Annotated in this window: 424 protein-coding genes, 5 tRNA genes, 1 other RNA gene, 8 pseudogenes and 1 riboswitch (1 of these 439 cut by a window edge); of the genes and pseudogenes, 223 read left to right on the top strand and 215 right to left on the bottom strand. The window is 69.1% G+C overall.

Features of this window, described 5'->3' with window-relative positions:
• Window positions 1-358 precede the first annotated feature (358 nt).
• A complete protein-coding gene (locus ACQY4O_RS12655) occupies window positions 359-619 on the top strand; it encodes a hypothetical protein (RefSeq protein ID WP_428376720.1) in 261 nt (86 codons plus the stop codon).
• Between the two features lie 12 nt (window positions 620-631).
• On the opposite strand, the gene ACQY4O_RS12650 is transcribed toward ACQY4O_RS12655, so the two are convergent.
• Window positions 632-1093 (bottom strand): YraN family protein, encoded by a 462-nt coding sequence (locus tag ACQY4O_RS12650; RefSeq protein WP_428376719.1) that lies wholly within the window; start codon window positions 1091-1093, stop codon window positions 632-634.
• A gap of 109 nt (window positions 1094-1202) precedes the next feature.
• Between ACQY4O_RS12650 and ACQY4O_RS12645 the strand changes: the two genes are divergently transcribed.
• On the top strand, window positions 1203-2618 hold the full coding sequence (locus ACQY4O_RS12645; RefSeq protein WP_428376718.1) for a phospholipase D-like domain-containing protein: 1416 nt from the start codon (window positions 1203-1205) through the stop codon (window positions 2616-2618).
• 104 nt (window positions 2619-2722) lie between these two features.
• Here ACQY4O_RS12645 and ACQY4O_RS12640 read toward each other — a convergent pair whose 3' ends face one another.
• Entirely contained in the window at window positions 2723-3313 is a 591-nt protein-coding gene (locus ACQY4O_RS12640) for an endonuclease/exonuclease/phosphatase family protein (protein ID WP_428376717.1), read from the bottom strand.
• Window positions 3310-4449 (bottom strand): AI-2E family transporter, encoded by a 1140-nt coding sequence (locus ACQY4O_RS12635; protein WP_428376716.1) that lies wholly within the window; start codon window positions 4447-4449, stop codon window positions 3310-3312. Before ACQY4O_RS12635 ends, ACQY4O_RS12640 begins: the two co-directional genes overlap by 4 nt.
• Window positions 4450-4697: 248 nt before the next feature.
• On the opposite strand from ACQY4O_RS12635, the gene ACQY4O_RS12630 reads away from it, so the two are divergent.
• The 4 genes from ACQY4O_RS12630 (at window position 4698) to ACQY4O_RS12615 (ending at window position 9740) form a co-directional block, all read left to right on the top strand.
• On the top strand, window positions 4698-5582 hold the full coding sequence (locus ACQY4O_RS12630; RefSeq protein WP_428376715.1) for a helix-turn-helix domain-containing protein: 885 nt from the start codon (window positions 4698-4700) through the stop codon (window positions 5580-5582).
• A 57-nt stretch (window positions 5583-5639) separates the two neighbouring features.
• The gene (locus ACQY4O_RS12625; RefSeq protein WP_428376714.1) at window positions 5640-6575 is read left to right on the top strand and encodes a sulfurtransferase; all 936 of its coding nucleotides are present in this window, start codon (window positions 5640-5642) and stop codon (window positions 6573-6575) included.
• 47 nt (window positions 6576-6622) lie between these two features.
• A complete protein-coding gene (metC, locus tag ACQY4O_RS12620; RefSeq protein ID WP_428376713.1) occupies window positions 6623-7867 on the top strand; it encodes a cystathionine beta-lyase in 1245 nt (414 codons plus the stop codon).
• A gap of 253 nt (window positions 7868-8120) precedes the next feature.
• On the top strand, window positions 8121-9740 hold the full coding sequence (locus ACQY4O_RS12615) for an L-lactate permease (protein WP_428376712.1): 1620 nt from the start codon (window positions 8121-8123) through the stop codon (window positions 9738-9740).
• Window positions 9741-9758: 18 nt separating this feature from the next.
• On the opposite strand, the gene ACQY4O_RS12610 is transcribed toward ACQY4O_RS12615, so the two are convergent.
• From ACQY4O_RS12610 to ACQY4O_RS12580, 7 genes are all read right to left on the bottom strand, one after another.
• Window positions 9759-10919, bottom strand: coding sequence for an iron-containing alcohol dehydrogenase (locus tag ACQY4O_RS12610; protein WP_428376711.1), 1161 nt, complete (start codon window positions 10917-10919; stop codon window positions 9759-9761).
• Window positions 10920-10977: 58 nt separating this feature from the next.
• Window positions 10978-12780, bottom strand: coding sequence for a DUF6600 domain-containing protein (locus tag ACQY4O_RS12605; RefSeq protein WP_428376710.1), 1803 nt, complete (start codon window positions 12778-12780; stop codon window positions 10978-10980).
• A gap of 119 nt (window positions 12781-12899) precedes the next feature.
• Window positions 12900-13130 carry a DUF3072 domain-containing protein gene (locus tag ACQY4O_RS12600; protein ID WP_428376709.1) on the bottom strand — a complete coding sequence of 77 codons (231 nt, stop codon included), beginning with the start codon at window positions 13128-13130 and terminating at the stop codon, window positions 12900-12902.
• 134 nt (window positions 13131-13264) lie between these two features.
• The gene (locus tag ACQY4O_RS12595; RefSeq protein WP_428376708.1) at window positions 13265-14758 is read right to left on the bottom strand and encodes a YifB family Mg chelatase-like AAA ATPase; all 1494 of its coding nucleotides are present in this window, start codon (window positions 14756-14758) and stop codon (window positions 13265-13267) included.
• Window positions 14759-14846: 88 nt separating this feature from the next.
• Window positions 14847-16094 carry a phosphoglycerate dehydrogenase gene (gene serA / locus ACQY4O_RS12590; RefSeq protein ID WP_428376707.1) on the bottom strand — a complete coding sequence of 416 codons (1248 nt, stop codon included), beginning with the start codon at window positions 16092-16094 and terminating at the stop codon, window positions 14847-14849.
• A gap of 55 nt (window positions 16095-16149) precedes the next feature.
• Window positions 16150-16959, bottom strand: a complete 810-nt coding sequence (locus ACQY4O_RS12585; RefSeq protein ID WP_428376706.1) for an inositol monophosphatase family protein — start codon at window positions 16957-16959, stop codon at window positions 16150-16152.
• Window positions 16960-16963: 4 nt separating this feature from the next.
• A complete protein-coding gene (locus ACQY4O_RS12580) occupies window positions 16964-17989 on the bottom strand; it encodes a c-type cytochrome (RefSeq protein WP_428376705.1) in 1026 nt (341 codons plus the stop codon).
• Window positions 17990-18165: 176 nt separating this feature from the next.
• On the opposite strand from ACQY4O_RS12580, the gene ACQY4O_RS12575 reads away from it, so the two are divergent.
• Both ACQY4O_RS12575 and ACQY4O_RS12570 read left to right on the top strand, forming a co-directional pair.
• Window positions 18166-18924: a 3-deoxy-manno-octulosonate cytidylyltransferase gene (locus ACQY4O_RS12575; protein ID WP_428376704.1), complete on the top strand. Its 759-nt coding sequence runs from the start codon at window positions 18166-18168 to the stop codon at window positions 18922-18924.
• On the top strand, window positions 18921-19772 hold the full coding sequence (locus ACQY4O_RS12570; RefSeq protein ID WP_428376703.1) for a prephenate dehydratase: 852 nt from the start codon (window positions 18921-18923) through the stop codon (window positions 19770-19772). The genes ACQY4O_RS12575 and ACQY4O_RS12570 overlap by 4 nt, the downstream gene beginning before the upstream one ends.
• A 67-nt stretch (window positions 19773-19839) precedes the next feature.
• Here ACQY4O_RS12570 and ACQY4O_RS12565 read toward each other — a convergent pair whose 3' ends face one another.
• Both ACQY4O_RS12565 and nudC read right to left on the bottom strand, forming a co-directional pair.
• Window positions 19840-22308 carry a TIM-barrel domain-containing protein gene (locus ACQY4O_RS12565; RefSeq protein ID WP_428376702.1) on the bottom strand — a complete coding sequence of 823 codons (2469 nt, stop codon included), beginning with the start codon at window positions 22306-22308 and terminating at the stop codon, window positions 19840-19842.
• Window positions 22296-23207: an NAD(+) diphosphatase gene (nudC, locus tag ACQY4O_RS12560; RefSeq protein ID WP_428376701.1), complete on the bottom strand. Its 912-nt coding sequence runs from the start codon at window positions 23205-23207 to the stop codon at window positions 22296-22298. The genes ACQY4O_RS12565 and nudC overlap by 13 nt, the downstream gene beginning before the upstream one ends.
• An 84-nt stretch (window positions 23208-23291) precedes the next feature.
• On the opposite strand from nudC, the gene ffs reads away from it, so the two are divergent.
• From ffs to ACQY4O_RS12515, 9 genes are all read left to right on the top strand, one after another.
• Window positions 23292-23390, top strand: an RNA gene (gene ffs, locus ACQY4O_RS12555) — signal recognition particle sRNA small type.
• A gap of 37 nt (window positions 23391-23427) precedes the next feature.
• The gene (locus ACQY4O_RS12550) at window positions 23428-25401 is read left to right on the top strand and encodes a DNA polymerase III subunit gamma/tau (RefSeq protein ID WP_428376700.1); all 1974 of its coding nucleotides are present in this window, start codon (window positions 23428-23430) and stop codon (window positions 25399-25401) included.
• A complete protein-coding gene (locus ACQY4O_RS12545; protein WP_428376699.1) occupies window positions 25398-25721 on the top strand; it encodes a YbaB/EbfC family nucleoid-associated protein in 324 nt (107 codons plus the stop codon). The genes ACQY4O_RS12550 and ACQY4O_RS12545 overlap by 4 nt, the downstream gene beginning before the upstream one ends.
• Window positions 25722-25753: 32 nt before the next feature.
• Complete coding sequence (gene recR / locus ACQY4O_RS12540) at window positions 25754-26347, top strand: recombination mediator RecR (RefSeq protein ID WP_428376698.1); 594 nt, start codon at window positions 25754-25756, stop codon at window positions 26345-26347.
• Between the two features lie 16 nt (window positions 26348-26363).
• The gene (locus tag ACQY4O_RS12535) at window positions 26364-27149 is read left to right on the top strand and encodes an SDR family oxidoreductase (protein WP_428376697.1); all 786 of its coding nucleotides are present in this window, start codon (window positions 26364-26366) and stop codon (window positions 27147-27149) included.
• The gene (gene folB, locus ACQY4O_RS12530; RefSeq protein WP_428376696.1) at window positions 27107-27544 is read left to right on the top strand and encodes a dihydroneopterin aldolase; all 438 of its coding nucleotides are present in this window, start codon (window positions 27107-27109) and stop codon (window positions 27542-27544) included. Before ACQY4O_RS12535 ends, folB begins: the two co-directional genes overlap by 43 nt.
• Window positions 27545-27613: 69 nt before the next feature.
• Window positions 27614-29233 carry a response regulator gene (locus ACQY4O_RS12525; protein ID WP_428376695.1) on the top strand — a complete coding sequence of 540 codons (1620 nt, stop codon included), beginning with the start codon at window positions 27614-27616 and terminating at the stop codon, window positions 29231-29233.
• Between the two features lie 301 nt (window positions 29234-29534).
• Entirely contained in the window at window positions 29535-30503 is a 969-nt protein-coding gene (locus tag ACQY4O_RS12520) for an EamA family transporter (protein WP_428376694.1), read from the top strand.
• Between the two features lie 65 nt (window positions 30504-30568).
• A complete protein-coding gene (locus ACQY4O_RS12515; protein WP_428376693.1) occupies window positions 30569-31498 on the top strand; it encodes a cation diffusion facilitator family transporter in 930 nt (309 codons plus the stop codon).
• A gap of 125 nt (window positions 31499-31623) precedes the next feature.
• Here the strand turns inward: ACQY4O_RS12515 and cysN are convergent, their stop codons facing one another.
• The 3 genes from cysN to ACQY4O_RS12500 all read right to left on the bottom strand — a co-directional run bounded on the left by cysN (window position 31624) and on the right by ACQY4O_RS12500 (window position 36311).
• Window positions 31624-33537 (bottom strand): sulfate adenylyltransferase subunit CysN, encoded by a 1914-nt coding sequence (cysN, locus tag ACQY4O_RS12510; RefSeq protein WP_428376692.1) that lies wholly within the window; start codon window positions 33535-33537, stop codon window positions 31624-31626.
• The gene (gene cysD, locus ACQY4O_RS12505) at window positions 33537-34433 is read right to left on the bottom strand and encodes a sulfate adenylyltransferase subunit CysD (RefSeq protein WP_428376691.1); all 897 of its coding nucleotides are present in this window, start codon (window positions 34431-34433) and stop codon (window positions 33537-33539) included. The genes cysN and cysD overlap by 1 nt, the downstream gene beginning before the upstream one ends.
• A 207-nt stretch (window positions 34434-34640) precedes the next feature.
• Window positions 34641-36311, bottom strand: coding sequence for an ArnT family glycosyltransferase (locus ACQY4O_RS12500; protein WP_428376690.1), 1671 nt, complete (start codon window positions 36309-36311; stop codon window positions 34641-34643).
• A gap of 403 nt (window positions 36312-36714) precedes the next feature.
• Between ACQY4O_RS12500 and ACQY4O_RS12495 the strand changes: the two genes are divergently transcribed.
• From ACQY4O_RS12495 to ACQY4O_RS12475, 5 genes are all read left to right on the top strand, one after another.
• Window positions 36715-37662, top strand: a complete 948-nt coding sequence (locus ACQY4O_RS12495) for a glycosyltransferase family 2 protein (RefSeq protein ID WP_428378187.1) — start codon at window positions 36715-36717, stop codon at window positions 37660-37662.
• Window positions 37663-37888: 226 nt separating this feature from the next.
• Entirely contained in the window at window positions 37889-41242 is a 3354-nt protein-coding gene (locus tag ACQY4O_RS12490) for a S41 family peptidase (RefSeq protein ID WP_428376689.1), read from the top strand.
• 294 nt (window positions 41243-41536) lie between these two features.
• Complete coding sequence (locus tag ACQY4O_RS12485; RefSeq protein WP_428376688.1) at window positions 41537-42025, top strand: hypothetical protein; 489 nt, start codon at window positions 41537-41539, stop codon at window positions 42023-42025.
• On the top strand, window positions 42025-42645 hold the full coding sequence (locus ACQY4O_RS12480) for a hypothetical protein (protein WP_428376687.1): 621 nt from the start codon (window positions 42025-42027) through the stop codon (window positions 42643-42645). Before ACQY4O_RS12485 ends, ACQY4O_RS12480 begins: the two co-directional genes overlap by 1 nt.
• A 26-nt stretch (window positions 42646-42671) precedes the next feature.
• On the top strand, window positions 42672-43025 hold the full coding sequence (locus ACQY4O_RS12475; protein ID WP_428376686.1) for a cupin domain-containing protein: 354 nt from the start codon (window positions 42672-42674) through the stop codon (window positions 43023-43025).
• Here ACQY4O_RS12475 and ACQY4O_RS12470 read toward each other — a convergent pair.
• From ACQY4O_RS12470 to ACQY4O_RS12415, 12 genes are all read right to left on the bottom strand, one after another.
• Window positions 43022-43699, bottom strand: coding sequence for a TenA family protein (locus ACQY4O_RS12470; RefSeq protein WP_428376685.1), 678 nt, complete (start codon window positions 43697-43699; stop codon window positions 43022-43024). The two genes, ACQY4O_RS12475 and ACQY4O_RS12470, sit on opposite strands and share 4 nt — an antisense overlap.
• Window position 43700: 1 nt before the next feature.
• On the bottom strand, window positions 43701-44123 hold the full coding sequence (locus ACQY4O_RS12465) for a Rap1a/Tai family immunity protein (RefSeq protein WP_428376684.1): 423 nt from the start codon (window positions 44121-44123) through the stop codon (window positions 43701-43703).
• Between the two features lie 60 nt (window positions 44124-44183).
• Entirely contained in the window at window positions 44184-45329 is a 1146-nt protein-coding gene (locus ACQY4O_RS12460; protein WP_428376683.1) for an anhydro-N-acetylmuramic acid kinase, read from the bottom strand.
• On the bottom strand, window positions 45326-45814 hold the full coding sequence (locus tag ACQY4O_RS12455; RefSeq protein ID WP_428376682.1) for a DUF3455 domain-containing protein: 489 nt from the start codon (window positions 45812-45814) through the stop codon (window positions 45326-45328). Before ACQY4O_RS12455 ends, ACQY4O_RS12460 begins: the two co-directional genes overlap by 4 nt.
• A 41-nt stretch (window positions 45815-45855) precedes the next feature.
• Complete coding sequence (locus tag ACQY4O_RS12450; protein ID WP_428376681.1) at window positions 45856-46866, bottom strand: carbohydrate kinase family protein; 1011 nt, start codon at window positions 46864-46866, stop codon at window positions 45856-45858.
• Between the two features lie 156 nt (window positions 46867-47022).
• Entirely contained in the window at window positions 47023-47826 is an 804-nt protein-coding gene (locus ACQY4O_RS12445; protein ID WP_428376680.1) for an ATP-binding cassette domain-containing protein, read from the bottom strand.
• A gap of 10 nt (window positions 47827-47836) precedes the next feature.
• Window positions 47837-48850, bottom strand: a complete 1014-nt coding sequence (locus ACQY4O_RS12440; RefSeq protein ID WP_428376679.1) for an ABC transporter permease — start codon at window positions 48848-48850, stop codon at window positions 47837-47839.
• Window positions 48838-49851, bottom strand: coding sequence for a substrate-binding domain-containing protein (locus ACQY4O_RS12435; protein ID WP_428376678.1), 1014 nt, complete (start codon window positions 49849-49851; stop codon window positions 48838-48840). The genes ACQY4O_RS12440 and ACQY4O_RS12435 overlap by 13 nt, the downstream gene beginning before the upstream one ends.
• Window positions 49852-49922: 71 nt before the next feature.
• Window positions 49923-51377, bottom strand: coding sequence for a hypothetical protein (locus ACQY4O_RS12430; RefSeq protein WP_428376677.1), 1455 nt, complete (start codon window positions 51375-51377; stop codon window positions 49923-49925).
• Window positions 51378-51545: 168 nt separating this feature from the next.
• Window positions 51546-52292, bottom strand: coding sequence for an SDR family oxidoreductase (locus ACQY4O_RS12425; protein ID WP_428376676.1), 747 nt, complete (start codon window positions 52290-52292; stop codon window positions 51546-51548).
• Window positions 52289-53377 carry a zinc-binding dehydrogenase gene (locus ACQY4O_RS12420; protein WP_428376675.1) on the bottom strand — a complete coding sequence of 363 codons (1089 nt, stop codon included), beginning with the start codon at window positions 53375-53377 and terminating at the stop codon, window positions 52289-52291. Before ACQY4O_RS12420 ends, ACQY4O_RS12425 begins: the two co-directional genes overlap by 4 nt.
• Before the next feature lie 236 nt (window positions 53378-53613).
• The gene (locus tag ACQY4O_RS12415; RefSeq protein ID WP_428376674.1) at window positions 53614-54486 is read right to left on the bottom strand and encodes an AraC family transcriptional regulator; all 873 of its coding nucleotides are present in this window, start codon (window positions 54484-54486) and stop codon (window positions 53614-53616) included.
• Between the two features lie 292 nt (window positions 54487-54778).
• On the opposite strand from ACQY4O_RS12415, the gene rpsD reads away from it, so the two are divergent.
• Complete coding sequence (gene rpsD, locus ACQY4O_RS12410) at window positions 54779-55396, top strand: 30S ribosomal protein S4 (RefSeq protein WP_428376673.1); 618 nt, start codon at window positions 54779-54781, stop codon at window positions 55394-55396.
• Window positions 55397-55700: 304 nt separating this feature from the next.
• The gene (locus ACQY4O_RS12405; protein WP_428376672.1) at window positions 55701-57245 is read left to right on the top strand and encodes a peptide chain release factor 3; all 1545 of its coding nucleotides are present in this window, start codon (window positions 55701-55703) and stop codon (window positions 57243-57245) included.
• Between the two features lie 47 nt (window positions 57246-57292).
• On the opposite strand, the gene ACQY4O_RS12400 is transcribed toward ACQY4O_RS12405, so the two are convergent.
• The 3 genes from ACQY4O_RS12400 to aspS all read right to left on the bottom strand — a co-directional run bounded on the left by ACQY4O_RS12400 (window position 57293) and on the right by aspS (window position 61080).
• On the bottom strand, window positions 57293-58309 hold the full coding sequence (locus ACQY4O_RS12400) for a glycosyltransferase family 2 protein (RefSeq protein ID WP_428376671.1): 1017 nt from the start codon (window positions 58307-58309) through the stop codon (window positions 57293-57295).
• A gap of 78 nt (window positions 58310-58387) precedes the next feature.
• Entirely contained in the window at window positions 58388-59182 is a 795-nt protein-coding gene (locus ACQY4O_RS12395; RefSeq protein ID WP_428376670.1) for a cell envelope integrity EipB family protein, read from the bottom strand.
• Window positions 59179-61080 carry an aspartate--tRNA ligase gene (gene aspS / locus ACQY4O_RS12390; RefSeq protein ID WP_428376669.1) on the bottom strand — a complete coding sequence of 634 codons (1902 nt, stop codon included), beginning with the start codon at window positions 61078-61080 and terminating at the stop codon, window positions 59179-59181. Before aspS ends, ACQY4O_RS12395 begins: the two co-directional genes overlap by 4 nt.
• 300 nt (window positions 61081-61380) lie before the next feature.
• On the opposite strand from aspS, the gene rnd reads away from it, so the two are divergent.
• A complete protein-coding gene (gene rnd, locus ACQY4O_RS12385) occupies window positions 61381-62565 on the top strand; it encodes a ribonuclease D (RefSeq protein ID WP_428376668.1) in 1185 nt (394 codons plus the stop codon).
• A 224-nt stretch (window positions 62566-62789) separates the two neighbouring features.
• Window positions 62790-63449 (top strand): GcrA family cell cycle regulator, encoded by a 660-nt coding sequence (locus tag ACQY4O_RS12380; RefSeq protein WP_428376667.1) that lies wholly within the window; start codon window positions 62790-62792, stop codon window positions 63447-63449.
• Between the two features lie 4 nt (window positions 63450-63453).
• On the opposite strand, the gene ACQY4O_RS12375 is transcribed toward ACQY4O_RS12380, so the two are convergent.
• On the bottom strand, window positions 63454-64044 hold the full coding sequence (locus ACQY4O_RS12375; protein ID WP_428376666.1) for a bactofilin family protein: 591 nt from the start codon (window positions 64042-64044) through the stop codon (window positions 63454-63456).
• Between the two features lie 417 nt (window positions 64045-64461).
• On the opposite strand from ACQY4O_RS12375, the gene ACQY4O_RS12370 reads away from it, so the two are divergent.
• From ACQY4O_RS12370 to ACQY4O_RS12330, 9 genes and pseudogenes are all read left to right on the top strand, one after another.
• Window positions 64462-65460, top strand: a complete 999-nt coding sequence (locus ACQY4O_RS12370) for an adenosine kinase (protein ID WP_428376665.1) — start codon at window positions 64462-64464, stop codon at window positions 65458-65460.
• Between the two features lie 263 nt (window positions 65461-65723).
• Entirely contained in the window at window positions 65724-67553 is a 1830-nt protein-coding gene (typA, locus tag ACQY4O_RS12365) for a translational GTPase TypA (protein WP_428376664.1), read from the top strand.
• Between the two features lie 218 nt (window positions 67554-67771).
• A complete protein-coding gene (locus tag ACQY4O_RS12360; protein ID WP_428376663.1) occupies window positions 67772-68206 on the top strand; it encodes a hypothetical protein in 435 nt (144 codons plus the stop codon).
• Window positions 68207-68289: 83 nt separating this feature from the next.
• On the top strand, window positions 68290-69582 hold the full coding sequence (locus ACQY4O_RS12355; protein WP_428376662.1) for an AmpG family muropeptide MFS transporter: 1293 nt from the start codon (window positions 68290-68292) through the stop codon (window positions 69580-69582).
• 56 nt (window positions 69583-69638) lie between these two features.
• Window positions 69639-70250: an HPF/RaiA family ribosome-associated protein gene (locus tag ACQY4O_RS12350; protein WP_428376661.1), complete on the top strand. Its 612-nt coding sequence runs from the start codon at window positions 69639-69641 to the stop codon at window positions 70248-70250.
• 709 nt (window positions 70251-70959) lie between these two features.
• A complete protein-coding gene (locus ACQY4O_RS12345; protein WP_428376660.1) occupies window positions 70960-72033 on the top strand; it encodes an OmpA family protein in 1074 nt (357 codons plus the stop codon).
• 157 nt (window positions 72034-72190) lie between these two features.
• Window positions 72191-73139 (top strand): IS630 family transposase gene (locus ACQY4O_RS12340; RefSeq protein WP_428376659.1). Its coding sequence is split into 2 segments (ribosomal slippage): window positions 72191-72534 and window positions 72533-73139, totalling 951 coding nucleotides; the frame shifts between segments, so codons are not numbered across the junction.
• A 110-nt stretch (window positions 73140-73249) separates the two neighbouring features.
• Window positions 73250-73666 (top strand): transposase, encoded by a 417-nt coding sequence (locus ACQY4O_RS12335; RefSeq protein WP_428375103.1) that lies wholly within the window; start codon window positions 73250-73252, stop codon window positions 73664-73666.
• Window positions 73600-74019, top strand: a pseudogene (locus ACQY4O_RS12330) (transposase); the annotation flags it as partial. The gene ACQY4O_RS12335 and the pseudogene ACQY4O_RS12330, both read left to right, overlap by 67 nt.
• A gap of 172 nt (window positions 74020-74191) precedes the next feature.
• Here ACQY4O_RS12330 and ACQY4O_RS12325 read toward each other — a convergent pair.
• The 3 genes and pseudogenes from ACQY4O_RS12325 to ACQY4O_RS12315 all read right to left on the bottom strand — a co-directional run.
• Window positions 74192-75460 (bottom strand): annotated as a pseudogene (locus ACQY4O_RS12325) (D-amino acid dehydrogenase); the annotation flags it as partial.
• Entirely contained in the window at window positions 75442-76617 is a 1176-nt protein-coding gene (gene alr / locus ACQY4O_RS12320) for an alanine racemase (RefSeq protein ID WP_428376658.1), read from the bottom strand. The gene alr and the pseudogene ACQY4O_RS12325, both read right to left, overlap by 19 nt.
• On the bottom strand, window positions 76614-77705 hold the full coding sequence (locus ACQY4O_RS12315; protein WP_428376657.1) for an NAD(P)/FAD-dependent oxidoreductase: 1092 nt from the start codon (window positions 77703-77705) through the stop codon (window positions 76614-76616). Before ACQY4O_RS12315 ends, alr begins: the two co-directional genes overlap by 4 nt.
• Before the next feature lie 101 nt (window positions 77706-77806).
• On the opposite strand from ACQY4O_RS12315, the gene tsaE reads away from it, so the two are divergent.
• The 6 genes from tsaE (at window position 77807) to ACQY4O_RS12285 (ending at window position 86770) form a co-directional block, all read left to right on the top strand.
• Window positions 77807-78280 (top strand): tRNA (adenosine(37)-N6)-threonylcarbamoyltransferase complex ATPase subunit type 1 TsaE, encoded by a 474-nt coding sequence (gene tsaE / locus ACQY4O_RS12310; RefSeq protein WP_428376656.1) that lies wholly within the window; start codon window positions 77807-77809, stop codon window positions 78278-78280.
• Window positions 78277-79059: a nucleotidyltransferase family protein gene (locus tag ACQY4O_RS12305; protein WP_428376655.1), complete on the top strand. Its 783-nt coding sequence runs from the start codon at window positions 78277-78279 to the stop codon at window positions 79057-79059. Before tsaE ends, ACQY4O_RS12305 begins: the two co-directional genes overlap by 4 nt.
• Before the next feature lie 26 nt (window positions 79060-79085).
• Window positions 79086-82079: a double-strand break repair protein AddB gene (addB, locus tag ACQY4O_RS12300; RefSeq protein WP_428376654.1), complete on the top strand. Its 2994-nt coding sequence runs from the start codon at window positions 79086-79088 to the stop codon at window positions 82077-82079.
• The gene (addA, locus tag ACQY4O_RS12295; RefSeq protein ID WP_428376653.1) at window positions 82076-85729 is read left to right on the top strand and encodes a double-strand break repair helicase AddA; all 3654 of its coding nucleotides are present in this window, start codon (window positions 82076-82078) and stop codon (window positions 85727-85729) included. Before addB ends, addA begins: the two co-directional genes overlap by 4 nt.
• 72 nt (window positions 85730-85801) lie before the next feature.
• A complete protein-coding gene (gene trxA, locus ACQY4O_RS12290) occupies window positions 85802-86128 on the top strand; it encodes a thioredoxin TrxA (RefSeq protein WP_428376652.1) in 327 nt (108 codons plus the stop codon).
• 219 nt (window positions 86129-86347) lie between these two features.
• On the top strand, window positions 86348-86770 hold the full coding sequence (locus ACQY4O_RS12285) for a cation:proton antiporter (protein WP_428376651.1): 423 nt from the start codon (window positions 86348-86350) through the stop codon (window positions 86768-86770).
• A gap of 12 nt (window positions 86771-86782) precedes the next feature.
• Here the strand turns inward: ACQY4O_RS12285 and ACQY4O_RS12280 are convergent, their stop codons facing one another.
• The 5 genes from ACQY4O_RS12280 to ACQY4O_RS12260 form a co-directional block, all read right to left on the bottom strand.
• Window positions 86783-87193 carry an ExbD/TolR family protein gene (locus ACQY4O_RS12280; protein WP_428376650.1) on the bottom strand — a complete coding sequence of 137 codons (411 nt, stop codon included), beginning with the start codon at window positions 87191-87193 and terminating at the stop codon, window positions 86783-86785.
• 1 nt (window position 87194) lies between these two features.
• The gene (locus ACQY4O_RS12275) at window positions 87195-87851 is read right to left on the bottom strand and encodes a MotA/TolQ/ExbB proton channel family protein (protein WP_428376649.1); all 657 of its coding nucleotides are present in this window, start codon (window positions 87849-87851) and stop codon (window positions 87195-87197) included.
• Window positions 87852-87880: 29 nt separating this feature from the next.
• The gene (locus ACQY4O_RS12270; protein WP_428376648.1) at window positions 87881-88654 is read right to left on the bottom strand and encodes a TonB family protein; all 774 of its coding nucleotides are present in this window, start codon (window positions 88652-88654) and stop codon (window positions 87881-87883) included.
• A 13-nt stretch (window positions 88655-88667) separates the two neighbouring features.
• Window positions 88668-90923, bottom strand: coding sequence for a TonB-dependent receptor (locus ACQY4O_RS12265; RefSeq protein WP_428376647.1), 2256 nt, complete (start codon window positions 90921-90923; stop codon window positions 88668-88670).
• Window positions 90924-91076: 153 nt separating this feature from the next.
• Window positions 91077-92030, bottom strand: coding sequence for a purple acid phosphatase family protein (locus ACQY4O_RS12260; protein WP_428376646.1), 954 nt, complete (start codon window positions 92028-92030; stop codon window positions 91077-91079).
• Between the two features lie 195 nt (window positions 92031-92225).
• Between ACQY4O_RS12260 and ACQY4O_RS12255 the strand changes: the two genes are divergently transcribed.
• Window positions 92226-93110, top strand: a complete 885-nt coding sequence (locus tag ACQY4O_RS12255; protein WP_428376645.1) for an aldo/keto reductase — start codon at window positions 92226-92228, stop codon at window positions 93108-93110.
• Between the two features lie 103 nt (window positions 93111-93213).
• Here ACQY4O_RS12255 and hpnK read toward each other — a convergent pair whose 3' ends face one another.
• The 5 genes from hpnK to dxs form a co-directional block, all read right to left on the bottom strand.
• The gene (hpnK, locus tag ACQY4O_RS12250; RefSeq protein ID WP_428378186.1) at window positions 93214-94062 is read right to left on the bottom strand and encodes a hopanoid biosynthesis-associated protein HpnK; all 849 of its coding nucleotides are present in this window, start codon (window positions 94060-94062) and stop codon (window positions 93214-93216) included.
• 34 nt (window positions 94063-94096) lie between these two features.
• Complete coding sequence (gene hpnJ / locus ACQY4O_RS12245) at window positions 94097-95521, bottom strand: hopanoid biosynthesis associated radical SAM protein HpnJ (RefSeq protein ID WP_428376644.1); 1425 nt, start codon at window positions 95519-95521, stop codon at window positions 94097-94099.
• A 6-nt stretch (window positions 95522-95527) separates the two neighbouring features.
• Window positions 95528-96868, bottom strand: a complete 1341-nt coding sequence (gene hpnI / locus ACQY4O_RS12240; protein ID WP_428376643.1) for a bacteriohopanetetrol glucosamine biosynthesis glycosyltransferase HpnI — start codon at window positions 96866-96868, stop codon at window positions 95528-95530.
• Window positions 96869-96933: 65 nt separating this feature from the next.
• Window positions 96934-97566, bottom strand: a complete 633-nt coding sequence (locus ACQY4O_RS12235; protein WP_428376642.1) for an ABC transporter substrate-binding protein — start codon at window positions 97564-97566, stop codon at window positions 96934-96936.
• 5 nt (window positions 97567-97571) lie between these two features.
• Window positions 97572-99533 (bottom strand): 1-deoxy-D-xylulose-5-phosphate synthase, encoded by a 1962-nt coding sequence (gene dxs / locus ACQY4O_RS12230; RefSeq protein ID WP_428378185.1) that lies wholly within the window; start codon window positions 99531-99533, stop codon window positions 97572-97574.
• 500 nt (window positions 99534-100033) lie between these two features.
• Between dxs and hpnH the strand changes: the two genes are divergently transcribed.
• From hpnH to ACQY4O_RS12215, 3 genes are all read left to right on the top strand, one after another.
• A complete protein-coding gene (gene hpnH / locus ACQY4O_RS12225) occupies window positions 100034-101206 on the top strand; it encodes an adenosyl-hopene transferase HpnH (RefSeq protein ID WP_428376641.1) in 1173 nt (390 codons plus the stop codon).
• 59 nt (window positions 101207-101265) lie between these two features.
• Window positions 101266-102555: a hemolysin family protein gene (locus ACQY4O_RS12220; protein ID WP_428376640.1), complete on the top strand. Its 1290-nt coding sequence runs from the start codon at window positions 101266-101268 to the stop codon at window positions 102553-102555.
• 136 nt (window positions 102556-102691) lie between these two features.
• Window positions 102692-103084, top strand: coding sequence for a GNAT family N-acetyltransferase (locus ACQY4O_RS12215; protein WP_428376639.1), 393 nt, complete (start codon window positions 102692-102694; stop codon window positions 103082-103084).
• A 4-nt stretch (window positions 103085-103088) separates the two neighbouring features.
• Here the strand turns inward: ACQY4O_RS12215 and ACQY4O_RS12210 are convergent, their stop codons facing one another.
• Complete coding sequence (locus tag ACQY4O_RS12210; protein WP_428376638.1) at window positions 103089-104279, bottom strand: phytanoyl-CoA dioxygenase family protein; 1191 nt, start codon at window positions 104277-104279, stop codon at window positions 103089-103091.
• A 164-nt stretch (window positions 104280-104443) separates the two neighbouring features.
• On the opposite strand from ACQY4O_RS12210, the gene ACQY4O_RS12205 reads away from it, so the two are divergent.
• Both ACQY4O_RS12205 and ACQY4O_RS12200 read left to right on the top strand, forming a co-directional pair.
• On the top strand, window positions 104444-106147 hold the full coding sequence (locus tag ACQY4O_RS12205) for a methyl-accepting chemotaxis protein (protein WP_428376637.1): 1704 nt from the start codon (window positions 104444-104446) through the stop codon (window positions 106145-106147).
• A 217-nt stretch (window positions 106148-106364) separates the two neighbouring features.
• Window positions 106365-107396: a substrate-binding domain-containing protein gene (locus ACQY4O_RS12200; protein WP_428376636.1), complete on the top strand. Its 1032-nt coding sequence runs from the start codon at window positions 106365-106367 to the stop codon at window positions 107394-107396.
• Window positions 107397-107575: 179 nt separating this feature from the next.
• On the opposite strand, the gene ACQY4O_RS12195 is transcribed toward ACQY4O_RS12200, so the two are convergent.
• Window positions 107576-107773: a hypothetical protein gene (locus ACQY4O_RS12195; protein ID WP_428376635.1), complete on the bottom strand. Its 198-nt coding sequence runs from the start codon at window positions 107771-107773 to the stop codon at window positions 107576-107578.
• Window positions 107774-107793: 20 nt separating this feature from the next.
• Here ACQY4O_RS12195 and ACQY4O_RS12190 point away from each other — a divergent pair, with 20 nt between their 5' ends.
• Entirely contained in the window at window positions 107794-107925 is a 132-nt protein-coding gene (locus ACQY4O_RS12190) for a hypothetical protein (protein WP_428376634.1), read from the top strand.
• Between the two features lie 47 nt (window positions 107926-107972).
• Here the strand turns inward: ACQY4O_RS12190 and ACQY4O_RS12185 are convergent, their stop codons facing one another.
• Window positions 107973-108515, bottom strand: coding sequence for a cupin domain-containing protein (locus ACQY4O_RS12185; RefSeq protein ID WP_428376633.1), 543 nt, complete (start codon window positions 108513-108515; stop codon window positions 107973-107975).
• A 122-nt stretch (window positions 108516-108637) separates the two neighbouring features.
• Here ACQY4O_RS12185 and ACQY4O_RS12180 point away from each other — a divergent pair.
• Window positions 108638-108746: pseudogene (locus ACQY4O_RS12180) on the top strand (transposase); the annotation flags it as partial.
• Between the two features lie 149 nt (window positions 108747-108895).
• Here the strand turns inward: ACQY4O_RS12180 and tnpA are convergent.
• The 3 genes from tnpA to ACQY4O_RS12165 all read right to left on the bottom strand — a co-directional run bounded on the left by tnpA (window position 108896) and on the right by ACQY4O_RS12165 (window position 109873).
• Window positions 108896-109372, bottom strand: coding sequence for an IS66 family insertion sequence element accessory protein TnpA (gene tnpA, locus ACQY4O_RS12175; RefSeq protein ID WP_428376632.1), 477 nt, complete (start codon window positions 109370-109372; stop codon window positions 108896-108898).
• Window positions 109373-109448: 76 nt separating this feature from the next.
• On the bottom strand, window positions 109449-109643 hold the full coding sequence (locus ACQY4O_RS12170) for a hypothetical protein (RefSeq protein WP_428376631.1): 195 nt from the start codon (window positions 109641-109643) through the stop codon (window positions 109449-109451).
• Window positions 109640-109873, bottom strand: coding sequence for a hypothetical protein (locus ACQY4O_RS12165; RefSeq protein WP_428376630.1), 234 nt, complete (start codon window positions 109871-109873; stop codon window positions 109640-109642). Before ACQY4O_RS12165 ends, ACQY4O_RS12170 begins: the two co-directional genes overlap by 4 nt.
• Before the next feature lie 143 nt (window positions 109874-110016).
• Here ACQY4O_RS12165 and ACQY4O_RS12160 point away from each other — a divergent pair, with 143 nt between their 5' ends.
• Together ACQY4O_RS12160 and ACQY4O_RS12155 are read left to right on the top strand one after the other, a co-directional pair.
• Window positions 110017-111402 carry a DUF2142 domain-containing protein gene (locus tag ACQY4O_RS12160; protein ID WP_428376629.1) on the top strand — a complete coding sequence of 462 codons (1386 nt, stop codon included), beginning with the start codon at window positions 110017-110019 and terminating at the stop codon, window positions 111400-111402.
• The gene (locus ACQY4O_RS12155) at window positions 111374-112249 is read left to right on the top strand and encodes an FkbM family methyltransferase (RefSeq protein ID WP_428376628.1); all 876 of its coding nucleotides are present in this window, start codon (window positions 111374-111376) and stop codon (window positions 112247-112249) included. Before ACQY4O_RS12160 ends, ACQY4O_RS12155 begins: the two co-directional genes overlap by 29 nt.
• Here ACQY4O_RS12155 and ACQY4O_RS12150 read toward each other — a convergent pair.
• From ACQY4O_RS12150 to ACQY4O_RS12110, 9 genes are all read right to left on the bottom strand, one after another.
• The gene (locus ACQY4O_RS12150; protein ID WP_428376627.1) at window positions 112242-113168 is read right to left on the bottom strand and encodes a methyltransferase domain-containing protein; all 927 of its coding nucleotides are present in this window, start codon (window positions 113166-113168) and stop codon (window positions 112242-112244) included. The two genes, ACQY4O_RS12155 and ACQY4O_RS12150, sit on opposite strands and share 8 nt — an antisense overlap.
• A gap of 208 nt (window positions 113169-113376) precedes the next feature.
• Window positions 113377-114075 carry a hypothetical protein gene (locus tag ACQY4O_RS12145; RefSeq protein ID WP_428376626.1) on the bottom strand — a complete coding sequence of 233 codons (699 nt, stop codon included), beginning with the start codon at window positions 114073-114075 and terminating at the stop codon, window positions 113377-113379.
• Window positions 114072-114500, bottom strand: a complete 429-nt coding sequence (locus ACQY4O_RS12140; RefSeq protein WP_428376625.1) for a DUF4864 domain-containing protein — start codon at window positions 114498-114500, stop codon at window positions 114072-114074. Before ACQY4O_RS12140 ends, ACQY4O_RS12145 begins: the two co-directional genes overlap by 4 nt.
• Window positions 114501-114680: 180 nt before the next feature.
• Entirely contained in the window at window positions 114681-115691 is a 1011-nt protein-coding gene (locus ACQY4O_RS12135) for an ABC transporter permease (protein WP_428376624.1), read from the bottom strand.
• Window positions 115688-116671 carry an ABC transporter permease gene (locus ACQY4O_RS12130; RefSeq protein WP_428376623.1) on the bottom strand — a complete coding sequence of 328 codons (984 nt, stop codon included), beginning with the start codon at window positions 116669-116671 and terminating at the stop codon, window positions 115688-115690. Before ACQY4O_RS12130 ends, ACQY4O_RS12135 begins: the two co-directional genes overlap by 4 nt.
• A 12-nt stretch (window positions 116672-116683) precedes the next feature.
• Complete coding sequence (locus tag ACQY4O_RS12125; protein ID WP_428376622.1) at window positions 116684-118213, bottom strand: sugar ABC transporter ATP-binding protein; 1530 nt, start codon at window positions 118211-118213, stop codon at window positions 116684-116686.
• On the bottom strand, window positions 118210-119187 hold the full coding sequence (locus ACQY4O_RS12120) for a substrate-binding domain-containing protein (RefSeq protein ID WP_428376621.1): 978 nt from the start codon (window positions 119185-119187) through the stop codon (window positions 118210-118212). The genes ACQY4O_RS12125 and ACQY4O_RS12120 overlap by 4 nt, the downstream gene beginning before the upstream one ends.
• A 243-nt stretch (window positions 119188-119430) precedes the next feature.
• The gene (locus ACQY4O_RS12115) at window positions 119431-121371 is read right to left on the bottom strand and encodes a transglycosylase SLT domain-containing protein (protein WP_428376620.1); all 1941 of its coding nucleotides are present in this window, start codon (window positions 121369-121371) and stop codon (window positions 119431-119433) included.
• Between the two features lie 159 nt (window positions 121372-121530).
• Window positions 121531-122346 (bottom strand): uracil-DNA glycosylase, encoded by an 816-nt coding sequence (locus ACQY4O_RS12110; protein ID WP_428376619.1) that lies wholly within the window; start codon window positions 122344-122346, stop codon window positions 121531-121533.
• A 78-nt stretch (window positions 122347-122424) separates the two neighbouring features.
• On the opposite strand from ACQY4O_RS12110, the gene ACQY4O_RS12105 reads away from it, so the two are divergent.
• On the top strand, window positions 122425-124209 hold the full coding sequence (locus ACQY4O_RS12105; protein WP_428376618.1) for a tetratricopeptide repeat protein: 1785 nt from the start codon (window positions 122425-122427) through the stop codon (window positions 124207-124209).
• 13 nt (window positions 124210-124222) lie between these two features.
• Window positions 124223-125113: a 4-(cytidine 5'-diphospho)-2-C-methyl-D-erythritol kinase gene (locus ACQY4O_RS12100; protein WP_428376617.1), complete on the top strand. Its 891-nt coding sequence runs from the start codon at window positions 124223-124225 to the stop codon at window positions 125111-125113.
• A gap of 7 nt (window positions 125114-125120) precedes the next feature.
• Here the strand turns inward: ACQY4O_RS12100 and ACQY4O_RS12095 are convergent, their stop codons facing one another.
• The 5 genes from ACQY4O_RS12095 to ACQY4O_RS12075 all read right to left on the bottom strand — a co-directional run bounded on the left by ACQY4O_RS12095 (window position 125121) and on the right by ACQY4O_RS12075 (window position 130054).
• Window positions 125121-126170, bottom strand: a complete 1050-nt coding sequence (locus ACQY4O_RS12095) for an SDR family oxidoreductase (RefSeq protein WP_428376616.1) — start codon at window positions 126168-126170, stop codon at window positions 125121-125123.
• Between the two features lie 149 nt (window positions 126171-126319).
• Entirely contained in the window at window positions 126320-126901 is a 582-nt protein-coding gene (locus tag ACQY4O_RS12090) for a DedA family protein (RefSeq protein ID WP_428376615.1), read from the bottom strand.
• Between the two features lie 137 nt (window positions 126902-127038).
• A complete protein-coding gene (locus ACQY4O_RS12085) occupies window positions 127039-128487 on the bottom strand; it encodes an ATP-binding protein (RefSeq protein ID WP_428376614.1) in 1449 nt (482 codons plus the stop codon).
• Window positions 128471-129190, bottom strand: a complete 720-nt coding sequence (locus tag ACQY4O_RS12080; protein ID WP_428376613.1) for a response regulator — start codon at window positions 129188-129190, stop codon at window positions 128471-128473. The genes ACQY4O_RS12085 and ACQY4O_RS12080 overlap by 17 nt, the downstream gene beginning before the upstream one ends.
• 120 nt (window positions 129191-129310) lie before the next feature.
• On the bottom strand, window positions 129311-130054 hold the full coding sequence (locus tag ACQY4O_RS12075; protein WP_428376612.1) for an SDR family oxidoreductase: 744 nt from the start codon (window positions 130052-130054) through the stop codon (window positions 129311-129313).
• 115 nt (window positions 130055-130169) lie between these two features.
• Here ACQY4O_RS12075 and ACQY4O_RS12070 point away from each other — a divergent pair, with 115 nt between their 5' ends.
• Together ACQY4O_RS12070 and ACQY4O_RS12065 are read left to right on the top strand one after the other, a co-directional pair.
• Window positions 130170-131366 (top strand): PRC-barrel domain-containing protein, encoded by a 1197-nt coding sequence (locus ACQY4O_RS12070; protein WP_428376611.1) that lies wholly within the window; start codon window positions 130170-130172, stop codon window positions 131364-131366.
• A 29-nt stretch (window positions 131367-131395) separates the two neighbouring features.
• Complete coding sequence (locus ACQY4O_RS12065; protein WP_428376610.1) at window positions 131396-132655, top strand: MFS transporter; 1260 nt, start codon at window positions 131396-131398, stop codon at window positions 132653-132655.
• Between the two features lie 164 nt (window positions 132656-132819).
• Here ACQY4O_RS12065 and ACQY4O_RS12060 read toward each other — a convergent pair whose 3' ends face one another.
• Window positions 132820-133902, bottom strand: a complete 1083-nt coding sequence (locus tag ACQY4O_RS12060) for a cysteine synthase A (RefSeq protein ID WP_428376609.1) — start codon at window positions 133900-133902, stop codon at window positions 132820-132822.
• A gap of 80 nt (window positions 133903-133982) precedes the next feature.
• On the opposite strand from ACQY4O_RS12060, the gene ACQY4O_RS12055 reads away from it, so the two are divergent.
• On the top strand, window positions 133983-134393 hold the full coding sequence (locus ACQY4O_RS12055) for a rhodanese-like domain-containing protein (RefSeq protein ID WP_428376608.1): 411 nt from the start codon (window positions 133983-133985) through the stop codon (window positions 134391-134393).
• An 18-nt stretch (window positions 134394-134411) separates the two neighbouring features.
• Here ACQY4O_RS12055 and ACQY4O_RS12050 read toward each other — a convergent pair whose 3' ends face one another.
• From ACQY4O_RS12050 to ACQY4O_RS12040, 3 genes are all read right to left on the bottom strand, one after another.
• Window positions 134412-135314 (bottom strand): DUF2272 domain-containing protein, encoded by a 903-nt coding sequence (locus tag ACQY4O_RS12050; RefSeq protein ID WP_428376607.1) that lies wholly within the window; start codon window positions 135312-135314, stop codon window positions 134412-134414.
• Complete coding sequence (gene mtnA, locus ACQY4O_RS12045) at window positions 135311-136474, bottom strand: S-methyl-5-thioribose-1-phosphate isomerase (RefSeq protein WP_428376606.1); 1164 nt, start codon at window positions 136472-136474, stop codon at window positions 135311-135313. The genes ACQY4O_RS12050 and mtnA overlap by 4 nt, the downstream gene beginning before the upstream one ends.
• 87 nt (window positions 136475-136561) lie before the next feature.
• The gene (locus ACQY4O_RS12040; protein ID WP_428378184.1) at window positions 136562-136909 is read right to left on the bottom strand and encodes a DUF983 domain-containing protein; all 348 of its coding nucleotides are present in this window, start codon (window positions 136907-136909) and stop codon (window positions 136562-136564) included.
• Here ACQY4O_RS12040 and ACQY4O_RS12035 point away from each other — a divergent pair.
• Window positions 136859-137296: a hypothetical protein gene (locus ACQY4O_RS12035; RefSeq protein WP_428378254.1), complete on the top strand. Its 438-nt coding sequence runs from the start codon at window positions 136859-136861 to the stop codon at window positions 137294-137296. The two genes, ACQY4O_RS12040 and ACQY4O_RS12035, sit on opposite strands and share 51 nt — an antisense overlap.
• A gap of 22 nt (window positions 137297-137318) precedes the next feature.
• Window positions 137319-138155, top strand: coding sequence for a pantoate--beta-alanine ligase (gene panC, locus ACQY4O_RS12030; protein ID WP_428376605.1), 837 nt, complete (start codon window positions 137319-137321; stop codon window positions 138153-138155).
• 290 nt (window positions 138156-138445) lie between these two features.
• Here the strand turns inward: panC and ACQY4O_RS12025 are convergent, their stop codons facing one another.
• The 4 genes from ACQY4O_RS12025 to ACQY4O_RS12010 form a co-directional block, all read right to left on the bottom strand.
• Complete coding sequence (locus ACQY4O_RS12025; RefSeq protein WP_428376604.1) at window positions 138446-139078, bottom strand: hypothetical protein; 633 nt, start codon at window positions 139076-139078, stop codon at window positions 138446-138448.
• A 488-nt stretch (window positions 139079-139566) separates the two neighbouring features.
• On the bottom strand, window positions 139567-139950 hold the full coding sequence (locus ACQY4O_RS12020) for a hypothetical protein (RefSeq protein ID WP_428376603.1): 384 nt from the start codon (window positions 139948-139950) through the stop codon (window positions 139567-139569).
• A complete protein-coding gene (locus tag ACQY4O_RS12015; protein WP_428376602.1) occupies window positions 139947-140255 on the bottom strand; it encodes a rod-binding protein in 309 nt (102 codons plus the stop codon). The genes ACQY4O_RS12020 and ACQY4O_RS12015 overlap by 4 nt, the downstream gene beginning before the upstream one ends.
• Window positions 140252-141355: a flagellar basal body P-ring protein FlgI gene (locus tag ACQY4O_RS12010; RefSeq protein WP_428376601.1), complete on the bottom strand. Its 1104-nt coding sequence runs from the start codon at window positions 141353-141355 to the stop codon at window positions 140252-140254. The genes ACQY4O_RS12015 and ACQY4O_RS12010 overlap by 4 nt, the downstream gene beginning before the upstream one ends.
• A 139-nt stretch (window positions 141356-141494) precedes the next feature.
• Between ACQY4O_RS12010 and ACQY4O_RS12005 the strand changes: the two genes are divergently transcribed.
• On the top strand, window positions 141495-141956 hold the full coding sequence (locus ACQY4O_RS12005; RefSeq protein ID WP_428376600.1) for a flagellar assembly protein FliX: 462 nt from the start codon (window positions 141495-141497) through the stop codon (window positions 141954-141956).
• 22 nt (window positions 141957-141978) lie between these two features.
• Here the strand turns inward: ACQY4O_RS12005 and ACQY4O_RS12000 are convergent, their stop codons facing one another.
• Window positions 141979-142128, bottom strand: a complete 150-nt coding sequence (locus ACQY4O_RS12000) for a hypothetical protein (RefSeq protein ID WP_428376599.1) — start codon at window positions 142126-142128, stop codon at window positions 141979-141981.
• Here ACQY4O_RS12000 and dksA point away from each other — a divergent pair.
• A complete protein-coding gene (gene dksA / locus ACQY4O_RS11995) occupies window positions 142121-142534 on the top strand; it encodes an RNA polymerase-binding protein DksA (RefSeq protein ID WP_428378183.1) in 414 nt (137 codons plus the stop codon). The two genes, ACQY4O_RS12000 and dksA, sit on opposite strands and share 8 nt — an antisense overlap.
• A gap of 26 nt (window positions 142535-142560) precedes the next feature.
• Here dksA and flgH read toward each other — a convergent pair whose 3' ends face one another.
• Genes flgH through flgF form a run of 4 tightly spaced genes read right to left on the bottom strand, consistent with a single transcriptional unit; the run spans window position 142561 to window position 145909 of the window.
• Window positions 142561-143295: a flagellar basal body L-ring protein FlgH gene (gene flgH / locus ACQY4O_RS11990; RefSeq protein WP_428376598.1), complete on the bottom strand. Its 735-nt coding sequence runs from the start codon at window positions 143293-143295 to the stop codon at window positions 142561-142563.
• Window positions 143292-144308: a flagellar basal body P-ring formation chaperone FlgA gene (flgA, locus tag ACQY4O_RS11985; RefSeq protein ID WP_428376597.1), complete on the bottom strand. Its 1017-nt coding sequence runs from the start codon at window positions 144306-144308 to the stop codon at window positions 143292-143294. The genes flgH and flgA overlap by 4 nt, the downstream gene beginning before the upstream one ends.
• Before the next feature lie 35 nt (window positions 144309-144343).
• The gene (gene flgG, locus ACQY4O_RS11980) at window positions 144344-145129 is read right to left on the bottom strand and encodes a flagellar basal-body rod protein FlgG (RefSeq protein WP_428376596.1); all 786 of its coding nucleotides are present in this window, start codon (window positions 145127-145129) and stop codon (window positions 144344-144346) included.
• 39 nt (window positions 145130-145168) lie between these two features.
• Window positions 145169-145909 (bottom strand): flagellar basal-body rod protein FlgF, encoded by a 741-nt coding sequence (flgF, locus tag ACQY4O_RS11975; RefSeq protein WP_428376595.1) that lies wholly within the window; start codon window positions 145907-145909, stop codon window positions 145169-145171.
• A 174-nt stretch (window positions 145910-146083) separates the two neighbouring features.
• On the opposite strand from flgF, the gene ACQY4O_RS11970 reads away from it, so the two are divergent.
• The 9 genes from ACQY4O_RS11970 to speE all read left to right on the top strand — a co-directional run bounded on the left by ACQY4O_RS11970 (window position 146084) and on the right by speE (window position 154402).
• On the top strand, window positions 146084-146587 hold the full coding sequence (locus ACQY4O_RS11970) for a flagellar basal body-associated FliL family protein (RefSeq protein WP_428376594.1): 504 nt from the start codon (window positions 146084-146086) through the stop codon (window positions 146585-146587).
• Window positions 146584-147684, top strand: a complete 1101-nt coding sequence (gene fliM / locus ACQY4O_RS11965; protein WP_428376593.1) for a flagellar motor switch protein FliM — start codon at window positions 146584-146586, stop codon at window positions 147682-147684. The genes ACQY4O_RS11970 and fliM overlap by 4 nt, the downstream gene beginning before the upstream one ends.
• A 13-nt stretch (window positions 147685-147697) precedes the next feature.
• Window positions 147698-148177 (top strand): DUF6468 domain-containing protein, encoded by a 480-nt coding sequence (locus ACQY4O_RS11960; protein ID WP_428376592.1) that lies wholly within the window; start codon window positions 147698-147700, stop codon window positions 148175-148177.
• Window positions 148174-148872 carry a MotE family protein gene (locus tag ACQY4O_RS11955; protein WP_428376591.1) on the top strand — a complete coding sequence of 233 codons (699 nt, stop codon included), beginning with the start codon at window positions 148174-148176 and terminating at the stop codon, window positions 148870-148872. Before ACQY4O_RS11960 ends, ACQY4O_RS11955 begins: the two co-directional genes overlap by 4 nt.
• Before the next feature lie 23 nt (window positions 148873-148895).
• A complete protein-coding gene (locus ACQY4O_RS11950; RefSeq protein WP_321984393.1) occupies window positions 148896-149282 on the top strand; it encodes a chemotaxis response regulator CheY in 387 nt (128 codons plus the stop codon).
• Window positions 149275-149898: a protein phosphatase CheZ gene (locus ACQY4O_RS11945; protein WP_428376590.1), complete on the top strand. Its 624-nt coding sequence runs from the start codon at window positions 149275-149277 to the stop codon at window positions 149896-149898. Before ACQY4O_RS11950 ends, ACQY4O_RS11945 begins: the two co-directional genes overlap by 8 nt.
• A 10-nt stretch (window positions 149899-149908) precedes the next feature.
• A complete protein-coding gene (locus ACQY4O_RS11940; protein WP_428376589.1) occupies window positions 149909-152791 on the top strand; it encodes a hypothetical protein in 2883 nt (960 codons plus the stop codon).
• 135 nt (window positions 152792-152926) lie between these two features.
• Entirely contained in the window at window positions 152927-153388 is a 462-nt protein-coding gene (gene speD, locus ACQY4O_RS11935; protein ID WP_428376588.1) for an adenosylmethionine decarboxylase, read from the top strand.
• A 150-nt stretch (window positions 153389-153538) separates the two neighbouring features.
• Window positions 153539-154402, top strand: coding sequence for a polyamine aminopropyltransferase (gene speE, locus ACQY4O_RS11930; RefSeq protein ID WP_428378182.1), 864 nt, complete (start codon window positions 153539-153541; stop codon window positions 154400-154402).
• Window positions 154403-154523: 121 nt separating this feature from the next.
• Here the strand turns inward: speE and fliP are convergent, their stop codons facing one another.
• The 3 genes from fliP to ACQY4O_RS11915 form a co-directional block, all read right to left on the bottom strand.
• Window positions 154524-155258 carry a flagellar type III secretion system pore protein FliP gene (gene fliP / locus ACQY4O_RS11925; RefSeq protein ID WP_428378181.1) on the bottom strand — a complete coding sequence of 245 codons (735 nt, stop codon included), beginning with the start codon at window positions 155256-155258 and terminating at the stop codon, window positions 154524-154526.
• A gap of 62 nt (window positions 155259-155320) precedes the next feature.
• Window positions 155321-155605 carry a flagellar biosynthetic protein FliO gene (locus ACQY4O_RS11920; RefSeq protein ID WP_428376587.1) on the bottom strand — a complete coding sequence of 95 codons (285 nt, stop codon included), beginning with the start codon at window positions 155603-155605 and terminating at the stop codon, window positions 155321-155323.
• Complete coding sequence (locus ACQY4O_RS11915) at window positions 155584-155898, bottom strand: hypothetical protein (RefSeq protein WP_428376586.1); 315 nt, start codon at window positions 155896-155898, stop codon at window positions 155584-155586. Before ACQY4O_RS11915 ends, ACQY4O_RS11920 begins: the two co-directional genes overlap by 22 nt.
• 124 nt (window positions 155899-156022) lie before the next feature.
• Between ACQY4O_RS11915 and ACQY4O_RS11910 the strand changes: the two genes are divergently transcribed.
• The 8 genes from ACQY4O_RS11910 (at window position 156023) to ACQY4O_RS11875 (ending at window position 162218) form a co-directional block, all read left to right on the top strand.
• Window positions 156023-156403 (top strand): flagellar basal body rod protein FlgB, encoded by a 381-nt coding sequence (locus tag ACQY4O_RS11910; protein ID WP_428376585.1) that lies wholly within the window; start codon window positions 156023-156025, stop codon window positions 156401-156403.
• An 8-nt stretch (window positions 156404-156411) separates the two neighbouring features.
• On the top strand, window positions 156412-156819 hold the full coding sequence (flgC, locus tag ACQY4O_RS11905) for a flagellar basal body rod protein FlgC (RefSeq protein WP_428376584.1): 408 nt from the start codon (window positions 156412-156414) through the stop codon (window positions 156817-156819).
• Entirely contained in the window at window positions 156816-157154 is a 339-nt protein-coding gene (fliE, locus tag ACQY4O_RS11900) for a flagellar hook-basal body complex protein FliE (RefSeq protein WP_428376583.1), read from the top strand. The genes flgC and fliE overlap by 4 nt, the downstream gene beginning before the upstream one ends.
• A 120-nt stretch (window positions 157155-157274) precedes the next feature.
• Window positions 157275-157547: a flagellar biosynthetic protein FliQ gene (locus ACQY4O_RS11895; protein WP_428376582.1), complete on the top strand. Its 273-nt coding sequence runs from the start codon at window positions 157275-157277 to the stop codon at window positions 157545-157547.
• Entirely contained in the window at window positions 157534-158352 is an 819-nt protein-coding gene (locus ACQY4O_RS11890; protein WP_428376581.1) for a flagellar biosynthetic protein FliR, read from the top strand. Before ACQY4O_RS11895 ends, ACQY4O_RS11890 begins: the two co-directional genes overlap by 14 nt.
• Window positions 158353-158400: 48 nt before the next feature.
• On the top strand, window positions 158401-159477 hold the full coding sequence (locus ACQY4O_RS11885) for an EscU/YscU/HrcU family type III secretion system export apparatus switch protein (RefSeq protein ID WP_428376580.1): 1077 nt from the start codon (window positions 158401-158403) through the stop codon (window positions 159475-159477).
• A gap of 320 nt (window positions 159478-159797) precedes the next feature.
• Window positions 159798-160835, top strand: coding sequence for a recombinase RecA (gene recA / locus ACQY4O_RS11880; protein ID WP_428376579.1), 1038 nt, complete (start codon window positions 159798-159800; stop codon window positions 160833-160835).
• Window positions 160836-161000: 165 nt separating this feature from the next.
• Entirely contained in the window at window positions 161001-162218 is a 1218-nt protein-coding gene (locus ACQY4O_RS11875; RefSeq protein WP_428376578.1) for an NADP-dependent isocitrate dehydrogenase, read from the top strand.
• Between the two features lie 23 nt (window positions 162219-162241).
• Here the strand turns inward: ACQY4O_RS11875 and ACQY4O_RS11870 are convergent, their stop codons facing one another.
• The 4 genes from ACQY4O_RS11870 to ACQY4O_RS11855 form a co-directional block, all read right to left on the bottom strand.
• Window positions 162242-162433, bottom strand: coding sequence for a DUF2934 domain-containing protein (locus ACQY4O_RS11870; protein WP_428376577.1), 192 nt, complete (start codon window positions 162431-162433; stop codon window positions 162242-162244).
• Window positions 162434-162496: 63 nt separating this feature from the next.
• Entirely contained in the window at window positions 162497-163678 is a 1182-nt protein-coding gene (locus tag ACQY4O_RS11865; RefSeq protein WP_428376576.1) for a GNAT family N-acetyltransferase, read from the bottom strand.
• A gap of 56 nt (window positions 163679-163734) precedes the next feature.
• Window positions 163735-164202: a RidA family protein gene (locus ACQY4O_RS11860; protein WP_428376575.1), complete on the bottom strand. Its 468-nt coding sequence runs from the start codon at window positions 164200-164202 to the stop codon at window positions 163735-163737.
• 19 nt (window positions 164203-164221) lie between these two features.
• Window positions 164222-165739 carry a vitamin B12-dependent ribonucleotide reductase gene (locus ACQY4O_RS11855; RefSeq protein ID WP_428376574.1) on the bottom strand — a complete coding sequence of 506 codons (1518 nt, stop codon included), beginning with the start codon at window positions 165737-165739 and terminating at the stop codon, window positions 164222-164224.
• Between the two features lie 261 nt (window positions 165740-166000).
• Here ACQY4O_RS11855 and ACQY4O_RS11850 point away from each other — a divergent pair, with 261 nt between their 5' ends.
• From ACQY4O_RS11850 to ACQY4O_RS11815, 8 genes are read left to right on the top strand one after another with little or no spacing between them, the layout of a single operon-like run.
• Window positions 166001-166360 (top strand): NADH-ubiquinone oxidoreductase subunit NDUFA12 family protein, encoded by a 360-nt coding sequence (locus ACQY4O_RS11850; RefSeq protein ID WP_428376573.1) that lies wholly within the window; start codon window positions 166001-166003, stop codon window positions 166358-166360.
• Window positions 166361-166363: 3 nt separating this feature from the next.
• Window positions 166364-166930, top strand: coding sequence for an outer membrane lipid asymmetry maintenance protein MlaD (gene mlaD, locus ACQY4O_RS11845; RefSeq protein WP_428376572.1), 567 nt, complete (start codon window positions 166364-166366; stop codon window positions 166928-166930).
• 24 nt (window positions 166931-166954) lie between these two features.
• Window positions 166955-167161 (top strand): hypothetical protein, encoded by a 207-nt coding sequence (locus ACQY4O_RS11840; protein ID WP_428376571.1) that lies wholly within the window; start codon window positions 166955-166957, stop codon window positions 167159-167161.
• 1 nt (window position 167162) lies between these two features.
• Window positions 167163-167843: a DUF2155 domain-containing protein gene (locus tag ACQY4O_RS11835; RefSeq protein ID WP_428376570.1), complete on the top strand. Its 681-nt coding sequence runs from the start codon at window positions 167163-167165 to the stop codon at window positions 167841-167843.
• 40 nt (window positions 167844-167883) lie between these two features.
• Window positions 167884-168636, top strand: a complete 753-nt coding sequence (gene otsB, locus ACQY4O_RS11830; protein ID WP_428376569.1) for a trehalose-phosphatase — start codon at window positions 167884-167886, stop codon at window positions 168634-168636.
• Complete coding sequence (locus ACQY4O_RS11825) at window positions 168624-169988, top strand: alpha,alpha-trehalose-phosphate synthase (UDP-forming) (RefSeq protein WP_428376568.1); 1365 nt, start codon at window positions 168624-168626, stop codon at window positions 169986-169988. The genes otsB and ACQY4O_RS11825 overlap by 13 nt, the downstream gene beginning before the upstream one ends.
• Window positions 169978-170490: a disulfide bond formation protein B gene (locus ACQY4O_RS11820; RefSeq protein WP_428376567.1), complete on the top strand. Its 513-nt coding sequence runs from the start codon at window positions 169978-169980 to the stop codon at window positions 170488-170490. The genes ACQY4O_RS11825 and ACQY4O_RS11820 overlap by 11 nt, the downstream gene beginning before the upstream one ends.
• Entirely contained in the window at window positions 170487-171035 is a 549-nt protein-coding gene (locus ACQY4O_RS11815) for a demethoxyubiquinone hydroxylase family protein (protein ID WP_428376566.1), read from the top strand. The genes ACQY4O_RS11820 and ACQY4O_RS11815 overlap by 4 nt, the downstream gene beginning before the upstream one ends.
• A 128-nt stretch (window positions 171036-171163) precedes the next feature.
• Here ACQY4O_RS11815 and ACQY4O_RS11810 read toward each other — a convergent pair whose 3' ends face one another.
• From ACQY4O_RS11810 to ACQY4O_RS11800, 3 genes are read right to left on the bottom strand one after another with little or no spacing between them, the layout of a single operon-like run.
• Entirely contained in the window at window positions 171164-172672 is a 1509-nt protein-coding gene (locus ACQY4O_RS11810; RefSeq protein ID WP_428376565.1) for an efflux transporter outer membrane subunit, read from the bottom strand.
• Window positions 172672-174255, bottom strand: a complete 1584-nt coding sequence (locus tag ACQY4O_RS11805) for a DHA2 family efflux MFS transporter permease subunit (protein WP_428376564.1) — start codon at window positions 174253-174255, stop codon at window positions 172672-172674. Before ACQY4O_RS11805 ends, ACQY4O_RS11810 begins: the two co-directional genes overlap by 1 nt.
• Window positions 174252-175367 carry an HlyD family secretion protein gene (locus ACQY4O_RS11800; RefSeq protein WP_428376563.1) on the bottom strand — a complete coding sequence of 372 codons (1116 nt, stop codon included), beginning with the start codon at window positions 175365-175367 and terminating at the stop codon, window positions 174252-174254. The genes ACQY4O_RS11805 and ACQY4O_RS11800 overlap by 4 nt, the downstream gene beginning before the upstream one ends.
• 97 nt (window positions 175368-175464) lie before the next feature.
• Between ACQY4O_RS11800 and ACQY4O_RS11795 the strand changes: the two genes are divergently transcribed.
• Together ACQY4O_RS11795 and ACQY4O_RS11790 are read left to right on the top strand one after the other, a co-directional pair.
• Window positions 175465-176175, top strand: coding sequence for a CerR family C-terminal domain-containing protein (locus tag ACQY4O_RS11795; protein WP_428376562.1), 711 nt, complete (start codon window positions 175465-175467; stop codon window positions 176173-176175).
• Window positions 176176-176294: 119 nt separating this feature from the next.
• Window positions 176295-177791 carry an FAD-dependent oxidoreductase gene (locus ACQY4O_RS11790; protein ID WP_428376561.1) on the top strand — a complete coding sequence of 499 codons (1497 nt, stop codon included), beginning with the start codon at window positions 176295-176297 and terminating at the stop codon, window positions 177789-177791.
• Window positions 177792-177870: 79 nt separating this feature from the next.
• Here ACQY4O_RS11790 and ACQY4O_RS11785 read toward each other — a convergent pair whose 3' ends face one another.
• The 7 genes from ACQY4O_RS11785 to crtI all read right to left on the bottom strand — a co-directional run bounded on the left by ACQY4O_RS11785 (window position 177871) and on the right by crtI (window position 183831).
• Entirely contained in the window at window positions 177871-178047 is a 177-nt protein-coding gene (locus ACQY4O_RS11785) for a DUF1328 domain-containing protein (RefSeq protein ID WP_428376560.1), read from the bottom strand.
• Between the two features lie 65 nt (window positions 178048-178112).
• The gene (locus tag ACQY4O_RS11780; protein ID WP_428376559.1) at window positions 178113-178292 is read right to left on the bottom strand and encodes a hypothetical protein; all 180 of its coding nucleotides are present in this window, start codon (window positions 178290-178292) and stop codon (window positions 178113-178115) included.
• Between the two features lie 20 nt (window positions 178293-178312).
• On the bottom strand, window positions 178313-178738 hold the full coding sequence (locus ACQY4O_RS11775; protein WP_428376558.1) for a DUF2141 domain-containing protein: 426 nt from the start codon (window positions 178736-178738) through the stop codon (window positions 178313-178315).
• Window positions 178739-178746: 8 nt separating this feature from the next.
• Complete coding sequence (locus ACQY4O_RS11770; protein WP_428376557.1) at window positions 178747-179862, bottom strand: glycosyltransferase; 1116 nt, start codon at window positions 179860-179862, stop codon at window positions 178747-178749.
• Window positions 179859-180656, bottom strand: coding sequence for a lysophospholipid acyltransferase family protein (locus tag ACQY4O_RS11765; RefSeq protein WP_428376556.1), 798 nt, complete (start codon window positions 180654-180656; stop codon window positions 179859-179861). Before ACQY4O_RS11765 ends, ACQY4O_RS11770 begins: the two co-directional genes overlap by 4 nt.
• Entirely contained in the window at window positions 180656-182257 is a 1602-nt protein-coding gene (locus tag ACQY4O_RS11760; protein ID WP_428378180.1) for a phytoene desaturase family protein, read from the bottom strand. The genes ACQY4O_RS11765 and ACQY4O_RS11760 overlap by 1 nt, the downstream gene beginning before the upstream one ends.
• 2 nt (window positions 182258-182259) lie before the next feature.
• A complete protein-coding gene (gene crtI / locus ACQY4O_RS11755) occupies window positions 182260-183831 on the bottom strand; it encodes a phytoene desaturase family protein (protein WP_428376555.1) in 1572 nt (523 codons plus the stop codon).
• Window positions 183832-184016: 185 nt separating this feature from the next.
• Here crtI and ACQY4O_RS11750 point away from each other — a divergent pair, with 185 nt between their 5' ends.
• Window positions 184017-186080, top strand: a complete 2064-nt coding sequence (locus ACQY4O_RS11750; RefSeq protein ID WP_428376554.1) for an NAD(+) synthase — start codon at window positions 184017-184019, stop codon at window positions 186078-186080.
• Between the two features lie 16 nt (window positions 186081-186096).
• Here the strand turns inward: ACQY4O_RS11750 and ACQY4O_RS11745 are convergent, their stop codons facing one another.
• The 8 genes from ACQY4O_RS11745 to ACQY4O_RS11710 form a co-directional block, all read right to left on the bottom strand.
• Window positions 186097-186489, bottom strand: coding sequence for a type II toxin-antitoxin system VapC family toxin (locus ACQY4O_RS11745; protein ID WP_428376553.1), 393 nt, complete (start codon window positions 186487-186489; stop codon window positions 186097-186099).
• A 15-nt stretch (window positions 186490-186504) separates the two neighbouring features.
• Window positions 186505-186747, bottom strand: a complete 243-nt coding sequence (locus tag ACQY4O_RS11740) for a type II toxin-antitoxin system Phd/YefM family antitoxin (RefSeq protein ID WP_428376552.1) — start codon at window positions 186745-186747, stop codon at window positions 186505-186507.
• A 155-nt stretch (window positions 186748-186902) separates the two neighbouring features.
• The gene (locus tag ACQY4O_RS11735; RefSeq protein WP_428376551.1) at window positions 186903-187631 is read right to left on the bottom strand and encodes a hypothetical protein; all 729 of its coding nucleotides are present in this window, start codon (window positions 187629-187631) and stop codon (window positions 186903-186905) included.
• A 157-nt stretch (window positions 187632-187788) separates the two neighbouring features.
• The gene (locus ACQY4O_RS11730; RefSeq protein ID WP_428376550.1) at window positions 187789-189114 is read right to left on the bottom strand and encodes a sigma-54-dependent transcriptional regulator; all 1326 of its coding nucleotides are present in this window, start codon (window positions 189112-189114) and stop codon (window positions 187789-187791) included.
• Window positions 189111-190607, bottom strand: a complete 1497-nt coding sequence (locus ACQY4O_RS11725) for a sensor histidine kinase (RefSeq protein ID WP_428376549.1) — start codon at window positions 190605-190607, stop codon at window positions 189111-189113. Before ACQY4O_RS11725 ends, ACQY4O_RS11730 begins: the two co-directional genes overlap by 4 nt.
• A 66-nt stretch (window positions 190608-190673) precedes the next feature.
• Window positions 190674-191321, bottom strand: a complete 648-nt coding sequence (locus ACQY4O_RS11720) for a 2OG-Fe(II) oxygenase (RefSeq protein WP_428376548.1) — start codon at window positions 191319-191321, stop codon at window positions 190674-190676.
• 109 nt (window positions 191322-191430) lie between these two features.
• On the bottom strand, window positions 191431-191808 hold the full coding sequence (locus tag ACQY4O_RS11715) for a hypothetical protein (RefSeq protein ID WP_428376547.1): 378 nt from the start codon (window positions 191806-191808) through the stop codon (window positions 191431-191433).
• Window positions 191809-191962: 154 nt separating this feature from the next.
• On the bottom strand, window positions 191963-192199 hold the full coding sequence (locus ACQY4O_RS11710; RefSeq protein WP_428376546.1) for a hypothetical protein: 237 nt from the start codon (window positions 192197-192199) through the stop codon (window positions 191963-191965).
• A 226-nt stretch (window positions 192200-192425) separates the two neighbouring features.
• Between ACQY4O_RS11710 and zapE the strand changes: the two genes are divergently transcribed.
• From zapE to ACQY4O_RS11670, 8 genes are all read left to right on the top strand, one after another.
• Window positions 192426-193589: a cell division protein ZapE gene (gene zapE, locus ACQY4O_RS11705; RefSeq protein WP_428376545.1), complete on the top strand. Its 1164-nt coding sequence runs from the start codon at window positions 192426-192428 to the stop codon at window positions 193587-193589.
• 127 nt (window positions 193590-193716) lie between these two features.
• Window positions 193717-194670 (top strand): malate dehydrogenase, encoded by a 954-nt coding sequence (mdh, locus tag ACQY4O_RS11700; protein WP_428376544.1) that lies wholly within the window; start codon window positions 193717-193719, stop codon window positions 194668-194670.
• Window positions 194671-194910: 240 nt separating this feature from the next.
• Window positions 194911-197835: a 2-oxoglutarate dehydrogenase E1 component gene (locus ACQY4O_RS11695; protein WP_428376543.1), complete on the top strand. Its 2925-nt coding sequence runs from the start codon at window positions 194911-194913 to the stop codon at window positions 197833-197835.
• 122 nt (window positions 197836-197957) lie between these two features.
• Window positions 197958-199229, top strand: coding sequence for a 2-oxoglutarate dehydrogenase complex dihydrolipoyllysine-residue succinyltransferase (gene odhB / locus ACQY4O_RS11690; protein WP_428376542.1), 1272 nt, complete (start codon window positions 197958-197960; stop codon window positions 199227-199229).
• Window positions 199230-199496: 267 nt separating this feature from the next.
• The gene (lpdA, locus tag ACQY4O_RS11685) at window positions 199497-201254 is read left to right on the top strand and encodes a dihydrolipoyl dehydrogenase (RefSeq protein ID WP_428376541.1); all 1758 of its coding nucleotides are present in this window, start codon (window positions 199497-199499) and stop codon (window positions 201252-201254) included.
• 205 nt (window positions 201255-201459) lie between these two features.
• Entirely contained in the window at window positions 201460-202446 is a 987-nt protein-coding gene (gene pdxA, locus ACQY4O_RS11680) for a 4-hydroxythreonine-4-phosphate dehydrogenase PdxA (RefSeq protein ID WP_428376540.1), read from the top strand.
• A complete protein-coding gene (locus ACQY4O_RS11675) occupies window positions 202443-203156 on the top strand; it encodes a pyridoxine 5'-phosphate synthase (RefSeq protein WP_428376539.1) in 714 nt (237 codons plus the stop codon). Before pdxA ends, ACQY4O_RS11675 begins: the two co-directional genes overlap by 4 nt.
• A 13-nt stretch (window positions 203157-203169) precedes the next feature.
• Complete coding sequence (locus ACQY4O_RS11670; protein ID WP_428376538.1) at window positions 203170-204153, top strand: aldo/keto reductase; 984 nt, start codon at window positions 203170-203172, stop codon at window positions 204151-204153.
• 22 nt (window positions 204154-204175) lie between these two features.
• Here ACQY4O_RS11670 and ACQY4O_RS11665 read toward each other — a convergent pair whose 3' ends face one another.
• The 3 genes from ACQY4O_RS11665 to ACQY4O_RS11655 all read right to left on the bottom strand — a co-directional run bounded on the left by ACQY4O_RS11665 (window position 204176) and on the right by ACQY4O_RS11655 (window position 205274).
• Complete coding sequence (locus ACQY4O_RS11665) at window positions 204176-204517, bottom strand: type II toxin-antitoxin system HicB family antitoxin (protein WP_428376537.1); 342 nt, start codon at window positions 204515-204517, stop codon at window positions 204176-204178.
• Window positions 204514-204768 (bottom strand): type II toxin-antitoxin system HicA family toxin, encoded by a 255-nt coding sequence (locus ACQY4O_RS11660; RefSeq protein ID WP_428376536.1) that lies wholly within the window; start codon window positions 204766-204768, stop codon window positions 204514-204516. The genes ACQY4O_RS11665 and ACQY4O_RS11660 overlap by 4 nt, the downstream gene beginning before the upstream one ends.
• Window positions 204769-204848: 80 nt before the next feature.
• A complete protein-coding gene (locus ACQY4O_RS11655; protein ID WP_428376535.1) occupies window positions 204849-205274 on the bottom strand; it encodes a hypothetical protein in 426 nt (141 codons plus the stop codon).
• Between the two features lie 291 nt (window positions 205275-205565).
• On the opposite strand from ACQY4O_RS11655, the gene ACQY4O_RS11650 reads away from it, so the two are divergent.
• Window positions 205566-207881, top strand: coding sequence for a transketolase (locus ACQY4O_RS11650; RefSeq protein ID WP_428376534.1), 2316 nt, complete (start codon window positions 205566-205568; stop codon window positions 207879-207881).
• Window positions 207882-207894: 13 nt separating this feature from the next.
• Here the strand turns inward: ACQY4O_RS11650 and ACQY4O_RS11645 are convergent, their stop codons facing one another.
• Both ACQY4O_RS11645 and ACQY4O_RS11640 read right to left on the bottom strand, forming a co-directional pair.
• Window positions 207895-209934 (bottom strand): prolyl oligopeptidase family serine peptidase, encoded by a 2040-nt coding sequence (locus tag ACQY4O_RS11645; RefSeq protein ID WP_428376533.1) that lies wholly within the window; start codon window positions 209932-209934, stop codon window positions 207895-207897.
• 77 nt (window positions 209935-210011) lie between these two features.
• Window positions 210012-211034: a sugar-binding transcriptional regulator gene (locus tag ACQY4O_RS11640; RefSeq protein WP_428376532.1), complete on the bottom strand. Its 1023-nt coding sequence runs from the start codon at window positions 211032-211034 to the stop codon at window positions 210012-210014.
• A 279-nt stretch (window positions 211035-211313) separates the two neighbouring features.
• Here ACQY4O_RS11640 and ACQY4O_RS11635 point away from each other — a divergent pair, with 279 nt between their 5' ends.
• Genes ACQY4O_RS11635 through ACQY4O_RS11605 form a run of 7 tightly spaced genes read left to right on the top strand, consistent with a single transcriptional unit; the run spans window position 211314 to window position 218419 of the window.
• Window positions 211314-212312: a dihydroxyacetone kinase subunit DhaK gene (locus tag ACQY4O_RS11635; RefSeq protein WP_428376531.1), complete on the top strand. Its 999-nt coding sequence runs from the start codon at window positions 211314-211316 to the stop codon at window positions 212310-212312.
• Between the two features lie 11 nt (window positions 212313-212323).
• Window positions 212324-212974: a dihydroxyacetone kinase subunit DhaL gene (dhaL, locus tag ACQY4O_RS11630; protein ID WP_428376530.1), complete on the top strand. Its 651-nt coding sequence runs from the start codon at window positions 212324-212326 to the stop codon at window positions 212972-212974.
• Window positions 212975-213005: 31 nt separating this feature from the next.
• On the top strand, window positions 213006-214127 hold the full coding sequence (locus ACQY4O_RS11625; protein ID WP_428376529.1) for an alcohol dehydrogenase catalytic domain-containing protein: 1122 nt from the start codon (window positions 213006-213008) through the stop codon (window positions 214125-214127).
• Window positions 214127-214759 carry a DUF2291 family protein gene (locus tag ACQY4O_RS11620; protein WP_428376528.1) on the top strand — a complete coding sequence of 211 codons (633 nt, stop codon included), beginning with the start codon at window positions 214127-214129 and terminating at the stop codon, window positions 214757-214759. Before ACQY4O_RS11625 ends, ACQY4O_RS11620 begins: the two co-directional genes overlap by 1 nt.
• Window positions 214760-214761: 2 nt before the next feature.
• Window positions 214762-216297: a sugar ABC transporter ATP-binding protein gene (locus tag ACQY4O_RS11615; protein WP_428376527.1), complete on the top strand. Its 1536-nt coding sequence runs from the start codon at window positions 214762-214764 to the stop codon at window positions 216295-216297.
• A 26-nt stretch (window positions 216298-216323) separates the two neighbouring features.
• Window positions 216324-217415, top strand: a complete 1092-nt coding sequence (locus ACQY4O_RS11610) for an ABC transporter permease (RefSeq protein ID WP_428376526.1) — start codon at window positions 216324-216326, stop codon at window positions 217413-217415.
• A gap of 41 nt (window positions 217416-217456) precedes the next feature.
• On the top strand, window positions 217457-218419 hold the full coding sequence (locus tag ACQY4O_RS11605; protein ID WP_428376525.1) for a D-ribose ABC transporter substrate-binding protein: 963 nt from the start codon (window positions 217457-217459) through the stop codon (window positions 218417-218419).
• 44 nt (window positions 218420-218463) lie between these two features.
• Here the strand turns inward: ACQY4O_RS11605 and ACQY4O_RS11600 are convergent, their stop codons facing one another.
• From ACQY4O_RS11600 to ACQY4O_RS11585, 4 genes are all read right to left on the bottom strand, one after another.
• Window positions 218464-220581, bottom strand: a complete 2118-nt coding sequence (locus ACQY4O_RS11600) for a VWA domain-containing protein (RefSeq protein ID WP_428378179.1) — start codon at window positions 220579-220581, stop codon at window positions 218464-218466.
• 104 nt (window positions 220582-220685) lie between these two features.
• Entirely contained in the window at window positions 220686-223454 is a 2769-nt protein-coding gene (locus tag ACQY4O_RS11595; protein ID WP_428376524.1) for a DUF4159 domain-containing protein, read from the bottom strand.
• Entirely contained in the window at window positions 223451-224425 is a 975-nt protein-coding gene (locus ACQY4O_RS11590) for a DUF58 domain-containing protein (RefSeq protein WP_428376523.1), read from the bottom strand. The genes ACQY4O_RS11595 and ACQY4O_RS11590 overlap by 4 nt, the downstream gene beginning before the upstream one ends.
• A gap of 62 nt (window positions 224426-224487) precedes the next feature.
• The gene (locus ACQY4O_RS11585) at window positions 224488-225534 is read right to left on the bottom strand and encodes an AAA family ATPase (RefSeq protein WP_428376522.1); all 1047 of its coding nucleotides are present in this window, start codon (window positions 225532-225534) and stop codon (window positions 224488-224490) included.
• Between the two features lie 372 nt (window positions 225535-225906).
• On the opposite strand from ACQY4O_RS11585, the gene ACQY4O_RS11580 reads away from it, so the two are divergent.
• From ACQY4O_RS11580 to ACQY4O_RS11555, 6 genes are all read left to right on the top strand, one after another.
• Entirely contained in the window at window positions 225907-226428 is a 522-nt protein-coding gene (locus ACQY4O_RS11580; protein ID WP_428378178.1) for a DUF1285 domain-containing protein, read from the top strand.
• A gap of 13 nt (window positions 226429-226441) precedes the next feature.
• Window positions 226442-227722 carry a CCA tRNA nucleotidyltransferase gene (locus ACQY4O_RS11575; protein ID WP_428376521.1) on the top strand — a complete coding sequence of 427 codons (1281 nt, stop codon included), beginning with the start codon at window positions 226442-226444 and terminating at the stop codon, window positions 227720-227722.
• Window positions 227723-227796: 74 nt separating this feature from the next.
• The gene (locus ACQY4O_RS11570; protein ID WP_428376520.1) at window positions 227797-229596 is read left to right on the top strand and encodes an ABC transporter ATP-binding protein; all 1800 of its coding nucleotides are present in this window, start codon (window positions 227797-227799) and stop codon (window positions 229594-229596) included.
• Between the two features lie 271 nt (window positions 229597-229867).
• Complete coding sequence (vapB, locus tag ACQY4O_RS11565) at window positions 229868-230092, top strand: type II toxin-antitoxin system VapB family antitoxin (RefSeq protein WP_428376519.1); 225 nt, start codon at window positions 229868-229870, stop codon at window positions 230090-230092.
• Window positions 230089-230502 carry a type II toxin-antitoxin system tRNA(fMet)-specific endonuclease VapC gene (vapC, locus tag ACQY4O_RS11560; RefSeq protein WP_428376518.1) on the top strand — a complete coding sequence of 138 codons (414 nt, stop codon included), beginning with the start codon at window positions 230089-230091 and terminating at the stop codon, window positions 230500-230502. Before vapB ends, vapC begins: the two co-directional genes overlap by 4 nt.
• Before the next feature lie 20 nt (window positions 230503-230522).
• Window positions 230523-231134: an SOUL family heme-binding protein gene (locus ACQY4O_RS11555; RefSeq protein WP_428376517.1), complete on the top strand. Its 612-nt coding sequence runs from the start codon at window positions 230523-230525 to the stop codon at window positions 231132-231134.
• 25 nt (window positions 231135-231159) lie between these two features.
• On the opposite strand, the gene ACQY4O_RS11550 is transcribed toward ACQY4O_RS11555, so the two are convergent.
• A complete protein-coding gene (locus tag ACQY4O_RS11550) occupies window positions 231160-231933 on the bottom strand; it encodes an SDR family NAD(P)-dependent oxidoreductase (RefSeq protein ID WP_428376516.1) in 774 nt (257 codons plus the stop codon).
• 141 nt (window positions 231934-232074) lie between these two features.
• Between ACQY4O_RS11550 and ACQY4O_RS11545 the strand changes: the two genes are divergently transcribed.
• The 5 genes from ACQY4O_RS11545 to ACQY4O_RS11525 all read left to right on the top strand — a co-directional run bounded on the left by ACQY4O_RS11545 (window position 232075) and on the right by ACQY4O_RS11525 (window position 238864).
• Entirely contained in the window at window positions 232075-233712 is a 1638-nt protein-coding gene (locus tag ACQY4O_RS11545; RefSeq protein ID WP_428376515.1) for an FGGY-family carbohydrate kinase, read from the top strand.
• Window positions 233713-233984: 272 nt separating this feature from the next.
• A complete protein-coding gene (locus ACQY4O_RS11540; RefSeq protein ID WP_428376514.1) occupies window positions 233985-235163 on the top strand; it encodes an HlyD family secretion protein in 1179 nt (392 codons plus the stop codon).
• Window positions 235164-235212: 49 nt separating this feature from the next.
• Window positions 235213-236778 carry a DHA2 family efflux MFS transporter permease subunit gene (locus tag ACQY4O_RS11535; protein ID WP_428376513.1) on the top strand — a complete coding sequence of 522 codons (1566 nt, stop codon included), beginning with the start codon at window positions 235213-235215 and terminating at the stop codon, window positions 236776-236778.
• A gap of 23 nt (window positions 236779-236801) precedes the next feature.
• A complete protein-coding gene (gene surE, locus ACQY4O_RS11530; RefSeq protein WP_428376512.1) occupies window positions 236802-237590 on the top strand; it encodes a 5'/3'-nucleotidase SurE in 789 nt (262 codons plus the stop codon).
• Between the two features lie 17 nt (window positions 237591-237607).
• Window positions 237608-238864, top strand: a complete 1257-nt coding sequence (locus ACQY4O_RS11525) for an Hsp70 family protein (protein ID WP_428376511.1) — start codon at window positions 237608-237610, stop codon at window positions 238862-238864.
• A gap of 57 nt (window positions 238865-238921) precedes the next feature.
• Here ACQY4O_RS11525 and ACQY4O_RS11520 read toward each other — a convergent pair whose 3' ends face one another.
• The 7 genes and pseudogenes from ACQY4O_RS11520 to hisB all read right to left on the bottom strand — a co-directional run bounded on the left by ACQY4O_RS11520 (window position 238922) and on the right by hisB (window position 243786).
• Complete coding sequence (locus tag ACQY4O_RS11520) at window positions 238922-239302, bottom strand: HIT domain-containing protein (RefSeq protein WP_428376510.1); 381 nt, start codon at window positions 239300-239302, stop codon at window positions 238922-238924.
• Window positions 239303-239306: 4 nt separating this feature from the next.
• Window positions 239307-239696: a phosphoribosyl-ATP diphosphatase gene (locus tag ACQY4O_RS11515; RefSeq protein WP_428378177.1), complete on the bottom strand. Its 390-nt coding sequence runs from the start codon at window positions 239694-239696 to the stop codon at window positions 239307-239309.
• A gap of 217 nt (window positions 239697-239913) precedes the next feature.
• Window positions 239914-240696 carry an imidazole glycerol phosphate synthase subunit HisF gene (hisF, locus tag ACQY4O_RS11510; protein ID WP_428376509.1) on the bottom strand — a complete coding sequence of 261 codons (783 nt, stop codon included), beginning with the start codon at window positions 240694-240696 and terminating at the stop codon, window positions 239914-239916.
• Between the two features lie 7 nt (window positions 240697-240703).
• Window positions 240704-242054: pseudogene (gene hisA, locus ACQY4O_RS11505) on the bottom strand (1-(5-phosphoribosyl)-5-[(5-phosphoribosylamino)methylideneamino]imidazole-4-carboxamide isomerase).
• Window positions 242054-242707 carry an imidazole glycerol phosphate synthase subunit HisH gene (gene hisH, locus ACQY4O_RS11500; protein WP_428378176.1) on the bottom strand — a complete coding sequence of 218 codons (654 nt, stop codon included), beginning with the start codon at window positions 242705-242707 and terminating at the stop codon, window positions 242054-242056. The pseudogene hisA and the gene hisH overlap by 1 nt, the downstream one beginning before the upstream one ends.
• A gap of 28 nt (window positions 242708-242735) precedes the next feature.
• Window positions 242736-243128, bottom strand: coding sequence for a DUF2628 domain-containing protein (locus tag ACQY4O_RS11495; RefSeq protein WP_428376508.1), 393 nt, complete (start codon window positions 243126-243128; stop codon window positions 242736-242738).
• A gap of 25 nt (window positions 243129-243153) precedes the next feature.
• Window positions 243154-243786, bottom strand: a complete 633-nt coding sequence (gene hisB / locus ACQY4O_RS11490) for an imidazoleglycerol-phosphate dehydratase HisB (RefSeq protein ID WP_428376507.1) — start codon at window positions 243784-243786, stop codon at window positions 243154-243156.
• Between the two features lie 114 nt (window positions 243787-243900).
• Here hisB and ACQY4O_RS11485 point away from each other — a divergent pair, with 114 nt between their 5' ends.
• Genes ACQY4O_RS11485 through ACQY4O_RS11475 form a run of 3 tightly spaced genes read left to right on the top strand, consistent with a single transcriptional unit; the run spans window position 243901 to window position 246209 of the window.
• Window positions 243901-244446, top strand: coding sequence for a glutathione peroxidase (locus ACQY4O_RS11485; RefSeq protein WP_428376506.1), 546 nt, complete (start codon window positions 243901-243903; stop codon window positions 244444-244446).
• A gap of 5 nt (window positions 244447-244451) precedes the next feature.
• The gene (locus ACQY4O_RS11480; RefSeq protein ID WP_428376505.1) at window positions 244452-245027 is read left to right on the top strand and encodes a nitroreductase family protein; all 576 of its coding nucleotides are present in this window, start codon (window positions 244452-244454) and stop codon (window positions 245025-245027) included.
• A 15-nt stretch (window positions 245028-245042) separates the two neighbouring features.
• Window positions 245043-246209 carry a glycerate kinase gene (locus ACQY4O_RS11475; protein ID WP_428376504.1) on the top strand — a complete coding sequence of 389 codons (1167 nt, stop codon included), beginning with the start codon at window positions 245043-245045 and terminating at the stop codon, window positions 246207-246209.
• A gap of 130 nt (window positions 246210-246339) precedes the next feature.
• Here ACQY4O_RS11475 and ACQY4O_RS11470 read toward each other — a convergent pair whose 3' ends face one another.
• The 3 genes from ACQY4O_RS11470 to ACQY4O_RS11460 are packed head-to-tail and all read right to left on the bottom strand — an operon-like array spanning window position 246340 to window position 249000.
• Window positions 246340-246768 carry an RbsD/FucU family protein gene (locus tag ACQY4O_RS11470; RefSeq protein WP_428376503.1) on the bottom strand — a complete coding sequence of 143 codons (429 nt, stop codon included), beginning with the start codon at window positions 246766-246768 and terminating at the stop codon, window positions 246340-246342.
• Window positions 246769-246811: 43 nt separating this feature from the next.
• Window positions 246812-248089 carry an L-fuconate dehydratase gene (locus tag ACQY4O_RS11465; protein ID WP_428376502.1) on the bottom strand — a complete coding sequence of 426 codons (1278 nt, stop codon included), beginning with the start codon at window positions 248087-248089 and terminating at the stop codon, window positions 246812-246814.
• Window positions 248086-249000: a GntR family transcriptional regulator gene (locus tag ACQY4O_RS11460; RefSeq protein WP_428376501.1), complete on the bottom strand. Its 915-nt coding sequence runs from the start codon at window positions 248998-249000 to the stop codon at window positions 248086-248088. The genes ACQY4O_RS11465 and ACQY4O_RS11460 overlap by 4 nt, the downstream gene beginning before the upstream one ends.
• A 164-nt stretch (window positions 249001-249164) precedes the next feature.
• On the opposite strand from ACQY4O_RS11460, the gene ACQY4O_RS11455 reads away from it, so the two are divergent.
• The 11 genes from ACQY4O_RS11455 (at window position 249165) to ACQY4O_RS11405 (ending at window position 262065) form a co-directional block, all read left to right on the top strand.
• A complete protein-coding gene (locus ACQY4O_RS11455; protein ID WP_428376500.1) occupies window positions 249165-250169 on the top strand; it encodes an ABC transporter substrate-binding protein in 1005 nt (334 codons plus the stop codon).
• A 10-nt stretch (window positions 250170-250179) separates the two neighbouring features.
• Entirely contained in the window at window positions 250180-251658 is a 1479-nt protein-coding gene (locus ACQY4O_RS11450) for a sugar ABC transporter ATP-binding protein (protein ID WP_428376499.1), read from the top strand.
• Window positions 251651-252637: an ABC transporter permease gene (locus ACQY4O_RS11445; RefSeq protein ID WP_428376498.1), complete on the top strand. Its 987-nt coding sequence runs from the start codon at window positions 251651-251653 to the stop codon at window positions 252635-252637. The genes ACQY4O_RS11450 and ACQY4O_RS11445 overlap by 8 nt, the downstream gene beginning before the upstream one ends.
• Window positions 252634-253644 (top strand): zinc-binding alcohol dehydrogenase family protein, encoded by a 1011-nt coding sequence (locus ACQY4O_RS11440; protein ID WP_428376497.1) that lies wholly within the window; start codon window positions 252634-252636, stop codon window positions 253642-253644. Before ACQY4O_RS11445 ends, ACQY4O_RS11440 begins: the two co-directional genes overlap by 4 nt.
• A gap of 1 nt (window position 253645) precedes the next feature.
• The gene (locus ACQY4O_RS11435) at window positions 253646-254752 is read left to right on the top strand and encodes a mannitol dehydrogenase family protein (RefSeq protein ID WP_428376496.1); all 1107 of its coding nucleotides are present in this window, start codon (window positions 253646-253648) and stop codon (window positions 254750-254752) included.
• An 84-nt stretch (window positions 254753-254836) separates the two neighbouring features.
• Window positions 254837-255814 carry an ABC transporter substrate-binding protein gene (locus ACQY4O_RS11430; RefSeq protein ID WP_428376495.1) on the top strand — a complete coding sequence of 326 codons (978 nt, stop codon included), beginning with the start codon at window positions 254837-254839 and terminating at the stop codon, window positions 255812-255814.
• On the top strand, window positions 255798-257234 hold the full coding sequence (locus ACQY4O_RS11425) for a sugar ABC transporter ATP-binding protein (RefSeq protein ID WP_428376494.1): 1437 nt from the start codon (window positions 255798-255800) through the stop codon (window positions 257232-257234). The genes ACQY4O_RS11430 and ACQY4O_RS11425 overlap by 17 nt, the downstream gene beginning before the upstream one ends.
• Window positions 257234-258178 carry an ABC transporter permease gene (locus ACQY4O_RS11420; RefSeq protein WP_428376493.1) on the top strand — a complete coding sequence of 315 codons (945 nt, stop codon included), beginning with the start codon at window positions 257234-257236 and terminating at the stop codon, window positions 258176-258178. The genes ACQY4O_RS11425 and ACQY4O_RS11420 overlap by 1 nt, the downstream gene beginning before the upstream one ends.
• Complete coding sequence (locus ACQY4O_RS11415) at window positions 258175-259134, top strand: ABC transporter permease (protein WP_428376492.1); 960 nt, start codon at window positions 258175-258177, stop codon at window positions 259132-259134. The genes ACQY4O_RS11420 and ACQY4O_RS11415 overlap by 4 nt, the downstream gene beginning before the upstream one ends.
• A gap of 46 nt (window positions 259135-259180) precedes the next feature.
• The gene (locus ACQY4O_RS11410) at window positions 259181-260113 is read left to right on the top strand and encodes a nucleoside hydrolase (RefSeq protein ID WP_428376491.1); all 933 of its coding nucleotides are present in this window, start codon (window positions 259181-259183) and stop codon (window positions 260111-260113) included.
• A 131-nt stretch (window positions 260114-260244) separates the two neighbouring features.
• Window positions 260245-262065, top strand: coding sequence for an NAD(P)/FAD-dependent oxidoreductase (locus ACQY4O_RS11405; RefSeq protein WP_428376490.1), 1821 nt, complete (start codon window positions 260245-260247; stop codon window positions 262063-262065).
• A gap of 190 nt (window positions 262066-262255) precedes the next feature.
• Here the strand turns inward: ACQY4O_RS11405 and ACQY4O_RS11400 are convergent, their stop codons facing one another.
• Window positions 262256-262999: an SDR family NAD(P)-dependent oxidoreductase gene (locus ACQY4O_RS11400; RefSeq protein WP_428376489.1), complete on the bottom strand. Its 744-nt coding sequence runs from the start codon at window positions 262997-262999 to the stop codon at window positions 262256-262258.
• A gap of 151 nt (window positions 263000-263150) precedes the next feature.
• On the opposite strand from ACQY4O_RS11400, the gene ACQY4O_RS11395 reads away from it, so the two are divergent.
• Genes ACQY4O_RS11395 through ACQY4O_RS11385 form a run of 3 tightly spaced genes read left to right on the top strand, consistent with a single transcriptional unit; the run spans window position 263151 to window position 266797 of the window.
• Window positions 263151-264725, top strand: a complete 1575-nt coding sequence (locus ACQY4O_RS11395) for a sugar ABC transporter ATP-binding protein (protein WP_428376488.1) — start codon at window positions 263151-263153, stop codon at window positions 264723-264725.
• A 10-nt stretch (window positions 264726-264735) separates the two neighbouring features.
• A complete protein-coding gene (locus ACQY4O_RS11390; RefSeq protein WP_428376487.1) occupies window positions 264736-265806 on the top strand; it encodes an ABC transporter permease subunit in 1071 nt (356 codons plus the stop codon).
• A gap of 58 nt (window positions 265807-265864) precedes the next feature.
• The gene (locus ACQY4O_RS11385) at window positions 265865-266797 is read left to right on the top strand and encodes an ABC transporter substrate-binding protein (protein WP_428376486.1); all 933 of its coding nucleotides are present in this window, start codon (window positions 265865-265867) and stop codon (window positions 266795-266797) included.
• 275 nt (window positions 266798-267072) lie between these two features.
• Here the strand turns inward: ACQY4O_RS11385 and ACQY4O_RS11380 are convergent, their stop codons facing one another.
• The gene (locus tag ACQY4O_RS11380) at window positions 267073-267771 is read right to left on the bottom strand and encodes a pirin family protein (RefSeq protein ID WP_428376485.1); all 699 of its coding nucleotides are present in this window, start codon (window positions 267769-267771) and stop codon (window positions 267073-267075) included.
• 180 nt (window positions 267772-267951) lie between these two features.
• Between ACQY4O_RS11380 and ACQY4O_RS11375 the strand changes: the two genes are divergently transcribed.
• Entirely contained in the window at window positions 267952-268950 is a 999-nt protein-coding gene (locus tag ACQY4O_RS11375; RefSeq protein ID WP_428376484.1) for a zinc-dependent alcohol dehydrogenase family protein, read from the top strand.
• A 21-nt stretch (window positions 268951-268971) separates the two neighbouring features.
• Here ACQY4O_RS11375 and ACQY4O_RS11370 read toward each other — a convergent pair whose 3' ends face one another.
• From ACQY4O_RS11370 to ACQY4O_RS11350, 5 genes are read right to left on the bottom strand one after another with little or no spacing between them, the layout of a single operon-like run.
• Window positions 268972-269718 (bottom strand): ABC transporter permease, encoded by a 747-nt coding sequence (locus tag ACQY4O_RS11370; protein ID WP_428376483.1) that lies wholly within the window; start codon window positions 269716-269718, stop codon window positions 268972-268974.
• Window positions 269718-270443 (bottom strand): ABC transporter ATP-binding protein, encoded by a 726-nt coding sequence (locus tag ACQY4O_RS11365; protein WP_428376482.1) that lies wholly within the window; start codon window positions 270441-270443, stop codon window positions 269718-269720. The genes ACQY4O_RS11370 and ACQY4O_RS11365 overlap by 1 nt, the downstream gene beginning before the upstream one ends.
• The gene (locus ACQY4O_RS11360; protein ID WP_428376481.1) at window positions 270440-270946 is read right to left on the bottom strand and encodes a hypothetical protein; all 507 of its coding nucleotides are present in this window, start codon (window positions 270944-270946) and stop codon (window positions 270440-270442) included. Before ACQY4O_RS11360 ends, ACQY4O_RS11365 begins: the two co-directional genes overlap by 4 nt.
• 22 nt (window positions 270947-270968) lie before the next feature.
• Window positions 270969-271664 carry an RES family NAD+ phosphorylase gene (locus ACQY4O_RS11355; RefSeq protein WP_428376480.1) on the bottom strand — a complete coding sequence of 232 codons (696 nt, stop codon included), beginning with the start codon at window positions 271662-271664 and terminating at the stop codon, window positions 270969-270971.
• A 25-nt stretch (window positions 271665-271689) separates the two neighbouring features.
• A complete protein-coding gene (locus ACQY4O_RS11350) occupies window positions 271690-272115 on the bottom strand; it encodes an MbcA/ParS/Xre antitoxin family protein (protein ID WP_428376479.1) in 426 nt (141 codons plus the stop codon).
• A gap of 142 nt (window positions 272116-272257) precedes the next feature.
• On the opposite strand from ACQY4O_RS11350, the gene ACQY4O_RS11345 reads away from it, so the two are divergent.
• Window positions 272258-273565 carry a DNA recombination protein RmuC gene (locus ACQY4O_RS11345; RefSeq protein ID WP_428376478.1) on the top strand — a complete coding sequence of 436 codons (1308 nt, stop codon included), beginning with the start codon at window positions 272258-272260 and terminating at the stop codon, window positions 273563-273565.
• A gap of 56 nt (window positions 273566-273621) precedes the next feature.
• On the opposite strand, the gene ACQY4O_RS11340 is transcribed toward ACQY4O_RS11345, so the two are convergent.
• The 6 genes from ACQY4O_RS11340 to cbiB all read right to left on the bottom strand — a co-directional run bounded on the left by ACQY4O_RS11340 (window position 273622) and on the right by cbiB (window position 278761).
• Window positions 273622-274107 carry a phosphate-starvation-inducible PsiE family protein gene (locus ACQY4O_RS11340; protein WP_428376477.1) on the bottom strand — a complete coding sequence of 162 codons (486 nt, stop codon included), beginning with the start codon at window positions 274105-274107 and terminating at the stop codon, window positions 273622-273624.
• A 128-nt stretch (window positions 274108-274235) separates the two neighbouring features.
• Window positions 274236-274982, bottom strand: a complete 747-nt coding sequence (locus tag ACQY4O_RS11335) for an ATP-binding cassette domain-containing protein (protein ID WP_428376476.1) — start codon at window positions 274980-274982, stop codon at window positions 274236-274238.
• Window positions 274983-274987: 5 nt separating this feature from the next.
• The gene (locus tag ACQY4O_RS11330) at window positions 274988-276010 is read right to left on the bottom strand and encodes an ABC transporter permease subunit (protein WP_428376475.1); all 1023 of its coding nucleotides are present in this window, start codon (window positions 276008-276010) and stop codon (window positions 274988-274990) included.
• 13 nt (window positions 276011-276023) lie between these two features.
• Window positions 276024-277007 (bottom strand): ABC transporter substrate-binding protein, encoded by a 984-nt coding sequence (locus ACQY4O_RS11325; protein ID WP_428376474.1) that lies wholly within the window; start codon window positions 277005-277007, stop codon window positions 276024-276026.
• Between the two features lie 78 nt (window positions 277008-277085).
• Window positions 277086-277733 (bottom strand): 5,6-dimethylbenzimidazole synthase, encoded by a 648-nt coding sequence (gene bluB / locus ACQY4O_RS11320; RefSeq protein WP_428376473.1) that lies wholly within the window; start codon window positions 277731-277733, stop codon window positions 277086-277088.
• A gap of 32 nt (window positions 277734-277765) precedes the next feature.
• Complete coding sequence (cbiB, locus tag ACQY4O_RS11315; RefSeq protein ID WP_428376472.1) at window positions 277766-278761, bottom strand: adenosylcobinamide-phosphate synthase CbiB; 996 nt, start codon at window positions 278759-278761, stop codon at window positions 277766-277768.
• On the opposite strand from cbiB, the gene cobD reads away from it, so the two are divergent.
• Both cobD and ACQY4O_RS11305 read left to right on the top strand, forming a co-directional pair.
• Window positions 278748-279770: a threonine-phosphate decarboxylase CobD gene (gene cobD / locus ACQY4O_RS11310; RefSeq protein ID WP_428376471.1), complete on the top strand. Its 1023-nt coding sequence runs from the start codon at window positions 278748-278750 to the stop codon at window positions 279768-279770. The genes cbiB and cobD overlap by 14 nt on opposite strands.
• An 87-nt stretch (window positions 279771-279857) precedes the next feature.
• Window positions 279858-280043 (top strand): hypothetical protein, encoded by a 186-nt coding sequence (locus tag ACQY4O_RS11305; RefSeq protein ID WP_428376470.1) that lies wholly within the window; start codon window positions 279858-279860, stop codon window positions 280041-280043.
• 23 nt (window positions 280044-280066) lie between these two features.
• Here ACQY4O_RS11305 and ACQY4O_RS11300 read toward each other — a convergent pair whose 3' ends face one another.
• From ACQY4O_RS11300 to miaA, 5 genes are all read right to left on the bottom strand, one after another.
• A complete protein-coding gene (locus tag ACQY4O_RS11300) occupies window positions 280067-280495 on the bottom strand; it encodes a VOC family protein (RefSeq protein ID WP_428376469.1) in 429 nt (142 codons plus the stop codon).
• Between the two features lie 93 nt (window positions 280496-280588).
• A complete protein-coding gene (ilvC, locus tag ACQY4O_RS11295; protein ID WP_428376468.1) occupies window positions 280589-281608 on the bottom strand; it encodes a ketol-acid reductoisomerase in 1020 nt (339 codons plus the stop codon).
• Between the two features lie 26 nt (window positions 281609-281634).
• Complete coding sequence (gene ilvN, locus ACQY4O_RS11290) at window positions 281635-282150, bottom strand: acetolactate synthase small subunit (RefSeq protein WP_428376467.1); 516 nt, start codon at window positions 282148-282150, stop codon at window positions 281635-281637.
• A gap of 26 nt (window positions 282151-282176) precedes the next feature.
• Window positions 282177-284015, bottom strand: coding sequence for an acetolactate synthase 3 large subunit (locus ACQY4O_RS11285; RefSeq protein WP_428376466.1), 1839 nt, complete (start codon window positions 284013-284015; stop codon window positions 282177-282179).
• 56 nt (window positions 284016-284071) lie between these two features.
• Complete coding sequence (gene miaA / locus ACQY4O_RS11280) at window positions 284072-285073, bottom strand: tRNA (adenosine(37)-N6)-dimethylallyltransferase MiaA (protein WP_428378175.1); 1002 nt, start codon at window positions 285071-285073, stop codon at window positions 284072-284074.
• A gap of 51 nt (window positions 285074-285124) precedes the next feature.
• Between miaA and serB the strand changes: the two genes are divergently transcribed.
• Together serB and ACQY4O_RS11270 are read left to right on the top strand one after the other, a co-directional pair.
• Window positions 285125-286018 carry a phosphoserine phosphatase SerB gene (serB, locus tag ACQY4O_RS11275; protein ID WP_428376465.1) on the top strand — a complete coding sequence of 298 codons (894 nt, stop codon included), beginning with the start codon at window positions 285125-285127 and terminating at the stop codon, window positions 286016-286018.
• Window positions 286019-286195: 177 nt separating this feature from the next.
• Window positions 286196-286663 carry a hypothetical protein gene (locus ACQY4O_RS11270; protein WP_428376464.1) on the top strand — a complete coding sequence of 156 codons (468 nt, stop codon included), beginning with the start codon at window positions 286196-286198 and terminating at the stop codon, window positions 286661-286663.
• Here ACQY4O_RS11270 and ACQY4O_RS11265 read toward each other — a convergent pair.
• The 3 genes from ACQY4O_RS11265 to cobU form a co-directional block, all read right to left on the bottom strand.
• Window positions 286648-288108 (bottom strand): cobyric acid synthase, encoded by a 1461-nt coding sequence (locus ACQY4O_RS11265; protein WP_428376463.1) that lies wholly within the window; start codon window positions 288106-288108, stop codon window positions 286648-286650. The genes ACQY4O_RS11270 and ACQY4O_RS11265 overlap by 16 nt on opposite strands.
• 184 nt (window positions 288109-288292) lie before the next feature.
• Complete coding sequence (gene cobO, locus ACQY4O_RS11260) at window positions 288293-288898, bottom strand: cob(I)yrinic acid a,c-diamide adenosyltransferase (RefSeq protein ID WP_428376462.1); 606 nt, start codon at window positions 288896-288898, stop codon at window positions 288293-288295.
• 2 nt (window positions 288899-288900) lie between these two features.
• Window positions 288901-289416, bottom strand: a complete 516-nt coding sequence (gene cobU / locus ACQY4O_RS11255; protein WP_428376461.1) for a bifunctional adenosylcobinamide kinase/adenosylcobinamide-phosphate guanylyltransferase — start codon at window positions 289414-289416, stop codon at window positions 288901-288903.
• A 125-nt stretch (window positions 289417-289541) separates the two neighbouring features.
• Here cobU and ACQY4O_RS11250 point away from each other — a divergent pair, with 125 nt between their 5' ends.
• From ACQY4O_RS11250 to ACQY4O_RS11210, 9 genes are all read left to right on the top strand, one after another.
• Window positions 289542-289925: a DUF1636 family protein gene (locus ACQY4O_RS11250; RefSeq protein ID WP_428376460.1), complete on the top strand. Its 384-nt coding sequence runs from the start codon at window positions 289542-289544 to the stop codon at window positions 289923-289925.
• On the top strand, window positions 289926-290969 hold the full coding sequence (cobW, locus tag ACQY4O_RS11245) for a cobalamin biosynthesis protein CobW (protein WP_428376459.1): 1044 nt from the start codon (window positions 289926-289928) through the stop codon (window positions 290967-290969).
• 10 nt (window positions 290970-290979) lie between these two features.
• Window positions 290980-294390 (top strand): cobaltochelatase subunit CobN, encoded by a 3411-nt coding sequence (cobN, locus tag ACQY4O_RS11240; RefSeq protein ID WP_428376458.1) that lies wholly within the window; start codon window positions 290980-290982, stop codon window positions 294388-294390.
• A 65-nt stretch (window positions 294391-294455) separates the two neighbouring features.
• Window positions 294456-295271 carry a DUF2189 domain-containing protein gene (locus ACQY4O_RS11235; protein WP_428376457.1) on the top strand — a complete coding sequence of 272 codons (816 nt, stop codon included), beginning with the start codon at window positions 294456-294458 and terminating at the stop codon, window positions 295269-295271.
• Window positions 295272-295453: 182 nt separating this feature from the next.
• Entirely contained in the window at window positions 295454-296218 is a 765-nt protein-coding gene (locus ACQY4O_RS11230) for a hypothetical protein (RefSeq protein ID WP_428376456.1), read from the top strand.
• Window positions 296219-296396: 178 nt separating this feature from the next.
• Window positions 296397-296546: a hypothetical protein gene (locus ACQY4O_RS11225; protein WP_428376455.1), complete on the top strand. Its 150-nt coding sequence runs from the start codon at window positions 296397-296399 to the stop codon at window positions 296544-296546.
• Between the two features lie 17 nt (window positions 296547-296563).
• A complete protein-coding gene (locus ACQY4O_RS11220) occupies window positions 296564-298624 on the top strand; it encodes an ATP-binding protein (protein WP_428376454.1) in 2061 nt (686 codons plus the stop codon).
• Window positions 298625-298628: 4 nt separating this feature from the next.
• Entirely contained in the window at window positions 298629-300092 is a 1464-nt protein-coding gene (locus ACQY4O_RS11215) for a homospermidine synthase (protein ID WP_428376453.1), read from the top strand.
• Between the two features lie 4 nt (window positions 300093-300096).
• A complete protein-coding gene (locus ACQY4O_RS11210; RefSeq protein WP_428376452.1) occupies window positions 300097-301212 on the top strand; it encodes a hypothetical protein in 1116 nt (371 codons plus the stop codon).
• Here the strand turns inward: ACQY4O_RS11210 and ACQY4O_RS11205 are convergent.
• Together ACQY4O_RS11205 and ACQY4O_RS11200 are read right to left on the bottom strand one after the other, a co-directional pair.
• Window positions 301172-302902 carry a CHAD domain-containing protein gene (locus ACQY4O_RS11205; protein ID WP_428376451.1) on the bottom strand — a complete coding sequence of 577 codons (1731 nt, stop codon included), beginning with the start codon at window positions 302900-302902 and terminating at the stop codon, window positions 301172-301174. The two genes, ACQY4O_RS11210 and ACQY4O_RS11205, sit on opposite strands and share 41 nt — an antisense overlap.
• Before the next feature lie 100 nt (window positions 302903-303002).
• Window positions 303003-303077, bottom strand: a tRNA-Thr gene (locus ACQY4O_RS11200).
• A gap of 182 nt (window positions 303078-303259) precedes the next feature.
• On the opposite strand from ACQY4O_RS11200, the gene ACQY4O_RS11195 reads away from it, so the two are divergent.
• The 3 genes from ACQY4O_RS11195 (at window position 303260) to ACQY4O_RS11185 (ending at window position 307106) form a co-directional block, all read left to right on the top strand.
• The gene (locus tag ACQY4O_RS11195) at window positions 303260-304666 is read left to right on the top strand and encodes a paraquat-inducible protein A (protein WP_428376450.1); all 1407 of its coding nucleotides are present in this window, start codon (window positions 303260-303262) and stop codon (window positions 304664-304666) included.
• Window positions 304667-304770: 104 nt separating this feature from the next.
• Window positions 304771-306426 carry an intermembrane transport protein PqiB gene (locus tag ACQY4O_RS11190; RefSeq protein WP_428378174.1) on the top strand — a complete coding sequence of 552 codons (1656 nt, stop codon included), beginning with the start codon at window positions 304771-304773 and terminating at the stop codon, window positions 306424-306426.
• Entirely contained in the window at window positions 306423-307106 is a 684-nt protein-coding gene (locus ACQY4O_RS11185) for a PqiC family protein (protein WP_428376449.1), read from the top strand. The genes ACQY4O_RS11190 and ACQY4O_RS11185 overlap by 4 nt, the downstream gene beginning before the upstream one ends.
• 27 nt (window positions 307107-307133) lie before the next feature.
• Here the strand turns inward: ACQY4O_RS11185 and nusG are convergent, their stop codons facing one another.
• The 3 genes from nusG to ACQY4O_RS11170 all read right to left on the bottom strand — a co-directional run bounded on the left by nusG (window position 307134) and on the right by ACQY4O_RS11170 (window position 308036).
• Window positions 307134-307664 carry a transcription termination/antitermination protein NusG gene (nusG, locus tag ACQY4O_RS11180; protein WP_428376448.1) on the bottom strand — a complete coding sequence of 177 codons (531 nt, stop codon included), beginning with the start codon at window positions 307662-307664 and terminating at the stop codon, window positions 307134-307136.
• A 10-nt stretch (window positions 307665-307674) separates the two neighbouring features.
• Window positions 307675-307869, bottom strand: coding sequence for a preprotein translocase subunit SecE (secE, locus tag ACQY4O_RS11175; RefSeq protein ID WP_428376447.1), 195 nt, complete (start codon window positions 307867-307869; stop codon window positions 307675-307677).
• A gap of 90 nt (window positions 307870-307959) precedes the next feature.
• Window positions 307960-308036, bottom strand: a tRNA-Trp gene (locus ACQY4O_RS11170).
• Window positions 308037-308265: 229 nt separating this feature from the next.
• On the opposite strand from ACQY4O_RS11170, the gene ACQY4O_RS11165 reads away from it, so the two are divergent.
• Window positions 308266-308339: transfer RNA gene (locus ACQY4O_RS11165), tRNA-Gly, on the top strand.
• A 23-nt stretch (window positions 308340-308362) separates the two neighbouring features.
• On the top strand, window positions 308363-308554 hold the full coding sequence (locus ACQY4O_RS11160; RefSeq protein ID WP_428376446.1) for a hypothetical protein: 192 nt from the start codon (window positions 308363-308365) through the stop codon (window positions 308552-308554).
• Window positions 308555-308566: 12 nt separating this feature from the next.
• Here ACQY4O_RS11160 and ACQY4O_RS11155 read toward each other — a convergent pair whose 3' ends face one another.
• The 3 genes from ACQY4O_RS11155 to ACQY4O_RS11145 form a co-directional block, all read right to left on the bottom strand.
• Window positions 308567-309178, bottom strand: a complete 612-nt coding sequence (locus tag ACQY4O_RS11155) for a DUF2459 domain-containing protein (protein WP_428376445.1) — start codon at window positions 309176-309178, stop codon at window positions 308567-308569.
• 53 nt (window positions 309179-309231) lie between these two features.
• Window positions 309232-309612, bottom strand: a complete 381-nt coding sequence (locus ACQY4O_RS11150; RefSeq protein ID WP_428378173.1) for a response regulator — start codon at window positions 309610-309612, stop codon at window positions 309232-309234.
• Window positions 309613-309677: 65 nt separating this feature from the next.
• The gene (locus tag ACQY4O_RS11145) at window positions 309678-309917 is read right to left on the bottom strand and encodes a hypothetical protein (protein WP_428376444.1); all 240 of its coding nucleotides are present in this window, start codon (window positions 309915-309917) and stop codon (window positions 309678-309680) included.
• A gap of 312 nt (window positions 309918-310229) precedes the next feature.
• Here ACQY4O_RS11145 and ACQY4O_RS11140 point away from each other — a divergent pair, with 312 nt between their 5' ends.
• Window positions 310230-310421: a hypothetical protein gene (locus ACQY4O_RS11140; RefSeq protein WP_428376443.1), complete on the top strand. Its 192-nt coding sequence runs from the start codon at window positions 310230-310232 to the stop codon at window positions 310419-310421.
• Window positions 310422-310476: 55 nt separating this feature from the next.
• On the opposite strand, the gene ACQY4O_RS11135 is transcribed toward ACQY4O_RS11140, so the two are convergent.
• Entirely contained in the window at window positions 310477-313323 is a 2847-nt protein-coding gene (locus tag ACQY4O_RS11135) for a response regulator (RefSeq protein WP_428376442.1), read from the bottom strand.
• Window positions 313324-313588: 265 nt separating this feature from the next.
• Here ACQY4O_RS11135 and ACQY4O_RS11130 point away from each other — a divergent pair, with 265 nt between their 5' ends.
• Entirely contained in the window at window positions 313589-315175 is a 1587-nt protein-coding gene (locus tag ACQY4O_RS11130; RefSeq protein WP_428376441.1) for a protein adenylyltransferase SelO, read from the top strand.
• Window positions 315176-315178: 3 nt separating this feature from the next.
• On the opposite strand, the gene ACQY4O_RS11125 is transcribed toward ACQY4O_RS11130, so the two are convergent.
• Window positions 315179-315622, bottom strand: coding sequence for a hypothetical protein (locus ACQY4O_RS11125; RefSeq protein WP_428376440.1), 444 nt, complete (start codon window positions 315620-315622; stop codon window positions 315179-315181).
• Window positions 315623-315777: 155 nt separating this feature from the next.
• Window positions 315778-315948 (bottom strand): hypothetical protein, encoded by a 171-nt coding sequence (locus tag ACQY4O_RS11120; RefSeq protein WP_428376439.1) that lies wholly within the window; start codon window positions 315946-315948, stop codon window positions 315778-315780.
• Window positions 315949-316198: 250 nt separating this feature from the next.
• Here ACQY4O_RS11120 and ACQY4O_RS11115 point away from each other — a divergent pair, with 250 nt between their 5' ends.
• Window positions 316199-317560: a hypothetical protein gene (locus tag ACQY4O_RS11115; RefSeq protein WP_428376438.1), complete on the top strand. Its 1362-nt coding sequence runs from the start codon at window positions 316199-316201 to the stop codon at window positions 317558-317560.
• 60 nt (window positions 317561-317620) lie between these two features.
• Here the strand turns inward: ACQY4O_RS11115 and ACQY4O_RS11110 are convergent.
• Window positions 317621-317706, bottom strand: a tRNA-Tyr gene (locus ACQY4O_RS11110).
• Window positions 317707-317811: 105 nt separating this feature from the next.
• Between ACQY4O_RS11110 and ACQY4O_RS11105 the strand changes: the two genes are divergently transcribed.
• Window positions 317812-318639 carry a TrmH family RNA methyltransferase gene (locus ACQY4O_RS11105; RefSeq protein WP_428376437.1) on the top strand — a complete coding sequence of 276 codons (828 nt, stop codon included), beginning with the start codon at window positions 317812-317814 and terminating at the stop codon, window positions 318637-318639.
• Window positions 318640-318928: 289 nt separating this feature from the next.
• Here the strand turns inward: ACQY4O_RS11105 and ACQY4O_RS11100 are convergent, their stop codons facing one another.
• From ACQY4O_RS11100 to ACQY4O_RS11090, 3 genes are all read right to left on the bottom strand, one after another.
• Window positions 318929-319984 (bottom strand): IS110 family transposase, encoded by a 1056-nt coding sequence (locus tag ACQY4O_RS11100; RefSeq protein ID WP_428374762.1) that lies wholly within the window; start codon window positions 319982-319984, stop codon window positions 318929-318931.
• Between the two features lie 238 nt (window positions 319985-320222).
• Entirely contained in the window at window positions 320223-321056 is an 834-nt protein-coding gene (gene cysE / locus ACQY4O_RS11095; RefSeq protein WP_428376436.1) for a serine O-acetyltransferase, read from the bottom strand.
• Between the two features lie 86 nt (window positions 321057-321142).
• The gene (locus tag ACQY4O_RS11090; protein WP_428376435.1) at window positions 321143-322435 is read right to left on the bottom strand and encodes a UbiH/UbiF/VisC/COQ6 family ubiquinone biosynthesis hydroxylase; all 1293 of its coding nucleotides are present in this window, start codon (window positions 322433-322435) and stop codon (window positions 321143-321145) included.
• Between the two features lie 258 nt (window positions 322436-322693).
• Between ACQY4O_RS11090 and ACQY4O_RS11085 the strand changes: the two genes are divergently transcribed.
• Entirely contained in the window at window positions 322694-323032 is a 339-nt protein-coding gene (locus ACQY4O_RS11085; RefSeq protein WP_138325363.1) for a P-II family nitrogen regulator, read from the top strand.
• 110 nt (window positions 323033-323142) lie between these two features.
• Window positions 323143-324468, top strand: a complete 1326-nt coding sequence (locus tag ACQY4O_RS11080; RefSeq protein WP_428378172.1) for an ammonium transporter — start codon at window positions 323143-323145, stop codon at window positions 324466-324468.
• Window positions 324469-324662: 194 nt separating this feature from the next.
• On the opposite strand, the gene ACQY4O_RS11075 is transcribed toward ACQY4O_RS11080, so the two are convergent.
• The 4 genes from ACQY4O_RS11075 to ACQY4O_RS11060 all read right to left on the bottom strand — a co-directional run bounded on the left by ACQY4O_RS11075 (window position 324663) and on the right by ACQY4O_RS11060 (window position 328189).
• On the bottom strand, window positions 324663-325481 hold the full coding sequence (locus ACQY4O_RS11075; protein ID WP_428376434.1) for a retroviral-like aspartic protease family protein: 819 nt from the start codon (window positions 325479-325481) through the stop codon (window positions 324663-324665).
• A gap of 77 nt (window positions 325482-325558) precedes the next feature.
• On the bottom strand, window positions 325559-326524 hold the full coding sequence (gene pip / locus ACQY4O_RS11070; RefSeq protein WP_428376433.1) for a prolyl aminopeptidase: 966 nt from the start codon (window positions 326522-326524) through the stop codon (window positions 325559-325561).
• A complete protein-coding gene (locus tag ACQY4O_RS11065; RefSeq protein ID WP_428376432.1) occupies window positions 326514-327503 on the bottom strand; it encodes a tyrosine-type recombinase/integrase in 990 nt (329 codons plus the stop codon). Before ACQY4O_RS11065 ends, pip begins: the two co-directional genes overlap by 11 nt.
• The gene (locus tag ACQY4O_RS11060; protein WP_428376431.1) at window positions 327500-328189 is read right to left on the bottom strand and encodes a hypothetical protein; all 690 of its coding nucleotides are present in this window, start codon (window positions 328187-328189) and stop codon (window positions 327500-327502) included. The genes ACQY4O_RS11065 and ACQY4O_RS11060 overlap by 4 nt, the downstream gene beginning before the upstream one ends.
• 39 nt (window positions 328190-328228) lie before the next feature.
• On the opposite strand from ACQY4O_RS11060, the gene ACQY4O_RS11055 reads away from it, so the two are divergent.
• From ACQY4O_RS11055 to ACQY4O_RS11040, 4 genes are all read left to right on the top strand, one after another.
• Entirely contained in the window at window positions 328229-330589 is a 2361-nt protein-coding gene (locus ACQY4O_RS11055; RefSeq protein WP_428376430.1) for a primosomal protein N', read from the top strand.
• 143 nt (window positions 330590-330732) lie between these two features.
• Window positions 330733-333081, top strand: a complete 2349-nt coding sequence (locus ACQY4O_RS11050; RefSeq protein ID WP_428376429.1) for a glycosyltransferase — start codon at window positions 330733-330735, stop codon at window positions 333079-333081.
• On the top strand, window positions 333081-334220 hold the full coding sequence (locus ACQY4O_RS11045) for a glycosyltransferase (protein WP_428376428.1): 1140 nt from the start codon (window positions 333081-333083) through the stop codon (window positions 334218-334220). Before ACQY4O_RS11050 ends, ACQY4O_RS11045 begins: the two co-directional genes overlap by 1 nt.
• 29 nt (window positions 334221-334249) lie before the next feature.
• The gene (locus ACQY4O_RS11040; protein ID WP_428376427.1) at window positions 334250-335110 is read left to right on the top strand and encodes a class I SAM-dependent methyltransferase; all 861 of its coding nucleotides are present in this window, start codon (window positions 334250-334252) and stop codon (window positions 335108-335110) included.
• Window positions 335111-335429: 319 nt separating this feature from the next.
• On the opposite strand, the gene ACQY4O_RS11035 is transcribed toward ACQY4O_RS11040, so the two are convergent.
• The 6 genes from ACQY4O_RS11035 to ACQY4O_RS11010 form a co-directional block, all read right to left on the bottom strand.
• On the bottom strand, window positions 335430-336173 hold the full coding sequence (locus ACQY4O_RS11035; RefSeq protein ID WP_428376426.1) for a hypothetical protein: 744 nt from the start codon (window positions 336171-336173) through the stop codon (window positions 335430-335432).
• A 286-nt stretch (window positions 336174-336459) separates the two neighbouring features.
• Window positions 336460-337677 (bottom strand): FkbM family methyltransferase, encoded by a 1218-nt coding sequence (locus tag ACQY4O_RS11030; protein WP_428376425.1) that lies wholly within the window; start codon window positions 337675-337677, stop codon window positions 336460-336462.
• 313 nt (window positions 337678-337990) lie between these two features.
• Complete coding sequence (locus ACQY4O_RS11025) at window positions 337991-340405, bottom strand: FkbM family methyltransferase (protein WP_428376424.1); 2415 nt, start codon at window positions 340403-340405, stop codon at window positions 337991-337993.
• Window positions 340406-340450: 45 nt separating this feature from the next.
• Window positions 340451-341695: a methyltransferase domain-containing protein gene (locus tag ACQY4O_RS11020; RefSeq protein WP_428376423.1), complete on the bottom strand. Its 1245-nt coding sequence runs from the start codon at window positions 341693-341695 to the stop codon at window positions 340451-340453.
• Between the two features lie 141 nt (window positions 341696-341836).
• Complete coding sequence (locus ACQY4O_RS11015; RefSeq protein WP_428376422.1) at window positions 341837-342490, bottom strand: YceI family protein; 654 nt, start codon at window positions 342488-342490, stop codon at window positions 341837-341839.
• Between the two features lie 52 nt (window positions 342491-342542).
• The gene (locus tag ACQY4O_RS11010) at window positions 342543-343274 is read right to left on the bottom strand and encodes a 2'-5' RNA ligase family protein (protein ID WP_428376421.1); all 732 of its coding nucleotides are present in this window, start codon (window positions 343272-343274) and stop codon (window positions 342543-342545) included.
• Between the two features lie 153 nt (window positions 343275-343427).
• On the opposite strand from ACQY4O_RS11010, the gene atpH reads away from it, so the two are divergent.
• From atpH to atpC, 5 genes are all read left to right on the top strand, one after another.
• Window positions 343428-343958 (top strand): ATP synthase F1 subunit delta, encoded by a 531-nt coding sequence (gene atpH / locus ACQY4O_RS11005; protein WP_428378171.1) that lies wholly within the window; start codon window positions 343428-343430, stop codon window positions 343956-343958.
• Complete coding sequence (atpA, locus tag ACQY4O_RS11000) at window positions 343958-345499, top strand: F0F1 ATP synthase subunit alpha (protein ID WP_428376420.1); 1542 nt, start codon at window positions 343958-343960, stop codon at window positions 345497-345499. Before atpH ends, atpA begins: the two co-directional genes overlap by 1 nt.
• A 3-nt stretch (window positions 345500-345502) precedes the next feature.
• Window positions 345503-346402 carry a F0F1 ATP synthase subunit gamma gene (locus tag ACQY4O_RS10995; RefSeq protein ID WP_428376419.1) on the top strand — a complete coding sequence of 300 codons (900 nt, stop codon included), beginning with the start codon at window positions 345503-345505 and terminating at the stop codon, window positions 346400-346402.
• Between the two features lie 121 nt (window positions 346403-346523).
• Window positions 346524-347999 carry a F0F1 ATP synthase subunit beta gene (gene atpD, locus ACQY4O_RS10990; RefSeq protein WP_428376418.1) on the top strand — a complete coding sequence of 492 codons (1476 nt, stop codon included), beginning with the start codon at window positions 346524-346526 and terminating at the stop codon, window positions 347997-347999.
• Between the two features lie 4 nt (window positions 348000-348003).
• The gene (atpC, locus tag ACQY4O_RS10985) at window positions 348004-348417 is read left to right on the top strand and encodes an ATP synthase F1 subunit epsilon (protein WP_428376417.1); all 414 of its coding nucleotides are present in this window, start codon (window positions 348004-348006) and stop codon (window positions 348415-348417) included.
• Between the two features lie 13 nt (window positions 348418-348430).
• On the opposite strand, the gene ACQY4O_RS10980 is transcribed toward atpC, so the two are convergent.
• A complete protein-coding gene (locus tag ACQY4O_RS10980; protein WP_428376416.1) occupies window positions 348431-348703 on the bottom strand; it encodes a hypothetical protein in 273 nt (90 codons plus the stop codon).
• 84 nt (window positions 348704-348787) lie between these two features.
• On the opposite strand from ACQY4O_RS10980, the gene ACQY4O_RS10975 reads away from it, so the two are divergent.
• Entirely contained in the window at window positions 348788-349027 is a 240-nt protein-coding gene (locus tag ACQY4O_RS10975) for a DUF3297 family protein (protein ID WP_428376415.1), read from the top strand.
• Here the strand turns inward: ACQY4O_RS10975 and ACQY4O_RS10970 are convergent.
• The 3 genes from ACQY4O_RS10970 to ACQY4O_RS10960 are packed head-to-tail and all read right to left on the bottom strand — an operon-like array spanning window position 349012 to window position 352225.
• Window positions 349012-350052, bottom strand: coding sequence for an aldo/keto reductase (locus tag ACQY4O_RS10970; protein ID WP_428376414.1), 1041 nt, complete (start codon window positions 350050-350052; stop codon window positions 349012-349014). The genes ACQY4O_RS10975 and ACQY4O_RS10970 overlap by 16 nt on opposite strands.
• Window positions 350049-351530 carry a mannitol dehydrogenase family protein gene (locus ACQY4O_RS10965; RefSeq protein WP_428376413.1) on the bottom strand — a complete coding sequence of 494 codons (1482 nt, stop codon included), beginning with the start codon at window positions 351528-351530 and terminating at the stop codon, window positions 350049-350051. Before ACQY4O_RS10965 ends, ACQY4O_RS10970 begins: the two co-directional genes overlap by 4 nt.
• Complete coding sequence (locus tag ACQY4O_RS10960) at window positions 351527-352225, bottom strand: transaldolase family protein (RefSeq protein WP_428376412.1); 699 nt, start codon at window positions 352223-352225, stop codon at window positions 351527-351529. The genes ACQY4O_RS10965 and ACQY4O_RS10960 overlap by 4 nt, the downstream gene beginning before the upstream one ends.
• A 131-nt stretch (window positions 352226-352356) precedes the next feature.
• On the opposite strand from ACQY4O_RS10960, the gene ACQY4O_RS10955 reads away from it, so the two are divergent.
• Both ACQY4O_RS10955 and mazF read left to right on the top strand, forming a co-directional pair.
• The gene (locus ACQY4O_RS10955; protein ID WP_428376411.1) at window positions 352357-352599 is read left to right on the top strand and encodes an AbrB/MazE/SpoVT family DNA-binding domain-containing protein; all 243 of its coding nucleotides are present in this window, start codon (window positions 352357-352359) and stop codon (window positions 352597-352599) included.
• Entirely contained in the window at window positions 352599-352931 is a 333-nt protein-coding gene (gene mazF / locus ACQY4O_RS10950) for an endoribonuclease MazF (RefSeq protein ID WP_428376410.1), read from the top strand. Before ACQY4O_RS10955 ends, mazF begins: the two co-directional genes overlap by 1 nt.
• Here the strand turns inward: mazF and ACQY4O_RS10945 are convergent.
• The 6 genes from ACQY4O_RS10945 to bioB all read right to left on the bottom strand — a co-directional run bounded on the left by ACQY4O_RS10945 (window position 352876) and on the right by bioB (window position 356938).
• Window positions 352876-353463 (bottom strand): GNAT family N-acetyltransferase, encoded by a 588-nt coding sequence (locus ACQY4O_RS10945; protein ID WP_428376409.1) that lies wholly within the window; start codon window positions 353461-353463, stop codon window positions 352876-352878. The two genes, mazF and ACQY4O_RS10945, sit on opposite strands and share 56 nt — an antisense overlap.
• A 90-nt stretch (window positions 353464-353553) precedes the next feature.
• Entirely contained in the window at window positions 353554-354018 is a 465-nt protein-coding gene (queF, locus tag ACQY4O_RS10940) for a preQ(1) synthase (RefSeq protein ID WP_428376408.1), read from the bottom strand.
• Entirely contained in the window at window positions 354015-354578 is a 564-nt protein-coding gene (locus ACQY4O_RS10935; protein ID WP_428376407.1) for a 6-pyruvoyl trahydropterin synthase family protein, read from the bottom strand. The genes queF and ACQY4O_RS10935 overlap by 4 nt, the downstream gene beginning before the upstream one ends.
• Complete coding sequence (queC, locus tag ACQY4O_RS10930; protein ID WP_428376406.1) at window positions 354575-355294, bottom strand: 7-cyano-7-deazaguanine synthase QueC; 720 nt, start codon at window positions 355292-355294, stop codon at window positions 354575-354577. The genes ACQY4O_RS10935 and queC overlap by 4 nt, the downstream gene beginning before the upstream one ends.
• Window position 355295: 1 nt before the next feature.
• Window positions 355296-355928 carry a 7-carboxy-7-deazaguanine synthase gene (gene queE, locus ACQY4O_RS10925; protein ID WP_428376405.1) on the bottom strand — a complete coding sequence of 211 codons (633 nt, stop codon included), beginning with the start codon at window positions 355926-355928 and terminating at the stop codon, window positions 355296-355298.
• A complete protein-coding gene (gene bioB / locus ACQY4O_RS10920; protein WP_428376404.1) occupies window positions 355925-356938 on the bottom strand; it encodes a biotin synthase BioB in 1014 nt (337 codons plus the stop codon). The genes queE and bioB overlap by 4 nt, the downstream gene beginning before the upstream one ends.
• Window positions 356939-357097: 159 nt before the next feature.
• On the opposite strand from bioB, the gene ACQY4O_RS10915 reads away from it, so the two are divergent.
• Together ACQY4O_RS10915 and ACQY4O_RS10910 are read left to right on the top strand one after the other, a co-directional pair.
• The gene (locus ACQY4O_RS10915) at window positions 357098-357379 is read left to right on the top strand and encodes a type II toxin-antitoxin system RelE/ParE family toxin (protein WP_428376403.1); all 282 of its coding nucleotides are present in this window, start codon (window positions 357098-357100) and stop codon (window positions 357377-357379) included.
• A gap of 256 nt (window positions 357380-357635) precedes the next feature.
• Complete coding sequence (locus ACQY4O_RS10910) at window positions 357636-357944, top strand: HigA family addiction module antitoxin (protein ID WP_428376402.1); 309 nt, start codon at window positions 357636-357638, stop codon at window positions 357942-357944.
• Window positions 357945-358000: 56 nt separating this feature from the next.
• Here the strand turns inward: ACQY4O_RS10910 and sucD are convergent, their stop codons facing one another.
• Window positions 358001-358876: a succinate--CoA ligase subunit alpha gene (gene sucD, locus ACQY4O_RS10905; RefSeq protein WP_428376401.1), complete on the bottom strand. Its 876-nt coding sequence runs from the start codon at window positions 358874-358876 to the stop codon at window positions 358001-358003.
• Complete coding sequence (gene sucC, locus ACQY4O_RS10900) at window positions 358876-360108, bottom strand: ADP-forming succinate--CoA ligase subunit beta (RefSeq protein ID WP_428376400.1); 1233 nt, start codon at window positions 360106-360108, stop codon at window positions 358876-358878. Before sucC ends, sucD begins: the two co-directional genes overlap by 1 nt.
• Window positions 360109-360445: 337 nt before the next feature.
• On the opposite strand from sucC, the gene ACQY4O_RS10895 reads away from it, so the two are divergent.
• Window positions 360446-361327, top strand: a complete 882-nt coding sequence (locus tag ACQY4O_RS10895) for an acyl-ACP desaturase (RefSeq protein WP_428376399.1) — start codon at window positions 360446-360448, stop codon at window positions 361325-361327.
• Between the two features lie 7 nt (window positions 361328-361334).
• Here the strand turns inward: ACQY4O_RS10895 and ACQY4O_RS10890 are convergent, their stop codons facing one another.
• Complete coding sequence (locus tag ACQY4O_RS10890; protein WP_428376398.1) at window positions 361335-361742, bottom strand: hypothetical protein; 408 nt, start codon at window positions 361740-361742, stop codon at window positions 361335-361337.
• Between the two features lie 69 nt (window positions 361743-361811).
• Here ACQY4O_RS10890 and ACQY4O_RS10885 point away from each other — a divergent pair, with 69 nt between their 5' ends.
• The 8 genes from ACQY4O_RS10885 (at window position 361812) to gcvP (ending at window position 373976) form a co-directional block, all read left to right on the top strand.
• Window positions 361812-362360 carry a TetR family transcriptional regulator gene (locus ACQY4O_RS10885; protein ID WP_428376397.1) on the top strand — a complete coding sequence of 183 codons (549 nt, stop codon included), beginning with the start codon at window positions 361812-361814 and terminating at the stop codon, window positions 362358-362360.
• Between the two features lie 149 nt (window positions 362361-362509).
• Window positions 362510-363253: a glycine betaine ABC transporter substrate-binding protein gene (locus ACQY4O_RS10880; RefSeq protein WP_428376396.1), complete on the top strand. Its 744-nt coding sequence runs from the start codon at window positions 362510-362512 to the stop codon at window positions 363251-363253.
• Between the two features lie 7 nt (window positions 363254-363260).
• A complete protein-coding gene (locus ACQY4O_RS10875) occupies window positions 363261-364523 on the top strand; it encodes a class I SAM-dependent methyltransferase (protein ID WP_428376395.1) in 1263 nt (420 codons plus the stop codon).
• Window position 364524: 1 nt separating this feature from the next.
• Window positions 364525-365148 carry a YdcF family protein gene (locus ACQY4O_RS10870; protein WP_428376394.1) on the top strand — a complete coding sequence of 208 codons (624 nt, stop codon included), beginning with the start codon at window positions 364525-364527 and terminating at the stop codon, window positions 365146-365148.
• A gap of 606 nt (window positions 365149-365754) precedes the next feature.
• Window positions 365755-368511, top strand: coding sequence for a hypothetical protein (locus tag ACQY4O_RS10865; protein ID WP_428376393.1), 2757 nt, complete (start codon window positions 365755-365757; stop codon window positions 368509-368511).
• A gap of 215 nt (window positions 368512-368726) precedes the next feature.
• Window positions 368727-369611, top strand: a complete 885-nt coding sequence (locus ACQY4O_RS10860) for a class I SAM-dependent methyltransferase (RefSeq protein ID WP_428376392.1) — start codon at window positions 368727-368729, stop codon at window positions 369609-369611.
• 65 nt (window positions 369612-369676) lie between these two features.
• A riboswitch (glycine riboswitch) is annotated at window positions 369677-369764 on the top strand.
• A 112-nt stretch (window positions 369765-369876) separates the two neighbouring features.
• Window positions 369877-371043 carry a glycine cleavage system aminomethyltransferase GcvT gene (gene gcvT, locus ACQY4O_RS10855; protein WP_428376391.1) on the top strand — a complete coding sequence of 389 codons (1167 nt, stop codon included), beginning with the start codon at window positions 369877-369879 and terminating at the stop codon, window positions 371041-371043.
• Window positions 371040-373976 carry an aminomethyl-transferring glycine dehydrogenase gene (gene gcvP / locus ACQY4O_RS10850; protein WP_428376390.1) on the top strand — a complete coding sequence of 979 codons (2937 nt, stop codon included), beginning with the start codon at window positions 371040-371042 and terminating at the stop codon, window positions 373974-373976. Before gcvT ends, gcvP begins: the two co-directional genes overlap by 4 nt.
• Window positions 373977-373993: 17 nt before the next feature.
• Here gcvP and ACQY4O_RS10845 read toward each other — a convergent pair whose 3' ends face one another.
• Window positions 373994-374563, bottom strand: coding sequence for a biliverdin-producing heme oxygenase (locus ACQY4O_RS10845; protein ID WP_428376389.1), 570 nt, complete (start codon window positions 374561-374563; stop codon window positions 373994-373996).
• A 197-nt stretch (window positions 374564-374760) separates the two neighbouring features.
• Here ACQY4O_RS10845 and fabD point away from each other — a divergent pair, with 197 nt between their 5' ends.
• The 6 genes and pseudogenes from fabD to ACQY4O_RS10815 all read left to right on the top strand — a co-directional run.
• Window positions 374761-375732, top strand: coding sequence for an ACP S-malonyltransferase (gene fabD / locus ACQY4O_RS10840; RefSeq protein WP_428376388.1), 972 nt, complete (start codon window positions 374761-374763; stop codon window positions 375730-375732).
• 45 nt (window positions 375733-375777) lie between these two features.
• On the top strand, window positions 375778-376533 hold the full coding sequence (fabG, locus tag ACQY4O_RS10835; RefSeq protein ID WP_428376387.1) for a 3-oxoacyl-[acyl-carrier-protein] reductase: 756 nt from the start codon (window positions 375778-375780) through the stop codon (window positions 376531-376533).
• A 273-nt stretch (window positions 376534-376806) separates the two neighbouring features.
• Window positions 376807-377046 (top strand): acyl carrier protein, encoded by a 240-nt coding sequence (locus ACQY4O_RS10830; RefSeq protein ID WP_138325421.1) that lies wholly within the window; start codon window positions 376807-376809, stop codon window positions 377044-377046.
• Between the two features lie 37 nt (window positions 377047-377083).
• Window positions 377084-378367 carry a beta-ketoacyl-ACP synthase II gene (fabF, locus tag ACQY4O_RS10825; RefSeq protein ID WP_428376386.1) on the top strand — a complete coding sequence of 428 codons (1284 nt, stop codon included), beginning with the start codon at window positions 377084-377086 and terminating at the stop codon, window positions 378365-378367.
• 192 nt (window positions 378368-378559) lie between these two features.
• Window positions 378560-379603, top strand: coding sequence for an endolytic transglycosylase MltG (mltG, locus tag ACQY4O_RS10820; RefSeq protein ID WP_428376385.1), 1044 nt, complete (start codon window positions 378560-378562; stop codon window positions 379601-379603).
• Window positions 379600-380199, top strand: a pseudogene (locus ACQY4O_RS10815) (SDR family NAD(P)-dependent oxidoreductase); the annotation flags it as partial. The gene mltG and the pseudogene ACQY4O_RS10815, both read left to right, overlap by 4 nt.
• Window positions 380200-380323: 124 nt before the next feature.
• On the opposite strand, the gene ACQY4O_RS10810 reads toward ACQY4O_RS10815, so the two are convergent.
• The gene (locus tag ACQY4O_RS10810; RefSeq protein WP_428376384.1) at window positions 380324-381517 is read right to left on the bottom strand and encodes an SDR family oxidoreductase; all 1194 of its coding nucleotides are present in this window, start codon (window positions 381515-381517) and stop codon (window positions 380324-380326) included.
• A 105-nt stretch (window positions 381518-381622) separates the two neighbouring features.
• Between ACQY4O_RS10810 and ACQY4O_RS10805 the strand changes: the two genes are divergently transcribed.
• Together ACQY4O_RS10805 and ACQY4O_RS10800 are read left to right on the top strand one after the other, a co-directional pair.
• Window positions 381623-382384 (top strand): Gfo/Idh/MocA family protein, encoded by a 762-nt coding sequence (locus tag ACQY4O_RS10805; protein ID WP_428376383.1) that lies wholly within the window; start codon window positions 381623-381625, stop codon window positions 382382-382384.
• A 45-nt stretch (window positions 382385-382429) separates the two neighbouring features.
• Window positions 382430-383017: pseudogene (locus ACQY4O_RS10800) on the top strand (Gfo/Idh/MocA family protein); the annotation flags it as partial.
• On the opposite strand, the gene ACQY4O_RS10795 reads toward ACQY4O_RS10800, so the two are convergent.
• Entirely contained in the window at window positions 383010-383270 is a 261-nt protein-coding gene (locus tag ACQY4O_RS10795) for a hypothetical protein (RefSeq protein ID WP_428376382.1), read from the bottom strand. The pseudogene ACQY4O_RS10800 and the gene ACQY4O_RS10795 overlap by 8 nt on opposite strands.
• Before the next feature lie 67 nt (window positions 383271-383337).
• Here ACQY4O_RS10795 and ACQY4O_RS10790 point away from each other — a divergent pair, with 67 nt between their 5' ends.
• Together ACQY4O_RS10790 and ACQY4O_RS10785 are read left to right on the top strand one after the other, a co-directional pair.
• Window positions 383338-383562 carry an antitoxin MazE family protein gene (locus ACQY4O_RS10790; protein ID WP_428376381.1) on the top strand — a complete coding sequence of 75 codons (225 nt, stop codon included), beginning with the start codon at window positions 383338-383340 and terminating at the stop codon, window positions 383560-383562.
• Window positions 383559-383912: a type II toxin-antitoxin system PemK/MazF family toxin gene (locus tag ACQY4O_RS10785; protein ID WP_428376380.1), complete on the top strand. Its 354-nt coding sequence runs from the start codon at window positions 383559-383561 to the stop codon at window positions 383910-383912. Before ACQY4O_RS10790 ends, ACQY4O_RS10785 begins: the two co-directional genes overlap by 4 nt.
• 202 nt (window positions 383913-384114) lie before the next feature.
• Here the strand turns inward: ACQY4O_RS10785 and ACQY4O_RS10780 are convergent, their stop codons facing one another.
• From ACQY4O_RS10780 to ACQY4O_RS10770, 3 genes are all read right to left on the bottom strand, one after another.
• A complete protein-coding gene (locus ACQY4O_RS10780; RefSeq protein ID WP_428376379.1) occupies window positions 384115-385068 on the bottom strand; it encodes a lipid-binding SYLF domain-containing protein in 954 nt (317 codons plus the stop codon).
• 93 nt (window positions 385069-385161) lie between these two features.
• Window positions 385162-385962 (bottom strand): inositol monophosphatase family protein, encoded by an 801-nt coding sequence (locus ACQY4O_RS10775; protein ID WP_428376378.1) that lies wholly within the window; start codon window positions 385960-385962, stop codon window positions 385162-385164.
• Window positions 385963-386024: 62 nt separating this feature from the next.
• The gene (locus tag ACQY4O_RS10770) at window positions 386025-386543 is read right to left on the bottom strand and encodes an MmcB family DNA repair protein (RefSeq protein WP_428376377.1); all 519 of its coding nucleotides are present in this window, start codon (window positions 386541-386543) and stop codon (window positions 386025-386027) included.
• 108 nt (window positions 386544-386651) lie between these two features.
• Between ACQY4O_RS10770 and ACQY4O_RS10765 the strand changes: the two genes are divergently transcribed.
• Window positions 386652-387086: an Rrf2 family transcriptional regulator gene (locus ACQY4O_RS10765; protein ID WP_428376376.1), complete on the top strand. Its 435-nt coding sequence runs from the start codon at window positions 386652-386654 to the stop codon at window positions 387084-387086.
• A gap of 14 nt (window positions 387087-387100) precedes the next feature.
• Here ACQY4O_RS10765 and tyrS read toward each other — a convergent pair whose 3' ends face one another.
• Window positions 387101-388402, bottom strand: coding sequence for a tyrosine--tRNA ligase (gene tyrS / locus ACQY4O_RS10760; RefSeq protein ID WP_428376375.1), 1302 nt, complete (start codon window positions 388400-388402; stop codon window positions 387101-387103).
• Between the two features lie 229 nt (window positions 388403-388631).
• The gene (locus ACQY4O_RS10755) at window positions 388632-389297 is read right to left on the bottom strand and encodes an alpha/beta hydrolase (protein ID WP_428376374.1); all 666 of its coding nucleotides are present in this window, start codon (window positions 389295-389297) and stop codon (window positions 388632-388634) included.
• 528 nt (window positions 389298-389825) lie between these two features.
• On the opposite strand from ACQY4O_RS10755, the gene ACQY4O_RS10750 reads away from it, so the two are divergent.
• The 9 genes and pseudogenes from ACQY4O_RS10750 to ACQY4O_RS10710 all read left to right on the top strand — a co-directional run bounded on the left by ACQY4O_RS10750 (window position 389826) and on the right by ACQY4O_RS10710 (window position 398837).
• Window positions 389826-390989, top strand: coding sequence for a cysteine desulfurase family protein (locus ACQY4O_RS10750; protein ID WP_428376373.1), 1164 nt, complete (start codon window positions 389826-389828; stop codon window positions 390987-390989).
• A pseudogene (locus ACQY4O_RS10745) lies at window positions 390986-392249 on the top strand (cysteine desulfurase family protein). Before ACQY4O_RS10750 ends, ACQY4O_RS10745 begins: the two are co-directional and overlap by 4 nt.
• Window positions 392237-392551 (top strand): ferredoxin family 2Fe-2S iron-sulfur cluster binding protein, encoded by a 315-nt coding sequence (locus tag ACQY4O_RS10740; RefSeq protein ID WP_428376372.1) that lies wholly within the window; start codon window positions 392237-392239, stop codon window positions 392549-392551. The pseudogene ACQY4O_RS10745 and the gene ACQY4O_RS10740 overlap by 13 nt, the downstream one beginning before the upstream one ends.
• Before the next feature lie 9 nt (window positions 392552-392560).
• A complete protein-coding gene (gene mnmA, locus ACQY4O_RS10735) occupies window positions 392561-393640 on the top strand; it encodes a tRNA 2-thiouridine(34) synthase MnmA (protein ID WP_428376371.1) in 1080 nt (359 codons plus the stop codon).
• A gap of 19 nt (window positions 393641-393659) precedes the next feature.
• Window positions 393660-394304, top strand: coding sequence for a glutathione S-transferase (locus ACQY4O_RS10730; protein ID WP_428376370.1), 645 nt, complete (start codon window positions 393660-393662; stop codon window positions 394302-394304).
• Entirely contained in the window at window positions 394271-395404 is a 1134-nt protein-coding gene (locus tag ACQY4O_RS10725) for a glycosyltransferase family 4 protein (protein WP_428376369.1), read from the top strand. The genes ACQY4O_RS10730 and ACQY4O_RS10725 overlap by 34 nt, the downstream gene beginning before the upstream one ends.
• Entirely contained in the window at window positions 395401-396714 is a 1314-nt protein-coding gene (locus tag ACQY4O_RS10720) for an O-antigen ligase family protein (RefSeq protein ID WP_428376368.1), read from the top strand. The genes ACQY4O_RS10725 and ACQY4O_RS10720 overlap by 4 nt, the downstream gene beginning before the upstream one ends.
• Before the next feature lie 4 nt (window positions 396715-396718).
• Window positions 396719-397738 carry a CobW family GTP-binding protein gene (locus tag ACQY4O_RS10715; RefSeq protein ID WP_428376367.1) on the top strand — a complete coding sequence of 340 codons (1020 nt, stop codon included), beginning with the start codon at window positions 396719-396721 and terminating at the stop codon, window positions 397736-397738.
• A 22-nt stretch (window positions 397739-397760) separates the two neighbouring features.
• Window positions 397761-398837, top strand: coding sequence for a WD40 repeat domain-containing protein (locus ACQY4O_RS10710; protein WP_428378170.1), 1077 nt, complete (start codon window positions 397761-397763; stop codon window positions 398835-398837).
• A 1-nt stretch (window position 398838) separates the two neighbouring features.
• Here the strand turns inward: ACQY4O_RS10710 and ACQY4O_RS10705 are convergent, their stop codons facing one another.
• The 3 genes and pseudogenes from ACQY4O_RS10705 to ACQY4O_RS10695 form a co-directional block, all read right to left on the bottom strand.
• Window positions 398839-400188 carry a putative bifunctional diguanylate cyclase/phosphodiesterase gene (locus tag ACQY4O_RS10705; RefSeq protein ID WP_428378169.1) on the bottom strand — a complete coding sequence of 450 codons (1350 nt, stop codon included), beginning with the start codon at window positions 400186-400188 and terminating at the stop codon, window positions 398839-398841.
• 18 nt (window positions 400189-400206) lie between these two features.
• Window positions 400207-400683: pseudogene (locus tag ACQY4O_RS10700) on the bottom strand (PAS domain-containing protein); the annotation flags it as partial.
• A 463-nt stretch (window positions 400684-401146) separates the two neighbouring features.
• Entirely contained in the window at window positions 401147-402460 is a 1314-nt protein-coding gene (locus tag ACQY4O_RS10695; RefSeq protein ID WP_428376366.1) for a chloride channel protein, read from the bottom strand.
• A 215-nt stretch (window positions 402461-402675) separates the two neighbouring features.
• Here ACQY4O_RS10695 and ACQY4O_RS10690 point away from each other — a divergent pair, with 215 nt between their 5' ends.
• Both ACQY4O_RS10690 and ACQY4O_RS10685 read left to right on the top strand, forming a co-directional pair.
• Window positions 402676-403836: a PA0069 family radical SAM protein gene (locus ACQY4O_RS10690; protein ID WP_428376365.1), complete on the top strand. Its 1161-nt coding sequence runs from the start codon at window positions 402676-402678 to the stop codon at window positions 403834-403836.
• Window positions 403837-404060: 224 nt separating this feature from the next.
• Complete coding sequence (locus tag ACQY4O_RS10685; protein WP_428376364.1) at window positions 404061-405020, top strand: 1-phosphofructokinase family hexose kinase; 960 nt, start codon at window positions 404061-404063, stop codon at window positions 405018-405020.
• 11 nt (window positions 405021-405031) lie between these two features.
• On the opposite strand, the gene ACQY4O_RS10680 is transcribed toward ACQY4O_RS10685, so the two are convergent.
• Complete coding sequence (locus tag ACQY4O_RS10680; protein WP_428376363.1) at window positions 405032-405403, bottom strand: hypothetical protein; 372 nt, start codon at window positions 405401-405403, stop codon at window positions 405032-405034.
• Window positions 405404-405639: 236 nt separating this feature from the next.
• A complete protein-coding gene (locus ACQY4O_RS10675) occupies window positions 405640-406626 on the bottom strand; it encodes a cation diffusion facilitator family transporter (RefSeq protein WP_428376362.1) in 987 nt (328 codons plus the stop codon).
• 107 nt (window positions 406627-406733) lie between these two features.
• Between ACQY4O_RS10675 and ACQY4O_RS10670 the strand changes: the two genes are divergently transcribed.
• From ACQY4O_RS10670 to ACQY4O_RS10635, 8 genes are all read left to right on the top strand, one after another.
• Window positions 406734-408404, top strand: a complete 1671-nt coding sequence (locus ACQY4O_RS10670) for an NAD(P)/FAD-dependent oxidoreductase (RefSeq protein ID WP_428376361.1) — start codon at window positions 406734-406736, stop codon at window positions 408402-408404.
• Between the two features lie 259 nt (window positions 408405-408663).
• Window positions 408664-409215, top strand: coding sequence for a PAS domain-containing protein (locus tag ACQY4O_RS10665; RefSeq protein ID WP_428376360.1), 552 nt, complete (start codon window positions 408664-408666; stop codon window positions 409213-409215).
• A 149-nt stretch (window positions 409216-409364) separates the two neighbouring features.
• Window positions 409365-410474 carry a hypothetical protein gene (locus ACQY4O_RS10660; RefSeq protein ID WP_428376359.1) on the top strand — a complete coding sequence of 370 codons (1110 nt, stop codon included), beginning with the start codon at window positions 409365-409367 and terminating at the stop codon, window positions 410472-410474.
• Between the two features lie 19 nt (window positions 410475-410493).
• Window positions 410494-411912, top strand: a complete 1419-nt coding sequence (locus ACQY4O_RS10655) for a Dyp-type peroxidase (RefSeq protein WP_428376358.1) — start codon at window positions 410494-410496, stop codon at window positions 411910-411912.
• A 35-nt stretch (window positions 411913-411947) separates the two neighbouring features.
• A complete protein-coding gene (locus ACQY4O_RS10650; RefSeq protein WP_428376357.1) occupies window positions 411948-412994 on the top strand; it encodes an iron ABC transporter substrate-binding protein in 1047 nt (348 codons plus the stop codon).
• A gap of 23 nt (window positions 412995-413017) precedes the next feature.
• Window positions 413018-414562 carry an ABC transporter permease gene (locus tag ACQY4O_RS10645; protein WP_428376356.1) on the top strand — a complete coding sequence of 515 codons (1545 nt, stop codon included), beginning with the start codon at window positions 413018-413020 and terminating at the stop codon, window positions 414560-414562.
• A 2-nt stretch (window positions 414563-414564) separates the two neighbouring features.
• Window positions 414565-415653 carry an ABC transporter ATP-binding protein gene (locus tag ACQY4O_RS10640; protein ID WP_428378168.1) on the top strand — a complete coding sequence of 363 codons (1089 nt, stop codon included), beginning with the start codon at window positions 414565-414567 and terminating at the stop codon, window positions 415651-415653.
• A 23-nt stretch (window positions 415654-415676) separates the two neighbouring features.
• Entirely contained in the window at window positions 415677-415898 is a 222-nt protein-coding gene (locus tag ACQY4O_RS10635) for a hypothetical protein (protein ID WP_428376355.1), read from the top strand.
• Between the two features lie 19 nt (window positions 415899-415917).
• Here the strand turns inward: ACQY4O_RS10635 and ACQY4O_RS10630 are convergent, their stop codons facing one another.
• The 9 genes from ACQY4O_RS10630 to metH form a co-directional block, all read right to left on the bottom strand.
• The gene (locus ACQY4O_RS10630) at window positions 415918-417213 is read right to left on the bottom strand and encodes an SGNH/GDSL hydrolase family protein (protein ID WP_428376354.1); all 1296 of its coding nucleotides are present in this window, start codon (window positions 417211-417213) and stop codon (window positions 415918-415920) included.
• 85 nt (window positions 417214-417298) lie between these two features.
• On the bottom strand, window positions 417299-417565 hold the full coding sequence (locus ACQY4O_RS10625; RefSeq protein ID WP_428376353.1) for an amidase family protein: 267 nt from the start codon (window positions 417563-417565) through the stop codon (window positions 417299-417301).
• Between the two features lie 62 nt (window positions 417566-417627).
• Complete coding sequence (locus tag ACQY4O_RS10620) at window positions 417628-417954, bottom strand: type II toxin-antitoxin system PemK/MazF family toxin (protein ID WP_428376352.1); 327 nt, start codon at window positions 417952-417954, stop codon at window positions 417628-417630.
• On the bottom strand, window positions 417941-418156 hold the full coding sequence (locus tag ACQY4O_RS10615) for an antitoxin MazE family protein (protein WP_428376351.1): 216 nt from the start codon (window positions 418154-418156) through the stop codon (window positions 417941-417943). Before ACQY4O_RS10615 ends, ACQY4O_RS10620 begins: the two co-directional genes overlap by 14 nt.
• Window positions 418157-418214: 58 nt before the next feature.
• The gene (locus tag ACQY4O_RS10610; protein WP_428376350.1) at window positions 418215-418928 is read right to left on the bottom strand and encodes an SDR family NAD(P)-dependent oxidoreductase; all 714 of its coding nucleotides are present in this window, start codon (window positions 418926-418928) and stop codon (window positions 418215-418217) included.
• A gap of 2 nt (window positions 418929-418930) precedes the next feature.
• Entirely contained in the window at window positions 418931-420451 is a 1521-nt protein-coding gene (purF, locus tag ACQY4O_RS10605) for an amidophosphoribosyltransferase (protein WP_428376349.1), read from the bottom strand.
• A 1-nt stretch (window position 420452) separates the two neighbouring features.
• The gene (locus ACQY4O_RS10600; RefSeq protein WP_428376348.1) at window positions 420453-421004 is read right to left on the bottom strand and encodes a CvpA family protein; all 552 of its coding nucleotides are present in this window, start codon (window positions 421002-421004) and stop codon (window positions 420453-420455) included.
• Window positions 421005-421135: 131 nt separating this feature from the next.
• Window positions 421136-421546: a hypothetical protein gene (locus tag ACQY4O_RS10595; protein WP_428376347.1), complete on the bottom strand. Its 411-nt coding sequence runs from the start codon at window positions 421544-421546 to the stop codon at window positions 421136-421138.
• Window positions 421543-425046 carry a methionine synthase gene (gene metH / locus ACQY4O_RS10590; RefSeq protein ID WP_428376346.1) on the bottom strand — a complete coding sequence of 1168 codons (3504 nt, stop codon included), beginning with the start codon at window positions 425044-425046 and terminating at the stop codon, window positions 421543-421545. Before metH ends, ACQY4O_RS10595 begins: the two co-directional genes overlap by 4 nt.
• 94 nt (window positions 425047-425140) lie before the next feature.
• On the opposite strand from metH, the gene ACQY4O_RS10585 reads away from it, so the two are divergent.
• From ACQY4O_RS10585 to ACQY4O_RS10555, 7 genes are all read left to right on the top strand, one after another.
• A complete protein-coding gene (locus ACQY4O_RS10585) occupies window positions 425141-425548 on the top strand; it encodes a hypothetical protein (RefSeq protein ID WP_428376345.1) in 408 nt (135 codons plus the stop codon).
• Between the two features lie 304 nt (window positions 425549-425852).
• Window positions 425853-428009, top strand: a complete 2157-nt coding sequence (locus tag ACQY4O_RS10580; protein WP_428378167.1) for a peptidase domain-containing ABC transporter — start codon at window positions 425853-425855, stop codon at window positions 428007-428009.
• A gap of 3 nt (window positions 428010-428012) precedes the next feature.
• The gene (locus ACQY4O_RS10575; protein WP_428376344.1) at window positions 428013-429455 is read left to right on the top strand and encodes an HlyD family type I secretion periplasmic adaptor subunit; all 1443 of its coding nucleotides are present in this window, start codon (window positions 428013-428015) and stop codon (window positions 429453-429455) included.
• A gap of 44 nt (window positions 429456-429499) precedes the next feature.
• Window positions 429500-431371 carry a tetratricopeptide repeat protein gene (locus ACQY4O_RS10570; RefSeq protein WP_428376343.1) on the top strand — a complete coding sequence of 624 codons (1872 nt, stop codon included), beginning with the start codon at window positions 429500-429502 and terminating at the stop codon, window positions 431369-431371.
• 55 nt (window positions 431372-431426) lie between these two features.
• On the top strand, window positions 431427-434474 hold the full coding sequence (locus tag ACQY4O_RS10565) for a glycosyltransferase (protein ID WP_428376342.1): 3048 nt from the start codon (window positions 431427-431429) through the stop codon (window positions 434472-434474).
• Complete coding sequence (locus ACQY4O_RS10560) at window positions 434474-435574, top strand: hypothetical protein (protein WP_428376341.1); 1101 nt, start codon at window positions 434474-434476, stop codon at window positions 435572-435574. The genes ACQY4O_RS10565 and ACQY4O_RS10560 overlap by 1 nt, the downstream gene beginning before the upstream one ends.
• Window positions 435575-435596: 22 nt before the next feature.
• Window positions 435597-436892: a glycosyltransferase family 4 protein gene (locus ACQY4O_RS10555; RefSeq protein WP_428376340.1), complete on the top strand. Its 1296-nt coding sequence runs from the start codon at window positions 435597-435599 to the stop codon at window positions 436890-436892.
• 26 nt (window positions 436893-436918) lie between these two features.
• On the opposite strand, the gene ppa is transcribed toward ACQY4O_RS10555, so the two are convergent.
• Complete coding sequence (ppa, locus tag ACQY4O_RS10550) at window positions 436919-437443, bottom strand: inorganic diphosphatase (RefSeq protein WP_428376339.1); 525 nt, start codon at window positions 437441-437443, stop codon at window positions 436919-436921.
• A gap of 161 nt (window positions 437444-437604) precedes the next feature.
• Window positions 437605-438525: a LysR family transcriptional regulator gene (locus ACQY4O_RS10545; RefSeq protein ID WP_428376338.1), complete on the bottom strand. Its 921-nt coding sequence runs from the start codon at window positions 438523-438525 to the stop codon at window positions 437605-437607.
• Between the two features lie 102 nt (window positions 438526-438627).
• Here ACQY4O_RS10545 and ACQY4O_RS10540 point away from each other — a divergent pair, with 102 nt between their 5' ends.
• Window positions 438628-439353 carry an SDR family oxidoreductase gene (locus ACQY4O_RS10540; RefSeq protein ID WP_428376337.1) on the top strand — a complete coding sequence of 242 codons (726 nt, stop codon included), beginning with the start codon at window positions 438628-438630 and terminating at the stop codon, window positions 439351-439353.
• Window positions 439354-439594: 241 nt separating this feature from the next.
• On the opposite strand, the gene ACQY4O_RS10535 is transcribed toward ACQY4O_RS10540, so the two are convergent.
• Window positions 439595-439945: a hypothetical protein gene (locus ACQY4O_RS10535; protein ID WP_428378253.1), complete on the bottom strand. Its 351-nt coding sequence runs from the start codon at window positions 439943-439945 to the stop codon at window positions 439595-439597.
• A gap of 136 nt (window positions 439946-440081) precedes the next feature.
• Between ACQY4O_RS10535 and ACQY4O_RS10530 the strand changes: the two genes are divergently transcribed.
• From ACQY4O_RS10530 to ACQY4O_RS10520, 3 genes are all read left to right on the top strand, one after another.
• Window positions 440082-440154, top strand: a tRNA-Ile gene (locus tag ACQY4O_RS10530).
• Window positions 440155-440209: 55 nt separating this feature from the next.
• On the top strand, window positions 440210-441889 hold the full coding sequence (gene ettA / locus ACQY4O_RS10525; RefSeq protein ID WP_428376336.1) for an energy-dependent translational throttle protein EttA: 1680 nt from the start codon (window positions 440210-440212) through the stop codon (window positions 441887-441889).
• Window positions 441890-442077: 188 nt separating this feature from the next.
• On the top strand, window positions 442078-442599 hold the full coding sequence (locus tag ACQY4O_RS10520) for a GNAT family N-acetyltransferase (protein WP_428376335.1): 522 nt from the start codon (window positions 442078-442080) through the stop codon (window positions 442597-442599).
• Between the two features lie 63 nt (window positions 442600-442662).
• On the opposite strand, the gene ACQY4O_RS10515 is transcribed toward ACQY4O_RS10520, so the two are convergent.
• Window positions 442663-443316 carry an MlaC/ttg2D family ABC transporter substrate-binding protein gene (locus ACQY4O_RS10515; RefSeq protein WP_428376334.1) on the bottom strand — a complete coding sequence of 218 codons (654 nt, stop codon included), beginning with the start codon at window positions 443314-443316 and terminating at the stop codon, window positions 442663-442665.
• A 14-nt stretch (window positions 443317-443330) separates the two neighbouring features.
• Window positions 443331-444101, bottom strand: a complete 771-nt coding sequence (locus ACQY4O_RS10510; protein WP_428376333.1) for an MlaA family lipoprotein — start codon at window positions 444099-444101, stop codon at window positions 443331-443333.
• A gap of 266 nt (window positions 444102-444367) precedes the next feature.
• Between ACQY4O_RS10510 and metF the strand changes: the two genes are divergently transcribed.
• Complete coding sequence (metF, locus tag ACQY4O_RS10505; RefSeq protein WP_428376332.1) at window positions 444368-445354, top strand: methylenetetrahydrofolate reductase [NAD(P)H]; 987 nt, start codon at window positions 444368-444370, stop codon at window positions 445352-445354.
• A 3-nt stretch (window positions 445355-445357) separates the two neighbouring features.
• Here metF and ACQY4O_RS10500 read toward each other — a convergent pair whose 3' ends face one another.
• From ACQY4O_RS10500 to tgt, 7 genes are all read right to left on the bottom strand, one after another.
• Entirely contained in the window at window positions 445358-445783 is a 426-nt protein-coding gene (locus tag ACQY4O_RS10500) for an organic hydroperoxide resistance protein (protein ID WP_428376331.1), read from the bottom strand.
• A 333-nt stretch (window positions 445784-446116) separates the two neighbouring features.
• Window positions 446117-448774 (bottom strand): MGH1-like glycoside hydrolase domain-containing protein, encoded by a 2658-nt coding sequence (locus ACQY4O_RS10495; protein WP_428376330.1) that lies wholly within the window; start codon window positions 448772-448774, stop codon window positions 446117-446119.
• 60 nt (window positions 448775-448834) lie between these two features.
• Window positions 448835-449665 carry a TerB family tellurite resistance protein gene (locus tag ACQY4O_RS10490; protein WP_428376329.1) on the bottom strand — a complete coding sequence of 277 codons (831 nt, stop codon included), beginning with the start codon at window positions 449663-449665 and terminating at the stop codon, window positions 448835-448837.
• 146 nt (window positions 449666-449811) lie between these two features.
• A complete protein-coding gene (locus ACQY4O_RS10485; RefSeq protein WP_428376328.1) occupies window positions 449812-449997 on the bottom strand; it encodes a hypothetical protein in 186 nt (61 codons plus the stop codon).
• Window positions 449998-450115: 118 nt separating this feature from the next.
• A complete protein-coding gene (locus ACQY4O_RS10480) occupies window positions 450116-450364 on the bottom strand; it encodes a ribbon-helix-helix domain-containing protein (RefSeq protein WP_428376327.1) in 249 nt (82 codons plus the stop codon).
• Window positions 450361-451407: a tRNA epoxyqueuosine(34) reductase QueG gene (queG, locus tag ACQY4O_RS10475; protein WP_428376326.1), complete on the bottom strand. Its 1047-nt coding sequence runs from the start codon at window positions 451405-451407 to the stop codon at window positions 450361-450363. Before queG ends, ACQY4O_RS10480 begins: the two co-directional genes overlap by 4 nt.
• Window positions 451404-452488, bottom strand: the 3' portion of a protein-coding gene (gene tgt, locus ACQY4O_RS10470; protein ID WP_428376325.1) for a tRNA guanosine(34) transglycosylase Tgt. 37 nt of this gene lie beyond the right edge of the window; only the last 1085 of its 1122 coding nucleotides appear in the window; its start codon lies beyond the right edge, outside the window; the stop codon is at window positions 451404-451406. The genes queG and tgt overlap by 4 nt, the downstream gene beginning before the upstream one ends.

Here is a 452488-nt window from a genome sequence, read left to right as displayed (position 1 = left end):
AGCCCGCTTGCAAACGCCTTCTGCTGGCGATCCCCCTGCTTTCAAGGGTGGGCGCCTTTCCTCAGCGCCGCTGCTCACGGCCAGCAGGCCGCTCCGCTGCGGTGTTCGAAAAGACACGCCGGCTGCGGCCCTCCGGACCGCTCTCATCCAGCATAGGCGTTCCCAGAGGGCTCTTAGAGCAAGGCCGGCGCTGACAGAGCCGATTAACTTGCTCTGGCAGGCGCTCCCGATCCGGGTTCGGGCCAAGGTGATGCTTTACCTGGGCCTCCGGTCTGTCGTAGTCGTCGGCAGGCAACAAGATGGTCCGGGGGGACGCGGGATGTCGTTACGTTCGATTGCGGTATGCGCTGTCCTCGGCATGGCCATCCTGTCCGGTCCCGGAGAGCGTCCGGCCGCCGCCCAGCACGTCGTCACCGACAGCGAGGCCAGCAAGCTGACGCTGGATGCGCTCACCGCGGCGCCACGCCCGGTCTATCGTTCGATCTACCGGCCGATATACCGGCAGGCGATGGCGATGCGCCGCCTCCGCTATGCGGGCGGCATCAGCCGGGCGATCCATGCGACGGCGTATCGCCATCATGCGGGCATCCATACCGGCTTCAGACGCCACCGTCGCTGACTTCGCGCCCGGTCAGGCGTCGCCGATCCTGAACGCGTCCACGAGGCGCCGCATCCGGCCGTCGGCGTCCACCGCGATCAGATCGAACCGCAGCGTTCTGCCGCTCCATTCCGGATGCAGGCCCTGCAGGATCCCGGCGGCGCCGATCAGGCGCCGGCGCTGGCGCGGCGACAGCGCGCCGGCCGCGTCGGACAGCGCCGGCCGCGATTTCACCTCGATGAAGGCCACCGTGTCTTCGGCCGACTGCAAGGCGACGATATCGATCTCGCCGCAGGCGGTGCGCGCGCGCCGCAGCAGGATCGTCCAGCCGCGCGCCTGCAGCGCCTGGCACACCCGGTTCTCGACCGCGGCACCGCGCAGCTGCGACGCCTCGCCCTGCGTCCGCCGCGCCACAGTGCGGCGAGGTACGGCGTGCCGGTCGAGCAGCATCCTGGCCGGATCGCCGGGCAGCAGGCATCGTTGCGACGATGACAATGATCCTGCTCCCGCCCATGTCCTGCGCCACCATGGCAGGAAGTCGTTTCCGGACGGTTGACGGCCGCGATCCGGCCGCATCGGATCGGCGCTGAACGGCCACCTCGACGTGCAGGCGCTGGCGGCGCTGTTCGATGACCTGCTCTGGCCGCTGCGTATCGTGGTGCCGCTCTGCGTCACCCTGCATGCGCTGCGCACCAAGCGGGAGATCGGGGCCGCGATCGGCTGGATCGGCCTTTCCTGGCTGGCGCCGATCATCGGCGGCCTGCTCTACCTGACCTTCGGGATCAACCGGGTGCGCCGGCTCGCGCAACGCCTGAGCAACACGCGTCCCTGGTCGAGCCGACGCGGCGCGGGCATCGGCACGCCGGACATCGAAGGCAGCCTGGCGCCGCTGGTCGAGGCGGTCGGCCGGCTCACCGGCCGCCCGCTGCTGCCCGGCAATGCCGTGCGCTGCTTCCACGATGGCGACGATGCCTATCCGATCATGCTGGAGGCGATCGAACAGGCGCAGCAGAGCCTACTGCTCTGTTCGTACATCTTCCGCGACGATGCGGTGGGCACGCGCTTCATCGAGGCGGTGGCGGCGGCCCAGAAGCGTGGCGTTGCGGTGCGCGTGCTGGTCGACGGCATCGGCAGCGGCTACTTCGCCTGCGGGGTGGCAAGGGCGCTGCACCGCCGGGGCGTGCCGGTCGCGCGCTTCATGCATTCGACGCTGCCCTGGCGCATGCCGTTCATCAACCTGCGCACCCACAAGAAGATCCTCGTGCTCGACGGCTGCATCGGCTTCACCGGCGGCATGAACATCGCCGCCGAGAACGTGCTGCGCATCCGTCCGCGCCACCCGGTCTCCGATACGCATTTCCAGATCGAGGGGCCGGTGGTGCATCAGCTCACCGAGGCGTTCGCCAAGGACTGGGCGTTCACGACCGGCGAGGATCTCGACGAGGCGGTGTTCTATGCCGATCCGCCGTTGCGCGGCGACGCGTTGTGCCGCGTCGTCACCTCGGGCCCCGACTCGGACCTCGAGAAGATCGAGTTCGCGATCATGCAGGGGGTCGCGCTGGCACGCGCCTCGATCAGGATCATGACGCCGTACTTCCTGCCGGACGAGCGCCTGCTGACGGTGCTGGCGATGTCCGCGATGCGCGGGGTGGGCATCGACCTGGTGCTGCCGAAGCAGAGCAACCACCGCGCGATCGACTGGGCACGCACGCCGAACAACATCCCGCTGCTCGACGCCGGGGTGCGGATCTGGCTGGCGGCGGCGCCCTTCAACCACTCCAAGCTCATGGTGGTGGACGAGAAATGGTCCTTCATCGGCAGTGCCAACCAGGATGTCCGCAGCCTGCGGCTGAATTTCGAGCTCAATGTCGAGGTGCACGACGCGGCGCTGGCGCACGAGCTGGATGGCTTCATCTGCAGCCACCGCAATGAGCGCTATGATCCGGAATGGACGCAGCGGCGTTCGTTCCCGGTACGCATACGCGATTCCGCGGCTCGGCTGATGCTGCCCTATCTATGAGCCGGACGGCCGCTCAATCCAACGACAAGCGGAGCATGATCGGATCAGGCTCTAGATCAATCTGGGAGAGCAAGTTTACCGGCTCAACTTGAGCCGGTCTTGCTCTAGATGCTCAGGACGACCTTGATCGGGTGATGATCCGACGGCCGGTGCGGCAGGATCTCGGCCGCGAGGCATTCGAGTCCGCGGACCAGGCAGCGGTCGAGCCTGATCGGCACCATGTCGGCCATGCGGTGGGTCGGGCCGCGTGGTCCCACGTCGTAAAAGCCCGGCAGCAGGGCGGGTCCCACCAGGTTGTAGTCGCCGAGCACGGCGGCGCGGAACGGCAGGCGCTCGGCGATCAGCCGCAACTGCCGGCGGTTCAGCACCTGCCCGTGCGAGAGGTGGACGTTGGCGACCGCAAAGTCGCCGCAGGTGATGACCTGGCAGACCCGGCGTATCAGGGTGCCGGGCTGCAGCGGCCAGATCACCGGCGGCTCGAGGAAGCGCGTCGGGCTCCAGCACGCGACGCCATGGATGCGCCCGGGCAGCGGCGAGCGCGCGTAGTAGCCGCCGATGCGCTCGGGCAGACGGTCGATCTCGCTGGTTGCCTCCTGCATCAGCATCAGGTCGGGCCGCTGCTCGGCGATCAGCGCGGTGACGTCGTCGATCGAGGCGCCGACGCGGCGCAGCAGGTTCCAGCTTACGATCTTCATGCCTCGGATTTCACGCCCGGCTGCGCGGCCCGCTGCAGCGGCGCCGCATCCTGGGCAAGCGCCATTGGTTCGCCGATGAGCGGCCGGTCGTTTTCACGCTCCGCGAGTGGGGCGTCACGCCCGTTCGCCGCGAACTCGATTACCAGCGTGTAGCCCACGCCGAGCAGCACCGGCCCGAGGAAGATGCCGAGGCCGCCGAAGGCGAGCACGCCGCCGAGGACGCCGAGCACTGTCAGCAGGTAGGGTAGCTGCGCGCCGCGGGCGATGAAGACCGGGCGGATGATGTGGTCGGCGCCGGAGATCGCCACCACGCCGTAGGCGGCCAGGAAGATGCCCCAGCCGAGATGGTGCTCCAGGCCGAGCCAGACCGCGGCCGGCACCCAGACCAGCGGGGCGCCGATCGGCAGCACGGCGACGAAGGCGGCGATGCCGCCGAACAGCACCGGGTTCGGCACGCCGGCGATGTAGAAGCCGATGCCGGTGAGGATGCCCTGCACGATCGCGGTGCCCAGGATGCCGTACACGGTGCCGCGCACCGTGCTGCCGGTGACGCCGAGCAGCCGGTCGGCATAGGAGCCGGCGATGCGCCGGATGATGGCGGTGAGGTGCGCGCCCAGCCGGTCGCCGCCGACCCAGAAGAAGAAGGCGATGAACAGGGCAAGCACCAGCTGCAGCAGGCCGCTGGCGATCTGCACCAGGAGGCCGAGGGCGCGCGAGGCGATGGTGCCGAGATAGGGCTGCACGAAGGCGCCCGCGGCCGAGAGGTCGGCCGACCACTTGGCCCAGGTGATGGCGACCTGGCGCCCGACCAGCGGGGTGGTCGCCACCCAGCGCGGCGGTTCCGGCAGGTGCAGCGCCACCAGCCCCTCGACCGCACGCACGATGCCCGGCGCATCGGCGACGCCCTCGGAGGTGACCAGCGCCAGCGGCAGCACGACCAGCAGGGCGGTCACCAGCATCATCAGCGCCGCCGCGGTGTAGGGACCGGAGCGCTGGGCCAGATGCTTATAGACCGGCCAGGTGGTGAAGGTCAGTATTGCCGCCCAGAGGATGGCGGAAAAGAACGGGTACAGAACGATTACGCAGCCGGCGGCGATGCCGGTGATCAGCAGACCCATCATGATTCGCTCGGCCATGCACACCTTTCGCCCGGGCTTTTCCGTCGGCTGCGACCTTCCCATTTAACGCACGCGGGGGCGAGAGGCGGCGGGAACCGCGCCACGCGAAAAACCGCCAATGTTTTGAGAAGAAAACTATTACGTGATGCAATGAGGCGAAACACGTGCTTTAACGTGTTATTGATGGATTCGGTGCTCCACATTCGCGGGACCAGCTTTTTTGGGATACGGGCGCGCGGCGGCACCCGGACGGGTCAGGGACAGAGATGATGCGACTGAACGAGATCGGCCAGCAGTTGAGAGCCTACCGCCTGGAATCCGGCATGCGTGCCGAGGAGATCGCAGCCAGGCTCGGCGTGTCACGCGCGGCCCTCTACCGCTACGAGAAGGGCGAGGTGATCAAGCTCGACACGGTCCAGCGTCTGGCCGAGCTGCTCAAGATCTCGCCGCTCTCGCTGCTCGGCATCGGCGTCGAGTACTACAGCCGCACGATCGGCTTCTTCGAACGCATGCGCCAGCTCGAGGAGACCGCCGACCAGGTCCTGCAGGTCGGCGAGCCGCTGGCCTACCTGGTCACCTCGGACGACTATGACGCGCTGCTGGCGCAGGTCTTCGCGGAGACCGCCGAGCAGTCCGGCGCCGACGCGCCGACGACGCGGGCGCTGTCCGAGCAGGTGCTCGGCATCATGGCGGCCCGCAAGCGCGCCTACCAGCTACGCCGCCCCAACCTCATCACCATGATCGCCGAGCCGGTGCTGCAGCGCTTCCTCGAGCAGGGGGTCGCCGAAAGCATGCGAGTGAGCCCGACGCTGCGCGCCCATTGTCGTCGGGTCGCCAGCGCCGAGGTGCAGAACATCGCCGCCATGCTCGAGACCGAGCCGATGGGGCTGCAGTTCAGCCTGATCCCCGGCGCCGAGCCGACCACCACCTGCACCCTGCTGCGGCAGCGCGACCGGGCGGCGCTCGCGATCAACCCGTTCCGCAGCGATGCGAGCTGCGTCAATGCCAACGGCGTGGCCCTGGTCACCAGCGCGCCGGAGGCGGTCAGCTCGCACCAGCGGGTGGCGGAGGCGATGTGGCGCGACAGCCTGAAGGGCGCCGCCGCGGCGCGCCGGGTCCGGGAGTTGCTTGCGGCACACGCCGTGCAGTGATCTGCTGAGACCGCACGACTCGCACTCCCGCGAGGGCGCCTCACGGGACCCGTCCGCATGACACCGCTGATCACTCCGCACGATCTGCGCGCCCTGCTCGGAGCCCCCGACCCCCTGCTTTCCCAGGGTCCCACGCTTTCCCAGGATCTCGTGCTGCTCGACGCGACCGTCCTGCTGCCGGGTGAGCGCTACGATCCGCAGGAACGGTTCCTGGCGGCGCATCTGCCGGGCGCGCGCCGCTTCGACATCGACGCCTTCTCCGACCCGGAGGGCGCCTTGCCGCACATGGTGCCGAGCCAGGGCCGGTTCGCGCGCCTGGCCGCGGCGCTGGGCGTGGGCGGTGCCAGCCGGGTGGTGCTGTACGACCAGGCCGGCCTCGTCGGTGCGGCACGTGGCTGGTGGCTGTTCGGCCTGTTCGGCCACGACACCGTGCAGGTACTCGATGGCGGCCTGCAGGGCTGGCGCGGGCTGGACTACCCGATCGAGACGGGGCCGATCAAGACGGGGCCGATCGAGACGGGGCCGATCGAGACCGGTGAGCCGTCGCCCGCGGCGGACGCCCGCTTCACGCCGAGGCTGCGCAGCGAGCGCCTCGTCGGCCTCGGCGACATGATCCGGATCGCCGCCGGCGAACGGGCCGCGCTGGTCGTCGACGCGCGCAGCCGCGGCCGCTGGGCGGGCACAGCGCCCGAGCCGCGTGCCGGCCTGCCCGGTGGCCATATCCCCGGCAGCGCCAGCCTGCCCTTTACCGCCTTGCTCACCGACGACCGGCGCATGCTGCCGCCGGCGGCCCTGCGCGACCTGTTCGCGGCCGCCGGCATCGGGCCCCAGAGCAGCGTGGTCACCACCTGCGGCTCCGGCCTGACCGCCTCGGTGCTGTCGCTCGGCCTGAGTGTCGCGGGCTATCCGCCCGGCGCGCTGTTCGACGGCTCCTGGACCGAATGGGCCAGCCATCCGGAGTTGCCGCGCGGCACGGCCGGAGACCAGTCATGACGGGAGACTGGGCATGACGGGAGACTGGGCATGACGGGAGACTGGGCATGACGGGACCTGAGCGCGTCTCGGCCGGCTGGCGTACGCTGTCGACCCGCCTGGTACGCGCCGGGCGCAGCGATCCCGAAATCGGCCGCGGCGACGCCGATGCGGCGGCCGAGGCGCACGGCTTCGTCAATCCGCCGGTGTCGCGCGGTTCGACGGTGCTGTTCCCGACCCTGCGGGCGCTGCGCCAGAACGGCGCGCGCCGCTATGCGCACGAGCTGACCTACGGCGCCTGCGGGACGCCGACACAGTTCCACCTGGAAGCCGCGATCGCGGAGATCGAGGGCGGCACCCACAGCCAGATCGTCTCGTCCGGCTCGGCCGCCTGCACCACGCCGTTGCTCGCTTTCCTCGGCGCCGGGGGGCACTGCCTGATGCCGGACTGCGTCTATGGTCCGACGCGACGGTTCTGCGACACCATGCTGCAGCGCATGGGCATCGAGACCACCTACTACGAGCCGATGCTGCCGCAAGCGGCGCTGCACGCGCTGATGCGTCCGAACACCCAGGTGGTGCTGGCCGAGAGCCCGGGCAGCCATACCTTCGAGGTGCAGGACGTGCCGATGCTGGCCCGCGTCGCGCACGAGCATGGCGCCAAGCTGATCCTGGACAATACCTGGGGCCTGCACGTGTTCCAGCCGTTCGAGCACGGCGTCGATGTGTCGATCCAGGCCCTCACCAAGTATGCCGGCGGCCATGCCGACCTGATCCTCGGCGCGATCACGGTGGCCGACGACAACGACTGGCAGGTGCTACGCGACGGGGCATTGCAACTCGGCCAGTACGCGAGCCCGGACGATTGCTGGCTCGCCTTGCGCGGCCTGCGCACGCTCGGCGTCCGGCTGGAAAGGCAGGCCGCATCGGCACTGGAGGTGGCGCTCTGGCTCGAGGCGCGTCCCGAGGTCCTGCAGGTGCTGCACCCGGCGCTGCCGGGCTCGCCCGGGCACGAGTACTGGGCGCGCGACTTCACCGGCGCCAGCAGCCTGTTCGGCGTGGTGTTCCGGCCGGGCTTCAGCCAGGCGGCGGTGGATGCGATGGTGGATGCGCTCGGCCTGTTCGCGATCGGCGAATCCTGGGGCGGCTATGAGAGCCTGGCGCTGCCGAGCAACCCGACCATCACCCGCACCCTGGAGAGCAGCCGGTTCGCCGGTCCCGCCTGCCGGCTGCATGTCGGGCTGGAGGATCCGGACGAGCTGATCGCCGATCTCGAAGGCGGCCTGGCGGTACTCCGGGCCGCCTCCGAGTAGAGAGGCTGCTTGCAAACACCTGCTGCTGGCGATCCGACGCGGCTTTTCTCCGCTCCGGCGCTCGGAAAGCCACGCCGGGCGCGGCCCAGGAAGGGCCGCTCTCATCCAGCATCAGGCGTTTGCAAGCAGCCTCTTGGGTCAAGCCACCTAGGCTCGCTGCGACGATGGTTCCCCCGGCGGCGGCCTATCATTTCGACGAAGCGGCTGCTTAAGTGCTCGATAACAAGAACGAAGATGCTCCCGGGGGGAAAGCTTGTTCCATCAGGACCTGACGCCAATCGGGGGCAGCCTGTTGCTGTCCTTCATCGTGGCCGCGTTGCCGATCGCGACCGTTCTCGTCATGCTCGGCATCCTGCGTCGCCCGGCCTGGCAGGCCTCTGTCGGCGGCCTCGTCGTCGGCCTCGTGACGGCGATCCTGTTCTGGCGCATGCCGGTGTTCCTCGCGGTCGACAGCACGCTCAATGGCATGGTGTTCGCGCTCTGGCCGGTCATGTGGATCGCGGTCAATGCGCTACTGCTCTACAATATCGCGGTCGAGAGCGGACGCTTCGACGCGTTCCGCCAGTGGATCCTCGACAACCTGCCGCCCGATCGCCGCATCGTCCTGATCGTCGTCGGATTCTGTTTTGGCGCCCTGCTCGAGGGCATCGCCGGCTTCGGCTCGACGATTGCGATCTCGTCCTCGCTCCTGATCCTGGTCGGCTGGGAACCGCTCGAGGCGGTAACCTACTCGCTGATCTTCGACACCGCGCCGGTCGCCTACGGGGCACTCGGCATCCCGGTGACGGTGCTCGGCGCGATCACCCATCTGCCAGCCGCACAGCTCGGCGCGATGATCGGACGGCAGCTTCCGTTCCTCGCCTTCCTGCTGCCCTTCTACGTCATGGGCGTCTTTGGCGGCCGCCGTTCGATCGCGGCACTCTGGCCTCTGCTGTTGATCGCCGGCGGCTCGTTCGCGCTCATCCAGTTCGGGGTATCCAACTACTTCGACTACCGTCTGACGGACGTCTTCGCATCCCTCGGCTCGCTCATCATCACCGTGCTTTTCCTGCGCGTCTGGCGCCCGAAGCCGGATCCGATGTTTGCCGCCAAGACCGACCTGCATCCGTCAGCGGTTTCGATGAGCGCCGCGGCGGCACCGCGCCTCTCGCCGTGGCAGGGCTGGATCCCCTGGATCGTCGTCAGCGTCGTCGTGATCGCCTGGACGCAGCTCGGCCTGTCCGCGATCGGCCGGCGGACGATCAGCTGGCCCGGTCTCGACAAGGCCGTCTATATCACGCTGTATCACAAGTCCTATGCGGCGGTCTGGAGCTTCGAGCCGCTCTCGACCGGCACCGCGATCCTGTTCGCCGCCGTGCTCACGGCGCTGCTGTTCCGGGTATCCCCGAGGCGCTTCGTCGCCTGCGCCGTCACCACGTGGCGGCAGGTCCGCATCGCGGTGATGACCGTCTCCGTCATCATGGGCCTCGCCTTCCTGATGAACTTCTCCGGGATGACCTACACGCTCGGTGACGGAGCCGCGCATCTCGGCCTGTTCTTCGCGTTCGTTTCGGCCTTTCTCGGCTGGGTCGCGGTGGCCCTCTCGGGCAGCGACACGTCCGGCAACGCCCTGTTCGGCAATCTCCAGGTCGTGGCCGCGCACCAGCTCGGGCTCGACCCGCTGCTGTTCGCCGCAACCGGCTCGTCGGGCGGCGTGCTCGGCAAGATGATCTCGCCGCAGAACATCTCGACCGGCGTTTCGGTCACCCCGCTCAAGGGCCAGGAAGGCCTCGTCTTCTCGAAGACCTTCAAGCATTCCATCATCCTGACGACCCTGCTCGGCCTGATCGCCGTGCTGCAGCAGTTCGTCTTCCACTGGATGGTGCCGCACTGAGACCCTTCCGCGGATGGGTCAGCCGCGATCCCAGATTTCGCGATAGAGCGCGATGATCGAGACGGCATCCGGAACCAGCGGGTTGTTGCCGGGCGACCCGGAGGCGATCGCCTGCTCGGCCATCAGCGGCAGCAGCGCGGTCCAGCGTTCGGCATCGATGCCATAACCGCGCGGGGTCGGCACTTCGAGTCTGCGGTTCATCGCATCGAGGGCCGCGACCAGCGCGAGTGCCGCGTCCCGGTCGGCGCCGGCCGCCGCCACACCCATCGCACGGGCGCAGTCGGCGTAGCGCGCCTCGGCCGCCGCGATCGACCAGGCGGTGACGGCCGGCAGCAGCATGGCGTTCGACAGCCCGTGCGCGACATGGAAGTGCGCGCCGATCGGACGGCTCATGCCGTGCACGAGCGCCACCGACGCGTTCGAGAACGCCATGCCGGCCTGCAGGGCGCCCAGCATCATCGCCTCCCGTGCCGGGCGATCGGCGGGCGTGGTGCAGGCGGTGACGATGTTCGGCCAGATGCCGCGCATGGCGGCCAAGGCCAGCGCGTCGGCGAACGGGTTGTGCTGCCGCGAGACGTAGGCCTCGATGGCGTGGGTGAGGGCGTCCAGCCCGGTATCGGCGGTCAGGCGCCAAGGCTTGCTCAGCGTCAGCTCGAAATCGACGATCGCGAGGCGCGGCAGGTAGGCGAGCCCGACGCAGAGCATCTTCTCCTGTGTCGCCTCGTCGGTGATGATGGTCATGCGCGTGGCTTCCGAGCCGGTCCCGGCCGTGGTCGGGATCGCGACCACCGGCAGCCCGGGCACGTCCTGGACATGCGGGAAGCGCAGGGCACGCGGCGAGGTGTCGTGCCGCGCCAGCACCGAGACCATCTTGGCGGTGTCGATCGGACTGCCGCCGCCGAGCCCGATCACGCAGTCATGCGCGCCGCCGCGCAGCACCGCCATGGCGGCGCCGACCGAGGCCACCGTCGGGTCCGGCACCACATCGGCGAAGCTGCGTGGTTCGATGCCGGCGGCGCCGAGGAGCGAACGCACGCGATCGAGCACGCCGCTCTTGGCCATGAACGGATCGGTGACGATCAGCGGCGCGCGCAGGCCGATCTGCCGGAGGGCATCCGGCAGGCTGTCAATCGAGCCGCCGCCGACCCTGAGCGACCCGGGCAGGTAGAGCGCCTTCATCAGCGAGCCTCCAGTTTCGCGCGAGGGTAGCCCGGCATCACGCCAGCGGCGAGGACCCTCAGTGCGGGGGTGGCTCGCCGCGGCCGCCACGCGGCGGAGGTGCGGCGTGCGGCGAGGCAGGTGCCGCAGGCCGCATCATCGGAGCCATCCGCGGCGCCGGCATGCCGGGGCGTGGCCCGAAGGGTGCTGCCGCACGCGGTGTCTGCACGCGCGGCATTGCCGGCCGCGCGGGACGCTGGATGGTAGGGGATGCCGGCCGGTGCGGCGGCGGCGCCAAGGCTGGCCCCTGCGTTGTGGTGCGCGGCGTCTGGATATGCGGGAGCGGCGGCCGGGGCGCACCCGCTGCCGGTGCCGGCGGCCCATGGCCCGGTATCGGGCCGGGCGCGGCCGTGCGCGCTGCGATACCGCCGGGCGCATGCTGTGCCGCACCGAAACGCGGCCCCGGAGCGCCGATCGTGGGACCCGGACCCGCTGGATGACTGGGACCGGACGCCAGGCCGATCCGCCGGGCGGCGGGTACCGACAGGCCGCGCGTCTGTGCGACCGGCTGCAACGGCAGGCCGCCTTGCAGCGGCTGCACGGCACCGGCCGCCGGGCCACGTCCGGAGCGGGAGAGGCGTGTCGAATGCAACAGGGCGGCGGCCGGGGCGACGGACATGGCGCCACGGTTCATGAAGCCTTGTCCTGCACCCCCGCCTGGGTTCCATGCGGGCTGGTGCCAGCCGCCGCCGCGATCGAGGCGGCCCAGATAGGCGGCGCTGGCACGGTAGCCCGGACGGAAGGCTTCATGCGGGCCGAGCGGCACCCAGCCGACATCGCCGCGGCCGGAGCGAAGCGAGGCGGCCAGCACGCCGGCGGCAATGCCGGCGACGGCACCGACCGCGACGAAATCCACCAGGGCCGGGGCGTAGGTGGGCCCGTATCCGGGCGCTCGATCGGCGCCGGGCGTCCAGCCCCAGCGCCCGTCGGACTGGAACCAGCGGCCATAATGGAACGGTGCGAAGCCCCAGGGCTCGGCATCCACCCAGGTCCAGCCCCAGGGCTCCACGTACGACCAGCTGCCGTCGCTGTACGGCGCCCAGCCCGGATCGACCTGCGGATACCAGGTCTCGCCATATTGCGGGTTCTGCTGCCAGCTTCCGTACGCCCCGAGCTGGTCCGCGCCGCTCATGCCGAGTGCCGCCTGCGGTACCGGCGGAGCGGTCGTGTTGTCGCGCGCGAGCATGCTGGCGAGGAAGGCATCCGGCGCCGGCTGCGCCTCGACGTCGCCCTGCAGGCTGTCGGTGCCGCTCGCCACCAGCATCTGCCGGGCGCCGCCACGCAGCACCAGGCTGCCGCTGGTGAACTGCGCCGCCCCTTGCGCGATCACCACGCGGGTCGGGGTGTTGGCATCGCCGGCCAGGATCTCATACTGCCCGGCCGCTGCGATCTGCACGGCACCGCGCGGAGTGTCGAGCGTCCAGGTCTCCCCTGGCCCGATATCGCGCAGATCCAGGAACACGGCGCCTTGCGGTGCGGAGCCGGTAAACGTGCGATCGTCGAGTGTCGCGAGGTCGAACTCGGTGCTCGCCGCGAGCGTCATCGCGCTGCTGTCGATCTCGATCTCCGCCTGTGCCTGTGGCTCGGTCCAGAGCGAGTCGCCGGACGTGAAGGGGAAGTTCAGCACGGCCGGGGTCCATTGCGTGGCATCCGGCCCGTGCGTGCTGACCGTGCCGTCGAGCCGCGCCAGCCTGCCGACGCGGCCGGGCGGATCACCCGCCGCTTGCGCACGCGCGGGTGCGGCCAAGCCCAGCGGCGAGGCGAGCAGACTGGCCGCGGCCAGCATCGCCACCAGACGAAACTCAAGCCTGTGCGTTCGCATCGTATCGACCCCTGATCCGATCCCGGTCACGTGAGAGCGACCACCGGGGCCGGGTTAGGCGGGCATTGCGGTCAATTGGTGGCGGAACCCGGCCGAATTCGCCCGGGACACATTACCGATCAGTGCGACTTGCCGCGCCCGGTCGCCGCCTGCAACGCGTCGATGCGCTTGGAGGCTTCGCCCTTGGTCAGCGTCGGGTCGAACGCCTCGTCTGCCTCGGTGCAGAGGGTCTTGAGGTAGGAGGCCTGGGCCCCGGTCATGGTCTCCGCACCGGTTGCCCAGTCGTCCGGATCCTTTTCGGTGTTCGACGGCAGCGCCTGCTCGTTCACCGTGTTCTTGTTCGTGGTCATGCGTCCGGAACGCCCGTGTTCCTGTTTAGTTCCAGGCGCCGGCGATCAATTGCGGGTGACCCTCCCAAGGCTCCCCACCTCCCCGAAGGCCTCACGCGTCCTGAAGGCCCCGCGCCCCCTGAAGACCCGCGCGGTCAGCCGCGTCCCGGGAAGCGGTGCCGGTAGCCGAGGGCTTCGGCCACGTGGGTGCGGTTGACCAGGGCGCAACCGACCAGGTCCGCGATGGTGCGTGACACCCGGAGCAGGCGGGTGAAGCCGCGCGCCGAGAGGTGCAGCCGTTCCGCGGCCTGCTCCGCCAGGGTGCGGGCATCGGGCGATATTGCGAGCGCCTCGAGGCTGGCCTCGGCGTTCGACAGCGGGCCCTGCCTGGCATGCTGCCGCTCGCGGCTTGCCTCCACCCGCGCGGCGACAACCTGGGTGGTCTCGCCGGTACCCGCGCGGGCGATCTCCGCGATCGGCACCGGCTGCACCTGCACGCAGAGATCGATCCGGTCGAGCATCGGGCCGCTGATCTTGCTCAGATATTCCTCGCCGCAGCGCGGCGCGCGGCCGCATTCGCGGCTGGCGTCGCCGAGATAGCCGCACCGGCATGGGTTCATCGCCGCCACCAGCTGGAAGCGCGCAGGATAGGTGACGTGCGCCGCGGCGCGCGAGATCGTGGTGCGCCCGGTCTCCATCGGTGCCCGCAGCGCCTCCATCGACTGCCTCGGCAGCTCGGGCATCTCGTCGAGGAACAGGACGCCGCGATGCGCCAGGCTGACCTCGCCCGGCTTGGCGCGGGGTCCGCCGCCGATGATCGCGGCCTGGCTCGCGGAATGATGCGGCTCCCGGAATGGTGGCCGCTTGATCAGCTTGCCGTCGGTGAGCTGCCCGGCCACGCTGTGGATGGCGCTCACCTCGAGCGCCTCCGCCGAGGTCAGGTTCGGCAGCAATCCGGCCAGCCGCTCGGCGAGCATCGACTTGCCGGCGCCGGGCGGCCCGATCATGATCAGGCTGTGCGCCCCGGCGGCGCAGATCTCCAGGGCGCGCTTGGCGGTCTGCATGCCCTTCACCTCGCTCAGGTCGGCCGCGTGCGGGGACGACGCGCTGCCCGGCAGCACCGGCGGGCTCAGCACCTGGGTGCCCCGGAAATGGTTCATCAGCGACAACAGGTCGGGCGTCGCCAGCACCTCGATCTCGCCGCCCCAGGCCGCCTCGCCGCCCTGCTGCTGCGGGCAGATCAGCCCCAGGGCGAGGGCACTGGCGCCGAGGGCTGCCGGCAGCACGCCGGTGACCGGATTGACGCGTCCGTCCAGCGAAAGCTCGCCGATGGCGGCGTAGCCCGCGATCTCGTCGCGCGGCAACACCTCCATTGCCGCCAGCACGCCGAGCGCGATGGCAAGGTCGAAATGGCTGCCCTCCTTCTGCAGGTCGGCCGGCGCCAGGTTGATCAGGATGCGCTTGGGCGGCAGCGACAGGCCCATGGCGGTCAGTGCCGCACGCACGCGCTCCCGGGCCTCGGCCACCGCCTTGTCGGGCAGCCCCACGATCAGGAAGGCTGGCAGCCCGCTCGAAATCTGCACCTCGACGTCCACCGGCACCGCATCGATGCCGGAAAAGGCGAAGCTGCGTATGCGGGCAATCGACATCGGGGACAACCTTGCAGCTTGCAGCCGCGGGAACGGCGCCAGCGCAGTGTGCTCCCGCGAGCTTAAGGAGCGGTTGACGCCGCGCTCGTCACCGCCGCTGATACAGCAGCCGCGCCCGCACGGTGCCGTCCAGCGCCCGCAACCGGTCGAGCAGCTGCACCGCATCGGCGCGATCGGTGTCGGCTTCCACCACCACGTAGCCGATCTCGGCATCGGTCTCGAGATACTGGGCGGCGATGTTCACGCCCGCGCGCGAAAAGATGTCGTTGATCTTGCCGAGGATGCCAGGAACGTTGCGATGCACGTGCATGAACCGGGTACCGCGCGGCCGCGACGGCAGCTGCACCTCGGGAAAATTCACCGCCCCCAGCGTGGCACCCACATCGCTGTAGCCGATCAGCTTGCGCGCCACCTCGACGCCGATGCGGTCCTGCGCCTCCGCCGTCGAGCCACCGATATGCGGCGTCAGGATGACGTTGTCCGCACCCTGCAGCGGCGTCTCGAAGCGCTCGTTGTTGCTCCGCGGCTCGCTCGGAAACACGTCGATGGCAGCACCCAGCAGATGCCGGTCGTGCAGCGCCGATGCCAGCGCCTCGAGATCGACCACATGGCCGCGCGCGTTGTTGAGCAGGAAGCTGCCCGGCTTCATGCGCCGGATTTCACGCTCGCCGAACAGGCCGCGCGTTTCCGGCGTCTCCGGGGTATGGATGCTGACTACGTCGCTCCCTGAAAGCAGCGCGTCCAGCGTCGGGCTGGCGCTGGCATTGCCGTGGCCGAGCTTGTCGATCACGTCGAAATAGATCACCCGCATGCCGAAGGCTTCCGCCAGCACCGAGAGCTGGCTGCCGATGCTGCCGTAGCCCACGATGCCCAGCACCTTGCCGCGCACCTCCCAGCTGTCGGCGGCGGACTTGTCCCAGCTGCCGGCATGCGCCGCGACCGATTTCGGGAAGATGCGGCGCATCAGCATGACGATCTCGCCCATCACCAGCTCGGCGACCGAGCGCGTGTTGCTGAACGGCGCGTTGAACACCGGAATGCCGCGGGCGCGCGCGGCACTCAGTGCCACCTGGTTGGTGCCGATGCAGAAGCATCCCACAGCGATCAGCTTCTCGGCCTGCGCGAACACCGCCTCGGTGAGCTGGGTGCGGCTGCGTATGCCGATCACGTGGGCGCCCTCGACCGCGTCGAGCAGCGCCTGGCCTTCGAGTGCCGTGGGCAGCGCGGTGATCGCGCTGTAGCCGCTGGCCCGCAGCAGATCGATGGCACTCTCGTGTACGCCCTCGAGCAGCAGGATCTTGATCCGGTCCTTGGAGAGCGAGAGCTGGCTGGTCATGATCGGTCCTGCGCTGGTGGCGGCCGCTGACGGGCCGCGCCGTCACTTAAAGCGATCAGGGCCGCGCGGCGAGTGCATCCACTGCAGGGCCGAGCAGCGCCGGGTCGCCGACCGCGAGCACGCTGCCATCGCCGTCCGGCCGCAGCGCGTTGCCCTGCCAGTCGGTGATGCGGCCGCCGGCGCCTTCGACGACCGGCACCAGCGCCGCCCAGTCCCAGGGCTGCATCGTGCATTCGGCGATGATGTCGATCTGGCCCAGCGCCAGCAGGCCGTAGGCATAGCAGTCGCCGCCCCAGCTGGCCCGCTTCACCCGGGCCCGCAGCGCCGTCCAGCGCGCGAGGTCGGTGCCCTGCAGCATCTCCGGCGAGGTGCAGGACAACTCCGCCGCGTCCAGGCAGGGGCAGGCGCGGCCGCCGACGCTTCCCGCGCCGACAAGGCCGGGCACGAACCGGGTCGGCTGCCCACGGGCGCCGATCCAGCGCTCGCCGGTCACCGGCTGGTCGAGCACGCCGAGCACCGGCACGCCGTCCTCCAGCAGGGCGACCAGGATGCCGAAGCTGGGTCGTCCGGTGATGAAGGCGCGGGTGCCGTCGATCGGGTCGAGCACCCAGCGATGCCGCGCCGCCGGCCGGTCGAGGCCGAACTCCTCGCCCCCGAACTCCTCGCCCAAAATGCCGTGATCGGGCAGCCGCTCGGACAGCACGGCACGCATCGCCTGCTCGGCATTGCGATCAGCCACGGTGACCGGGCTGGCATCGGCCTTGTCGAAGGCCGCGAGCGACGCCCGGAAGAACGGCCGGATGACGGAACCGGCAAGGTCGGCCGCCGCCTCGGCCGCCTGCAGCCAGCGATCCGTGTCGGTCACGACCCTACTTCGGAGGCGTGCCGCCGGGCGACTGCCTGGCAGCACCCTGGCCCGGCTTGTCGGCACCACCGGCGCCGCTGCCGGGGATCGGATGCGGGTTCGGCGACAGGCTGCGGAGGTAGGCGACCACGGTGGCGCGCTGCTTCTCGCTCGGGATGCCGGCAAAGCCCATCTTGGTGCCGGGCGCGAAGCCGCGCGGGTCGGTCAGCCAGGCATCGAGGTTCTCGTAGGTCCAGGCCGCGTGCTTGGCAGTCAGCGCCGCCGAGAAGCTGTAGCCGGGCTGCACCGCGATCGCCTTGTCCACGACATTGTACAGGTTCGGCCCGACCATGCTGGCACCGCCCTGGTCGAAGCTGTGGCAGGCCCCGCAATAGCGTTGCGCGGCCGCCTCGCCGAGCTTGGCATCGGAATGGCCGACCGCCTCGGCGAATGACGGACCGGCGGGGGCGGCCGGTGCCCCTGCTGCGGCCGGAGCGCTGGCGCCAGGCGCCTCCTTGGGCACCGGCGGCAGCGGCTGCGGGCTGTCGGACAGGGTGCGCAGGTAGTCGATCACGTCGGCGCGCTGGCGGTCGTTGTTGATGCCGGCGAAGGCCATTTTCGTGCCCGGCGCGTAGCCTTTCGGGTCGCGGAGCCAGGCGCTCATGTCGTCGAAGCTCCACTTGCCGTGCTTCGCCTTCAGCCCGGACGAGAAATCGTAGCCCGCGCCCTCGGCCACGGGCGCCATCACCACGTTGTACAGGTTCGGGCCGACCAGGGCGGCGCCGCCCTTGTTGAAGCTGTGGCAGGCGCCGCACAGCTTGGCCGCGTCCGACTGGCCGCGTGCGGGATCGGCATGCGCCAGCAGGGCGGCGATCGGCACCTCGCGCGGTCCGGCGGACACGCCTTCGGGCAGTGCGCTGAGGATGGCGAAGGCGGGATGCTCGGGACGTTCCGAATGGATCAGCTTGCCACCCAGCACGCCGCCCAGCCCGAAGACGATCCCCGCGGTGAGGAAGGCCGCCATGATCTTGTTGAGCTCGGTGCTGTCCATGCCGCGCGTTCGGTCCCCTGCCGCTCGCCCCAGCCGCCCGGCATTGCCCAGCGCTTCGCATTGCGCTGTGTCCGGGTCGTTCCTAAGGTGACGTGAACCCTATGTGAAGCCTCGGGGGGCGGCAACCAGCGCCAGGGGCTCCTCCGCCTGCCCGATCCGGACTGCCAGATCACCCGATGAACCCTCTCGTCCTCATTCCGGCGCGCATGGCCTCCACCCGCCTGCCGGGCAAGCCGCTTGCCCTGATCGGTGGCCGGCCGATGATCCTGCATGTGCTGGAGCGCGCGGTTCGCGCCGGCATCGGCCCGGTCGCGGTCGCAGTCTGCGACGACGATGTCGCCGCCGTGGTGCGCGGCGCGGGAGGCACCGCGGTGATGACCGACCCCGCATTGCCCTCCGGCTCGGACCGGGTGCATGCAGCGGCCGAAGCGCTCGACCCGGAGGGCCTGCACGATGTCGTGGTCAACCTGCAGGGCGACCTGCCCGGCCTGCCGCCAGGCGATCTCGGTGCGGTGCTGGATCCGCTGCGGGCCGAGCTGGAAGCCGGCGCTGCCTATGACATCGCCACCCTGGTGACGCCGATCACCGGCGATGCGGAGGCGCGGGCGAGTTCCGTGGTCAAGGCGGCGTGCGCGTTCGCCCACGGCGCGACGCATGCCCGGGCCCTGTATTTCTCACGCGTCGCGATCCCGTGGGGCGACGGGCCGCTCTGGCACCATGTCGGGGTATATGCCTATCGCCGCGAGGCGCTGCAGCGCTTCGTGTCGCTGCCCGAAAGCCCGCTGGAACGGCGCGAGTCGCTGGAGCAGCTGCGTGCCCTCGAAGCCGGAATGCGGATCGGCTGCGCGCAGGTCGCCGCACCGCCGTTCGGGGTCGATACGCCGGGCGATCTCGCCCGCGCCCGGCGCGTGCTTGGCGCACAAGACGCATCATGAGCACGCCGCAACGGATCGCGTTCCAGGGCGAGCGCGGCGCCTATTCCGACCTCGCCTGCCGCAACGCCTATCCCGGCTGGGAGACGGTCGCTTGCGCGTCCTTCGCAGCTGCCATCGAGATCGTGCATGATGGCGGCGCCGAACTTGCCATGCTGGCCTGCGAGAACAGCCTCGCCGGACGCGTGCCGGACATCCACACCCTGCTGCCCGAGGCCGGCCTGCACATCGTCGGCGAGCAGTTCCAGCGCGTCGAGCACTGCCTGATCGGGGTGCCGGGTGCGACCATCGGCGATGTCAGGCGGCTGCACACGCATCCGGTCGCCATGGGCCAGGTGCGCGGGCTGATACGCGACCTCGGCGCTACCCCGGTGATCGAGACCGACACCGCCGGCTCGGTGGCGCTGATCGCGCAGTGGGGCCGCAGGGAGGATGCCGCGATCGCGTCCTCGCTCGCCGCCGAACTGCACGGCATGACGATCCTGCGACGCAATGTCGAGGACGCCGCGCACAACACCACGCGGTTCTACATTGCCGCCCGCGAGGCGCGCCCGATGCAGCCCGACGTTCCCGGCACGATGACGACCATCCTCTTTCGGGTCCGCAACGTGCCGGCGGCGCTCTACAAGGCGATGGGCGGGTTCGCCACCAACGGCGTCAACATGACCCGGCTGGAGAGCTACATGCTCGACGGCAGCTTTACCGCGACCCAGTTCCTGGCCGACGTGGACGGGCATCCCGACGAGACCGGGCTGCGCCACGCGCTCGACGAGCTCGCGTTCTTTTCCGACGAGCTGCGCATCCTCGGCACCTATCCGCGCTCGCCGTTCCGCGACTCCGCCGGTGCCTGATGCATGCAGCTCAAGGGTTCTGACCGACCGTGTGCGGCGGTTGAACCTGCCGCTCGGGTAGTGAGCGTCAGGATCGGACCACCAGCCGGCCGCCGGACGGCTGATCGGGAATCCCGAGCCGCAGCACCCGCGCCTGGGCGTCGTAGCGCATATCGGTCACCACGGCGCCATCGAGCCTGACCGGCCCGGTGGGTGCAGCGGCATCGTGTATCGCGAGCTCGAGACGAGTCCACCATGGCCCGAACGTGCCTTCATGCCGCCCGAGGCTCACGATCGTGGCTCCATCCGGCTCCCGGTGGCAGCGATGGTGGACGCGCAGATACGCGCCGTCGCGGAACGCGAAGCTCAGTCCGTCATCGAGGTAGATCGAGCCGTGGCAGTCCGGGCCTGGATAGATCAGCAGTTCCAGCGGCCCCTGCGGCGTCTCGGACGTGCTCTGCACGAGCGGCTGGCGCGCGATGATGTGGCCGGCGCGCACGAACACCGGCAACCGGTCGAGTTGCGGCACCCGATCCACGCGGTGCGGCATCTGCTCCGGATCGTCTCCGGCCTGCGCCGTGGTGCCGCTGCCGCCGGTCAGCGTAGCCAGGGCCGGATCGATGATCCGCGCGCCGGTCCAGTAGTCGTACCAGCCGCCTGGCGGCAGGATCACCTGGTAGCGGTCGACCTCCTCAGGAAAAGGCGCCGGCGCCACCAGCAGGGCGCTGCCCCACATGAACTGGTTGCCGCCTTCGAGGTCGAGCGCGTAGCCGCCGGCGGCGTCGGGGAACTCCATGAACAGCGGGCGCATCATCGGCAATCCGGTGCGCGAGGCCTCCTCGGCAAGCGTGTAGATGTACGGCAGCAGCCGGTAGCGTTCCTCGATGGCCGCGCGGCGGATGCTGCTGTGCGGCTCGCCATCGACATACGGCTCGCGATGCCGGCTGCCCTTGTCCGCGTGGCCGCGCGCGATCGGGTTGAACATGCCGAGCTGGAACCAGCGCGTCAGCAGCTCGGGCGGCGCCGAGCCCGCGAAGCCGCCGAGATCGCAGCCCGCGAAGGCGAACCCGCCAAGGCCGAGCCCGAGCAGCATCGGCGTGCTCATGCGCAGATGGTTCCAGGTGCCGGAATTGTCGCCGGTCCACACCACGCTGGTGCGCTGGCCGCCGGCATAGGTGGCACGCGACATCACGTACGGGCGGCGGTCCGGCCGCAACGCCAGCATCCCGTCATACGTCGCGCGTGCGTTCTGCATGCCGAACACGTTGTGGATCTCGCGATGGCTCGCCGTGCGTGTCGCGAAGCCCGGCTCCTCGATGCGGTGCACCGCATCGAGCGGCATGGTGCGCGTCGGCGTGCCGAAGACCGACGGCTCGTTCATGTCGTTCCAGATGCCGGCGACATGATCGACGAGCACTTCGCGGCCCAGCAGCGTGCCCCACCACTCGCGCGTCGCCTTGCGGGTGAAATCGGGAAAGGCGCAGTCGCCGGGCCAGACCTTGCCGATATAGACGCGGCCGTTCGCGTCGTGCACGAAGTGGTTGTGGGCCGCGCCGGTCTCCCAGGGCGCGTAGCCCACACCCTCAAGCCGGGGGATGTGCAGGTCGGTGATGATGATGGCGCGGTAGCCGAGCTGGCCGAGTTCCTCGACCATGCCGGGAAAGTCCGGATAGGCCTGCTTGTTGATGACGAACGGGCGGTGGCCTTCCAGCACGTCGATATCGAACCAGATCACGTCGCAGGGCATCCGCGCGGCCCGCAGCCGGTGCGCCACCAGCAGCGCTTCTGGCTGCGACATGTAGCTGAAGCGGCATTGCTGATAGCCGAACGACCACAGCGGCGGCAGCGGCGGCGGCCCGGTCAGCCAGGCATAGGCGCGCTGCACGTCCGCGGGCGTGGGGCCTGCCATGATGTAGTAGTCGATCGCGCCGCCGTCGGCCCCGAACGAGAGCTGGCCCGGGTGCCGCACGCCGAACTCGAAGCGGCTGCGGAAGGTGTTGTCGAGGAACAGCCCGTAGGCGCGACCCCGTCTGGAGGCATTGGGCTCGAAGCCGATGAAGAACGGGATGTCCTTGTAGAGCGGCTCGCTGCTCTCCTGGTAGCGGTAGGCGTCGGTGTTCCACATCACGAAGCTGCGGCCACGCCGGTCGAGCCCTCCCGCCTTCTCGCCGAGCCCGAAGATGGAGGTCTCCGCCGGCAACGTCTTGGTCAGGGTGAAGGCATGGCCGTTCTCGGAGAACGGCGCGTCGGCGGCGTCTTCGAGGATGACGCGGCCGGCCGCGTCGGCGACCGCGAGGGTCCCGGTATAGGCGTCGATCCGCACCCGCACCGCTTCGGTGGCAAAGCCGCCGGGCTCGTGCTGCACGTCGACATGCTGCCGGCGCGCTTCCGGCAGCACCGCCCAGGACGCATCCTCCGGCAGCGCCCGGCTGCGTCCGATCCGCACCCGCAGCACGTCGTCGCGGAGCGCCACCACGCGCATGACGAACCGGCCGCGCCGCCACTCCGCGCCGCCCGCGATCGGGGCCACCACCGGGCCGGGGTCTAGCCCAGCCACGCGGAAATCAGGCTGTGGGCGATGGCGGTGGCGCCTGGCAGTTCGATATCGAGCCGTTCGGGATGTCGCACCTCGTCGGGTGTCAGCCAGTGCGCCTCGACGATCTCGTTGTCGTCCAGGGTGAGCGCGCGGCCCTCGGCTTCAGCCAGGAAGCCGAGCATCAGCGAGTTCGGATAGGGCCAGGGCTGGCTCGAATGATACGCGATCCGCCGCAGCCGTATGCCGGTTTCCTCGAACACCTCGCGCGCCACCGCCTCCTCGGCGCTCTCGCCGGGCTCGATGAAGCCGGCCAGCGCCGAGAACAGCCGCCGTCCCGGAAACCGTGTACCCCGGGCGAGCAGGGCGCGGCCTTCGTGGTGCACCAGCATGATCACCACCGGATCGGTGCGCGGGAAATGCTGCAGCCCGCACTCCGGGCAGCCGAGGCGGGTGCCGCCCTGCTGCGGCACGGTCGCCTGGCCGCAATGGCCGCAGAACAGGTGGTTGCGGCGCCAGTGCAGCAGGCCACGGGCCTGCGCCAGGATGGCCGCCTCGTCTGCGGGGAGGGACGGCGCCAGCGGGCGCAGCGGTTCGAAGCGCCCGAATTCCGGCGGCACCAGCGCAGCCGGCTCCTCCAGGGCGCCCAGATCGACGGCGAACACCGCGCGGTCGCCCGCCTGCAGGCCGAGCAGCACCCAGGGCAGAGCGGCCAGCGCCTCGACCGGATGGCCGAGCGCCTGGCGTGTCGGCATGCCGACACGCAACTCCTGCGTCTCGCCTTGCGCGATCAGGTGCCGGTCGCGCCAGACCGGCAGGAACCGGCTGGCCGGATCGTGCAGCAGTTCCAGCATAAAGGCCTCGTCGTCGCGTCGCAGCGCGAGCCGGTCCAGCGGGTTGCCGGTGTAGAAGTTGGCGTGCATCGCGGCCCTCGCTCATCCAGTCGGGGGTATATCAAGTCGGGGCCCTCTTGTGACCGAACCCCCTTCCGATGTTAAGGTGATTACGGGAGGTCGGCGGCGGACGGGCGCCTTGCCAACCCGGTCAGGTCCGGAAGGAAGCAGCCGCAGCGAGTATCCGTTCGGGTCGTTGTTCGGCCTCCCACCTTTCTGACAGACGCACAGGATCCGGATCAGGTCGCTCGTGATATCAGATCCCGACCTGAGCAATCCCGATAGCCTGCCTGATCCCGATCCGTCCGGCGGCGGCCTGTTCGGCGACGCCGCTCCCTCCGCAGCCCCCGCTCCGTACCGGGTGCTTGCGCGCGCCTACCGGCCGGTGCGCTTCGGCGAACTGATCGGCCAGGATGCGATGGTACGAATCCTGCGCCGGGCGTTCGAACTCAACCGGGTCGCGCATGGCTTCATGCTGACCGGCGTGCGCGGCACCGGCAAGACCACCACCGCGCGCATCATCGCTCGCGCCTTGAACTGCATCGGGCCGGACGGGCGCGGCGGACCCACCGCCGACCCGTGCGGCGTGTGCGCCAACTGCGTCGCCATCCTCGCCGACCGGCATCCGGACGTGCTGGAGATGGACGCCGCCTCGCATACCGGCGTCGACGACATACGCGAGATCATCGAGGTCACCCGCTACCGCCCGATCCAGGCGCGGATGAAGGTGTTCATCATCGACGAGGTCCACATGCTCTCGCGCAACGCGTTCAACGCGCTGCTCAAGACGCTCGAGGAACCGCCGGCGCAGGTGACCTTCATCTTCGCCACTACCGAACTGCGGAAGGTGCCGGTGACGGTGCTGTCGCGCTGCCAGCGGTTCGACCTGCGGCGGGTGTCGCAGAGGGAACTAGCGGCGCATTTCGCCGCCATCGCCGCGCGCGAGCGGGCTCGCCTCAGCGCTGACGCGCTCGCGATCATCGCGCGCGCCGCCGACGGTTCGGTGCGCGACGGGCTCTCGCTGCTCGACCAGGCGATCTCCCTAAGCGGAGCAGCACCCTCCGGCCCGGGGGGCGAAACAGCCGCCGAGATCGACGCCGCCATGGTCGCCGACATGCTCGGACTGGCGGATCGCGGCCTGGTCTTCGACCTGTTCGAGGCGGTGATGCGGGGTCGCGCCGACCTGGCACTCGCCTTGAGCGAGACCGCGCACCAGCGCGGCGCCGATCCCGGGCTGGTGCTGTCCGACCTGCTGGAGCTGCTGCATACGGTGTCGCGGCTGAAGGCGGTGCCGGCGTTGCGCGAGGGAAGCGAGCTGCCGGAAGCCGAACGCGTGCGATGCGGCGCGCTGGCCGAGCGGCTCGGCATGGCGGTGCTCGGCCGCGCCTGGCAGATGCTGCTCAAGGGCATCGCCGAGATCGAGCAGGCGCCGAACCGCCAGGACGCGGCGGACATGATCCTGATCCGGCTGTGTCATGTGCACGACCTGCCGACGCCGGGCGAGCTGGTGCGTCGGCTGACCCAGGCGGGGAGTGCTGCACCATCGGCGGCCGCCGCCCCCGATCCCGGGCGCTCGGCCCCCGATCCTGAGAGCGCGGCGTTCCCGGCCGAGCCGGCCGAAGGCGTTCGGCGCCTGTCCGGCGGCCCGGGTGCGCCGTCCGCCCAGGCAGCGCTCCAGACGGCGCTCCAGGTGGCGCAGGCGGCGTCCTTCGATCCGGCGCCGTCGCTGCGGAGCTGGCGCGAGGTGGTGGCCCATGTCGCGAGCCGCCGCGAGCCGACCCTGCACGGGCATCTGCGGCATTGCGTGCATCCGGTGCGGTTCGCCCCGCCGGTGATCGAGCTGCGCTGCGAGCCGGAAGCGCCGCGCGACCTGACGCAGCGCCTGGGCGCGATCCTGCTCGAGGCCACCGGCACCCGCTGGACGATCGCGATCTCCCGGCAGCCGGGCGAGCCGACCCTCGCCGAGCAGTCCGGCGAGGTCGAGGCGAAGAGCCGCACCGCCGCCGAGGCGCATCCGCTGGTGCAGGCGATCCTGCTGGCCTTCCCGGGTGCCCGCATCGGCGCCTTGCGCGATACCCGGCTGGACGAGTACGGCCTGCTCCCCGAGACGGTCGCCGACGAGCGCCAGGCCGTGCAGGGCGATTTCACCCCGCTCGGCGCGGAACCTCCGGGACCAGGCGAGTTCACCTTCGAGCCAGACGACTTACCGGAGAACGACCGATGAAGAACCTTGCCGGGCTGATGAAGCAGGCGTCCCAGATGCAGGCCAAGATGGAGGAGATGCAGGGCAAGCTGGAGACGCTCGAGGTCGAGGGCAGCGCCGGTGCCGGGCTGGTCACCGTCACCCTGTCCGGGAAGGGCGACCTGCGCCGCATTGCGCTGGATCCGAAGCTCGCCGACCCCGCCGAGATGGAGATGCTGCAGGATCTGATCGTGGCGGCGCACGCCGAGGCGAAGCGCCATCTCGAGGAGCGCACCGCCGACGAGATGTCGAAGGTCACCGGCGGCCTGAACCTGCCGCCCGGCATGAAGCTGCCGTTCTGAGGCGGCCGGAAGCCGGCTGACGCGAGCGGCGCATGGGCGGCCCGGAGATCGAACGCCTGATCGAGCTGCTCGGCAAGCTGCCCGGCCTGGGCCCGCGCTCGGCGCGTCGGGCGGCCTTGGGGTTGCTGCGCCAGCCGCAGGCGCGCCTGCTGCCGCTGGCCAGTGCGATGCAGCAGGCGGCGCGTACGGTGCGGACCTGCGCCCTGTGCGGCAACCTCGACAGTCGCGATCCGTGCACGATCTGCAGCGATCCGGGCCGCGACCAGGGTCTGGTCTGCGTGGTCGAAGGCGTCGGCGACCTCTGGGCGCTGGAGCGCGCCGGGGTGCATCGCGGGCTGTACCACGTGCTCGGGGGCACCCTGTCACCGCTCGGCGGCGTCGGCCCGGAGGACCTCAACCTGGCGCCGTTGCTGTCCCGCCTTGCCGGCGGCGACGTGCGCGAGGTCATCCTGGCCCTCGGCGCCACCGTCGAGGGCGCCACCACCCAGCACTGGCTCAGCGAACGCCTGGCGGCATCCGGCGCCACCATCAGCCGGGTCGGGCAGGGGGTGCCGATGGGCGGCGCGCTCGATGTGCTGGATGACGGCACCCTGGCGGCCGCCCTGATGGCGCGCCGCGCCTCATGACGATGCAGAGCCTCGAATGATGCGGATCCCGGACGCCATCCCGCATGCCGCTCTGGTCACCGGGGGCGGGGCGCGGCTCGGGCGTGCGATCGCGCTGGCGCTCGCGGAGGCCGGGGTGTCGGTGGCGCTGCATTGCCGATCGGGGCGGCACGCCGCCGAACGGACCGCCGCCGAAATCCGCGGCTTCGGGGTGGCGGCCTGCGTGCTGGTCGCCGATCTCGCGCGCGAGGACGAGGTGGCCGCGCTCTGCCCGGCGGCGGCGGCGGCACTCGGGCCGCTCGGCATCCTGGTCAACAACGCCAGCACCTTCGAGCGCGACGAATGGCATGACGCGACGCGCGCGAGCTGGGATGCCCATCTCGGCCCCAACCTGCGGGCGCCGTTCCGCCTGATGCAGGACTTCGCCCGCGCCCTCCCGGAGGGAAGCGAGGGCATGGTGCTCAACATGCTGGACGAGCGCGTCTGGTCGCTGACCCCGCATTTCGTCTCCTACACCGCGTCGAAGGCGGCGCTGTGGGCGCTGACCCGTTCGATGGCGCTGGCCCTGGCGCCGCAGCGGATCCGGGTGAACGGCATCGGGCCCGGTCCGGCGCTGCCCAGCCCCCGCCAGAGCGAGGCGCAGTTCCGGGCGCAGTGCGCCAGCGTGCCGCTCGGGCGCGGCACCGATCCGGACGAGGTCGCGCGCGCGGCCCTTGCCTTGCTCTGCCTGCCGTCGGTCACCGGCCAGATGCTGGCGCTCGATGGCGGCCAGCATCTGCAATGGCACGCCGCACCCGCCGGCCAAGACGGCCCGAGCGAATAGAGGTGTCGCTGCTGCCGCCCTGGCCGGACCACCCGCCGCTGCGCCACGTCTTCCTGCGCGACATGCTGGTCGACGCCGCGATCGGCGTGCACCCGCACGAGCACGGCGTGACCCAGCGCGTCCGCCTCAATGTCGATTTCGGCGTCGAGGACGGGCCTGGCCTCGCGGTCGGCCGCGACGACCTGTCGCGCACCGTCTCCTACGAGCGCGTGGTGACGCTGGTGCGGCGGATCGTCGCCGATGGCCATGTGCGCCTGGTCGAGACCCTGGCGGAGCGCATCGCCGCCGGCGTGCTGGCCGATCCACGCATCCGGGTGGTGCGGGTCAGGGTGGAGAAGCTCGACGTCTTCGCGGAGATCGCCGCCGTCGGCGTGGAGATCGAGCGCCGGTCCTGATCCGGGACGAATTCGTCATCCTGGATGATTATGATAACAATTTTGTGATCCAAGGTTCTATAACAGGGCATGGTGCAGGCGCTGGCGGGGTGGCTGTTCGACCCGGCGGGGCTGACCCCGCATGGCTTCTGCCTGCTCTGGCAGCCGGGGTTGATCTGGACCACCGCGCTTGCGGATTGCGGCATCGGCGTCGCCTACTTCACCATCCCGCTGGCGCTGCTGATGTTCGTGCGACGCCGGCATGATCTGGTGTTCCGGCCGCTGTTCGGCCTGTTCGCGGCCTTCATCCTGCTCTGCGGCACGTCGCATTTTCTCGATGTGCTGACCTTGTGGATCCCCGCCTACGGCATCGAGGCCCTGGTCAAGGTGACGACGGCGCTGGTGTCCCTGCTCACCGCGCTGGTGCTCTGGCGGTTGCTGCCGCAGGCGCTGGCACTGCCGTCGCCGGCCCAGATGCGGGCCGCAAGTGCCGCCCTGCGCGAGAACGAGGAGCGGCTGCACCAGGCGCAGAAGATGGAGGCGGTCGGGCAGCTCACCGGCGGCATCGCGCACGACTTCAACAACATGCTGCAGACCATGTCCGGCGGCCTGGACCTGATGGAGCTGCGCACGTCGCAGGGGCGGCTGGAAGAGGCGCGGCTCTATGCCGTCACCACCCGGCGTGCGCTCGAGCGCGCGGCGTCGCTGACGCACCGGCTGCTGGCGTTCTCCCGCCGGCAGGCGCTCAACGCGCGCGAGATCAAGCCGGACACGCTGGTGCATGGCATGGCCGAGCTGATCCGGCGCACGGTCGGTCCGGCGATCGACGTGCGGCTCCGCCTGAGCGGCAGCGCCTGGCACACGCTCACGGACTCCAACCAGCTCGAAAGCGCGCTGCTGAACCTCGCGATCAACGCGCGCGACGCGATGCCGGATGGCGGCACGCTGGAGCTCGCCACCGCGGATGCGCATCTGGACCAGGACGACCTGTTCGAGAATGACGAGGCCGCCCCCGGCGACTTCGTCGAGATCAGCGTCACCGACAACGGGGCCGGCATGACGCCTGCGGTCATGGCGCGCGCCTTCGAGCCGTTCTTCACCACCAAGCCGATCGGCCAGGGCACCGGCCTGGGCCTGTCGCAGCTGTACGGCTTCGTACGGCAGTCAGGCGGCGTGGTGCGGCTGCACAGTGCGCCGGGCGCGGGCGCCTGCTTTAGGCTCTACCTGCCGCGTCATGCCGGTCCGGCGGTCGAGGCCGCGGTTGCGGTCTGGTCGCCGGACGATCCGCGCAATGCCGAGCGCGCCGCGACGCTGGCCGGCGCCGTCATCCTGCTGGTCGAGGACGAGACCGACATACGGGCACACATCTCCGACAGCCTGCAGAACCTGGGCTGCATCGTGCTCGAAGCGGCCGACGGGTCGGACGCGCTGCGCCTGCTGCAGTCGCACACGCGGCTCGACCTGCTGCTCACCGATGTCGGCCTGCCGGGCGTGGATGGGCAGCAACTGGCAGAGGTGGCCCGGGCCACCCGGCCCAACCTGCCGGTGCTGCTGATCACCGGCTATGCCGGGCGCGCCCTCGACACGCAGCGGCTGGCGGCCGGGGTGGAGGCGATCTCGAAACCGTTCGCCCTCGAGGTCATGACCGCGCGGATCGCCACCATGCTGGCCGAGCACCGTGCGGACAGCAGCCTCCGGGCCGAGCGCTGACACTGGCTCGCAGGGTGCTGGAAAACTCGGAAACGAGTCATGCTTAGCGCAACGAGTGAAGGCCAAGGGCTTTGCCCCTGGACCCCATCAAAGGCAAGCCTTTGAAATCCTTTTTTTTAATAGAGCGGGTCTGGGGCCCCACCGCTTCAAGACGGGGCCCCAGCGGGTCAAGCGCGGAGCCCTTGCGCTTGGTTTTTCCGCAGCCTGCAGGGGCCGCGATAGCAACAGGTCAGGGTTGAAGTCGCATTCGCGCAACAGCTTTGTGTTGCATTAGCGCCGACGCATAGGCACCTGCCTGGCTATGGATCCAGCAACCGAATTCGGCCTGCTCACGGCCCTCCTGTATGGCGTCAGCGACTTCGTGGCGAAGTTCTCGAGCCGCGCCGTCGGCGTCTGGCGCACCCTGTTCTGGGGCGAGCTCTGCTCGGCTTCGCTGCTGACCCTGTGGATCGCGCTCGACGCATCCGGCAACGGCGCCGCGCGCGCCGCTTTTGCGCAGCCGTGGCCGGTATGGGCAGTGGCGATCGCCTCGAACATGACGATCCTGGCGGCGACCGCGGTGTTCTACCGTGCGCTCACCATCGGCCGGTTCTCCGTGGTGATGCCGATCGTGGCGACCTACGGCGCCATCACCGCGCTGCTGTCGATGCTGCTCGGCGAGCCGTTGGGCCTGGTGGCCGTCGGCGGGATTGCGATCGCGGTCCTGGGGGCGGCGTTCGCATCGGTGCCGGCGCCCGCTTCGGTATCGGGGCCGGCCTCGTCGCCTCCCGGACCGGTGGCCGCCGGCCGTGGCGTCGGGCTCGCGAGCCTGGCCGCCCTGCTGTACGGCATCGGCTTCTGCGTGCAGGCGCGCTATGCCGTGCCGCGGCTCGGCCACCTGATCCCGGTCTGGCTCTACTACGTGCTCGGCTGCGCGCTGCTCGGCAGCGTGGGCCGGATCATGCGCCGCGACCTGTCGCCGCCGCGCCTGGCCCAGCTTCCCGTGGTGCTCGGCACCGGCCTCGCCGCCTCCGGCGCCTTCGTCGCCCTCACCCTGGCGGTGACCGGCGGCGACGTGGCGGTGCCGACCGTGCTGGCCTCGCTTGCCAGCGTGGTGACCGTGCTGCTGGCCCGGCTGCTGATCAAGGAGCAGGTCGCGCCGCACCAGTGGGCGGGGATCGCGGCCGTGGTGTTCGGCCTGCTGATGCTGCATGCGAGCCCGCTGCATGCTCCGGCGGCCGGCATCGCCGCCGCGGGCTCTGCGCAAACCACTGGGCACACGGCCGGATGAGCCGTCAAGATTGACCGCGCGGGCTTGGCCGCTGATCGTGCGTGCCAGCAGATCAGCATCGGGTCATGTCCAGGCAAGTTCGTAGCGGCGCAGCACTGAGGAAGTTCGCGAGCCAGGCCAGCCTGGTCGTCGCGGTGATCCTGGTGGTGGTCAAGCTGCTGGCGTGGCTGGCCACCGGATCGGTGTCGCTGCTGACCTCGGCGGTGGACGCGCTGGTCGATACCAGCGCCAGCCTGGTGACGTTCTTCGGCGTGCGCTACGCCGAGCGGCCGCCGGACCGCGACCATCGCTTCGGCCACGGCAAGGGTGAGGCGGTGGCCGGCTTCACCCAGGCGACGTTCCTGGGCGGCGCCGCGCTGGTGCTGGCGATCCAGTCGCTGCAGCGTCTGGTGTTCCCCGAACGCCTGCACGACGTCGGCATCGGCCTGTGGGTGATCGCCGTCAGCCTGCTGGCCGCCACCGGCCTGGTGGCGATGCAGAGCTGGGTGGTGCGGCGCACCGGCTCGACCGCGATTGCCGCCGATCGCGCGCACTACCTGACCGATGTCGCGGTGAACGCGGCCGTGCTGGTGGCCCTCGGCGTCACCTGGCTGACCGGCTGGTCGCGCGCCGACCCCGCCTTCGCGCTGGTGATCTCGGCGGCGATGCTGTGGAGCGCGCGCAACATCGCCAACGAGGCGCTGCTGCAACTGCTCGACCGCGAACTGCCGAGCCAGGACCGGCAGCGCATCCGCCAGGCGGTGCTGGCCTGCAAGGGGGCGCGCAGCCTGCACGACCTGCGCACGCGCTTCGCCGGCGACCGCACCTTCGTCGAGTATCATCTGGAGGTGGACGGCGACCTCAGCGTCGAGCGCGGCCACGAGATCGGCGACATCACCGAGGCGGCGGTCAGCGCGATCCTGTCCGGCACGGTCGAGGTCACCGCGCATCTCGAGCCGCTCGGCATCGACGACGAGCGGCTGGATACGCGGGTGAGCGCGCCGCCGGCCGTTTAGGCTCAAGGCCAGGGGCGTTGCCCCTGGACCCCAGCAAAAGCTAGCCTTTGCAATCCTTTAACTCAAGAATGGGGGTTTGGGGCCTCAGGCCCCAGCGGGTCAAGGGCAGAGCCCTTGCCTTGGCTTTACGCGGGGCCAATGATCCCGCGCACGCGCAGCAGGTCGAGCACGCGCTCGGCCAGCGAGCTTGCTGCGACCGCGCCGCCTTCGAGCAACAGTTCGGGCTGCTCAGGAGCCTCGTACGGGCTGTCGACGCCGGTGAAGTTGGTGATCTCGCCGGCCATCGCCTTGCGATACAGGCCCTTCGGATCGCGCGCCTTGCAGACCTCGAGCGGCGTGTCGACGAACACCTCGATGAACTCGCCGGGTTCGAGCATGTCGCGTACCATGCGGCGCTCGGCGCGGAACGGCGAGATGAACGAGGCCAGCACGATCAGGCCGGCATCGACGAACAGCTTGGTCACCTCGCCGACCCGGCGGATGTTCTCGACCCGGCTGGGCTGGCTGAAGCCGAGATCGCGGCTCAGGCCGTGCCGGATGTTGTCGCCGTCGAGCAGGTAGGTGCGGTGGCCCTGGGCATGCAAGGCGCGCTCGACCAGGTCGGAGATGCTCGACTTGCCGGAGCCGGACAGGCCGGTGAACCACAGCACGCACGGCTTCTGGCGGTTCTGCGCCGCCCGCGCCTGCTTGGTCACCGAGGTCGCCTGCCGATGGATGTTGGTCGCCCGGCGCAACCCGAACTCGATCATGCCCGCGCCGGCGGTGCGGTTGCTCAGCCGGTCGATCAGGATGAACGCGCCCATCGCGCGGCTCTGCGCGTACGGGTCGAAGGCCAGCGGCGCCCCCAGCGACAGGTTGCAGGTGCCGATCTCGTTGAGCCGCAACTCGGTGGCCGCCAGCCGCTCGTAGGTGTTGATGTCGACCTTGTGCTTGAGCGTGCTCACCGAGGCGGTGACCGTGCGGGAGCCGAGCTTGAGCAGATAGGAGCGGCCGGGCAGCAGCGGGGCCTCGTCCATCCAGACGATGCGGGCCGCGAACTGGTCGGATACCTCTGGCCGGGCATCCGGCTGCGCGAACACGTCGCCGCGCGAGACGTCGAGTTCGTCCGCGAGCGTCAGCGTCACCGCGTCGCCCGCGCCGGCACGCTCGCGGTCGCCGTCCATGGTGACGATCCGGGCAACCCGGCTCTCGCGCCCGGACCCGGCGACGACGACCGCATCGCCCGGCCGGATGCTGCCGCTCGCCACCGTTCCGGAATAACCGCGGAAATCGAGGTCCGGCCGATTGACCCATTGCACGGGCATCCGGAACGGCTGTCTGTCCCCCGGCTCGGCGCGTACCGGGCCGATCTCGACCTGCTCGAGATGCTCGAGCAGGGTGGGACCTTCGAACCAGCCGAGCTGCTCGCTGCGGGTGGTGACGTTGTCGCCGTAGCGCGCCGAGATCGGGATCGCCCGCACGCTGGCAAAGCCGAAGCCACCCGCCATCTCCTCGAACGACGCCGCCACCTCAGCGAAGCGGGCCTGGTCGTAGCCGACGAGGTCGATCTTGTTGACCGCCAGCACCAGGTGGCGCACGCCGAGCAGGTTGGCGATGAAGGCATGCCGGCGGGTCTGCGTCATGATGCCGTGCCGCGCATCCACCAGCAGGATGGCGAGGTCGGCGGTCGAGGCGCCGGTCGCCATGTTGCGCGTGTACTGCTCGTGGCCCGGCGTGTCGGCGACGATGAAGGAGCGCCGGTCGGTGGCGAAATAGCGGTATGCGACGTCGATGGTGATGCCCTGCTCGCGCTCGGCTTCGAGGCCGTCCACCAGCAGGGCGAGATCGAGGTCTGCTCCGGTCGTGCCGAAGCGGCGGCTGTCCTTTTCCAGCGCCACCATCTGGTCCTGCAGGATGCGCTTGGTGTCGTACAGCAGCCGGCCGATCAGGGTGGACTTGCCGTCATCGACGCTGCCGCAGGTCAGGAACCGCAGCAGAGAGCTGTTGCCGGGAGCCGGCCTGGAGCCCGCCTCCGCAGCAGACTGGGGTACCGCGTCCATCAGAAATAGCCCTCGCGCTTCTTCTTCTCCATGGAGCCGGCCTCGTCATGGTCGATGGCCCGGCCCTCGCGCTCGGAGGTGCGCGACACCGCCATCTCCTGGACGACCTGCTCCAGCGTGGTGGCCTCGGAATCGACCGCGCCGGTCAGCGGATAGCAGCCGAGCGTGCGGAACCGGATCATGCGCGTCTCGGGGGTTTCGCCCGGACGCAGGCGCATGCGCTCGTCATCGACCATGATCAGCATGTTGTCGCGCTTCACCACCGGCCGCGGGGCGGCAAGGTAGAGCGGCACGATCGGGATGCCCTCGGCCTGGATGTACTGCCAGACATCGAGCTCGGTCCAGTTCGATAGCGGGAACGCCCGGATCGACTCTCCAGCCGCGATGCGGGTGTTGTACAGGTTCCACAGTTCCGGCCGCTGGTCCTTCGGGTCCCAGCCATGCGCCGCCGTCCGGAAGCTCAGAATGCGCTCCTTGGCGCGGCTCTTCTCCTCGTCGCGGCGCGCGCCGCCGAACGCCGCGTCGAAGCCGTGCCGGCTCAGCGCCTGCTTCAGCGCCTCGGTCTTCATGATGTGGGTGTAGTACGAGGAGCCATGGTCGAACGGGTTGATGCCCTGCGCCCGGCCCTCCTCGTTGGTGTGGGTGATCAGCGTCAGGCCAAGCCGCGCCGCGGTCTCGTTGCGGAAGGCGATCATCTCCCGGAACTTCCAGGTGGTATCGACATGCAGCAGGGGGAATGGCGGCTTGCCGGGATAGAACGCCTTCATCGCCAGGTGCAGCATCACCGCGCTGTCCTTGCCGATCGAATACAGCATCACCGGCGCGCGGAACTCGGCCGCCACCTCCCGCAGGATGAGGATGCTTTCGTTCTCCAGGCGCCTGAGATGCGATGTCATGCGGTGCAAGTGGCCCAAGGCGCCGCCGGAGGCAAGCGGATGGTGGCGCTCTTGCGATGGCGAGCGGGGTTCAGTCGCAGGGCTGGTCCGACGCGGCCGCTAGAGCAGCATCCGATCAATTGGAATCGCTTCGCGATGCCAAGTGTCGGATAAAGCTGCTCTTTCAGACGACAAGCGGAGCATGATCGATCGGATCATGCTCTAGGCTCAACAGTTGCGCCGGACCAGGGTCAGTCGATCCTTCTCGCGTTCGAGCGGGTGCGCCAGGCCGGGTGGGACGTGACGGGAGAGCCCGGCCGCTTGCAGCAGCCTCCAATAGATGCTCGGCCGCGACGCGGTGTCGACCGGCTGCCATTGCAACCGCTGCCCGGTGCATTGTTGCGCCAGATCGGTCCCGCCCCAGCCATAGGGGTCGACCACGGCAAGGTCGCCGACCGGGATCTGGTCGGGGGCGGAGAAACGTTCGGCCTGCCGCGCCAGGCCGGGATGGTCGGCGAACAGGATGGTGGCCGCGTCCATCACCTCCTGGCTGACATGGACCGGCGCGGCGTGGACCGGCCGGCCGGAGGTCAGGAAACGCTCCAGCCCCGGCATCAGGTGCGCGGGCGTCGGTTCCAGGGAGATCACGAGCAGGCAGGGTGCCACCAGCAGCAAGACGGCCGCGGCGATCAGACGCAAGCCGGGCAGGGCCGCGAGCAGCAATCCGGCCAGCGGTGTCGCCAGCGCGATGCCGACACTGAAGTAGCGGGTGTCCGGCGCGATCACGAGGACGAAGGTATTGAGCACGTACTGCGCCAGGAAGCCCACGGCCGCGAAGATCGCGTAGGTCCGGGCAAAGCCGCGCAGGCGGATCGCCAGCACGCCGCCGGCGACGCATAGCCAGGGGGTCAGCAACAGGCCGGGTGATGTGAACACGCGCAGCAGCGGGTTGATCGTCCAGTGCACCCTGATCAGCGAAGGCACGTCCCATCGCGCCGCCAGCGTCCAGTTGAACAGGGGCGAGCCGCTGGTGAAGGTGCCCCCCCGCATGTGTGAACTCGGGATCAGTACGTGGCGGCTGTCGATGACCAGCCGCTCCAGGGGATGGCCGGTCATCACCAGGTAGAACAGGCATTCGAGCGCCACCGGGATCGCGTAGCCTACTGCCAGCAGCAGCACGCCGGCGCCGGAGCGCTGCCAACTGACCCGGCCGGCAGCGGCACGATCGGTGAGCAGGATCAGCACGCTCAGCGCGATCGGCACCGACAAGGCGGTCTGCCGCACCAAGATGCCGACCCCGCCGCACAGCCCGGCCGCGAGCAAGCGGATGGCGCGGCTGCTGCCCGGCGGCCGCGTGGCGGCGGCGGCCATGACCGGCCCTGGACGTTCCCGGCCTGCCGCGAGCGCCGACAGGGTCAGGACGGTGGCGCCGGCGGCGAACACGATCTCCATGACCTCCGGGTAGTAGTTGGTCGGCATCCGGAAGAAGAGCGGCGTGGCGGCGGCGACCAGGCTGGTGCAGAAAGCGGTCCGCGCTCCCGACAGGCTCGCGCCGATGCGCCAGAGCAGCAGCAGCATGATGCCGAACAGGATCGTGTTGGGGACTGTCAGCGCCAGGTCGGACAGCCCGAAGACTCGCAGGCTGGCGGCCAGGGTCACGACGTAGGGCAGCCGGGTACCCCAGTGGTTGGCGGGGACGTTGACGCCTTCGGTCAGCCATCGCTGCGCCGCCTGGACGTAATGCAGGTCGTCCCACCCGGCGAAGCCGGCCGGCATCGCGAGACTCGCCGAGACCGCCGCGATGCAGAGTATTATTGCCCCGGCGGAGAAGGCACGACCGGTTCCGGCTCGCACGTAAGCCTGACTGTCGATGGAACGCAGCTGTGCCGAGGAACGCATGACTTCATCCGAACGATGGAAAGCTTGTTAGTGATTCGCAACTATTCGGACACGGGGACCCGTGTCCGCGCAGGACGCGACCCTAATACACGACAGCGGCATCCGACCAAATGGATTGCGTCTCGCGATGCCCCAGGACGGTCGGAAGCCGGTGGCGGCGGACGCGTGCCTTGCCGCTCGCCTGTGCGGAACGCGGCCACCATCCATGCCTCACCTTTGCAGGAGAAAATCACACACCAGGCCTGGTCGGCAATCTTGCCAAGCGAGCCAGCGCGCAAATCGAATTCTGATAAACTTTTCATGGATACGCCATCCCGAGTACAATATATATATAGGCGGCGGTCATGGTCTCCAGCTCCGTACGCCTCGGTTATGGCAGGATCACCCTAATGGATTGGACGACATGATTCGGGTCGCGGTTCTGATCCCTTGTTACAACGAAGAGGTAACGATCTCGAAGGTGGTCAGGGATTTCCGGGCCAGTCTGCCCGAGGCGACGATCTACGTGTACGACAACAACTCGAGCGATGGCACCCAAGCTGCGGCCCGTGTGGCGGGCGCCGTAGTGCGGCGAGAGATGATGCAAGGCAAAGGCAATGTCGTGCGCCGGATGTTCGCCGACATCGACGCGGATGCCTATGTGCTGGTCGATGGCGACGACACATACGACTCCGCCGATGCGGTCCGCATGCTGCACATGCTGGCCGACGACCAGCTCGACATGGTTACCGGCGCCCGCGTGACCGACATCAAGGCCGCCTACCGGCCCGGTCATCGGCTGGGCAATGTCATCCTCACCGGCATGGTGCGGCAGATTTTCGGCAACAGGGTCAGCGATATGCTGTCGGGTTACCGGGTGTTCTCGCGACGTTTCGTGAAGACCTTCCCGGCGCTTGCCTCCGGCTTCGAGACCGAGACCGAGTTCACCGTCCACGCGCTCGAACTCGGGATGCCGGTGGACGAGCTGAGCACCGCCTATCGCGATCGCCCGGCCGGTTCCGCGTCGAAGCTGCGCACCTATACCGACGGCATCCGCATCCTGCACACGATCGTCACCCTGGTGAAGGAGGAGCGGCCGCTGCAGTTCTTCTCGATCATCGGCGCCATCATGCTGATCCTCGGCCTGCTGCTGGGGACGTCGGTCATCCTCCAGTTCCTGCAGACCGGGCTGGTCCCGCGCCTGCCGACTGCGGTGCTGGCGAGCGCCCTGGTAATGCTGTCCTTCCTCAGCCTGGTGTGCGGGCTGATCCTGGATTCCACCGCGCGCGGCCGCAAGGAGTTCAAGCGGCTGGCTTATCTCGCCGTGCCGGCGATCAGCGCGGGTGTCACGCAGATGCGCAGGGTGAGCTAGGGGCCTCGGTCCGTTGATCGACCCCTGTTGCGGAGACCCGACGATCTTGTGAAGGCGGATACGACGCCGAAACGGCCTTCGATCCGTCCTCCGACATCTGTCCGGGTCGCTTCATAAAATGCGGCGTGCCGAGGCTGGCGCACGGCTGCCCTGGGCGGCTCAGGTCTAAGCTGCTATGTCGGTTTCGCATGCTGGGTCGCATGGGGCACCCGCAAGGAGTGACTGGATGCGACAAACGACCGGACTGGCGCTTTCCCTGGCTGCCCTTTTGGCGCCGGCGTTGGCAACGTGCGCCCAGGCCCAGGCCCAGGCCCAGGCCGAGCCGGCTCCGGTGCTGAAGCGGTTCGCCAACCTGCACGGCAACTCGGTCGTGTTCGTCGCCTACGGCAATCTCTGGGTGGTGGATCGCACCGGCGGCGTCGCCCGCCGGCTCACCGCCGATCCGGGCCAGGACCTCTCGCCGCACTACTCCCCCGACGGAAGATGGATCGCCTTCACCGCCAGCTACCAGGGCAACCAGGACGTCTATGTCATCCCGGCCGGCGGAGGCACCGCGCGCCGGCTGACCTACCATTCCGACATCGTCCCGCATGCGCCGACGCGCTGGGGGCCCGACAACCTGGTCGTCGCCTGGACCCCGGACTCCAAGAGCATCGTGTTCCTGTCGCGCCGGATGGCCTGGCACAACTGGTTCCCGCGCGCCTTCACGGTGCCGGTCGCGGGCGGCCTCGCGACCCCGATGCCGCTCGATCGGGCCGGCTATATGAGCTTCGGCCCCGACGGGCACAGCATCGCCTACACCCGCATCTTCCGCGATTTCCGCACCTGGAAGCGTTATGACGGCGGCCTCGCGCAGCAGGTCTATACCTACGACTTCGACAGCCGGGTGCTGACCCCGATCACTGACTGGCACGGCACCAACACCTCGCCGATGTGGTTCGGGCGCCGGATCTATTTCCTGTCGGATCGCGACAGCCATCGCCGGGCCAACATCTGGCGCTACGACCTGGACAGTCACCAGACCACGCAGGTCACGCACTTCACCGACTACGACATCGACAGCCCGACGCTGGGCGACGCCAATACATCCACCGGCGGCATCAGCTTCCAGCAGGGCGGCCGCCTGTATGTGATCGACCTGCCGTCCGAGACCCTCCACGAGGTGGCCGTGAGTGTACCGGACGACGGCACCCGCACCGGACCGCGGTGGGTGCATGCGGCGGATGCGATCCGCGACATCGATACCGCGCAGCAGGTCGACTACGCGCTGTCGCCGAACGGCAAGCGCGCGCTGTTCTCCGCACGCGGCGACCTGTTCACGGTGCCGGCCGAGCATGGCGCGACCCGCAACCTGACCCGGACCAGCAATGCCGACGAGGACCATCCGGCCTGGTCGCCGGACGGCCGCCTCGTCGCCTACACTACGGACGGCAGCGGCAACCAGCAGATCGCGGTGCGTCCCTCGGCCGGTGGTCCGGAGCGGCTGCTGACGCATTTCGCCAGCGGGTTCTTCTACGCGCCGCTCTGGTCGCCGGACGGCAAGTCGCTGGCGTTCCCGGACGGCGAGCACCGGCTGTGGATCGCGGGCCTCGACGGGTCCGCGCCGCGCCAGGTGGCACGCGATCCGATTGCCGAGATCCACGACCAGGCCTGGTCGCCGGACGGCAAGTGGCTCGCCTACAGCATCAGCCGCAACCAGGTGCAGCATGGCCTGTACCTGTATGACGTCGCCGCCGGCGTTGCCACCAAGGTCAGCAGCGAGCTGGAGAACGATTCCGATCCGGTATTCTCGCCGAATGGCAAGTACCTGTTCTTCGTCTCCGCGCGGCACGAGAACCCGACGCTGTCGGAGACCGAGTTCAACGTCGCCACCATCAAGCAGAGCGGTATCTACGCGGCGACGCTCACCCGCGATGCGGCGTCACCCTTCGCGCCACGCTCCGACGAAGGCGCCTGGCAGCACGACAAGAAAGAGTCGGATGGAAGTTGGCAGCCGGGTGCCGGCAAGCCGATCCATGTCGATCTCGACGGGCTGATGGCGCGCGCGGTGCCGCTGCCGGTGCCGCCCGCGGATATCGCCGCCCTTGATGCGCGCGGCGAGCGGGTATTCTACCAGACCACGCCGCCGCAGATGATCGAGGGCACGCTGCCCGGCGAGAAGCCGGCGCTGCACGCCTACGACATGGACAAGCGCCAGGACGCCACCATCATCGTCGGGCTCGACGGCTATGCGCTGGCCGCCGATGGCGCGCACGTGCTGGTCAAAGCCGGCAGCGACTACACCATTGCGGAAACCAAACCCGGTGGCGGCGACAAGAACAAGCTCGATCTCGGGGGCATGCGGACGCAGGTCGTGCCGACCCAGGAATGGTCGGAAATGTTCGAGAATGCGTGGCGGCTGGAGCGCGACCTGTTCTTCAGCGAGAAGACCAACGGCGTCGACTGGCAGGCAGTGCATGACGCCTACGCGAAGCTGCTGCCGCTGGTCGGCTCGCGCGAGGATCTGAACTACCTGATCGGCCAGGTGCAGGGCGAACTGGGCAATTCGCACACCTATGTCGGTGGCGGCGATGACGGGAATGCGACCGACTGGGTGCCGACCATGCTGCTGGGCGCGGACTTCGCGCTCGATGCGGCGTCCGGCCGCTACCGCTTCGGGCATGTCTATGCAGGCGACAACACCCGCGCCGAGTATCGCAGCCCGCTGACCGCGCCCGGCGTCGGCATCAAGGCCGGCGACTTCCTGCTCGCGGTGAACGGCCGCGAGTTGAAGGCGCCGGTCGATCCGTACAGCCTGTTCGTCGGCGTCGAGGCGCCGGTGACGCTGACGGTTGCCTCGAGCAGCACGGGCCCGCATCGCGACGTGGCGGTCGATCCGGTGACCAGCGAGCTGCCGCTGCGCGAGCAGTCCTGGATCGCGCATAACCGGGCGCTGGTGGATCAGGCGTCGGGTGGCCGGGTGGCCTACATCTACCTGTCGGACATGGAAGCGAAGGGGATGGAGCAGTTCGTGCGGCAGTTCTATCCGCAGCTCGACCGCCAGGCGCTGATCGTGGATGACCGGTTCAACGGCGGCGGCAATATCGACCAGATCCTGCTGGAGCGGCTGCGTCGTGTGCTGGTCGGCATGTCGACCAACCGCGAACGCACGCCGATGACGATCCCGCAGCAACTGATCGACGGGCCGAAGATCTGCCTGATCAACCAGTATTCAGCGTCGGACGGGGATATCTTTCCGTTCTATTTCCGCAAATACGGCCTCGGCCCGCTGGTCGGCATGCGCACCTGGGGCGGCGTGCGCGGCATACGCGGCCTGTGGCACCTGCTCGATGGCGGCTACATCACGGTGCCGGAGGATGCGCTGTACGGCCTGGACAGCCAGTGGGTGATCGAGAATCACGGCGTCGATCCGGACGTGACCGTCGAGGACGCGCCGGGCGAGCTCATGGACGGCCACGACCGCCAGCTCGAGACCGCGGTGAAGCTGCTGACCGACAAGCTGGACCGCGCTCCGACCATCAAGCCCGCACCGCCGCCGCTGCTGCCGGCCTATCCGCCGGCGGATGCGTCACAAAAGTAGGTTGACAGCCGGCTGCTGCCGGTCGCGCGAAGCAGTGCTGCGAGATTGAGACGTTCAGCCGTCGCTTGGGACAGCTACTCTGGGTGCTGACCGGCTGTTTGAAAACGCCTGATGCTGGATGAGAGCGGCCTACCGGGCCGCGGCCGACGTGACTTTCCGAGCACAGCAGCGCAGCGGCCGTTTGGCCGTGAGCAGCGGAGCGGAGGAAGGGTGCGTCGGATCGCCAGCAGCAGGTGTTTCACACAGTCGCTGACCGGTCAGCGTATCGCCGGTCATCACAGGGAGAGGCTTCTGATGGCGTCACCGTCGGGGCAAACGACGATGGACCCCGAGGGCCTGCTTACCCCAGAGAACATCGCCGATCTCGCCCGTGTCATCACTACCGAGGCCGGCGGTGTCAACGAGACCGCGCAAGCCATGGTGGGTTGGACGGTGCTCAACCGAATGAAAAGACATACCTTGACAAAGGTAACGGAGGTATGGGGTCAGTACGCGCACGGCCACTTCTCGACTGCGACGAGCCTCAATCTGGCCGAGAAGATCCTGGACGGCAGCGCCATGGACATCAGTCAGGGCGCTACGCACTTTTACAGCCCGACCTCTATGCCGAAGGCGGAAGAGCGCACGTCCGGCAGTGATGTTCTCGGAGGATTGGAAACGGTCACTGGCGTCACCAAGAATGGAAAGCCGGTGCAGAATTACCGGCCTGGCTGGACAATAGGCTTCGCACGCATCTACGTCCCAGGTGTGCAGGAAAAAGATTTTAAGTTCTACAGGCAGTGATGACCATCAGGGCTACCATTCTATTATGCGTCGCGGCGCTTGGCTTTGCTGCCAGTCGTGACGCCAGGAGGGCGCCTACGTCGCTGGTGGCACTGTGGGACCCGGACCAGACGGCGCCAACCGTGCACGACGTCGCTTCGGCCGCGGCGCGGGCGCACACCACGCACTGCCGGACATCGCCCTGCAAAGCCATCATCGTCATCCATGAATTGGCGGGCATCTGGCTATATGAAGTCGGCGATGCGAATGGCGTTGCCAGCCTCAATGTCGGGAACCGGCCGGAGATCGCCGGCCAACTCCTAGATCGTATACTTCTCAATCATCCCGAACTCTATGTGCCTTTCTGCGCAACGGGTACAAAACTAATTTCACATGTCCGTATTGACTCTGGCCCCGGTGAGATACTCATTCCGGTGTTGCTTCTGGTGAATGGTGTGGACATAGACCTGCGTGACCACGGACATTGTGCGCGGGACCTCGTGGCAGCTCTGCCGAGAGCACCCGCAAACGACGAGATCCGGATCAACGCGCGAGAGTCCTGCGAGAACAGCGATGAAAACCATCATCGCCCTAGAATTGCGTGTACAATTCTGACCGATGGTGTCGACGAGAAGCGATAGCCGTCGGCAGCCGCAAAGGAAGTTCGATGTCAGGCGACGAGTGGATGTTCTCGCCCGGAGAGGCAACAGCCAGGCTGCCGGAGGACCCGGATGTGTTCAGGTTCTGGTATGGCCTGAGGCACGGGACCATGAAGGTCGGGCTCTACGCACCGACCGGCGCAGACACGCAGGGACCTCATAAGCAGGACGAGCTCTATATCGTCATTCGTGGGTGCGGCGACTTCATCAAGAACGGAGAGCGTCGTCGCTTCGCGGCTCAGGACGTCATCTTCGTCGAAGCCGGAGTGCCACACAGCTTCGAGAATTTCTCCGAGGATTTTGCGACCTGGGTGATCTTCTGGGGACCTGCCGGCGGAGAAGCCCTGGACCGCCAGGATTAACCACGAGGCGTCCAGAACGCGGCTTCCAGCTGCACGGTGGTCCTGAAGCAGCGCAGCAGCATCGGATAGCGCGCGTCGGCGCCATGCGAGACGGCGAGGGCGTCGAGCCGCCGGGCACCCTCGTTGGCAAGCGCCACGTAATGCGCTCCGCCATAGACCTCGATCCAGGGCAGATAAGGATTGCCCTCGCGTCGTGTCGCCGGCTCGGCAAGCAGGCGCAGGCCCACTTCCGCATAGCCGATCAGGCAGGCCGACAGCGACACCATCAGGTCGAGGATGTCACCGCTCTGGCCGTAATCCAGCATGGTGCGGGTGTAGGCCAGCAACTCCAGCGATTCCGGCTCGCGCGCCAAATCGTCCTCGCTCAGGCCCCACTGCGCGCAATAGGCGATGTGGAATCCGAGCTCGGTGTCGAGCAGGCCAGCCAGCAGCCGTGCGGTGCCGCGCATCGAGGCGGCGTTGCCGTCCTTGTAGATCGCGAGCGCATAGGCGCGGGCATATTGCAACAGGTAGAGATAATCCTGCACCAGGTAGGCGCGGAACGCCTCGGCCGGCAGCGTGCCGTCCGCAAGCCCGTCGAGGAACGGGTGCCGGACATAGGCGTCCCATTCCTGCGCACAGTCCTGGCGCAGCCGGGTGAACAGACGCCCCGGTTCGAGAACCGGCAGGGTCAAGTCAGCGTGCCGGCGCGCTGCACGGAAAGCTGGCGTTGAGGAACTGCAGCACCCCGGCCGCGGCCGGCAGGCTCATCGCCGCCGGGTTGGTGCCGGACCAGACGACCAGCTTGTCGCGCGCCTGCTGGCGGGTCAGCGGCGGATCGGTGGGCAGGCAGAAGGTGCGCGCAGCCGGCGTCGTCTCGCTGATGTAGAGATCGATCAGGCCGGTGAAGTAGCCGACGCACACGGCATGTTCGCTGCGCGCCATGGTGTCGTCGCTGCTGCTGACGCACATGTCGAACAGCGACTGGAAACTGGTGATCGTCGTCGGCGAGGGGGTCTTGTAGCTGTACGGGCCGGCGCCCTGGTCCTGCCCCTGGGCGGCCACGGGAAGCCAGGCAGCGCCGACCAGGGCGCACAGGCCCGCCATCTTGCTACGCATCGTCGTTCTCCCCTCGGTCGGAGCGGCAACGTGAAGCGCCGCCGCCGGTTGCAACACCGGTCAGGCCGGGTTCAGCACGCCACCCCCCATCGGCGCCGGCACCCCTGTGGTGCCGGGAAAGCTGATCGGCAGCCCAAGCCTGCAGCGCAAGGCGAGATAGGCGAAGCATTCGGCTTCGATCGCATCGCCCCGCCACCCCCACGCTTCGGCGCTGTCGATTGCAACGCCCGTGCGCTCGGCCAGTGCCCGCATCAGCGCCGGGTTGCGACGGCCGCCGCCGCATACCACCAGCCGGGCCGGTCGCGGCGAGAGCAGTGCCAGCCCGCGGGCCACGCAGCCGGCGGTAAAGGCGGTGAGGGTGGCGGCGCCATCCTCCAGCGTCAGCCCATCGGCCATGGAAGCGGTGAAATCGTCGCGGTCGAGCGATTTCGGGAACGGCCGGTCCAGCCAGGGATGCGCGAGCAGGCGTGCGAGCCGCGTCTCGTCGACGCGGCCGGTGGCGGCGATGGCGCCGTCGCGGTCCATCTCGCCTGCATCGTGCCGCCGGATCCAGTCGTTCAGCGGCGCATTGCCCGGGCCGGTATCGAAGGCCGCAATGCCGGCATCGCCGTCCCAGCTGGTGATGTTGCCCACACCACCCAGATTGAGCACCGCGCCGGGCTGGGCCGCCGGCTTGCCAGCAGCGGCCGCGCGCAGGAGTGCGACGTGGTAGCTCGGCGCCAGCGGCGCACCCTGGCCGCCGGCCCGGACGTCGCCGGTGCGAAAATCATGCACGGTGTCGATGCCGGTCAGGCGTGCCATCAGGGCGCCGTCGCCGAGTTGCCGGGTCCGCCCGGGGCGCCCTTGCATCGGTGCGCGATGCAGCACCGTCTGGCCGTGGAAGCCGATGACGTCGATCTCGCCGGGTGGGATGCCGTGTTCGTGCAGGAACGCCGTCACCGCCTCGGCCTGTGCCCGCGTCAACGCCGCCTCCGTCGCGGCGAACAGTCCGGGCTCGGGTCCCTCGAAGTTCCAGGCGCGCGCCGCCGCCAGCGTTGGCGCCAGCAGCGCCTGCACCGCGGCCGGATACGGTGCCAGCGTCCACGGCCCGAACGCCGCAATCGTCTTGCCGTCGCTGCGCAGCAGCGCGATGTCGATGTTGCCGTCGAGCACCGTCCCGGTCATCAACCCGACGGCCCAGGCCGCCTTGTTGGCCGACCTGCTCATGGTTTGGCGGCTGGCGGTGCTGCGAAGAAGCTGTAGGTCGCGCGATACGGAACCCTCGTGCTGCTACCTGCGTGGGTGGCGTCGCACCCGCCCGACGGCGGCAGGCCGCCGCTCGTGCTCGTGCGGGTCACGTATGTCACGCCAGCGAACCGGCCCGCGCCGCTGTGCGATGTCGCCCGCAGCACCAGCCAGGGCACCGCGCCCTCGGCGCTGCCCGACGCCACCACCTCGCCGACCACGATGCTGCCGTCCGTCGCCTGCCAGGCGGGGCCGGCGAAATGGCGGCCGGCCGGTATCCCGGCCGCCGTGGACAGCGTCGCGTCCGGTCCGGTGAGGCTCCAGGCGAACCCGGTTCGCGCGGCCTTGCAGACATAGACCTGCACGCCGCGCGCCCGCAGCTCAATGACGCCGGCCGCCCGTGCGCCGACGGCAATCGCCGCCAGCGCCGCCGACACGCCCAGGACTACAACTCTCGAGTTCGACACCAGCCGTCTCCGATCCTAAGAGCCTGTTTGCAAACAGGCTCTTAGCGCCAGCCCCACTCCGCCGCCAGCGCCAGGCAGCGCTCGCGTGTCTCGATGCCGTCGGTGGTGGCGATGTGGCGCAGGCTGGCCGCCGCTGCGGCATGGCCGAGCGCGAGCGCCTCGTCCAGGGCGCCGTCATCGTGCATCACGCGCAGGAAGCCGGCCGCAAACGCATCCCCGGCGCCGTTCGCGCCAGCGACCAGGTCGGGCGGGATCGCAACCGAGCCGCGCTGCGCCAGGCCGCCATCGCGGGAGAGCGCGAACGCACCCATCGTGTAGTGCACCGCCAGCACCGACATCGCCCCCTGCTCCATGATGACGCGCGCCGCATGCAGGCAGGCGGCGATGTCCGTGACGCCGTCGATGACCGTGTCGATGCCGGCCAGCGCGCCGATCTCGTAGTCGTTCACCACCAGCGTATCGAGCAGCGGCAGGCAGGGCCGCGCCAGCTTTGCCAGCCGATCGGGATCGATGGTCACCAGCTCTAGGTTGGTGCGCAGCCCGGCCTGCCGCGCGGCGCGCAGCACCGTGACCCAGCCGTTCGCGTCGCTGCCGCAGGGCACGTCCATCAGCCGGTGGATGCCCGGCAGGCCGAGATGCAGGACGCGGCCGGTGGTCGCGGTGAAGTCGAAATGCGCGGGCGTCAGCAGTGCGCTGGTGCCCTCCTCGAAGAAATGCGTGCGCCGCCCGCTGCGCTCGGAACAGAACGCGTCGGTCAGATGCGTGCGCGCCTGCGTGGTGACGCGCAGCTGCGCCCGGTCGATGCCGTGCCGGTCGCATTCGGCGATCAGGAACCGGCCCTCCTCGTCATCGCCGACCAGGCCGATGGTCGCCACCGGCATGGCTGGATCGAGCCGGCGTTGGCCGATGGCGAAGTTGCACGCCGAGCCGCCGCCGCGGGTCAGCACGGAGTGCACCGAAACCGACTGGTCCTCCTCGGGCCAGAACGCGATGGTCTTGTTGCGGTCGAAACACCAGCAGCCCCCGGTGACGAAACCTGCGCGCGCTGCCATCGGCTTCCTCTCGCTAGCGGGCTGCCGGAAAGGTAAGGCGAGGGCTCTGCCCTCGACCCGCTGGGGCCAGTCGGCCCCAGACCCCATTTCTTAGGTGAAAGGATTTCAAAGGCGTGCCTTTGATGGGGTCAAGGGGCAAAGCCCCTTGCCTGGAGACTAGGAGACGTCTGCATGCGCCGGGATTGCGCCAGGTATCGCACCGGTCATCAAGCCCACGATGTCGGCCATGCTGGCTTGCTTCGGCGAGGTCAGCATGACGCGCCGGCCGAGGCGCATGACATGGATGCGGTCGGCGACGTCGAACACGTTCGGCATGTTGTGGCTGATCAGCACGATCGCGAGGCCGCGGTCGCGCACGCCGCGGATGAGGTCGAGCACCTGCCCGGTCTCGCGCACGCCCAACGCCGCGGTCGGCTCGTCCATGATCACCAGCCGGCGCGCGAAGGCCGCCGCGCGGGCCACCGCGACGCCCTGGCGCTGGCCGCCGGACAGCGCCTCGACGGCGTTGGTGATCGCCGGTAGCCGGAAGCGCAGCTCGTCCATGTGACGCTGCGCCTCGGCGCGCATGCGCGGCTTGTCGAGCATGCGCAGCCAGCTGCCGAGCGGCCCTGCGCGGCGCAGCTCACGGCCGAGGAACAGGTTCGAGGCGATGTCGAGCGCCGGCGCCACCGCGAGATCCTGATAGACGGTCTCGATGCCGCTGGCCCTTGCGGAGAGCGGCGTTGCGAAGCGCACCGGCTGGCCGTCGAGCAGGATCTCGCCGGCATCCGGCTGCACCGCGCCGCACAGCGTCTTGATCAGGGTGCTTTTGCCGGCGCCGTTGTCGCCGACCACCGCCATCACCTCGCCGGCGCGGACCTCGAAATCCACTCCGTGCAGCACCGCGACATGGCCGTAGCTCTTGGTGATGCCCTTCGCTTCAAGAACTGGTGCTTCGAGAACCGGAAGGGCGTCGCTCATGTGCGATCTTTCAAGTCCGACGCCGCCGGGTGAGCTGGTCGAGTGCGACCGCCGCGATCACCAGGATGCCGGTGACCAGATCCTGCCAGAGCGGGTCGATGCCCTCCAGCGTCAGGCCGTTGCGCAGCACGCCGACGATCAGGGTGCCGATCAGCGTGCCGAACAGGCTGCCGCGGCCGCCGAACAGGCTGGTGCCGCCGATCACCACGGCGGTGATGCTGTCGAGGTTGGCGGTCTGCAGCGCGTTCGGGTCGGCATTCGGGATGCGCCCCAGCGCCAGCCAGGCGCCCAGGCCGTAGATCAGCGCGGCCAGGCTGTAGACCCCGAGCAGCCGGCGGCGCACCGGAATGCCGACCAGGCGGGCGGCCTCGGGATTGTTGCCGAGCGCATAGACCTGCGTGCCCCAGGCGGTCTGGGTCAGCATGTACCAGACGACGAGGTACAGCCCGACCAGGATGATGGTGCCATAGGTCAGCGGCGCGTTGCCGATCCTGATCGCGTTCCCGGTCCAGGCCAGCAGGTCGTCCATCACCGGGAAGGCGCCCCCCTGCGAGATCAGCCGGGTTGCCGCGGTGACGATGCCGAGCAGTCCCAGCGTCACGATGAACGGCGGCAGCCGCAGCCGGCTGACCAGCAGCCCGGCGATGGCGCCGACCGCGGTGCATAGTGCGATCGCCGCCAGCAGGCAGGGCAGCGCCGGATAGCCGACATCGACCAGCTTGCCGGCGACGATGGTGCCGAGCACGCAGATCGCGCCGTTGGCAAGATCGATGCCGGCACTCAGGATCACCAGCGTCTCGCCGACCGCAAGCGCCCCCACGATCACGCTCTGCTGCACGATCAGCGAGAGGTTGTTCGGCGTTGCGAACGTATGCGTGGTCGCCGAGAAGATCGCGCAGAACAGCAGCAGGGTGAACAGCGACCCCGCGACCGGGTTCAGCGCGACCTGCCGTAGCAGCCGTGCGCCGAGACCCGGCGGCCGTTCGCCGATGGTGCTTGCGGCGGCCTCTCCTACCCCCAGCATTTCGACAGGCCCCAGGCCGTGTCGTGCGTCTCGAGGCCGGGGAAGGGGTGGTCGGTGATCGTGGCCGACCCGGTATCGTGCAGGCCGGACGGCTTGGTGCCGTTCTTCGCGTAGTCCACCACGGCATCCACGCCGGCCTTCGCCATCTTGGCCGGGAACTGCATCACCGTGGCGCCGATCGCGCCGCGCTTGACGTATTTCACCCCGAGGCAGCCGCCATCGATCGAGGTCAGCACCACGTCATGCTCGCGCCCCGCGGCCCGCAGCGCGGCATAGGCGCCCTCGGCGGCCGGCTCGTTGATGGTATAGACGACATTGATGTCGGGATGCGCCGACAGCAGGTTCTCCATGCCGGTCTGGCCCTTGTCCTGGGCGCCGTTGGTGATCTGCTTGCCGACGATGGCCGCATCGCCCTCCTTGATGCCGAAGCCCTGCAGGAAGCCGTTATGGCGGAAGGTGTCGACGGTGCCCCCGGGGGTGCCGTCCAGCATCGCAAGCTTCGGCTGCTTGCTGCCGAGAGCCTTGCGGGCGTACTGGCCCTGCTTCACCCCGGCCTGGAAATTGTCGGTGGCATAGGTGGCGTCGACCGCATCCGCGGGATCGGTCGCGGTGTCGAGCGCGATCACCACGATGCCCGCGCGGCGCGCCTTTTCAATCGCGCCGAGCGGGCCGGTGGAGTTGTTGGGCGTGATCAGGATACCTTTGGCGCCGGCGCTGATCAGCGTCTCGATCGCGGCGACCTGGCCTTCGTTGTCGCCGTCGAACTTGCCGGCGCGCGCGATCAGCCGGACGCCGCGGGCGCGGGCCTCGGCCTCGGCGGAGCGACGCAGGGCCACGAAATACGGATTGACCTCGGTCTTGGTGACGAGGCCGACCAGGATCCCGTCGCCGGCCGCCTTCGCAGGAGGTGCCAGGGTGGCCGCAAGGGTGGAGGGGAGTGCTGCGAGCAACGCGATCGCGAGCCAGCCGCGGCGGCTGGTCTGTCTGTCTGTCCTGGTCATGGTGTCCTCCGACGCCGCATCTTTTGTGTGCGGCTGCCACGACCAGAATTAAGGAGCGGGGGCGGAGCTTGTCAAACCTGCGGCCCAGGCCTTGCCAGAGCCGGTCTCGCTGCATCCTGCAGCCGCTGCGCGCCGACGAGCAGCGGCGCCAGCAGCGCGAGCCAGATCACCCGGTTCTGGTAGCGGTCGTGCGGTCCCGACAGGATGCCGGTGACCGCCGCATTGCCGAGCAGGCAGAGCAGCACGGCGGCGCAGAGCAGCGCCATCGGGCTGCGGCGCCTCGCGGCCACCACGAGGCAGGCGAGGGTGCCGGCGACGCCGAGGAGGTAGCCGACGCCATGCAGCAGGCGCATCCAGGGCGGCACGCCGAGCAGGCCTCGGCTCTGCCTTGCCGCCAGGAAGGCGCGGCCCTCGGCGGCCGGGAAATGACGCGCGATCACCGGACCGACCTGATCCGGCCAGGCGTGCAAGCCGTCGCCCGAGCCGAACCGCAGCAGCTGGTGGCCGAAATTGCTCAGGCTGGCGTGCAGGACCTGCAACGGCTGCTCGTGTAGCGCGCGCGAGATGATCAAGCCGGCCTCGAGCGAGAACAGCTTGGCGCCGCCCAGGCTGCTCAGCGGACCCTTGGGCTCCCAGAGGAAATTGTCCGAGCTCGGATACAGCGTCTGGTGCGGCGGCAGCACGTCCACGAACCGGCACAGCTGCCAGTGCTCGGTCGCGCAGTCCCGCTCGAGCACCGCCGCCGCCGGGCCGTCATAGAGCAGCCGGGCCAGCAGGAAGACGTTGCCGAACGGCGACACCGAGAGACGACCGAAGGCGGCGCAGTTCACCGAGCACAGCATGATCACCGCAGCCAGCAGCGGCGACGCCGCCAGCGCCAATCCGCGCAGCCCGAGCGGCCTCGTCGCCCCCAGCAGCTGCCGCGTCGGCAGCAGGATCATCAGCAGCCCGAGCCCGATCCAGAGATGCGACAGGTGGAAGGCGATCATCGCGGCGCACAGGGCGGCGATCGCCAGCAGCTCCAGCGCTGCGAGCGACGCCGGTGCCAGCACCAGGATGGCGAGCAGGATCGTCATCAGGGTGGTGAACAGGTCCGGCATGATCTGGTCGACGAACCAGGGCAGCGGCGTGAGGATCGCGAGCACCGCGCAGAGCGGCAACAGCATGCGGCGCGCGAGCCGCGGCGCGAACGCGCGCATCGCCGCGTCCAGCACGTACAGGGTCAGCAGGGACTGCACGACGATGATCGGCCAGGTGCTGATCTGCCAGTGCAGCAGGAACAGGAACAGGCTGTAGAAGGCAGGCCGGTCCCAGCCGAGATAATGCTGGATCGCCTGGCTGAGATAGGTCCCGCTATCGGCGAACACCAGCGGATAGCCGTTCAGCATCGCCGGCCAGAGCAGGATCACCGCGGCGGGTAGCAGCACCGCGAGGCCGGTCCGGGTCGCGGCCGCGACGGCGGGAGCGCTCGGTTCGGTATCGACTCGAGCGAGGTCGAAATCAGGCCGGGGGATCGTGGCGCTCACGCGATGAGGTCCGGTCGGAGGGTTGAACACGGTGCCCGCCAAAACCGCCGGCAATTCCACCCTAACAGGATGTCATCACCGTAACCACGAAATCTTTACCTCGACTGCGTGTGATCCCTGAATACCGGGCCATTGTGACGCGTTCGACGCATCCCGATCCCGACCGGGTCAGGCGGCGCGGAAGCCGCCATCTACCGCCAGGCAGACCCCGTTGATCATCGCGGCGCCGTCGCCGAGCAGGTAGCAGACCGCGTCCGCCACTTCCTGCGGCTGCACGAACCGCCCCATGGGGATGCGGCTGCGCATCGGCCCCGCCTTGACCGGATCCGACCAGGCAAGAACCGCCATGGGCGTGAGGGTCACCACCGGGTTCACGCTGTTAGTGCGTATGCCGTGCGGCCCGAGTTCGACCGCCATCACTCGGGTCATCGCGTCGAGCGCCCCCTTGGAGGCGCAATACGCGGTGTGGTCAACGATCCCGACATCGGCCGCGATGCTGGAGACGTTGACGATCGCGCCGCCTTGCTTGGCATCGATCAGCCGCCTGGCCACGAACTGGCTGATCCGCATCGGGGCGATCACGTTGACCGCCATGACCGCCTCGAACGCGGCCTGCGTGGTCTCGGTGAAGGGGGCGAGGTGGGTGATGCCGGCATTGTTCACCAGCAGGTCGATCGCCGGCGCATCACGCCGCAACGCCGCCAGCGTGCCGTCGATGTCCGCCAGGTCGGCGGCGATGGTGCGGCAGCCGGTCTCCGCCTGGAGGCTTGCGAGATCGGCGGCGGACCGGCTGAGCGCCACCACCTGCGCGCCGCGTGCGACCAGTCGCTCGACAAGGACCCGGCCGATGCCCTTGCCGGCGCCGGTGACCAGCGCGGTACGGCCCCGGAACTCCTCCCGGTTCGGCTGGGTCAAGCGATCGCCCCGCGGCGGGTGCTGCCCGGGGTCAACAGCACCTTGATGCTGTCCATCGAGCTGGCGCTGCGGATCGCCTCGTCCCAGTCATGCAGGTCGTACTCGTGCGTCACGATGCCGTCCGAGGTCACCAGGCCGCGGGTCAGCAGGTCGATGGCGATCGGATAGCAGTACGGTCCCAGATGCACCCCGCGCACGTCCAGCTCCTTGCGGTCGCCGATGATCGACCAGTCCGCCGAGGTTTCTTTGCCGAACACCGAGAACTCGACGAAGCGGCCGAGCTTGCGCACCAGATCGAGCCCCTGGGTGACGCCGCTCGGCGAGCCGGTGGCCTCGATATAGACGTCGCAGCCGTAGTTGCCGGTGAGCGCCCACACCTCGGCGCGGGCGTCCTGCCGGGTCGGGTTGATGGTGACGTCCGCGCCATAACGTTTTGCCAGGGCCAGCCGCTCGTCCGACATGTCGATCACGACGATGCGGCGGGGGGTCTTGAGCTTGAGCACCTGCACCATCATCAGCCCGATCGGGCCGGCGCCGGCCAGCACCACCACGTCGGCGAGCTGGATGTCGCCGCGCTGCACGGTGTGGATCGCGCACGACAGCGGCTCGATGATCGCGGCGTCGTTGAGCGGCATCTCGTCGGGGATGACGTGCAGGCGCGAGGTCGAGGGCAGGCGCATGTATTCGGCCATGCCGCCGTCGGCGACCTCGCGCTGGAAGCCGAAGATGTTGTGCACCTCGCACATCCAGTACGAGCCGGTGCGGCAGTAGTGGCACTTGTCGCAGGGCACGATCTGCTCGGCGATGACCCGCTGGCCCGCGTGGATGCCGAAATGCTCGGCGGCGCCCTCGCCGAGTTCGTCCACCACGCCGTAGAACTCGTGCCCGGCGATCACCGGCGGCTTGACGTAGGCGCTCTGTGGGCTGGAGCCCCAGAACATCTTCGCCCCCTGCCAGCATTTGCAGTCGCTGGCGCAGATGCCGCACGACGCGATCCGGATCACCGCCTCGCGCGGGCCCGGTGTCGGCCGGGGCACGTCGCTGACCCGGTAGTCCTCCGGGCCGTGGCAGACGATGGCCGTCATCCTCGTGTTCGAGCCTGGACGGGTGTTCGAACCTGACATGATGCGTTCCTCTTACTGCTGAATCTCAGAGCCCGTCTTGTAATGCGCTACGCTGAGCAAGAGTGTCGCATCGCGGCAGCGACGCGACACGGCCGGCGTGCCTTTCGAGAACCGGAGCGGAGCCGCCGTCTGGCGGTGAGCACCGGAAGCGGAGAAAGGCGCGTCGGGTTGCCAGCGTAGTAGCATTATCAGACGGGCTAGGCGGCGTGGGCGGCCTGCTGGCGATGCGCCCTCCGCCAGGCCGATGGCGTCAGCCCGCGATGCAGCAGGAACTGGCGGTTGAAGTTGGACAGGTTGTTGAAGCCGACCGCAAAGCAGATCGCGGTGATGCTGTCGGCGGAATGCAGCAGCAGGTCGCAGGATCGGGCAATGCGCTTCTCGTTGACATAGTGCGTGAAGCACTGCCCGGTCTGCTTGCGGAAGGCGCGGGCGAAGCTGCTCTGGGTGTAGCCGCTCAGCGCCGCCATGTCCGTCTCGCGGATGTTGGCCTGGAAGTTCCGCTCGATATGCAGCAGCACATGCTCCAGCGCCCGGTGGACATAGTCGCCGTCGCTGGGCTGGTAGTGCGGGCTCGACAGACGCCGCCGCCGGCTCGCCGCCAGCAGCCGCATCAGGCCGAAGAACAGCTCCAGCCGCGACGGCCCCCGCGCGGTCAGCAGCGCGGTCATCGGCGCAAACGCGGCCTCGCCGGCCTCGCGCGCGTATTCCAGGCCGCCGATGCTCTCCGCCAGCAGCGGCCGGATCGGGCGCAGCTCGGGGAACGCCGTCATGCAGCCGGTGATGAAGCCCTCGGAAAACTGCAGCACCAGGCAGCGCTGCGGCACGATCTCGCCCGGCGCCACCTCGCTGATCCAGTTGTGCGGCAGGTTCGGGCCCAGGAAGGTGAGATTGCCGGGTGAAAACCGTCCGACATGGTCGCCGACGAAGGACTGCCCGGTGGTGGCGGTGATCAGGTGGATCTCGTATTCCGGGTGGAAGTGCCATTTCACGGTCTTGAAGGGGTAGCCGTGCGTCCAGGCGCGGAAGCTCTCGTCCAGCCTGTGCTCGACCACCTCACGATAGAGACGCATCGCTTCCGTCATCCTCCGCCGGGCCGCCGATCCGAGTGTCTGACCGTCTCTGGGGCCGGCTTGGCCAGCGCCCACCATAGCGTGTGGCCGGCACCGTTGACAGGGTGCGGCGTGACCCGTATAGGCCGCGACTTACTGCCGGGAACGTGGACGGATCCGGTCGGCGAGCCATGTCGCACAGGCAGGCGCGGCGATAACGCGGACCGCGCCCGTCGCGACCACGAGGTCGGGGCCTACCGGTGCAACACCAGCGTCGGACATACCGGTCGCACCAGACGAGAAGGGTTTGCCTGTGAGCAAGCGCCTGGAAAGCAAGTACAAGATCAACCGCCGCCTCGGCGTCAATCTGTGGGGCCGCGCGAAGTCACCGATCAACAAGCGCGAGTACGGCCCGGGCCAGCACGGCCAGCGCCGCAAGCAGAAGCCGACCGACTTCTCGGTGCAGCTGATGGCCAAGCAGAAGCTCAAGGGCTATTACGGCAACATCAGCGAGAAGCAGTTCCGCAAGTATTACGACGAGGCGGTGCGCCGCAAGGGCGACACCTCGGAGAACCTGATCGACCTGCTCGAGCGCCGGCTGGATGCGGTGATCTACCGCCTGAAGTTCGCGCTGACGCCGTTCGCGGCCCGCCAGTTCGTCAACCACGGCCATGTCACGGTGAACGGCCGCAAGGTCAACATCCCGTCCTTCCTGGTGCGCGACAACGACGTGATCGAGGTGCGCGAGAAGTCCAAGCAGCTCGCCGTGGTGCTCGACGCCGTCCAGAACGGCGAGCGCGACGTGCCGGAATATCTCGAGGTCGACCATCGCGCGATGAAGGGCCGCTTCACCCGCTCGCCCAAGCTGACCGACGTCCCCTACCCCGTCACGATGGAACCGAACCTCGTGGTGGAATTCTACAGCCGCTAGCGAGATGGTCCGATAGCGCTACTACGCTGGCCATCCGACGCGCCTGTCTGCGCTTCCGGTGCTCACGGCCAGGAGGCCGCTCCGCTCCGGTTCTCGACAGGCACGACGGGCGGCGCCGGGGGCGCCTCTGACTCAGCGTAGCGCACTCTCGAACCATCTCTCCCGACCTTCCCGGGAAGGCAAGAGAAATGGCACCGGACGGGGACCTCTCCGTCCGGCGCTCTGTATTTAAGGCAGGCGGGTCCGGGGCCGCTCGCCCCGGCGGGTCGAGGGCAGCGCCCTCGCCTTAGTTCAGGGTGAAGTCATGTCCGACGGCGTTGAGGTGATGCGGGGCGAGATCGCGCGGCGGCGGACTTTTGCGATCATTTCGCATCCCGATGCGGGCAAGACCACGCTGACCGAGCGGCTGTTGCGGGCGGGTGGGGCGATCCAGCTGGCGGGGAACGTGCGGGCCAAGGGGGAGCGGCGGCGCACTCGTTCCGACTGGATGGGGATCGAGCGCGAGCGCGGGATCTCGGTGGTGACGTCGGTGATGACGTTCGAGTACGGCGGCTGCATCTTCAACCTGCTCGATACGCCCGGGCACGAGGATTTTTCCGAGGACACCTACCGGACGCTGACGGCGGTGGATTCCGCGGTGATGGTGATCGATGCGGCGAAAGGCATCGAGGAGCGGACGCGCAAGCTGTTCGAGATCTGCCGGCTGCGCGACATTCCGATCATCACCTTCATCAACAAGATGGACCGCGAGGCGCAGGACCCGTTCGCGCTGCTCGACGAGGTGGGCGGCACGCTGGCGCTGGACACGGCGCCGGCGACCTGGCCGGTCGGGCGGGCTTCGGGCTTCGTCGGCACCTACGACCTGCGGGGGCGCGAGATGCACCTGACGCAGACGCTGGCGCAGTCCGATTTGCGGCTGCAGGCGCTCGGCGAGGAACTGGAACTGGTGCGGGGGGCGCTGCCCGAGTTCGACCGGGAGAGCTTCGATGCCGGGCACCTGACGCCGGTGTTCTTCGGCAGCGCGATGCGCGAGATCGGCGTGCTCGACCTGCTCGACGCGCTGGTTTCGTTCGGGCCGCCGCCGCGGGCGCAGGCGACCGAGACGCGTTCGGTGCAGGCGGATGAGGCGGCGATGACGGCGCTGGTGTTCAAGATCCAGGCGAACATGGACCCCAACCATCGCGACCGGATGGCGTTCGCGCGCATCTGCTCCGGGCGGCTGCAGCGCGGCATGCGGCTGCGCCATGTGCGCACCGGCAAGCAGTTCGCGCTGCACACGCCGCAGTTCTTCTTCGCGCGCGACCGCCAGCTGGCCGAGGAGGCGTTCGCCGGTGACGTGGTGGGCATTCCCAACCACGGCACGCTGCGCATCGGCGACACGCTGACCGAGAGCGAGGACCTGCGCTTCACCGGGGTGCCGCATTTCGCCCCCGAGATCCTGCGCCGGGTGCGGCTGGACGATGCGATGAAGGCCAAGAAGCTGCGCCAGGCGCTGACCGAGCTGGCCGAGGAGGGGGTGGTGCAGCTGTTCCGCCCGCAGGATGGCGCGCCGCCGATCGTGGGCGTGGTCGGCACCCTGCAGCTCGACGTGCTGCAGGCGCGGCTTGCGGGGGAATACGGCGTGGCCATCGGGTTCGAGTCGACGCCGTTCGCGCTGGCGCGCTGGGTCAGTGGCGACCGCGCCCGCATGGAGGGGTTCATGGCGGCCAACCGCTCGGCGCTGGCGGACGATCTCGATGGCGATCCGGTCTTCCTGGCGAGCTCCGCCTTCATGATGCGCCGGACCACCGAGGCCAATCCGGGCCTGACCTTCGTCGATATCAAGCAGATCGGCAGCAGCGCCGCCTGAACGGCCGCATCAGGCGAAGAAGCAGAGCAGGATCGAGTGGATCATGCTCAGGCCGAGGCCGTTGCGCTCTCCGGGATCAGCGCGCGGCCCTCGCGGTAGCCGTAATACAGGTAGTGCGGCAGACCGCAGCCGCTCTGGATGGAGATATCCGGGTTGTCTGCGAGATAGGCGGAGCTGTCGAAGGCGACCAGGCGCGGGGGTTGCGCCTCCGAGGCCGGCAGCCGGATCGTGGACAGGCCGCCCGGCACGCTGCGGTGGCGGCGGAGCAGCCTGGCATCCCCGGTCAGCAGGCTCTCGCGAGCGCCGAGGGCGCGCATCTGGTCGGTGAACTGCTCGAAGCGGACCGTGATCCGGTGGTCGAACTGATGCACGTATTCCTCGCGCGACATCAGCAGGTCCTTGATCATGTGGGTGCCCGGCCCGGCATAGCGCCGCATGGCGTCGCGGTCCTCGACATCGACCCGGCGGTACATCTTGCGCCTGGTATGCTCCTGGACGGTCTCGTACGGCTTGTTGTGGAAGTGCAGGTAGGTGAAGTCGGTGTCCCGCGTTCCGACGCACAGCCGCGACTTCGGCTCGTGGTAGCCGCTGTCCAGATCGAGGATCGCATGGCTCGGCAGGAAGCCCTTGGGAAACACCTCGGGGTGGAACCAGTCGGTCTGCGACGGGACGTTGAACAGCGAGGTCCGGATGCCGAGCGCCTGGTCGCACTCCATCAGCCCGTCGAGACCGGCATGGATCGCATCCCGGGTGCAGCTCAGTCCGGTGCGGGTGAACAGTGCCAGGAACTCGTCGCAATCGCACGGCAGCGCGAAATCATAGTCATGATCGCGGTCCCAGCCGTTGATGATGCCGTGCACGATGGCGCCTTTGCGCTCGAACGCCTCGATGCCGACATGCTGCCGGTGGACGCGGACGCCGACCGCCTCGAACTGTTCGAGGATGAAGCAGGTCAACAAATCGCGCGAGCCGTTGTCCAGCACCTCGAGGTTCTCGAAGCCGAACAGGTAGCCGTAGTATTTCAGCCAGGCATCGAGGAGCTGGCCCTCGTCTTTTTGCATCATGATGCAGCGTACGCGCGCCATTTCGCCGTCGACCTGCCCGGTGAGCGGCTGTCTTAGCACTCTTCGCGAGCCGGCGGTTCAGCAATGCGCCGGCGCGGCCGGCACGAAATCCTGCATCACGGCCTTCATCGTGAAGCTGCCGAAATCCATCAGCACCCGATCGGACACGCCGTTCGAGAAGTAGCGCATGGAAGCCTCGTAGTCCGGGCTGATGGTGCCGGCCGCGCGCGAGAAGAACGCGACATGCACCTGCGCCGAGCCGAGGGCTGCGAGCAATGGCCGGTCGGAGTGCGAAGGCGGCGGCTGCCAGCCGGTGATGACGACATAGGTGTCCTGGGCGCCGTCCGGTCCGGTCCCGTCGAACAGCAGCGGGGCGATCGATTTTCGCCCGGCCTGCGCCGCCTGCAGGATCGCCAGCGTATGCGCCATCGGAAACAGCGTGCCCGGCGGCAACGCCACCGTGGCGCGCTGCGGCAGCGTGTAGCCGATGCTGCCGGCGCCGGCGGCCGGCATGGTCGCCTCGCCGCGCACCTGCTCGCTGGTGGCGCCGTTGGCGCGCTGACGCATGTCGAAGGTCAGGTGGCGGCCGTCCTTGCTCTCCAGCGTGGCATAGTCCGACACCAGGGTGGAGGGGCCGCCATCACGGGTCACGGTCTGCAGGCGCAGCTGCTGCTGGGTCGCCCAGCCGGTGCAGGTGTCGGTCACCTGGTAGGTCATGTGACCGGTGGCGGCGACGATGCCGCCGCCCTGCACGTGGTCCAGGCTCAGATCGTAGGTGGCCCGGTGCGCGGCCAGCGTCGCGGCCGAGGCGGCGGCGGCGCACAGCAGAGGGGCCCCCAGCAGCAGGCCGGCAAGCAGCAGGCGCACGCTCACTGGCCCGACTGCTGGGGCGCCGACTGCTGGGGCGCCGACTGCTGGGGCGCCGACGGCTGGGGCTCCGGCTCTCGGGGCCCCGATTCCTGGGGAACCGACTTCAGCGGGCCGCCGACGGTCTTGACGGGGGGCAGGTCGAGCTGCAGCGACAGCTCCTTGAGGCGCCTCGCATCGACCGGCGCCGGCGCGCCCATCATCGGGTCCTCGCCCTGCTGGTTGAGCGGGAACAGGATGACCTCGCGTATGTTCGGCTCGTCGGCCAGCAGCATGACGATGCGGTCGACGCCCGGGGCCGAGCCGCCATGCGGCGGGGCGCCGAAGCGGAACGCGTTCAGCATGCCGCCGAACCGCGCCTCGACCTCGGTCGACGGGTACCCCGCGATCTGGAAGGCGCGGATCATCAATTCGGGCAGGTGGTTGCGGATCGCGCCGGACGACAGCTCGATGCCGTTGCAGACGATGTCGTACTGGAACGCCTTGATGGTCAGCGGGTCCTGGCTGTCCAGGGCGTCCAGGCCGCCCTGCGGCATCGAGAACGGGTTGTGGCTGAAATCGATCTGCCCGGTCTCCTCGTTGATCTCGTACATCGGGAAGTCGGTGATCCAGCAGAACCGGAAGGCATCTTTTTCAACGAGGTCGAGTTCGGCCGCGATCCGGGTGCGCACCATCCCTGCGAATTTCACCGCCTCGGAAGCGGGGCCGGCGACGAAGAAGACCGCATCCCCGGCGCGGAGCCGGCAGGCCTCGCGCACGGCCAGGGCCCGCTCGGCCTCGAGATTGCGGGCGATCGGACCCTGTGCGTTGCCCTGCTCATCGAAGGTGATGTAGCCGAGGCCGCCCATACCCTCGGCGCGGGCCCACTCGTTGAGCTTGTCGAAGAACGAGCGCGGCCGCGCGCCGGCGCCCGGCGCGGGAATGGCGCGTACCGTGCCGCCGCCGGCCGCGATGCGCGCGAACAGGCCGAAGCCGGAGCCGGCGAACGGCGCGGTGACGTCGGTGATGACGAGCGGGTTGCGCAGATCGGGCTTGTCGCTGCCGTACAGCGCCAGCGCCTGCTCGTACGGGATGCGCGGGAACGGGGTAGGGCTGACCGCGCGGCCCTGGCCGAACTCCTCGAAGATGCCGGCCATCACCGGCTCCAGCGTGGCGAACACGTCCTCCTGGGTGACGAAGCTCATCTCGAAATCGAGCTGGTAGAACTCGCCCGGCGAGCGGTCGGCGCGGGCCGCCTCGTCGCGAAAGCAGGGTGCGATCTGGAAGTAGCGGTCGAAGCCCGCGATCATCGCGAGCTGCTTGAACTGCTGCGGCGCCTGCGGCAGGGCGTAGAACCGGCCCGGATGCAGCCGCGCCGGCACCAGGAAGTCGCGCGCGCCCTCTGGGCTGGAGGCGGTCAGGATCGGCGTCTGGAACTCGGTGAAGCCCTGCGCGATCATCCGCGCCCGCAGGCTGGCGATCACGCCGGCGCGCAGCATCATGTTGCGGTGCAGCTTGTCGCGCCTGAGGTCGATGTAGCGGTAGCGCAGCCGCAGCTCCTCCGGGTAGCTCTCGGTGCCGGCGACCTGCAGTGGCAGCACGTCGCTGGCCGATTGCACCTCGAGCGCCTTTGCCCGCAGCTCGATCTCGCCGGTGGCGAGCTTCGCGTTCACGGTGGCGCCTTCGCGCAGCACGACGTCGCCGGTGACCGTGATCACGCTCTCGACGCGCAGCCGCTCGGCGGCGGCCAGCAGGTCGGAGCCGGCCGGGAACACGATCTGGGTGATGCCGTGATGGTCGCGCAGGTCGATGAACAGCAGCCCGCCATGGTCGCGCTTGGAGTGCACCCAGCCGGACAGGCGGGCGGTCTGCCCGGCATCGGTGCCGCGCAATCGAGCGCAGCTGTGGGTGCGGTAGGGATGCATGCAAGTGTCCTGTCGGCAAGAAGGGGAGGCTGTCTGGAAACAGCTGCTGCTGGCGATCCGACGCGCCTTTTCTGTGCTCCGGGGCTCACGGCCAAGGAGGCCGCTCCGCTCCGGTGCTCGAAAAGCCACGCCGGCCGCGGCCCTTCAGGCCGCTCTCATCCGGCATCAGCTGTTTCCAGACAGCCTCTAGGGCAAGAAGCCGCCGCGGTCGGGGACTGTCAATGTTGCTGCGCGCGAGCAGGGCGTCACGGTAAGCCACGCTGCTTTCGTGCCCGGCCATGCGGGTGTAACAGCCTTGGCATGCCACGTCCCAGCCGATCGCCTTATCCCGAGCCGGTGCTCGTCACCGAGACCGCGTCACTTGCCGCCCTCGTCGAACGCCTGCGCCAGGAACGCTTCGTCACCATCGACACCGAGTTCGTGCGCGAGCGCACCTACTACCCGGAGCTGTGCGTCGTGCAGCTCGCAGGCCACGCCGAGGTCGCGGTGATCGACGCCGTGGTGGTCACGCTCGACCTCGCGCCCCTCGCCGCCCTGCTTGACGATCCGGCGGTGGTCAAGGTGTTCCATGCCGCGCGCCAGGACCTGGAGATTTTTCTGTACCGGTTCGGCCGGCTGCCGGCGTCGGTGTTTGATACCCAGGTGGCGGCGATGGTGGCGGGCTTCGGCGACCAGGTCGGCTATGACAGCCTGGTCGCCTCGCTCACCGGCGGCGAGATCGACAAGGCGCACCGCTTCAGCGACTGGTCGGCGCGCCCGTTGTCACCGGCACAGGTCGCCTATGCCGCCGCCGACGTGACCTGGCTGCGCGACGTTTACGAGGCGCTGCGCGCCCGCCTGGTGCGCGAGGGGCGGCTTGAATGGGTGGCGCAGGAGATGGCGGTGCTGGGCGATCCGCAGACCTTCCGCCCCGATCCCGAGACGCTGTGGGAACGGCTGCGGCCGCGCACCGGCAACCGGCGCATGCTGGGCGCGCTGCGCGCGATCACCGCCTGGCGCGACCGCGAGGCGCAGCGGGTCAACATCCCGCGCTCGCGCCTGCTCAAGGACGAGAGTCTGTTGGAGATCGCGGCCACCGCGCCGCGCGACATCGAGGCGCTGACACGCATACGGGGCGTCAGCCGGGGCTTTGCCGAGGGCCGGGCCGGCACCGGGCTGCTGGCGGCCATCGAGGCCGCGCGGGGGGAGCCGGAGGCCGGCCTGCCGACCGTGGCGCGCCGGGACGGGCCGCGCCCGTCGCCGGCGCTGGTGTCGCTGCTCAAGGTGCTGCTGGCGGCCAAGGCGGAACAGCACGACGTCGCGCCGCGGCTGCTGGCCTCCTCCGAGGAGATCGACCGGCTGGCGGCGGAGGAGGCGCCGGACATCCCGGCGCTGCAGGGCTGGCGCCGCACGGTCTTCGGCGACGACGCGCTGGCCCTCAAGGGCGGGTTGGTGTCGCTGGGCGTGGATGGCAAGCGGATCAGGCTGCTGCGGACACCGGATTGACCGTGTTGCACTCCGAGTCGCAGCCGAATCGAGGAATTTCCGGGTGATCGGCGGCCCCGGCTCTGGTTGTCTGAAACGCCAGATAGATTATCGTTAAAATATAGTTATCCACACGACTGGTGGGGGTTCCCCTCGATTCTGTCCACAAGATTTTGTGGTTGGTTCGTTGAGATCGCGGATTTTTTGCCCTATCGTCGGATCTCCTATCCAGGAGGAGCCGGGCGATGGAATGGAACGAGGAGACGATCTCCCGTTTGCGCAGTCTCTGGCAGGAGGGGCATTCCACCGCCGAGATCGGCCGGCGAATGTCCATCACCAAGAACGCCGTGGTCGGCAAGGCGCATCGTCTCATCTTGCCGCCGCGGCCATCGCCGATCCGCAAGGGGCTGGTGAGTGCTCCGGGCGGCTCGGTTGCGGGCAGGGGCTCGCATGCGGCACGTCCGTCGGCATCGATCCGCGCCGCCGCGCGGCCGGCGCCGCCGGCTGGTGCGCCGGTGCGGCTGGTCCCGGACGCGGCTCGCACCGCGGCGCGAGGCTATTCCGGGCTCCCGAACGAGCCGGTGGCAAGCCGCTCTCCAGGGAACCGCTGCAACGTCACCCCGATGCGCCGGCCGGTGTCGGCGCCGGATGCACGCGAGCACGCACGCGATCACACACGCGGCCACACACGTGATTCTGGCGCGGACAACGACACCGGCGGCTATCGCTCCCTCGGCCGGTCCGAGCCGCGACGACGCGGGCTCGCCTGCTGCTGGCCGCTCGGCGAGCCCGGCACCAAGCAGTTCCGGTTCTGCGGCGGCGATCCGATCCCGGGCAAGCCGTACTGCACCGAGCATGCCCAGCTCGCCTACGTGAAGCTGCGCGACCGCCGCGATACCGCCTGACTGCTCAGCCCAGCGAGGCGGTGCCGCTCTCCTTCGGATGCACCGCAGGATGCACAGCCTGGGGCAGCACCGGGGCCGGCGACACCGGGTCGGCGCCCTGGTCCAGCCCGCCCGCCAACGGCGCCTTGGCGGCATCCTGGCCGAAGCTGGTCTCGAACTGGCCGGTCACCTGGCCGCCGGGCTCGACGGTCAGCGAGCCGCACTTCGCACTCCCGATCACCCGGCCGGTCGGGCGGATGGTCAGGGTGCCGGTCGCGGTCAGGGTGCCATCCACCGTGCCGGCGACCTCGGCATCCTGCACCTGGGCAGAGCCGCGGAACATGCCGCCCGGCGCCACATGCAGCTCGATCGCCGCGATCATGCTCGCCTCGACGGTGCCCTCGACCACGAGCCGCTCGGCATCCTGCACCGTGCCCTGGACGCTAATCCCGCGACCCACCACCAGCGTGCGCTTCTCGACCGCCTCGCGTGGCCGCTGGCCGCTGTTCGGTTGCAGGGTCGTGGAAGCCCCGAAGCCACCGCCGGACCCGAGGCCTGGACGCGGCGCGGGCGGCGCCGCTGGCAGTGGTGGCGTCGAGAAGGGAGCACGACCCATGGTTTGGGCCTCCTGTTGGGCTGGGGGAAGCGGGCGGGTTGCCGGGAGCGGACGGCTCGGTGGATCCAGCACGCCCGGCGCCGGCGCACCGGAGTCGCCCCCCGGCGTCTGGGGGGCCGGAGTCTGGGGCGCCGGCCGGTAGGGTGGCATGCCGAGACCGGCGCCGAAGTCGCGGCCGCCGGTGCCGGACGCCGGCACGACGGTCGCCACCGGTCCGGTTCCGGGAGGCGGATCGTCTGGCTTGCGTCGCTTGAACACTGTTCCTGTCCCGATCGTTCGTTGCGACCGCTCTACACGCGCAAGTGGTAGCGTTGCAACGACAAGCTTCCGGCCGGCGCTTGCCGGTGCGGCGGTCCCGGTGATACGCGCAGCCGGGTGATACGCGCAGCAGCCTGATCGCCAAGCCGGGACCCACCGATGCATTTCGCCGAAGCAGCTTTCGATATCACCGGTATCGGCAATGCGATCGTGGACGTGCTGGCCCCGGTACCGGCCGGCTTCCCCGAGCAGCAGGGCATGGTGCCGGCCAGCATGTCGCTGATCGACGCAATCCGGGCGGCCGAACTCACGGCGCTGGTCAATCCGGTTGCGCGCACCGGCGGCGGCTCGGCGGCCAACACCTGCGTGGTGGCGGCGGCACTCGGCGCCCGCGTGGCCTATCTCGGCAAGGTCGCCGACGACGAGGCCGGCCGGGTGTTCCGGCTCGACATCGAGGCGGCCGGGATCGCGTTCCCCTCCGCCCCGCTGAGCGAGGCGACACGCGGCGATCGCGACACGGCGCTCTGCGTCATCCTGGTGACGCCGGATGGCCAGCGTACGATGAACACCTATCTGGGCGCCTGCACCGCGTTCGCCGAGGCCGACGTGCTGGCCGAGGCGATCGCGGGCGCGCGCGTCACCTATCTCGAAGGCTACCTGTTCGACCCGCCCCAGGCGCAGCGTGCGTTCCGGCGCGCCGCCGAGATCGCGCACGCGGCCGGCCGCCACGTGGCGCTGACCCTGTCCGACCCGTTCTGCGTCGGGCGCCACCGCAGTGCCTTCCGCGCGCTGGTGGCGGGTGGCGTCGATATCCTGTTCGCCAACGAGCAGGAGATCCTGTCGCTGTACGAGACCGCCGACTTCGAGGCGGCGGCCCGGCATGCGTCGGCCGACGTGGCGCTCGCGGTACTGACCCGGTCCGAGCATGGCAGCCTTGTCGTGCGCGGCGACGAGCGGGTGCGCATTGCGGCAGTGCCGACCAGGGTGGTCGATACCACCGGGGCCGGCGACGCGTATGCCGCCGGGTTCCTCACCGCCTTGACGCAGGGGCGGACGCTCGCCGAATGCGGCCGCGTCGGCTCGGTCGCCGCAGCCGAGATCATCTCGCATTACGGCGCCCGGCCGGAAGCGGACCTGCGGCAACTCGCCGGGCTCTGATCCGCCCGCGCCGTCCTTAGGGCGCCGGCTGCGCCAGCATCGAAAGTTCCGGCTGCGCCAGCATCGAAAGTTCCGGCTGCGCCAGCATCGAAAGTTCCGGCTGCGCCAGCATCGAAAGTTAAAGCGTGCAATGCGTGCGCTGCACCATTATCTAGCCGCGTAACACCCTATCATTGCAGCCGCTGCCTGGCACCCGGATGATGCGTTCCGGAGGCTCGATGTGCCGGCTGCCCGCACGCTGAAGAAAGCCGGGTCAGACCGTCATGGACATTCGCAACATCGCCATCATCGCCCATGTCGACCATGGGAAGACCACCCTCGTCGACCAGCTGCTGCGGCAGTCGGGCACCTTCCGCGACAACCAGCACGTGGCCGAGCGGGCGATGGACAGCAACGACCTGGAGCGCGAGCGGGGCATCACCATCCTTGCCAAGTGCACCAGCGTCGAGTGGAAGGGCGTGCGCATCAACATCATCGACACGCCGGGCCACGCGGATTTCGGCGGCGAGGTCGAGCGCATCCTGAACATGGTGGACGGTGCCATCGTGCTGGTCGATGCCGCCGAAGGGGCACTGCCGCAGACCAAGTTCGTCGTCGGCAAGGCGTTGGCCCGCGGCATCCGTCCGATCGTGGTGGTGAACAAGGTCGATCGCCAGGACGCGCGTCCGGACGAGGTGCATACCGAGGTGTTCGACCTGTTTGCGGCGCTCGGCGCCGACGACCACCAGCTCGACTTCCCGATGCTGTACGCCTCCGGCCGCCAGGGCTGGGCCGACACCACGCTGGAGGGGCCGCGCAAGGATCTCTCGGCACTGTACGACCTGGTGCTGAGCCATGTGCCGGCGCCGCATCTCGATACCGAGGCGCCGTTCGCGATGGTCGCCTCGATCATGGAATACGACAACTTCCTCGGCCGCGTGCTGACCGGACGCATCGAGCAGGGCCGGGCGCGTTTGAACATGCCGGTGCGGGTGCTGCGCGCCGACGGCACCGTGGTCGAGACCGGCCGGCTGACCAAGCTGCTGACCTTCCGCGGCCTGGAGCGGGTCTCGGTGGACGAGGCCGGCACCGGCGACATCATCGCGGTCGCGGGGTTGTCGGAGGCGACCATTCCGGAGACCATCGCGTCGCCGGAGGTGACCGCGGCGCTGCCGGCGATCCCGGTCGATCCGCCGACGCTCACCATGACCTTCCGGCTGAACGATGGCCCGTATGGCGGCCGTGACGGCAAGAAGGTGACCTCGCGGCAGATACGCGAGCGGCTGATCCGCGAGACCGAGGGCAATGTCGCCATACGCGTCACCGACAGCCCGGAGAGCGAGGCGTTCGAGGTGGCCGGGCGCGGCGAGCTGCAGCTCGGGGTGCTGATCGAGACCATGCGCCGAGAGGGCTTCGAGCTCACCATCGGAAGGCCGCGCGTGCTGACGCGCCTGAATGAGGCGACCGGCGAGCGCGAGGAGCCGTTCGAGGAGGCGCTGATCGATGTCGACGAGGCGTTCTCCGGCGTCGTCGTGGAAAAGCTGAGCCTGCGGCGTGGCCAGATGCAGGACATGCGCCCGTCCGGCGCCGGCAAGGTGCGGCTGACCTTCCACATCCCGTCGCGCGGCCTGATCGGCTATCACGGCGAGTTCCTGACCGACACCCGCGGCACCGGCATCATGAACCGCTCGTTCACCGGCTACCAGCCCTGGGCCGGCACGATAGAGGGTCGCCGCAACGGCTCGCTGATCTCGTCCGAGGATGGCGCGGCCGTGCAGTATGCGCTGTGGTACCTGCAGGAGCGCGGTGCGCTGTTCGTGAGCCCGGGCGAGAAGGTCTATGTCGGCATGATCCTGGGCGAGCACTCGCGCGGCTCGGACCTCGAGATCAACCCGATCAAGGAAAAGAAGCTCACCAATATCCGTGCCGCCGGCAAGGACGATGCGATGCTGCTGACGCCGCCGCGTCGCATGAGCCTGGAGCAGGCGATCGCCTATATCGAGGATGACGAGCTGGTCGAGGTGACGCCCGCGGCGGTGCGGCTGCGCAAGCGCTATCTCGACCCGCACCAGCGCAAGCGGGCCGAGCGCAAGTCCGACAGCGACGCGGCCTGATCCACTCGTTCCGCGGCTTTGCCGGGGGCGCGCCGACCCGCCCGCAATCGCAACGAATGATTGTGTTGTAAATCAGGCAGATTCGTTGGAACCTTGCGATTGCGATTGAACTTTCCCGCACGACGCGGGCGGGAACGCGTGCTATGGACACGCCTGCAAGCAGCATCATGCGATGTGGCCCCTGCAATTTGTCGCATCTCCCAGGATCGGAGACTTCCATGACGCTCACCACCCGGTTCCTCGCCACCGCTTCGGCGTTCGCGCTGATGGCGACGGCCGCTCCGGCTTTCGCGCAGACGACGACGTCGGCTCCGAACACGATGGCGCCGCCCGCCACCAGCACCCCGGCCGCGCCGTCCGCGACCCCGAGCGCCCCGGCTCCGAACATGGCCGCCCCGGCAACCACGCCGCCGCCCGGCGCGATGACGCCGCCGGCCGACACCGCGCCGCCTGCCGCCTCCGCCCCTCCGGCGATGACGGCGCCCTCCACGGCCGCCCCCTCCCAGACTGCCCCCTCCCAGACGGCGCCCTCTGCTGCCGCTCCGGGGGGCACGACGCATAGGCACCATGCGCACCATCACGCCACCGGTACGCACCATCACCACCACCACCACCACAAGAAGCCGAGCACGACGCCGCAGCCCGCGGGCTGAGCCGATCCGCCTCGCGAGGCAGGACGGGCGGATCGTGTCCGTCCGTCCTGCCGATGCCGCTCCCTGATCGGCGGCGCTGATCGGTGCCTGGTGAACGGCTGAGCGGCACGCGCCGGCCGCTGGCACTGATGGGCCTGCTCGGCTTCGCCTCGGGCCTGCCGATCTACCTGACCTTCTTCACGCTGCAGCAATGGATGAGCGAAAGCGGCGTGTCGCTGCGCGCCATCGGGCTGACCGCCTGCATCGGCCTGCCCTACCTGCTGAAGTTCCTCTGGGCACCGTTGCTCGACCGCCTGCCGCCCGGCGCGCTGGCCGGCATCGGCCGTCGTCGCGGCTGGCTGCTGCCGGTGCAGGTGGCGCTGACCGCTGCGATCCTGCTGATGGCCGCGTCCGACCCGCATCGCCATCCGCTCGGGCTGGTGCTGGCGGCGCTGCTGCTCGCCTTCTTCTCGGCGAGCCAGGATGTCGTCATCGATGCCTGGCGCATCGAGAGCTTTCCGTCGCGCCTGCAGGCTGCGGCTCTCGGCTGCTATGTCTGGGGCTACCGGATTGCCATGCAGGTCTCCGGCGCGGGCGCGATTTTCCTGGCCGGCCGCCTCGGCTGGCATGGCGCCTATGCCGCGATGGCCGCCTGTTCGCTGCTCGGGCTGCTGGCGACGCTGCTGGTCCGCGAGCCGGCGCGCCCGAAGGTCGCGGACGCGCCGGCGGGGTGGGACGCGCCAGGCTGGGACGCCCAGGTACGAGCCCGCGTGGTGGCGCCGCTGCGCGACCTGCTCGGTCGGCCAGGCTCCGGCCTGGTCGTCGCCTTCGTGCTGCTGTTCAACCTCGGCACCCAGATGGCCGACACGATGGCCGCCCCGTTCTACCACGCGCTCGGCTTCAGCCGGGACGCGGTGGCGCTGGCCAACGGCCTGCCGGCGCTGGCCGCGGCGCTGCTCGGGGCGGCGGCCAGTGCGGTCTGCGTGGCGCGCTATGGCGGCTCGCGCACGCTGATCATCGCGGCGATGGTGCAGATGGCCTCGATGGGGCTGTACCTGGCGCTCTACCGGGTCGGGCCGCAAACCGCGATGCTGCTCGCCAAGGTGACGCTCGAAGGCTTCGCCGAGGCGCTGGCGACCACCACCTTCCTGACCTACCTGTCCCGGCTCTGCTCGCTCGAATACACCGCCACGCAATATGCGCTGCTGTCCTCGATGGCGCCGGTTGCCTGGCGCACGCTGGGTGGGGGCACCGGCATCGCCGCGCAGGCGCTGGGCTGGCCGGCATTCTTTGCCGGCGCGATCCTGTGCGCGCTGCCCGGCATCCTGATCATGCTGACCCTGATGCGGCGCTATCCGTCCGGCCTGCCGCCGCGCGTGCGTCCCGTGTCCGCCTGAACCGCGCCTGCGGCTGGACGTTGCATAGACTATGGCAGAGCATGATCTAACGGATCATGCTCTGGGCCGGCAGGCTACGAAAGGCTGCGTTCAGGATGGAACGACCACTCGACATCGCATTCCACGGTCTGGAGCACTCGGACAGCGTCGAGGCCGAAATACGCAAGCACGTGGAAAAGCTGGAGACGCGCTACGGGCGGCTGACGGCCTGCCGGGTCTCGATCGAGGCGCTGCACCAGCAGCACCAGAAGGGCAACCAGTTCGAGGTGCATATCATCCTCTCGGTGCCGGGGCGCGAGCTCGCGGTGTCGCACGAGCCGCACCGCACCCGGGAGCGCTACGCCAACCCGGACGTCTATACCTCGCTGCGCGACGCCTTCCGGGCCGCCGAGCGGCAGCTCGAAGGCTACAAGGGCCATGTCCGCGAGGCCGTGTCGGCGCCCAACGCAGCCGCCCTGTCCGGCCAGGTGACGCTGAAGGAACCGGGCCAGGATCACGGCTTCATCCTCAACAGCACCGGCTCGCAGATCTATTTCCACCGCGACAGCGTCACCGACGGCGACTTCGAGGCGCTGCGCGAAGGCGACCTGGTGCATTACGTCGAAGAGGCCGGCAGCGCCGGGCCGACCGCGACCAAGGTGCGGGTGGGCGGCAGCCGCAAGGCGTGATGCCGCGACGGGGAGGGGCGACGGTCGTGTCGCTGACCGGCCATCCTTGCTCGCGCGACAGCCGCACCATGCCCGCTCCAGACTGGGCTCGCTGATCAGACTGGCTCTTGCGGTTGGAGGTCTGTGGCGCTCCAGCTCACGACAGTGACCGGCGGGCACCTGGTCGACACTCCGGGTTGCGGGCTGCCTTGTCGAGAGTGGCGTCATCATCCTGACCGGGAGGCTGTGTCCGCTCTGTTGACGGAGGCCGAAGGCGGTGGCCAACCCGCTCGGTAGTGATGCAGGCCGGCAACACCAGGCAGGTTTCGATCGGGTTCACCCAAATCTAATTCTCTCGGGGCTGTCCGACCTGCTTGCCGAATGACGGTCATGCAACAAAACCACGCCTTTGAACGGAACAGAGCCTGCAAAGCGCCCAGTCGTCAGGCAATCCGGTTTGGAAATCCGTACATTCAGGCTTCGACAACGATCTTGTTGCACTTTTCAGGTGGTTCCTGATCAATCCGGGCTCAAATCGTAAGCAAGGTACCTGGCGCTATACTGGCACACTCTTTGCCTGGGCTTGAGCAGGAGAGCGGCTAGAAACGATGTGAGCAGGAGTTGCCTGGTGATCAAGTTTCGATGGTCGAACACAATGATACTGATCCTGGCAGCTACCGGGACTGCACAGGCGCAGAACCCGGCGCCTCCTGCGCCGGCACCAGGGTTCATGGATGGCTTCTCCAGCGGGCACCCCTATATCGGGGTCGCAGGTGGTCCCAGCATCCTGCAAGACATCGCCGTCGATCCTGGCGATGGACCGCTCGGTCCGGGGCCGGCAACAGAGCGCTACAACCTCGGCTTCATTGGCGCCGGTGCGGCCGGATGGGCGTTCTCGAACGGCGTCCAGGTCGATGTCCTGGGCGCCTACGAGTACAACAGCCTGAACAACCTGGTTAAGGTGCCGGTCCCCGGCTACCAGACAGGTCACCAAGAGAGCTACGGTGGGTTTCTCGAGGCGCTCTATGCCTTCAAGTTACCTGAATTCGGAATCCCGATCACCGCATTCAGCCCGTACCTGGGCGTCGGAACCGGAGCGCTCTGGACGCATCAAACTTCGCCGGAATTCTTGTCCAATGGCGATGAGCACCATATCGGTGGGACATCCGGTGCAAACTTCGCCTATGAGGGGATCGCGGGCGTGGCCGTGCCAATTGCCGCGGTTCCCGGCCTCGCCCTCACCGCCGACTATCGGCTCGTCGGCGTCCACAACCCCGGTGACTTGAACAGCGTCTTCTACAACAAGGTCGACAACGCCATCGTAAAGGGCGGCATCGGACTGCAGAAGGATGTGTTCGTCCACGTCATCACGGTTGGACTGGCCTATGCCTTTGGCGTCGCCGCGCCGCCGCCGCCGGAGCCCGCAACGATGCCTCCGGCGCCGGCTCCGATGCCGGCCCGCAGCTACCTGGTCTTCTTCGACTGGGATAGCGCCGCATTGAGCGCGCGCGCTGCTGAGGTCGTGGCCGAAGCCGCACAGAACTCGACGCGAGTGCAGACTACCCGCATTGATGTTGATGGCTACGCTGACACCTCCCACGCAGGCAGCGAGAAGCGCGGCACCGCATATAATCTAAGGCTGTCGATGAAGCGGGCCTTCATGGTCCAGCGGGAACTGGTCAGAGACGGCGTGCCGGGTGGTGCGATCGAGACCCACGGCTTCGGTGACACCAAGCTGCTGGTGGCTACAGGTCCCGATAGCCGCGAACCGCAGAACCGCCGCGTCGAGATCGTTCTGCACTAATCAGGGCCATGACAGCCGCCTCTGCCATCGCAGCATGGCCGCGAGCGAACCGGAAAACATAGGGCTAGAGCGGAAACCGTCCAACTTGAATCGTTAGGGATTCCCGACGCGGCTGCGATGTGATTCACCATGCAGGCTGGGCAGGGGGCCAGCATGCATGGGGAAGCCACTGTCCACCGACCTTCGTTCTCGGCTGGTTGCCGCGGTTTCGGCAGGCATGTCCCGCCGTCGCGCTGCAGAGCGCTTCGGTGTTTCTGCCGCGAGTGCCGTGCGCTGGGTGGCAGCCGTCAACACGACCGGCACTATCGCGGCCAAGCCGCAGGGCGGCGACACACGCTCACGTCGCATCGAGGCCTTCAGCGGCGTGATCCTGGCAGCCGTTGCTGCGCAGAAGGACATCAGCCTGGTCGAGCTGGCCGAGTGGCTGCGGAGCGAGCATGGAGCCTCGTTCGGGGCCAGCACCGTGTGGCGCTGCCTTGATCGCCACGGCATGACCTTCAAAAAAAACAGCACACGCAGCCGAGCAGGATCGGCCCGCCGTCGCAGCCCGGCGCCGGGCCTGGTTCATAGACCAGCCTGACCTCGATCCACGGCGCCTGGTCTTCATCGATGAAACCGGCGCCTCGACTAAGATGGCCAGGCTGCGGGGGCGTGCCCTTCGGGGAAAGCGTTGCCGTGCCGCGGTGCCACAGGGGCACTGGAAGACGACGACCTTTACCGGGGCGCTCCGCGTAGATGGCATGACCGCCCCCATGGTCCTCGACGGGCCAATGAATCGTGTTGCCTTCCAGGCCTACATCGAACAGGTGCTCGTCCCCACGCTCGGCCACGGCGACACGGTCATCATGGACAATCTGCCCGCGCACAAAGGCCAGCAGGTGCGGCGCGCCATCGAAGCCGCAGGTGCGTCGTTGCGCTACCTGCCGCCCTACTCACCCGACTTCAACCCGATCGAGAACGCCTTCTCCAAGCTCAAGGCGTTCTTGCGAAAGGCCGCCGCTCGAACCATCGACGACCTGTGGGACGTGATCCGCGACGCCTTGCTGACCTTCTCGCCACAAGATTGCGCCAATTACTTCACCGCAGCCGGATATGAACCAGACTGATCGGATTCCGCTCTAGGTCATGTGGACGGAATCGGCCAGGGATTCACAAGACGGTCGATCAGTGATTCATAGCGGGTCGGCAGAAGTGGACCTGTTTGATGCTGACGCGGATGAGCGAGGAGGATTGGGAGATCGTTCTGGAGGTCTTCCGGGGCTGTCTTCCGAGGCGGGGCGAGAAGGCTCGTGATGACAGACGCTTTCTCGAGGCGCTGCATTTCTTCACGCTGCAGAACGTCTCGTGGCGGGCGCTGCCAGCCGAATACGGGCTCTGGAACACGGTCTGGAAGCGGTTCTCGCGGCTGAGCAACAGCGGTGTCTTCGAGGCATTCTTTCAGTCGCTGGCCGAACTCAGCCCCAGAGCGCACCTCGTGCAGATGTTCGACAGCACTACGGTTCGCGCTCATGTCTCGGCCGCAGGTGCAAAAGGGGGCAGCAAAATCAGGCGCTTGGCCGGTCGCGCGGCGGCTTCTCGACCAAAATCCACCTCAAGACCGACTTCGATGGGCAGCCACTCGCCTTCCATCTGACCGGCGGCGAGGCCAACGACAGCCCGCAGTTCCCCCTGTTGCTCGGCATCGGTCCCGACATCAAGCCGCGTGCCGTGCTGACTGACAAAGGCTACGACGCCAAGAGCAACCGAAGCGCAGCACGAAAGCTTGGCATCGTCCCACTGATTCCGGTCCGCAAGATCACCGTCCACAGCCCCAGGCACTTCCCGAGGCTGCTCTACAAAACTCGCGCCCGTATCGAGCAGGCAGTCGGCAAGCTCAAGCGCTTCAAGCGAGTAACATTGCGATGCGAGAAAACCCGGCAGAACTACGAGTCAATCGTGGCCTTCGCCTGCGGCCTCATCTTGTCCAAATCCGTCCACATGACCTAGTGCTCACTTGACGTTCGCCGCACAATTTTTTCAAAACAAGACGCCAGCGCAACGTGTCGGTCAGGGCCGCGCCGACGCACGTTGGCGCGAATCGCATCGGCCCGCGCGGCCCGCCAAACCAAACCCTGATGGTAAAACCTGACGACTCTTCCGTCAGGTTGTTGCCACTGGCCTACCCGTAGCGCGCGATCGACAGGTCCTCGTGCTCGATGTTCGGGCGGCGCCCGCTGATCAGGTCGGCGATCAGCCGGCCGGAGCCGCAGGCCATGGTCCAGCCCAGCGTGCCGTGCCCGGTATTCAGCCACAGGTTGGTCCAGCGCCCGGCATGGCCCACGATCGGGGTGCCGTCCGGGGTGTTCGGCCGCAGCCCGGTCCAGAAGGTCGCCCGCGACAGGTCGCCGCCGCCGAACAGCGAGCCGAAGCTCAGCTCCAGCGTCTCGCGCCGCTCCGGGCGCAACCGGGTGTCGTAGCCGGTAAGCTCCGCGGTGCCGCCGACGCGGATGCGGTCGCCGAGCCGGGTCATCGCGACCTTGTAGGTCTCGTCGTTCACGGTCGAGACCGGTGCGCGGTCCGGATCGGTCAGCGGGATGGTGAGCGAGTAGCCCTTCACCGGATAGACCGGGACCCGGATGCCGAGCGGCCGCAGCAGGGCCGGCGTATGGCTGCCGGTCGCCACCAGATAGGCATCCCCGGCCAGAAGCCCGGCGCTGGTCTCCACCGCGCTGATCCGGTCGCCCTCGGTGCGCAGCGCCTTGATGCTGGTATCGTAGCAAAACCGCACGCCCTGCTCGGCGGCCAGCGCCGCCAGCCGCCGGGTGAACAGGTGCGCGTCGCCGCTCTCGTCGCCGGGCAGCCGCAATCCGCCCTTCAGCAGCGGGCGGACCCGGCCCAGGGCGGGTTCGGCGCGCACGATGCCGTCCACGTCGAGCAGCTCGTGGGCCACGCCGCTCCCGGCCAGGATGCGCATGTCCTCGGCGGCGTGGTCGAGCTGCGCCTGGGTGCGGAACAGCTGCACCAGTCCGCGCTGGCGGTCGTCGTAGGTGATGCCGGTCTCGTGGCGCAGGTCGCCCAGGCAGTCGCGGCTGTATTCCGCGATCCGCAGCATCCGGCTCTTGTTGCGGTCATAGGCCTCGGCGGTGCAGTTCCGCAGCAGCTGGATCATCCAGCGGAGCATCGCCGGGTCCAGTCGCGGCCGGATCACCAGCGGGCTGTGGCGGCCGAGCATCCAGCCGAGCGCCTTGCGCGGCAGGCCGGGTGCGGCCCACGGCGTCGAATAGCCGGGCGAGACCTGGCCGGCATTGGCGAAGCTGGTCTCCATGCCGGCCTGCGGCTGGCGGTCGATCAGCTCGACCTCGTGGCCGAGCCTGGCCAGATACCACGCCGAGGTCACGCCGATCACGCCGCCGCCGAGCACGATTACTTTCAAGGCGCGTGCTCCTGCTGCCCGACATAGCGCCGGTGGTGGCGGGCGCCGAGCGCAGTCAGCATCTCGTAGCCGATCGTGCCGGCCGCGGCCGCCGCGTCGTCGAGCGGGCGATGCGGTCCGATCAGGTCGATCAGGGAACCGGGCGGTAGAGCCTGCGCGCCGAGGATGGTGACGTCCAGCGCCAGGCAGTCCATCGAGATGCGGCCGACGATCGGCAGCGGCCGCGGATCATCGGGCCGGGTGGCAACGCCGCCGCCGCCGGCGCGCAGGAAGCCATCCGCGTAGCCGACGGCCAGGGTCGCGATCCGGCTGTGCCGCGTTGCGACGAAGCCGGCGCCATAGCCGACGCTGGCGCCGGGCACGATCCAGCGCGTCTGCACGATCCGCCCCTGCAGGCGCACGACCGCCCGCATCGGGTTCGGACCGGGCCCGGGATTGACGCCGTACAGCGCCGCCCCCGGCCGCACCATGCCGAGATGCCAGGCCGGCCCGAGCATGATGCCGGACGAGGCGGCGAGGCTGGCTGCGACCGGGCCGAGCACGCCGCGCAGCGGCACCTGCTGCGCCAGGAGGCGATCGAGCTGCAGGCGGTTCATCGGGTGCTCCGGGGTGTCGGCGCAGCCGAGATGGCTCATCAGCAGCGTCGGCCGGATGCCGTCGAGCCGGCGTGGCTCGTCCTCGAGCTGCAGCAGGTCGGCCTCGGAAAGGCCGTAGCGCGACATGCCGGTGTCGGTCTGGATCACCGCATCCAGGCGCCGGCCGAGCCGCATCGACAAGGCGTGCCAGTCCGCGATCTGCTCCAGGCTGTTCAGCACCGGCACCAGCCGGTGGCTCTCGAACGCGGCCGCGGTGCCCGGGAACGGCCCGTTCAGGATGTGGATGCTGCTGTCGTCGGCCAGGTGCGGCCGCAGGGCGATGCCCTCGCGCAGCTGCGCCACGAAGAACTCCCGGCAGCCCTCGCGCTGCAGCCGCTGCGCCACGGGGGCGGCGCCGAGGCCATACCCGTCGGCCTTCACGACGGCGGCACAGCGTGCAGGTGCTGCGCGATCGCGCAGCAGCCGGTAGTTGGCCGCCAGCGCCTCGAGGTCGATGGTCAGCAGGCCGGCCGCATACGCGGCCGCCTCTGGGCCATCTTGCGGGTTCTGCCGATCGGTCTGCGGAGTGCGGCTCACGCGGCGGCAGGGCGCGGCGCATGCCCGGCCCCCGCCAGGCTTCCCGGCGCATCCCTGCTTCCCGGCGCACCCTTGCTGGTCGAATATTCGAAATGCAGCGCGGTGTGCGGATGCACGATCGGGTGGATCGCGTGCGCCGCCATCGCGCCCTCGCTGAAGCCCTGCAGGATCAGCTTCAGCTTGCCCGGATAGGTCGCGACGTCGCCGATCGCGAACACGCCGGGCAGCGAGGTCTCGCAGGTGCTCGGCGCGACCTGGATGTGGTGCAGGGCGGATTGCAGCCCCCATTGCGACACCGGGCCGAGGTCGGTGGACAGGCCGAAGAAGGCGAGCAGATGATCGGCCTCGATGCGCCGCCGATCGCCCTCCAGGGTGGCCACCTCGACCGAAGCGAGCGTGCCGCCGTCACCGTGCAGCGCGTGCAGCTGGTATGGCACCACCAGCTCGATCGGACCGCCGGGCCCCGACGCGGCCTCGAGCTGGGCGAGGCGCTCGGGCGCGGCCCTGAACTTCGCGCGCCGATGGATCAGGGTGATGTGAAGCGCGATCTCCCGGAGCTCCAGCGCCCAGTCGATCGCGCTGTCGCCACCGCCGGCGATTACCAGCCGTTTGCCGTGGAAGGCCTCCTTGCGGCGCACGTAATACTGCACGCTGCCGGTCTGCTCGTAGGCCGCCAGCCCCGGCAATGGCGGCCGGTTCGGCCCGAAGGCGCCGGCGCCGGCGGCGATGATCACCGCGCGCGCGTGGATGCTGTCGCCGTGGTCGGTGCCGAGCGAAAAGGCGCCCCGGCTGCCCTGCAGCCGCTCGATGCGTCGGCCGAGCAGGCGCGGCACCGCGAACGGCGCGATCTGCTGCTCGAGCGCCGCGACCAGGGCGCCGGCCTCGATCGCCGGGTGGGCCGGGATGTCGTAGATCGGCTTTTCCGGATACAGCGCCGCGCACTGGCCGCCCGTCTCGTCCAGCGCGTCGATCAGCACGGTGCCGAGCCTGAGCATGCCGCACTCGAAGGCGGCGAACAGTCCGGCCGGTCCGGCGCCGATGATCGCCACGTCTGCCCGCAAGGTTGCCGCCTGCACCGTTTCCGCCATGCCGTTCCCTCGCTCCGAATGCACCGCGACCGATAGACCCGCCTGGCCGCCTGCTGCCGACTACATTGTGGAGCCGGCCGGCGCTACGGCAAGATGCCGCCATGAGCGAGAGCGACTCCGGCACGTGGCAACTGGCGCTCGCGACGCTGGCCGATACGGAGGCGCTTGGGCGCCGCATCGCGGCCAAGCTGCGCCCAAACGACAGCGTGCTGCTCGATGGCCCACTCGGCGCCGGCAAGACGACGCTCGCCCGCGCGCTGATACGCGCTCTTTGCGATGATCCGTGCATGGACGTGCCGAGTCCCAGCTACACGCTGGTTCAGGCGTACGAATCGTCGGCCGGAACGGTGTCGCATTTCGACCTGTGGCGGCTGGACGGTCCGGCCGGCCTGCCGGAACTTGGCTGGGACGAGGCACGCGACGGCATGGTGGTGGTCGAATGGCCCGACCGCCTGCAATCGCTGAGACCGCACGATGCGCTCGTCGTGCATCTCGAGCCGGTACCGGGCGATGAGGGTCGGCGGTCGGCAACGCTCTCCGGCTGGCCCGGACGGTGGGGTCGGGGACCCGGATGAAGGACCTGTTCGGGCCGCGCGCCCGCACCAGCCCGACCGGCGCGGTGCTGCTGGCCGCCGGCTTCGGCCGACGCATGCGGCCGCTGAGCGAGCAGACCCCGAAGCCGCTGCTGATGGTGGCCGGCCAGCCGCTGCTCGACCACGCGCTCGACCGGCTGGATGCCGCCGGCGTCGAGGCGGTGGCAGTGAACGCGCATTTCCGGTCGGACGAGATCGAGCGGCATCTGCTGGCCCGGGCGGCGCGCCGGACCGGCCGGCCGCGCACGACGCTGATGCGCGAGCCGGAACTGCTCGATACCGGCGGCGGCGTGCTCGCCGCCCTGGCCGACGGCCTGGTGGGAAACGCGGCGCCGTTCTTCGTGGTCAACGGCGACAGCTTCTGGCTTGACGGGCCGCGGCCGGCGCTGACCCGTCTGGCCGAGGCGTTCAACCCGGCGCGCTACGACGTCATGCTGCTGGTCAGCCGGATCGCCTGGGCGGTCGGCGAGGTGGGCGCCGGAGACTTCGCGATCGACGCCGACGGGCTGGTGCGTCGGCGCGACGAGAACGAGATCGTGCCGTACGTGTTCGCGGGCGTGCAGATCGTTTCGCCGCGGCTGTTCGCCGGCATCGGCCGTGGCAGATTCAGCATGAACCTGCTCTGGGACCAGGCCATGCGCGCCGGCCGGCTGCGGGCGGTGGTGCATGACGGGCCTTGGTTCCACCTCTCGCGGCCGTCCGACATCGTGGCCACCGAGCGTGCCCTGCGCGATCCGAACTTCGGGCCACCCAACACGTGAGCCACGATCCGGAGCGGCACCCCGTCATGGCGAACGTGGCTTCGATCGCGGGCCACCTGGCCTTCCTCGATGCGCTGGCCGCAGCCTGGCTGAGCCAGGCCGGCGGCGACCCCGAGGCGGTAGGGCGCGGCATGATCCTGTTGCCGACACGGCGCGCGGCACGGGCGCTGACCGAGGCGTTCCTCCGCCTGGCCGCCGGGCGCGTGCTGCTGCTGCCGCGCATCCTGGCGGCCGGCGGCCTCGGCGAGGCGCCGCTGGCGCTGGCCGGCGCCCTGGACCTGCCGCCCGCGGTCGAGCCGATGCAGCGCCTGACGGTACTGGCGCGGATGATCCTGGCGGCCGGCAACCATTTCGGCGTGGCACCCACCGCCGACCAGGCCTGGCTGCTGGCGCGGTCGCTGGCGGAGCTGATGGACGAGGCCGAGCGCGCCGAGACCGACCTGGCCGCCCGGCTGCCGCATCTCGCCGAGAGCCATGCCGAGCACTGGCAGAAGACGCTGGATTTCCTGCGGATCGTCACCGAGGCTTGGCCGCTCTGGCTCGAGGAGCATGGGCTGATGAACCCGGTGGCGCGGCAGAACGCGCTGCTGCGGGTGCAGGCCGACGCCTGGGGGTCCGCGCCGCCTTCTCCCGCCGGCGAGCCGGTTTGGGCTGCCGGCTTCACCGTCGCCAGCCCGGCGCTCTGCAGCCTGCTCGCCGCCATCGCCCGTCTGCCGGCCGGACGGCTGGTGCTGCCCGGCCTCGACCGGTCGATGGACGAGGCCGACTTCGCCAGCCTGCCCGACAGCCATGCCCAGTCCGGCCTGCGACACCTGCTGGCGGCGGTCGGGGTGACCCGGGAGGCGGTGGCGGACTGGACCGGAGCCTCGGCCGTACCGTCCGGACGCCTCCGTGCCCTGCAGGCGGTGCTGCTGCCGGAGCAGGCGCTGGGCGACTGGCTGTCCGCGACCGGGCCCGCCCACCTCGCCGGCGTGAGCCGGCTGGATGCTGCTGACCAGCAGGAGGAGGCTGCCGCGATCGCGCTGGTGCTGCGCGATGCGCTGCAGACGCCCGGGCGCCGCGCGGCGCTGGTCACCCCGGATCGCGGGCTCGCTGCCCGTGTGGTGGTCGAACTGACCCGATTCGGGGTGCTGGTGGACGACAGCGCCGGCGAGCCGCTGCTCGCGACGCCGCCGGCGATCTTCCTGCGCCTGCTCGCCGAGGCCTGCTGCGGCGGGCTGGCGCCGGTGGCGCTGCTGGCCCTGCTCAAGCATCCGCTCGCCGCCGCCGGCCGGCCGGGCGCCGAATGCCGCAGGCTGGCGCGTTTGCTCGAACTGGCCTGCCTGCGCGGGCCGGCCCCGGCGCGCGGCTTCGACGCGCTGCGTGTCGCCCTGCGCCGGGCCGAGGGCGACACGCATACCAGGGTGCCAGAACCCCAGGCGCTGCATGGCTTCCTCGACGACCTGCAGCAGCGCCTCGCGCCGCTGCTGGAGCTGTGCCGGCAGTCCAGGGCGGTGCCGGTGCCCGACCTGCTGGACGCGCTGATGCAGGCGGGCGAGGCGCTGGCGCAGACCGATGCGCTGTCCGGCGCCGAAATCCTGTGGTCACTCGAGGAGGGCAACGTCCTGGCCGGGCAGCTCGCGGCGCTGGCGCAGCATGCCGCACTGCTGCCGCCGCAAGGCCCGCGCGTGCTCGCCGGCTTGCTGGACGCGGCCCTCGCGGGTGTCGCGGTGCGCAGCAGGCGGGCGTTGCGCGGCCGCCAGGCCGGGGCCGAGCATCCGAGGCTGTTCATCTGGGGCCTGCTGGAGGCACGGCTGCAATCGGTCGAGCTGGCGGTGCTGGGTGGCCTGGTGGAAGGCGTCTGGCCGCCCTCGGCCGATCCGGGGCCGTGGATGAGCCGGCCGATGCGCATGCAGGCCGGGCTGCCGTCGCCCGAGGAGCGGATCGGCGAGTCGGCGCATGATTTCCTGTCGGCGTCGTGCTGCGCGCCGGAGCTCGTGCTGTCGCGGCCCGGCCGCCGCGACGGCGCGCCCGCGGTGCCGGCGCGCTGGCTGGTGCGTCTTGACGCCTGGCTGCAAGGGCGGGACCAGGCGCTGGAGCAGCATCCCGCGCTGTCGTGGCTACGCCGCATCGACCAGCCGGAGGGCGCGCCGCGGCCGGTGGCGCCGCCCAGGCCGTGCCCGCCGGTGGCGCTGCGGCCGCGACGCCTCAGCGTCACCGAGATCGAGACCTGGATGCGCGACCCGTATGCGATCCATGCCCGCCACGTGCTGAAGCTGGCAGCACTCCGGCCGCTCGAGGAGGCCGCCGACGCCGCGGACTACGGCACCATCGTGCATGAGGCGCTGTCGGTGTTCCTGCGGGCGTATGGCGCCGCCTGGCCGGCGGATGCGGACCTGCAGCTGCAGCGGGCCTTCCTGCAGGCGCTCGATGCGGCGGCCCTGCGCCCGGCGCTGGCGGCCTGGTGGCGGCCGCGCCTGCTGCGGATTGCCGGCTGGGTGGCGCAGACCGAGGCTGACCGGCGTGCCCGGCAGGCGCCGGTGCGCATCGCCTCCGAGTGCGACGGCCGCGTCGCGCTGCAGGCCCTGCCGGGCGGCGACTTCGAGCTGCGCGGGCGCGCCGACCGCATCGAGGTCAATCCTGATGGCAGCCTGTGCCTGCTCGACTACAAGACCGGCACGCTGCCGACCGGGCCCGCCGTGCTCGAGGGATGGTCGTCGCAGCTGGTGCTGGAGGCGGCGATGGCGCGGCTCGGCGCCTTCGGCCCGGAGCTCTCAGGCGAGACCAGCGAGCTGGCCTACTGGCGGCTGTCCGGCGGCCACGAGCCAGGGCGCGAGATGCGGCCGGTCAAGGCTGCGGCAGACCTGCAGGAGCTGGTCGGCCGCTGCTGGGAGGCTCTGCGCGGCTTGATCAACGAGTATGACAACCCGTCGCAGCCATACCTGTCGCAGCCGCGCCCTGGTTCGGTGCCGCGCTTCACCGACTACGCGCTGCTCGCCCGGGTTGCCGAGTGGAGTGCGGCGCAGGAGGACGGCGAGTGAGCGGCCTCCCGGACGATGATCTCACCCCGGTCGCCGAAGCCAACCGACAGCAGATCCTGGCTTCCGACCCGCAGGTCTCGGTCTTCGTCTCGGCATCCGCCGGCAGCGGCAAGACCAAGCTGCTGATCGACCGGCTGCTGCGGCTGATGCTGCCGCGACCCGCGCGTCCCGAGCGCCTGCAGCGTGACGCCGAACCGGGTGCGGCGGTGGTGCCCGACCCTGTCTTGGTCGTGGGCACCAATCCCGCCCGCATCCAGTGCCTCACCTTCACCAAGGCGGCCGCCGCGGAGATGTCGATCCGCCTGCAGCGACGGCTGGGACGCTGGGTGACGCTGGACGATGCGGCGCTCGACCGCGAACTCGCCGCCCTCGACGTGCCGCCGGAGGCAGCGACGCGGGCGGCGGCGCGGGCGCTGTTCGCCCGCGTGCTCGACCTGCCGGGTGGCATGCGGATCGGCACCATCCACGCCTTCTGCCAGTCGCTGCTGCGTCGGTTCCCGCTCGAGGCGGCGATCAGCCCGCATTTCCGGCTGGCCGAGGATACCGACGCGCGGGTGGCGCTGAACGAGGCGGTGGAGATGGTCCTGGCCGCCCGTGCCGGCCCGGACCCCTCGCTCGGGCTGCTCGCCGGGCAGATCGGCGCCGGCGACTTCGCGTCGCTGGTCGGCAAGCTGCAGGCGGCCTCCCGGGCGCCGGGCGATGGCAGCCTGTCCGATCTTGCCGCCCTGTCTGCGGAGGCGCTGGGCGATGCCCTGTGGCGCGCCACCGGCGTCGCCCAGCGCGACGAGAGCGAGGTGCTCGCGCAAGCGGTCGCGTGGCCCGGCGAGGCGCACCTGCGGGCGATGCTGGAACTGGTGCAGCAGCATGGCGCCAGCGGTGCGCGCGGCAAGGTGCCGGCCTGGCTCGACTGGCTGGCACAGGACGCGCCGGGCCGTGCCGCGGCCTGGGGACAGTGGCGCGGGCTGTTGCTGACCCAGGCCGGCGAGGCGCGCAAGCCGGGCGGCATCTTTGCCGGCAACTTCATGAAGCAGCACCCGCAGATCGCGGACGCTCTCGCCGCCGAGGCGGAGCGCGTTCTGGCGGTCGAGGACGCCGTCCGGGCGCTGCGCATGGCGGAGCTGAGTGCGGCGCTGCTTGCCGTCGCGCTGCCGATCCTGGGCCGGCACGCCGCCGGCAAGGCCGAGAGCGGCATGCTCGACTACGATGACCTGATCGCGCGCACGCTGGCGCTGCTGGACGATCCAGGGGTCGCCTGGGTGCTGTACAAGCTCGATGGCGGCATCGACCACCTGCTGCTCGACGAGGTGCAGGACACCTCGCCGCTGCAATGGCAGATCGCCTGGGCGCTGACCGTGGAGTTCTTCGCGGGTTCCGGCGCCACGCCGTCTGTCGGCCCGGGCGGGGGTGACGAGCGGCCGCTGCCGCGCACGATCTTCGCGGTCGGCGACTTCAAGCAGTCGATCTATTCGTTCCAGGGCGCCGATCCCGGCCAGTTCCATGGTTGGCGCGAACGCTTCCGCGCCCGCGTCACCGACGGCGGCGAGACCTGGCGCGAGCCGTCGCTGACGGTGTCGTTCCGCTCGGTCGAGCCGGTGCTGCGGCTGGTGGATGCGGTGTTCGCCGATCCCGCGGCCGCCCGCGGCGTTGCCGAGCCGGGCCAGGGACCGCAAGGCGGGGGTCCGCTGCTGCGGCACCGCGCATCCCGGGCCCACGAGCCGGGCCGCGTCGAGCTGTGGCCGCTGGCGCCGCGGGAGGCGGCGGATCCGGGTCCCGGACCCTGGGAGGCGCCGGCGCGCAACGCGGGCCAGCGTTCGGCCCCGCAGCGCCTCGCCGAGAGCCTCGCGCGCTGGATCGCCGGCGAGATCGGGCGCCCGGCGATGCCCGGCGCCGCACCGCTCAAGGCTGCCGACGTGCTGGTGCTGGTGCCCCGGCGCAGCGCGTTCGTGCGCTCGCTGATCCGCGCGCTCAAGACGCAGGACGTGCCGGTCGCGACCCTGGTGCGCACCGGGCTGGTGGACCAGGTCGCGGTGCAGGACCTGCTGGCTTTGTGCGATGCGCTGCTGCTGCCGCAGGACGACCTGACCGTCGCCGCGGTGCTGACCGGGCCGCTCGGCGGCCTCACCGACGACGCCATGATGCAGCTCGCGACCACGCGCGCGGGCCTGAGCCTGTGGGACAGCCTGCGCGACCGCCATGCGACGCGGCCGGACTGGTCGCAGGCCTGGACCATGCTGGCCGGCCTGTTCGGGCGGGTGGACTACGCCTCGCCGTATGCGCTGCTGGGTGAGGCCTTGGGACCTGGCGGCGGCCGCGCACGCCTGCTGGCGCGGCTGGGCCCGGAGGCAGCGGAGCCGGTGGACGAACTGCTGGCGGCGGCGCTGCGCTACGAGGCGGCGCATGCGGCGTCCCTGCAGGGATTCCTGCACTGGATCCGTACGTCCGAGGCGACCATCAAGCGAGAGCCCGACAGCGCCGGCGACGCCGTGCGGGTGATGACCGTGCATGGCGCCAAGGGGCTGCAGGCGCGGCTCGTGGTGCTGCCCGACACGCTGTCCAGGCCGCCGAGCGACGAGACGTTGCTGTGGACCCGGGATCCGCTGACCGGCACCGAGCTGCCGTTCTGGGTGCCGCGCGCGGAACTGGCCTGCCTGCCGACGCGGGCGCTGAGCGAGGTGCTGCGCGCGGCCACCGTCGAGGAGCAGAACCGCCTGCTCTACGTGGCGCTCACCCGTGCCAGCGACCGGCTCGTGGTCTGCGGCTGGGCGGGCAAGGCACCGCCGCCGGAGGATTGCTGGTACGAGCAGTGCCGGCGTGGCTTCGAGCGCGCCGGCGCGGTTCCGGCGCCGTTCGAGGCCGGCTGGCCGGGCGAGCGGCTGCTCCTCGAGAGCCTCGCGCCGGCGAGCCTGGCGCCACCGGCCGCCCCGGCGCCGCCGCCGCCAAGCCTGCCGGACTGGCTGGGCCGGGCGCCGGATTGGCGGCCGACGCCGCCGCCGGCCGAACCCCCTGTCCCCAACCCGCTGGCGCCGAGCCGGCCGGACGATGTCGGGTTCGGCCCACGGCCCGCGCTGCGCTCGCCGCTCGCGCGCGAGGGCTCCGGCGTCGCCCCCGGAGCCAGCGCTCGCGACAGCGCGCTGCGGCGCGGGCGGCTGATGCACGTGCTGCTGCAGCATCTACCCGGCCTGCCGCAGGCGGATCGCGCCGCGGCGGCCGCCGCCTACGCGGCGCACCGGTCGCACGGCCTGGATGCGTTGCAGGCGCGCACGCTGGTGCGGCAGGCCCTCGAGGTGATCGCCGAGCCGCGTCTCGCGACGCTGTTCGGTCCCGCCGGTCGTGCCGAACAGCCTCTGGTGGGTCTGGCGGAAGGCGTCGTCGTGGCCGGCCAGGTCGACCGGCTCTGCGTCGAGCCCGACCGGGTCACCGTCTGCGACTTCAAGACCGGGCAAGCGCCACCCGCGGCACCCGAACAGGTGCCGCTGCTCTACCTGCGGCAGATGGCGGCCTACCGGGCTCTGCTGCGCGCGCTGTATCCAGGGCGGACCATCTATTGCCTGCTGGTCTGGACCGAGGGGCCGGCGGTGATGCAGCTGCCCGACACGGCGCTCGACCGGTATGGGCCGGGGGTGAGACGCGGCGCGGGTGCGGCGGCTTGATCGACTTGTGCAACCGGCCCATCTGCCTGAAAACAACGCTGCCGGCGACCGGCGAAACAGGAGTGCATCCCGATGAGCGAGAACACAGTCGCCGTGACCGACGACAGCTTCGAGACCGACGTGCTGAAGGCCGAGGGCGCCGTGCTGGTCGATTTCTGGGCGGAGTGGTGCGGACCCTGCAAGATGATCGCACCCGCCCTGGAGGAGATCGGCGCCGAGTTCAAGGGCCGGGTGACCGTGGCCAAGGTCAATATCGACGAGAACCCGATGACGCCGAACGCCTACGCGGTGCGCGGCATCCCGACGCTCATCCTGTTCAAGGACGGCAAGCCGGCCGCCACCAAGGTCGGCGCGCTGCCGAAGAGCCAGCTCAAGGACTGGGTGCGCGAAAGCCTCTAACCGGGAGCCTGCCCGATAATGCTACTACGCTGGCGATCCGACGCGGCCTTCTGCGCTTCCGGTGCTCACAGCCAAACAGGCTGCTCCGCTCCGGTTCTCGAAGGCCACGCCGGGCGCGCCGCGAGGCGGCGCTTTCGCTCAGCGTAGCGCATTCTCGGACAGGCTCTCAGGGCAAGAGCCATTAGGATTTTCGGACAACCGCCGTCGCACGCGTCCGAGATGTTGCTGGTTTCGGTGCTGCTGCAGCTGATCGTGATGATCGGGGCGGCGCGCTTCTGCAATCGCATCGCGCGCCGCCTCGGCCAGCCCGGCGTGATTGGCGAGATCGTCGCCGGCCTGCTGCTCGGTCCGTCGTTGTTCGGGTGGCTCTGCCCGCACCTCTCGGCCGCCCCGTTCGCGCCCTTCGCCGCCGCGCCGATCACCATGATCAGCCAGGTCGGGCTCATCCTGCCGATGTTCCAGATCGGCAGCGGCTCAGAGTTTTCGCGACTCGATGTCGGCCGCGACCTCGGCGTGCTGCCGCCCAAGATGTTCACCATGCTGGTGCTGATGGCCGTCGTGACCACGCTGATGACCGGCCCGCTGCTGCGTCTGCTGCTGCCGCGGATCGGCCACTCCGCCCCGCGGCTGGCCGAGGCCTGATAACGCGTCCGGCTATTGCGCGCTGCTCGCCTGCCGGGCCGCGACACCGACGTCCGACACGCCTGCCGCGCGCGCGGCGTCCATGACCGCGAAGAAATGCTGGAACGCGGTGCTCCGGTCGGCCGCGATGGTGAGCTCGGTCTTGGCCGGATCACCGTCCGCCTTCAGCAGCGCGGTGAGCTGCGCGGCATTCACCACGTCGTGCTTCACCTGCATCGTGCCATTGGCCAGCACGTTGACCAGGACCTTCGGCGGCTCGAGCTTGTCGGTGCGCGTGGACGTCGCCAGCTGCAACGACGCGCCGGTGTCGGGGATCATCTGCAGCGTCACGATGATGAAGAACACGAGCAGGAAGAGCATGACGTCGATCATCGGGATGATTTCGACGCGTGCCTTCCTGGTCTCGAAATAGCGCATCTTCATGTCACGCGGCCTCCTGGCGCGCATCCAGGCCCGGCGCCGCGCGGATCTCGTGCGACCGGTTGACCAGCACCGTGCGCAGGCTGTCGAGCTGATGGATGATCACCCGCACCTGGTTGGACAACGCATTGTAGGCCGACAGGCCGATCATCGCGATGAAGATGCCGCAGGCCGTCGCGACCAGCGCATCGGCGACGCCCGCAGTGACGTCGGTCGCCGCGTGTCCGGGCAGTGCCAGCACCGAGAAGGCATGGAACATCCCGACGATGGTGCCGAACAGGCCGAGCAGCGGCGCGAGGGTGACGGCGGTGTCGAGGACCCAGAGCCGGCGATCCAGCGCCGGCGCGAGCAGCATGATCGTCTCATCCAGATGCTGGCCGAGCGCCTCTCCACGCGCGCTTCCGAGATGTGTCAGCGTGGCCTGTAGCAGTGCCGCCTCGGGCAGCTCCGCGGCGCCCGCGGCAAGGGCGCGAAGCGCGTGCGCGTCGAGCGTCGTCAATTGCCTCGCACGGTCGACGACCCGGTTGCCGCCGATCACGGTGCGGCGCAGATACCAGAACCGGTCGAGCATGACGGCCAGGGTCAACAGCATCAGCGCCGCCAGGACATAGAGGACGCCATCGGAATAGTTCGCGAGATGGACGAAATAGACGAGGGTCAAGGTGTCACTCCAGGATGTTTCGATGGGCGCTAGTCGGATTCCATGTCGCTGTCGGCGGCCCTGAACACTACCAGGACTTCCAGCGCCAGCCGGTGGCCCGCGAAATCCCTCGGCGTCGCCGGATAAGTTGCGTCGCGCACTGTCTGCCTGGCCGCCTGGTCCAGGACGGGAAAGCCGGTGGAGGTCTCGATGACGATGTCGCCGATGCGGCCGTCGAGATAGCTGAAGCGGACCCGCGCCACGCCATTCTCGTGCGCTGCCTGCGCGCCGGCCGGATAGATCAGCGACGCCTGCACCGCCGCGCGCAACGCGGCCTCGAAGCTCGCGCTCATGGCCGCGGAAGGTGCGGCGGCGGCCGGTGGCGGCGCCGGGGCGGGCGCCCGCGGCACGGGCGGCACGGGGGTAGGCTGGTGGCGCGGAATGCTCGTAGCCGTGGGCGGACTCGAGCGTTGCATGTGACGGGCGAGGTGCGGTGCTGCGAGGTCCGGCACCGGAGTGGGCGGCAGTGGTGCAGCCTCCGGCACCGGCACCGGCACGGGCAATGGCGGGGCTGCCGGGACGGGGGGCGCCGGCATCGGCGGGAGGGGAGGCACCGGCACCGGTGGCGGCTCGGCCAACTCGTGCATGGCAATCCGCATGCGCCCCGGAGCGCGCGGAGGCGCAGGGGCACGATTGGCCGCCACGAGCATCGCCCCGATCCCGGCGCCCTCGATCAGCAGCGCAACGAGAATGGCCGCGGCGAAGTGTGCTGTCCCGGATCGCGGCTGATCGGAGCCGATGGGCAACGCCGTCACGGTCGTCATGTGTCTCGCTGCATCAGAGCGCCAGCGGCACCGAGACGCTGACGAAGGTCGAGATGCCGGGCAGCGTGAAATATAGCGGCTGGCCACCCAGCGTCGTCCCGGGACTCCAGAAGATGCGGGTCTGGTCGGTGACGTTGTCGATGTTCAGCTTCACCGCGAGCTTGGGGACATGCGGGATCATCTTCTGGAACGTGTAGCCCAGGGTGATGTTCACCAGATTATAGGGATCGTACCAGGCGCCCGGCTCGCGCGGATTGGCACCGGTCGGCGTGCCGTTGCTGTCGAACTCGCCACCGGTCACCTGATCGATCAGCGACGCATAGATGTCGTGCTTGTCGTAGATGATGCCGAAATTCGCCGTGAATTGCGGCACCTCCGGCACGTAGGCGTGCGTCCCGCGATAGTATGCGTCGTTCAGGCCCGCATTGCTGAACAGGCTGATGCCGTTATCGAAACTGTAGGTGATCTCCGCTTCCAGGCCTTTGAAGAACACGCCACCTTGGTTGTAGAAGACCTTGTTGGCGCCCTTGCCCTCGCTGGTCACATAGTTCTGCCAGTCGATAAGATAGGCATCCCCGCCAAGCGACACATGCCGGTTCTGGAAGACGAAGCCGGTCTGGTAGTTCCAGGTCTCCTGCGGCTGCAGGCCATCTGTCGCGGCATTGTTGGTGTAGTAATAGTTCAGGTTCGGGGCAAGGAAGCCTTTCGCAACCTGGCCATAGATCGAGAGATCATGGGTCAGTTTGTAGCGTGCCTCGCCGGACGGCAGTAGCGCAGTGTAGTTGTGCGCGTATTTGAGCGCATCTTCCGTCCCCTGATTGATCGGGGCGTCGATCTGGCGACGGAAGAACGCATATTTCAGGCCGCCCGTCAGGAGCAGGTCCGGGATCGGATGGATGTCGAGCTGGCCGAAGGGCTGGAAGGTGTCGAGCGTGTTGTGCTGCAGGCGATCCTGCACGACGCCTCCATTGGCATCGTGCGGATCGGTATTGGGCGCATTGCCGTCGGAGATGTCGACCTCGCTGAGAGCGCGCGTGTTGATCTGGTGATCGTACCAGGCCCCGGTCTTGATATCGCTGCGCATGCCGAAGATCCGGAAATCCTTCTCCATGCGCTGGATCGTTCCATAGGACCGGTAGCTGTTGTCGAAATTCTCGCCCGGAACGTCCCCCGCACGCAGCACGCCGTTGACCACAGCTTCGTTCGGCACCTCGCCGTTGGCGATGATCTGCGAGGTTGTCAACGCGCCTGGAATTCCCTGGCCGTTCGGATCGTCGCCGTTCAGATCATGGTGGTAGTACCCATACGTATAGACCTTGCCGTCATAGAGAAACCCCGCACCCAGCGCGGATGTCAGATCGAGATACTCCATGTCGGTCGTGATATGGTCGTCGTTGTATCGATTGTAGTTCTGCAGCTGCGGATTGTTGGTGTACGCAAAATCCGAGCCGTATAGATGGATCTCCTCGGCCGTAGCCCCGATGGGCGGGTTCTGATAGACGCGATTGAACATCGCCACCCCCGTCAGGGTGGTCGATGCGCTCAGCGGCGCCACCAGCTTGGCGAACAGGTTGGTGCGCTCCTGCGTCGCATAGGACAGCGCGCCGTCGCTCGAGAGATGCTCCGCGTCGAGGATGAGCGACGCGCCGTTGAGCCAACTGATCGCGCCGCTGTCGAATTCGCCGCCGCCGAGGCTGGTATTGAAGCTGCCGTATTCGCCATAGGGCTCGAAGGTCGGCTGGCTGAGCGGGTCCTTGGTTCGCACCGAGACGGTGCCGCCGAAGGTCGCGTCACCCACGGTCTCCGCGGTTCCCGGCCCGCGATCGACGATGACCTGGCCCAGGTCATGCGCCATGAAGAACGACGTCGTGTGATGGGTGAAGTCGTTCGAATCACCGATCGGAATGCCGTCGAACGTGACGTTGAACTGACCGTCCTGCAGGCCACGGATCGACAGTCCGGTGGTCTCCATCAGGCCCGGACCGTTCGGGTCGATGCCCGACACCGATGGGGTCAGCTTCAGCGCGTCCTCGTAGCTCTGCGAACCGGTGAGCTGCTTTTGAATGGTGTTCTGGTTGACCACCGATGTCGGCTGCAGCGAGTTCAGCGGCGGCCGTGACGGCGCCTCGTAGGAGGCGCTGCCCTGGGTCGTGGCATCGTCCGCGCCACCGGCGGCGCCCTGGGTCAGCACCGATCCCAGATCGAGATTTTGCGGAACATTCGGGCTCGCCGGCGCCTGCTGCGCACGCGCGCCAGCCGGCAATAGCATTGCGCCCGTCAGCGCGGACAGCAGGGCCCATGCAGCGGCGGATCCTCGCAAGCAGACATGAAGCTCGCAGCGAAGCTTGGGCATAAGCCGGAATTCCTCGTGGCCGGTAGTGCGGGTGTCTGGCGTCGGGCGGCCTGGCGCCGGACGCCCGCCTCAGGCGATGCGCGGTATGCTTGCCGCGTAGATGGTCTTCCCGTCGTCGCCGACAAAGGCGAAGTCGAGGGCCGAATGGTCGATGTCGGTCGTCATGAAGCCGTGCTTGAGGAACATCGCACCCGGACCCTGCCCGCCCTGGGCGCCCTCGATCCTCGATCCCGCTCCGTTGGTGATGTACTCGATGCCGTCGACCGACACATGCTGCAGGTTATGGACATGGCCGTTGATATAGACGCGCACGCCATGTCGCCTGAACATCGGCTCGAGTGCCGCGATCAGTTCGGGTTCGTTGCGGCTGCCGCCATGGGCCGTATAGAGCGGGTGGTGGCCGATCACGATCTTCCAGGACGCGCTCGATGCCGCGAGCGCTCGCTCCAGCCATGCGAGCTGCGCGTGCGGGTCCTGCCCGTCGATCCGGACCTTGGTGCCACGATAGCGGCCGATGAACGGGTTCGTGTCGATAGAGAAGAAGTCGCACCGCGTACCGTCCGCGAGGCGTCTGCCGGTCTGGTAGTATCGCGCCGGCAGATGCCATCGCGCATCGAGCGCCGTGTAGGCGATCTGCGCTTCGACACTGCCCCGGTAATCATGGTTGCCCAGGATCACGTGCCACGGTGTCGAGAGGGAGGGGTGCGTGTAGATCGACGTGAACGACCGCTTCCACTGCGGGTCCGTCGTCGATCTCACCCCGTCATCATAGAAGTTGTCACCGACCGACACGGTGTACTGGCTGCCGAACGAGGCTGCGCTGCGACCCATCTGCGCGCCCACGCGCGCCTGGTCGTCCGCGCCGTCGCGCCCCCAGTCGCCGATCGAGACGAAACGCAGCGACGGCGACCGTGCCAGGGCGGGAACGGTGCCGCGCAGGAGACCTGCGAACGCACCGCCCGCCGCGATGCCGAGCAGGCCGCGACGCGTGCCGGCGACTCCGGACTTTGTCTGTATTCGCATGGTCGTTCGTTTCTTGCGACTGAACGCGGCGCTTCTAGCATGAAGAGTGCGGTGCACCAGGGCAGAAGCATTACTGTTTGGTGACATGTTCCGTTGAAATGCGCATCATTGGCGGAACCGGATACGGCCAGGACGGTTTTTCGTATTCCAGGACACCGGCGTTCACCGGCGTTTACTCCTGTAAGGATCAATGACATGGCAGACTTGGATGCAAGCGTTTCGGGCTCCTTCAGCATCGGCGGCGATCTGCCGGTGCATCGGCTCGGCTTCGGTGCGATGCGCATCACCGGCAGCGGCATCTGGGGCGAGCCCGCCGATCGGCCCGAGGCGCTCCGCACCCTGCGCCGGTTGCCCGAACTCGGCGTGACCTTCATCGATACCGCCGACAGCTACGGCCCGGACGTCTCAGAGTGGCTGATCGCCGAGGCGCTGCATCCGTATCCGGCCGGCCTGGTGATCGCCACCAAGGGTGGCCTCACCCGGCTTGGACCCAATGTCTGGCTTCCCGTCGGCCGGCCGGAATATCTGCGCCAGCAGGCGTTGAAGAGCCTGCGCAACCTGCGTGTCGAGCGCATCGACCTGTGGCAGCTGCACCGCATCGACAGCAAGGTGCCACGCGACGAGCAGTTCGCCGCCATCAAGGCGCTGCTCGATGACGGCGTCATCCGCCACGCCGGACTGAGCGAGGTCGGCGTCGAGGACATCAAGGCGGCCAGCAAGGTGTTCCCGGTGGTGACCGTGCAGAACCGCTACAACCTGGTCGACCGCACCAGCGAGGCGGTGCTCGATTACTGCACGGACAACAATATCGGCTTCATTCCGTGGTATCCGCTTGCCGCGGGCGACCTCGCCAAGCCCGGCTCGGTGCTGGACGAGATCGCCCAGGCGCATGGTGCCGCACCTAGCCAGGTGGCGCTGGCCTGGGTGCTCAGGCGCAGCCCGGTCATGCTGCCGATCCCCGGCACCTCCAAGGTGGCGCATCTCGAGGAGAACGTGGCGGGCGTCGGCATCACGCTGTCGGACGACGAGTTCAAGCGCCTCGACACAGCGGGAAAGACGACATTCGCTAGAGCAGCATGACGTTGGTTGGAATCGCTTCGCGATGCCAACCAATTCATAAAGCTGCTCTATTTCACTCTCAAGCGGAGCATGATGAATGCATCATGCTCCAGGGCGTCCTGACTCAGGCGGTGCCGCCGCTCCAGCCGGTCTGCTCGACGTCGGCGCGTTCCAGTGCTGCCGGCAGGTCGGGGGAGCAGAGTGTGGCCAGTTCCGCTTCGTGCGCGTAGCCCGGCATCAACCGCTTCAGCAGGTCACCGCGCTCGGACGCCGGATGGAAATAGATCTCGCTCAGGCCGGGGGGCAGGCGCGGGATCAGCGAGGTGACGCGCTCGCGTGTCATGTGCCCGCTCCAGGCGATCCCGAAGCACTGGTCATTGGTGCGCAGGCCGGCGCGCCGGGCCTGGATGCGCAGCAGCCGCGTCCACTTGCGCAGCAGCTTGGCGCCCGCGGTGTCCCGGGTGGCATCCGCCAGACGGATCGGGCCCGCCGGCTCGTAGGGAATGCGGATCGCCGGCAGCCCGTGGCGACGTCCCTCGGTGATCAGCAGCGCCCCCACCGTGGGATGCAGGTGCATGTGCTTGTGCGCGTTGGCGTGATCCAGCCGCAGGCCGGTGGCGGTGTAGGCCCGGAACTGCGCGGCGACCTCGAGGGCCAGCTGGCGTCGTGCCGGCGGCTGGAAGAAGTAGCGGACCCCGAGGCCCAGCTGGTGCTGTCCAAAGCTGCGATTCGCCCGCACCAGCAGCGGGATCCGGTCCGGCGGCAGGACGGCGCTGCCTTCGATCACCACCAGGTGCAGGCCGACGCGCAGGCCGGGCATGCGCCGCGCGCGCGCGACCGCGTCGGCGACGGCGTGCCCGGTCACCATCAGGCTCGCCGTGCTGAGCACGCCCTCGCGATGCGCGCGCTCGATGCCCTCGTTGACCTCCTCGCTGAGCCCGAAATCATCCGCGGAAAAGATCACGCGCCGCAATGTCATCGCCCTGCTGCCCCGGGCTGCACCGACCTTAGGCGGCGTGACGCTCCTTGAGGAACTGGAAGAACTCCACGCCCTCGCGCAGGCGGCGGCGCATCATCTGCGGGCTGCGCACCATCTCGCCGACGATCGAGGCGATCTTCGGCGCCCGGAAATAGAACTTCCGGTAGAAGGTCTCGACGCTGTCGAAGATCTCGGTGTGCGAGAGGTGCGGATAGGTCAGCGGCGCGATCTGGATGCCGTGCTCGTCGATCAGCTCGGCGTTCTTCTCGTCGAGCCAGCCATTCTCGGTCGCCTGCTTGTGCAGAAAGGTGCCGGGATAGGGTGCGGCCAGGCTGACCTGCAGCGTGTGCGGGTTGATCTCGGTGGCGAACCGGATCGTCTCCTGGATGGTCTCGCGGGTCTCGCCGGGAAGGCCGAGGATGAAGGTGCCGTGGATCTTGATGCCGAGCTCGTGGCAGTTCCTGGTGAACTCGCGGGCGACGTCGATCCGCATGCCCTTCTTGATGTTGTACAGGATCTGCTGGTTGCCGCTCTCGTAGCCGACCAGCAGCAGGCGCAGGCCGTTCTCGCGGAGCACCTGCAGCGTCTTGCGCGGCACGTTGGCCTTGGCGTTGCACGACCAGGTGACGCCCATCTTGCCGAGCTCGCGCGCGATCGCCTCGGCGCGCGGCAGGTCGTCGGTGAAGGTGTCGTCGTCGAAGAAGAATTCGCGGACCTGCGGGAACAGGCGCTTCGCCTGCCGGATTTCTTCCGCGACATGCTCGGGACTGCGGGTGCGGTAGCGATGGCCGCCGACGGTCTGCGGCCACAGGCAGAAGGTGCAGTGCGACTTGCAGCCGCGACCGGTATAGATCGAGATGTACGGGTGCATCAGGTACCCGATGAAATAGTCCTCGATGTGCAGGTCGCGGTGGTACACGTCGGTGACGAACGGCAGCGTGTCCATGTTCTCGATCATGGCGCGCTCGCGGTTGTGCACGATGCCGCCATTGGCGGCGCGATACGAGATGCCGTCGATATCCTTGAAGTCGCGGCCTTCGGCGACTTCCTTGAGCGTGAAGTCGAACTCGTTGCGCGCGACGAAATCGATCGGCGCCCCCTTCAGCAGGCTCTCCTCCGGCTGCACCGCGACCTTCGCGCCGACCATGCCGATCTTGAGCGACGGCTTGGCGTCCTTCAGCGCCTGCGCGACCTTCACGTCGGAGGCAAAGGAAGGCGTCGAGGTGTGCAGGACGACCAGGTCGCGCGTCTGCGCGTCCGCCAGCACCGGCTGCATGCCCATGCGGGCCGGCGGCGCGTCGATCAGGCGGCTGCCGGGGATCAGCGCCGCCGGCTGCGCCAGCCAGGTCGGATACCAGAACGACTTGATCTCGCGCTTGGCCTGGTAGCGCGAACCCGCGCCACCATCGAAGCCGTCGAACGAGGGTGGCTGCAGGAACAGGGTGTTCATCATGATGGGTCAGTCACCTTGGGCGAGGGTCTGGTGCGCGTGGACGAGGATGGGGCGCGGCGCCAGCGGACGCGGTGCGGGCGAGGCCGCGGCAAGCGTCGATGATACCGGAGCAAGGATCGGGGGCGCATGTCCGGCAACCCCCGCGTTCCAGCCCGACACATGGAGTGTCTGGCCGCGCCAGGCAACACGCCGGCCGGTGAAGCTGGCCGCCATGACCACGGCGGACAGCCAGTCGCGGAACGGCAGCAGCAGCGACGGCAGCACCCGCGCGGCTCCGGTCAAGCGGTCGATCCGGCCGGCTGCCACCCCGCGCAGGATCCACACGGATGCGAACAGCAGCCAGGTCCAGGCCGAAGCAGGCGCCAGCAGGGGGGCGAGCGCCGCCCAGAACAGCGGGAACTGCACCGCGGACAGGCCGTAGCCGACCGGCTCGACCATGCGAACGGTCCGGCCCCAGCGGAGCTCGTGCGCGAACAGCTCGGCGGCACTGGTCTCGGCCGTGGTGGTGGCGGTCAACGACGGCGCGATCTCGATGCGCAGGCCCTGCGCGCGCACCAGCCGCCCGAGCACGCTGTCATCGGCGACGTGGCCCGAGAGCATCGACAGGCCACCGACCGCCGCCAGCGTCGACCGCTGCAAGGCCATCGTCGAGCCCAGGCAGTCCTGGCGGCCGAGCAGGCGCGACAGCAGCACGCCAGGCATGAAGTTGTGGTTGATCTGGCATGCCGCCAGCCGCTGCATCAGGTTCGACGAGGCGGGCACGCCGCGATACAGCGTCGTCACCAGGCCGACACCCGGCTGCAGCAGCGTCGTCACCACCTGCCGGAGATAGTCGGGGGCCACGTGGATATCGGAGTCCGAGATCACCAGCAGGTCATGCACCGCGTGCGGCAGCATGTTGATGAGGTTGCCGATCTTGCGGTTGGGGCCGTGCGGCGTGGGATCCACCACCAGCGACAGGTCGCGTCCCGGATAGAGCTGGCGCAGGCGCTGCACCACGGCGATCGCCGGATCGGCGGGGTCCTGCACTCCGAACACGATCTGCAGATGCGGATAGTCCTGCTCGATGAACTGGATCAGCGCCTGTTCGAGCATCGGCTCGTCGCCGTGCAGCGGCTTGAGCACCGTGACCGCGGGCAGCCGGGACGACGCCAGCGCCGACGACGCCAGAGCCGAGGACGCCAGGGCCGAGGACGCCAGTGCCGAGGCCGCGCGCGTGGCGCGCCGCGCCCTGCGATCGAACCGGTCGACCATCCAGGTCCCGGCGACCGCCTGAACGCAGCCGAGCATGGCGACGCAGCCGGCACCGGCTGCAAGCACCATCATCGGATGCGTCAGCGCGGTCATGGGCAAGTACGACACAGGCAGGTCATGCGGCGATCGGCAACCGGCTCGGGCGGAGGTGCAACACGTCAGGTACCGGAAAAGCTCTGGGTCTTCTTTTTGAGGCTCTCGATCAGAGGCGTAGCATTCCCGGACGACAAGGTCGAACCGAAATCGGAACGTTGAACCGCAACCTGGCTGATATGGCCGTCGAGCAGCACATCGACCGCCTGCCAGCCCTGCGGGAACTGCCGCATGACATAATCCACCTCAGTGGGCGCGCCGCCGGCACTGGAGAGCCGTGTCTGCACGATGCGGTCCGAGCCGTAGGGCGACGGCCGGGTCCCCGGCACGACCGTGAACGTGTCGCCATTGCCGCTGAAGTTCGAGACGTAGCGCGCGATGGTGAAGTCCCGGAACGCCTGCACGAGTTGCTGCTTCTGGTCGGCCGGCAGCGCCCGGTAACGCAGCCCCACCGAACTCTGCAGGATGGTCGGGATGCTGAGCGCCTGGTCCACGGCGGGGGCGAGTTCCTGCGATCGTCGGGCGAACGGCTCCGAGCCATGCTGTTCGGTCTGTCCCAGCGCCGCATACAGGCGCTGGATCGGCGCCGCGGCACCGGTGTCGGCCTGCGCCGCCGCCCGGCCGGGAGCAACGACAGAACACAGCAGAAGGCTCAGTGCGCCGACGAAGGGCGCGCCGTGGGGGAGGGCAGAACGCATGACCATCAGGATGTCGGGCCGGACCGCCCGACTGACAACCCCTCGGCGATCGCGTTCGGCACGCCGAGCGCGCGCAGCGCCATCTCGACGACATGGCGCGGCGAGAGGCCGGCCTCGGCGATCTGCGCCGCCGGCGTGTTGTGGTCGATCAGGCGGTCCGGCAGCGTCATCGGCCGGAACCGCACGTGGTCGAGCAGGCCGGTATGCGCCAGGTGGTGCATCACCGCCGCCCCGAAGCCGCCGGCCGCCCCCTCCTCCACGGTGATCAGCACCGCGTGGTTGCGCGCCAGCTGCTCGATCAGCGCGGTGTCGAGCGGCTTCATGAAGCGCGCATCGACCACCGTCGGCGGCAGCCCGCGCGCGGCCAGTTCGTCGGCGGCGCGCAGCACGTCGTCGAGGCGGGTGCCGAGGCTGAGCAGGGCAATGCCGCCCTTCTCGCGGCCACTCTGCCGTCCGGCCTCGCGCAGCACCCGGCCGCGCCCGATGTGGATGATCTCACCGTGCGCGGGGAGTGCGAGACCGCTGCCGTTGCCGCGCGGGTAGCGCAGCGCGATCGGGCCGGCATCGTAGGCCGCCGAGGTTGCCGTCATGTGCAGCAGCTCGAGCTCGTCGGACGGCGCCATGATGGTCATGTTCGGCAGGCAGCCGAGATAGTTCAGGTCGAACGAACCGGCATGGGTGGCGCCGTCCGCGCCCACCAGCCCGGCGCGGTCGATGGCGAAGCGCACCGGCAGGTTCTGCAGCACCACGTCGTGCACGACCTGGTCGTAGGCACGCTGCAGGAAGGTCGAGTAGATGGCGCAGAACGGCCGCAGCCCCTCGGTCGCCATGCCGGCGGCGAACGTCACCGCATGCTGCTCGGCGATCCCGACATCGAAGAACCGGTCGGGAAACCGGCGGGCGAACTTGTCCAGCCCGGTGCCGGACGGCATCGCGGCGGTGATCGCCACGATCTTCGGATCGGCCTCGGCGGCGGCCAGCAGCCCCTGCGCGAACACCGCGGTGTAGGTCGGCGGTCCGGGGGGCGCCTTGGTCTGCTCGCCGGTGATGACGTTGAACTTCGAGACCGCGTGGAACTTGTCCCCCGAGGCTTCGGCGGGCGCATAGCCGCGGCCCTTTTGGGTGATCACGTGCAGCAGCACCGGGCCCTGCTCGTCGGCCTCGCGCAGGTTGCGCAGGATCGGCAGCAGGTGGTCCATGTTGTGGCCGTCGACCGGGCCCACATAGTAGAAGCCGAGCTCCTCGAACAGCGTGCCGCCGGTCAGGATGCCGCGGGCGAACTCGTCGGCCCGCTTGGCGGTGCGCTCGATCGGGTGCGGCAGCCGCTTCGCCACCCGTCCGGCGAAGTCGCGCAGGTTCAGGAACGAGCGCGACGACATCAGCCGCGACAGGTAGTTGCTCATCGCCCCCACCGGCGGCGCGATCGACATCTCGTTGTCGTTCAGCACCACGATCAGGCGGGCGCCGGAGGACCCGGCATTGTTCATCGCCTCGTACGCCATGCCGGCGGAGATGGCGCCGTCACCGATCACCGCGATCACGTGGCGGCCCTTGAAGGACGGATCCGCCTCGGCCAGCAGGTCGTGCGCGGTCGCCATGCCGAGGCCGGCCGAGATCGAGGTCGAGGAATGCGCCGCGCCGAACGGGTCGTACTCGCTCTCGGACCGCCGCGTGAAGCCGGACAGGCCGCCGGGCTGGCGCAGCGTACGGATACGGTTCCGGCGCTCGGTCAAAATCTTGTGCGGGTAGGTCTGGTGGCCGACATCCCAGATCAGCCGGTCCCGCGGGGTGTCGAACACCGCGTGCAACGCCACCGTCAGCTCGACGACGCCGAGCGACGCGCCCAGGTGGCCGCCGGTGGTGGAGACGGTGTCGAGCGTTTCGGCGCGCAACTCGTCGGCGACCTGGCCCAGCTGCTCGGCGGACAGGTTGCGCAGGTCGAGCGGCGAGCGGATGCGGTCGAGCATGGGTGTGCGCAGGGTGCCGTCGGCATGCCGGGCGACCCCGCTCTCGACCGGCCTGAGCTTGCTGTCGCGCGAACCGCGGTCACGGGAGGCGGCGGCGGAGGGATTGGCGGGGTGCTTGTGGTCCATCGGTCAGTTCCCTCTCGTACCCACTTCATCAAAATTCAGCCAATCCGGAACCCGATCGCCCGCACACCACCGGAGTGCTGGTTCCCGGATGCCGATCCCCGAGTGCTGGTCAACGTCCAGGCAGCGCAGTCGGGTCATGCCGAACGCCGGTTCTAGGCACACCCTATCGAGTTTTGCCAGACACGGCTAGAATACTGTTGCAATATTGCCACAGTGCTTGGTCGGGAGATGGAGTTGCCGATGATTGCGGGACGTTGCACCCCTAGTCTATGAACCTGCCCGGGCTTGCAGGGCCTTTATCCAACCCGTTGGCGACCCGGTTTCGGCGTCGCCAGCAGACCGGCCGCGGGCGCCGGCACAGGAGCGGAGTTCCAATGGCCGTACCGTTGATGCAGGCAGTGCGGGTGGGCGCCTACGTCGTCAAGCAGCACATCAAGAAGCGCAAGCGTTATCCGCTGGTGCTGATGCTCGAGCCGTTGTTCCGCTGCAACCTCGCCTGCGCCGGCTGCGGCAAGATCGACTACCCGGCGCCGATCCTGAACCAGCGCATGTCGGTGCAGGAATGCCTTGATGCGGATACCGAGTGCGGCGCCCCGGTGATCGCGGTGGCCGGCGGCGAGCCGTTGCTGCACAAGGAGATGCCGCAGATCATCAGCGGCCTGCTGGCGCGCAAGAAGTATGTATACCTGTGCACCAACGCGCTGCTGCTCGAGAAGAAGATGGACGACTACCAGCCGCATCCATACTTCTCGTGGGATGTGCATCTGGACGGCGACCGCAGCATGCACGACCAGTCGGTCTGCCAGGACGGCGTGTTCGACCGCGCGGTGGCGGCGATCCGCAAAGCCAAGGCGCGCGGCTTCAGGGTCTCGATCAACTGCACCCTGTTCGACGGCGCCGATCCCCGAAGGGTCGCCGACTTCTTCGACGAGGTGATGGCGATCGGCGTGGACGGCATCATGACCGCGCCCGGCTATGCCTACGAGCGCGCCCCGGACCAGGCGCATTTCCTGAACCGCCAGAACACCAAGCAGCTGTTCCGCGACATCTTCCGCTACGGCCGCGGCAAGAAGTGGAAGTTCACCCAGTCGCCGCTGTTCCTGAACTTCCTGGCCGGCAACGAGACCTACCATTGCACGCCGTGGGGCAAGCCGCTGCGCAACGTGTTCGGCTGGCAGCGCCCCTGCTACCTGCTGGGCGAGGGCTACGCGTCGAGCTTCAAGGAGCTGATGGACGACACCGCCTGGGACCAGTACGGCACCGGCAACTACGAGAAATGCGCCGATTGCATGGTGCATTCCGGCTACGAGTCGACCGCGGTGATGGATGCGGTCAAGCGCCCGCTGCACATCCTCAAGGTGGCGCTGCGCGGGCCGCAGACCGAGGGCGAGATGGCCCCCGAGATCCCGCTCGATCGCCAGCGCCCGGCCGAATACGTGTTCAGCAAGCATGTCGACGACGCCATGGCCGAGATCAAGGCGAAGAAGCCGGCCAAGGGGCCGGTGGTGAAGCGTGTCGCGTCCGAGACCGCCGACGCCGCCGACTAACCAGAGGGGCACTGCCTCCCCAACTGGTGCGTAACAGCCCGCGCCCATAGGATGCGGGCATGGTTCTCTCCGTCGTCCTCGTGCTGCTGCTGGTGCTGGTCAACGGCGTCTTCGCCATGGGCGAGCTGGCGCTGATCTCGGCGCGGCGGCCGCGTCTGGCCGTGCTCGAGCGGCGCGGGGTGCCGGGGGCGGACCGGGCGCGCCGCCTGGCCGAGGACCCGCAGCGTTTCCTGCCCACGGTGCAGGTCGGGATCACCCTGGTCAGCATCATCGAGGGCACCTTCGGCGGTGCCCGGATCGCCGCCTCGCTGACCCCGTACCTGTCCCGGGTCGCCCTGCTGCGGCCGTTCGCCAACGAGCTGGCGCTGACGCTGGTGGTCATCGTGATCACCGCGCTGATGCTGGTGCTGGGCGAGCTGGTACCCAAGCAGCTCGCCCTGCGTCGGCCGGAGGTGATCGCGGCAAGGCTGGCGCTGCCGCTGGTGGTGCTGTCGCGCATGGCCACCCCGGCAGTCTGGCTGCTGAGCCGCTCGTCCTCGCTGGTGCTGCGCGCGGCCGGCATCAAGCGCGAGCCACGCCAGGTGGTGAGCGAGGAGGAACTGCGCGCGGTGCTGGCCGAGGGCGCCCAGGCCGGGGTGTTCGAGGTCGAGGAGCGCAACATGATCGAGCGGCTGCTGCGCCTCGCGGACCGGCCGGTGCGCGCGATCATGACGCCGCGCAACGAGCTCTCCTGGATCGAGCGCCATGCCGGACGCGAGGAGATCGTGGCGGCGCTCAAGACCGGCGTGCATACCCGCCTCGTGGTCTGCGACGGCGACGTGGATAATCCGGTCGGAATCATCCTGGTCAAGGATGCGCTCGACCTGATGCTGGACGGGCAGGAGCTGTCGGTTGATGCGCTGATGCGCGCGCCGCAGGTGGTGCCCGAGACGATCAGCGCCTTCGACGCGCTGGAGCGGCTGCGCGGGCTGCCGATCGGCCTGCTGCTGGTGCTGGACGAGTACGGCAGCTTCGAGGGCATCGTCACCAGCGCCGACGTGTTCGCGGCCATCGTCGGCGACCATGCCGAACCCGGCGTGGCGCCGGTGCACACCCATGCGCATGACGGCGTGATCAGCCTGGACGGCACGCTGGCCGCCGACGAGGTCAAGGACCGGCTGCTGCTGGGCGACCTGCCGGCGGAGGGCAGCTACCACACACTCGCTGGACTGATTTTGGCGCTGCTGCGCCGGGTTCCGGCGGTCGGCGACAAGGTGGCGTTCTCGGGCTGGATGTTCGAGGTTGTCGAGATGGACGGAAGGCGGGTGCAGCGCGTGCGCGCCAGCCGCCAAACGCTTGCCGAGAACTGATCTACCAGGAACCTTCAGGCACTCGAGGGAGGCGGGATATGGTGCAGGGCACGCTGCTCGTCGTCACGGGCATGCGCCTCTGAGCAGCCGCTACGGGCTCGAGATCCGGGCCGCCGGGTTGCAGGAGGCAGCCGGCGTGTCGGAACTGCTGCGTCTGGCGGGCACCGAGATCGCGCCGCATGAGGTCGGACAGCGCCTGGAAGCGGTCCGCCAGGGCAGCGGAACCGCCCTGGTGGCGCTGACGTGGGGGCCACCGAGCGGAATGGTGGTGCTGCACTGGTATCGCGCGCTGCTGTCGGCGGCCCCGCGGGCGCAGGTCAGCCTGCTGCTGGTGGCGCCCGAGGAGCGCCGCCGTGGCATCGGGCGGCTGCTGGTGAAGGCGGCGGCACAGGCGGCACGCACCGCCGGCTGCGACGCGCTGGAGGTGGCCGCCACCGGGGTGCAGCCCGACCTCGCCGGCTTCTGCCTGGCCACCGGCTTCGTTACGGCCGGTCCATGCTACCTGCGGCCCTTGCGGAAGACCGGATGACCGGTCAGGTCAGCCGGTTGCGGGCCTGGCGGTCGATGGCCTTATCGAACGCGTCCGGCTCCCAGCCCTGCGCCAGCGCCCGCAGCATCAGCCCGGCCTGGCTCTCCGGCGCCAGGCCGCCGATCGGCGGGTCGCGGTCGAGATTGGTCGGGAACGCATAGCCCTCGGCGCAGGCCGCGATGGCGTTGGCCGCCTGGGTCTCGGAGAGGCGCCCCTCGGCGCGCAGCGAGACCAGAACCGGGAACAGCGCACGGCTCATGCGGGTCCGGTCGACCGCCTCCATCGCGCGTCCGAAGGCCGACGAGACCTGCAGCAGGTTGGCCATCCGCCGGATGTCGCGCGAGCGGTTATGGCCGGCCGCATGGAACAAAGCGGGGTTGAAGAACACCGCGTCGCCCTTGCGCAGCTGCAACTGGACATGGTGCGCCTCGAAATAGGCGCGGAACTCGGGCCGCCCGGTCGCGAGGTAGCCCGGCTCATAGCTCTGCGAATACGGCAGGTAGAGCGTCGGCCCGCTCTCCGGCGGCATGTCGCAATGCGCCACCGCGCCCTGCAGGGTCAGCAACGGCGACAGCCGGTGCACGTGCGCCGGGTAGCGCTCGATCTCCGAGGACGACTGGAAGCCGAGATGGTAGTCGCGATGCGCCGATTGCGCGGCCCCGCCGGGATTGACGCAGTTGACCTGCGAGGTGACCTGCCAGGCCGGCCCGAGCCACGCCCGGCTTACCAGCGCGATCGCCTCGTTGCCGTAATACGCCGCGAACAGCCCCGGGTCGCGCAGGCAGAGCTTTTGCAACGCGTTCCAGACCCGGTCGTTGGCGCCGGCCTTGGCGAAATGGTCGGCCGCAACCTGGCCCGCTTCGCGCTCGGCCACGATCATCTCGTCGAACCGCGCGGTCGCCGCATCGATCACCGCAAGGTCTGTGAAGGTGTCGCGGAAGGCGACGATGCCGGGACCGTTCAGCATCGCCTCGGACCACTCGGCGAGCAGGGCCTGCCGGGCCTCGGGCTCGGCGGCAGCCGCCCGGATTGCATCGCCGTCATAGACCGGCACGTTGCCGGCGATCTCGCCGGCGAGCGGATAGTCGGTGGCCTCGGTGGTGCGCGACTGCTGGCGCGCGAACGCCTCGATGTCGCAATCCGCCGCCCGCAGCCAGGTACGGCGGCGCCGGATCTCGGTGAGGTTGTCGGTCATGGCGTTCCCTCCGTGTCGTGTTCGTTTCCTGTGGTCGAGATGACATCCACCAATAAACCGGCTTCGAACCCGCACGAGAGCGCCGCCGCCGTGCCGCCCTTAACAGCATCTTAAAATCTTCTGCCTAGATTGACTGGCGCGCTTCCTCGAAGCCGTTGGAGTACATGGAGATCGTCGTGCAGAAAGCCCTGAATAGCATCAGCATCAAGTCCAAATTGGTGGCCGCGTTTGCTCTGATGCTTGCCTGCACCGTGGCGCTGGGCATGTTCTCGGTCACGCGCGTGACGCACCTCAATCGAACCGCCTCGATGATCGGAACCGACGTCGTCGCCTCCACCGCGCTGGGCCGCGTCGCCATCGACGGCGAGCGGATGCTCTCGCTCGGGCTCGCGCGACAGGCGACAGCCAGCGCTGCCGTCAAGGCGCGCCGCACCGCCGAGTTGGAGGCGACGGCGCGAGACCTCGATGCCAACTGGTCCCGCTACGTGGCCGGCGGCCTCGGGCAGGCGGGGGAACGGCGGCTTGCCGCCGTCGAGCAGCAGGCCTGGAAACAGTATGCGGGTGCCCTGCACCAGGCCGCCGACATGGATGCGGCGGGCAACAACGACGAAGCCGAGAGCTTTCTGGAGAACGACGTTCCGAAGGCCGTGGCGGCGTTTCGTGACGCGATCGGCGCCAACGTCGTGCTCAAGCAAGCCCAGGGCACGAAGGCGGTCGGCGCCGCCGCGCGGGTCGGTGCCTCGGCGCGAGCGATGATCATCGCGATCCTGCTGGCAATGGGGCTCGCCAGCGTCGCGATCGCCTGGTTGATGATCAGCGCCATCTGCGGGCCGGTCTCGCGCATGACAAGCGCCATGCAGCGCCTCGCCAGCCGCGACCTGCAGGTCGATGTGCCCGGTGCCGGGCGCGGCGACGAGATCGGGCGCATGGCCGCCGCGGTTCTCGCCTTCAAGGACAGCATGATTGACGCCGACCGGCTCGCTGCCGAGCAAGACGCCGAACGAGGGGTCAAGGAGCGGCGCGCGGCACGGCTCGAGCAGCTTCTCGCCGCCTTCGAGGTGCAGTCCACCCACATGGTCGATCTGCTTGCCGCGGGATCGAACGAACTGACGGCGACGGCGCAGACGATGACCTCGACGGCGAGCCAGACCGATCATCGGGCACTCGCGGTCGATGGCGCCGCCGCCGAGGCCAGCACGGCCGTCAACACCGTCGCCGCAGCCGCAGAGCAACTCTCGGTCTCCAACGCCGAGATCGATCGTCAGGTCCTGCAATCGATGACCATTGCCAGGAAAGCCGTCGGCGAGAGCCTTCGCACAGATACGATCGTGCGGGATCTTGTCGGCGCGGCCGAGAGGATCGGCGACGTGGTGGACCTGATCACCGATATCGCGTCCAAGACCCACCTGCTGGCCCTGAACGCGAGGATCGAGGCGGCGCGCGCCGGAGACAACGGCAAGGGTTTCGAGGTGGTCGCCTCCGAGGTCAAGGCACTGGCGAACCAGACGGTCCAGGCGACAGGCAAGATCGGCGACCAGATCGGCCAGATCCAGTCGGCGACGCGCGAAGCGGTAAGCGCCATCCAGGGCATCACCACCATCATCGAGGAGGTGAGCCGCATCGCCGCGACGATCGCCTCGTCCGTCGCGGAGCAGGGCCTCGCAACGGTCGAGATTGCCAAGAACGCCCAGCATACTGCGCGCGCGGCCAACGACGTCAGCGAGAATATCGGCGGCGTCCGGCTGGCGTCCAAGGAGGTGGAGAGTGCAGCCGGTCAGGTGCTGGGTGCCGCGGGCGGCATCTCGGAGCAGGCCAGTTGCCTCCTGCTCGAAGTCAACCGGTTCCTGGCTGACGTGCGGGCCGCCTGAAGCCGCCACGTCCGACGGAGAATCAAATCGGACCTGCAGACTAAGGATGCTTGCGTGGCCGGAAAGCTCGGCCTAAAAGATACGTCCAAGTAACGTGTTAGATTAATGGCCTTACAGGCAAGGTTAGCTTGCTAGACCTGTGTGTAATGTGGACCAGACACAATGCACTCGTGCAGCACGATGCTTGAAATTCTTACCAGAGAGGAGAGGTATCATCATGAAACTGTCCGACAGACTGCGCTGTGCCGCGGGATGCGCCGCCGTGCTGGCCGCGACGATTGCCGCCAGGCCCGCCTCGGCTGATCAAGCCCATCCGGTCATCGGCTTCACGGTCTATGACATGACGTCGTTCATTTTCCTGGGCAAGGAGGGAGCGCAGGCGATCGCCGACGCAGACGGCGCCAAGCTCGTCTGGGCCTCCGCTCAAAGCGACCCGGCCAAGCAAGCTGCCCAGCTCCGGCAGTTCATCGATCAGAAGGTCGACGCGATCGTCGTCGCACCGCTCGCGTCGCCCGCGGTCGATGCTGCGATCCAGGCGGCGAAGGCCGCCGGCATCCCGGTGATCGTCACCAACCTCGCGGCAGGCGACCTCGTCATGAAGGATATCGTCGCCTATGTCGGGCCCGATGACGTGAAGGCGGGCGAGAGCGAAGCGATCCATGTGGTCGATGCGCTCGGCCACAAGGGTGGGCTCGTGGTGCTGCAAGGCCCGCTCGGTGGCTCCGGGGAACTCGACCGCAGCCGCGGCATCAGGAACATCCTGGCGAAGGAACCCGATGTCCACGTGCTCGGCATGGCGTCGGCGAACTGGCGGCGCACGGAGGCCTACACGCTCACGCAGACCTTCATCACGCGCTTCGGCGATAAGCTCAACGCCGTGATCTGCGAGAACGACGACATGGCGATCGGCGCGATCCAGGCGCTCCGCGAAAAGAACCTGGTCGGCAAGGTCGTCGTCGCCGGAACCGATGGCATCAAGGAGGGCATGCGCAATGTCCATGCCGGCACGCAGATCGAGACGAACCTGCAGGACGCGATGCTCGAGCTGGGTCTCGCTTTGCAGGTCGCGGTCGACAAGGTGCAGGCGCGTCCCGTCCCGAAGCTGGCGATGTTGGTCATGCCGCAACTCACCAAGGACAATGTCCAGCACTACTATGACCAGATGTTCGTCAACCTCGAACAGTTCAAAACCGGCCTGCCAGGATTGGTGAAGAAGAATCTTGCCTCTGGGACCTACGCCGAACAGTAAGCTCCCAAAGGATGGGGCTGCTTTGAAACAGCCCTATCTTATTGACAAGGCTAGAGCATGATCCGATCGATCATGCTCTAGAGCAGCATGACGTTAGTTGGAATCGCTCTGCGATGCCAACTAACTCATGAAGCTGCTCTATTTCACTCTCAAGCAGAGCATGATGTGTTCGTCATGCTCTAGCGACTTTGCTCGTGCAATCCGGAAAACGCCCCGGGGACGGCAAGCTGCAGCCCGGCATAGGCCACCGCGAACAGCAGCCCGAGATTGAGATAGATGAAGATGGCGCCGGCGATCCGGTGATGGTTCACCTCGCCGGGTCCGAACACCGCGCGTGCCATCGCAGCCGTCACCAGCAGGTTGTAGGCGAACACCATCGTGAGCGTGGTCGCTTGATTTGAACGACATCACGCTCGGCAACAACAACGGCTTCGAGGCTGGTCCCGGCTGGGATCCGGTGACGGGGCTGGGCTCGCCCAAGGGGGATGCGATCGCAGCGACCCTGTCGGAGGCGTCAGTGCGTTCCTGACGCGCCCGAGCCGGACCCCACCCCAGGGCCAACCCCGCGCGCCCCGATCAGACGGGTGCGTCGCGGCCGCGCGTCAGAAGCGGAGTGGGTTGTGGCTGCCCCTCGTAATAATCGGCCTCGCGCAGGAATCCGTGCCGGCCGAGGGCGTCGATCACGAGCGCGCCGCTGTCGGGATAGGTGCAGACCTCCCCGGGCGGCTCGGCGCCGATCGCGAGATAGACCAGGTCGCCCGTGCCGTCCGGGGTCGCGGGGTTGGCGATCTGATGGGCGATCCCGGTGTCGGCCGGACAGGAAATGCAGTCTCCGGGGCGGATCTCGTGCACGCGATCGCCGTAGCGGAACAGACCTTGCCCTTCGAGCACGACGAAGATCTCGTCGGCCATAAGGTGCGTGTGCGCCGGGCACGCGCTGTGGCCCGGGGGCACCCTTCTCGCGTTCATGCCGAGACGGCCCATCCCGAAACGCCCCGGCCCCGCATCCTTCATCGCAGGCGTCAACTCGCGCTGGAAATGCGTCCAGGCGGCGGGCACTTCGGCCGCGATTTCCGGCGCCGTGTGCATGTTGACGATCGTAGGCGCCTTCTCGGTCATGTCGTCCTCTCGTATCCGCGCCAGACAAGCGCGGGCCGATCTTCCCACATGCGCGCCGCGATCACCACGTCGTGCCGGGGGGCGAGCGCGCAGACCGGATCGGAGTTTCCGGTACGACCGGCACCATGTGGCGCTCGAAATGCGGCGGGATGGAGGTGTCGGAGGCGCGGCGTCTCAAGGCTCTGGAAGCGGAGAACGCGAGGCTGAAGCGGCTCCTGGCGGAGAGTGTCATGGACGTCTCGACGCCGAAGGAATTTCTGGCGAAAAAAAAACTCGCGACGCCCGGTTTGCGGCGGGATGCCGCCACCTGGGCGGAGCCGGTCAAGGTTCCGTCGGTCGAAGACCGATGGAAGACCGGCGGAGGGGATGACGGAGCAAGACTATCCGCAGCGGCGGGACTGCCGGTCGGTCGGCATCGACCCCAAGACATGGCCTGCACGTCGCGTCGTCGGGACGAAAAGGAGGCGCGCGCCCGTTTGCGTGACCTTGCGGGTGAACGACGCCGGTTCGGCTCTCGGCGCCTGCATGTCCTGCTCGATGAGCACGTGCTGCTGCCGCTCCTCCACCGTGTAACGCTGCCGCTGCGCCACCGTACCCACCAACTCGACCTGGCCGGTCCGGGTGCTGGGTGTTGCCGGAAGCAACGGGCAAGCAAGCTCCTCTACCCCTTGCATCGCCCCTGCGCCGGCGCCGGGCAAGCGAACTGGTTCGACCACGCCCTCCGCCGCCAGCCTGCGGCTCCAGGTGCGGTAGGTCTTGGTGTGCAGGCCGTTCTGCTGGCAGTAGGCCGTCCGGGTCAGACGGCTGCGGCGATGCGCCAGCATGTGCTGGCGCCAATACTCCCGGTCATGCCGCACGCCCGACCCACTCCGACCTGAGTCGGAACCATCAGCACGTCACCCCAGACCGCGTCAGCGTGCAGCGACCGAACGGTTACGTCGCTTGCGGCAGCAGCCCCGAAAGCAGCCGTGCGAGCAGCGGGAGCGCCGGGATTGACGCGGTTGGCTTGCGAGGTGACCTGCCAGGCCGCCCGAGCCACGCCTCGCTGACCAGCGCGATCGCATCGTCGATCATCGCATGGTCGGCGAAGGCCGCGCGGAGGGCGACGATGCCGGGGCCGGCCGTCATCGCGTCGCACCACTCGGCGAGCAGGACCTGCCGGGCCTCGGGATCGGCGGCAGCCGCCCGGATTGCATCGCCGTCATGACCGGCACGTTGCCGGCGATCGCGTCTGCGAGCGGGTATTCGGCGGCTTCGGTGGTGCGCGACCGCTGGCGCGCGAACGCCTCGATGTTGCAATCCGCTTCCCGCAGCCAGGTGCGGGGGCGCCGGATCCCGGCAGGGTTGTCGGCTTTCATCGGGTCCTCGCTCTTGATCCGGCTTTCCTGTGCGGCCTCTGCGCGGAGTTGCGTCCTGTCCAGCAATCGTTGTTCAATCACTCCGCTCCGCGACAGGGGTGGTTCGAATACCGATCTCCCGACTCTCGGCGCCGCCGGCAGACATGCAGGTTGATGGCTATCGGATGAACACTCGCCTACGCGACCAGTCGACGCGCCCTGACGTGCTCGCGGCGCTGTTCTGCGTCTATGGGGGCGTCGCCGTGCTCGCCATCACGCTGCTGATGCCGCCCTTCCAGGCGGCAGACGAACTCGCCCATTTCGAGCGGGCCGATCAGGTCTCGCTCGGAACCATGGTCGCGACCCGTACGCCGGACGGCTCGACCGGGGGCCGCATCAATCGTGCCATCCCGGCCGCGGGTGCCGCGTTCGGCGGGCTCAAGTTCCATACCGAACGCAAGGTGACGCGGCCCAAGCTCGCGGCAGCCGACGCCATCGGCTGGACGCAAGCCGGGCGCGGGGACGAGCCGTTCCCGAACACAGCAATTTACCCGCCGTTCCTGTACATCCCGGCAGCCATCGGGATCGATCTCGGGCGGCTGACCCGGCTTTCGGTGCTGCACACGCTTGAACTCTCGCGTCTCCTGACCGGACTCGCGAGCATCGGCATCGCCGCTCTTGCGATCGCGCGCGCCGGAGGGGCGGCGACGTTCCTGTTCACCGTGCTGTGCCTGCCGATGTCGCTCGCACTATTTGCATCGGTATCGCAGGATGGTCCGATGATCGCGCTGGCGGCCCTCGCTTGCAGCAGTCTCCAGAGCGTGATTCGAGAAGCGGGGCGCGGTCTGGTCGCGGCCTGTCTCTCGCTCGCACTGGTCCTCATGGCGCGACCACCCTATCTGCCGCTCGCATTCATCCTGCTGATGCCAAGAGGCCTGTCGCCGCGACGGCGGGTGACGGCATGTGCCGCCGTCATCCTGTCGGTGCTGTGCTGGTCTGCTGTCGCGAGCCACTGGAGTGAGCTTCCTGCCTCGGCCGCGGCCATCTCGCGGCAGCTTCATGTTCTGGGCAGGAACCCGATGTTGTTCGCCGATGCAGTCGCGGGCGCGTGTGCGGCGGATTTCCACGAGGGACTGCCTTGGGGACGTCAGTTCATCGGCGTACTCGGCTGGCTCGATACAAGTCTGCCAGTCGCCTATTACCGGCTGGCGAGCGTCGTGCTGCTTGGCGCTCTCGCGTCTTGCTGTCCACAGGAACTGCTCGCAATCCCTCGTCGCGTACGGCTCTTTGCGGCGTGCTGCGTCGGGGCTGCGGTGGTGGCGACCCTGTTTTTCCAGTATCTGAGCTGGACACCGACCGGCGCCGGCTTCATCGACGGTGTGCAGGGGCGGTATTTCCTGCCGATTGCGCTCATGCTGCCGCTATTGCTACCTGGCCTTCGTATTCGTGCCGAGACGACTCGCGCGATCGTACGGGTCGTGCTTTGCGCCTTTCCGGCGCTCTCGATCGCGCTGGCTCTGCATGCGATCGTATGGCGCTATTATCTGTAGAGTAAACGCAAACAAGGGCGTCATCGCTGATATGGGTGATACAGGTGCCGCAGAGCGACGTGACGCTCGCGATCCAGCCGATTATTCCTTCAAGTTCGACAATGCCGGTCGGAACGACCAGGTCGCGAACAGCGTGTCCGCGAACGGGTGGGCATCCTTCGAGCGCCCACTTCCCGAGTTCCTGTCTGCCGCAGTGAGACGCTGGCCCGGCCTGGTCATCGACATAGGCTGCAACACCGGTTTCTACACTCTTCTCGCGGCGAGCGCCGATGTTCGGAACAACGTTCTTGCTTTCGAGCCGGTCGGGGAAATCCGTGCGATCGCCCGCAGGAACGCCGGTCTCAACGGAGTCTCCCGCCGAGTGAGCATCAGGCAGGAGGCAATAAGCGACAGGAACGGGGCGGCGAGACTGTACATTCCCCATGATGACCACGGGCTGGTCGAAACCAGCGCGTCCCTCGACCCTCATTTCAAGTCCAGTCATCTCAGGCACGATACCGTAACGGTCAAGCGGCTCGACCATGCGCTGCTTCTATCGAAATATCGATGGAAGCAGGTTTCAGTCATAAAGATCGACGTCGAGGGCCACGAGGCCGCCACCTTGAAGGGAGCGCCCTGGATCATCAAGCTGTACCGTCCGGTAATCTTCCAGGAGGTTTTGCAGGGAGCCGACTTTCCCTGGCTGAACGGCTTCTTGAAGATGAACCGTTATGTCCCGTATCGGCTCAAACCCGAGAGACAGGCCATCCGGACCGTCGAGATCGGCTTCGATCCACAGGCGTGGAACCAGGCCCTCGTGCCCGAGGAGAAGGCCCAGACCTTCGAGAAGCTCGTCGCGTTCATCTGAACCGGGAGGAGAGGCGGCGCAGGGGCCGTGTCAGGCGCCAGCTCTTCGAGGCGCGCAGCGCGGCCAGTTCGGCCTGGAGCCTGCCGACGAGGTCCGGGTCGTGCACTTGCGGTTGATGCTGCCGCACCGCCCAGTCCCAGGTGTCGGCGATCAGGCGTTCGTCGTCGGTCGCCATCAGGTGGACAAAGAAGTCCAGGCTGTGGGCGGCGGTGGCGGTGCAGCGGGTGCAGGCGAAGCCGATCAACCCGTAAGCGGCCAGCTGGCGCATCAGGCGCGCGAACGCTAGCGGCGTGAACACCCAGCAATGCACGTCATGATAGGCGCCTCTCGACAAGGCGTCCTCCATGATGGCGATCGCCCGGTCATACTCCTGCCGGGTCGGCGGCGGGTCGGAACCTGGCTGGCCGCGCCAGGCCTCGTCGAGGTCGCGGGCGGCATACTGCAGCGTGAAATCCAGGATCTGCCTGGGTCCCGGGATCATGGTTCCGGCGCGCGCGGCCAGGATCGCGTCCGCCGCCGAACTGGTCTCGCGGCGGTGATCGAAGCAGTAGCGCCGGTCCGGAATGATCAGCCGCACGGTCCCGGACGGGCGCAGCACCGATTTCAACTGACCGAGCCACCCGACCAGGTCGGGTATGTGCTCGATCACGTGCGAGGCCACGACGTAGTCGAAGCGGCGTCCCCCGCAGGCGACGTCCAGGGGGCCGCTGTTCCAGACGACGTCCACCTCGACGATGCGGCCGGGATCCACATCGGGATCGCCGGCATATTTCGCCCGCAGCGCCTCGGTGCCGACATGGTCGACATACAGCACCCGGGCCGCCGGTTTTCGAAGGATCGGATTGTGCAGCGCCCCGATCTCCAGCCCGCTGGTGCGGGCGAGGTCCAGTCCCTCCAGCAGCGCCTGCATCCGGTTCATGTGCAAGTCGCCAGGCGGAATGCCCGTTCCGGGTCCTGCATCCAAGGCGCCCGTCTCCGTGGTTGATCGGCACCTGCGCCGACGATGATCGGTGTCATCCCCCACCGGGACACTTGAGCAACATGAGGTTAATTTGCATCACTTCGCGGTGCCGACGAACTCACAAAGCGGCTCTCATTTCGCGTCCAAGCAGAGCATGTTGTATGCACTAGCGACTTCGCGACACGTGCAATCCGACCAGGCGTGACAGCAGGATCGCCGGGAACAGCTGGCCGGCGATCGTCTGCAGGTCGGCGAGGCTGGCCGCGAAGGGTGATTGCGGCGTGATGCCGCTGTTGCCGATCGCGGTCATCGTCGAGAAGCTGTAATGGAGCAGGTTCGATGCATGGTGCGAGGCATGCTCCGACAATCCGGAAAACGCCCCGGGGACGGCAAGCTGCAGCCCGGCATAGGCCACCGCGAACAGCAGCCCGAGATTGAGATAGATGAAGATGGCGCCGGCGATCCGGTGATGGTTCACCTCGCCGGGTCCGAACACCGCGCGTGCCATCGCAGCCGTCACCAGCAGGTTGTAGGCGAACACCATCGTGAGCGTGGTCGCCTGTGGCAGCAGCCCTGGCAGCAGCCGCGCGAGTAGCGGGAGCGCGAAGCTCGCAGCCAGGATCAGGCGCAGCCACGCCGACTTCGCCAGCAGCCCGATCGCCACCACGGCCAGGATGAACTGCAGCAGTACCACCACGCTGCGGTCCGCGTCGCCCGCGCCCAGCGCCGGGATCGCGATGAACAGCACGATGATGTCCAGCGCCAGCATCAGGCTGAACTGCCAGCCAGGCTCGCGGGCCAGCAGCGAGCGCCGCACACTGCCCGCGGCGCGGGGCAGCCTCGTCGTCGCGTCCGTCTGCGTCACATTGCGACGCGCTTGTTGGTGACCAGGGCGCAGCCGGCGATCAGCCAGCGTCCGTCGGGTTCGTGCTGCATCGAATAGAGCGCCTGCGAGGCATCGCCGTCCGGTCCGAAGAACTCGACCTTCTGCACCAGGATGCCAGCCTGGTCAGGCTCCGGCTCCAGGCTGCCGAAGCTGTACGAACGCGGCCGGAACACCGCAGGATACGCCGCGCGCACCATGGCCAGGAAATGCGACGCATCCGGGAAATGCGCGCGGATCCCGGGGGCCGCGTAGCTGTAGGCGGCCGGCCCGTCATTGCGCCGGAAGGCCTGGATCTGCGCGGTGATGACGCCGCGGATCGCCAATTGGTCCGAAGGAGCAATCGTATCGGCATAGGCGGGACCAAGCGCCGCCAGCACCAGAAAGAGACTCACGATCCAGCGCATGTGTCCTCCTTTTCCGCATGGAGGCTGCTTGAAAACGCCTGATGCTGGATGAGAGCGGCACGCAGTGCCGCGGCCGGCGTGACTTTCAGAGCACCGCAGCGCAGCGGCCTGGATGGCCGTGAGCAGCGGAGCGCAGGAAAGGCGCGTCGGATCGCCAGCAGCAGGCGTTTGCAAGCAGCCTCACGTTCGCAGGGCGCTGCCGCGGCCATAGATCAGCAGCATCACGAAAATCACCATGCCATAGATGATCTGCCGGCCGGCATCCGGCATCTGCAGCACCGCCAGCATGCTCTGCAGCAGCACGATCAGGATGGTGCCGGCGATGGTGCCGCTGTAGCGGCCGCGTCCGCCCATGATGCTGGTGCCGCCCAGCACCACGGCGGCGATCGCCGGCAGCAGGTAGATATCGCCCATCCCCTGGTAGGCCTTGCCGGCATAGCCGGTGACCAGCAGGCCGGCGAGCGCGCTGGCGCAGCCGGCCAGCGTGAAGCAGCCGAGCACGACCCGGCGCACCGGCATGCCGGACATGTAGGCGGCGCGCTCGCGGTTGCCGATCGCATAGACCGCGCGGCCGAACGGTGTCGCGCGCAGCAGCACGGTGACCAGCACGCCGACCAGCGCCCAGATCGGGATCGCGTTCGCGACACCCGGGATCAGGTGGCCGCCGGACAGCGCGCGGGCCACCGGCGGCGCGGTCGAGGGCGGCGCCGAGCCGCCGGTATAGAGCACCATCAGGCCCTGTAGCACCGCATTCACCCCGAGCGTGAAGATCATCGACGGGATGCGCAGGTAGGCGACGCCCAGGCCGTTCACGAAGCCGATCGCGCCGCCGACAGCGAGTGCGATCGGCAACGCCAGGATGCCGCCCGCAGCGCCCCCGCTGCCTGCGCCGCCGGCACCGGCACCGGCAAGCCCGGTGGAGACCATGGCGGCGGCGGCGACCGTCCAAGGCACCGACAGGTCGATATGGCCGAGCAGGATCACCAGCATCGCGCCGGACGCGACGATGCCCAGGAAGGCGGCGCTCTGCAGTTGCTGTATCAGGTAGTGCGGCGAGATCACGCTCGGGTTGAACACCGCGCCGATCGCCAGGATCGCCAGGATGCAGAGGCTGGCGGCGAACAGCGGCAGGTCGATCCGGCGCGCGAACGCGGCTCGTGCCAATACGGTGCGCGCAGCGGGGCCACTCACCGGAAGCTCTCCAGCCGGTTGCGGTTGCGCAGCAGCGGCAGCGCGCCGAGGCTGACCGCGGCCAGCAGGATCAGGCCCTGGAACAGCGGCTGCCACAGCGGCGAGGCGGCCAGCACGAACAGCAGGTCGCCGATGGTGCGCAGGATGAAGGCGCCCAGCACCGAGCCGGCCAGGCCGCCGATGCCGCCGAACAGCGAGGTGCCCCCGATCACCACCGCCGCGATGGCATTCAGCGTGAGGTCGCCGGCCTGGATCGCGCTGGCCTGCGCGCTTTCCGCGATCAGGGTCAGCAGCAGCCCGGCGAGGCTGGCAAGCACGCCGCTCAGCACATACGCGCACGCCTTGGAGCGGTTGATCTTGACGCCGGACATGTAGGCCGCCGCCTCCGCCGAGCCCACCGCATAGACGCCTCTCCCGATCAGCGAGCGCCGGAACGGCAGCCAGAACAGCAGCAGCACCGCAAGCAGCAGCAGCAGCGAGGTCGGCACGCCGTGGATGTCGCCGGTGAGCGCGCTGGCGAAATCGTCGTTGACGTCGCCCCCCGGCTCAGGGCGCAGCAGCAGCGACAGGCCGTAGAACATCGAGCTGGTCGCCAGTGTGGCGATGATCGGCTGCAGCCGGCCCCACACGACCGCCACGGCATTGAAGCCGCCGGCGAGTGCGCCGGCGGCGAGCGTCGCCGCCACGCCGCCGGCGAGCGAGAGGCCGCTGCCGCCGAGCAGCGTCGAGGCGAGGCAGTTGGCCAGCACCGCGATCGCGCCCACCGAAAGATCGATACCGCCGGTCAGCACCGGCAGGGTCTGCGCGCAGGCGATCAGGGCGAGCAGCACGCCCTTGTTCGACGCGGTCACCAACGTGCCCACCGTCACCCCGCGCGGCTGCAGCGCCAGGTAGAGGGCGAACATCGCGGCGAACACCGCGGCCGCCAGCAACGGGATCGCGTTGTGCCGGACGAACAGCCGGAGGGAGCCCGTCTTCATGCGCTCACCTGTTCATGCTGCTGGCTGGCCTGCCGGATTGATGTCGAGCGCGCCGGCGATGATCGCCTCCTCGGTGATGCCGTCGCCTTGCAGGGTGCGGACGACGCGGCCGCCATAGAAGATCGCGACCCGTTCGCACAGGCCGATCAGTTCGTGATAGTCGGTCGAGTACAGCAGGATCGCGCAGCCGCCATCGGCCAGCTCGCGCAGCAGCCGGTAGATCTCCTGCTTGGTGCCGACATCGATGCCGCGGGTCGGGTCGCACAGCAGCAGGATGCGCGGCTCGGCCGCCAGCCACTTGCCGATCACCACCTTCTGCTGGTTGCCGCCCGACAGCGTCGCCACCGGCAGCTCGGGCACCGCCTTGATCTGCATGCGCCGGATGATCTCGCCGACGGCGGCACGCTCGCGGGCAGGATCGAGCAGCGGACCCCGGCGCCAGCGCGACAGCGTGGCCGCGGTCAGGTTGTCGGCGACCGACATCGCCAGCATCAGCCCTTCGGTCTTGCGGTCCTCCGGGATCAGCGCGATCCCGAGCGGGGCGGCCTTGGCGGCGCGCGGACTGCCCGGCGCCACCCGCTTGCCGTCGATGCGTATCTCGCCGGTGCAGCCGGCCAGGCCGCCGAACAGCGCCAGCAGGAACTCGCGCTGGCCCTGGCCGTCGAGACCCCCCAAGCCAAGGATTTCTCCTGGTGCCACGTCGAGGCTGATGCCGCGCAGCCGGTCCTCCCAGCCGAGCCCATGCGTGCTCAGGATCGGAGCGCGTGGCTCGGCCGGGGCAGGCGGCCGCGGCGGGAACACCTGGCTCACCTCGCGGCCGATCATCATGCGCACGATCTCGTCCTCGTTATGCGCACGGATGTCGAAGCTCGCCACGTGGCGGCCGTTGGTGAAGACCGAGCAGGTATCGGCGAGTGCCCTGATCTCGTGCATGCGGTGCGAGATATAGAGGATGCACATCCCCTCGCGCTTCAGCCGCAGCAGCAGGTCGCTGAGCCGTCCGACATCCTCCGAGGTCAGCGCCGAGGTCGCCTCGTCCAGGATCAGCAGCCTCGGGTTGCGGCCGAGCGCCTTGGCGATCTCCACCATCTGCCGGCGCGACAGCGGCAGGTCGCGCACCCGCGCGCGCGGGTCGATCCCCTCGACGCCGACACGCGCCAGCAGCGCCTCGGCCTGCCGATATTGTGCCCGACTGTCGATCAGCCCGAACCGGCGTGGCGGCGACACCAGCCCGATATTGTCGGCGACGCTGAGGTCGGGGATGAGCGACAGTTCCTGGAACACGCAGACGATGCCGCGCGCCTGCGCATCGAGCGGATTGTGCAGGTGCACCGGCGCGCCGTCGAGCAGCATCTCGCCCTCGTCGGGCCGGACCACGCCGGCGACCACCTTGATCAGCGTGCTCTTGCCGGCGCCGTTCTCGCCCAGGACCGCATGGATCGATCCGCGCTCGCAACGCAGACTGCCGTCGGCGAGCGCCGTGACCGCGCCATACCGCTTGACCACATGACGCAGCTCGAGCAGCGGCGCGGCTGCGGTCATTTTCCCGAAGCGCCGAGGATGTCGCGGGCACCGAGATTGATCGAGCAGACCGGGAAGTCGCTGGCGGCAAAGAAGGTGTCGCTGACATCGGGGAAGTAGGTCTTGCCGGCCGCCAGCGTCTTGTAGTTCGCCTCCGGGATCGGCACCGCGATCTCCTGCGGCAGTGCGCGGCCGTCAAGGGCCGCCAGTGCCGCTTTCAGGGCGACCGCGACCAGCGCCGGCGACTGTCCGGCGCTATCGCCCAGCAACCCGTCCTTGGCGTGCGCCACGATCAGCTTGCGGAACCCGTTCTCGCCTTCGCCGGCGATCGGCATGAACCCCTTGCCCGCATCCATCACCGCATGGGTCACGCCGATGCTGCCGCCCTGGGTATAGATGCCGTCGAAGTTGCCGTGCACGGCGAGCGCATCGGCGACCGCCTTCTGCCCGGTGCCGTCGTCCCAGTTGCCGACCACCTCGGTGACCTGCACGCCCGGGTCGGCGGCCATCGCCGCGCGGAAGCCCTCGTGGCGGTCACGGTCGACGCTGTTGCCGGGCACGCCGCGCACTTCCAGCACCGACTTCTTCGCCTTCATCGTCGCGTTGAGCCAGTCGCCCATCATGCGTCCCATCGCGCGCTGGTCCTGGTTGACCTGGATCAGCTCGGTCTCCTTGCCGGTGCGGTCGAAGGTGTTGTCGAAGCTCACGATCAGCACGCCGGCCTTCTGGGCGCGGCGCAGCACCGGCTTGAACGCGGTCGGGCTGTTGGCATCGATCAGGATGGCGTCGAAGCCGGCATTGATGAAGTTGTCCATCGCCGCGATCTGTGCCGAGACGTCGGTGCCGACGCTGACGATGCGCAGCTCCTTGATCTGCCTGGCGATGTCGGGCTGCGCCGCATAGGCGCGCAGCGTCTGGATCATCTGCACGCGCCAGCCATTGCCGATGAAGCCGTTGGCAAACGCGATCCGGTATGGCCCTGTCTTGGCCGGCATTTGCACGGTGGCTCCGCCGGTGGGGGCGGCACGGAAGCATTCCGGCTGCCAGGTCGCTGCCCGGGCCGCAACCGTCGAACACGCCAAAGTGCCGCCCGCCAGCAGGCAGGCGGCAAGGTTCCAGATCCTCATCGATGTCATCTCCCCAGCGAGCCCGGTCTTCGTACCGGCTTGATTGCGCTAGCATGCAGCAGCCTGGAGCGGGTTGTCCAATGGCCTCTGGGGGTGCTGCGAACGGCCTCCCTACTGCCGGCCGGTCGAGGCCGCCGGAACGATCCGGGCGCGCCTCTGCTCATCGTCGAAGCGCGGCCAGCCGCCCTGCGCCAGCGTGTCCAGCGACGGGTCCGGGCGGTCCATGCGGGCGGCATAGATCCACAGATAGGCCAGGGCACGGTGGACGAAATTCCGCGTCTCGGTGTTCGGCAGGCTCTCGATGAACAGCAGCGGATCGCCGGCGGAGGCAGCACTTCCGCTTGCCAGGCCCCAGCCGGCCAGCGCGTTCGGTCCGGCATTGTAGCTCGCCAGCAGCCGGATCAGGTCGCCGCGTATGCCATCCTGGCCGGCCAGGTAGAGCACGTAGTCCTGGCCCAGCTCGAGATTGACCGCCGGACTGCGCAGGCGGTCCGGGCTGACCGGAGCGGGCCGGTGTCCCGGCGCCCCCTGGTCCTGCATGAAGCGGGCGGTGACCGGCATCACCTGCATCAGCCCGTGCGCGCCGGCGCCCGACACCGCCTGAGTGTCGAAGTTGGATTCGACCCGGGTCAGCGCATAGACCAGCGCCGGGTTGATCGTGAACCCGCGCCGCGGCTGCAGGCGCGGCATCGGGAAGCGGACCGCGTCGAGCGGCGCTGCGGTGTGGTCGCGGCCATCGCCCACCGCGCGATCCTGCACCTGCAGCACGGTCGCCAGCTGCGCCGAGAGGCTGCTCATTCCGGCTGCCCGCGCCACCAGCGCCACCGACCGGCAGAGCGCCGCATCGCCGCGCACGCCCGGCCAGAGCGCCCGCAGCGCCGCCTCGGCCCGGCCGGGCTGGCCCACCTGCAGCAGCGCAAAGGCCCGACGCCCGTCCGGCAGCGCCGCCACCGCCTCGACGTCGATCTCGCCGAGCAGCGGCTGTCCCGGCTGCGGCGCCCCGGCACCCGGGGCGCCCAGAACCTGTCCGCCCAGAACCTGTCCGCCCAGAACCTGCCCGGCCAGCAGGCCATAGAAGGTGTGCGGGAACGAGGCCGCCCGCTCCAGCCAGGACCGGGCGCCGGCCGCGTCGCCGGCCGCCGCATGGCCACGCGCGGCCCAGAAGGCGGCGCCGGAATGCACGCTGGCGGCCGCGAGGTCGCCGCGCGATGCGGCCTCGAACCGCCGGGTGGCGGCCGCGCGATGGCCCTGCCGCCATTCCGCGAGGCCGGCGATATAGCCGGCCAGGCCGATCCGGTCGTGCGCCTGCTCCGACGCGGCTCGCGCGGCCTGCAAGGCGGCGGCGTCGTCGCCATGCGAGAACAGCGTCCGCGCGATCTCGGCCCGCAGCATCGCCGCGTAGAGCCGGTCCGGGAACCTCGTCTGCGCCACCAGCCGAAGTGCGCTGCGGGCGCCGGCCGGCCCCTGCTGCAGCCGCTCCCGGACCGTCCGGTCGAGCAGCCGGTTGCGACGCAACGTGGTGGCGGCAGGATCGGCCTCCTCCGGCGGTGCCGTCATCGGGGGTTCGGCGCCGAGCCGCGTCGCCGCGAGCGCGCCTGCGTCGTTGGCCCGGCTGCGCTGGTGCAGCAGGTCCGCCAGCCGGTGCCGGATGAGCGGTGCGTCCGGGTGCTCTGGCCAGCGGTGCAGCCACCGTGACAGCTCGTCCGCCGCCGGATGCGCGAAGGGCTGCAGCGCGCGGTCGGCCAGGATGTCGGCCAGCAGGATGTCGTCGTGCAGCTGCGCCGTTTCGCGTGCGGCGGCAGCAAGGTCGCCGGATGACTGCAAGGCGAAGATGCGCCGGATCCGGGCGGCGTCGGCGCCGTCGAGCGGCTGCGGCAACGCTGCCGCTTCCCCCGCACCCAAGCCTGCGCCGAGCCCGAAGCTGGCGGACGCGACCTCGACCGGCGGCGAGCGGATGTCGGCGTCCGGGCTTGCCTGCGTGGCGTCGTCCTGGTGCCGGGCCAGCACCGGCGTGCAGATCGCGCCGGCCAGGATCACCGCGGATGCCAGCATGATCGGCGCCCCGGTCCTGGGATGACGTGTCGGAGATTGCCTCGCAGAGTCTCGCATCAGCGGCAGCTGGGGAAGCAATTTGAGGCAAACAATCCTATTTTGGATGATCAGCCATGCACGAACCGGTGCAATCGGAAATTCTATAGCGATAACGACAAGTCACTCACGCATCTGTGATCGGTCTTCATCAAGCGTCGTGCGCAGCAGCAGCAGGTCGTGCCACGCCTCCCGGCGCGCCAGCGGGTTGGCCAGCAGGTAGGAGGGGTGGCGCATCGGCAGCGCCGGTATCGTTCGGTCGGTGCCGGGGACGGTCACCGGCCGCCAGCGCCCGCGCACCCGTGCCAGGCTCTGCTCCTCGCCGGCGAACACCCGGGTCGGGCGCACGCCGAGCAGCAGCAGGTGCCGCGGCTCGGCCAGGGCCACCAGCCGGTGCAGGAACGGCAGGCAGGTGGCCATCTCCAGCGGACTGACCTTGCGGTCGCCGGGCGGACGCCACGGGATCAGCGGCACGCACAGCATCTGCGACCGCGACAGGCCGATGCTGGAGAGCATCCGGTCGAGCAGCGCGCCGGCCGCACCGGCGAAGACGTGCCCGGAGCGGTCCTCCTCCGCGTCCGGCACTTCGCCCACCAGCACCAGCCGGCTCTGCAGGTCGCCCTCCGGCAGCAGGGCATGGCCGGCGGTGTCGCGCAGCGGGCAGGCGGTGAACTCCCGCATGGCGGCGAGCACCGCCGCGACGCTGTCCGCCGAAGCCGCCGCCGCCTGGGCCTGCGCCACCTGACCGCGCGTCTGCACGAGCGGCGCGGCAGCCAGCGGGCGCGTCACCGACGGCAGGCGGATCGGCTCCGGCGCTGCCGGTTGTGGCGCCAGGCGATCCTGGACGAGATCGCCGAGCGCCTCGTCCGCGCCCCAGGCGATCTGCAGCCGCAGCATCGCGAGCGCCTCGGACAGCGGCAGGTCTGATGGCAAGGTCAAGGACAAAGGACGGGACGCTCTCTGCACGATCGATACCGCAGGATAGCGGCAGCCGTCCCGCGCTGGTAGCCTGCGGGCATGCCACCCATCCGCCGTGCCTGCAGCCGCTCAACGGGCCTGACCAGGCTGCTTTCGCTGCTCGGCGTCCTGTTGTCGGGCGCCCTGCTCTGCCCGTCCGGTTCCCATGCGGCCTCCGAGGACGCCCGCAGCGCCGCGTCCCAGCCGCCGCCCCCGGCCTTCGGCACCTATCTCAGCGGCGTGGTCGCCGCAGCACTCGGGGATGCGGACACGGCCTCCGGCAAGCTGCTGCAGGTGCTCGGCACCGACCCCGACAATCCCGGCCTGCGCAGCCAGGCCTTCATCTTCTCGACCCTGGCCGGGCGGCCGGATGCGGCCCGGCTGGCGCCCTCGATCGCGGACAACCCGCTGGCGCCGATCGTCATCGGCAATGCGGCGGCGCTGGCCGGCCGCTGGACCGAGGCGCAGGCAAGCTACGGGCGCATCGAGCACACGCCGCTCAACCAGTTGCTGCAGCCGCTGCTGCTGGCGTGGTCGGAGCAGGGGGCGGGACAGACCGATCTCGCGCTGACCCGGCTGGTGCCGCTGACCCAGAGCAACCCGATCGCCGGCGTGTATGCCCTGCACGCCGCGATGATCGCCGATCTCGCCGGGCGCACGGACCAGGCCGCTTCGCTGTACCAGCAGGCGGTCTCGCTCTATCCGGGCTCCGACGTGATGCTGGTGCAGGCCTATGCCGGGTTCCTGGCCCGCCAGGGCAAGCCGCTCCTCGGCCAGGGGCTGGTGCACGCGCTGACCAAGGCGGTGCCGATGCTGGCCATCGCCGAACCGGGCCTGGACGCGGCGCTGACCGTGCCGCCGGAAACGGCGACCCCGCAGGCGGCGTCCCGCGCAGGCCTCGCGCGCGCCTTCCTGACCATGGCCTCGCTGATCCAGCAGCAGGCGCCGCGCGGCCAGGAAGCCGAAAGCTTCATGCTGCGCTTCGCGCTCGACCTGCAGCCGGACCTGTCGCCGGCGCGGCTGCTGCTGGCCGACCTGCAGAGCGACGCGCACCAGACCCAGGCGGCGCTCGGGACGCTGCGGCAGGTCCAGGCCGACGACCCGCTGGCGCCGGTTGCCTCCCTGCGGATCGCCGCCCTGGACGCCAGCATCGGCGGCGCATCCGAGCGGGCCGCGGCGCATGCCATCCTGGACCGGCTGGCCGCGTCGTTCCCGCACCGGCCGGAACCGCTGCAGTCGCTCGGCGACCTGCTGCAGGACGAAGCGCACTACGCACGGGCGATCACCGCGTACGACCAGGCGATCGCGCTGATGTCACCGCTCACCACCGATGACTGGCCGGTCCTGTTTGCGCGCGCCACCGCCTACGACCGCGCCCGGCAGTGGCCGCGGGCGCAGTCCGACCTGGAGCAGGCGCTGGCGCTGGCGCCGGAGCAGCCGTTCCTGCTGAACTATCTCGGCTATAGTTGGGTCGAGCGCCACCACGACCTGGACGATGCGCGCCGCATGATCGAGCGGGCGCTGGACGCCAAGCCGGAGGATGGCTCGATCCGCGACAGCCTGGGCTGGGCGATGTACCGCCAGGACGATGTCCTGGGCGCGGTGCGCACCCTCGAACGCGCCGCCGAGCAGATCCCCGAGGATCCGACCGTGAACTACCATCTCGGCATCGCCTACTGGTCGGCCGGACGCCATGTCGAAGCCGCGGACCAGTGGCGCTGGGCGCTGAACCTGCATCCGGACCGGCAGGAGGAGGCGCGCATCCGGGCGGCCCTGCGCGAAGCGACCCGGCCGGGCGGCGATCCGGTGTCGGCCGCCGACGCGTTGCCGGTCTCTGTGCCCTGAAGGCGGCTCCACGATGCCGACCCCGACCCGCCTCGAGGAGATCGCCTGCGCCAAGGTCAATCTCTACCTGCACGTGACCGGGCGACGGCCGGATGGCTACCACCTGCTCGACAGCCTCGCCGTGTTCCCGCTGGCCTGCGACCGGCTGACGGTGCAGGCCGCCGATACGCTCGAACTGGCGCTCGAGGGTCCGTTCGCCGAGGTGCTGCAGCCGTCGGCGACAGGTGATGACAACCTGGTGCTGCGCGCCGCGCGGGCCCTGGCCCTGGCCGCCGGACGCGAGATGCCCGGCGCCCGGCTCATCCTGCACAAGCACCTGCCGGTCGCCTCCGGGATCGGCGGCGGTTCGGCGGACGCCGCGGCTGCGCTGAGGCTGCTGCGCCGGTTCTGGGCGCTGCACGACATCAGCGACCAGTGCCTGCACACCATCGCGACCGGTCTCGGAGCCGACGTGCCGGTCTGCCTCGCGCAGCGAACCGCGCGCATGCAGGGTGCGGGCGAGCAGCTGGCGCCCGGCCCGGTGCTTCCCGCGGTCGGCATGATGCTGGTCAATTGCGGCGAGGCGGTCTCCACCCCGGCGGTGTTCCGGGCGCGATCACCGGGCCTGCGTCCGCCGGCCGCGCTGCCTCTGGAATGGCCGGACGCCGCGACGCTGGCTGACGGGTTGCGGGAGCTCTCGAACGATCTGGAGGGCGCCGCCCGGACCCTGTGTCCCGCGATCGACGCGGTCCTGCAGGCCCTGCAGGCGTTGCCCGGCTGCCTGCTGGCGCGCATGAGCGGGTCCGGCGCCACCTGCTTTGCCCTGTTCGCGGACCCGGCGGCAGCCCGTTGCGCCGAAGTCGCGGCCCGCTTGCCGCAGCGTTGGTGGCGCTGGTCCGGGGGCCTGCACCAGCCAACGGCGTGAGCGAGCTCTACCGCCCGGGCAGGCGCACCGGGCAGCGCTTCGGGTTGCGTGCCGGAGCGTGCGGCGGCTGCCTGCCGGCCGCGCTCCGGACGGCTGCCAGCGCGACCAGTCCCAGGGCCGTGAGCCCGACGCCGAGCTTGTGCCGGCTGGTGAACAGCTCGTAGCTCCGGGTGCGCGCCTGCTCGTCGAAATTGCCGTGCGCCGCGTAGGCGCCGGGCACGCTCTCGTACAGGTTGTTCGCCGCGTTCGGGTCGGCCTTCTCCTTGGTCATCTGGCTGCTATAGCCGACGCGCGCCAGATAGCGATCCGCAAGGCCGGCCGCGACGCGGTTGGCCAGGATCGCGGTGACGGTCGAGAAGCCGACCCAGACCTCGCGACGGTGGTGGAAGGCGGCGAACACGATGGCGCGGGCGGCGATCTCCGGCTCGTAGATCGGCGGGACCGGCTGCATGCGCTGTCCCGTACGGTTCAGGGTCCAGGAGAATTGCGGTGTGTTGATCGCCGGCAGGTGCACCATCGTCAGATGGATGTCGTCGCCATCGTGCAGGATCTCGGAGCGCAGGCTGTCGGTGAAGCCGCGTATCGCCGACTTGGCGCCGCAATAGACCGCCTGCAGCGGCACCGAGCGGTAGGCGAGTGCCGAGCCGACATTGACGATGGTGCCGGAGCCGCGCCGGCGCATCCGGCGCAACGCCGACATGGTTCCGAACACGGTGCCGAGATAGGTCACCTCGGTGGCGCGGCGGAACTCGGCGGGCGTGATCTCGACCACCGGCGAATAGACCGTCGCCATCGCGTTGTTGACCCAGATGGTGATCGGGCCGAGTGCCGCCTCGATGCTGTCGGCGGCGGCCTCGACCGCCGCATCGTCGGCGACGTCGGCGATCGCGATCGCCGTGCGCACGCCGAACGCCCGCAACTCCTCGGCGGCGCTGTCCAGCCGGTCCTGGTTGCGTCCGATCAGCCCGACATCGCAGCCCGAGTTCGCAAATTCGCGCGCGGTGGCGCGGCCGACACCGGCGGCGGCTCCGGTGATCACGACGACCTGTTTCGGCATTGCGCTGCACTTCTCCTGGACCTGAGCAGCCGGAACGCAGCCGCGACGCCGCTGGTTTGCACGCAAAGGGAAGCACACCGGACGAGCTGGGCGGTCGATCGTGTTCCCTCAGGATCGACGGCTGGTCTCGGACTGCAGCCGCAAGCGTGTCAGGCGCGGTGGCGTCGCAGCTTGTGCCATACGAACCAGCCTGCGGCTGCGAGCACGACCACCACCACGACGAGGTGGAACTGGTGCATCACCGCGCGCAGCCGCGGGTCACTGTCCCAGCGTCGGCCGAGCTTGTCGCCGACATAGGCCAGGGCGTAGCACCAGATGAACGAGCCGACGAAGGTATAGAGCTGGAACGGCACCTGTCGCATGCGTGCCATGCCCGCAGGCAGAGCGATGAAGGTGCGCACCACCGGCAGCAGCCGCCCGATCAGCACGGCTGCTGTGCCGAAGCGGGCAAAGAATCGCTCCGCCTGGTCGAGGTCGTGGTGGTCCAGCAGAATCCAGCCGCCGAAGCGGTCCACGAAGCGGCGCCCGCCGGTGGCGCCGATCCAATAGGCGATCGTCGAGCCGATGTTGCAGCCGATCGCTCCGGCCAGCGCCACAACCGGGAGACTGAACCGGCCGATCGAGGTGAGATAGCCTGCGAACGGCATGATGACTTCCGACGGCAACGGGATGCAGGCGGATTCCAGCGCCATCAGCGCCGCGACGCCGCCATAGCCGCCGGCTGAGATCACGGCGATGATCCATGCCGCGATGAGTTCAATCAAGAGCTTAGGCCTTTCGTTCCGGTCGCGGCTCCTTGTCGCACCGGCCGCTCGCGGCTTCCAGCCTTCATTTCCCCGGTCGGAGTGTCGCTGCCTGCGGGCTCCGGTCAGGCCAGCAGCGTCACGGTGGCGCGCAGCCCGTTCGGCACGCGGTTGACCAGGGTGATGTCGCCGCCGTGCCCGCGGATGATGTTGCGCGCGATCGCGAGACCCAGGCCGGTACCTCCGGTCTCGCGGTTGCGGCTGGCCTCGACCCGGACGAACGGCTCGAACACCCGCTCGAGATCGCTCCCGGCCAGGCCCGGCCCGTCATCCTCGATCAGCACGGTGACGTAGTCACCGTGCGCTTCCTGGGCCGGCTTGAGCGTCACCACGGCGCCGCCGCCATAGACGATGGCGTTGCCGATCAGGTTGGCGAGCGCGCGCTTCAGCGCCAGCGAGCGCGCCTTGATGATGACCACCGGCGGCTCCACCGCGAAGCCGACCTGGTTGGTGATGTCGGGGCGCCCGTCCACCGCCTCGTCGAGGATGGTGCTGAGCAGAGCGGCGAGGTCGAGCGGCACCAGGGGCTCGCGGTTGGCGCTGTCGCGTCCGAAGGCGAGGGTGGCCGACACCATGGCTTCGAGTTCGTCCAGGTCGGCGGTGAACTTGCGGCGCAGCTCGTCATCCTCGATGAATTCCGAGCGCAGCTTGAGACGGGTGATCGGCGTGCGCAGGTCGTGCCCGATCGCGGTCAGCAGCAGCGTGCGGTCGGTGACGAAGCGGCGGATGCGCGTCGCCATGGTGTTGAACGCGATTGCCGCCGTGCGCACCTCGAGCGGGCCGTCCTCGGGCAGCGGCGATGCGTTCACGTCGCGCCCGAGCGCCTCGGCGGCGGCGGCGAGCGTGCGCACCGGCGCCGTCAGCCGGCGCACCGCCCAGTTGGTCAGGATGCCGGTCGCCACGATCATCAGGGTGAAGGCGATCGGGAAGGTCGGCGACGAGAACAGGTTGGGCGGCGGCACCCGGAACACGATGCTGACCCAGCGGCTTTCGTCCGGCAGATGCATCGACACACCGAAACGGTGCTCGCCGTGGTTGGCGCCCGCCATCACCTGGGTGGGATGCAGATGCATGGGAAACGGCATCATCTGCAGGTTGCTGCGCATCGCGTGCTGCATCTGCAGGCTTGCCGGATCGAGATCGGCGGTCTGCGGCCCGGGGGTCAGGCTGACCTTGAAGCCGTTCGGCAGCCGCATGCGCGCGACCTCGTTGTCGCGCTGGCCGGGGTCGGTCTCGACGATCGAGCGGTAGATCGCAACCACCCGCATTCCGGTCTCGCGTTCCTGCTCGGCGCGGTCGAGGTTGATGCGGTCGAGCGCATGGATGGCGAGCCCCGCCGCCTGCACCACCCCGAGGCCGGTGAGCAGCACCAGCGCCGTACGGGCCGCCAGGCTGCGCGGCAACAGCGCGAAGGCGACATTGCGCAGCAGCCTGCCGAGCGAGCGCAGCGCCGCCATCCAGCCGCGTGGGTCCGGCGCCGGCTTCGAAACCGCGGGATCAGACCCGTTCGACATCGGCCGCCAGGACATAGCCGCCACCGCGGACGGTCTTGATCACCTGGGCATTGCGGCCGTCATCCTCCAGCTTGCGACGCAGCCGGCTGATGGCGACGTCGATCGCGCGGTCGAACGGGCCCGCCTGGCGCCCGCGCAGCAGGTCGAGCAGCATGTCGCGCGTCAGCACCTTGTTGGCGCGGTCGAGCAGCGCCACCAGCAACTCGTACTCGCCGCCGGTCAGCGGCACCTCGACGCCGTCGGGGTTGAGCAGGCGGCGGCGCGTCGGCTCCAGCAGCCAGCCGGCGAAGCGCAGCACGCTGCGGTCGCCGTCCGGCTTCCTTTCGATCTGCTCGGCGGTGCGGCGCATCACCGCGCGCATGCGCGCGAGCAGCTCGCGCGGGTTGAACGGCTTCGGCAGGTAGTCATCGGCGCCGAGTTCGAGCCCGATGATGCGGTCGGTCTCGTCGCCCATGGCGGTCAGCATGATGATCGGCACGTTGCCCTGGCTGCGCAGCCAGCGCGCGACATCCAGGCCGCTTTCCCCGGGCAGCATGAGGTCGAGCACCACGATCTGGTAGTGGCCGGCGCTCCAGGCGCGGCGGGCCTCGCGGCCGTCGCGGGCGGCGGTGACGCGAAAGCGGTTGCGTTCGAGGAAGCGGGCGAGGAGATCGCGTATCTCGCGATCGTCATCGACGATGAGGATGTGGGGGAGGGTTTCCATGATGCCTGTTACAATAGCCCTGTGCATGCGCGCCGGGCAGGCTGGGTAGCAATCCGTTTCAATTCCCAATGTAACAGGCGGCCCGCGCGTGCGGTTCCAAGCGCGGGATCGAGCGAGATCTCACTCGGCATAGATCATCTTGCGCGTCATGCCGCCATCGATCACGAAGTCGGCGCCGGTCACGAAGCCGCTCTCCGGTCCGAGCAGCCAGGCCGCCAGTCCCGCGACGTCGGAGACGGTGCCGACGCGCCCCGCCGGATGCTGCGCATGGTCCTCCGGGCTCAGCTTGGCGCCGGTCACATCGATCCAGCCCGGGCTGATGCTGTTCACGCGTATCTCCGGGCCCAGGCTCAAGGCGAGCGCATGGGTGAGGGCGACGAGGCCGCCCTTCGAGGCGGCGTAGCTCTCCGTGTCCGGCTCCGACATGCGCGCCCGGGTGGAGGCGATGGTGACGATCGCGCCGCCACCCCCGGCGCGCAGCAGGCGTGCGGCGACCCGCGCGAGCAGGAACGGCCCAGTCAGGTTGACCGCGATGACGCGGTCCCAGTCGGCGGGATCCAGGCGCTCGGGAGGGGTGCGGACCATGATGCCGGCGCAGCAGACCAGCGCGTCGAGCCGGCCGGCCTGCGCATCGACCTGGGCCAGGGCGCGCTCGATGTCGGCGCGGCGGCCGGTATCGGCGGTGATGGGAATGCAGCGGCCACCGGCTGCTCCGCTCCGCGCGTCCATCAGGTCGGCGAGGCGGCCCGCATCGGTGTCGAGCGCGAAGACGATCCAGCCGTCCGCGAGCAGCCGTGTCGCGATGGCGCGGCCGATCCCGTGGGCGGCGCCGGTCACCACGGCAACGGGGACGCAAGCAGTCATGGGTTCTCCGGTGCGGCATCGGGAGCGTGCGGTGCGAACGCCGCCGGCCCGGTGCGGATGCACCCTTGCTGGCGCGGGCGTGGACGGGGATGATCGGGCGGCTCAGAGGGTTCGGATGATCATGCTGCCTGCGCTGCGTTCCTGGGTGCCATGGGTCGTGGCCCTGCCGGTCTGCGTGAGCGGGGTCAGCGTGGGTTGGGCATCCGGGAGCGCTGCGCAGACGCTTTCGGTCAGGCATCCCGAGCCGCCGGCGATGCCCGCCCCCGCACCTGCCGAGCCGGCCGCGGTGCGCCTGGATCCGGATGCCGACAGCGCGCCGCCGCCCGCGGCCCCTGCACCGGTGCCGACCCCGTCCGCCGATCTGCCGCAGCCGGCGCCGGAGCCGCCCGCGCCGGCGGCATCCCCGTCGCCGGAGCAGAAGCCCACTTCCGCGGCACCGGCATCGAGCCCGCCGCCCGCCGCAGGCAGCAGCACCGCAACCGACAAGAGCGCCACCTCCACGCCGTCTCCGGCAGCCCCGCCCCCACCTGCCTCGCCCCCCCCTGCCCAGCTCTCGCCCGCCCAGGTCAAGCCTGCCCAGCCGCAGGCCGCGCAGGTCAAGCCTGCGGCCCCGGCGGAAGCCAAGCCGGCGCGGCCCGCGGATTCGCTGAAGCTGCAGAAGTTCAAGGTTGCAGCGCTGATCGACCGCGTCGTGATCGGCAAGGAGAAGGCGCAGATCGGTCACGTCATCGACGTGCTGGTGGACGAGAAAGGCGAGCCTGCGGCGCTCGTGGTGGATGTCGGCGGTTTCCTCGGCGTCGGCAACCGGCGCATCGCCATTGCCTGGGAACGCTTCGCGCTGGCCGGGCGCAACTTCCGCGATCCGCTGCAGCTTCCGCTTAGCGACGCGCAGGTGAAGTCCGCGCCGGCCTATGACGGGTCCGAGGAGGTCACGGTGATCCAGGGGGCGATCGAACCGCCCGGCGCAAAGCCGTCCACCGTGCAACCTCCCGATGCAGCGAAACCCGCAGCCCCCCCTGGCGGTTCGGATCAAGGCGTCCCGAGCGCCGCGGCCAAGCAGGCGGCGCCGTCGGTCGAAGCGCCACCCGCGGCGCCTTCGGGTGTCGAGGACCCGGCGGTGAGCCGCGTCGATGTCGGCCATCAGGTCGAAGTCTCCGCCGGCTCGGGGCGACCGCCGGAGCCGGCCCCGACGACCGCCCCGCTGCTGCATCCGGCGCCGGGCAGCTTCATGCCGACTCCAGCCGCACACACACCCTCCGCCCCGCCGCCACCGCAACCGCCTGCCCGACCCGCGCTCCAGCAGCCGCACTGAGCTGCAGGGTGCGCGTCCGCTCCCTCAGGATGAGCAGCCAGCAGGGCCTGGACTGGCTCAATTTCTTCGTCGCCAACCTGCAGACGGCGTTCGGACCGTTCATCGCCGTCTATCTTACCAGCGAACGCTGGACCCAGGGCGAGATCGGCCTGGCGCTGAGTGCGGGCACCATCACCGCGATGGTCAGCCAGGTGCCGGCCGGCGCCCTGGTCGATGCCCTGCACAACAAGCATGTGGCTGCCTTCGCCGCCATCGTCACCATCATCGTCTCCTGCCTGCTGCTGGTGCTGTTCCCGCAGCGGCTGCCGGTGATGGCAGCCGAGATCCTGCACGGCTTTGCCAGCTGCATGCTGAACCCCGCGATCGCCGCGATCACCCTGAGCCTGGTCGCCGCCCGCATGACGCAGGGCAGCGAACCGGGAGAGCTCGGCCGCCGGCTCGGGCGCAATGCCAGCTTCGGCTCGATCGGCAATGCCCTGGCGGCCGGCCTGATGGGCGGGGTGGGATACGCGGTGTCGGCGCGCGCGACCTTCTTCCTGGGTGCGGCCCTCGCGCTGCCCGGCCTGTTCGCCTTGCGCGCCATCGAGCGGCCGAAGCTCAGGATCCCCGATGCCGCGGCGATGGCCGACCCGGACGACAGCGGCACCGAGACCGTGGCCTCGCATTCGGTGCTGAGCCTGCTGCGCGACCGCCGGCTGTTCGCCTTCGCGGTATGCGCCGCTTTGTTCCACCTCTCCAATGCCGGCATGCTGCCGCTGGCCGCGGGACGGGTCACCCGCGAGGCGCCGCAGCAGGCGGAACTGATCATCGCCGCCTGCATCCTGCTGCCGCAGCTGGTGGTGGCGGTGCTGTCGCCGCAGGTCGGCCGCCTGGCCGAGACCCTGGGGCGGCGCCCGGTGATGCTGGTCGGCTTCGCCGCACTTCCGATACGCGGCCTGCTGCTGGCGACCAGCAGCGACCCCTGGCTCACCGTGCTGTTCCAGATGTTCGACGGGGTGAGCGCCGCCTGCTTCGGGGTGATGCTGCCGCTGATCACCGCCGACCTCACCCGCGGCACCGGGCGCTTCAACCTGTGCATGGGCTTCTTCGGGCTCGCGGTCGGGGCCGGGGCCAGCTTCAGCACCACGCTGGCCGGCTTCGCCGCCGACCGCTCGCCGCAGCTCGCGTTCCTGGCCCTGGCCGCGGCCGGCCTCGCCTGCGTCCTGATGGTCTGGCTGCTGTTCGGCGAGACCACCCCGCGCCGCAGCGTCAGGCCCCGGATCGCGTCGCTGCGGGGCGTGAAGCGTTAGGTAGAGCCTGTTTGCAAACGCCTGATGTTGGATGAGAGCGGGCTGTAGGCCCGCGGCCGGCGTGACTTTCCGAGCACCGGAGCGGAGCGGCCGTCTGGCCGTGAGCACCGGAGCGGAGAAAAGGCGCGTCGGATCGCCAGCAGCAGACGTTTGCAAACAGACTCTCAGGCCAGCCAGCCCGGCACCGGCAGGCCCTTCTCGCGCAGGAAGCCCGGGTTGAACAGCTTGGACTGGTAGCGGGCGCCGCTGTCGCACAGGATCGTCACCACGGTGTGACCGGGCCCGAGAGCGCGGGCCACGCGGATCGCCGCCGCGACGTTGATGCCGGCTGAGCCGCCGATCGAGAGGCCTTCGAACTGCAACAGGTCGAAGACCTGCTCGAGCGCCTCCGGATCGCCGATCCGCACCGCATCGTCGATCGTCACCCCCTCCAGGTTGCCCGGGACCCGGGACTGGCCGATGCCCTCGGTGATCGAGCTGCCGCTGATGCTGAGGTCGTTCGACTTCACCCAGCCATACAGGCCCGAGCCTTCCGGATCGGCCAGGACGATGCGCGGCGCCGGCCGGCCGTCGCGCGCCGCGCGCTCGTGCAGGCCGAGCGACGCGCCGGCCAGGGTCCCGCCGGTGCCGCAGGAGCAGGTGAAGGCGTCCAGGGCCCCGCCGGTCTGGTGCCAGATCTCGGCGGCGGTGCCGTGCCGGTGGCCTTCGCGGTTGGCGAGGTTGTCGAACTGGTTGGCCCATACCGCGCCCGTCTCCTCGGCGAGCCGGCGCGAGACATGCACATAGTTGCCGGGGTCGCGGAACGGCTTGGCCGGAACCAGGCGCAGGTCGGCGCCGATCATGCGCAGGAAGTCGATCTTCTCCTGGCTCTGCGTCTCGGGCATCACGATCACGCTGCGATAGCCGCGCGCATTGGCGACCAGGGTGAGGCCGATGCCGGTATTGCCGGCGGTCCCCTCGACGATGGTGCCCCCGGAAGCGCTCCCAGGCTCCAGCCGGCCCTCGGCCTCGGCGGCCTCGATGATGGCGAGCGCCGCGCGATCCTTCACCGAGCCGCCCGGGTTCATGAATTCCGCCTTGCCCAGGATGGCGCAGCCGGTCGCCTCCGACGCGCGACGCAGCCGGATCAGCGGCGTGCCGCCGATCGCCGCGAGCATGTCGGCGCAGGGCTCCGGCCAGCCGAGCAGGGCCGACCGGGACAGCCTGGATGGCTCGCTTGCGGACGACGGATTTGTGCTTTCAACCATCAGGCGCCACCTATGCCGCACGTCATGCATCGACAGCGCCGGCGGCCAGGGCCGGTCTGCCTCCAGCAGGAGTATATGAGATGGTCGAGGACGTCGCCCCGCAACAGACCTGGGAAGCGCTCACCGCCAATCCGGACGCGCAGCTCGTCGACGTGCGTACCGACGCGGAATGGACCTATGTCGGACTGCCCGATCTCGAAACGCTGGACCGGCAGGTTCTGCTGATCATGTGGCAGGCCTTCCCGAGCGGCGCGCCCAATCCGCACTTCCTGCAGCAGCTCGGCGCGGCCGGGTTGGCGCCGGACCAGGACATCTATTTCATCTGTCGCAGCGGCGCGCGCAGCCTGGCGGCGGCCGAGGCGGCGCGCAGCATCGGCTTCGCGCGTGTCTTCAACGTCGCGGACGGCTTCGAGGGCCCGCCCGATGCGCACGGCCACCGCGGCGGCGTCGCCGGCTGGAAGGCCAGCGGCCTGCCCTGGCGTCAGCGTTGAGTTGAAGGCGAACGCCGGTCAATCGTCGGCTGGACTTTCGTCGTCGGCGTCGTACAGCACCTGCAGCACCGCGCACCAGGAATAGCGGGTGTCGTAGAAGCTGCCCTCGGCGCTGGCGAGCAGCCCGGTCGGCCCGACCGGAACATGCGTCAGCGTCACCGCATCATCGACGTTGCCGCCGATGATCGAGACCTGGCCGGGCTCGCGTGCCACCACCATGCCGCAATGCGCCGGGAACAGGTCGCGTGTCGGCAGGTTGTGGAAGCGGATGACACGGCTCGAGCCGCGGCCGGCGCAGATCAGGTCGCCCAGGGCCGGGGCATAGAGTGACGGGTCGTGCGCACGGAGTGCCGCGGCGGCGCCCGCGGCGGCGGCATTGATATAGGTCGCATGGTTGGGCGAGTACGGGAATCGCGCGCCGGCGCCGCTCACCCGCATCACGTAGGAAATGAAGGCCGCCGACCAGGCGAACCGCCCATCGTGCTGGAAGTCGAAGGCGTGGCCGTCGCTGTCATGCTTGCCGGTCCAGTCGACTTCGCTCTCGTACGGGTCCTGGCCGATCCACCAATATTCGCCGACACGTTGCCACAGGCCCGGCAGGCGCTCCGGCTTGACGCCGGGGCCGACGGGGTCGGGACGCGCCTCGGGATCGTCGTCATCGACGGGTTCGCCGAACAGCCGCCACTCGCGCAGCGCGATGGCCATCGCGTCCGCCCGCGTGAACGGCTCGAAACCCCGGGTCACAAAATCCGGTACGTGGGTATCCTGGCCGTTCGGTCCATGCGCGCTCGGATATTGCGCAACCGGGGTCTGGCCGCCGCCGCCGCTGCACGCGGCCAGCGCGAGTGCCGCGCAGGCCAGGAGACCCACCCGTCCGAGTACTGCCTGGTTCGGCCTGGCGGCCGCGACGACGTTTCTCATAGGTATTTCGCGAAGGGGCTGGCCGGAAAAGCGCTTGCGCGTTCCGGAAACAGGCTGGCCAGGCCGCTTTCGCTCGCATCGCAGCGGCCACGCTCGGTGATCAGCCCGCTGACCAGCCGCGCCGGGGTCACGTCGAACGCAGGATTGGCGGCGGCGCTGCCGTCCGGCGTGACCTGCACGGTGGCGATCGATCCGTCCTCGGCGCGGCCGGTCATGCGCGTCACCTCGGCTGCGTCGCGCTGCTCGATCTCGATCTCGCGCAGGCCGTCGCGCATGCCCCAGTCGATGGTGGTGGACGGCAGCGCGACCCAGAACGGCACCTTGTTGTCGGCGGCCGCAAGCGCCTTCAGGTAGGTGCCGATCTTGTTGGCCACATCGCCTGCGCGTGTCACGCGGTCGGTGCCGACGATCACCAGGTCGACCTCGCCATGCTGCATCAGATGGCCGCCCGCATTGTCCGGGATTACCGTGTGCGGCACGCCGTGGCGCCCGAGTTCCCATGCCGTCAGCGCAGCACCCTGGTTGCGCGGGCGGGTCTCGTCCACCCACACATGCACGGCGATGCCGCTGTCATGCGCCATGTAGATCGGGGCCAGGGCGGTGCCCCAGTCGACGGTCGCGATCCAGCCCGCATTGCAGTGCGTCAGAACGTTCACGCGGCGGTGGCCGTCCGACCCGCTTGAGGCGCCGCTCCCGCCCGCGTGTGCCGCGGCGGCCTGTTCGATCAATGCCAGGCCATGGCGGCCGATCGCCTCGTTCTGCGCTGCATCCTCGTCGCAGATCAGCGCCGCCTCCTCGTAGGCGGCGGCCAGGCGCTGCGACGGCCGCGTATTGCGCAGCCGGGTCAGCATGCGCTCGATCGCCCAGCGCAGGTTGATCGCGGTCGGTCGCGTCCGCGCCAGCATCTCGGCGTCGCGCTCCATCGCCTCGCTGCTGCTGTCCGCGCGCAGCGACAGCGCCAGGCCGTAGGCGGCGACAGCACCGATCAACGGCGCGCCGCGCACCTGCATGCTGGCGATGGCCTGGACCACCTCGTCGCGCGTGGTGAGCCGGAGGATCTCGATCGACCAGGGCAGCCGGGTCTGGTCGAAGATCCGGAGCGACCAGCCATCCTCCATGTCGATCCAGAGGCTGCGATAGGCGATGCCGTCAATCTTCATGAGCGGTCCTTGCTTGAGCGGGAAGCTGTGGGCTTGAGCGGGAGGCTGTTGCGGGGAGGCGAGGCGGGATGTCCGGATGCCGCGGTTTCAGGTGCCGTTGTCGTCGCGGTGCTCGCCGATCAGGCCGAGCTTGAGCATCACGCCGACCGTCGCGCCCTTCACCGGCCGCAGCAGCAGCATTGCCACGACCAGCGTCAGCGGCACGAACGCCGCGATCATCGACCAGATCGGCAACGTGCTGTCGTGCGTGGTCAGGACCACGAGGGCGATGATGATGTGGGCCGTGATCAAGATGGTGAAATAGGGCGGCGCGTCGTCGGCGCGCACCGCCGCGAGCGGCGCGCCACAGGCGCTGCATCGGCATACGAGACGAAGATAGCCTGCATGCAGGCGGCCTTCGCCGCAGACCGGACATCGGGCCGCCGCACCACGCATCATCATCAACAACAGCGGCGGCAGCGTCTGCCGGCGCAGCCAGGCGCGCGCTTCGGCATCCGCACGCGCGGCTTGGACGAAATCATCCCCGTCGTGTCCTGCGTCTGCGGCGGCCTCTCCGGATACAGCCGGCGCCGGCCGCATCCCGCGAACCGGGATCGCGCCCCTCTCATTCTCCGGCGGACCGTTCCTGGTGCCCGTCTGCATCGCTTGCCCAATTCCCCTCGCACGACCGTTCCTCTCGCGCGACCGTTCCTCGCGCACGACTATGTCTTCGCCATGCGCCCGGTGTTCAAGCGCCGTCTGTCGGCCAAGGCGCAGGCGAGGCTTCCCCCGGCCGCCTTGCCGCTTGCGTCGCCGGCGCATCGCGTGCACCTCCCGGCCTGATGAAGACGCCGCGGGAGGCAGCATGTACGTCGCACGCACCTTGGATGAGCTCGTGGCCGCGGTGGCGGCGCTGGGGCCGGACCTGGCCTTGATTCCGACGATGGGCGCCTTGCACCTCGGGCATCTTTCGCTCCTCTCTGCTGCCGGCCGGGAGAGCAGACACGTTGCCGCCTCGATCTTCGTCAACCCGACGCAGTTCAACCAGGGCGACGACCTCGCGCGGTATCCGCGCGACGAGGACAGCGATCTTGCCCTGCTGCGCGACGCCGGCTGCGACCTGGCGTGGCTCCCGTCCGTGGAGATCATGTATCCCGGCGGCGACGAGATCCGGATCGTGCCCGGGAGTGCGGCGCTCGGTTGGGAAGGCGATGCGCGACCCGGCCATTTCAGCGGTGTCGCGACGGTGGTCGCCAAGCTGCTCAACCAGGTGCGCCCGGCTTGTGCGTTCTTCGGCGAGAAGGACTGGCAGCAGCTCCAGGTCATACGCAGCATCGTCGAAGCCCTGTTCATCCCGGTGCGGATCGAGGGAGTGGCGACAAAGCGGGAGGCCGATGGCCTGGCGATGTCGTCGCGAAACCGCTTCCTGACACCATTGGAACGGCAGCGGGCGCCGGCGCTGCATCGATGCCTGCGGCGCCTGGCACGGGCGATCGCGGATGGCGACGAGGTGGATGTGTGCCTCGCGACCGCACGCGAAGACCTCCGGCTGCAGGGTTTTTCGGTCGAGTATCTGGCGCTCGTCGCGGCCAGTTCGCTGCAGGCGATCGCGGAAAACCGGCCCGGAGCGCGTCTGCTGGCAGCGGCCCGCCTCGGCAGCGTGCGCCTGCTCGACAATCTCGCGGTCTCGCCACTGCGCTGACAGGCACCGGCCGGTCCTCAACTTGGCTGATGCTGCCAGCATCGGCGACCGCCAAGGGCCTTCGTGCGGCGGGACCGGATTGCGGCACGGACAACAACACCGGCCGGAACTTTCCTGTAACGGTTGCTTTTGATTGACAGTTACCGGACGGCGGGGAATAGCTTTACAAGTTGTACGCGTCCGAGTCGCGATTCGCGGATCGTCTGCAGCGCTCTTTCCGGCAGGTGACGGATCGCATCCGGTCAGGAAACGCACATCACGCAGCACCTCCCCACCATCCGGAACCCGATCTACACAGGACTATGGAAAGGCCACACGATGAGTACCGATGACAGCTCAAAGACGCCGAGCCCGCGCGCCAAGGCAATGGCCGTGAAGGCCGGGGGACGCCGTACGGCGGGAACCGGAAGCCGCAGTTCCGTTGCGCGCACGACCAGGACTGCCAAAACTCCGGCAGCACGGTCGGCGGCAGCCAAGAAGCTTGGCGGCAAGTCCGCGACGTCGCGCCCGGCAGCCGCCAAGGCCGGTGCGACCCGCACCGCCAAGGCCCCGGCGAAGCGCACGACCAAGGCGGCGGCCACCCGTGCCACGACGAAGCGCGCGACGACGAAGCGCGCGACCACGACAAAGCGCGCCGCCTCGACGCGAGCCGCTCCTGGTCGCAAGGTCGCGGCCAAGGCCGCCGTGCGCAAGACGTCCGCTGCCAGAAGCGCGCCGACAAGAACCGGTGCGACAAAGGCCAGGTCGACGAAGGCCACCACCCGGACAGCCATCCGGAGCACGACGCGTGCAACGAAGGCGACCACGCGGTCATCGCCGCGCACCGCCAAGGCCGCGCCGTCGCGTATCGCAAAACGCAAGGCGGCACCCGCGTCGCGCACTGCGGCTACCCGCAAGCCGCGTGCTGCGGCGGCTGCACGCAAGGCGCCCGTCCGGTTGACCGCCACTCTGCGCAAGGGGCCGGGACGTCCTGGCACTGCCCGGACCGCGACGAAGGGCCGCACGGCGAAGTCGGCAGCGGGTGCCACACGCAAGCCGCGTGCGACACCCGCAGCCCGGACGGCGCGCAAGCCCGCGGCAAAGTCCAGGGCGCCGGCGTCACGCACTGACGCTGCCGTGAAGATGCGTCGCGCACCAAATGCAGGGACACGCAGAAAAGCTGCGGAGACCCTGCGCGCGGCGGCGCCGGCGATCCGCCGCCGTCGCAAGCAAGCTTCGGCCGAGACTTCGCCTGCGGTGACCATGCAGCCCATGGAGACCCGTGAGGACGAGACGCAGGAGAGTGAGCGCTCTGCAACGTCGGATTGAGCCGAGTTTTTGAGACAAGGTGCCGGTCGGACATGCCCGATGTCCGGCCGGCAACGCGTTCGGACAGACCCTGGCGATACCTGCGCGCGATCGCACGGCCGGCCTACGCCCTCCAGTTGAGGGCAAACGGCCGGTCATTCCTGCCGCTCTGATAACAGCCCTGCGATCCATAACGCTGCTCGGGGATCTGCTCCCGGGCAGCCCGTGCAAGCAGCGCCATGATCCGACCTTGCACGGTCATCGCGCGCTCCAGCAGCTTCCTGTTCTCGGCGAGTGCCGCCTGCAGACGAATGGCAGCGGCTCCCAGCGCCGGCTCCGAGCCATGCGGCGGGGGTGTCCGGGGTCTTGCGGCCTCGAACCGAGCCAGTGCCGCCTGCTTGGCAGCGACCAGAGCGACCGCGGCGGCTAGATCCAGCCGTCGGAGAGCGGCATTTTCTGCATCCAGTACGTCGAGCAGCAAGCTGGAGGCATCCAGAAGTGAACTCATTTGGCTTTTTCCTGCATCTTCAACATCTGGGCATAGACCGGCGCCGCCAGGCCGAGACCGCCGCGCTGTTCGACCGCCTTTGCCATCTCGGTCACCAGCATCGGCTTGAAGTTCTGTTCGCCGGCACCGCCGCCGAACTCGCCCTGCGATGTATCGACCGTCGAGAACATCGGTTCGAGCATCTGACCGATCGCCATGGCTTCGAAATCCTGCGCCGCCTTCCAGACGTGCGGATCGACGGCTGCCGTGACGCTCGCCCCCGGCGCACCGGCAGGGATCGCGGCCGCGGGCGCCGCGACCTTCAACGCACCACCAGGTCGGCCTGCAGCGCGCCCGCCGCCTTGATCGTCTGCAGGATGCTGATCATATCGCGTGGCCCGACCCCGAGCGAGTTGAGGCCGCTCACCAGGTCACGCAGGTTCGGTCCGTTCCGCAGGATGCCCAGGCGCTTCCCGGCGCCGCTGTCCACCTGCACCGAGGTACGCGGCACGATGACGGTCTTGCCGCCGGAAAATGCTCCGGGCTGTGAGACCTCAGGTGATTCCGCTACCTGGATCGTGAGGTTGCCCTGCGCAATGGCCACCGTGCTGATCCGCACATTGTCGCCCATGACAATGGTGCCACTGGCCTCGTCGACGACGACGACCGCCGGACTGTCCGGCTCGACCAGCAGGTCCTCGATCTGCGACAGCGTGCCCACGACGTCGCGCCCGGCCAGTGACAGCGCGACCGTCCGTGGGTCGGTGGCGCGCGCCACGGCCTGCCCCAGTGCCTTGTCGATCACGTCGGCAATGCGTTCCGCGGTCGTAAGGTCCGGATTGCGGAGCGACAGATGCAGGTCGGTGCGCGTGCTCAGATCGACCGGAACCTCGCGCTCGACGGTGGCTCCGTTGGCCATGCGTGCGCTGGTCGGGATATTGCGGGTCACCGACGCGCCGGCGCCGCGGGCGGAGAAGGCGCTCGTCACCAGTTGCCCCTGCGCCACGGCATAGACCTCGCCATCCGCCGACATCAGTGGTGTGACCAGGAGCGTGCCACCCGAGAGATCTGTTGCATCGCCGACCGCAGACACGGTGACGTCGATGCGGCTGCCGCCATGCGCGAACGGCGGCAGGTCGGTCGTCACCATGACGGCGGCAATGTTCTTGGTCTGGAGCTTGGATTCCTGGTCGCGGATGTTCACGCCGAGCCGTTCGAGCATGCTGATCAGCGACTCCCGCGTGAACACCGAGTTGCTGAGCCGGTCGCCGGTTCCATTGAGACCCACCACGAGGCCGTAGCCGATCAGCTGGTTGCTGCGGATGCCCTCGATGTCGGCAATATCCTTGATTCGCACTTCCTCGGCACTGACCGGCACCGCCGCGATCAGCGTGAGAAGAACGAAGCAGAGGCTCAGGAGCGGCATCCGGATCCTTGGCAGTCTCGGGCAGGTCAGGAGCCATGATGCCCCGCAAGTACGAATAAACTGTCAACGACGAGATCGATTACGTAATGATAGCTTCGGCTCGCGGGGTCGGTTCCGTCGAGCCGCGGGGAATTCGTTCATGTCGATTGCGGCGATCGGCGCGGTGGCGCCGCCCCTGGAGCCGGCCTTCCAGGCGCGCGCCGGAACCCAGGGCGGTCCAGCCTTTGTCGTCACAACCGAACCGGCCGCGGTGCAGCAGCCAGCCAGCGGGGCGGCCGGCGTCTCGGCCGGAGCGTTGTCCGCAACGATGCTGGCTTTGCAGGAAGCAGGCGCTACATGGTCGCCCGCCGGCCAATCCGGCGACCGGCAGGCGCGGCAGCGCGGGCGGGATCTGCTGGCGGCACTGGCGGCCCTGCAGCGGGACCTGCTCGGGTGCGCCGATCCTGCGGCGAGCCTGAGCCGCCTCGCCGCTCTGCTGGCCGACGTTCCGGACGCCGAAGATCCGCAGCTCGGCGAGATCCTCGGGGCGATTCGCTTGCGCGCCGGGATCGAGGCCATCCGCCTGGGCCAGCGCAGAGGTGGCGCTCCCCCCCTTGCATGACCGAACCGTGAAGAACCGGCTTCTACACTTGGCGGCGGGCGCCCGTGTGGCTATAAGCCGCCCGGATCTTCCAGATCACGGCGACGTGCGCGGGATCATGGGCATCGGTTGAACTGCTGACGGGGAAGATGCCCCGCCACAGCAAGTCTTTAGGGTCGGCGATGATGATCACCTTGCCTCCAGATTACCGGCCGTCGGACGACGAGGAATTCATGAACGCCGTCCAGGCCGAGTATTTCCGGCTCAAACTGACGAAATGGCGCGCCGAACTTCTGAAGGAAGCCGACGGCACCCTGGCCAGCCTGTCGGAGGGCGGCATTCACGAGGCCGATATAACGGACCGTGCCAGCGTCGAGACCGACCGTGCGCTCGAACTGCGCACGCGTGATCGGGCCCGCAAACTGATCGCCAAGATCGGCCTCGCCCTGCGCCGGGTCGAGAACGGCGTCTATGGCTACTGCGAGGAGACCGGCGAGCCGATCGGCCTCAAGCGGCTGGAGGCGCGGCCGATTGCCACCCTCTCCATCGAGGCTCAGGAGCGTCACGAGCGCATGGAGAAGGTGCACCGCGACGATTGAAGCGGGCCGGCTGCTGCACTAGGCGGTCAGAACGGCAACACGATGTCCATGAGCTGCTGTCCGTAGCGCGGCGTCTGCAGGTCGGTCAGCTGGCCCTTGCCGCCATAGGAGATCCGGGCTTCGGCCATCCGGTCGTGCGTGATGGTGTTGTCGCTGGCAATGTCCTGCGGTCGAACGATCCCGCTCACCTGCAGTACCCGAAGCTCGCTGTTCATGCGAACCTCCTGGCGGGCCGCGACCACCAGGTTTCCGTTCGGCAGTACCTGTGTGATGATCCCGGCCAGCCGCAGCGTCATGGTCTCGTTCCGCTTCAGGCTTCCGGTGGCCACGTTGCTGTTGTTGCTGTTCGTTGCCAAGCCGCCGGCGCCGGTCACGGCTGAGACGATCTTTCCCCTGGCGCCGAACAGGTTCGGGATCGCCATGGCCTCGCTGCCGGTGCGTGTCGCGGTCGAGTTGTTCTCGAAATCGGCATTGTCGGTGAGTTCCACCAGGACCGTCAGCAGGTCCCCCACCTGGGCCGCACGCTGGTCCCGGAAGAACGCCCGGCTGCCCGGACGCCAGAGGCTGGCGATTTGGGCCGGCGCCTGTTCGGGTGCCGGCATCGGCATGCTGAGCGGCTTGTAGCCACGCTCGACCGTCGGGTCGGTGATCGGGGTCATCGCTGGAGGTCGCCCGAGATCGGACAGGCGCGAGAGCGCCCCGCAGCCGGCAAGCGGCAGCAGCAGCACGATGAGCAGAAGCCGCGAACGGTGGGCGATCACTGGTCGAGACCTCCCGGACCGGATGCAAGCGGGCCTTGGCTGGACAGACCATGCAACGAGGGCAGCGAGCTCGCCGGCGGCAGGCCGGCCTGCGTCGCGGCCAGCATGGCAGGAGCGGCTCCCGGATCGACGCGCGCCTGGCCGGCCCCGGTCACCTGTGCCACCAGCACCGCGCGAGAGGTCCCGTTGAGGATGTGGATGCGGTCGTCGAGCGCGCCGCCATCGATGGCCTGTCCCTGCATGGTCAGGGTCAGGCCGTCCGATTGAAGTCGCAGCAGTACCGGCATCCCGCGTGACACCAGCAGAGGCCGTGTCAACGCGTCATGGGGGATGAGCGAGCCGCCCGTCATCTGGTGCCGCAACGCCATGCCGACGGCATCCGACGCGACAAGCACGAGACGGTCGCTGACCAGGCTCCGCCGCACCCGGATCGTCTGCAGGTCCTGCGGTTCGATGATGCTGGCAGCACCCATTGGATGCGACAGCACAGGGACTTGGACCATTTCCTGGGCCACGCCGGTGATGCGTATTCGCACGGGCTCGGAGCCGGCGGTGCTGAAGGCCAGCTGCGCGCCGAACTTGCCGTCGCTCTGGTCGTAGGTCAGCTGCTCGACGTCCGGGAGGCCGGTGAATTCTGCCGGCACCATGGGAGCCACGAAGGCGCCCAGGGCAACCTCGCTATCCGCCGGGGCCCCGAGCCCGACAAGGGCAGCCTGGATCACCGGCAGGAGCTGCTCCCGCGGGACCTGGCGACCCTTGCGCTCCACGACGACACTGGCCGGCCTGAAACCAGGTTGCCAGTCGACACTGAACTGTACTGCGATCGCAACAAGCTGGGCCTGGGCGACGACGATCCTCTGCCCGGCTGCGGGCGCCGGGCCGATAGTGCAGTCCTGGCCGGGCTCGAGCCCGGAGAACAGGTCGGACAGCCTGACCGTGTCCGAATGCAGGCTGACGACGAGACGCGGCTGCGCGGCCTCTCCCGCGCGAGCCAGTGCCAGGCCCGCGCTCATTGCCACCAGAAGCACAAGGGTCGACCGGCCTCTCATCATTTCAGGTTCGTCAGCGTCTGCATGAGGTCGTCGGACGCCGTGATGACCTTGCTGTTCATCTCGTAGGCGCGCTGCGCCGTGATCAGGCTCGTGATCTCGGTCACGACGTTAACGTTCGAGCTTTCGACGAAGCCCTGCATGACGCTGCCAAAGCCTGCAGCACTCGGATTGCCGGTCGTCGGGCTGCCGGACGCGGTCGTCTGCAGCAGCAGGTTGCTGCCCTGGGCATCGAGGCCCGCTTCGTTCGGAAACACCGCGAGCTGGATCTGGCCGACCGTGGCCGCGGCGGTCTGGCCCGCGATGGTGACCTGCACCTGGCCGGACCCGTTGATTGCGACACTCTGCGCATTGGCCGGAACGGTAATCCCCGGCGCCACCGTATAGCCGTCGGATGTGACGATGGTGCCATCCGCTGCCAGCGCGAACGTTCCGTCGCGGGTGTAGGCTGTATCGCCCGACGGCAGCGTCACCTGGAAGTAGCCGTTGCCCTGGATGCCCAGGTCGAGGCTGTTGCTGGTCTGCTGGAGGGTGCCCTGCTCGCTGATGCGGTAGATGGCGGCCGTCTTCACGCCGAGCCCGACCTGCGCGCCGGACGGGACGACCGATCCGCCATCAGAACTGTTGGACCCGACCCGACGCAGGTTCTGATACATCAGGTCCTGGAACTCGGCGCGTGTGCGCTTGTAGCCGGTCGTTGTCATGTTCGCGATGTTGTTGGAAATGACCTCGACGTTGGTCTGCTGCGCCTGCATCCCGGTTCCGGCAATATCTAGTGCACGCATGTCCTACTCCTGCTTCTCATCGCCGCCCGATGGGGACGCTCAGCCCTGGGTCTGGGTGATCTTGTCGATACTGTTCTGCTGGCGCTCGTTCTCGCTCTGTACGAACTGCGTGACGAACTGGAAATCCCGCTCCGTCTGCATCATCGTGGTGAGCTCGGAGATGGGCTGGACGTTGCTGCCCTCGATGGCGCCCTGGACGATCTTCGGCTGCGCGACCGGCTGCGGGGTGGTGTTGCTGCGAAACAGCTTGCCGCCCTCGGCTGTGAGACCATTGAGATCGGTGACGTCGACCACGCCGACCTTGCCGATCTGGCCGGTTTCGCCGCTGACGGTCCCGTCGGCCGCGATCTGGATCCTGCTGTCGCCGGCCGGCAGCTGGATCGGGCTGCCACCACTGTCGAGCAGCGCATTGCCGGACGCGTCGACCACAGTGCCATCCGCCTGCAGCCCGAAGCTGCCCGAGCGCGTCAACCGCACACCGGACGGGGTCTGGACCGAGAAGAAGCCGTTGCCGCCGAGGGCGAGGTCGAGCGGATTGCCGGTCTGGGTGAGTGCCCCCGCAGTATGGTCGAAGTAGGTCGCGCGGTCCTGGGTAAAGGCCAGGACCTTTCCGCCCGGGGCCGTGTCGGTATTCTTCTGCTGCACCAGATAGTCGCTGAACAGGACGCGCTCGCTCTTGTATCCGGCGGTATTCGCGTTCGCCATATTCGACGCGATAACATCCATCGTGCGCTGCTGGGCATCCAGTCTAGACAACGCGATGTAGGTCGGGTTTTCCATGACGCCTCCGCTCGGTCACGGCGATCCTCGGCCCTAAACCCTACTGAAACGTTAGCGTCTTCCGATCGAGCACAGCGCACGGCGGTGACGAGTTCTTAACCTGTGGCACGCATACTTCGCAGACCCGGCGAGATGACGGGCGCCCGTCGTGGCAACCATCCGAGGAAGGCTGTTATGAGCAAGGCGGCGACCATGGAGGAGGGCGAGGACGCCGCTCCGGCGGCCAAGAAGTCCGGCAAGCGCAAGCTGCTGCTCATCGTCGCCCCGGTCGTCGTCTTCCTGCTCGTTGTTGCCGGACTTTGGTTCTCCGGTATCCTGCCGCACCTGCTCGGTGGTGGTAAGCCGAAGCACCCGGTCGCCGCCATCGACGAGACGCCATCACTGCTGGACGTTCCTGATGTCGTAACAAACCTCGACACCGGAACCCATCGCGCGATTTTTGTCAAGCTGCGCGCCAAGATCGAGGTGGCCCACGCGGCCGACAATGCCGTCGTGACAAGCAACATGCCGAGAATCCTCGATGCGTTCCAGACTTATCTGCGCAGCACCCGGCCGGAGGAACTGCACGGTGGCGAGGGCACCTACCGTCTGCGCGAAGCGCTGATCAACCGTATCGACAGCATCGTGGCGCCGGTCCAGATCCTGGACGTGCTCTTTGTCGAGGTGCTCGTGCAATGAGCGACACCGATGATGAACTAGCCGCCGCGTGGGGCGCCGAGACCGAGGCCGACGCCGAGACCGACGCCGGGGCGAGCGCACCCGAGCCTCCGGAGACGAATGAGCCGGCGCGGATTCTCAACCAGGCCGAGATCGACTCCCTGCTGGGCTTCGGCGATGTCGCCGGCGACGATGCCGGTGAAAGCGGCATCGAGCGCATCATCAGCTCCGGCCTGGTATCGTACGAACGACTGCCGATGCTGGAGATCGTGTTCGACCGCCTGGTCCGCATCATGTCCACCAGCCTGCGCAACTTCACCAGCGACAACGTCGAAGTCTCGATAGACAACGTCGTTTCGCTTCGCTTCGGAGACTATCTCGACTCTGTCCCCTTACCTGCGATGTTCGCGGTCTTCAAGGCAGAGGAGTGGGAAAATTACGGGCTGATGGTGATCGATTCCGCCATGATCTATTCGATCGTGGACGTTCTGCTGGGCGGCCGACGCGGAACCGCTGCCATGCGCATCGAGGGGCGACCCTACACGACCATCGAGCGGATGCTGGTCGAACGCCTGATCCGGGTCGTGCTGTCCGATCTGTCGGCGAGCTTCGACCCGCTCTGCTCGATCAGCTTCCGGTTCGAACGGCTCGAAGTGAACTCGCGGTTCGCCGCGATCTCTCGGCTCTCGAATGCCGCGGTCCTGGCGAAGCTGCATGTCGATATGGAGGATCGCGGCGGCTGCATGGAGCTGCTGTTGCCGTACGCGACGCTCGAACCTGTCCGCGAGCTGCTGCTGCAGCAGTTCATGGGGGAAAAGTTCGGACGCGATTCGATCTGGGAGACCCATCTGGCTGAAGAACTATGGAGCACTGAGGTCGATCTCGACGTCGTGCTGGACGAGCAGTTGATGCGTCTGTCCGACGTCATCGCTCTCAAGCCCGGTGACCAGTTCACGCTGCGTCACGGGCCGGAGGCGCCCGTGCAGCTGCGATGCGGGCCGGTCACCCTCTTCGAGGGGCGTGTCGGACGCCGCAAGAACCGCATCGCCGTACGGATCGACCAGGTTCTGGGCCGGCCGCAGACAGCACCCGACGTCGCCAACCTCCGTCGAGCCTGAGAAGGAACTCAGCATGAACAACATGCAATGGCTGCTCGAAGCCCTGCTGATCGGATTGCTCGTCATGGTCCTGTTCCATGCGCTCCGGCTGGAGCGAGCACTCGGCGTGCTGCGGCGGGATCGGTCGGAACTGGAGAAGCTGATCGGCGGCTTCAACGACAGCACCCGCCAGGCCGAGGGCAGCATCGAACGTCTGCGAACGGTCGCCGACGGCGCCGGGCGCCAGATCGCCCGGCATGTCGAGCAGGCAAAGGTGCTCAAGAATGATCTCTCGTTCCTGAGCGATCGTGGCGAGAAACTCGCCGACCAGCTGGACAAGCTGGTCAGGCAAGGACGGGTGGCTCCCGCGCTTGCGGTGACGGCGGCGGCGGATGCCGTCCGGCCGGTGCCTCAGCTGCACGCCGCGTCCCAGGAGGTCCCGCCCGAGACGGACAACCGGGTCCGGAGCCAGGCGGAAAAGGAACTTCTCCGCGCACTCCGTATGGCGCGGTGAAGGCCATGAAGCTCCGAGCCGCGCCTCCGCGCCTGCTGCCGCTGACCATCGTCGTCATGGCGATGTTGCTGTCGGCGAAGGTCGCAACGCTCGCCCGGGAGGCAAAGTCTGCGCTCGACGGCGCCCCCTCCGCGGCGGCGGCGGCACCGCAGGCAGTACAGACACCGCAACCGGATCGACGGGACACCGCACCATCGGCCGACCGGCTCCTCGTGCAGGCCGGCAGTGCCAAGCTTGCTCCACCCGTCGAGGTCAATCCTGCAGAGCGGGCGCTCCTGGAGGACCTGCTCGGCCGCAGCAAGAAACTCGACGAACGGGAGCGGGCGCTGGATGAGCGCAAGGTCGTCATGGAGGCGGCAGAAACAAAGCTGGAGCTCAGGATCAGCCAGCTTTCCACCCTGCAGGGCAGTCTCCAGCAGCTCGACGGGGCACGCAAGCAGAGGCAGAGCGCCAACTGGACCGGCCTGGTCAAGGTCTATGAGGCAATGAAGCCGCGCGACGCCGCGGCAATATTCGACGTACTTGACGTCCATGTCCTGCTCGAAGTGCTCGACCGCATGAACGAGCGCAAGGCTGCGGCGGTACTGGCCGCGATGCAGCCGGAACGGGCACGGATGGCGACGCAAATGCTGGCGCAGATGCGAATCCATGAGGATTCCCCGGACCCGGTCCGGGTTTCTTCCGAAATCAACTAATCAGCATAAGGCGACCATCGGTCATGTCCATGGACAAGTCAATGAACGTCCTGATCGTCGACGACTACAAGACGATGCTAAGGATCATCCGCAATCTGTTGAAGCAGATCGATTTCAATAATGTCGAAGAGGCCATGGACGGTGGCGAGGCACTCAGCAAGCTGCGGACCGGAAATTACGGCCTGGTCATCAGCGACTGGAACATGCAGCCGATGACCGGGCTCGAGCTGCTCACGGAGGTCCGCAAGGATACGCGTCTCAAGACTCTGCCGTTCATCATGATAACGGCCGAGAGCAAGATCGAAAACGTCGTCGCCGCGAAGCAGGCCGGTGTTTCGAATTACATTGTCAAGCCCTTCAACGCCGAGACCTTGAAGGGCAAGATCGAGAAGGTGCTCTGCAATGCATGACGTGCAGAACTTGGCCGACCGGCTGGTCAGCCTGAAGGCGCGATATCCTCAGGGACAGCCGGATCTGGTCACCGATGTGGTGTTGGCCGTGCTCGGAAGCATGACCGGCGACATCAGCCACCGCGAAACCACGCTGCTGCACGAGATCGGCGCGCTCGGAGACGCGGTGGCGACGGCCCGCCGGGAGATCGCGGCGCTCAAGGTCGATGATATCACGGTAAGCTACATCCCCTGCGCGACCGACGAGCTGGACGCGATCGTCTCGCATACCGCCGCGGCGACCGAGGCCATCCTGGAGGCTTGCGAGACGCTCGACACGCTGGGTGCGACGCTCGAGGGTGAGGCGGCACAGAAGCTGCAGGATGCGACCAGCACGATCTACGAGTCCTGCAGCTTCCAGGACATCACCGGGCAGCGCATCACGAAGGTCGTCTCCACGCTCAAGACAATCGAGACGACCATCGCGAGGATCGTTGCAACCTTCGGCAAGGCATCCATCGTCGGCATGAAGTCGGCTCCGATGCCCGAGGGTGACGGGCTGCTGAACGGGCCGCAGCTGGCCCACAGCGCCATGGACCAGTCGGATATCGACAAGCTGCTCGCGAGCTTCGACTGATCCGCCGTCGATGCCTGTCGTCGGACCCGGCGGCGTTGCAGCCACCATCGGCCTGCTCGCCGTGGGGCTGCTGCTCTGCAATGGCGCTGTCGCGGCGTCGCCGCGACTACCGGTCCGGCTGAGCGACCAGCATGGCAGCAGCCGGATCGTCGTCAGGTTGCCTTCAGCCGATGCCTTCGCGCTGACCCAGGAGGATGGGCATGTCGTTCTGCATGTGATCGGAGTGACGCTGCCGAGACTGCCCCGAGGAACGGCACATGGCGTCAGCCGGGTGGCCATCGCGGGGAGTTTTCTGCGCTTCGATGTCGGCCGGACGAGCCGCGTGCGGACGGTTCATGATGGCCGTGATCTGGTGCTCGAGGTGGAGCCGCAGGACAGTCCGACCGCGCAACCGGCTCCGGCTTGCCCTGATCAGGCCGGGGTGCTGCCGGGTCTTCCGGTGCCGCTGATGGCCGTCATCGAGGGAGACAGCGCCGGATCCGCCCGGTTCAGATCCTCGGTGCCGGACGGCGCGGCGCTGCCGGCACCGATCGCATCGTCGGCCGGCGGTCCGACGCCTCCGGTCGCCCAGCCCGGTTCCATCGGTCCGGTCACGCTGCTCGCCAGCATGGCCGATGCCCCGGAGGGTTCCGCGAAGGGCCGCGGGTTGCTGTTGCCGTTCGAGGAGGGAGTGGGAGCCGCAGCCTTCACCCGTGGCTCCGATACGCTCGTCATATTCGACGCGGCACGGCCGCTGGACCTCTCGGAGGTGCGGCAGGAGCCGCTCGCCGCCAGTGCATCGATCCAGTTGTTGCCCGAGGCAACGATGCTGACACTGCCGGGGCGTAATGCCAGGCAGTTCGCTCTGCAGCGGGTAGCCGCCGGTTGGCTGATCCTGGATGCAGGCGGAGGCCAAAGTCGGACCGCGATCGAACCCGTCCTCGACAATATGAGCCTGCTTCTGCCGGTCGTGGCGCCCGGGCGGACCGTGATCGTCCCTGATCCCGACACCGGCGAGAACCTGCTGGTCGGAACGCTCCGCACCGGTACGGAGGCTTTCGACCGGAGCCGGCACGGCCACGCCTACGTCATCGTGGAAAGCTCGCTCGGCATCGTGATCGACCCGCTTTCCGATCGGATCGAGATGCGGCCGACGCGAAGCGCCTTCCTGCTGTCCGGCCTGGGCCCGCAGGCGCTTGGGCTGCCTGTCGATGGCCAGGACGCGCGGGCGCGAGCAGACGGCAGCGGTGCACGCATTCTCGCCCTGCGTCGCGGGACGCGACAGGCATTGTATCGTCGTTCGAAGGAGGCCGTCGCAGCCGCAGCCGCAGCTCCGGCCGGCAGCCGGTTCGATGAACGCATGATGGCAGCCCAGGCCGCTCTGGCGCTGGGTGACGGCACACAGGCGTCCACGCTAGCCAAGGTCGCTGTTGCCGATGATGCGCGGCAGACCTGCCTCCGGCTGACGCGGATCGTGCGCCTGGCGGCGGCCGTGCTCGAGCGCAAGGCGGCCGGCAGCGCGCCGGAGCCGGCGAGCGATCAGGATACCTGCCCCAACGACCCGGGCTACATCGACAGCCCGGAGGTTGCCCTCTGGCACGGCATTGGACTGGCACGGCAAGATCCCGGGCGTCCTGACGCCGCCCGGTTGATTGCGTCCAACCTGGGGTTGCTGCAACGCTACCCTGAGCCGCTGGCGGCCATTCTCCTGCCGATCGCCGCGGAAGCGCTGGTGGAAGGCGGCACGGATGCGCAGGCGGGGCTGATCGACGCCATGCCTCCCGGTCCGAAGCTGACCTTTGCAAGGGCGCTGCTGGCCGCGCGACGCGGCCATGCGCAGCCCGCGCGTTCGGCTCTCGATGCGCTGCGGTCGGATGCCGACATCCGCATCGCAGACCTGGCGGCAGAGCAGAGTGTCGCCATGCGGCTCCGTTCCGGGGATCTCACGCCGCGAGCTGCCGCGGACAGTCTCGACAAGCATCTCCTGGACGCGCGTATCGCGGGACATGAGCTGTCCGCGCGCTACCGGCTGAGTGAGCTCAGGATCCAGGCTGGCCAGTTGCCCGAAGCGCTGTCGCTGCTGCGCGAGACCTCGCTGCTGTTTCCCACGCAGCAGGATGCGACCAGGGCCCGTGCGGGCGACGTACTCAAGCGCCTCGCCGCGTCGCCGGCGGACGGCAGTGCCGCCGACACGTTCAACGAAGCGGCGCTGATCGAGGCGAACATGGACCTGGTGCCGCGCGGAGGCGACGGCGAGCGACTGTCACGGTATCTGGTCGACCGGCTGAGTGCCCTGGACCTGCCTGAGCGGGCGGCGCCGATCGTGGGCAAGCTGATGGCGGTCGCCCAATCTGGCCTCGAGAAGGCGACCCTCGGCGCCCGGCTGGCTGGCCTAGAGCTGCAACAGAACGACCCGCAAGCCGCGCAGCAGGCTCTGCATGACTCCGATGCGACCGACCTGCCGCCGGCGTTGCTCGAGCAGCGCCGGATGCTGCGCGCGCGCGGTCTCACCGCCCAGGGCCACGCCGTCGAGGCGCTGGCGACGATCAAGGACCTGACCTCGTCGGCGGCTCTCGATCTGAAGGCAAATCTGCTCATGGCGCGTGCGAGCTGGTCGGACGCGGCGGAGGCGTTGTCCACCCTCGTGGATCGTTCGGTGCCGGCCACGGGCCCGTTGGATCGCTCGCAGCAGGACCTGCTGCTGCGTCTCGCATCGGCTGCGTCCCGCGCCGGCGACGCCAAGCGGCAGGCCCAGGTGCACGATGCGGTGCAGGGGCGGATAGCCGACGGCGACAAGGCCGCCCTGTTCCAGCTGCTGACCACCGGCGCGACGGCCACCGGGGCTGCGGCGGAGAAGGCCGATGTGGCTGCCCTGCGCCAGGTGGCCGCCGGGGTGAGGTCGCTCGGGCAGTAGGGGCGACCCGGGTCAAAGCGCACGGAAAGCCCAGAAAGGGCTTGCGTCGAAGGTCCTGAGGACCTATTCCCCGCCGCTCTTGGCCCAAGGGGGCGGTTTCGCCCAACAGGCCGTCTGCTGGTTCAGGGGTACGTGATGAACGCACTTGCTCAACTGGGGATGGTCTCGGATTCTCCGAGCAATAACCAGGTTTCGACTGCTCCCTCGGGTGAGGCAGCGGATTGCAAGGATTATTTCGTCGAAAAGGACGGGATGAGGTTCGCCGGCATGCATCTGCTGGTCGATCTTTGGGATGCCAGGAACCTGGGCGATCCGGCGGTGATCGACCGGACCTTGTGCGAGGCCGCGGTGACGGCGGGTGCGACGATCCTGCACAGTCACTTCCATCACTTCGCGCCGAATGGCGGCGTCTCGGGCGTGGTTGTCCTGGCCGAGAGCCATATCTCGATCCACACCTGGCCCGAACGCGGATTTGCCGCTGTGGATATCTTCATGTGCGGCGAGTGCGATCCGCATCTTGCCATCCCTGTGCTGCAGCGGACCTTCCAGGCCGAGCGCATCGATCTCGACGAGCAGAGGCGCGGCCGCGTCCTCTAGAAGTGCTCAAGCCGCTGCGACGAGATTTGAGGCCGGGTCAATCCCGGCCTTTTTCTTGCAACAATCTTTCTTGCAACAGCATGTCGCAACCGCGGACAGGACAGGCGGAGCATGGCGGGACGGTCATGCTCCAGTGGGGACGCTGCCATGTTGGATGAAGTCTGGATCAACGAGACGCTCTATGTCGCCTGGGGCCAGCGCTTCCGGATCAGGCGCGAGCTTGCCCGCGTGAAAAGCGACTTCCAGGACATCGTTGTCTTCGAAAGCGAAACGCATGGGCGCGTACTGGTGCTAGACGGCGTGATCCAGATCACCGAAGCCGACGAGTTCGTCTACCAGGAGATGCTGACCCACGTTCCGCTGCTGGCCCATGCCGGACCGCGGAATGTGCTGATCATCGGAGCCGGTGACGGCGGTGTCCTGCGCCGGGTCTTGCTGCATCGGACCGTGCAGCGGGCGGTGATGGTCGAAATCGACGGCGAGGTGGTGAGGCTGTCGAAGGAGTTTCTTCCGGGGATTGCCGGGACGGCCTGGGACGATCCGCGCGCCGAGGTGATCATCGGCGACGGGGTCGACTATGTGGTTCGCGCGCCGGCTGCAAGTTTCGACGTCATCATCGTCGACAGCACGGACCCGGTCGGCGTCGGCGAGGTGCTGTTCACCGACGAGTTCTACCGCCACTGTGCCCGTGTCCTGACGACGGACGGCATCATCGTCAACCAGTGCGGCGTGCCGTTCATGCAGTCCGATGAGCTCCGTGAAACGAGCCGCCGGAGGGCCCGTTTCTTTCCGTATGTGTCAGCCTATGTCGTAGCTGTGCCGACCTACGTGGGTGGCTTCATGACACTGGGCGTCGCCTGCAACGCAGAGGGGCTGACGGCAGATGTGGAACGCATCCGGCAGCGCGCAAAGCAGGCCGGCATCCTCGGGACGACGCGATACTGGTCTCCCGAACTACAGGCCGCCGCCTTCGCGCTGCCGCCCTATATCGCGGAGTGCCTGCCCAGGCGCTAAACGCCGCGGGGCTTACAGCCGGCAGCACTCGTCCCGTTCGGGCGCGCGCTCGGCATGGTCGTCTGCGGTCACATCATCGCGGCCGTCCTGATCGGCAGCCCGGGGTTCTGGGACAAGTCTGTCAGCCGGTGTTGAAGCTCTGCACCAGGCTACCGGCGATCATGTGCCAGCCATCGATCAGCACGAAGAAGATCAGCTTGAACGGCAGCGAGATCGCACTGGGCGGCAGCATCATCATGCCGAGGCTCATCAGGACGCTCGAGACCACGATGTCGATCACCAGGAACGGCATGTAGAGCAGGAAGCCCATCTCGAAGCCGCGCCGCAACTCGCCGATCATGAAGGCCGGCACCAGGGCCCGCCAGGGCGTATCGCCCGCAGTGGCCGGGGGCGCCAGCTTGGCGATATCGAGGAACAGGGTCAGGTCCGGCGGCCGGACGTTGAGCAGCATGAAGTGGCGGAACGGCTCGGCGGCGGCGCGGGCGCCATCGAGTTCGCTGAGCTGTCCGGCCAGCATCGGGGCCACGCCGTTGGTCCAGGCATGCTCGAAGGTCGGCTGCATGACGAAGAAGGTCAGGAACAGCGCCAGGCCAATGATCACCGGATTGGGTGGCGTGCCCTGCGCACCGAGCGCGCCCCGCAGCAGGGACAGCACGATGACGATGCGGGTGAAGGCGGTCACCATCACCAGCAGGCTCGGCGCCAGCGACAGGAGCGTGATGACGGCGGTGAGCTGGAACAGCCGGCCGGTGGCCCCCGCCGCGCCGGACTGGCCGAGATCGATGCTGACCGACTGGGCGGCTGCCGACACCGGCGGCAGGACCACCAGGGCCGCCAGGAACAGGGCCGCCAGGATCGGGGCGGCCAGAAACCGGGCCGTTCCGGATCTCGTGCCGCAGCGGCGGATCGCGCGCCGGGTCACGGCGGCGAACCGCGGCCCGGCCTCTCCTCGGCCGGCAGCCAGCCGAGCATGACGTCGGTCGTGCCGCCGGTCAGCAGCAGCAGCCGGCGTCCGTCGCAATCGATGAGACTGAGCCTGCGCCGCGCATCGATCGGCAGCGAGGCCCGCAGCGACAGCAGGGTCTGCTGCTGCCCGTGCTTGTGCAACAGTCCGGTGAACCGGGTGCCGTAGCGCGCCAGCAGGATCATGATGATGACCGCGGCAAGCCCGGCGCCGATGGTCAGGAGGTCATGGACGGACATCGACCGGCGGCCTCCCGTGCCTGCAGCAGGGCCGTCAATGTGTCGATCTCGGTCCGCAACGCCAGCAGGCAAAAACGCAGCGCAGGGTGTTCGTGCGAGGCCAGCGATGCCGCGCGATCGCAGACCTCCGCCACCTGGATTTCGAGCCCGGTCAGGCAGATCTGTCGTCCGGCCATCAGCAGGGCGCGGCTGACCTGCAATGTCGACGCAACTCGCTTCGCCAGCGCCTCGACGTCGTGCTGCGTCGTGCCGGCGTCGCTGATTGCGCGGCCAGGCGGGTGGTTGGAACTCATGCAGACAGGCTGCCACATCGATGCAAACATTGCGAGGACGAACCGTTACCGGGATTCTCCGCGTCGTTAACACTTTCTAAGCGGTTCTCTGCAAAGTTGTCGCGTGAGCGAAAGGTGGTGTGGCATGCAGACCGGCTCGAGCGATCTGTTCTCGCTGGCAGAGCGCAAGCTCGACTGGCTGGAGGATCGACAGCGCGTCCTGGCACGCAATGTCGCCAATGCCAACACGCCCAACTTCCAGCCGAGCGACGAGCGTCCGTTCGCGGCCGCGCTGTCGTCCTTCATGGTGACGCCGGTGCAGACCGATGCAATGCATCTGCCGGGGACCGTTGGCGACAGCGGTACCATCAAGGTGGCCGGCCATGAGCGGTCGCCGGACGGCAACCGGGTGTCGGTCGAGGAGGAGATGACCAAGGTTGCGGAGACCGACAACCAGCAGCGGCTGGTGACCAACATCTACAGCAAGTACATGGCGATGTTCTCGACGGCACTCGGCAAGGGCTGATCCGGCGCATGGACATCTCGAAAGCGCTCGACATCTCCTCGGCCGGCATGGAGGCGCAGACCAGCCGGTTGCGGGTGATCGCGGAGAACCTGGCAAACCAGGACACCACCGGGTCCAGGCCCGGCGCGGATCCGTACCGTCGCAAGACGGTGACGTTTGCCGAGGCGCTGGATCCCGTGGCGGGTGTCGCGATGGTGACGGTCAAGCAGATCGGCAAGGACATGAGCGACTTCACGATGAAATACGACCCGTCGCACCCGGCGGCGAATGCGGAAGGCTATGTCAAGATGCCGAACGTGAACAGCTTCGTCGAATTGATGGATATGCGCGAGGCCGAGCGTTCCTATAGTGCCAACCTCAACGTCATGCAGGTCACGCGCTCGATGCTGACGCGCACGATCGACATGCTCAAATGAGCGGAGATCCCTTCTCGGTCAGCGCTTCGAGTGCCGTCAGCGCCTATGCGCGGGTCCAGGGCGGCGTCTCGCCGGCCGGCATCGACGGCCTGGACGACGCGACATCGGCGTCCGACCTGTCCGGCTTCGGGGCCACGCTTGAGCAAGCGATGCATGCGGTGGTGGAGACCGGTCACCAGGCGGATCTCAAATCCGCGCAGGGTATCGCCGGCGAGGCCAGCGTCACCGACGTGGTGACGGCGGTGTCGCGCGCGCAGCTTGCGCTGCAATCGACGGTGGCGATCCGCGACCGCGTGGTGCAGGCCTACCAGGACGTCATGAAGATGCAGATCTAGAGCAGCATCCGTCAGTTGGAATCGCGTCGCGATCCCAACTGACGGGTAAAGCTGCTCTATCAAATGACAAGCTGAGCATGATCGATCGGATCATGCTCTAGCCGGGCCCGGAGCGGAACGATGCAGGAAGGCGATGTCGCGATGGTGCTGCGCGACCTGTTCGTCGTGGTGCTGAAGCTTGCTGCTCCCGGCCTGCTGACCGCAATGGGCGTCGGGCTGGTGATCTCGTTGATCCAGGCGGTCACCCAGATCAACGAGAGCACGCTGGCGTTCGTGCCGAAGGTGCTGGCGCTGGGTGCCGCTCTCATGCTCGCCGGGCCGTTCATGTATGCGACGCTGACCGACTACACGCACATCCTGCTCGATCGGCTGATCGCCGTTGGCGGCCAGTGACGGGCCACGGGCGGCGTCGCCGGCGACATCATCGGCCGTGACGTCGCTGCTGGCGGCGCTGCCGGGCCTCGCCTTCGGCTTCATGCTCGTGCTGTGCCGGGTCAGCGCCGCCGTGATGGTGTTGCCCGGCATCGGCGAGAGCGAGATCCCCATGGTTGTACGCGCCGGGCTCGCCGTGGGTCTTGCGGTGCTGATCTTTCCCGGGGTTCAGGGGCTGCTGCCCGCTGCTCAGGACCTGATGCCGCACCAGGTCGCGTTGATCGCCTCGGAACTCGGCTGCGGATTGCTGATCGGGTGGCTGGCGCGGCTGATGGCGCTGTCGTTGCCGATTGCAGGGCAGATCATCTCGACCATGATCGGGTTGTCCAGCGTGCTGCAGCCTGACCCGGACCTCGGATCGCAGACCAGTGCGATCAGCCGGCTGCTGGCGATCGTGGCGCCGGTGCTGGTGCTGTCCTCGGGCCTGTATGCGATGCCGCTGGGCGCCCTGGCCGGAAGCTACCGTTTGCTGCCGCCCGGCATGCTGCTGTCGTCCGGCGACGTCGTGCAGAGTGTCGCGTTGGCGACCGAGAACAGTTTCGCGCTGGCGCTGCGCCTGGCGTCGCCGCTGGTGCTGGTCGGGCTGCTCTGGCAGCTGATGCTGGGTGTGCTGGCGCGCCTGCTGCCGACGCTGCAGGTCCATAACCTCTCTTTGCCGGGGCAGGTGCTGGGCGGTCTGCTGCTGTTCGGGCTGCTGCTGGGACCGATCCTGCAGACCTGGCTGCAGGCGCTGCAGGCCGGCTTCGCCAGCCTGCCGGGGCGGTAGTGCACGATCCGATCGATCATGCCGCGCCTGTCGTCCTGAGGTGACGCGATGGCCGACAAGGACGACAGGACGGAAGCCCCGTCCGCCAAGCGTCTTGCCAAGGCGCGCGAGGACGGCCAGGTCGCCATCTCCAGGGAGCTGCAGTCGCTCTCCGGCATCGGGGTTGCCGTACTGGCCCTGATGATGACGCTGCCCGACCGGGCCGCGCGGTTCGTGGTGCAGATGCACGGCTTCATGGCGAACGTCGCCGGGACCGACCTGTCCGGCAACGGGACCGCCCTGGTCTGGCAGGACGCGATGCGTGCCAGCGCGGCGCTCGCCGCGCCCGCGGTGCTGGCCGCGGCGGCCGGCGGCCTGACGGTGACGGTCCTGCAGACCGGCCTGCTGCTGCGCCCGACCGCGATGATGCCGCAATTCAGCCGGGTCAGCCCGATGCGCGGGCTGTCGAGGATCTTCGGTGGCGAGACCGCGGTGGAGGCCGCCAAGGCGGTCGCAAAGCTGGTCGCGTTCGCGTTCGCCCTGCGCCACGTGCTGGTCGGCCTGATGCCGGTGCTGTGGCGCGCGCCGGGTTGGGACGCGGCGACGCTGGCGGCCCGGGCCCTGCGGCTGAGCCTGGATGCGACCTTGATGCTGCTGGCGGTGCAGGCGGGGATCGCCCTGCTGGATGTGGCCTGGGTGCGCTACCACCACATGACCAAGCTGCGCATGAGCAAGCAGGAGCTGCGCGACGAGCATCGCGAGAGCGAGGGCGACCAGCTGGTCAAGGGGCGCATCCGGCAGATGCGGCGCCAGCGTGCCAGCCGGCGCATGATGGACCAGGTGCCCAAGGCCACCGTGGTGGTGACGAACCCGACGCACTTTGCTGTCGCGCTGGTCTATGAGAGCGGCGGCAACGCCGCCCCGAGACTGGTGGCCAAGGGCTCGGGCGAGATCGCGGCCAGGATCCGTGCCGTGGCGCAGGACAACAAGGTGCCGCTGGTGTCCAATCCGCCGCTGGCGCGCGCGCTCTATGTCCTGCCGCTCGATGCCGAGATCCCGCGCGAGCACTTCCAGGCGGTCGCAGGGATCATCGCCTATGTCTGGCGCCTGCGCCGGCCGCCGCCCGGGCCGCCAGCGGTCCGGTGAGCTTCGCCCGGCGAATCCTCCGGTTTGGCCACCTCAAAAAACCCTTGCGTGAACCCGTTTTGTTCTAGTAGAACAAAAGAGAACAAACTCTTGATAAATGGTTAATATCCCCAAGCTGTCCTCATATCCTTCTGCCGTGCCCGGGTGCCGTGCCCTGGATGCCGCGGCAGGCACGGTCGCTTCCGCGTCGATCCGTTAACCGCTGGTTATCAGTTTAAGCGATAGCGTCCCGAGTCGCGGCGTTGCGGCGTGGCAGCGGCCTGTGACACCCTCCTGGACATCATCTGGCCCCTCGGCATACGGGCCCTGAGGAAACAAGCATGGACAAGTCGAAGGCGCTCGAGGGAGCGCTCACCCAGATCGAACGGGCCTTCGGGAAGGGCTCGGTCATGCGCCTGGGGCAGCGTGGCAGCGAGATTGCCGACGTCATCTCCAGCGGGTCGCTCGGGCTGGATATCGCGCTTGGCATCGGCGGACTGCCGCGCGGCCGGATCGTCGAGATCTACGGTCCCGAAAGTTCCGGCAAGACGACCATGGCGCTGCATGCGATCGCCGAGGCGCAGAAGCGTGGCGGCACCTGCGCGTTCATCGATGCCGAGCATGCGCTCGATCCCGGCTATGCCCGCAAGCTGGGGGTCGATGTCGACAACCTGCTGATCAGCCAGCCGGACGCCGGCGAGCAGGCACTCGAGATCGCCGACACGCTGGTGCGCTCCGGTGCGATCGACGTGCTGGTCATCGACAGCGTGGCGGCCCTCGTGCCGCGTGCCGAACTCGAGGGCGACATGGGCGACAGCCATGTCGGCCTGCATGCCCGCCTGATGAGCCAGGCGCTGCGCAAGCTCACCGGCACCGTCTCGCGCTCGAACACCATGATGATTTTCCTCAACCAGATCCGGTTGAAGATCGGCGTCATGTTCGGCAGCCCGGAGACGACCACCGGCGGCAACGCGCTGAAGTTCTATGCCTCGATCCGCCTCGACATCCGCCGCATCGGCCAGATCAAGGAGCGCGACGAGGTCGTGGGCAACCAGACCCGCATCAAGGTGGTCAAGAACAAGATGGCGCCACCGTTCAAGCAGGTGGAATTCGATATCATGTATGGCGAAGGGGTCAGCAAGATGGGCGAGTTGATCGATCTCGGCGTCAAGGCCAACATCGTCGAGAAGTCCGGCGCCTGGTTCAGCTACGACAGCCAGCGCATCGGTCAGGGGCGCGAGAACTCCAAGCAGTTCCTGCGCGAGCATCCCGAGATGGCCGAGGCCATCGAGCGCAAGGTGCGCGAGCAGGCCGGCGTGGTCGCGAATGCCATGCTCGTAGCACCCGACGACCAGGATGCTGCCGACGCCGCCGACTAGCAGGCAAGCACGGGCCAGGGCAATACCCGACGCTGTGGCAAGGCCCCGGCCTTGAATGTCTGCCGTCGGCTCCACTGAGGCTTGCCGGGTCGGGTTCGGGATGCGAAGGAGACACCGGTCTGATCCTGGCGCTGCGCCGGATCGCCTTTCGACAGGACCCAGAGCATGGCCAAGATCAAGGTGAAGGAACCCGTCGTCGAGCTCGATGGCGACGAGATGACCCGCATCATCTGGAGCTTCATCAAGCAGAAGCTGATCCTGCCCTATCTGGATATCGACCTGAAATACTACGATCTCGGCATCGAGCATCGCGACGCCACCGACGACCAGGTGACCGTCGACAGCGCCCACGCAATCAAGACCTACGGTGTCGGCGTGAAGTGCGCGACGATCACGCCGGACGAGGCACGCGTCACCGAGTTCAAGCTCAAGAAGATGTGGCGCTCGCCGAACGGCACCATTCGCAACATCCTCGACGGCACCATCTTCCGCGAGCCGATCATCTGCTCGAACGTGCCGCGCCTGGTGCCGCACTGGACGCAGCCGATCGTCATCGGACGCCACGCCTATGGCGACATCTACCGTGCTGCCGAGACCAAGATCCCCGGTCCCGGACGCGTCACCCTGACCTACACCCCGGCGGACGGGAGTGCGCCGCTCGAGCTCGAGGTGCATGATTTCAAGGGTCCGGGCGTGGCGCTCGGCATCCACAACACCAAGCATTCGATCACCGGCTTTGCGCGCGCGAGCCTCACCTATGGCCGCGACCGCAAGCTGCCGGTGTATCTCTCCACCAAGAACACCATCCTCAAGGCCTATGACGGCATGTTCAAGGACGTGTTCCAGGAGGTGTACGAGACCGAGTTCAAGGCTGATTTCGACGCCCTCGGCCTGACCTACGAGCACCGGCTGATCGACGACATGGTGGCCGCCGCGCTGAAATGGTCGGGCGGTTATGTCTGGGCCTGCAAGAACTATGACGGCGACGTCGAGAGCGACATCGTGGCGCAGGGTTTCGGCAGCCTGGGGCTGATGACCTCGGTGCTGCTCGCCCCTGACGGCAACACAGTCGAATCGGAGGCGGCGCACGGCACCGTGACGCGGCATTTCCGCGAGTATCAGAAGGGGCGCCCGACCAGCACCAACCCGATCGCCTCGATCTTCGCCTGGACCCGGGGGCTCGTCTATCGCGGCCGGTTCGACAACACGCCCGACGTCACCAACTTCGCCGAGACCCTGGAGCAGGTCTGCGTCGAGACCGTCGAGCAGGGCTATATGACCAAGGACCTGGCGCTGCTGGTCGGGCCCGAGGCCAAGTGGCTCAACACCGAGGACTTCCTCGCCAAGATCGACGCGAACATGCAGGCGAGCTCCAGAGCATGATCCGGTCTAGGCGGAACTGAAGATCAGGCGCTCGGCTGGCGATCATCCGGCCGGGTGCTCCCCGTTCCGCTCTTCTCCCGCTCCTCCTCCTGGATCTGCCGCAGCGCCTCGTTCCAGTAGGCCTGGTTGCGGCCGTGCGGCCGTCCGTCCTTTTCCCACAACACGTACGCCCGCACCCTGACACGTTCGTCATTGCGTTTCGGTTCGTCATTCATGGTTCACAAATCCTGGACCGGATGCGCGCAAAACGGCCCGGGCGGCGTCCCGTTTCGCCTTGCTCAATCTTCTTCTCCTGCAGGCGCTTCCTGGCGATAGGGCGAGTATTCCGCCAGCGCCTGCATCTCCAGCAGCCGGGCCGCGCGCTCCTCCGCGACGAAGTCTGCCACCGCCCGTCGCAGGCCCGGATGCGCGATCCAGTGCGCCGAGTAGGTCGGCTTCGGCAGGTAGCCGCGCTGGATCTTGTGCTCACCCTGCGCGCCGGCCTCGACGCGGGCGAGCCCGTGCTCGATCGCGAACTCGATCGCCCGGTAGTAGCAGAGCTCGAAATGCAGGAACGGCCAGTCGCCGGAGCATCCCCAGTTGCGGCCGTAGAGCGCGTCGGACCCGAGCAGGTTGAGCGCGCCTGCCACCGGCCGACCCGAATCCTCTGCGAGCATCAGCACCACCCTGTCGCCAAGCCGTTCAGACAGCAGCGGGAAGAATCGCTCGGTGAGATACGCGCTGCCCCATTTGCGATCCACCGTCGAGGTGTAGAACCGGTAAAATGCCTTCCAGTGCGCCCTAGTGATGTCTGCGCCGCGCAGGGTCCGGAATTCGAGGCCGCAGGCATTGGCGTCGCGGCGCTCGCGGCGCACCACCTTGCGCTTGCGCGAATTGAAGCCCGCCAGGAAATCATCGAAGCTGGCGTAGCCGGCATTCTCCCAGTGGAACTGCGTGCCCAGCCGTTGCAGCCAGCCGGCCTGTCCGAGGCTCTCGTATTCTTCCGGACGGCAGAAAGTCACGTGCACCGAGGACAGCGACAGCTCGCCGCAGGCCTGGCTGAGCGCCGCCGCCATCGCCTGCATGATGGCGCCCTGCTGCGCCGGGGGCACTGCCGGGCTGACCAGCAGCCGTGGACCGGGCACCGGGCTGAACGGGGAGGCGACCTGCAGCTTCGGGTAGTACTGGCCGCCGGCGCGCTCGAAGGCCGCCGCCCAGCCATGGTCGAACACGTACTCGCCGTAGCTGTGCGACTTGGCGTACATCGGCGCGGCGGCGACGATCGCACCGGTGTCGTCGCGCAGCACCGCATGCCTCGGCAGCCAGCCGGTGCGCGAGCCGGCCGAGCCGCTATCCTCGACCGCGGAGAGGAAGGCGTGGCTGACGAACGGATTGTCGGGTCCGGCGCAACGATCCCACTCCGCGGCGTCGATCGTGCCGATGGCCGGATGCAGGCTGAGCGACAGGCTTTGTTCAGGCATGAGGCCGATATGGCGTGCCGCTGGTGTCGGGACAGGGGCTGCGCATCAGCCGGGGCTCATCGCAATTCGAACAAGCCTTCCACTTCGCACGGTGCATCCAGCGGCAGCGAAGCGACGCCGATCGTCGAGCGGGCATGCCGGCCGGCCTCGCCGAAGACCGCGACCGCGAGGTCGGAGGCGCCGTTCATTACCGCCGCATGCTGGGTGAAATCCGGCATGCAGGCGATGAAGCCGCCGAGTCGCACGACGCGCGCCACCCGATCGAGCGAGCCGGCGGCAGCCTGCACCTGCGCCAGGACGTTGAGCATGCAGGCCCGCGCGGCCTCGACCCCCTGCTCGAGCCCGACCTCGCCACTGAGCTTGCCGCGCAGGGCTAACTGCCCGTCCACCAGCGGCAGCTGTCCCGAGATCACCAGCAGGTTGCCGCTGGCCACCGCGGCCACATAGTTCGCCACCGGGGCGGCCGCCCGCGGCAGGACGATCCCGAGTGCCGCAAGCCGGCCCTCGATGATTGACTGCGTCATGCCCGGTCCGCGCTCCCCCTCAACCGACCAGCCGCAGGCCGTGCCGCCGGCGTGGGCCGGAGGGGCGGTGGGTCTCGCGCGGCAGGTCGAGCGGCAGCAATGCGTCGTCGGGATCGTCGGCCGGGCCGGCGCCCTGCTGCGGCGCATCCGGCAGGCTGCGGCCCAGATAGGCATGCGCCAGCGTGCGGAACACGTAGTCGAGCGTGGACGTGGCACTGGCCACCGCCTCGTCGCCTTCGACCGCCCCGCCGGGACCGACACGGGCATAGGCGAAAGTCTCGACATAGGTCTCGAGCGGCACACCGTGCTGCAGGCCGAGGCTGACCGCCTGGCCCACCGCGTCCAGCAGCCCGCGCTGCACGGCGCCGGCACCCCCGGGACTGGAGCGCCCAGAACTGGCGCGGGCCGGCGCGATCGAGACCTCGCCGAGCCTGCCATCCTCGTATTCGCCGGTGCGCAGGTAGATGGCTTGGCCGCCGACGGTCGCCTTCTGGGTGAAGCCGCTGCGCCGCGCGGGCAGCTCCCTGCGGCGATCCGTGGGCGTCCCGCGAATCGGCGCCTGCATCTCGGCCGGTGCGGCCGGCTGGCGGTCCAGGAACGGAGCGATCGCCCGGTGCATCGCCCGGGCCGCCTCGGCGCCAGCCTGTGCCACGACCGGCAAGCCGGCAAGGCTCGCGGCCAGCGCCGACTCCGGGCTCATGCCGCGCGCCGCCAGCCGTGCCAGCGTGCTGGCCGCGAGCCGGCCATCCTGCCGCAGCGGCGAGAACAGGGGGGCCGCGCCGCAGGCCTCGACTCCGAGCAGGGCGTCGGTCCAGCCGGGCGCCGACAGGCCGGTCTCGATCGGTCCGGTCTCCGGCAGCAGGGCATGCGCCGGTGTGCTCCGCGCGGACCGCCGGCTGCGCTGTTCCGCCTCCTGCCAGCGGCTGATGGCATAGCGGGCGAGGCCCGGCACCGGGCAGTGCGGCGGCAGCTCTGCCGGAGCCGCCCGGCTGCTGTGCGAAGCAAGGGTGGTGGGATGCATCGTGCTGGTCGCCAGCGCGCACAGGCAGGCGGCGACGGCACGCGCCGGGGCGCTGTCGTAATCGAGGCCGAGGGCGGCGAGGCACGCATCGAGGTTGCTCAGCAGCAGCGTGCACGGCGTGCGGCCGGACGGCTGCAGCAGGTGCAGCGCCTCGGCCAGCGTCTCGAGGGCGCGCATGAACCCGTCGATCTCGAAGCCGGAGTCCGGCTGCGCGAACGCCGCAAGATTGAGCACGAAGCCGGGCGCGCCTTGGCGCGAGCCATGCCAGACGCATTCCAGCGGCGCGGCACCACGCCGCAGCAGCAACTCCAGCAGGCGCGCCGCCAGTCCGTGCGACGCTTGCGGATGGTCGGCGAGCGGCGCCACCCAGACCAGCGAGGCTTCCGCCAGCGAGGCGCGGCCGGCACCGGGGGCGAGCGCCGCGAAAGCCGCCGCGGCGTCCTGGTCCCAGTCCGCCGGCACCGTCACCAGGCGTGGCGCCGCATCCGGATCGGGACTGGCGGCCTGGGTTCGCATCCTGACGCCGTTCCAGAACGACGCGGCCGGGTGTTTGCGGCGCGTCCTGGCCGTGGCTCGGCGGGCTGGCTGACTGTTCATAAGCCGATGCTAGCGAACCCCGGCTTGCCGCCCAAGCTGTATGTTGGGGTATAAAACTATACACCCCACAGCATATTGGGGATATCCGGGATAACTTGCCCGACAGGCTTCCGGGCTCGTGCCCCGGCGCGCGCGGCAGGCGGATGGACCGGTGTGGACGGGGTGGCTATACGCTTGTGCATGACCACCATCGGCACGCGGCTCTTCACGATGTTCAGGGGACGGTTGATCGGCAGGGATGCGGATGGCCGCGCCTATTACGAGGATCGGCGTCCGCGTGTGCCGAATCGCCGCATCAGGCGCTGGGTGATCTACCGGCCGGGCGAGGATCCTTCCAGCGTGCCGGCGGAATGGTGGAACTGGCTGCACAACGCCGACGCCGAGCCGCTGCCGCCGACCGCAAGGCAACCCTGGCAGCTGCCCTTCCAGCCAAACCTGACCGGCGAGCCGGGCGGCTACCGGCCGCCGGGCAGCGACTATAACGGCGGCCGGCGGCCGACCTCGACGGGCGACTACGAAGCCTGGACGCCGGACAGCTGAGCCATGGCGGTCGCAGAGCATGCGGTTCCGGTGCGCCGCCGGCATGACCCGGTCGAACTGCTGGCGGGGTTCGTGGTGCTGGTGGTGCTGGCGGCGCTGATCACGGCGGCGGTGATCGGCAACGGCCGCCGTTCGCAGCCCGGCTACCAGCTCAAGGCGCAGTTCGACCATGTCGATGGGCTCGATGTCGGATCCGACGTGCGCATGGCGGGCGTCACGGTGGGCCAGGTGGTGTCCGAGACGGTCGACCCGAAGAGCTTCCAGGCGATCGTGACCCTCACCGTGCGGCCCGACATCAAGCTGCCCCCGGACAGTTCGATCGTGGTGACGTCGGACAGCCTGCTCGGCGGCAAGTATCTCGCACTGGCGCCCGGCGGCGCCGACGGCACCCTGCCGCCTGGTGGCCGGATCACCCAGACGCAGGGTTCGATCAGCCTGGAGCAGCTGCTCAGCAAGTTCATCTTCACCGTCACCGACACGATGACCAAGCAGGCCGAAGCGAACAAGCAGGGCCAGTCGGGCAAGGCCGCCGCGGTGCCCGGCAAGTCCGACGACCTGCCGAACCGCTGAGGTGCGTCGCGTGGGCACGCTCCGATGACGACCAACTGGCCGCAGAGCGACGGGACTCCGGTCTCCTGTCGCGAGAAGCTGCGGGTGCTGGAGGAGAACCAGGCCGAACTGCGCGAGGTCCTGCGCGATGCCTTCGAGGATGCGGTGCTGATGGGTGTCGATCCGGACGCCATGCGGCGCATCCTGGCCGGCATGGTGGACACGCTCGAGACGCCGAAGCGGACGGCTTGAGATGCGCACGAGGTTCGGCCGCCGCGCCGCGATCGTCGCTGCATTGATCTGGACGGCTGCGCCGGCCCGGGCGGCCGAACTGGTGACGCCGCCGACGCTGTATGCACCCGATACCTGGCAGGGACGGGCAGAGGCGGTGGTGCGCGTGCTGGACAAGCTCGACGCACATACTGAAACGCTTACCATCCCGGCCGGTCAGGCCGGCACCTACAAGAGCCTGACCGTCACCGTGCAGAATTGCCTGGTGCACCCGCCCGGCCTGCCGCCGGACGCCGCTGCCTCGGTCGCGGTGCAGGACCGGCACCCGGACACCAAGCCCTTCGCCGGCTGGATGTTCGCCGCCGAGCCGTTCGTGGATATCTTCGAGAGTCCGGTCTATGGCGTGCAGCTGGTGGCCTGTGCCGGCGCAGACGTCGCGCCGGCGGCCCCGCCCCTGGTCGCAGCCACGCCGCCTGTGCCCGCCCCTGTCAGCGGTCCGACCGGGACGGATCAGCCGGGCGCGGACCAGCCCGGCATGCCGACGATTCAGAGCGAGCAACCGGGCCAGAGCGAGCAGCCCGGCACGGTCGACCGGGCGCCAGATCCCGTCTATCCGACCGGCCGGCCCGGTCTCGGCGTCGATCCGAACGCCGATCCCAATGCCTTCGTGCCGCCGCCCGATCCGTCGGCCCCGCAGAACTGAATCGAACCATGCAACACGATCCTGACGCGACGGTGGTGCCATGACGAACTCCCCCCAGAGCGCGCGGCCACCGCTGCCGCCGCCGGAGCGCGCCGCGTTCCTGCTCGATTTCGACGGCACGCTGGTGGATATCGCGCCGGCGCCCGAGCTGGTGCGAGTCGCGGATGGCCTGCCCGACACCCTGCGGCGCCTGCGGACGCTCTGCGGCGACGCGCTCGCCCTGGTCACCGGCCGTCCGATCGCGCAGATCGACGAGTTCCTGCCCGGGATCCCGTTTGCCGTCGCCGGCGAGCACGGCATCGCCATGCGACGCAGCCCGGACGCCGCGCTCGAGCGGGTTCCGGTACCCGCCATCCCGGCCGGTTGGCTCGACGAGGCAGAGGCCCTGGCAGCGGCCGATCCCGGGGTGCGGGTGGAGCGCAAGGCGACCGGCTTCGTGCTGCACTACCGTAGCGCGCCACAGGCCGCCGACCGGCTGCGCGAGGCTGCGGACCGCATGGTGGCGAGTGCCGGAGACCGCTTCCACGTGCAGACCGCGAAGATGGCATGGGAGATCCGGCCGAGCGGCACCGACAAGGGCTCCGCGGTGCGCGCCCTGATGCAGCATGCGCCGTTTGCCGGCCGCCTCCCCGTGTTCATCGGCGACGACGTCACCGACGAGGATGGCATCCGGGCGGCGATCGCGCTCGGTGGCACCGGCTACCGCATTCCGGACGATTTCGATGAGCCCGAGAGCGTCAGGCGCTGGCTGACCGCACTCGCGGCCGGAGAGGAGCGCGCGTGGGCCGTCTAGTCGTCGTCTCCAACCGGGTGCCGTCGCCGCGTGAACGCGGCCATCCGGCGGGCGGCCTTGCGGTTGGGCTGAAGGATGCGATCGGCGGCCAGCCGACCCTGTGGTTCGGCTGGTCTGGCCAGATCAGCGGGACCAGGACCAGCCAGGCGAAAGACGGCGACGCCAAGCCCAAGACCAGCACGCAGGGCGGCGTCACCTACGCCACCATCGATCTAACCCCGCAGCAGCACAAGGGCTTCTACCAGGGCTTCTCCAACCGCATCCTGTGGCCGCTGTTCCACTACCGCATGGGTCTGGTCGAGTACAGCCGCGAGGACCTGGAAACCTACCTCGACGTGAACGCCCTGTTCGCACGCACGCTGGCGCCGCTGCTGCGGCCCGACGACGTGATCTGGGTGCAGGACTACCACCTGATCCCGCTCGGCGAGGCGTTGCGCGCGATCGGTGTGCGCAACCGCATCGGCTTCTTCCTGCATACACCGTTCCCGCCCCTGGCGCTGTTCGGCGCCCTGCCCGGAGCCGCCCACCTGATCCGCTCGCTGGCCGGCTACGAGCTGATCGGGCTACAGACCGAGGAGGACCGGCGGCATGTCGACCAGGCGCTGGCGGCAGAGCGGGTCACCGCCGCCACCGGCGCGTTCCCGATCGGCATCGACGCGGACGAGTTCGCGCTGCAGGCCGGGAAGGCAGCGGGCGGAGCCGATCTGGAGCGCCTCAAGGAGAGCATGCACGACCGCGCGCTGATCCTGGGCGTCGACCGGCTCGACTACTCCAAGGGCCTGCCGCAGCGCTTCCAGGGCTATGAACGTCTGCTCAAGCGGTTTCCGGAGCATCGCGGCCGCGTCACCTTCCTGCAGGTGGCGCCGGTCTCGCGCGGCGATGTCGCCGAGTACAAGGCGCTGCGCCGACGGCTTGACGAGCAGGCCGGCCGCATCAACGGCGAATGGGCGGAGTTCGACTGGGTACCGATCCGCTACATCACCCGGGCGATCCCGCGCCCGACGCTGGCCGGCTTCCACCGCTATGCGCGGGTCGCCCTGGTCACGCCGCTGCGCGACGGCATGAACCTGGTCGCCAAGGAATATGTCGCAGCCCAGGATCCGGCCGATCCCGGCGTTCTGGTGCTGTCCCGCTTTGCCGGCGCCGCACCCGAGCTGGGCGAGGCGGTCCTGGTCAACCCGTACGATCCGGACGAGATCGCCGAGGGCCTGCACCAGGCGCTCTCGATGCCGAAGGCGGAGCGTATCACACGCTGGCAGGCGATGGACCGGGCCGTGCACGAGGTGACCGCGGCGAGCTGGGCCCGCAGCTTCCTGGCGGCGCTCGGCCAGCAGAAGCCGCGTGCCGGCTGAAAGCCGGGCCGGTGCGCTGGCGGCACTCGGCGGCATCGTGGCGTTGGCCATCGCCTGGTATGCCGAGCACCGCCTGTCGATGGCGCCCTGCGCGCTGTGCCTGATGGAGCGCTGGCCGTACCGGGTCCTGGCGCTGCTGGGCGTCGCGACAGTGCTGGCGCCGGCGCGCCTCGCCCGGATCCTGGTGCCGCTGCTCGCCTTGCCGCTGCTGGCATCGATCGCGCTGGCACTCACCCATGTCGGGGTCGAGCAGGCCTGGTGGCCCGATCCGGTGCCGCAATGCATGGCGCCGACCCTCTTGAAGGGCAGCATGGTCCATGGCGGCAGCATGGCTGAGCGGCTTGCCTCCATGCCGCTGCGTCCGGCCAAGCCCTGCGATGCGCCGAACCGGCTGATTGACTGGCTGCCGGTCTCGATGGCGACCCTGGACTTGATCTATGCCGCCACCATGTCGGTTGTCGTGGCTGCCACCGCATGGCGGCCAGCCAGGAGACCAGCATGAGCCAGGTTCGCTATCCGCAGCCGGGGGAGCCTGACCAGGCCACCCGGATCAGCCGCATGATCCGGGTCGACCATGCCGGCGAATACGGCGCCGAGCGCATCTATGCGGGGCAGCTCGCGGTGCTCGGGCGGGGCGCCAAAGGCGACATCCTGCGTCACATGAAGCAGCAGGAGACGCACCACAAGCAGGTGTTCGAAGCGCTGGTGGCGCGGCGGCGGGTGCGTCCGACGGCGCTGCTGCCGATCTGGCACGTGGCGGGCTTCGCGCTCGGCGCGGTCACCGCCGCGATCGGCGAGCGGGCCGCGATGGCGTGCACGGTGGCGGTCGAGGAGGCGATCGACGAACATTATGCGGCGCAGGCGGCGAGCCTGGGTTCGGAGGAGGGCGAACTGCGCGACACCATCGAGCAGTTCCGCGCCGAGGAACTGGAGCATCGCGATATCGGGCTGGCCCACGAGGCCGAACTGGCACCGGCCTATCGCGCCATGTCCCGGGTGATCAAGCTCGGCTGCCGCGCCGCGATCGCTGTGAGCGAGATCCTGTAGTGAACAAAGTCTGATGCCTTGGTGCCGACCCGCCTTTGCAACGCTGCATCACCTCTTGCCGACATTCGACCAGATGACCTGAACGTTTGCTGATCCCACCTTGTCGTGGCAAAGCGTGCAAGAGCATTTCAGTTCAGCAAGCTCGTGCCAGGAAGCAACGCCGTCGTGGCACCAGTTCCTGCCTCCCAACCTCCGCCGAGTGCCTTATACAATGACACCAGGTCGTCGGTGACGGCGACCTGCGCCTGGATGACGGACTGATGCACCGAGATCAGGCTGCTTTGGGGATTCAGCACGTCGATGTAGTTGGAGAGGCCGTGCCGGTAGCGGTCAAGCGCAATATCCACGGCATCCTGGTCGGCGTCGTCTTCTATCTGCAACGGCGCCAGCCGCTGGACATCAGTGCGATAGCTGGCGAGCGCGTTTTCGACGTCCTGTAATGCGGACAGCACCGTTTTCTTGTAGGTGAACGCGGCCTGGAGCCGCTGCGCTCTTGCCTGGGCGATGCCCGCCCGGAGCTTGCCGGCCTGAAAAATCGGCAACGAGATCGAGGGACCGAAAGAATAGATGCTGTTGTAGGATTTGGCGATGTTCTTGAGCAATCCGGATTGCTGCCCGACCTCGCCGGTGAGGGTAATGTCCGGGTAGAGCTCGGCGATGGCGGCGCCGACATCGGCGGTCTGTTCATGCAGCCGTGCTTCGGCGGCGCGTATGTCGGGGCGTCGTCGGGCCAGGCCAGACGGCAGACCAATCGGCACCTGCGCCGCGGCCATGCGCGGGATCGACCGCATGGGCGCGAGTTCGGCGTCGAGGGCACCCGGCGCTTGACCGAGCAGCACGGCGAGGCTGTTGAGATCGGTCGCGATCTGTTGCGCGTATTGCGGTGCCGAAGCCTGGCTGGAGGCAAGTTGCGCCAGCGCGTCGCGGACGTCGAGATCGCTCGTCAGGCCATGCGAGGCACGGTCCGTGGTGAGCCTGAGCAGATTGCGTTCGGTCGCGATGTCCGTGTTTGCGGCGGCAAGAGCGGCCTGCGCCGCGCGCAGCTTCGCGTAGGTCTGCGCCACCTCCGCCTGCAGCGAGACGAGGGAATCCGCTCGGTCGCCGAGCAGCGCCGCGCTGTCGGCTTCCGAGGCTTCCACCGAGCGCCGCACTTTTCCGAAAAGGTCGAGTTCCCAGGATGCATCGACCGCGCCTTCGAAGAGTCCGTAGGGCGGCGGAGCCTGGTTTAGCGTGACCGGGAACAGGCCGCCGATCTGTCCCTTCAGCGCGTCCAACCCGGATTGTTGGTCGGTATAGGACCCGGTCGCCTTCAGGCTCGGCAGACCCGCGGCGGCCTCGGATATTTCGGTGGCGCGGGCCGCTTCGATCCGCTGCAGCGCGACTTTCTGGTCGAGATTGCCACCGGCCGCCCGCGCGATCAGTGCGGTAAGTTCGGGGTCGTCGAACCGTTTCCACCAATCCGGTTGCGGATCGGCTTGCGTCGTGACACCCGCGCTGCCGCCTTTCGGCGCGAGGCTCGCCGCCGGATCGTGCCAATGCGGCGGCGTAGCGTCAGGCGGCGGCGTAAAATCCGGCCCGACGGTGCAGGCGGCGAGGCCAATGGGCAGCAGGATGGCGGCTGTCAGGAAGTGTTTCATCAATGGCTGCCTGTGCCGGCCTGACCGGACTTGGCGGGGGAGAGGAGAAAGCTGAATGGCAGCACGATGATGGAAATGGCGGCGCAGACGACGAAGACGTCGCTATAGGCGAGGATTTCGGCTTGCTTCTGCAGCGTCTGATGCAGCATCGCGAAGGCACTCTGCTCGGCGGCCGCCATCGTCGATCCGGACGCCTGGAGCGTGCGCGAAATCGCCGAGAGCGTTTGCGCGTAAGGCTGCGATAGCGGCGACAGATGGCTGCCGAGAGTGGCCATCCGCACCTGATCGCGGGTGGTGACGAGGGCACTCGCGACCGAGATTCCGATCGACCCTGCCACATTGCGGCACATCGTATAGAGTGCCGCCGCATCGCTGTTGAGCTCCTTCGGCAGGCTCAGATAGGCGATCGAGGAGATCGGCACGAACAGGAAACCCAGGCCCATGGTTTGCAGAACCCGGTCTTTCGCCAGGTCGAAGAAGTCTATGTCCGGCGTGAGCCGGCTCGAATAGAGAAACGCGAAGCTCAGGAAAAGGAAGCCGAAGGCGATGATGTACCGTGTCTGAACATAGGGCATGACCCGGCCGACGAGAACGATCAGGAGGATGAGCGCGACCGCACCAGGTGCCAGCAGCAGACCCGCCCAGGTCGCCGTGTAGCCGAGCTGCTGCTGCGAAAGCTGAGGCAGCAGAACGGAGCTCGAGTATAGGCACATCGCCATGGCGGCGATCATCAGGCAGCCGAGGGCGAAATTCCTGTCTTGCATGACGCGTAGGTTCACAATCGGATCGCGGGCGCAGAGCAGCCAGGTGACTGCGCCGACAAAGCCGATGGCGCTGAGCACCGCAAGCAGGGTGATAGTGCCGGAGCTGAACCAGTCGGCATTTTCCCCCCTATCCAGCATGACCTGGAAGCAGCCCAACGCAAGCACGATGAAGCCGAGGCCGATGTAATCCATGGAGGGCCGTACCTTCGCGGCCAGCGTTACCCATGGCGGGTCCTCTACGAGTGCTGTCACGCCGAAGAAGGCGACGATGCCCGCCGGAATGTTGATGAAGAAGATCCAGCGCCAACTGTAATTGTCGGTGATGACGCCACCGATGACCGGTCCCAGCACGGGTGCGACGATGGTCGCCATGGCGGTGACCGCGAAGGCGGCGGCGCGGTTTTCGCGCGGGAAGCTGTCCAGGATGATCGATTGCTGGCAAGGTTGCAGACCACCGCCGAAGAATCCCTGCAACAAGCGGAAGATGATCATCTGCGGCAGGCTCTCGGCGGCGCCGCACAGGAACGAGAACACGGTGAACATCACGATGCAGATCAGGAAGTAGCGCTTGCGGCCGAGCAGCCGGGTGAAGAAGCCCGAGATCATCAGAACGATCCCGTTGGCAACAAGATAGGAGGTGAGGACCCAGGTACTTTCGTCATTGCTGGCGGACATCGAACCGCCAATGTGGGGAAGGGCGACGTTGACGATCGTGGAATCCAGGACTTCCATGAAAGCGGCAATCGTCACCATGAGGGCGATCGCCCAGGGATTGGCGGCCGGCCGCCAAAATTCCGCCGCATCGGCCGGGGGGCTCATCGCAGAGCCACCGTCGGGACGACCGAGAGCCCCAGCGGCAGCGGCATGTCGGGATTAAGACCGCTGTCGATCACGATCTTCACCGGTACGCGCTGCACGATCTTGATGAAATTGCCGGTGGCGTTTTCGGCAGGGAAGGCGCTGAACCGCGAGCCGGTGCCGAGCTGCAGGCTGTCCACGTGACCTTCCAGGCGCAGCTTGGGGTAGGCGTCGACCCTGATCTTGACCCGCTGTCCCACGCGCATCCGCGCCAGCTGGTTCTCCTTGAAGTTCGCCGTCACCCAGACGTCCGGGGCGACGAGGGACAAGGTCGATTGGCCGGCTGCCACATAGCTGCCGCGCTGGGCGTTGCGCTGCGTCACCCAGCCGTCCTGCGGCGCCCGCACCTGTGTGTAGCCAAGGTTGAGGTCGGCGGCAGCGAGCTGTGCCTTTTGCTGCGCAACCTCGGCCACGGCCTGGTCGTACTGCGCCTGCGCCTGGGCGATGGTCTGCGCGACTACGTTGGCGATCGCCACCTGCGCCTCCTCGTTCTCGAAGTTCGCCTTGTCGGAGCGGAAGGTCTGCGCCGCCTGGTCGATGCTCTGCTGACTGGTGGAGCGGCGCTCCACGCTGTTCTGGCGCTTGAGGTCTGCGGCCGCTAAGGCGAGTGTCGCGGCCGCAGAGGCGCTCTGGGCACGCGCCGCGGCCAGCTTCGCCGGCGCGGTGATCCGGGCCATGCCGAGATTCGCGCCGGCACTCGCGGCCTGCGCCTGTGCCTGGGCCAAGGCGGCCTGGTCCTGATCGCGGGTGGCACGGTAGTCGCGAGCATCGATCCGGAACAGCAACTGGCCCGCCCCGACCTGCTGATTGTCGTTGACATAGAGCTGCGTGAGGTAGCCCGACACCTTCGCCTCGATGGTGACGGTGTTGCCATCGACCTGTGCGTCGTCGGTCGATTCCATGTCACGCGTGGTTGCGTAGTACCATGCCGCCATGCCCGCCAGGACGAGCACGATGACGGCCAGGACGATCAGAGGGCGATTGCCCCGCTTTTGTACAGCCGGCGGTTCGACCGTTCGCGACTGCCTCTCGTCAGCGCCAGGAACATTGGAGGGATCCGGCATGTCGTTCATGGGAAGGTCCTCGTCCGCCGACGATGACCATGAGGAGAAAGGGGTAGTGTGTCAAATCCAAATTTGAAATTGAAATATGGCGTCAGGCGTATATGTGATGGTCATGCCTCGCCAGCACCGCTTTGAGGAACCGCCGATGTCCAAGGGAGGCGCCAGGGCGCGAGAGCAATTGCTCGAGGCGGCGGGCGAGGTCTTCGCCGAGAAGGGTTTTCACGGTGCAACCAGCCGGGAGATCTGCCTGCGCGCCGGGATGAACCTGGCGGCCGTCAACTACCATTTCGGCGGCTTCGAGGTGCTCTACATAGCGACGCTGAAGGAAGCGCACCGGCGGGCCGACATCTTGCCGCCGGACAAAGCCGGCGCCGCAGCCCTGCCTGCCCGAGAAAAATTGCGGGTTTTCGTTCGGGATTTGGCGGGTCGTCTTTCCCAATCGACGGCCGGTTCGTGGGAAATGCGGCTCGTGAGCCGGGAGATGGTCATCCCGACCTTCGCCCAGAAAGATTTTGTTGCCACGTCAATCGCGCCGCGTCGCGCCCACCTGAAAGCGATCATTGGAGAAATCATTGATCGCCCGGCGGAAGACCCTCTGGTGGGCCGATGTCTTCTGACGGTCATCGCACCGTGCATCATGCTCTCAGTTATCAACAGATCGAGTTTGGAGACGTTCCTGCCAGACCTGGTGGTGGGGGGTGATGGAATCGAAGCCCTGGTCAGTCACATCGAGCGCTTTGTTTTTGCGGGCCTGGACGCCGTTGCAGTCGAATGTCTCCAAAGTCGCACACCCCAGCCTCTTGAGCAGTCTCTCTGAAATCGGCCATTCCGCTTTCGGCCAGCCCTGTTCCGGGTTCGTGCCGAAAACCATGCCACCACCTCCCCGTTGCATTCCAGATCCGTGACGCTCAAGACAGCCTCCTGGAGGAGCCTCCGATGCAGAAAGTCGCCACGCTGCACATGCTGAAACAGCACCGCCCGGTCCGGGTGATGGTCGGCGAGACCGCGATCCTGCTGCTGCGCGACGGCGCGGTGGTGCACGCCTTCGGGGCCGACTGCCCGCATGCCGGGGCACCGCTGGAGCAGGGCGCGGTCTGTGACGGGCGGCTGGTCTGCCCGTGGCACAAGGCGAGTTTCGCCATCGCCGACGGGGCCTTGCTGGAGCCGCCGGCGCTCGATCCGCTGACCCGCTATCCGGTCGAAATCATCGACGGCGATGTGCGCGTCTCGGACCGGCCGCTGCCGCTACCGCCAGCAGTGGCGGCAGGCCCGGCGGACCCGCGCACCATGCTGATCGTCGGCGCCGGTGCGGCGGGGACGGCCGCCGCCGCCGCCCTGCGCGAGTTCGGGTTCACCGGCCGGGTGGTGCTGGTCGGCGCCGAGGCGGACGCGCCGTACGACCGCACGGCGCTCAGCAAGTTCGTGCTGCAGGGGGCGATGCCGCCGGATGAGGTGTGGCCGTTGCGCGAGAACGACTTCTGGGCGTCGCACCGTATCGAGCGGGTGCATGGCGAGGCTGTGGCCCTTGACCAGGGTGCGCGCCGGGTCACGCTCGCGGACGGATCGGTCCTGGTCTACGACGCCCTGCTGATCGCGACCGGCGGCATCCCGCGCGGACCGGACGTGCCGGGCGCCGACCTCGTGGGCGTGCATCTGCTGCGCTCCCTCGATGATGCGCGCAGCCTGCTGCCGGCTCTGGAAGGGGGGGCGCGCGTCGTCATCGCCGGCGCCTCGTTCATCGGCCTGGAGGCGGCATCGGCGCTGCGCGAGCGCGACGTGCCGGTGACCGTGGTCGCGAATGCCACGATCCCGTTCGAGCGCCAGTTCGGCACCGAGATCGGCACCATGTTTCGCCGGCTGCACGAAGCGCACGGCGTGGTCTTCATGGCGCCGCGCCGGATTGCCTCGATCGAGGGCGTGACACGGGTCCAGGCGGTGGTGCTCGACGACGGCACCCGGCTGGAAGCAGACGTGGCCTTGGTCGGCTACGGCGTGCACCCGGCAACGGCGTTCGCGGCCTCCCTCGATCTTGCACGCGATGGCGGTATTCTTGTGGACGCAGACATGCGCGCCACCGACCAGATCTTCGCGGCCGGCGATGTGGCACGCTTTCCTCTCGGCATCGCCGATGCCGCGCGCATCGAGCATTGGCGGGTCGCGCAGCAGCATGCACGGGTTGCGGCGCGCGGCATGCTCGGCGGCGACGCCCGCTTCGAGCAGCCGCCGTTCTTCTGGACCTACCATTACGGCAAGCGGTTCGAATATCTTGGCCATGCCGAGACGTTCGACCGGGTGGTCGTCGATGGCGACCTGGCGACTGGCGAGTTCCTGGCGCGGCAGTATGACGGCAGCCGCGTCGTCGGGATCATCGCCTGTCAGAGGGAGGCGGAAACCGCGGCGCTGGCGCACGACCTGAACCGCTCACCCGGCTGAACCGCAGACGGGTGAGCAGAAACGAAACGGGGCCCGGTCGCTGCGACCGGGCCCCGTTCTGTTGCAGAGACGCGCCTGGTTAGAGTCGGCTGCCCCGCCCGCGGCCGAAGATCAGGCTGACCACGAACAGGACGAGGAAGATAAAGAACAGGATCTTGGCGATGCCGGCGAAGGTCGCCGCGAAGCCGCCGAAGCCGAGCACGGCGCAGACCAGGGCCACGACGAGAAAGACCAACGTCCAGTGAAGCAGTTCCATGACTGGGCTCCTTTGCTGACCGCGCTAACCCAGGCGAACCACCCAGGTTGCAGCCGTCCGCGCTTTTACCGCGGCGGCGGCAGATGCCGATGATAGCGATGATGGTGGTAGTGGCGCGGCGGCGGCGGCGGCCGATGATCGCGATCGAAACCCGGGCCGGGCTGCGCCAGGGCGGCCTGGGTGGCCAGCGGCAGCATCCCCAATACCAGGGCGGCCAGCAGGGGCAGTGTGAGCATACGTCGCATGGAGGTCTCCAAAGCTGGGGTCATGATCCGAAATGGTGCAGTCTGACAACGATACGGCCGCCGGCATCGCCGATGCTGATATCGCTCGCATCGAAACCGGGTGGCCCCAATCCTAGCGGAGGATCGCGCGAAAATCCGACATCCTCGCGCGGCACGCCGAAGAAATTGCGTTTCAGCCGGCCGAGATCGTCAATATCCTGGTAAACCGCTACGGCATACGTCCCCGGAACGATTTTGTCGATTGTGGCCGTGACGCTCCCCGGGCGGGCCGCCACCAAGGCATGATACCGGCAGTTCTCGCCCAGGAACTCCGGCTTCGTGCAGACGCCGATCCGGACATGGCCGCGTGCATCGCGCACGCCGTCGACCACGACCTGCACCGTCGCCGCGCGCGCGACCGTGGCGACCGCCTGCGGCCAGAGTGTCGCGACCAGGATCGCTCGCACCGCCGACCTCATTGCATCGGGTAGGCGCGCCCGCGCCAGGTGGCAGGGCGGCCGCGCGCGGCACGCACCAGTGCGTTCCATTGCAGGACCAGAAGCATCGCGACGCCGACCGGGCTCGCCAGCACGCTGCGCGCATCCTGCCGATAGCGGATGGCCAGCAGCGCCCGCAGTCCGAGGCTCAGGGCGCAGGCAGCCCAGACCACCGAACGCTCCGCCACGAGCGGTGCGGTGAGCAGCAGTGCGAACGGCAACACATGTCCGCCGCCCAGCAGTACGGTCCAGACCGGCAGCGCGCGCCGTGTCGCCATCCCCTCGGTGGCGTTCTTGCCGAGCCCGTTCCAGACATCCTGGAAGCACGCATACATCCGGCAGCTCGCGAGGAGGGTGCCGTCGAACAGCCCGGTGCCGATGCCGGCATTCCTGAACGCGCGCGGCAGCGTCAGCCCGTCATGCATCGAGGCGCGGATGCGGGCATGGCCGCCGACCCGCCGGTAGGCATCGCGGCGCGCGATGAACAACTGCCCGCAGCCGGCGGCAAAACCAACCAGACGCGGATCGCGATCCAGCGCCTGCGGCCGGTAGCCGAGCAGCAGCAGGTGGATCAGCGGCAGCAGCAGCCACTCCGACCAGCTTCGGGTGACCTGCCGGGGAAAGCCGCTGGCTAGGCCGAGTTGCGGATGCGCCTCCATGTAGCCCCCCATGCGGCACAGCGCGTCCGGTGCGAGCCGCACGTCCGCATCGAGGAACACCATCAAAGGGAACCGCGCCTCGCGCGCCAGCACCGAGCAGGCATGCTGCTTGCCGGACCAGCCGCCCGGCAGGCCGGGCGCGCTCAGCACGCGCAGGCGCGGATCGTGGATGCAGGCCAGGATCTGCGGTGTCGCGTCGGTGGAATCGTCATCGAGCACCAGGAGCTCGATCGTGCAGGCCGTGCTCGCGAGCACGCACTCGACCGCAGCCGCAATATTGGCAGCTTCGTTGCGCGCCGGGATCAGCACCGAGATCGCCGGCAGGAAGCGGGACGCCCCCGGGCGCCGGATCAAGCCGAAATTGCTGAGCGCCACCAGCATCGGCAGTGCCGCGAGAGCCAGCGATACGTCGCCGAGCAGTGCCAACGTGTTCACGCCTCCTCCTCATGCGCCGACGAGAAGGGCCGTCCGGCTAGCAGCGCGCGCAGCCGCCGGTAGAGATCGTAGGGCAACGACGCACCGGCACGGCCGCGCAGCACGCGCTGGAAGCGGGACCGGTCACGGCTCATCGTATCGCGCGCCAGCGCGTCCATCTCGGCCGACAAGGCGGTCTGCAGCAGTGCGGTCCAGTCGGTGGTGCGCCGCTGCGCATCGGCCGGCATCGGCGTGCCGAACCGGATCATCACCTCGGGCCGGCTCTCGTTCCAGAACCCGTACTCGATGGCTAGCGGCACCAGCAACGCATCGGGAACGCTGCGGGCGAGATGCGCAATGCCGGGACGCAGCGTGATCGGACGCTTGCGCTGGTCGGTGAAGCCGCCCTCGGCCGTCACCCAGACCATGCCGCGCCCCGCCGGGCCGCTGCTCTGTCCCAGGATGTGCCGGGCTACCTGGAGGAACCGCTTCGCCCCGGCGAGTGAGGATTTCTCGACGCCGAAGACGCCGAGGCGGCGGAAGAAGCCGTAGCGTTGCAGCGAATCCTCGTCCATTGGTCCGAAACACGGCCGGCCGCGGAACATATGGTCGGTGAGCAGGATGAACAGGGCCGGATCCCACCAGGACGGGTGGTTGCTGAACACGATCACGGGTTGCAGCTCAGGCAGCACCGGCAAGGCGCCGGATAGCCGCACCGCGTGGAAGTTCCGGGAGAAGCTGAAGCGAAGATAGAGCGCGAACAGGCGGAACAGCGGCTCGAACCGCAGCGCCACCGGATCGCGCTCGATCGTCATCAGGCGCTCTGCTGCACCAAAGCGGGGCGCACGAGGGCCGGGCTGCCGGTGTTGGACTTCGCGTCCGTATCGAGGGCGTCGGCCGCGATCCAGCCCGACATCATGACCATCGGCATGCCGGCCCCCGGATGCGCGGCACCCCCCGCGAGATACAGCCCCGGCACCTCGCGCGACCGGTTGCCGGGCTTGAACGCACCGACGAAGCGGCCGTGGCTAGCGAGGCCATAGATTGCCCCGTCGAGAACCCGGTAGCGCTCGTGGATATCGGCCGGCGTGAGCACGCGTTCGGTGCGGATGCGGGTGTCCAGATCGGTCAGGCCGGCGGTGCGCGCCAGCTTGTCGAAGATGACGCGCCGATAGGCCGGCAGCATCTTCGACCAGTCATGGTGCGGCCGCAGGTACGGCGCATGCACCAGGATATACAGCGCCTCGCCACCCGGCGGCGCGACGCCTGCTTCGGTGCGCGAGGGTGCCGCGATGTAGCATGTCGGATCGGGTGCCGGTTCGCCCTTGTGGTAGATGAAGTCGAACTCTTCCTTCGGGTCGCGCGAGAAGACGAAGTTGTGGTGCGCCAGGTGCTCGTAGGCCCGATCCAGACCGAGATACAGCACGACGCCCGAACAGGCGGCCTCGCGCGGGCGGCGGCCGGTGAAGCGGCGGTCCGCCTCGCCGCCGAGCAGCTCGCGATAGGTGCGCACGCTGTCCATGTTGGACACCACGGCACGCAGCGGCACCGTCTCGCCGGCCTCGGTGAGCACGCCGGTGACACGCGCGTCGCGGCCGCCATGGTCACGGTTGATACGCGCGATGCCGGTGTCCGGCCGGATGTCGACGCCCAGGCGCTCGGCCAGCGCGGTCAGCGCTTCGGGCACCGCGCGGGTGCCGCCGATCGGATACCACACGCCTTCCTGGGTCTGCATGTGCCCGATGCTGCACAGCACGGCCGGCGCGAGATACGGCGACGAACCGACATACTGCACGAAATGGTCGAGCATCTGCGCGACCCGCTTGTCCGGCACGCGCTTCCTGATCTCGCGCGCGACGGTGGAGCCCATGCGCAGGCTGAGCACATCCTTCAACGTCTTGAGATCGAGGTTCCTGCGGAAATCCAGCGTGTCGCCGATATCCTGCACCGATCGCCAGAAAAAGAATTTTCGACTGACGGCGTGCAGCCGCTCGCTCATCGCCAGGAAGTCACCGTAGCCCTTTTCGGATTGCGGCGAATACTCGCGCAGACGCGCCGCCATTGCGCGCGGATCCTGGTCGAGGTCGAGCACGCTGCCATCCTCGAAGAAGCAGCGCCATTGCGGATCGATGCGCCGCAGGTCGAGATGATCGCTCATCACCTCGCCGGCCTCGGCGAAGATTCGCTCGAGCACCGAGGGCACCGTCAGGATCGTCGGGCCCATGTCGAACCGGTAGCCGGCATCGTGGTGCACCGCCGCCTTGCCGCCGAGCCACGGGTTCTTGTCGAACAGCACCACCTTGTGCCCGCGGGCGGCGAGCGTGCAGGCGGCGGCGAGGCCGCCGAGGCCGGCGCCGATGACCCCGACCGGGCCAGAAGCCGGGCCAGAAACCGGACCAGGAACCGGACGAGACATGTTCACAGCGAATTCCTCTCAGCCATGGCATCGACCGAGGGTGCGGGTGCCGGACGGTCGGACCAGGTCATGTCGGTGCGGACCTGTCGCAGTCCGATATCCTCGGCCAGCAGACGGGCGCTGATGCGGGCACCCTCGAAGATCACCGGCAGCCCGCTGCCGGGATGCGTGCCGCCGCCGACCAGATAGACGCCGTCGAGATCCTCGAAGCGGTTATGCGGCCGGAAGTTCAGCATCTGCGTCAGCGAATGCGCGAGGTTGAACACCGCGCCGCGATGCACGTCGAGTTCGCTTTCCCAGTCGGCCGGCGTCATGATCTTCTCGAACAGGATACGGTTCTCGATGTCGGGCAGTCCGGCCTGCATCAGGCGTTGCAGCGCAAGGGCCCGATACCGCGCGCGTTCCTCCGGGCTCCAGTCGAGCCCCCCCGCACGGGTATGGCCGACCGGAACCAGCACATAGAGCGTGGAACAGCCCGGTGGCGCCAGCGCCGGATCGGTGACGCAGGCATTCTGCATGTAGAACGACGGCACCTGCGGCGCGATGCGGCCCTCGTTGATCTCGCGGAAATTCTGCTCGTACTCGCGCGAGAGAAAGATCGTGTGGTGCGCGACATCGGGCAGCGTGCCCCGTATGCCGAGATACAGCATGAAGGTCGAGCAGGAGAGCTGCTTGCGCGCGATCCGGCGGTTGGTCCATTTGCGCCGCTTGGCGTCCGGCACCAGGTTGGTCATGCTGGCCAGGAAGTCGGCATTGAGCACCACCGCGTCATAGTTCTGCACGCCACGATCGGTGCGCAGCCCGGTGACCCGGCGACCCTCGATCAGCAACTCGCGTACCGGCTCGCCCATGCGAAAGCGGACGCCCAGCTGTCGTGCCGCGTCGGCCATCGCCCGCATCACCGCGCCCGTGCCGCCGCGCGGATGGAAGATGCCGAACTCGTATTCCATGAAGGCAAGGATCGTGAACAGGCTCGGGCAGCGATAGGGCGACATGCCGAGATACTTGCTCTGGAACGAGAAGCCGAGCCGGACCCGCGGATCGGAAAAAAAGTTTTTGAGGTCGCGATCCACCGACCGGCCCGGGCGCAGCAGCGGCAGGGCACGCAGCATGTCCGGCCGCAGCAGGTCGCGCCAGCTGTCGAACGGACGCTGCAGCACCGGCCGGAAGGCTTCGAGCTTGGCCCGGTTGTCGGCCAGGAAGGCGGGGATCGCGGCGGCGTCCTGCGCCGAGATGGTGGCGACCGATCGTTGCAGCGCCTCGATGTCGCTGGTCGCGGTCATCCGCGGGCCGTTCTCGAACAGCAGGTCGTAGTGCGAGCCGAGCCGGATCAGCTCGACGCTGTCCTCCAGCGAACGGCCGCATTCGGCGAAGATATCCGACAGGATGCGCGGATAGAGAAAGAAGGTCGGACCGATATCGAAATGGAATCGCCCGTGCGCGGAGATCCCTTCGATGGTCCCGGAGCGTCCTCCGACCTGGGCGTGGCGTTCATAGACGGTGACGTCGGCGCCGGCATTGGCCAGCAGCATCGCGCTGGCGAGGCCCCCCGGTCCGGCTCCGATGATCGACACGGCCCGGCTCATAGCCGCCTGCTCATCGGTGCAAAGGCTCCGTCATCTCGAACTGGCACTCCAACTCCACCGGCCTGGAACAGCTTTGTGCCAGCTTTTGTTCCGATGCGGCAGTGGCGATGTTTTTGAGGCACCCGGGAACCCCCGCACTTGCAAGGCGCCGCCGCGATGTCCAAGACAACAGGGTGAGCGCCCCGGTTGCAACCCTTGCCGAATTCCGGTCGATCTACCGGCACGGCTTCGTGCGCGTGGCGGCCTGTACCCTGCCGGTCGCGCTGGCCGACCCGATGGCCAATGCCCGCGCGACCGCGGCGCTGGCGGCGGATTGCGGCGGGCAGGGAGCCGCGCTCGCGGTATTTCCCGAGCTCGGCCTGTCGGGCTACACCATCGAGGACCTGCGCCAGCAGGACGCGCTGCTCGATGCCGTCGAGGCCGCCCTGCAGGACCTGGCCGCGCGTTCGGCCGCTTTCCTGCCGCTGATCCTGGTCGGCGCGCCGCTGCGGGCGCAGGGCGCCCTGTTCAACTGTGCGGTCGCCATCCATCGCGGCCGCGTGCTGGGCGTGGTGCCGAAATCCTACCTGCCGAACTATCGCGAGTTCTACGAGGCCCGGCAGTTCGCAGCCGGCGCCGGCCTGGCGGGTGGCCACATCCGGCTCGGCGGCGCCGACGTGCCGTTCGGGACCGACCTGCTGTTCGCCGCCGACGACGTGGCCGGCCTGGTCGTGCATGCCGAGATCTGCGAGGACCTCTGGGTGCCGAACCCGCCGAGCAGCAGCAGCGTGCTGGCGGGCGCCACCATCGTGGGCAACCTCTCGGCCAGCAACATCACCGTGGGCAAGGCCGAGATTCGGCGCCTGCTGTGCCAGGCGCAGTCGGTGCGCGGGCTGTGCGCCTATCTGTATGCGGCGGCCGGCGAGGGCGAATCCACCACCGACGTGGCCTGGGACGGCCAGGTCTCGATCTTCGAGGCCGGGGCGCCGCTGGCCGAGACCGGGCGCTTCCCGGCGGGTCCGCAGACCGCCATCGCGGATATCGATCTCGACCTGCTGCGGCAGGAGCGGGCGCGCATGGGCACCTTCGAGCAGAACCGCCGGGCGACCGAGGCGCCCGGGCCGTTCCGGCGCATCGCCTTCACCCTGGCGCCGCCGACGGCCGATATCGGCTTCCGCCGTCCGATCGAGCGGTTCCCGTTCGTGCCGTCCGACCCGGCGCGGCTGCACCAGGACTGCTTCGAGGCCTACAACATCCAGGTCTCCGGCCTGGAGCAGCGGCTGGCCGCCACCGGCCTGCAGCGGATCGTGATCGGCGTGTCGGGCGGCCTGGATTCGACCCAGGCGCTGATCGTCGCGGCCCGGGCGATGGACCGGATCGGACTGCCGCGCACCGGCATCCTGGGCTATACGATGCCCGGCTTCGGGACCAGCGACGGCACCCGCGACAATGCGATGGCGCTGATGCAGTCGCTCGGCGTGACCAGCGCGGTGCTCGACATCCGCCCGTCGGCGCGGCTGATGCTCGAGCAGATCGAGCACCCGTTCGCCCGCGGCGAGCCGGTTTACGACGTGACCTTCGAGAACGTGCAGGCCGGCCTGCGCACCGACTACCTGTTCCGGCTGGCCAACCAGCATGACGGCATCGTGCTCGGCACCGGCGACCTGTCGGAGCTGGCGCTGGGCTGGTGCACCTACGGCGTCGGCGACCAGATGTCGCACTACAACGTCAATGCCGGGGTGCCGAAGACGCTGATCCAGCATCTGATCCGCTGGTCGATCGCCACCGCGCAGTTCGCACCTGAGGCGCTGCACGTGCTTGGCCTGATCCTGGAGACCGAGATCTCGCCCGAGCTGGTGCCGGCGGCCGCCGATGCCGCCCTGCAGAGTACCGAGCAGAAGATCGGCCCGTACGCGCTGCAGGATTTCAACCTGTTCTACACGCTGCGCTACGGGTTCCGGCCCTCGAAGGTGGCGTTCCTGGCCTGGCGGGCCTGGGGCGAGACCGGACGGGGCACCTGGCCGCCGGGCTTCCCCGAGCAGCGGCGCCGGGAGTACCCCCTCGGCGAGATCCGCCACTGGCTGGAGCTGTTCCTGCGCCGGTATTTCGGGTTCAGCCAGTTCAAGCGCTCGGCGATGCCGAACGGCCCCAAGCTGTCCTCCGGCGGCGCGCTGTCGCCGCGCGGCGACTGGCGGGCGCCCTCGGACGGCAATGCCCGCGCCTGGCTCGAGGAGCTGGCGCGCAACGTGCCGACCTGAGGGTTCACCCGGATCGTCACGCGCCGACCAGCGTCACCAGCTCCGAATAGGGCGGCAGTATTGGGTCGGCGGTGTAGAGGCGCGCCGGCTCGGCCATCGCCTGTGCAATCAGCAGCCGGTCGAACGGATCGCGATGATGCGGCGGCAGGTCCGCGACCAGCGCCGCCGCGGCGGCATGTACCGGCAACTCGACGAACCCGGTCCGGCGCGCCGCCTGCACGATGGCCTCCGGGCCGACCCTGAAATCCATGCGCCCGAGCGCCGCCTTGATCGCGATCTCCCAGATGCTGGCGGCACTGAAGAGGACGTCGTTGCCGGTATCCTCGATCACGGCCCTGGTCGTGCGGTCCAGCCGCCCCGGCTCGCCGAGCGCCCAGAGCAGCAGATGCGTGTCCAGCAGCAGCCGCATCGGGCGTCCGGCGCTTCAGTCGCTCTCGAACGATGCCAGCAGGTCATCGGTCAACGGCGCGTCGAAATCGTCCGGGGCACGCAATTGTCCGGCCAGCATGCCGAGCCGACGCCGGGTGCCAGGCGCCGGAGCCTCGAGGCGCACCAGCCTGGCGACCGGCCGGCCGGCGCGCGCGATGACGATCTCCTCTCCGGCCGCCGCCTGTTCGACCAGGCGAGACAACTGGGTCTTGGCCGCGTGGATGTTCACGGTCTGCATGATGCGGCGTCCAGACTAAGCTGGACCAGGTTGATAGCATGTCGTCATGGTTCGCGCCAGCGCCCTAATGCGCCCGATGCCCGCACTGTGAACCAGTGGGATCGAGCGTGCCGGCATGATGCCGCAACCCCGCTGGCCCAAGGTCGCATCGGTGCCTACGGAGCAGGCGGCGGCGGCGGTTCTCCCGGCGGCGGCGGCGGCGGTGGCCCCACGGCGACGGCGGTCAGCTGGTCCGCCGAGGGGCCGATCGCCGAGACGCCCATGACCCGGCCCAGGCCGCTGGCGAACAGGCCGCCGCGCGCCGTGATCCTACGACCCGGCTGCAACTGGTCCGACAGGCGGTCTGCCTCCGGCGGCGGCAGGTGGAGTTCGGTCCCGTCATCGAGCAGCACGCCGTTGAAATCGGCGCGCGGCCCGTGCAGGCGCAGCTTCACGATGCCGCTGACCGTCGATGGTGGCCCCGCCATGTCGGGGCCTCCGGGCGGCGGCGGCGGCTCCTGCGGACCGCGCGGTGGCGGTCCGGCTGGCGGCCCGTCATCGGTGATGGTGGTGCCGCTCTTGTCGGCCGTGATCGCCATCGCCTGCACCAGCGGCAGCATGCGCGCCTTGAGGCCGCGGATCGTCACCGCGTCGCCGGGGCGGATCGCGGCCGTCACCTGGAGGCCCAGATGCGGCGGGAAATGCACCTCGGTGCCATCGGCGAGCAACACGCCATCGACATCGCCGCGCGGCGTCAGGTCGTACTGCTGCACCGTCCCGTGGAAGGCGGGCAACTGGCCGGGATCGTAGCCACCTTGCTGCGCGATGACCTGCGCTGCGGCGAGGCCACCGGCACCGGCGAGCAGGACCACGGCGAGTGGCACCAGATAGGGTTTCGGAGTCATGACAGGTCCTTGCGGTTGCGGAGCGCGCTGCGCCCGGCATGACCTGTTCCAAGCGCCGTGCCACGGCACAAGCTACTGTATTCATTGCGACATGGGCGCAGCAGATGCTGGTCCGGGCGTCCGCTATCCGGTCGTGGCGTCCGCTGTCCGGACGGCCTCATCCGGTCTCCAGCCCGTAGCGGCGCAGCTTGGCGTGCAGCAGCTGCCGGTGGATGCCGAGGCGGCGCGCCGCCTCCGTGCGGTTGCCGCCGCTGGCCGCCAGCGCGCGCCGGATCATCGCCGTCTCCAGCCGGCCGACCGCCTGCTCCAGGGTCTCGTCGCCACCCGGCTCCGTCTCGTCGTACGCGGCACTGCCGCCGAGAAAGCCGACATCCGCGGCCTCGACCGCGCGCTGGCGCACCATCGCGGTGACGCGCTGCATGGCGTTCTGCAGTTCGCGCACGTTCCCCGGCCAATGATGCGCCAGCAGCCGTTCGCGGGCCGCCATGCCCAGCCGACGCGGCGCTGCCGGGTCGGCCAGCTGCAGGAAATGCTCGGCCAGCAGCGGGATGTCGGCGGCGCGCTCGCGCAGCGCGGGCAGCTGCAGCGGCACCACGCCGAGCCGGTAGAACAGGTCCTCGCGGAACCGGCCCGCCGCAATCAGGGCAGGCAGGTCGCGATGCGTCGCCGACAGGATGCGGACATCGATCGACGCCGGCCGGCCGCCGACCGGCAGCACGACGCGTTCCTGCAGCGCCCGCAGCAGCTTGGCCTGCATGCCGAGATCCATGTCGCCGATTTCGTCGAGGAACAGGGTGCCGCCATCGGCTTCGCGGAACGAGCCGATCCGGTCCGCGACCGCGCCGGTGAAGGCGCCGCGCACATGGCCGAAGAGCTGGCTTTCGAGCAGCTCGGTCGGGATCGCGGCGCAGTTCACCGCGACGAAGGGCTTGCGGCGCCGCTGGCCATGCGCATGGATCGTCTGCGCCACGACCTCCTTGCCGGTGCCGGTCTCGCCGGTGATCAACACGCTGGCGTCGCTGTCGGCGAGCAGCCCGATCGCCTTCTGCACCTCGCGCCATTGCGGCGAGCGCCCCACCAGGCTCTCTGCCTCCGGCACTGCCACCGGCGAGGCCGCGGCAGGTGCGGCGCGCAGCAGGCGCCCGAGCAGGGCGGCCAGCGCCTCGCGCCCGACCGGCTTGGTGAGATGGTCGATCGCGCCGAGCCGGATCGCCTCGATGGTGTTCGCGGCATTGGCATGCGCGGTCAGCACGGCGACCGCGACCGGCGGCGTCCGGGCGCGGATCCGCGCCAGCACCTCCAGGCCGCCCAGGCCCGGCATGCGCAGGTCCAGCAGCACCGCATCGACCCCGCCGGCGGCGATGAGGCCGAGCCCGGCCTCCCCGTCACCGGCCTGCAGCGCATCGTGGCCGAGATCCTCGATGGTCTCGGCCAGGCTCTCGCGCAGCGCCGCGTCGTCGTCGATCACCAGCACGCGGCTCATGCCGGGATGGCCGGCAGCAGCAGGCTGAACACCGCGCCGCCACCCGCGCCGCCGCCCGCATCGGCGAGCGCCAGCACCGCGGCGTCGGCGGCGGCCAGCTCGCGCGCGATGGCGAGGCCCAGGCCGGTGCCATCCGTGCGATCGCCGACGAACGGCTCGAACAGCCGGTCCGGCAGCAGGGCTGGCGCCACGCCGGGTCCTTCGTCGGTCACCGTGAAGCGCAGGCCGGCCGCCTCCTCGGTGCAGTACAGCCGCACCGTGCCTGCCGGCGGGCTGTGCTGGACGGCATTCAGCAGCAGGTTGTCGAGCGCCCGCCCGATCAGCCCCTCATCCAGCGGCCAGGCGAGGCCGGGCGCGGGCGCGGTGCCGGACAGCCGGACGCCGCTGCTCTCGGCAAGGTCGCGAATGCCGGCGAGCCTGGCCTCGATGAACGCCGCCAGCGGCACCAGGCGGCGCTGCGCCGGCCGGCGCTCGGTCATGGTCAGCAGCTCGGTGACCAGGACGTCGATGCGGGCGATCTGGACCAGGCCGGCCTGCAGGGCCCGGTCCTTGTAGGCCGGGTCCTTGCGCGCGGCATCGCCGTGCAGGGCGTTCTCGGCGCGCAGGCGCATCGAGGCCAGCGGGTTGCGTATCTCGTGCGCGATGCCGGCCGCCATGCGTCCCAGCAGGGCCTGCCGCTCCGCGAGCGCCACGCGCGCGGTGAGGGCCGCGTTGCGCTGCCGGGCCACCTCCAGGCGTCGCCCGGCATCGTTCAGGGCGCTCACGATGCGGTCGAGTTCGCGCTCCCCGGTCGGCGCCAGCACCGGCAGCGCCTCGACATCGTGCTGCTGCAACGTCACCTCGATGCCGCGGATGCGCCGGCTCCAGCCGGTGGTGATCCAGACCAGCCATCCGGCGAGGCCCAGCACCAGCAGGGCCAGGCCGGCCAGCCCGAGCCCGAGGCGGTCGCGGCCGCCGGGTTGCAGGCTGGTCGCGGTCCAGGCGGCCAGGCCCGGAAACGGACCGGCCAGCGGACAGGCCGCCACCAGCGTGGTGCGCCCCGCGGCCTCGTGCCGCAGGGTCGCGCTGCGTTCGCCGGCGACGGCGGTCTCGGCCACCGAGTTGAGGTCGCTCGCCCTCGGTGCGCCCGGCGGCTCGATGCGCGCTGCGATCACGCCGCGGCCACGCAGCCACAAGCCGCCGGACATGGCGGGCTCGCGCGCGAGCGCCGTGGCCAGCACCGTGTCGAGGTCACGCCGGGTCGCAGCCGTCGCGGCGCCGTCGCCGGCCCATCCGGTTGCATAGAAGGCAAAGCTGTCGTGGATCAGGTCGCAGGCATGCGCCAGTTCCGCGTCCGCCCGCGCTTCGACCGCCGCATCGGAGTTGCGGGCGAACTGCACCAGCAGGATGCCGACCAGCACGGCCACCAGGGTTGCCAGCAGCCACACCAGCCACAGCCTGGCGCCCAGAGAGCGCGTGGACGCCAGATAGCGCGTGGACGCCTGGGAGCGCATGGGCGTCAGGGGAGCGCAAGCGGGGAATGCATGCGGCGCGGCCGTTGGTCGCGGCTGGCCGGACCGTCAGGCGGCCGAGGCGAAGCGCTTCATGAAGGCCGACAGCTGGTGGCGGCGCATCTCGGAGCGCGCCTTCGGGCCATCCGCCATGTAGTTGAGCTGGATCGCGTAGCGCCGGCCGACATATTGCCGGTGGCCGTGCCAGGTGGTGGCGCCGTTCGGGAACACCAGCAGGGTGCCGTTCACCGGAGGCACCTCGACGGCAAAATCCTCAAGATCGGTGCCGTTGCGCAACAGCCGCAGGCAGCCCTCGCGACGGACCCAGCTCTCGCCGTCCGGGTTCAGGTACAGCAGGACCGTGACCCGCTTGGCGATCGAATCGCGATGGATGCGGCCATCCTTTTCGCGCGTGCGGCCGCGAAGGGTGAGCATGGTCGGGCTGCCATCGAGATCGAGGCCGAACTTGGCGGCGATCGCCGCGCGCAGGCGTGGGCCTTCGAGCTCGTCGACCAGGGCGCGGACGATGGGCTGCAGCCGGAGCGATGCCGGCGGGAACGAGCCGCCGCTCGACATGGCGGGCAGGGCGGCAACCACCTGTCGGAGCGTCTCGTCGGGCACGAAGCCCGGCACGACCACATGCGCAAACGGACTGCCCGAGACCGGCGTGGCCTGCAGCGCGTCGTAGCGCAGATCGACGAGATCGGTCTTGAGCATGGGTTCATCCGGGTCCGCGATGATCAGCGATCACGTAGAGCCGCGCGCGCGGCGCTGCAAGCCGGCTCAGCCGGAACCGGACAGGGTCGCAGCGGCCTCGACGCGAAAGCTAGAACTTCAACCGCAATCCGGCCGTCGTCGCGGCGGCGCCATTGGTCCCGGACGCTGCCATGGAATCCCGGCTGCCGGTTGCGGTGAGGGTAAAGTCGAGGCCGCGGACTCCCGATACGGGGATGGCGATGCCGGCAGAGACACCATTATGGATCCGGTCACTGGCCGGGCCCCCTTCGACGGTGGCGATGCCGAGCCTGGCGCCGGGTCCGAAGCCTGACCGCGGGCCGGGCTCCGCGACGGTGGTGTTGGCCATCGGAGCCGGGAAGAAGTGCCGTCTGTGGCCCCAGACGGTGATCTGCTCCTGGGCGGCGGTTGCAGGCTGGTGCGCCGCAGGCGAGGTCGCCGCTCGCGCGGGCTGGCTTATCTGCGCCATGCCGCTTGCGGGAGGCATCAGAAGAACCGCCGTCAGAAGCACAGCAATCCGGCGCTGCGGCACGAGCCCAATCCTGAGGTTACGGCCGGTGAGATAGCCCAGAAACGCCGGCCCTGGAACCTCTATCCCGATCCACTATACCTGTTGAAAGGCACTAGCCGTGCCAGCGACGTCCGGGACGCAGCACCGTTGTCGTCGAGAGGAACTGCGCGCAGCCGATCTGGCCGTCGCAGCAGGGTAGCACACCGTGACCGGCGGCCTCGCTGCCGGGCCGGAACACCACATGCGACAGGGTCGCGCCGCCACGTTCGCAGGTGAAGTGCGGCCGCTCGACCGTCATGCGCAGGCCGGCGACCGGGGCCGCGGCAGAAGCGGGGAGGCCGACCATCATGAGGACGGCACCCGCCAAGAGGCCGCCGCCCGCGAGCATCCGGGAGCACCACCCGGCGACCCGGGCAAGCGGCATCTGGAACTTCAACATAATCTTGGACACAGGGGCGTAATGGTCGGCGCGGCCTCCGGGTTACCTGATCGCGATTGAGTGAAGGCAGCGCGGGTGGCTCAACTCGAGGCCACGTCGGTTGATCCCGGCGGCGGCGCCCGCTATTGCCGCCGCCATGAGCACCACGCTGTCGCTGCCGGCCGCGCCCGAAACGCCTGCAACGACGGCAGGACCACTCGCGGCCTATCGCCGACGGGTGGTCGACGGTTCGCTCGCCGCCGATCCCGCGCAGGAGCGCGCCGCCGCCCGTCTCGACGTGCTGTTCGAGGAACTCCGGCACTATCCGGGCGCCCATGCCGCCCGCCGTGGCCTGCGCGGGCTGTTCGGACGCGCCAGCCACGCCGCCGCCCGGCCGCGCGGGATCTACCTGGCGGGCGACGTCGGCCGCGGCAAGTCGATGCTGATGGACCTGTTCTTCGAGGTCGTGCCGGTGCGCCGCAAGCAGCGCATCCACTTCCACCGCTTCATGCAGGACGTGCATGCCCGGCTGCACGCGATGAAGCGCGCCGACCCGGCGCTCGCCGACCCGATCCCGCCGCTGGCGCAGGCGATCAGCGCCGACGCCATGCTGCTCTGCTTCGACGAGTTCCAGGTCAACGACATCACCGACGCGATGATCCTGGGCCGGCTGTTCGACGCGCTGTTCGAGCGCGGCGTGGTGGTGGTGGCGACGTCGAACACCCGTCCGGACGAGCTGTTCCAGGGCCGCCCGGGACGCGACGCGTTCAAGCCGTTCATCGCGACCATCAACTGCCAGATGGACACCGTCTCGCTCGACAGCGCGCGGGACTACCGCCGGGGTGGCCTGCGCGGGATGGCCACCTGGCACGTGCCGGCCGACGCGCGGGCGGAATTAAGGCTGGACGCTGCCTTCGACCGGCTGGCCGGCGGCGCCGTCCCGGGGCCGGAGACGCTGACGGTGATGGGCCGCCCGTTCCAGGTGCCGTGTGCCGCCGGCGGTGTCGCCCGCTTCGACTTCGAGGCGCTCTGCGACCGGCCGCTCGGCGCCGGCGACTATCTGGCACTCGCCGCGCGCTACCCCGCCCTGGTGATCGACGACGTGCCCCGGCTGGGCCCCGACAATTTCGACGTGGCGCGCCGCTTCGTCGTGCTGGTCGATGCGTTGTACGAACAGAAGGTGAAGCTGGTGGCGTCCGCCGCCGATCGTCCTGATCGCATCTTCGAGCGCGGCGAGGGGGCCGGCGCCTTCGAGCGCACTGCGTCGAGGCTGGAGGAGATGCAGAGCCAGGCCTACCTGGATCTGCCGCACCTGGCGTGAGCCGGAGCGTTCCGCCGCTCTTGCCGATCACGGACCGAAGGACTAGCAAACAGCCGCATTACGAGCGGGTTGGCGCTGGTCTCCGGCATGCCTGCTCATGGACCCGCAACCTCCCGAGGGACGCCCCATGGCCCGCAACAAGATCGCCCTGATCGGCGCCGGCAATATCGGTGGCACGCTTGCCCACCTCATCGGCCTGAAGGAGCTGGGCGACGTCGTCCTGTTCGACGTGTTCGGCGGGGTCGCAGCCGGCAAGGCGCTGGACCTGGCGCAATCCTCGCCGGTGGACGGCTTCGACGCCGACCTCACCGGCGGCTCCGACTATGCGGCCATCGCGGGGGCCGACGTGGTGATCGTCACCGCCGGCTTCCCGCGCATGCCGGGCATGTCGCGCGACGACCTGCTGTCCAAGAACGCCGAGGTGATCGGGCAGGTGGCGAACGGCATTAGGGCGCACGCGCCGGACGCCTTCGTGATCGTCATCACCAATCCGCTCGATGTGATGGTCGCAGTGATGCAGGAGAAGTCCGGCCTGCCCGCGCACAAGGTGGTCGGCATGGCCGGGGTGCTGGACAGCTCCCGGTTCCGGCTGTTCCTGGCGCAGGAGTTCGGCGTCTCGGTGGAGGACGTCACCGCCTTCGTGCTCGGCGGCCACGGCGACACCATGGTGCCGCTGACCCGCTACTCGACGGTGGCCGGCATCCCGGTGCCGGACCTGATCCGCATGGGCTGGACCACCCAGGAGAAGATCGACGCCATCGTGACCCGCACCGCCAATGGCGGCGGCGAGATCGTGAAGCTGCTGGAGCGCGGCTCGGCGTTCTACGCGCCGGCGGCGTCCGCGGTGGCGATGGCGGAGAGCTACCTGCGCGACAAGAAGCGGGTGCTGCCCTGCGCGGTGAAGCTGGACGGGCAGTACGGCCAGACCGACTTCTATGTCGGCGTGCCGGTGGTGATCGGCGCCGGCGGCGTCGAGCGCATCATCGAGGTGAAGCTCGAGCCGCAGGAGCAGGCGGCATTCGACGCGTCCTGCAATGCGGTGAAGAAGCTTCTGGCGGACTTCCGGAAGATCGGTGCCTAGCTTGTGGTGCAGATCCGGCCTGGTCCGGATCTTGCCTGTCGTCCCTTGATGGCCTGGTCACACCCTGAGACTTCCGGCAACCCGATGCCGCGACATGCGGCACCGGCTTCCCATGCGCCGGAAGCATTGCTGCCACAGGCGAATGCACGCGGTGGTGGCGGCATGGCAGCGCTATCTCTCTTGCGCACCACCCAGGCTCCGACGCGGCCTCCGCGCCGGGCGCTTTGCTAGGAGTATCCCATGGCGGGCGTCGACATCCTTGCTTCGGCCTTCAGCGGCGGCAACGCCGCCTACCTGGCGGACCTCTATGCCCGCTGGATCGACGATCCCGACGGCGTCGATCCCAGCTATGTCGACCTGTTCGCAGCCCTCGGCGAGGAAGGTATCGCGGTGTCGCAGGACGCCTCGGGCGCCTCCTGGGCACCGCGGCACTTCGAGGTGGAGCCGGCCGCTCCGCGCGCGGCACCCGCGCCGGTGCAGGATCACCCGGGCGCCAAGGCCGCCGGAGTGCCGTCCGCCGAGGCGGTGCGCGCCGCCGCCGACGACAGCCTGCGCGCCATGCAGATGATCCGGGCCTACCGGGTACGCGGCCATCTGGAAGCGCGGCTGGACCCGCTGGGGCTGCAGATCCCCAAGCAGCATGCCGACCTCAACCCGGCGACCTACGGCTTCGGGCCAGGCGATTTCGACCGGCCGATCTATCTCGGCCATGCGATGTCGAACCTGCTCGGTGGCGAGACCGCCACCATGCACGAGATCCTCGCCGCCATCCGCCACACCTATTGCGGGCCGGTCGGCGTCGAGTTCGCCCATGTGCAGGACCCGGAGCAGCGCGACTGGATCCAGAGCCGCATCGAGGGCGGCCGCTGGCGCGACATGTATTCGGCCGAGCAGAAGACCGAGATCCTGCGCCAGCTGACCGAGGCGGAGGGTTTCGAGGCGTTCTGCCAGAAGCGCTATGTCGGCACCAAGCGGTTCGGGCTGGAGGGCGGCGAGGTTGCCATTCCGGCGCTGCAGGCGATCATCGACGAGGCGGCGCATGACGGCGTGCGCTCGATCACCATCGGCATGCCGCACCGCGGAAGGCTGAACACGCTCGCCAACATCGTGCGCAAGCCGTACACCGCGATCTTCAGCGAGTTCGGCGGCGCCTCGTTCAAGCCCGACGACGTGCAGGGCTCCGGCGATGTGAAGTACCATCTCGGCACCTCGGTGGATGTCGAGATCGCCGGCCACAAGGTGCATATCTCGCTGCAGCCGAACCCGTCGCACCTCGAGGCGGTCGATCCGGTGGTGGTCGGCAAGGTGCGCGCCTACCAGGACATGTCGGGTGATACTGCCACGCGCCGCTCGGCGATGGGCATCCTGATGCATGGCGACGCGGCCTTCGCCGGCCAGGGCCTGGTGTACGAGACCATGGCGATGAGCCAGCTCATCGGCTACCGCACCGGCGGCACCATCCATCTCGTGGTCAACAACCAGATCGGCTTCACCACGGTCTCGGCGCATGCCTATTCGGGCATGTACTGCACCGACATCGCCAAGGCCGTGCAGTCGCCGATCCTGCACGTGAACGGCGACGAGCCCGAGGCGGTGGTGTTCTGCGCCAGGCTCTGCACCGAGTTCCGGCAGCGCTTCGCCACCGACATCGTGCTCGATATCGTCTGCTACCGGCGCTATGGCCACAATGAGAGCGACGAGCCGGCCTTCACCCAGCCGACCATGTACAAGGCGATCCGGGCGCGCCCGACCAGCCGGACGCTGTATGCCGAGCGCCTGGTGCGCGAGGCGGCGATCTCCGCCGAGGCGGCCGCGGCGCAGTGGGACGCCTTCCAGGCGCTGCTCGACGACGCGTTTAAGGCGTCCAGGGCGTATCGCCCGAACAAGGCGGACTGGCTGGAGGGCACCTGGTCGGGCATGAAGCAGCCCGCCGTGCCGCAGCTCGGCGAGAACGGCCACCATGCCGAGGAACTGACCGGCGTGTCGCGCGACGTGCTGGGCGAGGTCGGGCGCGCGCTGTCCCTGGTGCCGGCGGATTTCGACGCGCATCCCAAGATCGTGCGCCAGATCGAGGCCAAGGGCGCGATGTTCGCCTCCGGCGAGGGCATCGACTGGGCGACCGGCGAGGCGCTCGCGTTCGGCTCGCTGATGGAGGAGGGCCACCGGGTGCGGCTGTCCGGCGAGGACTGCCAGCGCGGCACCTTCAGCCATCGCCATGCGGTGCTGATCGACCAGTCGAACCAGAACGAATACGTGCCGCTGAACAACATCGCGCCCGACCAGGCCGGCATCGAGATCTACAACTCGCTGCTGTCGGAGTTCGGCGTGCTCGGCTTCGAATACGGCTATTCGCTGGCCGATCCGCGCACCCTGGTGCTGTGGGAGGCGCAGTTCGGCGACTTCGCCAATGGCGCGCAGGTGATCATCGACCAGTTCATCGCGTCCGGCGAGACCAAGTGGCTGCGCATGTCGGGCCTGGTGATGCTGCTGCCGCATGGCTACGAGGGCCAGGGGCCGGAGCACTCCTCGGCGCGGCTCGAGCGCTACCTGCAGCTCTGCGCCGAGAACAACCTGCAGGTCTGCAACGTCACCACGCCGGCGAACTACTTCCATGCGCTGCGCCGGCAGCTCAAGCGCAACTACCGCAAGCCGCTGATCATGATGACGCCGAAGTCGCTGCTGCGGCACAAGCTGGCGGTAAGCGCGCTCGCCGACATGGCGGAGGGCACCCACTTCCTGCCGGTGATCGGCGAGATCGACCAGATCGCGCCGCCGGAGACGGTCACCCGCGTCGTGATCTGCTCCGGCAAGGTCTATTACGACCTGCTGGCCGAGCGGCGCGAGCAGCAGGCCGACACGGTGGCGATCCTGCGGCTGGAACAGATCTATCCGTTCAGCGACTACGAGCTGGGCGGGGCGCTCGCGCCCTATGCGAACGCCAAGGTGATCTGGTGCCAGGAGGAGCCCGAGAACATGGGGTCCTGGTCGTTCGTGGACCGGCGGATCGAGGCGGTGCTTGGCGCTGTCGGCCACAACGCGACACGGCCGGTGTATGTCGGGCGCAGGCCGGCCGCGAGCCCGGCGACGGGCCTCGCCCGGACCCACGCGACCGAGCAGGCGACCCTGGTGCGCCAGGCGCTGGGCCTCGACGGAGCATCCTCCTGAGAGCAGATTGACCCGAAAGGTTGCGGTCGTTCCGACCGGCGCCGGTTCACCGGGATCCTGCCCGCAAGCCGCAGGAGCGTCCGCCACCCTTGGCGGATGCGCAGTAAGACTGAAGGAAGCGCATGTCTGCCGAGATCAAGGTTCCGACGCTGGGTGAGAGCGTCACGAGCGCCACCGTATCGCGCTGGCTCAAGCAGCCTGGCGACGCGGTCAGCACCGACGAGGCGGTGGTGGAGCTCGAGACCGACAAGGTCAGCGTCGAGGTCGCGGCACCCCAAGCCGGCGTGCTTGGCGCGCATGCGGTGGACGAGGGCGGCGAGGTCGAGGTCGGTTCGCTGCTGACGACGGTGGAGGCGGGATCGGGTGCGGCCCCGGCGCCCAAGCCGGCGGCTTCGCCACCCCCGAAGCCGTCACGCGAGGCGGCCAATCCGAGCGGCGGTGTCAATCCGCCGCCGCGCACCAGCGGCCCGGTGTCGCGTCCGGCCACGCCGCCGGCGGATCTCGCGACGCATGCGCCGCTGCCCTCGGCTGCCAAGCTGATGACCGAGCGCAACCTCAAACACGGCGATGTCGGCGAGGGCACCGGCAAGGACGGCCGCATCACCAAGGGCGACGTGCTCGCCTTCCTGGAGCGCCCGGCGGGCCCTGCGGCAAAGCCGGCGCCCGCGCCGACGCCGCCGCGCCCCGACGATCCGCGCGAGGAGCGGGTCAAGATGACCCGGCTGCGCAAGACCATCGCCGGCCGCCTGAAGGACGCGCAGAACACCGCGGCCATCCTCACCACCTTCAACGAAGTGGACATGAGTGCGGCGATGGCGATGCGGGCCGAGTATCGCGAGGCGTTCGAGAAGAAGCATAACGGCGCGCGGCTTGGCTTCATGTCGATCTTCGTGCGCGCCTGCGTCGCGGGCTTGCGCGAGTTTCCGGCGGTGAATGCCGAGATCAGTGGCGACGACGTGATCTATCGCAACTTCGTGCATATGGGCATCGCCGTCGGCGGCGCGAACGGGCTGGTGGTGCCGGTGCTGCGCGACGCCGACCGGATGGGCTTCGCGGCCATCGAGCGTGGCATTGCGGGTTTCGGTAAGCGCGCCCGCGACGGCCAGCTCAAGCTCGACGAGCTGACCGGCGGCACCTTCTCGATCACCAATGGCGGCATCTACGGCTCGCTGATGTCGACGCCGATCCTGAACCCGCCGCAGTCGGCGATCCTGGGCATGCACAAGATCCAGGACCGGCCGATCGCGGTAGGCGGCCAGGTGGTGATCCGGCCGATGATGTATCTGGCACTCTCGTATGATCACCGCATTGTCGACGGCAAGGAGGCGGTCAGCTTCCTGGTGAGAGTGAAAGAAGGGGTAGAAGACCCGCGCCGCCTGCTCCTCGAACTCTGAGTGTCGGCGGCTTGAAAACGCCTGCTGCTGGCGATCCGACGCGCCTTTCCTGCGCTTCGCTGCTCACGGCCAAAAAGGCCGCTGCGCTGGGGTGCTCGGAAAGACACGCCGGGCGCGGCCCTGCGGGCCGCTCTCATCCAGCAGCAGGCGTTTTCAAACCGCCTCTTCGGCTTGCATTTATGAATCGGGGCCTGGGGCCTGAGGCCCCAGCGGGTCCAGGGCAGCGCCCTGGCCTTGCCTTCCAGACATCAGGACACACACGAGATCATGGCGATCGAGATCAAGGTGCCCGTGCTGGGCGAGAGCGTGACCACGGCAACCGTGGCGCGCTGGATCAAGCAGCCCGGCGAGGCGGTCGCTGTCGATGAGGCGGTGGTCGAGCTGGAGACCGACAAGGTCAGTGTCGAGGTGTCGGCGCCGGAAGCCGGCGTGCTTGGCGCGCTGGCGGTGCAGGAAGGCGAGGAAGTGGCAGTCGGCGCCGTGCTGACCACGATCGAAGCGGGGGGCAAGGCCGGCGCCGCGAAGGCCAGGCCGGCACCGCCGAAGCAGGTGCCGCCGGCAACCTCGGCGAGCCCGGCGAAGGCGCCCCCGCCGGCCCCGACCGCGGCGCCCGCCGCCCCGGCGCAGGCGATTGCCGAGACCGACTACGACCTCATCATCATCGGCTCCGGACCGGGCGGCTATGTCTGCGCGCTGCGGGCGGCGCAGCTCGGGCTGAAGACGGCCTGCGTCGAGACGCGCCCGACGCTTGGCGGCACCTGCCTCAATATCGGCTGCATCCCGTCGAAGGCGTTGCTGCAATCCTCGGAGAACTTCCATGAGGCGGCCGCGGGCTTTGCCGCGCACGGCATCATGGTCGAGGGCGTGAAGCTGGACCTTGCCAAAATGCACGCGCGCAAGGCGGGTGTGGTGGAGGCCAACGTCAAGGGCGTCGAGTTCCTGTTCAAGAAGAACGGTGTCACCTGGCTCAAGGGCTTCGGCAAGGTCACCGGCCCGAACCATGTCGAGGTCGACGGCAAGTCGTTCTCGGCAAAGAACATCGTGGTCGCGACCGGCAGCGACAGCATCGCGCTGCCCGGCATCGAGATCGACGAGAAGACCATCGTCACCTCGACCGGCGCGCTCGAACTCTCGACGGTGCCGACGCACCTGGTGGTGATCGGCGCCGGCGTGATCGGGCTGGAGCTGGGCTCGGTGTGGCGCCGTCTGGGCGCCGAGGTGACCGTGGTGGAGTATCTCGACCGTATCGTGCCCGGGATCGACACCGAGATCGCCAAATCGTTCCAGCGCGTGCTCGACAAGCAGGGGCTGAAGTTCAGGCTGTCGACCAAGGTCACCAAGGCCGAGAAGACCGACAAGGGCGTCACGCTGACACTCGAGCCGGCGAAGGGCGGCGATGCGTCCACCCTCGAGGCGGACGTGGTGCTGGTCGCGATCGGCCGGCGCGCGGTCAGCGACGGCATCGGCCTGGAGGAGGTCGGCGTCGCGCTCGATGACAAGAAGCGGGTGAAGACCGATGCGCACTACGCCACCAGCATCCCCTCGATCCATGCGATCGGCGACGTGATCGCCGGGCCGATGCTGGCGCACAAGGCCGAGGACGAGGGCGTGGCGCTGGCTGAGATCCTGGCCGGGCAGGCGGGGCACGTGAATTACGGCGTGATCCCGTCGGTGATCTATACCTGGCCGGAAGTGGCCGCGATCGGGCGCTCCGAGGAAGAGCTCAAGGCGGACGGCGTCGCCTACACCGTCGGCAAGTTTCCCTTCACCGCCAACGGGCGGGCACGCGCGATGGCGGCAACCGACGGCTTCGTGAAGATCCTGGCCGACAAGAAGACCGACCGTATTCTGGGCGCGCACATCCTCGGTCCGGATGCCGGCACGCTGATCGCGGAACTCGCGACCGCGATGGAGTTCGGCGCCAGCGCCGAGGACGTGGCGCGCATCTGCCACGCGCATCCGACGCTGAGCGAGGCGGTCAAGGAGGCGGCGCTGGCCGTCGAAGGACGCGCGCTCCACATCTGAGAGGTAGTTTGCAAACACCTGCTGCTGGCGATCCGACGCGCCTTTGCTGTGCTCCGCTGCTCACGGCCCCACTGTCAAGCACGGGGCGGCCGCTGCGCTGCGGTGCTCGCAAAGTCACGCCGGCCGCGGCACTCCGTGCCGCTCTCATCCAGCATCAGGCGTTTTCAAACTACCTCTGCTTCCGTGCTGGTCGGCGGGGGGTGCGGTGCTGGCGCTGAGTATGGGGGATCCGGCCGGGATCGGTGGCGAGATCGCCATTAAGGCTTGGCGCATGTTGCGCTGCGATGGTCCGGCGTTCCTGATGATCGCCGATCCGGACTGGCTGCGGTCCTGTCCCGGCGGGGCTGATCTGCCGGTGGCGGTGCTGTCGGATGCCTCGGAGGCGAGCGCGCGGTTTGCGGGTGCGTTGCCGGTGCTGCCGTTGCAATTGTCGGTGCCGGCAATTCCCGGACGCCCCGACGGCGTCAACGCCCCGGCGATTACCGCCAGCATCGCGCGCGCGGTTGCGCTGGCCCAGTCGGGGGCGGTGTCGGGGATCGTGACCAATCCGATCAGCAAGGCGGTGCTGCAGTCGGCCGGCTTCGCCTATCCGGGTCATACCGAGTATCTCGGCGCCCTGATGCGGATGCCGGGTGTGGAAGTGATGATGCTGGCGGGACCTTCGCTGCGCGTCGTCCCGGTGACGGTGCATTGCTCGCTACGCCAGGCGGTGGAGCGGCTCAGCACTGCGGAGATCGTGCGGGTCGCGCGCACCACCCGCGACGCGCTGGTGCGGGATTTCGGCATTTTGGCGCCGCGCCTCGCCATCGCCGGCCTGAACCCGCACGCCGGCGAGAGCGGCCGCATGGGCGACGAGGAGACGACGCTGATCGAGCCTGCCATGCGCCTGCTGGCAAACGAGGGCATCCGGACGATCGGGCCGATGCCGCCCGACACCATGTTCACGCCCTCGGCGCGGGCGCGCTACGATGCGGCGATCTGCATGTATCATGACCAGGCGCTGATCCCGCTCAAGACGCTCGACATGGAGCGCGGCGTCAACGTCACGCTCGGGCTGGAGCTGGTGCGGACCTCGCCGGACCATGGCACCGCGTTCGACATTGCGGGGCAGGGGATCGCCTCGCCGATCAGCCTGATCGAGGCCTTGCGGCTGGCCGAGACGATCGCACGCAACCGGAGTGCAGCCGCATGACATGCCGCCTGGGCGTCAATATCGACCACGTGGCCACGGTGCGGAATGCCCGCGGCGGCGGCCACCCCGACCCGCTCGAGGCCGCCCGAGTCGCCATCGCGGCCGGGGCGGACGGCATCACGTTGCATCTGCGCGAGGACCGTCGGCACATACGCGACGACGACCTGCAGCGGATCGCGAGCGGGATCGACGCGCCGGTGAACCTGGAGATGGCGGCGACCTCCGAGATGGCGGACATTGCGGCGGCGCTGCATCCGCATGCCTGCTGCATCGTGCCCGAGCGACGCACCGAGGTGACCACCGAGGGCGGCCTGGATGCCGCAGGCGGGATGCAGACGCTGGCGCCGATCGTGGCCCGTCTGTCTGCAGCGGGCATCCGGGTGTCGCTGTTCATCGACGCCGACGCGGCACAGATCAAGGCGGCGGCCACGATGCGGGCGGCCGTGGTCGAGCTGCACACTGGTGCCTACGCGCACCATCCCGGCGAGGAGCTACAACGGCTGCGCGACGGCGCGCGGCTTGCGGACAGTCTCGGGCTGGAAGTGCATGCCGGGCACGGCCTGACGTTCGACAATGTCGGTCCGGTCGCGGCAATTCCCGAAATCCGTGAACTCAATATCGGACACTTCCTGATCGGCGAGGCGATCCTGCACGGCCTGCCGCACGTTGTCCGACACATGAAGGGGCTGATCGCAGCGGCCCGCAGCTGAACGGAGACACTCGATGGATTATGTCAATCTCGGTCGCACCGGCCTGAAGGTCTCGCGCCTGTGCCTGGGCTGCATGACCTACGGCGAGCCCGACCGTGGGCCGCATGAATGGACGCTTGGCGAGGAGCAGAGCCGCCCGTTCATCAAGCAGGCGCTGGAAGCCGGCATCAACTTCTTCGACACCGCCAACGTCTATTCGGCGGGGTCGAGCGAGGAGATCGTCGGCCGCGCGCTGCGTGACTACGCAAGGCGCGACGAGATCGTGCTGGCGACCAAGGTGCATGGCGTGATGGCCAAGCATCCGAACGGCGGCGGCCTGTCGCGTAAGGCGATCCTGTCGGAGATCGATCATTCGCTGGCCCGGCTCGGGACCGACTATGTCGACCTGTACCAGATCCACCGCTTCGACCCGCACACTCCGATCGAGGAGACGCTGGGGGCGCTGCACGACGTCGTGAAGGCCGGCAAGGCACGCTATATCGGCGCGTCCTCGATGCATGCCTGGCAGTTCGCGAAGTCGCTGTATCTCGCCGACCGGCATGGTTGGACCCGGTTCGTGTCGATGCAGAACCACCTCAACCTGCTCTACCGCGAGGAGGAGCGCGAGATGCTCGGGCTCTGTCGCGAGGAGGGGATCGGCGTCATTCCGTGGAGCCCGCTGGCGCGCGGTAAGCTGGCGCGACCGCGCAGCGCCGCGGGAGAGACCAAGCGCGACCAGACCGATGCGTTCTCGCGCAAGCTCTACGAGCAGACGGCCGAAGCCGACGGCAAGATCGTGGATGCGGTGGGGGCGGTGGCCGAAGCGCGCGGCGCATCGCGCGCCGCGGTGGCCCTGGCCTGGATGCTGCACAAGCCCGGCATCACCGCGCCGATCATCGGGGCTTCCAAGGAACACCACCTGAAGGACGCGCTGGAGGCCCTGACGCTGAAGCTCGACCATGCCGAAATCAAGCGCCTCGAAGCCGACTACGTCCCGCACGAAGTAGCCGGTTTCTGAGGTCTGGCCCCACGTCCGAGGGTCAGGCCAGTTCCGACTCGGCCTGATGCCTCAGGGCTTCCTCCGCCCACTGGTTGAGGCTGACGCCGCGCACCTGCGCGGCCAGGGCCGCCTTCTGATGCACGTCCGGATCCATCCGGAACATGACCTTGCCGCTGGCCGGCTTCTCCGGGGTCTTGCCGGCCCTGGCGCAGGTCTCGATGTAGTCTTCGATCGCTTCGTGGAAGGCGGCCTCAAGGTCGGCGACCGTCTCGGCGTGGAAACCGACGATGTCGTTGATGCCGGCGATCCGGCCCAGGAAGATGCGGTCGGCGGCGTCGAACTCGACGCGCGCGAAGTAGCCCTTGTGTTTCATCACGTTCATGGTCTCACCCCGATCTTCGTCAGAAACTCGCGCGCGTCGCGCACCTGATACTGCTTGGCTTCCTTGGCCGGATGCGGCCGGTGGAACGACGCCACGATCCCCTTGCAGACGAACCGGACCCTTGACCCGCTGCCTTCGATCACTTCGCAGCCGGCTGCGATCAGCAGGCTCTCGATGGCAGCCCACTCAAGGCCGGATAGTACTGGGGTGCTGAAGACAGCCTTCAGGGTCCGGACCTGCCTGCTGTTCATGCAGTCAGTCTGGTATTTGCGGCCCCGTCATGCAAGCACTTTCTGCTAGCTTCCCTCCGGGACGCGCCTTCTTCAGTCGGCTACTTCTTCGCAGCCGGGGCGGGAGCCGGGGGCGGGCTGGTCTCGGCGTCGGCCGGCTGCGCCGGTTCCGGTGGCGGATGGAAGCCGGAGGCCTTGGACATGGCGGCGGCCGGCTGCATGGTCGGCTCCGGCTGGCGCAGGCAGCCGCGGATCAGCGGCTCGCAGACGCCATCCTCGCCGACCGCCTTGTCGTTGTCGCCGCTGAAATGCAGGTCGGTGACCTTGTTGTCGACCAGCCGCAGGGTGGCGCTGCAATAGGTGCCGCTGCCGCCGAGCGAGATGCCGCCGAGGCTGAGCGGCAGGTCCACGGTCAGTCCGCCGGTCGCCGACGGTTTGTAAACATACGAAAACAACTGTGTGTCCGGGTTGAGCTGCACGGTCTTGTCCGGCGGCCCGGCGCAGGCCTGCACGTCATTGGCTGACATGCCGATCATCCCGATTTGCGCCTTGTGCGCATCATGCGACGCGCTGTAGCCGCAGCCGGCGAGGGTCAACAGGAGCGGGGCGGCCAGTACTCTTCTCGCGGGGCACGTCACGATGGGCGATCCTGTCAGGGCTGTTTCCCGACAATTTTACGATAGAAGTCGTAGATCCGTATAGGTCCAGTTCCCCCGGGCCGACGCCGATGCCGGGAGGTGGCGGTGCCTCGCGACATGCAATAGCGTTTGCGTCAGCGTGGCCACGGCCCGAAGCGGCGGCCTCGAGGAACCAACGCCATGCCAGCCGAGATCGCGCACCTGAAAGCCATCGAGCAGCGCCTGCTCTGGCTCGCCTGCTGGACCATCCACAATGCCAACCACCTGCGGCCGAAGCAGGATGGCGACGTCAAGGTCGGCGGCCACCAGGCCTCGTGCGCGTCGATGGTCTCGATCATGACGGCGCTGTATTTCCATGTCCTGCGGCCTCAGGACCGGGTGGCGGTGAAGCCGCACGCCGGGCCGGTGTTCCACGCCATCCAGTACCTGATGGGCAACCAGACCCGGGACAAGCTGGAGCGGTTCCGCGGCCTGGGCGGCGCGCAGTCCTATCCGAGCCGCACCAAGGATATCGACGACGTGGACTTCTCCGTAGGCTCGGTCGGGCTGGGCGTCGCCTTCACCGCCTTTGCGTCGCTCGTGCAGGACTATCTCGGCTCGCGCAGATGGGCCGCGCCGCGCAAGCCCGGCCGCATGATCGCCCTCGTCGGCGACGCCGAGCTCGACGAAGGCAACATCTACGAGTGCCTGCAGGAGGGCTGGAAGCACGGTCTGCGCAATTGCTGGTGGATCATCGACTACAACCGGCAGAGCCTCGACGGCGTCGTCCGCGAGGGGCTGTGGCAGCGCATCGAGGCGATCTTCGGCGCCTTCGGCTGGGACGTGGTGCGGCTGAAATACGGCGCCCTGCAGCAGGCGGCCTTTGCCGAGCCCGGCGGCGAACGGCTGCGCGCCTGGATCGACCAGTGTCCGAACCAGCTCTACTCGGCGCTGACCTACCAGGGCGGGGGCGCCTGGCGACGGCGGCTGCGTGATGCGATCGGCGACCAGGGGCCGGTCACCGCCCTCCTGGAGCGCCGCAGCGACGACGAACTCGCCGAGCTCATGAACAACCTGGGCGGCCAGTGCGTGCAGACGCTCACCGACGCCTTCGATGCGGTCGACCATGACCGGCCGACGGTGTTCCTCGCCTACACCATCAAGGGCTGGAAGACGCCTCTGGCCGGGCACAAGGACAACCATGCCGGGCTGATGACCCGCGAGCAGATGGCCGACTTCCAGTCCCGCATGGGCGTCGTCGCCGGCGACGAATGGGAGCCGCTGGCCACCATCGCGGATGCGGCGGCACTGCGCGACTTCCTGGCCGGCGTGCCGTTCTTTGCCGGCGGACCGCGCCGCTATCGGGCCGATGCCGTCGAGGTCGGCGGACCGGTGTATCTCGACGATTCCGAGCTCTCGACGCAGGCCGGGTTCGGCAAGATCCTCGACCGCATCGGCGCCTCCGGCAGCCCGCTCGCCGAGCGCATCGTCACCACCTCGCCCGACGTCACCGTGTCCACCAATCTGGGCCCGTGGGTGAACCGGCGCGGGCTGTTCGCGCGCGCGAAGCTGGCGGACACCTTCAAGGACGAACGCATCCCGTCGACGCAGAAATGGCATTTCACCGATAGCGGCCAGCATATCGAGCTCGGCATCGCGGAGATGAATTTGTTCCTGCTGCTCGGCGCCGCCGGCCTGTCGCACGAGCTGTTCGGCGAGCGCCTGCTGCCGGTGGGCACGGTGTATGATCCGTTCATCGCGCGCGGCCTCGATGCGCTGAACTATGCCTGCTACCAGGATGCCCGCTTCCTGATCGTCGGCACGCCATCAGGCGTGACGCTGGCGCCGGAAGGCGGCGCGCACCAGTCGATCGGCAGCCAGCTCATCGGCATCAGCCAGCCTGGTCTCGCCGCCTACGAGCCGGCATACCTGGACGAGTTGTCCGTCGTGATGGACTGGGCCTTCGCCCATATGCAGCGCGAGGACGGCGGCTCGGTGTACCTGCGCCTGACCACCCGCCCGCTGCCGCAGCCGGCGCGCCGCACCGGGCCCGCCTTCCAGGGCAGCGTAATCGACGGCGCGTACTGGTGGCGCGAGCCGGGTCCGAACGCCGAGATCGTGCTCGCCTACCAGGGCTGCATCGGCCACGAGGTGCTGCAGGCGGCGGGGCGCCTCGGCGACGGCTATCGCGACGTCGGGGTGCTGGCGATCATTTCGGCTGACCGCTTGCTGGCGGGCTGGACCGCGGCGCAACGCGGCGAGGGCGACAGCCACATCGCACGGCTGCTGGCCGTGTTGCCGCGGCACTGCCTCCTGGTCACCGTGACCGACGGTCATCCGGCGACGCTGGGCTGGCTCGGGTCGGTGTGCGGGCATCGCACCGTGTCGCTGGGGGTGGAGAATTTCGGCCAGACCGGCACCATCGCCGACCTCTACGCGCAGAACGGCATCGACGTGGATTCGATCATCCGGGCGGTCCAGCGCCATGCTGGCCGACGGCTGTCGGCGGCGTCCTGAGCGCTGCCCGACCTCAGTTCTCCCACCCGATAGACCGCCGCAGGAACTCGAACCCGAGGGCCACGAAGCTCGCGACCTCGGCATTGTCGCGGCCATAGCCGTGACCGCCGGCGGCCGGCTCATAGAAACTGGCCGCGTAGCCCATCGCCTGCAGCTTCGCCGCCATCTTGCGGGCGTGGCCGGGATGCACCCGGTCGTCGCGGCGTGCGGTGGCAAGCAGGATCGGCGGATACGAGCGCCCCGGCTCGGCCGCGTGGTAGGCGGAGATCGGCCCCAGGAACGCCCAGTCGGCTGCCACGTCCGGATCGCCGTATTCCGCGATCCAGCTCGCTCCCGCCAGCAGCTTCGCATAGCGCCGCATGTCGATCAGCGGGATGGTGCAGAACAGCGCGCCGAACCGTTCCGGATAGCGTGTCAGCATGTTGGCGATCAGCAGGCCGCCGTTCGAGCCGCCCTCGGCGGCGATCCGGTTTGGCGTGGTGACGCCGCGCCGGACCAGGTCCGCGGCCACGGCGGCGAAATCGTCGTGCGACAGACGCTTGCCTGCGCGGCGGCCGGCCTCGTGCCAGCGCGTTCCGAACTCGCCGCCGCCGCGCAGGTTGGCCACCACGCTGGTGCCGCCGCGCTCGAGCCAGAGCTTGCCCGTGGCAATCGAGTAGGTCGGCAGCCGGGAAATCTGGAAGCCGCCATAGCCCGACAGATGCACCGGGGCATCGCCGTCCTGCCGCGCGGGACCGGTCTGCACATACGGGATGCGCTCGCCGTCCGATGAGATCGCCGCGTGCCTGGTCACCACCAGCCCGGTGGCATCGAAGGCCGCCGGCGCCTGCTTCAGCACGGTTGGCGCAGCGAGATCCGGGGGCACCAGCAGCAGGGTAGGCGGCGTCACCGGGTCCTGCACCAGGGCCAGAAGGCTGCCGTCGCTCTCCTCCTCCTCGGCGTCGAACGGCCAGGCACCGGCGGTGCCCACCTGCGGCAGCTCCGCGATCGTGCGCTCCTTCCATTCGCCGGGCGTGAGCAGCACGAAGACCGGGCGCAGGTCGTCGAGGATGCTCAGCACCAGGTGGCCGTCGAGCCAGAACATCCCCTGCAACGCCCGCCGTGGCTCCGGGGTAAACACCACGCGACACGCGCGGCTGCCTGCCAGCCAGTCCGCCATGCGGATCACCAGCACGCTGTCCGGCGGGTGCGTCGTGCCGTCGATCTCCCACGGTGTGCGCGGCTTGAGCGCCAGCCAGCCGCGGCTCCAGCGCGAGGCGGCGTCGGTCGGCCACTCCATCCGACGCGTCGGGCCGCTGCGATCTCCCAAGCGGATCGTGTGGTCGAAGAAGCCGGTCCGGTCGATGAAGATCAGGCAGTCCTCGGCGCGGTAATAGCTGCCACCGGCGGCCATGCTGGCGGGTGATACCTCGAACAACACGGCAGCTTCGGCCGGATCGGTGCCGCGCGGCCACAGCCGGACCGTGCTGGCATAGCCCGACGCGGTGGCGCCGCCATACGCCGAGGACAGCAGCAGCGTGTCGCGGTCGAGCCAGTCGGTGCCGCCCTTGGCTTCCGGCAGCGTGAAGCCGCCTGCCACGAAGCGCCGCTCGCCGAGGTCGAACTCGCGCAGCACGGACGCATCGCTGCCGCCACGCGACAGTGCGACGATGGCCCGCTCGTGCTCGGGATACAGCGTGTCCGCGCCCTGCCAGATCCAGTCCTCGCCCTCGCTTGCCGCCAGGGCATCGATATCGAGCAGGATCTCCCAATCCGGCGCGGCAGTCCTGAACGAAGCCAGCGTGGTGCGGCGCCAGAGTCCGCGCGGATGCGTCGCGTCACGCCAGAAATCGAACAACCGGCCGCCCCGGCGCGTCGGCACCGGCAGCTTGTCCGGGCGGTCGAGCAGCCGGCGCAGTGTCTCGCGGTCGGCGTCGTAGCGTGCGCCGCCGAAGCAGGCGAGGGTGGAAGCGGTCTGCGCATCGGCCCAGCCGGTGGCCCGCTCGCCCTCCACCTCCTCGAGCCAGAGCCAGGGATCGCGATCAGGATCGGCGAGCGTCGGCAAGTCGGTCATGACCTAAACCTTAAGGCAGCATCCGATCGGCTGGAACCGCATCGCGATGCCGGATGAGTGCGCTGCCGAACGACAGCTTAAGCCGGTGTCAGCGGAGTCGTCGCATCATCCAGGCGCAGGATCGTGTGTGCGTTCGTGATCGAGGTCGCCAGCGTGTTGATGGCGCCGGTCCGCAACGCACCCAGGATGGCCGCCGCCTTCGTATTTTCGCTGGCTATCGCTATGACATCCGGGATCCGCTCCAGGTCCCCCCTGCTCAGGCCGATGACCCGGTCCTGCATGCTGGTATTCGCGGGCCTGCCGTGGATGTCGATGAAGTCATAGCCCATGGTATCACCGATCGTGCCGGCGAGGCGTGCCTCGGCGATTTCGGCGGGTGAGAACCAGCCCATCCTGACCAGGTTGCTTTCCTCGGAGAGGTCGCCAATCCCGATCAGGGCGACATGGGCGCGACGGGCTCGATCCAGGGTGAGCTTGACCGTCTCGTTGAGATAGAGCTCTGCACGCAGTTCCGCGCTGGTCACCAGGGCAGGGGCGTACAGGGTCTCGCTGTCGCCACCGAAGCGTGCTGCGAGGCGGCGGCAGATGTGATCCGGGTTCATGTCTTCGCCGGCGCGCAGCGAGCCACCGATGGCACATACGAAGGTCACACCGGCACGCGCCCGCGAGACGAGCGTGTCCGCCACTGCCGATACATTGCGTCCCATCCCGACAGCGACGACGGCATTTTCCGGCAACGTGCGTTCGAGATGCGAGGCGACCAGCGCCGCAACGGCGTTTCGCTGAGCCTCTGGCTCACGGTGATCGATCGAAACCAGCAGCCTGTCGATCCCGAAGCGACGGACGAAATCCTTTTCGAGCTCGGCACCGACCGAGGAAGGCTGACGCACTCGTATTTCGACCAGTCCTTCCGCGCGGGCACGCTTCAACAGCCGCCCGATCTTCACGCGCGACAATGCAAAGCGGCGGGAAAGCTCCTCCTGGGTCGCGTGGTCCAGGTAGTACAGCGTCGCAATCTCGATGAGGGTCTCGAGCCTGACATCCGGGCGGTTCGGAGTCCGGACCATGTGAAGCGAGGTGCTCGATCGAACTTTGTTCATTGCAGCAGATCTCCCAGAAAATCTGCAGCGGTGCACGCGGTTTTGCACTGCACAAATATTCAAGTGATGTTCAGATGAACACGCTCGTTGCTCATCTGATCGCCTCATTTGTCTGAGAATCGGCGGTTGAGGCTGGACTTGCGCCTCGCCAGCCTCTCGGACGCAGAATCCGGTGTGTTCATCAGCGCACGCTGTTGACATTCGTACGGCTCCTGTCGCATCTAGGCGACGAGGGTGGTCGCCGGCGACGGTTCCATCTTCTCGAGGAAGGGAAGCGGCATGAACCGCGTGATCGACGATCCGGACCAGGTCACCGAGGGCAGCCTGCGTGGCGTTCTGGCGGCGCATCCGGACCTGCTGGCGGCGACCGACCATCCGCGCGTGTTGCGCCATGCCGGCGACCGGCCGCGCGGCCGGGTCGGCGTCGTCACCGGCGGCGGTTCGGGGCACGAGCCGGCGTTCCTGGGCTATGTCGGTCCGGGACTATGCGATGCGGTCGCGGTCGGCGAGGTGTTCGCCTCGCCCACCGCCAAGAGCTTCCATGCCGCCTTCCGGGAGGCCGACGGCGGCCGGGGCGTTGCCTGCCTGTACGGCAACTATGCCGGCGACAACATGAACGTGAAGATGGCGGCCAAGCTCGCGGCCAAGGACGACATCACGGTGAAGACCGTGATCGCCAACGACGACGTGGCCTCGGCGCCGCCCGATGCGGCCGACAAGCGCCGCGGGGTTGCCGGCGAGATCCTGATGTGGAAGGCGGGCGGCGCGCGCGCGGCCGAGGGCGCCGACCTCGACGGCGTGATCGCCTCGGCGCAGAAGGCGATCGACAATACGCGCTCGATCGGCATCGGCCTGTCGGCCTGCACCATCCCGGCTGCCGGCAAGCCGAACTTCACCATCGAGGCCGGCAAGATGGAGGTCGGCATCGGCCACCATGGCGAGCACGGCATCGCGGTGCTGCCGGTGGCGCCGGCGAAAGAGATGGCCGCGATGATGCTGGAGCGCATCCTGGCCGACCTTGCGTTCGGCGGCGAGGATGTCAGCGTGCTGGTGTCCGGACTGGGCGCCACCCCGCTGATGGAGCTGTATCTGCTGTACGGCCATGTCGACGAGATCCTGCGCCGGCACAAGATCACGCCGCGGCACCGCTTCGTCGGCAACTACTTCACCTCGCTGGAAATGGCCGGGGTGTCGGTGACGCTGACGCGCCTGGACGAGGAGCTCGACCGCCTGCTGCGCGCGCCGGCGCGCTCGATTGGGCTTACAGTGGGCGGCTGAGGAGCACCACGATGCAACAGACCGTGACACTCGCCGACGCCGCACCGATCGCCACCGGGATCGCCGCCATCATCATCGAGAACCAGGCGCTGCTGTCCGAGATCGACGGCGCCACCGGCGACGGCGATCACGGCATCAACATGGCCAAGGGGTTCCGGCTCGTCATCGAGCGACTGGAGAGCAAATCATTCGACCTGCGCGAGGGCTTTGCCACCATCGGCGACACCTTGCTGGGCGACATCGGCGGCTCGATGGGCCCGCTATACGGCTCGTTCTTCACCGAGATGGCCGAGGCGCTGGACGGCACGAGCACGCTGGACCGCGACCGGTTCGCGGCCATGCTGTCGGCCGGCGAGGCGGCGATCGTCGATCTCGGCGAGGCGAAGGTCGGCGACAAGACGCTGATCGATGTGCTGGTGCCGGCGCGCGACGCGTTCATCGCGGCCGCCAAGGACGGCCGGGATTTCGCGGCCAGCCTGCAGGCGCTGCAGACCGCCAGTGCCGCCGGCCTGGAGGGCACGCGCGACATGGTGGCCAGGCTCGGCCGCGCGGCGCGGCTGGGCGAGCGGTCGCGCGGCACGCTCGATGCCGGCGCCTGCTCGTGCAACCTGATCCTGCAGGCGCTGGCCGACGGGCTGCTGCAGCGCCTCGAGCCTGCCTGACCAACTTCTTTCGATCCCGCGAGAGGACGCCATGATGGATACCGTGATCGAGACCACGAGGCCGGCGGGCGCCGAGCTGCCCAAGCGCATGCAGGCGGTCGTCGCCTATGCGCCCGGCGACTACCGGCTCGAGGAGGTCGACGTGCCGCGCGCCGGGCCGGACGACATCATCATCGAGGTCGAGGCCTGCGGCATCTGTGCCAGCGACATCAAGACCTTCCAGGGTGCGCCGTCGTTCTGGGGCGACAACAAGGGCCAGGCGCGCTACGTCAAGGCGCCGATGATCCCCGGGCACGAGTTCGTCGGGCGCGCCGTCGAAATCGGCGAGAACGTCGCGCGGCGCGGCCTGCACAAGGTCGGCGACCGGTTGATCTCCGAGCAGATCGTGCCGTGCGAGCACTGCCGCTATTGCGGCCGCGGCGAATACTGGATGTGCGAGCGGCACGACGTCTATGGCTTCCAGAACAACGTCAATGGCGGCATGGCCAAATACATGCGGTTCCCCAAGGAGAGCCGCACGCACAAGGTGCCGGACAGCATCCCGCTGGAAAAGGCGGTGCTGGCCGAGCCGTATGCCTGCTCGGTGCATGCGGTCAATCGCGGCCTGATCCAGCTCGACGACGTGGTGGTGCTGTCCGGCGCCGGGCCGCTCGGCCTGGGCATGGTCGGTGCGGCCCGGCTGAAGAACCCATCCAAGCTGATCGTGCTGGACGGCAAGCAGGACCGGCTCGACCTGGCGAAGAAGTTTGGCGCCGACATCGTGATGAACCCGTTCGAGATGGACGTGGTGGGCGCGGTCAAGTCGCTGACCGACGGCTACGGGTGCGATGTCTATATCGAGGCCACCGGGCACGAATCCAGTGTGACGCAAGGCCTGAACATGATCCGCAAGCTCGGCCGCTTCGTCGAGTTCTCGGTGTTCGGCCACGAGGTGACGGCGGACTGGTCGATCATCAGCGACCGCAAGCAGCTCGACCTGTACGGCGCGCATCTCGGACCGTACTGCTACCCGCTGACGATCGCCGCCATCGGCGACGGCCGCCTGCCGACCGAGGGCGTGGTGACGCACACGCTGCCGCTCGCCGAGTTCAGGCACGGCTTCGACCTGATGAAAAAGGGCGAAGGCTCGATCAAGATCATATTGGTCCCGTGATGACGGCACTTGCGAAGCCGAACATGACGCTCGCCCTCGCTGCGGGTGCGGCGGTCGTGCTGCTTGCGGCCATGGCTCTCGACACCAAGGTCGTACGCATCGGCTCGGCGGCGGACGTGGCGCCTGGAACCTTCTCGCCCGCGGCGTACGGCCACACCGAGTTTCCGAAGGTGCAGGCCGCCGTCGAGAGCCGCGCCGTCGACGCCGCTACCCTGGCCGACGCCATCGCCAAGGACCAGGCGGCGGCCGAGAAGCAATATGGCGTCGCCGCCGATGCCGGACCGGAATTCTCCGTCCGCTTCAAGGGCCGCGCGGGCAGCCAGGATTCCGGCGTCTATGATATCGCGGTGCCGGGAGTTCCGGACAGCGTGCATGTCACGGTCCAGACCGGGCCTGCGATCGTCGGAACCGATCTGCGCGATGCGACCGGAACGATCACCTTCGGGCAGTTCAGCAACCAGATCGAGTACCAGAATGCCGGCTCCGCTCTGAACAAGGAGATGAAGAAGCAGGTCGTCGCAAAGATCGACGCCGCCCACCTCACCGGCAAGACGTTGTCGGTCGTCGGCGTGTTCCAGTTGACCGATCCCGGCACCTGGGTGGTGACTCCGGTGAGGCTGGACGTCCAATGAGCATGGCGTCCAATGCTGTTCCGGTTCCGGGTAGCGTCGTGCTCTCGGCAAGAAACATCGCCAAGGTGTATGGCAGCACCCACGCCCTCAAGGGCGTGAACTTCGACATCCACCGCGGCAAGGTCACGGCACTTTTCGGCGAGAACGGCGCCGGTAAGTCCACCCTGATGAAGATCCTGTCCGGCGTCATCACGCCAACCTCGGGGGATATCGAGCTAGAGGGCCGTCGCGTCACCTTCGCCTCCACCGTGGAAGCGCGGGACAGCGGCATCTCGATCATCCACCAGGAGCTGAGCCTGGCGCCGAACCTCAGCGTTCGCGACAACATCTTTCTCGGTCGCGAGCTGCGCACCGCAACCGGCGTGGATTTCGCGGAAGAGGCGCGCCAGACGCGGGCCCTGATGGAGGAGCTCGAGGAAGACATCGAGCCCTCGACGCTGGTCGCCGACCTGCGCCTCGGCCAGCAGCAGATCGTCGAGATCGCGCGTGCCCTGTCGGTGGACGCGCGCATCCTGATCATGGACGAGCCGACATCGGCGCTGAGTGCCACCGAGGTCGAGGTGCTGTTCAAGGTCATCCGCGACCTGACCAGCCGTGGTGTCTCGATCGTCTATATCTCGCATCATCTCGAGGAGGCGCTGCAGGTCACCGACTATGCGGTCGTCCTGCGCGACGGCACGGTGACCGCGACGGCGCCGGCGAAGGATATTGACCTGCAATGGATCGTCCACAACATGGTCGGAGATCATTACGACCGCGGGTCACCGCCGACCGGATACGCGTTCGGCGACGTCACGCTGTCGATTCGCGACGTCTGCGTTGCCGACACGACGCAGGCGCACAACCTGGCGGTCGATCACCTGTCGCTCGATGTCCGCGCCGGTGAGATCGTCTGCATCTACGGCCTCATGGGCGCGGGACGCACCGAGCTGCTGGAGGCCGTCGCCGGGCGGGTGCCGATCGCGAGCGGCGATGTCCTGCTGCAGAACCAGCAGCTCGCCGGGCTGAGCATCGCCGAGCGCATCGGCAAGGGACTGGTGCTGGTCCCGGAAGACCGCCAGCGCGACGGGCTCGTGCAGACGATGTCGGTTGGCGAGAACCTGTCGCTCGCCAGCATCCGCTCGTTCGTCAAGGGCATCCTGACCTCCCGCCCCCGGGAGAAGGTGCTGGTCGACGCGTCGATACGCAACGTGCACATCAAGACCGCCGGCGGCGGGGCCGCGATCGGCTCGCTTTCCGGCGGCAACCAGCAGAAGGTCGTCATCGGCAAGATGCTGGCGACCGAGCCCAAGGCGATCCTGCTGGACGAGCCCAGCCGCGGCATCGATATCGGCGCCAAGTCCGAGGTCTTCCGGCTGCTCGGCGAGAAGGCGAGACAAGGCCTCGCCGTCATCTATTCGACGTCGGAAGTGCAGGAATGCCTGAGCGTCGCGCACCGGATCGTCGTGATGCGCAGAGGCAGGATCTCGGCGGAGTTCGGACCCGATATCTTGAAGGAAGAGATCATGGCCGCCTCGGGCGAAGCCGTCGTCCACTGACACTCAATCAAGCCAAGGGTCCGCCCATGTCAGACACACGCACGCCGCCGGCACGCCGTGGCGCAGCCGCTTCGCTGGGCAACCTCGAGATCGGGCGGCTGCTCCTCGAAGGCCGGGCCTTCTTCGCCTTGATCGTGATCATCATCGTGTTTTCGATCCTGTCGCCGTACTATTTCTCGGTCGGCAACTTCCTCACGATGGCCTCGCACGTCGCCATCTTCGGGATCCTGGCGATCGGCATGCTGCTCGTCATTCTCAATGGCGGCATCGACCTGTCGGTCGGCTCGACGCTCGGGCTTTCGGGCGTCGTCGCAGGCTTCCTGATGCAGGGTGTCACGTTGAATGCGCTCGGCATCGTGCTGTTTCCGCCGGTCTGGGTCGTCGTGATCCTGACCTGCTTGGTTGGCGGAATCGTAGGCTTGGTCAACGGCGTTCTGGTCGCGCGCTTCAAGGTTCCCGCCTTCGTCGCGACTCTCGGCGTCATGTACGTGGCGCGTGGTGCGGCGCTACTGATCACCAACGGGCTCACCTACAACAATCTTGGCGGCCGGCCGGACCTCGGCAACACCGGCTTCAACTGGCTCGGCTTCAACCACCTGCTCGGCGTTCCGATCGGGGTTCTCGTTCTGGTCGTCGTCTCGCTGCTTGCCAACACGATGCTGAGCCGGACCGCCTTCGGGCGTTGGCTCTACGCATCGGGCGGCAACGAGCGTGCGGCAGAGTTATCCGGGGTCCCGGTGAAAACCGTCCAGGTCTCCGTCTATGTCCTGTCCGGCGTCTGCGCTGCCGCCGCCGGCCTGATCCTCTCCTCGCAGCTGACATCGGCCGGCCCGACCGCCGGACTGTCCTACGAGTTGACGGCGATCGCCGCCGTCGTCATCGGCGGCGCGGCGCTGACCGGTGGCCGCGGCAACGTGCGCGGCACGCTGCTCGGCGCCTTCGTCATCGGCTTCCTGTCCGACGGGCTGGTCATCATCGGCATCTCGTCCTACTGGCAGACGGTGTTCACCGGGGCCGTCATCGTGCTCGCCGTGCTGCTGAACGCCGTCCAGTACAAGCGTCGTCCGAAGGCGAGGTCGAATGCCGCCGCCCGGCCCCCGACGCCGCAGCCGGGTTAGCGTTCAACGAAGTTCCACGACATTCCAAAGGGAGTAACAAAGTGTCGAAGATAAGAACCCTGCTGATGATGTCCGCCGTCTCGCTCGGCCTGCCGGTCCTGGGGGGCGCGATGGCGCCGGCCCGGGCGGCGGGTGGGTTGATGGCGATCATCGTCAACGACCCCTCCAACCCGTACTGGCTCACCGAGGGCCAAGTCGCCGCCGCGGAAGCCAAGAAGCTGGGCTACACGGCCAACGTCAGCGCCTCCAAGGGCGACACCAACACCGAGAGCAACCTGATCGACACCGCGATCACCAACCATGCCGTCACGATCATCCTCGATCCCGCCAACGCGAGCGGTTCGGTCGGCGCGGTCAAGAAGGCCATCGCGGCCAACATCCCGGTGTTCCTCGTCAACGCGGAGATCAACCAGGAAGGCCTGGCGAAAGCCCAGCTGGTGTCCAACAACGCACAGGGTGCCGCACTCGGGGCGCAGCGTTGGGTGAAGGATGTCGGCCAGAAGGGAAACTATGTCGAGCTGCTCGGCTCGCCGTCCGACAACAACGCCGCCACCCGCTCGAACGGCTACGAGACGGTGCTCAGCCAGTATTCGGGCCTGATCAGGGCCGGCTCGCAGGTTGCCAACTGGGACCGGACGCAAGGGCATGACAAGATGCAGAACCTGCTGCAGGCGCATCCCGACATCATTGGCGTGATCAGCGGCAACGACGAGATGGCCCTCGGCGCCATCGCGGCGCTGAAGGAGGCAGGCAAGCTGTCGAGCATCAAGGTCGGCGGCTTCGACGGCTCGCCCGATGCCGTGGCGGCGATCAAGGCGGGCGAGCTCCAGTACACGGTGCTCCAGCCGGTTGCCATCTTCTCGGCAAAAGCCGTCGACGAGGCAAATGAGTTCCTCAAGACCGGCAAGACCGGCGTGCCGCACGAGAAGCAGCTGTTCAACTGCGTGCTGATCACCAAGGCCAACACGTCGCGCTACGTTTCGGCGTTCACGCTCAGGCGGTAGAGAGCCGACCGCCGGAGTTCACCGCGGTATCAAGAGCGGGGGGATCAGGAGCGTCCCTCGCGGCGCCAGGCGGCGAACAGCAGGGCCAGCAGCACCGGCAGCACCAGCCAGGCCGGCAGCAGCGGATCGGTGCGGGTGCCGGTCACGACATGCGCGCCGGTGCGCGGCAGCCCGATCCAGCCGGAGCCGTGCGCCGCAGCACCCGCTGCCACCAGGCGCAGCTGCGGCACCTGCACATGCGTGGGATCATCGCCGAGCCAGCCGGTCGCGCCCCCGGTGCGTGCCGCCACCGGGGCCAGCCTCGTCGCGGTGGCGCGCAGGTCGGCGATCTCCTGGGGATCATCGGGCGCTGCTGCGGCATAGGCGTGCCGGGTGCCGTCGGTGACCTCCCAGATCCCGGGCGCATCAGCGCGGGCGACGCTGCCGCGCAGCATCCCGGCGCGATCATCCGTGAGCTGCAGGCGGCTCTGGCTGCCGTCGGGGGCCACGACCTGCACGCTGCGCGCGACCTGCTCGTCGATCGAGCGGCGCGTCACCAGCAGACGTCCCTGCTCGATACGGGCCAGCAGCTGCTCCTCCTCGAGGTCCGGCTCCTTCATCAGCCAGTGCGCGATCCGTCGCAGCAGCTCGGCCTGCGGGCCGCCGCCGCCCTCGCCGCGCGACCACAGCCAGATCTGGTCCGACAGCAGCACCGCGACGCGTCCGCGATCCACATGGTCGAGGACCAGCAGCGGCTGCTTGCCGCCGGCGCCATCCGGGCTGTCGAGCAGGACCTCGCCATGCGACTGGTCGGCCCGCAAGGCGCGGTACCAGGGTCCCCAGCCGGTGTCGCTCCCTGAGTTTGCAACCGATGCGGGCGGCATCTGCGGCAGGTCGGCGGTCACCGGATGCCGGCGGCCCAGGGTGGTCGGGGCCGGCTGGAACCGCTGCTGCAGCAGGCCGCCCTCCTCGGGGACGTGCACCGGCAGGATGTCGCCGAGCGGCGTGTCCTGCAGGCTGCCGCGGCCGATGAACTCGGGGCCGGCGGTCAGCAACAGACCGCCGCCGCCGCGCACGAAATCGGCGATGTTCTGCAGGTACGCGAGCGGCAGGATGCCGCGATTCTCGAAGCCGTCGAGAATGATCAGGTCGAAGCTGTCGATCTTCTCCTGGAACAGCTCGCGGGTCGGGAAGGCGATCAGCGCCAGCTCGTTCAGCGGCGTGGTGTCGTCCTTGTCCGGCGGCCGCAGGATGGTGAAATGCACCAGGTCCACCGCCGGGTCGGCCTTCAGCAGCCTCCGCCAGACCCGCTCGCCCTGGTTCGGGGCGCCGGACACCAGCAGCACGCGCAGCCGATCGCGCACGCCGTTGATCTGCACCACCGCCTGGTTGTTCAGGGTCGAGACCTCGCCGGGCAAGGCCGACGCGGTGAGCTGCACCAGCATCGGACCGGGATGGGTGACCGGCAGCGTGATGTCCTGGGCGACGCCGACCTGTACCTCGCGGGTCAGCGGCGCCTCGCCGTCGCGCCGCAGGCTGAGCGTCGCGTGGGCCCCCCCGTGGGCACCATGTTGCGGGTCGGGACCGAGATCCTCGACCTGCACGCGCAGCGTCGCGTCATGGCCGATGATCGCGTATGGCGGTGCCGAGAGGACGCGCAGCCGGCGGTCGGTCTGCTCGCCGGACGCCACGATCAGGGCGTGGAACGGCACCGGGGGCACCCCCCGGTTGGCCGCCGGAACCGGCCCGGATGGCGCGTCGTGCACCTGGCCGTCGGTCACCGCGATCACGCCGGCCAGCTGGCCGGCCGGAATGTCGGACTCCGCCCGGGCCAGGGCGGAAAAGAGGCGGGTGCCCCCGCCACTGCCGGGGGCGGCCGGCGGCACCAGGACGGTGCGCAGCGCGAGACCGGGCAGCCGGTCCGCCGCCTCGCGCAGCCGGGCGGCCGCCGCATCGGCGATCGCCGCGCGCCGGCCGACCGCCATGGAGCCGGTCTGGTCCAGCACCAGCAGCGCGGTCTCCGGCAGTGCCTGCCAGGTCGCGCGCACCAAATGCGGGCCGGCGAGCCAGCCGAGCAGCACCGCAAAGCCGAGCAGCCGCCAGACCGTGCCGCCCGCCCGCAGCGCGAAGCCGAGCGCGAGCACCAGCAGGCAGAGCGCCGCGAGGCCGAGCAGCACCGGCATCGGCAGCAGCGGCGCCAGGCTGATCGAGGAGACATGCGACAGGCCGCCGGAGACCGTCTCCGCAGCGCGATGATAGGCACCAGGCTGGAACAGCGAGGCCCGGTTCATTCGCCGAGCCGCTGCAGCAGGGCCGGGACATGCACCTGGTCCGCCTTGTAGTTTCCGGTCAGCGCGTAGATCACCGCGTTGACCCCGAAGCGGTAGGCCAAGGTGCGCTGCGTGTCGCCGTCCGGGATGACCGCATACGGCGTGTCGCCGGACTCGTTGACCGCCCACGCGGCCGCCCAGTCATTGGCGCCGATGATCACCGGGCTGACATTGTCGTTGCCCTGGTCGGCGCCGGCCGCGACCCAGACCGGGGCGCCGACGGTGCGTCCGGGGAATTCATGCAGCAGGTAGAAGCTGTGCGCCAGCACGTGGCCGGTGGCGACCTGGGCCAGCGGCGGGATGTCGAGCCCGCGCGTCGCCTGCCGCAGGGCGCGCGCGCCGTCCGCAGCACTGCCCGGATCGTTCGGGTTGCCCGGTTCCGCGCCCTCCTGGGTGTCGATCATCAGGATGCCGCCATGGCTCATATAGCCGTTCAGGGCGCCGATCGCCGCCGGATCGAGCCGCGCCCCGGTGGTCACCGGCCAGTACAGCAGCGGGTAGAAGGAGAGGTCGTCATGTCCCGGCTGCACCGCGTCCGGATGGCCGAGCACCGCCGAGGTGCGGGCGTTGACATAGCTGGACAGGCCCTCGAGGCCCTGGCGCGACACCAGGTCGGCATGCGCGTCGCCGGTGACCACATAGCCGAGCCGGGTCTCCTCTGCCGCGGCGGGCACCGGATCGGCCGCCGCGGGAGCTGCGCCCACCCAGAGCAGCACCAGCAGGCCAGCGGCCCCGGCCGATCGCCCCCGCAGACGCAGACGACCGGGGCGCAGCAAGCCACGCAGACGCAGGGTGACGAGCAGGTCGAGCGCCAGCAGCAGCAGCCCGGCGGCCAGCAGCCAGGGGCCGAGCGGACGATCCGGCACCCTTCCTGCAAGATCGGACGGGGTGCCGACAGCAGCACTCGCGGCCAGCGGCGGCAGGCCGTCGCCGGCATTGAGCGCGCGGCGATCGGAGCGCGGGCCGTACAGGCCGGGCGGATGCGCGGCGGACGCGGCGATGTGGCCGAACTCGCGCGCACCGGCGCCCACCGCCGAGGGCGGCGGCGTGCCGAGCACGCCGTCGCCGTCGAAGGTCGCGAACGGTGCCAGCACGGCATCGCCGCCTTGCGCAAGCTGGCCCACGGAGCGTTCCACCAGCCGGTGCAGCATCTGCACGAACAGGCCGGAGAATGGCAGGCTGGACCAGTCGCCGGTGGCGGTGACGTGGAACAGCACCAGCTGGCCGGCGCCGAGCGGTGCGTGCGTGACCAGCGGCGTGCCGTCGGAGAGCTTGGCCCAGGTGCGGCGGTCGAGGTCGGAAGCGGGCTGCGCCAGCACCTGCCGGGTGACGCTGACATCGCTCGGCACCGCCAGTCCGGCGAATGCGCTGTCGGCGGCGAAGGGCGCCAGGGTCGCCGGATGGCTCCACGACATCGCACCGCCCAGGGTGCGCGAGCCGCCGAGCAGGGGTGCCGGCAGCAGGCCGTCGATCCGAGTCGGCGTCGCGGCCTCCGGCGCGTCCGCCGCCCCCGATGCCGCCTGATCCGGCGCCTGGTCGGGCTCCTGCTGCTGGCTCGCGAGGTGCTGACCGGCGAAGCGGACGAGCATGCCGCCGCCGCGCACCCAGCCGGCGACGCGCGCGCGGGACGATGGGTCGTCGAGGGTGCCGTCCGGGGCGATGAGCACCGAGAGCTGGCGCGACAGCAGGGTGGCCACGTCCCCGGTGCGCAGCTCGGTATCCGGCGACAGCGCCCGCTCGAGATAGAAGAGCGGGCCGACCAGCGGGGTGTCGCTGAAGCCGCCGCCGCCGATCAGCCCGACCGGACGGCGGCGATCGCCCTCGTCGAGCAGGCGCAGGCCGCCGGTGCCGGCAACGCCGTCCAGCGCCAGCTCGGCGATGCGGTTGCGCAGTTCCACCGGCAGCACCACGCCGACACTGCCCTCGGCGGCCCCGGCCGGAATACGCCCCTCGACCTTGGCCAGCACGCCGCCCTGCGCGTCCTCGGCGCGGACGACGAAATTCCGCGGCATCGGCTGCGGCAAGGCCCCGACATGGACGATGAGCCGGTCCGGCCGGGGCTCCGGCGCCAGCAGCAGCCGGAGCGCCTGCGGCTCGGCGCGCAGCTCGGTGACCGGACCCAGCCGGCGCAGCGCCCGCGCGAAGCCGGCATCGCCGCCGAAACCGCCTGGCGTCGCCAGGCCGTCGGAAACATAGACCACCTGGCCGAATGCGCCCGAGGGGAGCGCGACATGCGCGCGATCGGTGTTCCACGGGCTGGGCCGCATGGCATCCAGGGCGGCGCGCACCTGGGATGCCGGCCGCGGACCCGTGGCGTCCCCGGAGGTCGCCGGCGCGGTGCCGACCAGCGTCACCCGGCGCCGATCGCGCCCGGCCTGGTCGAGGACGGCATCGAGGGCCGCGATGCGTTGTGGCCAATCCGGCGCCGCCGCCCAGCCATCATCGAGCACCACCAGCAGGCTGCCGCGGCCGAGGCGTGCCGCCTGGTGCTGCACCAGCACCGGCTGGGCAAGCCCGGCAATCAGCAGCACCGCTGCCAGCACCCGCAGCAGCAGCAGCCACAGCGGCGCCCGGCGCGTCTCCTGCCGACGTGCCGCCAGCCCCTCGAGCAGGCGCAGCGCCGGAAACGACTGCCGGCGCGGGGCGGGCGGGATGGCGCGCAGCAGCCACCACAAAGCGGGCAGCGCGAGCAGGCCGAGCATGAGCCAGGGGGCGAGAAACGTCACCGGGCGTCGGCGGCGGTTGGTCGCGAGACAGAAGCGGACGCGGCGCGCGGCGCGGACAGCGCCTGGTGCAGGCCGAGCAGCGCATCCTGCGGCGGCTGGCAGGTCAGGTGCAGCGTCAGGCCGAACCCGGCGCCGCGACACAGCCCGGCGAGGGCGTCCTGGTGACGCCGCAGTGCCGCCCGATACGCCTCGCGCAGATCCTCCGCCCGCTGTACCAGGATCGGCGCCTCGCCCTCCAGACCCTCGAAGCGGATGCGGCCCTGGTACGGCAGGTCGAGCTCGGCCGGATCAAGCACCTGCAGCACATGGCAGCTCACCGGCATGGCCGACAGCCGCACGAACAACGCCTCGATCTCCATTATTGGCGAGAGCAGGTCGCCGATCAGCACCACCCGCGCCCGGCGCGGCAGCTCCAGGGCCGGATCCGGCAGGCTCCCCGCCTGGTTCCGCTCGCCCGGGTTCCGGCCGCCGGCATGCAGGAGCTGGTCGCCGAGCTGCTGCAGCGCGTGCCGGCCGGAGACGCGCTCGGCTCGCGCGCCGGCGCCTCCGACCGTGAGCCGGACATGCTCGCCGCCGCGCAGCGCCAGTGCTGCGAGTGCCAGCAGCAGCAGCTCGGCGCGCTCCTGCTTGGTCGGCAGGTGGCGCCCGGACCGCCAGCGCATGCTCGGCGACAGGTCGGGCCAGAGGCAGACGGTCTGGGCCGCCTCCCACTCCATCTCGCGCACATAGGCGCGGCTGGACCGCGCGGACTGGCGCCAGTCGATGCGCTGAGCCGGCTCGCCCGGCAGCGCCGCGCGATACTGCCAGAAGCTGTCGCCCATGCCGGCCCGCCTGCGGCCATGGACACCCTGGGCCACGGTGTTCGCCACCTGCTCGGCGGCCACCAGCAGGGCCGGCAACCGCGCGCCGAGCGCCTGCGCCTCGGAGAGACCGCGATGCGGCGATGACCCGGGCGACGGATCCGATGGCATCGCGGCGTGATCAGCCCTCGCGGCCCACCCGCGCTGCAACCGCCGCCAGGAGGTGGCGACGCTCACCCCAGCCTTTGCAGCAGGCCGTCGATCAGGCTCGGCAGCGTGGCGCCCTCGGCACGGGCTGCGAAGGTGAGCGCCATGCGATGCCGCAGCACCGGCTGGGCCAGGGCCGCGACGTCGTCGATGCTCGGCGACAGCCGGCCATCCAGCAGCGCCCGTGCCCGGCAGGCCAGCATCAGCGCCTGCGCCGCGCGCGGCCCTGGCCCCCAGGCGATGTCGCGTGACAGCCGGCGGTCCTCGCTGCTCTCCGGCCGCGCCTGGCGCACCAGGCGCAGGATCGCATCCACCACCGTCTCGCCGACCGGCAGCGCACGTATCAGGGTCTGCGCCGCCACCAGCTCGCCGGCGCCCAGCACCGGCAGGGCGACGCCCGCATGCGCGCCGGTGGTGGCGAGCAGCATGGCGCGCTCCTCCGGCTCGCTCGGGTAGGTGAGGTCGATCTGCAGCAGGAAGCGGTCGAGCTGCGCCTCGGGCAGCGGATAGGTTCCCTCTTGTTCGATGGGGTTCTGCGTCGCCAGCACATGGAACGGCCGCGGCAGCGGATGGTCGAGGCCCGCCACCGCCACCCGCCGCTCCTGCATCGCCTGCAGCAGAGCCGACTGCGTGCGCGGGCTGGCGCGGTTGATCTCGTCGGCCATCAGCAGCTGGCAGAAGACCGGGCCGGGCACGAAGCGGAAGCCGCGGCGGCCGTCGTGGGTTTCCTCCAGGATCTCGCTGCCGGTGATGTCGGCCGGCATCAGGTCAGGCGTGAACTGCACCCGCTTGGCGGCAAGCCCGAGCACCGTGCCCAGCGTCTCGACCAGCAGCGTCTTGCCCAGGCCGGGAGCGCCGACCAGCAGCCCGTGGCCGCCCGAGAGCAGGCACACCAGCACCTCGCCGACCACCTGCTGCTGTCCGTAGATGACCTGGCCGATCTGCGCGCGCACCTCGGCGAGGCGTGCGGCGAGCCGGTCGGCGCTCGCGACCGGGTCGTTGCCTGCAAGAACGTCCGGGGCCGCGAGGATGTCCGGATGGGCGGCCGTCTGGTCCTGCTGGGTAATCGTCATCGTCCTCTGGCTGAACTGGGTCGAGACCCGCGGCTCGGCGGCCCGTGATGCCTGGATACAACATCGCCGGCGGCGTGGCCCGGAGCATGGCTCCCGCGGCTCAATCTGACAGGTCCGGGGCTTTCATCAAGCGGTCAGCACTCCCTATATCCAGGGCACTGCAAGTCGACACGATGGGAAGAGCGTGTGAGTGCTGAGGGTTCAGATCGGTCCGGCCCGGCGTCGCAGGATTTGCAGGGCACCATCGGTCTCGATGCGGACCTGTGTCGCCCGTCGGGCAAGCCGCGGGCCTTCCGGCCGGCGGCGCGGCAGGTCCAGGCACGGCAAGCCCAGCCTGGACAGGTCCAGGCACGGCAAGCCCAGTGCGGCGCGCTGCCGTTCCTGATCCAGCGCGACGGCACCTGGCTCTACCGGGGCTCGCCGATCCGGCGCAAGCCGCTGGTCTGCCTGTTCTCCAGCGTGCTGGCCCGCGACGAGCACGGCATCTACTGGCTCGAGACACCCGCCGAGCGCGGCTCGATCGAGGTCGAGGATGTGCCCTTCGTCGCCGTCGAACTCGACTGGCAGGGCGCCGGCCGGCATCAGACGCTGGCCTTCAGGACCAATGTCGACGAGATCGTCTGCGCCGGTCCCGAGCACGAGCTGTCGGTCGACTGGCAGCGGCCGCATTGCGCCGAGGGCCATGGTCCGGCGCCCTACCTGCACGTGCGCGGCAGCGGGGCGTCGGCGATCCAGGCGCGTGTGTCCAGGGCCGTCTATTACGAACTGGCCGCGCTGGCGGTGCGTGGTCATTGCCAGGGATGCGATTGCCTCGGCGTCTGGAGCCAGGGCGTGTTCTTCCCGATCGGGCCACTGACACCGGACGACGCCCCGCTGGCACCAGACCCAAGCTGATACCAGACAGAAAGTGAGCGCCGGCGCCGCCATTCCCGATCCGTCCCGACTGTTCGCCACTCTTTCTCCCGAGCAGGTCCGGGCACTCGACCAGGTCTGGCGGACACTGCCGGAGGCGCGTCTGGTGGGTGGCGTGGTCCGCGACCTGCTGGCCCGGCGGAATTCGGCGGATATCGACCTCGCGACCCCGGAACCGCCCGAGCAGGTCATGCACCGGCTGGGCGAGGCGCATATCCGTGCCATCCCGACCGGACTGTCGCACGGCACCGTGACCGCGCTGCTGCAGGGACACCCGATCGAGATCACCACGCTGCGGCGCGACGAGGCGACCGATGGCCGGCATGCTGTCGTCGCCTGGACCGCCGACTGGCGCGAGGATGCGGCGCGACGGGACTTCACCTTCAATGCCATGTCGCTGTCGCGCGACCCCGTCCGGCAAGATTATGCGCTGCACGACTATTTCGGCGGCGCCGCCGACCTCGCCGCCGGTCGGGTGCGCTTCGTCGGCGCGGCGGCGCGCCGGATCGAGGAGGACGCGCTGCGCACGCTGCGGTTCTTCCGCTTCCAGGCCCGCTACGGCACCGGTGCGCCCGATCCGGAGGCGGTCGCCGCGATCGCAGCGGCGGCGCCGACGCTGGGCGGCCTGTCGGCGGAGCGCGTGTGGTCCGAACTGCGCCGCATCCTGCTGGCCCCGACCTCGAACACGACCGACCCGGCGGCCTCGCTGCTGCTGATGCAGTCGCTCGGCATCCTCGATCGGCTGCTGCCCGGGGGCGCCGACGCCGAGCAGCTGGTGCGTCGACTGGCCCGCACCACCCTCCCTGACGAGAGCCGTGACGATGCCGTCCTGCGGCTGGCGGCGCTGCTGTGCGGTCCGGCGGGGCCGGTCGCGGCGGCACTCAAGCTCTCCGGCGCCGAGGGCGTCCGGCTCGGGGACCTGCTGGCCGACCGGCCGGCGCCGCGCCCGGGGCTCGACGACGCCGCCCTGCGCCGGATGCTGGCCGACGAGCCCGCCGCCATCCTGCTCGGTCGCAGCTGGCTGATCGAGGATGCTGGCGACCCGCTGGCCTGGCAGCAGGTCCGCGAGCAGCTGCGTCGCATCGAGCCGCCGGTATTCCCGCTGGCCGGCCGTGACCTGCTCGCCAGCGGCGTACCGGCCGGCCCGTCGGTGGGGCGCCTGCTGGCAGCAACCCGCGACTGGTGGCAGGCCGGCGGCTGCGTCGCCGACCATGCGGCCTGCCTTGCGCATTGCCGGGCGGCGGCCCTAGCCGCAGGCGTTCTTCAGCGACAGTAGCTGCAGGCGTGCTGTCGCGGCCCGAGCCGGCGGCATGCTTTCACGGTGACGCCCCGGCTGCTAGACGGGCGGCGATGGATGCAGGGCCACTGAGAGCGGGTGGGACCGGATACCAGCCGGTGCCGGCCGAGGTCGCCGCGGAGCAGACCAGTGTCGCGCTGCTGCGCCGGCTCTGGCGCGAGGAGGTGCGGCATTATCGCGGCCGGCTGGTGACCGTCGGTGTGCTGACCGCGATGATGGCCGGCCTCACCGGGCTGTATCCCTTCGTCATCAGCCGCGCGCTGGACATGTTCGCCGCCCACGACCCGCGCATCCTGTACCAGGTGCCGGCGCTGGTGGTGCTGATCACCGCCGCCAAGGCGGCCTCGCAATACGGCCAGACCATCGCCGTGCAGAACCTGGTGCTGATCGTCATACGCGGCCTGCAGGGCAAGATGTTCACCCACCTGATCCGGGCCGACGTGGCGCGCATCGAGCGCGAGGCGCCGGCGCAGCTCGCCGCGCGCTTCACCACCGACGCGGTCACCATACGCGAGGCGATGATCCGCGCCGTGAATGCGCTCGGCGACAGCGTCACCGTGGTTAGCCTGGTGGTGGCGATGATCTATATGGACTGGGAGCTGAGCCTGATCGCGGCCCTGCTGTATCCGGTCGCCGCGTTGCCGATCCAGCGCATCGGCCGCCGGGTGCGGCGCGCCTCGGGCGGCATGCAGGAGCAGATCGGCGACACGGCGGCGCTGCTCAACGAGAGTTTCGCCCAGGCCCGCACGGTGCGGGTGTATCGCCTCGAGCAGGCCGAGGAGCAGCGCGCCGACCGCTCCTTCGACCTGCTGCATGGCGCGCTGCTGCGCATCACCCGCGGCCGCGCCCGGGTCGATCCGTTGCTGGAGGTGCTCGGCGGCACCGCGGTCGCCGCGGTGCTGGGTTTCGCCGGCTGGCGCGCCTCGTCGGGAGGCGCGACCCTCGGCGACTTTTCCGGCTTCGTCGCGTCCCTGCTGCTGGCGTCGCGTCCGCTGCGCGCGCTGGGCTCGCTGAACGCCGCGGTGCAGGAAGGGCTGGCCGGGCTGGTGCGCATCTTCACCGTGATCGACGAGCCACCGGATGTGTCGGAGGCGCCGGACGCGGTTTCATTGCCCGAGGGGCGCGGGCATCTGCGCTTCGAGGATGTCTGGTTCGTCTATCCGGATGGCCGCGAGGGCCTGCGCGGGCTCGACTTCGATGCCGCACCCGGGCTGACGGTGGCGCTGGTCGGGCCGTCCGGGGCGGGTAAGTCCACCGCGCTGTCCTTGATCCCGCGCCTGCACGATGCCAGCGGCGGCCGCATCCTGCTCGACGGCATCGACCTGCGCCGGCTGCGTCTCGCCGACCTGCGCGGCACCATCGCCTATGTCAGCCAGGACACGCTGCTGTTCGACACCTCGGTCGGCGCCAACATACGCATGGGCCGTCCGGAGGCGAGCGAGGCGGCGATGCGCGCGGCGGCGCGGGCGGCGGCGGCGGAGGATTTCATCGACGCGCTGCCCGACGGGTTCGAGACCCGCGTCGGCACCGGCGGCCAGCGGCTCTCCGGCGGCCAGCGGCAGCGTGTTGCGCTGGCTAGGGCGCTGCTGCGCAACCCGCGCCTGCTGCTGCTCGACGAGGCGACCAGCGCTCTGGACACCGAAAGCGAGGCGGTGGTGCAGGACGCGCTGGCCCGGTTGCGGCTTGGCCGCACCACCATCATCGTGGCGCACCGGCTGTCCACCGTGCGCTCCGCCGACCTGGTGGTGGCGCTCAGCGACGGACGGGCGGCGGAGTGCGGCACGCATGCGGAGCTGATGGAACAAGACGGGCTGTATGCGAGGCTGGTCAAAACCCAAGCCCTCCAACTCTGAGAGAGGCTGCCTGGAAACGCCTGCTGCTGGCGATCCGACGCGCCGTTTCTGCGCTTCGGTGCTCACGGCCAAGGAGGCCGCTCCGCTCCGATGCTCGAAACGTCACGCCGGCCGCGGCCCAAGCGGGCCGCTCTCATCCAGCATCAGGCGTTTCCAGGCAGCCTCCTGGCACCTCGGTCAGGACGGCCCTTCGGCCGCTGGCGCTGATTGTTCCACTTGACTTTTTGACGCGCGCAAGTATGTATATCCCTCTGGGATATGGAGACTGGCCTTGAATGCTCAGACAACCCTTTTCCTGTCCAATCGCTCGCAGGCCGTGCGGCTGCCGAAGGCGGTCGCGTTTGGCGATGGTGTGCGTGAGGTGACGATCGTGCAGGACGGGCCGCGCCGGATCATCGTGCCGGTCGATGCGTCCTGGGACGACTTCTTCGACGCAACAGGTGTGGATCTGGGCGATCGCCGGCAGCCGGAGGCGCAGGAACGCGACAGCTTTTGACGCTGCGCTACCTGCTTGACACCAACCTCTGCATTCGGGTCATGCGGGACCGGCCCGCAGGCCTGCGGACCCGCTTCAACGCAGAAGCCAGCGGACTGTGCATCTCGGACGTCGTCCTGTACGAACTTCTTTACGGCGCCGAGAAGTCGGCGCGGCCGAGCGAGAACCGGCAGGTGGTGGAGCGTTTCGCTGCCCGTCTCAGCGTCATGCCCTATGACAGCGCCGCCGCCGCCCATACGGCGGACATCCGGGCCAGTCTCGAGCGTCGTGGCCTCGTGATCGGCGCCTATGACCTGATGATCGCGGGCCATGCCCGTAGCCGGGGCCTGGTGGTGGTGACGGGAAACCTGGGCGAGTTCGTGCGGGTTGCAGGGCTGCGCTCCGAGGACTGGCTGGTGCAAGCCGGATAGGAGCTTGGGTGCGAGGTGTCATGGTCGCGATACTGTCCGGGCTGCTGACCACCGGCTGTTCGGTGTTCGGAATACGCACCGTGCACGAGCCGTCCTATACGCTCGTGCGGACCTTCGGACCGGTCCAGGTCCGACGCTACGGTCCGCGCGTGGCCGCCGAGACCGTGGTCGAAGGGGATGAGGTCCGGGCGCGCGGCGCCGGCTTCGAGCGGCTCGCCGGATATATCTTTGGGGGAAACCGCGGCAGGCAGAGCATCGACATGACAGCCCCGGTCGCACAGTCCGCCCGCTCGATCGACATGACGGCACCGGTCGCACAGGCGCGCACCGGCGCCGGCCAGTGGCGCGTCCAGTTCTTCATGCCGGCGGGCAGCACGCTGGCGACGCTGCCGCTGCCGGATAACCCGGCTGTCGCGCTGGTGGACGTTCCCCCCGAGACGGTCGCGGTGCTGCGCTATGCCGGAACCCCCACGCCAGCCAGGGTTGGCGACGCCGAGGCCAGGCTGCTTGTCGCCCTCATTGGCAGCGGGCTGCGCCCGGACGGCAAGCCGTTCGAGTGGTTCTACGACCCGCCCTGGACCATCCCCGCGCTGCGGCGCAACGAGGCGGTCGTGCGGATCGTCGCGGACTGAAACCAGCAGGGTGCAGGAAAAGTATTCACCAGCTGGTATAGCCGCCATCGGCGAGCACGATGCTGCCGGTGAGCAGGCTGGACGCGTCGGACGCCAGGAACAGCACGGTGGAGGCGATCTCGTCCGGCTCGCCGAGGCGGCCCATCGGGGTCATGTCCAGCCAGGTCTGGAACATCTCCTTGTTCTCCTTGCCGAACAGGGTCAGCGGGGTTGCGATGTAGGTGGGTGCCACCGCATTCACCCGCACCCCGCGCGCGGCCCACTCGGCGGCGAGCGACTTGGTGAGGTGGTGCACCGCCGCCTTGGACGCATTGTAGAAGCTCTGCGGCTGCGGCTTGTTGACGATCTCGCCGGACATCGAGCCCATGTTGACGATGGCGCCACGTCCTTCGGCCAGCATCAGGCGGCCGAACTCGCGGCAGCACCAGAACACGCCGTCCAGGTTGACATCCATGTGCAGGCGCCAGTGCGCATCCGAGGTGTCCTCGGCGCGCACGTCGCTCTTGGCGATGCCGGCATTGTTCACCAGGATGTGCGGCGTGCCGTGCGCGGCGCGGACGCGCTCGGCCAGGGCCGCGACCTGCTCGGATTTCGTGACGTCGAGGGTCTCGCCGAACGCCTTGATCCCGAGTGCCTGCAGCGACTGCGCCGCCTGGGCGGAGCGCGCCGGGTCGATCTCGCCCAGGATCACCGTGGCGCCGGCCTCGCCGAGCGCCTGGGCGCAGGCATAGCCGATGCCCTGACCGCCGCCGGTTATCACCGCGACACGGCCGTCGAGCTTGTATTTTTCCAGATACATGATGTTCCTCCCCAGGCGCGCTTGGTTGGGCTGCACGATGCGTAGCCTCCCGCGAAGGCGTCAAGTCCGCCGGATGCGCCGGCAGGGACGTTGCTCCCGGCTCCTTCCGGCGTCATCCTGGCACTCCCGAGGGAGGACAAGATGAGCGCAGCAATGAGCGCGACACCGACGGACGACCTTGCCTTCATCGGCGTCGACGTGGGCAGCACCAGTGCCAGGGCAGGCGTGTTCACCGCGAGCGGCCGCGCGCTCGGCCAGCATGTCGAGCCGATCCGCACCTGGCGACCGCGTCCGGACCATGTCGAGCAGTCGGGCGACGACATCTGGCGGGCAGTCTGCGAATGCGTCCGGCGGGCCGTCGCGACGAGCGGACCTGTACGGATCGGCGGCATCGGCTTCGATGCGACCTGCTCGCTGGTGGCGGTGGATGCGGATGGCGCCGCGGTCGGCGTGAATGAAGAGGGCGACGATGCGCGCAACGTCATCGTCTGGATGGACCACCGCGCCGAGGCGCAGGCGGCGCGGATCAATGCCGGCGGCCATGACGTGCTGCGCTATGTCGGCGGCCGGGTTTCGCTCGAGATGCAGACCCCGAAGCTGCTCTGGCTCGCCGAGACTCTGCCGGATGCCTTCCGGCGCACTGCCCTGTTCTTCGACCTGCCCGACTACCTCACCTGGCGGGCTTGCGGATCCGAGGCGCGTTCGCTCTGCTCCACCGTCTGCAAATGGACCTATCTCGGCCACGAGCAGCGCTGGGACGACGCGTATTTCCGGTCGATCGGGCTCGGCATGCTGGCCGACGAGGGTTTTTCTCGTATCGGTCGCGACGTGCTGCCGATCGGAACCCCCCAGGGGGACGGGCTCGGCCACGCCGCGGCGGCGGAACTGGGATTGCCGGTCGGCACCGCCATCGGCACGTCCGCCATCGACGCGCATGCCGGCGGCATAGGCACCATCGGCGTCACCCTGCCAGGCAATCCCGGCTTCGACCAGCGGCTGGCGCTGGTGGGGGGCACCTCGAGCTGTCACATGACGGTCTCGGCCGAGCCGCGCTTCGTGCCGGGCATCTGGGGTCCGTATTTCTCGGCAATGGTGCCCGGGATGTGGCTCAACGAGGCCGGACAGTCCGCGGTCGGCAGCCTGGTCGACCACGTGGTGCAGACCCATGCGGCCTATGCGGAACTCAAGCCGGAAGCCGGCAGCATCTACGCCGTGCTGAACGAACGGCTTGCGTCGCTGGCCCGCGCGGAGGCGGTCGCGCATCCGGCCCTGCTGGCGGCAGGGCTGCATGTCGATCCTGACTTCCACGGCAACCGCTCGCCGCGGGCGGACAGCAGCCTGCGCGGCATGATCTCCGGGCTGAGCCTGTCGGCCGGCCCGGACGATCTCGCCCGGCTCTACCTCGCGACCCTGCAGGGGCTGGCCTACGGCACCCGCCACATCATCGAGACCCTGAACGCCACCGGCTACCGCATCGACACCATCCTGGCCTCCGGCGGCCACAACAAGAACCCGCTGTTCCTGCGCGAGCATGCCAACGCCACCGGTTGCCGGATCGTGCTGCCGGAGGAGCCGGAGGCGGTGCTGCTTGGGGCGGCCGTGCTCGGCGCGGTCGCCGGCGGTGCCTATGCCTCGGTCACCGAAGGCATGGCGGCGATGACCCGCGCGGGCCGCATCATCGAGCCCGATCCGGCGACGCGGGTATTCCATGACCGCAAGTACCAGGTGTTCCTGCGTATGACGGAGGACCAGCTCGCCTACCGCGCCCTGATGACCTGAGAGACCGTTCGAGAATGCTACTTCGGCGGTCATCCGACCCGGCTTTCTGCGCTTCCGGGGCTTACGGCCCCAAACGGCCGCTCCGCTCCGGTTCTCGAAACCCGCGCCGGGCGGCGCCAGGACGGCGCCTCCGACTCGCCGCAGCGCATTTCCAACGGTCTCTGACCCGGTTGCTGCCTTCGCCGGTACATGTCTAAAACTGACCGAACGGGTCGGTCAGCGTCCCGACAGTCCGGGCGATGTGCCCCCTTTTGGCGAACTTTGAGGCATGAATGGCTGAAAACGGCGGTTCCGGGGACGACAAGGATCAGGACCAGTCCGACGCCAAGTCTGATGGCAATTCGGGGGGCGACGACAAGAAGGTCCGCGAGCAGGAGGAGAAGCGCGAGCAGTCGCGGCAGAAAGCCAGGCCCTGGGTCAGGCTCGGCCTCATCCTGTTCGTCATCGTCGTCGTGGTCGGCGGCTTCTTCTACTGGTGGACGACCCGGTTCGAGGAGAGCACCGACGACGCCTTCACCGCCGGCCGCACCATCACCATCGCGCCGCACGTCTCGGGCTACGTGACCGAGCTCGACGTCAACGACAACGAATTCGTGCATCAGGGCCAGGTGCTGCTGCGCATCGATCCGCGCAACTACCAGGCCAGCCGCGACCAGGCGGCGGCGACGATGCAGCAGGCCAGGGGGCAGCTCGAGGGCGCCAAATACCAGGTCGACGTGGCGAAGAAGAATTTCCCGGGCGCGCTCAAGCAGGCGCAGGGCCAGCTGCAGATCGCGCAGGCCAACGAGATCAACGCCGAGACCGAATACAAGCGCCAGCACAACATCGCCCATGCCGCCACCACGCAGCAGGCGATCGACCAGTCCACGGCGGGTCTCAAGCAGGCGCAGGGCCAGGTGCTGCAGGCCGAAGGCAATGTCGAGCAGGCCACGCCGATCCAGAGCAATATCGGCAACGCGAGCACCCGCATCACCCAGCAGGCCGGCTCGCTGGCGCAGGCGCAGGCGCAGCTCGACACCGCCAACCTCGACCTGGAATGGACGGTGATCCGCGCGCCGCACGATGGCTGGATTTCGCAGCGCAATGTCGAGCGCGGAAACTATGTGCAGGCGGCGCAGTCGCTGTTCTCGATCGTCGAGCCGGAGGTCTGGATCACCGCCAACTTCAAGGAGACGCAGATCGACGACATGCGGCCGGGCCAGCCGGTGAAGATCTCGGTGGACGCCTATCCGGAGCTGAAGCTGGAGGGCCACGTGGACAGCATACAGAACGGCTCGGGTGCGGCGTTCAGCGCCTTCCCGCCGGAGAACGCCACCGGCAACTTCGTCAAGATCGTGCAGCGCGTGCCGGTCAAGATCATCATCGATGCTGGCCTGAACCCGAACATCCCGCTGCCGATCGGGGCGTCGGTCGAGCCGACCGTGAACACGAAGTCGGTCTCGCGAAAGTGAGTGCCGATGGTGAGTACGAAGTCGGCCGCGCGGAAATGAGGACGCGCAGTTGAGCGGCTCGCAGGAGTGGAAGCCGAAGGGCAATCCGTGGCTGATCGCGGTCGTGGTCACGGTGGCGGCGTTCATGGAGGTGCTCGACACCACCATCGTGAACGTCGCCTTGCCGCACATCGCGGGCAACCTCTCCACCTCCTATGACGACGCGACCTGGGCGCTGACCTCCTACCTCGCGGCCAACGGCATCGTGCTGACGGTCTCGGGCTGGCTCGGCCGCGTGCTCGGCCGCAAGCGCTACTTCATGATCTGTATCGGCATGTTCACGGTGTGCTCGTTCCTGTGCGGCGTGTCGCAGAGCCTGCCGGAGCTGATCGTGTTCCGGCTGCTGCAGGGGCTGTTCGGCGGCGGCCTGCAGCCGAACCAGCAATCCATCATCCTCGATACGTTTCCGCCGGAAAAGCGGTCGGGCGCGTTCGCGATCACCGCGCTCGCGACCATCGTGGCGCCGGTGCTCGGCCCGACCCTGGGCGGCTACATCACCGACAATGCCTCCTGGCGCTGGGTGTTCTTCATCAACGTGCCGATCGGCATCGTTGGCCTGCTCGCCGTCGCCGCCCTGGTCGAGGACCCGCCCTGGGCAAGGAAGCGTCCGGCCTCTATCGACCTCGTCGGCCTGTCGCTGATCGGCATCGGCCTCGGCTGCCTGCAGGTGATGATGGATCGCGGCGAGGACGATGACTGGTTCGGCTCGCCGTTCATCCGCATCCTGGCGTTCCTGGCGGTGACCGGGATCCTGGGTGCGATCGGCTGGCTGCTGACGGTGAAGAAGCCGGTCGTCGACCTGCGCGTGTTCGGCGATCGCAACTTCGCGGTCGGCGCGCTGCTGATCGGCGCGGTCGGCTTCGTGCTGTACTCCTCTGCGGTGCTGGTGCCGCAATTCTCCCAGCAGGTGGTCGGCTATACCGCCACCCTCGCGGGCCTGGTGCTGTCGCCCGGGGCCATCGGCATCATCGTGCTCATCCCGTTCATCGGCATGATCCTGAAGCGGGTGCAGGCCCGCTACGTGATTGCATTTGGCTTCTTCATCATGGGCGCGGCGCTGATGTATTCGGCGCACCTCGTGCTGACGATCGACTTCCGCACCCTGGTGTACTATCGCATGGCACAGGCCAGCTGCCTCGCCTTCCTGTTCGTGCCGATCAGCGTGGTGACCTACCAGACGCTGCCCAAGGAGCTGAACGGCGACGCGGCCGCGCTGTTCAGCATGATGCGCAACGTGATGGGCTCGATCGGGATCTCGTGCGCAACCTCGCTGATCACCGAGCGCACGCAGATACGCGAGGCGCACATGGTGCACTGGATGACGCCGTTCCATCAGCCGTTCAACGACTACAACGTCCACACGAGGCAATATCTGCAGCAGCTCGGGCGCTCGCAGGCCTCGCTCGATGGCGGCGTCACCCACCAGATCTATCAGGAATTCATCCAGCAGGCCTCGGCGCTGGCCTACAACGATGCGTTCCACACCTTCGCGATCGCCTGCTTTGCCATCGTGCCGCTGTGCTGGCTGCTGTCGCCGAACAAGCCGGGCGGCGGCGGCGCACCGGCCGCGCACTAAGGCCAGAGGTTGGGAGGCCAAGCTTGGATCCGATCTTCGACCGCGTGCTGCTGACCAACGATGACGGCATCGCCGCACCCGGCCTCGCGGTGCTGGAGCAGGTGGCTGTGAGCCTCGCCCGCGAGGTCTGGGTGGTGGCGCCGGCGCACGACCAGAGCGGCACCTCGCACTCGCTGAGCCTGCACGCACCGCTGCGCATCGAGACCCTCGGCGAGCGGCGCTTCTCGGTGCAGGGGACTCCGGCCGACTGCGTCGTGCTCGGCGTGCGCCACCTGATGCGCGATGCCAGCCCCGACATGATCCTGTCCGGGGTCAATCGCGGCGCCAATCTCGGCGTCGAGACGGTGTTCTCCGGCACCGTGGGGGCGGCGATGACCGGGCTGCTGCTCGGCGTGCCGTCGATCGCGCTGAGCCAGGCGTTCGAGGATCGCGATGCGGTGCCGTGGCCCACCGCTTCCGCCCTCGCGGGGCCGGTGATCCGGCGACTGGCATGCCCCGGCCGGACACGATCGGGCTGGAGCGGCAGCGCCTGCCTGAACGTGAATTTCCCGGCCTGCGCCCCGGATGCGGCGGGCCCGCTGACGGTGACGCGCCAGGGCGAGGGGCTGCTGGACGGGATCGAGATCCTGTCGCGCGCCGACCCACGCACGCTCGACTACCACTGGCTGCAGATCAGCCGCCGCCTGCGCCGGGATGCAGCCGACAGCGAGGCGGCCGCCCTCGACAACCGGGCGATCGCGGTGACGCCGTTGCGGTTCGAGCGAACCGATGACGCGGTACTGGAACTCCTCCGCGAAGCCGTACGCGCCTGACGTCCGGCATCGTCGGGATGACAGCGCCGATCGGTATCGATTTCGGCACCACCAACAGCGTGGTGGCGATGTTGCAGCCGGACGGCAGTGTCACCACACAGACCTACGCCTTCGGCCACGCCCGGCTCGACACCTTCCGCACCGTGCTGTGCTTCTGGAACGAGGAGGCGCGTGGCCGCAGCGTGCTGCATCATGCCGCCGGGCCGGCCGCGGTGCAGGCCTATCTCGACGACCCGCTCGACAGCCGGCTGATCATGTCGATGAAGACCTACCTGGCGCAGAGGAGCTTCGTGCAGACCAGCATCTTCGGGCGGATGCACGGTCTCGAGCAGATGGTGGCGCTGTTCCTCAAGGGACTGCTCAACGATGGGCATGCGGGTGCGCAGGTGGTGGCCGGACGACCGGTGCGCTTCGCCGGCGAGTTCGCCGACGATGGCTTCGGGGAGATGCGCCTGCGCGCGTCCTTCGCCCGGGCCGGATTCGAGGGCATCGGCGTGGCGCTGGAACCCGAGGCCGCCGGGTTCCGCTTCGCGCGCGGCCTGGACGCGGCGGCGACCGTGCTGGTCGGCGATTTCGGCGGCGGCACCAGCGATTTCTCGGTCATGCGCTTCGCGCCGGGGCGTGTCGCGGCGCTCGGCCATGCCGGCATCGGCATCGCCGGGGACAGTTTCGATGCCCGCATCATCGACCAGGTGATCGCGCCGCTGCTCGGCAAGGGTGACGTCTATTCCATCATGGGCAACGCGCTGCCGGTGCCCCCGGAATATTTCTCCGGTTTCGCACGCTGGCACCGGCTGTCGCTGATGCGCACGCCGCGCATGCTGCGCGAGATCGAGGAGGTGGCGGCGGCGAGCGAACATCCCGGCCGGCTGCGCGCGCTGATCCGCCTGATCGAGGACGAGATGGGCTATCCGTTATACCAGGCGGTGAGCGCCGTGAAGGCCGAGTTGTCGCACGCCCGGAGCGCCGTGCTTCGCTTCACGCATGGCAACTTCGCGGTGGAGCGGCTGATCGAGCGGCAGGAGTTCGAGCGTTGGATCGCACCCGATCTCGCCCGACTGTCGCTGACCGTGGGGCAGGCGCTGGACCAGGCCGGGGTGCGCGCGGACGAGATCGACCGGGTGTTCCTCACCGGAGGGACGTCGTTCGTGCCCGCGGTGCGTGCGTTGTTCGAGCAGCGCTTTGGGGCATCCCGCGTCTCGGGCGGTGGCGAGTTCGTGTCGGTGGCCGAGGGACTGGCATTGATCGGGCAGGATCGCCTGCGGTCGGCCTGATGCTCATCGAGCATGATCCGATCGATCATGCTCTGCTTGTCGTTCGATAAAGCAGCGTCAGGACGAAGCCAGCATCCGCCCGAGCGGCCGGCCGCCGAACAGGTGCACATGGAAATGCGGCACCTCCTGTCCGGCATGATCCCCGATATTGGTCAGCAGGCGATAGCCGGGAGCATCCAGGCCGAGTTGCGTCGCCACCGTGCCGACGGCCTGGAAGAACCCGGCGATCTCGCCGGCGCCGGCACGGGCGGTGAAGTCCGCGAACGAGACATAGGCGCCGCGCGGGATCACCAGCACATGCGTCGGCGCCAGGGGCGCGATGTCGCCAAAGGCGATTGCGTGCTCGTTCTCGAACACCATCGTCGCCGGGATTTCGTGGCGCAGGATGCGGGCGAAGATGTTGTCCGGATCGTACGGACCCAGGCCGGCCACGGTCATCGCGTCAGTCTCCTGTTTCCGACATGCCGGGCAGCCAGCGCGCTCTCGCGGCCTTTTCGGTGATGCCGCTGATGCCCTCTCGCCGCCTGAGTTCGTTCCAGACCGCATCCGGCCGCAGCCCGGCATCCACCCACAGCACGATCAGGTGGTAGAGCACGTCGGCACTCTCGCCGATCAGCTTGTCGCCGTTGCCGGCGACCGCCTCGATCAGGCACTCGACCGCCTCCTCGCCGAACTTCTGCGCCACCTTGTGGGTGCCGCGCGACAGCAGCCGGGCGGAATGGCTGACATTCGGGTCGGCATCGCGACGCGCCACCACGGTCTCGAACAGCCGGTCCAGCACGGCGGCGGTGGAGCCGGGCTCGAGCAGCGAGCGCTCCGCCGGCGCCGTCACCGCATGCCCGGGCTTGGCGCTGGTCAGCCGCTGCACCGCCTTGCGTACCGCGGCCTTGCGCGTTCCAAGCTTCAACGAGGCGGCCTGGCTGGCGATGCTGGCCTTCTCGCGGGTGCCGGCGGACTTCGCCCGCGCCTTGCCGGCCGTCTTGGGGGTCTTGCTGCGGCTCTTGGCTGGCTTGCTCACTGGTGCCCCTCCAGGCTCATGCCGTCTCATCCTATCGTGCTGAAGCATGATCCGGCTGCTCGAACCGTACCGGCAGGCCTGCCGCGGCGAGGGAGGCCTTCACCTCTCGCACGGTGAACTGGCCGAAATGGAACACGCTGGCCGCCAGCAGTCCGGATGCGCCGGCCCGGGCACCCTCGGCAAAATGCGCCAGCTCGCCTACCCCGCCGGATGCCACCACCGGCACCCGCACCGCGCCACACACCGCGCGCAGCAGGTCAAGGTCGAAGCCGGAGCGGGTGCCGTCGCGGTCCATCGAGGTCAGCAGGATCTCGCCGGCGCCGCTCGCCTCGACCTCACGGCACCAGTTAATGGCGTCGCGCCCGGTCGGCGTGCGGCCGCCATGCGTGTACACCTCCCAGCCGCCATGGCCGTCGGCGCGCGCATCGATGGCGACCACCACGCACTGGCTGCCGAACTTGCACGCGGCCTCCGCCACCAGGGCGGGACGCGCCACGGCGGCCGAGTTCATCGCGCATTTGTCGGCCCCGGCGAGCAGCAGCCGGCGCATGTCCTCGGGCGAGCGCACGCCGCCGCCGACCGTGAACGGCAGGAAGATGCGCGCCGCGGTCCGGCTGACTACGTCGAGGATGGTGTCGCGGTGCTCGTGGCTGGCGGTGATGTCGAGGAAGGTGAGCTCGTCGGCACCGGCGGCGTCATAGAGTGCGGCCTGCTCCACCGGGTCGCCGGCGTCGCGCAGCGAGACGAAGTTCACGCCCTTGACGACGCGGCCGTCCTTGACATCGAGGCACGGGATCACCCTTAGCTTCAGCATGGGAGCTTCAGCATGCGAGAGCGCCCAGGGCTGCGAGCGCTGCCGCCGGGTCGATCCGGCCGTCATACAGCGCGCGGCCGACGATCACCCCCTCGATGCCCGCGTGCGCCTGCGGCCTGCGCCCGGCGACGTCGCGCAGCGCCACCAGATGCGCAAGCGTTCCGACCCCGCCGCTGGCGATCACCGGGATGCGCACCGCCTCGGCCAGCTGTCCGGTCTGATCGAGGTCCAGGCCGGACAGCATGCCGTCGCGCTCGATCTCGGTGAAGATGATCGCCGCCGCACCCTCCTGTTCGACCCGGCGCGCAAGCGTGACGGCGTCCAGGGTGGAGGTCTCGGCCCAGCCTTCGGTCGCGACCTTGCCGGAGCGTGCGTCGATGCCGATCACGATGCGGCCGGGATGCAGGCGGCAGGCCTCGCGCACCAGCACAGGCTGCTTGACCGCGGCACTGCCGAGGATCACCCGGGTGACGCCGGCGGCAAGCCAGTACTCGATCGCGGCGAGATCGCGCAGGCCGCCGCCGAGCTGCACCGGCACCCGGGCCGCCGCCAGGATCGCGCGCACCGCCGCCTCGTTGACCGAGCGCCCGGCAAAGGCGCCGTTCAGGTCGACCACGTGCAGCCATTCGAAGCCGGCCTCGCCCCAGGCCCGCGCCTGCGCGCCGGGATCGTCGGAATAGACGGTGGCATCCGCCATCTCGCCGCGGCGCAGACGGACGCAGGCGCCGTCCTTGAGGTCGATCGCCGGATAGAGTGTCAGTCTGTCCGGGGCGAAGGGGGCGACGGCGTCACTCATCCAGGATGCCGCCCTCCTGCAGCCGCTTGGTATAGAACAGGCCGCGCACCACCCGGCCGCCGACTCGGGCATAATGCGGGTGCGTGCCCCAATGGGTGAAGCCCATGCTCCGGTAGAGCGCGATCGCCGCGATCTGGGTCTCGCGCAGGTCGAGATTGAGCACCTGGTAGCCCATCGCGCGCGCGCAGTCCTCGACCTCGCGGGTCAGCATCCGGGCGAGGCCGTGGCCGCGCGCATAGGGCGCCACATAGCTGTGCATCAGGGTGGCGCTCATCGCCTGCGCCTCGTTGTTGCGCGGCGGCCGCACCAGTTGCGCGGCGCCGACGATGAGGCCGTCGAGGCGCGCCACGAACAGCGTGCGCTCGGGCACCATCAGCAGGCCGCGGAAGTAGCGTTCCAGCACCTGCCGTCCGGGCGACTTGACCCACCCGAAGCCGCCGCCATCGAGGATCGCGGCACTCGTCGCCTCGCACAGCGCCTGGACGTCGTCATCGTCGAGGCTGGTCGCCCGCTCGGTCGAGAGCTTCGGCGGCCTGGCACCCCTGGTGTCGCTGGCCTGCATCAGGAGGGTTCCACCGGGGCGGGAGTCCAGCGCAGGAAGTTCGCGAGGATGCGCAGACCCACCGCCTGGCTCTTCTCGACATGGAACTGCGTGCCGGCGCGGTTGCCGCGCGCCACCAGCGCCGGCACCAGGCCGCCATAGTCGGTGCTGGCGACCACGTCGGCCGAGCCGTGCGCACGCAGCGCGTAGGAATGCACGAAGTAGGCGTGGTCGCCCGCCCGCAGGCCCTCGGTCAGCGGATGCGCGCCCGGGGTGAACAGCAGTTCGTTCCAGCCCATCTGCGGCAGCCGCAGGCCGGGGACATCCATCGGCGCGATCTCGCCGGCGATCCAGCCGAAGCCGGGCGTCTCGCCATGTTCCAGCCCGCGCTCCGCCATCAGTTGCATGCCGACGCAGATGCCAAGGAACGGCGTGCCTGCACGGGTTGCGTCCTTAATCGCATCGCGCAGGCCGGGCACCGCGGCGAGGCCGCTGGCGCAGTCGAGGAAGGCGCCCTGGCCCGGCAGCACGATACGGTCCGCCTGCCGCAGCGCAGCCGGATCGTCGGTGATGGCGATGTCGGCGTCGAGGCCGGCGAGCCGGGCCGCTTCCTGCAGCGCGCGCGCGGCCGAGGCGAGGTTGCCGCCGGCATAGTCGACGACCGCCACCCGCATCATGCCGCTACCTGTCGGCTGGCGCTCGTCACGGGCCGCCTCCGAGCAGCTCCGGCCTGTGGTCGAGCAACCGCAGCAGCGCGGCACCCGCATCGCGGCCGGCCACCAGCGGACCGACGGTGAAGCCGCGCAGCCGCAGATCCCAGCGGCGCAGGTCGTTGGCGAAGAACGCCACCAGGACGTTGACGCCGAGCAGCACGCCCCAGTGACCGGCCGGCCCTCCGGGCAGATGACGCGCTAGGGCCAGCACCGGCAGGCTGATGGCGCCGACCAGCAGCGCCGGCATCCATGCGCCGGTGACCAGCAGCCCGAGCCAGCCCAGCACCAGGCAGCGCCAGGACACCCCCTCCTTGACCAGCACCGGCGGCGCGCCGGCGCGTGGCGAGGTCGGCGGATGGAAGTGCGAGCTGTACAGCTTCACAGCGCGCCTCCCGTGAGCGGGACGCTCACAGCACGCCCTTGGTGGAGGGAATTGCCTCCGCGGCACGCGGATCGGGCTCGCTCGACATGCGCAATGCGCGCGCCACCGCCTTGAAGCAGGCCTCGGCGATATGGTGGTTGTTGCTGCCCGCCTTCTGCGTGACGTGCAGCGCCAGGCCGGCGTTGGACGCGAAGCCGCGGAAGAACTCCTCGAACAGCTCGGTATCCATCTCGCCCACCTTGTCGCGGGGAAAGCGCACGTCCCAGACCAGGAACGAACGTCCGGAGATGTCGATCGCCGCCTCGACCAGCGCCTCGTCCATCGGCACCAGTGCCTGCCCGTAGCGCCGGATGCCGCGCTTGTCGCCGATCGCGCGCGCGATCGCCTGGCCCAGCGCGATACCGGTATCCTCCGTGGTGTGGTGGAAGTCGACATGCAGGTCGCCCTGCGCCTCGATCTCGAGGTCGAACAGCGCGTGCCGTCCGAGAGCGGTCAGCATGTGGTCCAGGAAGCCGATGCCGGTGGCGATCCGGGTGCGGCCGCTGCCGTCGAGGCCCAGCGTCAGCGAGATCGTGGTCTCGCCGGTGACGCGATGGACGTGCGCGCTCCGGCCGGGGGCGAGCGGAGCCGACTTGGATGGGGCGGGAGCGGTATCCATGACGCGCAACTCCTACAGGATGGCCGCGACCCATGCCACTGCCCGCCCGGCCGCCTCTTGTCGGCAACGGCGCGGCGGGTCACCTTGGCTGTGAACAGAAGTAACGAGGGCCCCATGACAGCGATACGCGACATTGCGGTCAAGCGGATCGATGGCAGCGAGACCACCCTCGGTGCCTATGCTGGCGACGTGCTGCTGGTGGTCAACGTCGCGTCGAAATGCGGGCTGACGCCGCAGTACACGGCGTTGGAAGCAGTGTTCGAGGCGTATCGCGACCGGGGCTTTGCCGTGCTGGGCTTTCCCTGCAACCAGTTCCGGGGCCAGGAGCCGGGCAGCGAGGGCGAGATCGCCGGATTCTGCAGCAGCACCTACGGGGTCGAGTTTCCGCTGTTCTCCAAGGTCGAGGTGAACGGGCCGGGACGGCATCCGCTCTACGCGGCGCTGGTGCAGGCGGTCCCGGAGGCGCAGCAGAACCCGACGGGAGAGTTCCGCGCACGGCTCGCGTCGTTCGGACATGCGCCGCCGCCGGGCGACGTGTTCTGGAACTTCGAGAAGTTTCTGATCGCGCGCGACGGCAGCGTGGTCGCCCGCTTTGCGCCCGACCTGCCGCCGGACCATCCGCTGGTCACCGAGGCCATCCGCGCGCAGCTCGCGCATTGATGCCGATGGCCGCCCTGGAGACGCTGCTGAGCCGGGTTTCGGTGTCCAGCCTGGTCGAGCCGGCGCCCGAGGGTGCCGTGCTCGACGGCATCCTAGAAGCGGGCCTGCGGGCGCCCGATCATGGACGCCTGGCGCCCTGGCACTACGTGCTGATCCGGGGCGACGCGCGCAGACGCCTGGCGGACCTGGTCGAGACGGCGCTGCGTGCGCGTGACCCGGAGGCGCCGCAGCCGCTCATCGACAAGCAGCGCGGCAAGTTCCTGCGTCCGCCGCTGACGATCGCGCTCGGCGCCCGCATCCGGACCGACCACAAGGTGCCGCCGTTAGAGCAGATGCTGGCCGTGGGCGCCGGCGCGATGAACCTGCTGAACGCGATCCACGCCTCGGGCTTCGGCGCGATCTGGGTCACCGGCGCCAACGCCTATGATCCGCGGGTGCAGGCCGGCCTGGGCTTTGTGGCGCCCGACACGCTGGCGGGCTTCCTGTTCGTTGGCACGCCGGCCCACGGGCTGCCCGAGGTGACGCGTCCGGCGCTCGCCGGGCATGTGACCGAGTGGGCCGGCCTGGTCGAGACCGCCTGAACTGCGCCGGCAGCCATGAAGTTCGTCATCGCCCCGGACAGCTTCAAGGAAAGCCTGACTGCCGCGGAGGCGGCGCTCGCCATCGCGGAAGGGCTCGCGGAGTCGTGGCCCGGTGCTGAGATGGTGCTGCGGCCGATGTCGGATGGCGGCGAGGGGCTGCTCGATGCGCTGCGCGGCATCACCGGTGCCGAGACCCGGTCGCAGGTCGTGCAGGGCCCGTTCGGCGAACCGGTCGCAGCGGTCTGGGGTTGGCAGCCGGACAGCCGCACCGCCTTCGTGGAGATGGCGGCGGCCAGCGGGCTGATGCTGGTGCCGCGGCAGGCCAGGGACGCCGGCAGGGCCAGCTCGTTCGGCACCGGCGAGCTTGTGCGCGCAGCACTCGATGCCGGCGCCGAGCGCATCGTGCTCGGCATCGGCGGCAGCGCCAGCAACGATGGCGGCGCCGGCCTGCTTCGGGCGCTAGGCCTGGTGCTGGCGGATGCCGAGGGCGCGCCGCTGCCGCAAGGCGGCGCGGCCCTCGCGGCCCTCGACCGGCTGGATGCCTCCGGGCTCGATCCGCGCCTGCGTGGCGTGCAGTTCGATATCGCCGCCGATGTCGACAATCCGCTGCTGGGCCCGAACGGCGCCAGCGCGGTGTTCGGGCCGCAGAAGGGCGCCACGCCACAGGAGGTGGAGCGCCTGGATGCGGCGCTGCGCCGCTACGCCGAGTTCTGCACCCGGGCGACGGGGATGGATCATCGCGCGTATCCGGGCGTGGGCGCTGCCGGCGGCGTCGGCTATGCGATGAAGATGTTCACCCGGGCGGTGTTCCGTCCCGGCATCGAGATCGTCGCCGAGCACGCCGGCCTGCCCGAGGCGGTGCAGGGCGCCGACTGGGTGTTCACCGGCGAGGGCCGGCTCGACCGGCAGACGCTGGGCGGCAAGACGATCTTCGGCGTGACCCGGATTGCACGCGCAGCCGGCGTGCCGGTGATCGCCTTTGCCGGCTCGCTCGGCGACGGCTACGAGGCGATGTATGCGCACGGCCTGCGCGCCGCCTTCAGCCTCGCACCCGGCCCGATCACCCTGGACGAAGCGATGCGCGACGCAGGCACCCTGCTAGGCGCCAGAGCGCGGGATGTCGGGCGCTTGCTGCTCGGCGGCTCGGCCGGAGGCTGTCTGCAAACGCCTGATGCCGAATGAGAGCGGCCCAACGGGCCGCGGCCGGCGTGACTTTTCGAGCACCGGATCGGAGCAGCCTTTTCGGCTGTGAGCACCGGAGCGGAGAAAAGGCGCGTCGGATCGCCGGCAGCAGGCGTTTGCAGACAGCCGTTCAGAACGGTTTGATGACGCCTTTGGCTATTATTATGTTGCCGTACAGCCGGGTCTCGCCGGTCTGCACGATGGCGTAGGCCGATTTTGCCAGCTCGTAGAACGCGAACCGCTCGACCGTGGTCGGGGCCGGCGCGTCATGGGCCCCAAGGATCACGGTGAAGTCCTGAACGGCTTCCGGAATGGTCCCGGCATCGCCCACCACCTGCATCGTCACCGCCGGATCGGGGACGAAATCATCCAGCGGCAGCAGCGACAGCACGGCGCGTAGCACCGAGCCCGCATCGAGACCGGGCAGCTCGTGCAGCCGTTGCGCGTTCGACGCCCCGGGGAAGTTGGCATCGACGATGGCGATCCGGTCGCCATGGCCCATGGAGGCCATCGTGTGCAGCAGCCCGGGCGTGAGCAGGGGGTCTATTCCACGCAGCATGGTCCGATGGCTCTCCGGCGCGTATAATTTTTGAGAGCCCTGCTTAGCCGGTGTACAGGAAGGTTTCCAGTGCCTGCGCGCGCATCGTCGTCGAGTAGCCGGGTGCCGTGGGCGCCTGGTAGGCGGCGCCGCGTATGATGCACGGGTCCTCGAAATGCTCGTGCAGGTGATCGACATATTCGATCACCCGGTCCTGCATGGTGCCGGAGATCGAGACATAGTCGATCATCGAGAGATGCTGGACATGTTCGCACAGGCCGACGCCGCCGGCATGCGGCCAGACCGGCAGGTCGTATTTCGCCGCCATCAGCAGCACCGCCAGCACCTCGTTGACGCCGCCGAGCCGGCAGCTGTCGATCTGCACGATGTCGAGCGCGCCGCGCATCATGAACTGCTTGAACAGGATGCGGTTCTGGCACATCTCGCCGGTGGCGACACGCACGGGTGCGACGGCCTCGCGTATGGTGCGATGGCCCTCGACATCGTCCGGGCTGGTCGGCTCCTCGATGAAATACGGGTTGCAGAAGGACAGCTGCCGCACCCAGTCGATCGCCTGGCCGACATCCCAGACCTGGTTGGCGTCGATCATCAGCCGCCGGTTAGGTCCGATGACCTCGCGCGCGATGCGCAGGCGCCTTATGTCGTCCTGCAGGTCGTGGCCGACCTTCATTTTGATGTGGGTGAAACCGGACGCCACCGCCTGTTCGCACAGCCGCGTCAATTTGGCGTCGTCATAGCCGAGCCAGCCGGCCGAGGTGGTGTAGCAGGGATAGCCGTCGGCCAGCAGCGTCTCGATGCGCGCCGGCTTGCCGCCGGCCTTGTCCTGCAGCCGTTCGAGCGCCTCTTCCGGCGTGATGCAATCGGTGATGTAACGGAAATCGATGCACCGGATAAGTTCCGCCGGGCTCATCTCGGCGACCAGCCGCCAGAGCGGCTTGCGGTCCGCTTTCGCCCAAAGGTCCCACGCCGCATTCACCACGGCGGCGGTCGCGAGATGGATGACGCCCTTGTCCGGGCCGATCCAGCGCAACTGGCTGTCGGACGTCACGTGGCGCCAGAACCGCGCCGGGTTCTCGCAGATCCAGTCGAGGTCGAGCCCGACGACGCGGCCGGCGAGTGCGGCGATGGCCTGGCAGCAGATCTCGTTGCCGCGCCCGATGGTGAAAGTCAGCCCGTGGCCTTGCAGCCCGGGATCATCCGTCTGCAGGATCGCATAGGAAGCGGAATAATCCGGATCGGGATTCATCGCGTCGGAGCCATCCAGGCCGCGCGAGGTCGGGAAGCGGATGTCGAGGCTGCGCAGTCCGGTGATCCGGGTCATGGGCGGGGCTCCTTCGGCAGTGTCTCGTCGACGACCATGATGGACTCCAGCAAGGTCCGCCGCGCCGAGCGCAGGTGCGCCCGGCAGGCCCGGTCGACGGCCGCGCGGTCGCGGCGGTCCAGGGCTGCGATGTAGGCGAGATGTTCGTCGATCGCGACCATGTTGCGCCGGATCGCGTCCGCCTTGTTCCAGCGATAATGGTAGTGGAACACCAGCGCGATGACATCGTAGAAATCCACCACGAAGCGGTTGTCGGACGCCGAATGGACCAGCCGGTGGAAGCGCTCGTCGAGTGTTGCGAAGGCGGCCTCGTCGATGCGTCCGTCCTGCTGCGCCGTGTGATGCAGGTGCCCGATGCGTGCCAGTTCCGGCCAGGCCGGATGCGTTGGCGGCAGCGCGATGAAGCGGCGCGCCGAGCGCTGCTCGAACATCTCGCGCACCTCGGTCAGCTCCAGGGCGAAGGCGCGGGTGAAGCCCTTGAGGATCCAGGTGCTGTTGCGTCGCTTCTCGATCAGCCCGAAGCGGCTGAAGCGGATCAGGAACTCGCGCACCGACGAGGTGCTGACGCCGACCTCGCGCGCCAGCTCCAGTTCGTTGATGCTGCCGCCGGGGATGCTGTCCTCGGCGAGGATTTTCTGCATGAAGCGGCGCTCGATCACGACGGCGACCGGATCGACCTCGTGCTTCGGAAAATAGTCGGCGGCGGCCGGCGCACGCAGGATGCGTTTCTCGCCCTGCTCGTATTCGAGCAGGCCTTGTGCGGACAGGCGCTGCAGGATGGCACGCACGGTGGTCCGGCTGATCCGCAGCCGCGCGCTCAACTCCGGCTCGGACGGCAGCACACGGGTCCGTCCGATCAGATCCAGGCTGCCATTATAGGCCTGCTTGAACAGGGTGTTCGGCTTCGACATTCGTCCCAGACAGCGGGCGTCCCAGACAGCGGGCTTATGCTCGTGCGAGGCGCCCATTCGCGGCGCCAGTTGACAGGCGCGCGTGTTCCTTATCCTATAAGAAACACAGGCGGGCAATACCCGCCCAGGTCACCGGCCGCCAGAGCCGAACAGGGAGAAGAGACATGACCAATATCTCGTCATTGCCAAAAGCCATCCGATCACCGCGCCGGCGCGTGCTCGCTGCACTGGCTGGGGCCGCGCTGCTTGCTGGCGCGCCGGTTGCCGGCGCCGCGCGGGCCGCCGAGACGATCCCGGTGATCGTCAAGGACACCACCGCCGAATACTGGCTGATCGTGCAGGCCGGCGCCCGCAAGGCCGGGCGCGATCTCGGCATCAAAGTGCCGCTGCTGGGCGCGCAGAGCGAGGCCGACATCCCCGGCCAGATCAGCGCGCTCGAGAATGCGGTCTCCGAGCATCCGGCCGCCATCGTGATCTCGCCGACGCAGTTTGCCGCCCTCGGGCCGCCGATCAGCGACGCCGCCAAATCGGTCAAGATCATCGGCATCGATTCCGCCGCCGACACCGACGCCTTCACCTCGTTCCTGACCACCGACAATGTCGAGGGTGGCCGCAAGGCCGCCGATGCGCTGGGTGCCGCGGTCGCCGCCAAGAATGGCAGCGCCAAGGGAGACGTGGCAATCATCGTCTCGCTGCCCGGCGTCGGCTCGCTCGACCAGCGCACCCAGGGCTTCAAGGCGGAGCTGGCAAAGAAGTATCCCGACCTGAAGATCATCGCCGTGCGTATCGGCGACGGCCAGGTCACCACGGGGCTCAATATCGCCAACGACCTGCTGACCGCGCATCCGAACCTGGTCGGCATCTTCGCGTCCAACCTGACGATGAGCGAGGGCGCCGGCCAGGCGATCGCCGAGATCAAGCCGCCGAAGCTGAGCACGGTGGCCTTCGACAGCGACCAGAAGCTGGTCGGCTTCCTCAAGGACGGCACGATCGCCGCGATGATCGTGCAGGACCCGTATCGCATGGGCTATGACGGCGTGAAGACCGCGCTCGCCGCGTCGCGCGGCCAGCCGGTGCCGAAGAACGTCGATACCGGCGTCAACGTGATCACCAAGGCCAATCTCGACACGCCGCGCTCGCAGGAGCTGCTCAACCCCAAGCTGAACTGAGCCTGCCGGCGTGACCACCATCATGGAGTTGCGTGGTGTCGACAAGCGCTTCACCGGCACCTACGCGCTGAAATCGGTCAGCCTCGCCTTCGAGGAGGGCGAGATCCACGCGGTGGTCGGCGAGAACGGCGCCGGCAAGTCCACCATGATCAAGATCCTCACCGGTGCGTATCCGCGCACCGGCGGGGAGATCCTGTGGCGCGGCCGGGAGGTGGCGCTGGCGACCCCGCATGACGCGATCGGGCTCGGCATCAATGCGGTGCACCAGGAAGTGGTGCTGTGCCGGCATCTCGATGTCGCCGCCAACATGTTCCTCGGCGACGAGACGAGTGGCGGCGGCTTCCTGCGCAAGCGGGCGATGCGCAGCAGGGCGCAGCGCGTGCTCGACGATCTCGGCTTCTCCATCGATGCCGGCGCCATGCTCGGCGAGCTCACGATCGGCCAGCAGCAGCTGGTGGCCACCGCGCGCGCCGCGATGCGCGGCACCCGCTTCCTGATCCTCGACGAGCCGACCGGCTATCTCACCCGCCAGGAAACCGACCAGCTGTTCCGGCTGGTGCGCCGGCTGAATGCGGACGGCGTCACCATCGTCTATATCAGCCACCGCCTGGAGGAGATCTTCGAGCTCTCCGACCGGGTCAGCGTGCTGCGCGACGGCGTGCTGGTCGCCACCCACGTGACCGCCGAGACCGACGAGCGCGCTCTGATCCGCGACATGGTGGCGCGCTCGATCGAGGAGGTGCACTACAAGGAGCAGATCACCCAGGGCGAGACGCTGCTGCGGGTCGCCAACTTCAGCGGCCCGGGCTTCAGCGATATCAATCTCGAGGTGCACAAGGGCGAGGTGGTCGGGCTGTACGGCCTGGTCGGCGCCGGGCGCAGCGAGTTCGTGCAATGCCTGTTCGGCCGCACCCGTGCTACCGGCGGCAGCGTCGAGTTCAAGGGCCGGCGCGTCGATATCCGGCGCGAGCGGCAGGCGATCGATCTCGGCATGGCCCTGGTGCCGGAAAGCCGGCGCGACCAGGGGCTGTGCCTCAGTCTCGGGGTCGGCTTCAATCTCAATGCGCCGATCTTCGACCGCCTCAGCCGCGGTCCGCTGATGGATGCCGGCGCTGAACGACGCGCCGCCGGGGGCCAGATACGCGACATGCGTATCGTCACCGCGTCGCAGGGCGCACTCGCCGCGACGCTGTCCGGCGGCAACCAGCAGAAGATCGTGATCGGCAAATGGCTCAGCCACGGCGCCGACCTGTTCATCTTCGACGAGCCGACCGTCGGCGTCGATGTCGGCACCAAGGTCGAGATCTACAAGCTGATCGCCAAGCTGCTGCATAACGGCGCCGGTGTGATCCTGGTCTCGTCCTATCTGCCGGAGGTGCGCGACCTCGCCGACCGGCTGCACGTGTTCCGCGCCGGCCGTCTGGCGGCGAGCTACACGCCACGCGAGGTTGACCAGGAAACCATCCTCAAGGAGGCGATCGGTGTCTGAGACCCTGCAACAGACTCCTGGCCTGCCGGTGCCGAAATCAGGCGCCCGCAAGCGCTTCGCCTTCCTGCTCAGCCTGACCCTGCTCGGGCTGCTGCTGCTGCTCTGGGTGATCCTGGCCGTCTCGACCGACAGCTTCGCCACCACGGGCAATTTCGTGAACCTGATGCGGCAGGCGTCGCTGTGGACGATCATCGCCATCGGCCAGACCTTCGTCATCATCACCGCCGGCATCGACCTCTCGGTGGGCGCGGTGGTCGGTCTCGCCAGCACCGTGGTGGCGATGCTGCTGGTGGCGCATGTGCCGATCGCGCTGGCCTGCCTGATCACGCTGGTCATGGGTGTGGCCATCGGCATGTTCCACGGCTTCGCGATCGTGCAGATGCGGCTGCCGCCCTTCATCACCACGCTGGCGAGCCTGACCGCGCTGCGCGGCATCGGCCTGCTGATGACCGGGGGACAGACCATCGCCGGCTTCCCGCACAGTTTCGGCGCGTTCTCGCGTGGCGCCGTGCTCGGCATTCCCAACCTGTTCTGGATGGTGATCCTGGTGGCGATCCCGGCCGGCCTGCTGCTGCACCAGACGCGCTGGGGTCGGCACATCTATGCGGCCGGCAGCAATCCCGAGGCGGCGCGGCTGTCCGGCATCAATGTCGGCCGCACGATCTATCTGGCCTACATCATCTCGGCGACGCTCGCGGCGTTCGCCGGCATCCTGACCGCGTCGCGCATCGGCATCGGCGTCGCCACCACCGGCGACGGTTGGGAACTGCAATCGATCGCCTCCTCGGTGATCGGGGGCACCTCGCTGTTCGGCGCGGTCGGCACGGTGATCGGGCCGATCCTGGGCGCGATCCTGCTGACCACGATCAACAACGGCGCCAACCTGCTCAACGTGAACCCGTTCTGGCAGCGGGTCATCACCGGCGGCCTGATCATCGTGATCGTGTATTTCGACCAGCGCCGGCGCAGACGGTCATGAGGGCGCTTCTGTGCGAGGCACCCGGCAGGCTCGCCGTGGTGCAGCGGCCCGATCCGGTGCCGCGCGCAGACGAGGCGGTCCTGCGTATCCGGCGCGTCGGGGTGTGCGGCACCGACCTGCATATCTACGAAGGCAAGCATCCGTTCCTGCACTATCCCCGGGTGATGGGCCACGAATTGGCCGGCGAGGTGGTGCATGCGCCGCCGGGCAGCACGCTGCGGCCGGGGAAGGCGGCCTACGTGGTGCCGTACCTGTCCTGCGGCCATTGCCGGGCCTGCCGGCGCGGGCGCACCAATTGCTGCCGCAACATCAGCGTGCTCGGCGTGCACCAGGATGGCGGCATGGCGGAACTGCTCGCGGTGCCGGCGTCCAACGTCGTCCCGCTCGACGGCATCGGCCTCGACGAGGCGGCGATGGTGGAGTTCCTCGCCATCGGCGCGCACGGCATCGCGCGCGGGGCGGTGACAGCGCAGGACCGCGTGCTGGTGGTCGGCGCCGGCCCGATCGGCATCGCCGCGATCCTGTTCGCCCGCGCGCGCGGCGCGCCGGTCAGCGTCGTCGACATGCGCCAGGACCGGCTCGACCTGGCGCTGGCCTCGCTGGGCGCCGATGCCGGGCTGCTGGCGAATGCCGACACCGAGGCCGCCTTGTCCGAGGCCACCGGCGGCGAGTTCTTCGATGTCGTGGTGGATGCGACCGGCAATGTCGGCTCGATACGCAACGGACTGCGCTATGTCGGCCACGGCGGCCGCTACGTGCTACTCAGCGTGGTGCGCGAGGAGATCGGCTTCCCCGACCCGGCATTCCACGCCCGCGAGACCACGCTGCTGGCGAGCCGCAACGCGCTGCCGGAGGATTTCACCGAAGTGGTGACGCGGATGCGCGAGGGCAGTATTCCGGTGGCCGCACTCCGCACCCACCACGCCCGGCTCGACGACGCGGCGGCGCAATTTCCCGGCTGGCTGCGGCCGGAAGCCGGCGTGATCAAGGCCACCATCGAGGTATAGTTTGACCGTCACCCCCATCGTGCAGTTCGGCACCAGCCGCTTCCTGCAGGCGCATGTCGACCTGTTCGTCTCCGAGGCGCTCGCCTCCGGCGATGCCCCCGGGCCGATCACCGTGGTGCAGACCACCGATAGCGCCGACAGCGCGCGCCGCATCGCCGCCTTCAATGCCGGGCCGTTCCCGGTGCAGATACGCGGCCTCGAAAATGGCGCGGTGGTGGACCGCCGAGTCACGGTGTCGAGCGTGGCGCGGGCGCTGCAGGCATCGCGGGACTGGGAGGCGATCGAGAGCATCGTCGTGCACGAGGCGCAGGTGCTGGTTTCCAACACCGCCGAGCGCGGCTTCGACCTGCACGAAGAGGATGCGCGGGGACCGGAGCATGCTCGCTCGTTCCCCGCCCGGCTGGCGCGGCTGCTGCTGGCGCGCTACCGGCATCGCGCCGAGCCGCTCGACCTGTATCCGTGCGAGCTGCAGGTCGGCAATGGCCGCATGCTGCGCGACATCGTGCTCGCCGCGAGCAGCAGCTGGAACCAGCCGGACGGGTTCCGCGAATGGCTGGCGACACGTTGCCGCTGGGTCAACACGCTGGTCGACCGCATCGTGCCGACCCCGCTGGAGCCGCTGGGCGCGGTGGCGGAACCCTACGCGCTGTGGGCGATCGAGGCGCAGCCCGGCCTGGTGCCGTTCTGCCGGAACCCCTGCATCGAGGTGGCGGCGTCGCTGGAGCGCTACGAGCAGCGCAAGCTGTTCATCCTCAATCTCGGCCATAGCGTGCTGGTCTCGCGCTGGCAGCAGGATGGCCTGGCACCGGGGATGACCGTGCGCGAGATCCTCGACATCCCGGAGCAGCGCGCGTTCCTCGACGCGGTGCACGAGCAGGAAGTGCTGCCGGTGTTCGCAGCACTCGGCGATGCGGGTGCGCCCGCGTATCGCGCCACTACGCTGGATCGCTTCCGCAATCCGTTCCTCGACCACCAGCTCGCCGACATCGCGCGCAACCACCAGAGCAAGGTGCGCATCCGCATCGGCGGCGTGCTGGACCTGGCGCGCAAGGTCGCGCCGACGCAGCGCATGGAGCGGCTGCGGGCGATCCTGCAGGCCGCTGCCTGACGCGTTGACAGATTTGCCGACATCGATAACCAGCAGGGGAAGATTTCCATGAAGAGCCGGGTTGCAGGTCTGGGATTTGCGGCAATGCTGCTGTTGTCGGCGGCGCACGCGTATGCGGCGACCGCGGGCAAGCGCATCGCGCTGTCCAACAACTATGCCGGCAATTCGTGGCGGCAGACCATGCTGACCAGCTGGACCGACGCCACCGGTCGCGCGGTCAAGATGGGTGTCGTCAAGGAGGCGCCGGCCTTCACCACCGCCGAGAACCAGGTCACCGAGCAGGCCGCGCAGATCCAGAACATGATCCTGCAGGGGTTCGACGCCATCGTCATCGATGCGGCCTCGCCGAATGCGCTGAACGGTGCGATCAAGTCGGCCTGCGATGCCGGCATCACCGTGATCTCGTTCGACGGCATTGTCACGGCACCCTGCGCATGGCGGCTGACGGTGGACTTCAAGGGCATGGGCGCCGAGCAGGTGGACTACCTGGCGCAGCGCCTGCCGCAGGGCGGCAACCTGATCCAGATACGCGGCATCGCCGGCACCTCGATCGACGACGCCTTCAATGTCGGCATGCTGGACGCGCTCAAGCGGCATCCGAACTTCCACCTCGTCAGCACGGTCTATGGCAACTGGACGCAGACCGTGGCGCAGAAGGCGGTCGCCGGCGTGCTGCCCGGCCTGCCGCCGATCGCGGGCGTGCTGACCGAGGGCGGCGACGGCTACGGTGCGGCGCAGGCGTTCTCGTCGGCGGGACGCCAGGCACCGATCATCATCATGGGCAACCGCCAGGACGAGCTCGCCTGGTGGAAGCAGGAGCATGACAAGACGGGCTACACGACGATGTCGTCCAGCATTGCGCCGGGCGTGGTGACGCTGGCATTCTGGGTGGCGCAGCAGGTGCTGGATGGCAAGCCGCCGCCGAAGGACCTGCAGGTGCCTTATCTGAAAATCAGCCAGGACACGCTCAACGACACGCTCGCCAAGACCCCGAGCGGCGGCCTCGCCAACAAGCTCTATACCCAGCAGGACGCCGAGCAGCTGCGTGCCGTCGGCCACTGATCACACGCCAGCGGTCCTCGTCCGCTTCATCGACATTGCCAGGAGCTTCGGTCCGGTCAGGGCCCTCGACGGCGTCGACCTTGCCATCGAGGCCGGTGAGTGTCTCGGACTGGTCGGCCATAACGGCGCCGGCAAGTCCACGCTGATCAACCTGCTGACCGGCGCGCTGACCCCGAGTTCGGGCACGATGCAGGTCTTCGGCGCGACCTCCGCCGTGCACGATCCGCGTGCGGCGCGCGCCTTGGGCATACGCTGCGTGTTCCAGGAGCTGTCGCTCTGCCCGAACCTGACGGTCGCCGAGAACACCAGGCTGGTGCATCCGGGCCTGCGCGGCCGGGCCTGGTCGCGGCGCGCGGCGGCGCTGATCAAGGCGGCGCTCGATGCGGTGTTCCCCGGTCACCGTATACGCGTGGGCGCACCGGTCGCCTCGCTGTCGCTGACCGAGCGCCAGATGGTGGAGATCGCGCGCGCCTTTACCACCACCGATGTGGCGCCCAGGCTGGTCATCCTCGACGAGCCGACCTCGTCGCTCGACGCCTCCACCGCCGCGCAGCTGCTGGCGCATATCCGGCGCATGACGCAGCAGGGCTGCAGCGTGCTGCTGGTGACACACATGCTGCACGAGGTGCTGCAGAGTGCCGACCGCATCGCGGTGATGCGCGACGGCCGCGTCGTCGGCTGCGATCCGGCCACGCGGCATGACCGCGACAGTCTGGTGGCGCTGATGAGCGGCGGTACGCACCGCGCCGCGGTGGCGCGCACGGCCCGGGATCGTCGCACCGGCAGCAGCCCGGTGCTGCAGGTCCGGGCGAAGGCGGGCCCGAAGGGCGGCGAGAATCTGGTCGCCAACGCAGGCGAGGTGATCGGTCTCGGAGGTCTCGCGGGGCACGGCCAGACCGAGTTCCTGGTCGATCTGTTCTCGGCCCGGACGATGGCGATGGTCGCCGGCGACCGCAAGCGCGACGGCGTGTTCCCGCTCTGGTCGATCGGCGAGAACATTTCTGTGGGTGCCTACCGCAAGCACCTGAGGCACGGATTGCTCGACCCTGCGCGCGAGCGGGCGTCGGCGGAGGACTGGCGCGGGCGGATGAAAATCCGTGCGCCCGACATGGACAGCCCGATCCTGTCGCTGTCGGGCGGCAACCAGCAGAAGGCGCTGTTCGCGCGCGCGCTCGACAGCGAGGCGCGCATCATCCTGATGGATGACCCGATGCGCGGCGTCGATGTGCAGACCAAGCAGGATGTGTACGCGATGATCCGCGCGCAGGCCGCTTCCGGGCGCACCTTCCTCTGGTACACCACGGAGATGGACGAGCTGTACGAGTGCGACCGCGTCTATGTGTTCCGCGAGGGGCGCATCATGGCCGTCCTCGGGCCGGAGGAGATCACCGAAGCGCGCGTCCTGCAGGCGTCGTTCTGATGTCAGCACCCGGTTCCTTGCGCTCACGTGTCGATGCGCCGCTGCTGCTGCCGGTGGCGACCTTCGTGATCCTGCTTGGCGCGATCTTCTGGCTGCAGCCGCGCACGATGAGCTATTTCGGGCTCAACCTGATGCTCAATCTCGCGGTGCCGCTGGCACTCGCCACCATCGCGCAGATGATGTTCCTGACCATCAACGACCTCGATCTGTCGATCGGCAGCTTCGTCGGCCTGGTTGCCTGCATCACAGCGACCTGGCTGCATGATCGGCCCTGGCTCGGCGCGCTCGCCTTGCTTGGCTGCATCGCGGGCTATGCGGCGGTCGGCGCCCTGGTGCAGTGGCGGCAGCTGCCCGCGATCGTGGTGACGCTGGGGATGTCGTTCGTCTGGCTCGGGCTTGCGATCCTGCTGCTGCCGTCGCCGGGCGGCAACTCGCCCGACTGGCTCGCCAGCTTCGTGGGGTATCACATGCCCCTGGTGCCGCTGCCGATCGTCGCCTGCGTGGTGATCGGCTTATTCACCCATGTGCTGATGATGCGCACCTCGTTCGGCGTGGTGCTGCGCGGCATGGGCGGCTTTGCCCGCGCCGTCGAGCGCGCCGGCTGGTCGGCCTTGCGCGCGCGCATGACGCTGTATGCGCTGGCCGGCTGCTTCGGCGTGCTGTCCGGGCTTGCTTTGGTCGGGCTGACCACGTCCGCGGATGCTAATATTGCACAGCGCTACACGCTGCTGTCGGTGGCGGGCGCGATCCTGGGCGGCTGCAGCTTCTTCGGCGGCCGCATCGCACCGATCGGCACCGTGATCGGCGCGCTGACGCTCGCCCTCGCCAGTTCCGCGCTCACGTTTTTGCATCTCGGTGCCGACTGGCAGGTCGGCGCGCAGGGCGCGATCCTGATCGCCGTGCTGGCGCTGCGCGCGCTCACCGGCCGCGAGCGTGAGGCGTGAGCACTTTGTCCACGCTGCTGCGGCGGCTGATCCGGCAGCCCTGGTCGTGGTCGTTCGCGGCCGCCATCGTGGTGTGGCTGGTGGCGGCCGCTGCGGCCGAGCAGGGCGCCGGCGGCGCGCTCACCGCGGCCCTCGCCTTCGGCACCTTCTACGTGATCGTCGGCCTCGGCCAGATGCTGGTGGTGACGCTCGGTCCCGGCAATGTCGATCTGTCGATCCCGTCCACCATCGCGCTCGCCGGCGTCATCGCGATGAAAATGATGGATGGCGGCAATGGCGGCATCGCGCTCGGCATCCTGGCGGCGCTGGCCTCGGGGGCGGCGGTCGGGCTCGCCAATGCCGGGCTGGTGTTCCTGCTGCGCATCCCGCCGATCGTCGCCACGCTGTCGGCGAGCTTCATCGTGCAATCCGTCGCCATCGAGGTCGGCGGCGGCCTGCTGGTCAAGCCGCCGCCCGCCTTGGCCTGGTTCAGCAGCGCAGCCCCGCTCGGTCTGCCGCTGGCGGCGTTCGTGGCGCTGGGGCTCAGCCTGCTGGCGAAGCTGGTGCTGGCGCGCACCATTTTTGGCCGCACGGTGTCGGCGATCGGCCAGAACCCGCGCGCGGCAAGGCTGGCCGGGCTGCGGGTCAACCGGGTGGCGGTGGCGACCTATGCGCTGTCCGGGGTGCTGAGTGCGATCTGCGGCGTGCTGCTGGCCAGCTTCTCCGGCGGCGCCTCGCTCGACATGGGGGTGGAGTACCTGCTGTCCTCGATCGCGGTGGTGGTGATCGGCGGCACCTCGGTGAATGGCGGCCGCGCCAGCCCGGCGGGGGTGTGGGGGGCGGCGTTGTTCCTGTTCCTGCTGGTGTCGATGCTGAACACGCTCGGGTTCGGGGCGGGGACACGGATGGTGCTGACCGGGCTGGTCATCATCGGGGTGATCACGGCGGCGGGCGGAGAGCGCGCGGCCGGACTTTGAACTCGGGGGGACGCAGCGTTTGAAATGGCCGATCCGATGTGCGGCCATGCTGCCGCTGCTGCTGCCAGCCGGCGTTGCGAACGCCGCTGAGATCAAGCCTGTCATCGTCGACACCGATATCGGCGACGACATCGACGATGCCTTCGCGCTGGCGCTGCTGCTGCGAGCCCCGGAGGTGAGCATCGAAGCGGTCACAACGAGTTTCGGCAACACGACGCTGCGGACACGACTGGTCCGGCGCCTCCTCCACCAGGCCGGTCGCGATGACATCGCGGTGGGCACCGGGCCGTCGACAGCGGACAGCACCCGGTTCACCCAGGCGGCGTGGGCGTTGACCCGACCCGCGGCGCCGGCCCCCGATGCGGTGGCGCTGCTGCTGGAACGGCTTCGTGCGGCACCGACCGGCAGCATCACCCTGATCGCGATCGCGCCGCTCAGCACGATCGGGGCGGCGATCGCACGCGACCCGGCAACCTTCCGACGCGTGCGACAGGTGATCCTGATGGGCGGATCGGTCCGTCGTGGCTATGGCAAGGTTCCGGGCACGACCAGCGCTACACCGGGCAACGAATACAATATCCATTCGGATCCGGGCGATTTCCGGCGACTGATCGAGAGCGGCGTTGCGGTTGTCCTGATGCCGCTGGACGCAACCGAGGTCGCGCTGCCGCTGGCGATGCGCCGCGACATCTTCGGCCAGCCCGATCCTGCCGACCGGGCGCTCGCCGCCCTCTACGCGCAGTGGGCCGCGAACAATCCGTGGGGACCGGTTCCGGTGCTGTTCGACGTGGTTCCGGTCGCATGGCTGCTTGATCCGTCCGTCTGCCACCCGGTGCCGATCCGCCTCGCGGTGCTGGACAGCGGAGCAACCATCGAACAACCGGGTGCTGCGAATGTGCACGCCTGCCTCGATGTCGACCGGGCGAGGGTGCTTGGCTTGCTGACCGAGCGGCTCAAGGCCTCGCCCTCGGCCCGCTAGGCCGCGCGGCCTCGGCATTGCTCTTTGCCCAGGATTGGGAGGATGCTGCCTTCAATCAAAAAGACGGGTGGTCGTGCAGGCGCTGGCCGTTGCCGCCCAAGGGAAACAGCTACTCCGAGGATTTCCGATCCATGTCGACAACCCTTGAGCCTGAGACCGCGCTCGACGCGCCGAGCCGCACCGCCGCCGACTGGCTTTCGCGTTTCGATCACGCGCTGCGCAGCGGCGACGGCGCCGAGGCGGCCCGTCTGTTCGCCCGGGAGAGCTTCTGGCGCGATCTCGTCGCCTTTACCTGGAACATCAAGACCGTCGAGGGCCGCGACGAGATCGCAGCGATGCTCGATACGGTACTGCCGCATATCCGTCCCGAGCATTGGCGTCTCAGCGAGCCGGCGACCGAGGCGGATGGCGTCATCACCGCCTGGTTCACCTTCGAGATCGCGGTCGCCCGCGGCAAGGGTCTGCTGCGGCTGCGTGACGGGCTGTGCTGGACGCTGCTGACCACGGCCTGCGAGCTCAAGGGCCATGAGGAGAAGCGCGGCCGGACCCGTCCGCTGGGGGCAGCACACGGCGTCGAGCCGGGGCGGCAGAGCTGGAGTGACCGGCGCGAGGCCGAGACCGCGTCGCTCGGGGTCACGGTGCAGCCCTATGTGCTGGTCGTCGGCGGCGGCCAGGGGGGTCTCGCTTTGGGCGCACGGCTGCGGCATCTCGACGTGCCGACGCTGATCGTCGACGCGCATCCCAATGCCGGCGACCAGTGGCGCAGCCGCTACAAGTCGCTCTGCCTGCATGACCCGGTGTGGTACGACCACATGCCGTACCTGCCATTCCCGGACCACTGGCCGGTGTTCGCGCCGAAGGACAAGATCGCAGACTGGCTCGAGGCCTACGAGAAGACGATGGAACTGGCCTGCTGGCATTCCACCGTCTGCACGTCGGCGCGTTTCGATGAAGTGGCCCACGAATGGGAGGTGACCGTCGAGCGCCGCGGCTGCCCGATCACCTTGCGGCCGAAGCAGCTCGTGCTGGCGACCGGCATGTCGGGGCTGCCGAACGTGCCGGCCTATCCGGGCGCGGAGCGCTTCACCGGCGAGCAGCACCATTCCAGCAGGCATCCTGGCGGCGACGCCTGGCGCGGCAAGCGGGCGGTGGTGATCGGGTCGAACAACTCGGCGCATGATATCTGCGCCGATCTGTGGGAGAACGGCGCCGACGTCACCATGGTGCAGCGCACGTCCACGATGATCGCGCGCTCGGACAGCCTGATGGAGCTGGCTCTCAAAAGTCTGTATTCGGAGGATGCGGTCGCCGACGGCATGACCACGGAGCGGGCCGACCTCGTGTTCGCCTCCCTGCCGTACCGGATCATGCACGAGTTCCAGATCCCGGTGTACCGGGCGATGCGCGAGCGCGACGCCGAGTTCTACGCGCGGCTGGAGCGTGCCGGCTTCCTGCTGGATTTCGGCGACGACGAGAGCGGGCTGTTCCTGAAATACCTGCGTCGCGGGTCGGGATACTACATCGATGTCGGCGCGTCGGAGCTAATCGCCAACGGCAGCGTCAAGCTGCACAGCCGCGTCGGCGTGGAAGCGCTCCGCGAGCGCTCGGTGCTGCTGACCGACGGCACCGACTTGCCGGCCGACCTGATCGTCTATGCCACCGGCTACGGCTCGATGAATGGCTGGGCGGCGCGGCTGATCAGCCAGGAGGTCGCCGACAAGGTCGGAAAATGCTGGGGCTTCGGCTCCGACACCACCAAGGACCCGGGACCGTGGGAGGGCGAACTACGCAACATGTGGAAGCCGACGCAGCAGGAGGCGCTGTGGTTCCACGGCGGCAACCTGCACCAGTCAAGGCACTACTCGCTGTATCTGGCGCTGCAGCTCAAGGCGCGGCAGGAGGGCATCCCGACGCCGGTCTACGGCCTCGGCGAGGTGCATCACCTGTCCTAGGAACGCGCCCGGACGGCGCGCGGCCGGACGGTGAGGGCGGTTCAAACTCCTGACCACCCTCACCCAAAACCGCGCCGGCTTGTCGTGCTAGAGCAAGACCGGCTCAAGTTGAGCCGGTAAACTTGCTCTACCAGATTGATCTATAGACTGGTTCACGTCTCAGGCTGGTTCAGCCTGAGACGATCAGGCTCTAGAGCCGCAAGCCGCCACCGACCTGCAGCGTCTCGCCGGTGATCCAGCCGCCCTCGTCCGACACGGCGAAGGCGACGGCTGCGGCGATATCGGCCGGCTGCCCGATGCGGCCGAGCGGCGTGCGCGCGATGAACGGAGCCGCACCTTCCTCGCCCATGCCGCTGGTGCCTTCCGTTGCGGTGAGACCCGGGGCGACGCCGACAACACGGATCTTGCGAGGCCCGAGTTCGAGGGCGAGCGAGCGCGTCAGGTTGTCGACCGCGCCCTTGGTGGCACTGTAGGCCTGAGCCTGCGCGATCGGCGTGACGCCGGCGCCGGACGAGATGTTGACCACCACGCCGCCCGTCGCCGGGAAGGCCTGTGCGGCCGCCTGTGTCGCGAGGATCAGGCCTTTGACGTTCAATGCGAACTGCCGGTCGATCGAGTCTGGCGTGATGCTGGCGAGGTCGCCGAATTCGTAGATGCCGGCATTGTTGACCAGAATGTCGACATGGCCGAACGCGGCAGTCGTTTTCTCAAACAGGACCTTGATCTGGTCCGGCTGCGAGATGTCGGCCTGCACGGCCGTCGCATGCCCGCCGGCCCGCTTGATCGTCGTCACGAGATGCTCCGCGGCGTCCGCACTCCGTGAGTAATTGACGACGACGCTTGCGCCGTCAGCCGCCAGCCGCAGTGCAATGCCGGCCCCGATGCCCTTCGATGCCCCGGTGACGATCGCAACCCTGCCATCAAGCTTAGCCATAGCTGTCCTCCTTAATCTACCGATCGGTAGTATAATGGGTTGGCATTCGGCGTGCGCAACCCATCACCCGCGTTCGGCCGCCCACTTGCATCCGCCCCGCCCAGCGGCTTCAATAAGTGGAACAAACAAGCTCCTCGGGAGGAGCGAGCCGGTGGACAGCACGACCGTGGACCAGTCCAGCTATGATCCAGCCGGCACCGCTTCTGGGGTGCCGGCCATCGAGATGCGTGGCATCTCCAAGACCTTCACCGGGGTGAAGGCACTCCGCGACGTCAGGCTCAAGGCCTGGGGTGGCGAGATCATGGCGCTGATGGGCGAGAACGGCGCCGGCAAGTCCACGCTGATGAAAATCCTGTCCGGCGCGCACCGCGCCGATCCCGGCGGCGAGATCCTGATCGACGGCAAGCCGATACAGATCGACGGCCCGCACTCGGCCAAGCGGGCTGGGATTGCAATCATCTACCAGGAGCTGGCGCTCGCCCCGAACCTCACGGTGGCCGAGAACATCTATCTCGGCGACGAGATCAGCCATGCCGGCGGGCGCATCGACCGCCGCACCATGGAGGCCGAGTGCGCGCCGGTCTTGGAACGGCTCGGTGCTCCCTTCAACCCCAGATCGCTGGTCGGCACGCTGTCGATCGCCGAGCAGCAGATGGTCGAGATCGCGCGCGCCCTGCATGGCAAGTCGCGCATCCTGGTGCTCGACGAGCCGACTACGGCGCTCAGTTCGCGCGAGACCGACCGGCTGTTCCGGCTGGTCAAGCAGCTGCGCTCCGAGGGCATCGCGATCATCTATATCAGCCACCGCATGGCCGAGGTGTACGAACTCGCCGACCGCGTCACCGTGCTGCGCGACGGCAGCTATGCCGGCGACCTCGGACGGCACGAGATCAACGCGGAAGCCATCGTGCGCATGATGGTCGGGCGCGACCTGTCGAGCTTCTACACCAAGGAGCACGATCCGGACGTGGTGCACCCGCATCTGGTGCTGGAGGTCGAGGGCCTGACCGATGGCGGGCGCCGGGTGAAGCCATGCTCGTTCTCGATCAACCGCGGCGAGGTGCTCGGGCTGGCGGGGCTGGTCGGCGCCGGGCGCACCGAACTCGCGCGGCTGATCTTCGGCGCCGACCGCGCGGTGGGTGGTCAAGTGAAGCTTGATGGCTCCCCGATCACCGTCAGCGGCCCGGCCGAGGCGCTGGAGCAGGGGATCGCGTATCTCACCGAGGACCGCAAGGCGCTCGGCCTGTTCCTCGACATGTCGTGCGGCGCCAACATCAATCTCGGCGTGATCGCGCGTGACGCGAAGGGCGGCGTGGCGCTCGACCTGAAGCGGGCGGCCCAGCGCGCCAACGACGCGTTCCGCAACCTGCGTGTGCGCGCTGCCAGTCCGCTGGTCACCGTGGGCAGCCTCTCGGGCGGCAACCAGCAGAAGATCCTGCTCGCCCGGCTGCTCGAGACCGGGCCGAAGGTGCTGATCCTGGACGAGCCGACACGCGGCGTCGATGTCGGCGCGAAATCAGAAATCTACCGCATCATCGACGAGCTCGCGCGCAAGGGGATCGCGATCCTGGTGATCTCGTCGGAGCTGCCCGAGATCGTCGGCATCTGCGACCGGGTGCTGGTGATGCGCGAGGGCTCGATCGTCGGCAGCGTCGGTGGTGCGGGCGGCGAGGCGATCACCCAGCAGAATATCATGGCATATGCCGCCGGAATGGAAGCGGCCTAGGACAACGCCGATGCAGCCGACCGAGACCGAAACCCCCACCAAGGCGGTGCCGCCGCCGGCCTCGAACGCCGCCACGACGGATGCGCCCGTCGGGGGCGCCGGGCTGTCGGCGAAACAGGTCCGGTTGCGCTCGTCGCTGCAGGCCGCCGGCATGCTGCCGGTGCTGATCCTGCTGGCGATCGGCTTTCACCTGTTCGGCGGCCATCGCTTCCTGAGCGGCCAGAACCTGTCCATCGTGGCGCAGCAGGCCTCGATCAACTGCGTGCTGGCCGCCGGCATGACCTTCGTGATCCTCACCGGCGGCATCGATTTGTCGGTCGGCTCGATCCTGGCGGCATCGGCCATGGGCGCGCTGATCGCCTCGCTGTGGCCGATCGGGGGCGCCCTCGCGGTGCCGGTGTGTTTGCTGGTCGGGCTGGTCATCGGCGGCCTGAACGGTGCGCTGATCGCCTACGGGAAGCTGCCGCCGTTCATCGTGACGCTGGGCTCGCTCACCGCGGTACGCGGCCTGGCGCGCCTGATGGGGGCGGACAACACCATCTTCAATCCGAACCTGTCCTATGCCTGGATCGGCAATGACGGCCTGACCATCCTGCCGGGCGTCTCGATCCCGTGGCTCGCGATCATCGCCGTCGCGGTGATCGTGGCCTCCTGGTACGTGCTGAAACGCACCGTGCTCGGGGTGCGCATCTATGCGGTCGGCGGCAATCCGGCGGCAGCGCGGCTGTCCGGCATCAACGTGCCGCTGATCCTGATGTTCGTCTATTCGCTGTCCGGTCTGCTCGCCGGCCTCGGCGGGGTGATGTCGTCGGCCCGGCTCTATGCTGCGAACGGGCTGCAGCTCGGCCAGTCGTACGAGCTCGACGCGATCGCGGCGGTGATCCTGGGCGGCACGTCGTTCGTCGGCGGCATCGGCTCGATCTGGGGCACGCTGATCGGCGCGCTGATCATCGCGGTGCTGTCGAACGGCTTGATCCTGCTCGGCGTCTCTGACATCTGGCAGTTCATCGTCAAGGGGCTGGTGATCATCGGTGCCGTGGCGCTGGATCGTTTCCGCCAGCAGGGCGGCGCGCGCACCTGACCCTGCCGCGATCATAGCGTTTCCACTTCAACCTTCGACCGACTGCAAGGAACACAACATGTCCCGGACCCTTCTGCTCGCCGCGACCGCTGCCCTCGGCCTCGCCGGCGTGCAGCCCGCCATGGCCGCCAAGTTCGAGAGCGTCGGCGTCACGCTCGGCTCGCTCGGCAACCCGTATTTCGTGGCCCTGACCAAGGGCGTCACCGCCGAGGCCAAGGCGATCAATCCCGGCGCGCGCGTGGTCGCGGTGTCAGCCGACTATGACCTCAACAAGCAGTTCACCCAGATCGACAATTTCATCGCCTCGGGGGTGAACGTGATCGTGCTGAACGCGGTCGATCCGAACGCGATCCTGCCGGCGATCAAGCGGGCGCAGAAGGCCGGCATCGTGGTGGTCGCCGCCGACGTGGCCGCCACCGGCGCCGATGCCACGGTGGAGACCGACAACGTCGCCGCCGGACGCATCTCCTGCGAGGAGCTGTCCAGGGATATCGGCGGCAAGGGCAACGTCATCATCCAGAACGGGCCGCAGGTGTCGGCGGTGACCGATCGGGTCAAGGGCTGCAAGCAGGCGCTGGCCAAGTCGCCGGACATCAAGCTGCTGTCGAGCGACCAGGACGGCAAGGGCTCGCGCGAGGGCGGCATGTCGGTGATGCAGGGCTACCTGATCCGCTATCCGGATCTCGCCGGCGTGTTCACCATCAATGATCCGCAGGCGATCGGCTCGAGCCTGGCCGCCAAGCAGACGCACCGCGACGGGATCGTGTTCACGTCGGTCGATGGCGCGCCTGACATCGTGCAGGCGATCGAGAGCCACGGCCAGATCAAGGCCTCGGCGTCGCAGGATCCCTATACGATGGGCAAGCTCGCCCTCAAGACGGCCGTCGATATCTCAAACGGGCATCCGCCGGCCCGGAAGGTGACGCTGATGGCGCCGAAGCTGATCACCGCGGCAACGGTGGCGAGCTATACCGGCTGGACCCAGCACTGACGCAGGGACCGCGCTGCACCAAAGCTGGCGCCTCGTTCGGTCGGGGCGCCAGCCTGGCGGGATCTACTTCCCGAGTGCCTATTTCCCGAGAGCCTATTTCCCGAGTATGGCGACAGCGACCGTGGGAACGATAAGTAGGAACAGGCATAGAACGATCAGCATGGGGTTACCTCCGGCACAGGGTTGCCACCACGCGTCGCTCGTGGTGGAGAGACCGAAGGGTAACATCCCAGCGGCGTGACGGTTGCATTTGCCCAACAAGTCAGCGGGCCGGCTCAGGCCGCGTCCACCAGCACGATCTCGGCATCCTCGACGCCCACGATCTCGATCCTCTCGCTGCCGGTGATCGCCGCCCCGTCGCGGGTTGCGATCCTGGTGCCGTCGATCTCGACGCTGCCGCGTGCCGTGACCAGATAGACGTGCCGGGCCGGATCGAGGTCGAGCGCCACCCGTTCTCCCGCCTTGACGGTTGCCCCCATGACCCGGGCGCTGGCGCGGATCGGCAACGCCTCGGCATCGTCGGCATAGCCGCTCGCCAGCGTCACGAAGCGGCCGGAGCGGTCGGTCTTCGGAAACGGCCGTGCCCCCCAGGACGGCGCGCCGCCGCGCTGATCCGGCAGGATCCAGATCTGGAAGAGGCGTGTGGTCGCGTCCTCCCTGTTGTATTCCGCGTGCCGCACGCCGGACCCGGCCGACATCACCTGCACGTCGCCGGCTTCGGTGCGACCCGTGTTGCCCAGGCTGTCCTGGTGGGTGATGGCGCCGTCGCGGACATAGGTGATGATCTCCATGTCCGAATGCGGATGCGGCGGAAAGCCCGATTGCGGTGCGATCTCGTCGTCGTTCCACACCCGGATCGCGCCCCAGCCCATGCGCGCGGGGTCCGCATAGCTCGCGAACGAGAAATGGTGCCGGGCCTTGAGCCAGCCATGGTCGGCGCCGCCGAGACCGGTGAACGGCCGGTGTTCGATCATCTGGGCATCCTCCTGTGCAACGACAGGTAAGATGGGGCTCGACCGAGGCCGTGGAAACCGGCGCCCTGGTCGAGCACCGCTGCGTGAAGCACCCGCTCGTGATCCGATAGGCGGCCTGCAGGCGTTGCGCGGTTGCGGGAGCCGGCGCGAGAACCGGCACGCTCATCGAAGGAGATCGCCATGCCCCGCCTTGTCCGCTTCCATGAAACCGGCGCCCCGGAGGTCCTGCGGATCGAGGACCTGCCGTCCCGCGCTCCGGGCGAAGGCGAGGTGCGCATCCGGGTGCGCGCCATCGGCCTCAACCGGGCGGAAGCGATGTTCCGCGCCGGCCAGTATCTCGAGGCCCCGCAACTGCCTTCGGGCCTGGGCTACGAGGCCGCCGGCGTGGTCGATGCAATCGGACCCGGCGTCACCGGGTTTGCGCCCGGACAGGCGGTCAGCACGATTCCGGCCTTTTCGATGGCACAATACGGCATGTACGGCGAGGAGGTGATCACGCCGGTGCACGCCGTGGTGGCGCATCCAGACAGCCTGAGCTTCACCGACGCCGCCGCCTGCTGGATGCAGTACCTGACCGCCTGGGGCGCGCTGGTGGATATTGCCGAGCTGCGCGCGGGCGACGCCGTGCTGGTCCCAGCCGCGTCGAGCAGTGTCGGACTTGCCGCCATCCAGATCTGCGCCGCCGCCGGCGCCAAGCCGATCGCGCTCACCCGCAGCGGCGCCAAGCAGGCGGCACTCGAGCAGGCGGTGCCCGGCGTGCCGGTCATCCGCACCGGCGAGCAGGACCTCATCGCCGAGGTGAACCGGCTCACGAACGGCAAGGGGGCCCGGATCGCGTTCGATCCGGTCGGCGGCCCGACGGTGGAAAAGCTGGCGGCGGCGCTGGCCCCGGGTGGCATCCTGTTCGAGTACGGCGCGCTGAGCCCGGATCCGACGCCGTTCCCGCTGTTCGCAGCCTTGGGCAAGGGCCTGACGATGCGCGGCTATACGCTGTTCGAGATCAGCCGGGACCCCGCGCGTCTGGAGGCCGGCAAGCGCTTCGTGCTCGACGGCCTCGCCGCGGCCCGGTTCAAGCCGGTGATCGCCCGCTTCTTCCGCTTCGACGAGATCGTGGCGGCGCACCGCTACCTGGAATCCAACGAGCAGGTCGGCAAGATCGTGGTGACCGTCGGCGACTGAACCTCCGGCTCAGAGGCCGTCTCATGCTTCGGGCACCCAGAACAGCAGCCGGCGCAGCAGCCGGTCGACCAGGGTCCAGAGCAGGACGGTCATCAACGCCAGCACGAACAAAGCCGCGAACATCACGTCGGTCTCGATGCGTGCGTTCGCGTTCAGCATGACGTAGCCGAGGCCGGCGGAGGCGCCGACCCACTCGCCGATCACCGCGCCGATCGGCGCGATCGCGGTGGCGACGCGCAGTCCGGAGCCGAAGGCCGGCATCGCCGCCGGCAGCCGCACATGGCGCAGGACGGCGAATGGCGACGCGCCCATGGTTCGCGCGAGGTCGAGCCAGCCGGGTGCGACGCGGCGCAGGCCGTCGGCGAACGCGGCGGTGACCGGGAAGAAGATCACCAGCACCGCCATCACCACCTTGGATGCGATGCCGAAACCGAACCACAACACCAGGAGCGGTGCGAGCGCGAACACCGGCACCGCCTGGCTGAGCAGCAGCAGCGGCATCAGCCAGCGTGCCAGCAGCGGCGAGAACACCATCGCGAGTGCCGCGGCCGCGCCGAGCAGGGTGCCGATCGACAAGCCGAGCACGGTCTCGGTCAGCGTGGTGAGCGTGCTCCAGAGCAGGAGGCCGCGCTGCTGCCAGAGTGCGACCGCCACCGACCCCGGATCGGGCAGCAGGTAGGCAGGAATGCCGCTGGTCCGGCTCACCGCCCACCAGACCGCCAGCAGGCCGATCAGGGTCAGCAGCGGACGGCTGGCTGATCTCAGCATCAGGCGGCGGCACTCAGCACGCGCAGCAACCGGCCCATCATGCGCAGCACCTCGGCATCGTCCGGCGGCCGTGGCGCATCGCCCGCGAGTGCCACCGGCGCGGTCAATGTTGCGGGCGTTCCCGACAGCACCACCAGGAGCTGGCCCATGCGACACGCCTCCAGCGGATCGTGGGTGATCATCAGCACGGTGCGGCCGACGAGCAGGCCTGCCGCGAGGTCCTGCACGCGGGTGCGGGTGATGCTGTCCAGCGCCGAGAACGGCTCGTCCATCAGCACGATCGGGCGGTCCTCGTAGAGCGTGCGGGCGAGCGCCGCGCGCTGGCGCATGCCGCCGGACAGTTCGGCCGGAAGCGAGCCGGCACGGCCGCCGAGCCCGACACGCTCCAGCAGATCCAGGGCGCGGCGGCGGTCCTGCTGCTGCCGGCGCAGCCGCGCGCCGAGCATGACGTTGTCGAGGATGGTGAGCCAGGGATACAGCAGGTCCTGCTGCCCCATCCAGGCGATGCGCCCCTGCAGGAGTTGCCCGTCGGTGGCCGTGACGCATCCGGCCATCGGGCTAGCGAGCCCGGCCGCGACCCGCAGCAGGCTGCTCTTGCCGACGCCGCTGGCCCCCAGCATCACCATGAACCGTCCGGCCGGCACGCCGAGTGCCAGATCCCGGAACAGGGTCTGGGCGCCGTAGGCCAGGGTCAGGCCGCTGATATCGAGGCCGGGCGGCTTCACCCGGCGAGGAACGCCAACAGGTGCGCAAGCAGCGCGTCGGGCTGCTCCTCCTGCAGCAGGTGCCCGCACGGCAGCGCGGCCCCCGTGACGAGATCGGGCGACGCGGTCTTCTCGCGCCAGGTCTGCGGCACGTCGTAGAGCGCGCCGACGGTGCCCTTGTCGCCCCACAGCGCCAGCAGCGGCGCGCCGATGCGGCGCCTGGCCGCGTCGTCGGCGCGATCATGGCCGAGATCGATGCTGGCCGCGGCGCGGTAGTCCTCGCAGGCCGAGTGGATCGTGCCGGGAGCGGAATAGCAGCGCAGATATTCGGCCGCGAGCGCCGCGGACGGCACGCCTTCGGTCCTGCTCTGCGTATGCAGCTGGCGGCCCAGGAAGAACGCGGTCTCGGCGCCGATCAGGCGCTCGGGCGGTCCATGTCCGGCGCTGCGGGCATGGATGAAGACAGCCGATTCGGTCTCGATGCGATGGGTCGCAAAGCCCGGCAGGAAGTCGGGAGTGCTCACGGTCTGGTCTTTGAAACCTGGGTCACGCCGCCGGCTCGTACGAGACCCAGTCCCGGGTGCCGTGCTCGAACCAGGCGGTCATGCGGCCGCCGTCCCAGCGGTAGCGGAACTGGCGCGCCTGCAACACCGGCAGGGTCACGCAGTTCGGCCAGAACAGCCCGGCCGCCATGCCGGCGGGAAAGCGCACGCTCGGATAGACGACGCCATCGAGCGCCTCGTCATGCAGCCGGCGGCCGAGGCGCTGGCCGGCGCTCCAGTCGTCCGGCACCAGGGTGTGCTCCGGGTCGGCCTTGCGCAGGTCGTGCACGCTGCCCGAGATCGCGCAGTGCAGCTCGCGGAAATCCGCGTCGGCCGCCGGCTCGCCGGTCGCGCGCATGAACGCCTCGAAATGAAAGGCGGTCTCGGCCAGTGCCACCTCGAAGCGGTCGCCGCAATACCAGACGCCGAAGCTGCCATCGGAGAACCGGCTCGGACGCAGCGGCGAGGCATGGGTGAAGGCGCCCATCACCAGGGTCGCGGTGCTGCCGCTGACCCGTCTATGCACCGGCACCAGGGCCAGGTTGCCGATCTCGTCGCGCAGGCGCGGGTTGCTGCGGGCCTCGGCGCGCGCGATCCTGTCCCAGTCGGCCGGATCGGCGATATCCTCGAACAGGTGCACCGTCGGATAGACCGTGCGGATGATGCGGTGCGATTTCTTCCAGCGCAGGCGCAGGGCCATAATGCTCTGGTTCCTGGGGCGTCTGCTACCAGCTCGCCCGTTCCGCATCGAGATAGGCGCGGATCGCGGCAAGGTCGGTCGGCGCGCCCTGCAGCATGCGATCGAGGGCGGAATAGCCCCCGAAGGCCGGGCTCGGCTTGCGTATCCAGTCGTAGCCGCGCTGCGGATCGGTGAACAGGTAGCGCAGCGCCTTGTGGATGCCCATCAGGTCGCCGAGCCTGCAGGTCGTGTCGTGCGGGATGGTGGCGACGTCGCCGGCCTTCCAGCGCTGGAAGGTGCGCTCGCTCGGCGAGCCCAGCAGGCGGCGGCTCTGCTGCGCATCGAGTTGCCAGCGCTGGAACAGGTTGAAGGCGGCACGCAGCATCGCCTCCGCTTCCTGCTGGGTCACCGGCTCGGCCATCGAGACCGGGTCGAGATTGGCGTTCAGCCGGGCGATGGCGGGCGGATGCATGACGAACATTGATCCTATGGCGGCCTTACTATAGGCATGGCGTCAATTGACTTCAAGGCAATCCAATCCCGCCGATTGGCGAACGCGGCTGAACCCGGCGGGACCATGCCGCGATGCGAGGCGAAAGGCTGCAGCCAGACCGATGTCCGTTGCCGTATTGCTGGCGCTGCTGGCCGCCGTCGCCAGCTTCGCGGCCTGCCTGCTGGTGCTGCGTGCGCTGCACGATCCCGCGCCGCGCGAGGCCGCCCGGCTGCTGCACCGGCTGGGCGTGCTGGCCGAACGCGAGCAGGCGGCGCGCGCCGGCGACGCCGAGCGGACGTCGTTCCGGCTTGCCGAGATCGAACGCATCCTGGTCAGCCGCATCGAGCAGAATCGCAACGACGTCAGCGAGCGGCTGGGCACGCTGACCACGATGATGGCGCGCGAGCAGGGCGAGGCGCGGGTGGCGATGGCCAATGCGCTGCGCGAGATGTCCGAGCAGTCGGCGACCAGGCTCGCCGCGATCCAGGCCTCGGTGAACGAACAGCTGCATGCCGCCGTCGAGAAGCAGATGCAGACCAGTTTCCAGCGCGTCCTGGAGCAGTTCGGCGCGGTGCAGAAGGCGATGGGCGAGGTGGCGGCGATGACCGCGCAGATCGGCGACCTCAAGCGGCTGTTCTCCAACGTCAAGACGCGCGGCGGCTGGGGCGAGGCGCAGCTGCGCGCGATCCTCGACGACGTGCTGCCGACCGGCGCCTACGAGAGCAACTGCCGGCTCACAGCGGGCAGCGCCGAGGTGGTGGAGTTCGCGGTGCGCATGCCGATGCGCGGCAGCCCGGGGGCCGCGCGACCGCTGCTCGCCATCGACAGCAAGTTTCCCACCGAGGCCTACGAGCGTCTGCTGCAGGCGGTCGAGCAGGTCGATGCCGATGGCGAGCGCACCGCGCGTCGCGCGCTTGAACAGCTGGTGCGCCTGGAGGCGCGCAAGATCGCTGCCAAATACATCGTGCCGCCGGTCACGGTGGAGTTCGCGGTGCTCTACCTGCCGACCGACGGGCTGTATGCCGAGATCGCGCGCGTGCCCGGCCTGATCGACGAGATCGGGCGCATGCAGCGCGTCATGGTGATGGGCCCGAGCCTGATCCCGGCGCTGCTGCGCACCATCCATCTCGGCTATGTGACGCTGGCGCTGGAGGAGAAGACCGAGATCATCAGCCAGCTGCTCGGCGCGACCCGCCAGGAGATGGTCAAGATGGACGGCGTGCTGGAGCGGCTCGGGCGCAACGCCTCGGCGATGTCGAGCTCGATCGAGGAAGCCAGGCGGCGCACCCGCGTGGTGGCGCGCAAGCTGCGCGGGATCGAGGCGCCGGGTGCGGTCCAGAATGCGACCGACCCGGCATCCCTGCTGGAGCTGCCGCCGGATGGCGAGGAGCCCGAGGCCGAGGACGCGGCCGGGGCGCTCTGGCGCTAGATGTCGCTGCTATGGACGTTGTCCCCGGCAGCCCGGTGACGGGTGGCGGACCTCGGTCAGGGATGGCGGACGTGCTCCTCCATAGCCGGGCCCAGGGCATGCTGCTCGGCCGTGTGCCGGGTCGCCTTCATGACGGCGATCTTGCCGTCCTGGTCGCGCACCAGCCAATAGACCACGCCGAGCGACAGCACCGCGGCCGCGATCGCGAACAGCTCCAGTGCGTCGACGGTGGCGAGGTCGAGCACGATGAATTTGCGGACCGTCGCGAGCATGCCGATCAGGATGATCGACCGCGCCCGCACCACGCTCTCCAGGCCGCCGGAGGTCACCAGCGAGTGCTTGAACTCGAGCCCGATGACCACCGTGAAGAACATCCCGAAGACGCGCTGGAAGGTTGCGGGATCGGCCGGATTGAGGCGGTCGTCGATCACCAGCATGGCCACCGAGGCGACCAGGTGGAACGTGGAGAGCGCCACCAGCACGACGACGGCAACCGTGAGCACCAGCATGATCGCCTGCTCGAAGCGGTCGTAGAGGGACATGCCCGTTTTCCCCGCAGCAGACACTACTAGAGCATGATCCGATCGATCATGCTCAGCTTGTCGTTTGATAGAGCAGCTTTATCCATCACATGGGATCGCAAAGCGATTCCAAGTGATCGGATGCTGCCCTAGCCCACCATCATGCGCACGATCTCCTCGGGATCGACCGCGCCCACCTGGCGCTCGCCCGCCACGATCCCGCGCCTGAGTACCACGATGCGGTCGCTGACGGCGAACATGTCGGCGAGGTTGTGCGAGATGAAGATGACGCCGATGCCCTTGTCGCGCAGGCCGCGTATCAGCTCCATCACGCGGCGCTGCTCCGGCACGCCCAAAGCGGCCGTCGGCTCGTCCATGATCAGAACGCGCGCGTCCCAGTAGATCGCGCGCCCGATCGCTACCGCCTGGCGCTGCCCGCCGGACAGCGCCCGCACCGGGCGGTCGAGCTGGTGCAGGTGCACGTCGAGCACCGCCAGCGCCTTCGCCGCCTCGTCCCGCATGCGCTTGCGGTCGATGCGCGGCAGCCCGAGGAACCGGGTTTTCAGTTCGCGGCCGAGGAACACGTTGCCGCCGATATCGAGGTTATCGGCGAGTGCGAGGTCCTGGTAGATGGTCTCGATGCCCTGGGTGCGCGCGGCCTGCGGGCCGTCGAACGACACCATCTGCCCGCAATAGCGGATTTCGCCCTCGCTCGGCTGGAACACGCCGGAGATGATCTTGGTGAAGGTGGACTTGCCGGCGCCGTTGTCGCCGGCGAGCGCCACCACCTCGCCGGCGCGCAGCGTGAAGTCCACCCGCTCCAGCGCATGCACGCCGCCGAAGCGCTTCGACAGGCCCCGGGTTTCCAGGACTGGATCCGCCTTGATGTCACCCATGGCCGTCATTCTTCCTGGCGGCCGCCGCCGAAGCGGCGCTGGCTCTGGTCGACCAGCACCGAGATGATGATGACCATGCCGACGGCGATGAACTGCCAGAACGGCTCGACATCGAGGAACACCAGCCCGTACTGGATCACCGCGATGATCAGTGCGCCGATGATGGTGCCGGTGACGGTGCCGGAGCCGCCGAACAGGCTGGCGCCGCCGATCACCACGGCGGCGATGCTGTCGAGCAGCAGCGGTTCGCCGGCCTGCGGGGCGCCTGCGGCGAAACGTCCGGTATAGAGGATGCCGTCGATGCCGGCGGTCAGCGCCGACAGCATGTAGAGCAGCACGGTGACCCGCGAGACATTGACGCCGGCACGCAGCGTCGCCGCCCGGTTGCCGCCGATCGCGTAGGTGTACTGGCCGAAGAGGCTCTCGGACAGCAGGTAGTGGACCACCAGCACCACCACGAGTGCCACCAGCACCACCACCGGGACACCGGCGATGGTGCCGTTGCCGAGCCAGTTCAGCCACGCGTTCTCGACCGGAACCGTGGTGCCGCCGGCGATCAGGTAGGCCGCACCCCGCGCCACCCCGTACATGCCCAGCGTGCCGATGAACGGGGGCACCCGCAGCCGCGCGATCAGCAGCCCGTTGATCCAGCCGGGCAGCATCACCGCGGCCAGGGCCGCGACGATGCCGGCGAGCAGCCCCAGCGGCGCGCCGGCGACAGTGCCGATGCTGTTGGCGACGTGCGCCGAGATCACCGCCGCCAGCCCCATGGTGAAGCCGACCGAGAGGTCGATGCCGCCCGAGATGATGACCAGGGTCTGGCCGAGGCCGAGCAGCACCGGGGCCACCGCGAACACCGCCACCGAGCGCAGGTTGAATGCGTTGAACACGAAGCTGCCGCCATAGGCCGCGCGAGACCAGATCTCGAAGACGACCAGCAGTACGAGCAGGAACAGCCAGGCCCGGCCGGCCGCCAATAAGGCGAGGATGTTGCGGCGGGACCGGGTGTCGGTGGCCGGCCCAGTCACTCCGGGTATCCGGTCATTCCGAATAGAGATACTGCTTGGTGGCCGGATCATCGACGTTGGCCTTGTCGATGATGGTGAAGCCGGTGGCGATCGCCGGCGGGATCGACTGCCCGGTCAGGTGCGCATACGCCGCCGCCACGCCGAACCAGCCGATCTCGGCCGGATGCTGCGCGATCGCGATATCCACCAGGCCGCTTTTCAGGTTGCCGACGATGGATTGCGGCGCATCGAACGCCACCACCTTGACGCGCCCGGCGCTGCCGCCCTGCTGGATGCCGTTGCCGGCTCCCATGGCGGAAAACAGGTTGGTGCCGAACACGCCGACCAGGTCGGAATGCCGTGCCAGCACCGACTGCGCCTGGGAGGCCGCCTTGTTGGCGTCGTCGTCGTTGAACTGCGTCGACAGCACGGTGATGTTCGGGTGCTTCGCCATCTCCTGCTTGAAGCCGGCCTCGCGCTGGTCGGTGGTCGAGACCCCGGCCTCGATGTTGGAGACATAGACGCGGCCGCGGTCGCCGATCGCCTTTGCCAGCGCGCGGGCCGCGATCGCGCCGCCCAGCGTATTGTTCGACGCGATATAGGCAAGCGGGAAGTCGGCATTGCCGCTGCCGGTCTGGTACACGCCGGTGCCGATATAGGTATCGACCGTGATCACCGGCACGCCGGAGGAAAAGGCGTTGCGCAGCGGCACGATGAGCTGCGTCTTGTCGGTGGGCGCGATCAGCAGCACGTCCGGCCGGCGGGCCAGCACCGCATCCAGCACCGGCACCTGCTGCACCGGATTGAAGGCCGGCGCGCCCTGGAACACCAGCTTGACGCCCAACGCGCGGGCCGCCGCCGCGGCGCCCCGATGCATGGTGATGTAGAAGGCGTCGGTGGTGAGGCCCGGCACCAGCGCCACGGTGTAGGGGCGGTCAGCCGCCCTCGACCTGCCTGCCGCGAGCGACGCCACCAGAGCGGCCGCGCCAACACCCCCGACGAAAGACCGTCGTTGCATCTGTATCCTCCCCGCTTCGCGGTCATTCGACCTTCATTCGTGACTAGACCCGTTACGGCGCGCTGTCACGTCGCTGGCCTACCGCTGCAAAACCGCCGCCCCCGAGGCGCCGCGGACCTCCCAGCCGGCGCGCTCGAGCTCCGGCACGTCATCCTCGGCGGCCGGGTAGCCCAGGCAGAGATAGGCGATGAAGCGCCACTCCGGCGGCACGTCGAGGATGGAGGTCATGGTGCCGGCGTCGAGAATCGAAACCCAGCCGAGGCCGACGCCTTCGGCTCGCGCCGCCAGCCAGAGCGTGTGGATCGCCATCACGGCGGAAAAGGCGAGTGTCTCGGGCATGCTCTGCCGCCCGAGGCCGCCGCCCTGAGCCGGATCGGACTCGCAGAACACCGCAAGATGCCACGGCGCCTGATCGAGCCCGGCGAGCTTGAGCCGGGCATAGTCCTGCGCTCGGCCGGCCTGCACGGCCTGCTGCGCCAGATGGTTGCTGGCGAGGAAATTGCGTCGTACCGCCGCACGCCGGTCCGGGTCGTCGACCGCGACCAGCCGCCACGGCTCGCTCAACCCGACCGAGGGCGCCAGGGCACAGCTCGCCAGCAGCCGTGCCTGCAGCAGAGCGGGCAGCGGATCGGTGCGGAAATGCCTGACGTCGCGCCGCCAGCAGAACAGCGTGTGCAGGTGCCGGCGGAACCCGTCATCGAACGGCGGTGGGCAAGGCGGGGGCATGCCGGCGAGACAAGGCGGCTTTCCGGCGCCGGTCAAGCGAACGCCACAACGCCGAGCAAGGCGGCCGTGGCCAGCAACTGGATCGTGCAGGCGCGCCGGTACAGCACCAGGGCGCGCCGAAGATCGGCGAGACTGGCCGGCCGGTCGCCGTCGCCGAGCCAGGGATCCTCGACGCGACCGCTGGCATAGTCGCGCGGCCCGGCGAGGCGGATCCCGAGGCTTGCGGCCATCGCCGCTTCCGGCCAGCCGGCATTCGGCGAGCGGTGCCGGCCGGCATCGCGCCGCACGATGCGCAAGCTTGACCAAGCGCGTCCGGGAGCGGCCAGCGCGATCCAGGCCGCGGCCAGCCGCGAGGCCGGCAGGTTCACCAGATCGTCCAGGCGCGCCGAGGCCCAGCCGAAGGCGTGATGCCGGGGGCTCAGATGGCCGATCATGCTGTCGGCGGTGTTGATCGCCTTGTAGGCGGCGATGCCCGGCAGGCCGAGCAGGACGCACCAGAGCAGCGGAGCCGTCACGCCGTCGGAGAAGTTCTCGGCGAGGCTCTCGATCGCGGCGCGCACCACCGCGGGCGCGTCCAGGCTATCCGGGTCGCGTCCGACGATGTGCGACACCGCGGCGCGGCCGCCCGCAAGGCCGTCCGCTTCGAGGCCGCTCGCCACCGCCCGCACGTGGCTGGACAGGCTGCGCTGAGCCAGCAGGCTGCTCGCCGCCGCACCGCATAGCAGCACCGCGACCGGACGTGGCAGCCAGTGCAGGGCCAGGGCCTGCGCCAGCGCCGCGACGAGGGCCGGAATGCCCGCGATCAGCAGCAAGGCGAGGACGCCGTTGAGCCGGCGCTGCCCTTGCCGCAAACTGTCGCGATTGAGCCTCCCGTCCAGCCAGCCGATCAGGCCGCCGATCCAGACCACCGGGTGGCGCCACAGGCGGAACAGCGGGGCCGGGTAGCCGAGGATGCCTTCGATCACCAGACCACACAGTACAATCCCGATGGTGGTCCAAGGTCCTCCGTCCAGCATGCCGACCGGCATCGCACATGGCGGCCGCTTGATCGAGGCGCGGCGCCTGTTTGCATCGGCGCCGGCGCCGTTCATCGATCTCTCGACCGGGATCAACCCGCATGCCTACCCGATCGGGCCGATCGGCCCGGACGCCCTGGCGCGGCTGCCGGAGCCCGAGGACATCCTGCGCGTGCAGGCAGTGGCCGCCGCCTGCTACGGGGTTGCCGATCCCGGCATGGTGGTGGCAACGCCAGGCACGCAGATCGCGATCAGCCTGTTGCCCTACCTGCTCGGGTGCCGGGCTGCCACGATCCTGGCGCCGACCTATGCAGAGCACCGCGCCGGCTGGGACAATGCCGGCCTCCCGGTCGAGGTCGCTTACGGGATCGAAGCGTTCGCCAGCAACGCCCTGCAGCCCGGCACCGCCGCGATCCTGTGCAACCCGAACAATCCAGACGGAAGGCGGCTGCCGCCCGGCCGTCTGCTCGCGCTGGCATCGGCGCAATCCGAGCAGGGCGGCGTGCTGATCTGCGACGAGGCGTTCGTCGATCTCGAGCCGGACATGACCGGCCTCGGCTCCTGCCTGCCGCATCCGGGCCTGCTGGTGCTGCGCTCGTTCGGCAAGAGCTACGGCCTGGCAGGGATCCGGCTCGGCTTCATCCTGGCGTCGGCTGGACTGGCCGGACGGCTGCGCGCCGCCTTCGGCCCCTGGGCGATCAGCGGGGTTGCGATACAGGCGGCCCGCGTCGCGCTGGCGGATACGGCCTGGCGCGCAGCGATGGCCGACCGGCTGCGGCGGGACGGGGCGGATCTGGACCGGCTGCTGCTGCGGCATGGGTTTCGTGGCCAGGGGGGCACCGCCTTGTTCCGGCTGTATTGCGGGCGCGGGGCGGCGGCCTTGCATCGGCATCTGGGCGAGGCCGGGCTGCTCGTCCGCCGTTTCGACGATGACCCGAACCTGCTGCGGTTCGGGCTGCCGGGCGACGCGATGGCATGGGCGCGGCTGCAAGCCGCCCTGCGGAGCGCCCGGTTGCCCTGACCGCGGCCGTCGTGCAACGCTTCCCGACCGGCGCCGTTATCGACTGACCGGCCGCGAACACACCACCGGATCGAACGGATCATTGTAATGCCCGACACCATGACTGCGGATCTGAGCCATGACGACCTGATGGCGATACGCGATGCCGTGCCGGGCTTGGACCTGCTGGGCATCCGTTCGCTGAGCCGCGCCGGCTACCGGATTGTGCGGGACGAAACCGCCGCCGGCCGGGCGTCATCGGCGTCCACTGCTGCGGACCATCTCGATAGCTGAGACCCGCAGCGCGGTCCGGTCGATCAGGTGACCCCGGTCGTGGCCCACGGATCGTAGCTGCCGAAGCTCCAGACATTCCCCTCGGGATCGCGGGCGGAATACCCGCGTCCTCCGTAGGGCTGATCCACCGGCCCGAGGAAGATGTCCGCCCCCGCGCTGCGCGCCCGATCCGCGTGGGCATCCACGTCCTCGACGATGAGGTAGAGCCCGATGGTGGGGCCACCCGCCTGCAACACGGTCCGCATGTTCGCGGCCCGCGCGAACTCCGTGTCGTTGATGCTGTGGACCATCAACATCCGGTCGGCCCAGGTCAGCTGGGCATGCTGGATCACCGTGGCATCTCGTTCATCGAGATAGACCGCCCGGCGCTCGAAACCGAAGGCGTTGCAGAGGAAGTCGATGGCGCCGGGCGCGTTCGCGTAGCGCAGGTTCGGGATGATCTCGTTTCGCATCGATCTCTCACCACCAGGGCTCGGAGAACGGTTGATGTGCAAATATGCCACAAGCCCTGGCAAGCGAACAACCGTCGATGCCAGGGCTCCGCCTCAGTTCCGGGTCTTGTCGACCAGCCGGTTCTTGCCGATCCAGGGCATCATCGCGCGCAGCTTCTCGCCGACCTCCTCGATCTGGTGCTGGTTGGCGCGGGCCCGCGTGGCCTTGAAGCCGACCTGGCCGACCTTGTTCTCCAGCAGCCAGTTGCGGGTGAAGCTGCCGCTCTGGATGTCGTGCAGCACCCGCTTCATCTCCGCCTTGGTCTCGGCGGTGATGATGCGCGGGCCGGTGACATACTCGCCGTATTCGGCGGTGTTGCTGATCGAGTAGTTCATGTTGGCGATGCCGCCCTCGTAGATCAGGTCGACGATCAGCTTCACCTCGTGCAGGCATTCGAAATACGCCATCTCTGGCGCGTAGCCCGCCTCCACCAGCACCTCGAACCCGGCCCGGATCAGCTCGACCAGGCCACCGCACAGCACCGTCTGCTCGCCGAACAGGTCGGTCTCGCATTCCTCGCGGAAGCTGGTCTCGATGATGCCGGCACGTCCGCCGCCGACGGCGCTGGCGTACGAGAGCGCGATCTCCAGCGCGTTGCCGGACGGATCCTGCGCCACGGCCACCAGGCACGGCACGCCGCCGCCGCGCTGGTACTCCGAGCGCACGGTATGGCCGGGCCCCTTGGGGGCGATCATGAACACGTCCAGGTCCGGCCGCGGCTCGATGACCCTGAAATGCACCGCAAGCCCATGCGCGAACGCGATCGCGGCCCCCTGCTTGAGGTTCGGGGCCAGATGCTCGGCATACAGGTCGCCCTGCAGTTCGTCCGGCGTGAGCACCATCACCACGTCGGCCCAGGCGGCAGCCTCGGCCGGGTTCATCACCCGCAGGCCGGCCGCCTCCGCCTTGGCGATGCCGGCGGACCCCGGACGCAGCGCCACCGCAAGCTGGGTGACGCCGCTATCCTTGAGGTTGTTGGCGTGCGCGTGGCCCTGGCTGCCATAGCCGATGATCGCGACCTTGCGGCTCTTGATCAGGTTCACGTCGGCGTCGCTGTCGTAGTACACGCGCATGGGCGCTGTTCCTCTTGCTCTCGAAATCAGATGGTATGCGGACCGCGCGCGATCGCGGCAATCCCGGTGCGCGAGATCTCGACCAGCCCGAGCGGACGCATCAGCTCGATGAAGGCGTCCAGCTTGTCGGTGGCGCCGGTGAGTTCGAACACGAAGCTGCCGGTGGTGGTGTCGACCGGGCGCGCCCGGAACGCGTCCGCGATGCGCAGCGCCTCGGAACGCAGCTCGCCGGTCGAGACCACCTTGATCAGCGCCATCTCGCGCGCGACGTGCGGACCGTCCTTGGTCAGGTCCGCCACCCGGTGCACCGGCACCAGCCGATCGAGCAGGGCCTTGATCTGCTCGATGATCATCGGCGTGCCCGAGGTCACGATGTTGATCCGGCTGCGGTTGCGGCCGTCCTCGACCGGCGCCACGGTCAGGCTCTCGATGTTGTAGCCGCGGCCGGAGAACAGGCCGATGACGCGCGCCAGCACGCCGGCCTCGTTCTCGACCAGCACCGAGATGACGGCGGTGATCTCGGCTTCGTCAGTGCTTGCCATGCAAACAGGTCCTGCAGCCGTCGGTGTCAGACCAGCATCATGCCTTCGTTGGTGATGGCTGCCGCCTGCTCGTTCTGGTCCGGCCCGAGGATCATCTCGTTATGCGCCGCACCCGACGGGATCATCGGGAAGCAGTTCTCCGCCTGGTCGACGCAGATGTCGGCGATCACCGGCCCGTCATGCGCGAGCATGGCGCGTATGGTGTCGTCGAGTTCGGCCACGCAGGTGGCGCGCATGCCGGTGCCGTGAAAGCTCTCGGCAAGCTTGACGAAGTCCGGCAGCGCCTCGCTGTAGCTCTCCGAATAGCGGCTGCCATGCAGCAGCTCCTGCCACTGGCGCACCATGCCCATGTAGCGGTTGTTCAGGATGAACAGCTTCACCGGCAGGCGGTACTGGCAGATCGTGCCGAGCTCCTGGATGTTCATCAGCGTGCTGGCCTCGCCGGCGATGTCGATGACCAGCGCGCCGGGATGGGCCACCTGCACGCCGACCGCGGCCGGCAGCCCGTAGCCCATCGTGCCCAGGCCGCCGGAGGTCATCCAGCGGTTCGGCCTGTCGAACGCGAAATACTGCGCCGCCCACATCTGGTGCTGGCCGACCTCGGTGGTGACGAAGCAGTCGCGGCCGGTGTCGCGCGCCAGTTCGTACAGCCGCTTCACCGCATGCTGCGGCTTGATGATCGCGGACGGCGAGGGGTCCTGCGTGTAGCGCAGGCTGTCGATGCCGCGCCAGGCGTCGATCTGCCGCCACCAGGCCGCGAGCGCTGCGCGGTCCGGCTCGGCCGGGTCGGCATGCCAGGCCTCGATCATCAGCGCGATGGCGCGTCCGGCATCGCCGACCACGGCGATATCCACCGGCACGATCTTGTTGATCGAGGACGGGTCGATATCGACATGGATCTTGGCCGAGCCGGGCGAGAACGCATCCAGCCGCCCGGTGACGCGGTCGTCGAAGCGGGCGCCGAGATTGACCAGCACGTCGCAGCCGTGCGTCGCCAGGTTGGCCTCGAAGGTGCCGTGCATGCCGAGCATGCCGAGGAACTGCGGATCGGTGCTCGGATAGGCGCCGAGCCCCATCAGGGTCGAGGTGCAGGGAGCGCCGGTCAGCCGCACCAGCCGCCCGAGCGCCTCGGCGGCGGCGGGACCGGAGTTGATCACGCCACCGCCGGTATAGAAGAGCGGCCGCTTCGCCCGCTTGATCAGCGCCACCGCCTGCCGGATCGCTTCCGGACGCGGCTCGGTGACCGGGCGATACGAGCGATGCGGCGCGGTCGAGGCCGGCGCATAGTCCGCCGGTCCGACCATGATGTCTTTCGGTAAGTCAACGACGACAGGGCCGGGTCTGCCGCTGGCTGCCACGTAGAAGGCCTCGTGCACGGTGCGCGCGAGGTCGCCGGCGCGCTTGACCAGGTAGTTGTGCTTGGTGGCCGGCCGGGTGATGCCGGTGGTGTCGGCTTCCTGGAAGGCGTCGTTGCCGATCATGTGCGTCGGCACCTGGCCGGTGAGACACACCAGGGGGATGCTGTCCATCAGCGCGTCGACCAGACCGGTCACCGCGTTGGTCGCACCCGGGCCGCTGGTGACCAGCACCACGCCGATCCGCCCGGTCGAGCGCGCATAGCCTTCGGCGGCATGCACCGCGGCCTGCTCATGTCGGACCAGGATGTGGCGGATCGAGTTCTGCTTGAACAGCGCGTCGTAGATCGGCAGCACCGCGCCGCCGGGATAGCCGAACACGACCTCGACCGCCTGCTCCTGCAGGACCCGAAGCAGCACCTCGGCGCCGTTCAGCGTCGGCGTCGAGACGGCCTCGCTGCCCTGGCTGGCCTGGTGGCGGCGGTCCCCCGGATCGGTGGTCGCGTTCATGGCGTTCTCCAAACGGCGCGCCCCCCAAAAGCGGCCGGGGTGGGCGCGGTGCCGGGTTATGGGCGCGCTTCGCGTGGCGCGTCAACGCGGGATTGAACAAATGATAAGATTTCTTGCCATCTTATTCTCGGAAGTTGCGTCATATTCGCGATACGCTGTGTGATTATGTCGCTGCGTTGGGCAACGGCCAGCCGGTGATGCGCAAACCAGGTGGCCTGCCGCTTGGTGTACTGGCCCTGCGCCAGCACCGCACGCCGCGCGGCGTCCTCCAGGCGGTCGCCGTGGCGGAGCACGCCGGCCAGTTCGGGCACGCCGTGCGCGCGCATCGCCGGCAGCGACGCCGGCAGGCCGAGCGCCAGAAGTGCTGCGACCTCGTCCAGCGCGCCCTGCGCCAGCATGTCGCAAAACCGCTCGGCGATCGCCGCCCTGAGCTCGGCGCGCGGCGGAGCGAGCCGCAGGGCGGCAAATCGCGCCGGCGCCGGCGGCAGCCCGGGGACGCGCTGCCAGGCGGACAGTCCTTGTCCGGTGCCGGCCAGCACCTCCCAGGCGCGTGCGAGACGCTGCCCGTCGCTGGCGCGGATGCCCGCGGCAGTGTCGGGGTCGAGCGCCTGCAGGCGCTCGTGCAGCGCGGCAGGCCCGATCGCCGCCAGCAAGGCGCGCGCTTCCGTGCGGGCCGCGGCACCAGCGTCGGGGATGGCGGCGAGCCCGTCGGTGAGGGCGCGGAAATACAGCCCGGTGCCGCCGCACAGGATCGGCAGCCGGCCCTGGGCCCAGGCCTCGCGCAGGCACGCGAGCGCCTCGGTCCGCCACCAGGCGACGCTGCCCGGCTCGCAGGCGGCCCGCACGCCGTACAGGCGGTGCGGGCAGAGCGCCTCGTCCGCCGCGGTGGGACGCGCGGTCAGCACGTGCAACTCGCGATACACCTGCATGGAATCCGCGTTGATCACGATGCCGCCGAGTGCCCGTGCGAGTGCGAGTGCGAGCGCCGACTTGCCGCTGCAGGTCGGCCCGGCGACGATCAGCGCGTCGCCTTCGATGTCGCTGTGACACGGCGGCAAACCATCCGGGGCTGCTTGCTTCAAGAGGCCATCCCTGCGAAACGCCCGACCATGGCGTTCCCCCGTATCCTCACCCTGGTCGCCGATCGCAAGGCGTCGACGCTGACGCCGGCGATGATCCGGGTGGCGCGCGAGATGGTCGGCGGCGGCGAGCCGCGCATCCTGTCGCCGGGCGAGGCCGTCGACATTCCATGCCCGGCGCACGCCTTCAGCCAGCCCAGCCCCGCGGTCCTGCGTGCGGCCTTCACCGGACAGGCGGTCGATGTGCTGATCACCCGCGCCCGCGGGCGACGCAAGGGGCTGCTGGTGGCCGACATGGACAGCACCATCGTCACCTCGGAGACGCTGGACGACCTCGCCGCCCACGCCGGGGTCGGCGAGCAGGTCGCCGCCATCACCCGGCGCAGCATGAACGGCGAGATCGATTTCGCCGAGGCGCTGCAAACCCGGGTCGCCCTGCTGCGTGGGCTGGAAACCGGCGCGCTGGAGCTGGTGCTGCGCGAGGCCGCGCTGGCACCCGGCGCCCGCACCCTGGTCGCCACCATGCGGGCGCACAATGCGCGTTGCGCCCTGGTGTCCGGCGGCTTCACCTGGTTCACGTCGAGGATCGCGGCGCGCTGCGGGTTCGACGAGCATCACGCCAACACGCTGCTGGAGGCGGACGGGCGGCTCACCGGGGAGGTCGGCGAGCCGATCCAGGGCCGCGGCGCCAAGCGTGCCAGGCTGCTCGAACTGGCCGCCGCCCGCGGCCTGCGGCTGTCGGCGACGCTGGCGGTCGGGGACGGCGCCAACGATCTCGACATGCTGGCCGAGGCGGGCTTGGGGGTCGCCTACCATGCCAGGCCGGTGGTGGCGCAGGCGATCGAGACGCGCATCGACCATGCCGATCTGCGCGCGCTGCTGTTCGCGCAGGGCTACCCGGCCTCCGCCTTTCGCGAGGACTGAGACCAGGGCTCCCCCCCCCCCCGCGTGACCAGCACGCGCTTGGGGCCGCAAGGTCGAAAATCCGCCATGGCGCCCCATGTCGGTATGGACCGGCAAGGTGCGAGGCGGCGGCCCGAGCCGGCAGGCCATCGCAGGCGTTCCCCGGATCAGCCCCCCATCAGCCCCAAGGCACACGTCATGAACACGATCCCCCGTTTGACCCGCACGGCCTTGGCCCTCGCGGCCATGACCGCGCTCGCCGGCTGCGGTCCCACCGGGCCGATCTTCGGGGACTGGCAGGGGCGCCAGCCGTCCGGCTTCGGGATCAACCCGTCCTTCGTCGACCTGGTGCTGCACGGCAATCCGGGCGACATCCAGGGCGAGTACGACATCCAGGCGACCGAGCCGCAGACGACCCTCGACTATATCGGCGAGCGCAACCTGATCTGGGGCGACCGCTGGACCATCACGCGCGATGCCGCATCCGGCCTGCCGATCCTGCACCTGCACAACCTGCCGAACAGCCAGATCTCGACCTACGCCATGCTGCAGGATCATGTGCTGGTGCCGGTCACCCCCGACGGGCGCCCGGACCTCTCGCGGGGCGCGCTGCGCTACTCCCTGGTTCCGGTGCCCGCCAGCAGCCGGGCCTACGGCCGGCTCTGAGCGATCCGCAGCAGGGCCTCGATATCGACATGGGCCTCGAGATGCGCGGCCAGCGCATCGAGCGCCGCCTCCACGCAGGCGTCGTGGTCGCGTGGCGCCACCGCCACGCCGAGCCGGTGCAGGAAGCCCCGGCGCGCTGCATCCGCATGGAACAGCCCGTGCAGATAGGTGCCGCTCACCAGCCCGTCCGGCGAGGTGGCGCCCTCGGCCCTGCCATCCTGCAGGCGCAGCATCGGCCGGTCGGTATCGGCACCTTGGGTGACGCCCAGGTGCATCTCGTAGCCCTGCACCGGCTCGCCCGCCGCCATCGTCGTTCCGCAGACCATCGACAGCCGCTTGTGTGGCGTCAGCACGGTCTCGACCTGGAGCAGTCCCAGGCCGCGCGCGCTGCCCGGCCGCCCCTCGATGCCGTCGGGATCGGCGAGGTGCCGGCCCAGCATCTGGTAGCCGCCGCACAGACCGAGAATCCGGCCGCCCTGCCGATGGTGCGCCTGCAGGTCGATGTCCCAGCCCTCTGCCCGCAGCAAGGCGAGATCGGCGAGCGTCGCCTTGGAGCCGGGCAGGATCACCAGGGCGCAGCCGGCAGGCAGCGGCTTGCCGGGCGGCACCATGACCAGCGCGACACCCGGCTCGGCGCGCAGCGGATCGAGGTCGTCGAAATTGGCGATGCCCGGGAGCATCGGCACCGCGATGCGCAGGCCCTCGGCAGGGGAGGATTGCGTGTGCAGGTCGGCGGCGTCCTCGGCCGGGAGCGCCCGCACCGCGTCGAGGAACGGCACCAGGCCGAGCGGCAGCCAGCCGGTATGGTCGGCGATCGTGCGCATGCCGGCATCGAACAGCGAGGCGTCGCCGCGCATGCGGTTGACGATGAAACCCTTGATGCAGGCGGCATCGTCGGCGTCGAGCACGGTCCGGGTGCCGACCAGGCTCGCGATCACGCCGCCGCGGTCGATGTCGCCGAGCAGGACCACCGGGGTACCGGTCGCGCGCGCGAACCCCATGTTGGCGATGTCGCCGTCACGCAGATTGGTTTCCGAGGCGCTGCCCGCACCTTCCACCAGCACGAGATCCGATGCCGCAAGCAGGCGCGCGAAGCTGTCCAGCACGACCGGCAGCAGGGACGGCTTGAGCAGCTGGTACTCGCGGGCGCGATAGTTGCCGCGCACCCGGCCGCGAACCACGAGTTGCGCGCCGACCTGGCTCTGCGGCTTCAGCAGGACCGGGTTCATGTCGGTCACGGGCGCCACGCCGCAGGCACGCGCCTGCAAGGCCTGCGCGCGCCCGATCTCGCCGCCATCCACGGTCACCGCCGCATTGTTCGACATGTTCTGCGGCTTGAACGGCAGCACGCGCAGCCCGCGCCGGGTCAGCGCGCGTGCGAGCCCGGCCACGATGGTCGACTTGCCGACCGACGAACCGGTGCCCTGGATCATCAGCGCCGGCATCGTGGACACTCCCGCGCGATCAGAGCCTGTTTGAAAACGCCTGATGCTGGATGAGAGCGGCTCGTAGAGCCGCGACCGGCGTGGCTTTCCGAGCACCGGAGCGGAGCGGCCGTCTGGGCCGTGAGCAACGGAGCGCAAGAAAGGCGCGTCGGATCGCCAGCAGCAGGGGTTTGCAAACAGGCTTTCAGAATTCGATGCCTTCCTGGGCTTTCACACCGGCGGCGAAATGATGCTTCACCTGCATCATTTCGGTGACGAGGTCCGCGGCGTCCAGCAGCGCCGGCCTTGCGTTGCGGCCGGTCACCACGACATGCAGCATCGGCGGACGCCGGGCGATCGCATCGAGCACAGTATCGAGCTCGAGATAGCCGTAGCGCAGGGCGATATTGAGTTCATCCAGCACCAGCAAAGAAAGATCGCTGCGCGCCAGCAAGCCGCGCGCGGTGTCCCAGGCCTGCGCGCAGGCGGCGATGTCGCGGTCGCGATCCTGCGTCTCCCAGGTAAAGCCCTCGCCCATCGTGTGCCATTCGACCAACTCGCCGAAGCCTTCAAGCACACGCCGCTCGCCGGTGTCCCAGGCGCCCTTGATGAACTGCACCATTCCGGTGCGCCGGCCGCGTCCGACCATGCGCAGCATCAGGCCGAGGGCCGCGGTCGACTTGCCCTTGCCGGGGCCGGTATGCACGATCAGCAGGCCCTTGTGCGCGATGGTCTTGCCGGCCACCTCGTGATCCTGCACCGCCTTGCGATGTTCCATTTTCCGGCGATGCCGGTCGGCTGCCTCGTCCATCGTCAGGTCGCGGCCTGCTTGAGGACCAGCGGCAGTCCCGCCGCCACCAGCACCACGTGATCCGAGAGGCGGGCCAGGCGCTGGTGCAGCAGCCCGGCTGCGTCGCAAAAGCGCCGGGCGAGGGCGTTCTCCGGCACGATGCCGAGGCCGACCTCGCTCGCCACCAGCACCGTCGGCGCGCCGCGCCGGCCGAGGGCTGCCTCGAGCCGCGCGGTTGCCCCGGCCACGTCGTGCTCGCCGAGCAGCAGGTTGGTCAGCCACAGGGTCAGGCAGTCTACCAGCGCCGGCATCGCGCCGGCGTCCTCGAGTGCCTCGCCCAGCGCCAGCGGCACCTCGACGGTCTGCCAGCCGCCGGCGCGCCGGGCCCGGTGGGCGGCAATACGCGCCCGCATCTCGTCGTCCCGGGCCTGCCCGGTCGCGACGTACAGCCAGGGCGCCGGGGCTGCCGCCAGCACGGTCTCGGCATACGCGCTCTTCCCCGAGCGTGCGCCGCCGAGGACGAGGGTGAGGCGCGACACCGGGGCAAGGCGCGAAACTGGGGGGGCTGGCAAGAGGCTGGCTTTGACCGGGCGAGGAGCTGAAGCCTAGTCTTAGCATGCCGGGCCGACGAGGCCATGCAGCCCCGGAGCGTCACCACCAGCCGATGACCGAAGCGATCCTGCATGTCTGCACCACCTGCCGCGCCGGCCGCGAGGTCCGCGAGGGCGATGCCACGCCCGGGGCGCTGCTCCATGCCCACCTGCGCGCCCTGGCCCGGGCGCGCGAGGATGCACGGGTGCGCGTGCATGAAGCGAAATGCCTGGCCAACTGCGCTGGCGGCTGTTCGGCGGCGATCGCCATGCCGGGCAAGTGGAGCTACCTGCTCGGCGGCCTGGATCTGGAGAATGCGTCCGACCTGCTCGACTTCGCTGCGATCTACGCCGCATCCTTGACCGGTGTGGTGATGCCCTCGCGGCGTCCGCCGGCGCTCGCCACCATGGTGCACGGCCGCATCCCGGCGCTGCCCCAGCTGACTGGACACGATTGAATGAGCCTGGTTTCGGCCACCATCATCACCGGCTTTCTCGGCGCCGGAAAGACCACGCTGCTGCGTCATGTGCTGGAGCATGGGAACGGCCGTCGCATCGCGGTGATCGTCAACGAGTTCGGCGCGCTGGGCATCGATGGCGACACGCTGCGCAGTTGCGGCATCGTGGGCTGCACCGACGACGACGTGATCGAGCTGGCGAACGGTTGCCTGTGCTGCACGGTCGCCGACGATTTCCTGCCGACGATGGAGCGCCTGCTCGACCGCGCGAACCCGCCCGAGCATGTGGTGATCGAGACCTCCGGGCTCGCCCTGCCGAAGCCGCTGCTGCGCGCGTTCAACTGGCCCAGCATCCGCACCCGCATGACGGTGGACGGCGTGATCACCGTGGTCGATGCGCCGGCGGCGGCGGCCGGCCGGTTCGCCGACGATCCGCAGGCGGTGGCCCGCCAGCGCGCCGAGGACCCGTCGCTCGACCACGACAACCCGCTGTCCGAGGTGTACGAGGACCAGCTGCTGTCCGCCGATCTCGTGGTGCTGAACAAGACCGACCTGCTCGACGACGCGCAATGCGCAGCGCTGGAAAGCGGCATCGCCGCTGCGATCCCGCGCGCGGTGAAAATCCTGCGCGCCAGCGAGGGGCGCATCGATCCGGCGGTGCTGCTCGGTTTGCAGGCGTCGGCGCAGGACGATCTCGACGCGCGGCCGTCGCACCATGATCTCGATGCCGACCACGAGCACGACGATTTCGAGAGTTTCGTCGTGGATGTCGGCGAAATCGGCGCCCCGGAGCATCTGGTGGCCAGGCTGGCGCAGGTCGCGGCCGAGCACGACATCCTGCGCATGAAGGGGTTCGTCGCTGTGCGCGGCAAGCCGCGGCGGCTCGCGGTGCAGGGCGTCGGCGCGCGGTTCCGGCACCAGTTCGACCGAACCTGGAACCCGGGCGAGCCACGCGACGGCCACATCGTGGTGATCGGCTGCCGCGGCCTCGACCGGCCGGCGATCGAGCGGGCGTTGTCGGCCGCGTCGCTGCAGCCGGCCTGAGGCAACCCCGTTGCACCTGCTGGTCCGCGAGAGCCGGACGCTCGACGAGGCCGAGGCGGCCTACGACCCCGGTCCCTCCGCGGCGCCGCTGCTGTTCCTGTCGTTCTCGGACAGCGACCTCGGCGCCTGGTCCCAGGCGGCGCAACAGGCTGCGCAACGGGCCGCGCCGCCACGCGCACCGGCGCCGGCGGTCAGGCTGGAGAGCCTGGCGCGGCTGCGGCATCCGATGTCGGTGGACCTGCTGGTCGAGCAGGTGGTCGCCCCTGCGCGCTGCGTGGTGATCCGGCTGCTCGGCGGCCTCGACTACTGGCGCTACGGTGTCGAGGAGGTCGCGTCGCACTGCCGGGCGCACGGCATCGCCCTGCTGCTGCTGCCCGGCTGCGAGCGGCGTGATCCGCGGCTGGCCGAGTGGAGCACCGTCGATGCGGCGACGTGGGCGCGCATGGACGGGTTCCTGCGCCAGGGCGGTCCGCGCAACGCAGCCTGCGCGCTGGCACTGGCGGCCCATCTCGCGGGGCTCGGGGCGGATGACGGGGCCGAACCGGAGCCGCTGCCGGAAGCCGGCGAGTTCCCGTTGCCCGGCCTGCAGCGCGAGGGCGCACCGCTCGCGGCGATCCTGTTCTACCGTTCGCACCTGGCCTCCGGCGACACGCACGCGGTGCGGGCCCTCGCCGAGGCGCTGCATGCGCGTGGCCTGTCGGTGCGCGCGCTGTTTGCCAGCAGCCTCAAGCAGGCGGAGGCGGCGTCGCTCGTCGGGCAGCGGCTGCTGGCGTGGCGGCCGGCGGTGATCCTGAGTGCCACCGCGTTTTCCGCCAAAGACGCCGCCAGCGGCACCTCGCCGCTGGATCGGGCCGGGGTGCCGGTGCTGCAGGTCGTGCTGGCGGTCGGCGCGCGAGAGGCGTGGCTGGCGAGCAGCCGCGGGCTATCGCAGACCGACCTCGCCATGCAGGTGGTGCTGCCGGAGCTGGACGGCCGGCTGCTCACCGGCGCGATCTCGTTCAAGGCGGCCGAGGGGGATCAGTGCGAACCGGGTACTGGCCGCACGATCAACCGGCCGGATGCGGACGGCATCGCACTCGCTGCCGACCGCGCCGCCGGCTGGGCTCGCCTGGGCGCCAGCCGTCCGGGTGAGCGCCGCGTCGCCATCGTGCTGTCCGACTATCCCGGCATCGGCGGGCAGCAGGCGCACGCGGTCGGGCTGGACAGCTTCGCCAGCCTGCGCTCGATCCTCGGCCGCCTGCACGATGCGTCCTACGCCGTGCCGCGACCCCCCGATGCCGCCACCCTCGCGGCCGTGGTGTGCCAGGAGGCACCGGCACGGTTCATCACGCTAGCCGAGTACGGCGCATTGCGCCGGACCCTGCCGGACACCCTGAACGACGCGCTCGACACCGCATGGGGCGCGCCGGACACCGATCCCGCCTGCGTCGATGGCGGCTTCCAACTGCGCCACCTGCGGCTGGGCAACGTCGTCGTGGCGGTGCAGCCAGACCGTGGCAGCCGCACCGACCGCAGGGGCGGCTACCATGATGCCGACAGCCCGCCGCGCCACGCCTACGTCGCCTTCATGCTCTGGCTGCGTCTGTCACTGGATGCGCACGCGATGCTGCATCTCGGCACGCACGGCACCCTGGAATGGCTGCCCGGCAAGGCGGCGGCGTTGTCGGCTGCGTGCTGGCCGGTCGCCCTGCTGCGCGGCCTGCCGGTGATCTATCCGTTCATCGTGAACAATCCCGGCGAGGCCGCGGTGGCGCGGCGGCGGCTCGGCGCGGTCTGCATCGGCCATCTGACGCCGCCGCTGGGTGCGGCGCGCCCGGGCGAGGCGGCGCGGGTCCTGGAGCGGCTGATCGACGACTATGCCGCCGCCGACGGGCTGGACCGCAGGCGCGGCGCCATGCTCCGCGGCGAGATCCTGACCCGCGCCGGCGACCTCGGCCTGCTCGCCGAGAGCGGCGCCGACCGCGAGCCCGACGACGACCAGGCGCTGGCCCGGCTCGATGCCTGGCTATGCGACGTAAAGGAGCTGCAGATACGCGACGGGCTGCACGTGTTCGGCGAGCCGCCGGCCTCGCTCCCGGCGTTGCGTGATGGCCTGCTCGCCGGCAACCCGGGTGCCGACCCGGTGCTGCTCGAGGCCGCCGTCGCCGCCTCGGCGCAAGGCGAGGCGGCGTCGCTGCTGGCGGCGCTGGACGCAAGCTTCGTGCCGGCCGGGCCGGCCGGTGCCCCGAGTCGCGGCCGGCTCGACGTGCTGCCGACCGGGCGCAACCTCTATGCGATCGATCCGCGCGCGGTGCCGACCCCGGGTGCGATGGTGCTGGCGGCCGGGATGGCGTCGCTGCTGCTCGAGCGGCACCGCCGGGAGAGCGGCGAGGAGCTGTCCTCGCTGGTGATCGATTTGTGGGGCAGCACCACGCTGCGCACCGGCGGCGAGGATTTCGCCCTGGCCCTGGTGCTGATCGGGGCCACGCCGCTCTGGCATGCGGCCTCGGGCCGCATCACCGGCATCGAGATCGTGCCGCTGGCGCTGCTCGACCGCCCGCGCGTCGATGTGACGCTGCGCATCTCGGGCCTGTTCCGCGACAGCTTCGAGGCGCAGATCCGGCTGTTCGACGAAGCGGTGCGGGCGGTGGCAAAGCGAGGCGAGAGCCCCGAGTTCAACCCGCTGGCGGCCCTCGGCGAGGCGGCGCCGGCGCGCATCTTCGGCCCGGCGGCGGGGGCGTATGGCGCCGGCACCGCAACCCTGCTCGGCGATGCCGGTCGCGAGGCGATCGGGCAGGCCTATCTCGACGCCTCCTCCACCGCCTATACCGGTGCCGACATCGCCGCCTTGCGTCCCGACGGAGGTGGGCCTGCCGGGGATTTTGCCGCCAGGGTCGCCGCCAGCCAGGCGCTGCTGCACCAGCAGGACCATGCCGAGACCGACCTGCTCGACAGTCCGGACTACGCGGCGCACGAGGGCGGTTTTGCCGCCGCTGCCGCGCTGCTCGGCAATGCGCCCGTCTTGTATCACGCCGACAGCACCCGGCCGGACACGCCCAGGCTACGCCACGTCGCCGAGGAGGTGGCGCGCGTCGTGCGCGGCCGGCTGGCCAATCCGGACTGGATCGCCGGCATGATGCGGCACGGCTATCGCGGCGCCGCCGAGATCGCCCGAGGCCTCGCCGGGCTGCACGGGTTCGGGCGCACGCTGCCCGAGCGGCTCGACCGCCAGTACGAGCTGGTGTTCGCAGCCACGCTGGCCGATCCCGCGGTCGACGACTTCCTGCACCGGAGCAATCCGGCTGCCCGGGAGGACATGCGGGCACGCTTCAGGGATGCGATCGCGCTCGGGCTGTGGCAGCCGCGTGCCAACTCCGTGATCGACGCGCTGCAGCCCGAGCCCGGCGCAGTCGGTTTTGGCGCCATTACGGAACAATGCTAGGTTAGTGCCGTTGATTTTTCGGACCGACGGTCCGGGAGCCTCTCCCAGTCGAGACGGAGTGCGTGATGGGTGTTTCCCTGAGTGCGCGGCGTGAGCGGAACCCGGCGGCCGGTATCGTCATCCGGCGGATTTCGCCCGCCGACCTTGTCGCGGCCTTGCGTGACGGCTTCGACGATTTCCGACAGGTGCCGACCCAGCTCGCCTTCATCTGCGTGATCTACCCGGTGGTCGCCATCCTCGCCGCCAAGCTCACCGCCGGCTATCGGGTGCTGCCGCTGTTCTATCCGATGGCGACCGGCTTCGCCCTCGTCGGGCCGGTCGCGGCACTCGGGATGTACGAGATCAGCCGGCGGCGCGAACGCAACCTGCCGGTCTCCTGGCGCGACGCCTTCGCGGTCCTGCGGTCGAACTCCCTGCCGCACATCATCCAGATGGCGCTGGTGCTTCTGGTCATATTCATGCTGTGGATGGTGGTGGCGCGGTCGACCTATACGGCGCTGTTCGACGAGGACAGCATGAACTCGATGTCCGAGATGCTGTATCAGATGGTCAGCGGTGCCGGCATTGCCCTGATCGTTCTCGGCAACTTCATGGGTCTGCTGTTCGCGATCCTGACGCTGTCGATCAGCGTCGTCTCGTTCCCGATGATACTTGACCGTAACGTCGACGTCGCCACCGCGATACGCACCTCGCTTGCCGCCATGGCGCGCAACCCGGCGACGATGCTGCTGTGGGGCCTGATCGTCGCCGTCTTGCTGCTGCTCGGCGGCCTGCTGCTGTTCGTGGGGCTCGCGGTGGTGATCCCGGTGCTCGGGCACGCGACCTGGCACCTCTATCGCCGGCTGATCGAGGCGCCGCCGATCCCGGTCCGTCGGCCCTGAGGCAGACTCGCCGGGCGTGTTGTTGTCCTCGCGGTGGATTGCTGCTATCGAGCAAGTATTCGTCCGCAACGCGAACGTGATGTGGGTCAGGGTTCTCCGCCAGGGTGGCGGTCCGATCGACGTCATCATGCCGCTGGTCGAGATGAATTCTATGTTTTTATTCAAGTTCGATAGGATCCAGCTTGCCTGATAAGCTTGTCTTGCGCGGCGCATCCCCCGAGGACGCCGCGTCCGAAACCGCCTTGTCCGAGGAAGGCGTCCGCCAGGCGTTGGCCCGCCTCGGACGCGGCGCCAGCCACGACGACGCCGAGGCGCGCCGCCCGGAGCCGGGGCGCGATTCGCTGGACCCGTTCCGCCCAGGAAGTGTCGGCCACGGCGGCGGCCACGGCGGCGGTCAGAACGGCGGCAACCAGCGCCGCGCCGCGGCGCCGATGCACAAGCTCAAACGGCCGGCCTTTGTCCAGGATGGCGATGTCGTCGTCGAATATGCCGGGCGCGACCGGCCCGGATATCACGACATCAGCGACCAGGGCCGGGCCGACCAGGGCCGCTCGGCGCTCGATGCGCTGCGCGACGAGCTGGCGCGCGAGCGGCGGGTTCGCGAGGAGGCCGAGCGCTCGTTGCACGAGACACGGCTCGCCTTGCAGGGCCTGCAGACCCGTCTGGCGCATCTGGAACTCGACCTGAACGAGGCGCGGTCGGCGGCCCGGGCGGCGCAGGACGACGCGGGTCCTATGGCCGTGGGGCGGGTCCAGGCCGCAGCGGCGGCACCGGCCGCGACCAGACCGGCGGCGCCCGAGCCTGCGTTGGTGCCGCGGCCCGAGGGTCCGGCCGCCGTTCGGGTGCCGAAGGTGCGCCGCCAGCAGGCCACGCCCCAGCAGGCCAAGTCCAGGGCCAGCACCCGGGAGCCGCAGCCCGTCAAGTGGTGGATCAAGAGCAAGGGCTGAGAGCCTGTTTGAAAACCCCTGATGCTGGATGAGAGCGGTCCGCAGGAAAGGCGCCCGGGCTTAGAAAGCGGGGGATCGCCAGCAGCACGCGTTTGCAAACAGGCTCTGAGAAATCGGCACCTGTTGAAGGCCGCGGCCGTGTGCTAGGTCGCGCGGCTGTGCAAGCCACGGATCAACCATGCCCGAGATGACATCGAACGGTCCTGCAGACGCGGCGCGGGCCGCGACCGGCATCCAGGGCCCCGACGACAGTCCCCACGTCTTCAGTCCCGACGTCTTCGCGCAGCGCGCGGCGACGCCGGAGCGGCGCATGGGTGCGGCGGCCTGAGCGCGGGGTTGCCCGGGGTGTCGCAGCACGTCGCCATCCTTGCCCCGCACGGACGCGATGCCGGCATCATCGGCCAGGTGCTGCAGCGTGCCGGCGTCGCGGGCATCGTCTGCGCCGACCTCGCCGCCCTGCGCGCCAGCCTCGACGGCGAGATCGGCGGGGTCGTGGTGACCGAGGAGACGCTGCTCGGTGCCGATCTGCGGCCGGTGCTCGACTGGATCGCCGGGCAGCTGCCGTGGTCGGACCTGGGGTTCATCGTGCTGGCGACGCGACAGTCCGGCCCGCGTTCGGCCACATCGGCCACGATCCTCGGCCAGCTTGGCAACGTCGTGCTGCTCGAGGGGCCGATCAATGCGGAAACCCTGGCCAGCGCGGTCGGATCCGCGCTGCGGGCGCGTCGCCGGCAGTACCAGGCGCGCGACCTGCTGCTCGGACGCGAGCAGAGTGCCGCCGCCTTGCTGCAGCTCAACGAGACCCTCGAACAGCGCGTCCGGCAGCGCACCGGCGAACTTGAGGCGGCGCGCGAGACGCTGGCGTTCGCGCTCGACAGCGCCGGCATGGGATCGTGGGACCTCGACCTGCGCACCGACACCGCCCGACGCTCGCGGCGGCACGACCACATCTTCGGCCTCGACCCGGAGTCCGAGGCGGGATCGCAACGAGATCAGGCCTGGCACGGCAGCCGGAGGCAGGCATGGGGCCGCTCCGCGTTCCTGCATCATGTCGTGGGCGAGGATCGTAACGCGGCCGCCGGCGCGTTCGACACGGCGCTCGGCAGCGGAACCCTGGAACTGGAATGCCGCATCACCCGCGGTGACGGCGCCATGCGCTGGATCGATGCGCGTGGTCGGGTCGAATATGCGCCGGGCGGCGAGCCGGTGCGCATGGCCGGCATCGTCATGGACACCACCGATCGCCGCCGCACCGAGGATGCGCTGCACCAGGCGCGGAAGATGGAGGCGATCGGGCAGCTGACCGGCGGCGTCGCGCACGATTTCAACAACCTGCTCACGGTGATCGTCGGCTGCCTCGACATGATGATCCGGCGTCCGGAGCGGACCGACCGGGTGGTGCGGCTGGCCGAGACGGCGATGATCGCGGCGCGTCGCGGCGAGCAGCTGACCCAGCAGTTGCTGGCGTTCTCGCGCCGGCAGATGGCGCGCCCGGAGACGCTCAACCCGAACCGACTGCTGCTCGAGTTCCATGCCCTGGCGCGGCGTGCCGCGGGCGAGGCGATCGACCTGCAGTTCGATCTCGACCCGGCGGCGGGTCCGGTGCGCGTCGATCCGGCGCAGTTCGAGTCCGCCGTGCTGAACCTGATCGTCAATGCCCGCGATGCGATGCCAGCGGGCGGCACGATCCGCTTGCAGTGCGGCAATGTGTACCTGGCGACCGAGGCCGTCGCCGTTCGCGGCATCGCGCCGGGGGCGTACGTGATGGTCTGCGTGACCGATACCGGCACCGGCCTCGAGCCGGGCACGTTGCACCGGGCGTTCGAGCCGTTCTTCACCACCAAGGAGGTCGGACGCGGTTCCGGCCTCGGCCTGAGCCAGGTCTATGGCTTCATGCGCAGCGCCGGCGGCGATGTCATGATCGACAGCACGCCCGGCGCCGGTACCAGTGTCAGGCTGTATTTCCCGCGCTCGGACGATGCGGTCGCCGAGGAGCGTCATGCCGCGACCAGCATGGTGCCGCTGCGCCGCGCCTGCAGCGGCGATACCGTGCTGCTGGTCGAGGATGACGAGCAGGTGCTCGGCATGGCGGTCGAGAGCCTCGAAGAGCTGCGCTACAAGGTCGTGGTGTCGCGCAATGCGAGCGAGGCGCTGGAACATCTGCGCGGCCCCGAACGGATCGACATCCTGTTCTCCGACGTGGTGATGCCCGGCGGCATGGATGGCGCCAGGCTCGCGGTCGATGCGCAGCAGCTTCGGCCCGGGCTGAAGGTCCTGCTGACCTCGGGCCCTGTCGGCGATGCCGGCGCGGGACAGACCATCGGCCAGGGCCTGCCGGTGCTGAACAAGCCGTACCGCCGCGACGAGCTGGCGCAGAAGCTGCGGGTCGTCCTGGGCGGGGCCTGAGGTGATGACAGGGCCTCCCGCCGCCGCGACGCCGCCCGGACAGCAGCTCCCGGGCGTGCGGGACATGCACCACGTCGCATTCGACGGCCGGCTCGTCATGCTCGGCCTGGGCAGCATCGGCCAGGGCGTGCTGCCGCTGATCCTGGCGCATATCGACATGCCCCGCGAGCGCATCACCATCGTCACCGCGGATGCGCGTGGCGGCGCGGTGGCGGCGGCACTCGGCATCCGCATCCTGGTGCAGCCGCTCGACCGGCGGAACTACCGCGCGGTGCTCGCTCCCCTGCTCGGCGCCGGCGATTTCCTGCTCAACCTGTCGGTCGACGTCTCCTCGGTCGCGCTGATCACGCTCTGCCGCGCGTGCGGCGCGCTCTATCTCGATACCTGCATCGAACCCTGGGCCGGCGGCTATACCGATCCCGCGCTGACGCCTTCGCAACGCTCCAACTACGCGCTGCGGGAGAGCGCGCTGGCGCTCGCGGCGGGCGGCAATTCCGGACCCACCGCGGTGGTGGGACACGGCGCCAATCCCGGCCTGGTCTCGCATTTCGTGAAGCAGGCGCTGCTCGAGATTGCGCACGATACCGGGGCGAAGAGCGACACTCCCGTCTCGCGCGCGGGATGGGCCGAGCTCGCGCAGCGGCTCGGCGTGCAGGCCATCCATATCGCCGAGCGGGACACGCAGGTCGGCAACGTCGCCAAGCGCCGCGGCGAGTTCGTCAACACCTGGTCGATCGACGGCTTCGTCGGCGAAGGCTGCCAGCCGGCGGAACTGGGCTGGGGTACCCATGAGGGCGCACTCCCCATCGACGGCCGCCGGCACGATTTTGGCTGCGATGCCGCGATCTACCTGATGCGGCCGGGTGCGTCGGTGCGGGTGCGCAGCTGGACTCCCCTCGAAGGCCCGTTCCACGGATTCCTGATCACCCACAACGAGTCGATCTCGATTGCCGACTACTACACGGTGCGCGATGGCCGCGATGTGCGATACCGTCCGACCGTGCACTACGCCTACAATCCGTGCGACGACGCGGTGCTGTCGATCCATGAGCTGGCCGGGCGCAACTGGCGCCTGCAGCCGACGCAGCGGCTGATGATGGACGAGATCACCGGCGGCATGGACGAGCTCGGCGTGCTGCTGCTCGGGCATTCGCGCGGGGCGTACTGGTATGGCTCGCGCCTTGCCATCGACGAGGCGCGCCGCCTGGTGCCGTACAACAACGCGACCAGCCTGCAGGTGACCGCCGCGGTGCTGGCCGGTCTGGTCTGGGCGATCGAAAACCCGGGCTGCGGACTGGTCGAGGCCGATGCGCTGGATCATGCGCGCATCCTGGACATCATGCGGCCCTATCTCGGAGACCTGGTCGGGGTCTATTCCGACTGGACGCCGCTGCTGGATCGCGCGCGGCTGTTCGCGGAGGATCTCGACCACGCGAGGCCGTTCCGATTCAGCAACATAAGGGTCTAGGCCCTTGCCGGCACTGCAGGTCGTCGATGCCGAGATCATCGTGTACCGGTTGTTCGACTTCGCCTATGCCGCCGACCTGGTGCGGGCCGAGGCGATCTGGCGCCAGCATACCGGCGCCAGCAGTGCCCGCAGAACCCTGCGCGTCACCTCGCCCAAGGCGATCTCCTACGACGTGCCACCCCTGGTGCTGCCGCTGGAACCGGTGCGGCTCACGCTCGCGGACGGCGAAGTGACCGCGACCGCGACGGCGCGCCTGTACGATTTCGGTGTACTCACCATCGCCTTCTCGGTGACCGCAGGTGGCTGCGACTGGCCCGGCTTCACCGACCGGCTCAACGCCGTTGACGCCGCGATCGGACCGAGCTCGCCGCATCCGGTCTGGAGCCGGATCAATGCGGAACTGCACGAGGTACTGGCATCGGCCTTGACGCGACCGGCGCGGTCGATCCTGCAGGAGGACTACCTGGTCGGCGTGGTCCGCGCCTTCGATGCGCCGATCGGCGCCGTGGCACTGATGGAACGCTGCGACCTGGTGCCGCTGCTGTCGGGCGAGAGGCGTGCGCTGTCGGAGGCCGCGCGCGCCGACCTGCTGCGCAAGCGCTTCTCGTACTATACCGACGATCTTGCGGTGCTGACCTGGGATCGTGCCTTCATCTACGAACCGCGTGGCGATTCCGACGTGCTGGATGTGATCGAGGTCGCGAACGCGCAGTTGCTGGAGATGCGCTACTATGACGAGCTGCTCGATGACGAGCTGCCCAGCATGTACGACCTGGTGGAAACCACCCATCGCATCGGCGGCCTGCTGAGCTCGCGCCGCTTTGCCAGCCTGGCACGGCGGCTGTACACGCTGGTCGCCGAAGTCACCGAGCTGACCGAGAAGGTCGACAACGCGCTGCAGGTCACCGAGGACGTCTATCTCGCGCGCATCTATACCGCAGCACTCGACCTGTTCCGTGTCGGCACCGTCAGCGCCGCGGTGGACCGCAAGCTTGCGATCATCCGCGATACCTACGCCGCCCTCTACGAGGAGGCCTCCAGCAGCCGCGCGGCGGCGATGGAGTTCATCATCGTGATCCTCATCCTGGCCGAGGTGCTGCTGGCGTTGATCCGGCACTGAGCGGTTTCGATACCTTGGGCCAGAACGGCTGCAGGGTCTTGAACCGCTGCCATTGCGCCGCCAGCGTATCGAGGTTGACGAGCTCCTCGCGGGCCTGCCAGCCGATCACCACGCCGATGGCCTGGTGGATGCCGCCGGCGCTGCCCCGACCGCCGAGTTGCACCAGCAGGGGCCTGGTCTCGGCGGCGTCATGGTCGAGGCCGAGCGCCTCCTGCAGGCGGCTCAGCCGTCGCACGAAACGATGCGCGCGACCCGAGGCCTCGAACAGCGGCAGGAAGAACTCGATGGCGTAGCGCAGCTTCTTCAGCGTGATGCGCAGCTGGTGACGCTCGGTGGCCGACAGGCGCCTGAAGTGCGCGCCCTGCCTGAGCGCCTTGCGATGCAGGCGGCCCAGCATGCCGGCGGCCACCAGTGAAGCGGGATCCGCCAGCAGCGCCAGCCCGTCCGGGGTGACCTCGTTGCGCCAGCCGCGCCGCGCCGCCCACTGGCCCAGGGTGAGCTGGAAGCGGCTGAAGCGCGGCGCCGTGATCAACGCCGTGACGGTCCGGTAGGCGCGCGCGCGCGGCGCCTCGGCCGCCTGCCGCAGCGCCTGGAAATCCGGGCCGCCGCGGGGCGCCCGGGTGCGTTGCGTCAGGGTGTCGTTCAAGGTGCTGGCCAGGAAGACATCCCAGCCCCGCGCCGGGCCGAGCTGAGCGGCAGCCCACTTCGCCTCGCGAGCCAGGCTTGCCATGGTGCCGGACGGCAGGTCGCGGCGCAGCAGCGACAGCGCCGAGCGCACACGGCGCAGCGCGACGCGCATCTGGTGCACGCCATCCGGCGTGCGGGCGTTTTGCGCGACGCCCTGGTTGGCCTGCAGATGCGTCTGGCATGCAGCGAGGATGGCCGCGATCGCATCGTCCATCGCCAGCGCCGGCGTCAGGCTCGAGGCGGTCGCCTTTGCCGCCCGCAGGTGGGTTTGGGTGGCCAGCGCGTAGCCGAGCAGGGCCGTGCTGTCGGCGCCGATCCGCAGCGGCGCCACGTCGAGCAGCCGCAGCGCGACCTCGTACAGCGCCGATGCCTCGCCGGCGTGCAGCACCAGGCCGATCCGGTCGATGCCTTGGTGCCGGCCCTGGGCCTCGATGCCGCCATCCTCGAAGACGACATCGACCAGGGAACCGGGGACCAGGGAGTCGGGGGCCAAGGCGTCCGGCATCGCGAGCCGGCGCGTGTGGCGGCGTATCCTGGCTGTGCAGACCAGCGCCAGCGGACCGCGCAGCAGCGCCTCGCGCACCGCCGGCGGCAGCCAGTCGGCCTGCAGGGCCCCGAGATCGGCCAGGTCCGGCAGAGCGCTCGCCACGCTGCACGACCAGGTGCCGGACGCTGCACTCGCCTGGCTCGCGCGCCCCGACAGCGTCTGGATGAAGCGGCGGCCGAGCGTCCGCACCCGCAACGACAGATTTCCCCTGAACAACAAGCGGTCCGGCGTGTCGTAGTACGTGGTCTCGATGCGTCGCGTGATGCCGGCGTTGCGGGCGTGCCGGGCGATCACCGGCGCACGCCGCAGCAACGCGACGCTCTCCGGGTCCGGTTGCAGCCACAGGCGCCGCGGTTCGGCCTTGGCCGCTGGCGCCGCCTGGGACGCAACCGGGACGTCCTGCGCCGCAGTGCTCTGTGGGTCGGTCGGTTCAGAATTGGCCCGCGTGACCTGCATAAGTGCAAGTATGCCGCAAGGGAGCAGGGCCACAAGGCAGGGCCGACGCGGCAGCAATTTCGAGCCGGCGGTTTCCAATAAAAGACACCGACGGGGACAATGGTGCCGACACTCGGAATTGAACCGAGGACCTACTGATTACGAATCAGTTGCTCTACCCCTGAGCTATGTCGGCAGACTGCATGCGCCCTATACAAAACCAGGGCCGTTGCTGCAACCTGAACACCGGTCATCGCCTGTTGATGATTGCCTGGCATACTGCTTGTCGACCCCGATGCCCCGCATTATCTGCCCGGGCGTACATCCTTGGAGGCCCCCGGTGCCTGAACTGATCCGCCAAGCCGGCATCCTCCTGCCGTGAGCACCGCCACCGCTAGGATGCGCGCCCTGCTCGGGGTGCCCGGATCGACCCTGCGCGGGCTGCCGCAGCTCTGCGAGTGCCACGGCTGCGGCCTGGTGCAGCGCTCGCGGGACCTGCAGCCCGGACAGATCATGCATTGCGAGCGCTGCGACACCAAGCTTGGCGTCCGTCGTAGCAATCCGCCGATCGCGACCCCGCTGGCCTTCTGCCTCACCTCCGCGGTGCTCTACCTGCTGAGCATCACGCAGCCCGTGCTGACCATCAGCATCTACGGTCGCTCGCGCACCATCACCTTGTTCACCGGGCCGATCGAGTTGCTGCGTGACGGGTGGGGCATCGTCGGCGGCCTGATCGCGCTGGTCACCATCGTGCTGCCGGCGGTCGTCATCCTGCTCATGCTGGGCATCCTGTTCGGCGCCCTGCACCACCGGCTGCCCTTGCGGGTCACCGCGATGATGCGCTGGTACGACCGGTTGCGGCCCTGGTCGATGATCGAGGTCTATATGCTGGGCGTCCTGGTCGCCTACACCAAGCTGATCGACCTCGCCGACATCCAGGTCGGGGTCGCGGTGTATGCCCTGGCCGGCCTGATGCTGACCCTGGGGGTGACGGATTCCACGCTGGATACGGACGTGATCTGGTCGCGTCGCCGGGTGCGCCTTGCGCACCGCCACCCGGTGCATCGTCCCTTCGGACCGGAGATCGACATCCATGAGGTGCCGCCGCCGCCGGAGCACATGGTCTCGTGCCTGTCCTGCGGGCTGGTCTGCTGCTCGCCCACCAGGCTCTCCTGCGAGGAGTGCGTCGGAGCCTGTCCGCGCTGCGGCGCGAGGCTGTACCGCCGCAAGCCGGACAGCGTCAGGCGGACCATGGCGCTCATCTTCAGCGCCGTGGTGCTCTATCTGCCGGCCAACGTCCTCCCGGTGATGACCATCATCAAGCTCAACCGGGGCGGCGACCACACCATCCTGCAGGGTGTCGGCGAGTTATATGACGCGGGGATGCTGCCGCTCGCCCTGCTGGTGTTCTTCGCCAGCGTCACCGTGCCGGTGCTCAAGGTCCTGGGCCTGTGCGTAATGTGCTTTGCGACCTGGCGCGGATCGGCCAATCGCCTCGTGCTGCGGTCCAAGCTGTTCCGCATCATCGATTTCGTCGGGCGCTGGTCGATGATCGACGTGTTCATGATCTCCATCCTGGTGGCAGTGGTGCATTTCGATGCCCTGGCCAATGTCAATGCCGATGCCGGGATGATGTCTTTCGCCGCGGTCGTGATACTGACCATCTTTGCAGCCGACTGCTTCGACCCGAGGGTCATGTGGGACGCCGCCGGCCTGAACGGACCGGCCTTCGGGGAAACGCGGTCGCCAGCGCGCGCCGCAAGGGCGGAGCGAGCACAGGCGTGAGTGGGAATACAGGCGGTCCTCCGGGACGAGGAGAACCGGGGAACCAGGGCGCCCCCGGCGGTGGCGGCGTCGGCGGCGAGCCGCCTGCGAGCGGGAATGGCGGCGTGCCGGAGGCGGGGGCGCGGCCGACGCGCTTCTCCCTGATCTGGCTGATCCCGATCATCGTGGTGGCGATCGGGGCCTATCTCGGCTGGGAGACGATCTCGCGGCGCGGCCCCGAGATCACCATCCAGTTCGACAGTGCCGACGGCCTGACCGCCGGCCAGACCCAGGTCAAGCACAAGGCGGTCGGCCTCGGCACCGTCGAGGGGATCGAACTCAGCAGGGACCTGCAGCACGTCGACGTGCGCGTGCAGATGAGCTCGCGGTCGGCACCGATGCTCACCCGTAACGCCAAGTTCTGGGTGGTCCGGCCGCGCCTCAGCGGCGCCAGCGTCAGCGGCCTCGAGACCCTGGTGTCGGGCGCCTTCATCGCCATCGATCCCGGCAGGCCCGGCGCGGAGATCGGCGAGACGCGTTTCGAGGGCCTGGACTCGCCACCCGGCGTGCGGTCCGACGAGCCGGGCCAGACCTTCACCCTGATGACCGCCTCGCTCGGCTCGCTCGGCCAGGGGTCGCCGGTGTTCTTCCGCGACGTGCAGGCCGGCGAGGTGCTCGGCTACAAGCTGCCCGCGAACGGGCGCGGCCCGATCCCGGTGCAGGTGTTCGTCAAGCATCCCTATGACGGCTTCCTGCGGCGCGACACGCGCTTTTGGGACGTGTCCGGCCTGCGGGTGGATTTCGGCGGCAGCAGCGGGCTGCATCTCCAGGTCGAGAGCCTGCAGGCCCTGATCTCGGGCGGCGTGGCCTTCGGGCTGCCGAGCGAGCGCCGCAGCAAGCAGTCCGAGACGGCTCCGGGGGGCACGGTGTTCAAGCTCTACGAGAGCAGGCAGGCCGCCGACACCGCCGGCTACCATGAGCGGGTGCATGTCGTGACCTACCTGCGCAGTTCGGTGAAGGGACTCGATGCCGGCAGCCCGGTCGAGATGTTCGGCATCCAGGTCGGCGAGGTCACCGAGGTCAAGCTGCAGATCGACCAGAATACCGGCGATGCCCAGGTCCGGGTGGCGATGGAGGTGCAGCCCGAGCGGGTGCTGTCCGACCAGGAGATGCAGGGCAGCTCGATCCTCACCATCACCCAGGCGATGGTGAACCGGGGTCTCCGTGCGGAGACCGACACCGACAATCTGCTCACCGGCAGCGCGATGATCTCGCTGAGCTTCGTGCCCAAGGCGCAGCCGGAGAAGATCTCGCTCGAGGGCAACGCGATCGTGCTGCCGAGCCAGTCGGGCGGCATGGCCGGGATCATGGACAGCCTGTCGACGGTGTCGGCCAAGCTGGCCGCATTGCCGCTGTCGCAGATCGGCGACAGCCTGAGCAGCCTGCTGGCGCACGCGGATGCCACGGTGGCGAGCCCGCAGCTCAAGCAGGCGCTGGTCGAGCTCAACCAGACCTTGGCAAGCACCAACCACCTGGTGCAGAGCGCCGACCACGGCCTGACCCCGTTCCTGCAGCGGCTGCCGCAGATCTCCGGCCAGTTGCAGAAGGCGATCGACAACGCCAACGGCGCGCTGGCCACGTACGGCGGCAACTCCGATTTCCACAACAGCCTGCAGCGCACGCTCGACCAGCTCAGCGCCACGGCCCGTTCGGTCCGCTCGCTTACCGACTACCTGAACCGCCACCCCTCGTCGCTGATCTTCGGCCGGAGCAACCCATGAGACATCTGGCCCCAATTCTGCAGCATGGGGTCCAGCCGCACGGGGTCCAGCAGCAGGGGATCCGCCCCGCCCGGCATGCCGTCCGGCGCCGCGCCATGCTGGCTGGCATGCTGGGGGCAGCCATGCCGTTGCTGCTCGCCGGATGCGGCGGGTCGGAGCCGAGCTACTACACGCTGGCATTCGTGCCCGGGCAACCGGGCGGCGGCGGCCCGCTGTCGGTCGAGGTGCGCACGCCGAGTGTCGCACCCAGCCTGCAGCGCGACCATATCGTGCGCAACGACGAGGACTACCGGCTGCGCACGGTCGAGGACGCCGCCTGGGCGGACGCGCTCGACGAGATGATCGGCCGCACGCTGGCCCTCGACCTGAGCCAGCGCCTGCCGGGCGCCGGCGTGTTCACCCAGGGCAGCGCGATCTCGACGACGCCGACGGCGCTGGTGGAACTCGACGTGCAGCGTTTCGCGGCCGACAGCGCTGGCCGCGCCGAACTGCAGGCGACGCTCTCGGTGCATCGCCCGGATAGCGGGCCGGCCGGCAGCCGCAGCCTGCATCTCACCCGGCAGCCGGATGGTCCCGGGACCGCCGCCCTGGTGGCCGCCCTCAGCACGCTGCTGGGACAGGCGTCCGATCAGGTCGCGGAGATGCTCCGGGCCATGCCGCCGGCGCCGCCACCGGCCTGACCGTTACGCTGCTTCAGGCCTGACGGCTCACACCTTCTCGACCTGCCCGTATTCCAGGTCCACTGGAGTGGACCGGCCGAAGATCGACACGCTGACCTTGAGGCGGCCCTTCTCCTCGTCGACATCCTCGACGGTGCCGTTGAAGCTGGTGAACGGACCGTCGGCGACACGCACCTGCTCGCCGATCTCGAACAGCACCGACGGACGCGGGCGTTCGACGCCTTCCTGGGTCTGCTTCATGATCCGCTCGGCCTCGGCCTCGCTGATCGGCGACGGGCGCATGCGCGTGCCCAGGAAGCCGGTGACCTTCGGCGTGTCCTTGACCAGATGCCAGGCATCGTCGGTCAGTTCCATCTTCACCAGCACGTAGCCGGGGAAGAACTTGCGCTCGGCGCTCACCTTCTGGCCGCGCCGGACCTCGAGCACTTCCTCGGACGGCACCAGCACCTCGTCGAAATGATCAGCCAGGCCCTTCTGCGCGGCCTGCTCCTTGATCTGCTGGGCGATCTTCTTCTCGAAACCCGAATAGACGTGGACGACGTACCAACGCTTCGCCATGACCTGCTCCTCAGCCCCCCAGGCCAAACAGGGCGCGCACGCCCAGGCCGATGATCTGGTCGACCGCAAAGAAGAAGATTGCGGTGATCGCCGCCATCGCCAGCACCAGGCCGGTGGTCACCAGCGTCTCACGGCGGGTCGGCCAGGTGACCTTGGTCGCCTCGGACCGCACCTCGCGGATGAATTTCGCAGGACTGACCGCCACGCCGCACCTTCCAGACACCAGACATCCGAACCCGTCCAGAGCGGGCGGGACCGTGGCCCATAACATTTCTGTTCCGGACAGGCGGCCAAGTGGCAGGGGCGGAGGGTCTCGAACCCGCAACCTCCGGTTTTGGAGACCGGCGCTCTAGCCAATTGAGCTACACCCCTGCATCGCCGCCTTCGCGGTCCCCTCCCACCCAAGCTGAGGGCTGGAAGAATGACCGCCTGAACCCGGCGCAGGGGGCGTAAAGAAGCTGAGCGGGGCGCAAAGTCAAGACCCCGGCGCGCGCATCAACGCCCATATGCCGGGCTGGGCGAGGGGCTTGCAGGCCCGTGCGGGGGGACGCTAGACAGAGGCCCGGCGGGAGCCCGGCGGAGTTCGCGCTTCGCTGCCGGTGCGGGCGTAGCATAGTGGTAATGCAGTAGCCTTCCAAGCTACCGAGGAGGGTTCGATTCCCTCCGCCCGCTCCAGGGCTCGCAGACAGGAGCGGCAGATGACAGCGACCAGGATTGCCGCGGCTTCGCGCCGCACGATGATGCTGGCGGTGGCCGCCGGAGTACTGGCCGGCTGCTCGTCGTTCAGCGGCGGGTCGCAGCCGGCCCAGCCGGTCTATGTCGTGCTGCCGTCGGGCGAAAAGGTCCCAGCCTGTTCGGACGGCACCGCGCCGCCCTGCACCTCCCGGTGACGCGCCGCCGGCTCAGCGACCGCACTCGGCAACCCTGCCGACCCGATGCATGACCTGGCCGGCGAGCACGACGCCGGATGCATCGATCGGCACGCCCGCCGCGTGCAGCATCGCGGCGGTCCACGCGTTGCACGTGTATGCCATGCCATAGCCGTGGGTTGACGCGTAGAACAACGTGCCGTGCCAGGGCCGTGCCGCGATGCGCGTCGGCTGCCCGGCCCGGTCATGGTCGATGCCGGCCCAGATGGCGCCGGCCAGGTGCGGCACCTCGCCCGGTTGCAGCGCCAGCGTCACCGTCCGGACCGGGGATGCGTAGGCGATCGCCGCCGGCGCCGAGAGCGCTTCCACCTGGATGGCGCCGGGTCCCGGGAACGGGCCGAGCAGCCATTCGCTGAGATCATTCGCCGGCGCGATCATGAACGTCCGCTTGCCGAAGCCGAACACGTAGGTCGAGCCGCCCGGGAAGATCCGCCGGAAGATGCCCAGGCCCCCGGTCAGCTCGCGGGCGGGCAGCGCCAGGGCGGTATGCCAGCCCGAATCGACGATCGTGACCTCGTCGCGCAGCGCCGGCAGGCACCGCGTCGGCAGGGCGGCGGGGGAGCCGGCCGCGCACCCGGCCAGCAACAAGAGCAGCAAAGCGACGCCGGCACGGGCGCGTGCGTCGCGCGTCTTCGACGCTACCCTGGGTCCGGCGCGGCCGCCTGCACCAGCTGCCGGACCAGCTCGATCAGCTGCCGCGGCAGGTAGGGTTTCCGCAGCACCCCGTAGCCGTCTTCGCTTTCCCATTGCTCCCGGAAGACCTCCGGGCGGCCGGAGACGATCACGACCGGGAGCCGCGGCCAGACCTTGCGCATCCGGCGCGCGACGCCGGCGCCGTCGATCCGGCCCGGCATGTGGAAGTCCGTCACCAGCGCCGAGAACGGGCAGGGCGCATCACGGATCAACTCGACGGCCCGGTCTCCGCTCTCCGCCTGCATCACCTCGAAGCCGGCCTCCTGCAGGCTCTCGGTCATGACCTCCCGGATGAGAGGTTCGTCTTCGACGAGCAGGATACACACGCTTGGGTAAGCCTCGAGGCGGTCGGGTTCGCTGCTACAACTTGCGATGGAGCGCCGGGTTCGCTTCAGGACGCCGCCGATTTCTTGCGTTTCGCCGCCTGCTCGGACCGCGCCTGCCACAGCGCCATGTCGGCCTCCTTGGCAAACATCACCCGGACGCCTCGACCACCCTGGCTGACCCGTATCTTGCCGCCGTTGGTCGCCTTGTGGCCGGCAACCCATTCCAGGAATTCCGGATCCTCGCTTGTGCGGCCCTCGAACTCCAGGACGCCGGCAATCTCTTCCTCTTTGCGACGCTTGACCATCTTCAGATGCCTCCTGCACGTGCTGCGCGAACCGGACGCGCGGAAAAGGCCCCCTGCATGACAGAGGACCGTGGTCGATCCGGCCTTGAATGACTTGCGACCCCGGAGCCGGAAGCGGCGTCAGGCAACCCACGGCTGCGAAATCCAGCACGGCTCATATGGCCCGACTGGCGACGAATTGGAATGCCCCAGCGCCACGCCACGCCGCGCGCAAGCATCCGTGAGCGGCATCCGATCACAGGGAATCGCTTCGCGACGCCATCTGTCGGATAAAGCTGCTCTATCAGACGACAGGCAGAAGGACACGCCGACATGGCACAGCCCGCACCGGACGCCGGCAAGGAATACGACCACGAGACCAAGCCGGGGCAGGAGGAGAACAAGCGCCGCCGGACCGCGTCGCATGGCGGCTTCCCGACCACCCCGCCGGAGACGGCGTCTGATGAGCCGGGCAGCGCGGACATCGACGGCGCCCGGGAGAGGCTCACTCCGCGGACAGAGTGACCGACAGCGCAGAAAGCCGCGTCGGATTGCCGGCGTGGCGTATTCCCGGACGGTCTCAGGCGCGCAGGCGTTCGATGGTGGCGGCCAGTTCCTTCATCCGGTACGGCTTGCGCAGGATGGTGATGCCGCCGGAGATCGCTTCGGCGAAGTCGCTGGTTTCCGCATAGCCGGTCACCAGCAGGCAGGGCAGCTGCGGATGCGACAGGTGCGCGTGGCGGATGAACTCGATGCCGTTCATCTCCGGCATCGAGAAGTCGGTCACCACCAGATCGAGCTCCAGCCCGCTATGCAGGATGTCCAGTCCGAGCTTGGCGCTTTCCGCCGCGACGACATCGAATCCGAGGGCCCGCAGCGTCTCGACCGTGACCTCGCGCACGTCGGGATCGTCGTCGATCACCAGCAGCCTGGCGTCGGTCGGTTGCACGTCCGCAGGCGGCGTGACCGCAACGGACTGGTCCGCAACGGACTGCGGCACCGGGGCCGCGAGAGGAGCATGCAGGGCACGCGGCAGCAGCAGGCTGACGCAGGTGCCGCGACCGGCCCGGCTGGTCAGGATCGTGGTGCCCCCGAGTTGCTTGGACAGGCCATAGACCTGGCTCAGCCCGAGGCCGGTGCTCTTGCCGATCGTGCTGGTGGTATAGAACGGCTCGAAGGCACGCGCCGCGACCTCGGCACTCATGCCGCTGCCATCGTCCTGCACGGCCACGCAGGTGTAGTCGCCGGGATCGAGGTCGCCGGGCAGCCCGTCCGAGCCGGCAGGGACATTGCGGGTGCTGATCTCGATCACGCCGCCGCCCGGCATCGCGTGGCTGGCATTCACCGCGAGGTTGAGCAGGGCCATCTCGAACTGGGTCGCGTCCAGCATCACCGGCCAGAGGCCTGCCGCCAGCGTCAGCCTGACCTCGATGGCGGCACCCACGGTGCGCCTGATCAGGGCGGCGAAGTCGGTGCTCAGCCGGTTGAGGTCGCACGACTCGCGGCGCAGCGGCTGCTTGCGCGCAAACGACAGCAGGTGGTCGGTCAACTTGGCGCCGCGCTCGGCCGCCTGCTGCGCGTTGCGGAGGAATTTCTTGACGGCCGGATCGGTCGCGCGCGCCTGCGCCAGCTCGAGATTGCCCAGCACGGCGGCCAGCACGTTGTTGAAGTCGTGCGCCACCCCGCCGGTCAGTTGCCCGATCGCCTCCATCTTCTGCGCCTGCTGCAGGATCGCGCCGGTGCGCTGGCGCTCCTGCGTCTCGGCTTCCAGCACCTGTGAGCGCTGCTGCACCTTGTGCTCCAGGCTCTCGCTCAGTTCGCGGTAGTGCTCGTGCCAGGCCCGCTCCGACTTCGACCGGTGCGCGGCCTCCGCCTCGATGGCCTGCCGCAAATCGTGGGCGAGCGTCTCGTCGGCGGCGGTCCACGGATCGGACTGGCCGGTGGTGGTCTGGGTCCAGGCGGCAAAGCTGGCCCGCGGGGCAAGCCGGCCGCTGACCGGGTCGATCTCGGCATGCTGATCGGGATTGCCGGCCCAGGTCACCGTGCGCGATTGCTCCTGACGCAGCCACAGGATGACGTCCTTGCCGAGCGGGGAGAGCTCGAGCAGCAGCGCACCGCTGGCGACCGGCGCGTAGGGCGCGAATTGCGGATGCCGCAGTCCGAGATCGCCGATGGCGATCGGATCGCCGTTGCCGTGCGGCGTCGCCTGCAGGGCTGCGATGATCTGCTCGCCGACGCCGGCGTCCGGCGTGCGTCCAAAGCAGCGGCAGACACCGCCGACCCGAACCACCGCGCCGGTGGCTCCGACCAGATGCAGCAGCGCCGCCTGCGCCTTGGCCAGTGCGTCGCCGAGCGGCACCGGCGCCGCAAGCTGGTCCAGGATGGCGCGCAAGGTCGACTGCCGATTGGTCCGCGAGGCGAAGATCTCCGCATCGTGCAGGCTGCCGAGCAGCAGCGACACCACCTGTCCGACCATGTCGACCACCGCGCGCAGTTCCGGCCCGGCGATGTGCGGGCTAGAGTGATGGCAGATGATCAGGCCCCAGAGGTCGGGACCATAGGTGAGCGCCACCGTCAGGCTGGCCGCGGTGCCCATGTTGCGCATGAACTCGCGGTGGATCGGCGAGACGCTGCGCAGCGCGCTGTAGGTGAGATCGAGCGGGGTCGCGTCCTCGATGCGCCGGCCGGTCAGCAGCGGCACCGGCACGTAGGCGGCGTCGGCCACCGCGCCCACGCGTTGCAGCATGTATTGGCGGCGGGCCTGCGGCGGGATGTCGGTCGTGGGATAGTGGTTGCCGAGCCACGGCTTGAGGTGCCGGGCGTGGAACTCCGAGACCACCGCGCCATCCCCGCTCTTGCCGAAGCGGTAGATCATCACCCGGTCGTAGCCGGTGATCGCGCGCAGGCCCTTGCTGGCAAGGGTGCAGAGCGCCGACTGGCTGGTGGCGCGCTTGAAGCTCTCCAGCACCGACTGGACCAGTTTCACCGACGGCTGCTGTCCGACATCGCTGCGCGCAGGCTCGATATCGACACAGATCCGGTCGCCGGAATGGAACCCGTTCAGATGCAGCACGCGGCCCTGCGCTGTCCCGGTCGACGGCGGCGCGTCGGTCTGCATGGTGCCCAGCGAAATCCGCTCGTACGGCTTGAGCCCGAGGACGGCTTCGAGCGCGGCCGGGCCGATGATCGTCGAGAGGTCACTCCCCAGCACCGCGGCGGGAGGACGTCCGAGGATGTCGGCGAGGTTGGCGCTGCAATGCGTCACCCGCAAGGACTGGATGCGCGCCGCCAGGACGGCGCCATGCGGCTGCGTGGCACCCGGGATATGGATGGGCTCGCGCTCGCAGAATTCCCGGTCGAGGCCCACCGGCGCCTTGCCGCCTGGCGCCTTGCCCCCTGGCAGCTGCGGCGGCAGGGTGAGTGGCACCGGGCCGTCCGGCACGCAAGGCTGTCGTGCAGGCGGCCCGGGCATCACGGCAGGGCCCAACCGCGCTGTCACGCGGCTCGCCGCTCGGTGGGAATGCGCTGCACGTGTTGCCTCGATCCAATAATCGATAGATCACTGTAAGTTAATTCGACGTTAAAACCTAAGTATTAGATCATCAATCGTCTGTGAACGCCGACCCTTGGTTTGTCGCGAAGCCATCCCCACTTCCACCCGGGCACGATCCCTTGTTCAAGGTAATCCCTGCATGCCCGACTATGCTTTCCCCAACGATGCTTTCATTGGCGCATCGGATGGCGCGCAGCCGGCGCCGGCGACTTTCCGCTTCGTCAACATCTATGCGCGGCTGCCCGAGCGGTTTTTCGCCCGTCTCGATCCGACGCCGGTGGCAACGCCGCAGCTGGTCTGCCTCAACGACGCGCTGGCCGTCGAGCTGGGGCTGGACCCGCAACGGCTGGCCAGTGCCGAGGGCGTGCTCGAACTGGCCGGAACCCGGGTTCCGGACGGCGCGGAGCCGCTCGCCATGGCCTATGCCGGCCACCAGTTCGGCAATTTCGTGCCGCAGCTCGGCGACGGTCGCGCGCTGCTGCTGGGCGAGGTGATCGATCGCGCCGGCGAGCGCCGCGACATCCAGCTCAAGGGCGCCGGCCCGACGCCGTTCTCGCGTCGCGGCGATGGGCGCGCAGCCCTTGGCCCGGCGCTGCGCGAGTTCATCGTCAGCGAGGCGATGGCCGCCCTCGGCATCCCCACGACGCGCTCGCTCGCCGTGGTTGCCACCGGCGAGACGATCATGCGCGAGCGGCCGTTGCCGGGCGCCGTGCTGACCCGGGTCGCGCGCAGCCATGTCCGCGTCGGCACCTTCCAGTATTTCGCAGTGCGCCGCGACACCGAGGGCCTGCGGGTGCTGGCCGACCATGTGATCGCGCGGCATTATCCGCAGGCCGCCGAGGCGGGCGCGGCCATCCAGCCCTATCGTGTGCTGCTGGACGCGGTGATCGCCCGCACCGCGCGGCTCATCGCCGACTGGCAGTCCGTCGGCTTCATCCATGGCGTGATGAACACCGACAACATGTCGGTCGCCGGCGAAACCATCGACTATGGCCCCTGTGCCTTCATGGACAGCTTCCACCCCGGCACCGTGTTCAGTTCGATCGACGCCGGCGGGCGTTACGCCTATGGCAACCAGCCGCAGATCGCGCACTGGAACATGGCGCGTCTGGCGGAGGCGATGCTGCCGCTGCTCGATCCGGACCCGTCGGTGTCAGTCGCGGTCGCCAACGAGGCGCTGGCCCGGTTTGCGGAGCTGTTCCAGACGGCCTGGGACGATGCGTTCCGGCGCAAGCTCGGCCTCGCGACGCCGCAAGAGGGTGACCGCGCCCTGGCGCACGACCTGCTGACCTGCATGGCCGCGCAGGAGGCCGATTTCACCCTGACCTTCCGGCGGCTTTGCGATGTGCGACCAGAGGATGTGGGACCAGAGGATGCGCCTGGTCCGCAAGCCCGGCCGGAACCGCCCGAGGCCTCCCTGCGCCACCTGTTCGCGGATCCGGCATGCCTGGACAGCTGGTTGCAGGCCTGGGGGCGCCGCCTTGCAGCCGAGGATACCGCGCCCGCCGACCGTCGCCGGAGCATGCGAGCCGCCAACCCGGCCTTCATTGCGCGCAACCATCGGGTCGAGGCGAGCCTGGCCGCCGCCGAGGCCGGCGATCGCGGGCCGCTCGATGAGCTCCTGTCGGTGCTGCGGCGGCCGTTCGACGACCAGCCCGACCGCGAGCGCTACGCGGCGCCGCCGCGGCCCGAGGAGGTGGTGCGCGCCACGTATTGCGGCACCTGATCCTCAGCGGCCGCCGTGACCGAAGCCACCGCCGCCATGGCCACCACCGAAGCCGCCGCCGCCGTAGCCGCCGCGGCCATAGCCCCCGCCGTAGCCGCCGCGTCCGTAGCCCCCACGTCCGTAGCCGCCGCGTCCATAGCCCCCGTAGCCGCGGCCATAGTAGCCGCCGAAGCCGTAGCCGAAGAACGGCGCCCCCCAGGTCCAGCCGCCATAGTAGGCCGGGTAGCCATAGCCATAGGCATTGTAGGCTCCAGGATAGCCATACCCGTAGCCGTACCCGCTGCCATAGTAGTAGCCGGGATATCCGTAGCCATAGCCGTACGGGGTGACGGTGCATCCCGTCGCGGCCAGCAACGCCGCGGCGGCCGCCAGCCCGCGCAGCCGGCGGCCGGCCCTCGAACCGCGGCCCGGCGATGCCGCAGCGGGGGATCGTGTTGATGACTGCATCACGCTCACTTCTGGAAAGATAGCGCCTGGACAGACAGCGCCTGGAAACACAACAACTCGAACAGGATAATGGTGCTGAAACGTAACGCGAACATTGCAGGCGGTCTCACTTCCAGGTGAGTTCCCGCCTAGGTGCGCTCACGTCGGCGCCAAGGCTAGTCGCCGCGCAGGTAGCGGATCGTATCGACCAGGCCCGCAACCGAAATCGGCGTCACCAGCATGCAGATCGCGAGCACCACGATCAGTACGGTCACGAGGTTGTCGCCGGGGGCGCCGCGCACCGGTTTTTCGCGACGTGGCTCGAAGTCGACACCGTCGAAGGGCATGCGTGGTCGTTCTCCCTCTGGCGCGCGCGCTACCCGCATGCGGCGCCCCGGGTTCCTGCGGCCAGCATTATAGTCCCCGACCGGCGATGCCGCAGCAAAATCAGGCGCCGGCACCTTTGCGTTGCGTTAACGAACGTGCGGCACGATCGCCTGGTTCGGTGCGTGGACAACGCGCCGATTGGGGACAGCCATGCCGGCCGCCGACAGCACGCGCGACATCACCCGTGCCTTCGCGTAGGCGCGCCAGCTGGTGGCACGGGGAGCGGACGACGCTGCCAAGGCCGCCTATCTCGATGTGTTGCAGCTGCAGCCGACGCACTGCCAGGCGCTGGTCGAGCTTGGTGCGCTCGCCCTGGCCAGCGGCCACCGTTCGGCCGCCCGCGCGGCCTGGCGCCAGGCCGCGCTGCACCATCCGTCGAGTGCGCTCGCGCAGACCGCCTTCGGCAACCTGCTGATCGAGGACGGCGACAGCGATGCCGGGCGCATGCGCTTTGCCCAGGCCCTGGCGTCGGCGCCGGACTACGCGCCGGCGCACCAGGGCATGGCAAGGCTGCTGGAGGCAGCCGGCGACGCGGCCGCGGCAGCGCAGGCCCGGCAACGCGGCTTCACCGGTCATGCGATCGGCCGGCGGCGCTACCGCGGCACCGGCGAGGGCATCGCACTGCTGCTGCTGGTCTCGGCGCGTGGCGGCAACGTCCCGGTCCGGCACTGGATCGACGACCGGCTCTATGCCGTCACCACGCTGTGCCCGGAGTTCCACCCCGAGGGCATGAAGCTGCCGCCGCACCGGCTCGTGATCAATGCGATCGGCGACGCCGAGCTGTGCGGAGCGGCGCTGGCCGCTGCCGGGCGGCTGCTCGCGGCGGCACGGGCGCCGGGGATCGATGCCGCGATGGCCAGGCCGGTGCTCAATCCTCCCCAGCGCGTGCGTCTGACCGGCCGGCTGGACAACGCATCGCGGCTGGCGCGGATCGAGGGCGTGATCGCGCCGCGCATGCTGCACCTGCCGCGTGCGTCGATCGCCGCGGCCGAGGCCCTCGGCTATCCGCTGCTGCTGCGTGTCCCGGGGCTGCATACCGGGCAGCATTGCGTGCGTGTCGCATCGCATGCGGCGCTGGCACCGGCGGCGGCGGCGCTGCCGGGCGACGACCTCCTGGCCATCGGCTGCCTCGATGCGCGCAGCCCGGACGGGCTCTGGCGCAAGTACCGGGTCATGGTCATCGGCGGCGCGCTCTATCCGCTGCATCTGGCGATCTCCGCGCAGTGGAAGGTGCACTACTTCACCGCTGCGATGGCGGACGACGCCGGCCATCGTGCCGAGGAGCATCGCTTCCTGCTCGACATGCCAGGCTGCATCGGCGCGCGCGCGATGGTGGCTCTGGCCGGGATCGCCGCCGCACTCGGGCTCGACTATGCCGGCATCGACTTTGCGCTTGCCGCGGACGGCTCGGTGCTGCTGTTCGAGGCGAACGCCACGATGGTGATCAACCCGCCGGAACCCGACATGATCTGGGATTATCGCCGCCCGGCCATTGCGGCCGCCCTGGCCGCGGCCGCCGGACTTGTCGCCGCAGCCTGCGCGCACGTCGCCGATCTTGGAGGCGCTGGATGACGTCGTCCGGGATGCAGCTTCTCTCGAGCAAGTTCGGCAGGTCGGGTCGTCGGCGGAAGATGGTGGAGGGGGTTGGATTCGAACCAACGTAGGCGTACGCCAGCGGATTTACAGTCCGCCCCCTTTAGCCACTCGGGCACCCCTCCGATGCGCTGCGGGTTAAGGCTGATCGCCAGTCCTGTCAATCGAGCTTCCGGTCGCTCGAGGGCGCCGCCGTGACGCGCCGGCCAGCCCCGACTATGCTCCGCTTCATGCCCTCCAGACCTCCCTCCGGCCCGAGATCATCCCAGGCGCGGCCGACCTCGCGGACGCAGCCAGACCGCGCGCATGCCGCGCAGCATGGCAGCACGAAGGGTGGCGGCGGCCTCTGGCTCCATGGGCTGCACCCGGTCGAGGCGGCGCTGCGCAATCCGCAGCGCCGGCTGCGCCGGTTGCTGCTGACCGAGGAGGCGGAGGCGACCCTGGCAGCGCGCCTGGGAACCCGCACCGGCACGCCCTGGCCGCTGACCGTCGAGCGGACCGACCGCGCCCGGCTCGATGCCCTGCTCGGGCGCGACGCCGTGCACCAGGGCGCGGCTCTGCAGGCGGATCCGCTGGCGCCGCCGACGCTGGAGGCCGCCCTGCAGCGTCCGGGTCCGGTGCTGGTGCTGGACCAGGTCAGCGATCCGCGCAATGTCGGGGCGATCCTGCGCTCGGCCGCGGCCTTCGGCGCCGCCGCCGTCGTGGTCCAGGACCGCAACGCGCCGGAGGAGACCGGGGCGCTTGCCAAGGCGGCCTCCGGCGCGCTGGAGACCATGCCGCTGCTGCGCGCGGTCAACCTGTCGCGCACGCTGGTGGCACTGAAGGCGGCCGGCCTATGGGTGGTGGGCCTGGATGCCGGCAGTGGCATATTGGACGGCGCCGCGTTCGCCGAACGGCGCCTGGCGCTGGTGCTGGGAGCGGAAGGCGAAGGCTTGCGGCGGCTGACCCGCGAGACCTGCGACGAGATCGCCGGCCTGCGCATGCCGGGTGCGATGGAGAGCCTGAACGTCTCCAACGCCGCCGCGGTGGCGCTCTACGAACTGACCCGCCTGCGGTAGAGACCGCTGCCGTTTAGAGACTTGTGTGGACGGCTCCCTTGACGCAAGGGCAATTTGACTTCGGCGCCGCGGTCGGGTGCGGTCATGTGTCCGGCCTGTTTGCGCGGCCCATGACCGCTGGCCTTGATGCAGTTCGCGGCCTGGCTCCCAATCAGTTTCGCGCGCTCGGAGGCGCAAGACTCTAAACGGGTTCTGCCAAGCCCCGGGTTCGACCGGTTTGCCATCACGTCGTTGCTGCCCTCACACCCTGCCAGCCGCGGCGTTGGCCGGCAGGGATCCTGTTACGCCGTCAAACCACGGCCGGTGTAGCTGCTGCCGGCGTGCAATAGCTTCCGCCCCGGGCCAGCAGCGCCCAAACGATGCGCGCCGTTTTGTTAGCCTGCGCCACGGATGCGAGCCGTGCCGGGCGACGCTCCAGCACACCCTTCAGCCAGGCCACCTCCGGTGTGCTCTTGGTTCGGGCGTGGCGGATTACCGCCGTTGCACCGAGCACAAGCAACCGCCGCAGGGTTCGATCGCCCTGCTTGGAAATGCCGCCTTGGCGTTGCTTGCCGCCACTGCTGTTCTGCTTGGGCACCAGCCCGATCCAGGCGGCAAACTGACGGGCGGAGTGGAACTGGGTGGGATCGGTGACGGTGGCCACGATGGCGGAAGCGGTGATCGGCCCCACGCCGGGAATGGTCGCAAGCCGGCGGCTGACCTCGTTGTCTTTGTGCCAGGCCAGGATTGCCGCCTCGATTTCCTTTACCCGGATGCCCACTGCTTCCAACTCCGCGGCCAGCCCACGCAGGGCGTGGCGGGCCAGCGTCGGCACGCTCGCCGTGTTCTCCCCCATGAGCACGGCGACCAGGTCCGCCACGCGGCTGATCCCTTGGGGAGCGATCACGCCGAGCTCGGCCATATGCCCGCGCAACGCGTTCACCAGCATGGTTCGCTGCCGCACCAGCAGCTCGCGCGTCCGGTGCAGCATCAGCACGGCCTGTTGTTCGGCCGATTTGACCGGCACGAAACGCATGGTCGGCCGGGTGACGGCCTCGCAGATTGCTTCCGCGTCGGCTGCGTCCGTCTTGCCGCGCTTGACGTAGGGCTTGACGTAGCTTGGGGGCTTGACGTAGCTCGCCGGCATCAGCCGCACCTCGTGGCCCAGCGCCTTGATCTCCCGTGCCCAATAATGCGCCGTGCCGCACGCCTCGATGCCGACCAGGCACGGCTTCAGGCTCTTGAAGAACGCCAGCACTTCCGCCCGCTGTAGCTTGCGGCGCAGCACCGCCTGGCCGGACGCGTCAACGCCGTGTGCCTGGAACACGCGCTTGGCGATGTCCAGACCGATCGTGGTAATCTCCATGGTGGACGGCTCCTTTTGCCCGTTGCCTCAACAGCTACGAGCCTGGCACATCGATGCCGCACAGGAGCCGTCCACCGCATCAGTTTGAAAACGCCTGATGCTGGATGAGAGCGGCTCGCAGAGCCGTGCCCGGCGTGGCTTTCCGAGCACCGGAGCGGAGCGGCCTTTATGGCCGTGAGCAGCGGAGCACAGGGAAGGCGTGTCGGATCGCCAGCAGCAGGCGTTTGCAAATAGCCTCTCAGATGACGTAGTCGAGCGGCGGTAGCGTCTGGTCCATCGTGAAGGCCGGCATCGACGAGTGCTTGGTGCCGACCCGCCGGGCCGGATTGCCGACCACGGTCGTGTAGGCGGGCACCGCCTCGAGCACGATGCTGCCGGCGCCGACCTTGGCACCCTCGCCGATCTCGATGTTGCCCAGGATCTTGCAGCCGGCGCCGAGCAGCACGCCGCGACGGATCTTGGGATGCCGGTCGCCCTCGTTCTTGCCGGTGCCCCCCAGGGTCACCCCCTGCAGCAGCGACACGTCGTCCTCCAGCACCGAGGTCTCGCCGATCACGATGCCGGTGCCGTGGTCGATCAGGATGCGACGGCCGAGCACAGCCGCCGGATGGATGTCGAGCCCGAAGGCTTCGGAGACCCGGCTCTGCAGGTGGCGGGCGAGGTGCCGGCGGTCCTTGTCCCATAGCCAGTGCGCGACGCGATAGGCCTGCAGCGACTGGAAGCCCTTGAAGAACAGGAACGGCGTGGTGAGGTCCGGGCAGGCCGGGTCACGCTCCTTGATCGCCATCAGGTCGGCAGCCGCTGCCTCGACGATCAGCGGGTCGGCGCGATGCGCCTCGGTCATCAGTTCCAGCAGGGCGCGCGACGGCACCGCGCTGTCGGCCAGCTTGCGCGCGAGCAGGGCGGCCAGCGCCGAGGCGAAGCTCGGGTGGATCCGCAGGTTGAGCTCGATCAGGCTGGCCATGATCGGGTCGTGGCAGGCGCCTGCCTCGCCACGCAGCCGTTGCCAAAGCTCGGCGACGACGGGCTGGTCCACCGCGACCGGATCGGTGGTGGTCACGGTCATGTCCATGCTCGTGGTTCCGGCGCCTGCTGCTGTCCAGAAGAGATAGGGTCTAGAGGGCGCGGTTGCGAATCGGCTTCGACGCAAAGCCACGCCTATCCCATGGCCTGCGTGACGAAGGCGCGCTTGAGCCGCGGCATGCGGTGCACCGCGCCGATGCCGAGGCCGCGCGCCAGCCGAAGTGCGGGGTTGTCGCTGCTGAACAGCCGGTCCAGCACGTCGGTTGCCGCCAGCATGGCCAGGTTCGCGGGACGGCGCGCGGCCTGGTAGCGCGCCAGCAGGTCGGGCGCACCCGGGTCCTCGCCGAGGGCGACCGCCTCGACCACCAGGGCGGCCAGGGCGGCGACATCGCGGAAGCCCAGATTGAGCCCCTGGCCCGCGATCGGGTGGATGCCGTGCGCCGCGTCCCCGACCAGGGCCAGCCGCTCGGCCACATAGCGGTGCGCGTGCAGCGCTCCGAGCCGGTAGGTCCAGCGGCGGCCGACCGGGCGCACCGGGCCGAGATGCCAGCCGAGCCGGCGCTGCAGCTCGCGGGTGAAGCCGGCTTCGTCGAGGGCGGCCAGCCGCGTGGCCAGCGGTTCGCGTTCGGTCCAGACGATGGCTGAGAGATTGGCGGCTGAGAGATTGGCGGCCGAGAGATTGGCGGCCGGGAAATCTGCCCCGGCCTCGCCGCCCTGCATCGGCAGCTGCGCGAACGGGCCGCCCGGCAAGAAATGCTCGAGGGCCAGGTTGTTGTGCGGCCGCTCATGCGCGATCGCGGTGACGATCCCGGTCTGTCGGTAGGGGAACCGCGTCACCGCAATGCCAGCCTCGGCGCGCAGCGGGCTTTCGCGTCCCTCCGCCGCCACGACCAGCCGCGCCCGCACGTCCTGGCCCGAGCCGGTGACGATCCGTACGCCGTCGGCATCGCGCGCGACGTGGGCCTGGTCCGGGGCGTGCAGCCGGATCAGCGGCGAGGCGTGCAGCGCGTCGTTGAGCGCCATGCGCAGGTGGCGCGCCTCGGTCATCCAGCCGAACGGCTCGCCCGGCGCCGGCTGCTCGAAATGCAGGAACAACGGCGAGGCGGCCTGTCCGGGACGACCGTCCGACACCCGTATGCCCTCGATCGGACAGGAGCGCCGCGGCAGGCGCTGCCACACGCCGGCGGCCTCGAGCAGGCGACGCGAGCCGGCGGCGATGGCGTAGGCGCGGCCGTCGAAGTCGGGATGCTCCATCGGCGGCAACGCGGCGCGGTCCACCACGGCCACGCTAACGCCGCCGGCGGCGAGGCGGCAGGCCAGCGTGGCGCCGACCGGGCCGGCGCCGACGACGCAGACGTCGACATCGTGATCCGGCCGGCCCCTGGGCGGCTCTCCGGACGGGACGGCGAGGTGATGTTCAGGAGCCATGGAGAAAGATGCCTAGTTATTGGGCGGTCGTCCCGGACAGTCTGGCCGCGAAACGGGCCGGCGGTAAGCGGGCTGGCGCGCATGGCCGGCGCTGCCGGGGCAAAACGATGACGGCCACTTGCCGCCGCGGTCGCCCTGGCACGATTTTTGGAACGGTCGCGTGTCAAACCGGCTCTTGTCCGGCAGGGCGGCAGCTCGGTCCGGTGGGGGCTGGGCGAGGAAAGCCGAGGCAGAGTGACCAAGGCAGAGTGAGGTGGGATGAAGCTCGTTACAGCAGTCATCAAACCCTTCAAGCTCGATGATGTGCGTGAGGCCCTCACGCCGTTGGGCGTGCAGGGACTGACCGTGTCGGAAGTGAAGGGGTTCGGACGCCAGAAGGGACAGACCGAGATCTACCGGGGGGCGGAATATCACGTCAGCTTCCTGCCCAAGGTGAAGATCGAGGTCGCGGTGACCGACGACATGGTGGACCAGGTGGTCGATGCGATCCTGCAATCGGCCCACACGGGCAAGATCGGCGACGGCAAGATCTTTGTCTCCGAGATCATCCGTGCCGTTCGCATCCGGACACGTGAGACGGGAGACGACGCGCTGTGACCATGACGCAGACTGCACCAACCGCCCGGGCGGCCTCGGGTTCCGCACGCCGCCTGCCACCGTCCGCCGCTGCCGGCGTGACAGCCATCACCGGCGCCGCGCTGCTCGCCATGCTCTGCATGGCAGCACCGGCACTTGCCGCGGCACCCGCCCCGCCGCCGCCGCCGCCGAAGATCGACACCGGCGACACCGCCTGGATGCTGACCAGCACCGCCCTGGTGCTGATGATGACGGTGCCGGGCCTGGCGCTGTTCTATGCCGGCATGGTCCGCAAGAAGAACGTGCTCGCCACCCTGATGCAGGCGTTCACGGTCTGCTGCCTGGTGACCATCACCTGGACCGTCATCGGCTACAGCCTGACATTTACCACCGGCTCGCCCTATATCGGCGACCTGTCGCGCTTCATGCTCAACGGCATCGGCGCGAACATCAGCAAGGGCTCCGACATCGGCTTCACGATGGGCGCGGGCAGCTCGAACGCCACGGTGATGACGATCCCCGAGAGCGTCTACATGATGTTCCAGATGACGTTCGCGATCATCACCCCGGCGCTGATCGCCGGCGCCTTCGCGGACCGCATGAAGTTCAGCGCCATGTGCATCTTCATGGTGCTGTGGTCGCTGGTGGTCTATGCGCCGATCGCGCACTGGGTCTGGAGCCCGATCGGCTGGGTCGGCGCGTTCGGCGCCATCGACTTCGCAGGCGGCACGGTGGTGCATATCAATGCGGGCATCGCCGGCCTGATGTGCGCACTGGTGCTCGGCAAGCGCCGCGGCTACGGGCATGACGACATGTCGCCGTACAACCTCACCTATGCCGTCATCGGCGCCTCGCTGCTCTGGGTCGGCTGGTTCGGCTTCAACGCGGGGTCCGCGGTCGGCTCGAACGGCCGTGCCGGCATGGCGATGGCCGCCACCCAGATCGCGACCGCGGCCGCCGCACTCGGCTGGATGTTCGCGGAGTGGATCGTCAAGGGCAAGCCGACGGTGCTGGGCGTGATCTCCGGCGCGGTGGCCGGGCTGGTGGCGATCACCCCGGCGTCGGGCTTCGTGCTGCCGGGTGCTGCCATCATCATCGGCGTCGCCGCCGGCGTGATCTGCTTCTGGGCCTCGTCCGCGCTCAAGCACCTGCTCGGCTATGACGATAGCCTGGACTGCTTCGGCGTGCACGGCATCGGCGGCATCGTCGGCGCGCTGCTGACCGGCGTGTTCGCCTACGGGCCGCTATCGGCGACCGATGCGTCGCCGACCGGCACCGTCGGCGGGTTCGCGCAGCTGATCATCCAGTTCAAGGCGGTCTGCGTCACCCTGATCTGGAGCGGGCTGCTCTCCTTCGTGCTGCTCAAGATCATCGACCTGACCATCGGCCTGCGCGTCACCGACGAGCAGGAACTCGAGGGGTTGGACATGACCCTGCACGGCGAAAGCATCCAGTAACCAACCTGTCCGAGAATGCTACTACGGCGGTCATCCGACGCGGCTTTCTGCGCTTCCGGTGCTCACGGCCAAACGGCCGCTCCGCTCCGGTTCTCGACAGCCACGCCGGGGGGCGCCAAGAGGCGCCTCTGACTCGCCGTAGCGCATTCTCGCACAGGTTCTGAACGAGGGGCGCTACTTGGGGCGCCCCTTTTTCATTCGGGCTTCAGGAACAGCCGGTCGGTCGAGTACGAGATCCAGACGCGCTGGCCGGCCAGCCAGTCGGTGCCGAGCAGCATGTCGAACGGACCCGTGAGCGGCGCCACCGTCAGCACCGGCCGCAGCACGGTGCCGCCGGCGACGGTCAGCGAAGCGAAACGGTGCCAGTGGTAGGGCTGCTCGCGCAGGTCGACGCCGCTGGTGAGGCCGCCCGCATCCACCGCCAGTTGCGCGCTGGTGATGCCGAAGCCGAGCACGGTGCGCTCGGAGACGACGCGCGAGCGGGCGCCGGTATCGAGCAGGGCAGTGATGGCGTGCCCGTCGAGGCGCGCCGGCAGCGACAGCCGCACGCCCTGCCGCTCGAGCGGGACGCTCGTGGTGGCTCCGGACCAGGCCGGCGGCGGCGCACAGGCGAGTGACGGCAGCGCCACGCGATAGAGCGAGAGCATGGCGTGCGCGATGTCGATATCGAGGTCGAAGCGAGACAGCACGTCACCGCCGAGGAAGCCGATCACCGGCGGAAGCAGGCTGGGCGCGCCAGGCAGGTCGCCGACCGGCACCGTGACGTCGCCCAGATGCAGCGCGCCGAGCACGAGATCGGGCAGCCGCACCAGGCCGGCCGACAGGCTGCCGCCGGTGCCGTGCAGCCGGACCGGGGCACCGCGCGCCGCTGCCAGACCGAGCCATCGCACCGCCTGCGGCAGCACCAGCCCGGCATCGGAGCCGGTATCGAGCATCAGCCGCACCGGATGGCCGGCCACCAGGGCCTCGACGGACAGGAAGCCGGCATCGTCGCGGAGCGGCAGCCGGGCCACTTCCTGGCGGGTACAGCCGGTCGCCTCGGCCGTGCCGCCGATGCAGGCCGACAGGCCGAGGATGGCGATCGCCGACTTCAGGTAAATGCCGCAAACCGGTCGGTGGCCGCGACCAGCGCCGACAGGATGCCGGGCTCGGTCGTCGCATGCCCGGCATCGTCGATCAGGTGGAAGGCGGCGGCGGGCCAGGCCCGGTGTAGCTCCCAGGCGGTGCGGGCCGGGGTTGCGATGTCATAGCGGCCCTGGACAATCTCGCAGGGCAGATGCGCGATGCGCGCCACCTGGTCCAATAGCTGGCCTTCCTCGAACCAGCCGCCATGCACGAAGTAGTGGTTCTCGATGCGGGCAAAGGCGAGGGCATAGCGGTCCTCTGCATGCTGCCGGGCGATCTCCGGGCTCGGCAGCAGGGTCAGCGTGCGTCCCTCCCACAAGCTCCAGGCGCGGGCGGCCTCGAGCTGGACCTGCTCGTCCGCCGAGGTCAGGCGGCGCCGATAGGATGCCATCATATCGTGGCGCTCGGCCTCGGGGATCGGGGCCTGGAACTGCTCCCAGAGGTCGGGAAACAGCCAGGACGCACCCTCCTGGTAGTACCAGAGCAGCTCGGCCCGGCGCAGCGTGAAGATGCCGCGCAGGATCAGGCCGGTGGCGCGTTCCGGGTGCGCCTGGGCGTAGGCCAGCGCCAGCGTGCTGCCCCAGGAGCCGCCGAACACCAGCCAGCGCTGGATTTGCAGCATCTCGCGCAGGCGCTCGATGTCGGCGACCAGATGCCAGGTGGTGTTGTTCTCCAGCGCGGCGTGCGGCCGCGACCGGCCGCAGCCGCGCTGGTCGAACAGCAGGATGCGGTAGCGGCCCGGGTCGAACAGCCGGCGCTGCATCGGCGAGCAGCCGCCGCCGGGACCGCCATGCAGGAACACCACCGGGATGCCGTGGGGGTTGCCGCACAGCTCCCAGTAGATCTCGTGGCCGTCGCCGGTGGCGAGGTGGCCGTGCGCATAGGGTTCGATCGGCGGATAGAAGCCGCGCGGTTGGCCGTCAGCCTGCATCCCCAGGGTCCTCACGCGCGTTGACGGACTTGTTAGACCGAGGATGCGTGCTCTGCCAGACCTGCATCAGCCGGGTCTCGTCGGCGAGCGTGTAGAGCTGGGTGGTGGACAGGCTGGCATGGCCGAGCAGTTCCTGGATCGCGCGCAGGTCGGCGCCCTCGGACATCAGGTGAGTGGCGAACGAGTGCCGCAACGCATGCGGCGTCGCATGCTCCGGCAACCCGGCCAGACGCCGGTAGCGGCCCAGGCTGCGCTGCGCGACCGCCGCATCGAGCCGCCTGCCGCGCACGCCGCAGAACAGCGGCGCCTCGGGCGAGGCTGCCGGGTGCAGGGCGAGCAGCCGCCGCAGCGCCGCCAGCACCGCCGGCAGCAGCGGCACCAGGCGCTCCCGGCCGCCCTTGCCGCGGACGCGCAGCGGCATGCCCGGTGTTTGCGCCACCATGCCGCGATCGAGGCCGACTGCCTCGCCGATGCGCAGGCCGGCGCCGTACAGCAGGGTGAACAGGGCTTCGTCGCGTATTGCGGCAAACTGGCTCGCCGCCTGCCCGGCCACTCCGCCTGGCAGGTCGAGCGCCTGTCCGACGGTCAACGGCCGCGGCAGCCTGGGCTTCGGACGCGGCGAGGCCAGCAGCGCGGGTGCCGGGTTCTCGACGCCGTGCCGGCGCGCCAGGTAGCGGAAGAAGGCGCGCAGTGCCGAGGCCTCGCGCGCCCGGCTGCGGTTGTTGCCGTCGCGGGTCGAGCGCGGCCGGCGCCGCGCCGCCGCGGCGAGGCGGGTGGCTTCCGACGCCAGCCAGGCGCGCAGGTCGGCATGGCTGAGGCCGGCCAGGGACGCGAGGTCGGGCTCGGCGCCGAGATGCCGGGTCAGGAAGCCGAGGAAGCCGGAGAGGTCGTGCCGGTACGCCACCAGGGTGTTGGCGGCCGCCCGGCGCTCGCAGCACATCCAGTCCAGGAAGGCGTCCAGCGCCTGGTGTGCGTTCAAGAAACCGGGTCCGGCCACAGCGCCTCGATGCGCGCCGCCAGCACCCGGCCGAGGAAGCCGAGCGCCGCGTGCCCGGCGCCGTCGCGCTGGGCATCGTTGAGGATCGCATCGTCGCGCGCCGCGAGTGCGAGGAGCATCGGCGGCATGCCACCGGGGGCGACCCGCAGCAGGGCATCGTGCCGGGCGAGCAGGGCGGCCTCGCCGTGCAGGGCGAACGGATCGTCGGGGGCGGCGCGCAGCACCACGTCGCGGGTGCCGAGCAGCTCGGCGACGGCGCCAGGCGGCAGCGCGCGCGCCTGCAGCGAGGCCGGGGTGCCGCCTTCGCTGCACAGCAGGGCGGCATCGATGCCGAGCAGCGCCGGCAGGTCGGCCAGGATGCAGGCGGCGAGGTCGTCGGTGCGGCTCAAGGCGAGGATCGCCTCCTGCACCTGCCCGGCGAGCCCGGCGCCGGCCCGCAGCGCCCGCAGCATGCCGGCCGCCTGGGCGCCGGCGCTGGCGGCCTGCCGGCGGGCCTGGTCCAGCATCGCGGCCATGTGGTCGGCCAGGATCTCGCCATGCACCCGGCGCGGCGGCGCCATCGCGCGATACAGGTCGGACTGGCCGGCCAGCCAGTCGGGATTCTCGCGCAGGAAGCGGGCGACCGCGCGAGGATCGGGGCCGCCAGGATCAGGGCTATCCGGCTTCACGCGCGGTTCCGATTGCCCGCCGGCGGACCGGGCCGCACAATGCGCCGCCGCCCGGCGAGGGAGGGCCAGCCCGGGAACGAGTTCCTGATCACCACGACGCCGACCTTAACCGCACCCGTCTCGCACGAGAACAGAAAGCCTCGCGACGTCGCCCGGTTGCAGCAACCGGCGCGGGTGCCCGATCCTGCCCGGGTCCCCGATCCTGCCCGAGTCAAGGTGCTGCTGCCGTACCCGTTCGCCGGCGCCTTCGACTATCGCGCGCCTGCCGCCCTCGACCTGCAGCCCGGCGACATCGTGACGGTGCCGCTGAACCGGCGCGAGGCGGTCGGCGTGGTGTGGGACGAGGATCCCGCGCTGCCGCCGGAGTTCCGCACCCCGATGCCGCCGCCGGTGCCGGCCAACCGGCTGAAGCCGGTCAGCGCCGTGCTGGACGTGCCGCGCCTGCCCGCCGCCTCGCGCCGCTTCGTCGACTGGGTAGCGGGCTACACCCTGACGCCGCCGGGGCTGGTGATGGCGATGGCGCTGCGCCTCAACGCCTACGCTCCGGTGCGCGCCGTGACCGGCTGGCAGCCGGCCGACCCGCCGCCGCCCGGCGCGCGCATCACGCCGACGCGTGCGCGCGTGCTGGAAGCGCTGGCCGGCCGCGCGCCACGCGACACCAACGACCTCGCGCGCGCCGCCGGCGTCGGTGCCGGGATGGTGCGTGGCATGGCAGAGGCCGGGCTGCTGGTCGCGGTGGACATGCCGCGGGCGGCCACGTTCCAGCGCCCCGATCCGGCGCATCCGGGTGCGGCCGTGCTGTCCGCGGACCAGCAGGCGAACGCCGCGCTGCTGCGCCGGGCGGTGCATGAGCGGCGCTACTCGGTGACGCTGCTGGAGGGGGTCACCGGATCGGGCAAGACCGAGGTCTATCTCGAGGCGGTCGCAGCCTGTCTCGCGGAAGGCCGCCAGGCGCTGGTGCTGCTGCCCGAGATCGCGCTGTCGTCGCAATGGCTCGAGCGCTTCACCCGCCGCTTCGGCGCGGCCCCCGCGGTGTGGCACTCGGACCTCGGCTCGAAGGCGCGCCGCGCCGCATGGCGGGCGGTGGCAGGCGGCGAGGCGTGGGTGGTGGTGGGCGCGCGCTCGGCGCTGTTCCTGCCGTTCACCGACCTCGGCCTGATCGTGGTCGACGAGGAGCACGAGACCGCCTTCAAGCAGGAGGACGGCGTCACCTACAATGCGCGCGACATGGCGGTGGTGCGGGCCAGGCTGTCGCAGGCGGCGATCCTGCTGGTGTCGGCGACCCCGAGCCTGGAGACGCTGACCAATGCCGAGGCCGGGCGCTACCGGCGGGTGACGCTGGCGGTGCGCCACGGCGGCGCCAGCCTGCCGACGGTCGCACCCATCGACATGCGAGAGGCCCCTCCCGGGCGCGGACTGTTCCTCTCCCCGGTGCTCAGGACCGCGATCGAGGCGACCTTTGCGCGCGGCGAGCAGGCGATGCTGTTCCTGAACCGGCGCGGCTATGCCCCGCTGACCCTGTGCCGCGCCTGCGGCCACCGCGTGCAGTGCCCGAACTGCACCGCCTGGCTGGTCGAGCACCGCGCGCGACGCATCCTCACCTGCCACCATTGCGGCCATACCGAGCCGGTGCCGCAGCACTGCCCGGCCTGCGGGGCGGAGGGCAGCCTGACGCCGATCGGGCCGGGGGTGGAGCGCATCACCGAGGAGGCGACGGCGGCGTTCCCCGAGGCGCGCATCCTGGTGATGGCGAGCGACACGCTGCCCGGCCCGAGTGCTGCGGCCGAGGCGGTGCGGCGGATTGCGGCGCGCGAGGTCGATCTGATCATCGGCACCCAGATCGTCGCCAAGGGCTGGCATTTCCCGCACCTGACCCTGGTGGGCGTGGTCGATGCCGATCTCGGGCTGGCCGGCGGCGACCTGCGGGCGTCGGAGCGCACGGTGCAGCTGCTGCACCAGGTCGGCGGCCGGGCCGGCCGGGAGGAGGCGCCGGGGCAGGTGCTGCTGCAGACCTACACGCCGGAGCATCCGGTGATGCAGGCGCTGATCGTGGGCGACTTCGCCTCGTTCATGCGCCGCGAGGCCGAGGCCAGGCGCCCGGGGCACTGGCCGCCGTTCGGAAGGCTGGCCGCCCTGATCGTGAGTGCCGACAGCGCCGAGGCGGCCGACGCGGCGGCGCGCGCGCTGGGCCGCGCGGCGCCGGTGGGCGACGGGGTGACGGTGCTGGGACCGGCGCCTGCGCCGCTCGCCATCCTGCGCGGGAGGCACCGACGGCGGCTGCTGCTACGCACGCGCCGCGAGGTGGCGGTGCAGCCGATCCTGCGCGCGTGGCTGGCGCAGGTGCAGGCGGGGCGGGGGGTGCGGGTGGACGTGGATGTGGATCCGGTGTCATTTTTGTGAATCACGGCGCACCGGAAAATCGTTCCAAGCGGTCGGCGTGAGGTCGCAGACATACCCGCGAGCGCCGGCATTTGTGTTCGGCGGCGCGGCTGGGCAGATTGTCGTACAGGGGAGCCACGTGTGGACGGTAGGATTGAGAAGATATGACCAAGGACCGCAAGTTCGGCATCGTTCTCGACCTCCGCTGCTTGCAGGATCCGAGTTACGCAACCCGTGGAGTTGGCCGTCATGCGCTGGCCTTGATTCGCCATGCGCCACGCAGCGTGCGCCTGATCGGCCTCGTGGACGAGACGCTGCCAGCGCTGCTGCCTGAAGCGCTGGCAGCCGTTGAGCAAGTTCACGGAAACGCCTACGCCGCCGGCCGCGATGGCCCCACGCGAGCTTGCGTGATGTTATCGCCGATGACGCATGATCCAATTTTCGTTGCGCGTCTGCTGTCCGACCGGACCTTGCTGCGCGCAGCCGTCGTCTACGACTTCATTCCGTATCGCTGGCCTGACCGCTACTTACCCGGCCCGTCCGAGCGGCTTGCTTATGCGATGGCGTTACGGTGGCTCGCTCGCTGCGATCTATTTGCACCGATTTCGCAGAGTTCGACCGACGATCTCGTGACTCTGACAGGAGCTCCACCGGGTGCAATCGCCGTAACGGGAGCTCCGCTCGATCCGATATTCGAGCAGTCGCCGCACGCTCCCTCACGCCACATTCTGGTGGTCGGCGGCGGGGATTCGCGCAAGAATCCCGAGATGGTAGTACGCGCCCACGCTAATTCCCATCTTCTGCAGCGAGGTGACGGTGTTCCGCTTGTAATCGCCGGCAATTACGGGCCGGCGGATGCAGCAGCCTTCCGCGCCATCGCTTCGGCCTCTGGCGGCCGAGCAGACCTGGTCGAGGTGCCGGGTCATGTATCCGACGCGGTGCTGCTCGATCTGTATGGCTGGGCGTTCGCTATCGTCAGCTCCTCGCGGGACGAGGGGTTTTCCCTCCCGTTGATCGAGGGCATGGCCGCGGGCCTGCCCTGTCTCGCCTCAGACATCCCTGCTCACGCCGAGCTCGTGGTAGGCACGGACTGTCGGTTCTCCCTTGAAGACGATGCTATCCTGGGGTTGAAGCTGGAGCGGATAGTAACGGACGCCAGCTGGCGGACAATAGTGCTGGCGCGGCAGGCGAGCGTATGGCCGCGGTTTCGTGCAACTGATGTGGCAGGGCGTTTCTGGGACGCCATGCTTTCGCGGCTCGAGACCCGGGCGCCTCCACTCCAGGCACCGACCGTGCGACGCGGGCATCGGCCGCGAGTCGCACTAATGTCACCGGTGCCCCCCGACCGCTCGGGCGTTGCCGACTACACCGCTGCCACCTGTGCCGAGCTCGGCAGATTAGTCGATCTGCACGTCTTCACCGAGACGAAGCAGCCGGCAAAGCTGCACCATGTTGCCAGTGTCCGCCCGATCGACACATTGCCGCATGTGAGCGCCGACTTCGATCGGGTAATCAGCGTGATCGGCAACTCACAGTTCCATCTGCGCATCTTTGATCTGCTGCACCGCTACGGTGGCGCTTGCATCGCCCATGATGCTCGGCTTCTCGACTTCTACCGCGTGCTGATCGGGGTGCCGCGTGCGCTGAAGTTGGCCACGGAAGAACTTGGCCGGCCGGTAACCGAGGCAGAGCTGCAGTCCTGGGCCGAGGACGAGAGCAAGCTGAACGCCCTGTTCCTGGGCGAGATTGCCAAGACGGCCGCTCCCACAATAGTTCATTCGCCAGTGACCGCGCGCCTGTTCCGGAAGCGCTATGGGACCGATCCAGTCTATCTCCCGTTCAGTATTTACCGGCCGTGGACAACCGCCGAATTGGCCCCAGGGCGCCGTGAGGCGGCGCGGGAGCGACTCGGCATCCCGCCGGGCGAGGTGGTCGTCGCGACGTTTGGCGCGGTTCACAGCACCAAGGCGCCGGAGGAATGCGTCTGGGCGTTGGAGTTTCTGCGCGGCTGGGGCATACCGGGCAGCCTACACTTCGTTGGTAATCTGGCGATGCATCCGGACGCGAGCGGCCTGCGCGCACTAGTCGCAGCCCTCGGCCTTCCGGAAAAAGTGCGCTTCGTCGAGAACCACGTTTCCGAGCAAACCTATCGGGACTATCTAGTCGGCGCCGATCTTGGCGTGCAATTACGTACTTATGGTTTAGGCGCGTTGTCCGGGGGGCTGCTGGATTGCGCCGCGGTTGGGCTGCCGAGCGTAACCAACGTGTCCCTCGGGGAAGCGGTCGGGGTGCCGGCGGCCTACGTGCGCTGCATTCCCGACGCGATCAGCCCGCTACTGCTGGCCGAGGCGCTGGCCGACCTGCTGGACGCGGGTCTGGCGGCGGCTCGGCCTGAAGCGGCGCGCCGGGCCTTCAGCGAGCCGCGCAGCTTTGCCAACTACGCGACCGGGCTGTGCCACTCGCTGGGGTTGGAAACGGAATCGCTTGCGCCGTCGCTTTTGCACGTGACGTGATGACGGCCGCGACGATCCATCTTGACTTGTCGGAAATCGTTGCCACCCCGCTGCGTACCGGCATCCAGCGCGTCGAGCGCGAGGCCATCCGCCATTGGCCGGGGCCGGCTCGGCTGCAGCCGTGCTGCGTGGACGCGACGGGGCAACTGCTTCTGCTGCCCGACGCCGTTCTGGATATCCTTTGCGCAGTTGACGACGAGGGCACAGCCGAATCCCGGGAAGCCGAACGCCAGGCGCTGCAGGCGCTGGTGGCGACCGCCACGCCGGTCGCGACGCATGATCTCACTCGACTGCTAAACTTGGAACTGTTCTTCGGTGCGACGCGCGCCGAAGCCCATCTGCGTATCGCCAAGTCTGGCGTGCGCGTGTTGTGGTATCTCTACGATTTTCTTCCGTTCCTGCGACCGGAACTGTTCCCGCAAGGTGCCACGCGTGGTTGCAACTACTTTCTGCGCGGGCTGCGCAGCGCAGGGCGCGTAGCGTTTCTAAGCCAACAGACAAAGTACGACTATGCCGCAAGGATTGCGCGCTCCCAGGCCGCCAATGCCACGGGGCCAGTGATCGGCCCCGGCGCGGACGGGTTGGGGCTGGAACGGCAGGCGTTCTCGTCGAACCGGCGTGACTTTGTCTCGATCGGGACGGTCGAGCCGCGCAAGAATACAATCGGACTTTTGCGCGGATTCGAGGCGCTGTGGCAGCGCGGCCATAACGTCCGCTTGGTCATAGGTGGCCGACTGTCGCCCGACGCGGCGGAGGCGCTAGAGTTCTTCGAAAGGTATGCTGGCGACCCCCGCCTGGTGGTGCTGGAGCAGCCCTCCGACGAGCTGGTGCGTCGATTCCTACGTGAGGCCCGCGCAGTCGTGATGCCGAGCGAGGCGGAAGGCTTCGGCCTACCACCATACGAGGCGCTCCACGCGGGTATACCGGCGGTGGCTAGTATGCACTTGCCAAGTGCCGCGGCGATACCGCGTGGCACGCTGCTGCTAGCTCGAATGGATCCGATATCAATTGCGGCGGCCGTTGAATCGCTTCTTAATGATGAGACAGCGGCGAGTGTCTGGGACGATGCCGCAAGCGTACGTCTGCCTACCTGGGCCGATTTTGGCCGCGTCCTCGGCGATTGGGCGCAAGCCTGTTAGCGTAGCGTTGAGTGTCCACCGGAGGCGTTATGCTAACGTCAAAACTATGTCGTTACGCCGATTTCCACCAGGACTGGTACCTGCGCTGGGCGGAAACGCTGAATCTTGAGCAGAACATAGCAGCGAGCGAACCCGACAAGCGGAACATCCATCGCAAGGCGTGGGAGTGGTGCGCGATCGCAGAAGCTCTGCAGCAGCACGGCTTGCTGCAACCCGGGCGAACCGGCTTGGGGTTTGCGGTCGGGACCGAGCCGCTAGCCTCCGCGTTCGCGGCAAAGGGCCTGTCCGTGCTGGGGACCGATCTCGCGTCCGATCAGGCTGGCTGGACCAACACCAACGAACATGCCGTCTCACTTGAAGCGTTGTATCACGAGGACCTAGTAACCCGTGGCCGTTTTGAGGCAAATGTTCGATTTGAACCCGCTGACATGCGCGACCTCTCCACACTGTCCGGACGCAGCTTCGACTTCGTGTGGAGTTCGTGCTCATTTGAGCATTTAGGTAGCCTCGAAGCGGGCTTGCGCTTCGTCGTGGACGCAATGCATCTCGTTCGGCCCGGTGGCGTGGCGGTCCATACGACAGAGTACAACGTCTCGTCCAACGACGCGACGCTCGCGACCGGGGACAGTGTGATCTACCGTCGACGAGACATCGAGGACTTATCCTACGCGTTGCGTGGCGTGGCATGTGCTCTGGAACCGGTGGAGTACGATGCAGGCCTTGATCGGCAGGACCTCGAATTCGATTTTCAGCCCTACTTTCTGAACGGCCGCAAACACATCAAGATGCTGCTTGGGCCATACGTCTCGACCTCGCTCCTGCTGATTGTCCGAAAAGGCACGTCGCCGCCGGAGGGAATCGGCCGGGAGGTCTGGAGTCCCATCCGATAGCATCAGCAAGGCGGACGTTGCGGGCCAGCTTGCCGCCGATCGGGCGGACCGACAGACCAGACCCAACCACTTCTGGTAGCGAGCCAAGCTTGGAGAGCCTTCCAATCAAGCACCGACGTCAACGTGCTGACCTGCTCAAGTTTGCGGATGGGAACGAAGCGCTTTGTTACTTAGGAAGCGAGTCCCTCAGGAGCAATGGGTTCCATGCGACATCCAGTTCAGCCAATCTTTCCATGTTCCCCCTGAGCAACGCAAGCAGCGGCGTAAAGAAGTAACGGAGTATAGCATCAGCCAGCCTCAAACCATATTTGCATCGATCCTAACAACCTACGGTGTCATAAAGGTGTTGATCAATCTGCGTCATCACTCGAAGCTTGGCGAGCGCTGATGCCGAAAGAATGTTGGCTACGTCATCCTCTGTTGCGTTCTCGCGCGGTATCGCAGTAGGCGGCGCAAGTCCCAATATCTCCGCCACTTTTACAAAGAAGTCGCCAAGCATATCACAGCTACCAACTGCAGCCATGCTTCTGAGCGTTACGCTCGCGGCCGCCGCGAGAACTGACTTTCCGACGATCAGCGACGCCTGCTCCAGTCCCTCCGCTAACGCGTATCGCGACCGCTCTTCCTGGGAGAACAGCTCCGCCATTGCCTGTAGTCCGACTGGCATTCGTACAAGATACCTCGCCTGATAGTCTTCGATCATGACCCTGTTGGAATCGTCTTCTACAAACTCTGTAAATGTTTGGCGACTTACTCTCTCATGATGCGGATGCTGTTCGTGCCGACGCACCTGATGCCAGTGCGAACGTGTTCGAGACAATGGATCACGCAAAACAGTGACAGTGACTAGGTCGCGCTCCAGATATGGTGCGAGATAGCAATGGAAGTGGCCGGCAAACGCGTGATACTGATCAAGGTCGCGGCGGGATACAGCTACTAGATGATCCGCTATATCCAATGGACATAGGCTCGAACCAAAGTGGCTGGCCAGCCACACCTTGATCGACGTCCCGGCAGTCTTCGGGATATGCTGGAAATAGAAGATGCGCCCGGCTGCAGTCATAATTCAAACCTCGCCTACCGCACCCAAGGAGGAGCACGGGTAATCTCCTACTCCAACTTGGAGGCCTGAGCTCTATAAGCTGACAGTCTGACGACAGTTGCACAAGCTGTGCCCGCGGGACCAGCGAAAGCCGTGCCATGCTGGCCAACGTAATTTAGCACGAGGCCGTTAGTCATGATTGCGGCTCGAACGCCGTGCTAGCAATCCTAGTGAAAATGGCCGATTAGCGTCCGAGGGACCGGACAATTCGGGAACAGATCGACGGCTGCGTCCTGGTGACCGAGATCTAGGCACCCGGCGTAGCGACAGGCTGGGCTCGCTTACGGACAGCAGCCTTCTTCACCCAGCGAACCGGCGCGGACACACGCCAGGAAGTCGATGCTAGTAGAGCGGCTCGCTCGGCATCCAGCAACCTTGCTTTGGACCTGATCGCACTCAGCTCTGCCTTCAGTGATACAATCTGTTGTTCATCTTGAGTTCTACTTGACCGAAGTGCAGCCAGCTCTTCGCTAGCATAAGTGGCCTGATGCTTCAACTCAGCTATTTCTAGGGGAAAGTGAGCAGTAGCCGCCAGCTGCGCCCGAAGAGCCTCAGCGTCGCTCAACCGCGAAGCGAGGAGAAAATTATGACTCTGCAATGCTCCAACCTCCACCTCTCTAGCAGTCACTTTGCCCAGCAGTTCGGAGATCTGGCTCTCGAAATGTTCCGGTGTAGGCTTGAACCTGCGGGAAGCGTTGCTGAACACCAGGTCCGTGACGAAGCCGTCGTTTACAAGGTTACGGCGGAGGATGCCACGACACTCATCTGTGGTCTCAACCCGTGTCAGCAAAGGCTTATTTGAGACGTGATGGTTGAGGACATACACCTCAGAAAAGTTATCTCCTATCCATTGAACGAACTCTAGAGGATTGGTGTTTCCCCATAATAGAAGTGTCAGAGAATTCAGTTCGACGTGGACAATTGTCTCAAACCTCTTGATCAGATCGAGAGAGCTCCTCAATACGGGGAACTCGCCGCCCTCAACGTCCAGCTTGATGAAGTCAACTCGATTGAGGTTACTTCGAGAGACGAGTGTCTCCAGCGTCACGGCTTCCACGTTCGCGCCGTTCTTGCCCTGGTGCCCCCAGGCAGACACCTCTTCGAATGTCAACGTCCCATCATGTCCGGCAGCGGCAGCGTGATAGGAGATCGCGTTGTTGCAGCCGTTCCCCGCTATGTTGTGTGCCAAGCTTGCGGCCACCCTGCTACCAGCCTCTAACGAGACGACTTGGCCTTCTGGACAGTGCCTCGAGAGAAATAGTGTTTTGACGCCGATGTTCGCGCCGATGTCTAGACAGACATAGTCGGACTGGATGAACTGCCGGCAAAATGACTGAAACTCTGGTTCGTAGTCGTTCTGTAATCCCTGCCAGTAGGCGTCTGTCGCCGAGATCCCTTCAATTTGGAAGGTATGTCCGCTGAGAGTGACCTGTTTGCTCGCCGGAAGATGTTTGTCATCGGCCATAGCGCTCGCGCTCCAGTTTGTTCTTGAACGTCGGGTAGTCCTAGCCGATGTAGAGTGGTGGGGGAACTTCGCTGACAGCTCAGGGCTTGGTAATCCCAAGCCATTGATTAGGCTTCTAGTGCAGGAAAATTGTATTAAAGCACAAGCTTCGTAGGCTAGCCGCACCAGTCAACAGTTATAGCATTCTGTGCGTTGCGGTCTTTCATCTCGCCCTGGGAACGCGCCAATTTCGTAACTGGTGTTTTCGCTGTCGCAGCAAGTTTCTTGGGCCGTTCCGCGCGCGTGCAATCGCGGGTTCCGAACCAAGCGCGGCTTAGTTGGCTACCGACGGCGCGGACAGGCAGACGAGATCCTCCCACCCCTTGCCCGCGGCAAGTCGGGTTTGCAGAGTCGTCCAGTTGGGGACTGCGGTAAGCGTGCCGTCCGGCTCCAGCGTATGGATGGCGGCGAAGCGTGCTGCCAGTTCCTCATACAGAGCCTCCGGCGGCTGGCCGAAATACGCGGCCGCGCAGGAAGGATTGTATTCAACCAGCAGGATCGGACGGAATCGGCGAAGGGTCGCGTCAGCGCCCCGAATCACTCGCGCCTCGGCGCCCTCGACATCCAGTTTGATCAGGTCCAGGCGCGGCAGACCATGCGCTTCGGCCCAGGCGTCCAGAGGCAACGCGGCTACGCTGCCGCTGCGGATATGCAGGTCAATGCCACCGATCGCCGCGGCATCGACGACAGTGCGCAGATGGTGTTCGACCGTCTCGCTATCGAGATCTTCGGATACGAACGAGCAACCGGCGAGTTCGTCAGCACCTCCGAACACCAGCGTGGCCGGCCGGTCCCACAGCGCCAGATTGACCGGCGCGATTGGCGCGCGCGGGGCCGTGAGCGCGGCGACGTTACTCGACAGCAGCGCGAAGTTGCCGGCGTCCGCCTCGAAAGCCACGACCTGGCCGTCCTGCGCCAGTACAGCCAACGATAGCGTGTGCGCACCAAGGTTGGCGCCGATGTCCAGGCACACCCAGTCCGACTGCACAGTGCTCTCCAGGTAGCTCCGCACATGCGGCTCCCAGTCACCGCCGGATGCCGCGAGTACGGCCGCGACGGACAGGTCTCCGGGTCGGAAAGCGACATCCATCATACGGTTATGGGGCAGAAGCAGAGCTACTCGTGTCGGTTCTGGCAGGGCGGCTTCGTCGGGCGGCCCTAGGCGCCATGGCTCCGGCACCCTTTCCAGTGCCAGCGTCAGCAGCGTGCGCTCCATCTCGACGGCGAGCCGTCGCATCTCAGCAGCGGCGCCGTCGTCCCTGATCTGGATCACGCTTGGCTGAATGATCTCCGCTGCGATCACGGTCTGGCCATGCGTCGGTGCTCTAGCTAGCGCCTCGACACTATGGTCCAAGCGCCCGAGCAGTCCAACGAGGTCGCCCGTCATGAATGTCCGCAGGCGCCAAGCGGTCGGGCGGACAACAGGGCGCACCAGCTTGTAGGCGGCCTTGGCGGCGAGGCGGGGAAATCGCCGCCTGCGGCGGCGGAGCTGTGGCGCTCCCGCGGCCTCTGACGGTGGCGCGATGCGTTCGTCGGGAGTCTCCACCGCCTCGGGGGCGTTTGCCTCCAACGCCGGCCGCACCGCGTCCCGTTCCAGGGCCAGTCGGTCCGCCTCCGCCTGCTGGCTTTGCAGCGCGGCCAGGAGGGTGTCGCGTTCTACGGCCAGACGGGCAGCCTCGGCCTGCTGGCTTTGCAGCGCGGCCTGTAAGGCGCCGCGCTCTGCGGTCAGACGGGCAGCTGCGGCTCTTTCGAAATCGCACAACACCATCATTCGGGCCAGTTCAGCCTGCCGGTCGTCAAGCGTCGCGCGCAGTCTCTCCCGCTCGGCAGCTTGTGAGACAGTCAATCGTGCCAGTTCAGCCTGCCCGTCGTCGAACGCTGCCTGCAGTCTCCCCTGCTCGGCGATAAGGCGCTCTACCTCGATGTGTCGGTCATCCAGCGTTGCACGTAGCGTGTCCCGCTCGGCGGCAAGCCTCGCGGCCTCGGATTGCCGCGCAAGCAGCTCGCTTCGCGCGGCTTCATTTCCGTAGCGCTCGGCGCGGTCCAGAACGTTCACCGGCACCTCAAAATGTCGCAGCAGTGCTGGCGCTTCTTCTTCCGGGATGTAGAAGCAGTTGATACCGTCGAAGTAGGCGCGGATGTAGCCTTGCTGCAGTAGGACTGGTTCCCAATCTTGGTTGGCGAGCATGCTGCTCCAAGGCCGCGTCGCCTCCAGCACTAGCACGCGCGGACGCAGACGGCGCCAATCGGTTGAGTGCACAATTAGGCTTTCCGCACCCTCGGCGTCCACCTTGACGAAATCTACCGGGCGACCGTGGGAATGCGCGTCCACAATGGCTTGCAGCGTGTCGCACGGCACCATCCGCGCAGCAGAGTCGCCGCTCTCGTTCATGACGACCCGCGACGTGCCGCGATCAGCCTCATCCTCGCAGAAAGCAACCTCACCCGGACGGTCGATGATCGCCATGCACAAGTTCACATCACCCGGGCGCGCTGCCGCGAGTTCGACAAAGACTGAGCCGGGCTCGACATTGATCCCAGTCCAGCCCTTGTCATAGAACGCTTTGGTAACAGAGCCATCAACGGGGTCATAGGCGCCTACGTCAACATAGAAGCCGGTCTCTTGACCACCGAACACGCGGTGCAGCAGCACGTCCTCGAAGTTCTGGGCGTAGGAGACAAACGTCATGCAGATCGGTTCCGAGAGCAGCGTGCTTCAAGTGGGGGATGTTCTTCAGACGATCTCGATCTCGGGGAATGGAAAGATCATCCGCCCGCCGCGAGCCAGGAACTCGGCTTCGCGACGGACGATCCCGTCCCTGAAGTGCCACGGCAGAACCAGAAAGTAATCCGGCTGCATGGCGCGGGCTTCGGCCTCGGAGACGATCGGGATGTCGGAACCCGGGGTGAAAGCGCCGAACTTCTCCTCGTTGACCTCGGCGATGCACGAAACCAGGTCAGGGCCGATGCCGCAGAATTGCAGGATGACGTTGCCCTTCGTGGAGGCGCCGTAGCCCACAACCTTCTTGCCGTCTGCAGCAAGCGCTTCAAGCAGGCGCCGAAGGTCGGCCCGGTGGCGATAGACCCGGTCCTCGAAGTCCCGGTAGGGCTTCGGCGTCGCCAGACCCATGCGGTCTTCCTGGTCCGACAGCCAAGGCACCACGGTCTGCACCGGGCGGGAGGTGTCCGCCTCGCGCACTGCCGTTACCGCGAAGCTGCCGCCATTCACATTGTTCATCTTGACGTCGATCGCGCGCATGCCGGCGGCTGCCAGGATCTTCTGCACGACCCCGAGCGAGTAGTATTCGAGATGTTCGTGGCAGACAGTATCGTAGGAGGTCAGGCGAAGCATCGACGGCATGTAGCTCTGTTCGAAGTGCCAGACCCCGCCGGGAGCCAGGGCCGCCTCGATCTCGCGAGCAAAGGCGATCGGATCCTCCAGGTCGTAGAACATCGCAATCGACGTGATGATTTTCGCCGGAGCTGCGCGGCTGGCCCGGTACGCCGCCGCCGAGAAGAAGTCGGGCACCAGCGTGATGTCATCGGGATAATACTGACGGAACTTGCTGCCGGTCGGATCGATCCCGATCCGATGCAGGGAGGGCGTCTGGTACGCCTTCAGCGAGGTTGCGTCGTTGGAGCCGATATCCAGCACCGTGTCGCCCGGCGCAAGCTGGACCGTCCGCTCCAGCTCATGGATCTTCTGCGTCAGATGATCGACCATGCTGCGGTTGAGGCCGGAGCGGTAGCCGTAATTGTCGCCGTACATCTCGCCAAGGTCATACGAGTGCGACAGCTGCAGCAGTCCGGACTGGGGACACCAGACGAGGCGCAGCGGGCCTGTCGTGATCTCCGTCCCGGGCGACTTTGGAAACACGCCGGTCAAGGCCTGCTTGCCCAGGTCGAGGACACTCACCAGCGTCTCGCCGCCTCCAATCCGACAACGGTCGATCGCTTTGTATCGGGCCGGCTGAGTCACTCTCGTGATCCTTCGTTCAGCTAGTGCAGGAGTTCCTTAAGGCGATGCAAGCCAGCGGCCAAGGCCCTGCGACGCCAGACCGCGCCTAGGTGACGGTCCGTTCTACCGAACGCGAACATCCTCATCGCACGATGGCAAGGGTCACCCCTGCCTCTCGAACACCCCCGACACCGTGAGCGTCACCGCATCCCCGATCAGCGGCACGTAGGTCTTCACCCCGAACTCGCTGCGGCGCAGCGTGCCGGTGAGGTCGAAGCCGACCGTGTATTTCTTGTCGAGCGGGTTGACCCCGGCGCCGACCAGCTTTGCATGCAGCGTCACCGGATGGGTCTCGCCATGCAAGGTCAGGTCGCCCGCCACCGAGGCCGCGCCATGGCCGAGCGGAGTCACCCTGGTCGACTTGAACACGATGTCCGGGTCGGCCTTCGCGTCGAGCCAGGCATCGCCCTTCAGCTCGTCGGTCAGTTTGGCGCTGCTGGTCAGCACGGATTTCACCGGCACGTGGATCTCGAAGCTGCTGCTCGCCGGCGCCTTCGCGTCCAGGCTCAGGCTGCCGGAGGCCTGGATGAACTGGCCGTGGAAGGTGGAGAACCCCATATGCGAGACGCTGAACAGTACCTGGGTGTGGTTCGGCTCGATCGCGTAGCTGCCGCTCTCGACCCGCCCCGGATCGCTGCTCGCCGGCGCCGGCGCCTCGGCCAGGGCGGGCGCCCGCGCCATCGCCAGGGCACCCAGCACGACGAGGCCCCGGACGAGGACAGCCGGGCCGGGCAGGCGGATCGCGGTAGTCGTCATCGTCTGTCCAGTCGGCAGTGAGCCGGTAACTTGCCCGACCGCGGCCAGCGGCTCAACCCGGCTCCTTCGAACATCGGCTCGAAGCCTGTTTCAAAACGCCTGCTGCTGGATGAGAGCGGTCCGCAGGACCGCGCCCGGCGTGACTTTCCGAGCACCGCAGCGCAGCGGCCGTTTGGGCCGTGAGCAGCGGAGCGGAGGAAAGCCGCGTCGGATCGCCAGCAGCAGGCGTTTTCAAACAGGCTCCAAGCGGGATCTGCTCGAGGGGCTCCCAGGGGCCGCCGTGATACCGCCACAGCCGCAAGGCCACCCCCTCGGTCTGCCACGCAACGAAGCCGCTCTCCAGCCGGGCGAGGGTGGCGGCCGCCGCCTCCCGGCTGACCTTGTTCTGCACCGTCACGTGCGGGCGGTAGCCCTGCCGGTCCTGGCGGGACAGCCACGGCGCCCAGCCTGCCGCCAGCCGCGCGCGCAGGGCGTGCAGCGCCGGCGACGCCAGCGGAAAGGCGACCCCGGCCCCCAGCGAGCGCGGCGCTTCGACGAGGATCGCCGGACGTTCGGCGTCGAGTGCCGCCAGCGTCCGCACGATGGCCTCGCGTTCGGCGCCGGGCAGGGTGTGGAACAGCGAGACATGCGCCGGCACCTGGTTGCGGTCGGCCGGGAAGTGCCGGCAGCGGAGCGCCTGGAAGGTCGTCTGCGCCGGCTCGGACAGGCTCAGCGTGAGCAGCAGCGAGGCCGGTCCGCCTGCCTCGTACGGAGGCTCGGTTGGTTGCGTGGATAGGCCCCCCATGCTAGACGCGCCGCTCCAGGGACGGCAGTCCACCGCCGAAAAACAACGCAGTAGATGGGAACGCCGAACGTGCCACAAGGTGCCGCGACACGTGCCGTGCCGGCAGGCCAAGCCGGCGGCCAGCCTGGTGGCGTGCCCGGCCAGCCCGGTGGCATGCCCGGACGCTACGCCCGCGCGCTCTACGAGTATGCCGAGGAGCAGCACAGCCTCGACGCGGTGATCGACCAGGCGGCCTCTCTGGTCCGTCTGATCGACCAGAGCGGTGTTCTGCGCAGCCTGCTCGCCAGCCCGGTCCTGGACGCTGCCCAGTCGCGCGACGCGGCGCTGGCGGTGCTCCACGAGCAGGGCTTCGGCGCCACGGTGCAGCATTTCGTCGGCGTGATCGCCAACAACCGCCGGCTGCCGGCGCTGCGCGCGATCCTGACCGAATTTGCGTCCCAGGTCGCGAGCCGCCGCGGCGTCACCGTGGCAGCTGTGGCCAGCGCGCATGCGCTCACCGACCTGCAGCGCACCCAGCTGCGCGCGCGTCTCGCCGAGGCCGGCTACGGCCGCGTCGATATCCATGAGAGCGTGGACGCGGCGCTGCTGGGCGGCCTCGTCGTGCGCATCGGCGCGCGCCTGTACGATGCCAGCCTGAAGGCACGCCTCGCCCGCCTGCACTACGCCATGAAGGGAGCTGCGTGATGGAGATCCGTCCCGCCGAGATTTCGGACATCCTCAAGCAGCAGATCGCCGCCTTCGACAGCGAGGCGGACATCGCCGAGACCGGCACCGTGCTCAGCGTCGGCGACGGCATCGTGCGCGCCTACGGCCTGCAGAACGTGATGTCGGGCGAGATGGTGTCGTTCCCGGGCTCCGGCCTGCGCGGCATGGCGCTGAACCTCGAATCCGACAATGTCGGCATCGTGGTGTTCGGCGAGGACCGTTCCATCCGCGAGGGCGACACGGTGTCGCGCACCGGCACCATCGTCGACGTGCCGGTCGGGCGCGGCCTGCTCGGGCGCGTGGTGGACGGGCTCGGCAACCCGATCGACGGCAAGGGTCCGCTGGAGAACGTGGAGCGCCGCCGCGCCGAGGTGAAGGCGCCTGGCATCATGCCGCGCCAGTCGGTGTTCGAGCCGATGCAGACCGGCATCAAGGCGATCGACAGCCTGGTTCCGATCGGGCGCGGCCAGCGCGAGCTGATCATCGGCGACCGCCAGACCGGCAAGACCACCATCGTCATCGACACCATCATCAGCCAGAAGAAGGTCAACGATCTCGGCGACGACAAGAAGTCGCTGTATTGCATCTACGTCGCCATCGGCCAGAAGCGCTCGACGGTGGCGCAGATCGTGCGCACGCTCGAGGAGAACGGCGCGATGGACTACTCCATCGTGGTCGCCGCAACCGCGTCCGACCCGGCGCCGATGCAGTATCTGGCCCCCTATACCGGCTGCGCGATGGGCGAGTATTTCCGCGACAACGGCATGCACGCGCTGATCGCCTATGACGACCTGTCCAAGCAGGCGGTCGCCTACCGCCAGATGTCGCTGCTGCTGCGCCGCCCGCCGGCGCGCGAGGCCTATCCGGGCGACGTGTTCTACCTGCATTCGCGCCTGCTGGAGCGCGCCGCCAAGATGTCGGACGAGTTCGGCGGCGGCTCGCTGACCGCGCTGCCGGTGATCGAGACCCAGGCCGGCGACGTCTCGGCCTACATCCCGACCAACGTGATCTCGATCACCGACGGCCAGATCTTCCTGGAGACCGAATTGTTCTTCCGCGGCATCCGGCCGGCGGTGAATGTCGGCGGCTCGGTGTCGCGCGTGGGCTCTGCGGCGCAGATCAAGGCGATGAAACAGGTCGCCGGCAAGATCAAGCTGGAGCTGGCGCAGTATCGCGAGATGGCGGCGTTCTCGCAGTTCGCCTCCGACCTCGATGCCGCGACCCAGCAGCAGCTCGCCCGGGGTGCCAGGCTCACCGAGCTGCTCAAACAGCCGCAGAACACGCCCTATCCGGTCGAGGAGCAGGTCGCGGTGCTGTTCGCCGGCACCCGCGGGTTTACCGACAAGGTGCCGGTCGACCGCGTGGTGGCCTTCGAGCGCGCGTACCTGTCCGAGCTGCGAGCGGATGGCGGCGGCATCCTGGAGGCGATCCGTGATGCGCGCGAGATCAAGAAGGAGACCGAGGAGAAGCTGACCGCGTTCCTCACCGGCTTTGCCAAGCGATTCACCCAGGACGACTGACGCATGGCCTCCCTGAAGGAGCTGCGCGGGCGGATCACCAGCGTCAAGTCGACGCGCAAGATCACCTCGGCGATGAAGATGGTGGCGGCGTCGAAGCTGCGCCGGGCCCAGGCGCGTGCCGAGGCGGCGCGGCCGTATGCGGAGGCGATGCAGCGCATGCTGGCCGCACTCGCGCGCAACGTCATCGGACGCGAGGGCGCGCCGCCGCTGCTGGCCGGCACCGGGCAGGACCAGGTGCATCTGCTGGTGCCTGTCACCTCGGACCGTGGCCTCGCCGGCGGCTTCAACGCCAATCTCGGCCGCGCCACGCGCAACCTGGCGCGCCGGCTCGAAGGAGAGGGCAAGACCGTCAAGATCCTGCCGGTCGGGCGCAAGGGTGCGGACTACCTGGCCCGCGAGTTCTCCGGGCAGGTGATCGACCGCGTGCCCGGCTCCGGCGGCAAGGACGTGGCCTTCAGCGCCGCGCACGCGCTCGGCGAGCGCATCGCGGGCATGCTGGCGAAGGGTGAGTTCGACGTCTGCACGCTGCTCTACAACCGCTTCAACAACGTGATGTCGCAGACGCCGACCGAGCTGCAGCTGATCCCGCTGTCCTTGCCGTCGAACGACAACGAGCGCGGCGACGACCTGGGCGAGAACCGGGGGGGTGCGACCTACGAGTTCGAGCCGGACGAGGAGACCATCCTGGCCCGGCTGCTGCCGCGCAACCTGCAGGTGCAGATTTACTGGGCGATGCTGGAGAGTGCGGCCGGCGAGCAGGGGGCCAGGATGACCGCGATGGACAGTGCGACCCGCAACGCCGGCAAGGCCATCGACCGCCTGACGCTCACCTACAACCGCACCCGCCAGGCCAACATCACCCGCGAACTCATCGAGATCATCTCCGGCGCGGATGCCGTCTGATGAGATCGGGGAGCTGCCCCTGGACTACTTTCCATGAATGGATCCTCAAGGCTCCGCCTTGAGCGGGTCCAGGGCAGCGCCCTGGCCTTAACTTTCTTCTTCCGCCGCAGGAGCTGATTGAATGTCGATGACCACCGAGGCTCCAGCCCAGAGCCAGAACAAGCCGGGCGGCGGCAATATCGTCGGCCGCGTCACCCAGGTGCGCGGCGCCGTGGTGGACGTGCAGTTCACCGGCGATCTGCCGTACATCCTCAACGCGCTGACCTGCCGGGTGGGCGACCTGACCCTGGTGCTGGAAGTGGCCCAGGAGATCGGCGACCGCGAGGTGCGCGCCATTGCCATGGACAGCACCGACGGGCTGGTGCGCGGCACCGAGGTGACGGATACCGGATCGCCGATCATGATGCCGGTCGGGCCGGGCACGCTCGGCCGCATCCTCAACGTGATCGGCGAGCCGATCGACGAGCGCGGCCCGGTGACGGCGGCGGCGTACAATCCGATCCATCGTGACGCGCCGTCCTTCGAGGACCAGGCGGCGTCGGCCGAGATCCTGGTCACCGGCATCAAGGTGGTCGACCTGCTGTGCCCGTACCTGAAGGGCGGCAAGGTCGGCCTGTTCGGCGGCGCCGGCGTCGGCAAGACGGTGCTGATCCAGGAGCTGATCAACAACATCGCCAAGGCGCATGGCGGCGTGTCGGTGTTCGCCGGCGTCGGCGAGCGCACCCGCGAGGGCAACGACCTCTATTTCGAGATGAAGGATGCCGGCGTCATCAAGCTCAACGAGCATGACACCGAGGGCTCCAAGGTGGCGCTGGTCTATGGCCAGATGAACGAGCCGCCCGGTGCGCGCATGCGCGTGGCGCTCTCCGGCCTGACGGTGGCGGAGTATTTCCGCGACGAGGAAGGCCAGGACGTCCTGTTCTTCGTGGACAACATCTTCCGATTTACCCAGGCCGGCTCCGAGGTGTCGGCGCTGCTCGGCCGCATCCCGTCGGCGGTCGGCTACCAGCCGACGCTGGCCACCGACATGGGCGCGCTGCAGGAGCGCATCACCTCGACCAAGAAGGGTTCCATTACGTCGGTGCAGGCGATCTACGTGCCGGCCGACGACCTCACCGATCCGGCGCCGGCGACCTCGTTCGCGCATCTCGACGCGACCACGGTGCTGAACCGCTCGATCGCGGAGCTCGGCATCTATCCGGCGGTCGATCCGCTGGACAGCACTTCGCGCTCGCTCGACCCGAAGATCGTGGGCGACGAGCACTACCAGGTGGCCCGCGACGTGCAGCGCATCCTGCAGACCTACAAGTCGCTGCAGGACATCATCGCCATCCTGGGCATGGACGAGCTGTCCGAGGAGGACAAGCAGACCGTGGCCCGCGCGCGGCGCATCCAGCGCTTCCTGAGCCAGCCGTTCCATGTCGCCGAGGTGTTCACCGGCTCGCCCGGCAAGCTGGTCTCGATCGAGGACACCGTGCGCTCGTTCAAGGAGATCGTCGCCGGCAAGTACGACCACCTGCCGGAGAGCGCGTTCTACATGGTGGGCTCGATCGACGAGGCGGTGGCCAAGCACGAAGGCTCGAAAAAGCAGGAGTGAGACGGTGGGGATCGAGGTGGAGATCGTCAGTCCGGAGCAGCGCCTGCTGTCGCGCACCGTCGAGATGGTGGTGATGCCGGGCTCGGAGGGCGATCTCGCGGCGATGGAGGAGCACGCGCCGATGATCGTGCTGCTGCGCGGCGGCGTGGTGTCGCTGTATGACGGCCCCAACTTCGCGACCAGCAGCGACCGGTTCTTCGTGGCCGGCGGCTTTGCCGAGATCACCGGCGAGCGCTGCACGATCCTGGCCGACGAGGCGACCCCGCTCGGCGAGTTGTTGCGCGCCGATGGCGAGGCGAGGCTGGCTGAGGCGGAACGTGCCTACGACGAGGCCGACAAGTCCGACATCACCACGCTGGAGCCGTATCTCGACCGGCTGCAATCCGCCCGCGCCCATGTCGAGGCCGCCGAGCATTAGCCAGACCCGGCGCTCAGGGTGCGTCCGGGCCGGCGGCGTTCAATCCGAACAACTGGTAGCGCTGGATGGCCTGCACGGCCGGAAATTGCTGGGTCTCCTTGCCGACCGCGTTGAAATACTCGGTCACCACGATGCCGAGGCTCGGATCGAGGTGCAGGTCCGGGTTCAGCGTCAGTGGCCGGACAAGGCCGCTGGCCGCGATCGCCGATGACGCAGCCGGGGCAGCGACGCTGTCCGGAGCGGAGGTGGGCCGGACCGGTGGCGGTGCAATGAAGGCGATCTGCATGACGAGATTCCGTATCACTATCGAGACGATATCTGGATTTTGTTCCGATTGCAAACAGAATAAGCAGACAGCCGAAGGACGAGCATGAGCAGCGAGACGCCTCCCGACCGGCTCTCGGTCGATCCCGCGAGCCCCTTCCACGATGCCGATATCCTCAAGCGCGGCATCGGCATCCGCTTCAAGGGGGTCGAGAAGGACAATGTCGAGGAATATTGCGTCAGCGAGGGCTGGGTGCGGCTGACCGTCGGCAAGACCGTGACCCGCACCGGCGCGCCGATGACGATGAAGCTGCAGGGGGCGGTGGAGCCCTACTTCAAGAACTGATCCGGCACCGGAGCGTCGGCGCGCAGCAGCCGTTCGGCCTTGAGGTCACTCCACAACGCAGGCGGGAGCGGCCGGGTCACCAGCTCCGCATTCCGGTGCGCCTCTGCGGCGGATTTCGCACCCGGGATCACGCTGGCGACGGCCGGATGCGCCAGCACGAACTGCAGGGCGGCGGCGGCGAGCGGCACGTCATGCGCCGCGCAGACGCGCTCGATCCGCGCGACGCGGTCGAGGATGGCGGCATCGGCCGGCTGGTAGTTGTAGCGGGCGCCGGTGATGGCGCCGGTGGCCAGGATGCCGGAGTTGAACGGAGCGCCGAGGATGATCGACACGCCGGCGGCGACGCAACGCGGCAGCAGCCCGTCCAGCGCATCCTGTTCCAGCAGCGTGTAGCGGCCGGCGAGCAGGAAGCAGTCGAAGTCGCCGAGCTCCATCAGCCGCTCGCAGGCGGAGGCCTGGTTGACGCCGGCCCCGAACGCCTCGATCGCGCCCGCGTCGCGCAGCCGCCGCAGGGCGCGCAGCGCACCGGTCTCGACCTCGCGCAGGCGGTCGTCGATCGCGGCGCCATGCGTCCAGGCGTCGGCGTCGTGGATCAGCAGGACATCGATGCGCGCCAGGCCGAGCCGCTGCAGGCTGTCCTCGAACGAGCGCAGGGTGGCGTCGTAGGAGAAGTCGAACTCGGGCCGGAACGGCAACGCGCCCTCGAAGATGCCGCCCTCGGCCACCGACAGCCGCGGCGGGGTGCCGCGTCCGTGCGGCCGCAGCAGCCGCCCGACCTTGCTCGACAATATGTACTCGTCGCGCGGGTGCGCCCGCAGCCGATCGCCGAGCCGGCGTTCCGACAGGCCGTAGCCGTAGAGCGGCGCGGTATCGTAGTAGCGCACCCCGCTGCTCCAGGCGGCGTCGACCGCGGCCCGCGCCGCATCCTCGTCGAGTGCGGCATAGAGGTTGCCGATCGCGTTGGCGCCGAAGCCGAGCCGGCTGACCTCGAGCTGCGTGCGGCCGAGACGCCGGGTCGGGATCACCGCTGCAGCAGCGCCTGCAGCGCGGGCCGCGTGCCGTTCGCGCGGATCGCCGCGCGCTGCCGGCCGACCTCGGCGATGAAGCCGGGATGCTGTTCCAGGCTCCAGCCTGCGAACGGGCTCATGCCCAGGAACGAGACGAGGTCGTGCCGTGCGGCCAAAGCCAGATCCGGCACCGTCAGGGCCGGCTCCGCCACCACAAAGCCGCGCCCGAAATCATCCTGGCCGCGCAGATATTCCACGAAGGCGGCGGCGATGAAGGCGATCCGGCTGTAGTCGCCGCCCGCCGCCAGCACCGCGTGGGCCGTCGGCCGCAGGAACACCGGCAGCTTGGCCGAGCTCTGTCCGGCGATGCGGCTCACCTGGTCGCGGATGTTCGGATTGCGGAACCGCCGCAACAGCAACGCGGCGTAGTCGGCCGTGCCCATGCCGGGCGGCGCGGTCAAATGCGGCGCCGCATCCTCGGACAGGTAGCGCTCGACCAGGCCGTTGACCAGCTCGTCCTGCATCGCCTCGTGCACCAGCTGATGGCCGATCAGGATCGACGGCAGCGCCATCACCGTGTGCCCGGCATTCAGCATGCGCAGCTTGACCAGCTCATACGGATCCACGTTGTCGGTGAACTGCGCGCCGACAGCCTCCAGCGGCGGCCGGCCGGCGCAGAACCGGTCCTCCAGCACCCACTGGGTGAAGTCCTCGCGGAACACCGGCACCCGGTCGGCGACGCCGCTCTGCCCGTTCAGGCGCGCCGCGTCGTCGGCGGAGACGAAGGGCGCAATCCCGTCCACCATGCTGTTCGGGAAGCTCACCTCGGCCTCGATCCAGTTGGCGAGGCCGGGGTCGCGGGCGCGCGCGAAACCGAGAAAGGCGGCGCGCGCGGCCTGCCCGTTATGCATCAGGTTGTCGCAGCTCAGCACGGTGAACGGTCCGACGCCAGCCGCGCGCCGACGGTGCAGGGCCTCCGTGACCAGCCCGAACACCGTCTTCGGTGCCATGCCTGCCTTGGCAGCCGCAAGATCGGCGGCGACATCCGGCTGCTCCAGCCGGAAGGCGCCATGCTCGTCGAGATTGTAGCCGCCCTCGGTGATGGTCAGGCTGACGATGCGGATCGCCGGGTCGGCTAGCCGGCGCAGTACCGCCTCGGGGTCGTTGGGCAGGTGCAGGTACTCGACCAGGGCGCCGATCAGCACCGTCTCGGCCGGAGCGTCCGGCGGACAGATGGTCAGCGTGTAGAGGCCATGCTGCGCGTGCAGCGCGAGCGCCTTGTCGCGTTCCGTCTGGGTGTCCTGGATGCCGATGCCGAGGATGCCCCAGCCGCTCTGTTCAGGATCGGCCAGCAGCCGGTCGAGATAGAACGCCTGGTGGCTGCGATGGAAATTGCCGACGCCGAGATGCGCGATGCCGGCGCGCACGCGGTGGCGGTCATAGGCCGGGCGGGCCACCTTCGGCGGCATTGCGGCAATGAGCTCGCTCTCGGTCATGGCTCACTCGCCCTTCCGGCGGTTGCTTCGAACACCGCCGAAGCCTTGATGCTGTCGGGGTCGTTGAACAGGCCTTCTGCAACCTTGGTGCCGAAGGTGAAGCTGTCGAGCCCGGCTGCGGCCAGGGCGGCAAGGTCGGCGGCGCTGCGGATGCTCGCCACCAGCAGCCGGGTGGTTCGGCCTGACGCCGCCAGGATCGAGCGCATGGCGATGATCTCACCCAGCGCGTCGCGGCCCAGATCGCCCATGCGGCCGAAATACGGCGCCACGTAGTCGGCGCCGGCGGCGGCGGCGGTCAGCGCCTGGTGCGGCGCATAGACCGCGGTCAGCGTGGTGCGCACCCCCTCGCGATGCAGGGCGGCCACCGCGCGCACGCCCTCGAAGGTGACCGGCACCTTGACCACGATGCGCGGGGAGAGAGCCGCCAGCGCCAGGCCGTTGCGGACCAGCGGGGCGGTGTCGGTGCCCCATGTCTGCACCTGCAGCTCCTCGATCCCATGCGCAAAGGCGTCACGGGCAAGATCGGCAAGGACCGGCAGCCGACAGGCGAGGCCGGCGGCGTCCAGGATGGTGGGATTGGTGGTGATCCCGAAGAACAACCCGCTCGGCAGCCAGCGCTCCCAGGCGCCGCGATCGGCGCTGTCGAGGAACAGCCGCACGCCCGACCGCGCGGAGGGATCCGACCGAGAGACCATGGCTGCCTGCATCAGTGTTGCGTAACCGTTGCCCGACCTTAGCCCGGTCCTAGGCGCACGCCTATGCTTGGAGCGTGTCTTGACGGACTGAACGCTAGTATATACGTTGTATCTACTTTACGGAGGGTGTCATGCAGGGAGTGGTGAAGAAGTGGGGCAACAGCGCCGCCGTGCGGATCCCGGCCGGCGTGCTCGAGGCGGCGCAGGTCCATCTCGACCAGCCGGTCGATGTCCGCGAGGAAGCCGGGCGGATTATCATCGAGCCGCTCCGGCCGGCGAGCTACGACCTGGCGGCCCTGGTCGCAGAAATTACCGAGGAGAACCGCCATGCGCCCATCGAGACGGGAGCAGCCGTCGGCCAGGAGGTCTGGTAGTGGCGCCGGACTATGTGCCGGATGCGGGTGACATCGTCTGGCTGGAGTTCGACCCCCAGGCCGGCCATGAGCAGGCCGGGCACCGGCCGGCCGTGGTGCTGAGCCCGGCGGCCTATAACGGCAGAGCCGGCATGATCCTCTGTTGCCCGACGACGACCCGCATCAAGGGCTATCCCTTCGAGGTGACGCTGGCTGGCAGGCCACCCAGCGTGGTGCTTGCCGACCAGGTGAAGAGCCAGGACTGGCGAGCCCGAAAGGCGATACGCAAAGGCCGGGTCAGCGCGGCGGAGTTGGCGGAGGTAAGGGCGAAGCTGCGGGCGCTGATTGGATAGACGGCTGATGCTTCAGCCGTGCCATCGAGTAGCCGTCGATGAACTGCCCAAGTCTGAAGATGTGCCCGCGATGAGTTCCCTCGATCTCGAAGCCAAACCTCCGGTAGAGGGCGAGAGCCGGGAGATTGTCAGCGTTCACCTCCAGTTCGAGCCGCCGCAGGGCTAGCCAATTGTCGGCCAGATCGACCAGAGCGGCCATGAGCTCCGTCCCGATCCCACGTCCGACCCAGTCATCGTGAACGCCCATGCCGATCCTGCCGACATGGGCGCGACGGCCGGTCAATCGCTCCAGGGCAGCGTTGCCAATCACCTCGCCGTCGACAACCGCCACCAATCTGCGCCCACCAGGAAGACCCTTCTCCAGGCGGCTCCTGACGTCCTCGGAGGTTTCGAAAGGGATGCGCGTCGTTCCCCACAGGAAACCGGGCAGGTTCATCATTGCGGCCAGCGCCTCGGCGTCCTGCGGACGAACCGCGCGAAGGATCAGGCCAGCAGGCGGCCGCCTTGTGCTTTTTGATGGATCATCAGCCAAGGGAGCTCCTCCCGTCGATCTGAGACGCGTGAAAGATCGTCTTCGCGCGGGGCAGCGGCGCGCGAAGAGCCCTGAGCCGGCTCACGCAGATCACCCCCGCCCGCGATATCCCGGCACGTCCTGCGCCGGGACCCAGACGCCGTCCGGCGGGGCGCCGGTCTGCCAGAACACGTCGATCGGGATGCCGCCGCGCGGATACCAGTAGGCGCCGATGCGCAGCCAGACCGGGTCCAGGCGTTCCACCAGCGTGCCGGCGATCTGCACGCTGCACGCCTCGTGGAAGGCGCCGTGGTTGCGGAAGCTGGTGAGATAGAGCTTGAGCGACTTGCTCTCGACGATCCAGTCGCGGGGTATATAGTCGATCACCAGGTGCGCGAAGTCCGGCTGCCCGGTGACCGGGCAGAGCGAGGTGAATTCCGGTGCGGTGAAGCGCACCAGATACTGCCTGCCGGGATGGGGTGCTGCGACCCGTTCCAGCACCGCCTGCTCCGGGCTCGCCGGCTGCGCGGCGGGACGTCCAAGCTGGGTCAGGCCGTGGGTCGAGGGATCACTCATGCGGCAAGGCTCCGGATCGGGTCGGCGATGCTCATGTCGGCGCGGCGCCACCAGCAATGCAGCGCGGGGCGCGCAGCGGGCAGCACGGCGAGCGGATCGCCGTTGAACAGCACGGTGTTGGTGGGCGTCTCCTCGAGGCGGATCTCGACGCAGCGCAGCAGGTCGCCGTCGGCCTGCAGGAACGCAGCCAGCTTGGCCATCATCAGGCACGCCATCAATTCGGTGGTCGGATCGCCCGGCGTCAGCACAATGCGCTCCGCCCGCGCCGGCTCGTGGGCCAGGAACCAGCCGAGCAGCGGATCGTCCTCGCCGAGTTGCAGCGCGTGGTCGAGATGGTCGTCGATCCAGCGATGCCAGGTCGCCTTGGCGCGTTCGAACGGCAGCACCATGTTGGCGCCGCCATCGAGGCGCCGCGGCGACGTCGCCTGCAGCCGGACGGTGACGGTCTCGTTATGGCCGTGCGGCAGCGCGCAGGACTCTGAGCCGCCGCGGAGCAGCCGGTGGCCCATCGAGAAGCGGCGACTGAACAGCAGGGCCGGAGAGTTCGGGGCGGCAGTCATGCGGCGGCGGCTTCGTAGCGCTCCCAGCCCCGGCGACGCAGGTCGCAGGCCGGGCAGTGGCCGCAGCCATGGCCCCAGGGGTGCAGTCGGCTGCGGTCGCCGAGATAGCAGCTATGGGTTTCGCGGCGCAGCAGCTCGACCAGCGGCCCGCCGCCCAGGGTTTCCGCGAGTTGCCAGGTCTGCGCCTTGTCGCGCCACATCAGCGGCGTGTGCAGCACGAAGCGCCGGTCCATGCCAAGATTGAGGGCGACCTGCAGCGCCTTGATGGTGTCGTCGCGACAGTCGGGATACCCCGAATAGTCGGTCTCGCACATGCCGCCAACCAGATGCCGCGCGCCACGCCGCACCGCGAGCGCTGCCGCGAATGTCAGGAACAGCAGGTTGCGCCCGGGCACGAAGGTGTTCGGCAACCCGTTCTCGCCCAGCGTGATCTCGGCGTCGCGGGTCAGCGCGGTCTCGGACAGCTGGCCGAGGGCGTCGAGCGACAGCGTGTGGTCGCAGCCCAGACGTTCGCCCCATTGGGGATGCAGCCGCACCAGCCCGTCGCGCACCGTGCTCCGGCAGCTCAGCTCGACCAGATGGCGCTGGCCGTAGTCGAAGCCGAGCGTCTCGACGTGGGCAAACCGGTCGAGCGCCCAGGCCAGGCAGGTGCCGGAATCCTGGCCGCCGGAGAACAGCACCAGCGCCTTCTGGTCGGCGATGAGCGTCGCCGGCATCTCAGGCGATCCCGATCATCTTGTGGGTCTGCACGCTGAGCCGCCATTTCGGGTGCGCCAGGCAATAGGCCACCGCATCGCGGGTATTCGCCGCCTGGTCCGGCCCGTCCATCGGCTGCAGGAAGAAATGCCGGAACGCCAGCGCCTCGAGATGGTCCGGCGGCAGGCCGGGTTGCGGATAGACCAGCTTCAACTCGTGCCCCGCACGCTGGCGGAACTCGGCACCCGCTTTCGGACTGACGCAGATCCAGTCGAGCGCGTCCGGCGCTTCCAGCGTGCCGTTGGTCTCCACCGCAATGGCAAAATCGCGCGCGTGCACGGCCGCGATCAGCGCCGCGTCGAGCTGCAGCAGCGGCTCGCCGCCGGTGAACACGACGTAGCGCTGCTCGGCGCCAGCGGCCCAGCAGGCGGCGATCGCATCCGCCAGGGCAGCCGCGTCGTCGAACCGGCCGCCGCCCTCGCCGTCCATGCCGACGAAGTCGGTATCGCAGAACCGGCAGGTCGCCGTTGCACGGTCGTGCTCGCGCCCCGACCACAGGTTGCAGCCGGCGAAGCGGCAGAACACCGACGCGCGTCCGGCCTGCGCGCCCTCGCCCTGCAATGTCGCGAACAGCTCCTTGACCGCGTAGCTCATGATGCCTGGGTGGCACTCCCTGTTTCAGGGACGGCCATCGGCACCATGCCCAGCCGGTCGAGCAGGCGCATGTCCTGGCTCTCGACGGCATTCGGCGTGGTCAGCAGCTTGGGTCCGTAGAAGATCGAGTTGGCGCCGGCCAGAAAGCACAGCGCCTGTGCCTCGTCGCTCAGGCTCTCGCGCCCGGCCGACAGCCGCACCATGCTGTGCGGCATGGTGATGCGGGCGGCGGCGATGATGCGCACGAAGCTGATCGGGTCCACCGCAGCGGCATCCGCGAGCTTCGTGCCGACCACCCGCACCAGCAGGTTGATCGGCACGCTCTCGGGATGCGGCGTGAGGCAGGCGAGGGTGGCGATCAGCCCCGCCTGGTCGTCCTCGCTCTCGCCGAGCCCGATGATGCCGCCGCAGCAGACATTGATGCCGGCATCGCGCACATGGCCCAGCGTATCCAGCCGGTCCTGGTAGGTGCGCGTGGTGATCACGCGGCCATAGTGCTCGGGCGAGGTATCGAGGTTGTGGTTGTAGTAGTCGAGCCCGGCGCGGCGCAGGCGCCCGGCCTGCGGGCCGGTCAGCATGCCGAGCGTCACGCAGGTCTCCAGGCCCATCGCCTTGACGCCCGCGATCATCGCGCAGACGGCGTCGAGGTCATGGTCCTTCGGCGAGCGCCAGGCGGCGCCCATGCAGAACCGGCTTGCACCCCCCTGCTGGGCCGCGCGCGCCTCGTCCAGCACGGCCTCGACCTGCATCAGCTTGCTGGCCTTCAGCCCGCTCTCGTGATGCACGCTCTGCGAGCAGTAGCCGCAATCCTCCGGGCAGCCGCCGGTCTTGATCGACAGCAGGGTCGAGATCTGCACCTCGGTGGGATCGAAATGCGCGCGATGCACCGTCTGCGCCCGGAACAGCAGCTCCGGGAAGGGCAGCGCGATCAGTCCTGCCACCTCGCCACGGGTCCAGTCGTGACGCGTTGCCGCCTTCGGCTCGGGGCGCCCTGATCCACCGTCCGGCATGATCCACGATCCTCCATACCTATCCAGTAACCGGCTTCTGCCACAGGAACGGCCGTGGTTGAAGCGCGGCGGCGACAGCACGCAGCATCATAGTGCTCATAACCATCCCGCCATGAGTATGACGCTTGACGTATGACGCGGTACGACATAGTGTGAGGCGTGTCGATCCAGTCCTTTCGTGACCGGGTTACCGGGGAAGTGTTGCAGACCGGGACGAGCCGGGAGCATGGCAACATCGCCACGGTCGCTTTCCGCAAACTGAACATGCTGGATGCTGCCGTCGAGCTGTTCGACTTACGAAGGGCGCCCGGGAACAGGTTGGAAGCACTGAAAGGCAATTGCCAGGGCCAGCACAGCATCCGGATCAACGATCAGTTCCGGATCTGCTTTGTCTGGACGAGCGCTGGACCAACCGAGGTGGAGATCACTGATTATCACTAGCAGACTGCTGAAGAAGGCAGGCCAGGGCTCCGCCCTGGACCCGTTGGGGCCGACGGCCCCAAACCCCTTTTCTGTAAAGTGAAGGATTGCAAAGGCGTGCCTTTGCCGGGGTCCAGGGGCAGCGCCCCTGGCCTCCACTTCGTCGCATTTTCTAAGCGCGCGACTTGGCTTTTCAGCAACCTGCTGGACCAGAGCTGACGAGCATAGACGACACCAGGCAGATCATAACGCCTCGTTTGAGGTCAAGGAGAGAGACATGCCACCCATCGCGACCCATCCTGGTGAGGTGCTCCGCGAGGAGTATCTCGTTCCGTTGGAGATGAGCGCCAACGCTCTTGCGCTTGCCTTGCGGGTCCCGGGGACGCGCATCTCCGCCATCGTGAACGAGGAACGGAGTGTGTCCGCAGACACAGCCCTCCGGCTGGCACGCTATTTTGGCACGACGCCGGGCTTCTGGCTTAACCTGCAGACCAGTCACGATCTGTCCAAGGCACTGGCCGAGACCGGCAACGCGATCGAGATGGATATTCGGCCGCGATTGTCACAGCCCGGAATTGCCGCCTGATCGATGGCCTGGACGCTTGAGGCCTCGCCCGTCTCCAGGCGAGGCCTTCCGCCAGATCAGCCGCGGATCGCTTCCAGCAGGGTCGGACCCAGCACCGCAGGCGACGGCGCCACTCGCACGCCGGCACGCTCCAGCGCCTCGATCTTGGCCGCCGCGGTGTCGTTGCCGCCGGTGATCACCGCACCCGCATGGCCCATGCGGCGTCCCGGCGGGGCGGTGGCACCGGCGATGAAGCCGATGGTGGGCTTCTTGACCTTGTTGTCGCGGAGGAAGCTCGCCGCGTCGATCTCGGACGCGCCGCCGATCTCGCCGATCATCACGATCGCGCTCGTCTCGGGGTCGGCCAGGAACATCTCCAGCACCTCGATGAAGTCGAGCCCCTTCACCGGATCGCCGCCGATGCCGACGCAGGTGGACTGGCCCAGCCCGACCGCCGTGGTCTGCGCCACCGCCTCGTAGGTCAGGGTGCCGGAGCGCGACACGATGCCGACCTTGCCGCGCCTGTGGATATGGCCCGGCATGATGCCGATCTTGCAGGCATCCGGCGTGATCACGCCCGGGCAGTTCGGCCCGACCAGCAGGCTCTTCGAGTGCCGCAGCGCGCCGCGCACGCGGATCATGTCGAGCACCGGGATGCCCTCGGTGATGCAGACGATCAGCGGCATCTCGGCGTCGATCGCCTCCAGGATCGCGTCGGCCGCGAACGGCGGCGGCACGTAGATCACCGAGGCGGTGGCGCCGGTGTGCTCGCGCGCCTCGATCACGGTGTCGAACACCGGCAGCCCGAGATGCGTTTGACCACCCTTTCCAGGAGTGGTGCCGCCGACCATCTTGGTGCCGTAGGCGATCGCCTGCTCCGCATGGAAGGTGCCCTGGGCTCCGGTGAAGCCCTGGGTGATGACGCGCGTCTCAGCGTCGATGAGGATCGCCATTACGCGCGCGCTCCCTTTTTGCTGGAACCATCCTTGGAAGACTGGGATTTGACCGCGGCGACGATCTTGCGTGCTGCGTCCGAGAGGTCGTCGGCGTTGATGATCGGCAGCCCGCTCTCGTCGATCAGCTTCTGGCCGAGCTCGACATTGGTGCCTTCCAGGCGCACCACCAGCGGCACGTGCAGCTTCACCTCGCGCGAGGCCTCGATCACCGCCTGCGCGATGATGTCGCAACGCATGATGCCGCCGAAGATGTTGACCAGCAGCCCCTCGACGTTCGGATCGGACAACAGGATCTTGAAGGCCGCGACCACGCGCTCCTTGGTGGCACCGCCGCCGACGTCCAGGAAGTTGGCGGGCTCGGCGCCCTCCAGCTTGATGATGTCCATGGTCGCCATCGCCAGACCGGCGCCGTTCACCATGCAGCCGATATTGCCGTCGAGGGCGATGTAGCTCAGCCCGTGCCGGGCGGCCTCCAGCTCCTTCGGGTCCTCCTCGCCCTCGTCGCGCAGCTCCTCGAGCTCCGGATGCCGGAACAGCGCGTTGTCGTCGAAACTCACCTTGGCATCGAGCGCCACCAGCGTGCCGGCGCCGGTCACCACCAGCGGGTTGATCTCGATGATGGCGCAGTCGAGCTTGATGAAGGCGTCGTAGGCGGCCTGCACCACGCGGGTGAAGGCGGCCGCCGTCTTGCCGGCGAGCCCGAGCTGCTGTGCCACCTTGCGCCCGACATAGCCGGAGAAGCCGGTGGCGGGGTCGATGCTCTGGCTGATGATCTTCTCGGGGCTGTGCGCCGCCACCTCCTCGATCTCCATGCCGCCCTCCTCGGAGGCGACGATGGTGACCCGGCCGGTGGAGCGGTCCACCAGCAGCGAGAGGTAGAGCTCGCGCGCAATGTCGCAGCCATCCTCTATGTAGAGCCGATGCACGACGCGCCCGGCCGGGCCGGTCTGCTTGGTCACCAGCGTGCTGTTGAGCATCGCGCGCGCGGCCTCTTCGGCCTCGTCCGGCGACTTCACCAGGCGCACGCCGCCCTTGCCGTTCGGGTCCTCCTTGAAGCGCCCGGCGCCGCGGCCGCCGGCATGGATCTGCGACTTCACCACGATCACCGGCCCCGCGAGGGTGCGGGCGGCGATCAGCGCCTCCTCGGGAGAGCGCGCGACCCGCCCCTCCAGCACTGGCATGCCGAAACCCTTCAGCAGGGTCTTGGCCTGGTACTCGTGGATGTTCATCGCAGCAGGGGCTCCTTCCGCTTGGCCGCATGATCGGGCCGGAGTGTGTGGGGTCCTGCCTGCGCGATGCGGTCGCGAGGCAGCGCCCGGCGGCCGGTTGCCCGGCTGCCGGTCGGCACGATCGAAACCGGCGGTCACGCCAGGGCCCGACCGCAAAGCGCGCCGATGATTGCATCCCTGGGAGCACAAGTCACCTGAGCGAGGCACAACACGATCTGTTGCCGTTGCGCCACAGCGCGACCGCCCGCACTTTGCGGGTCCTGCAACCGATGCCATTTTGCAGGTCTTGAGCAAGGCGCGGCGTGGCGCGACCTGACATTCGCAGAGGCCCTGGGCAATGAAGCATTGGCGCATCGACGAGCTGGCCTGGGACCGCTTCGACCCCGGCCTGGTCGATCCGGACGTGCTGCTGCTGGTCAAGGCGGCCTCGGTGGTCGAGCGCAACGGCACCGACTACGCACGGTACCTCAACAACGTGTTCACCGACGACGCGGCGTTCCGGCAGGCCAGCGACAACTGGGCCGTCGAGGAGGTGCAGCACGGCGATGCGCTCGGCCGCTGGGCCATGCTGGCTGACCCGTCCTGGGACTACCCGGCGGCGTTCGCGCGCTACCGCCGCTCCTATCATATCCCGCTCGAGGTGGACGCCTCGGTTCGAGGATCCCGCACCGGCGAGCTGATCGCGCGCTGCATGGTCGAGACCGGCACCTCGTCGTTCTATACCGCGCTCGCCGATGCCACCGCCGAGCCGGTTCTCAACGCCATCTGCAGGCAGATCGCCGCCGACGAGTACCGGCACTTCAAGCTGTTTTACGACCACATGCACCGCTACCTGAAGCGCGAGCGGATCGGCGTCTGGCGGCGCACCCGGATCGCGCTCGGCCGGGTCACCGAGACCGAGGATGACGAGCTCGCCTTCGCCTACCACACCACCAACGAGCCGGCCGGCATGCCCTATGACCATGAGCGGTGCATCGCCGCCTACATGGCGCGCGCGATGGGCTTCTACCGGGAGCGCCATCTCGACCGTGCGGTCGCCATGATCTTCAAGACGATCGGCTTCAAGCCGCACGGACGCGTCTGTCGGGGTGCCGCGCGGGTGGCATTCGGGCTGATGCAGCGCCGCCGGCGCAAGTTCGAGACAACGATCGGACGCGGCCGGCCGGCCGCGCGCTATGGCCGGGCGCGCCGCGCCGCGCTGCAGGCCGCCGCTGAGTAGACGCGGGTCAGGTAGCGGGAGGGCGAACCGGCCGCGTCCGCGCCGCCCTGCGCGCCGCGAGCAGCGCGGAGCCGAGGATCAGGCCGTAGATCCAGAGCAGCCACGCGCTGCCGAGGCGACCAGCGCGGTCTTCGCCGTAGCAGGCTGGAGCCCAGCGGAGCGCCAAGGCGTGCAACAAGGCCGCCACGACCACCAGGAAGGTGATGCCGGGGACGATCTGCGCATCGTCGAGGCCGGCCAGACACTGGCAGAGACGCACGCAGATCCAGGCGACGGGAACGCTGAGCAGGAAACCGATATCGCCCCCGACCGGGTCGACGACAAAGAATGGCAGCAATCGGATCCAGGCCACGTCGGCAAGCCAGAACATGGCGCCGGAAATGCACAGGATCACCAACTGTCGTCTATCGAGCATGGCAGCCGTCCTTTCCCGTAACACCCGTTACATAGCAGGGTGACGTAACACCTGCTACAGGAAAGCGCCATGGCGCCGAACGAAACTGCCCGGCGCGTCGAGTTGGTCGAAGCGATCGCTTTGATCGTGCTCGAGGACGGCCTGGACGCGCTCGCCCTCCGTGGGCTTGCGGCACGCCTGTCCACCAGCGGGCGCATGCTGCTCTACCATTTCGGAACCAAGGATGCCTTGGTGCGCGCGGTGCTCATGCGGATCTCCGAGCAGATGGCTGTGCTGCAGGGCGCGGCCGCTTCGGGGGCGCGGCAGACTGCGGGCGAGTTTCTCGGGGACATGATGCAGGCCGGTATCGATCCGGCCACGGCGCCGTTCATGCGGGTCTGGACGGACGTGATCGTACGGGCGGCCCGTGGCGAGGCGCCGTACTGCGAGATCGCCGACAAGACCGTCAATGCTTGGCTGGAGTGGATCGTTAGCCGGTTGCACCCTGCGCCGGACAACGATGCGAAGGCCGCGGCGGTGCTCTCGATCATGGAGGGGATCACGATCCTGGAGTTGGCGCAGCCGGGTTTCACGAGGCAAGCGAGGCGTCTCCTGCCGGCGCTACTCGATCGCTGCTGAAAGGAGTGTCCGGCGCCGGGCTCGCGTTGCTCGCCCAGGCCCTGGCCTGAGGACGCGCTCGCGAAGCCCCGCCATGCTCCTGCGAACCGGGTGCTCTTGCGAACCGGGGCCGCACCTGCTGGAACCGCCGCTTGGGCGGCAGGAACGCAATGGACACGATCAGGCTGGGCTATCCGGACATTCTGCTGCACGAGGCCAGCGCCGCCGCGGTAGCGCGCGTGCTCGAGGCGCATGACCTCGAGGTCGAGTATGTGCCGGCGGCACTTGCCGCGCTGCCGGCACTGCTCGACGCGGACGCCTTCGACCTGCTCGCCACCGCCTGGCTGCCCGCCACCGATGCGGCGCTGCTGGCATCCGGCCGCATGCAGCCGCTCGGCCTGCTGTACCGTCCGCGTTTCGTCTGGTGCGTGATCGGCGCGGCGCCGGCCGCCATCGGGGACCTCGCCGCGAGCTCGGCGCTCGACCGGCGTATCGTGGTGGATGCGGCGAGCCCGCTGGCTTGCCTGTCGGAGGCGGCGCTTACCGCCTACGGGTTGCAGGCCGCCGGCTACGTCGTTGAACGGGTGGATGGAGCGATGGCGCTGGCATGGGCGGAGGCCGGCGATGCGTCCCGCATCGTGCCGCTGTCGCAGCCGCACGGGCTGCTGCATGCCATGCGCCTGCGCCCGCTGGCCGACCCGAAGCTGGCCCTCGGCGGCGAGCAGGAGGCGCGGCTGCTGCTGCGCCGCGCCCTGCGCCCGACCCTCGATGGCGACCTGATCGACGAACTCGACGAGCTGACCCTGGGCAACAAGGTGGTGAGCGCGCTGGCGCATGCGATGCGCACCGGCGGCATGAGCGCCCAGGCGGCCGCCGAGGCCTGGCAGCGTGGCCGGCTGTCGCCGCGTGCTTGAGAGTGGGGTGCCTGAGCAGGCTGCAGGCGCCGACGCCGCCGACCGCGAGCTGGCGGCGCAGTACGAGGCCTACCCCTATCCCGCCCGCGATCCGCGCGACGAGCACCGCCGGCTGATCGTCGGCAGCCCGAGCCATCTGCGCGAGATCGACCACTGGGTGTTCGGCGCGCAGCGGTCGCGCGCGCGACCGCTGCGCGCGCTGGTCGCCGGGTGCGGCACCGGGGACGGTGCCATCATGCTGGCGCAGCAGATGGTGCAGGCCGGGCGCCCCGGCCATGTGCTGTGCCTGGACCGCTCGCGCGCCGCCCTGGAGATCGCGCGCGCACGGGCCGAGGCGCGCGGGCTGCCGAATATCGACTTTCGCGAGGCGAGCCTGCTGCAGGTGGCCGGTCTCGGCCTCGGGCCGTTCGACTACATCGATTGCTGCGGCGTGCTGCATCACCTGCCGGAGCCGGCGCGCACCTTGCGCGACCTCGCCGGCCTGCTGGCCAAAGGCGGCGGCATCGGCCTGATGCTGTACGCGCCGCACGGCCGCACCGGGGTGTACATGCTGCAGGATGCGCTGGCGCTGCTGGCCCCGGGCGATGCGCCGCCGGCGCTGCGGCTCGACGTCGCGCGCCGGGTGCTGCGCCACCTGCCACGGTCCGCCTGGCTGCATGCCAACAGGAATTTCGCCGACCATCTGAGCGGCGGCGATGCCGGGCTCTACGACCTGCTGCTGAACCCGCGCGACCGGGCCTATGACGTGCCGGCGCTGCGCGCGCTGGTGGCGGAGGCGGGGCTGTCGATCGGCTGCCTGCTGGAGCCCGCGCGCTACGAGCCGTCGCTGCTGCTGCCCGATCCGCGGCTGCGGGCCCGGCTCGAGGCGATGCCGCTGCTCGATCGCGCCGCGGTGGCCGAGGGCCTGCTGGGCAACATGAACACCCACATCGCCTACGTGCGGCGCCCCGGCGCGCATCCGCCGGAGCCGGATCCGCTGGCGCCGGATGCGGTGCCGGTGGCGCGCGAGGTTCCGGCCGGGGAGATCGCCCGCCAGATCGGGCCCGACGGCAGCCTGCCGCACCTGTTCGGCCAGCTCGCGGTCCGGGTGCCGCTGCCGCCGCAGGCGCGCGCCCTGCTGGGGCTGATCGACGGCGAGCGCACGGTGGCGGCGATCGCGGCCGGGATGCGCGAACGCGGCCTGGCGCCGGCGCGGATCGAGGCCGCGTGGCGGGAGACCATCGTGCCCCTGATCCGGCTCAACCGGGTCCTGCTCGCAGCACCGGCCTGACGTGCAAGACGGCGGCAAGGATCCTGCGGCGAGCCGTGCCGCCGCCGTCTCTCCCGGGGCAGGCAGCCCCAGCCGGACCGCGATCATCATTTTCGGTGCGGGGCTGCGACCGGACGGCTCGCCCAGTCCGACCCTGGCCGGTCGGGTCCGGGCGGCGCTGGAGTGCGGTCGCTTCCTGCACGACGCGCTCTACCTGCCGACCGGCGGCGTCGGGCTGCCGCAACCGTCCGAAGCTGGGCCGTCCGAAGCTGGGCCGTCAGAAGCTGGACCGTCCGAGGCCTGGGCGATGGCGACGATGCTCCGGGCGGCCGGGGTCCCGGAAGACCGCATCCTGTGCGAGCCGACCGCGCGCGACACGCTCGCCTCCGTGCTGGCCTGCCGTGCGCTCCTGCGTCGGCTTGGCCACCGCGGTCCGGTGCTGGCCGCCACGAGTGCCTACCACCTGCCGCGGTGCCTGCTGCTGCTGCGCCTTGCGGGAGTACCGGCCCGCGCGGTGCTGCCGCCGCCGAGGCCCGCCGCCCGGCACCTGGGCAAGCGCTGGTACTGGCGCCTGCGCGAGGTGCCGGCGCTGCCGTGGGATGCGATCCTGATGCTGGTCGAGATCGGCTGGCGCCGGAAGTCGTAACGAGACTGCATCGAAGCGGTCGCCGGGCCTGTCCAGCGTGATCCGATTCCAGCAAACCGAGAAGCAGTCACGCTTTCGGGGAAATGCTGTATTTTACAGTATAGTTTGGAAGCCGCGACTTGATCGAACAAGCAACGAGCGAGCGGCTGCACGATTGCGATATTTTTTCGTTATTCATCCGAACGGATTCAGTTGCCATTCCTGAATAAGGACGTTAGTGGTGCTCCCCGACGCTGTTATCGGAAATGTGAATATCAAACATACGAGACATCAGAACGAACTTTTGCAAGGCAACCGGACCGGACGTCGCATCGCTCTATGACATCCAGTCGGGATATTATTAAAAAACAACCGCTTAGTCTCTGTTGGCCTGCAGTATCAATGGGTTATCGGTCATTTTAGACAGGTTCCCGCGGCACGCCTGCAATTCCGGTCTTTTTTAGCCAGTCAACATCACGACCAGATCGATTGTCGTTCGGGAGAATTTGCAGCCATGACGAACTCCAGCCCCACTCGTTACGCTACCGTATCATATAAGTGCCTCGCGGATGTATTTCCGGCCGGTAGCAGCGTCCCCCGTTCTGCCTTCGCGCCGGGAGCCTGCCGATGAGCGGCGGTTCCTTCGATGTCAACTTCACTGACATCAACTCGCTTTCGGGCACGCCGTTCAACAATGTGTGGGGCGACAGCGACGAGCACGCGCTGTCCTCGAACGGCCTGTGGCTCGGCTCGGTCGGTACCGACTACACGCCGATGGGCATCATGCAGAACCCGACCGGTGCCAGCGCCGGCGAAGGCTATGGGCTCTACAGCTACACCGCGCGCTATGAATATGCGAACCAGCCCGGCGGTGACTACCTGCTGCTGTGGCGCGCCGACAATCAGTGGCTGGACAGCGCGGCCCCCGGCCTGATCACCGAAATGGACATGCTGGAGACGTTCGACAATTCGTCTTCTGCCGCCTCCACGCTGCATTATTACGATTCATCGGCAGGCAGCGACGACGGCTACACGTCGCACAACATCACCGGCCTCAACCTCACCGCGCTCAATGTCTATTCGATGGACTGGCAGGCGGGATCGCTCACCTTCTATATCGACGGCAAGGAGATCTATCAGCTCACCGGCTCGACCGTGCCGAAGGACTATGCCGACGGCGGCAGCAACCAGGTGATGGGCATGGGTGCCGAGAGCGAAAGCAGCCCGGTCGGCATGTATGTCACCGAGGCGCAATATACCTCGTCCGCCGACCTTTCGACCGATGGCGGCGCCGCCACCGTGATGGCGGCACAGATCGCACGTGGCGGCATCGCCGGCACCGTGGCGTCGAGCGCGCCGGCACCCTCCAGCCCCAGCCCGAGCACCGGCACCGGCACCGTCACCGACACGACGCCGATCACGGTCTCCGCCCCCGGTACCGTGAAGGAAGCCTCGCCCGGTGCCGGCGTCACCGTGGCCGAAACCATCACCGGCACGCCGAACGCCACCGTCTATGAGGCGACCTTCACCTCGACCTACGTAGCGGAGGAGAACTGGATCGCCGTGCAGCTGAACAGCGCCGGCACCGCGACGGTGAACGTGACCTTCGAGCACAGCGGCGACTTCCTGGTCGTTCCCAGCAACACCTCGGGCGACGCGCCGGTGAACGGCTACTCGAGCGCCATCACCATCACCGACGCGACCAGCACGCCGGCCAGCATCACCGTCTCGGCGCCGGGCTCCGTCCAGGAAGCCAGCGTCGGCGCCGGCGTCACCGTCACCGAGACGATCAAGGCGACCGGATTGAGCACCGTCTATGCCGAGGTGCTGACAGCGTCGGGCAGCGTCGAGACCGGGTTCCAGGCGGTCACGATCGGCAGCACCGGCACCGGCACCGTCTCCCTGCACCTTGCAAAGACCGGTGATTATGTCGAGGTCGTCGACAAGACGGGCTCCCCCGCGGTGACGACGAAATCGTCCGCCGTCACCATCACCGATGCGGCCGCGAAGACCCCGGTGCCTACGACCCCGGTGGTCACGCCGCCGGTCACCGGGCCGGCGACACCGACGCCGCCTGCCGGCACGGCCTACTCGATCACGTCGATCACCGACGTGAACAACACGCTGGTGGTGACCGGCACCCGCGACATCGGCGCAGCCTCGACGGTGCGCGATTTCATCAACGGCTCGTACAAGGGCGTGATCCAGGACAACGAACCCGACGGCTCGTTCACCTACGACCTCGCGGCGCCGACAGCGGCAGGCACCTACACGCTGGAGTTGACGCTGGACCAGTCGAGCCTCACCGCCAGCAAGAGCTTCACCATCGGCGGCACAGCCACCACGACAGCGCCGAAGCCCACCATCGCGGTGTCCGCTCCGGGCAGCGTGCAGGAGGCGAGCAAGGGGGCCGGCGTCACCGCCAGCGAGACCATCACCGCGACCAACCTCACCACAGTCTATGCCGAGGTGCTGACCAAGTCGGGCACGGTCGAGAGTGGCTACCAGGCGGTCAAGCTCACCAACGGCACCGGCACCGTCTCGCTGCATCTCGCCAGCAGCGGCGACGTCGTGCAGGTCGCCAGCAGCCTGACCAGCCCGGTGGTGACCGCGACCTCCGGGGCCGTGACCATCACCGACCCGGTCGCGACCGGCCCGGTGACGAGCGTGCCCGCGAGCCTGTTCTCGATTTCCTCCGTCACCGAGGTGAAGGGCGACCTCGTCATCGTTGGCACCCGCGACATCGGCGAGGCCTCGACGGTGCGCGAGTTCGTCGATGGCAGCTACAAGGGCGTGATCACGGACAACGCGCCGGACGGCTCGTTCACCTACACGGTGGCGGCGCCGACCGGAGCCGGAACCCACACGCTCGAGCTGACGCTCGACCAGTCGAACCTGACCGCCAGCATGAGCTTCATCACCACGGCCACCGGCAGCACCACCCTGGGCACGGTCGCCACCGGCACGGCGGGGGGTACGTCCGCGGGCGGCTCCGCCAGCAGCGGCACCCCGGTGGCATCCGCCAGCACGGCCCCGGTGGCAGGCGGCCTGACCATCAGCAACCTGACCGAGGATAGCGGCCAGCTGCTGATGACCGGCGACAAGGACACCGGCGGCGCCAACACCATGCGCGAGTTCGTGGATGGCAAGTATCTCGGTGCGCTGCATGACGGCATGGCGGACGGCGCATTCAGCATGCATATCGCGGACGTTGCCGCCGGCGCGCACGTGCTCAGCCTGACCCTCGACGGTTCGTCCGCGACCGCCACCTACGACTTCACCAAGGAGGCCAACGGCAGCGTCCAGGCGCTGCTGCCGACCACCACGAGCGCCGGCACGCTGGTCGCCGCCAACCACGACACCACCCTGGCCCAGGCGGCCTGACCCAGAACGATCACCGCGACGATGCATCCGCCGTGGCGCGCCGGAGTTTTTGCTCCCCGAACGCCACGGCGGAGTTGCATCAAGGCTGAACCGGCGTCTCGCATCCTGGACGTCCTACCTTGATCGAGACAAGGCTGCCCTGACCGCGACGAAGCTGGCCCTGTCGGGGCAAACCGTGCTTCATGTTGCTCTCGTATCAAACCAGGAGCCACAAGGTGCAGCCCGCTCAGCACGCAGCGGACAGGCTGCACAGGACGTTCCAGGACCGCAGCGACCAGGATTGGCTCGACATCCTGGTCAGCAGCCTGCGCATCCCCGACATCGAGGGCGTGCCGATGCCGCTGTTTCCCTCCGAGGAGATGCAGCGGGACATGCACGGCCATAGCGGCGAGGTCTCGCTGCACGAGGCGCATGCCTTCTTCCGCGAGGTGAAGGCCTATGCCGGCTATGCCGGCCGCCCGCTCGAGCCGACGCGCACAATGCTGGATTTCGGCTGCGGCTGGGGCCGGATGCTGCGGCTGTTCATGAAGGACGTCCATCCCGACAACCTGTACGGCGCCGACAGCACCTCGCGCTTCCTCACCGAGGCGCGGCGCTGCAACCCGGATGTGAACTTCCTCGCCTGCCAGGTGGCGCCGCCGATGATCCTGCAGGCCGCCAGCCTCGACATGATCGTCTCCTGGTCGGTGTTCAGCCATCTCGACGAGTTCCTCGCCACCCGCTGGATGGAGGAGTTCGCGCGCCTGCTCAGGCCGGGCGGCCTGTTGATGGTCACCACCCAGAGCCGGCGCTTCATCGCCTTCTGCGCCGAGATGCGGCTGCGCCGGGCGTCGGGCATCAAGCTGGAGCATGGCTGGTACGAGGCCTGCGCCAATGCCTTCACCGACGAGGCGCACGAGAATGCGCGCTACGAGGCGGGCCAGTTCCTGCACGCGGCCTCGGCGGCCCGGCCCAACCCGCTGTCACACTATGGCGAGGCGATCATCCCGCGCGGCTACGTGGTCAAGCACTGGGGCCACCTGTTCCGGCTGGTCGAGTTCCTCGACAACCCGGCCCGCCTGCCGCAGGTGCTGGTGGTGCTGCAGAAGCCCGGTGCTTGAAGAAGACCGGCTGCTTGAAGAGGGGGGAAATTCTTGACTTTTGTGCACTGCGACGCGATTGAGGTGGGGCTGACGCGGGAGAGACCGGTGACACCCGGCGCCGAAGGAGCAACCGCCCCGGAAACTCTCAGGCAAAAGGACCGCCCGGCTCGAACTTCTGGAGAGTGGCGTCTCGCGCGCCCGCCGACGGGATAACGATCTCAGGCCAACCGACAGAAGGGGCACCAACGAACCGGCACTCCGCCGGCGAGCGAGGTGTGTCCCCATGGCCGACCCTGGCATTTCCACCGCCCGCACCCCGCTGCACGCGCTGCATGTGGCACTCGGCGCCCGCATGGTGGGGTTCGCCGGCTACGACATGCCGCTGCAGTATCCGACCGGCATCCTCACCGAGCATCTGCATACCCGCGCCAAGGCCGGGCTGTTCGACGTCTCCCACATGGGCCAGGTCCGGCTCCGGCCGCGCTCCGGCCAGGTGCGCGACGCGGCGCTGGCGCTGGAGCGGCTGGTGCCGGCGGATATCGTGGCGGTCGCCGTGGGGCGCCAGCGCTATACCGTCTTCACCGACACGCGCGCGGGGATCCTCGACGACCTGATGGTGGCCAATCTCGGCGACCACCTGCTGCTGGTGGTCAATGCCGCGCGCAAGCACGCCGACCTGCTGCATCTGCGCGCGCACCTGTCGGACCTGTGCGTCATCGAGCCGCTGTTCGCGCGCGGGCTGGTGGCCCTGCAGGGTCCGGGTGCCGAGGCGGCCCTCGCGGCGCTGGCGCCGGACGCGGCGTCGATGAATTTCATGGATGTGCGGCCGCTCGACGTTGCAGGGGTCGGCTGCGTGGTCTCGCGCTCCGGCTATACCGGCGAGGACGGCTACGAACTCGGCATCCCGGAGGCGGACGTGGCGCATGTGGCGGGCGCCCTGCTGGCGCAGCCGGGCGTGCTGCCGATCGGCCTCGGGGCGCGGGACAGCCTGCGACTCGAGGCCGGGCTGTGCCTGTACGGCACCGACCTCGATGCTACCACCAGCCCGGTCGAGGCGGCGCTCGAATGGTCGATCCAGAAGAGCCGTCGCAGCGGCGGCGCCCGCGCCGGCGGCTTTCCGGGGGCGGCCGTGGTGCTCGGCGAACTCGCGGCGGGGGCCTCTCGGCGCCGGGTCGGCCTGCTGCCGGAGGGCCGCGCGCCGCTGCGCGGGAGCACCCGGCTGTTCGCGAGCGCCGACTTGAGCGGCGTCCCCGTCGGCATCGTCAGCTCCGGCGCCTTCGGCCCCAGCCTGAACGCGCCGATGGCGATGGCGATGGTCGACACCCGCTTTGCTGCCGACGGCACCGTGCTGGTCGCCGACCTGCGCTCGCGCCCGGTGGCGGTGCGTGTGGCGCCACTTCCCTTCGTCGCTCCCGGCTACCGGCGTTCCGCCAAAAGGACAGCAGCATGACCACGATCGAGACCGCTTCTGCTGACCCTCGGGGCTCTGCGGATATTTGGGCCGGCACCGGATCCGATGCCCATGCCTTCATGGGGCGGCATATCGGACCCGACGCCGACGAGGTGGCCGCCATGCTGCGTGTCGTGCGCGCGCCCGACCTGCGCACCCTGATCGCCGAGACCGTCCCCGCCTCGATCCTGGAGCCGCTGGCGGCCGACGCGGCGCCAGGCCTGACCGAGACCGAGGTGCTGGACCGCCTGCGCGCCATCGCGAGCGAGAACCGGGTGCTGACCGCGTTGATCGGGCAGGGCTATCACGGCACCGTGCTGCCGCCGGTGATCCAGCGCAACATCCTCGAAAGCCCGGCCTGGTACACCGCCTACACGCCGTACCAGCCGGAGATCAGCCAGGGTCGTCTGGAGGCGCTGCTGAACTTCCAGACCCTGGTCTGCGAGCTCACCGGCCTCGATGTCGCCAACGCCTCGCTGCTCGACGAGGCCACCGCGGCGGCCGAGGCGATGGCGCTGGCGCGGCGCGCGTCCAAGGTGCGCGCCAACGCCTTCTTCGTCGATGCCGACACTCATCAGCAGACGCTGGCGGTGCTGCGCACGCGCGCCGAGCCGCTCGGCTGGGCGCTGGTGGTGGGCGATCCGGCAACCGACCTGGACGCCGGCGCGGTGTTCGGGGCGCTGCTGCATTATCCGGGCAGCTCGGGTGCGGTGCGCGATCATCGCGCTGCGATCGCGGCCCTGCGGGCAGCCGGCGCGGTGGTGGCGATGGCCGCCGATCCGCTCGCCCTCTGCCTGCTGACCCCGCCCGGCATGCTGGGCGCCGACATCGCCATCGGCTCGATGCAGCGCTACGGCGTCCCGATGGGCTATGGCGGCCCGCACGCCGCCTACATGGCGGTACGCGATGCGCACAAGCGCTCGCTGCCGGGTCGTCTGGTCGGGGTGTCGATCGACAGCCATGGTGCGCCCGCGTATCGGCTCGCGCTGCAGACCCGCGAGCAGCATATCCGCCGCGAAAAGGCGACCTCGAACATCTGCACCGCGCAGGTGCTGCTCGCCGTGATCGCCTCGATGTATGCGGTCTATCACGGGCCGGAGGGCCTGACCGCGATCGCCCGCCGGGTGCACCGGCTGACGCAGATCATGGCGGCGGGTTTGCGCGCGCTCGGTGTCGATGTCCGCAACGAGGCGTTCTTCGACACGCTGACCATCGACGCCGGCGATATCGAGGCTGAAGGGTGGGTCGACGCGGTGCATGCGCGCGCGGTGGCGGCAGGGTTCAACCTGCGCCGGCATGTCGGCGAGAAGTGCCGCCTGATCGGCATCAGCCTCGACGAGACCAGCACGCAGGCGACCGTCCGCGCCGTCTGGCAGGCGGTCTCGGGCGACGGTGATGCGGTTGCCGCCGTCGAGGCCGGCCTGGGCGGGATCCCCGACGGGATCCCGCACGAGCTGCGCCGGGTGGGCCGCCTCATGGATCAAGCCGTGTTCCATGCGCATCGCTCGGAAACCGACCTGCTGCGCTATTTGCGCCGGCTGGCCGACAAGGACCTCGCACTCGACCGCACGATGATCCCGCTCGGCTCCTGCACGATGAAGCTGAACGCCACCGTCGAGATGATGCCGATCACCTGGCCCGGGTTCTGCGACATGCATCCGTTCGCGCCCGCCGACCAGGCGCGTGGCTATGCGCGGCTGTTCGCCGAGTTGCAGGCGTCGCTCTGCGAGATCAGCGGCTACGACGCGGTCTCGCTGCAACCCAATTCAGGGGCGCAGGGCGAATATGCCGGGCTGCTGGCAATCCGTGGCTACCATCGCAGCCGCGGCGAGGCGCATCGCGACATCTGCCTGATCCCGGCCTCGGCGCACGGCACCAATCCGGCCAGCGCGCAGATGGTCGGCATGCAGGTGGTCGTGGTCGGCTGCGATGCCAGCGGCAATGTCGACGTTGCCGACCTGCACGCCAAGATCGGCAGGCACGCCGGGCGGCTGGCGGCGATCATGATCACCTATCCCTCGACGCACGGCGTGTTCGAGGAGAGCGTGCGCGAGATCTGTGCGGTGGTGCACGAAGCGGGCGGCCAGGTCTATCTCGACGGCGCCAACCTCAACGCCCAGGTCGGGCTGTGCCGCCCGGGTCATTACGGCGCCGATGTCAGCCATTTCAACCTGCACAAGACATTCTGCATTCCGCACGGCGGCGGCGGCCCCGGCATGGGGCCGATCGGCGTCGGTGCGCATCTGGCGCCGTTCCTGCCGCAGCACAGCGAAGCCTTCGACAGCCATGCGGTGTCGGCGGCGCCATACGGATCGGCCTCGATCCTGCCGATCTCGTATGCCTACATCCTGCTGATGGGCGGCGAGGGGATGCGACGGGCCAGCGAGATCGCGATCCTGAACTCGAACTACATCGCGAGCCGGCTGGCCGCGCACTACCCGGTGCTGTATCGCGGCGCCCGCTTGCGCGTCGCGCACGAGTGCATCATCGACCTGCGGCCGCTCCGCGACGCCACCGGCATCACGGTCGACGACATCGCCAAGCGCCTGGTCGATCACGGCTTCCATGCGCCGACGGTGAGCTTCCCGGTCGCCGGCACCTTCATGATCGAGCCGACCGAGAGCGAGAACCAGGCGGAGCTGGACCGGTTCTGCGATGCGATGATCTCGATCCGCGCGGAAATCCGCTGCATCGAGCAGGGCCGGGTCACGGCTTCCGACAGCGCACTGCGTCATGCGCCGCACACGGTCGCCGATTTGCTGGCGGCTGACTGGCACCGCGCCTACTCGCGCGAGGAGGGTTGCTTCCCGGCCGGCGCGCGCCGGACAGACAAGTATTTCCCCCCGGTGGGCCGCCTCGACAACAGCTACGGCGACCGCAACCTGATCTGCTCCTGCCCGCCGGTCGAGGAACTGTCGGAGGCGGCCGACTGAGCGCCGCAACTGGGCCGCTAGTTCGGAAGCGGTGGCGCTGCCGTCTCGAACAGCGCGAAGCTTCGGACAGCGCTGTCCACCATCACTGCCCGCGCCGCCTCGTCCAGTTGGGCTTCCTTCAGCGTGTCGTTGAAGGTGAGCCAGAGGTTCTCGCCGTTGCCGTGGTTGAGGAAGCGGCTGGCCAGCCGGATCACCGGGTCCTCGGCCGCCAGCACCTGCTTGCGCAGCAGGGCGCCGCCGAGGCGGGAGCCCTCCAGGACGTAGGTGGCGCCGAGCATCGCAGCCGGGCTGTCGATCCAGTCGACCACCTGCTCCTCCGAGGCGGGTGACGGCGGCGCTTCGCCATCGAGCTGCCTGATATCGGCGAGCAGGGCGGCGCGCCGGGTGCGCCAGCTCCAGTCCGGCAGCAGATAGACCACGCCGGCCTGCTCGAGCGCGATCTCGAGCGGCACCAGGGCGGCCGCCTGGGCGTGGAGGAAGCGGCTGTAGGACGGGCGCCGGTCGAGCGGCAGCGTGCTCATGCGGGCATCGAGCCGCTGGTGTGCCGCCTGCGTTCCCTGGCGCAGCACGGCCCTGAGTTCGTTCATGCGGGTCGCCTCCCGATCTCCTGACGAGCAAGTCCGACGCCGGCACCGCAGTCTGCGCCGGCCGGCACGACATTGACATCCTCGCGGCCTGTCCGTCATGTCCCAGCTTTCCCAGGGTGGCGGCTGCTGCCCTACCGCACTCTCAAGCAGAGCCTGATGCATGCATCAGGCTCCAGGCCGGATCGGATCCTGCACGAATGCCCGTTTACGCCTTCATCTTCCCCGGACAGGGCAGCCAGTTCGCAGGCATGGGACGCGACCTCGCGGCCGCCTTCGCACCGGCCCGGGAAGTCTTCGAGGAGGTCGACGACGCGCTCGGCGAACGGCTGTCGAAGCTGATGTTCGCAGGCCCGATCGAGGATCTCACCCTGACCCAGAACACCCAGCCGGCGTTGATGGCGGTGTCGCTGGCGGTGCTGCGCGTGCTGCAGCGCGAGGCCGGGCTCGACGTCGCCGCGCGCGCGGCGGTGGTGGCGGGGCATTCGCTCGGCGAGTATTCGGCGCTGGCTGCCGCCGGCAGCTTCGACGTGGCGGGGGCGGCCCGGCTGCTGCGGCGCAGGGGCCTGGCGATGCAGCGCGCGGTGCCGGCGGGCGAGGGCGGCATGGCGGCGCTGCTGGGCACCGAACTCGAGCAGGCACGCGAGATCTGTGCCGCCGCCGCGGTGCTGCAGGCCGAGGGCCAGCCGGACCGGCTTGAGGTGATCGAGGTCGCCAACGACAATGGCGGCGGCCAGGTGGTGATCTCCGGCGCCACCGGCGCGATCGCGCGCGCCATCGAGATCGCCCGCGAGCGCGGCATCCGGCGCGCCATGCCGCTGCCGGTATCGGCGCCGTTCCATTGCTCGCTGATGGCGCCGGCGGCGGATGCCATGCGCGAGGCGCTCGGCGAGACCAGCATCGCACCCCCCCGCCTGCCGCTGATCGCCAATGTCACCGCCGCCAAGGCGACAGCGCCCGACGCGATACGCGACCTGCTGGTGCGCCAGGTCACCGGCACGGTGCGCTGGCGCGAGAGCGTGCAGGCGATGACGGCACTCGGCGTCGACAGCTTCGTCGAGCTCGGCGCCGGCAAGGTGCTGTCCGGCCTGTGCAAGCGCATCGCCCCGGACGCCGCCACGCGCAGCGCGGGGACGCCCGAGGAGATCGAGGAACTGCTCAAGCTCCTCTGACCGGGCTTACGCCAAGGCTCAACCAGATCTGAGGAAGACCCATCGATGTTCAGGCTTGATGGCAAGATCGCCCTGGTGACCGGCGCGTCCGGCGGTATCGGGGCGGCGATCGCGCGCGCGCTGCATGCCCAGGGCGCCGCCGTGGTGCTGTCCGGAACCCGCCGCGAGGCGCTCGACAGCCTCGCCGCGGCGCTGGCGACCGCAGCGCCGGCATCCCGGGTGCATGTCTGTCCCGCCGACCTGTCGGATCCCGCTGCACCCGACGCGCTGGTCGCCGCCGCCGAGCAGGCTGCCGGCGCCGGCCTCGACATCCTGGTCAACAATGCCGGGCTGACCCGCGACGGGCTCGCGCTGCGCATGAAGGACGAGGACTGGAACCGGGTGCTGGAGGTCGATCTCGCCGCACCCTTCCGGCTCTGCCGCGCCGCCCTGAAAGGCATGCTACGCCGGCGGGCCGGCCGCATCATCTCGATCGCCAGCATCGTGGGCCAGACCGGCAATGCGGGACAGGCGAACTACGCCGCCGCCAAGGCCGGCATGATCGGCATGAGCAAGTCGCTGGCCCAGGAGGTCGCCTCGCGCGGGATCACCGTCAACGTGGTGGCGCCGGGCTTCGTCGAGACCGCGATGACCGCGGCACTGCCCGAGACGCAGCGCGCGAAGCTCTCCGCCGCGATCCCGCTCGGGCGCATCGGACAGCCGGCGGACATCGCCGCCGCGGTGGCGTATCTCGCCGCCGACGAGGCAGGCTGGGTGACCGGGGCCACGCTGCACGTCAATGGCGGCATGGCGATGACGTGAAGGCCGGGGACGTGAGGGCCGGGGACGTGAGGGCCGGGGACTTGAAGCGAAAGGACTGCGAAACTTTCATCGTCGCGCCACCCTTGCGCCGTCGGCGGCGGAGGCGCATCGATCCGGTGCCTTGGCGAGCGATGAAATTCCATGCTAATCGCCCGCTGCTTCGTCCGCAGGCGGGCGGCAGGGTTCGCGGTCAAGGCGCGACTGCGGATGCCGACAACAGGACGAACGGGTTCGAACCGCGGGTTTTCCGGGGCAGAGAGGAAGCAGGATCAGATGAGCGAGATCGCCGACAAGGTTAAGAAGATCGTCGTGGAGCACCTGGGCGTCGAGGAGAGCAAGGTGACTCCCGAGGCTTCCTTTATCGACGACCTCGGCGCCGACAGCCTCGATACGGTCGAGCTGGTCATGGCTTTCGAGGAGGCATTCGGTGTGGAGATCCCCGAGGACGCGGCGGAGAAGATCTCCACCGTGAAGGACGCGATCGACTACATCGAGAAGCAGAAGGCAGCCTGAATCCAGGCCCCTCAATCCAAGCCAGGGGGCTGCAGCCATGATACCCACGCTGAACGGAGCCGGTCCCCGTCGGGTGGTCGTGACCGGCATGGGCATCGCCGGCCCGCTCGGCGTGGGCGTCAGGCAGTTCTGGTCGCGGCTGGTCGAGGCCGAGAGCGGCATCCGGGCGATCACCTCCTTCGACCCCTCCGGCCTGCCGGCGCAGGTGGCGGGCGAGGTGCCGGCCGGCACCCGCGCGGCCGGCGGCCTGGATCTCAACGAATGGATCCCGCACAAGGACCAGAAGAAGATGGATCGCTTCATCCATCTCGGCCTGGTCGCCGCCATCGAGGCGGTGGAGGATTCCGGCTGGATGCCGACCGACGAGGCGGACCAGTGTGCCACCGGCGTGATGATCGGCTCGGGCATCGGCGGCCTGCAGAGCATCTACGAGGCCTCCGTGCAGGTGCATGAAGGCCGCGCGCGACGGCTGTCGCCGTTCTTCATCCCGTCCGCCCTGATCAACCTGGTCTCCGGCCACGTCTCGATCCGCTACGGCTTCAGGGGGCCGAACCATTCCGCGGTCACCGCATGCGCCACCGGCGTGCACGCGATCGGCGACGCGGCGCGCCTGATCCTGCTCGGCGATGCCGACATCATGGTCGCCGGCGGCGCGGAGGCCGCGGTCTGCGAACTCGGCATCGCCGGCTTCTGTGCGTCGCGCGCGCTCTCCACCGGTTTCAACGCGACCCCGGCGCGTGCCTCGCGGCCCTGGGACCGCGACCGCGACGGCTTCGTGATGGGCGAGGGCGCCGGCATCGTGGTGCTCGAGGAATACGAGCACGCCCGCAAGCGGGGTGCCAAGATCTACGGCGAGGTGCTCGGCTATGGGCTGTCGGGCGACGCGCACCACATCACCGCACCGCCCGAGGGCCATGTCGGGGCGTATCGCGCGATGGTGGCCGCGCTGAAGAGCGCCCGCCTCGCGCCTGCCGAGATCGGCTACGTGAACGCACACGGCACCTCGACCATGGCCGACGACCTCGAGCTGGAGGCGGTGGAGCGCCTGTTCGGCGACGCCGCCCGTGGCCTGGCGATGTCTTCCACCAAGTCCGCCACCGGGCATCTGCTCGGGGCTGCCGGTGCGATCGAGGCGATCTTCTCGCTGCTGGCGATCCGCGACGGCGTCGTGCCGCCGACCCTCAATCTGGACCATCCGAGCCGCGAGAGCGTGATCGACCGGGTGGCGCACACGGCGCAGGAGCGTCCGGTGCGCCACGCGCTGTCGAACAGCTTCGGCTTCGGCGGCACCAACGCCAGCATCGTCCTCGGCGGCGTCTGAGAGAGGCCGCTCGGAAACGCCTGCTGCTGGCGATCCGACGCGCCCTTTCTCCGCTCCGCTGCTCACGGCCGAACAGGCCGCTCCGCTGCGGTGCTCGAACAGTCACGCCGGCCGCGGCCCTCTGGGCCGCTCTCATCCAGTATCAGGCGTTTCCAAGCGGCCTCTTGGTGCGGACTCTGGCAGGCTGTCTCGATGCGCCGGTTGCTGATGCTGCTATTCCTTTCAATCCTGCTGGCTGGCGCGGCCGGGCTGGGCGGGCTCTGGCTGTACGGCAGGCCGGGTCCGCTGGCGGGGGATCAGGCCATCGTCATCCCGCATGGCGGCCTGGCGAGCGCGGGGGCCGCCTTGCAGCGGCACGGCGCGCTGCCGGACGGGCCCGCATCGCTGCTCGGCTTCCGGCTCGCCGGCCGCCTGACCCGTGACCAGGGGCCGGTGCATGCCGCGGAATTGGCATTCCCGGCCCACGCCTCGGTGCGTGACCTGCTGCTGGTGCTGCGCACATCGCGGCCGGTGCAGCACGAGCTGACGGTACCCGAAGGCCTCACCGCCGCGCAGATCGCGGTGCTGGTCGCTGGCGCGGCAGCACTGGCGGGGCCGGCGCCGGTCCCCGCCGAGGGCAGCATCATGCCCGATACATACGCCTACGAACTCGCCATGCCACGACGCGAACTCGTCGGGCGCATGCAAGCCGCGATGCGTCGCAGGCTGGCGCAGGTTTGGGCCGGCCGGGATGCGCAGCCCGAACTGCCGACTCCGGACGACCTGCTCATCCTCGCCAGCGTCGTGGAGCGCGAGACCGCAAAGGCCGCAGAGCGCCCGCTGGTGGCGCGGGTGTTCCTCAACCGGCTGCACCAGGGCATGCGCCTGCAATCGGACCCGACCGTCATCTACGGTGCCTCGGGCGGGCTGGGCGTGCTGGCGCGGCCGCTTAGCCGGGCCGACCTCGCGCAGCCGAATCCCTATAACAGCTACCTGCTGCCTGGCCTGCCGCCCGGGCCGATCTGCGCGCCCGGGCTCGCCTCGCTGCAGGCAACAGCGCATCCGGCCGCGGGCGATGCGCTCTACTTCGTCGCCGACGGCACGGGCGGCCATGCGTTCGCCGCCGACCTTCCGACCCACCTGCAGAACGTCGCCAGGCTGCGCGCCCGCGAGGCGTCGCACGCGACAGGGGTATCGGCGCCGGCTCCCCCCGTGCCGATTCCCACCGTGCCGGTTCCCCCCGTGCTGGCCAAATGAGCGCGGCCGTCATCACCGGGGCAACCGGCGGCATCGGACGCTGGATCGCGCTCGGCCTGGCGGGCGCCGGCCACGAGCTGTTCCTGATCGGTCGCGACGCGGCGCGCCTGGGCCGGGCAGTGGACTGGATCGCGAGGCGAGTGCCGGACAGCCGGGACCGCCTGATCCCGGTGCGGGCCGACCTGTCGCTGCTCGGCGAGACCCGCGCGGCTGCCGACGCGATCCGCATCCGTGCGCCCAGGCTGGCGCTGCTGGTGAACAATGCCGGCACCCTGTCGCCGCGGCGGCAGCTGACCCGGGAGGGCCACGAGTACACGCTCGCGGTCAACCACCTGTCGCCGTTCGTGCTGACCCACGCGCTGCTGCCGGCCCTGATCGCCTGCGGCGGCGGTGCCCGGGTCGTCAGTATCGGCTCGTCGACCTCGGACGGCGCGACGATCGATCCGGCCGACCTGGAGCTCGCCCGGTCCTGGCGGATGACGCGCGCCTATGCCCGGTCCAAGCTTGCCCTGCTGATGACCCAGCTGGCGCTGGCGGCCAGCCTCGATCCGGCCCTGGTCACCGTGAATGTGGTGCATCCGGGCCTGGTCGCCACCGGCCTGGTGCGCGAGCCGGGCATGGTCGGGCTCGCCTGGCGGCTGCTGGCGGCGTTCAGCCTGACCGAGTGCCAGGGGGCGGACACGCCGCTGTTCGCCGCGCTGTCGCCGGCGTGCGCAGGACTTACCGGGGCCTACCTGAAGCGGCGTCTGCCGGTGCGCCCGAACAGGCGGGCGCTGGACATGGCGCTGCGGGCGCAGGTCTGGACGGCGAGCCAGGCGCTTGCGGCGCCATTCCTGCCCCCGACGGCGCTTGCGGCGCCGTTTCTGCCCCCGACGGCGCTGGCAGCGCCGTTCCTGACGCGGGAGTGAGCCCGGCATCGGGCCGCGCGCTGATACGCTGCAGCAGCCCGAGTAGGCGCACCTGCGCGCTCCAGCCGCGGGCGCGATGGTTGAACGGCCCGCGAACCCCGAGCACACGCGAGGGCGGCCGGAACAGGCACGGCTCCTCGGCCGCCAGCGCCGCCGGATCGCGCGACAGCTGGGCGTCGAAGCGCAGACGTCCCATCAGCCACGCGGCCAGCGCCGGAGACAGCCGGGCGACCCAGGAGAAGGCGGTGACCACCGAGGTGACCGTCATCTCCCGGCAGCGCCCGGTGGCGGCCAGATACAGCGCCTCGGCGACGATCTCGGGCTGATAGACCGGCGGCACCGGCCGGGCCGGAAACCCCATGTAGGACGGTGCGTGGCTGAAGAACGGGGTGTTCACCGCGGGCGGAAAGACGGTCGCCAGCCGCACCCGGCTCCGCGCCAGCTTAAGTTCGACCTGGATCGACTGGCCGAAGCCGCGCACCGCCGCCTTGGCGCCGACATAGGACGACATCAGCGGCAGGCCGTGGAACACGATGCCGGAGCAGACATTGACGATGGCGCCGGCATCGCGCGGCAGCATGATCCGCAATGCCGCCCGCACGCCGTTCACCGTGCCCATGTAGGTGACGTCGGTCACCCGCCGGAACTCCGCCTCCGGCACGTCGAGCAGCCGTCCATAGACGCCGTTGCCGGCGGCGTTGATCCAGGCATCGGCCGGGCCGAGCTGGGCGGTGAGCGCGCGCGCCGCCTGTTCCAGCGCCGTGGCATCGGCGACATCCGCCACCGCGACCGCGCCGGCGCCGCCGGCTGCCCGCACATCGTCCAGGGCCGCCCGCAGTCCCGCCGGGCCGCGGGCAATCAGCCCGACGGACCAGCCGCGCCGCGCGAACAGGCCGGCGGTGCAGCGGCCGATCCCCGACGAGCCGCCGGTGATGATCACCACCCTGGGCAGGGCGGCCCGAGGCAGGGACGGGGGCGCGGCGCGGTCGGACTTGGGCTCGGGCATGGGGCGTAGAAGCGACACAAGCCTGTGGGTCTGTAAATCCCGTTCTCTCGCGCCGTGTTGGGCGGTCGGGCTGGTGCGCCAGCCGAACCCGACCGGAGCCCGTGCATGACCGAGCTGACCCGCCGCACCCTGTTCGGCACCACCGCCCTGCTTGCCGCGGGCGCCGCGGCCGCTGCTACCCCTCCGCCCGGTTCCGGCCGGCAGGAAGCGGGCGCGCTGCGTGGTGCGGTCGAGGATGGCAAGGTCAGCCTGCCGCCGCTGCATGCGCCCGGCGAGGCCAACGGCGAGGTCCCGAACCCGCTGCCGCCAGCCGGGCGACTCGGCATCGCGGTGGTGGGGCTCGGCACCCTGGCGCTGGAGGAGATCCTGCCGGGCTTTGGCCAGGCGGCGCATGTGCGCATCGCAGCCCTCGTCAGCGGCAGGCCGGACAAGGCGCGCACGATCGCGGCGCAATATGGCGTGCCCGAGAAGAACGTGTACGGCTATGCGAACTTCGACAGCATCCGCGACAACCCGGACATCGATGCGGTGTATATCGTGCTGCCGAATGCGATGCATGCCGAGTTCACGCTGCGCGCCGCTGCCGCCGGCAAGCACGTGCTGTGCGAGAAGCCGATGGCGGCGACCGTCGCCGAGGCCGAGCAGATGGTCGAGGCCTGCCGGCAGGCCAAGCGCACGCTGATGATCGCCTACCGGCTGCAGCACGATCCGGCGCATCGCACCCTGATCGGGCTGGCGCGCCGCGGGCAGTATGGCGCGATCCGCATGATCGAGGCGGTCAACGGCCAGAACAACTTGCCGAACGGCCAGTGGCGGCAGGTCCTAGAGCATGATGCATGCATCATGCTCCGCTTGAGAGTGAAATAGAGCAGCTTTATGAGTTAGTTGGAATCGCGAAGCGATTCCAACTAACATCATGCTGCTCTAGCGATGGCCGGCGGCGGCTCGTTGCCCGATGTCGGGCTCTACTGCACCAACGCGTTTCGCTACATCACCAGCGAGGAGCCGATCGAGGTCACCGGCCAGGTCACCCACCCGGCGCATGATGCGCGCTTCAGGGAGGTCGAGGACGTGGCGCTGTTCACCCTGCGGTTCCCGTCCGGGATCATCGCCACCGGCAGTTCCGGCTACAGATTCCACGAGAGCCGGCAGTTGCGCGTGCATAACGAGCGCGGCTGGCTCGGGCTCGACCCGGCGTTCGGCTACGACAACCTCGCCCTGCAGATCGACCGCAAGGCGGGGCGCGCCGGTGCGCTGGAAACCCGGCGCTTCACGCCGAGGAACCAGTTCGCCGTCGAGATGGACGCCTTCGCGCTCAGCCTGCACAACAAGGCGGTGCCGCTGACGCCGGGCGAGGAGGGGCTGCAGGACATGCGTATCCTTGCCGCGATCTACCAGTCGGCAGCCGGCGGCACGGCGGTCAGGCTGCCGCCGATCGTGACGCAGGCGAAACCTCGTGGCGAGTGGCCGAGCCAGCTTGGGCCTTATCCGCTCACCTGATCCCGGCGCGGCCGGCCAGTTCAGCCACGCTGTGGCTCGCCTCGGGATGTGCCGCGACCGCTCGCTGCACGGCCTCGCCGGCGGCGGCATTGTCGTTGGCAGCCCACAGGCTGGCCTGTCCAAGCAGCCGCCCGTCGATGACCTGGGCGAAGGCCGCGTCACGGACCTGCGCCGGGCCGGGAAACCCGGAGATCAACCCGAGCGGCTCGAGAGAGGGTCGTAAGGAGGAGGGGTTCGTCTCGGCGGCGAACACCGGTGAATGTCCTGGCGGAAGCGGGCGGCCCGTGATAGGTTACATGTAACTATATTGGAGACGTGTCATGACCTCGGCATCAAGCGCCAAGCCTTCGCGCATCAAGGTGCGGGAACATCGGGAACGCCTGCGCGAGCAGGGGCTCCGCCCGATCCAGATTTGGGTGCCCGATGTACGCTCCCCTGCCTTCCGCTCCGAAGCGCATCGCCAGTCGACCGCAATCGCCGCCAGCACTCACGCGCGGGAGGATCAGGCGTTCATCGACGCGGTCTCGGACTGGGGCGATGAATGAGGCGAGGCGACATCTGGACCGTCGCTGGCGGCAAGGACTATGCGGGCAAGCCACGCCCCGTCGTCATCGTTCAGGACGATAGCTTCGACGCTACCGATTCGGTCACCATCTGCGCCTTCACCACGGACGAGACCGATGCGCCATTGTTCCGCCTGCCGGTGGAGCCGAACGAGCGCAATGGCCTGCGGGCGGCGTCCCGTTTGATGGTGGACAAGATTACGACAGTCCCCAAGATCAAGGTTGGCACGCGGGTCGGCAGGTTGGACGACGAAGATATCCTGCGGCTCAACCAGGCCGTCCTCGTGTTTCTCGGACTGGCTGTCTCGCCAAGGACTAAGCAGGAGGCGTGACGAGCAATGGCCCAAAGCAAGCCGTCCAGGCGATGAACCGCAAAACGACGACGCCACCTGCCAACCGTATTGGCGCCCGCACCGACGGCCGAGCAGATCGCCTTGTGCTCCAGCCCCGCCGCCTGCAGCGCCCATGCCGTTGGCTCAGGATCGAGCAGATCGGCAACCGCGCTGCTTGCGTCCGGCAGGGGCCGTGTCGCCATCAGCGCGGCGGCGGTAGCGACTGGCTCTGCACCGGGTCGCTCGGTGCAAGCTGCGTCGGACCGGTGTCCGGGTTGGGCGGATACGCGCCGGGGCCGGACGGGGTGCCCGGGGTGCCCGCGTCGCCGCCGGTTGCGCCGTAGGCGTTGCCGCGTTGATACGGCGGCGGATACTCGTCCGGCTGGGACTGCGGCGGCGGCCCCGCGTCCTCGCCGCCGCGATAGGCCGGTTGCGGCGCGCCACCGGTGCCGCCATAGCGCATCAGCACGGCGCGCAGCGGATCGGCGCCCGGATTGTTCACCCGCATCGCGATCGCGATGTCCTGCACGCCCACCGGCTGGCCGTAATAGGCGCGGTTGCCCGCGCTGTCGAACGACAGGATGCTGCCCTGCAGGGAGATGCCGGCGAACAGGCCCTTGCTCTTCTCGAGCACCACGATGTCGGCATTGAACGCCGCCGAGGTGTCGCCCTCCATGCCGGCGCCCAGTGTCGCCAGGGTGACGCCGGCGTTGGCGCCGAACTTGAACTGGCTGTCCATGATCGCGGTCAGGCCGCGCCGGCTCATGATGAACAGCATCAGCTCGGCATCCTGGATCCCGGCCTGCAATCCAAACGAACCGGATCCCATCGAGTAGAAGGCCGGCGCCGACCAGGAGCCGGAGCCGTCGCGCGCCAGCAGCGTGCAGCCGCCGCCGGAGCCGCCGAAGATGAACGACATGCGGAAGATGCTCGGACAGATCAGCACCCCGCGCGAGCGGGCCAGGAATCGCCGCGCCTGGTCGCCGTTGGCGTGCCAGTCGAGAATGTCCTGCGCCGTCAGCGTGGCCCGGTCGACCAGCCGCTGCTGCTGCTCCTGCTGCTCGGTGGGCTGTTGTGCAAGGGCCGGTCCGGGCGTCAGCGCCATGGCGGGCAGCATGACCGAGAAGAGCGCCGTGAGGCCGCGGCGGGTTCGCATGGTGTTTCTGTCTCCAGCCCGCACCCGGACCGAGTCGCCCGGATGCCTGAGGCTCCTGACTAGCAAGAATCGCACTCGGCGGTGAGCCCGCTTCTACTCGAACCTGATCCCGGTCGCCTGCGCGACCGCCTCGGCGATGCCCGGCGTCGCGGCCAGGATCGGGCATGCGCCGGTCATGCCGCCATCGCGCAGGAACGGCGAGACGCGTATGCCGACCTCGGCCAGCAGCGGCAGTGCGCCGGCAACGTCCCACAGGTTGATGAACGGCTCGATATAGGCGTCGAGCCGCCCGCAGGCGATCTCGGCGAGCGCGATGGCACCGCAGCCGCCGGTACGCGGCGCCGCACCCAGGGCCGCGACGCGTTCGCTCAGCGCCCCGTGCGCCGCGGCCGTGACCTTCGGACTCCATCCGACCTCGACCATCGCCCGGCCGATATCGCTGGTGTCGGCCGGCCGGATCGGCGCCCCGTTCAAGGTGGCGCCGCCGCCCTCGCGCGCCAGGAAGGTCTCGCGCAGGACCGGTGCCGCGACCAGGCCGAGCACCGGCCGCGCGCCATCCATCAGGCCGAGCGAGACCGCCCAGCGATCCCGGCCGCGCGCATAGTTCGAGGTGCCGTCGATCGGGTCCACCACCCAGCGCAGGGACGCGGCGGCACCCTGCTCGCTGTCCCCGGTCTCCTCGCCCTTGAAGCCATCCTCCGGGAACAAGGATCGCAGCCTGCCGGCGATCAGCGCCTCGACCGCGCCATCCGCCTCGGTCACCCAGTCCTGTGCGCCTTTCAGGTTGCCGGTGAAGCTGCCGGAGGCGGGGCGCATGCGCATCGCCAGCGCCGCCGCTTCGGCGACGATCCCGGTGGCCGCCTCGAGGCGCTGGTTCAGTGCGGTCGACTGCATCGGGCCCTCGCCGGTTGCGGGCGGTCAGCCTGAGCCGCCGCACCTGACGGCGCAAGGTGCGCTCACTCGACCTTGAGTGCCGCGCGCAGCGAGGCGGTGACCGCCGGGTCCTCGAGCATTGCCAGCCGCTGGGCGGCGACGGTGGCGAAACGCTGCAACAGGGCACGCCGCCGCGCCGGCGCCAGCGCGTGCGCCGGCGCCTCGCGCAGGATCTCGGCATCAGGGGCGATCAGCGATCCGGGCGCGCAGTGCGGACCGACGCAGGCGACGACGAGGCCGGTATCGGGGGGCAGCAGCGCGCGGGGGAACTGCTCGTCGACCGCGAAATACAGCGCGTCGGAATAGGCCCGGTAGTCCTGCCATTTCGTGTCGGTCAGGAAGTCGCGCGGCCCGGACTTCACCTCGATGCAGGCAAAGCCGCCATCGGGACGCAGCGCCAGGATGTCGGCGCGCCTGCCGTTCGGCAGCGGCACCTCGTGCAGCGGCGCCCAGCCGAGCTGCCCGCAGAGCCTGGCGGCGGCGCGCCGGATGGCGAGGGAATGCGCGGCCAAGGCTGATCTGCGCTCGTCACTGATCTGCATGCGCCTCGGGTGATGCCGAAATGGCGCGGCGCCGGCAAGGGGCGGCGTTGTCGAACTATCTCGGATGGTCGCGCAACCACGCTTGTCCGCAGACGCTGCACAATCGCCATGATCGCAACCCGTTTCTCAGTCGCCACCCACATCATGCTGTTGATGACGATCGAGCCGGCCAGCCGCCTGACGAGCCCGCGCATCGCCGGCAGCGTCAATACCAACCCGGTGGTGGTCCGGCGCATCATGCGCCTTTTGGCACAGGCCGGCCTGGTGCGCGTCCGCCGGGGCCAGGGGGGTGCGGCCCTTGGACGTCCGGCGGAACGGATCTCGCTGGACGATGTCTGGATCGCGGTCAATCCGGTGCGCCTGCCGCTGCTGCCGTTGCACGCCAACCCCGACCCCGAATGTCCGGTCGGACGGCATGTTCCACGCGTGCTGGGGGAGCGGTTCGAGGCCGCCGAGATCGCCATGCGGGCGGCCCTGGCCGCCATCACGCTCGATGCCGTGGCGGTGCAGATCAGCAAGGCTGCGAAAGCACTCGCCGGCTGAGATCGGCATCGTAACTATTGCGGGCGCACCAGCAGGTGCTGCTTGCGGCCGACCGACAGCTTGATCGCGCCGTCGCGCAGATCGGCGCTGGAGATGACGCGGTTCTCGTCGGTGACCGCCACGTCGTTGACCCGCAGGCCGCCGCCGCGCGCCAGCCGCCGTGCCTCGCCGTTGCTGGCCACCAGCCCCATCTCGGCGAACAGGCGATGCACCGGCAGTCCCGCTTGCAGGCTGGCGCCCGCGATCGGCCGTGACGGCAGCGCCTCGTGGGCGGCCCCGGCGCCTGCCGGGCTGCCCGCCTCGAACAGCTGCATACCGGCCTCGGCCGCCTGCGTGGCAGCGGCGCGGCCATGGCAGATCGCCGTCGCCTCGGTCGCGAGGATCTTCTTGGCGTCGTTGATCGCAGCCCCCGGCAGCGCGCCCAGCCGGTCGCATTCCGCCACCGGAAGGTCGGTGAACAGCTTGAGGAAACGGCACACATCCGCATCCTCGGTGTTGCGCCAGAACTGCCAGTAGTCGAACGGCGCCAGCCGCGCGGGCGACAGCCACACCGCGCCTGCAGCGGTCTTGCCCATCTTGGCACCCGACGCGGTGGTCAGCAGCGGCGTGGTCAGGCCGAACACCTGCTTCTGGTCGGTGCGGCGCACCAGGTCGACCCCGGAGACGATGTTGCCCCACTGGTCGGAGCCGCCCATCTGCAGCGTCACGCCATAACGACGCCAGAGCTCGCGAAAATCGTAGCTCTGCAGGATCGAGTAGTTGAATTCCAGGAACGTGAGTCCCTGCTCGCGCTCCAGGCGCTGGCGCACGCTGTCGAAGCCGAGCATGCGGCTGACGCTGAAATGCACCCCGACCTCGCGCAGCAGGTCGATATAGCCGAGCCGGTCGAGCCACTCGGCATTGTCCGGCATGATCGCATCCGAGGGTCCGTCGCCGAACCGCAGCATGGCGGCGAGGTTGGCCCTGATGCCGGCGCGGTTGCGCTCGATGCCGTCCGGGTCGAGCAGTTGCCGGGCCTCGTCGCGAAACGAGGGATCGCCGATGCGGGTGGTGCCGCCGCCGAGCAGTGCCACCGGCCGATGGCCGTGCCGCTGCAGCATCCGCAGCAGCATGATCTGGATCATCGAGCCGACATGCAGGCTGTCGGCGGTGGCGTCGAAGCCGACATAGCCGCCGACGATGCCGGCCTGCAGCGCGGCGTCGAGGGCGGCGATGTCGGTGCACTGGAAGATGTAGCCGCGCGCCCCGGCTTCTTGAAGGAACGGGGCTTCGTGAAGGAATGGGGCTTCCAGAAGCGGCGGGGTCTTGGTGGTCATGCGGTCGGCCTGGGGTGTTGGATCGGTGGACCGGCCTGTAGCATGTGAGCCGGCGACTGGCACGGCGTCCCCGGATGACGGACAATGTTGCAGAGCCGTCATGTGCGCGTTGCAACGCAGCCCGCGACGTTGCACATGGCCGAAGCGGAGTCCGCAGCGCCGATCAAAAGGAAACGGCGCCGGGTTGCTCCCGGCGCCGTTGCAAGTGCGACAAGCGTGCGGACTAGGTTCAGTCGGCAGCCAGCGCCATGGTCTTGCGGGCAACCACGCGGCCGACATAGTCGTCGATGGCGTCCGAGACCTGGTCTGCATGATTGGCAAACACATGGTCGGCGCCGGCATAGACGCGGTAGTCGACCTGCACGCCCTTCTGGGTGTTGAGCTTGTCCACCAGCTTGCGGACCGCGGGTTCCGGCACCAGTTCGTCGGCATCGCCATGCAGCATCAGGCCGCCGCACGGACACGGTGCGAGGAAGCCGAAATCATAATGGTTGGCGGGCGGTGCGACGCTGACCCAGCCGGACACTTCCGGGCGACGCATCAGCAGTTGCATGCCGACGAAGGCGCCGAACGAATAGCCGGAGATCCAGAGCCCGCTGGAGTTCGGATTGACCATCTGCATCCAATCGAGCGCGCCGGCGGCATCGCTGATCTCGCCGATGCCGCCGTCATAGCGGCCCTGCGAGCGCCCGACGCCACGGAAGTTGAAGCGCATGACGGAGAAGCCGAGCTTCTCGAACGCCCGGTACATCGCGTAGGTGATGCGGTTGTTCATCGTCCCGCCATGCAGCGGATGCGGGTGCATGATGAGAGCAAGCGGCGCGTTCGGCTCGCTGGAGTGGTGGTAGCGTCCTTCGAGCCGGCCGTCAGGACCGGCGAACATCACCTCAGGCATCTTGTCCCGCTATTCTTGCCGCTCCGCCTCGAGGCATGGGCGCGAGCTTTGTTGCAACGCAATTCGGACGCCCGGCGATGCCCCGCCATGCGTCCGGCTTCAACATGAGTGTCGCGGGCGGCCGGCTAGGTGCCGGATTGCCGTAACATGGCCGCGTGCAGCGGGTCGGGAGCCGCTCGCGACGGGGAGGCTGTATATGGCGCAACGAGCGGAGCTTTCAAATTGCCCTGTCCGCGTTGCCGGTGCGCGTTGAAACGAGTTGCGCCCTGCCTTGTTGCAACCGGGCTGGGCGAATTCGCCGCGACTGCGTGGGGTGGGAGGTCATCAACCTGGTCCTTTTCGTGCGACTCCACGCTGCAAAATTGGCCCGCGGACAACACGCCTGCGACGGTATAGCGGCGCTGGCGGCCGATTTACACTGGAATCAACGCGCAAGCCGCATAGTGCGGCACAGATAGGAAACACGGGATTGTGATAACATGACAACAAGCCTGTCTCATCCAGTGTTCGATCATTCTTGGGACACCTATGGACACTGTTTCTAACGAATTATTTACGCTGTTCGATGCGAATGCGTCGGAGAGCCCCCGTCATGCTGCGCTGGGTGCTGCCGAGGCGGCGGCGTGCGCGGCGGGCAACCCCGCCTCGGTGCATCGTGCCGGGCGAGCCGCTCGTGCTCTGCTCGAATCGGCGCGCGAGCGCATTGCCGGCCTGTTCGGCGCCGAAATCGACGATGTCGTGTTCACATCCGGCGGCACCGAGGCGAACGCGCTCGCCCTGCACGGCGTCGCGCGGCCGGTACTGTATGGCGCCACCGAGCATGACGCGGTCCGGCATGCGGCGCCCGCCGGTGCGCAGGGGCTTGCCGTGCAGTCCGATGGCCGCCTCGATCCGGACACGCTGTCGGCAGCGCTGGCCGCAACACAGGGGCGGGCGCTGGTGTGCCTGATGCTGGCCAACAACGAGACCGGCGTGCTGCATCCTGTGGCCGCGGCGGCGCAGATCTGCCGCGCTCATGGCGCATGGCTGCATGTCGATGCGGTGCAGGCGGCCGGTCGGCTGCCGCTCGATCTCGCGTCGCTGGGGGCGGACAGCATGGCGCTCTCGGGCCACAAGCTGGGCGGTCCGCAAGGCGCCGGCGCGCTGCTGCTCGGCGGCGCGCGGCGCGGCCGGCTGCCGCCGATGCTCCTGGGCGGCGGCCAGGAGCAGGGCCGTCGCGGCGGGACGCCGGCGCTGCCGGCGATCGCCGGCTTCGCCGCCGCGGCGGCGGTGGCGGTCGCCGGCATGGCGCAGGCCGCATCCCTCCACGGCCGCCTGCGTGACCGGATCGAGCAGGCCGCCATCGCCGCCGGCGCCATCGCCTGCGGGGCTGCGGCGCCGCGGCTGCCTAACACCACCTGCCTGGCGCTGCCGGGCCGCGCCGCGGCGGCGCAACTGATCGCGCTCGACATCGCAGGCTACGGCGTGTCCGCGGGGAGTGCCTGCTCGTCCGGCAAGCTGGCGCCGTCGCACGTTCTGGACGCCATGGGCCTGGGCGTGCTCGCCGGCCAGGCGATCCGCGTCTCGCTGCCCTGGGATGTGCAGGAGGCGTCCGTCGACGGCTTCATCGCCGCCTACATCCGCATGGCGGCCGGCCCAGAATCGCATCCAGAATCGCATCCAGAATCGCATCCAGAATCGCACGCGGCATGATCTATCTCGACAACCAGGCCACGACGCCGTGCGATCCGCGCGTGGTCGATGCGATGCTGCCGTTCTTCGGCGTGCGCTACGGCAACGCGCACAGCGCCGAGCATGCCATGGGACGCGACGCCGAAGCCGCCTGCGACCTCGCCCGCGCGGCGGTGGCCCGTCTGATCGGCGCCGATCCGCGTGCGGTGGTACTGACCTCGGGCGCCACCGAGAGCAACAACCTCGCGATCAAGGGCGCCGTGCGGCACCTGCGCGCCTATGGCGACCCCCGCCGCCGGGTGGTGACCCTCGCCACCGAGCATCCCTGCGTGCTGCAGGCGGCACGCGATCTCGCAGACGAAGGGTTCGAGACGGTCGTGCTGCCGGTCGAGGCGGATGGCAGGCTCGACCCGGAATGCCTGCGCGAAGCCCTGCGCACGCCGACGCTGCTGGTCAGCATCATGGCGGTGAACAACGAGACCGGGGTGATCCAGGATCTCGCCGGCCTGGCGCCGATGGTGCGTGCGTCCGGCGCGCTGCTGCATTCCGACCTGGCGCAGGCTGCCGGCAAGATCGGCATCGATGTCGGCGCGCTGGATCTCGATCTCGCCTCCGTCAGCGCCCACAAGATGTACGGACCCAAGGGCGTCGGCGCGCTCTATGTCCGCCGCCGGCCGCGGGTGCGCCTGCAGCCGCTATTCTCCGGCGGCGGCCAGGAGCGCGGCCTGCGCCCGGGCACGCTGGCGGTGCCGCTGGTGGTGGGCTTCGGCCGCGCCGCGGAGCTCGCGGCGGACGAGCAGGCGGACGAGACGATCCGTCTCGGCTCGCTGCGCGACCGGCTGCTGGAGCGGCTGCGGCGCGGCATCCCGGATCTCGCCATCAACGGCAGCATGGTCCACCGCATCCAGGGCAACCTCAACCTGCGCTTCCCGGCCACCGACGCGCAGGCGATCATCGCGGCGGCGCCGGAATTGTGCCTGTCGACCGGCTCGGCCTGCTCGTCCGCTTCGGTGGAACCGTCGACGGTGCTGCAGGCGATGGGGCTGACCCGGCAGGCAGGCGGCGCAAAGCTTGCGCCTGGCGATCGGACGTTTTACCTCACCGGCCGACCTGGAGCAGGCGGCCGCGATCCTGTTGCGCGCGCATGCCGACAGCGCAACCGACCAGCCTTTTCCTGGCCAGCCTTCCCCTGGCCAGTCTTCCCCTGGACAGCCCGCCGAGATGCCAGAGTGCTCTGTCAATGACGCCATGCCGAAGATGACCCCAGAATGCCAAATATGACCTTTGTCGAGCGTGACGGCGGACGGCGCGAGGTGGAGGCGCCGCTCGGCCTGTCCGTGCTGGAGATCGCGCATCGTCATGGCGTCGATCTCGAAGGCGCGTGCGAGGGTTCGCTGGCCTGCGCCACCTGCCATGTCGTCATCGATCCGGCCTGGACCCCCAAGCTCGCCGACGCCACCGAGGACGAGGAGGACATGCTCGACCTCGCCTTCGGCCTGGAGAAGACCTCGCGGCTCGGCTGCCAGATCGTGATGACCGAGGCCCTCGACGGCCTCGTCGTCCGCCTGCCGCGTACCGGCTGACGCGGGCGCATGCGCATCCTGGTCGCCATGTCGGGAGGCGTCGACAGCTCGGTGGTGGCCGCAACACTCGCGGGGCAGGGCCACGAGGTGATCGGCGCGACCCTGCAGCTCTATGACGTGCGCGAGGGGCAAGCGAAGGCCGGCGCCTGCTGTGCCGGGCGCGATATACGCGATGCGAAGCGTGTCGCCGACCGGCTCGGCTTTGCGCACTATGTGATCGACGCCGAGCAGCGCTTCCGCGACAGCGTGATCGGCAACTTCGCCGACAGCTACGCCAGCGGCGAGACGCCGGTGCCGTGCGTGCAGTGCAACATGGGCGTGAAGTTCACCGACCTGCTCGGCCTGGCGCGCGAACTCGGCGCCGAGGCGATGGCGACCGGGCATTACGTGCGGCGCGTCGAGACTGCACGTGCAGTCGAGCTGCACCGGCCGCGCGATGCGGCCCGCGACCAGAGCTGGTTCCTGTTCGCCACCACGGCGGCGCAGCTCGATTATCTGCGCTTCCCGCTCGGCGAGATGGCGGACAAGGCGGCCGTGCGCGCCGAGGCGCTGCGGCTGGGGTTGACGGTTGCGGCCAAGCCGGACAGCCAGGATCTCTGCTTCGTTCCGGGTGGCGAGCATTATGCCGGCATGGTCGAGCGCCTGCGCCCGGAGATCGCCGGTGATGGCGACATCGTGTCCGAGGACGGCCAGGTGCTCGGGCGGCATCAGGGCATCGCACGCTACACGGTGGGTCAAGGCCGGCGCCTCGGCGCTGCGGCGATGCAGGCCGGCATCCGCCAGCAGGTGGTGCGCGTCGAGCCGGGCAGCCGGCGGGTGGTGGTCGGGCCGCGCGGCGATCAGGCCGGACGGGCTGCCTTGCGGCTGCGCGGGGTGAACTGGCTGATCGACCCGCCTGCCGGGCCGCTGCGCTGCACCGTGCAGTTGCGGGCGCGGGAGAGCGTGCGACAGGCGACGGTCTCAGCCACACCGGATGGGGCCGAGGTGTTGCTGGATGCGCCAAGCCTGGCAGCGCCCGGACAGGCCTGCGTGCTGTATGACCGCACCCGCGTGCTGGGCGGCGGCTTCATCCGGCGCGACGACAGCTAATCCGGGGGGGGGGGCGGGAATGGCGGACGGACGGCTTGTCATCGGCACCAGGCGCTACTCCTCCTGGTCGCTGCGCGGCTGGCTGGCGGTGCACCTCGCCGGACTGGATGTCGAGGAGCAGGTGATCCCGATCGCCGGCGGCCACACCGAGGCGATCGCGCGGGCGACCCCGAACGGCCTGGTGCCGTATCTCGAGCATCGCGGGGCGCGGATCTGGGAGAGCCTGGCGATCGCCGAGTATTGCGCCGAACAGGCGCCGGGCCTGTGGCCGGAGGACCGTCTTCTCCGCGCGCAGGCGCGCAGCGTCGCCAGCGAGATGCATGGCGGCTTCCGGGTGCTGCGCCTGGCGATGCCGATGAATTGCGGTCGTGACGCGCGACCCCTGGCGGTGGGGATCTCCGGCGAGGTCGCCGCCGACATCGCGCGCGTCGAGGCGATCTGGAGCCAGGCGGCGCCGTTCCTGCATGGCGATGCGTTCGGCATCGCCGATGCGATGTTCGCCCCGGTGGTCTCCCGCCTGCTCTCGTACGCGGTGCCGCTCGGCGAAGGCGCGGGGGCCTATCGTGATCGGGTGCGCGCGCATCCGCTGATGCAGCGCTGGTACGACGACGCGGCGCGCGAACCGGCAGCATGGCGGCTGGACAAATACGAACAGGTCGGCTGACCGTCGACGGCCCGGTCGCAGTGGTGCTGCCGCCGCGCGAGGGATTCTCGCCGGGGGCGGTGGGAGCGATCGGATTGCTGGTGCACCGGCTCAGCCCGCAGGAGGACTGCATCGTCGGCGCGCCACTTGCGGCGCCCGCGTTCGCCGGGCGGCGGTTCGTGGCCGCGCGCCCGGTGCCGTGGCCGCCGCTCGGCCCGTTGCGCTACGCGGCTGCCGTGGCGAGTGTGCTGCGCAGGCTGCGACCCGCCTTGATCGAAGTGCATAACCGGCCGGAGATCGCCCGCCATCTCGCATGGCGGTTCCCGGATATCCCGGTCGCGCTCATCCTGCACAACGATCCGCAGGCGATGCGCCGCGCCCGGACCGCGTCGGAGCGCACAGCGCTGCTGCGACGCATGCGGGTGGCCTGCGTGTCGGACTGGCTGCGTGGGCGGTTCGTCGAGGGCTTGCCGACCGGCACGGAGGTGCGGGTGCTGCCGAACTGCATCGACCTTGCCGCCTTGCCGCCGCCCGTGCGCGAGCGCGAGAAGCTGATCCTGTTCGCCGGGCGGGTGGTCGCGGACAAGGGGGCGGACGCTTTCGTGGCGGCCTGCGCGCGGGTGCTGCCGCACCGTCCGGGCTGGCGGGCGGCGATCATCGGCGGCGATCGCTTCTCCGCCGACGCGGCGGACACGGCTTTCCTGGCGGCCTTGCGTCCACTCGCCGCGGCGGCCGGGATCGTGATGCACGGTCACCAGCCGCACCGGGTAGTGCTTGAGGCGATGGCGCGGGCCGCGATCGTGGTCGTGCCCAGCCGCTGGCAGGAACCGTTCGGGATGACCGCCCTGGAGGCGATGGCCTGCGGCGCTGCGCTGATCGTCTCGCCGCGTCCCGGACTGCTCGAGGTGGTGGGTCATGCCGCCCTGCGCGCCGAGCCGGACCTGTTGGAGGCCGCCTTGCTGCGGCTGACCGGCGATCCGGCGCTGCAGGCCGGTCTCTCCGGACGTGGGCTCGCCCGTGCGCAGCTGTTCGACATCGCGCCGGCACGGCGGCGGCTTCAGGCGATGCGCGCGGACGCACTTGCGCGCAGCCGCGGTTTTGGCCAAGCCGCACCCGCATGACCCGTCCGCTCGACCGCGTGGCCCTGGTGGCCACGCTGCTGGTTCCGCTGTTCCTGGTGCATGGACGCGCCCTGGCCGAGGGCTGCATCGATGGTGTGGCGGTGCTCTTCCTGTTGCGATCCGCGGTGCTGCGCGACTGGCGCTGGACACGGCAGGCCTGGGTCGGGGTCGCGGCACTCTGGTGGCTGTGGCTGGTGATCTGTTCGCTTCCCGTGCTGCATCTGGGGCAGGGCGGCGACCGGTCCTTCCTGCAGGCGCTGCTGACCGTGCGGTTCCTGCTGTTCCCGGCCGCGCTGCAGGCGTGGGTGCTGCGCGACGTGCGCCATCAGCGCTGGCTCGCCTGGCTGCTGTGGGCGAGCTTTGCCTACATCGCGGCCCAGCTGCTGCTGCAGGCCATCACCGGCCACAACCTGTTCGGCATGCCGCGCTTCCATGACGGCACCCTGACCGGGCCCTACGACCACCCGCGCGCGGCGGCGCCGCTGTCGCGGCTGCTGTTCCCGACCCTGCTGCCGGCCTGTGCCTGGCTGATCGGACGCGGTCGGTCACGCGGCCAGCGCGTGGCCGGCGTTGCCGGAGCCATCGCGGGGCTGCTCGGCGGCCTCGCCCTGATGGTGCTGTCGGGCCAGCGGGTGCCGCTGCTGCTCAGTGGCCTCGGCCTGGTCGTCGCCGGGCTGATGCTGCCCCGGCTGCGCGTGCCGCTGCTCGCGTGTCTGGCCCTGGTGCCGGTGCTGGTCGGCGTCTCTGCCGTTGTCTCGCCGCGCAGCTTCTCGCACCTCGTGCTGCTGTTCGAGCGCCAGATGCAGCATTTCGGCAGCAGCCCGTACGGGTTGATCCTGGACCGGGCCATCGTGATCGCGCGCACGAACCCGCTCACCGGCCGCGGCTTCGACGGCTTCCGCACCGGCTGCCCGCTGCCGGAGTATTTCCACGGCGTGCCGCCGCTGGCGCCGACTGCCTCCGACGGCGGCGGCGCCGCTTTCTGCGTGCAGCACCCGCACAACCACTACCTGCAGGCGCTCACCGATGCCGGTCTGCCCGGGCTGCTGCTGTTCTGCCTGCTGGTGCTGGCGTGGCTGCGGGCCCTGTCGCCGCGGCAGCCTCCTGGCCAGAGCGCGGTCCAGCAGGCCTGGCGCACCGGACTGTTCGTGGCGGTGCTGATCCAGGAATGGCCGATCGCCTCGTCCAGCGCCTTCACCAACATGCCGCTCGGCGGCTGGTTCTTCCTGATCCTGGGGTTGGGACTGGCGGCCGCCACGCCCTATATGCAGCGGCCTGCATCTTTACGTCCCGTGATCCTTCGAGGCTGAGCTCATGTCAGAGACCCGGACCGCTCCCGCAACAGACAGCAAGCCGGCCCTGATCCCGGTGCCAGCCCTGATCCCGGTGACCGTGCTCACCGGCTTCCTCGGCGCCGGCAAGACCACACTGCTGAACCACATCCTCACCGCCGAGCATGGCCGCAGATATGCCGTGGTGATCAACGAGTTCGGCGAGCTCGGCGTGGATAACGACCTCGTGGTGGATGCCGACGAGGAAGTCTTCGAGATGAACAACGGCTGCATCTGCTGCACGGTGCGCGGCGACCTCATACGCATCCTCGGCAGCCTGATGAAGCGTCGCGGCCGGTTCGACGGCATCATCGTCGAGACCACCGGCCTCGCCGACCCGGCGCCGGTGGCGCAGACCTTCTTCGTCGATGAGGAGATCAAGGCGAAGACCCGGCTCGATGCGGTGGTCACCGTGGTCGATGCCCTCCACCTGCCGGCGCGTCTCGCCGACAGCCGCGAGGCGCAGAACCAGATCGCCTTCGCCGATGTCATCGTGCTGAACAAGACCGACCTCGTGGATGCAGCGACCCTCGATGCGGTCGAGGCGCGCATACGCGGCATCAACCGGTATGCTCGCATCCACCGCGCGCAACGCGGCAATGTCAGCGTCACCGACCTGCTCGACCAGGGCGGCTTCGACCTCGCGCGTGCGCTCGCGGTGGCCCCCGACTTCCTGGAAAGCGATAGCCACAGCCACGACGACGAGGTGCAGAGCCTGTCGTTCGAAGTGGCAGCGCCGCTCGATGCGGCGAAGTTCCAGGCCTGGATCGGTGCCGTGCTGCAGGAGCAGGGGCAGGACATCCTGCGCTCCAAGGGCATCCTGTCCTACAAAGGCGAGACCCGGCGCTTCGCCTTCCAGGCGGTGCACATGATGGCGGACGGCGACTTCATCGCACCCTGGAAGCCGGACGAGCCCCGCGCCTCGCGGCTGGTGTTCATCGGCCGCAACCTGAACCGGCCGCGCCTGCGTCGCGGCTTCGAATCCTGCGTCGCCCAACCTTGAGGGGCGAGACTTGAGCAGTACGATGAGCACCGCGCTCGGCGCCCGTTCGCAGTCGCTGCCGGTCGACGAGCTGATCAACACGCGCGGCGCGGTGCAGCAGGCGGACGGCTTCATCGTCGGCTGCGTCATCGCCCGCGACTCCAGCCGGATGGCGTTCGCGACCGGCGAGGGCATCGTGCATGTCACCCCGCGTCGGGGTGCTGCCGAGCACTGGCGGCGGCTCGAGGTGCATGACGGCGCCGCTCTCGCATTGGCGCAGGACGTGACGCCGCAGGGCTTCCTGACCGGCGGCGACGACAACCGGCTGTGCCGGATCGATGCCGACGACGCGGTGCACGAGATGGCAGCCGGACGGCGCTGGGTCGAGCACGTGGCGAGCGTGGCGGACGGCCGCACGGTGCTCATCGCCGCCGCGACCGGCAAGCAGGTCGAGCTGCGCGACGGCACCGGCGCGCTACAGCGTACGCTCGATCATGACAGCACGGTCTCGGGCGTGGTGTTCGATGCCCGCGGCAAGCGCATCGCCACCTCGCACTATGGCGGCGCCACGCTGCGTTTCGTGAACACCAAGGCCGACGCGCCGCGGCTGCTGGCCTGGAAGGGCAGCCATATCGGCATCGCGCTGCATCCGGCGGGCGAGGCGCTGGTCACCGCCATGCAGGAGAACGAGCTGCATGGCTGGCGGCTGCCGGACGGCCACAACATGCGCATGAGCGGCTATCCGCAGAAGACGCAGTCGATCTCGTTCTCGCGCAGCGGCCGCTGGCTGGCGACGTCGGGGGCCGATGCCGTAGTGCTGTGGCCGTTCTTCGGCGGCGGCCCGATGGGCAAGCCGCCGACCGAACTGGCCGGGATCGCGAATGTGCTGTGCACGCGCGTCGCCTTCCATCCGCAGCACGATGTCGTCGCCGCGGGTTTCGCCGACGGCACCGTGCTGATGGCCGACGTGGCGACCAAGCGGGTCTTGCCGGTCTGCGGTCCGCATGGCAGCGCCGGGCACGCGGCGGTCTCGGCGCTGGCCTATTCGCCGGACGGCAGCTGCCTCGCCTTCGGCACCGAGGGCGGCCGCATGGCGGTGATCGACCTGTCTGTGAAGTAGGTCAGCCGGACACCGCCAGCGGCCGCGAAAGCGCCTGTTCCCGACGCAGGATCTGCTCGAGCTCGCCGCGCGGCAGCGGCTCGCTGAAATAGTAGCCCTGGATCTCGTCGCAGCCGTCGCCCATCAGCAGGGTGAGCTGGCCCACCGTCTCGACGCCTTCGGCCACGATGCTCAGGCCCAGGCTGTGGCCGAGCGCGATGATGGCATGCACGATGGCGGCGTCCTGGCCCTCGGTCTCGAGGTCGCGCACGAAGGACTGGTCGATCTTGAGTCGGTCGACCGGAAAGCTCTTCACATAGTTCAGCGACGAGTAGCCCATGCCGAAATCGTCGATCGCGATGGCGACCCCGAGCCGGCGCAGCGATGCGAGCATGTCGGCCGCCGCGTCCAGGTCCTCGACCAGGTCGCCTTCGGTCAGCTCGAGTTCCAGCAGGGTGGCGTCCAGCCCGGTCAGTGCGAGTGTTTCGGTGACCAGGTCCAGCGCCTGGCCGCTATCGAGGATGCGGGGCGACAGGTTGATGCCGAGACGTATGCGCGGCAGCCCCAGCCCCTGCCAGTCGGCCGCGTCCTGGCACGCCTGCTGCACGACCCAGCGGTCGATCGCATCGGTCAGGCCCGCCTCCAGGGCGCCCTGCAGGAACTCGCCCGGGCGCAGCAGTCCGACGCCCGGCCGGTTCCAGCGCAGCAGCGCCTCGACGCCTGCGATACGGCCGGTCGCAAGCGCCACCTGCGGCTGGTAGTGCACCACGAACTCGTGGCACTCCAGGGCCTCGCGCAGGTCCGCGCGCAGCCGCGCCGCCTGGTCGGCCTGCTCGCTCAGGTTCGGCACGCAGAGCCGCCAGCAGGCGCGGCCGTCGGCCTTGGCGCCGTGCATGGCGAGCTCGGCGCTGCGCAACAGCTCGTCGGCGGTCATGCCGTCCTGCGGATGCAGCGCAATGCCGATGCTGCAGGTGATATGCACGGCCTCGTCGCCGCACTGGAACGGCGTCTCGATGAGCTGCAGCACCTGCTGGGCGAGGGCGGTGCTCCTCGCACTTTCGGTCTGCATGGCAGGATCCGGTGCGTTCCCGGCGGGCAGGGGAATGCTCTGCAGGATGGCGAACTCGTCGCCGGCGAGCCGCGCCACCAGATCACCCGGAGCGATGGCACGCTCGAGGCGGCGCGACACCTCGCGCAGCAGCAGGTCGCCGTTCTCATGGCCGATCTGGTCGTTGGCCAGCTTGAAGGAGTCGAGATCGAGGAACAGCAGGGCGGACGTGCCGCGCGGGCGCGGCAGCTCGAGCCGCCGTTCCAGGCGGGAGCGCAGCAGCACCCGGTTCGGCAGCCCGGTCAGCGCATCGTGGCTCGCCAGCTGGGCCAGGCGCGTCTCGGCACGACGCCGCTCGGTGATGTCGAGCGACGTGGTCAGCACGCAAGGTCCGCCGGCGCCGCGAAACGGCGTCTTGGTGGTCAGCAGGATGCGGCTGACGCCGTTGCGGTCGGTGATCTCCTCCTCGAAGCCGGGCAGCGCATTGCCGGTGCGCAGCACCAGCCCATCGAGCGGCAGGTGGCGCTGCTCGTAGGCCTCGCCGAACGCGTCGGCCATGCGATGCCCGGCCATGCCCGCCGGATGGGTGCCGGCGACCCTCGCATACAGGGTGTTGACCAGGACGAAGCGCCCGTTTGCGTCGCAGATGCCGAGCAAGGCCGGCACCGCGTCGATCACCTGTGCCAGCGCGTGGTCGCCGACCCCCGCCGCCGCGCCGCGCGACCGTGACCAGAGCAGCCGCCACGTACGCGCCGCGATGGCGTCCGGATCCTCCCCGGCATCCACCAGCAGGACCGGGACATCGCTGCATCCCGGCATGGCGGCGAGATCCCGGGCGAAGGCGGCCGCATCGAAGCCGGGCAGGGCCGCGGCGATGACAAGATCGGGTGCCGCATCGCGCGGGCCGGGCAGCGCCGGCTCGGCCGCGGCGAAGGCCCGCAGCGCGACATCGGCGCCGAGCGCCGCGGCGAGGCGCTCCTGCAACGGCCGGCTCGGGTCGTCGAGGATGGCGATGAGGGGCATGCCGGACTTCATCTCGATTGCAAGCTGGGACTGCCGCAAATCGTTGCGCGGGTTTGGCATCTTAGCACTCTAGCAGGCTGCTGATGAAGGCAAGGTCAGGGCGCTGCCCTGGTCCCGCTGGGGCCTCGTCTTGGAGCAGTGGGGGCCCCAGACCCCGATTCTTAAATTCAAGGATTTCAGAGGCTAGCCTTTGATCGGGTCCAGGGGCAAAGCCCTTGGCCTTCACTCGTTGCGCTACGGACGACTTGTTCCCGAGTTTTTAGCAGCGCGCGAGGATACCGCATCGTCCCGGGCGGCGGCAGATCAGGCGCGAGATGCCGAAGGCCAGGAACGAGGTCGCCAGCAGCGCCACCGTGACCTGCTGGTTGTCGGTCATTTCCATGACGATGACGGTCGCGGTCAGCGGCGCCTGCACGACCGCGGAGAAATACGCCGCCATGCCGAGCAGGACCACCATGCCGGGGGCGGCCTGCGGGAGGAAGTGTGCGACCCAGCCGCCGATGCCGGCGCCGACCGCGAGCGAGGGTGCGAAGATGCCGCCCGGGATCCCCGAGCAGTACGAGATCAGCGAGCCGGCGAACTTGAGCGCGAAGAAGCTCGCCGGCAGGTGCGCGCTGCCATCGACGATGTGCCGCGCCTGCTGGTAGCCGGTGCCGTAGATGAGCCCACCGGAGAGCAGACCGAGGATCGCCAGCAGCACGCCGCACAGGGCGGCGAACAGCACCGGGTGCGCGGCGCCGGCGCGGCCGAGAGAACCCGGGAGGCCGTAGGCGAACCGCACCAGCAAGGCGCTGAACAGGCCAACGGCAACGCCGCCCGCAACCGCGCAGAGCGGGGCCGCGATCCACGCCGCGCCGACCGGCAGGGCGGCATCGGCATGGCCGAAATAGCTGTAGTTGCCGACGATCGCGAGGCTGGTCAGGCCGGACAGGATCACCGCCGTCAGCATGGTGCCGCTGGTGCGGCTCTCGAACGAGTGGCTGCGTTCCTCGATCGCGAACACGATCCCGGCGAGCGGCCTGTTGAACGCGGCCGACACCCCGGCGGCGCCGCCGGCGAGGATCAGCGCGCGGCGCGCCGACGCCTCGCCGACCCCGAGGCGCCGGCCGAGCAGGTGCATCAGGGTCGCGCCGATCTGCACCGTCGGGCCCTCGCGTCCGATCGAGGCGCCGCAGAACAGGCCTAGCAGGGTGATGGCCATCTTGCCGATCGCGTTGCGCCACGACAGCACGCTGTCGATGGCGCCGGCGTCCGTCATGTGCAGGGTCGCGATCACCTGCGGGATGCCGCTGCCCCTGGCACCCGGTGCGTGCCTGCGGGTGAGCCAGATCGAGGCCGCGAGGCCGCCGGGCGCCAGCAGCAGCATCACAGGGCCCCCGACGGCGGCAACCAGCTGCTGCCGCCACAGGTCGACATGGTCGGCGGCTCCGGCGAAGCCCACCGCGAGCAGGCCTACCAGGATGCCGCCGAGCCGGTAGGTCGCGCGCCGGCCGATCTGCCGGCGCGAGAACAGGCTCATATGCCGGGTGCGCCGCGAGAGGCGGCGCAGGATGGTGGACGAACTGACCTGCATCGCCGTCCGCTTTAGCCCGCGCGGCCGACCTCGGCGAGTGACCCGACGCCGCATTGCGGGGCATTCTCGGCTGTTCCGGGCCGTTCCGGGAAATTTCAGGCCATCCCGGGAAATTTCGGGCCATTTCAGGTTATGTTCCGCATTTGTTCTTGCGCCCACCGTGCTGGCCGGCCATCGTCGAAAGGAACCTCCCCCGGCAGCGCAGAGGATCGCCGATGCAGGACCACACGGGCTCCGTCGAAGCCACGCAAGCGGTGCGTCGCGGTCGCGGCGTGTCCGGCAATGTCGGCAACCGCTTCGAGCGCACCAGCTCGCAGGCGTTCGACGATGGCTGGGACAGCATCGGCGCGGAGACGCTGGCGCCGCCCGCCGTCGCGACCACGCTCGCACGCGATGCCAGCCGCAGCGCGATTGCCTGGAACCAGAGCCCCGATCTCGGCTTCGACCGGGCGGTCAATCCCTATCGCGGCTGCGAGCATGGCTGCGTCTATTGCTACGCGCGGCCGAGCCACGCCTATCTCGGCTATTCGCCGGGCCTGGATTTCGAGACACGGTTGACCTTCAAGCCGGAGGTGGCACGGCTGCTCGAGCGCGAACTGTGCCGCCCGGGCTACGTGCCGCGCACCATCCAGCTCGGCTCCAACACCGACCCGTACCAGCCGGTCGAGCGCACCCTGTCGCTGACCCGCTCGGTGCTGGAGGTACTGGAGCGCTTCGGCCACCCGGTCAGCATCGTCACCAAGTCGGCGGGCGTGCTGCGCGACGCCGACATCCTGTCGCGGCTGGCTCGGCGCGGGCTGGTGCGGGTCTGGCTGTCGGTCACCACGCTGGATCCCGACTTGGCGCGGCGTATGGAGCCGCGCGCCGCCACCCCGGCGCGGCGGCTGGCGGCGATCGCCGGCCTGGGCGAGGCCGGCATCCCGGCCGGCGTGCTGGCCGCCCCGATGATCCCCGGGCTCAACGACGCCGAGCTGGAGCGCATCCTGGAGGCGGCCGCGGCCCGGGGCGCGTGCGATGCGAGCTATGTGCTGCTGCGGCTGCCGCTCGAGTTGCGCCAGATGTTCGAGACCTGGCTGCACCAGCACTACCCGCAGCGGGCACGGCACGTGCTCAACCTGGTGCGCGAGACGCGCGCGGGTGCGCTCAACGACAGCCGCTTCGGCCATCGCTTCCGCGGCCAGGGCGTCTATGCCGACATGCTGGCGCAACGGTTCAGGCGGGTGGCAGCAAGGCTCGGCCTGCACGGGCGCGCGCCGCTGGACACCTCGCAGTTCCGGCCGCCGCCGGATGCGACGCACCGAGAGGGGGGACGCCGGCCCGAGCTGCGCAGGCCGGGGGTGCGCCGCGCGCAGCCTGCGCAGATGGCGCTGTTCTGAGAGACCGTTTGAGAATGCGCTATGCCGAGTGAGAGGCGCCAACGGCGCCGGCCGGCGTGGCTTTCGAGAACCGGAGCGGAGTGGCCGTTGGGCCATGAGCACCGGAAGCGCAGAAAGGCGCGTCGGATTGCCGGCATAGTAGCATTATCGAACGGTCTCTGAGCCGGCTTTTATTCGACGGGCAAGCGGGTCCATGATGCGTCGGACTGTTTCGAGTGCCGTGCATGCCGCCATTCACCGCCTTGCCGTTGATCGCCACCGTGACGATGAATCCGACCATCGACATCGCCTCGCAGGCGCAGAGCGTGCGGCCGACGCACAAGCTGCGCACCTTCGCGGAGCGGCAGGATCCGGGCGGCGGCGGCGTGAACGTGGCCGGCGTGATGCATGCGCTCGGCGGCAGCTCGCTGGCGCTGGTGCTGGCCGGCGGTTCCAGCGGCCGGCTGCTCGAGGAGCTGCTCGCCGAAAGCGGCGTGCAGCATCGGACCGTGCAGATCACCGGCCGCACCCGCACCAGCCACACCGTCACCGACGCCTCGACCGGCCACGAATATCGCTTCATCGCGGCGGGACCGACCCTGGTCGAGGCTGACTGGACCGCGATGCTCGACGCGGCGCAGCACCTCGAGGCCGGATGGCTGATCGCCAGCGGCAGCCTGCCGCCCGGCACGCCGGAGAACTTCTACGCCCAGCTCGGCCAGGTGGCTCGCCGCCGGGCGATCCGCTACGTGCTCGACACCTCGGGTCCGGCGCTGCGCGCCGGGCTCGCCGATGGCGGGGTCGAGCTGTTGAAGTCGAGCCTGACCGAGCTCGAGAGTGTGGTCGGGCGCCGGCTGCCGGACCACGGCGCGCAGGAGGCCGCCGCCATGGAGATCGTGCGCAGCGGCCGGGCCCGGCTGGTGGCGCTGACGCTCGGCGAGAACGGCGCGGTGCTGGCGTCCGAGAACGGCACGCTGCGCCTGCCGGCGCTCGACGTGGTGGTGAACGGCACCGTCGGCGCCGGCGACAGCTTCCTCGCCGGCATGGTGATGGCGCTCGCCGATGGCCGGACACCGGAGGACGCCTTCGCCTGGGGGATCGCCGCGGGGGGTGCCGCGGTCACCGCTCCGGGCACCGCAAAGCCGGAGCGGGTGACGGTCGAGCGGCTGCGCGGCCTGATCCTGGTCGGGTCGCCATCCAGCTAGCAGGCGACCAGCTAGAAGTAGCTCCAGTTCACGGTTAGGGTGCCGCTGCCGAACATCTTCCTTTCGGCGCCGATCGACACCGTCCCGCACCGGGTGCGGAAATCGACGCTGCCGTGCTGCACCAGCAGCACGTGATCCGCCAGGATGGTGCCGTCATCCTTGACCGAGATGATGTATTTGTCCGGGTCCTGATCGAACAGCCTGGCGCGGTCCAGTCGGACCACCAGACCGCCGCCGGAGACGGTCTGGCCTGCACTGATGCCCAGGCTGTAGCTCTTGCCGTCACAGGCGGCGGCGGTGACCGTCATGCAGGCAAGCAGGCCGCTGGCCATGGCTGTCCGCGCGACGGCTCCCCCGAGCTTGCTGCGAAAGCGACCAGCCATGGATCGTTGCTCCCGTGATGGCGCGGCGGATGCCGACAGGAACGCGGCTCCGACAGGAACGCAGCTCCGACAGGAACGCTAGTGCAACCACTATGCCAGCCCCAGGATCACGCCAGGCCCTGGTGGAACGCCGTTCTCCCCGGCAGCCGATCGGCAATCGGGGCGAGAAGCACTATGATTTGGCCACGCAGGCCAACAGCACGGGGATTTGGCGACGCAGGCCACAGCACGGGCGCTCAGACGCTCCCGACGATGGCCAGGATGCAGCGCCCGTCCAGGTCCTGCTCGACCTGGAAGGTGGCGTGGCCGATGCCGAAGCGGGCCCGCAAATCGGCCGCCGCCTGGCGCAGCATCGCGTCGTTCGCCGCCGGGCCGGGACGCACCAGATGCGCGGTCAGCGCGGTCTCTGTGGTCGACATGCCCCAGATATGCAGGTCGTGCAGGTCGACCACGCCGGGCAGCTGCCGCAGGAAGCCCTCGACGGCGATCCGGTCGATGCCGGGTGGCACCGCGTCCAGCGCCAGGTCGAGCGAGTGACGCAGCACCGACCAGGTCCCGGCCACGATGACCGCGGCGAGCACGAGGCTGACCAGCGGGTCGAGCCACAGCCAGCCGGTGAACCAGATCACCGCACCGGCCGCCACCACGCCGGCCGCCAGCAACGCGTCGGCGGCCATGTGCTGGAACGCCGCGCGGATGTTGAGATCGCCCTTGCGGCCGGCGGCGAACATCAAGGCGGTGCCCCCGTTGATCGCGATCCCGATCGCCGCCACGGCCATGACCGTCTCGGCCCCGACCGGGGCGGGAGCGAGCAGCAGGCGGCGCACCGCCTCCCAGGCGATCGCGCCGGTCACCACCAGCAGCACCACCGCGTTGCCGAGCGCCGACAGGATCGAGGAGCGACGCAACCCGTAGGTATAGCGCGTGGTCGGACGCCGGCGTCCGAGCCCCTGTGCGAGCCACGCGGCGGCGAGGCCGAGCACGTCGCCCAGATTGTGTCCGGCATCGGCCAGCAGCGCCAGCGAGTGCGAGAGCAGGCCGGCCAGCGCCTCGCCGCCGACATAGGCCGCGTTCAGCGCGATGCCGATCGCGAACGCCCGTCCGAAGCTCGCCGGCGCGTGGCTGTGGCCACCGGGCCCGTGCGCGTGGCCATGCCCGCCGCCGCCGCAATCCTCGTGGTCGTGGTCGTGGTGCAGGTGCGTGTCGGAATGCAGGTGAGCCATCGCCTCGCCGTCTTGATCTGCGTCATTCTAGCAAGCCGCATCGCCCCCCTCCAGCGTTCCGGGACCGGCATCTGGCGAAGTGCTGCCGCGCTGCGGTAGAGACCGGCATGCTCAGGCTGAACGAGATCAAGCTGCCGCTCGACCATGCGCCGGACGCCGTCGAGCAGGCCGTGCTGCGGCGCCTGCAACTGGCGCCGGACGCCCTGCGCGGCCTCGCCATTGCCCGGCGCGGCTACGACGCCCGCAAGCGCGGCGCGATCAGCCTGGTGTACAGCGTCGATCTCGACCTGCGCGACGAGGCTGCGGTGCTGGCGGCGCATGCGCATGACGGCCGGCTCGCGCGCACCCCCGACGTCACCTACCGGTATCTGCGCCGGCCGGCTGCGACCTGCTTGCGGCCGGTGGTGATCGGCACCGGCCCCTGCGGGCTGCTGGCGGCGCTGGTGCTGGCGCAGATGGGGCTGCGTCCGATCATCCTCGAGCGCGGCCGCATCGTACGCCGCCGCACGGTCGACACCTTTGCCTTCTGGCGCCGCGGCGCGCTGTCGCCGGAGAGCAACGTGCAGTTCGGCGAGGGCGGCGCCGGCACCTTCTCGGACGGCAAGCTGTACAGCCAGATCAGCGATCCGAGGCATTACGGCCGCAAGGTTCTGCAGGAGTTCGTGCGAGCCGGCGCGCCGGAGGAGATCCTGGTGGTCTCCAAGCCGCATATCGGCACCTTCCGGCTGGTCAGCATGGTCGAGCGCATGCGCGAGACCATCGAGGCGCTCGGCGGCGAGTACCGCTTCGAGACCCGTGTCACCGGCTTTTGCGTCGGCGCCGACCGGCACCGCCGGCGCCGGATCGAGGGGCTGGAGCTGGCGGACGGCAGCACGATCGAGGCCAGGTGCGTCGTGCTCGCGACCGGCCACAGCGCCCGCGACACCATGATCGCCCTGCACGCGGCAGGCGTGGCGCTCGTCGCCAAGCCGCTCTCGATCGGGGTGCGCATCGAGCATCCGCAGTCGCTGATCGATGCGGCGCGGTTCGGCCCGCAGGCCGGCCACGCCGTGCTCGGCGCCGCCGACTACAAGCTGGTGCACCACGCCGCGAACGGCCGCGGCGTGTACAGCTTCTGCATGTGTCCCGGCGGCACCGTGGTCGCCGCCGCCTCGGAGCCGGGTGGTGTGGTCACCAACGGGATGAGCCAGTATTCGCGGGCCGAGCGCAATGCGAATGCCGGCATCGTGGTCGGGCTGGTGCCGGAGGATTTTCGGAGAACTCCGCAGGCCGGGTTCGATCCGGATGGTCCGCTGGCCGGGATCGGCTTCCAGCGGCACTGGGAAATGCGGGCCTTCGAGGCCGGCGGGGGCAGCTACCATGCGCCGGCGCAGACCGTGGGCGATTTCCTGGCCGGGCGTGCCTCGACGGTTCTGGGCGCGGTGGTGCCCTCGTACAAGCCGGGCGTGATCCCGGCCGATCTCGCGGCCTGCCTGCCGGACTACGCCGTGCAGGCGATACGCGAGGCGCTGCCGCAGTTCGACCGGCGCCTGCGCGGCTTTGCGCTCGCGGATGCGGTGATGACCGGGGTGGAAACCCGCACCTCCTCGCCGGTGCGGGTGCCGCGTGGTCCGGACGGCCAGAGCCTGAACGTCGCCGGCCTGTTTCCGGCCGGCGAAGGGGCCGGCTATGCCGGTGGCATCCTGTCGGCCGGTGTCGACGGCATCAGGGCGGCCGAGGCGGTCGTGGCGGCGCTGGCGCGAAGCGAGGCCGCGATCTCGGCATCCGCGCCGACCTGATCCCGGCCGCATTGCGGGCGAGCGTTCGGCAAGCTACGCCTTATCCTCGGGCGACGGCGATGCAACAGGGTGTTGAGATGGAGAAGGCAGATGCCGTCTCTGCTAAAGCTTTTGGGCTCGCTGGCCCAGATGACGCAGCATCATCCGCCACGCCGCCGCCGACGGCAGCGTAGCACCTCCACAGGACGAAGCGCTCCGGATCTTCCGACTTGAGAGGGTTAGACCATTGACCGCAAAGGAAATCCGGGACGCACTGACGATGGCGATGCAGCATAGCACCGCGCCGATGGTGTTGTGTGACCCGCATCTGCCTGACACGCCGATGGTGGCGGTCAATCCGGCGTTCGCGGCACTGACCCGCTATCCCATGCAGGAGATTGTCGGTCGCAATTGCCGCTTCCTACAGGGCCCGAGAACCGACCCGGTCTCTCCGCCGCGCATTCGCGCGTGCCTGGAAGCGGGACAGGGATGCATCGAGTGGATCGTCAACTACCGTCGTGACGGGTCGCATTTCTACAATCTGCTGTTCATTTCGCCGGTCCGCGATGCCGCCGGGACGTTGCTGTTTTTCTTCGGCAACCAACTCGACATCACGATGGGATCGCCAGTCTGGCTGAACGAGGTGCCATTTGGCAGTGCCCATCTCGTCCCTGCGCAGGAGGCGGAGTTTCACGCGCTGCTGGAAGGCGTCGGCGTCGCCGCGCAGACGAAGGGATTGGAGCGGATCGTCGCGGCTGCGCACCGCTTGGCCGAACTCTCGACCAAGCTGGAACCCGGCACGCTCGAGACATTCAAGTCCGACCGGCGGTAGCCGGCTAGTCCAGCCGGGCGGCCTGCCGGCTTGACAAGCCTATCCGAAGATGAGAATGACTCTCATCAGCATTCGCAATTGTGCGGTGCAGCCGTTCGTGAGGCCCGCATTCCTTGATCAACGTCCGTGACTTGCGGCCGGCTGCCCTGGTGCTCGCCCTGTTGGCGTTCGCCCCGTCCGGCCGTCGTGCCCACGCCCTCGAGGCGGGCTCGGTGCTCGGCCGCCTGCATCACCATCGGCTGCTGAGCACGACGGTGCCCGGCAACGGGGACCAGAACCCGTACGCCATCGTGGTGGCGCCGGTCAGCGCCGGCATCGTACACCAGGGCGACGTGCTGGTCGGCAACTTCAACGATGGCCGCAACCTGCAGGGCCTCGGCACCAGCATCGTCGACTACCATCCCGACCGCGGCGCGCTCTCGACCTTCGCGACGTTGCCGCGGCATCTTCCCGCGAGCGGGCCGCAATGCCCGGGCGGGGTCGGGCTGACCACCGCGATGACCATGCTGTCCAGCGGCTACGTGATCGTGGGCTCGCTGCCGAGCGAGGATGGCACCACCGCCACCAAGGGGCAGGGCTGCCTGCTGGTGCTCGACAGCGGCGGCCGGCTGGTCGGCAGCTTCGCCGGGCCGCGGATCGACGGCCCCTGGGGCAACATGGCGCTGCGCGAGCATCCGGGGGGCGCCACCCTGTTCGTCAGCAACACCGGCTTTGCCGTGGGCAGCCCCGACGGCTCGCCACCGGTGGTGAACAAGGCGACCATCCTGCGCCTCGACCTCGCCTATGCACCGGGTCAGGCGCCGCGCCTCGCCGGCCAGACCGTGGTGGCCGACGGGCTCGACGAGCAGGCCGACAAGAGCGTGTTCATCATCGGCCCGACGGGCCTCGCACTCGATGCGGACGGGACGCTGTATGCCTCGGACGCCATCGGCAACCGCATCATCGCCATCGACCAGGCGTTGACGCGAACCGGCAGCGCCGGCCGGGGACGCGAAATCAGCCGCGACGGGCTGCTCCGTCGCCCGCTAGCCCTGGTGCAGGCGCCGGGTGGCCATCTGCTGACCACCAACGGGCTTAACGGACAGGTGGTGGAGATCGACCCGAAGGCCGGCCGGCAGATCGGCGCGCAGTGGTTCGACAGCGACCGCGCGCAGTCGCCGCCCGGCAGCGGCGACCTGTTCGGCATCGCCGCGACCCCGGACGGCGACGGCTTCTATTACGTCGAGGACGACGTGAACACGCTGCAGCTCGCCAATTGACCGACCCTGGATTGCCGATATGAGCCGATGTCCCTTCTCGACCTCGCGTCGCGGCCTGTTCGGCGCCGCCGGCGGCCTGCTCGCCGGCGGCGCGGCGCTTGGCACCGGGCTCGCCGCGCCGCTCGGCCGCGCACCTGCCGGGTCGGTCAATCCGGCCGCGTCCGCGCTCGCCGGCTCCAGTACCGCCGACGGGCAGGTGCCGTTCTACGGCCCGCACCAGGGCGGCATCGAGACCCCGCAGCAGATCCATACGGTATTCGCGAGCTTCGACCTCACGACGCGCTCGGCGAGCGACGTTGTGCGGCTGCTGCAGGACTGGACCCGCGCTGCCGCTCGCCTGACGGCGGGGCAAAGCGCGGAGCCCCTGGGTGGGGCGGCGAACCGGGCGCCGGCGGATAGCGGCGAGACCGTGGGCCTGGGGGCGCGCCGCCTGACGCTGACCTTCGGCTTCGGCCCGGGGCTGTTCGAGCGCGACGGCCGCGACCGCTACGGCCTGGCGCGGCAGCGTCCGCCGGAGCTCGCCGACCTGCCGGCCTTTGCCGGCGACCAGCTCGATCCGGCACGCAGCGGCGGCGACCTGTGCATCCAGGCCTGCGCCGATGACAGCTTCGTCGCCTTCCACGCGATCCGCCAGCTGGCGCGCATGGCGGCCGCCGACGACGCCGCCATGGGCTATGGCGGCAAGCGCCCGGGTGCGACGGCGGCCAGCGGCGCGCACCAGGGGACCGCCCGGCTACGCTGGCTCCAGACCGGGTTCCTGCCTGACAGCCCATCCGGCGAGACGCCGCGCAACCTGCTGGGCTTCAAGGACGGCACGCAGAATCCCGGCTCGATGCACATGGCGGAACGGGCGAACGGTCGGCTCAGCGGCAATGGCAGCTTCGACGACGTGGTGTGGGTGGACCCCGGCGGACCGGACTGGATGCGTGGCGGCAGCTACCTGGTGGCGCGCCGCATCCGGCTGGCGCTGGAGCACTGGGACCGCACCGAGCTCGATTTCCAGGAGCAGGTGATCGGGCGCCGCAAGGCCTCCGGCGCGCCGCTCACCGGCCTGCACGAAGACGATCCGCTCGACCTCGACGCCACCGACGCCGACGGCAACCCGGTCATCGCTCAGAACGCGCATGTCCGGCTCGGCGCCGCGTCACAGGCGCAGGGCGCGCGCATCCTGCGCCGCACCTACTCGTACAATGACGGGCTCGGCATGGTCGCCGAGCGCTGGCCGCCCTGGCGCCAGGGCCTGGAATACGATGCCGGCCTGCTGTTCATCGCCTACCAGCAGGATCCTCGCGCCGGCTTCACCCGCATGTTCGAGCAGATGTCGAGGCTCGACCTGCTGAACCAGTATGCAACCCACGTCGGCAGCGGGCTGTTCGCCTGTCCCGGCGGCGTCGCGGCCGGCGAGTTCATCGGCCAGAAGCTGTTCGCCAATGCCTGACCGTGGCCTCCCCTGTCCTGTCCTGGAGTGATCGCATGCTGTTCGAACCTCGCCGCAGCGCCACATCCGGCCGACGCGCCGTTCTGCTCGCAACCATGCCGGCGGCGCTGGCGCTGTCCGCCGTATTGGCCGGCCCGGCCGGCGCGGCCGAGACCCTGACGCTGTATAGCGGCCAGCACGAGCAGACCGTCGATCAGCTGGTCGACGCCTTCCGCAGGCAGACCGGCATCGTCGTGCGTGTGCATACCGGCGAGGGGCCGGAACTGGCCAACCAGTTGCTGACCGAGGGGGGCACCTCCGCCGCGGACGTCTATTTCACCGAGAACTCGCCGGAGCTGCAGCTGCTGGCCGAGCATGGCCTGCTCGCGCCGGTCGATGCCGCGACGCGGGCGTTGGTGCCGGCGCGCTATAGTTCGTCGCAGGGCCAGTGGCTCGGGGTGCTCGCCCGCCAGAACGTGCTGGCGTACAACACGGCCAGGGTCGAGGCCACGGCGCTGCCGGCCTCGGTGCTCGACCTCGCCGGGCCCGCCTGGAAGGGCCGCGTCGGCATCGCGCCCTCGGACGGCGACTTCCTGCCCCTGGTCAGCGCGGTAATTGCGATGAAGGGCGAAGCTGGGGCGCTCGCCTGGCTGCGCGGCCTGCAGCGCAACGCGCAGAGCTTCGACGATGACGAAGGCGTCGTGGCGGCGGTGGATCGCGGCGCGGTCGCGACCGGCATCGTCAACAACTACTACTGGGAGCGGCTGCGCGAAGAGCGCGGCGCGCACGGCATGCGCAGCGCCATCCACGAGTTCGCTCCGGGCGACGTCGGCGCGCTGGTGAACGTGTCCGGCGCCGCGGTGCTCAACACTAGCCGGCACCAGAGTGCTGCGCAGCGGTTCCTGGCGTTCCTGGTGAGCGCGCCGACGCAGGCGTCGCTGGGCCGCTCGAACGTGACCTTCGAGTATCCGCTGCGCCCAGGTGTCGCCGCGAATGCGGCGCTGCCGCCGCTCGACACGCTGTCGCCGCCCGATATCGGCTGGAGCCGGCTCGGCGACGACAGCCAGGCCGTCGCCCTGCTGCGCAAGGCCGGCCTGCTCTGACCATTCCGGCGGCGCTCGCGCGCTTGCGGCCGCCGCCGCACGCGGCCCTGCTGCTGGCCGCCTGCATCGGGCCGCTGCTGGTGCTGTTGCCGATCCTGACCATCCTGGTGCAGGCGGTGCGGATCGCGCCGTCGGACGCCGCCGACCTGCTGTTCCGGCCGCTGGTCGGACAGTTGCTGGACAACACGGTGACCCTGGTCGGTGCCAGCACCGTCTCGGCCGCCCTGATCGGCACCGCCGCCGCCTGGTGCGTCGAGCGCACGCAACTGCCCGGGAGGCGGGCCTGGGCGGTGCTGGTGGCGGTGCCGCTGGCGATCCCGCCCTTCGTGACCTCGTACGCCTGGGTGTCGCTGAGCAACGGGCTGCAGGACTTCGCCGGCGCGCTGCTGGTGGTGACCAGCGCCTATTATCCGCTGATCTATCTGCCGGTGGCGGCAAGCCTGCGCGGCATGGACCCGGCGCTGGAGGAGACCGCGCGCGCGCTGGGCTGCGGTCCGGCGCGGTGCTTCTGGCGGGTGGTGCTGCCGCAACTGCGCCCGAGCCTGCTCGGCGGCATGCTGCTGGTGGCGCTGAACGTGCTGGTCGAGTTCGGCGCGTTCTCGCTGCTGCGCTACCGCACCTTCACCACCGAGATCTATGCCGAATACCGCACCGGCTTTGCCGGGCCCGGCGCCGCCCTGCTCGCCGCCGTGCTGGTGCTTGGTGGCCTCGCGCTGCTGGCCGGCGAGGCGGCCCTGCGCGGCCGCACCCGCTATGCCCGGGTCGGCCGCTTCACCCGGCGCCCGCCCACCCTGCTGCGGCTGGGCTGGACCCTGCTGCCGGTGCTGGGCGGCCTCGCGCTGCTGGTCGGGCTCACCATCGGCGTGCCGGTCGGCATGGTGCTGTACTGGCTGACCCAGCCGGGCTCGGCGGCGTCCAGCCCGGTGACCGCGACCCTGGCCGGGCTGGTATCCGCGACGCTGGCCTCGGTCGGTTTCGGCGCCGCCGCCGCCGCCCTCACCGTGGCCCTGGCGATCCCGCTCGGCTTCCTGGCGGCGCGCCATCCGGGGCGCGCGGTGATGGCGCTGGAGCGCACCAGCTTCCTGGCCCAGGGCGTGCCGGGCATCGTGGTGGCGCTGGCGCTGGTGTCGTTGGCGGTGGCGGTGCTGCGGCCGCTCTACCAGACCGCCGGCCTGCTGGTGGTGGCCTATTCGATCCTGTTCCTGCCGCTGGCGCTGGTGGGCGTGCGCGCGGCATTCGCGCAGGTGCCGCGCGGGCTCGACGAGGCGGCGCGTTCGCTCGGGCTGGCGTGGCCCGAATTGTTCCTCCGCGTGCTGCTGCCGGTGGCCGGCCCCGGCCTGGGGGCGGCGGCGGCGCTGGTGTTCGTCTCCACGGTGACGGAGCTCACCACCACCTTGCTGCTGTCGCCGATCGGCACCCGGACGCTGGCAACCCAGGTCTGGGTCGACACCTCCACCCTGGCCTTCGCGGCGGCGGCGCCCTATGCGGCGACGATGGTGACGCTGTCGCTGCTCTCGACCTGGCTGCTGGTGCGCCGCTTCGGTGCGGGCGCAGGGGTCGCGACGTGAGTATGCGACAGGCCGGATCGGCCGATCTCGTGGTCAAGCGGGCGGAAGCAGCCGACCTTGCGGTCGAGGGCCTCGGCAAGAGCTTCCTGGGCCGGCCGGTGCTCGCTGGCATCGACCTGCAGGTGCCGTCGGGTAGCCTGCTCGCGATCCTCGGCGCCTCGGGCGGCGGCAAGACCACGCTGCTGCGCCTGCTGTGCGGCTTCGAGCGTGCCGATGCCGGCACCATCGAGGTGGGCGGCCGGCGCCTGGTCGGCCGTGGCCTGCACGTCCCGGCGCACCGGCGCCGGATCGGCTACGTGGCCCAGGACGGCGCGCTGTTCCCGCATCTGACGGTGGCGGCCAACGTGCTGTTCGGCCTGCCGCGCGCGGCCCGGCGGCAGCGGCACCGGGCCGAGGCGCTGCTCGACGCGGTCGGCCTGTCCGCTGCCTTCGCCGGTCGCCAGCCGCACGAACTCTCCGGCGGCGAGCAGCAGCGTGTGTCGCTGGCGCGCGCACTCGCCCCCGGGCCGGCGCTGGTGCTGCTCGACGAGCCGTTCTCCGCGCTGGATGCGGCGCTGCGCGAGGAGACCCGCACCGGAGTCGCCGCGGCGCTTGCCGCCGCCGGCGCCACTGCCGTGCTGGTGACGCACGACCAGGCGGAGGCGCTGTCGATGGGGCACCAGGTAGGGGTGCTGCGTGGCGGACGCATGGTGCAGGTGGCGACGCCGCGGACATTGTACCGCCAGCCGGCGGACGCCGCACTCGCCCGCTTCATCGGCGACGCGGTGCTGCTGCCGGGCGAGGCATCCGGCGACGCTGTCATCTGCGCGCTCGGCACCTTGCCGCTGCTGGCCCGGGCCAGAGGGCTGGTCGAGGTGATGATCCGGCCCGAGCAGATCCGGCTGGCGCAGGATGGCCTGCAGGGCATGGTCGAGCGCTCCGGCTTCGATGGCCGGGATGGGCTGGTGCTGATCAGGCTGGTGGGCGCGGATGCGCGGGTGTCGGCCAGGGTGCCCGGCTATGCGGTGCCGTCATGTGGCTCAGTCGTGAGGCTCAAGGTCGACGGGCCGGTGCTGGCCTATCCTGCTCAATCCGGCACGGCGTCCATCTGAGGGCGGTCGTGCGTCATCGCGGCATGAAGACTTTCGGGACCGTCACAGCCCTGGGTCTGGGAGCGCTCCTGTCCGCCTGCGGACCGCTGCCGCCCGGCTCGGAGCCGGCTTCGCTGATCCAGCGCGACTGGGGGCCCGCCACGCCGGACTACCAGGGCAATGGCGGCATGGGACCGGGAGGCGCCAACGGCGGCATGGGGATGGAAGGCGGGATCCAGGCGGGCGGTGGACCTGCGTTGCCGTAAGGCCCGGCCCAGGGGGCAATCAGTGCCCGACCAGGAGCTTCAGATCGACCGCGTCGGCCATCGCCTTGTAGCCGCGATCATTGGGATGCAGGTGGTCGCCGCAATCGTCGGCTGCAAGCAGGTGGCCGGGATGGGCCGGATCGTCCAGCAGCCGATCGAAGTCGATCACCCCGTCGGCGGCGCCGCTGGTGCGTATCCACTGGTTCACCGCCCGCCTGATCTTCTCCTTCGCTGGCGTGTAGTAGCCATAGCCCGGCGTTCCCTTGAAGGTGTCGATGAACGGCGTCAGCGTGACGGCGATGAAGCGCAGCCCGTGCAGATGCGCGCGGGCGATGATCTGCTGGTAGCCGGTCTCGATGTCCTCGGCGGTCGGCTCGGGGTCGGTAGGCGTGGTCGCATGCGGACCGGGCCAGCCGATGTCGTTGATCCCCATCATCATCACGATCGTGCTCACGCGTGGATGGCTCAGCACCGACATGTCGAAGCGGCTCAACGCGTCGGTTCCCATGCCGTTGGTCAGCACACGGTCGCCGGAATAGGCCTCGTTGACAACGGCCACATCCGGATGGCCTTCCGCCTGCAGTCGTTCGGCGACGTGGTCCGGCCAGCGGTCGTTGGCGTCAGGCTTGGAGCAGTAACCGTCGGTGATGCTGTCGGCGAGGAACACCACCGACTGCGACGCGGGCCTGGCGTCGACCAGCACGGAGCTCAGGAACAGGCGTGACTGCGTCGTCGTGACTGGCTGGAAGCTCGCAGCGGTGGTCATGTTGCCGGGTGCCGAGATCAGCCCGGTCGAACGTCCGTCCCAGTGCACGGTGGACAGCCCGGTCTTGTCCGGCAGGTAGAAGCTGATGGCAAGGGTCGAGAGGGCCGGGGCTGCCAGCTCGACCGGGTCGCTGAGCATCGGTGCGCCCGGCGGGATGACGACAGTGTGGTGGCCGTTCCAGGTCAGGGCGTGCATCGAGGCGGCGTCGATGCCGCGCCCGGCCGCAAGCGCCACGCTGGCTGCGCCGATGGTGACCGGCTTGCTGCCGAACTGGTTGGACAGCACCACGCGCACGCGGTCGCCGCCGACGCTGATGCGGGTGAACTGCAGCACCGTCTGGTTGTCGAGCACCTCCGGCACGTCGAACGGCGCCGGAAGCTCGTCGGACCAGCGCGGTCCCGGGGTCGCCGCCCAGGTTGTGATCCAATCCCCGACCGCGGCGGCGTGTGCTTGCGCAAGGGGCGCCCAGGCGCCGGCGAGCAGGGTGGCGACGGCGAGGATGCCCGGCATCTGCTTGCGGCGCTGCCTGCGAATCAGGGTTGCCTGCATGAGCGCTTCCTCCGTCAGCTCCCGGTTGCTCCGGGTTCAGGCAACGCTAATCCTGGGGCTGGCACGCGGCAACCCGCGGTGATCGTCAGAGGGTCGGATGCAGGCTTCGAACCGCGCTGACGCTCTCGAGCAGCGCCGCGACGTGAAGGATAGTCGACTCCGCCTGCCACGTGCCGACGATCTGCACGTTGATGGGCAAGCCATCCTGGCTCGTGCCGAACCGCATCGAGACGCCGGGCAGCCCGGTGAGGTTGAGCGGCACGGTCGCGCCCTGGAGGTAGGTGGCGTCCACCGTCTGGCCGTCGATGGTGAACGTCTCGACGCCATGCTTGTGCGCCGGGATGGGCAGCACATGTTAGCTGCTGCCGGTTCTGTTGCTGCCGGGCCCTCTTCATGCGCTCTATCACGTCCGCTCTATCCGAGCCCGAGGAAGACCGCGAGCATCGCGTTCAGCCGCACCATGTCGGTGTTGCCGACAGCGCCGATCACCGGGCCGACACGGTTGGCACGGATGGTCGTGATCTTGTCGACCATGATCCAGGATGTTCGATCGAGCGGCAGGGCAGCATGCGGGTCGACACGCAGGCGGAGCAACGGGGCATCCGCCTCGCTGCTGGTGAGCGGGCAGACGGTGAGTGACGCGCCGTCGAACGCTCCGCTCTGCACGACCACGGCCGGGCGAGGCTTGCCGGTGAAGTCGCCGGCGCGATCCGCCACCCGGATGACGCTACCCCGCGTCATCGTCGAGCCAGCTCACCTCCTCGATCCAGTCCATGATTGCGTCCTGCTCGTCGGCTGCGGCGGCATTTTGCGACTGCCGATGCGCCTCGGCGGCAAACCCGGGCGCGCGGGAATCCGGGACCCAGATCTGGATCGGCCGCAGGCCGCGCGCGCGCAGGCCGTCGCGGTGGCGCCGCGCACGCGAATTCGACTGCTGCCCCATTACTCGTCACATGTGACGGTGCGTCATAGTCATGTCAAGCATAAAACCGGCCACCGGGTCAGTCCCGGCCGACCAGCGCTCCGTGCGTATCGGAGGCCGGCAGGCACAGCAGTGCGATCCGGTCGGCGACATCCTCCGGGCGCTGCAACCCTGACGCATCCTCGGCCGGCATCGCCTGGGCGCGCAGGCGGGTCGCGACCACGCCCGGGTCGAACAGGGTGACACGCAGCCGCCCGTGCGAAGCGACCTCGTCGGCCCAGCTCAGCACCAGGTTCTCCATCGCCGCCTTGCTCGCACCCAGCAGCCCCCAATAGGCGACCGGCGCGCGGGCATGCGCGTCGGTCAGGAACACCGCGCGCCCGGCCGGGGCCGCCAGCAGCAGCGGCGCGGTGGTGCGGATCAGCCGCCAGGGGGCAGCCGCATTGACCGCCATGCACTGCTCGAAGTGGCACTCGGTCGCGTGCGCAACCGGGGTGAGGGCGCCCAGCGTCGCCGCCGCATGCACCAGCATGTCGAGTCGGCCGAAGCGGCTGGCCAGGCTCGGCCCGATGCTGTCGATGGCGGCGTTGTCGGCAAGGTCGAGCGGCAGCAGGGTGCTCGCCTGCCCGGTCGCCGCCTGGATCAGGTCGTCGGTTTCCTCCAGGCCGCCCGGGCTGCGCGCGGTCAGCACGCAATGGGCGCCAAGCCGGGCGAGTTCGACCGACACGGCACGACCGATGCCGCGGCTGGCGCCGGTCACCAGGGCGATCGTGTGCTCCAGTGGAAGCGCCATCGTCAGCGGGTGGTGACGAGTTCCGTCTGGCGCGCCTGGCTGTTCTCGTCGAGGTCGGCGAGGCTGATCGGATACAGGCCGGTGAAGCAGGCATCGCAGTAGTGCGGCTGCTCCGGATCGCGGCCGGGCTGGCCGAGGGCGCGATACAGCCCGTCGAGCGAGATAAAGGCGAGGCTGTCGGCGCCGATCAGCTGCGCCATCTCCGCGACATCGTGCGTCGCTGCGAGCAGCTTGCCGCGCTCGGGGGTGTCGATGCCGTAGAAGCAGGAATGCGTGGTCGGCGGCGAGGAGATCCGCATATGCACCTCGGTGGCGCCGGCGGCGCGCACCATCTCGACGATCTTGCGGCTGGTGGTGCCGCGTACGATGGAATCGTCCACCAGGATCACCCGGCGCCCCGCGATGGTCGCGCGGTTGGCGGAATGCTTGAGCTTGACGCCAAGGTTGCGGATCTGGTCGGTCGGCTCGATGAAGGTGCGGCCGACATAGTGGTTGCGTATGATGCCGAGTTCGAACGGGATGCCGCTCTCCACCGAATAGCCCATCGCCGACGGCACGCCGGAATCCGGCACCGGAACGATCACGTCGGCCGCCACCGCGCTCTCGCGGGCGAGTTCGGCGCCGATGCGTTTGCGCGCGTCGTACACCGCGTGGCCGTCGAGCACAGAATCCGGGCGCGCGAAATAGATGTACTCGAACACGCAGAAGCGGCCGCGCTTTGGCGCGAACGGCTTGATCGAGCGTACGCCGCCATGGTCGATGACGACGATCTCCCCGGGCTCGACGTCGCGCACGAACTCGGCGCCGACGATGTCGAGCGCGCAGCTTTCGCTGGCCAGCACCCAGGCCGGTCCCGCACCCTTGTCGGCGCCCGTTTCGCTGACGATGCGGCCCAGGATCAGCGGCCGCACGCCGAGCGGGTCGCGCACGCCGATCAGCGCCTGCTGCGTCAGCACGGTCAGCGAATAAGCCCCGACCACCTGCTTGAGCGCGTCGATCAGCCGGTCGTTGACCGTCGAATACAGGCTGATCGCGATCAGGTGGATGAACACCTCGCTGTCGGTGGTGGACTGGAAGATGCAGCCTCTGCGCACCAGCGCGCGGCGCAGCGACAGCGCGTTGGTGAGGTTGCCGTTATGCGCCACCGCCAGGCCGCCGAACTCGAACTCGGCGAACAGCGGCTGCACGTTGCGCAGGATGGTGGCCCCGGTGGTGGCGTAGCGGTTGTGGCCGACCGCGGAGTGCCCGGGCAGGCCTGCGATGATGCGGGCATCGCCGAACACGTCGCCGACCAGCCCCATGCCCTTGTGGGTGTGGAAGCCGGTGATCCCGGGCCGGCTCTCGTCGTTGTAGCTGACGATGCCGGTCGCTTCCTGGCCGCGATGCTGCAGGGCATGCAGGCCGAGTGCCGTCATCGCGCCGGCGTCATGCGCGTTCCAGATGCCGAACACCCCGCATTCCTCGTGCGGCTTGTCGTCGTCCTGCTCATCGAGTCTGTAGGGATGCTGCGGGAAAGCGACCATGTCAGAAACTCTCCTTGGTCCGGCCGGACGGATCCGCCGGCGATCCGGCATCGCTGCCGATATCCGGCAGGACGTGGCGCCAGCCGGACGGCGCCTGGGCGATGGCGTAGCGCGCGCCCTGGTTCAGGTAGGGCAGGGCGCCGGCATGGCGCACCGGGTCCGGCCAGTTGGGCCCCGGCAGTGCGACGGCGAACAGGATGTAGGCCAGCACGAGCAGCGCGCCACCCCGCACCAGGCCGAAGGCGGCGCCGAGCCCGCGGTCGATGCCGCCCAGCAGGGACAGGCGCACGAGGCGGCTCAACAGCGAGGCGGCGATGGACAATCCGATCAGGATGACGACGAAGACCGCGGCGAAGGCGAGCACGTCGGCGATCAGCCCATCCTCCACGAGCCGGCCGGCGAGCGGGACTGCCCGACCATAGTAGCGCGTGGCGAGCAGCGCCGCCACGATCCAGGCGGCGAGGCCGAGCATCTCGCGCGCGAGCCCGCGCCACAGCCCGACCAGGACCGACAGCGCCATGAACCCCAGCATCACCGCATCCACCCAGTTCATGCCGCTCCGTCCGAAGCTGGGCCGACGGAGGCCCAGCGCGCCGGGTATATCGTTCGGCGCGCTCCGATGCACCAGTCCCGCTTCAGGTCTGCCAGACCAGCCCCGAGTGCGAGACCAGGTATGAGGCAGCCTCAGGGGAGTTTGGTGCTGTCGACTCGCCATGGCCGCGTCAGCCGCCGCTTCGGGCGGCCCGGCTTGTAGGCCATGTCGTGCAGCAGCGTGCCGATCCGCTCGCGCTTGTGCAGTTCGGTCCAGATCTCGTCGGGTTCCACCCCGGCGGTCGCCCAGAGCAGGATGAGCATCCCGATCAGGTCGGCCGAATGACCCACCAGCGCCTCCCTCTCGCGCGTGACCGAGGCCTGCACGCAGGCCAGCGCCTCCAGGCCGGCCTCGCGCGCCACCCGCGCGATCAGGATCGGCGCCGAAAGGTCTTGCCGCGTCGCCTCCTGCAGCGCGATGTCCCAGAGCGCCGCGAAGGCCAGCTCGCAGGCCTCCGACGAGGTGGTGGCCGGGCTGCCGCCGGACGCTGCTGCGGGCCTCAAACCGTGAAATACTTTGCCCGCGGGTTCAGGATCACCAGCGCGCTGGTCGACTGCTCCGGATGCAGCTGGTAGCCGTCCGAGAGCGACACCCCGACGCGCTCGGCCTGCAGCAGTCCGAGCAGCGGCACCTGGTCCTCGAGCTTCGGGCAGGCGGGGTAGCCGAACGAGTAGCGCGAGCCGCGATAGCCCTGCTGCAGAAGGCGGTCCATGTCGCGGTCGTCCTCGGACGAATACCCCAGCTCGGCCCGCATGCGCTTGTGGGCGTATTCCGCCATGGCTTCCGCTATCTCAACCGACAGCCCGTGCAGGTAGAGATAGTCCTGGTAGCGGTTGCCCTCGAACCACTCCCGGGCGATGTCCGACGCCTTCTGGCCGACGGTGACCACCTGCAGGCCAATCACGTCGCGCGTGTTGTCGTCGATGTCGCGCACGAAGTCGGCGATGCAGGCGCCGTCCTCGCGCGGCTGCCGCGGCAGCGAGAAGCGCGCCACCTCCGTGCTGCCGTCCTGTTCGAACAGGATCAGGTCATTGCCTTGTCCTGCCGCCTTCCAGTAGCCGATCGCGGCCTGCGGACGCAGGATGTGCTCGGCATTGCACAGAGCGAGCATGCGGCGCAGCACCGGGCGCAGCTCCTGCTTGGCCCAGCCGAGGAACTCGTCGAGCGAGCGGCCCTGCTTCCGGAAGCCCCACTGGAACTGGTACAGGCTGCGCTCATTGAGGAACGGCAGCACCGCCTCGGGCGTCGCCTCGATGGTGCGCGGCCCCCAGAAGGGCGGCTGCACCGGCTCCAGCCCGGCATTGAGGCGCCGGCGCCGCGCCTGCACGACCCCGATATCGACGGGTGCGAAGCCGCGATTCTCCGTCTGCTCCGGCTCGCGCTTGTTCTGCCTGGCCTTGCCCTTGCGACGCGACTTCAACGCCGCGAGGTAGTCGTCGAAGCCGCCGGTGCTGACCTTGTCCATCAGCCCGAGCCCGTCGAAGGCGTCCCGCGCATAGGCGACACGGCCGCCGCTGCCCCCGGTCCCGTACGCCGCGACGCAATCCTCCTCGACATAGTTCCGCGTCAGCGCGGCACCCCCCAGCAGCACCGGGATGTCGAGCCCCTGGCGCGCCATCTCCTCGAGGTTCTCGCGCATCACCACGGTGGATTTCACCAGCAGCCCGGACATGCCGATGGCGTGCGCACGCTCGGCCTTGGCCGCCGCCACCATGTCGGCGAGCGGCACCTTGATGCCGAGATTGACCACCCGGTAGCCGTTGTTGGTCAGGATGATGTCGACCAGGTTCTTGCCGATGTCGTGCACGTCGCCCTTGACGGTCGCGAGCACGATGGTGCCGCGCTCCTGGCCCTCGACGCGCTCCATGTGCGGCTCCAGATGCGCCACCGCCGCCTTCATCGTCTCGGCGGATTGCAGCACGAACGGCAGCTGCATCTTGCCCGAGCCGAACAGCTCGCCCACGGTCTTCATGCCGTCGAGCAGGATGGTGTTGATGATGTCCAGTGGCTTGTTGGTGAGCATCGCGAGGTCGAGCTCGGCCTCCAGCCCCTTGCGCTCGCCATCCACGATGCGGTCGCGCAGCCGCTCCTCGACGGTCTCGGCGCGGCCCTTCTTGGCGACATCCGCCAGCTTGCGGTCGGCGAACAGCTCCAGGATGCGGTGCAGCGGATCGTAGCCCTCCGAGCGCCGGTCGAGCAGCAGGTCCTCGGCGACCTTCGCCTCCTCGGCCGGGATCAGATGCAGCGGCCGGATCTTGCTGACATGCACGATGGCCGCGGTCATGCCGGCCTGCATCGCCAGGTCGAGGAACACCGAGTTCAGCACCGCGCGCGCCGCCGCATTGAGCCCGAAGCTGACATTCGACAGCCCGAGCACGATCTGGATGTCCGGGAACCGGTCGTGGATGCCCTTGATCCCCTGCAGGGTCCACAAGGCCAGCTTGCGGTCGTCCTCGTTGCCGGTGGCGACCGTCAGCACCAGCGGGTCGATCATCAGGTCGGACTGCGGCAGCCCGTGCTGGTTGCAGCAGAACTCCACCAGCCTCGCCGCGATCTCGATCTTGCGTTCGGCGGTCTTGGCCATGCCGGTCTCGTCGATGGTGCCGGCGACGATGGCGGCGCCGAACTTGCGCGCCAGCCTGAGGCGGGCCGCGGCGTGCGCCTCGCCATCCTCGAAATTGATCGAGTTGATGATCGGCTTGCCGCCATGCAGCTTCAGCGCCGCCTCGATCACGTTGGTCTCGGTACTGTCGATCACCAGCGGCGCGTTCACGCTGCTGGTGAAACGGGTGATCACCTCGTTCATCTCGGCGACCTCGTTGCGGCCGACGAAGGCGGTGCAGATGTCGAGGCTGTTGGAGCCCTCGGCGACCTGCTCGCGCCCGACCGAGACGCAGCCGTCCCAGTCGCCGGTCTCCTGCAGCTCGCGCCACCTGCGCGAGCCGTTGGCATTGCAGCGCTCGCCGATCGAGAAGTAGCTGTTCTCCTGGCGCAATGGCACCTGGCCGTAGAGGCTGGCCACCGACGGCACCCAGACCGGCCGGCGCGCCACCGGCGCCGGACGATGCCCGGCGCCCGCGCGCCGTCGCAGCATGGCGTCCATCGCCTCGATATGCGGTGTCGAGGTGCCGCAGCAGCCGCCGATCAGGTTCAGCCCGTCCTCGGCGATGAAGCGCTCGACCCAGGACGCCATCTCGGCCGCCCCGAGAGGATAGTGCGTGTGCCCGTTCACCAGCTCCGGCAGGCCGGCATTGGGCTGCACCGAGAGCAGGCCGGGCCAGTTGGTGGCGAGCCAGCGCACGTGCTCGGCCATCTCCTGCGGGCCGGTGGCGCAGTTCAGCCCGAGCAGCGGCACGTCGAGCGCGTGGATGGTGGTGGCCGCCGCCGCAATGTCCGGCCCGACGAGGAGGGTGCCGGTGGTCTCCACGGTGACCTGCACGAAGATCGGCGTGTCGGTGCCGGCCTCGAGGCGGGCGAGCTTGGCGCCGTTGACGGCGGCCTTGATCTGCAGCGTGTCCTGGCAGGTCTCGATCAGCAGCGCATCGACGCCGCCCGCGATCAGGCCGCGGCACTGCGCGGCGAGGGCGGCTTCGAGCGGATCGTAGGCGATGTTCCCCAGGCTGGGCAGCTTCGTCCCCGGGCCGATCGAGCCGACCACGTAGCGGTGGCGGCCGTCCGAGAAGCTGTCGGCGGCCTCGCGCGCCAGCTCGCCGGCGATGCGGTTGATCTCGTGGGTGCGGTCCTCGAGGTCGAACTCGGCCAGCGTGATCGGCGAGCCGCCGAAGCTGTTGGTCTCGACCATGTCGGCGCCGGCTTCGAAGTAGCCGCGGTGGATGTCGCGCACCAGCTCCGGGCGGGACAGGTTGAGCACCTCGGTGCAGTTCTCGCGGTTCCAGTAGTCGGCCTCGACATCCAGCGTCAGGCTCTGCACGCGCGAGCCCATGCCGCCGTCGCAGAGCAGGACCTGGTCGCGCAGGACATCAAGGAGATGGGGTCTTGTCATGACGGCACGGCCTCGGGCAGATCAGTCGGCAGGCTCAAGTGGGCAGGCTAGGCATGAGCGGGTGGGGCGGACCTTGTCGTCCGCGCGCCGCCCGGTGTCCAGTATCGGGAGCACGGAGCTGTTCATCGACGCCCGTATCCCGGTCGATTTCCTCGCCCGCGCACCGGAGCGGCCATGGCCGGGACGGGCCCTGCTGCTGTCGCCATCGGCGCCCCTGCAACCGGTCGGGTGGCTGACGGTCGTGCGCCTGCCGCCCGCGACCGGGCAGCCGCCGGGAACCACCGTGCATGGCAGCGGCTGCGCCTGCTGCACCGGGCGCCACGAGCAGGCAACCGCCTTGACGCTGCTGTTCCACGCGCGTGCGAAAGGCGCCGTCGCATTCTTCACGGGCGTGGTGGCGGTGCTGCTGCCTGAGGAGGCAGCGGTGCTGCGCGGCCTGTTGCAGTCGGATCCGTTCGTTTCCGGGTGCTACGTGGCAACGGATACAAGAATAGAACAATAGAGCTGAAAACTGACAGCATTGCAGCTTTTTTGAGACGCCATATCTGGGCATCGTTTGGCTCTGTAGCGGAATTTTATCGGGAAAAACCGATCCGTCCCATGCTAAAGCTTGCTGCCCGGCATCGCTGCGGTGCGGGTTCTTCATGCTGGCGGCCGCGTACAGCGCGTCAAAGTCGTTTCAGCCGCGACGATGTTTGCACAGAGGGAAGCGCGTGGCACAGACCAACGACGGCATGGGCGACCACCGGAGCGGCTCCGGCGCATCCGGACAGGTCGATGGCCGCCTGGTGCGCCTGCGCGCGGTGATGGCGGCGGCGCGCTATCACGGCGCGGAACTGGTGGTGGCGGACTATCGCGGCCCGGTCACCGAAGTCACGCCGTCGCCGGCGAGCCTTGTGCTGTGGCTGAACGAGCAGGGCATGGTCGCCCGCGCGATGTCGCTCAAGTTCCGCTACCTGGTCCGCATGACCAACACGCCGCCGTTCGTGCTGATCTTCAAGGATGGCGGCGCCGGATTGTTCATCGGCGCCGATCCTGAGCGCGGCGTGGTGTGGCTGCGCGACCCGATGGGCACCGAGGGCGACGTTCCGGTCGCGGTCGACGAGTTGCGGTTGTCGCAGGTCTGGACCGGCGACGTCGTGCTGGTGCAGCGCAGCCGCAACCAGTCCGAGAACGAGGCGCCGATCAATCTCGGCTGGCTGACCCGCATGGTGCTGCGCGAGCGCCGCTCGCTGCGCGACATCTCGATCGCCTCCGTCGTGCTCAGCCTGCTTACCATCTTCCCGGCGCTGATCGTCATGCAGGTGATCGACAAGGTGGTGAACCACCACTCGATGGCGACCCTGATCGCCATCTCGATGATCATCCTGACGCTGACCTCGTACGAGACGCTGCTCAGCTACGGCCGCCGCGAGATCGTGCTGGTGCTCTCGACCCGGCTCGACAGCCGCATCGCGCTGGTGATCTTCTCGCGCCTGCTGTCGCTGCCTTTGGAATATTTCGAGCGCCAGCAGGCCGGCACGGTGATCGGGCGCGTGGCGCAGATCTACAAGGTGCGCGACTTCATCACCGGCAAGCTGATGAGCACGTTCCTCGACATGTTCACCCTGATGGTGATCCTGCCGTTCCTGTTCTTCATGAGCTCGACGCTGGCCTGGATGACGATGGCCGCCGCCGGCCTGATCGGCCTGCTGGTGGTGATCTTCATCGGCCCGGTCGGGCGGCTGATCGGCCGCGTCATCGCCGCCGAGATGCGCCGCGCCAACATCATGTACGAGAGCGTCGCCGGCATACGCACGCTGAAGACCCTGGCGCTGGAGCCGTCGCGCCGCGTCGAGTGGGACATCGCCACCGCCGACGTGGTGCGCGCCAAGCTTGATGCCGGGCGGATGGCGAACTGGCCGTCCACGCTGTCGATGCCGCTGGAGATGTTCATCAGCCGCGGCGTGATCCTGGTCGGCGCCTACCTGCTGCTGACCGGCGGCAGCACGCTCGGCGCCGGCGGCCTGGTCGCCTTCATGATGCTCGGCGGCCGGGTGGCAGCCCCGCTGGTCTCGCTCGCCAAGCTGCTGGAGGAGTTCACCGAGGTGCGCTCGGCACTTGGCGAGGCCGGCGCGGTGCTGAACCAGCCGACCGAGACCAAGGCGCTGACCAACGGCATGCGTCCACGCATCGAGGGCGCGCTGTCGTTCGAGGATGTGAACTTCACCTATCCCGCCGGCAGCACCAAGGCGCTGGACGAGGTCACCTTCGACATTCCGGCCGGTACCTCGCTCGGCGTGGTCGGCCGCAGCGGCTCGGGCAAGTCGACCCTGACCCGGCTGCTGCAGGGGGTCAGCCGGAACTATACCGGCTTCCTCAAGCTCGACGGCATCGACCTGCGCGAGATCAACCTCACCCACCTGCGCAAGTCGTTCGGCGTGGTGCTGCAGGACAACTTCCTGTTCCGCGGCACGATCCGTGACAACATCACCGCGAACCGTCCCGGCCTGACGCTGGAGGATGCGGTGCGCGCCGCGCGCCTGGCCGGCGCCGAGGAGTTCATCGAGCGCATGCCGGGCGGCTACGAGACCTGGATCGAGGAGGGCTCGACCAACATCTCCGGCGGCCAGCGCCAGCGTCTGGCGATCGCGCGCGCGGTGATTACCGATCCCAAGCTGATGATCCTCGACGAGGCGACCTCGGCGCTGGATCCGGAATCCGAGGCGCTGGTGAATGCCAACCTCAAGCGGATCAGCAAGGGGCGTACGATGATCATCGTCTCGCACCGGCTGTCGTCCCTGGTCGATTGCGACCTGATTTTGGTGATGGAGCGCGGGCGGGTCGCGGACCTGGCGCCGCACGAGGTGCTGGTCGAACGCTGCGCGATCTACCGCCAGCTCTGGCTGCAGCAGAACCGCCATCTCGACCCGCAGGGCAACAAGCGCGTCACCCCCGCCCCGCTGCTGGCCGAGGGAGACTGAGCCATGGCCACCACCGATCTCGTTCCGGCGGGCACACCCCTTTCCAAAAAACGCGCGCCACGCCGGCGTCGCCGCGAGGAGGAGCTGCCGCAGGCGCTTTTGGAATTCCACTCGCCGAGTGCCGCCCTGGTGGCGATGCCGCCGGCGCCGGTGGCACGCTACATCATCTGGATCGTCGGCTCGCTGGCGATCACCATGCTGACGGTGATGGGCACCTTCCCGCTCGACCGCGTGGTCACCACGCCGGGCGAGCTGGTCTCGACGGCGCCGACCATGCTGGTGCAGCCGCTGGAGACCGCGATCGTGCGGTCGATCGACGTGAAGGAGGGCGAAGTCGTCCGAAAGGGCCAGATCCTCGCCCATCTCGACCCGACGATCACCGGCGCCGACGAGGACAACCTGCGCGCCCAGACCGACGCCTACGACGCCCAGATCAAGCGGCTGCAGGCCGAGGCGGCGGGCACGCCCTATCGTCCGGACCTCTCCAATCCGGCCTCGACCTCGGAGGCGGCGGCCTACATGCGCAGGCAGGCCGAGTTCCGCGCCAAGGTGCTGAACTACACCCAGCAGATCAACGCGCTGCGCACCGACGTCACCGGGTTCACCGCCTCGGCGGCGATGTATGCCGGACGCGTGCGCCTCGCGCAGGACGTGCACAACATGCGCGTCCAGCTGCAGCACGACCAGGTCGGCAGCCGGCTCTCGTCGCTGTCCGCGCAGGACGACCTGATGGAGATGCAGCGCTCGCAGATTACCGCGCAGGAGAACGCCGCCGGCGCGCGCGGCAAGCTCGCCGCGATGCTCGCCGAGCAGGAAGGCTTCGTGCAGAACTGGAAGGCGCAGATCTACCAAGACCTGACCGACGCCCAGCACAAGTACTATGAGTCGCGCGGTGACCTGGCAAAGGCGGTGCTGCGACAGAGCCTGGTGGTGATGCGGGCCCAGGCCGACGCGGTCGTGCTGACGATCGCCAAGGTGTCGGTGGGCTCCGTGCTGAGCCCGGCCAGCCAGTTCATCACCCTGGTGCCGCTCGCGGCCCCGCTCGAGGTCGAGGCCAAGCTGAAGGGCTCGGAGTCCGGCTACGTGAAGCTCGGCGACCAGGCGCTGATCAAGTTCGCCACCTTTTCCTACACGCAGTATGGCGGTGCGACCGCCACGGTCCGCAACGTCAGCGCCGACAGCTTCAGCAAGGACCAGCAGGCGGCGAGCCAGCCCGGCGGCCCGGACGGCACCCAGAGCAATGCGGTGCCCGGCGGCTCGCCCGACACGTACTACCGGATCCGGCTGCGCGTCGACAGCTACACGCTGCACGGCGTGCCGAACTACTTCCATCCGGTGCCGGGCATGCCGGTCACCGCCGACATCAAGGTCGGCAAACGCACCATCCTGCGCTACCTGCTCAGCACCGTGCTGCCGGTCGCGACCGAGGGGATGCGCGAACCGTGACGCGCCCCAGCTGAGCATGGGCACCTGAGCATGGCCATCAGAGCATGAGTGGGCGCCTCGGCCACTATCTGGCCTCGCTGTTCTCGCCGGCGGGAAAGCTTGCCTATGCGCAGGTCCTGATCGAGGCGGGTGACACCAAGCGCGCGTTCGCGCCGCTGACCGCCGCCGCCGCGGCCGGCATCCCCGAGGCGCAGTTCCGGGTCGGCCGCGCCTACCTGGACGGCGCCGGCGTGCCGGTCAGCCGGGAGGAGGGCGCACGCTGGATGCAGCGTGCCGCCGAGGCCGGCTGGGTCGAGGCGCAGTTCGTGCTGGCGACCCTGCATCTGTACGGCCTGGGTGCTACCGGCGGCACGATGGCGTTGTTCTCCCCGGGTCCGGAGCAGACCAGTGCCCGCGCCGACTTCACCCAGGCGGCACACTGGGCCAGGCGCGCCGCCGAGGCCGGCTCGCCGGACGGGCAGGCGCTGTACGGCTACATCCTGACCTCCGGCCCGGAGGAGCTGCGCGACCTCGAGCAGGCCGGCCACTATTACAGCCGGTCCGCCGCCGCCGGCTCCGCCCAGGGCGCCCTGGGCCTGGGGCTCGCGCTGCTGGCGCGAGCCGACGACCTGCAGATCCAGCAGCAGGCCGCCATCGAGCTCGGCAAGGCGGCGGCCGGCGGCCTCGCCACCGCGATCTACCTGCTCGGCGTGATGACCGAGCGCGGTGCCGGCGTGCCGCAGGACCTTGCCGCGGCGAGCAGTCTCTACCGCCAGGCGGCAGAGAAGGGCGTGCGGTCCGGGCAGGCGCGCTATGGCCTGGCGTTGATGCAGGGGCGCGGCGTGCAGCGCGACCTGCAGGGCGGCGAGACCTGGCTGCGCAAGGCGGCGCTGGCCGGTGACGGCGAGGCGGCCGCGCTGATCGGCGACCTGTATGCCAAGGGTGGCGACCTGCCGCCGAACTATGCCGAGGCCGCGACCTGGTACGGCCGCGCGGCTGAGCAGGGCCATGCCGCCGCGGCCCGCGCCCTCGGGCTGCTCTACCTGACCGGAGCCGGGGTGCAGCGCGATCCGGAGGAGGCCGCGCGCTGGTTCCGCCGCTCCGCCGAGGCGGGCGACCATGCAGCAGGGGTGGACCTCGCCAACCTGGTGATGGGCGACGCCGGAGCCCAGGCCGACCGCCTCGCCACCCGCGAGCGGTTCGAGAAGGCGGCGAGCGGCGGTGACCTGGTCGCGGCGTTCAATTTCGGCGTCTGCCTGGCCGAGGGCGTGGGTGTCGAACGCGATGAGCGCAAGGCCGCGATGTGGCTGCGCCGAGCCGCCGACGGCGTGGTGAACGCGCAGTACTGGTATGGCCGGATGCTGACCGAGGGCCGCGGCGTCGAGGTGGACCTCAAGGAGGGGCGGCACTGGATCGCGCGTGCCGCCGAGGCGGGCATGGCGGACGCCCAGGTCGCCTATGCCGAGCTGCTGCTCGCAGGGCGCGGCGGCGAAAAGGATCATGCGGCGGCGCTCGAGATGTTCGAGCGCGCGGCAGCAGCGGGGCAGGTCAACGCCATCTTCGCGGTCGGTGCGATGCATGGCGGCGGCCATGAGATCCCGGAGAATCGGGCCCTGGCGCAGAGCCGCTTCCGGCAGGCGGCGGAGCGTGGCCACGCCAAGGCCCAGCTGATGCTGGGCCGCTACCTGGCGCGCGGGGTTGCGGGCGAGACCGATGTCGCGGCCGCCCGGCTGTGGCTGCAGCGTGCGCGCGCGCAGGGCGACAGCCAGGCGGAGGCCGAACTCGCGCGCCTCGGCGAACAGGTTTCCGGGAAGCCCGAGACGCAGAAGCCGGGTATCGACAAGCCGGGTATCGACAAGCCGGGGATCGACCAGGCGGGCGTCGCGGCTGCGGATCGCCCGGTGCCACAGGTGGCCCGCGCCGCCTCCGGCACTTGACCCGGCCGGCGCCCCCGACCCGGCTCGCACCCCCCGATCCTTTCGGCGACCCGCGATGCGCCTGCGCGTAGCGCGGGTCACCGAGGCGCACCGGGACAGCTGGCGCATCTGGACCCAGGAGCAGGCGCAGGCCGCCTTCCTGCGCGGCCGGCAGGCGTTGGCGGACGGCGACAGCGTCGCGGCGAAGCGCTGGTTCGAGCGCGCGCGCCGGATCAGCGGCGGCGCCCCGCAAGTGGATTTCATGCTGGCGCTGGCGCGGCTGGAAACCGGCGACGCGGCGCATGCCGTGCCCCTGCTGCGCGACCTGCTGCGGCGGTTCGACTTCCGCGAGGGCTGGATTGCGCTTGCCGGTGCGCAGCATGCGCTCGGCGCGCACGACGAGGCTGCCCGCGCGCTGTCGCGGGCGCTGTCGCAGCACGCACCGGCCGACTGGCTGTTCGCGCAGATGGCCGACATCGCGCGCGCCGCCCTGTGGCCCGGCTGGTGCGGCCTGTCCGGCAGCGGCCGGCTGCTGGTGGACGGACGCGACGCCTTTGCGGCGCCGCGCGTCGAGATCGTCGTCGATGGCGCACCGGCGCGCGGCCTGCCGCCGGGTTGGCGCCGTGCCTCGTGCATCGAGGTCAGGCGGCGCGGCGTGGCCCTGCTCGGCAGCCCGCTGCGGGTCGCGTCGATCCTGCGCTGCGAAGGCTTCGTCGAATGGCGCGACGGCACTCTGCAGGGATGGCTCTGGCATCCGGGCGAGGCGGAACGCGCACCGCTGCTGACCATCGAGGCCGACGATGGCACGTCGAGCGCGCGCCGGCTGGAGAGCTTCGCCGAGCAGATCGAGGCCCAGGCGCCGCTGGTGCGCCCGCGTTCCTTCGCGTTCCCGGTTGGGGATCTACCGCGGGGAATCCTGCGGCTGCGCGGCGAGGACGGATGCCAACTGTCCGGCAGCCCGATCGCCCGCCCGCCGGTCAGGCGTTCTCCGGTGGCCCGGCGCCTGGGCGTTGTCGGCGCGGTGCGGCCGGCGCCGGGACCGGACGTGGTGATCCCGGTGCACCGCGACCTTTCCCGCAGCCTGGCCTGCATCGAAAGCGTGCGGACCGCGCTGGGCGCGCGCGGGCAGGGGCGCATCGTCGTGGTGGACGATGCCTGTCCCGAGCCTGCCCTCGCGCTGGCGCTCGACGGCCTGGCCGCACAGGGCGCGATCGTGCTGATCCGGCAGACGGTCAATCGCGGCTATCCCGCCAGCGCCAATGCCGGAATCGCCGCCTGCCGGGGGCGCGACGTCGTGCTGCTCAACAGCGACACCCTGGTGCCCGCCGGCTGCTTCGAGGCGTTGCGCGCCGCGGCCTACAGCGCGCCCGACATCGGCAGCGTGACGCCGCTTTCCAACGACGCCAGCATCTTCAGCTATCCCGACCACCGCGCGCACAACCGCATGCCGGACGCGGCCGGCGTGGCCGCGCTGATGACGCTGGCGGACCGCGCCAACGGCGGCGGCGTCATCGACGTGCCGACCGGCCACGGCTTCTGCCTCTATCTGCGACGCGACTGCCTGCGCGCGTGCCTGCATGACGGGGGGGTGTTCCGCGAGGACCTGTTCGCCCAGGGCTATGGCGAGGAGAACGAGTTCTGCCTGCGCGCCCGCGCGCGCGGCTGGCGGCATGTCGCCGCACCCGGCATCTATGTCGGCCATGCCGGCCAGGCCTCGTTCGCACCGGCGCTGGGCGGCGCGCGCCTGGCCTTGATGCGGCGCAACCTCGAGACGGTGAACCGGCTGCATCCCGGCTACGACGCGCTGGTCCAGGCGCACATCGCCGCCGACCCGCTCGCCGAGGCCCGCCGCCGCATCGACCGGCTGCGGTTCGTCGCCGGCCGGAGCGTGTTGCCACGTGCGGTCCTGCTGATCACCCACGACGAGACCGGCGGGGTCGCGCGCATCGTCCGCGAGCGGGCGGCGGCGGTCGCCAGCCGCGGCCTGCGTCCGATCGTGCTGCGGCCGGTGCAGGGCGGCGGCTGCCTGGTCGACGTGCCGGTGGCCGGCGAGCCGGACCGGCACACGACCCCGAACCTGGTCTTCGACCTGCCGCGGGAGCTCGACCTGCTGGTGGCGCTGCTGGCCGGCGAAGGGCTGGCCTATGCCGAGTGGCACCATTTCCTCGGCCATCATCCGCTGCTCCGCACCCTGTGCGACCGCCTCGGCGTGCCGTTCGACGTGGTGATCCACGACTATGCCTGCTTCTGCGCGCGCATCGCGCTGGTCGGGCCGGCGGGGCGGTATTGCGGCGAGCCGGACCTCGCCGGCTGCGACGCCTGCATCGGCGCGCAGGGCAGCCTGCTGGGCGAGACGCTGACACCGGCGCGGCTGCTGGCGCGCTCGCGGGACGAGCTGGCGCGCGCGCGCCGGGTGATCGCGCCGTCGCTCGATACCTGCGCGCGCATCGCCCGGCATTTCCCTGGCATCGCGCCGCACCTGCTGCCCTGGGAGCAGGACCGGCCCTGGTTGTCGCTGCAGGACTACGCCGATGCGCCGCGACCCGTGTCCGGCTCGCCGCTGCCCTCGCACCACCGGGCGCGGGTCTGCGTGATCGGCGGCATCGGCCGCGAGAAGGGCTACGAGGTCCTGCTGGGCTGCCTGCGCGACCGCAACCGGCGCGACCTGGCGCTCGATTTCGTGCTGGTCGGGGCCACCCGCGACGATGACGTGCTGCTTGCGGCCGGCTGCTCGGAGGTCACCGGCGCCTATCGCGAGGACGAGGCGGTTGCCCTGATCCGCGACCGGGCCTGCGATCTCGCGTGGCTGCCATCGATCTGGCCGGAAACCTGGTGCTTCACGCTGTCGCTCGCCTGGCGCGCCGGCCTCGGCGCTGTCTGCTTCGACATCGGCGCGCAGGCCGAGCGCATACGCGCCACCGGGCGTGGCGCCGTGCTGCCGCTGGCGCTGCCGGCGCCCTTGGTGAACGACACCCTGCTGCGGCTGTGCGCGCTGCCGGCGCATGGTAGCGCGAAGACCCGGACCGCACGCCCGAAAAGATGTTATGACGACGCAACATCGCGCAGTGCCTTGACCGAGCACGACACGGCCGCCGGCGCGATCGCAATGCGGGAAGCACCCTGATGACAGCTGCCACCAGCCAGAAGCTCGTCGCGGAGCTCAAGGTCTCCGGTCACCTGATGACCCTGGAGCACGGGCTGTACTGCGTCTTCCACGCCCCGGGGAGCACCGCCGCCGATCCGCGCACCGGTCTGCCCGGGGTGCGTGTCTCGCATCCGCCGGTGCAGGAGCCGGGCCTGCTCAGCATCAGCACGTTCAACGAGGATGGCTGGATCGGCGCCGACGCCAGTGCGGCGCTGGTGCGGGTCAATGGCGACGCCGCGCAGCTGCTGGTCACCATCTACCAGAGCGCCCTGGTGCAGAACGAGGCGCCGCGGCTGCAGGTGATGCGGCTCGGCGACGCCGCCGTGGGGGCCGCCCAGCCGCCGGCCGCGCGCCCGGCACCGGCACGGGGCCCGTTCGGGGTCGAGGCGCTGGCGATGCCCGGGGGCCCGTTGCCACGCGGCTTCGCCGAGGCCGCCGCCTCCAGCCCCACCGCCGCGGCGCCCGCTGCCGACGAAATCTGGGAGGTGGCGGCCCACATCCAGCGGCGCGGCGACCGGCTGGGGCGCGTCGGCGAATGGATGGGCGAGCGCGGCAGCCAGAACTGGATCGAGGGCTTCGCGGTGGCACCGGCCCGGCAGGTCAGCCCGGCCGACATCGAATACCAGGCCGTGCTCGGCAAGGGCTGGCTGTCGCCCTGGTCGGATGGCGGCCAGTATTGCGGCAGCCGCGGCATGGCGCTGCCGATCCTGGGCCTGCGCGTGCGGCTCAAGGGAGACGCCGCCGGGACGCACGCGCTGCGGGTGAGCGCCACCTTCACCGATGGCACCGCGGTGGGTCCGGCGCCGGACACGCAGACCGTCGAGGCCTCCAGCCTGGCGCCGCTGGAGGCGTTCCTGGTCGAGATCACGCCGAACGAGGCCGCGGTCGCGGCACCCGAGACGTTGGGCAAGCCGGATGCGGCGGCGACGGTGGGTGCCCAGGAACCGGCGGTGGCCACGGCATCGGGCGGCAAGCCGACGCGCCAGCCTGCCGGCAAGGCTGCTGTCGAGCCCGCCGGCAAGGCACCGGTCGAGCCTGCCGGCAGGGCTGGCGCCGCGTCGCGCCCCAGGCGGCGCTGAAGCGGACATCGAGACCGCCGCCTTGCGCTACCTGTTCGTCCACCAGAACTTCCCCGGCCAGTTCCTGCACCTGGTGCGCCACCTGATCCGGCAGAACGACTACGAGGGCGGCCAGAACGAGGTCGTCTTCATCAGCGAGCCGAACCAGAACGCGATGCCGGGGGTCCGGCGGGTGTCGTACCGGATGCCACGCGAGGCGGCGCCCGAGACCAACCCGGTGGCGCAGGAATTCGAGGTCGCGACGCTGCGCGCCGAGCAGGTGGCCCAGACCGCGCGCACCCTGCGTCAGCTCGGCTACGTGCCGGACATCATCATCGGCCACCATGGCTGGGGCGAGCTGCTCAACATGCAGGACGTCTTCGAGCAGACGCCGGTGCTGGGCTATCTCGAATTCTACTACCACACCGGCAGGTTCGACGTCGGCTTCGACCCGGAATTCCCGTCCGACGTGTCGATGTTTCCCCGGGTGCGCGCCAAGAACGCCGTCAACCTGCTGGCGCTGACCAATGGCTCCGCCGACGGCGATGGGCGCCCGCGTGTCAGGGGCCAGACGCCGACCCTGTTCCAGCGCTCGACCTACCCGGCATGGGCGCACGAGCAGATCTCGGTGCTGCCGGAAGGCGTCAATCTCGATATCTGCGCGCCCGATCCGGGGGGCGCCGGCCGCGACCTGGTACTGGGCGTGCCCGACCAGCAGGGGGCGCCCGGCCATGCGGTCGTGGTGCGCCCCGGCGAGCGGCTGGTCACCTATGTCGCACGCGACCTGGAGCCGTATCGGGGGTTCCATGTGTTCATGCGCGCGCTGCCGCACATCCTGCGGGCGCGGCCGGATACGCGCATCGTCCTGGTCGGCGGCGACGGCGTCAGCTACGGGGCGCGGCTCTCGGAGGGCACCTGGCGCGAGTACATGCTGAGGGAGGTCGGCAGCCTGCTCGATCTCGCGCGCGTGCATTTCGTCGGCAAGCTGCCGTACGCGACGTATGTGGCGCTGCTGCAGCGCTCGGACGCGCATGTCTATCTGACCTACCCGTTCGTCGCCTCCTGGTCGCTGCGCGAAGCGATGGCGATCGGCTGCGCCATCGTGGCCAGCGACACCGCCCCGGTGCAGGAGTTCATCCGGGACCGCGAGACCGGTCTGCTGACGCCGTTCCACCAGCCGGACGCCCTGGCGGAGCGGGTGCTGGAACTGCTGGAGGACCAGGCGCTGGCAACGCGGCTGCGGCTGGCGGCGCGCGCGCAGGCCGAGCGCACGCTCTCGATGACGGACTACATCGCCAACTACGAGGCGCTGATCCGGCGCACCATCGCGGGCGGCTGAATTACTTGCCCGCGGCCGGAACTGGCCTATTTGCCTGCGGCCGCCAGGGACGCGCGGATCACGTCGGCGGCTGCTTCCTTGGTGGCCCAGCCGGTGACCTTCACCCACTTGCCCTTCTCGAGGTCCTTGTAGCGGGTGAAGAAATGCTCGATCGCCTGGCGGGTGATCTCGGGCAGGTCGTCGACGCTCTGCACGGCGGTGTAGAGCGGGTGGATCTTGTCGTGCGGGACGCAGATGATCTTCTCGTCCTGCCCGCTCTCGTCCTCCATCTTCAGCATGCCGATCGGGCGGGCGCGGATCACCGCGCCCGGCACCACCGGAGCCGGGGTCAGCACCAGCGCGTCGGCCGGATCGCCGTCGTCGGCCAGCGTGCCCGGGATGAAGCCATAGGCGGCGGGATAGGCCATCGGCGTGAACAGGAAGCGATCGACCACGAGGGCGCCGCTCTCCTTGTCGACCTCGTACTTGACCGCCGAGCCTTCCGGGATTTCGATGACCACGTTGATGTCCCAGGGCACGTCGCGGCCCGGGCTGATCTTCGAGACGTCCATCCTGCGCTTCCCTCACTCGTTTCGCGGCGCGACCCTATCGGGCGCCCTGGCTGTTGCCAAGCAGCCGTCCTAGAGCAGCATCCGACACTTGGAATCGCTTCGCGATGCCAAGTGTCGGATAAAGCTGCTCTCTCAAACGACAAGCGCCGGCGACCTCATGGTCAGGGCGCGCTACGTCGTTCTTCCACGACCAGGTCGACGAAGGCGCGCAGCGGCGCCGGCATAAACCGGTCCGAGAAATAGAGTCGCGGCCCCTCGAACCCGCTCCACCAGCCCGGCAGCACCGGTTGCAGCACCCCCGTCTCCAGGAACGGCAGGAGCCAGTTCTCGAAGGTCGCGATGATGCCGCGTCCCCGGCAGGCCAGCTCGATCGCGGCCGCTGCCGCGTTGACGCCGATGATCAGGCGGCCCGGCGGATCGACCGTCACCGTCTCGCCGTGGCACTCGAAGCTCCATTTCACGAGTGCGCCGCTGGAGAATCGAAGCCGCACGCAGTCATGTTTCAGCAGGTCGCGCGGGTGCAGCGGCACGTCGCGCGCGGCGAGGTAGGATGGGGCAGCCGCGAGCGTCACCCGCTGCGAGGCCGGTCCAAGCGGCACGGCAATCATGTCCTGCCCCAGGTGCTCGCCGTAGCGGATACCGGCATCGCAGCCGGCATGGGCGATGTCGACGAGCCGGTCCTCTACGACGAGCTCGGCCCGCACCTGGGGGTAGGCCACGAGGAAGCGATCCAGCAACGGCGGCAGGATGTCGACCATGACGGCGCCGCTCACGTTCAGCCGCAGCAGGCCCCGCACCTCCCGCTGGGCGCTGGCGGCGTCCTGCAGCGCGGCACGTGTCTCGGCCAGCGCCGGCAGCAGGCGATCGGCGAGCAGGCGGCCCGCCGCCGTCGGCCCCACGTCGCGCGTCGTCCGGATCAGCAGCGGCACGCCGAGCCGCCGTTCCAGCTGCACGATCTTCTCGCTCACCGTGGACGGCGAGCACCCGAACCGCTTCGCCGCCGCCCGGAACCCGCGCATCTCGCAGACCGCAAGGAAGACCGACAGATCGTCCAGGCGGAGCAGAGCATCATTGTTCGTCACGGCGATCAGTCCGTCAGGTTTCGGATGGATTATCAAGCCGGCCCGAACGACGCTACGAACGCGACCGACGCCGGATGCGCCAATCCGGCAAAGGAGGTTCGCATGACAGGAAAGAGTGCATTGATCACCGGTGCCAACAAGAGCATCGGCTTCGAGATGGCTCGCCAGCTTAGCCGGCTGGGCTACCGCATCTGGCTCGGCTGCCGCGACGGCGCCCGGGGCGGGGAGGCCGCGCAACGCCTCCGCGACGAAGGCCACGATGTCAGGTTTGTCGAGATCGACGTTACCAGCGACGAGAGCGTGCAGGCCGCAGCAGGCCATGTCGGGCAGGCGGACGGCCTCCTCGACGTTCTGGTCAACAATGCCGGGATCACCGGCGGCTTGCGGGTGAAGCCCAGCCAACAGCCCGTCGACAACGTCCGCACCGTCTTCGAGACCAACGTGTTCGGGCCGATCCGCGTCACCCAGGCCTTCCTGCCGCTGCTGACAGCGGCAGGCGGTGCCAGGATCGTCATGGTGAGCAGCGGCCTCGGGTCGCTCGGCTGGCTCTCGGATCCGGCGAACGAGTTCTACGAGGTCAACCTGCTTGGCTATAACAGCTCCAAATCGGCACTAAACGCGGCGACGGTGTCGTTCGCCAAGGAACTTGCCCCGCTCGGTATCAAGGTGAACGCCACCGATCCCGGCTACACGGCTACCGACCTCAACGGCCATTCAGGCTACCGGACGGTCGAGCAGGCGGCTGCCGGGATCGTCTGGCTGGCAGACCTGGATGCCGCCGGGCCCAGCGGTGGCTTCTACTTCGAGCGGGAGACCGTGCCCTGGTGAGGGCTCACAGGCGGGCTTGGCCCGGTGCCACCAGAGCATTGTCCGTTCACACTGGTTCACAGACAAAGCTCTAGCTCTTTGTTTTGGCGAGCATCTCAATCTGATCAGCCGATTCCGTCTGATCGGATGATGCTCTAGTGGTAATAATCTGACGGAAGAGTCGCCAGGCTTTACCACTAGCCTTTGGTTTTGTGGGCAAATTGAGCCTGCCGCTCGGGTAGCGAGCGGCAGGATCGGACCGCTAGGGCTGCTGGCCGGCGGCGATCCGCTTCTTGGACCGGTGCTTGACGTAGGCGCCGACCGCGCAGCCGCCCACCGCTCCGAGCACCGCGTGATGATGCGCCAGATGGCCGCCGACGGCCCCCGCAGCCCCGTATTTCAGGCAGCCTCCGCGCGGCTTGGGCTTGATGCCGGATGCCATCGGTCGCTGGTCCCCGGGCTGCTGGTCTATCGGCCGCTGGTCCGCAGGTGCCTGCATGGAACCGGATTGATCCGGGCCCGGACCGGGCGCGGGCTGGGCGAGGGCGCCCCCAGCCGGCAGCAGCAGCGCGGCCGCCAGGAACAGGCTGGCAAGAGGGTGGCGGTTGGGCATGGCGGTCGCTCCGATCGTGTGGGTGTGTCTCAGAATTGGCACGCGATTGCGGCGGATCGAAGGCTGCCATGCCGGCGTTGCCACCGCCGGGAACTTGCCATTGCCGCCCTGATGCGCAATCTGATGCGGGACTTGTGCGCCTGTAGCTCAATGGTTAGAGCGGGCCGCTCATAACGGCTTGGTTGCGGGTTCGAGTCCTGCCGGGCGCAGGTCCCCGCCTTCCGGATTTATGCTCGCGGATACAACCTGGACCAGGAGCCCCTCATGGCAGCCTATCAGTACGTCTATGTGATGAAGGACCTGACCAAGGCCTATCCGGGCGGCCGCGAGGTGTTCAAGGGCATCACGCTGTCATTCCTGCCGGGCGTCAAGATCGGCGTGCTCGGCGTCAACGGCGCCGGCAAGTCCACCCTGCTCAAGATCATGGCCGGGATCGAGACCGAGTACGGCGGCGAGGCCTGGGCGGCGGAGGGCATACGCATCGGCTATCTCGAGCAGGAGCCCAGGCTCGATCCGACGCTGAGCGTCGGCGAGAATGTCGGTCTCGCCTTCGGCAAGCTGAAGGCGGCGGTGGAGCGTTTCAACGCCATCTCGCTGCTGTTCGGCGAGCCGATGGACGACAAGCAGATGGACATGTTGCTCACCGAGCAGGCCACGCTGCAGGAGGAGATCGAGGCCGGCGAAGGCTGGGACCTCGACCGCCGCATCGAGATCGCGCTCGATGCGCTCGGCTGTCCGCCGGCCGAGGCCGATGTCGAGAAACTGTCGGGCGGCGAGCGGCGCCGGGTGGCGCTGTGCCGGCTGCTGCTGGAAAAGCCCGACATCCTGCTGCTCGACGAGCCGACCAACCATCTCGACGCGGAGAGCGTCGCCTGGCTCGAGCGCACGCTGCGCGACTATGCCGGCACCGTCATGGTGATCACCCATGACCGCTACTTCCTCGACAACGTCACCAACTGGATCCTCGAGATCGAGCGCGGCCGCGGCTATCCGTTCGAGGGCAACTACTCCTCGTGGCTGGCGCAGAAGCGCAAGCGCCTGCAGCAGGAGGAAAAGGAGGAGAGTTCGCGCCAGCGTGCGCTCGCCGCCGAGGAGGAGTGGATCGGCTCCAGCCCGCGCGCCCGCCAGGCCAAGAACAAGGCGCGCATCGCCAACTACGAGAAGATGCTGGCCGCCAATGCCGACCGCGCCGGCGGCACGGCGGATATCGTCATCACCCCCGGCCCGCGCCTCGGCGGCACGGTGATCGAGGCCGACAAACTTCGAAAAGCGTTCGGCAACCGGCTGCTGATCGAGGACCTGGACTTCAAGCTGCCGCCCGGCGGCATCGTCGGCGTGATCGGGGCGAACGGCGCCGGCAAGTCCACCCTGTTCAAGATGATCCTCGGCCAGGAGCAGCCCGATGGCGGCGAGCTCAAGATCGGCGAGACGGTCAGGCTCGGCTATGTCGACCAGTCGCGCGACACGCTCGATGCCGACAAGAACGTCTGGGAGGAGATCTCCGGCGGCACCGACGTGATCTATCTCGGCAAGCGCGCGGTGCCGTCGCGCGCCTATGTCGGCGCCTTCAACTTCAAGGGCGCGGACCAGCAGAAGAAGGTCGGCATCCTGTCGGGCGGCGAGCGCAACCGGGTGCATCTGGCCAAGATGCTGCGCCGCGAGAGCAACGTCATCCTGCTCGACGAGCCGACCAACGACCTCGACGTCGACACGCTGCGGGCACTCGAGGATGCGCTGGGCGAATTCGCCGGCTGCGCCGTGATCATCTCGCATGACCGATGGTTCCTCGACCGGCTGGCGACGCATATCCTGGCCTTCGAGGGCAACAGCCACGTCGAGTGGTTCGAGGGCAACTTCCAGGCGTACGAGGAGGACAAGCGCCGCCGTCTCGGCGCGGAGGCGACGGAGCCGCATCGCATCAAGTACCGCCCGATCGCCCGCTAGGCTGTTTGCAAACGCCTGCTGCTGGCGATCCGACGCGCCTTTTTTGTGCTCCTGTGCTCACGGCCATGAAGGCCGCTCCGCTCCGGTGCTCAAAAAGTCACGCCGGCCGCGGCCGTTCCGGCGGCTCTCATCCAGCATCAGGCGTTTTCAAATAGCCTCATCGCCTCCAAGCGACTCAGATCAAGGACATGACAGGTTTCTCCTCGCTCGGGCGGAAGGTGCGCACGGCACGGCTGATCCTGGCGCCGGTCGGCTGGCCGGACCTGGACCGCATGGTGCGCCTCAAGGGCGACGCCGGTGCGTTCGGACTGATGCTGGGCGGGGTGCGCAACCGCAAGCAGGCAACCGAGGAGATGGCGGACGACATCGCCTTCTGGGCGCGCCGCCGCGTCGGCATCTTCACCATCAACGAGAACGGCGTGTTCCAGGGCATGACCGGGCTGCACGAGCGCCCGGACGGGCTGGGGCTCGGCTTGCGCTTCGCGATCTGGCCGCCTGCGCGCGGCCGGGGGATCGCCCGCGAGGCCGCGGCGGCGGCGCTACGCTACGCGCACGACCAGGGCGAGATGCGTGTGGTCGCGGTCGCCCGCGAGGAGAACTTCGCCTCGCGCACGATCCTCGGCGGCATCGGCATGCAGGTCAAAGCCAGCTTCCTGCGCGCCGGCCACACCATGCTCATCTATGAAAGCGACCGCACCCCCAACCCGTGAGCACCGCAAGCGCAGAAAGCCGCGTCGGATGACCGCCGTAGTAGAGCATATCCGAAGCGTCTCTCACGAAGACCGAGCGGCCTGCCTCTGCATGGCGCCCAGCAGCTTGTCGATGTCGTTGCCGTTGCGCGAGAGGTAGCTGGAATAGTCCTGGCGCTGGGTCAGGCTCAGGCTGACGCCCTCGCCGAACACGTCCTCGACCTTGGGCGCCCCGGCCTTGTGGCTGATCACCCAGTCCACGTTGGCCGGCGGCTGCCCGGGCCGGTCGATCGTGGTGGCCACCTGGCTCTCACCGTCGCCATGCGGCGTGGCCGCGCCGACCGAGAAGCGCACGCCCTGGTATTCGCCGAGCTTGCCGGTGATGGTGTTGAGCAGGACATGGTGGAACAGGGTGACGAACTGCTGCTGCTGGCTGGGGGTGGCCAGCTTCCAGTAGCGGCCCATCGCAAAGCGCGCGATGCCGTCCACGTCCACGTTCTGGTCGATCAGCGGCTGGATCTGCTGCTTCTTCTCGACGGTCGAGCCGGCGCCGTTGATGACGGCCACCAGCTTGTCGCCGAACTGGTGCACGAAGGCGACGTCGGCACTTTCCGCGCGGGCGGCAACACCTCCAAGACACATCGCCAGGCAGGCGGCGGCGCCGGCCAAGGCACCCAGGCGGCGCCGCGTCGGGAAGGCGCGATGCGCAGGCAGCGGGTGTTGGTCAACGTCTAGCATGCAGTCGGCCCCGATCATTGCGTGTACCAGTCCGGTGTCGTCATACGGTTGTCCTTGCGCATCGCCTCGATCTGGGCTGCGCGATGCTGCCGGTACAGGCTGCGCAGGGTGGCATACGGGTCGAGCGCATCGCGGTTGATCTGGTCGAGGTCGTTCAACACCCCGGCCCGGGCATCCACCACGCCGATACCGTAGAGCGCCCAGTTCAGGGTCAGCAAGCCATAGCCGCGCGGCACGTAGGTCAACGGCGCCAGCGCGATGTCCATCGCGAAGCCGGTGATCGCCTGCGGCGAGGACGGCCCCAGGCCGAGCAGGTAGAGGTACGGCCCCTGTGGCACGCCCCAGCTCGCCAGCGTCATACCGCCATCCGCGTCGTGCGCGGGATAACCGAGGCCGCGGGCGACATCGAATACGCCGGCAACGCCGACCGTCGAGTTGACCACGAAGCGCACGAAGGTGTCGCCGGCGCGGCGCGGCTTGGTCTCGAAGATGTCGTTGAAGAAGGTGGCCGGGCTCGCGAAGTTGGCCAGCGCGTTGTGCACTCCGGTGCGCACCGGCTGCGGCACCACATAGACATAGCCCTGCGCCACCGGCTTGAGGGTGTATTTGTCGACGGTGTTGTTGACCCGGTAGAAGAAGCGGTTGCCTGACTCCAGCGGATCGTTGGTGCTGTTGTAGTCGGCGAGCGCATCGGGGTCGGTCGGCTTCTGGGCGCAGCCGCCTGCCCCCAGGAGGAGCCCGACTGCCGCGACGGCGCCGGCGCGCCGCATACCCGTCCGGATCATTCTCACGGTCCGCATCCTCATCCCTGGCTGCCCTGCGACGGCAGGTCCCCGGCTGCCCTGTATCACAGGTCAATGACCGGACGGTCACATCGCAACCTCATTAACACGCAGGCGAGCACGCGCAACCACCGGGGTCCGTTGCCTGCGGGCGGCGAAGTCATGACGTTTGTGCCGGTAGCGTGTCGCCGCTACCATGCAACTCCCGACTACTGGTTCCCGTCATGTGCCCAGGCCTGCTGGCGCACGGGTCATCCGGAACGACGAGCATGAACGAGGCCTCTCCGATCTCTGGACCTATCTCCGGGCTGGCGCCGCTCGAGCGCTGGCTGACCGGCCCGCGGGTCGCCGGCCTGCCGATGCGCGAGGCGGCCGGCCCGGCGCCGATCCTGTCGTTCGAGTTCTTTCCGCCGCGCACCGAGGCGCTGGAGACCCAGCTCTGGGCCTGCATCCGCCGGCTGGAGACGATGCGGCCGAGCTTCGTGTCGGTAACCTACGGCGCCGGCGGCTCGACCCAGGCGCGCACGCACGACACGGTGGCCCGGATCGTCCGCGAAACCGGTCTGACGCCCGCGGCCCACCTGACCTGCGTCGGCGCCTCGCGCGGTGCGGTGGACGACGTGGCCCGGCAATACTGGGATGCGGGGGTGCGCCATATCGTGGCCCTGCGCGGCGATCCGCCCAGGGACAGCGCGTTCGAGGCGCATCCCGAGGGTTATGCGAGTGCCGCCGAACTGGTGGCCGGCCTGAAGCGGGTGGCGGATTTCGAGATCTCGGTGGCCGCCTATCCGGAGGTGCATCCCGAGGCCGCCAGCGAGCAGGCCGATCTCGACAACCTCAAGCGCAAGCTCGATGCCGGCGCCACGCGCGCGATCACCCAGGTCTTCTTCGAGGCCGACACCTACCTGCGCTTCCTCGACCGCTGCCTTGCCACCGGCATCACGGCACCCGTCGTGCCGGGGATCATGCCGGTCTCGAATTTCGGGGCCGCGAAGCGCTTTGCCACCGCCTGCGGCACCGCGGTGCCCGGCTGGCTCGCCGCCATGTTCAGCGGCACCGAGGAGGACGCCGAAACCCGCCGCATGGTCGGCGCCGTGGTGGCCGCCGAGCAGGTGCGGCTGCTGCAGGCGAACGGCGTGGACGAGTTCCACTTCTACACGCTGAACCGTCCCGACCTCACCTACGCGATCGCCCATATCCTGGGCGTGCGCCCGCAACTGCCGGCGGCAGATCAGCCGGCAGCAGCGGGCGCGTGACGCTCAGGCGAGCTTGAGCTTCACGTCGATGTTGCCGCGGGTCGCGTTCGAGTAAGGGCAGACCTCGTGCGCCTTGTGGACCAGCGTCTCGGCCTGGTCGCTCGCGAGGCCAGGCAGGGCAATTTCGAGCGCGATCTCCAGGCCGAAGCCGCCTTCCGAGCGCGGGCCGATGCCGACGGTGGCGGTGACATTGGCATCCGGGGGCACCTTCGGGCCGCCCTGCGAGGCGACGAATTTCATCGCGCCGATGAAGCAGGCGGCATAGCCCGCCGCGAACAGCTGCTCCGGATTGTTGCCGGCACCCCCGGCGCCGCCGAGCTCTTTCGGCGTGGTCAGCCGGACGTCGAGACTGCCGTCAAGGGTGGCGGCATGGCCGTCGCGGCCGCCATCGGCGCGGGCGGCGGTGCTGTAGAGAACGTCTGTCGGCATCGGGTTGTCCTTGCGATGGTTACCAGAAGACCATCGCCTGCGATCCGGTCGCGCACAACATACCCGCGCGCGATGTCTCGTGGCCGCAGGGATGGTCGCAGCCTGAAAGCCTATTTCAAAATGCCTGATGCTGGATGAGAGCGGGCCGCAGAGCAGCGCTAGCTGCTCTGCCTCACTCTACAAGGAGAGCATGATGCATGCATCATGCTCGGGCACGCGGCCGGCGTGCCTTTTCGAGCACCGCAGCGCAGCGGCCTACTGGCCGTGAGCAGCGGAGCGCAGGAAAGGCGCGTCGGATCGCCAGCAGCAGGCATTTTGAAATAGGCTCTGAGGTCAGGTCGAGCCGGGTCTGGTCCAGTGCGAGTAGTCGTGGCCGTTGAGGCGGTGGATCAGCGATGCCACCAGCCCTGACCAGCCGGTCTGGTGCGAGGCGCCGACGCCACGCCCGGTATCGCCGTGATAGTATTCGTAGAACAACACCAGGTCGCGGAAGTGCGGATCGTTCTGCAGCAGCGGGTAGTCGCCATGCACCGGCCGCCTGCCGTCGGCGCCGCGGGTGAACAGGCTGACCAGCCGGCGCGACAGTTCGCAGGCGATGTCGTGCAGGTTCGCCTGCCGGCCCGAGCCGCGCGGCAACTCGACCGTGAGTGCGTCGCCATAGTAGCGATACTGCCGCAGCAGGCTCTCGATCAGCAGGTAGTTCACCGGCATCCAGACCGGGCCGCGCCAGTTCGAGTTGCCGCCGAACAGCCGGCTTTCGCTCTCGCCGGGCCAGTAGTTCAGCTCGAAGCTCTTTCCGTCCCGGTCCAGCCGGTAGGGCTGGTGCTCGTGGAACTTGGACACCGCGCGCACGCCGCCGGGCGACAGGAACTCGGTCTCGTCGAGCATGCGGGCAAGGATCGCGGTCAGCCGGTGCGTGCGCAGCAGCGAGATCAGCACGGTGTCGCCCTCGCCCGGCACCGTCCAGTGCGAGACCAGCTGCGCGAGATCGGGACGGTTCTTGAGGAACCAGGTCATCTGCGCCTTGAGCTGCGGCAGCCGGTCCACCTCGGCGCCCGAGAGCACCGTGGTGGCGAAGAGCGGGATCAATCCCACCATCGAGCGGGCGCGCAGCGGAATGCGGCGGCCGTCCGGGAAGCCGAGCTGGTCGTAGAAGAACTGGTCCTGCTCGTCCCACAGGCTGTTGCCCTCGGCGGCGGCGATCAGCAGGAAATGCTCGAAGAACTTGGCCGCCACATCCTCGAAGGCGCTGTCCTGCAGCGCGATCTCAATCGCGATACGCAGCATCGACAGCGCGTACATCGCCATCCAGGCGGTGCCGTCCGACTGCGACAGCTCGCCGCCGGTCGGCAGCGGCGAGGAACGGTCGAAGATCGCGATGTTGTCGAGCCCGAGGAAGCCGCCCTGGAAGATGTTGCGCCCCGACGCATCCTTGCGGTTCACCCACCAGGTGAAGTTCATCGTCAGCTTGTTGAAGACGCGTTTGAGGAAATGATGATCGGGTGCCGCGTTGAGCGCGCGGTCGATCTCGAACACCCGCCAGGCCGACCAGGCATGCAGCGGCGGGTTGGCGTCGCTGAACGACCATTCATAGGCCGGCAACGCCGCGTTCGGATGGGTGAACCATTCGCGCGTCAGCAGCAGCAGCTGGTCCTTGGCGAAATCCGGATCCACCAGCGCCAGCACCGGGCACTGCAGCGCGAGGTCCCACGACGCGAACCAGGGATATTCCCACTTGTCCGGCATCGAGATGATCTCGGAGGCGTGCACATGCTGCCAGTCGCCGTTGCGTATGTCCCCGCGTCCCGGCGGCGGCTTCGGGCCGGCCGCATCGCCTTCCAGCCAGAGCCGCACGTCGTAGTCGTAGAGCTGCTTGCTCCAGATCATGCCGGCCAGCGCCTGGCGCTGCACGAGGCGGCTGTCGGCGTCGCTGTCGGCCGCCTGCAACGCCGCGTAGAACTCGTCGGCCTCCTCGCGGCGGGCTGCGAAGACCGCATCGAAGTCGGCGAACGCATCATCCCCGAACTCGCCGCTTTGGGCCGGCTCGGGGCGCAGCCGCAGACGCAGTGCGCGCTCCTCGCCGGGTGCCAGCGACAGGGTGTGCAGGGCCGCGCACTTGCTGCCGCGCTGTTCCGGATTGACCGCGTCGCGCTGGCCGCGGACGAGGTAGTCGTTGATGCCGTCCTTGAAGAACCCCGAAATCCGCTCGCCGTAGAGCCGCACGACGTTGGTCTCGTTCTCGCAGAACAGCAGCGCGTCGGCATGCTCGACCGCAAGCCGCATCGGACCGGTGCGCGGGTGCGACAGCCGGACCTGCCCGGCGGCGTCCGCCTGCATCACCGGCTTCGTGATGTCGGGCGCCCAGGACCAGTCGTTGCGGGCCCAGAACTGCGGCAGCACCGAGACCGAGGCGGTGTCCGGGCCACGATTGAGGACGCGCACGCGCATCAGGATGTCGTCCGGGGCCGCCTTGGCGTATTCCACGAAGACGTCGAAATAGCGCCCGTCATCGAACAGCCCGGTATCGACCAGCTCGAACTCCGGCGCATCCTGCCCGCGGCGCGCATTCTCCTCGACCAGCCGCTCGTACGGATAGCGGCCCTGCGGATACTTGTAGAGCATGCGCAGATATGAATGTGTCGGAGTCGCATCGAGATAGTAGTAGAGTTCCTTGACGTCCTCGCCGTGGTTGCCTTCGGAGTTGTTCAACCCGAACAGCCGCTCCTTCAGGATCGGGTCCTGCCCGTTCCACAGAGCGAGCCCCATGCACCAGCGCAGCTTCTCGTCGCCGAACCCGGCAATGGCATCCTCGCCCCACCGATAGGCGCGCGAGCGGGCATCGTCGTGGGTGAGGTAGGTCCAGGCATCGCCCTTCGCACTGTAGTCCTCGCGCACGGTGCCCCACTGCCGGTCGCTGAGGTACGGGCCCCAGTGCCGCCAGCCGGCCCCCTCGCGTATCTGACGCAGGCGCGCCCCCTCGCGGGTCTGCATGATGGCGGCAGGCTGCATCGAGAAAGCCCTCTTATGGATCGAATCGCCGACGGAAGCGGGTCACAGTCCGCGTTCGCGTTTGATTCTGTCCCATGCGGCGTTGATCCGCGCGACGCGGTCGCCCGACTTGGCGATGGTCGCCTCGGGCGCGCCGCGAGCGGTCATGAGATCCGGATGGTGCTCGCGCATGAGCTGCCGCCAGGTCTGCCGGATCTCGTCATCGGTGGCGCCCGGCTTCAGGCCGAGCACCGCATAGGCATCCGGCTCGTCCGAGCTGGGCCGGGCGGCGCCGCTCTCGGCGCGTTCCCACGACGCCTTGGTCAGTCCCAGCGTCGCGTGCACGCGCTTGAGGAAGTCGAGCTCGCGCGCATTGACCGGCCCGTCGGCGCGCGCGATGGCGAACAGCGCCACCAGCACATCCTCGAGCACCAGCCGGTTGTCGGCAAAGGCGCTCGCCAGTTCGGCGGCGAAGGGCTCGAAATCGTCGGTGCGGGCCCGCGCCTGGTCGAACAGGCGGCCGATCTCGCGGGTCGATTCCGGCGGGATGCGGAAGCAGCGCTTGAAGGTGTCGATCTCGGCCCGGTTGACCGGCGCGTCGACCTTGGCGAGCTTTGCCGACAGCACCACGGCGACGATGGCGAACAGCTGGTCCTTGCGGCCCATGACTGCCGCCATGCGGAGCGCGACCCGGGCCGCGGCACTGGTCGGATCGGGCGCCAGCCTGGCGCGGGCATCGCCGCCCACCGCACTCAGCCAGCCGCCACCCTGCGGCGGCTCCAGCAGTGAACCCCGGTCCGCGGCATGGCCGAGCGCTGCGCCGATCACCGCTCCGGGCGGTCCGCCAACGGCGAACCCGGTCACCGCGCCGAACACCTTGCCCCAGATTGCCATGCCTCGCCCAATATCACGCGCCTGCCTTGTCGGCCAACCAGCCCCTCAGGCCCGACCGGAAGTCAATGTCGCCTCGATTGGGGCAGCCGGTTTCCCCCCGGCACCCTACGGGTGGCCCGGCCCCGGGTTGCCGAGGCGGCGGCCGATCAGGCGATCGGCAGGCGCGGGCGGTCGGTGCATACCGTGTGCGCCAGCTTGAGCAGCGAGCGGGCGCTGCGGCCGAGGCCGGCCTGGTCCGCCTGCTCGGCCAGCATGAGCAGCTGGTGCGACAGGGTCAGCGGACTCACCGGCATGGCGGAAACCAGGTAGCTGGTCGGGTTGATGGAGAGCATCGGGATTTTCCTCTGGATGGGATCAGGAGCCGTCCCGGCCCCGGTCTCGTTCGACATCCTGACCATGGCGGACGGAACTTACCCGAAAGTTAACAGCCGGAAGATTTGTCGCAATTTTTCATGCAACCTGCGCGCGCAACATGGCCTGTTCCAGGGCGTGCACACGCAGCGCCGATGCGAGCGGCCGGGTCGGGTCGCGGGCCTGGTCGATCCCGGCCACCAGCGCCGCCAGGCCGATGCCGTTAGCACCTGCGAGGCGTTCCAGCGCCCGCCAGAATTCCGGCTCCAGGGCGACCGACGTGCGGTGGCCGGACAGGGACAGGCTGCGCTTGACCAGGCCCCCCGCGTTCTCGCCGGCCCGGGTCATGCTGGCCGGAGTTTCCCGACCGCCCAGGCGGCCGCCTCCGCCACCACCGGATCCGGATCGCGCAACAAGGCGAGCGCTGCGCCCGACAGCGCCGGGGTCTGCGCGTTGCCGATCGCGATCAGCACGTTGCGCACGAACCGGTCGCGCCCGATGCGCTTGATCGGCGAGCCCGCGAACCGGGCGCGAAAGCCGGCCTCGTCGAGTGCTGCCAGCTCTGCCAGCGGCGGCGCGCGCAGGTCGTCACGCGCCTGCAGCTTCGCCTCGCGCGCGACACCGGCGAAGCGGTTCCACGGGCAGGCGGCGAGGCAATCGTCGCAGCCATAGATGCGGTTGCCGATCGCGGCGCGGAACTCGTGCGGGATCGGGCCGGCATGCTCGATGGTCAGGTAGGAGATGCAGCGCCTGGCATCGAGGCGGTACGGCGCGGGAAACGCGTCGGTCGGGCAGGCAGCAAGGCAGGCGGTGCAGCTGCCGCAGCCGCCGGCGGAACGCGCTGAGGGTGGCAACTCCAGGGTCGTGTAGATCTCGCCGAGGAACAGCCAGGAGCCGTGCCGGCGCGACACCAGGTTGGTGTGCTTGCCCTGCCAGCCGAGCCCGGCGCGCTCGGCGAGCGGCTTTTCCATCACCGGCGCGGTGTCGACGAACACCTTCACATCTGCGCCGCCGGCCGCCTTCACCATGAACTGCGCGAGGTGCTTGAGCATGCCGCGGACCACATCGTGATAGTCGCGGTTGCGGGCGTACACCGAGATGCCGCCACGATCCGGCCGCTCTTGGATGGCGCGTGGATCCTCGTCCGGTGCGTACGAAAGTCCCAGTGCGATGACGCTGCGCGCCTCCGGCCACAAGGTGCGAGGATCGGACCGCTGCTCCTGGCGCGCCGCCAGCCAGTCCATCTCGCCATGCGCGCCGCTGGCGAGGAAGTCGGCGAGGCGTATGCGTGCCTCCGGACCCAGCCTGGCCTCGGCGAAGCCGACGGCATCGAAGCCGAGCGAGAGCGCCTTGTCGCGGATGCGGTCGCGCAGTGCGAGGGTGTTGTTCATGCCGGTGGATCGCCTTCGGCCCAGGCCTGCCGCAGCGTCGCCGCATGGCTTTCGAGCCGCCGCTCCAGGATCGCCGCGCGCATGCCGCGCATCAGCGACTGGTAGTATTCGAGGTTGTGCCAGCTCAGCAGCATCGGCCCGAGCATCTCCCCGGCGCGGAACAGGTGGTGCAGGTAGCCGCGCGTGTGCCGGGTGCAGGCGAGGCACGCGCAACCCGGCTGCAGCGGACGCAGGTCGCCGGCATGCCGGGCGTTGCGCAGGTTGAGCGCGCCGGCGCCGGTATAGGCGCGCGCGGTGCGTCCGGCGCGCGTCGGCAGCACGCAGTCGAACATGTCGATCCCGCGCAGCACCGCGCCGAGCAGGTCGTCCGGGGTGCCCACCCCCATCAGGTAGCGCGGGGCCGCGTCCGGCAGCAGCGGCACCGTGGCGTCCAGCGTCGCGAACATCAGCTTCTGGCCCTCGCCGACCGCAAGCCCGCCGATCGCATAGCCCTCGAAGCCGATCGCCCGCAGCGCCCGCACGCTGTCGGCGCGCAGGGCCGCGTCGGTGCCGCCCTGCACGATGCCGAACTGGGCATAGCCCGGGCGCGGCACGAAGGCCGCGCGCGAGCGGGCCGCCCAGCGCATCGAGAGCTGCATCGAGGCGGCGATCGCCTCGAGGCTGGCCGGCAGCTGCAGGCACTCGTCGAAGCACATGCTGATAGTGGCATCGAGCGCGTGCTGGATCTGCGTCGAGCGCTCGGGGGTCAGGCGGTGGGCGCTGCCGTCGAGGTGCGAGCGGAACGTCACCCCGTCGGCATCGAGATGGCGCAGCGCGCCCAGCGACATCACCTGGAACCCGCCGGAATCGGTCAGGATCGGTCCCGGCCAGTCCATGAAGCGGTGCAGGCCACCCAATGCCTGCACCCGCTCGGCGCCGGGGCGCAGCATCAGGTGGTAGGTGTTGGAGAGCACGATGCCGGCACCGGTGGCGCGCACCGCATCCATCGTCATCGCCTTGACCGTGCCCGCGGTGCCGACCGGCATGAAGGTCGGCGTCGGCACGTCGCCATGCGCGGTGTGCAGCGTGCCGGCCCGGGCGG

Source organism: Lichenicoccus sp., from assembly GCF_965277665.1.
In the GTDB taxonomy this organism is placed as follows: domain Bacteria; phylum Pseudomonadota; class Alphaproteobacteria; order Acetobacterales; family Acetobacteraceae; genus Lichenicoccus.
Note: the sequence above shows the minus strand (reverse complement) of the source record. Positions and strands in the feature narration are given on the sequence as shown.

Coding starts and splice junctions, on each gene's coding strand:
- ACQY4O_RS12655 (WP_428376720.1), top strand. CDS start 359: ATGGCCATCCTGTCCGGTCCCGGAGAGCGTCCGGCCGCCGCCCAGCAC.
- ACQY4O_RS12640 (WP_428376717.1), bottom strand. CDS start 3,313: ATGAAGATCGTAAGCTGGAACCTGCTGCGCCGCGTCGGCGCCTCGATC.
- ACQY4O_RS12635 (WP_428376716.1), bottom strand. CDS start 4,449: ATGGCCGAGCGAATCATGATGGGTCTGCTGATCACCGGCATCGCCGCC.
- ACQY4O_RS12630 (WP_428376715.1), top strand. CDS start 4,698: ATGATGCGACTGAACGAGATCGGCCAGCAGTTGAGAGCCTACCGCCTG.
- ACQY4O_RS12625 (WP_428376714.1), top strand. CDS start 5,640: ATGACACCGCTGATCACTCCGCACGATCTGCGCGCCCTGCTCGGAGCC.
- metC (WP_428376713.1), top strand. CDS start 6,623: ATGACGGGACCTGAGCGCGTCTCGGCCGGCTGGCGTACGCTGTCGACC.
- ACQY4O_RS12610 (WP_428376711.1), bottom strand. CDS start 10,919: ATGAAGGCGCTCTACCTGCCCGGGTCGCTCAGGGTCGGCGGCGGCTCG.
- ACQY4O_RS12605 (WP_428376710.1), bottom strand. CDS start 12,780: ATGCGAACGCACAGGCTTGAGTTTCGTCTGGTGGCGATGCTGGCCGCG.
- ACQY4O_RS12600 (WP_428376709.1), bottom strand. CDS start 13,130: ATGACCACGAACAAGAACACGGTGAACGAGCAGGCGCTGCCGTCGAAC.
- ACQY4O_RS12595 (WP_428376708.1), bottom strand. CDS start 14,758: ATGTCGATTGCCCGCATACGCAGCTTCGCCTTTTCCGGCATCGATGCG.
- serA (WP_428376707.1), bottom strand. CDS start 16,094: ATGACCAGCCAGCTCTCGCTCTCCAAGGACCGGATCAAGATCCTGCTG.
- ACQY4O_RS12580 (WP_428376705.1), bottom strand. CDS start 17,989: ATGGACAGCACCGAGCTCAACAAGATCATGGCGGCCTTCCTCACCGCG.
- ACQY4O_RS12575 (WP_428376704.1), top strand. CDS start 18,166: ATGAACCCTCTCGTCCTCATTCCGGCGCGCATGGCCTCCACCCGCCTG.
- ACQY4O_RS12570 (WP_428376703.1), top strand. CDS start 18,921: ATGAGCACGCCGCAACGGATCGCGTTCCAGGGCGAGCGCGGCGCCTAT.
- nudC (WP_428376701.1), bottom strand. CDS start 23,207: ATGCACGCCAACTTCTACACCGGCAACCCGCTGGACCGGCTCGCGCTG.
- ACQY4O_RS12545 (WP_428376699.1), top strand. CDS start 25,398: ATGAAGAACCTTGCCGGGCTGATGAAGCAGGCGTCCCAGATGCAGGCC.
- recR (WP_428376698.1), top strand. CDS start 25,754: ATGGGCGGCCCGGAGATCGAACGCCTGATCGAGCTGCTCGGCAAGCTG.
- ACQY4O_RS12535 (WP_428376697.1), top strand. CDS start 26,364: ATGATGCGGATCCCGGACGCCATCCCGCATGCCGCTCTGGTCACCGGG.
- folB (WP_428376696.1), top strand. CDS start 27,107: ATGGCACGCCGCACCCGCCGGCCAAGACGGCCCGAGCGAATAGAGGTG.
- ACQY4O_RS12525 (WP_428376695.1), top strand. CDS start 27,614: ATGGTGCAGGCGCTGGCGGGGTGGCTGTTCGACCCGGCGGGGCTGACC.
- ACQY4O_RS12520 (WP_428376694.1), top strand. CDS start 29,535: ATGGATCCAGCAACCGAATTCGGCCTGCTCACGGCCCTCCTGTATGGC.
- ACQY4O_RS12515 (WP_428376693.1), top strand. CDS start 30,569: ATGTCCAGGCAAGTTCGTAGCGGCGCAGCACTGAGGAAGTTCGCGAGC.
- cysN (WP_428376692.1), bottom strand. CDS start 33,537: ATGGACGCGGTACCCCAGTCTGCTGCGGAGGCGGGCTCCAGGCCGGCT.
- cysD (WP_428376691.1), bottom strand. CDS start 34,433: ATGACATCGCATCTCAGGCGCCTGGAGAACGAAAGCATCCTCATCCTG.
- ACQY4O_RS12500 (WP_428376690.1), bottom strand. CDS start 36,311: ATGCGTTCCTCGGCACAGCTGCGTTCCATCGACAGTCAGGCTTACGTG.
- ACQY4O_RS12495 (WP_428378187.1), top strand. CDS start 36,715: ATGATTCGGGTCGCGGTTCTGATCCCTTGTTACAACGAAGAGGTAACG.
- ACQY4O_RS12490 (WP_428376689.1), top strand. CDS start 37,889: ATGCGACAAACGACCGGACTGGCGCTTTCCCTGGCTGCCCTTTTGGCG.
- ACQY4O_RS12485 (WP_428376688.1), top strand. CDS start 41,537: ATGGCGTCACCGTCGGGGCAAACGACGATGGACCCCGAGGGCCTGCTT.
- ACQY4O_RS12480 (WP_428376687.1), top strand. CDS start 42,025: ATGACCATCAGGGCTACCATTCTATTATGCGTCGCGGCGCTTGGCTTT.
- ACQY4O_RS12475 (WP_428376686.1), top strand. CDS start 42,672: ATGTCAGGCGACGAGTGGATGTTCTCGCCCGGAGAGGCAACAGCCAGG.
- ACQY4O_RS12465 (WP_428376684.1), bottom strand. CDS start 44,123: ATGCGTAGCAAGATGGCGGGCCTGTGCGCCCTGGTCGGCGCTGCCTGG.
- ACQY4O_RS12460 (WP_428376683.1), bottom strand. CDS start 45,329: ATGAGCAGGTCGGCCAACAAGGCGGCCTGGGCCGTCGGGTTGATGACC.
- ACQY4O_RS12450 (WP_428376681.1), bottom strand. CDS start 46,866: ATGGCAGCGCGCGCAGGTTTCGTCACCGGGGGCTGCTGGTGTTTCGAC.
- ACQY4O_RS12445 (WP_428376680.1), bottom strand. CDS start 47,826: ATGAGCGACGCCCTTCCGGTTCTCGAAGCACCAGTTCTTGAAGCGAAG.
- ACQY4O_RS12440 (WP_428376679.1), bottom strand. CDS start 48,850: ATGCTGGGGGTAGGAGAGGCCGCCGCAAGCACCATCGGCGAACGGCCG.
- ACQY4O_RS12435 (WP_428376678.1), bottom strand. CDS start 49,851: ATGACCAGGACAGACAGACAGACCAGCCGCCGCGGCTGGCTCGCGATC.
- ACQY4O_RS12420 (WP_428376675.1), bottom strand. CDS start 53,377: ATGACGGCCATCGTCTGCCACGGCCCGGAGGACTACCGGGTCAGCGAC.
- ACQY4O_RS12415 (WP_428376674.1), bottom strand. CDS start 54,486: ATGCGTCTCTATCGTGAGGTGGTCGAGCACAGGCTGGACGAGAGCTTC.
- ACQY4O_RS12405 (WP_428376672.1), top strand. CDS start 55,701: ATGTCCGACGGCGTTGAGGTGATGCGGGGCGAGATCGCGCGGCGGCGG.
- ACQY4O_RS12400 (WP_428376671.1), bottom strand. CDS start 58,309: ATGATGCAAAAAGACGAGGGCCAGCTCCTCGATGCCTGGCTGAAATAC.
- aspS (WP_428376669.1), bottom strand. CDS start 61,080: ATGCATCCCTACCGCACCCACAGCTGCGCTCGATTGCGCGGCACCGAT.
- rnd (WP_428376668.1), top strand. CDS start 61,381: ATGCCACGTCCCAGCCGATCGCCTTATCCCGAGCCGGTGCTCGTCACC.
- ACQY4O_RS12380 (WP_428376667.1), top strand. CDS start 62,790: ATGGAATGGAACGAGGAGACGATCTCCCGTTTGCGCAGTCTCTGGCAG.
- ACQY4O_RS12375 (WP_428376666.1), bottom strand. CDS start 64,044: ATGGGTCGTGCTCCCTTCTCGACGCCACCACTGCCAGCGGCGCCGCCC.
- ACQY4O_RS12370 (WP_428376665.1), top strand. CDS start 64,462: ATGCATTTCGCCGAAGCAGCTTTCGATATCACCGGTATCGGCAATGCG.
- typA (WP_428376664.1), top strand. CDS start 65,724: ATGGACATTCGCAACATCGCCATCATCGCCCATGTCGACCATGGGAAG.
- ACQY4O_RS12360 (WP_428376663.1), top strand. CDS start 67,772: ATGACGCTCACCACCCGGTTCCTCGCCACCGCTTCGGCGTTCGCGCTG.
- ACQY4O_RS12350 (WP_428376661.1), top strand. CDS start 69,639: ATGCTCTGGGCCGGCAGGCTACGAAAGGCTGCGTTCAGGATGGAACGA.
- ACQY4O_RS12345 (WP_428376660.1), top strand. CDS start 70,960: ATGGATGGCTTCTCCAGCGGGCACCCCTATATCGGGGTCGCAGGTGGT.
- ACQY4O_RS12335 (WP_428375103.1), top strand. CDS start 73,250: ATGAGCGAGGAGGATTGGGAGATCGTTCTGGAGGTCTTCCGGGGCTGT.
- ACQY4O_RS12315 (WP_428376657.1), bottom strand. CDS start 77,705: ATGGCGGAAACGGTGCAGGCGGCAACCTTGCGGGCAGACGTGGCGATC.
- tsaE (WP_428376656.1), top strand. CDS start 77,807: ATGAGCGAGAGCGACTCCGGCACGTGGCAACTGGCGCTCGCGACGCTG.
- ACQY4O_RS12305 (WP_428376655.1), top strand. CDS start 78,277: ATGAAGGACCTGTTCGGGCCGCGCGCCCGCACCAGCCCGACCGGCGCG.
- addB (WP_428376654.1), top strand. CDS start 79,086: ATGGCGAACGTGGCTTCGATCGCGGGCCACCTGGCCTTCCTCGATGCG.
- trxA (WP_428376652.1), top strand. CDS start 85,802: ATGAGCGAGAACACAGTCGCCGTGACCGACGACAGCTTCGAGACCGAC.
- ACQY4O_RS12285 (WP_428376651.1), top strand. CDS start 86,348: ATGTTGCTGGTTTCGGTGCTGCTGCAGCTGATCGTGATGATCGGGGCG.
- ACQY4O_RS12280 (WP_428376650.1), bottom strand. CDS start 87,193: ATGAAGATGCGCTATTTCGAGACCAGGAAGGCACGCGTCGAAATCATC.
- ACQY4O_RS12270 (WP_428376648.1), bottom strand. CDS start 88,654: ATGACGACCGTGACGGCGTTGCCCATCGGCTCCGATCAGCCGCGATCC.
- ACQY4O_RS12265 (WP_428376647.1), bottom strand. CDS start 90,923: ATGCTATTGCCGGCTGGCGCGCGTGCGCAGCAGGCGCCGGCGAGCCCG.
- ACQY4O_RS12260 (WP_428376646.1), bottom strand. CDS start 92,030: ATGCGAATACAGACAAAGTCCGGAGTCGCCGGCACGCGTCGCGGCCTG.
- ACQY4O_RS12255 (WP_428376645.1), top strand. CDS start 92,226: ATGGCAGACTTGGATGCAAGCGTTTCGGGCTCCTTCAGCATCGGCGGC.
- hpnJ (WP_428376644.1), bottom strand. CDS start 95,521: ATGATGAACACCCTGTTCCTGCAGCCACCCTCGTTCGACGGCTTCGAT.
- hpnI (WP_428376643.1), bottom strand. CDS start 96,868: ATGACCGCGCTGACGCATCCGATGATGGTGCTTGCAGCCGGTGCCGGC.
- ACQY4O_RS12235 (WP_428376642.1), bottom strand. CDS start 97,566: ATGCGTTCTGCCCTCCCCCACGGCGCGCCCTTCGTCGGCGCACTGAGC.
- dxs (WP_428378185.1), bottom strand. CDS start 99,533: ATGCTCGACCGCATCCGCTCGCCGCTCGACCTGCGCAACCTGTCCGCC.
- hpnH (WP_428376641.1), top strand. CDS start 100,034: ATGGCCGTACCGTTGATGCAGGCAGTGCGGGTGGGCGCCTACGTCGTC.
- ACQY4O_RS12220 (WP_428376640.1), top strand. CDS start 101,266: ATGGTTCTCTCCGTCGTCCTCGTGCTGCTGCTGGTGCTGGTCAACGGC.
- ACQY4O_RS12210 (WP_428376638.1), bottom strand. CDS start 104,279: ATGACCGACAACCTCACCGAGATCCGGCGCCGCCGTACCTGGCTGCGG.
- ACQY4O_RS12205 (WP_428376637.1), top strand. CDS start 104,444: ATGGAGATCGTCGTGCAGAAAGCCCTGAATAGCATCAGCATCAAGTCC.
- ACQY4O_RS12200 (WP_428376636.1), top strand. CDS start 106,365: ATGAAACTGTCCGACAGACTGCGCTGTGCCGCGGGATGCGCCGCCGTG.
- ACQY4O_RS12195 (WP_428376635.1), bottom strand. CDS start 107,773: ATGGTGTTCGCCTACAACCTGCTGGTGACGGCTGCGATGGCACGCGCG.
- ACQY4O_RS12185 (WP_428376633.1), bottom strand. CDS start 108,515: ATGACCGAGAAGGCGCCTACGATCGTCAACATGCACACGGCGCCGGAA.
- ACQY4O_RS12170 (WP_428376631.1), bottom strand. CDS start 109,643: ATGACGGCCGGCCCCGGCATCGTCGCCCTCCGCGCGGCCTTCGCCGAC.
- ACQY4O_RS12165 (WP_428376630.1), bottom strand. CDS start 109,873: ATGAAAGCCGACAACCCTGCCGGGATCCGGCGCCCCCGCACCTGGCTG.
- ACQY4O_RS12160 (WP_428376629.1), top strand. CDS start 110,017: ATGCAGGTTGATGGCTATCGGATGAACACTCGCCTACGCGACCAGTCG.
- ACQY4O_RS12155 (WP_428376628.1), top strand. CDS start 111,374: ATGCGATCGTATGGCGCTATTATCTGTAGAGTAAACGCAAACAAGGGC.
- ACQY4O_RS12150 (WP_428376627.1), bottom strand. CDS start 113,168: ATGAACCGGATGCAGGCGCTGCTGGAGGGACTGGACCTCGCCCGCACC.
- ACQY4O_RS12140 (WP_428376625.1), bottom strand. CDS start 114,500: ATGCGCTGGATCGTGAGTCTCTTTCTGGTGCTGGCGGCGCTTGGTCCC.
- ACQY4O_RS12130 (WP_428376623.1), bottom strand. CDS start 116,671: ATGAAGACGGGCTCCCTCCGGCTGTTCGTCCGGCACAACGCGATCCCG.
- ACQY4O_RS12125 (WP_428376622.1), bottom strand. CDS start 118,213: ATGACCGCAGCCGCGCCGCTGCTCGAGCTGCGTCATGTGGTCAAGCGG.
- ACQY4O_RS12120 (WP_428376621.1), bottom strand. CDS start 119,187: ATGCCGGCCAAGACAGGGCCATACCGGATCGCGTTTGCCAACGGCTTC.
- ACQY4O_RS12115 (WP_428376620.1), bottom strand. CDS start 121,371: ATGCTGGCATCCGCGGTGATCCTGGCCGGCGCGATCTGCACGCCGGTG.
- ACQY4O_RS12105 (WP_428376618.1), top strand. CDS start 122,425: ATGCCACCCATCCGCCGTGCCTGCAGCCGCTCAACGGGCCTGACCAGG.
- ACQY4O_RS12100 (WP_428376617.1), top strand. CDS start 124,223: ATGCCGACCCCGACCCGCCTCGAGGAGATCGCCTGCGCCAAGGTCAAT.
- ACQY4O_RS12095 (WP_428376616.1), bottom strand. CDS start 126,170: ATGCCGAAACAGGTCGTCGTGATCACCGGAGCCGCCGCCGGTGTCGGC.
- ACQY4O_RS12085 (WP_428376614.1), bottom strand. CDS start 128,487: ATGTCGAACGGGTCTGATCCCGCGGTTTCGAAGCCGGCGCCGGACCCA.
- ACQY4O_RS12080 (WP_428376613.1), bottom strand. CDS start 129,190: ATGGAAACCCTCCCCCACATCCTCATCGTCGATGACGATCGCGAGATA.
- ACQY4O_RS12075 (WP_428376612.1), bottom strand. CDS start 130,054: ATGACTGCTTGCGTCCCCGTTGCCGTGGTGACCGGCGCCGCCCACGGG.
- ACQY4O_RS12070 (WP_428376611.1), top strand. CDS start 130,170: ATGATCATGCTGCCTGCGCTGCGTTCCTGGGTGCCATGGGTCGTGGCC.
- ACQY4O_RS12065 (WP_428376610.1), top strand. CDS start 131,396: ATGAGCAGCCAGCAGGGCCTGGACTGGCTCAATTTCTTCGTCGCCAAC.
- ACQY4O_RS12060 (WP_428376609.1), bottom strand. CDS start 133,902: ATGGTTGAAAGCACAAATCCGTCGTCCGCAAGCGAGCCATCCAGGCTG.
- ACQY4O_RS12055 (WP_428376608.1), top strand. CDS start 133,983: ATGGTCGAGGACGTCGCCCCGCAACAGACCTGGGAAGCGCTCACCGCC.
- ACQY4O_RS12050 (WP_428376607.1), bottom strand. CDS start 135,314: ATGAGAAACGTCGTCGCGGCCGCCAGGCCGAACCAGGCAGTACTCGGA.
- mtnA (WP_428376606.1), bottom strand. CDS start 136,474: ATGAAGATTGACGGCATCGCCTATCGCAGCCTCTGGATCGACATGGAG.
- ACQY4O_RS12035 (WP_428378254.1), top strand. CDS start 136,859: ATGCAGGCGGCCTTCGCCGCAGACCGGACATCGGGCCGCCGCACCACG.
- ACQY4O_RS12040 (WP_428378184.1), bottom strand. CDS start 136,909: ATGCGTGGTGCGGCGGCCCGATGTCCGGTCTGCGGCGAAGGCCGCCTG.
- panC (WP_428376605.1), top strand. CDS start 137,319: ATGTACGTCGCACGCACCTTGGATGAGCTCGTGGCCGCGGTGGCGGCG.
- ACQY4O_RS12020 (WP_428376603.1), bottom strand. CDS start 139,950: ATGAGTTCACTTCTGGATGCCTCCAGCTTGCTGCTCGACGTACTGGAT.
- ACQY4O_RS12010 (WP_428376601.1), bottom strand. CDS start 141,355: ATGCCGCTCCTGAGCCTCTGCTTCGTTCTTCTCACGCTGATCGCGGCG.
- ACQY4O_RS12005 (WP_428376600.1), top strand. CDS start 141,495: ATGTCGATTGCGGCGATCGGCGCGGTGGCGCCGCCCCTGGAGCCGGCC.
- dksA (WP_428378183.1), top strand. CDS start 142,121: ATGATCACCTTGCCTCCAGATTACCGGCCGTCGGACGACGAGGAATTC.
- flgA (WP_428376597.1), bottom strand. CDS start 144,308: ATGAGCGCGGGCCTGGCACTGGCTCGCGCGGGAGAGGCCGCGCAGCCG.
- flgG (WP_428376596.1), bottom strand. CDS start 145,129: ATGCGTGCACTAGATATTGCCGGAACCGGGATGCAGGCGCAGCAGACC.
- flgF (WP_428376595.1), bottom strand. CDS start 145,909: ATGGAAAACCCGACCTACATCGCGTTGTCTAGACTGGATGCCCAGCAG.
- ACQY4O_RS11970 (WP_428376594.1), top strand. CDS start 146,084: ATGAGCAAGGCGGCGACCATGGAGGAGGGCGAGGACGCCGCTCCGGCG.
- fliM (WP_428376593.1), top strand. CDS start 146,584: ATGAGCGACACCGATGATGAACTAGCCGCCGCGTGGGGCGCCGAGACC.
- ACQY4O_RS11960 (WP_428376592.1), top strand. CDS start 147,698: ATGAACAACATGCAATGGCTGCTCGAAGCCCTGCTGATCGGATTGCTC.
- ACQY4O_RS11950 (WP_321984393.1), top strand. CDS start 148,896: ATGTCCATGGACAAGTCAATGAACGTCCTGATCGTCGACGACTACAAG.
- ACQY4O_RS11945 (WP_428376590.1), top strand. CDS start 149,275: ATGCATGACGTGCAGAACTTGGCCGACCGGCTGGTCAGCCTGAAGGCG.
- ACQY4O_RS11940 (WP_428376589.1), top strand. CDS start 149,909: ATGCCTGTCGTCGGACCCGGCGGCGTTGCAGCCACCATCGGCCTGCTC.
- speD (WP_428376588.1), top strand. CDS start 152,927: ATGAACGCACTTGCTCAACTGGGGATGGTCTCGGATTCTCCGAGCAAT.
- ACQY4O_RS11920 (WP_428376587.1), bottom strand. CDS start 155,605: ATGTCCGTCCATGACCTCCTGACCATCGGCGCCGGGCTTGCCGCGGTC.
- ACQY4O_RS11915 (WP_428376586.1), bottom strand. CDS start 155,898: ATGAGTTCCAACCACCCGCCTGGCCGCGCAATCAGCGACGCCGGCACG.
- ACQY4O_RS11910 (WP_428376585.1), top strand. CDS start 156,023: ATGCAGACCGGCTCGAGCGATCTGTTCTCGCTGGCAGAGCGCAAGCTC.
- flgC (WP_428376584.1), top strand. CDS start 156,412: ATGGACATCTCGAAAGCGCTCGACATCTCCTCGGCCGGCATGGAGGCG.
- fliE (WP_428376583.1), top strand. CDS start 156,816: ATGAGCGGAGATCCCTTCTCGGTCAGCGCTTCGAGTGCCGTCAGCGCC.
- ACQY4O_RS11895 (WP_428376582.1), top strand. CDS start 157,275: ATGCAGGAAGGCGATGTCGCGATGGTGCTGCGCGACCTGTTCGTCGTG.
- ACQY4O_RS11885 (WP_428376580.1), top strand. CDS start 158,401: ATGGCCGACAAGGACGACAGGACGGAAGCCCCGTCCGCCAAGCGTCTT.
- recA (WP_428376579.1), top strand. CDS start 159,798: ATGGACAAGTCGAAGGCGCTCGAGGGAGCGCTCACCCAGATCGAACGG.
- ACQY4O_RS11875 (WP_428376578.1), top strand. CDS start 161,001: ATGGCCAAGATCAAGGTGAAGGAACCCGTCGTCGAGCTCGATGGCGAC.
- ACQY4O_RS11870 (WP_428376577.1), bottom strand. CDS start 162,433: ATGAATGACGAACCGAAACGCAATGACGAACGTGTCAGGGTGCGGGCG.
- ACQY4O_RS11865 (WP_428376576.1), bottom strand. CDS start 163,678: ATGCCTGAACAAAGCCTGTCGCTCAGCCTGCATCCGGCCATCGGCACG.
- ACQY4O_RS11860 (WP_428376575.1), bottom strand. CDS start 164,202: ATGACGCAGTCAATCATCGAGGGCCGGCTTGCGGCACTCGGGATCGTC.
- ACQY4O_RS11855 (WP_428376574.1), bottom strand. CDS start 165,739: ATGCGAACCCAGGCCGCCAGTCCCGATCCGGATGCGGCGCCACGCCTG.
- ACQY4O_RS11850 (WP_428376573.1), top strand. CDS start 166,001: ATGACCACCATCGGCACGCGGCTCTTCACGATGTTCAGGGGACGGTTG.
- mlaD (WP_428376572.1), top strand. CDS start 166,364: ATGGCGGTCGCAGAGCATGCGGTTCCGGTGCGCCGCCGGCATGACCCG.
- ACQY4O_RS11840 (WP_428376571.1), top strand. CDS start 166,955: ATGACGACCAACTGGCCGCAGAGCGACGGGACTCCGGTCTCCTGTCGC.
- ACQY4O_RS11835 (WP_428376570.1), top strand. CDS start 167,163: ATGCGCACGAGGTTCGGCCGCCGCGCCGCGATCGTCGCTGCATTGATC.
- otsB (WP_428376569.1), top strand. CDS start 167,884: ATGACGAACTCCCCCCAGAGCGCGCGGCCACCGCTGCCGCCGCCGGAG.
- ACQY4O_RS11815 (WP_428376566.1), top strand. CDS start 170,487: ATGAGCCAGGTTCGCTATCCGCAGCCGGGGGAGCCTGACCAGGCCACC.
- ACQY4O_RS11810 (WP_428376565.1), bottom strand. CDS start 172,672: ATGAAACACTTCCTGACAGCCGCCATCCTGCTGCCCATTGGCCTCGCC.
- ACQY4O_RS11805 (WP_428376564.1), bottom strand. CDS start 174,255: ATGAGCCCCCCGGCCGATGCGGCGGAATTTTGGCGGCCGGCCGCCAAT.
- ACQY4O_RS11800 (WP_428376563.1), bottom strand. CDS start 175,367: ATGAACGACATGCCGGATCCCTCCAATGTTCCTGGCGCTGACGAGAGG.
- ACQY4O_RS11795 (WP_428376562.1), top strand. CDS start 175,465: ATGGTCATGCCTCGCCAGCACCGCTTTGAGGAACCGCCGATGTCCAAG.
- ACQY4O_RS11790 (WP_428376561.1), top strand. CDS start 176,295: ATGCAGAAAGTCGCCACGCTGCACATGCTGAAACAGCACCGCCCGGTC.
- ACQY4O_RS11785 (WP_428376560.1), bottom strand. CDS start 178,047: ATGGAACTGCTTCACTGGACGTTGGTCTTTCTCGTCGTGGCCCTGGTC.
- ACQY4O_RS11780 (WP_428376559.1), bottom strand. CDS start 178,292: ATGCGACGTATGCTCACACTGCCCCTGCTGGCCGCCCTGGTATTGGGG.
- ACQY4O_RS11765 (WP_428376556.1), bottom strand. CDS start 180,656: ATGACGATCGAGCGCGATCCGGTGGCGCTGCGGTTCGAGCCGCTGTTC.
- ACQY4O_RS11760 (WP_428378180.1), bottom strand. CDS start 182,257: ATGTCTCGTCCGGTTCCTGGTCCGGTTTCTGGCCCGGCTTCTGGCCCG.
- ACQY4O_RS11745 (WP_428376553.1), bottom strand. CDS start 186,489: ATGCGGCTGCTGCTGGACACGCATCTGCTGCTCTGGGCGCTCGGCGAG.
- ACQY4O_RS11740 (WP_428376552.1), bottom strand. CDS start 186,747: ATGCAGACCGTGAACATCCACGCGGCCAAGACCCAGTTGTCTCGCCTG.
- ACQY4O_RS11735 (WP_428376551.1), bottom strand. CDS start 187,631: ATGACTCCGAAACCCTATCTGGTGCCACTCGCCGTGGTCCTGCTCGCC.
- ACQY4O_RS11730 (WP_428376550.1), bottom strand. CDS start 189,114: ATGAGCCGCGTGCTGGTGATCGACGACGACGCGGCGCTGCGCGAGAGC.
- ACQY4O_RS11725 (WP_428376549.1), bottom strand. CDS start 190,607: ATGCGCTCCCAGGCGTCCACGCGCTATCTGGCGTCCACGCGCTCTCTG.
- ACQY4O_RS11720 (WP_428376548.1), bottom strand. CDS start 191,321: ATGCTCAAGACCGATCTCGTCGATCTGCGCTACGACGCGCTGCAGGCC.
- ACQY4O_RS11715 (WP_428376547.1), bottom strand. CDS start 191,808: ATGGCGCAGATAAGCCAGCCCGCGCGAGCGGCGACCTCGCCTGCGGCG.
- ACQY4O_RS11710 (WP_428376546.1), bottom strand. CDS start 192,199: ATGATGGTCGGCCTCCCCGCTTCTGCCGCGGCCCCGGTCGCCGGCCTG.
- zapE (WP_428376545.1), top strand. CDS start 192,426: ATGAGCACCACGCTGTCGCTGCCGGCCGCGCCCGAAACGCCTGCAACG.
- mdh (WP_428376544.1), top strand. CDS start 193,717: ATGGCCCGCAACAAGATCGCCCTGATCGGCGCCGGCAATATCGGTGGC.
- ACQY4O_RS11695 (WP_428376543.1), top strand. CDS start 194,911: ATGGCGGGCGTCGACATCCTTGCTTCGGCCTTCAGCGGCGGCAACGCC.
- odhB (WP_428376542.1), top strand. CDS start 197,958: ATGTCTGCCGAGATCAAGGTTCCGACGCTGGGTGAGAGCGTCACGAGC.
- lpdA (WP_428376541.1), top strand. CDS start 199,497: ATGGCGATCGAGATCAAGGTGCCCGTGCTGGGCGAGAGCGTGACCACG.
- ACQY4O_RS11675 (WP_428376539.1), top strand. CDS start 202,443: ATGACATGCCGCCTGGGCGTCAATATCGACCACGTGGCCACGGTGCGG.
- ACQY4O_RS11670 (WP_428376538.1), top strand. CDS start 203,170: ATGGATTATGTCAATCTCGGTCGCACCGGCCTGAAGGTCTCGCGCCTG.
- ACQY4O_RS11665 (WP_428376537.1), bottom strand. CDS start 204,517: ATGAACGTGATGAAACACAAGGGCTACTTCGCGCGCGTCGAGTTCGAC.
- ACQY4O_RS11660 (WP_428376536.1), bottom strand. CDS start 204,768: ATGAACAGCAGGCAGGTCCGGACCCTGAAGGCTGTCTTCAGCACCCCA.
- ACQY4O_RS11655 (WP_428376535.1), bottom strand. CDS start 205,274: ATGTCAGCCAATGACGTGCAGGCCTGCGCCGGGCCGCCGGACAAGACC.
- ACQY4O_RS11650 (WP_428376534.1), top strand. CDS start 205,566: ATGCCAGCCGAGATCGCGCACCTGAAAGCCATCGAGCAGCGCCTGCTC.
- ACQY4O_RS11645 (WP_428376533.1), bottom strand. CDS start 209,934: ATGACCGACTTGCCGACGCTCGCCGATCCTGATCGCGATCCCTGGCTC.
- ACQY4O_RS11640 (WP_428376532.1), bottom strand. CDS start 211,034: ATGAACAAAGTTCGATCGAGCACCTCGCTTCACATGGTCCGGACTCCG.
- ACQY4O_RS11635 (WP_428376531.1), top strand. CDS start 211,314: ATGAACCGCGTGATCGACGATCCGGACCAGGTCACCGAGGGCAGCCTG.
- dhaL (WP_428376530.1), top strand. CDS start 212,324: ATGCAACAGACCGTGACACTCGCCGACGCCGCACCGATCGCCACCGGG.
- ACQY4O_RS11625 (WP_428376529.1), top strand. CDS start 213,006: ATGATGGATACCGTGATCGAGACCACGAGGCCGGCGGGCGCCGAGCTG.
- ACQY4O_RS11620 (WP_428376528.1), top strand. CDS start 214,127: ATGACGGCACTTGCGAAGCCGAACATGACGCTCGCCCTCGCTGCGGGT.
- ACQY4O_RS11615 (WP_428376527.1), top strand. CDS start 214,762: ATGGCGTCCAATGCTGTTCCGGTTCCGGGTAGCGTCGTGCTCTCGGCA.
- ACQY4O_RS11610 (WP_428376526.1), top strand. CDS start 216,324: ATGTCAGACACACGCACGCCGCCGGCACGCCGTGGCGCAGCCGCTTCG.
- ACQY4O_RS11600 (WP_428378179.1), bottom strand. CDS start 220,581: ATGCCGGTGCTGCTCGGCCTCGCGGCGCTCTGCCTGCTGGTGCTCGCG.
- ACQY4O_RS11590 (WP_428376523.1), bottom strand. CDS start 224,425: ATGCCATCGGATCCGTCGCCCGGGTCATCGCCGCATCGCGGTCTCTCC.
- ACQY4O_RS11585 (WP_428376522.1), bottom strand. CDS start 225,534: ATGACGATTACCCAGCAGGACCAGACGGCCGCCCATCCGGACATCCTC.
- ACQY4O_RS11570 (WP_428376520.1), top strand. CDS start 227,797: ATGGATGCAGGGCCACTGAGAGCGGGTGGGACCGGATACCAGCCGGTG.
- ACQY4O_RS11555 (WP_428376517.1), top strand. CDS start 230,523: ATGGTCGCGATACTGTCCGGGCTGCTGACCACCGGCTGTTCGGTGTTC.
- ACQY4O_RS11550 (WP_428376516.1), bottom strand. CDS start 231,933: ATGTATCTGGAAAAATACAAGCTCGACGGCCGTGTCGCGGTGATAACC.
- ACQY4O_RS11545 (WP_428376515.1), top strand. CDS start 232,075: ATGAGCGCAGCAATGAGCGCGACACCGACGGACGACCTTGCCTTCATC.
- ACQY4O_RS11540 (WP_428376514.1), top strand. CDS start 233,985: ATGGCTGAAAACGGCGGTTCCGGGGACGACAAGGATCAGGACCAGTCC.
- ACQY4O_RS11525 (WP_428376511.1), top strand. CDS start 237,608: ATGACAGCGCCGATCGGTATCGATTTCGGCACCACCAACAGCGTGGTG.
- ACQY4O_RS11520 (WP_428376510.1), bottom strand. CDS start 239,302: ATGACCGTGGCCGGCCTGGGTCCGTACGATCCGGACAACATCTTCGCC.
- hisF (WP_428376509.1), bottom strand. CDS start 240,696: ATGCTGAAGCTAAGGGTGATCCCGTGCCTCGATGTCAAGGACGGCCGC.
- hisH (WP_428378176.1), bottom strand. CDS start 242,707: ATGCGGGTGGCGGTCGTCGACTATGCCGGCGGCAACCTCGCCTCGGCC.
- hisB (WP_428376507.1), bottom strand. CDS start 243,786: ATGGATACCGCTCCCGCCCCATCCAAGTCGGCTCCGCTCGCCCCCGGC.
- ACQY4O_RS11485 (WP_428376506.1), top strand. CDS start 243,901: ATGACAGCGATACGCGACATTGCGGTCAAGCGGATCGATGGCAGCGAG.
- ACQY4O_RS11480 (WP_428376505.1), top strand. CDS start 244,452: ATGGCCGCCCTGGAGACGCTGCTGAGCCGGGTTTCGGTGTCCAGCCTG.
- ACQY4O_RS11475 (WP_428376504.1), top strand. CDS start 245,043: ATGAAGTTCGTCATCGCCCCGGACAGCTTCAAGGAAAGCCTGACTGCC.
- ACQY4O_RS11470 (WP_428376503.1), bottom strand. CDS start 246,768: ATGCTGCGTGGAATAGACCCCCTGCTCACGCCCGGGCTGCTGCACACG.
- ACQY4O_RS11465 (WP_428376502.1), bottom strand. CDS start 248,089: ATGACCCGGATCACCGGACTGCGCAGCCTCGACATCCGCTTCCCGACC.
- ACQY4O_RS11460 (WP_428376501.1), bottom strand. CDS start 249,000: ATGTCGAAGCCGAACACCCTGTTCAAGCAGGCCTATAATGGCAGCCTG.
- ACQY4O_RS11455 (WP_428376500.1), top strand. CDS start 249,165: ATGACCAATATCTCGTCATTGCCAAAAGCCATCCGATCACCGCGCCGG.
- ACQY4O_RS11440 (WP_428376497.1), top strand. CDS start 252,634: ATGAGGGCGCTTCTGTGCGAGGCACCCGGCAGGCTCGCCGTGGTGCAG.
- ACQY4O_RS11430 (WP_428376495.1), top strand. CDS start 254,837: ATGCTGCTGTTGTCGGCGGCGCACGCGTATGCGGCGACCGCGGGCAAG.
- ACQY4O_RS11420 (WP_428376493.1), top strand. CDS start 257,234: ATGTCAGCACCCGGTTCCTTGCGCTCACGTGTCGATGCGCCGCTGCTG.
- ACQY4O_RS11410 (WP_428376491.1), top strand. CDS start 259,181: ATGCTGCCGCTGCTGCTGCCAGCCGGCGTTGCGAACGCCGCTGAGATC.
- ACQY4O_RS11405 (WP_428376490.1), top strand. CDS start 260,245: ATGTCGACAACCCTTGAGCCTGAGACCGCGCTCGACGCGCCGAGCCGC.
- ACQY4O_RS11400 (WP_428376489.1), bottom strand. CDS start 262,999: ATGGCTAAGCTTGATGGCAGGGTTGCGATCGTCACCGGGGCATCGAAG.
- ACQY4O_RS11390 (WP_428376487.1), top strand. CDS start 264,736: ATGCAGCCGACCGAGACCGAAACCCCCACCAAGGCGGTGCCGCCGCCG.
- ACQY4O_RS11385 (WP_428376486.1), top strand. CDS start 265,865: ATGTCCCGGACCCTTCTGCTCGCCGCGACCGCTGCCCTCGGCCTCGCC.
- ACQY4O_RS11380 (WP_428376485.1), bottom strand. CDS start 267,771: ATGATCGAACACCGGCCGTTCACCGGTCTCGGCGGCGCCGACCATGGC.
- ACQY4O_RS11375 (WP_428376484.1), top strand. CDS start 267,952: ATGCCCCGCCTTGTCCGCTTCCATGAAACCGGCGCCCCGGAGGTCCTG.
- ACQY4O_RS11370 (WP_428376483.1), bottom strand. CDS start 269,718: ATGCTGAGATCAGCCAGCCGTCCGCTGCTGACCCTGATCGGCCTGCTG.
- ACQY4O_RS11355 (WP_428376480.1), bottom strand. CDS start 271,664: ATGGCCCTGCGCCTGCGCTGGAAGAAATCGCACCGCATCATCCGCACG.
- ACQY4O_RS11350 (WP_428376479.1), bottom strand. CDS start 272,115: ATGCATCCGCCCGCCATCGCCCGGCTGAACGCCAATCTCGACCCGGTC.
- ACQY4O_RS11345 (WP_428376478.1), top strand. CDS start 272,258: ATGTCCGTTGCCGTATTGCTGGCGCTGCTGGCCGCCGTCGCCAGCTTC.
- ACQY4O_RS11340 (WP_428376477.1), bottom strand. CDS start 274,107: ATGTCCCTCTACGACCGCTTCGAGCAGGCGATCATGCTGGTGCTCACG.
- ACQY4O_RS11335 (WP_428376476.1), bottom strand. CDS start 274,982: ATGGGTGACATCAAGGCGGATCCAGTCCTGGAAACCCGGGGCCTGTCG.
- ACQY4O_RS11325 (WP_428376474.1), bottom strand. CDS start 277,007: ATGCAACGACGGTCTTTCGTCGGGGGTGTTGGCGCGGCCGCTCTGGTG.
- bluB (WP_428376473.1), bottom strand. CDS start 277,733: ATGCCCCCGCCTTGCCCACCGCCGTTCGATGACGGGTTCCGCCGGCAC.
- cobD (WP_428376471.1), top strand. CDS start 278,748: ATGCCGACCGGCATCGCACATGGCGGCCGCTTGATCGAGGCGCGGCGC.
- cbiB (WP_428376472.1), bottom strand. CDS start 278,761: ATGCCGGTCGGCATGCTGGACGGAGGACCTTGGACCACCATCGGGATT.
- ACQY4O_RS11305 (WP_428376470.1), top strand. CDS start 279,858: ATGCCCGACACCATGACTGCGGATCTGAGCCATGACGACCTGATGGCG.
- ACQY4O_RS11300 (WP_428376469.1), bottom strand. CDS start 280,495: ATGCGAAACGAGATCATCCCGAACCTGCGCTACGCGAACGCGCCCGGC.
- ilvC (WP_428376468.1), bottom strand. CDS start 281,608: ATGCGCGTGTACTACGACAGCGACGCCGACGTGAACCTGATCAAGAGC.
- ilvN (WP_428376467.1), bottom strand. CDS start 282,150: ATGGCAAGCACTGACGAAGCCGAGATCACCGCCGTCATCTCGGTGCTG.
- ACQY4O_RS11285 (WP_428376466.1), bottom strand. CDS start 284,015: ATGAACGCGACCACCGATCCGGGGGACCGCCGCCACCAGGCCAGCCAG.
- serB (WP_428376465.1), top strand. CDS start 285,125: ATGGCGTTCCCCCGTATCCTCACCCTGGTCGCCGATCGCAAGGCGTCG.
- ACQY4O_RS11270 (WP_428376464.1), top strand. CDS start 286,196: ATGAACACGATCCCCCGTTTGACCCGCACGGCCTTGGCCCTCGCGGCC.
- ACQY4O_RS11265 (WP_428376463.1), bottom strand. CDS start 288,108: ATGCCGGCGCTGATGATCCAGGGCACCGGTTCGTCGGTCGGCAAGTCG.
- cobO (WP_428376462.1), bottom strand. CDS start 288,898: ATGGACGAGGCAGCCGACCGGCATCGCCGGAAAATGGAACATCGCAAG.
- ACQY4O_RS11250 (WP_428376460.1), top strand. CDS start 289,542: ATGACCGAAGCGATCCTGCATGTCTGCACCACCTGCCGCGCCGGCCGC.
- cobW (WP_428376459.1), top strand. CDS start 289,926: ATGAGCCTGGTTTCGGCCACCATCATCACCGGCTTTCTCGGCGCCGGA.
- ACQY4O_RS11235 (WP_428376457.1), top strand. CDS start 294,456: ATGGGTGTTTCCCTGAGTGCGCGGCGTGAGCGGAACCCGGCGGCCGGT.
- ACQY4O_RS11225 (WP_428376455.1), top strand. CDS start 296,397: ATGCCCGAGATGACATCGAACGGTCCTGCAGACGCGGCGCGGGCCGCG.
- ACQY4O_RS11215 (WP_428376453.1), top strand. CDS start 298,629: ATGACAGGGCCTCCCGCCGCCGCGACGCCGCCCGGACAGCAGCTCCCG.
- ACQY4O_RS11205 (WP_428376451.1), bottom strand. CDS start 302,902: ATGCAGGTCACGCGGGCCAATTCTGAACCGACCGACCCACAGAGCACT.
- ACQY4O_RS11185 (WP_428376449.1), top strand. CDS start 306,423: ATGAGACATCTGGCCCCAATTCTGCAGCATGGGGTCCAGCCGCACGGG.
- nusG (WP_428376448.1), bottom strand. CDS start 307,664: ATGGCGAAGCGTTGGTACGTCGTCCACGTCTATTCGGGTTTCGAGAAG.
- ACQY4O_RS11160 (WP_428376446.1), top strand. CDS start 308,363: ATGACAGCGACCAGGATTGCCGCGGCTTCGCGCCGCACGATGATGCTG.
- ACQY4O_RS11145 (WP_428376444.1), bottom strand. CDS start 309,917: ATGGTCAAGCGTCGCAAAGAGGAAGAGATTGCCGGCGTCCTGGAGTTC.
- ACQY4O_RS11140 (WP_428376443.1), top strand. CDS start 310,230: ATGGCACAGCCCGCACCGGACGCCGGCAAGGAATACGACCACGAGACC.
- ACQY4O_RS11130 (WP_428376441.1), top strand. CDS start 313,589: ATGCCCGACTATGCTTTCCCCAACGATGCTTTCATTGGCGCATCGGAT.
- ACQY4O_RS11125 (WP_428376440.1), bottom strand. CDS start 315,622: ATGCAGTCATCAACACGATCCCCCGCTGCGGCATCGCCGGGCCGCGGT.
- ACQY4O_RS11120 (WP_428376439.1), bottom strand. CDS start 315,948: ATGCCCTTCGACGGTGTCGACTTCGAGCCACGTCGCGAAAAACCGGTG.
- ACQY4O_RS11105 (WP_428376437.1), top strand. CDS start 317,812: ATGCCCTCCAGACCTCCCTCCGGCCCGAGATCATCCCAGGCGCGGCCG.
- ACQY4O_RS11100 (WP_428374762.1), bottom strand. CDS start 319,984: ATGGAGATTACCACGATCGGTCTGGACATCGCCAAGCGCGTGTTCCAG.
- cysE (WP_428376436.1), bottom strand. CDS start 321,056: ATGGACATGACCGTGACCACCACCGATCCGGTCGCGGTGGACCAGCCC.
- ACQY4O_RS11090 (WP_428376435.1), bottom strand. CDS start 322,435: ATGGCTCCTGAACATCACCTCGCCGTCCCGTCCGGAGAGCCGCCCAGG.
- ACQY4O_RS11085 (WP_138325363.1), top strand. CDS start 322,694: ATGAAGCTCGTTACAGCAGTCATCAAACCCTTCAAGCTCGATGATGTG.
- ACQY4O_RS11080 (WP_428378172.1), top strand. CDS start 323,143: ATGCTCTGCATGGCAGCACCGGCACTTGCCGCGGCACCCGCCCCGCCG.
- pip (WP_428376433.1), bottom strand. CDS start 326,524: ATGCAGGCTGACGGCCAACCGCGCGGCTTCTATCCGCCGATCGAACCC.
- ACQY4O_RS11055 (WP_428376430.1), top strand. CDS start 328,229: ATGCGCCGCCGCCCGGCGAGGGAGGGCCAGCCCGGGAACGAGTTCCTG.
- ACQY4O_RS11050 (WP_428376429.1), top strand. CDS start 330,733: ATGACCAAGGACCGCAAGTTCGGCATCGTTCTCGACCTCCGCTGCTTG.
- ACQY4O_RS11045 (WP_428376428.1), top strand. CDS start 333,081: ATGACGGCCGCGACGATCCATCTTGACTTGTCGGAAATCGTTGCCACC.
- ACQY4O_RS11040 (WP_428376427.1), top strand. CDS start 334,250: ATGCTAACGTCAAAACTATGTCGTTACGCCGATTTCCACCAGGACTGG.
- ACQY4O_RS11035 (WP_428376426.1), bottom strand. CDS start 336,173: ATGACTGCAGCCGGGCGCATCTTCTATTTCCAGCATATCCCGAAGACT.
- ACQY4O_RS11030 (WP_428376425.1), bottom strand. CDS start 337,677: ATGGCCGATGACAAACATCTTCCGGCGAGCAAACAGGTCACTCTCAGC.
- ACQY4O_RS11025 (WP_428376424.1), bottom strand. CDS start 340,405: ATGACGTTTGTCTCCTACGCCCAGAACTTCGAGGACGTGCTGCTGCAC.
- ACQY4O_RS11015 (WP_428376422.1), bottom strand. CDS start 342,490: ATGACGACTACCGCGATCCGCCTGCCCGGCCCGGCTGTCCTCGTCCGG.
- ACQY4O_RS11010 (WP_428376421.1), bottom strand. CDS start 343,274: ATGGGGGGCCTATCCACGCAACCAACCGAGCCTCCGTACGAGGCAGGC.
- atpH (WP_428378171.1), top strand. CDS start 343,428: ATGCCCGGACGCTACGCCCGCGCGCTCTACGAGTATGCCGAGGAGCAG.
- atpA (WP_428376420.1), top strand. CDS start 343,958: ATGGAGATCCGTCCCGCCGAGATTTCGGACATCCTCAAGCAGCAGATC.
- ACQY4O_RS10995 (WP_428376419.1), top strand. CDS start 345,503: ATGGCCTCCCTGAAGGAGCTGCGCGGGCGGATCACCAGCGTCAAGTCG.
- atpD (WP_428376418.1), top strand. CDS start 346,524: ATGTCGATGACCACCGAGGCTCCAGCCCAGAGCCAGAACAAGCCGGGC.
- ACQY4O_RS10980 (WP_428376416.1), bottom strand. CDS start 348,703: ATGCAGATCGCCTTCATTGCACCGCCACCGGTCCGGCCCACCTCCGCT.
- ACQY4O_RS10975 (WP_428376415.1), top strand. CDS start 348,788: ATGAGCAGCGAGACGCCTCCCGACCGGCTCTCGGTCGATCCCGCGAGC.
- ACQY4O_RS10965 (WP_428376413.1), bottom strand. CDS start 351,530: ATGACCGAGAGCGAGCTCATTGCCGCAATGCCGCCGAAGGTGGCCCGC.
- ACQY4O_RS10960 (WP_428376412.1), bottom strand. CDS start 352,225: ATGGTCTCTCGGTCGGATCCCTCCGCGCGGTCGGGCGTGCGGCTGTTC.
- ACQY4O_RS10955 (WP_428376411.1), top strand. CDS start 352,357: ATGCAGGGAGTGGTGAAGAAGTGGGGCAACAGCGCCGCCGTGCGGATC.
- queF (WP_428376408.1), bottom strand. CDS start 354,018: ATGAGTGATCCCTCGACCCACGGCCTGACCCAGCTTGGACGTCCCGCC.
- ACQY4O_RS10935 (WP_428376407.1), bottom strand. CDS start 354,578: ATGACTGCCGCCCCGAACTCTCCGGCCCTGCTGTTCAGTCGCCGCTTC.
- queC (WP_428376406.1), bottom strand. CDS start 355,294: ATGCCGGCGACGCTCATCGCCGACCAGAAGGCGCTGGTGCTGTTCTCC.
- queE (WP_428376405.1), bottom strand. CDS start 355,928: ATGAGCTACGCGGTCAAGGAGCTGTTCGCGACATTGCAGGGCGAGGGC.
- bioB (WP_428376404.1), bottom strand. CDS start 356,938: ATGCCGGACGGTGGATCAGGGCGCCCCGAGCCGAAGGCGGCAACGCGT.
- ACQY4O_RS10910 (WP_428376402.1), top strand. CDS start 357,636: ATGCCACCCATCGCGACCCATCCTGGTGAGGTGCTCCGCGAGGAGTAT.
- sucD (WP_428376401.1), bottom strand. CDS start 358,876: ATGGCGATCCTCATCGACGCTGAGACGCGCGTCATCACCCAGGGCTTC.
- sucC (WP_428376400.1), bottom strand. CDS start 360,108: ATGAACATCCACGAGTACCAGGCCAAGACCCTGCTGAAGGGTTTCGGC.
- ACQY4O_RS10895 (WP_428376399.1), top strand. CDS start 360,446: ATGAAGCATTGGCGCATCGACGAGCTGGCCTGGGACCGCTTCGACCCC.
- ACQY4O_RS10890 (WP_428376398.1), bottom strand. CDS start 361,742: ATGCTCGATAGACGACAGTTGGTGATCCTGTGCATTTCCGGCGCCATG.
- ACQY4O_RS10885 (WP_428376397.1), top strand. CDS start 361,812: ATGGCGCCGAACGAAACTGCCCGGCGCGTCGAGTTGGTCGAAGCGATC.
- ACQY4O_RS10880 (WP_428376396.1), top strand. CDS start 362,510: ATGGACACGATCAGGCTGGGCTATCCGGACATTCTGCTGCACGAGGCC.
- ACQY4O_RS10865 (WP_428376393.1), top strand. CDS start 365,755: ATGAGCGGCGGTTCCTTCGATGTCAACTTCACTGACATCAACTCGCTT.
- gcvT (WP_428376391.1), top strand. CDS start 369,877: ATGGCCGACCCTGGCATTTCCACCGCCCGCACCCCGCTGCACGCGCTG.
- gcvP (WP_428376390.1), top strand. CDS start 371,040: ATGACCACGATCGAGACCGCTTCTGCTGACCCTCGGGGCTCTGCGGAT.
- ACQY4O_RS10845 (WP_428376389.1), bottom strand. CDS start 374,563: ATGAACGAACTCAGGGCCGTGCTGCGCCAGGGAACGCAGGCGGCACAC.
- fabD (WP_428376388.1), top strand. CDS start 374,761: ATGCCCGTTTACGCCTTCATCTTCCCCGGACAGGGCAGCCAGTTCGCA.
- fabG (WP_428376387.1), top strand. CDS start 375,778: ATGTTCAGGCTTGATGGCAAGATCGCCCTGGTGACCGGCGCGTCCGGC.
- ACQY4O_RS10830 (WP_138325421.1), top strand. CDS start 376,807: ATGAGCGAGATCGCCGACAAGGTTAAGAAGATCGTCGTGGAGCACCTG.
- fabF (WP_428376386.1), top strand. CDS start 377,084: ATGATACCCACGCTGAACGGAGCCGGTCCCCGTCGGGTGGTCGTGACC.
- mltG (WP_428376385.1), top strand. CDS start 378,560: ATGCGCCGGTTGCTGATGCTGCTATTCCTTTCAATCCTGCTGGCTGGC.
- ACQY4O_RS10810 (WP_428376384.1), bottom strand. CDS start 381,517: ATGCCCGAGCCCAAGTCCGACCGCGCCGCGCCCCCGTCCCTGCCTCGG.
- ACQY4O_RS10805 (WP_428376383.1), top strand. CDS start 381,623: ATGACCGAGCTGACCCGCCGCACCCTGTTCGGCACCACCGCCCTGCTT.
- ACQY4O_RS10790 (WP_428376381.1), top strand. CDS start 383,338: ATGACCTCGGCATCAAGCGCCAAGCCTTCGCGCATCAAGGTGCGGGAA.
- ACQY4O_RS10785 (WP_428376380.1), top strand. CDS start 383,559: ATGAGGCGAGGCGACATCTGGACCGTCGCTGGCGGCAAGGACTATGCG.
- ACQY4O_RS10780 (WP_428376379.1), bottom strand. CDS start 385,068: ATGCGAACCCGCCGCGGCCTCACGGCGCTCTTCTCGGTCATGCTGCCC.
- ACQY4O_RS10775 (WP_428376378.1), bottom strand. CDS start 385,962: ATGCAGTCGACCGCACTGAACCAGCGCCTCGAGGCGGCCACCGGGATC.
- ACQY4O_RS10770 (WP_428376377.1), bottom strand. CDS start 386,543: ATGCAGATCAGTGACGAGCGCAGATCAGCCTTGGCCGCGCATTCCCTC.
- ACQY4O_RS10765 (WP_428376376.1), top strand. CDS start 386,652: ATGATCGCAACCCGTTTCTCAGTCGCCACCCACATCATGCTGTTGATG.
- tyrS (WP_428376375.1), bottom strand. CDS start 388,402: ATGACCACCAAGACCCCGCCGCTTCTGGAAGCCCCATTCCTTCACGAA.
- ACQY4O_RS10755 (WP_428376374.1), bottom strand. CDS start 389,297: ATGCCTGAGGTGATGTTCGCCGGTCCTGACGGCCGGCTCGAAGGACGC.
- ACQY4O_RS10750 (WP_428376373.1), top strand. CDS start 389,826: ATGGACACTGTTTCTAACGAATTATTTACGCTGTTCGATGCGAATGCG.
- ACQY4O_RS10740 (WP_428376372.1), top strand. CDS start 392,237: ATGCCAAATATGACCTTTGTCGAGCGTGACGGCGGACGGCGCGAGGTG.
- mnmA (WP_428376371.1), top strand. CDS start 392,561: ATGCGCATCCTGGTCGCCATGTCGGGAGGCGTCGACAGCTCGGTGGTG.
- ACQY4O_RS10730 (WP_428376370.1), top strand. CDS start 393,660: ATGGCGGACGGACGGCTTGTCATCGGCACCAGGCGCTACTCCTCCTGG.
- ACQY4O_RS10725 (WP_428376369.1), top strand. CDS start 394,271: ATGGCGGCTGGACAAATACGAACAGGTCGGCTGACCGTCGACGGCCCG.
- ACQY4O_RS10720 (WP_428376368.1), top strand. CDS start 395,401: ATGACCCGTCCGCTCGACCGCGTGGCCCTGGTGGCCACGCTGCTGGTT.
- ACQY4O_RS10715 (WP_428376367.1), top strand. CDS start 396,719: ATGTCAGAGACCCGGACCGCTCCCGCAACAGACAGCAAGCCGGCCCTG.
- ACQY4O_RS10710 (WP_428378170.1), top strand. CDS start 397,761: ATGAGCACCGCGCTCGGCGCCCGTTCGCAGTCGCTGCCGGTCGACGAG.
- ACQY4O_RS10695 (WP_428376366.1), bottom strand. CDS start 402,460: ATGCAGGTCAGTTCGTCCACCATCCTGCGCCGCCTCTCGCGGCGCACC.
- ACQY4O_RS10690 (WP_428376365.1), top strand. CDS start 402,676: ATGCAGGACCACACGGGCTCCGTCGAAGCCACGCAAGCGGTGCGTCGC.
- ACQY4O_RS10685 (WP_428376364.1), top strand. CDS start 404,061: ATGCCGCCATTCACCGCCTTGCCGTTGATCGCCACCGTGACGATGAAT.
- ACQY4O_RS10680 (WP_428376363.1), bottom strand. CDS start 405,403: ATGGCTGGTCGCTTTCGCAGCAAGCTCGGGGGAGCCGTCGCGCGGACA.
- ACQY4O_RS10675 (WP_428376362.1), bottom strand. CDS start 406,626: ATGGCTCACCTGCATTCCGACACGCACCTGCACCACGACCACGACCAC.
- ACQY4O_RS10670 (WP_428376361.1), top strand. CDS start 406,734: ATGCTCAGGCTGAACGAGATCAAGCTGCCGCTCGACCATGCGCCGGAC.
- ACQY4O_RS10665 (WP_428376360.1), top strand. CDS start 408,664: ATGGCGATGCAGCATAGCACCGCGCCGATGGTGTTGTGTGACCCGCAT.
- ACQY4O_RS10655 (WP_428376358.1), top strand. CDS start 410,494: ATGAGCCGATGTCCCTTCTCGACCTCGCGTCGCGGCCTGTTCGGCGCC.
- ACQY4O_RS10650 (WP_428376357.1), top strand. CDS start 411,948: ATGCTGTTCGAACCTCGCCGCAGCGCCACATCCGGCCGACGCGCCGTT.
- ACQY4O_RS10640 (WP_428378168.1), top strand. CDS start 414,565: ATGCGACAGGCCGGATCGGCCGATCTCGTGGTCAAGCGGGCGGAAGCA.
- ACQY4O_RS10635 (WP_428376355.1), top strand. CDS start 415,677: ATGAAGACTTTCGGGACCGTCACAGCCCTGGGTCTGGGAGCGCTCCTG.
- ACQY4O_RS10630 (WP_428376354.1), bottom strand. CDS start 417,213: ATGCAGGCAACCCTGATTCGCAGGCAGCGCCGCAAGCAGATGCCGGGC.
- ACQY4O_RS10620 (WP_428376352.1), bottom strand. CDS start 417,954: ATGACGCGGGGTAGCGTCATCCGGGTGGCGGATCGCGCCGGCGACTTC.
- ACQY4O_RS10615 (WP_428376351.1), bottom strand. CDS start 418,156: ATGGGGCAGCAGTCGAATTCGCGTGCGCGGCGCCACCGCGACGGCCTG.
- ACQY4O_RS10610 (WP_428376350.1), bottom strand. CDS start 418,928: ATGGCGCTTCCACTGGAGCACACGATCGCCCTGGTGACCGGCGCCAGC.
- purF (WP_428376349.1), bottom strand. CDS start 420,451: ATGGTCGCTTTCCCGCAGCATCCCTACAGACTCGATGAGCAGGACGAC.
- ACQY4O_RS10600 (WP_428376348.1), bottom strand. CDS start 421,004: ATGAACTGGGTGGATGCGGTGATGCTGGGGTTCATGGCGCTGTCGGTC.
- metH (WP_428376346.1), bottom strand. CDS start 425,046: ATGACAAGACCCCATCTCCTTGATGTCCTGCGCGACCAGGTCCTGCTC.
- ACQY4O_RS10580 (WP_428378167.1), top strand. CDS start 425,853: ATGGCGGCGGCGCGCTATCACGGCGCGGAACTGGTGGTGGCGGACTAT.
- ACQY4O_RS10575 (WP_428376344.1), top strand. CDS start 428,013: ATGGCCACCACCGATCTCGTTCCGGCGGGCACACCCCTTTCCAAAAAA.
- ACQY4O_RS10570 (WP_428376343.1), top strand. CDS start 429,500: ATGAGTGGGCGCCTCGGCCACTATCTGGCCTCGCTGTTCTCGCCGGCG.
- ACQY4O_RS10565 (WP_428376342.1), top strand. CDS start 431,427: ATGCGCCTGCGCGTAGCGCGGGTCACCGAGGCGCACCGGGACAGCTGG.
- ACQY4O_RS10560 (WP_428376341.1), top strand. CDS start 434,474: ATGACAGCTGCCACCAGCCAGAAGCTCGTCGCGGAGCTCAAGGTCTCC.
- ppa (WP_428376339.1), bottom strand. CDS start 437,443: ATGGACGTCTCGAAGATCAGCCCGGGCCGCGACGTGCCCTGGGACATC.
- ACQY4O_RS10540 (WP_428376337.1), top strand. CDS start 438,628: ATGACAGGAAAGAGTGCATTGATCACCGGTGCCAACAAGAGCATCGGC.
- ACQY4O_RS10535 (WP_428378253.1), bottom strand. CDS start 439,945: ATGCCCAACCGCCACCCTCTTGCCAGCCTGTTCCTGGCGGCCGCGCTG.
- ettA (WP_428376336.1), top strand. CDS start 440,210: ATGGCAGCCTATCAGTACGTCTATGTGATGAAGGACCTGACCAAGGCC.
- ACQY4O_RS10520 (WP_428376335.1), top strand. CDS start 442,078: ATGACAGGTTTCTCCTCGCTCGGGCGGAAGGTGCGCACGGCACGGCTG.
- ACQY4O_RS10515 (WP_428376334.1), bottom strand. CDS start 443,316: ATGCTAGACGTTGACCAACACCCGCTGCCTGCGCATCGCGCCTTCCCG.
- ACQY4O_RS10510 (WP_428376333.1), bottom strand. CDS start 444,101: ATGATCCGGACGGGTATGCGGCGCGCCGGCGCCGTCGCGGCAGTCGGG.
- metF (WP_428376332.1), top strand. CDS start 444,368: ATGAACGAGGCCTCTCCGATCTCTGGACCTATCTCCGGGCTGGCGCCG.
- ACQY4O_RS10500 (WP_428376331.1), bottom strand. CDS start 445,783: ATGCCGACAGACGTTCTCTACAGCACCGCCGCCCGCGCCGATGGCGGC.
- ACQY4O_RS10495 (WP_428376330.1), bottom strand. CDS start 448,774: ATGCAGACCCGCGAGGGGGCGCGCCTGCGTCAGATACGCGAGGGGGCC.
- ACQY4O_RS10490 (WP_428376329.1), bottom strand. CDS start 449,665: ATGGCAATCTGGGGCAAGGTGTTCGGCGCGGTGACCGGGTTCGCCGTT.
- ACQY4O_RS10485 (WP_428376328.1), bottom strand. CDS start 449,997: ATGCTCTCCATCAACCCGACCAGCTACCTGGTTTCCGCCATGCCGGTG.
- ACQY4O_RS10480 (WP_428376327.1), bottom strand. CDS start 450,364: ATGACCCGGGCCGGCGAGAACGCGGGGGGCCTGGTCAAGCGCAGCCTG.
- queG (WP_428376326.1), bottom strand. CDS start 451,407: ATGAACAACACCCTCGCACTGCGCGACCGCATCCGCGACAAGGCGCTC.